General features: G+C 48.8%; 369 protein-coding genes, 5 riboswitches and 2 other annotated features (2 of these 376 only partly in view). Of the genes, 103 read left to right on the top strand and 266 right to left on the bottom strand.

The annotated features are described in order from the left end of the window. The 3 genes from ACKTT9_RS34305 to ACKTT9_RS34315 all read right to left on the bottom strand — a co-directional run. Window positions 1-2,937: the 5' portion of a DEAD/DEAH box helicase gene (locus ACKTT9_RS34305; protein ID WP_407869520.1), read on the bottom strand. The gene continues 18 nt to the left of window position 1, outside the view; only the first 2,937 of its 2,955 coding nucleotides appear in the window; the start codon lies at window positions 2,935-2,937; its stop codon lies beyond the left edge, outside the window. Further along, window positions 2,934-4,196, bottom strand: a complete 1,263-nt coding sequence (locus tag ACKTT9_RS34310; protein WP_407869521.1) for a hypothetical protein — start codon at window positions 4,194-4,196, stop codon at window positions 2,934-2,936. Before ACKTT9_RS34310 ends, ACKTT9_RS34305 begins: the two co-directional genes overlap by 4 nt. A 111-nt stretch (window positions 4,197-4,307) precedes the next feature. Further along, on the bottom strand, window positions 4,308-4,562 hold the full coding sequence (locus ACKTT9_RS34315) for a hypothetical protein (RefSeq protein WP_127457279.1): 255 nt from the start codon (window positions 4,560-4,562) through the stop codon (window positions 4,308-4,310). Between the two features lie 283 nt (window positions 4,563-4,845). Between ACKTT9_RS34315 and ACKTT9_RS34320 the strand changes: the two genes are divergently transcribed. Then, the gene (locus ACKTT9_RS34320; RefSeq protein WP_407869522.1) at window positions 4,846-9,084 is read left to right on the top strand and encodes a GGDEF domain-containing protein; all 4,239 of its coding nucleotides are present in this window, start codon (window positions 4,846-4,848) and stop codon (window positions 9,082-9,084) included. Between the two features lie 704 nt (window positions 9,085-9,788). Here the strand turns inward: ACKTT9_RS34320 and ltrA are convergent. The 11 genes from ltrA to ACKTT9_RS34375 all read right to left on the bottom strand — a co-directional run bounded on the left by ltrA (window position 9,789) and on the right by ACKTT9_RS34375 (window position 21,338). Continuing rightward, the gene (gene ltrA, locus ACKTT9_RS34325) at window positions 9,789-10,910 is read right to left on the bottom strand and encodes a group II intron reverse transcriptase/maturase (protein ID WP_407869523.1); all 1,122 of its coding nucleotides are present in this window, start codon (window positions 10,908-10,910) and stop codon (window positions 9,789-9,791) included. Between the two features lie 1,041 nt (window positions 10,911-11,951). Then, window positions 11,952-12,929, bottom strand: coding sequence for a glycerophosphodiester phosphodiesterase family protein (locus ACKTT9_RS34330; protein WP_407869524.1), 978 nt, complete (start codon window positions 12,927-12,929; stop codon window positions 11,952-11,954). A gap of 1,068 nt (window positions 12,930-13,997) precedes the next feature. Next, window positions 13,998-15,626 carry a chaperonin GroEL gene (gene groL / locus ACKTT9_RS34335; protein WP_127457281.1) on the bottom strand — a complete coding sequence of 543 codons (1,629 nt, stop codon included), beginning with the start codon at window positions 15,624-15,626 and terminating at the stop codon, window positions 13,998-14,000. Window positions 15,627-15,719: 93 nt separating this feature from the next. Continuing rightward, a complete protein-coding gene (gene groES, locus ACKTT9_RS34340) occupies window positions 15,720-16,001 on the bottom strand; it encodes a co-chaperone GroES (RefSeq protein ID WP_028553854.1) in 282 nt (93 codons plus the stop codon). Between the two features lie 231 nt (window positions 16,002-16,232). Further along, the gene (gene tatC, locus ACKTT9_RS34345; RefSeq protein ID WP_157317797.1) at window positions 16,233-16,991 is read right to left on the bottom strand and encodes a twin-arginine translocase subunit TatC; all 759 of its coding nucleotides are present in this window, start codon (window positions 16,989-16,991) and stop codon (window positions 16,233-16,235) included. Between the two features lie 72 nt (window positions 16,992-17,063). Next, complete coding sequence (locus tag ACKTT9_RS34350) at window positions 17,064-17,615, bottom strand: twin-arginine translocase TatA/TatE family subunit (protein WP_407869525.1); 552 nt, start codon at window positions 17,613-17,615, stop codon at window positions 17,064-17,066. Between the two features lie 94 nt (window positions 17,616-17,709). Next, window positions 17,710-18,723, bottom strand: coding sequence for a molybdopterin-binding protein (locus ACKTT9_RS34355; protein WP_407869526.1), 1,014 nt, complete (start codon window positions 18,721-18,723; stop codon window positions 17,710-17,712). Then, a complete protein-coding gene (locus ACKTT9_RS34360) occupies window positions 18,720-19,211 on the bottom strand; it encodes a molybdenum cofactor biosynthesis protein B (protein WP_029197035.1) in 492 nt (163 codons plus the stop codon). The genes ACKTT9_RS34355 and ACKTT9_RS34360 overlap by 4 nt, the downstream gene beginning before the upstream one ends. Window positions 19,212-19,315: 104 nt before the next feature. Next, window positions 19,316-19,804 carry a cyclic pyranopterin monophosphate synthase MoaC gene (gene moaC, locus ACKTT9_RS34365; RefSeq protein WP_407869527.1) on the bottom strand — a complete coding sequence of 163 codons (489 nt, stop codon included), beginning with the start codon at window positions 19,802-19,804 and terminating at the stop codon, window positions 19,316-19,318. A 16-nt stretch (window positions 19,805-19,820) separates the two neighbouring features. After that, the gene (locus ACKTT9_RS34370) at window positions 19,821-20,450 is read right to left on the bottom strand and encodes a 5-formyltetrahydrofolate cyclo-ligase (protein WP_407869528.1); all 630 of its coding nucleotides are present in this window, start codon (window positions 20,448-20,450) and stop codon (window positions 19,821-19,823) included. Window positions 20,451-20,513: 63 nt separating this feature from the next. Further along, the gene (locus ACKTT9_RS34375; RefSeq protein WP_407869529.1) at window positions 20,514-21,338 is read right to left on the bottom strand and encodes an endonuclease/exonuclease/phosphatase family protein; all 825 of its coding nucleotides are present in this window, start codon (window positions 21,336-21,338) and stop codon (window positions 20,514-20,516) included. A 150-nt stretch (window positions 21,339-21,488) separates the two neighbouring features. Between ACKTT9_RS34375 and ACKTT9_RS34380 the strand changes: the two genes are divergently transcribed. After that, entirely contained in the window at window positions 21,489-23,432 is a 1,944-nt protein-coding gene (locus ACKTT9_RS34380; RefSeq protein WP_407869530.1) for an ABC-F family ATP-binding cassette domain-containing protein, read from the top strand. Between the two features lie 28 nt (window positions 23,433-23,460). Here ACKTT9_RS34380 and ACKTT9_RS34385 read toward each other — a convergent pair whose 3' ends face one another. The 8 genes from ACKTT9_RS34385 to ACKTT9_RS34420 all read right to left on the bottom strand — a co-directional run bounded on the left by ACKTT9_RS34385 (window position 23,461) and on the right by ACKTT9_RS34420 (window position 32,343). Then, window positions 23,461-25,824: a hypothetical protein gene (locus tag ACKTT9_RS34385; RefSeq protein WP_407869531.1), complete on the bottom strand. Its 2,364-nt coding sequence runs from the start codon at window positions 25,822-25,824 to the stop codon at window positions 23,461-23,463. Window positions 25,825-26,189: 365 nt separating this feature from the next. After that, window positions 26,190-27,758, bottom strand: coding sequence for a 2-isopropylmalate synthase (locus tag ACKTT9_RS34390; RefSeq protein WP_407869532.1), 1,569 nt, complete (start codon window positions 27,756-27,758; stop codon window positions 26,190-26,192). Between the two features lie 576 nt (window positions 27,759-28,334). After that, window positions 28,335-28,589: a binding site (T-box leader), on the bottom strand. A 38-nt stretch (window positions 28,590-28,627) separates the two neighbouring features. After that, window positions 28,628-28,878, bottom strand: a binding site (T-box leader). 74 nt (window positions 28,879-28,952) lie between these two features. After that, a complete protein-coding gene (gene tsaD / locus ACKTT9_RS34395; RefSeq protein ID WP_407873174.1) occupies window positions 28,953-30,014 on the bottom strand; it encodes a tRNA (adenosine(37)-N6)-threonylcarbamoyltransferase complex transferase subunit TsaD in 1,062 nt (353 codons plus the stop codon). Window positions 30,015-30,044: 30 nt separating this feature from the next. After that, window positions 30,045-30,551, bottom strand: coding sequence for a ribosomal protein S18-alanine N-acetyltransferase (gene rimI / locus ACKTT9_RS34400; protein ID WP_407869533.1), 507 nt, complete (start codon window positions 30,549-30,551; stop codon window positions 30,045-30,047). Then, window positions 30,551-31,375, bottom strand: a complete 825-nt coding sequence (tsaB, locus tag ACKTT9_RS34405) for a tRNA (adenosine(37)-N6)-threonylcarbamoyltransferase complex dimerization subunit type 1 TsaB (protein ID WP_407869534.1) — start codon at window positions 31,373-31,375, stop codon at window positions 30,551-30,553. The genes rimI and tsaB overlap by 1 nt, the downstream gene beginning before the upstream one ends. Continuing rightward, window positions 31,372-31,863, bottom strand: a complete 492-nt coding sequence (gene tsaE / locus ACKTT9_RS34410) for a tRNA (adenosine(37)-N6)-threonylcarbamoyltransferase complex ATPase subunit type 1 TsaE (protein WP_407869535.1) — start codon at window positions 31,861-31,863, stop codon at window positions 31,372-31,374. The genes tsaB and tsaE overlap by 4 nt, the downstream gene beginning before the upstream one ends. A 115-nt stretch (window positions 31,864-31,978) precedes the next feature. Then, window positions 31,979-32,161 (bottom strand): H-type small acid-soluble spore protein, encoded by a 183-nt coding sequence (locus tag ACKTT9_RS34415; protein ID WP_315953766.1) that lies wholly within the window; start codon window positions 32,159-32,161, stop codon window positions 31,979-31,981. Then, complete coding sequence (locus ACKTT9_RS34420; RefSeq protein WP_127453534.1) at window positions 32,158-32,343, bottom strand: hypothetical protein; 186 nt, start codon at window positions 32,341-32,343, stop codon at window positions 32,158-32,160. The genes ACKTT9_RS34415 and ACKTT9_RS34420 overlap by 4 nt, the downstream gene beginning before the upstream one ends. Window positions 32,344-32,517: 174 nt before the next feature. Between ACKTT9_RS34420 and ACKTT9_RS34425 the strand changes: the two genes are divergently transcribed. Further along, complete coding sequence (locus ACKTT9_RS34425) at window positions 32,518-33,390, top strand: Ku protein (RefSeq protein ID WP_407869536.1); 873 nt, start codon at window positions 32,518-32,520, stop codon at window positions 33,388-33,390. A gap of 61 nt (window positions 33,391-33,451) precedes the next feature. Here the strand turns inward: ACKTT9_RS34425 and ACKTT9_RS34430 are convergent, their stop codons facing one another. After that, a complete protein-coding gene (locus ACKTT9_RS34430; RefSeq protein ID WP_407869537.1) occupies window positions 33,452-34,396 on the bottom strand; it encodes an RNA ligase family protein in 945 nt (314 codons plus the stop codon). Window positions 34,397-34,497: 101 nt separating this feature from the next. Further along, window positions 34,498-35,667, bottom strand: a complete 1,170-nt coding sequence (locus ACKTT9_RS34435; protein WP_407869538.1) for an ABC transporter permease — start codon at window positions 35,665-35,667, stop codon at window positions 34,498-34,500. A 177-nt stretch (window positions 35,668-35,844) separates the two neighbouring features. Between ACKTT9_RS34435 and ACKTT9_RS34440 the strand changes: the two genes are divergently transcribed. Continuing rightward, window positions 35,845-36,459: a TetR/AcrR family transcriptional regulator gene (locus tag ACKTT9_RS34440; RefSeq protein WP_407869539.1), complete on the top strand. Its 615-nt coding sequence runs from the start codon at window positions 35,845-35,847 to the stop codon at window positions 36,457-36,459. 64 nt (window positions 36,460-36,523) lie between these two features. Here ACKTT9_RS34440 and modB read toward each other — a convergent pair whose 3' ends face one another. Together modB and modA are read right to left on the bottom strand one after the other, a co-directional pair. Continuing rightward, the gene (modB, locus tag ACKTT9_RS34445; RefSeq protein WP_157318050.1) at window positions 36,524-37,195 is read right to left on the bottom strand and encodes a molybdate ABC transporter permease subunit; all 672 of its coding nucleotides are present in this window, start codon (window positions 37,193-37,195) and stop codon (window positions 36,524-36,526) included. Further along, complete coding sequence (gene modA / locus ACKTT9_RS34450) at window positions 37,195-38,067, bottom strand: molybdate ABC transporter substrate-binding protein (protein WP_407869540.1); 873 nt, start codon at window positions 38,065-38,067, stop codon at window positions 37,195-37,197. The genes modB and modA overlap by 1 nt, the downstream gene beginning before the upstream one ends. Window positions 38,068-38,236: 169 nt before the next feature. Between modA and ACKTT9_RS34455 the strand changes: the two genes are divergently transcribed. Continuing rightward, the gene (locus ACKTT9_RS34455) at window positions 38,237-39,205 is read left to right on the top strand and encodes a substrate-binding domain-containing protein (RefSeq protein WP_407869541.1); all 969 of its coding nucleotides are present in this window, start codon (window positions 38,237-38,239) and stop codon (window positions 39,203-39,205) included. Here ACKTT9_RS34455 and ACKTT9_RS34460 read toward each other — a convergent pair. Together ACKTT9_RS34460 and ACKTT9_RS34465 are read right to left on the bottom strand one after the other, a co-directional pair. Next, window positions 39,202-43,278, bottom strand: coding sequence for a sulfite reductase subunit alpha (locus ACKTT9_RS34460; protein ID WP_407869542.1), 4,077 nt, complete (start codon window positions 43,276-43,278; stop codon window positions 39,202-39,204). The genes ACKTT9_RS34455 and ACKTT9_RS34460 overlap by 4 nt on opposite strands. Window positions 43,279-43,496: 218 nt before the next feature. Continuing rightward, a complete protein-coding gene (locus ACKTT9_RS34465) occupies window positions 43,497-43,898 on the bottom strand; it encodes a MarR family winged helix-turn-helix transcriptional regulator (RefSeq protein ID WP_407869543.1) in 402 nt (133 codons plus the stop codon). 152 nt (window positions 43,899-44,050) lie between these two features. Here ACKTT9_RS34465 and ACKTT9_RS34470 point away from each other — a divergent pair, with 152 nt between their 5' ends. Together ACKTT9_RS34470 and ACKTT9_RS34475 are read left to right on the top strand one after the other, a co-directional pair. Next, window positions 44,051-45,343 carry an arsenic transporter gene (locus tag ACKTT9_RS34470; RefSeq protein WP_407869544.1) on the top strand — a complete coding sequence of 431 codons (1,293 nt, stop codon included), beginning with the start codon at window positions 44,051-44,053 and terminating at the stop codon, window positions 45,341-45,343. Window positions 45,344-45,437: 94 nt separating this feature from the next. Beyond that, window positions 45,438-46,049 (top strand): DUF2238 domain-containing protein, encoded by a 612-nt coding sequence (locus ACKTT9_RS34475; RefSeq protein WP_407869545.1) that lies wholly within the window; start codon window positions 45,438-45,440, stop codon window positions 46,047-46,049. 8 nt (window positions 46,050-46,057) lie between these two features. On the opposite strand, the gene ACKTT9_RS34480 is transcribed toward ACKTT9_RS34475, so the two are convergent. The 5 genes from ACKTT9_RS34480 to ACKTT9_RS34500 all read right to left on the bottom strand — a co-directional run bounded on the left by ACKTT9_RS34480 (window position 46,058) and on the right by ACKTT9_RS34500 (window position 50,773). Continuing rightward, the gene (locus ACKTT9_RS34480) at window positions 46,058-46,384 is read right to left on the bottom strand and encodes a YnfA family protein (RefSeq protein WP_407869546.1); all 327 of its coding nucleotides are present in this window, start codon (window positions 46,382-46,384) and stop codon (window positions 46,058-46,060) included. 505 nt (window positions 46,385-46,889) lie between these two features. Beyond that, on the bottom strand, window positions 46,890-47,618 hold the full coding sequence (locus ACKTT9_RS34485) for an anti-sigma factor domain-containing protein (protein WP_407869547.1): 729 nt from the start codon (window positions 47,616-47,618) through the stop codon (window positions 46,890-46,892). Between the two features lie 4 nt (window positions 47,619-47,622). Continuing rightward, window positions 47,623-48,189 (bottom strand): sigma-70 family RNA polymerase sigma factor, encoded by a 567-nt coding sequence (locus ACKTT9_RS34490; RefSeq protein WP_127453570.1) that lies wholly within the window; start codon window positions 48,187-48,189, stop codon window positions 47,623-47,625. 143 nt (window positions 48,190-48,332) lie between these two features. After that, window positions 48,333-50,015 (bottom strand): hypothetical protein, encoded by a 1,683-nt coding sequence (locus ACKTT9_RS34495; RefSeq protein ID WP_407869548.1) that lies wholly within the window; start codon window positions 50,013-50,015, stop codon window positions 48,333-48,335. A gap of 140 nt (window positions 50,016-50,155) precedes the next feature. After that, window positions 50,156-50,773 (bottom strand): nitroreductase family protein, encoded by a 618-nt coding sequence (locus tag ACKTT9_RS34500; RefSeq protein WP_407869549.1) that lies wholly within the window; start codon window positions 50,771-50,773, stop codon window positions 50,156-50,158. A 234-nt stretch (window positions 50,774-51,007) separates the two neighbouring features. Between ACKTT9_RS34500 and ligD the strand changes: the two genes are divergently transcribed. After that, window positions 51,008-51,892, top strand: coding sequence for a non-homologous end-joining DNA ligase (gene ligD, locus ACKTT9_RS34505; RefSeq protein ID WP_407869550.1), 885 nt, complete (start codon window positions 51,008-51,010; stop codon window positions 51,890-51,892). 23 nt (window positions 51,893-51,915) lie between these two features. On the opposite strand, the gene cls is transcribed toward ligD, so the two are convergent. Continuing rightward, window positions 51,916-53,346 (bottom strand): cardiolipin synthase, encoded by a 1,431-nt coding sequence (gene cls, locus ACKTT9_RS34510; RefSeq protein ID WP_407869551.1) that lies wholly within the window; start codon window positions 53,344-53,346, stop codon window positions 51,916-51,918. A gap of 204 nt (window positions 53,347-53,550) precedes the next feature. On the opposite strand from cls, the gene ACKTT9_RS34515 reads away from it, so the two are divergent. The 4 genes from ACKTT9_RS34515 to ACKTT9_RS34530 are packed head-to-tail and all read left to right on the top strand — an operon-like array spanning window position 53,551 to window position 58,042. Continuing rightward, on the top strand, window positions 53,551-55,230 hold the full coding sequence (locus tag ACKTT9_RS34515; protein WP_407869552.1) for a spore germination protein: 1,680 nt from the start codon (window positions 53,551-53,553) through the stop codon (window positions 55,228-55,230). After that, window positions 55,217-56,392 carry a Ger(x)C family spore germination protein gene (locus ACKTT9_RS34520; RefSeq protein WP_407869553.1) on the top strand — a complete coding sequence of 392 codons (1,176 nt, stop codon included), beginning with the start codon at window positions 55,217-55,219 and terminating at the stop codon, window positions 56,390-56,392. The genes ACKTT9_RS34515 and ACKTT9_RS34520 overlap by 14 nt, the downstream gene beginning before the upstream one ends. A gap of 4 nt (window positions 56,393-56,396) precedes the next feature. Continuing rightward, a complete protein-coding gene (locus ACKTT9_RS34525; protein WP_407869554.1) occupies window positions 56,397-56,627 on the top strand; it encodes a hypothetical protein in 231 nt (76 codons plus the stop codon). Between the two features lie 35 nt (window positions 56,628-56,662). Beyond that, window positions 56,663-58,042 carry an endospore germination permease gene (locus ACKTT9_RS34530; protein ID WP_407869555.1) on the top strand — a complete coding sequence of 460 codons (1,380 nt, stop codon included), beginning with the start codon at window positions 56,663-56,665 and terminating at the stop codon, window positions 58,040-58,042. A gap of 46 nt (window positions 58,043-58,088) precedes the next feature. On the opposite strand, the gene ACKTT9_RS34535 is transcribed toward ACKTT9_RS34530, so the two are convergent. Next, window positions 58,089-59,180, bottom strand: a complete 1,092-nt coding sequence (locus tag ACKTT9_RS34535; protein ID WP_407869556.1) for a hypothetical protein — start codon at window positions 59,178-59,180, stop codon at window positions 58,089-58,091. Between the two features lie 201 nt (window positions 59,181-59,381). On the opposite strand from ACKTT9_RS34535, the gene ACKTT9_RS34540 reads away from it, so the two are divergent. The 3 genes from ACKTT9_RS34540 to ACKTT9_RS34550 all read left to right on the top strand — a co-directional run bounded on the left by ACKTT9_RS34540 (window position 59,382) and on the right by ACKTT9_RS34550 (window position 61,704). Continuing rightward, window positions 59,382-60,410: a peptidoglycan DD-metalloendopeptidase family protein gene (locus tag ACKTT9_RS34540; protein ID WP_407869557.1), complete on the top strand. Its 1,029-nt coding sequence runs from the start codon at window positions 59,382-59,384 to the stop codon at window positions 60,408-60,410. Window positions 60,411-60,415: 5 nt separating this feature from the next. After that, complete coding sequence (locus tag ACKTT9_RS34545) at window positions 60,416-60,877, top strand: polymer-forming cytoskeletal protein (protein ID WP_407869558.1); 462 nt, start codon at window positions 60,416-60,418, stop codon at window positions 60,875-60,877. A gap of 92 nt (window positions 60,878-60,969) precedes the next feature. After that, entirely contained in the window at window positions 60,970-61,704 is a 735-nt protein-coding gene (locus ACKTT9_RS34550) for an HAD family hydrolase (protein ID WP_407869559.1), read from the top strand. Between the two features lie 81 nt (window positions 61,705-61,785). Here ACKTT9_RS34550 and ACKTT9_RS34555 read toward each other — a convergent pair whose 3' ends face one another. Together ACKTT9_RS34555 and ACKTT9_RS34560 are read right to left on the bottom strand one after the other, a co-directional pair. Next, window positions 61,786-62,721, bottom strand: a complete 936-nt coding sequence (locus ACKTT9_RS34555; protein WP_407869560.1) for an ABC transporter permease — start codon at window positions 62,719-62,721, stop codon at window positions 61,786-61,788. After that, window positions 62,714-63,649 carry an ABC transporter ATP-binding protein gene (locus tag ACKTT9_RS34560; RefSeq protein WP_407869561.1) on the bottom strand — a complete coding sequence of 312 codons (936 nt, stop codon included), beginning with the start codon at window positions 63,647-63,649 and terminating at the stop codon, window positions 62,714-62,716. Before ACKTT9_RS34560 ends, ACKTT9_RS34555 begins: the two co-directional genes overlap by 8 nt. A 137-nt stretch (window positions 63,650-63,786) precedes the next feature. Here ACKTT9_RS34560 and ACKTT9_RS34565 point away from each other — a divergent pair, with 137 nt between their 5' ends. Both ACKTT9_RS34565 and ACKTT9_RS34570 read left to right on the top strand, forming a co-directional pair. Beyond that, window positions 63,787-64,995 carry a sensor histidine kinase gene (locus ACKTT9_RS34565; protein WP_407869562.1) on the top strand — a complete coding sequence of 403 codons (1,209 nt, stop codon included), beginning with the start codon at window positions 63,787-63,789 and terminating at the stop codon, window positions 64,993-64,995. Window positions 64,996-65,088: 93 nt separating this feature from the next. Beyond that, on the top strand, window positions 65,089-65,781 hold the full coding sequence (locus ACKTT9_RS34570) for a response regulator (protein WP_407869563.1): 693 nt from the start codon (window positions 65,089-65,091) through the stop codon (window positions 65,779-65,781). Window positions 65,782-65,935: 154 nt separating this feature from the next. Here the strand turns inward: ACKTT9_RS34570 and ACKTT9_RS34575 are convergent, their stop codons facing one another. Further along, entirely contained in the window at window positions 65,936-66,406 is a 471-nt protein-coding gene (locus tag ACKTT9_RS34575) for a hypothetical protein (RefSeq protein ID WP_407869564.1), read from the bottom strand. Window positions 66,407-66,559: 153 nt separating this feature from the next. Here ACKTT9_RS34575 and ACKTT9_RS34580 point away from each other — a divergent pair, with 153 nt between their 5' ends. After that, complete coding sequence (locus ACKTT9_RS34580) at window positions 66,560-67,837, top strand: MFS transporter (RefSeq protein WP_407869565.1); 1,278 nt, start codon at window positions 66,560-66,562, stop codon at window positions 67,835-67,837. A 748-nt stretch (window positions 67,838-68,585) separates the two neighbouring features. On the opposite strand, the gene ACKTT9_RS34585 is transcribed toward ACKTT9_RS34580, so the two are convergent. Continuing rightward, window positions 68,586-70,070: a glutamate synthase subunit beta gene (locus tag ACKTT9_RS34585; RefSeq protein ID WP_407869566.1), complete on the bottom strand. Its 1,485-nt coding sequence runs from the start codon at window positions 70,068-70,070 to the stop codon at window positions 68,586-68,588. Window positions 70,071-70,138: 68 nt separating this feature from the next. After that, on the bottom strand, window positions 70,139-74,731 hold the full coding sequence (gene gltB / locus ACKTT9_RS34590; protein ID WP_407869567.1) for a glutamate synthase large subunit: 4,593 nt from the start codon (window positions 74,729-74,731) through the stop codon (window positions 70,139-70,141). A 492-nt stretch (window positions 74,732-75,223) separates the two neighbouring features. Here gltB and ACKTT9_RS34595 point away from each other — a divergent pair, with 492 nt between their 5' ends. The 5 genes from ACKTT9_RS34595 (at window position 75,224) to ACKTT9_RS34615 (ending at window position 79,400) form a co-directional block, all read left to right on the top strand. Further along, window positions 75,224-76,201, top strand: a complete 978-nt coding sequence (locus ACKTT9_RS34595; protein WP_407869568.1) for an HD domain-containing protein — start codon at window positions 75,224-75,226, stop codon at window positions 76,199-76,201. Between the two features lie 46 nt (window positions 76,202-76,247). Continuing rightward, on the top strand, window positions 76,248-76,826 hold the full coding sequence (locus tag ACKTT9_RS34600; protein WP_127453607.1) for a thymidine kinase: 579 nt from the start codon (window positions 76,248-76,250) through the stop codon (window positions 76,824-76,826). Between the two features lie 76 nt (window positions 76,827-76,902). Next, window positions 76,903-78,084, top strand: a complete 1,182-nt coding sequence (locus tag ACKTT9_RS34605) for an MGDG synthase family glycosyltransferase (RefSeq protein WP_127453609.1) — start codon at window positions 76,903-76,905, stop codon at window positions 78,082-78,084. Between the two features lie 24 nt (window positions 78,085-78,108). Next, a complete protein-coding gene (locus tag ACKTT9_RS34610; protein WP_407869569.1) occupies window positions 78,109-78,615 on the top strand; it encodes a hypothetical protein in 507 nt (168 codons plus the stop codon). Between the two features lie 56 nt (window positions 78,616-78,671). Beyond that, entirely contained in the window at window positions 78,672-79,400 is a 729-nt protein-coding gene (locus tag ACKTT9_RS34615) for a polysaccharide deacetylase family protein (protein WP_407869570.1), read from the top strand. Here ACKTT9_RS34615 and ACKTT9_RS34620 read toward each other — a convergent pair. Together ACKTT9_RS34620 and ACKTT9_RS34625 are read right to left on the bottom strand one after the other, a co-directional pair. Next, window positions 79,397-80,404 carry an NlpC/P60 family protein gene (locus ACKTT9_RS34620; protein ID WP_407869571.1) on the bottom strand — a complete coding sequence of 336 codons (1,008 nt, stop codon included), beginning with the start codon at window positions 80,402-80,404 and terminating at the stop codon, window positions 79,397-79,399. The two genes, ACKTT9_RS34615 and ACKTT9_RS34620, sit on opposite strands and share 4 nt — an antisense overlap. 147 nt (window positions 80,405-80,551) lie before the next feature. Then, window positions 80,552-81,763, bottom strand: a complete 1,212-nt coding sequence (locus ACKTT9_RS34625; protein WP_407869572.1) for a YCF48-related protein — start codon at window positions 81,761-81,763, stop codon at window positions 80,552-80,554. Window positions 81,764-82,007: 244 nt separating this feature from the next. On the opposite strand from ACKTT9_RS34625, the gene ACKTT9_RS34630 reads away from it, so the two are divergent. Then, window positions 82,008-83,009 carry a M23 family metallopeptidase gene (locus tag ACKTT9_RS34630; protein WP_315953102.1) on the top strand — a complete coding sequence of 334 codons (1,002 nt, stop codon included), beginning with the start codon at window positions 82,008-82,010 and terminating at the stop codon, window positions 83,007-83,009. After that, complete coding sequence (locus tag ACKTT9_RS34635) at window positions 83,009-83,458, top strand: polymer-forming cytoskeletal protein (RefSeq protein ID WP_157317757.1); 450 nt, start codon at window positions 83,009-83,011, stop codon at window positions 83,456-83,458. The genes ACKTT9_RS34630 and ACKTT9_RS34635 overlap by 1 nt, the downstream gene beginning before the upstream one ends. 78 nt (window positions 83,459-83,536) lie before the next feature. Here the strand turns inward: ACKTT9_RS34635 and ACKTT9_RS34640 are convergent, their stop codons facing one another. The 12 genes from ACKTT9_RS34640 to ACKTT9_RS34695 all read right to left on the bottom strand — a co-directional run bounded on the left by ACKTT9_RS34640 (window position 83,537) and on the right by ACKTT9_RS34695 (window position 95,769). Further along, the gene (locus tag ACKTT9_RS34640) at window positions 83,537-84,292 is read right to left on the bottom strand and encodes a sugar phosphate isomerase/epimerase family protein (RefSeq protein ID WP_407869573.1); all 756 of its coding nucleotides are present in this window, start codon (window positions 84,290-84,292) and stop codon (window positions 83,537-83,539) included. After that, window positions 84,289-85,230 carry an aldo/keto reductase gene (locus ACKTT9_RS34645; RefSeq protein ID WP_407869574.1) on the bottom strand — a complete coding sequence of 314 codons (942 nt, stop codon included), beginning with the start codon at window positions 85,228-85,230 and terminating at the stop codon, window positions 84,289-84,291. The genes ACKTT9_RS34640 and ACKTT9_RS34645 overlap by 4 nt, the downstream gene beginning before the upstream one ends. A 12-nt stretch (window positions 85,231-85,242) precedes the next feature. Continuing rightward, window positions 85,243-86,175, bottom strand: coding sequence for a carbohydrate kinase family protein (locus ACKTT9_RS34650; RefSeq protein ID WP_407869575.1), 933 nt, complete (start codon window positions 86,173-86,175; stop codon window positions 85,243-85,245). 31 nt (window positions 86,176-86,206) lie between these two features. Continuing rightward, the gene (locus ACKTT9_RS34655; protein ID WP_407869576.1) at window positions 86,207-87,226 is read right to left on the bottom strand and encodes a LacI family DNA-binding transcriptional regulator; all 1,020 of its coding nucleotides are present in this window, start codon (window positions 87,224-87,226) and stop codon (window positions 86,207-86,209) included. A 122-nt stretch (window positions 87,227-87,348) separates the two neighbouring features. Then, on the bottom strand, window positions 87,349-88,260 hold the full coding sequence (locus ACKTT9_RS34660) for a carbohydrate ABC transporter permease (protein ID WP_127453624.1): 912 nt from the start codon (window positions 88,258-88,260) through the stop codon (window positions 87,349-87,351). Between the two features lie 75 nt (window positions 88,261-88,335). Next, a complete protein-coding gene (locus ACKTT9_RS34665) occupies window positions 88,336-90,066 on the bottom strand; it encodes an extracellular solute-binding protein (RefSeq protein WP_407869577.1) in 1,731 nt (576 codons plus the stop codon). A 93-nt stretch (window positions 90,067-90,159) separates the two neighbouring features. After that, complete coding sequence (locus ACKTT9_RS34670) at window positions 90,160-91,119, bottom strand: ABC transporter permease (RefSeq protein WP_407869578.1); 960 nt, start codon at window positions 91,117-91,119, stop codon at window positions 90,160-90,162. 375 nt (window positions 91,120-91,494) lie between these two features. Beyond that, entirely contained in the window at window positions 91,495-91,914 is a 420-nt protein-coding gene (locus ACKTT9_RS34675; RefSeq protein WP_407869579.1) for a UPF0158 family protein, read from the bottom strand. Further along, window positions 91,904-92,929 carry an ABC transporter substrate-binding protein gene (locus tag ACKTT9_RS34680; RefSeq protein WP_407869580.1) on the bottom strand — a complete coding sequence of 342 codons (1,026 nt, stop codon included), beginning with the start codon at window positions 92,927-92,929 and terminating at the stop codon, window positions 91,904-91,906. Before ACKTT9_RS34680 ends, ACKTT9_RS34675 begins: the two co-directional genes overlap by 11 nt. A 15-nt stretch (window positions 92,930-92,944) precedes the next feature. Next, window positions 92,945-93,709 (bottom strand): ABC transporter permease, encoded by a 765-nt coding sequence (locus tag ACKTT9_RS34685; RefSeq protein ID WP_407869581.1) that lies wholly within the window; start codon window positions 93,707-93,709, stop codon window positions 92,945-92,947. Beyond that, window positions 93,642-94,481 (bottom strand): ABC transporter ATP-binding protein, encoded by an 840-nt coding sequence (locus ACKTT9_RS34690; RefSeq protein WP_157317748.1) that lies wholly within the window; start codon window positions 94,479-94,481, stop codon window positions 93,642-93,644. Before ACKTT9_RS34690 ends, ACKTT9_RS34685 begins: the two co-directional genes overlap by 68 nt. A gap of 40 nt (window positions 94,482-94,521) precedes the next feature. Then, window positions 94,522-95,769, bottom strand: a complete 1,248-nt coding sequence (locus tag ACKTT9_RS34695) for a DUF445 domain-containing protein (protein WP_407869582.1) — start codon at window positions 95,767-95,769, stop codon at window positions 94,522-94,524. Between the two features lie 166 nt (window positions 95,770-95,935). Here ACKTT9_RS34695 and ACKTT9_RS34700 point away from each other — a divergent pair, with 166 nt between their 5' ends. After that, the gene (locus ACKTT9_RS34700; RefSeq protein ID WP_157317746.1) at window positions 95,936-96,763 is read left to right on the top strand and encodes a DUF2935 domain-containing protein; all 828 of its coding nucleotides are present in this window, start codon (window positions 95,936-95,938) and stop codon (window positions 96,761-96,763) included. A gap of 281 nt (window positions 96,764-97,044) precedes the next feature. On the opposite strand, the gene ACKTT9_RS34705 is transcribed toward ACKTT9_RS34700, so the two are convergent. Together ACKTT9_RS34705 and ACKTT9_RS34710 are read right to left on the bottom strand one after the other, a co-directional pair. Then, the gene (locus ACKTT9_RS34705; RefSeq protein WP_407873175.1) at window positions 97,045-97,722 is read right to left on the bottom strand and encodes an HD domain-containing protein; all 678 of its coding nucleotides are present in this window, start codon (window positions 97,720-97,722) and stop codon (window positions 97,045-97,047) included. Beyond that, complete coding sequence (locus tag ACKTT9_RS34710) at window positions 97,722-98,606, bottom strand: TrmB family transcriptional regulator (protein ID WP_407869583.1); 885 nt, start codon at window positions 98,604-98,606, stop codon at window positions 97,722-97,724. Before ACKTT9_RS34710 ends, ACKTT9_RS34705 begins: the two co-directional genes overlap by 1 nt. Before the next feature lie 244 nt (window positions 98,607-98,850). Here ACKTT9_RS34710 and ACKTT9_RS34715 point away from each other — a divergent pair, with 244 nt between their 5' ends. Beyond that, window positions 98,851-99,303 carry a flavodoxin gene (locus tag ACKTT9_RS34715; protein WP_127453647.1) on the top strand — a complete coding sequence of 151 codons (453 nt, stop codon included), beginning with the start codon at window positions 98,851-98,853 and terminating at the stop codon, window positions 99,301-99,303. Between the two features lie 322 nt (window positions 99,304-99,625). Here the strand turns inward: ACKTT9_RS34715 and ACKTT9_RS34720 are convergent, their stop codons facing one another. The 8 genes from ACKTT9_RS34720 to ACKTT9_RS34755 all read right to left on the bottom strand — a co-directional run bounded on the left by ACKTT9_RS34720 (window position 99,626) and on the right by ACKTT9_RS34755 (window position 107,249). Continuing rightward, window positions 99,626-100,312: an MgtC/SapB family protein gene (locus tag ACKTT9_RS34720; protein ID WP_407869584.1), complete on the bottom strand. Its 687-nt coding sequence runs from the start codon at window positions 100,310-100,312 to the stop codon at window positions 99,626-99,628. A gap of 173 nt (window positions 100,313-100,485) precedes the next feature. Beyond that, the gene (locus ACKTT9_RS34725; protein ID WP_407869585.1) at window positions 100,486-100,845 is read right to left on the bottom strand and encodes a hypothetical protein; all 360 of its coding nucleotides are present in this window, start codon (window positions 100,843-100,845) and stop codon (window positions 100,486-100,488) included. An 814-nt stretch (window positions 100,846-101,659) separates the two neighbouring features. Next, window positions 101,660-102,478, bottom strand: a complete 819-nt coding sequence (locus ACKTT9_RS34730) for a helix-turn-helix transcriptional regulator (protein WP_407869586.1) — start codon at window positions 102,476-102,478, stop codon at window positions 101,660-101,662. 234 nt (window positions 102,479-102,712) lie between these two features. Further along, the gene (locus tag ACKTT9_RS34735; protein ID WP_407869587.1) at window positions 102,713-103,627 is read right to left on the bottom strand and encodes a M23 family metallopeptidase; all 915 of its coding nucleotides are present in this window, start codon (window positions 103,625-103,627) and stop codon (window positions 102,713-102,715) included. After that, window positions 103,621-104,739 (bottom strand): serine hydrolase, encoded by a 1,119-nt coding sequence (locus ACKTT9_RS34740; protein WP_407869588.1) that lies wholly within the window; start codon window positions 104,737-104,739, stop codon window positions 103,621-103,623. Before ACKTT9_RS34740 ends, ACKTT9_RS34735 begins: the two co-directional genes overlap by 7 nt. Next, entirely contained in the window at window positions 104,736-106,136 is a 1,401-nt protein-coding gene (locus ACKTT9_RS34745; protein WP_407869589.1) for a DCC1-like thiol-disulfide oxidoreductase family protein, read from the bottom strand. The genes ACKTT9_RS34740 and ACKTT9_RS34745 overlap by 4 nt, the downstream gene beginning before the upstream one ends. Before the next feature lie 13 nt (window positions 106,137-106,149). Then, window positions 106,150-106,836, bottom strand: a complete 687-nt coding sequence (locus ACKTT9_RS34750) for a DUF5819 family protein (protein WP_407869590.1) — start codon at window positions 106,834-106,836, stop codon at window positions 106,150-106,152. 68 nt (window positions 106,837-106,904) lie between these two features. Beyond that, window positions 106,905-107,249, bottom strand: coding sequence for a hypothetical protein (locus ACKTT9_RS34755; RefSeq protein ID WP_407869591.1), 345 nt, complete (start codon window positions 107,247-107,249; stop codon window positions 106,905-106,907). A 565-nt stretch (window positions 107,250-107,814) separates the two neighbouring features. On the opposite strand from ACKTT9_RS34755, the gene ACKTT9_RS34760 reads away from it, so the two are divergent. Together ACKTT9_RS34760 and ACKTT9_RS34765 are read left to right on the top strand one after the other, a co-directional pair. Further along, window positions 107,815-109,101, top strand: a complete 1,287-nt coding sequence (locus ACKTT9_RS34760; RefSeq protein ID WP_407869592.1) for an efflux RND transporter periplasmic adaptor subunit — start codon at window positions 107,815-107,817, stop codon at window positions 109,099-109,101. Between the two features lie 47 nt (window positions 109,102-109,148). Then, complete coding sequence (locus ACKTT9_RS34765; RefSeq protein WP_407869593.1) at window positions 109,149-112,265, top strand: efflux RND transporter permease subunit; 3,117 nt, start codon at window positions 109,149-109,151, stop codon at window positions 112,263-112,265. Between the two features lie 70 nt (window positions 112,266-112,335). On the opposite strand, the gene ACKTT9_RS34770 is transcribed toward ACKTT9_RS34765, so the two are convergent. The 15 genes from ACKTT9_RS34770 to ACKTT9_RS34840 all read right to left on the bottom strand — a co-directional run bounded on the left by ACKTT9_RS34770 (window position 112,336) and on the right by ACKTT9_RS34840 (window position 130,520). After that, a complete protein-coding gene (locus ACKTT9_RS34770) occupies window positions 112,336-113,025 on the bottom strand; it encodes a response regulator transcription factor (protein WP_326060775.1) in 690 nt (229 codons plus the stop codon). Beyond that, entirely contained in the window at window positions 113,022-114,497 is a 1,476-nt protein-coding gene (locus tag ACKTT9_RS34775; protein ID WP_407869594.1) for an ATP-binding protein, read from the bottom strand. The genes ACKTT9_RS34770 and ACKTT9_RS34775 overlap by 4 nt, the downstream gene beginning before the upstream one ends. A 5-nt stretch (window positions 114,498-114,502) precedes the next feature. Next, window positions 114,503-115,252, bottom strand: a complete 750-nt coding sequence (locus ACKTT9_RS34780; protein WP_407869595.1) for an ABC transporter permease subunit — start codon at window positions 115,250-115,252, stop codon at window positions 114,503-114,505. Beyond that, a complete protein-coding gene (locus tag ACKTT9_RS34785; RefSeq protein ID WP_407869596.1) occupies window positions 115,245-115,982 on the bottom strand; it encodes an ABC transporter ATP-binding protein in 738 nt (245 codons plus the stop codon). The genes ACKTT9_RS34780 and ACKTT9_RS34785 overlap by 8 nt, the downstream gene beginning before the upstream one ends. A 65-nt stretch (window positions 115,983-116,047) precedes the next feature. Continuing rightward, window positions 116,048-116,971, bottom strand: coding sequence for a hypothetical protein (locus tag ACKTT9_RS34790; protein ID WP_157317736.1), 924 nt, complete (start codon window positions 116,969-116,971; stop codon window positions 116,048-116,050). Between the two features lie 411 nt (window positions 116,972-117,382). Next, the gene (locus ACKTT9_RS34795) at window positions 117,383-118,540 is read right to left on the bottom strand and encodes a Ger(x)C family spore germination protein (protein WP_407869597.1); all 1,158 of its coding nucleotides are present in this window, start codon (window positions 118,538-118,540) and stop codon (window positions 117,383-117,385) included. Between the two features lie 2 nt (window positions 118,541-118,542). After that, complete coding sequence (locus ACKTT9_RS34800) at window positions 118,543-119,994, bottom strand: spore germination protein (protein WP_407869598.1); 1,452 nt, start codon at window positions 119,992-119,994, stop codon at window positions 118,543-118,545. Continuing rightward, on the bottom strand, window positions 119,991-121,088 hold the full coding sequence (locus tag ACKTT9_RS34805; protein WP_407869599.1) for an endospore germination permease: 1,098 nt from the start codon (window positions 121,086-121,088) through the stop codon (window positions 119,991-119,993). The genes ACKTT9_RS34800 and ACKTT9_RS34805 overlap by 4 nt, the downstream gene beginning before the upstream one ends. Window positions 121,089-121,217: 129 nt before the next feature. Further along, window positions 121,218-123,512: an RNA polymerase recycling motor HelD gene (gene helD, locus ACKTT9_RS34810; RefSeq protein ID WP_407869600.1), complete on the bottom strand. Its 2,295-nt coding sequence runs from the start codon at window positions 123,510-123,512 to the stop codon at window positions 121,218-121,220. Window positions 123,513-123,528: 16 nt separating this feature from the next. Next, a complete protein-coding gene (locus ACKTT9_RS34815) occupies window positions 123,529-124,500 on the bottom strand; it encodes an ATP-binding cassette domain-containing protein (RefSeq protein WP_407869601.1) in 972 nt (323 codons plus the stop codon). A gap of 32 nt (window positions 124,501-124,532) precedes the next feature. Then, window positions 124,533-125,324, bottom strand: a complete 792-nt coding sequence (locus tag ACKTT9_RS34820; RefSeq protein WP_407869602.1) for an ABC transporter permease — start codon at window positions 125,322-125,324, stop codon at window positions 124,533-124,535. Further along, complete coding sequence (locus ACKTT9_RS34825; RefSeq protein ID WP_407869603.1) at window positions 125,321-126,097, bottom strand: ABC transporter permease; 777 nt, start codon at window positions 126,095-126,097, stop codon at window positions 125,321-125,323. Before ACKTT9_RS34825 ends, ACKTT9_RS34820 begins: the two co-directional genes overlap by 4 nt. Before the next feature lie 173 nt (window positions 126,098-126,270). Further along, window positions 126,271-128,295 carry an LTA synthase family protein gene (locus tag ACKTT9_RS34830; RefSeq protein WP_407869604.1) on the bottom strand — a complete coding sequence of 675 codons (2,025 nt, stop codon included), beginning with the start codon at window positions 128,293-128,295 and terminating at the stop codon, window positions 126,271-126,273. Between the two features lie 97 nt (window positions 128,296-128,392). After that, entirely contained in the window at window positions 128,393-128,722 is a 330-nt protein-coding gene (locus ACKTT9_RS34835) for a cytochrome c (RefSeq protein WP_315953070.1), read from the bottom strand. A 286-nt stretch (window positions 128,723-129,008) separates the two neighbouring features. Continuing rightward, a complete protein-coding gene (locus ACKTT9_RS34840) occupies window positions 129,009-130,520 on the bottom strand; it encodes an alpha-N-arabinofuranosidase (protein ID WP_407869605.1) in 1,512 nt (503 codons plus the stop codon). A gap of 182 nt (window positions 130,521-130,702) precedes the next feature. Here ACKTT9_RS34840 and ACKTT9_RS34845 point away from each other — a divergent pair, with 182 nt between their 5' ends. The 7 genes from ACKTT9_RS34845 to ACKTT9_RS34875 all read left to right on the top strand — a co-directional run bounded on the left by ACKTT9_RS34845 (window position 130,703) and on the right by ACKTT9_RS34875 (window position 136,679). Further along, entirely contained in the window at window positions 130,703-131,608 is a 906-nt protein-coding gene (locus tag ACKTT9_RS34845; protein WP_407869606.1) for an ArsR/SmtB family transcription factor, read from the top strand. Window positions 131,609-131,719: 111 nt separating this feature from the next. Next, complete coding sequence (locus ACKTT9_RS34850; RefSeq protein WP_407869607.1) at window positions 131,720-131,962, top strand: hypothetical protein; 243 nt, start codon at window positions 131,720-131,722, stop codon at window positions 131,960-131,962. A 136-nt stretch (window positions 131,963-132,098) separates the two neighbouring features. Beyond that, the gene (locus ACKTT9_RS34855; RefSeq protein WP_157317725.1) at window positions 132,099-133,298 is read left to right on the top strand and encodes an MFS transporter; all 1,200 of its coding nucleotides are present in this window, start codon (window positions 132,099-132,101) and stop codon (window positions 133,296-133,298) included. Window positions 133,299-133,334: 36 nt separating this feature from the next. Next, entirely contained in the window at window positions 133,335-134,015 is a 681-nt protein-coding gene (locus tag ACKTT9_RS34860) for a TIGR00266 family protein (protein WP_127453701.1), read from the top strand. Window positions 134,016-134,182: 167 nt separating this feature from the next. Further along, a complete protein-coding gene (locus ACKTT9_RS34865) occupies window positions 134,183-134,932 on the top strand; it encodes an IclR family transcriptional regulator (protein WP_407869608.1) in 750 nt (249 codons plus the stop codon). Window positions 134,933-134,948: 16 nt separating this feature from the next. Then, window positions 134,949-135,722 (top strand): SDR family NAD(P)-dependent oxidoreductase, encoded by a 774-nt coding sequence (locus tag ACKTT9_RS34870; protein WP_407869609.1) that lies wholly within the window; start codon window positions 134,949-134,951, stop codon window positions 135,720-135,722. A 57-nt stretch (window positions 135,723-135,779) separates the two neighbouring features. Continuing rightward, window positions 135,780-136,679: a fumarylacetoacetate hydrolase family protein gene (locus ACKTT9_RS34875; RefSeq protein WP_407869610.1), complete on the top strand. Its 900-nt coding sequence runs from the start codon at window positions 135,780-135,782 to the stop codon at window positions 136,677-136,679. Between the two features lie 362 nt (window positions 136,680-137,041). Here ACKTT9_RS34875 and ACKTT9_RS34880 read toward each other — a convergent pair whose 3' ends face one another. From ACKTT9_RS34880 to coxB, 19 genes are all read right to left on the bottom strand, one after another. Next, a complete protein-coding gene (locus ACKTT9_RS34880) occupies window positions 137,042-142,087 on the bottom strand; it encodes a discoidin domain-containing protein (protein ID WP_407869611.1) in 5,046 nt (1,681 codons plus the stop codon). 297 nt (window positions 142,088-142,384) lie between these two features. Beyond that, complete coding sequence (locus ACKTT9_RS34885; protein WP_407869612.1) at window positions 142,385-146,860, bottom strand: NPCBM/NEW2 domain-containing protein; 4,476 nt, start codon at window positions 146,858-146,860, stop codon at window positions 142,385-142,387. A 73-nt stretch (window positions 146,861-146,933) separates the two neighbouring features. Further along, window positions 146,934-148,730: an S-layer homology domain-containing protein gene (locus ACKTT9_RS34890; RefSeq protein WP_407869613.1), complete on the bottom strand. Its 1,797-nt coding sequence runs from the start codon at window positions 148,728-148,730 to the stop codon at window positions 146,934-146,936. A gap of 78 nt (window positions 148,731-148,808) precedes the next feature. Further along, window positions 148,809-155,120 (bottom strand): discoidin domain-containing protein, encoded by a 6,312-nt coding sequence (locus ACKTT9_RS34895; RefSeq protein ID WP_407869614.1) that lies wholly within the window; start codon window positions 155,118-155,120, stop codon window positions 148,809-148,811. A 156-nt stretch (window positions 155,121-155,276) separates the two neighbouring features. Further along, a complete protein-coding gene (locus ACKTT9_RS34900; RefSeq protein ID WP_157317714.1) occupies window positions 155,277-156,584 on the bottom strand; it encodes an ABC transporter substrate-binding protein in 1,308 nt (435 codons plus the stop codon). Window positions 156,585-156,696: 112 nt separating this feature from the next. Further along, window positions 156,697-158,337 carry a helix-turn-helix domain-containing protein gene (locus ACKTT9_RS34905; protein ID WP_407869615.1) on the bottom strand — a complete coding sequence of 547 codons (1,641 nt, stop codon included), beginning with the start codon at window positions 158,335-158,337 and terminating at the stop codon, window positions 156,697-156,699. Between the two features lie 38 nt (window positions 158,338-158,375). Continuing rightward, window positions 158,376-158,627, bottom strand: a complete 252-nt coding sequence (locus tag ACKTT9_RS34910) for a hypothetical protein (protein WP_127453721.1) — start codon at window positions 158,625-158,627, stop codon at window positions 158,376-158,378. Window positions 158,628-158,707: 80 nt separating this feature from the next. After that, on the bottom strand, window positions 158,708-160,507 hold the full coding sequence (locus ACKTT9_RS34915) for a sensor histidine kinase (protein ID WP_407869616.1): 1,800 nt from the start codon (window positions 160,505-160,507) through the stop codon (window positions 158,708-158,710). Window positions 160,508-160,759: 252 nt separating this feature from the next. Further along, window positions 160,760-162,778, bottom strand: a complete 2,019-nt coding sequence (locus tag ACKTT9_RS34920) for a beta-galactosidase (RefSeq protein ID WP_407869617.1) — start codon at window positions 162,776-162,778, stop codon at window positions 160,760-160,762. A 35-nt stretch (window positions 162,779-162,813) separates the two neighbouring features. Continuing rightward, window positions 162,814-163,695, bottom strand: coding sequence for a carbohydrate ABC transporter permease (locus tag ACKTT9_RS34925; protein WP_407869618.1), 882 nt, complete (start codon window positions 163,693-163,695; stop codon window positions 162,814-162,816). Further along, the gene (locus tag ACKTT9_RS34930) at window positions 163,692-164,576 is read right to left on the bottom strand and encodes a carbohydrate ABC transporter permease (protein ID WP_407869619.1); all 885 of its coding nucleotides are present in this window, start codon (window positions 164,574-164,576) and stop codon (window positions 163,692-163,694) included. The genes ACKTT9_RS34925 and ACKTT9_RS34930 overlap by 4 nt, the downstream gene beginning before the upstream one ends. 611 nt (window positions 164,577-165,187) lie before the next feature. Next, window positions 165,188-166,474 (bottom strand): ABC transporter permease, encoded by a 1,287-nt coding sequence (locus tag ACKTT9_RS34935; RefSeq protein ID WP_407869620.1) that lies wholly within the window; start codon window positions 166,472-166,474, stop codon window positions 165,188-165,190. Beyond that, window positions 166,467-167,372: an ABC transporter ATP-binding protein gene (locus ACKTT9_RS34940; RefSeq protein WP_407869621.1), complete on the bottom strand. Its 906-nt coding sequence runs from the start codon at window positions 167,370-167,372 to the stop codon at window positions 166,467-166,469. Before ACKTT9_RS34940 ends, ACKTT9_RS34935 begins: the two co-directional genes overlap by 8 nt. Window positions 167,373-167,524: 152 nt before the next feature. Then, entirely contained in the window at window positions 167,525-167,980 is a 456-nt protein-coding gene (locus tag ACKTT9_RS34945) for a DUF420 domain-containing protein (protein ID WP_127453741.1), read from the bottom strand. An 18-nt stretch (window positions 167,981-167,998) separates the two neighbouring features. Further along, window positions 167,999-168,856, bottom strand: a complete 858-nt coding sequence (locus ACKTT9_RS34950; RefSeq protein WP_407869622.1) for a cytochrome c oxidase assembly protein — start codon at window positions 168,854-168,856, stop codon at window positions 167,999-168,001. Window positions 168,857-168,950: 94 nt separating this feature from the next. Further along, window positions 168,951-169,268 carry a cytochrome C oxidase subunit IV family protein gene (locus tag ACKTT9_RS34955; RefSeq protein WP_127453745.1) on the bottom strand — a complete coding sequence of 106 codons (318 nt, stop codon included), beginning with the start codon at window positions 169,266-169,268 and terminating at the stop codon, window positions 168,951-168,953. 1 nt (window position 169,269) lies between these two features. After that, window positions 169,270-169,884: a cytochrome (ubi)quinol oxidase subunit III gene (locus ACKTT9_RS34960; protein ID WP_127453747.1), complete on the bottom strand. Its 615-nt coding sequence runs from the start codon at window positions 169,882-169,884 to the stop codon at window positions 169,270-169,272. Further along, window positions 169,881-171,713 (bottom strand): cytochrome c oxidase subunit I, encoded by a 1,833-nt coding sequence (gene ctaD / locus ACKTT9_RS34965; RefSeq protein ID WP_181646644.1) that lies wholly within the window; start codon window positions 171,711-171,713, stop codon window positions 169,881-169,883. The genes ACKTT9_RS34960 and ctaD overlap by 4 nt, the downstream gene beginning before the upstream one ends. A 66-nt stretch (window positions 171,714-171,779) precedes the next feature. Further along, on the bottom strand, window positions 171,780-172,796 hold the full coding sequence (gene coxB, locus ACKTT9_RS34970) for a cytochrome c oxidase subunit II (protein ID WP_127453751.1): 1,017 nt from the start codon (window positions 172,794-172,796) through the stop codon (window positions 171,780-171,782). Window positions 172,797-173,075: 279 nt separating this feature from the next. Here coxB and ACKTT9_RS34975 point away from each other — a divergent pair, with 279 nt between their 5' ends. The 4 genes from ACKTT9_RS34975 to ACKTT9_RS34990 all read left to right on the top strand — a co-directional run bounded on the left by ACKTT9_RS34975 (window position 173,076) and on the right by ACKTT9_RS34990 (window position 177,807). Beyond that, the gene (locus ACKTT9_RS34975) at window positions 173,076-173,762 is read left to right on the top strand and encodes a hypothetical protein (RefSeq protein ID WP_127453752.1); all 687 of its coding nucleotides are present in this window, start codon (window positions 173,076-173,078) and stop codon (window positions 173,760-173,762) included. A 168-nt stretch (window positions 173,763-173,930) separates the two neighbouring features. Next, window positions 173,931-175,829, top strand: coding sequence for a DEAD/DEAH box helicase (locus ACKTT9_RS34980; RefSeq protein ID WP_407869623.1), 1,899 nt, complete (start codon window positions 173,931-173,933; stop codon window positions 175,827-175,829). Window positions 175,830-175,989: 160 nt separating this feature from the next. Next, complete coding sequence (locus ACKTT9_RS34985; protein ID WP_407869624.1) at window positions 175,990-176,577, top strand: guanylate kinase; 588 nt, start codon at window positions 175,990-175,992, stop codon at window positions 176,575-176,577. Between the two features lie 81 nt (window positions 176,578-176,658). Further along, entirely contained in the window at window positions 176,659-177,807 is a 1,149-nt protein-coding gene (locus ACKTT9_RS34990) for a virulence factor (protein ID WP_407869625.1), read from the top strand. Between the two features lie 47 nt (window positions 177,808-177,854). On the opposite strand, the gene ACKTT9_RS34995 is transcribed toward ACKTT9_RS34990, so the two are convergent. Both ACKTT9_RS34995 and ACKTT9_RS35000 read right to left on the bottom strand, forming a co-directional pair. Beyond that, window positions 177,855-179,102, bottom strand: coding sequence for a M48 family metallopeptidase (locus ACKTT9_RS34995; protein WP_407869626.1), 1,248 nt, complete (start codon window positions 179,100-179,102; stop codon window positions 177,855-177,857). Continuing rightward, the gene (locus ACKTT9_RS35000) at window positions 179,099-179,605 is read right to left on the bottom strand and encodes a hypothetical protein (protein WP_407869627.1); all 507 of its coding nucleotides are present in this window, start codon (window positions 179,603-179,605) and stop codon (window positions 179,099-179,101) included. The genes ACKTT9_RS34995 and ACKTT9_RS35000 overlap by 4 nt, the downstream gene beginning before the upstream one ends. A 293-nt stretch (window positions 179,606-179,898) precedes the next feature. On the opposite strand from ACKTT9_RS35000, the gene ACKTT9_RS35005 reads away from it, so the two are divergent. After that, window positions 179,899-180,672, top strand: a complete 774-nt coding sequence (locus ACKTT9_RS35005; protein WP_407869628.1) for a C39 family peptidase — start codon at window positions 179,899-179,901, stop codon at window positions 180,670-180,672. Window positions 180,673-180,745: 73 nt separating this feature from the next. Here the strand turns inward: ACKTT9_RS35005 and infC are convergent, their stop codons facing one another. The 4 genes from infC to ACKTT9_RS35025 form a co-directional block, all read right to left on the bottom strand. Further along, window positions 180,746-181,231, bottom strand: a complete 486-nt coding sequence (gene infC / locus ACKTT9_RS35010) for a translation initiation factor IF-3 (protein WP_407869629.1) — start codon at window positions 181,229-181,231, stop codon at window positions 180,746-180,748. Between the two features lie 141 nt (window positions 181,232-181,372). Then, the gene (locus ACKTT9_RS35015; protein WP_407869630.1) at window positions 181,373-187,474 is read right to left on the bottom strand and encodes an S-layer homology domain-containing protein; all 6,102 of its coding nucleotides are present in this window, start codon (window positions 187,472-187,474) and stop codon (window positions 181,373-181,375) included. Window positions 187,475-187,738: 264 nt separating this feature from the next. Continuing rightward, window positions 187,739-188,890: a HupE/UreJ family protein gene (locus ACKTT9_RS35020; RefSeq protein WP_407869631.1), complete on the bottom strand. Its 1,152-nt coding sequence runs from the start codon at window positions 188,888-188,890 to the stop codon at window positions 187,739-187,741. Between the two features lie 153 nt (window positions 188,891-189,043). Beyond that, the gene (locus ACKTT9_RS35025) at window positions 189,044-190,228 is read right to left on the bottom strand and encodes a WG repeat-containing protein (protein WP_407869632.1); all 1,185 of its coding nucleotides are present in this window, start codon (window positions 190,226-190,228) and stop codon (window positions 189,044-189,046) included. A 346-nt stretch (window positions 190,229-190,574) separates the two neighbouring features. Between ACKTT9_RS35025 and ACKTT9_RS35030 the strand changes: the two genes are divergently transcribed. Further along, window positions 190,575-190,883, top strand: a complete 309-nt coding sequence (locus tag ACKTT9_RS35030; protein ID WP_157317694.1) for a hypothetical protein — start codon at window positions 190,575-190,577, stop codon at window positions 190,881-190,883. A gap of 29 nt (window positions 190,884-190,912) precedes the next feature. Here ACKTT9_RS35030 and ACKTT9_RS35035 read toward each other — a convergent pair whose 3' ends face one another. The 9 genes from ACKTT9_RS35035 to ACKTT9_RS35075 all read right to left on the bottom strand — a co-directional run bounded on the left by ACKTT9_RS35035 (window position 190,913) and on the right by ACKTT9_RS35075 (window position 202,054). Continuing rightward, on the bottom strand, window positions 190,913-191,935 hold the full coding sequence (locus ACKTT9_RS35035) for an LLM class flavin-dependent oxidoreductase (RefSeq protein WP_127453773.1): 1,023 nt from the start codon (window positions 191,933-191,935) through the stop codon (window positions 190,913-190,915). 196 nt (window positions 191,936-192,131) lie between these two features. After that, window positions 192,132-192,836 (bottom strand): phosphatase PAP2 family protein, encoded by a 705-nt coding sequence (locus ACKTT9_RS35040; RefSeq protein ID WP_407869633.1) that lies wholly within the window; start codon window positions 192,834-192,836, stop codon window positions 192,132-192,134. 44 nt (window positions 192,837-192,880) lie between these two features. Further along, window positions 192,881-193,546 (bottom strand): TVP38/TMEM64 family protein, encoded by a 666-nt coding sequence (locus tag ACKTT9_RS35045; RefSeq protein ID WP_407869634.1) that lies wholly within the window; start codon window positions 193,544-193,546, stop codon window positions 192,881-192,883. Window positions 193,547-194,007: 461 nt separating this feature from the next. Further along, window positions 194,008-195,171, bottom strand: coding sequence for an SEC-C metal-binding domain-containing protein (locus ACKTT9_RS35050; protein WP_407869635.1), 1,164 nt, complete (start codon window positions 195,169-195,171; stop codon window positions 194,008-194,010). A gap of 183 nt (window positions 195,172-195,354) precedes the next feature. Then, the gene (gene hutG / locus ACKTT9_RS35055; protein WP_407869636.1) at window positions 195,355-196,323 is read right to left on the bottom strand and encodes a formimidoylglutamase; all 969 of its coding nucleotides are present in this window, start codon (window positions 196,321-196,323) and stop codon (window positions 195,355-195,357) included. Continuing rightward, window positions 196,320-197,621 (bottom strand): imidazolonepropionase, encoded by a 1,302-nt coding sequence (gene hutI / locus ACKTT9_RS35060; RefSeq protein WP_407869637.1) that lies wholly within the window; start codon window positions 197,619-197,621, stop codon window positions 196,320-196,322. Before hutI ends, hutG begins: the two co-directional genes overlap by 4 nt. Before the next feature lie 11 nt (window positions 197,622-197,632). After that, the gene (gene hutU, locus ACKTT9_RS35065) at window positions 197,633-199,306 is read right to left on the bottom strand and encodes a urocanate hydratase (protein ID WP_407869638.1); all 1,674 of its coding nucleotides are present in this window, start codon (window positions 199,304-199,306) and stop codon (window positions 197,633-197,635) included. 19 nt (window positions 199,307-199,325) lie between these two features. Then, a complete protein-coding gene (gene hutH, locus ACKTT9_RS35070; RefSeq protein WP_407869639.1) occupies window positions 199,326-200,903 on the bottom strand; it encodes a histidine ammonia-lyase in 1,578 nt (525 codons plus the stop codon). A gap of 299 nt (window positions 200,904-201,202) precedes the next feature. After that, window positions 201,203-202,054, bottom strand: a complete 852-nt coding sequence (locus ACKTT9_RS35075) for a sugar phosphate isomerase/epimerase family protein (RefSeq protein ID WP_407869640.1) — start codon at window positions 202,052-202,054, stop codon at window positions 201,203-201,205. 156 nt (window positions 202,055-202,210) lie between these two features. Here ACKTT9_RS35075 and ACKTT9_RS35080 point away from each other — a divergent pair, with 156 nt between their 5' ends. Beyond that, window positions 202,211-203,062: an AraC family transcriptional regulator gene (locus ACKTT9_RS35080; RefSeq protein ID WP_127453789.1), complete on the top strand. Its 852-nt coding sequence runs from the start codon at window positions 202,211-202,213 to the stop codon at window positions 203,060-203,062. A 156-nt stretch (window positions 203,063-203,218) separates the two neighbouring features. Here ACKTT9_RS35080 and ACKTT9_RS35085 read toward each other — a convergent pair whose 3' ends face one another. The 9 genes from ACKTT9_RS35085 to ACKTT9_RS35125 all read right to left on the bottom strand — a co-directional run bounded on the left by ACKTT9_RS35085 (window position 203,219) and on the right by ACKTT9_RS35125 (window position 211,406). Then, complete coding sequence (locus ACKTT9_RS35085) at window positions 203,219-204,334, bottom strand: aminopeptidase (protein ID WP_407869641.1); 1,116 nt, start codon at window positions 204,332-204,334, stop codon at window positions 203,219-203,221. Between the two features lie 13 nt (window positions 204,335-204,347). Then, complete coding sequence (locus ACKTT9_RS35090; protein ID WP_127453793.1) at window positions 204,348-204,953, bottom strand: helix-turn-helix domain-containing protein; 606 nt, start codon at window positions 204,951-204,953, stop codon at window positions 204,348-204,350. 288 nt (window positions 204,954-205,241) lie between these two features. After that, window positions 205,242-207,029, bottom strand: a complete 1,788-nt coding sequence (gene thiC / locus ACKTT9_RS35095) for a phosphomethylpyrimidine synthase ThiC (RefSeq protein WP_407869642.1) — start codon at window positions 207,027-207,029, stop codon at window positions 205,242-205,244. A 37-nt stretch (window positions 207,030-207,066) separates the two neighbouring features. Further along, window positions 207,067-207,717: a thiamine phosphate synthase gene (gene thiE / locus ACKTT9_RS35100; protein ID WP_407869643.1), complete on the bottom strand. Its 651-nt coding sequence runs from the start codon at window positions 207,715-207,717 to the stop codon at window positions 207,067-207,069. Continuing rightward, on the bottom strand, window positions 207,714-208,586 hold the full coding sequence (thiD, locus tag ACKTT9_RS35105; RefSeq protein WP_407869644.1) for a bifunctional hydroxymethylpyrimidine kinase/phosphomethylpyrimidine kinase: 873 nt from the start codon (window positions 208,584-208,586) through the stop codon (window positions 207,714-207,716). The genes thiE and thiD overlap by 4 nt, the downstream gene beginning before the upstream one ends. Before the next feature lie 40 nt (window positions 208,587-208,626). Beyond that, window positions 208,627-209,394 carry a thiazole synthase gene (locus tag ACKTT9_RS35110; RefSeq protein ID WP_315953022.1) on the bottom strand — a complete coding sequence of 256 codons (768 nt, stop codon included), beginning with the start codon at window positions 209,392-209,394 and terminating at the stop codon, window positions 208,627-208,629. A 6-nt stretch (window positions 209,395-209,400) separates the two neighbouring features. Next, entirely contained in the window at window positions 209,401-209,604 is a 204-nt protein-coding gene (thiS, locus tag ACKTT9_RS35115; RefSeq protein WP_127458742.1) for a sulfur carrier protein ThiS, read from the bottom strand. After that, on the bottom strand, window positions 209,588-210,775 hold the full coding sequence (gene thiO / locus ACKTT9_RS35120) for a glycine oxidase ThiO (protein WP_407869645.1): 1,188 nt from the start codon (window positions 210,773-210,775) through the stop codon (window positions 209,588-209,590). The genes thiS and thiO overlap by 17 nt, the downstream gene beginning before the upstream one ends. Next, a complete protein-coding gene (locus ACKTT9_RS35125; RefSeq protein WP_407869646.1) occupies window positions 210,759-211,406 on the bottom strand; it encodes a DUF561 domain-containing protein in 648 nt (215 codons plus the stop codon). The genes thiO and ACKTT9_RS35125 overlap by 17 nt, the downstream gene beginning before the upstream one ends. Window positions 211,407-211,549: 143 nt before the next feature. Further along, a riboswitch (TPP riboswitch) is annotated at window positions 211,550-211,648 on the bottom strand. A 159-nt stretch (window positions 211,649-211,807) separates the two neighbouring features. On the opposite strand from ACKTT9_RS35125, the gene ACKTT9_RS35130 reads away from it, so the two are divergent. From ACKTT9_RS35130 to ACKTT9_RS35140, 3 genes are all read left to right on the top strand, one after another. Continuing rightward, entirely contained in the window at window positions 211,808-212,791 is a 984-nt protein-coding gene (locus ACKTT9_RS35130; protein ID WP_407869647.1) for a bile acid:sodium symporter family protein, read from the top strand. Between the two features lie 166 nt (window positions 212,792-212,957). After that, window positions 212,958-213,644 carry a hypothetical protein gene (locus ACKTT9_RS35135; RefSeq protein ID WP_407869648.1) on the top strand — a complete coding sequence of 229 codons (687 nt, stop codon included), beginning with the start codon at window positions 212,958-212,960 and terminating at the stop codon, window positions 213,642-213,644. A 61-nt stretch (window positions 213,645-213,705) separates the two neighbouring features. After that, window positions 213,706-213,846, top strand: a complete 141-nt coding sequence (locus ACKTT9_RS35140; protein ID WP_407869649.1) for a hypothetical protein — start codon at window positions 213,706-213,708, stop codon at window positions 213,844-213,846. A 304-nt stretch (window positions 213,847-214,150) separates the two neighbouring features. Here the strand turns inward: ACKTT9_RS35140 and ACKTT9_RS35145 are convergent, their stop codons facing one another. The 9 genes from ACKTT9_RS35145 to ACKTT9_RS35185 all read right to left on the bottom strand — a co-directional run bounded on the left by ACKTT9_RS35145 (window position 214,151) and on the right by ACKTT9_RS35185 (window position 227,899). Next, on the bottom strand, window positions 214,151-214,672 hold the full coding sequence (locus tag ACKTT9_RS35145) for a YbjN domain-containing protein (protein ID WP_407869650.1): 522 nt from the start codon (window positions 214,670-214,672) through the stop codon (window positions 214,151-214,153). Window positions 214,673-214,921: 249 nt separating this feature from the next. After that, a complete protein-coding gene (locus ACKTT9_RS35150) occupies window positions 214,922-215,893 on the bottom strand; it encodes a DUF4157 domain-containing protein (RefSeq protein WP_407869651.1) in 972 nt (323 codons plus the stop codon). A 128-nt stretch (window positions 215,894-216,021) separates the two neighbouring features. Further along, the gene (locus ACKTT9_RS35155; RefSeq protein ID WP_407869652.1) at window positions 216,022-217,398 is read right to left on the bottom strand and encodes a PP2C family protein-serine/threonine phosphatase; all 1,377 of its coding nucleotides are present in this window, start codon (window positions 217,396-217,398) and stop codon (window positions 216,022-216,024) included. 51 nt (window positions 217,399-217,449) lie between these two features. After that, window positions 217,450-217,785, bottom strand: a complete 336-nt coding sequence (locus tag ACKTT9_RS35160; protein ID WP_407869653.1) for an STAS domain-containing protein — start codon at window positions 217,783-217,785, stop codon at window positions 217,450-217,452. Beyond that, window positions 217,782-218,219 carry an ATP-binding protein gene (locus ACKTT9_RS35165; RefSeq protein WP_407869654.1) on the bottom strand — a complete coding sequence of 146 codons (438 nt, stop codon included), beginning with the start codon at window positions 218,217-218,219 and terminating at the stop codon, window positions 217,782-217,784. The genes ACKTT9_RS35160 and ACKTT9_RS35165 overlap by 4 nt, the downstream gene beginning before the upstream one ends. A 36-nt stretch (window positions 218,220-218,255) precedes the next feature. After that, window positions 218,256-221,318 (bottom strand): cyclic nucleotide-binding domain-containing protein, encoded by a 3,063-nt coding sequence (locus ACKTT9_RS35170; protein WP_407869655.1) that lies wholly within the window; start codon window positions 221,316-221,318, stop codon window positions 218,256-218,258. An 18-nt stretch (window positions 221,319-221,336) separates the two neighbouring features. After that, window positions 221,337-221,831, bottom strand: a complete 495-nt coding sequence (locus ACKTT9_RS35175) for a GNAT family N-acetyltransferase (RefSeq protein WP_181646617.1) — start codon at window positions 221,829-221,831, stop codon at window positions 221,337-221,339. A gap of 19 nt (window positions 221,832-221,850) precedes the next feature. After that, the gene (locus tag ACKTT9_RS35180) at window positions 221,851-224,619 is read right to left on the bottom strand and encodes an adenylate/guanylate cyclase domain-containing protein (protein WP_407869656.1); all 2,769 of its coding nucleotides are present in this window, start codon (window positions 224,617-224,619) and stop codon (window positions 221,851-221,853) included. A 16-nt stretch (window positions 224,620-224,635) separates the two neighbouring features. Further along, window positions 224,636-227,899, bottom strand: a complete 3,264-nt coding sequence (locus ACKTT9_RS35185) for a stalk domain-containing protein (RefSeq protein WP_407869657.1) — start codon at window positions 227,897-227,899, stop codon at window positions 224,636-224,638. 213 nt (window positions 227,900-228,112) lie between these two features. On the opposite strand from ACKTT9_RS35185, the gene ACKTT9_RS35190 reads away from it, so the two are divergent. Further along, on the top strand, window positions 228,113-228,499 hold the full coding sequence (locus ACKTT9_RS35190) for a DUF4280 domain-containing protein (protein ID WP_407869658.1): 387 nt from the start codon (window positions 228,113-228,115) through the stop codon (window positions 228,497-228,499). A 44-nt stretch (window positions 228,500-228,543) separates the two neighbouring features. Beyond that, a complete protein-coding gene (locus ACKTT9_RS35195; protein WP_407869659.1) occupies window positions 228,544-230,244 on the top strand; it encodes a hypothetical protein in 1,701 nt (566 codons plus the stop codon). 1,031 nt (window positions 230,245-231,275) lie between these two features. Here ACKTT9_RS35195 and ACKTT9_RS35200 read toward each other — a convergent pair. The 17 genes from ACKTT9_RS35200 to ACKTT9_RS35280 all read right to left on the bottom strand — a co-directional run bounded on the left by ACKTT9_RS35200 (window position 231,276) and on the right by ACKTT9_RS35280 (window position 251,174). Further along, on the bottom strand, window positions 231,276-232,481 hold the full coding sequence (locus ACKTT9_RS35200; protein ID WP_407873176.1) for an anhydro-N-acetylmuramic acid kinase: 1,206 nt from the start codon (window positions 232,479-232,481) through the stop codon (window positions 231,276-231,278). Then, the gene (gene nagZ / locus ACKTT9_RS35205) at window positions 232,481-234,133 is read right to left on the bottom strand and encodes a beta-N-acetylhexosaminidase (protein ID WP_407869660.1); all 1,653 of its coding nucleotides are present in this window, start codon (window positions 234,131-234,133) and stop codon (window positions 232,481-232,483) included. Before nagZ ends, ACKTT9_RS35200 begins: the two co-directional genes overlap by 1 nt. 162 nt (window positions 234,134-234,295) lie before the next feature. Beyond that, a complete protein-coding gene (locus ACKTT9_RS35210) occupies window positions 234,296-235,213 on the bottom strand; it encodes an N-acetylglucosamine kinase (RefSeq protein ID WP_407869661.1) in 918 nt (305 codons plus the stop codon). Between the two features lie 29 nt (window positions 235,214-235,242). Further along, window positions 235,243-236,385, bottom strand: a complete 1,143-nt coding sequence (locus ACKTT9_RS35215; protein ID WP_407869662.1) for an exo-beta-N-acetylmuramidase NamZ domain-containing protein — start codon at window positions 236,383-236,385, stop codon at window positions 235,243-235,245. A gap of 93 nt (window positions 236,386-236,478) precedes the next feature. Then, the gene (locus ACKTT9_RS35220; RefSeq protein WP_407869663.1) at window positions 236,479-237,186 is read right to left on the bottom strand and encodes a PIG-L deacetylase family protein; all 708 of its coding nucleotides are present in this window, start codon (window positions 237,184-237,186) and stop codon (window positions 236,479-236,481) included. Continuing rightward, window positions 237,187-238,155: a GNAT family N-acetyltransferase gene (locus ACKTT9_RS35225; RefSeq protein ID WP_407869664.1), complete on the bottom strand. Its 969-nt coding sequence runs from the start codon at window positions 238,153-238,155 to the stop codon at window positions 237,187-237,189. It abuts the gene before it with no gap. A 34-nt stretch (window positions 238,156-238,189) separates the two neighbouring features. Beyond that, window positions 238,190-239,050, bottom strand: a complete 861-nt coding sequence (locus ACKTT9_RS35230) for a carbohydrate ABC transporter permease (RefSeq protein ID WP_157317660.1) — start codon at window positions 239,048-239,050, stop codon at window positions 238,190-238,192. 19 nt (window positions 239,051-239,069) lie between these two features. Further along, a complete protein-coding gene (locus ACKTT9_RS35235; protein ID WP_157317659.1) occupies window positions 239,070-239,975 on the bottom strand; it encodes a carbohydrate ABC transporter permease in 906 nt (301 codons plus the stop codon). A gap of 101 nt (window positions 239,976-240,076) precedes the next feature. After that, window positions 240,077-241,516 carry an ABC transporter substrate-binding protein gene (locus ACKTT9_RS35240; protein WP_157317658.1) on the bottom strand — a complete coding sequence of 480 codons (1,440 nt, stop codon included), beginning with the start codon at window positions 241,514-241,516 and terminating at the stop codon, window positions 240,077-240,079. Window positions 241,517-241,547: 31 nt separating this feature from the next. Beyond that, window positions 241,548-242,462, bottom strand: a complete 915-nt coding sequence (murQ, locus tag ACKTT9_RS35245; RefSeq protein WP_127457870.1) for an N-acetylmuramic acid 6-phosphate etherase — start codon at window positions 242,460-242,462, stop codon at window positions 241,548-241,550. Window positions 242,463-242,641: 179 nt separating this feature from the next. Further along, on the bottom strand, window positions 242,642-243,508 hold the full coding sequence (locus tag ACKTT9_RS35250) for a MurR/RpiR family transcriptional regulator (RefSeq protein WP_407869665.1): 867 nt from the start codon (window positions 243,506-243,508) through the stop codon (window positions 242,642-242,644). Window positions 243,509-244,167: 659 nt separating this feature from the next. Beyond that, window positions 244,168-245,082, bottom strand: a complete 915-nt coding sequence (gene rarD / locus ACKTT9_RS35255) for an EamA family transporter RarD (protein ID WP_407869666.1) — start codon at window positions 245,080-245,082, stop codon at window positions 244,168-244,170. Window positions 245,083-245,273: 191 nt separating this feature from the next. Continuing rightward, complete coding sequence (locus tag ACKTT9_RS35260) at window positions 245,274-246,143, bottom strand: carbohydrate ABC transporter permease (RefSeq protein WP_246069314.1); 870 nt, start codon at window positions 246,141-246,143, stop codon at window positions 245,274-245,276. Between the two features lie 31 nt (window positions 246,144-246,174). Beyond that, on the bottom strand, window positions 246,175-247,056 hold the full coding sequence (locus ACKTT9_RS35265) for a carbohydrate ABC transporter permease (RefSeq protein WP_127457874.1): 882 nt from the start codon (window positions 247,054-247,056) through the stop codon (window positions 246,175-246,177). A gap of 82 nt (window positions 247,057-247,138) precedes the next feature. Then, window positions 247,139-248,497, bottom strand: a complete 1,359-nt coding sequence (locus ACKTT9_RS35270; protein ID WP_407869667.1) for an extracellular solute-binding protein — start codon at window positions 248,495-248,497, stop codon at window positions 247,139-247,141. Between the two features lie 108 nt (window positions 248,498-248,605). Beyond that, window positions 248,606-249,415, bottom strand: a complete 810-nt coding sequence (locus tag ACKTT9_RS35275) for a response regulator (RefSeq protein WP_407869668.1) — start codon at window positions 249,413-249,415, stop codon at window positions 248,606-248,608. Further along, window positions 249,381-251,174 (bottom strand): sensor histidine kinase, encoded by a 1,794-nt coding sequence (locus tag ACKTT9_RS35280; RefSeq protein WP_407869669.1) that lies wholly within the window; start codon window positions 251,172-251,174, stop codon window positions 249,381-249,383. The genes ACKTT9_RS35275 and ACKTT9_RS35280 overlap by 35 nt, the downstream gene beginning before the upstream one ends. A gap of 516 nt (window positions 251,175-251,690) precedes the next feature. Between ACKTT9_RS35280 and ACKTT9_RS35285 the strand changes: the two genes are divergently transcribed. After that, the gene (locus ACKTT9_RS35285; RefSeq protein ID WP_407869670.1) at window positions 251,691-252,317 is read left to right on the top strand and encodes a hypothetical protein; all 627 of its coding nucleotides are present in this window, start codon (window positions 251,691-251,693) and stop codon (window positions 252,315-252,317) included. Here the strand turns inward: ACKTT9_RS35285 and ACKTT9_RS35290 are convergent. The 12 genes from ACKTT9_RS35290 to ACKTT9_RS35345 form a co-directional block, all read right to left on the bottom strand. Next, window positions 252,199-253,308 (bottom strand): nitric oxide synthase oxygenase, encoded by a 1,110-nt coding sequence (locus ACKTT9_RS35290; protein ID WP_407869671.1) that lies wholly within the window; start codon window positions 253,306-253,308, stop codon window positions 252,199-252,201. The genes ACKTT9_RS35285 and ACKTT9_RS35290 overlap by 119 nt on opposite strands. A gap of 66 nt (window positions 253,309-253,374) precedes the next feature. Beyond that, window positions 253,375-253,704: a hypothetical protein gene (locus ACKTT9_RS35295; protein ID WP_407869672.1), complete on the bottom strand. Its 330-nt coding sequence runs from the start codon at window positions 253,702-253,704 to the stop codon at window positions 253,375-253,377. 16 nt (window positions 253,705-253,720) lie between these two features. After that, window positions 253,721-254,419 (bottom strand): pirin family protein, encoded by a 699-nt coding sequence (locus ACKTT9_RS35300; protein WP_407869673.1) that lies wholly within the window; start codon window positions 254,417-254,419, stop codon window positions 253,721-253,723. 353 nt (window positions 254,420-254,772) lie between these two features. Further along, window positions 254,773-256,695, bottom strand: a complete 1,923-nt coding sequence (gene abc-f, locus ACKTT9_RS35305) for a ribosomal protection-like ABC-F family protein (protein ID WP_407869674.1) — start codon at window positions 256,693-256,695, stop codon at window positions 254,773-254,775. 118 nt (window positions 256,696-256,813) lie between these two features. Beyond that, the gene (locus ACKTT9_RS35310) at window positions 256,814-256,957 is read right to left on the bottom strand and encodes a hypothetical protein (RefSeq protein WP_407869675.1); all 144 of its coding nucleotides are present in this window, start codon (window positions 256,955-256,957) and stop codon (window positions 256,814-256,816) included. 89 nt (window positions 256,958-257,046) lie between these two features. After that, complete coding sequence (locus ACKTT9_RS35315; protein ID WP_407869676.1) at window positions 257,047-257,949, bottom strand: response regulator; 903 nt, start codon at window positions 257,947-257,949, stop codon at window positions 257,047-257,049. A gap of 5 nt (window positions 257,950-257,954) precedes the next feature. Then, the gene (locus ACKTT9_RS35320) at window positions 257,955-259,208 is read right to left on the bottom strand and encodes a sensor histidine kinase (RefSeq protein ID WP_407869677.1); all 1,254 of its coding nucleotides are present in this window, start codon (window positions 259,206-259,208) and stop codon (window positions 257,955-257,957) included. A 41-nt stretch (window positions 259,209-259,249) separates the two neighbouring features. Continuing rightward, window positions 259,250-260,011, bottom strand: coding sequence for a TSUP family transporter (locus ACKTT9_RS35325; protein WP_407869678.1), 762 nt, complete (start codon window positions 260,009-260,011; stop codon window positions 259,250-259,252). Between the two features lie 33 nt (window positions 260,012-260,044). Then, complete coding sequence (locus ACKTT9_RS35330) at window positions 260,045-260,695, bottom strand: amino acid ABC transporter permease (protein ID WP_407869679.1); 651 nt, start codon at window positions 260,693-260,695, stop codon at window positions 260,045-260,047. A gap of 4 nt (window positions 260,696-260,699) precedes the next feature. Further along, window positions 260,700-261,350, bottom strand: a complete 651-nt coding sequence (locus ACKTT9_RS35335) for an amino acid ABC transporter permease (protein ID WP_315952979.1) — start codon at window positions 261,348-261,350, stop codon at window positions 260,700-260,702. A gap of 61 nt (window positions 261,351-261,411) precedes the next feature. Beyond that, window positions 261,412-262,287, bottom strand: a complete 876-nt coding sequence (locus ACKTT9_RS35340; RefSeq protein ID WP_407869680.1) for a glutamate ABC transporter substrate-binding protein — start codon at window positions 262,285-262,287, stop codon at window positions 261,412-261,414. 102 nt (window positions 262,288-262,389) lie between these two features. Continuing rightward, a complete protein-coding gene (locus ACKTT9_RS35345; RefSeq protein WP_407869681.1) occupies window positions 262,390-263,118 on the bottom strand; it encodes an amino acid ABC transporter ATP-binding protein in 729 nt (242 codons plus the stop codon). Between the two features lie 686 nt (window positions 263,119-263,804). Between ACKTT9_RS35345 and ACKTT9_RS35350 the strand changes: the two genes are divergently transcribed. Both ACKTT9_RS35350 and ACKTT9_RS35355 read left to right on the top strand, forming a co-directional pair. Further along, window positions 263,805-264,164: a transposase gene (locus tag ACKTT9_RS35350; RefSeq protein WP_127458802.1), complete on the top strand. Its 360-nt coding sequence runs from the start codon at window positions 263,805-263,807 to the stop codon at window positions 264,162-264,164. Between the two features lie 5 nt (window positions 264,165-264,169). Then, window positions 264,170-265,066 carry an IS3 family transposase gene (locus tag ACKTT9_RS35355; protein ID WP_407873177.1) on the top strand — a complete coding sequence of 299 codons (897 nt, stop codon included), beginning with the start codon at window positions 264,170-264,172 and terminating at the stop codon, window positions 265,064-265,066. Between the two features lie 923 nt (window positions 265,067-265,989). On the opposite strand, the gene ACKTT9_RS35360 is transcribed toward ACKTT9_RS35355, so the two are convergent. From ACKTT9_RS35360 to ACKTT9_RS35370, 3 genes are all read right to left on the bottom strand, one after another. Continuing rightward, window positions 265,990-266,961, bottom strand: a complete 972-nt coding sequence (locus ACKTT9_RS35360) for a CapA family protein (protein WP_407869682.1) — start codon at window positions 266,959-266,961, stop codon at window positions 265,990-265,992. A gap of 128 nt (window positions 266,962-267,089) precedes the next feature. Further along, a complete protein-coding gene (locus tag ACKTT9_RS35365) occupies window positions 267,090-267,917 on the bottom strand; it encodes an alkaline phosphatase family protein (RefSeq protein WP_407869683.1) in 828 nt (275 codons plus the stop codon). Between the two features lie 19 nt (window positions 267,918-267,936). Then, the gene (locus ACKTT9_RS35370; RefSeq protein WP_407869684.1) at window positions 267,937-269,712 is read right to left on the bottom strand and encodes a beta-galactosidase; all 1,776 of its coding nucleotides are present in this window, start codon (window positions 269,710-269,712) and stop codon (window positions 267,937-267,939) included. Between the two features lie 75 nt (window positions 269,713-269,787). Here ACKTT9_RS35370 and ACKTT9_RS35375 point away from each other — a divergent pair, with 75 nt between their 5' ends. Then, complete coding sequence (locus ACKTT9_RS35375; RefSeq protein WP_407869685.1) at window positions 269,788-270,783, top strand: helix-turn-helix domain-containing protein; 996 nt, start codon at window positions 269,788-269,790, stop codon at window positions 270,781-270,783. On the opposite strand, the gene ACKTT9_RS35380 is transcribed toward ACKTT9_RS35375, so the two are convergent. From ACKTT9_RS35380 to ACKTT9_RS35415, 8 genes are all read right to left on the bottom strand, one after another. Then, complete coding sequence (locus tag ACKTT9_RS35380) at window positions 270,780-271,922, bottom strand: Ger(x)C family spore germination protein (protein ID WP_407869686.1); 1,143 nt, start codon at window positions 271,920-271,922, stop codon at window positions 270,780-270,782. The genes ACKTT9_RS35375 and ACKTT9_RS35380 overlap by 4 nt on opposite strands. Further along, the gene (locus ACKTT9_RS35385) at window positions 271,919-272,989 is read right to left on the bottom strand and encodes an endospore germination permease (RefSeq protein WP_407869687.1); all 1,071 of its coding nucleotides are present in this window, start codon (window positions 272,987-272,989) and stop codon (window positions 271,919-271,921) included. The genes ACKTT9_RS35380 and ACKTT9_RS35385 overlap by 4 nt, the downstream gene beginning before the upstream one ends. Continuing rightward, window positions 272,986-274,413 (bottom strand): spore germination protein, encoded by a 1,428-nt coding sequence (locus ACKTT9_RS35390; RefSeq protein ID WP_407869688.1) that lies wholly within the window; start codon window positions 274,411-274,413, stop codon window positions 272,986-272,988. The genes ACKTT9_RS35385 and ACKTT9_RS35390 overlap by 4 nt, the downstream gene beginning before the upstream one ends. A 76-nt stretch (window positions 274,414-274,489) precedes the next feature. Further along, window positions 274,490-276,778 carry a helix-turn-helix domain-containing protein gene (locus ACKTT9_RS35395; protein ID WP_407869689.1) on the bottom strand — a complete coding sequence of 763 codons (2,289 nt, stop codon included), beginning with the start codon at window positions 276,776-276,778 and terminating at the stop codon, window positions 274,490-274,492. A gap of 178 nt (window positions 276,779-276,956) precedes the next feature. Then, complete coding sequence (locus ACKTT9_RS35400) at window positions 276,957-277,835, bottom strand: carbohydrate ABC transporter permease (protein ID WP_407869690.1); 879 nt, start codon at window positions 277,833-277,835, stop codon at window positions 276,957-276,959. A gap of 55 nt (window positions 277,836-277,890) precedes the next feature. Then, entirely contained in the window at window positions 277,891-278,808 is a 918-nt protein-coding gene (locus ACKTT9_RS35405; RefSeq protein WP_127458127.1) for a sugar ABC transporter permease, read from the bottom strand. Window positions 278,809-278,872: 64 nt separating this feature from the next. Beyond that, window positions 278,873-280,519 carry an ABC transporter substrate-binding protein gene (locus ACKTT9_RS35410; RefSeq protein ID WP_407869691.1) on the bottom strand — a complete coding sequence of 549 codons (1,647 nt, stop codon included), beginning with the start codon at window positions 280,517-280,519 and terminating at the stop codon, window positions 278,873-278,875. A 254-nt stretch (window positions 280,520-280,773) separates the two neighbouring features. After that, window positions 280,774-281,544 (bottom strand): DeoR/GlpR family DNA-binding transcription regulator, encoded by a 771-nt coding sequence (locus ACKTT9_RS35415; RefSeq protein ID WP_407869692.1) that lies wholly within the window; start codon window positions 281,542-281,544, stop codon window positions 280,774-280,776. A 306-nt stretch (window positions 281,545-281,850) separates the two neighbouring features. Between ACKTT9_RS35415 and ACKTT9_RS35420 the strand changes: the two genes are divergently transcribed. From ACKTT9_RS35420 to ACKTT9_RS35435, 4 genes are all read left to right on the top strand, one after another. Then, complete coding sequence (locus ACKTT9_RS35420) at window positions 281,851-282,801, top strand: metallophosphoesterase family protein (RefSeq protein WP_407869693.1); 951 nt, start codon at window positions 281,851-281,853, stop codon at window positions 282,799-282,801. Window positions 282,802-282,830: 29 nt separating this feature from the next. Continuing rightward, complete coding sequence (locus ACKTT9_RS35425; RefSeq protein ID WP_407869694.1) at window positions 282,831-283,691, top strand: EamA family transporter; 861 nt, start codon at window positions 282,831-282,833, stop codon at window positions 283,689-283,691. 68 nt (window positions 283,692-283,759) lie between these two features. After that, window positions 283,760-284,353: a TetR/AcrR family transcriptional regulator gene (locus ACKTT9_RS35430; RefSeq protein WP_407869695.1), complete on the top strand. Its 594-nt coding sequence runs from the start codon at window positions 283,760-283,762 to the stop codon at window positions 284,351-284,353. Between the two features lie 69 nt (window positions 284,354-284,422). Beyond that, window positions 284,423-285,877: an MFS transporter gene (locus tag ACKTT9_RS35435; RefSeq protein ID WP_407869696.1), complete on the top strand. Its 1,455-nt coding sequence runs from the start codon at window positions 284,423-284,425 to the stop codon at window positions 285,875-285,877. A gap of 358 nt (window positions 285,878-286,235) precedes the next feature. On the opposite strand, the gene ACKTT9_RS35440 is transcribed toward ACKTT9_RS35435, so the two are convergent. The 17 genes from ACKTT9_RS35440 to ACKTT9_RS35520 all read right to left on the bottom strand — a co-directional run bounded on the left by ACKTT9_RS35440 (window position 286,236) and on the right by ACKTT9_RS35520 (window position 310,900). Further along, on the bottom strand, window positions 286,236-287,921 hold the full coding sequence (locus ACKTT9_RS35440; RefSeq protein ID WP_407869697.1) for a hypothetical protein: 1,686 nt from the start codon (window positions 287,919-287,921) through the stop codon (window positions 286,236-286,238). Window positions 287,922-287,954: 33 nt separating this feature from the next. Continuing rightward, the gene (locus ACKTT9_RS35445; RefSeq protein ID WP_407869698.1) at window positions 287,955-290,069 is read right to left on the bottom strand and encodes a phage tail protein; all 2,115 of its coding nucleotides are present in this window, start codon (window positions 290,067-290,069) and stop codon (window positions 287,955-287,957) included. 180 nt (window positions 290,070-290,249) lie between these two features. Next, window positions 290,250-292,505 carry a putative baseplate assembly protein gene (locus ACKTT9_RS35450; protein ID WP_407869699.1) on the bottom strand — a complete coding sequence of 752 codons (2,256 nt, stop codon included), beginning with the start codon at window positions 292,503-292,505 and terminating at the stop codon, window positions 290,250-290,252. A gap of 27 nt (window positions 292,506-292,532) precedes the next feature. Beyond that, entirely contained in the window at window positions 292,533-295,604 is a 3,072-nt protein-coding gene (locus ACKTT9_RS35455; protein ID WP_407869700.1) for a baseplate J/gp47 family protein, read from the bottom strand. 55 nt (window positions 295,605-295,659) lie between these two features. Further along, window positions 295,660-296,061 (bottom strand): GPW/gp25 family protein, encoded by a 402-nt coding sequence (locus tag ACKTT9_RS35460; protein WP_079410475.1) that lies wholly within the window; start codon window positions 296,059-296,061, stop codon window positions 295,660-295,662. A 17-nt stretch (window positions 296,062-296,078) separates the two neighbouring features. Next, complete coding sequence (locus ACKTT9_RS35465) at window positions 296,079-296,804, bottom strand: phage baseplate assembly protein V (RefSeq protein ID WP_127458140.1); 726 nt, start codon at window positions 296,802-296,804, stop codon at window positions 296,079-296,081. Then, window positions 296,804-297,922, bottom strand: coding sequence for a phage late control D family protein (locus tag ACKTT9_RS35470; RefSeq protein ID WP_407869701.1), 1,119 nt, complete (start codon window positions 297,920-297,922; stop codon window positions 296,804-296,806). Before ACKTT9_RS35470 ends, ACKTT9_RS35465 begins: the two co-directional genes overlap by 1 nt. Continuing rightward, window positions 297,900-298,526: a peptidoglycan-binding protein gene (locus ACKTT9_RS35475; protein WP_174806852.1), complete on the bottom strand. Its 627-nt coding sequence runs from the start codon at window positions 298,524-298,526 to the stop codon at window positions 297,900-297,902. Before ACKTT9_RS35475 ends, ACKTT9_RS35470 begins: the two co-directional genes overlap by 23 nt. 58 nt (window positions 298,527-298,584) lie before the next feature. Beyond that, entirely contained in the window at window positions 298,585-303,612 is a 5,028-nt protein-coding gene (locus ACKTT9_RS35480) for a hypothetical protein (protein ID WP_407869702.1), read from the bottom strand. A gap of 42 nt (window positions 303,613-303,654) precedes the next feature. Continuing rightward, on the bottom strand, window positions 303,655-304,098 hold the full coding sequence (locus tag ACKTT9_RS35485) for a phage tail protein (protein WP_127458505.1): 444 nt from the start codon (window positions 304,096-304,098) through the stop codon (window positions 303,655-303,657). Window positions 304,099-304,105: 7 nt separating this feature from the next. After that, window positions 304,106-304,309 (bottom strand): DUF6760 family protein, encoded by a 204-nt coding sequence (locus tag ACKTT9_RS35490; RefSeq protein ID WP_326061659.1) that lies wholly within the window; start codon window positions 304,307-304,309, stop codon window positions 304,106-304,108. Further along, complete coding sequence (locus ACKTT9_RS35495; RefSeq protein ID WP_127458507.1) at window positions 304,306-304,683, bottom strand: phage tail assembly protein; 378 nt, start codon at window positions 304,681-304,683, stop codon at window positions 304,306-304,308. Before ACKTT9_RS35495 ends, ACKTT9_RS35490 begins: the two co-directional genes overlap by 4 nt. A gap of 85 nt (window positions 304,684-304,768) precedes the next feature. Continuing rightward, the gene (locus tag ACKTT9_RS35500) at window positions 304,769-305,203 is read right to left on the bottom strand and encodes a phage tail protein (protein WP_127458508.1); all 435 of its coding nucleotides are present in this window, start codon (window positions 305,201-305,203) and stop codon (window positions 304,769-304,771) included. A gap of 42 nt (window positions 305,204-305,245) precedes the next feature. Beyond that, on the bottom strand, window positions 305,246-306,979 hold the full coding sequence (locus ACKTT9_RS35505; RefSeq protein ID WP_315952955.1) for a phage tail sheath subtilisin-like domain-containing protein: 1,734 nt from the start codon (window positions 306,977-306,979) through the stop codon (window positions 305,246-305,248). A 125-nt stretch (window positions 306,980-307,104) separates the two neighbouring features. After that, a complete protein-coding gene (locus ACKTT9_RS35510; RefSeq protein ID WP_407869703.1) occupies window positions 307,105-307,908 on the bottom strand; it encodes a hypothetical protein in 804 nt (267 codons plus the stop codon). Between the two features lie 12 nt (window positions 307,909-307,920). Then, window positions 307,921-308,499 (bottom strand): DUF4255 domain-containing protein, encoded by a 579-nt coding sequence (locus ACKTT9_RS35515; RefSeq protein ID WP_246069387.1) that lies wholly within the window; start codon window positions 308,497-308,499, stop codon window positions 307,921-307,923. A gap of 118 nt (window positions 308,500-308,617) precedes the next feature. Then, the gene (locus ACKTT9_RS35520; RefSeq protein ID WP_407869704.1) at window positions 308,618-310,900 is read right to left on the bottom strand and encodes an ATP-binding protein; all 2,283 of its coding nucleotides are present in this window, start codon (window positions 310,898-310,900) and stop codon (window positions 308,618-308,620) included. 51 nt (window positions 310,901-310,951) lie between these two features. Between ACKTT9_RS35520 and ACKTT9_RS35525 the strand changes: the two genes are divergently transcribed. After that, window positions 310,952-312,055 carry a GGDEF domain-containing protein gene (locus ACKTT9_RS35525; protein ID WP_407869705.1) on the top strand — a complete coding sequence of 368 codons (1,104 nt, stop codon included), beginning with the start codon at window positions 310,952-310,954 and terminating at the stop codon, window positions 312,053-312,055. A 91-nt stretch (window positions 312,056-312,146) separates the two neighbouring features. Continuing rightward, window positions 312,147-312,797: an SOS response-associated peptidase gene (locus ACKTT9_RS35530; RefSeq protein ID WP_407869706.1), complete on the top strand. Its 651-nt coding sequence runs from the start codon at window positions 312,147-312,149 to the stop codon at window positions 312,795-312,797. A gap of 334 nt (window positions 312,798-313,131) precedes the next feature. On the opposite strand, the gene ACKTT9_RS35535 is transcribed toward ACKTT9_RS35530, so the two are convergent. From ACKTT9_RS35535 to ACKTT9_RS35545, 3 genes are all read right to left on the bottom strand, one after another. Further along, complete coding sequence (locus ACKTT9_RS35535; protein ID WP_407869707.1) at window positions 313,132-313,563, bottom strand: DUF1284 domain-containing protein; 432 nt, start codon at window positions 313,561-313,563, stop codon at window positions 313,132-313,134. Next, window positions 313,560-314,132, bottom strand: coding sequence for an NUDIX hydrolase (locus ACKTT9_RS35540; protein WP_315952949.1), 573 nt, complete (start codon window positions 314,130-314,132; stop codon window positions 313,560-313,562). Before ACKTT9_RS35540 ends, ACKTT9_RS35535 begins: the two co-directional genes overlap by 4 nt. Before the next feature lie 254 nt (window positions 314,133-314,386). Then, on the bottom strand, window positions 314,387-315,799 hold the full coding sequence (locus ACKTT9_RS35545; RefSeq protein ID WP_407869708.1) for a hypothetical protein: 1,413 nt from the start codon (window positions 315,797-315,799) through the stop codon (window positions 314,387-314,389). 186 nt (window positions 315,800-315,985) lie between these two features. Here ACKTT9_RS35545 and ACKTT9_RS35550 point away from each other — a divergent pair, with 186 nt between their 5' ends. Continuing rightward, on the top strand, window positions 315,986-316,201 hold the full coding sequence (locus ACKTT9_RS35550) for a hypothetical protein (protein WP_407869709.1): 216 nt from the start codon (window positions 315,986-315,988) through the stop codon (window positions 316,199-316,201). A gap of 8 nt (window positions 316,202-316,209) precedes the next feature. Here the strand turns inward: ACKTT9_RS35550 and ACKTT9_RS35555 are convergent, their stop codons facing one another. The 7 genes from ACKTT9_RS35555 to ACKTT9_RS35585 form a co-directional block, all read right to left on the bottom strand. Further along, the gene (locus ACKTT9_RS35555) at window positions 316,210-317,160 is read right to left on the bottom strand and encodes a polysaccharide deacetylase family protein (RefSeq protein WP_407869710.1); all 951 of its coding nucleotides are present in this window, start codon (window positions 317,158-317,160) and stop codon (window positions 316,210-316,212) included. Continuing rightward, window positions 317,157-317,417: a YqkE family protein gene (locus tag ACKTT9_RS35560; RefSeq protein ID WP_407869711.1), complete on the bottom strand. Its 261-nt coding sequence runs from the start codon at window positions 317,415-317,417 to the stop codon at window positions 317,157-317,159. Before ACKTT9_RS35560 ends, ACKTT9_RS35555 begins: the two co-directional genes overlap by 4 nt. A 56-nt stretch (window positions 317,418-317,473) precedes the next feature. Continuing rightward, window positions 317,474-319,309 carry an APC family permease gene (locus ACKTT9_RS35565; protein ID WP_407869712.1) on the bottom strand — a complete coding sequence of 612 codons (1,836 nt, stop codon included), beginning with the start codon at window positions 319,307-319,309 and terminating at the stop codon, window positions 317,474-317,476. Window positions 319,310-319,406: 97 nt separating this feature from the next. Further along, window positions 319,407-319,567: riboswitch (cyclic di-AMP (ydaO/yuaA leader) on the bottom strand. A gap of 185 nt (window positions 319,568-319,752) precedes the next feature. Continuing rightward, the gene (locus ACKTT9_RS35570) at window positions 319,753-320,982 is read right to left on the bottom strand and encodes an NAD(P)/FAD-dependent oxidoreductase (protein WP_407869713.1); all 1,230 of its coding nucleotides are present in this window, start codon (window positions 320,980-320,982) and stop codon (window positions 319,753-319,755) included. 830 nt (window positions 320,983-321,812) lie between these two features. Continuing rightward, window positions 321,813-322,595 (bottom strand): EcsC family protein, encoded by a 783-nt coding sequence (locus ACKTT9_RS35575; protein ID WP_407869714.1) that lies wholly within the window; start codon window positions 322,593-322,595, stop codon window positions 321,813-321,815. 138 nt (window positions 322,596-322,733) lie between these two features. Continuing rightward, complete coding sequence (locus tag ACKTT9_RS35580; protein ID WP_407869715.1) at window positions 322,734-324,395, bottom strand: ATP-binding cassette domain-containing protein; 1,662 nt, start codon at window positions 324,393-324,395, stop codon at window positions 322,734-322,736. Next, window positions 324,386-325,222 carry an ATP-binding cassette domain-containing protein gene (locus ACKTT9_RS35585; RefSeq protein WP_407869716.1) on the bottom strand — a complete coding sequence of 279 codons (837 nt, stop codon included), beginning with the start codon at window positions 325,220-325,222 and terminating at the stop codon, window positions 324,386-324,388. Before ACKTT9_RS35585 ends, ACKTT9_RS35580 begins: the two co-directional genes overlap by 10 nt. Before the next feature lie 124 nt (window positions 325,223-325,346). On the opposite strand from ACKTT9_RS35585, the gene ACKTT9_RS35590 reads away from it, so the two are divergent. The 4 genes from ACKTT9_RS35590 to ACKTT9_RS35605 all read left to right on the top strand — a co-directional run bounded on the left by ACKTT9_RS35590 (window position 325,347) and on the right by ACKTT9_RS35605 (window position 329,552). Further along, window positions 325,347-325,949, top strand: a complete 603-nt coding sequence (locus tag ACKTT9_RS35590; RefSeq protein WP_157324047.1) for a biotin transporter BioY — start codon at window positions 325,347-325,349, stop codon at window positions 325,947-325,949. A gap of 255 nt (window positions 325,950-326,204) precedes the next feature. After that, on the top strand, window positions 326,205-327,680 hold the full coding sequence (locus ACKTT9_RS35595; protein WP_407869717.1) for an S-layer homology domain-containing protein: 1,476 nt from the start codon (window positions 326,205-326,207) through the stop codon (window positions 327,678-327,680). 89 nt (window positions 327,681-327,769) lie between these two features. Further along, window positions 327,770-328,939, top strand: coding sequence for a YncE family protein (locus ACKTT9_RS35600; RefSeq protein ID WP_407869718.1), 1,170 nt, complete (start codon window positions 327,770-327,772; stop codon window positions 328,937-328,939). A gap of 139 nt (window positions 328,940-329,078) precedes the next feature. After that, on the top strand, window positions 329,079-329,552 hold the full coding sequence (locus ACKTT9_RS35605; RefSeq protein WP_407869719.1) for a hypothetical protein: 474 nt from the start codon (window positions 329,079-329,081) through the stop codon (window positions 329,550-329,552). Window positions 329,553-329,853: 301 nt separating this feature from the next. Here the strand turns inward: ACKTT9_RS35605 and ACKTT9_RS35610 are convergent, their stop codons facing one another. Next, window positions 329,854-330,555 (bottom strand): response regulator transcription factor, encoded by a 702-nt coding sequence (locus tag ACKTT9_RS35610; protein WP_407869720.1) that lies wholly within the window; start codon window positions 330,553-330,555, stop codon window positions 329,854-329,856. Continuing rightward, the gene (locus ACKTT9_RS35615) at window positions 330,524-332,773 is read right to left on the bottom strand and encodes an ATP-binding protein (protein ID WP_407869721.1); all 2,250 of its coding nucleotides are present in this window, start codon (window positions 332,771-332,773) and stop codon (window positions 330,524-330,526) included. The genes ACKTT9_RS35610 and ACKTT9_RS35615 overlap by 32 nt, the downstream gene beginning before the upstream one ends. A gap of 249 nt (window positions 332,774-333,022) precedes the next feature. Between ACKTT9_RS35615 and ACKTT9_RS35620 the strand changes: the two genes are divergently transcribed. Further along, entirely contained in the window at window positions 333,023-333,433 is a 411-nt protein-coding gene (locus ACKTT9_RS35620; protein WP_407869722.1) for a MarR family winged helix-turn-helix transcriptional regulator, read from the top strand. Between the two features lie 116 nt (window positions 333,434-333,549). Beyond that, complete coding sequence (locus tag ACKTT9_RS35625; protein WP_407869723.1) at window positions 333,550-334,398, top strand: SDR family oxidoreductase; 849 nt, start codon at window positions 333,550-333,552, stop codon at window positions 334,396-334,398. A gap of 53 nt (window positions 334,399-334,451) precedes the next feature. On the opposite strand, the gene ACKTT9_RS35630 is transcribed toward ACKTT9_RS35625, so the two are convergent. After that, complete coding sequence (locus ACKTT9_RS35630) at window positions 334,452-334,748, bottom strand: Rieske (2Fe-2S) protein (RefSeq protein WP_127456847.1); 297 nt, start codon at window positions 334,746-334,748, stop codon at window positions 334,452-334,454. Between the two features lie 185 nt (window positions 334,749-334,933). On the opposite strand from ACKTT9_RS35630, the gene ACKTT9_RS35635 reads away from it, so the two are divergent. The 3 genes from ACKTT9_RS35635 to ACKTT9_RS35645 all read left to right on the top strand — a co-directional run bounded on the left by ACKTT9_RS35635 (window position 334,934) and on the right by ACKTT9_RS35645 (window position 338,141). Next, window positions 334,934-335,722, top strand: a complete 789-nt coding sequence (locus ACKTT9_RS35635) for a hypothetical protein (protein WP_407869724.1) — start codon at window positions 334,934-334,936, stop codon at window positions 335,720-335,722. 110 nt (window positions 335,723-335,832) lie between these two features. Continuing rightward, entirely contained in the window at window positions 335,833-336,528 is a 696-nt protein-coding gene (locus tag ACKTT9_RS35640; protein WP_127456849.1) for a response regulator transcription factor, read from the top strand. Beyond that, window positions 336,525-338,141 (top strand): histidine kinase dimerization/phospho-acceptor domain-containing protein, encoded by a 1,617-nt coding sequence (locus tag ACKTT9_RS35645; protein ID WP_407869725.1) that lies wholly within the window; start codon window positions 336,525-336,527, stop codon window positions 338,139-338,141. Before ACKTT9_RS35640 ends, ACKTT9_RS35645 begins: the two co-directional genes overlap by 4 nt. Window positions 338,142-338,229: 88 nt before the next feature. On the opposite strand, the gene ACKTT9_RS35650 is transcribed toward ACKTT9_RS35645, so the two are convergent. After that, window positions 338,230-339,159: a DMT family transporter gene (locus tag ACKTT9_RS35650; protein ID WP_407873178.1), complete on the bottom strand. Its 930-nt coding sequence runs from the start codon at window positions 339,157-339,159 to the stop codon at window positions 338,230-338,232. A gap of 163 nt (window positions 339,160-339,322) precedes the next feature. After that, window positions 339,323-339,472: riboswitch (FMN riboswitch) on the bottom strand. A gap of 168 nt (window positions 339,473-339,640) precedes the next feature. On the opposite strand from ACKTT9_RS35650, the gene ACKTT9_RS35655 reads away from it, so the two are divergent. Beyond that, window positions 339,641-339,817, top strand: coding sequence for a YjfB family protein (locus ACKTT9_RS35655; RefSeq protein ID WP_157324065.1), 177 nt, complete (start codon window positions 339,641-339,643; stop codon window positions 339,815-339,817). An 86-nt stretch (window positions 339,818-339,903) separates the two neighbouring features. Here the strand turns inward: ACKTT9_RS35655 and ACKTT9_RS35660 are convergent, their stop codons facing one another. Together ACKTT9_RS35660 and ACKTT9_RS35665 are read right to left on the bottom strand one after the other, a co-directional pair. Beyond that, window positions 339,904-340,452, bottom strand: a complete 549-nt coding sequence (locus ACKTT9_RS35660) for a CBO0543 family protein (RefSeq protein WP_407869726.1) — start codon at window positions 340,450-340,452, stop codon at window positions 339,904-339,906. Window positions 340,453-340,574: 122 nt separating this feature from the next. After that, window positions 340,575-341,480 carry a DMT family transporter gene (locus ACKTT9_RS35665; RefSeq protein ID WP_407869727.1) on the bottom strand — a complete coding sequence of 302 codons (906 nt, stop codon included), beginning with the start codon at window positions 341,478-341,480 and terminating at the stop codon, window positions 340,575-340,577. Between the two features lie 119 nt (window positions 341,481-341,599). On the opposite strand from ACKTT9_RS35665, the gene ACKTT9_RS35670 reads away from it, so the two are divergent. Further along, entirely contained in the window at window positions 341,600-343,048 is a 1,449-nt protein-coding gene (locus ACKTT9_RS35670) for a PLP-dependent aminotransferase family protein (protein WP_407869728.1), read from the top strand. Window positions 343,049-343,619: 571 nt separating this feature from the next. Next, window positions 343,620-344,120 (top strand): CBO0543 family protein, encoded by a 501-nt coding sequence (locus ACKTT9_RS35675; RefSeq protein WP_407869729.1) that lies wholly within the window; start codon window positions 343,620-343,622, stop codon window positions 344,118-344,120. Between the two features lie 53 nt (window positions 344,121-344,173). Here the strand turns inward: ACKTT9_RS35675 and ACKTT9_RS35680 are convergent, their stop codons facing one another. Beyond that, window positions 344,174-344,911, bottom strand: a complete 738-nt coding sequence (locus ACKTT9_RS35680) for a ThuA domain-containing protein (protein WP_315952925.1) — start codon at window positions 344,909-344,911, stop codon at window positions 344,174-344,176. Between the two features lie 208 nt (window positions 344,912-345,119). Between ACKTT9_RS35680 and ACKTT9_RS35685 the strand changes: the two genes are divergently transcribed. Then, window positions 345,120-346,055, top strand: a complete 936-nt coding sequence (locus ACKTT9_RS35685) for a helix-turn-helix domain-containing protein (protein ID WP_407869730.1) — start codon at window positions 345,120-345,122, stop codon at window positions 346,053-346,055. A gap of 2 nt (window positions 346,056-346,057) precedes the next feature. On the opposite strand, the gene ACKTT9_RS35690 is transcribed toward ACKTT9_RS35685, so the two are convergent. Genes ACKTT9_RS35690 through ACKTT9_RS35700 form a run of 3 tightly spaced genes read right to left on the bottom strand, consistent with a single transcriptional unit; the run spans window position 346,058 to window position 348,038 of the window. Beyond that, window positions 346,058-346,879, bottom strand: a complete 822-nt coding sequence (locus tag ACKTT9_RS35690; RefSeq protein WP_407869731.1) for a radical SAM protein — start codon at window positions 346,877-346,879, stop codon at window positions 346,058-346,060. Between the two features lie 26 nt (window positions 346,880-346,905). Further along, on the bottom strand, window positions 346,906-347,469 hold the full coding sequence (locus ACKTT9_RS35695; protein WP_407869732.1) for a methylated-DNA--[protein]-cysteine S-methyltransferase: 564 nt from the start codon (window positions 347,467-347,469) through the stop codon (window positions 346,906-346,908). A 23-nt stretch (window positions 347,470-347,492) separates the two neighbouring features. Further along, entirely contained in the window at window positions 347,493-348,038 is a 546-nt protein-coding gene (locus ACKTT9_RS35700; protein ID WP_407869733.1) for a bifunctional transcriptional activator/DNA repair enzyme AdaA, read from the bottom strand. Window positions 348,039-348,193: 155 nt separating this feature from the next. Here ACKTT9_RS35700 and ACKTT9_RS35705 point away from each other — a divergent pair, with 155 nt between their 5' ends. Continuing rightward, on the top strand, window positions 348,194-349,135 hold the full coding sequence (locus ACKTT9_RS35705; protein ID WP_407869734.1) for a DNA-3-methyladenine glycosylase family protein: 942 nt from the start codon (window positions 348,194-348,196) through the stop codon (window positions 349,133-349,135). A 28-nt stretch (window positions 349,136-349,163) separates the two neighbouring features. Then, window positions 349,164-349,775: a DedA family protein gene (locus tag ACKTT9_RS35710; protein ID WP_407869735.1), complete on the top strand. Its 612-nt coding sequence runs from the start codon at window positions 349,164-349,166 to the stop codon at window positions 349,773-349,775. Between the two features lie 59 nt (window positions 349,776-349,834). Here the strand turns inward: ACKTT9_RS35710 and ACKTT9_RS35715 are convergent, their stop codons facing one another. Next, window positions 349,835-350,683, bottom strand: coding sequence for a hypothetical protein (locus ACKTT9_RS35715; protein ID WP_407869736.1), 849 nt, complete (start codon window positions 350,681-350,683; stop codon window positions 349,835-349,837). Between the two features lie 99 nt (window positions 350,684-350,782). After that, window positions 350,783-352,006 carry a multidrug effflux MFS transporter gene (locus ACKTT9_RS35720; RefSeq protein WP_407869737.1) on the bottom strand — a complete coding sequence of 408 codons (1,224 nt, stop codon included), beginning with the start codon at window positions 352,004-352,006 and terminating at the stop codon, window positions 350,783-350,785. 477 nt (window positions 352,007-352,483) lie between these two features. On the opposite strand from ACKTT9_RS35720, the gene ACKTT9_RS35725 reads away from it, so the two are divergent. Beyond that, the gene (locus ACKTT9_RS35725) at window positions 352,484-352,612 is read left to right on the top strand and encodes a hypothetical protein (protein WP_407869738.1); all 129 of its coding nucleotides are present in this window, start codon (window positions 352,484-352,486) and stop codon (window positions 352,610-352,612) included. A 187-nt stretch (window positions 352,613-352,799) separates the two neighbouring features. Here the strand turns inward: ACKTT9_RS35725 and ACKTT9_RS35730 are convergent, their stop codons facing one another. Next, the gene (locus ACKTT9_RS35730) at window positions 352,800-356,372 is read right to left on the bottom strand and encodes an OmpL47-type beta-barrel domain-containing protein (protein ID WP_407869739.1); all 3,573 of its coding nucleotides are present in this window, start codon (window positions 356,370-356,372) and stop codon (window positions 352,800-352,802) included. A 433-nt stretch (window positions 356,373-356,805) separates the two neighbouring features. Here ACKTT9_RS35730 and ACKTT9_RS35735 point away from each other — a divergent pair, with 433 nt between their 5' ends. After that, on the top strand, window positions 356,806-357,921 hold the full coding sequence (locus ACKTT9_RS35735; RefSeq protein WP_407869224.1) for an IS110 family transposase: 1,116 nt from the start codon (window positions 356,806-356,808) through the stop codon (window positions 357,919-357,921). A 612-nt stretch (window positions 357,922-358,533) separates the two neighbouring features. On the opposite strand, the gene ACKTT9_RS35740 is transcribed toward ACKTT9_RS35735, so the two are convergent. The 7 genes from ACKTT9_RS35740 to ACKTT9_RS35770 all read right to left on the bottom strand — a co-directional run bounded on the left by ACKTT9_RS35740 (window position 358,534) and on the right by ACKTT9_RS35770 (window position 368,256). After that, the gene (locus ACKTT9_RS35740) at window positions 358,534-360,162 is read right to left on the bottom strand and encodes a helix-turn-helix domain-containing protein (protein ID WP_407869740.1); all 1,629 of its coding nucleotides are present in this window, start codon (window positions 360,160-360,162) and stop codon (window positions 358,534-358,536) included. 1 nt (window position 360,163) lies between these two features. Further along, entirely contained in the window at window positions 360,164-361,951 is a 1,788-nt protein-coding gene (locus ACKTT9_RS35745; protein ID WP_407869741.1) for a sensor histidine kinase, read from the bottom strand. Window positions 361,952-362,054: 103 nt separating this feature from the next. After that, a complete protein-coding gene (locus ACKTT9_RS35750; RefSeq protein ID WP_407869742.1) occupies window positions 362,055-363,395 on the bottom strand; it encodes an ABC transporter substrate-binding protein in 1,341 nt (446 codons plus the stop codon). Window positions 363,396-363,518: 123 nt separating this feature from the next. Next, entirely contained in the window at window positions 363,519-364,346 is an 828-nt protein-coding gene (locus tag ACKTT9_RS35755; protein WP_157324094.1) for a carbohydrate ABC transporter permease, read from the bottom strand. A 19-nt stretch (window positions 364,347-364,365) separates the two neighbouring features. Further along, window positions 364,366-365,244: a carbohydrate ABC transporter permease gene (locus tag ACKTT9_RS35760; protein ID WP_407869743.1), complete on the bottom strand. Its 879-nt coding sequence runs from the start codon at window positions 365,242-365,244 to the stop codon at window positions 364,366-364,368. A gap of 245 nt (window positions 365,245-365,489) precedes the next feature. Beyond that, window positions 365,490-366,935 carry a DEAD/DEAH box helicase gene (locus ACKTT9_RS35765; protein ID WP_407869744.1) on the bottom strand — a complete coding sequence of 482 codons (1,446 nt, stop codon included), beginning with the start codon at window positions 366,933-366,935 and terminating at the stop codon, window positions 365,490-365,492. A gap of 169 nt (window positions 366,936-367,104) precedes the next feature. Beyond that, window positions 367,105-368,256 carry a serine hydrolase domain-containing protein gene (locus ACKTT9_RS35770; RefSeq protein ID WP_407869745.1) on the bottom strand — a complete coding sequence of 384 codons (1,152 nt, stop codon included), beginning with the start codon at window positions 368,254-368,256 and terminating at the stop codon, window positions 367,105-367,107. Window positions 368,257-368,456: 200 nt separating this feature from the next. Between ACKTT9_RS35770 and ACKTT9_RS35775 the strand changes: the two genes are divergently transcribed. From ACKTT9_RS35775 to ACKTT9_RS35790, 4 genes are all read left to right on the top strand, one after another. Beyond that, window positions 368,457-369,047 (top strand): AAA family ATPase, encoded by a 591-nt coding sequence (locus ACKTT9_RS35775; protein ID WP_407869746.1) that lies wholly within the window; start codon window positions 368,457-368,459, stop codon window positions 369,045-369,047. A gap of 112 nt (window positions 369,048-369,159) precedes the next feature. Continuing rightward, entirely contained in the window at window positions 369,160-370,182 is a 1,023-nt protein-coding gene (locus ACKTT9_RS35780; RefSeq protein ID WP_407869747.1) for a LacI family DNA-binding transcriptional regulator, read from the top strand. Between the two features lie 137 nt (window positions 370,183-370,319). Then, entirely contained in the window at window positions 370,320-370,985 is a 666-nt protein-coding gene (locus ACKTT9_RS35785) for a hypothetical protein (protein ID WP_407873179.1), read from the top strand. 1,048 nt (window positions 370,986-372,033) lie between these two features. Continuing rightward, a complete protein-coding gene (locus ACKTT9_RS35790; protein ID WP_407869748.1) occupies window positions 372,034-372,942 on the top strand; it encodes an ArsR/SmtB family transcription factor in 909 nt (302 codons plus the stop codon). A 189-nt stretch (window positions 372,943-373,131) separates the two neighbouring features. On the opposite strand, the gene ACKTT9_RS35795 is transcribed toward ACKTT9_RS35790, so the two are convergent. Both ACKTT9_RS35795 and ACKTT9_RS35800 read right to left on the bottom strand, forming a co-directional pair. Then, entirely contained in the window at window positions 373,132-374,313 is a 1,182-nt protein-coding gene (locus tag ACKTT9_RS35795) for an MGDG synthase family glycosyltransferase (protein ID WP_407869749.1), read from the bottom strand. Next, window positions 374,310-374,993 (bottom strand): phosphatase PAP2 family protein, encoded by a 684-nt coding sequence (locus ACKTT9_RS35800; protein ID WP_407869750.1) that lies wholly within the window; start codon window positions 374,991-374,993, stop codon window positions 374,310-374,312. Before ACKTT9_RS35800 ends, ACKTT9_RS35795 begins: the two co-directional genes overlap by 4 nt. Window positions 374,994-375,211: 218 nt before the next feature. Between ACKTT9_RS35800 and ACKTT9_RS35805 the strand changes: the two genes are divergently transcribed. Further along, window positions 375,212-375,514 (top strand): AbrB/MazE/SpoVT family DNA-binding domain-containing protein, encoded by a 303-nt coding sequence (locus ACKTT9_RS35805; protein ID WP_407869751.1) that lies wholly within the window; start codon window positions 375,212-375,214, stop codon window positions 375,512-375,514. Continuing rightward, complete coding sequence (locus ACKTT9_RS35810; protein ID WP_407869752.1) at window positions 375,511-375,846, top strand: type II toxin-antitoxin system PemK/MazF family toxin; 336 nt, start codon at window positions 375,511-375,513, stop codon at window positions 375,844-375,846. The genes ACKTT9_RS35805 and ACKTT9_RS35810 overlap by 4 nt, the downstream gene beginning before the upstream one ends. A gap of 40 nt (window positions 375,847-375,886) precedes the next feature. Here the strand turns inward: ACKTT9_RS35810 and ACKTT9_RS35815 are convergent, their stop codons facing one another. The 8 genes from ACKTT9_RS35815 to ACKTT9_RS35850 form a co-directional block, all read right to left on the bottom strand. After that, entirely contained in the window at window positions 375,887-376,408 is a 522-nt protein-coding gene (locus ACKTT9_RS35815) for a hypothetical protein (protein WP_407869753.1), read from the bottom strand. 69 nt (window positions 376,409-376,477) lie between these two features. Then, entirely contained in the window at window positions 376,478-379,153 is a 2,676-nt protein-coding gene (locus ACKTT9_RS35820; protein WP_407869754.1) for a YhgE/Pip family protein, read from the bottom strand. Window positions 379,154-379,878: 725 nt separating this feature from the next. Beyond that, entirely contained in the window at window positions 379,879-380,331 is a 453-nt protein-coding gene (locus ACKTT9_RS35825; protein WP_407869755.1) for an SRPBCC domain-containing protein, read from the bottom strand. Beyond that, entirely contained in the window at window positions 380,312-380,638 is a 327-nt protein-coding gene (locus ACKTT9_RS35830) for an ArsR/SmtB family transcription factor (protein WP_407869756.1), read from the bottom strand. The genes ACKTT9_RS35825 and ACKTT9_RS35830 overlap by 20 nt, the downstream gene beginning before the upstream one ends. 728 nt (window positions 380,639-381,366) lie before the next feature. Continuing rightward, on the bottom strand, window positions 381,367-383,205 hold the full coding sequence (atzF, locus tag ACKTT9_RS35835) for an allophanate hydrolase (protein ID WP_407869757.1): 1,839 nt from the start codon (window positions 383,203-383,205) through the stop codon (window positions 381,367-381,369). Window positions 383,206-383,221: 16 nt separating this feature from the next. After that, window positions 383,222-386,842 carry an urea carboxylase gene (uca, locus tag ACKTT9_RS35840; protein WP_407869758.1) on the bottom strand — a complete coding sequence of 1,207 codons (3,621 nt, stop codon included), beginning with the start codon at window positions 386,840-386,842 and terminating at the stop codon, window positions 383,222-383,224. A gap of 23 nt (window positions 386,843-386,865) precedes the next feature. Then, on the bottom strand, window positions 386,866-387,516 hold the full coding sequence (locus ACKTT9_RS35845) for an urea amidolyase associated protein UAAP2 (RefSeq protein ID WP_127456886.1): 651 nt from the start codon (window positions 387,514-387,516) through the stop codon (window positions 386,866-386,868). 20 nt (window positions 387,517-387,536) lie between these two features. Continuing rightward, window positions 387,537-388,253 carry an urea amidolyase associated protein UAAP1 gene (locus ACKTT9_RS35850; RefSeq protein WP_407869759.1) on the bottom strand — a complete coding sequence of 239 codons (717 nt, stop codon included), beginning with the start codon at window positions 388,251-388,253 and terminating at the stop codon, window positions 387,537-387,539. Between the two features lie 71 nt (window positions 388,254-388,324). Continuing rightward, window positions 388,325-388,426: riboswitch (guanidine-I (ykkC/yxkD leader) on the bottom strand. Window positions 388,427-388,617: 191 nt separating this feature from the next. Then, a riboswitch (guanidine-I (ykkC/yxkD leader) is annotated at window positions 388,618-388,720 on the top strand. 86 nt (window positions 388,721-388,806) lie between these two features. On the opposite strand from ACKTT9_RS35850, the gene ACKTT9_RS35855 reads away from it, so the two are divergent. Beyond that, window positions 388,807-390,165, top strand: a complete 1,359-nt coding sequence (locus tag ACKTT9_RS35855; protein ID WP_407869760.1) for an APC family permease — start codon at window positions 388,807-388,809, stop codon at window positions 390,163-390,165. A gap of 57 nt (window positions 390,166-390,222) precedes the next feature. Here ACKTT9_RS35855 and ACKTT9_RS35860 read toward each other — a convergent pair whose 3' ends face one another. The 3 genes from ACKTT9_RS35860 to nadX form a co-directional block, all read right to left on the bottom strand. Next, window positions 390,223-391,209 (bottom strand): Gfo/Idh/MocA family protein, encoded by a 987-nt coding sequence (locus ACKTT9_RS35860; protein WP_407869761.1) that lies wholly within the window; start codon window positions 391,207-391,209, stop codon window positions 390,223-390,225. Window positions 391,210-391,415: 206 nt separating this feature from the next. Next, on the bottom strand, window positions 391,416-392,822 hold the full coding sequence (locus ACKTT9_RS35865; RefSeq protein WP_407869762.1) for an NAD-dependent malic enzyme: 1,407 nt from the start codon (window positions 392,820-392,822) through the stop codon (window positions 391,416-391,418). 25 nt (window positions 392,823-392,847) lie between these two features. After that, window positions 392,848-393,654: an aspartate dehydrogenase gene (gene nadX, locus ACKTT9_RS35870; RefSeq protein WP_407869763.1), complete on the bottom strand. Its 807-nt coding sequence runs from the start codon at window positions 393,652-393,654 to the stop codon at window positions 392,848-392,850. Between the two features lie 136 nt (window positions 393,655-393,790). On the opposite strand from nadX, the gene ACKTT9_RS35875 reads away from it, so the two are divergent. Next, window positions 393,791-394,126 (top strand): 2Fe-2S iron-sulfur cluster-binding protein, encoded by a 336-nt coding sequence (locus ACKTT9_RS35875; protein WP_127456892.1) that lies wholly within the window; start codon window positions 393,791-393,793, stop codon window positions 394,124-394,126. Between the two features lie 1,299 nt (window positions 394,127-395,425). Here the strand turns inward: ACKTT9_RS35875 and ACKTT9_RS35880 are convergent. From ACKTT9_RS35880 to ACKTT9_RS35930, 11 genes are all read right to left on the bottom strand, one after another. Then, window positions 395,426-395,725: a hypothetical protein gene (locus ACKTT9_RS35880; protein ID WP_407869764.1), complete on the bottom strand. Its 300-nt coding sequence runs from the start codon at window positions 395,723-395,725 to the stop codon at window positions 395,426-395,428. A gap of 22 nt (window positions 395,726-395,747) precedes the next feature. Then, window positions 395,748-396,215 carry a RidA family protein gene (locus tag ACKTT9_RS35885; RefSeq protein ID WP_407869765.1) on the bottom strand — a complete coding sequence of 156 codons (468 nt, stop codon included), beginning with the start codon at window positions 396,213-396,215 and terminating at the stop codon, window positions 395,748-395,750. A gap of 43 nt (window positions 396,216-396,258) precedes the next feature. Then, a complete protein-coding gene (locus tag ACKTT9_RS35890; RefSeq protein WP_127456895.1) occupies window positions 396,259-396,543 on the bottom strand; it encodes a 2Fe-2S iron-sulfur cluster-binding protein in 285 nt (94 codons plus the stop codon). Window positions 396,544-396,588: 45 nt separating this feature from the next. Next, window positions 396,589-397,266, bottom strand: a complete 678-nt coding sequence (locus ACKTT9_RS35895; protein ID WP_407869766.1) for a GntR family transcriptional regulator — start codon at window positions 397,264-397,266, stop codon at window positions 396,589-396,591. Between the two features lie 90 nt (window positions 397,267-397,356). Further along, window positions 397,357-397,887 (bottom strand): chromate transporter, encoded by a 531-nt coding sequence (locus ACKTT9_RS35900; RefSeq protein ID WP_315952889.1) that lies wholly within the window; start codon window positions 397,885-397,887, stop codon window positions 397,357-397,359. Beyond that, window positions 397,884-398,477 (bottom strand): chromate transporter, encoded by a 594-nt coding sequence (locus tag ACKTT9_RS35905; RefSeq protein ID WP_127456898.1) that lies wholly within the window; start codon window positions 398,475-398,477, stop codon window positions 397,884-397,886. Before ACKTT9_RS35905 ends, ACKTT9_RS35900 begins: the two co-directional genes overlap by 4 nt. Window positions 398,478-398,529: 52 nt before the next feature. Continuing rightward, entirely contained in the window at window positions 398,530-399,003 is a 474-nt protein-coding gene (locus tag ACKTT9_RS35910; protein ID WP_407869767.1) for a GlcG/HbpS family heme-binding protein, read from the bottom strand. Between the two features lie 28 nt (window positions 399,004-399,031). Then, on the bottom strand, window positions 399,032-400,501 hold the full coding sequence (locus tag ACKTT9_RS35915) for an aldehyde dehydrogenase family protein (protein WP_407869768.1): 1,470 nt from the start codon (window positions 400,499-400,501) through the stop codon (window positions 399,032-399,034). 138 nt (window positions 400,502-400,639) lie between these two features. Then, a complete protein-coding gene (locus ACKTT9_RS35920) occupies window positions 400,640-401,350 on the bottom strand; it encodes a TenA family transcriptional regulator (RefSeq protein WP_127456901.1) in 711 nt (236 codons plus the stop codon). A 125-nt stretch (window positions 401,351-401,475) separates the two neighbouring features. Next, window positions 401,476-402,879, bottom strand: a complete 1,404-nt coding sequence (locus ACKTT9_RS35925; protein WP_407869769.1) for a hypothetical protein — start codon at window positions 402,877-402,879, stop codon at window positions 401,476-401,478. 4 nt (window positions 402,880-402,883) lie between these two features. Further along, window positions 402,884-403,630, bottom strand: coding sequence for a creatininase family protein (locus tag ACKTT9_RS35930; RefSeq protein ID WP_407869770.1), 747 nt, complete (start codon window positions 403,628-403,630; stop codon window positions 402,884-402,886). 155 nt (window positions 403,631-403,785) lie between these two features. Between ACKTT9_RS35930 and yyaC the strand changes: the two genes are divergently transcribed. Continuing rightward, entirely contained in the window at window positions 403,786-404,391 is a 606-nt protein-coding gene (gene yyaC, locus ACKTT9_RS35935; protein ID WP_407869771.1) for a spore protease YyaC, read from the top strand. Between the two features lie 24 nt (window positions 404,392-404,415). Here the strand turns inward: yyaC and ACKTT9_RS35940 are convergent, their stop codons facing one another. Continuing rightward, window positions 404,416-405,879, bottom strand: a complete 1,464-nt coding sequence (locus ACKTT9_RS35940; protein WP_157324164.1) for a hypothetical protein — start codon at window positions 405,877-405,879, stop codon at window positions 404,416-404,418. 547 nt (window positions 405,880-406,426) lie between these two features. Between ACKTT9_RS35940 and ACKTT9_RS35945 the strand changes: the two genes are divergently transcribed. From ACKTT9_RS35945 to ACKTT9_RS35965, 5 genes are all read left to right on the top strand, one after another. Further along, window positions 406,427-407,404 (top strand): aldo/keto reductase, encoded by a 978-nt coding sequence (locus tag ACKTT9_RS35945; RefSeq protein ID WP_407869772.1) that lies wholly within the window; start codon window positions 406,427-406,429, stop codon window positions 407,402-407,404. A gap of 172 nt (window positions 407,405-407,576) precedes the next feature. Then, window positions 407,577-407,957: a hypothetical protein gene (locus ACKTT9_RS35950; protein ID WP_407869773.1), complete on the top strand. Its 381-nt coding sequence runs from the start codon at window positions 407,577-407,579 to the stop codon at window positions 407,955-407,957. 69 nt (window positions 407,958-408,026) lie between these two features. Next, the gene (locus ACKTT9_RS35955; RefSeq protein WP_127456908.1) at window positions 408,027-408,449 is read left to right on the top strand and encodes an SRPBCC domain-containing protein; all 423 of its coding nucleotides are present in this window, start codon (window positions 408,027-408,029) and stop codon (window positions 408,447-408,449) included. Window position 408,450: 1 nt separating this feature from the next. Then, window positions 408,451-408,831 (top strand): ArsR/SmtB family transcription factor, encoded by a 381-nt coding sequence (locus tag ACKTT9_RS35960; protein WP_407869774.1) that lies wholly within the window; start codon window positions 408,451-408,453, stop codon window positions 408,829-408,831. Window positions 408,832-410,327: 1,496 nt separating this feature from the next. Then, window positions 410,328-411,095 carry a DODA-type extradiol aromatic ring-opening family dioxygenase gene (locus ACKTT9_RS35965; RefSeq protein ID WP_407869775.1) on the top strand — a complete coding sequence of 256 codons (768 nt, stop codon included), beginning with the start codon at window positions 410,328-410,330 and terminating at the stop codon, window positions 411,093-411,095. A 160-nt stretch (window positions 411,096-411,255) separates the two neighbouring features. Here ACKTT9_RS35965 and ACKTT9_RS35970 read toward each other — a convergent pair whose 3' ends face one another. From ACKTT9_RS35970 to ACKTT9_RS36010, 9 genes are all read right to left on the bottom strand, one after another. After that, window positions 411,256-412,167: an effector binding domain-containing protein gene (locus ACKTT9_RS35970; protein ID WP_407869776.1), complete on the bottom strand. Its 912-nt coding sequence runs from the start codon at window positions 412,165-412,167 to the stop codon at window positions 411,256-411,258. Between the two features lie 140 nt (window positions 412,168-412,307). Further along, complete coding sequence (locus ACKTT9_RS35975) at window positions 412,308-413,018, bottom strand: metallophosphoesterase family protein (RefSeq protein ID WP_407869777.1); 711 nt, start codon at window positions 413,016-413,018, stop codon at window positions 412,308-412,310. A 394-nt stretch (window positions 413,019-413,412) separates the two neighbouring features. Next, window positions 413,413-418,572 carry a bacterial Ig-like domain-containing protein gene (locus ACKTT9_RS35980; protein WP_407869778.1) on the bottom strand — a complete coding sequence of 1,720 codons (5,160 nt, stop codon included), beginning with the start codon at window positions 418,570-418,572 and terminating at the stop codon, window positions 413,413-413,415. A gap of 115 nt (window positions 418,573-418,687) precedes the next feature. Further along, window positions 418,688-419,791: a glycoside hydrolase family 105 protein gene (locus ACKTT9_RS35985; RefSeq protein ID WP_407869779.1), complete on the bottom strand. Its 1,104-nt coding sequence runs from the start codon at window positions 419,789-419,791 to the stop codon at window positions 418,688-418,690. Window positions 419,792-419,822: 31 nt separating this feature from the next. Continuing rightward, on the bottom strand, window positions 419,823-420,899 hold the full coding sequence (locus ACKTT9_RS35990; protein WP_407869780.1) for a hypothetical protein: 1,077 nt from the start codon (window positions 420,897-420,899) through the stop codon (window positions 419,823-419,825). Window positions 420,900-420,921: 22 nt separating this feature from the next. Beyond that, on the bottom strand, window positions 420,922-421,797 hold the full coding sequence (locus ACKTT9_RS35995) for a carbohydrate ABC transporter permease (RefSeq protein WP_127458688.1): 876 nt from the start codon (window positions 421,795-421,797) through the stop codon (window positions 420,922-420,924). A 31-nt stretch (window positions 421,798-421,828) separates the two neighbouring features. Beyond that, a complete protein-coding gene (locus ACKTT9_RS36000) occupies window positions 421,829-422,761 on the bottom strand; it encodes an ABC transporter permease (RefSeq protein ID WP_407873180.1) in 933 nt (310 codons plus the stop codon). A gap of 126 nt (window positions 422,762-422,887) precedes the next feature. Beyond that, the gene (locus ACKTT9_RS36005; protein ID WP_407869781.1) at window positions 422,888-424,426 is read right to left on the bottom strand and encodes an extracellular solute-binding protein; all 1,539 of its coding nucleotides are present in this window, start codon (window positions 424,424-424,426) and stop codon (window positions 422,888-422,890) included. A 643-nt stretch (window positions 424,427-425,069) separates the two neighbouring features. Beyond that, complete coding sequence (locus tag ACKTT9_RS36010; protein ID WP_407869782.1) at window positions 425,070-426,587, bottom strand: extracellular solute-binding protein; 1,518 nt, start codon at window positions 426,585-426,587, stop codon at window positions 425,070-425,072. A gap of 162 nt (window positions 426,588-426,749) precedes the next feature. Here ACKTT9_RS36010 and ACKTT9_RS36015 point away from each other — a divergent pair, with 162 nt between their 5' ends. Continuing rightward, window positions 426,750-429,065 carry an AraC family transcriptional regulator gene (locus ACKTT9_RS36015; protein ID WP_407869783.1) on the top strand — a complete coding sequence of 772 codons (2,316 nt, stop codon included), beginning with the start codon at window positions 426,750-426,752 and terminating at the stop codon, window positions 429,063-429,065. A 112-nt stretch (window positions 429,066-429,177) separates the two neighbouring features. Here ACKTT9_RS36015 and ACKTT9_RS36020 read toward each other — a convergent pair whose 3' ends face one another. From ACKTT9_RS36020 to ACKTT9_RS36030, 3 genes are all read right to left on the bottom strand, one after another. Beyond that, complete coding sequence (locus ACKTT9_RS36020; protein ID WP_127456634.1) at window positions 429,178-429,462, bottom strand: hypothetical protein; 285 nt, start codon at window positions 429,460-429,462, stop codon at window positions 429,178-429,180. 245 nt (window positions 429,463-429,707) lie between these two features. Then, on the bottom strand, window positions 429,708-430,544 hold the full coding sequence (locus ACKTT9_RS36025; protein WP_157324190.1) for a sugar phosphate isomerase/epimerase: 837 nt from the start codon (window positions 430,542-430,544) through the stop codon (window positions 429,708-429,710). 17 nt (window positions 430,545-430,561) lie between these two features. Continuing rightward, entirely contained in the window at window positions 430,562-431,635 is a 1,074-nt protein-coding gene (locus tag ACKTT9_RS36030; RefSeq protein WP_407869784.1) for a Gfo/Idh/MocA family protein, read from the bottom strand. A 121-nt stretch (window positions 431,636-431,756) separates the two neighbouring features. On the opposite strand from ACKTT9_RS36030, the gene ACKTT9_RS36035 reads away from it, so the two are divergent. The 6 genes from ACKTT9_RS36035 to ACKTT9_RS36060 all read left to right on the top strand — a co-directional run bounded on the left by ACKTT9_RS36035 (window position 431,757) and on the right by ACKTT9_RS36060 (window position 437,796). Beyond that, complete coding sequence (locus tag ACKTT9_RS36035) at window positions 431,757-432,644, top strand: AraC family transcriptional regulator (RefSeq protein WP_157324192.1); 888 nt, start codon at window positions 431,757-431,759, stop codon at window positions 432,642-432,644. A 107-nt stretch (window positions 432,645-432,751) separates the two neighbouring features. Then, window positions 432,752-433,555 (top strand): DUF2935 domain-containing protein, encoded by an 804-nt coding sequence (locus ACKTT9_RS36040; RefSeq protein WP_181646377.1) that lies wholly within the window; start codon window positions 432,752-432,754, stop codon window positions 433,553-433,555. Between the two features lie 402 nt (window positions 433,556-433,957). Next, window positions 433,958-434,293 carry a helix-turn-helix transcriptional regulator gene (locus ACKTT9_RS36045; protein ID WP_127456638.1) on the top strand — a complete coding sequence of 112 codons (336 nt, stop codon included), beginning with the start codon at window positions 433,958-433,960 and terminating at the stop codon, window positions 434,291-434,293. 87 nt (window positions 434,294-434,380) lie between these two features. Beyond that, complete coding sequence (locus tag ACKTT9_RS36050) at window positions 434,381-434,887, top strand: SRPBCC family protein (RefSeq protein ID WP_407869785.1); 507 nt, start codon at window positions 434,381-434,383, stop codon at window positions 434,885-434,887. Between the two features lie 212 nt (window positions 434,888-435,099). After that, window positions 435,100-436,554, top strand: coding sequence for a stalk domain-containing protein (locus ACKTT9_RS36055; protein WP_407869786.1), 1,455 nt, complete (start codon window positions 435,100-435,102; stop codon window positions 436,552-436,554). Window positions 436,555-436,683: 129 nt separating this feature from the next. After that, on the top strand, window positions 436,684-437,796 hold the full coding sequence (locus tag ACKTT9_RS36060) for an endospore germination permease (protein ID WP_407869787.1): 1,113 nt from the start codon (window positions 436,684-436,686) through the stop codon (window positions 437,794-437,796). 20 nt (window positions 437,797-437,816) lie between these two features. On the opposite strand, the gene ACKTT9_RS36065 is transcribed toward ACKTT9_RS36060, so the two are convergent. The 3 genes from ACKTT9_RS36065 to ACKTT9_RS36075 are packed head-to-tail and all read right to left on the bottom strand — an operon-like array spanning window position 437,817 to window position 440,818. Next, entirely contained in the window at window positions 437,817-438,050 is a 234-nt protein-coding gene (locus ACKTT9_RS36065; RefSeq protein WP_407869788.1) for a hypothetical protein, read from the bottom strand. A 7-nt stretch (window positions 438,051-438,057) separates the two neighbouring features. Beyond that, window positions 438,058-439,266: a Ger(x)C family spore germination protein gene (locus tag ACKTT9_RS36070; RefSeq protein WP_407869789.1), complete on the bottom strand. Its 1,209-nt coding sequence runs from the start codon at window positions 439,264-439,266 to the stop codon at window positions 438,058-438,060. 31 nt (window positions 439,267-439,297) lie between these two features. Further along, window positions 439,298-440,818: a spore germination protein gene (locus tag ACKTT9_RS36075; protein WP_407869790.1), complete on the bottom strand. Its 1,521-nt coding sequence runs from the start codon at window positions 440,816-440,818 to the stop codon at window positions 439,298-439,300. 162 nt (window positions 440,819-440,980) lie between these two features. On the opposite strand from ACKTT9_RS36075, the gene ACKTT9_RS36080 reads away from it, so the two are divergent. After that, entirely contained in the window at window positions 440,981-442,537 is a 1,557-nt protein-coding gene (locus tag ACKTT9_RS36080; protein WP_315952842.1) for an ABC-F family ATP-binding cassette domain-containing protein, read from the top strand. Window positions 442,538-443,007: 470 nt separating this feature from the next. After that, the gene (locus ACKTT9_RS36085) at window positions 443,008-443,340 is read left to right on the top strand and encodes a DUF5658 family protein (RefSeq protein WP_407873181.1); all 333 of its coding nucleotides are present in this window, start codon (window positions 443,008-443,010) and stop codon (window positions 443,338-443,340) included. A 60-nt stretch (window positions 443,341-443,400) separates the two neighbouring features. Here the strand turns inward: ACKTT9_RS36085 and ACKTT9_RS36090 are convergent, their stop codons facing one another. Both ACKTT9_RS36090 and ACKTT9_RS36095 read right to left on the bottom strand, forming a co-directional pair. Then, window positions 443,401-446,640 carry a response regulator gene (locus tag ACKTT9_RS36090; RefSeq protein ID WP_407869791.1) on the bottom strand — a complete coding sequence of 1,080 codons (3,240 nt, stop codon included), beginning with the start codon at window positions 446,638-446,640 and terminating at the stop codon, window positions 443,401-443,403. 10 nt (window positions 446,641-446,650) lie between these two features. Continuing rightward, window positions 446,651-447,949 (bottom strand): EAL domain-containing protein, encoded by a 1,299-nt coding sequence (locus ACKTT9_RS36095; protein WP_407869792.1) that lies wholly within the window; start codon window positions 447,947-447,949, stop codon window positions 446,651-446,653. 286 nt (window positions 447,950-448,235) lie between these two features. On the opposite strand from ACKTT9_RS36095, the gene ACKTT9_RS36100 reads away from it, so the two are divergent. The 4 genes from ACKTT9_RS36100 to ACKTT9_RS36115 all read left to right on the top strand — a co-directional run bounded on the left by ACKTT9_RS36100 (window position 448,236) and on the right by ACKTT9_RS36115 (window position 452,742). Further along, window positions 448,236-448,925: a response regulator transcription factor gene (locus ACKTT9_RS36100; RefSeq protein ID WP_307719948.1), complete on the top strand. Its 690-nt coding sequence runs from the start codon at window positions 448,236-448,238 to the stop codon at window positions 448,923-448,925. Window positions 448,926-449,226: 301 nt separating this feature from the next. Then, complete coding sequence (locus ACKTT9_RS36105) at window positions 449,227-450,057, top strand: hypothetical protein (RefSeq protein WP_407869793.1); 831 nt, start codon at window positions 449,227-449,229, stop codon at window positions 450,055-450,057. A 139-nt stretch (window positions 450,058-450,196) separates the two neighbouring features. Further along, window positions 450,197-451,189, top strand: coding sequence for a zinc-binding dehydrogenase (locus ACKTT9_RS36110; RefSeq protein ID WP_157324215.1), 993 nt, complete (start codon window positions 450,197-450,199; stop codon window positions 451,187-451,189). 410 nt (window positions 451,190-451,599) lie between these two features. Continuing rightward, on the top strand, window positions 451,600-452,742 hold the full coding sequence (locus ACKTT9_RS36115; protein WP_407869794.1) for an IS110 family transposase: 1,143 nt from the start codon (window positions 451,600-451,602) through the stop codon (window positions 452,740-452,742). A gap of 566 nt (window positions 452,743-453,308) precedes the next feature. On the opposite strand, the gene ACKTT9_RS36120 is transcribed toward ACKTT9_RS36115, so the two are convergent. The 6 genes from ACKTT9_RS36120 to kdpB form a co-directional block, all read right to left on the bottom strand. Further along, a complete protein-coding gene (locus ACKTT9_RS36120; protein WP_407869795.1) occupies window positions 453,309-454,982 on the bottom strand; it encodes a ribonuclease J in 1,674 nt (557 codons plus the stop codon). A 72-nt stretch (window positions 454,983-455,054) separates the two neighbouring features. Next, complete coding sequence (locus ACKTT9_RS36125) at window positions 455,055-455,750, bottom strand: response regulator (RefSeq protein WP_157324221.1); 696 nt, start codon at window positions 455,748-455,750, stop codon at window positions 455,055-455,057. Further along, the gene (locus tag ACKTT9_RS36130) at window positions 455,747-457,279 is read right to left on the bottom strand and encodes an ATP-binding protein (RefSeq protein ID WP_407869796.1); all 1,533 of its coding nucleotides are present in this window, start codon (window positions 457,277-457,279) and stop codon (window positions 455,747-455,749) included. Before ACKTT9_RS36130 ends, ACKTT9_RS36125 begins: the two co-directional genes overlap by 4 nt. Before the next feature lie 4 nt (window positions 457,280-457,283). Further along, window positions 457,284-459,584, bottom strand: a complete 2,301-nt coding sequence (locus tag ACKTT9_RS36135; protein WP_407869797.1) for a histidine kinase — start codon at window positions 459,582-459,584, stop codon at window positions 457,284-457,286. 74 nt (window positions 459,585-459,658) lie between these two features. After that, window positions 459,659-460,222, bottom strand: coding sequence for a potassium-transporting ATPase subunit KdpC (gene kdpC, locus ACKTT9_RS36140; RefSeq protein WP_407869798.1), 564 nt, complete (start codon window positions 460,220-460,222; stop codon window positions 459,659-459,661). A gap of 28 nt (window positions 460,223-460,250) precedes the next feature. Beyond that, window positions 460,251-461,373: the 3' portion of a potassium-transporting ATPase subunit KdpB gene (kdpB, locus tag ACKTT9_RS36145; protein WP_407869799.1), read on the bottom strand. 920 nt of this gene lie beyond the right edge of the window; 1,123 of the gene's 2,043 nt are visible here — the last part of the coding sequence; its start codon lies beyond the right edge, outside the window — the gene reads right to left on this strand; its stop codon occupies window positions 460,251-460,253.

The raw sequence follows: 461,373 nt of genomic DNA on the forward strand, positions 1-461,373 counted from the left end.
CCGGCGAAGCGCAAACAGCTCCCGCAGCTCACTCGTCGACATCTCGGTGACCCAGCTCTCGCCGGTGCCGACGATTTGATCGCTGAGGCCTTTTTTGCGTTCGATCATCTCATCGATACGCTCTTCGAGCGTGCCTAGCGTGATGAACTTATGCACCTGCACATCGCGGCTCTGGCCGATGCGAAAGGCGCGGTCCGTGGCCTGGTTTTCCACGGCGGGATTCCACCAGCGGTCGTAGTGGAAAACATGGTTCGCCGCGGTGAGGTTTAAACCGGTTCCTCCTGCTTTCAGCGAGAGGATGAAGATCCTGCAGCGCTCCGCCTCCGGGAGCGCGTCGTCCTGGAAGCGCGCGATCATCTCATCGCGCTTCGCCTTCGCCACGGCCCCGTGCAAAAACTGCACGGGTTCCCCCCGCTCCTGCGCGATCACGCGCTGCAGGAGGTGGCCCATCTCGACGAACTGGGTGAAGATGAGGCAGCCGCCTCCTTCGCTTCTTAGTTCGTCGATCATTTCAAGCAGGCGCTCCAGCTTCGCTGAGCGCACACCTCTCCCGGGGGCTACTCCGGCCCCCGAACGATCTCCTTCCTTCAAAAACAAGGAAGGATGATCGCAAATCTGCTTCAGCTTCGTCAATGAAGCCAGAATAAGCCCTTTCTTTTCCATCACAGAGAGACTATCGATTCTCTCCATCAAGGTTTGCACGACGTTCTCGTAAAGTGCACCCTGCTCGGGAGTCAAAGCCACATAAGCTTTGGACTCCACTTTCTCGGGCAAGCTTAACTGAATGGCCGGATCCTTTTTGACTCGCCTTAACAAGAACGGGCGGATCAAGCGCTGAACGCGCGAAGTCAGTCCCGGCGCGCCGTCGGTGCTTTTTTCAATAGGTCCCACGTAATGATGGTTGAAATGGCGCAATGTACCGAGATACCCTGGATTAATAAAATCAAAAATCGACCAAAGCTCGGTCAACCGATTCTCAAGCGGCGTACCTGTCAATGCGATTCGGTGGCGGGCATCCAGACCGCGAATAGCTTGAGATTGCTTGGTATAAGCGTTTTTGATATTTTGTGCTTCGTCCAAACATAGCGTATTCCAAGTCATGCTCGCTAATTCTTCTTCATCCATCAGAGCGATATTGTAAGAGGTTATGACAAGGTCCGCCCCTGCTATAGAAGCTTCGAATGCCTCACCCTTTGCGCGCTGCGTACCGTAATGGAGATGAATATTGAGAGACGGCCCGAATCGCTCAAGCTCCTTTTGCCAATTGCCAAGTACGGAGGTTGGACAAATGAGCAAGGACGGAGCCGTATTCGAAATAGGTTGTAACTCACCCTTCACAGCCAACAAATAAGCAATAAACTGCACCGTTTTCCCAAGCCCCATATCATCCGCCAAGCACCCGCCCAGTCCAATTCCTCGCAGAAATAGGAGCCACGACACCCCTTCCTCCTGATAAGGCCGAAGATCGGCCTCCAAGCCTTCAATCTGAACAAAAGGCAGCGATACACGCTGATTAAGCTTCCTTAGCAAGGTTTTTAAAGACCCGTTTAGTTCAAGATTAATCTTGAACTCTTCCTTCTGCTCAATGGTGGGTGGGGCAGGCTGCGCAGACTCGTCCGTAAGCTGCATCTCCAGAACGTCTCGAAAGGAGAACCCCTTTCGCTTCTCTCTCTGCCGCATCGCCGCTTTCATCTGCTCTAAGTCGGCAGGATTCAGCTGCACCCATCTTCCGCGAATGTAGATCAGTCTTTTTTTCTGCTCAGCAATCTGGTGGAATTCTTCCTCAGATAGATCGATACCGCCCAAAGCCACTCGCCAGTCGAACTGGATAATGTGGTCCATGCCAAACATCGGCCTGCGCGAAGTGCCTACAGAGCTGCGCACTTTCGCTCGCAGCTGAGGCCGCGTACGGCTGAGTTCTCCCCACCACGAAGGCAGGAAAACCGAGATGCCGGCAGCAGCGAGCAACAAGCTTGATTCCGTAAGAAACTCCCAGGCCTGATCGTCTGATAACTGCTCTACGATTTTCCCCTTCTGAAACTCACTTTCAAGCTGTGGCAAAATACGCAGCACCCGATTCGTTTGATCCTGGATGCTGGCATCCATGCCATCCTGCCATGCCGCAGGAACTCTCCCCACCAAAATAGTCCCCGCCGTGCTGAATTCCACGAAATGATTAGCATCCTGACGATCCTGCGCGATGAATCTTAGCCGCCAGTCCGCTCCGTTATCTTTGGCAGTCGTTGTGCCATCTACATACGTTTCCGCATAAGGTTCTACGAGCTGTACACAGATTCGGTAAGGTTTACCGTCTTGTTTCCAACCTATGGCCAGCAGCCAATCATCCTCTTGCATCCAGCCTACTTCGGAGGATGGCCCCTCTCTCAAAAGCACATTCCCCTCTGATAACCGCCTCCATGCCATGCCGATCTCCGAATCAGGCGATTCTTTCATCATTTCCAAGGATGTCGCATGGAACCAGTCAATCCAGAAGTCCTCATCCTGCGCCCCCTTATATAGCTGCTCAAGTTCTCCCAGCTTCGCACCTGGCAGCTGCGGCTTCCACCCCATACCGCCTTGAAGCCAATGCCGGAAAGACGGCATGTACCACCCGGCAGCTAGCACCTCACTAAATAGGGCAGCCCCTTTTTTCATCAAAAGCACATCTGCATCCCAGGATAATTTCCCATGCAATAATGTACCCGGATTAGCCAAATAGTCCAAGGCCATATAAGGTGACAAGACCAAGGCCTCACCGTACCCCGTTCGAATACTTTCAAGCTGCGTGCCGTAAAAAGACCCTTCATGCCAAGCAAATAGCAGCTTGCGCAGCGCGTAGCCGGGAACCTCGTTGGCCTGTTCTGTCTCTCCATAGAAGGCAAAACTCCCTGTAGGGAGCTTTTGCACGCGAATATGTACCTGTGACAAGCTGATCATAGCAGTAGCTTCCCTTTCCGTAACTCCTCTTGAAATGCGCGGTATCGCGAATACTGTTTAATAAGCTGCACCAAATACGCTTCAAATCTAGGCGTTTGTTTCAGCTTTTTGTAGGCAGCAGCCAGTTTTTTGAGGAGCTTGACGCCTTGTTTATATGATTCACGATTTTTAACTTGGAGAATTTCGTCTATGGCATAATGATACAGCGGCAGCAGCGCGTGAACATCGGCTTTCTCAACCATTTTCAACTGATTAGAGTCAATATCGAGGGGAGATATGCTTAAGCAAAGCATCAAATCTGCCCATGCCCGGTACTCCTCTTTCCCCAGCAAGAAGCGAGCGTAATGCCGATAACTGCCAGGAAGCTGCTCCACCATGGCTCTCCTGTACTCTTCATCTATGCCAATGCCCGCTGCCGCTTCCTCCCACAAATCAAAATACTCAGCAGCCTCATACGTCACTTCCTTGCGAATTGCAGGACCTAACCATCTGAGCCACTTCAGTAATCGATCCCACTTCTCCTCTTGCACAAAATCTCTTAGATAACCGAACCAATCTCTCGGCTCAATCACATCAGTCTCCGTCAGGACGCGATCCCATGCATTTTCGTCCTCACCGGACAACATATCGAAATTCGCTAACGCCAAAACCGCGACTTCACGCTCATTTTTACTTCTACTTCCATCTCCTGCAATCTTCCGCAATCTTACAAGCTCGTCCGCTATTAGCTCCTTTTCATACAACAATCCAGACCACAGCAGTTTACTGATCTCAAACCATTTGCCTCTGGCTTCCCTCGATTCCTTAGAAACCTGTACAGCCACATAGTCCGCAAGCTCTTTCAAATGCTCTGGATACCTTTCCTTGGCATGCTCCATATCGATACTACGCAAAACAGTGGTCAGTTGTCCCTGACTGTGCTTCGTAATTTTAGAAAAAAAGTAACCTGCATTATAAAAAAAGTCATACATGCCTGACTTCGCATCCGCCAAAGCATCGCATAGCTGGGTTAGATACAGAACAACTTGAATATCATAGATACCCCTGATTGTTAACTCCCAGTCGTCCGCAAACTGATTGAGCTGCCCCCACGCCCGCATATATAATTCCTCGACGCTAAAAGCGTTATATACTTTGGCATTCGCATATTGCTTATCGAAGTAAAGGATCCATTCCGCGCACGTTCCTGTCTCCTTCGGAGTGCTTACCGGACCCCGGGCCGTTAAATCAATTTGTGGTTTAGCATCTAGTTCGCGCATGCCCGACCTCCCTCGCTCAAAAAAGCTATCTATTCATTATACAGGAAAAGGCGGCCATCGATAAAAAAACCCTAGCTGGAATCTTCGCAGATTCAGACTAGGGTGTCACGATTATTTGTCGCGCAGCATGCCTTGGTGCGGATGAGGGTGAGTACCGCAATACTCATCTGTCTCTTCATACGTACACACATGTTCATAAACCGGTACACAATGATGTCTATTTACGATTTGAATCGGGTGAATAACTTGAACCTTTTGCGGGTGATAGAAATCTCTAACAATTCTTTCTGGACTTGTCATTATAGGGTCAGCTGGGGGACACTGAAATTGTTTTCCTTGGCTAGTTTGGTTCGGTTGATAAGCCATTGATTAAGTCAACTCCTCTTTAGGTTTGAGATAGTATACGTCTATGCCTAGTCCAAAGAATGTACCAATGCCTAGTTTTTCAATAATTAGGCTCATTTTTTGCAGGCCAAGCAGGTAGATGTCCAATCAGAACAAAAAATGACAGGCTCTCTGGCGTTTTCACCATTTCTATCTCCCATTTGGCGCTTATTTTTGTTACAATTGAGAAATCAGACCTATTCGATGGAAACATCCCCATCCCCTACATACACAAACCCTATACTTTAGAAGGAGAGGGAGTAAGATGAATACTACAACTTATAGAAATTTCTCGGAAACTCGACATCTAACTTACTCTCACACCTTTGACTATGCAGAAATGCATTTTAATCATAAGCTATGGTCTTACTTCCCTTATAAACAAATTGAGAGCCGCCTACTCTCCTGGGCGGATGCAGCTCAAGGAGACTTATTCCGTCAACCGACAAGTTGGAAGCTCACGGACGGAGATCTGATTGTGCAGCTGCCCTCTTTACCGGATGGCTTTGTGCCTTTTTCGCAATTGCACCATGAGCAGTTAAGCGATGAAACCAAAGCGAAGCTTCTTATCCCCCTTTGTAAAGCGCTTTCAATTTTGCATGATAAACAATTTTATATGGGCTTTCTTTCGCCGGACATGCTATTTTTCCATCCAAAAACACTAGCCATTCTAGTTGATGTTCAACCATTTCCCTCCGCCATTGAGTTCATCAATCACTTGCTGACGGACTATCCATACAGCTTATTTCCACGCTATGCGCGAAGGTTTCTTTTATCACGCGTTGCTGATTTTGAATCTATCCATTTGCTGCTGGAGTCAATGTACAACGGCCTTGTACCTGCGGCTTTGCAGCCTCTTTCCGAACGGCTTCATACGAAGCCTGAATCCTTTTTATTCGTTGACGAGATAGCTGCATCGCTGCTTGATTATTTGCATCTTCCAGCGGAGCCGCAACCTGCTACAGATATCCAAAACAGCTCAAAATTGCTCCACCCAGCCGCTTCTCCCATTACTCATGACCAGCAGGAGCGTTTTCGTGATTTTTTAAAATCCAATGAAGATCGACTGCTAGGTCTCATCTGCGAAGATGAGGCTATTCGTTTCGATTTGTACGCGCAGCACATTAATGAAGTCATTGAAAAGGGATATTATTTCAAAATTGTCTCGCAAGAACTGCCCTATTCCACCTTGCGTGAAGTGGTCTCCAGAACGCTGCACAGAGCTTACGATATTCTGCCGGAGTCCATTACGATGCTGCGGAACTTGGCGCGGAAATTTGACCAACTGCTCAAAAAGCACTATGAAGGCGACGACATCCTTTATCTGCTGACAGAGTGGCTGCATCAGTTTTTTATGTCGGTTATTCCACTTTTTCCCATTCAAAACTTTGTGTTCACCTTTGAGAACTGCGAGCACTTTGATGAAGATTCCCAGTTAATTCTTCTGAACTTCTGGAGAGAGCATGGCCATGAGATGAATTGCCTGAACTTCATTTTCAGCGGAAGCCGTATTCCTGCCCAGTTTGCAGAAGTGCCTTTCCAAATCCTTAACATGCATCATGCGAACCCTGCCATCTATGAGCAGTTGCTTGCTTCACAGTTTGGACGAGCAGACGTAGCTTTAATCGACCAGCTAAAAAACTGGCTATACGAAAATAGAATTAACGCAAGCCACTGCCGCATGATTTTGGAGGAGCTCGCCCAGTCTCATAGCATTCAGATGACCCGAAACGGTTGGATACCAACGACCCGATTTCATCTGGATTATGAGCAATTGAATCCTCTTCGCCTGATTGCGAAGCGTATTGCTGTTCTGGATGTAAAAGACTTAGAGCTTATGAGGCTGCTATGCTGCCTGCCTATGCCGGTCCATGCTGCCTCCCTCTTTACCGCAAATCGACTGGATGCAGGCAATATTCTGCTTTCGGTGACCAGGCTTGCAGAGCTCGGCCTTATGCATGTTAGCCGCAATGACAGTCTTTTTATTTCGAGTGAAATTATTGGACTGGTCCTGCAACAGCTGCCTGAGGACAAACTTGCGTCCTATTACCAAACAGCACTGAAATATCTATACAAGTATCGTCCATTCGCATTGCCTCAGTTGATCACGCTGTCATGCCAAGCAGGAGAATACAAGGTCGAATACTATTTGCTTATCAAATATTACAGACAAATTCGCACCCTGCTCTCTTACAGCCAAAAGGCCGAAATCTTGGAGCGCATCAAATATTTATATGAAAAGCTGGAAAGGCCTTACCTTGTTTTCCTGGATCGACTGCTTAGCCGCATGTACCATCTGCTCAACCAGTTCGCACTATCCGAACAATTGGCTTTAACCGTCTATGAACGAACGGGAACCATTTCAGACCGTTTTAGTTGGTTGTCTATTCGCATCATTCAAAATAATATAGATGTTTATCAACTGCGCGAGGAGCTTTTCCCTTTCATTTTTGATGAGAAGCAGCTGCTTACGGATCGAGTACGGGCCGCATTTTTGCTCAATACGAGTAATCTTTGCTTTCCGCTGCAGGATGAAGAAATGCATACCTTGCATAAGTTCTATACCGAAGTTGCTTATCCCAAACGTCATTTGCTTGCCCTGCGGCATTTTGCGGAAATTACGAATTACTATACGATCAATATGTTGATCCATTTTCCTGAAATGGAAGAATGGGCCTTATCGATTGCTGCAAAACTTGAACCGTTACTGGACTCCTCACCGCATACGGATTTGATGCTGCGTCTTTATGACGTTTATTCGTATCAAAGCAACAATAAAATCATCAATACGTATGTCTATCGCGGAATTGAAGGAGCCAAGCGCTCAGGATATACGATTAAGGAGCAAGTTGGCCATCTGAATGCGATGGAACTCTCCTTAAACCAAGGCGATATCGCCAGTTATTTGTATCATAAAGAACGCGTTCTACAGGTCGACAAGCTGCGTCGCAAGGATTTGGCCGAAAATTATTTGACCAATCAACTCTTATTCGCTCTGGAATGGGAGGAATGGGCGTTATTCCACCAGTTGGAGACAAGCCTCATTGAGCAGCAAATTACCGATTGGGGCCAGTCCTTGCTGGCCGTTTATCAGGGCTATGCCGCCTTTCGTCAGCAGCTACCGGTTCACGTTCCCGACTTTCTTGAGAATGAAAATCATTCTGTTTTACTTGAGGCGCTGCATCAAACAGGATTAGGTAACACCTTGTGTGCTTGCCAACTTTTTGAGCAGTTTATTGCTAAAAATAACGCTGGCCTTTACGCCGGCTGGGCTTATCGGGAAATGATTACTCTTCTGCTCAAACTGCATTCGGAAAGAGAACGAGTAGACCACTGGTTTGACCAATTTGAAACCTACTTGAAACAATACGCTTATGATGTCTTTTGGCCTGATTATTACAGGCTTTCAGCGGAGAGGTCGATGGCCGAGGGCGACATTCAGCCTGCCATGCTGTATTTGCGGCGCGCATTAAACGGCTATCAGATGATTCAGAAGGAAACGTGGCGCCCGTATCTGACAGCCTGCATGGAACAAGCGATTGCCCCTTCGTATGCGCCGGCGTCTCCGTCTATTTTGCAGGATGATTATGTGCAGAAAATGATGGCCGACCGCGAACAATGGCTGCTTCTTTCATTGGATTTGCAAATTATCATTGAACTAAGCGAGCAAATAACGGAAACGCTGGATCTGTCCACAACCATGCAAAGACTGACCAAGGCTTTATTCGACTATTTCCCGGTCATTCAACTTTCAATTACGTACAAGCTGCTGCATTATAAGCAAAAGGTTTTCGTCACCGCCTCGGGATTGCGTGATCATGACGAATTAATTGCCTACCAAACGCGAAGCGAAGATCACTGCGTGCTCGTCTTTACCCTGTTTCAGCGTGGCGATCAGGCGATCACCTTGCAAGTTCATGTCGATGGCATGACCAAAACCAAGCAGCAGCATATGGAGCACTTCCTGTCCTTCATCAAACCGCATATCATCAACGTACTTCTGCATCGCGAAATGGTCATTGATAACTTGACTGGCTTCTACCTGCGAGGTTATTTCATGGAGAAGCTGCGAGAAGAGTTTGAGCTTGCCAGCCGTTATCAGCTGGATCTCTCCGTCATCATGATCGATGTCGATAATTTCCGGAGAGTCAACGAATTCGGTCATCCGGAAGGCGACCGGGTGCTGCGGGAGATCGCCGATATTTTCCGGTTCAATTTAAGGAAAAGCGACATTGCCGGCCGATATGGCGGCGAGGAGCTTATTCTGATTTTACCGAAAACGGACGGCAAAGAAGCCCTCAAGATTGCCCATCAACTGCGTGGCGAAATTGAAAAAGAGTTCGCCTACGGGCGTCCATACACGATCACCGTTAGTGTCGGTGTTTCTTCTTTGGAACTGTGCCAACCTAGCTCTATTGAGCAGCTTATTGAGCAAGCGGATACCGCTGAAATTACGGCGAAGCGCACCGGGAAGAACAAGGTGATTGCGGCTTGGGAGTTGTGAGCGGGTGGTGAGCGGGGATGCGGGGATTGCTGTGCAGTCCCTACAATGTGGGAATGTAGTGCCGGAATTGCGGTACTGGGCATTATGGCGGTGCAACGCGTTACAATACAGAGCGGTATGGCACGGTGCGGTGCAACTCGTTGCAGTACAGAGCGATATGGCACAGTGCGGTGCAACTCGTTACAGTACAGAGCGGTACGATAACAGTGCGGTATGACGCGATGCAGTCGGAGCGGTACGGTACGACGAGCCTAACGGACTGAGATGCCGCTATTCGCCACTTTTGGGCTCAATTTAACATTTAACGGACTGAGGCGCCGCTATTGGACTTGAAACACCCATTTCCGCTCCATTTATTAGCGAATAACGTCTCTCCCGTCCGTTAGCTCCCGAAAAACAGCCGGAATACCAAAATAGCGGCCACTGTGTCCGTTAAAAAATGATCGACACTGTGATCATAAATCGAGTAGGCCCATGCGCATTTGCATGGGCCTCTCACAGATCCGGACATGCGGGTCATCGCATCCGGCTCCTCCAGATTATCCCCTTTGGGGATGAAGTTCTTTGTAAATCTCAAGTAGACTACTTAGACCCATTTCTTTAAACCATGCATTCGGCATCGCATTTTGGGCGTAGGTTGAATGGGAACTTCTCCATGCTGCCATACGAAGACCAGGTAGTTCTTTGTTATCCCAACCTCGTCTTCACATTTCACGGTGGAGTTTCTTCACTTTCCTCCAACTGCGTAGTTGTACAGAGCGCAAACGTCTTCTTATCCAGGAATCTAAGTCTCGAAATCGATTCCTTACATCTCCTGTTCCGAAATATCTGCCCCAACCCCTCAAGTATGGGTTTAGCTTCTCCTTCACCAACATCTCTACGCTCACGGTTTGGTTCCTTCTTGTAATCTCTTTTACCCGGTCTTTGAACTTCGTCATCGCTTTGCCCGAGGGCATCATCCTCTTTCCCGGCTTAAACTCATGCCCGAGAAAGATAAATGATTCTCTCTTGCTGTTTACAATTTTCGTTTTCTCCGGATGAACTTTAAGTCCCATTTCTTTCTCCAGTAAACCGATGACGGATTTCATCACGCGCTCCGCACCCTTGAGTGTCTTACAGCAGATCACAAAGTCGTCTGCGAACCTCGTTAGACGGTATCCTCGTTTTGCCATCGCTTGGTCTAACGGATGAAGGTAGATGTTGGCTAGTAATGGACTTATGACTCCTCCCTGTGGCGTTCCTTGCTCGTTCAAGCGGAAACTACCACTTTCTAGGACACCAGCCTTCAGAAACTTTTCCAGTAGCCCTAATACACTCCCATCGACAACTGTTTCCTTCACCATATCCATCAACCTGCCGTGCGGGATCGTGTCAAAATAAGATTTAAGATCCGCATCGATGACATAACGGTAACCGTCCTCCAGATCTTGCCGGATTTTCTCAAGCGCCATGTGCGCACTTCGTCCCGGTCCAAATCCATAACTGCAGTCCATAAACTTTGCTTCAAAGATAGGTTCCATTATGCGTTTTACCGCCGCGTGCACGACTCGGTCTCCCACGGTAGGTATGCCTAGAGGTCTTTGCGTCCCATCTGCTTTCGGGATATATACGCGCTTTACCGGCTTTGACTGGTACATCTTGCTTTTCAGCGTTTGCTGAAGCACTTCTAGATGGTGCTCCAACTTCGATTCAAATGCTTTCACAGTCATCTGATCGATCCCTGCTGCTCCACGGTTTCGCTTCACCTCTTTGAAAGCTTCCTCCAGGTTTGATTTTGCCCATATCTTGTCGATTAAGCTGTACCATTTTCGTCCTTCTTGCTTCATTACTCCTTCACGCAAGTCATTGTCCTGCCTTTGCTCTTCCTTGCTCGTTCTCCTTCCCTGCCAGTTACACGGTTTGTAGCCTTATGGCAATCTCCGTTTCACTGACGGTACTCGCCCCAGACGGCTTCTCCTTATGTTCATTCCCCGGATCTTCGCACTTCATGGCTCCCCGGCTTCTGTCCGGCACATGGCTTCACTCAATAACTTTTCTTCTCTGGTTTCGGGCTTTGCACAAGTCTTCGCCTTTTGAGTCGAAGCTTGCATCAACGATTAAAAAAAATTTTTTTCACGCCGACTCACTTGCCTTTGCGGCCTTTCTGGCAAGCTTTTTCGCTACTATCCCTACGTCTGACTTCTCACCATTCATAGCTTCTCCTTAACCATCGCGGTCTTGAAAAAAAAAAGTTACCTCCTTACGAGGAAACGATGAGATCTCCTTGGGTCACGTCAACCGACTTTCCCCAGAATCCAGTCCTCCTAACTTACAAGGCCAACGGTGGTATTGGACATTCCTTTTTTTGCAGGGTCATCCGGCCTTGCCAGCCAACATGGTTATGCCGCCTGTTCCGGGTTTTGCCTTCGCATCCTCCGCACCTATCCTCACGGACTAAGCACTATGCGTTAGCTATGTACTTCCGCCACCTCACGGTGTACTAGAGACTTTCACTCATTAGTCCACTGCGCTGCCAAGCGCTCAAAAAGAGGCTCCTCAGATTCATCTGAGGAGCCTCTTCAAGCTAGCAATGATGCAGAAGGGCGAAGCCCTTCTTACATCATGCCACCCAAATTGTATGTTGATAAAATATCCATAAATAGCCTATATTTATATAATTAGCAATTTTGAGGATAAGAGACATGCAGCCCTCCTTAAAAAGTACATACGTATACGCAATTGATGTGGAGTGCTTTATTGACTTCTTTGAGGATGGTGTGGTGGTCGTGGTACAAAGGATCTTTGGCTTTTCATCCTCACATCAATGTGGAAAACCCTCTCATTTTTTACTGAGAACTCTTTCATTCTCACTTCTATAGTTTCAATTATTACGGTACTAAATAGTCAGTGATAAAACCGTAAGCACCTTTTCCTGTCAACTTAATTACTTCTTCAGGATCATTTATAGTATATACATAAGTAGGTACACCAATAGCCTTCAAGCGGTTTGGCAATCCTGCTTCAGTTCTTTCAGGGCCCATATATACACCCTTGAAATTATACTTTTGCACGTTTTCAACAACCTGGTCGTCAGTCAGTTTATATGCACCTAGATTAAAGAACATATTTACGTACCCTAGCTGGCTTAAATAACCAAACTCTTCAAATCGATAAACCTGAACGATGATTTGATTTTTAATCTCAGGGTACTTTTCCTCAATTAAATTAAAGAAATCAAATACAATTTCTTTCATAACTTCAACGTCTGGTGTGTTCCTTTTAACGTCAATATTAATATGAATATCTGGGTGTTTTAGCAACCATGAATACAACATATCTAAATCCATTTGTTGATATCCGTTCACAAATTTGAGATTCATAAATTCAGCGTGACTCATTGAAGTTCCATCAGTTCCAGCCAATTTTATGAGGTTGTCCCATTCATGCAAAAGAATGTACTTGCCATCTGTAGTTTTTTGTATATCACAATCTAGTATTTTGAAGCCCTTCTTCAAACTTGCCTCAAAAGCATCCTGAGTTTCCGTATAATCGTAACCGCCAATCCCACCCCCAGCGTGAGGGATAAGATTATACAATGGCGAAGGGTCTTGTTTAAATACATTTACTGTATTAGTACTGGAATTCCATTTTATTTGTGCTCCGAGAGATTCTGATAGTCCTCTAATTGGTATCATTGTTTTATCATCAAGAATAATGGGCGGAACTTCGCTTACGACAGATTTTCCATTGACAAACAATTTAACTATCGGATTACCTTTATAATCCCCATTTATACTCATAGCACTTACTGATTCGCAAATAAGTAAACAAAAACCGACTACTATAAAAAAATATTTCCTTTTCACCTTTATTTCCTCCCAATATAAATTGATACGCTCGATTATACTATTATAACTTAAATAACTTAAATAACTTAAATGTTTATTACCATTTACTATATGATTCTTCATTACGCTATATGGTTTTAATAGTATTTTGGAGAAATGTAGAAGTGTGTAACAAAATTTTATGACGTATAGATTTCTATAAACCATTTATTAAAGATCGGAGTGTATTATTATTTAACTGGCACCAAGTTCAGGAACTATGAACTATGTTCTACTCCTTGTAAGTTACATCTTTTATGCTTGGGGTGCTTATGAGTTTTTATTAATCTTAATTATTTCTACATTAATTGATTATTTTATTGGATTGTTTATTTATAAAACTGAAAGAAAGAAAATTGGAGCTACAATCTCTCTATTATCATTAATTTGGGAATATTAATTTGCTTTAAATACTCAAAATTCTTCATAGAACAGTGCGATTATGCATTAAATACTTTAGGTATGAATGAGGTTCAATGGATTCAAATTGCATTACCGGTTGGGATTTCTTTTTTACTTTTCATAAAATATCCTATGTTATTGATATATATCGTAACAAAGCAAAACCTCTAGAGAATTTTGCAGACTTTGCATTATACATAACATTATTTCCCTAATTAATAGCTGGGCCAATAATAAGATTTGACATCCAATGGGGTACCACGCCAACATTGAATTAATATCTATTGTTCTAATATGAGATGAAGAAGCATAAGGCCTATCAAAATGAAATTAAGGATGGCATACCTCGAATTATGCCACGACTGCTGGAGTCTTAAAGATACGTTAACGTCCCACGCATTTCGTTATACACATACCTCTTTATTTGTTTATAAGACCGCTTTAAGGTTAGCAAAAAATTATAAAAATATGGCGATACATCCAAAACAGTTATAGCACATTACAAAAACAAAGAAAAAAGAGGCCTTTCAAAAGTTCGGTGAACTCATGAAAAACCTCTAATTTCGAATGGATGAGGTCAAAATGAGGTCAATTGACCTCACCTAACTATCAAAACCCATATATATCAAGGGATTTGGGCGATGATTACATCATGCCGCCCATTCCACCCATGCCGCCCATATCAGGCATGCCTGGTTTGTCTTTTTCTGGTTTGTCAGCGATAACCGCTTCAGTAGTCAAGAACATAGCTGCTACGGAAGCAGCGTTTTGAAGTGCGGAACGCGTTACTTTCGCAGGGTCAACGATACCAGCTTCGAACATGTTTACCCATTGTCCGGATGCTGCGTTGTAGCCGATGCCTACTTTTTCGTTTTTCAAGCGCTCAACGATAACGGAGCCTTCTTGACCAGCGTTAGCTGCGATTGTGCGAACTGGCTCTTCCAGGGAGCGCAGGATGATGTTAACACCTGTTTGCTCGTCACCGGAAGCTACTACTTTCGCTACTGCGTTGTATACGTTCACGAGAGCTGTACCACCACCGGAAACGATACCTTCTTCAACAGCTGCGCGAGTCGCGTTCAAAGCATCTTCGATGCGAAGTTTGCGCTCTTTCAGTTCTGTTTCAGTCGCTGCGCCAACTTTGATTACCGCTACACCGCCGGAAAGCTTAGCCAAACGCTCTTGCAGTTTTTCTTTATCGAAATCGGAAGTTGTTTCTTCCAGTTGGGAACGAATTTGCGTTACGCGTGCTGCGATGTCTTTTGCGTCGCCAGCACCGTCAACGATGATTGTGTTTTCTTTAGTTACGCGGATTTGACGCGCGCTACCTAATTGCTCAGGACGCGTGGATTTCAGATCCAAACCAAGCTCTTCAGTGATCACTTGTCCACCAGTCAAAGCAGCGATATCGCCAAGCATAGCTTTACGACGGTCACCGAAACCAGGAGCTTTAACAGCTACGCAAGTGAATGTTCCACGAAGTCTGTTCACAACAAGCGTTGCTTGTGCTTCACCTTCAACATCTTCAGCGATGATCAAAAGTTGTTTACCGGATTGAACCACTTTTTCAAGAACAGGCAAGATTTCTTGAATGTTGGATATTTTTTTGTCAGTGATCAGGATGTATGGGTTGTCAAGGACAGCTTCCATTTTATCCGTGTCAGTGATCATGTAAGGGGAAGTGTAGCCACGGTCGAATTGCATACCTTCTACAACTTCAAGCTCAGTCAAGAAACCTTTGGATTCTTCAACGGTGATAACGCCGTCTTTACCTACTTTTTCCATAGCTTCAGCGATAAGTTCGCCTACTTCTTCGTCAGCAGCAGAGATTGCCGCAACTTGTGCGATGGATTGTTTGCCTTCGATAGGCTTAGCGATGGATTGAAGCTCTTCCACAGCCGCTTTAACAGCTTTCTCGATACCTTTGCGGATAACCATTGGGTTAGCGCCTGCAGTAACGTTTTTCAGACCTTCACGGATCATAGCTTGAGCAAGAACCGTTGCTGTTGTTGTACCGTCACCGGCAACATCGTTTGTTTTGGTAGCAACTTCTTTAACAAGTTGAGCTCCCATGTTTTCGAAAGCATCTTCAAGCTCGATTTCTTTCGCGATCGTTACACCGTCATTCGTGATCAACGGGCTACCGAATTTTTTCTCAAGTACAACGTTACGGCCTTTAGGACCTAGGGTTACTTTTACAGCGTTAGCCAAAGCATCTACCCCGCGAAGCATCGCGCGGCGTGCATCTTCACTGAACTTAATATCTTTTGCCATGAATAGGAAACCTCCTCTTATTTAAACGATACATAGTAAGTAATAAAACGGAAAACCTAAGTAAAACGTAATGCCGATCTATATCCTGCTAAATTAGGCTAATACAGCGAGAATGTCGCTTTCGCGCAAGATCAACAGTTCGCGGCCTTCGTATTTCACTTCAGTTCCTGCGTATTTGGAGAAAATGATACGGTCGCCTTCGCTTACTTCAAGCGGAACACGAACGCCATCTTTCAACGCGCCTGCGCCTACGGCTACAACTTTACCTTCTTGTGGTTTTTCTTTCGCTGTATCTGGCAGCACGATACCACTTGCTGTAGTCTCCTCTTTCGCAACGGCTTCAATGATAACTCGATCACCTAACGGTCTGATCATGGAAAAATAGCCTCCTTTAGAAAATTGGTAATGGTGTGTTTCAAGGTTATTAGCACTCGAATGTGTTTAGTGCTAACAACAACTCTTATGATACTCATTCTGGGAGTAATTTGCAAGTCCTTTTACACATTTTTCGTACTTTCGAACACCCCCCTCATTCTACCCAAATGAAAAACAAATATTCCCTGTCGCAAAGAAAAACAGCCTGCACAAAAGTGACAGACTGTTTTCTTATTTGGGACCGAATTCCCGTTCCCATTCTGCATCCTGCAGCAGTTGTTTACGGTAAATAAAACGCGACATAAATACGCTAAACTCATACAAAACGATAAGCGGCAGAGCTACGAGGATAGCCGAAATGGCATCCGGCGGCGTAATGACTGTAGCTAAAATAACGAGCAGCATGTAGGCATACCGTCTGAATTTATGTAACCGTTTCGGGTTAAGAAGCCTGATTTTCGTCAAAAACATAACGACAATCGGCATCTCAAACACAAGTGCCAATGGCAAAATAATATTGAACATAAATGCAAAATATTCAGCCGCACCATACATCTCGGTGATATCGAGACTTTTGCTAATGGAAGAAGTAAAATAAAAAGCCATTGGAAAAACAACCCAATAACCGAACGAAAGACCTGCTAGAAAAAGCACAAATGCATAAGGAATATAAATGATCGAAGCTTTCTGCTCCGTCTCGCGCAGCCCCGGTTTAACAAAGGCCCATATATGATAAAGCGTAACCGGCAAGGTAATAAGGATCCCTACGGCTAAGCCAAAATTCATATATAATCGCAAAGCATCCCATGGAGAAAAAACATTCCAGCTAATCGTATCGGCCGGTGGAATATTTTTGAGGTATCGAATAACGGGTTTGGCGGAAATTAAACCGGCCACCATCCCGATGACCAACACAACCAATATCCACATGATCCGTTTACGCAGCTCACCAAGGTGCTCCACGAGTGACATTTCTTCGTTCGTTGACATATTTCACCAACCTGATCTAGTGAATCAAGCCTGAAAGACTGAACCACTTGTTATGCTAAAAAGAAAAATGAACTAGTCCGGTAAGCGGCGCGAATGACTTGGTTGAGCAGCCGCTGCCGGCGTTGCAGGTGTAGATGTCGCACGCTGTGCGGAGGAATCCTCCGCCAAGTCAGCCAACTCAGGCCCGGGCGCGCTCGACATGAACGCCACAGCTGCTTTCTCGGCAGTCTGTGCGGCTGCAGGCGCCGCTGACGATGCGTCAGCCTTATCCAAGGCTGGAGCGCTCGTCGCGAAAGCGACAACAGCTGGTGCTGGAGACGCAGGCGATGCATCAGCCTCGCCCAAGGCCGAGCCACTCGCGAAAGCAACAACAGCAGCCGGCGCTTGCTCCTCGGCTACTTGGCCCTCGGCAGCAGCGCTAGCCTGCGGAGCTTGCTGAACCGCCGCAGGTGCAGGTGATGCCGCTTTCGGCTCATCATTCATGAGCTCATACGCACCTTTCTTGAAATCCCTGAGCGTACGTCCCAGCACACGGCCAATCTCAGGCAGCTTGTTAGGTCCGAACAACACTAACGCAACGACCGCAATCAATAATAACTCGGTAAAACCGATATTTTGAAACATGTCTTTCATCTCCATCATGTATTGCTTTACGAACAAAAGTGCTCAGCTGAAAACGACACGACATTTAAACGGAAAATATCCCGTTAATTAACCACTAACACTGATAAAACCCGCCATACCCCATCTCCGTAATGTCGCTGCGCACAATCGTCTCGCCTGCGCAAATACGCGGCAGCAGCACATCAAAGGACGTATACGGGTCATGCATCACGCAACCCGGCAAGCCCATGATCGGCACATCGCCCAGATAGGCGATCATCAGCATCGAGCCCGGCAGCATCGGCGTGCCGTAGCTGACCACGCGGGCGCCGGCTTGCTTGATCGCGCCGGGCGTGCGGTCATCCGGGTCCACGGACATGCCGCCCGTGACCAAAACCAGATCCACGTTCTGCGCAAGCAGCGCGTGGATCTCACCAACAATCGCTTCGCTATCGTCGAGCGCGAAGCGTTGATCTACCACCTCGGAGCCAAGCTGCGCGACTTTCTCCTTCACCACCGGGCCGAATTTATCCTGGATTCGGCCCTTGAACACCTCGCTGCCCGTCGTCACGACGCCAACGCGCAGCTTACGAAACGGCTTCACCTCAAGCAAGGTGAAGCCCTCCGCACGGCGAGCGGCGGCAATCCGCTCGACCTCCACGACCTTCGCTTCGTCCACAATCAGCGGGATCACCCGCGTGCCGACCAGCGAAGCGCCTGCCTCCACGACCACGCCGCTGCGGATGGTCGACATCACCACCTCGTCGATTGCGTTCACGCTGTCGACGAAAGCTTTATCGATTCGGACTAAGCCCCGAATCGGCGATTTCACGTTCACTTTGCCTTCATGCGGCTCCGTAAGAATGAGCTCGTCGCCCGCTATCGCTCTCGCCATCCGCTGCGCGGCTTCATCCTCATGCAGGTAGCCCGGCTGCAGCTCCATCGCGTAAATATGCTCTTTGCCAATGCTGAGAAGTGCAGGAATATCCGCCTCAGTCACCTGGTGGCCTTTGCGGAACAGCCGGCCTTTGAACTCGCCCGGCAAAATCTGCGTCAGATCATGCGGCAGGATCATCCCAACGGCATCCTCCACCTTCACTTCGCGCAGCATGGACTCCTGCTTGCTCATCCGTGGTCACCTTCTTTGCCTGTCAGAATCCCCAGCGCATGCGGCAGCTGATCGATGATCGCCATGAGATTCTCCTGCACACCTTTGGGACTGCCTGGCAAATTAATAATCAACGTGCGGCCGCGAATACCCGATACCGCTCTGGACAGCATCGCTTTCCTCGTCTTCTGCATGGAAATCATCCGCATCGCTTCGGCAAAACCCGGAGCAACCCGGTCAATGACATTCAGCGTTGCTTCCGGCGTCACATCGCGAGGCGCCAGCCCCGTCCCGCCTGTTGTTAAAATCAGATCAGCCTGATAATAGTCCGTCATTTCTATTAATGAAGCCATAATTTCATCCATCTCGTCCGGTACAACACGGTACTCGATGATCTCGCCTTGAATCTCTTCTTCAATGAGCTCGCGGATTACCTGAGCGCTGGTGTCTTCTCGTTCTCCTCGGTAACCGCGGTCACTGGCTGTCAAAATCGCAACTTTCCAGTGCATCCTTCGTCACCTCTCCCTTGTTAACTGAATGAGATAACCCCTACTACGGAATGATCGTCGACTTCATCTATGCGCCAACCCCAGTGGTCTAAGTCGCGTCTCAATCAACTATCTTGTCTGTGAAAATCCCCATTTTTACCGCCCGTTTTCGTGACCAGCATCGTGGAGCTAATGATCATGTCTTTCTCTGCGGCTTTGCACATGTCATAGACGGTTAACGCTGCGGCGGATACGGCTGTTAAAGCCTCCATCTCCACGCCTGTCGGTCCCGTCGTCCGGACAGTTGCTTCTATGTAGAGTTCGTTGTTGCCATTATCGGCAAATTGAATATCTATGCCCGATAAAGCGATCGGGTGGCACATAGGAATCCAATCTGACGTTTTTTTCGCGGCCATGATGCCAGCCACCTGTGCGACAGCGAGCACGTCGCCTTTTTTCATTTTACCCTGCTTAATTAGGGAGAGTGTCTCGCTTTTCATAAGCAAAGTCGAACGGGCTGTCGCTGTTCGCTTCGTCTCCGGTTTGTCCGAAATGTCAACCATGCGAGCTCGTCCCTGTTCGTTAAAATGGGTTAATGGAGAGGAATCGGGCAAATCACTTACCTCCCTTTTATGCTTCTGTTTTAAAAACCATTTTGCTTTCGGTAACAATGCCATCCACCCGGAAATCGTGCCAGGAGGAGGGAACTGCAGGAATCAACTGCTTATCAAAAGCAGCAGCAACCGCAAAAGGTCTCTTCAGACCCCGCGCAGCAAATAGCTGCATGAATCTGTCATAAAAACCGCCGCCATACCCCAGCCTTCCGAAATCCATGTCAAAGGCAAGCCCTGGCACCAGAATCATCGAAATGGTGGATAAATCCGGCTCGATCGGCACGTTGCTATGAGGCTCTCGAATGCCCCAGGCACCGCTTTCCAGATCGTCGTAGGCGTGTATGATATGCAAATTCATTGTTTTCGTATCTGCTACAACCTTCGGCACGAGCACACGAATTCCCTGCTGCCAACACCATTCCATTAGTGGAGCAACATCCAGCTCCGACCGGAATGGCATATAAGTCATTATCGTAGGGGGACCGGACGCCTCCTGCTGCTGAGCACCAAGAAGTCTATCTGAACAAAGCTTCGTCATTCGCTCATGAATGCGCTGCTGCTTCTCTTCCCGTTCTTCCGCTGTAATGGATGAGCGTACTTCTTCCATATCCTTACGTAGTTCAATTTTCCGTTCACGAATGTTCATACTGGCTCAGCCCTTCCTAACAAGGAGTGGTTTCCCCCATTTTAACATAAACAAAGAAAAAAACTATACTCGTGCTGTAGTCCCCATTATAAACCGCGCTATAACAGGAAAATGGTCCGATAATATCGTCGGAACCGTCCATGCAGAACCGCTATTTTTCACATTCGCAAAAACATAATCGATCCTTTGACCGCCTGAAAAAGTGCCCTGTGTGACTTTGCTTAATGGGACGTCTATGAGCGACAACCTGTTCATTTTGACTGGAAAGGCTTCCTCTTCCATATTAAAATCACCGGCAACGACAAGCGGGCCTTGTTTATCTGCCAAAAGCTCCGATATACGTGTAAGCTGAAGCCGCCGATCCTCCTCGGAAAGTCCCAAATGGGTCGTTGCAACATGGACGGGCTCGGAGCCAATCTGTATCGTCGTCATTAGCAGGCTCCTCGTTTCCAGATTTCCGGGAAGAAGCGCCCAACTGCTGTCGATAATCGGATAGCGACTCAAGAGAGCCATGCCATATTGACCTACCTTATAGGTTAGACTAGGACTATAAACCATATGCATGCCGAGCATTTCGGAAAGCTCTCGGGCCTGGTCCACGAATCCGCTGCGCAAGCGATAACGGTCTACTTCTTGAAGAGCGATAATATCGGCATTTCCATGCCTTAGAAGATCGGCAATCCGAATGATATCAACTTTACCATCCATGCCTTCTCCGTGGTGCATATTAAAAGACATAACAGTGAAGGAAGCAGGCGCTTCGATATTAGCGGCAGGCATAACGGGAATATTGGATAATAAACCTTTATCCCAGCCCTGGACAGGCGACCCAAGCACAACAACTAGCAGCGCAAACAAAACTATACATCTGGCAAGCCGCAAAGACACGTACCCATCCCCTATCCCCTTCTACTCTATGCAAAATTAAGCATACGACGTACTCACGCATGGTGTATACTAGTGAATTGATGGGATTATAGGCAGTTTGGTTCACGACTTGCACAGGTTCTTTCATTAATAAGCAGGAGGCAGCAGAAGATGTTATTACAGGTTTCTAACATTTCCAAAAGCTACGGGGTACGTTCTGTACTCTCCAATATAACGCTTCAAATCGAGGACAAGGAACGTATTGGACTTGTCGGCGTCAATGGTGCCGGGAAGTCAACCTTGCTCCAGATTATTGCCGGCGAAATGTCCTATGACAGCGGCGATCTTTTCAAAGCGAAAGAAACGAAAATCGGTTATTTAAAACAAAACAGCGGTCTGCAAACGGACAAGTCCATTTGGAATGAGTTGCTCAGCGTTTTCAGCTCCTTGCTGGAAACAGAGAGAGAGCTGCGCGAGCTGGAAGCCCAGATGGCTGACCCCTCCCTCATTGAGGATGAGAAAAAGTACGAAACGACGATGAATCGGTACGCAGGGCGCTCCGAATATTTCCGTGAACAAGGCGGGTATGAGATCGAAGCCAAAATTCGCGGGATTCTTCACGGGATGGGCTTTGGCCAGTTTTCTCCCGACACCCTTGTTCAAACGCTAAGCGGCGGCCAGAAAACAAGATTGGCATTGGCGAAAATGCTGCTCGAAGAACCCGATCTGCTCATGCTCGATGAGCCTACGAACCATTTGGACATCCAGACGCTGACTTGGTTGGAAGGCTACCTGCGGGGTTATCCGGGTGCGATTCTGGTCGTATCCCATGACCGCTTTTTCCTGGATGCTTTAGCCACGTCCATTTATGAAATTGAACGCCATGCTTCCAAGCGGTACACGGGCAACTATTCCCGTTTTATCGAGATCAAAGAAGCCAACTACGAAATTGAAATGAAGCAATTCGAAAAGCAACAGGAAGAGATTGCGAAGCTGGAGGACTTTGTACAGCGCAACATCGTACGTGCTTCTACGACCAAAAGAGCGCAAAGCCGCCGCAAGCAGCTCGAGAAAATGGATCGTCTGGATAAGCCTTTGGGCGATTTGAAGCGTGCTTCGTTTTCTTTTGAAATCGAGCAGACATCCGGTAAAGAAGTCCTTCAGGTTGATCGTTTGGCACTTTCCTATGACGGGAAAAATCGTCTGCTCGACGGTGTCTCCTTCCAGCTGCGCCGCTCGGAAACGGCTGCTCTCATCGGCCCCAACGGGGTCGGCAAATCGACGCTGCTCAAGACATTAATCGGTCAGCACAAACAAGATGCCGGCACCTTCAAATGGGGAACGGGCGTCACTATTGGCTATTACGATCAAGAGCAGACGGGCCTAACTCCCTCCAACAGCGTGCTCGAGGAAGTGTGGAACACCTATCCGCATCTAGAGGAAGCCCGGATTCGCACCGTGCTCGGAAACTTTTTGTTCAGCGGAGAAGAAGTCTTCAAGAAAGTCTCTGCCTTAAGCGGCGGCGAAAAAGCCCGTGTAGCTTTGGCAAAGCTCATGCTGCAAAAAGCGAATGTGCTCATCCTCGATGAGCCTACCAACCATTTGGATCTATATAGTAAAGAAGTGCTGGAATCTGCGTTGATGGATTATGAGGGCACCCTCCTATTCATCTCCCATGACCGCTACTTCCTGAATAAAATGGCCGAAAGCATGCTCGATCTGCAAAAGGACGGGCTCACCGCTTATCTTGGCAACTACGACGATTATTTGGAGAAAAAAGCGGAGCTCGCCGAAATGGAAGCAAAGCGACTAGCCAAAGAAGCGGAGAAAAAATCCGCTAGCAGCGTAGGTAAAAATGAACCCGCCGTCAGCGGCGGCGGGTATGAAGCGGACAAGGTGGCTAAGCGCGAGGAACGCAGCCGCCAGCGTAAGCTGGAACAGCTTGAGCTCGACATCGCGCGCTTGGAGGACGAAGTCTCCGCCTTGGAGGCGGAGCTCGCCGATCCAGACGTGTACAACAACTACGTCCTCGTTCAGGAGAAAACGGCCGAGGTCGACAAGCGGAAGAGCGCACTTGCGGCTTGTTATGAAGAGTGGGAGACTTTGCTCGCTTAATTGGTTGCGGGATGACATCCGCTGCACGTTAAGCGTCCGGCTGGGCCGCCAGTTCCCGCAGGCGCAGCAGCAGCAAAGGAACGGCGACGAAAACAATCATCGTCGCCGCAGCAACAATGCCGGAGTCATTCAGCAGCAGAGCTGCGATGGCTCCGATCATATTCGCAGAGAACCCGTACATCCAGTACGGGTTTTTGTGCTGCCATACGCGCAGGCGGCCGCGAGGGCGAAGCACTAACACAGCCATCACGAAGAGGCTCGTGATGAGCACTTTGCTCCAAACGGATGCGCGAAGCAGGTGCACGTTCATCCGCAGCTTCCGCACGATCAGATGCCCGATCTGATCGAACTGCCCGGCGCGCAGCGCGTGGAACGCGCGCCCGACATGGCTCTCCCGCGCGAACGCCGCGGGAGAATCGGCGCTGTTGAGCAGCCACAGCGCCCCAATCCCGAGCGCGAGCAGCGCCGCCAGCAGGGCCGAAGCCCTGCCTAGGCGCAGCTCGCGCCAGCGTTCGCCGGCGAAGCACTGCGCGCCGGCTACGCCGAAGGCGACCGCGGCGCTCAGGGCGCCGCCCGCGTTCGCGCCAAGTGACGGTGCCGTCAGGCACACCGTCACGAGCAAGAACGCCGCGCAGGCGGCGAGCGCCGCCGCGCGCGAAGCCCGCGTGCCGCGAGCGGCATAACGGCGCTGCAAAGCCGCCGTTATGCCGAGAACGAGGGCGCCGATCAGGACGCCCATGTACTCGTTGCCGATGCCGTAGTAGCGTGCGCCGATCATCGGATCATAGCCGAGCACGGAATATTTCATCGCGTGCGCCCCTGTACAGGCGTCCAGTACGATGAGTGCCGCGTTTCCTACTCCTAGCCAAATCATCGTTGTTATTTCGCTGTATGCTGACAGAATCATGGCCAGTAGCAAACTCCCCACGATAAAGCTGCAAACGAGAACGATGATGGCTCCATCGATTCCAAATTGCGTTACTGCCGGTTCAGCGACCCATCCCAGTAACAACATTACGGCAGGTGCAGTCAATAGTGACAGCAATACGATCCGCAGAACGTCATGAGCAAGAACTGCCTCTTTTTTTCCCGTCCTTTTTATCCACACAATATAAATCAATGCAAGCAGGAGGACAATCATCTCAAAAGTGGCAAAGGGGTACAGCAGCGAGGGTCTGCTGCGATAAATCATCTGCATATTGCTTTGATCTTTCACAAGCTGATCCAGTGCATGGCTCATCCCAGTGGAAGCTATAGGGATCCCTATCAACCCGATAGGAATCGGGATTTTGAACTCGCTCAGCAGCGTACTTGTAAAATCTTGTGAAGTCACAACCCCCTGTCTGCGGGTAGATTCCGATACAAGCATCCCTGCTCCACCGTCTTTTGAGTAATGAAGAATTGGGGATAAGTACAATTTGCTTTTGGCTGCTTCCGCATTAACCTCTGGCGAGAAAAACCATAGGCTGTCTTTGCCAGGCTGCATCGCTTCCATTAATTGCCCCAACCATTGATCCATGTCACGAAGCACCCATTTTTTGAGCTCATTAAACCGATCCTGATCATAATGCGTTTTCTCATTATACAATCTGTACAAATCACCTAATTCAATTAGCGTTATGCTTGGCTGCTGCCTATTTTTCCACAATGAAATCAGATGTGCATAATCGGTGCTTACACCGCTTGCTCTATCCACAGAAGCTATCGCCGCATCCTCACCAAGTGTCCCCTTATCCACAATTCCATTAGAATCCATAAGCATTAGCGGAGCAAAACGACGTAATTGCTTTTGTTCCAGGTGCAACCCTCTTCCCAAATCACTGCTTCCTAGTATAGAACGATGAACACCATATGTTTTCAGTAGATCTCCCAATGCGCCTACGCCATAGGCTTGCTCCTTGTTAAGCCGCTTGAGCGTGGCTAGTTCAGGAACGATTAGGGAGTCTTCCTTTAGAAGACTGGCTTGATTACCTTCCAATAGACCTGTATACCGGTTCATAAGGTCTGATACGCGAACACCATGTCTGGACTCTTTCGCTTCAAAAGCGAGCGCCTCCACATGGCTTACAGCAGGTTCGCCCGCTCCCAAAGAGGCATACACATCCCGTATTGAGCGATTTGCCGTGCGAATATTCATAGCGCCAACTGCGCCTAACTCTGTCATTTGCTTAAAATGGGGCAGTTCCGAAAGCAGGTCGGGCCGAAGCTCCTGAAAAGAAAGGCCCGGTATCGAAACCACAGTCACTTGTTTAGCACTTTCGGCTCTACTATTTCGATCAGCACTATTGTGGATGGTTGTATCCTCATGAGCCGCCGCAGGCCCCCAAATTGTGGACAACTGCAAAACAAAACCTAAGATACCCACAATTCGGACTATTTTTCTAAATTTCATGGACATTCTCCTGCTGTTTTAGCATTTAGCATTTTCATCCATAGGTGAAAGTATCCACTGCTTGATTGTTCCGAAAATTTAAAATGAGGCTCAAAACGTCTATTTTCTGCATACACAGCGTTATCCACAAAAAAAAGAAGGGCGAAATCCGCCCCTCCTAAAGGTTTTCTACTGTTTTCCACAATCTTATCCACATTATCCACAAAAACTTGTGAAAAAGTTATTCGACAAATTCCGCCTTTATAACCATTGATCTATGGGGGAATTTTGATGTTATACACATTATCCACAAGCCATGTGCATAACTTTGTTCACAAGTCGTGTATATAACTAAGTTTTCTCACAATTCAGGTGCGCGGAACCCATTAAGACGCTGTCGTCACTTCCGTAGAATCTGCTGCAGGATGACCTTGCATGCGAATCGCTTGGTTACACGCGGAGATAAATGCTTTTGCCACAGCTACCAGCACATCTTGGTCGATACCTGTATTCTTATAGGTTTGACCTTCTACCGTGATCGTGACCTCCGCTTCTCCGGTTGCTTTTTCACCTGTGGACAAGGAATGCAGCTCCAGATCTGAGAAGTCCACATCCATCGGAATCGCTTGACGCAGGCTTTGCACGATTGCTTCGATTGGACCTTCGCCAGTGCCTGAGTAGACACTTTCAACACCTGTCTGATTGTTTCGAACCGAGACGGAAGCCACACGATTGCGATCACTGCTGGAAACGACCTGCATGTGCGTCAGTGTAAATGGCTCCATTTGCCCATCCACAGTTGAACCAACAAGCTCCAGAAGCTGATCGTCGGTTACCATTTTCTGTTCATCGGCTTTCTCTTTGAACTTGGTGTACAGTGTATCCAGTTCTTCCCCTGAAAGCTCAATGCCAAATTGGCCTATGCGATGTTTCAGCGCATGTCTTCCGGAATGCTTGCCAAGAATGATCATGGAGCGTGGAATACCCAGCTTTTCCGGGTCCATAATTTCGTAAGTATTGCGGTTTTTCAGCAAACCGTCTTGATGAATGCCCGCTTCGTGCTGGAAGGCATTTCTTCCAACAATCGGCTTGTTGTAAGCAATTGGGAAGCCCATGATGCGGCTGACCATTTTGGATGTGTTGAAAATCTCGCTGGACACAATCCCTGTTTCCACGCCCATCGTTTGCTTGCGCGTCTCTATCGCCATCACGAGTTCTTCGAGGGAACAGTTACCTGCGCGCTCTCCGACCCCGTTCACCGTTACCTCAACATGCGTAACCCCAGCTGCAATAGCCGCAAGGCTATTCGCTACAGCAAGCCCCAGATCGTTGTGGCAATGCGCGCTGTACTCGACCGTATCGCCGCCTCTTACACTTTGGCGCACTCTGCGGAACATTGCCCCGTATTCTTCCGGCAGCGCATAGCCGACTGTGTCCGGAATGTTCAGAATCGTAGCACCCTCTGCAATGACTGCCTCTAGCACTTCAAACAGGAATTCATCCCCGGTCCGTGTAGCATCCATCGGTGAGAATTCAATATTGTTCACGAACTGCTTCGCGTACGCAACCATGGATCGAGCCATCTCGACGACCTGCTGACGGGATTTGCGAAGCTGGAAATCCAGGTGGATGTCCGAGGAGGACAAGAACATGTGAATACGGCGCGACGCTGCGTCTTGTGTAGCTTTGATCGCTGAATCAATATCGGCCTTCATCGCGCGAGCAAATCCGCAAATTTCTACGTTTTGCAGTTCGCGCGAAATTTGCTGTACCGCATGAAAGTCGCCAGGGCTCGATATAGGGAAGCCGGGCTCGATTGTATCTACACCCATTTTGGCAAGCTGTCTAGCGATGCGAATTTTTTCTTCAGGATACAGTGAAGCGCCTGGCGCTTGCTCTCCGTCTCTAAGTGTCGTATCAAAAATGCGAATGCGGCGGTTTGTGTTATTTTCCATGGTTCAATTCCTCCTTGAATTGGAGCCAATCTTTGTTGGCTGTGGTTTGTTGGTGGTGATGCTGGTGGTGCTGTTATGCTGCTGCTGATGCTGTTCATACTGTCGCAGTTGCTATAGCTCATGATGTCGCTGTTCATACTGTCGCTGTTGTAGATGCTATTGATACTGCTACTGTCGCCAGTAACTATTGCTGCTAGTGGTACTACTGTTGTTGATGATGCTTGCTGTTGCTACTGTTGAAGTTACTGCCGCCGCACATGCTCTTAATCTTGCTGTCGATGCAGCTAATGCTGCTATTCCCCGATAATCCCAACTCACTTGTTCTTAAAGGAACCTCATCCCTCATTCATCCAGAATGCTAAGGTTCCACTCACAAAGCGGAACTACAGGGTGTTATTCTCTCTCCGCGGGCCATATTTTCACGAAAAACGCTGAAATAGCGGACCACAGTTCCCACTCCAAGCTTTTGAGGCTATTTTCGACGAAATAGCGCCCCGGGGTTCCCTTTCCGCCGCCAATCGAGGCAGAACTCCCCGTCCCGGAGACGGAGACGACAAAAAGACCCGTCATCTCCACATAAGAGACGACGGGTCTTCACCCAGCGCGGTACCACTCTTGTTGGCTCCGCATCACGAAGCCCACCTCAGACATAGCGGCTGCTATGTCACCTGATCACGGAGGTCATCCGTTCATCCCTAACAGCAGGTGATACTGCCGATCAGGATGACCGCTTCCAAGCGAGTTCGGGGCATTCACGGTCTGCGTCGCATCAACCCGCAGCTTTCTGTACCGTAGAAGTGAGCCCTTACTACTCTTGTTCATTGCGTTTATTCTATATTTGAAAACCAAAAAGACCTGCCATCTCTATAATAAGAGACGACAGGTCTGAACCTTCCGCGGTACCACTCTAATTGATCCGAGCTGTTACACTCGAAACCACTCATGTACCCGATCACGGGGGTCAACCGTCAAGACCTACTTGGGTGCTGGATCCTTGGCATCCATATCAGCCTTACCGCTCCCGGGCGAGTTCTGGTCACGTTTCGTCTGTGCTTTCACCAAGCGCACAGCTCTCTGAGCGAAACTGAGGTTCCGTACTAATCCCGTTCGATGCGTTTTAAAGTATTGATTGTGATTATAATATGCACATTTGGCAAAGTCAATACCGTTATCTGAACATTTATTTTTTTCAGACTACCATTCTTCAAGCTTAAGCTGTGGCTCCGCTTTGAGCTCCATGGAGTCGAACTCCTGCTTGTCCCACTTCAGGAAAGCGGCTGCGCCTATCATCGCAGCGTTGTCCGTACATAGGGCGTGCGGTGGCACCAGCAGCGGCACGTCCAACTGGCCGCAGCGCTCAGCCAGCGCGCTGCGCAGCCCTTTGTTCGCGGCGACTCCGCCCGCGAGCAGGAGCTGTTTGGCGCCGTATTCGCGGACGGCGCGCGCCGCTTTTTCGACAAGCACGTCGATGACGGAGGCTTGGAAGCCTTTGGCGATTTGCGCGGTTTGGACGGCTTCGCCGCGCATTTTGCTTTGGTTGACGACGTTCAGCACAGCGGATTTCAACCCGCTGAAGCTGAAGTCGTAAGAATCTGCCTCGAGCCACGAGCGCGGCAGCTTGATCTCGGATTCGGCTTCCTGAGCAAGCCGATCCACGTGGGGGCCGCCAGGGTAGGGCAGCCCCATGGCTCTGGCGATTTTGTCGTAGGCTTCGCCAGCCGCATCATCGCGCGTTCGCCCGATGATGCGGAATTTGCCCGGTGCCTCAAGCAGCACGAGCTCGGTATGCCCGCCGGACACGACGAGGGAAATCAGTGGATATTCCAGCTCATGCACGAGCTGATTCGCATAAATATGTCCCGCAATATGGTGGACACCGATGAGCGGCAGATCCAATGCGCAGGCCAGCGCTTTGCCTGCAACGACGCCAACCAGCAAGGCCCCGATCAGACCGGGGCCCTCTGTGACGGCAATCGCTGATAGCTCCTGAAGCGATACCCCGGCTTTTTCAACGGCTTCCTCCAGCATCCACGTGATCGACTCCACGTGCTTCCGGGAAGCCACTTCAGGCACGACGCCGCCAAAACGCTGATGCGTCTCAATCTGGCTCGAAATCACATTCGAGCGTATGATTTTACCATTTTCGACAATCGCCACAGAGGTTTCATCACAGCTTGTTTCGATAGCCAAAATATAGACGGGTTTACTAGATTTATCTGTACTTGCTTCCGTAACTTCTCGTTGTTGTTGATCCAATTTACTCACATTCTTCACCTGCCGAAAGCCTCAATCCCCGAGACTATCCTTTCTTCTCTTAGGCAAATCCGCCCACATAATGACCGCATCTTCACGATTATCGGTATAGTAACCTCTGCGTACACCAACGGAGCGGAAGCCGACTTTTTCATACAAATTTTGCGCCACGTAGTTCGATGCCCGCACTTCAAGCGTCATGCGAATCGCCCCGAGAAAAGCGGCTGTTTTCATCAACTCACGCATAAGACGCTCACCGAGCTTACGGCCTCTGTAAGAGTCTCGGACAGCAATATTCGTTACATGCGCCTCTTCCATAATGAGCCACATGCCGCCGTATCCAGCGACCTCGCCGCCGATATCCATGATCATATAATGAGCGAACTGATTGTTCGTTAATTCATTTTCAAAAGCGCCTTTTGTCCATGGTGTCGTAAAGGCCTCCTGCTCAATTTCACAAATAAAGGGAATATCATCCATCTGCATGGAGCGAAAAACCAACGTTTCTTCCGTTGTCTGCGGTTGATGTTGTTCCACCATCAATTCCCTCCCTTCTTCACCTGGATGCCGGCCAATAAATTAGCTTCTGCTTCCGGCAATCTTGTGTAATTTGGCACAAACGTGTGCACATCCGCCTTCTCACCCTTCGCTAATCGAGGGTAAGCCAGAGCTCCAATATACTGGGCTTCGATCCCGTAGGAAAGCTGCTCGAAGCTCCCTTTCCAATCTTGCGCAAATTGCGCAAGTTCTTCGCTGAAGCCCTCCGTCTCGCCTACAAAAAGGATCTTATGCGGCGCTTGTTCAGGCTCTGCACTTGCCGCCTGCTCGAGCAGCTGTGCCAGCCAAGGTCCAATGACTCGAATGCCATCCGGCAGCACTTCATGCCAATCTGCAGTTAGAGCCACTTGATCCGACATCGGCGAAACACCCGAATAGGCGTAAACGGCAGTGAACGCCTGCTTGCGCCTTCCATCCAATAACGGCACGACCCACGTAAGCTCCTTATTGCTCTTGTCTTCCTGCTTCATCGCTCCGCCAAGCGCCATCGCTTCCAAGCTTGATACGCCGATAAGGTCAAGTCCCAGCGACCAGGCAAATGTCTTGCCAACGGAAACAGCAATACGCACCCCTGTGTACGAACCGGGGCCTTGTCCAACTGCAACAGATTGCAGATCTTTCGGTTTCAGCTGCAGTGAAGCCAGCAAATCTTGGATGTGGGGAAGCAATCCGATAGAGTGATTCCGTTCAGCATGTGAACTTACCTCGCCCAGCATCTTTCCGTTCTCTAGAATCGCAACGGTCATCGCTGAAGATGAGGTATCGATGGCTAAGCATCGTCCTGAATAATTGGTCCGGTCTGTCATTGTAAATGTCCGTTCTCCTTCATCTGCACACACCAACTCACATACGGATCTCCGTGCGGAGTCAGGTGAAACACTCTGGTTTGATCCCCCTGAAGGGATATCGTAATGGCAAGTCGCTCCTGCGGCAGAAGATCTTCAATCAGGCTTGACCATTCAATCAAGGTCACGCCGGTTCCATAGAAGTAATCCTCCAGCCCCAGCTCGTCCGCCTCCTCTTGGGAAATGCGGTACATATCCATATGGTAGAAAGGAAGCTTAGCTCCCTCATATTCTTTTATAATTGTAAATGTGGGGGAATTGACGTGTTCTTGAATGCCTATCGCCCTTGCAAAACCTTGCGAAAATCTCGTCTTGCCTGCTCCCAAATCACCGTCTAACGTCAGGACGGAGCCGGGGGTTAAACAGGCTGCCAGCAATTTCCCAAGTAGATCCGTATCATCCTCATGTTGGGAGTAGTACGTAAATGTGGATTGAGCCAGTGATCTCATCCCTTTCTTCCGATTGCGCTTGCTGCTCCTATTATAGACTTCGCCAGTAGGCGACAGCAACCTGAAATGAAAAAAAGCCGACCCCGAATCGCATCGGGGCCGGCTTGCCATTTCCTCAGTGAACCTCTTCAAGTTCTTGAACAGTCACTAATCGGGAATCGGCCGGGTTTTCCTCGGCGTGAACCTTAGCAAGCGCTTTGTTGGAGTCGACACTGTCGATCCAGACGGGAACGCCGTTAAGTTCAACCGTAATCTTTTCATCAGCGGCTAAAATTTCCTGTGCGCGATGAAGGTTCATGGCTCATCCAATACGGATTCTGGATGATCCATCGTATCCGTTGACGTGGACTCGATTAATCCGTTATGCATGGTGACGTTGCCGCCTCCCAAGCCCTCGTTAATCATACGGTCAATATCCATAAAATGATCTTCTTGACCCTGATTACTTGTATCTTGGGTTGCATTTGAATCTTGTGCCATCCGTGAATCCCTCCTTAGCATTAGCTTTGCCTATGACAAGCTAGTTAGCATTAAACTTGCATCATTAACGTACCCACTCCGGAAGCAAACCATTCTCTCAAATCGCATCCGTATAAAGGAAAGAAATCAAGAGAATACTAGTACAATGAAGCTCATTTGGGGAGGAATCAAGCGATGCATACGGTTTGGAAAGGCGCTATCTCTTTCGGACTTGTACATGTGCCTGTGAAAATGTTTTCGGCTACGGAAGATAAGGACATCTCCATGCGATATATACATAAAACCTGCATAACCCCACTTGCTTATGTACGTAAATGCCAGACTTGCGACAAAGAAGTAGAGTGGGATGAAATTACGAAAGGTTATGAATATGAACCAGGGCGATTCGTCCTTTTTGAAAAGGAAGAGTTGGAAACGATCTCAGGAGAAGCGAATAAAGAGATCAAAATTTTGGACTTCGTCAACTTGACGGATATCGACCCTGTTTATTTTCAAAAAACATACTATTTAGGGCCTGGGGATACGGGTGCGGGAGCTTATAATTTGCTGCTTGATTCGATGCGCCAAACCGGCAAAATCGGCATCGCCAAAGTTTCGATCCGCTCCAAGAGCTCCCTAGCCGCGATTCGTGTCATTGAGAACTGCTTGGCGCTTGAAACCATTTTCTACCCCGACGAAATTCGTCCCATCTCGCAAGTTCCCAACTTGCCGGAAAAGGTAACTGTGAACGAGCGGGAGTTAGACATGGCCAAAATGCTGATCAGCCAGTTATCTTCTCCTTTTGAACCGGAAAAATATAAAGATGAATATCGGGGACGATTGCTCGAAGCGATCGAGCACAAAATTGCGGGAGAAGAAGTGCAAGCCGCGCCTGCCCTGCAAAAAACGAGCGTTATCGACCTTATGGCCGCTCTGCAAGCGAGCCTTGATGCCACCAAATCCGCTGATGACGGCAAAGTGACGTTGGAGTCTGATGCGACCGTTACGGAGGAAAAGAAACCAAAAGCTAAGCCTCGAGCGAAAAAAGCGAAGGAATCTGTTACGTAAAATAAATAAGCGCTGATCCTTGGATTTCAAGGATGAGCGCTTTTCTTTGTTGAGCTAGTTGCTAGAGTTGGCTGAAATTGCACTCCTCAGGCGATACGGAAACAATAGCTTGAATGCTTGGCTGGCGTAAATTTCTTTCTCGCGTCCAGGCCATATAATTGATTTTAACTGTAATGAGAGGTTGAATCCAGATGGCTTCTTTGGACCTTTCGGGCGTGTTGATAAACGGCCTTTTCTCCAAAACCATTTTATCCGTGACTTCGGTTAACGATCTCCAATCACTTTGCGTCAGCCTTCCGGTTCCTGCATGGCCTATGTACCACAGCTCCCCGGCATCGTCATAAAGCCCCAGCATAACAGCATTTACTAAGTTCCCTCTCTTCGTTACCCCGCCTACGACAGCGACAAGATCATGAATAATTTTCTTTTTCATCCATCGCTTATCTTTGCCGTTAAGTTGGTATTTGCTGTTTAAATCTTTCAGCACAATCCCTTCCATGTCATGCTGCTCCATCACGGCATATAACGAGGCAGGATCGGAATGGTTAGGAACAAGCTGGATCATTTCACCCGTCGAGACGACTTTTGATAAAAGCTGCTGCCGTTGTTGCAGTGGTTGATCAACCACCCATTGTCCATCATGAAACAGGATGTCAAAAATCATATAAACGACGGGGACGGTTTTTAGGAGCTGTGGAATGTTCTTCGAGTTTCTTACCCCATCTCTTCGCATGATTTCATGAAAGGATGGCTTCCCGTCTTTGAGCGCAATAATTTCCCCGTCTAAAATAACGGACTTGGCTTTGCAGTAGGTTGAAATATTAGCTATCTCCGGGTATTGCATCGTTCGATCGTTTAATCTCCGGTTGATGAGACGGACTTCGTTGCCATCGAAATACGTAAGCATTCGGACGCCATCCCACTTGATTTGCGCCACCCAATCGCCAGACTCGGGCAATGCCTCTGTGCTAATCGGCTCGAAAGGAATTACAGGCGTTAGTTCCATACATTCCTCCACTTGTTTCATCGGTATTCCTTATTATCGCCATTCCTGAAAAAGAAAAACCCATCAGCCTGAGGCCGGTGGGTGGAATTGTCATAGATTGCTTACGCTGCAACCGAAGGACGCGCCGCCTTGCGAGGCTTAAACACGGCTAGAGCGGCCAAAATCAAGCCAGCAGCAGCCATGCCGGCAAGCACATACAGGCTTTGGCTCAGCGTCCCTTTGCCAGCGAAATACATGATGCTGCGAAGGCCCGCAGCCGCATAGCGTAAAGGCGTCCATGAGTACAGCCAATCGACCGTCACTTGCGGCAGCAATTCCTGCGGCATGCCGATAACCGGTATCGAGAAGAAGAAGATGAGCACGAGCAGCAGCATCGACGGCAGTCCAATCCAGTTGAGCAGCGCCGTCTGCACGAGGAAGAATGCCACTGCCATGAGCCAGAGGTACAGCCAGGTTGCCCCCAGCTGTGCAATCGCCATGCCATACCAGGCATGCGCCATCCACAGCAAGAACGCCGAGGCGGCTGTCACGAGCAGCACGCCAACTGTGAGCTGAGAGGCAACTGTACTAGCTAGGCTGCGTCTATTTTGGCCGTGCTGCCGAGCGGTAACGAACAGGAAGGCGGATGCCACCATGCAGGCCAACCACATGATTTGCACAAGCAGGTTCGGCGCGCTGCCATTTGCATTATTCGAGCCTGCGGGATGTACGACTTGCTCCGTCAATTGGAACGGATGCAAAAGCGCGTTTGCAGCAGATACCGGCATTTGCTGTGTATGCTGTCCAATTTGGCCAAGCAATTGCCCAGACAACTGCGAGCTTATCGTGTTCGTTACCTGCTGCAGAATCATTCGGACAGCCGAGACGGCCTGCGCGTTAGTCCCTTCGTTCAGCACGATACGGACAGTCGCTGGCTTCGGAGAAGGTGACTGCAGCGAAGCGACACCCGAGCTTAAGTCTGCGGGGAGCACCAATGCGCCGTACACCTTCTGCTCATCAAGCTGGGTCTCAAGGTCCGCTTCCGAGCTGACCTCCACCCATTTAACTGGAAGTTCTGCGATGCCCTTCAGCTTCTCTTTCACCATCTCTCCAACTGCTAACGCGCTGCCATCAGGCAGTGTAGCAGGTTGATCGAGGACGACGAGCGCTACAGGCAAATTTTGTGGTTTTGCACTCAGCACAGAACCCATTAAAGCTAGCCCGAAAACGAGAATGACGACGAAAACCACAACGAAACCTATACGGGCAGTCTTCATTTTGAAAAAAGACATGGGAATAACCTCCTAATTAATAATCAACAAGTTGTTGAATAATGACCACATTGTTGATTATAATCAGGTTTATTAAACGATCAATGCGCAATGTTTCAAGGAACTGTCGCGTAATGAACACCATCGGAAATCACTGTTGATTATCGCTATAAAATCATTTTTCGGGGGCATTCGGACATGTTGGAGAAGTTAGACAGAAGGAAAGCGAAGACGAAACAAGCGCTTCGCGACGCCTTGGTGGCGCTTATTAAAGAAAAAGGACTCGAGACCATCACCGTCAGCGATCTGACACGCAAAGCAAATATAAACCGCGGTACGTTTTATTTGCACTACAAAGACGTACTGGATTTGCGTGAACACATCAAAGCTGAATTCCATGAAGGGCTGCTGCACATCGTCGCACAGTTGGAGCCAAGAGATATGTTTAACCAAGCTTTAGAGGGTAAAGTGTACGACGGTCTTATTCGTCTCTATGCGTATTTCGACTCGCAGGCGGATTTCTTCGAGGTCATGCTCGGTCCCAATGGGGATTTGTCCTTCTCCATTTTGATGAAGGAAACCATTCACTCCCATATGTACCGCAAGCTGATTGAATCTCAGCCCCACAACATTCTGCTTGTGCCGGCCGACATCCTGATCGGCTACGTGTCTTCCGCCCACTTCGGCTTCATCCTGGAATGGATCCGAAACGGACGGCAACAAACCCCGGCTGAGCTAGCCAAATATATGTGTAATATCATGTACCATGGCCCGCTGCGAGCACTAGGTTTCCTGCCACCTACAACGAAATAACCGCAAATAAAAAACTAAAGCGTATTACTTCGGCAAAATTGACGAAATAACACGCTTTAGTTTCTTAATTAACACTTTTGCGATTAACGAACAAAACCAACCCAAAGGAGATCACAATAATCGCCCCTGCCCAGCACCACGCGAGGGTCTGGTTCCCCGACTCCACTGCGATATAAATCGCTGTCGGCAGCGTCTGCGTCTTGTGCGGGATGTTGCCCGCAATCATGAGCGTTGCACCGAACTCCCCCAACCCCCGTGCAAAACCAAGGATGTATGCGGCCGTTATCGAGCGCCACGCAAGTGGCAGCGTGATATAACGCAGCACCTGCCACTCCTTGGCTCCCGATGATCTTCCTGCATCCTCCACGTCTCTGCTAACGGAGGCAAAGCCTGTTTTCATCGTTTGATACACAAGGGGAAAAGCGACCACAATCGAAGCGATGACGGCAGCACCCCATGTAAAAATAATCGACTGATTAAATAACATCTCCATCCCTGCACCGATCCAGCTCTTTTTGCCGAGAACCACCAGCAAGATGAAGCCAACAACGGTCGGCGGCAGCACCAGAGGCAGCAGAATCGCCGTTTCGACGAAGGACTTCCCGCGGAAGCTTCGCCGCGACATTCCCCAGGCCGCCAAGCCGCCAAGGATAAGAACGAATACACTGGATACCGCCGCTACTTTCAGTGAAAGCAGGATGGGATCAAAGAAGTCACGCCAAGCGATTTGTTCCATCATTTTGGAATCGTGAAACCGTATTTCACAAAGACATCCTGTGCTTCTTTCGTTTGAAGATACGCATAGAAATCCGCAGCTTCTTTGCTATGTTTTGTTGCTTTAACAATACCAGCCGGGTATTCGATCGGCGTGTAAGTTTTGGAGTCTACGCTTAGAGCAACTTTCACTTTTTGCGAAGTCAGCGCATCGGTTTTGTAGACGAAACCAGCTTCAGCATTTCCTGATTCTACATAAGTCAGTACCTGGCGAACGTCTTTCCCCTGTACGATTTTGGCTTGCAGCCCATCCCAAAGCTTTGTTTGTGTCAGTGCTTCTTTGGCATAACTTCCTGCAGGAACGGTTTGCGGCTCGCCAATCGCAACGTGTTTAACACCATCAGATGTTAGATCTTCCACTTTCTGAACCGCTACTTTGCCATCTGCCGGCACAACAAGCACCAATTCGTTGATCAGCAGGTTCTTTTGCTGTGCGGCGTCAATCAACTGTTTGTCAACGAGTGCTTTCATATTTTTGGTCGCTGCCGATAAAAATACGTCGGCTGGAGCTCCCTGCTCAATTTGCTGTTGAAGCGCTCCAGAAGCGCCAAAGTTATAGTTCAGCTTAATTTGTTTATTTTTAGCTTCATAGCTGGTTTGAATTTCTTTCAAAGCATCCGTTAAGCTGGCAGCAGCAGAAATGGTCAATTCCACTTTCTCCGCCGGCGTTGAAGCTGTTGCGGCCGGTGCTGGCGATGGTGTAGCTTGCGTCGTTTGAGCAGTCGCTGCTGGAGCAGTCGCCGCTGGCTCTTTCGTACTAGCGCACCCTGTAAATACCATTGAAGTAATAACTAAAAGCAATAAAACATAACCAAATAGTCCTTTTTTAAACAAAATAACCCCTCCATCATCATTATTGTATCTATTTAAATATAAATAGCATGGTTTAGTTTCATTCTATTATATAATCATTCTTTTTTCTAGAAGGGATTAAGATTGTCTTACACCATAGATCCGCTTATGATAGAGGATAACGAATAACGAGAGCGCACGGAGGGTGACCATGACAGCCGATATATCCTATACCACGGAAGAGATCGCGAAGCTTTTAAAAATCTCCAAACTAACGGTCTATGATCTTATTAAAAAAGGGGATTTACCCGCCTATCGGGTAGGTAAGCAAATGCGTGTAGACGCCTCGGACTTGGAGGCTTATAAAACGCGCGCCAAAGGTGATATGCTAGCTTCACCCAAAGCTGACACTCCGGAACCAGCGCCATCAACTACATCGTCAGGCACTTCATCAGGCTTGTCATCCGTCCCCAAAAACACGCTTGTCATCACCGGTCAGGATATCAGCTTGGACATTTTGGCCAAACATATCGAGAAAAAGATCCCTAACAGATGGCCTCTACGATCTTATGTCGGAAGCTTGGACAGCTTAATCGCTATGTACAGAGGGGAAACCGACATCGTCAGCACACACCTCTTGGATGGTGACACAGGCGAGTACAACATTCCTTATGTTCGCAAAATACTGATCGGCTCCTCTTACGTTGTCATCAATCTTGTCTCAAGATCGGCAGGTCTCTATGTCCAGCAAGGAAACCCCAAGAAGATTCAGGGCTGGGCGGATCTCAAGCAGAAAGGCCTTCGGCTGATTAATCGCGAAAAGGGCTCCGGCGCCCGCGTTTTGCTCGATGAGCAGCTCCGTCTGCATGGCATTTCCTATCGGGACATTATCGGCTATGAACGTGAGGAATCGAATCATATGGGCGTCGCAGGCAAAGTAGCTCTAGGGGAAGGAGATTTCGGCGTAGGGATCGAAAAAGCGGCTTCTATGGTCGGTGGCGTCGATTTCATTCCGCTCATTCAAGAGCGCGTTGATCTTGTTATGCTGAAGAAACCAGAGAACCTGGCCTGGATCGAACGGGTAAAAGAAGTGCTGCAATCCGAGGTTTTCCATAACGAACTACGCCCTATCCAAGGATATAATCTCTCCCAGACAGGGCGCGTTCTCTTTGAAACTTAATAGACATCTTTCGCATATCGTTTGGTACGCGACATTTCTTTCACATAACTCTCCGTTTCACTTGCACTCATGCCGCTATGCTGCTGAATGATTTGTTTCAGCGTGGCATCCACCTCTTTGGCCATTGAACTGGCGTCTCCGCAAATATAGAAGTGAGCGCCAGCCTTCAGCCATGCCCACAGCTCTGCCCCATGCTCCAGCATGCGGTGCTGAACGTAGATTTTCTCCTCTTGGTCACGAGAAAAAGCGGTGTCCAGACGGTGCAGCGTTCCCTCTTGCCGCATGGTCTCCAGCTCCTCTTGGAAGTAGAAATCACACGCTGCGCGCTGTTCCCCGAAAATGAGCCAGTTCTTTCCTTTGGCCCCGGTCGCCTTACGCTCTTGAAGAAAGCCCCGGAAAGGCCCAATTCCAGTCCCCGGTCCGATCATGATCATGCCAGCGTCCGGATTGGCCGGCGGTCTGAAGTGAGCGGTCTTTTGGATAAAGAGTCCCACCTCGCCCTCGCCTTGGACGCGATCCGCCAGGAATCCGGAACAAACACCGGTCCGCGGTTTGCCCTCGATTTCATAACGAACGGTTGATACAGTAATGTGGACTTCATCAGCTTTCGCTTTGGGACTGGAGGAAATGGAATACAAGCGAGGCTGCAGCGGTTTTAACACTTGTAGAAGTTCCTCTGCGGAGACAGCTTTACTCATTGGGTATGCTTGCAGCACATCAACCAATTGGCGGCCCCAAAGCCACTTTTTCAGCTCCGCTTTATTGTTTAATAAATGACCCAGCATTTCACTATGGGCACGTTCCTGGATGAACTCCATAATCGCCGGAGTGACCCTGGCAAGTTCGAAGTGACGGCGAAGCGCCTCGGTGACGGTCATTTGCCCTTTGTCTTTTACCGTCACCTGTGTCGATGGATCCACCTTAACGGCTTCCAATATGTCAGAGACCATCTGCGGATCATTGGTTGGCCATACGCCAAGTGCATCCCCGGCCTCGTAAGACATCCCACTGCCCGCTAGATCGAAAACATAGTGACGGGTTTCTTTTTCGGAACCTTCCCCGTTCAAAAGCCTGCTCTTTACCACTCGTGTAGTTAATGGATGATTGCGGTCATAGGTCACTTGGGTTTCGGTTGTAACCGTAGCAGCCGGTTCACTTAGTTTCGTCACAACGGCTTTCATCCACGCTGCGGCTTGTTCCTCGTAATCCGTATCACAGTCGACCCGCCCGTTAAGGCGTTTAGCCCCCAACTGCTCCAAACGCGCATCCAAATTGCGCCCAAAGCCGCAAAACAGATCATAGTTGGAATCCCCGAAGGCCAGGACGGAGTAATTCAGCTCAGGCAACCGCGTCATTGTTTCTCCTTTTAGCGCGTTCCAGAAGCTCTCACCGTTATCCGGCGGATCTCCGGCACCGAACGTGCTAACCAAAAAGAAAACGTAACGTTCCGCGATTAAATCAGCCATTGCATAGGCGTTCATATTCATGAGACGCACGTTGTAGCCGGCTTCTTGCATTTTCTGCGCGCATTGGATAGCTGCCCCTTCTGCGTTCCCTGTTTGGGAGGCCCACAGTATCGTCACCGATTCTTTATCAGACTGCGTTGTTTCTGCTGCTTTCACTTCTGGCGGGGTCTCGGGCGTTATCACAGGCAGCGCTATGGTTTCTGGAAGGTAAGTGCGAGAGAACATACCAGCCAGCATACCGTCCAGCCAATACCGTTTGGATGCCTCCAAAGGCGCTGTAGGAGGCAGAACAGGAATACCTGGCACCTGACGTGAATCTTCCGCTCGAAGACTTGTCAAAAATCCGGAAAGATACATCTTCTCATGATTATCCAGCGCCATCGGCGGTGAGGATTGAATGCCGAGCATCGTTGCAAGTGTATCGATAGGTGCCATCGTAGCCATCTTCACTTCCTCCTTCTGTTTAGCTAGTGAAACCGCACAATACTTGAGTTCCGGTTGAAAAGAGATGCCGTCAACCGCATCACTTGTCACCTCGTTAATGGCCAGCTTCTCTCCGAACACATCATTCCAATGAAAAGGAGCGAAGCAGTTCCCCGGCCTCACGCGATCGGTAATGACCGCAGGTAAAATTGCAAGTCCGCGACGCGAACGAATTTCTATTTTGTCCTGCTCCTTGACGCCAAGCGACTCGGCATCCTCCGGGTGAATTTCGAGAAAGGGACCGGGGTTCAGCTTATTCAGCGTCGGTATTTTGCCCGTCTTCGTCATGGTATGCCATTGATGCTGCAACCGGCCCGTATTCAACACGAAGCTGTAATCGGAGTCCGGCATCTCCGCCGGCGGCAAATAGGGCCGGGCCAAAAATATCCCTTTCCCACTTTCCGTTGCAAAAACAATGCGCGGACGTGTTCCATCCGCAAGTTCCTTCAAATGCTGGCTGACTCCGTCATTCAAATAACGAATCGGATTGCGATCATTCCGGCTTTCCGGCGCAATCGGCCACTGCATCGGTGTTTCGCGCAGCCGTTCATAAGAGGCTCCCCGGATATCGTAGCCGGTCTTAGGATTCCACGCCCGCTGAATCTCCTGATACACTTCCGCCGAGGACGTGTAAGTGAACGCAGCGGAATACCCCATCTCGCAAGCAACCTTGGCGATGATTTGCCAATCCGGCATCGCTTCGCCGGGAGGCTCGACCGCTTTCTCCATCAGCGTCAAATTCCGCTCGGAGTTGATCATGACGCCTTCGGCCTCCGCCCATAAGGCGCCGGGAAGCAGGATGTCCGCATACGCATTCGTCTCTGTCTCATAGAAGGCATCCTGCGCGATAACGAGCTCTGCGGCCTCAAGACCTGCAATCACGTTCCTGCGGTTAGGCACCGTTGCGACCGGATTCGTACAAATAATCCAGCAGGCTTTGATATCTCCGGCCTGCATGCTTTCGAACATCGACACCGTGCCTGTTCCTACTTCGGTTTTCAACGTTCCCCGCGGTACATCCCACATGTCTTCCATAAAATCCCTGTCAGCCGGTGCCAGTACGGATCGCTGTCCTGGCAAGCCAGGGCCCATGTACCCCATCTCCCGGCCCCCCATGGCATTGGGTTGGCCCGTAAGGGAGAAGGGCCCGCTTCCCGGTCGGCAGATGGCGCCTGTTGCCAGATGCAGGTTGCAGATGGCATTGGTATGCCAAGTTCCGTGAGTGCTCTGGTTCAGCCCCATCGTCCAGCACGTCATCCATTCCGGCGACTCGCCAATCCATAATGCCGCTTGACGGATGTCGGCTTCGGGGATGCCGGTTAGTTCAGAAACTTTATCCGGCGTGTAGTCTTCCAGGAATGCCGGCATACTTTCCCATCCGGACGTGAACTCCGCTATAAAAGCCGGGTCCGTATGGCCATTTTTCACAAGCAAGTGCAGCAGGCCATTCAGAAGTGCAAGATCAGTCCCAGGCTTAATTTGCATATAGAGTCCTGCTTTGTCTGCTGTCGCGTTACGGCGGGGGTCTACCACAATCAGCTTGGCTCCCGCTTTCACCCGATCCATCATTCGCAGGAAGAGAATGGGATGGCAATCCGCCATATTGGCGCCAATGACGAAAAACAAATCCGTGCGGTCCATGTCCTGATACGATCCCGGCGGACCATCCGCCCCAAGCGACAGCTTGTAGCCACTGCCTGCACTAGCCATACATAAGCGGGAATTGGATTCAATGTTATTGGTTCGGATGAAGCCTTTCGCCAGCTTATTAACCAGATATTGCGCCTCCAGCGACATTTGGCCCGACACATAAAAAGACATGGCATTCGGACCGTACTTGTCAACGATAGAACGCAACCGCTTCGCCGTCTCCTTGATGGCATCGGCCATCCCGGTTTTGACAGGTTCTTTCTTACGCGCTAAACGTTTATATGCGTATTCCATCCGCCCAGACTCTGCGATAGCTTGCGCACAGGTATTACCCTTGGTGCACAGTCGGCCAAAATTAGTCGGATGCTCTTTATCACCCGTCACTTTGAGCACGCGGTTTCCGGATACTTCAAGCACAATTCCGCAGCCAACACCGCAGTAGGGACAGACGCTTTTCACTTTGTTTGTTGTCATGTTGGTTCACCAGCGCTAACGTGCAGGATGCACGTAATTAATTTTTTTATAAATGTAAGAAAAGTGACATCACCGCAAACCAATTATACTTACTTATTACAAAATATATATCGTGTTGCGATAAAAATCAAGTGGTTATGTTAATTTACATAACATTTAAACACCTGATTTTCAGACAACGAATTAATATATTTAATTCAATGTTAATTTATATGACATTATCCCTCTTCAGGGAATTCCAAAAGCCCGATATTCTTCAATTCATTCATATGAATCTCCGAAAGGTCCTCCAACAGGCGCATGCCGGACTCCGACAAACGGATAAATATGCTCCGCCCGTCATCCGGATTAGGCACACGATACACCAATTGAAGCTGTTCACAGCGGTTAATCAATTCCACACAGGCGTGCGGAGTAACTTGCAAGCGCTCGGCAAGCTCCTTTGGCGTTGCATAATCCCGCCCCGGAAACCCCATTATCGCCAGCATCAGCTGATGATTCTGCGGAGTGAGCCCATGCGCTCTCGCCGCTGACTCACTGAAATGAATAAACTTTCGGATCTGATATCGAAATAAAGCTAGCTGCTCGTAGACCGCTTTGGGTAATCGTTCTTTGGACATATCTGCACCTCGAAAATAAGATACATCATTTTAACACACTACTTCGATTTAAAGGTATGGTTTGGCCCCCTTTATCAAATCTTTGATTTAAGCATTGACAAATGATAGAGGAACTATGAAAATGTTGAAGAAATCCGAGTCGGGAGGAACACATGATTTATTTGGCGGTCTTTATTTTCTTACTTACCATTACATTCGTCATCTGGCAGCCACGGGGACTTAATATCGGCTACTCCGCTTCGGCAGGCGCCTTATTGGCACTGATTTTTCAAGTTGTTTCTCTGCAGGACGTTGCCACCGTAACAGGGATCGTTTGGAATGCTACCTTGGCATTTGTTGGTATTATTCTGATCTCCCTCATCCTCGATAACATCGGTTTCTTCGAGTGGGCAGCCCTGCATATGGCGCGTATGGCCAAGGGCAATGGCAAACGCATGTTCATCTACGTCATCCTGCTGGGAGCCGCAGTTTCGGCCTTCTTCGCCAATGACGGTGCTGCGCTCATCTTGACGCCTATTGTGCTCGCCATGGTCCGGGCTTTAAAATTTCCGGATAAAATGATTCTCCCCTTCATCATGGCCAGCGGGTTTATCGCGGATACAACTTCCATCCCGTTTGTTGTCAGCAATTTGGTGAATATTGTGTCGGCCGATTTTTTCAATATTGATTTTACGACTTATGCCAGCCGGATGTTCGTCACCAGCCTTTTTTCATTAGGAGCAAGCCTGCTGGTGCTGTATCTATACTTCAGAAAAGATATTCCTGCGGATTATGACGGGACTCATCTCAAAGATCCATCTGCCGCCATTCGAGATCCTCGGCTTTTCCGACTGTCCTGGGTCATTCTGGGTGTCTTGTTAGCGGCATATTTGGCCAGCGGATTCGTTAAAATCCCAGTCTCCTTCATCGTAGGAATCGCTGCGCTCGTCTTTCTTCTGCTTGCCCGCAGCAGCAAGGCCATCCAAACGAAGCAGATCGTCAAAGACGCTCCATGGGCTATCGTTATTTTTTCAATTGGCATGTATGTCGTCGTATACGGCTTAAAAAATGCCGGTTTAACCGATGCTTTAGGAGAATTAATTGAAGTTATTTCGGGGTATGGTTTGTTGGCCGCCTCTGTAGGCATGGGGTTCCTGTCCGCTATTCTCTCTTCGATTATGAACAATTTGCCGACCGTATTGATTGGCGCATTAGCGGTAAATGGCACAGGGACTGACGGCGTGATTCGAGAAGCTCTCATTTATGCCAATGTGATCGGTTCGGATTTGGGGCCTAAAATGACACCGATCGGGTCGCTGGCGACACTGCTCTGGCTCCACGTTCTTTCGAAAAAAGGGGTAACGATCACATGGGGGACTTATTTTAGAATCGGTATCGTGCTTACGATCCCTACGCTGCTCATCACTTTACTTGGTCTATATCTGTGGTTGAAGGTTATTACCTAAGGGCCCGCATGACGTTTGTATTTCTGTCCACACTATAAGAATAAGTAGATTTGTTATTCAAAATAGTCATCTAGAGAAGGTGGACTTGATGGGGATGGGTAAAAAGCAATGGCCTTTGTACGTGATGATCACTGTTTTTGTGGTGTACTGGGTGTTTATGGCGATCACACCAACGGATCGCATGCAGTGGCTGATGGAAAACATACTGCTTGTCTCTGTCATTCTTGTCCTTCTTTTCACCTATAAAAAATTTCCTCTCTCTCAGTTGTCCTATTTGTTCATCTTTATCTTCTTGTGCTTTCATACCTATGGGGCGCATTATACCTATCAAGGCACTCCTTTCGACGTTTGGCTGAAAGGAGCCTTCCATACCCATCGCAGCTACTATGATCGGGTTGTGCATCTCCTGTTCGGGCTGCTTTGGGCATATCCGGTCCGCGAATGGCTGACCCGCGCCGGCGGAATGCGAGGTTTCTGGTCATATGCGATGCCCGTAGCGGTCGTTTTCGGTATCAGTGCCTTCTTCGAAATCATAGAAATGGGGGCTGCATATGTAGCAGGTCAAGTTGGCCAGGAGTACGTCGGTATGCAAGGGGATGTCTTTGACTCAGAAAAAGATATGGGACTCGGTTTAATCGGAGCGCTTATTTCGATGATACTGTTAGGTTGGAATCGCAAGCACGGAGAAACAAAGCTCGCTCGTTGAAGCAGCCCCTAACCCCGGGGCGCCCATAACATGATGGAAACACCGATGACACAGACAACCGCTCCGGTCCAGTCGTAAAGGTCCGGTGTTTTTTTGTCGATGACCCATCCCCATAACACGGCTAGTATGATGAACACTCCACCATAAGCAGCGTACACTCGACCAAACGAAGGGAAGCTCTGCAAGGTTGGAATAATCCCATATACGATGAGGATGATACTTCCCACGATACCGTACCACAAGGGCTTGGACTCCCTCAGCCATAGCCAAACCAGATAACCCCCGCCAATTTCCGCTAACCCTGCAACAACAAAAATCAATATGGATAACAACACAATCTCATTCTCCTCATGGATAAAGATTCGCCAAGTCACACCTTGGCATTTGAAGCCATCATCTGAAATTTGCCTTGTCTTGTCAAGGAATTCCCCGATTTTCTACTCATTCCCGATATCGCCGGGGAAAGACTGGTAACTAGGGCACCGGGCACTGGATAGAGAAGGCCCTAATGTCGGGAACTACAGGGCGCTATTTTAGTAAAAAGCGCGGATTCCACATATGAAGGGAACTGGTGGCTCTTATTTCAGCGAAATGAGCCCCCAATCGCGCCTAAGTTACGAAATAAGAGACCACAGTTCCCCTTGTAGGCTCAAACGGTTATTTCCCGTGAAATAACGCCCCGTGGTTCCCTTGACCTCAGCCCATGGCACGCATTCACAAAGATAACCGACTTCGTCGTCCTTCTAGGCCGCGCGTTTGCCAAGATAGAGCAAAGCAAACAAGCCGCACCATGAACCCGTTCGTTCATAAAGCGACTTATTCGTTTTCATAGGCAGCGTTCTAGGAGGTGCCCAATATCTTCTTCCCGCGTGGCTGCAGCCCATTAGGATCGGGCTCAAGCGTAACGCCGAAGGAATCGATCTGAAAGTCCTTGCCTTTCACCGGAATGCTGTAAGTCAGCACCCCTGTGCCTTTCTCATCAACGCGGAGCGTTCCACAGTTATACCGTTTTCCGTTCCGATTGAACCAAACTTGGTACGCCGTATCTCCCTTTGTTTCCTGGAGGCCTTGCAAATTAATAACCACGTTGTGAACATCGCCGTTCTGAAGCACCCACGCCGTTCCTGAAGCCGTTGGCATTGTGCTCTCAACGGACTTTAATTGGAACGTATGCATGATTTCTGCCGGCTCACTTAAGCCCGGATTCGCGGATAGGGCTGAATTATTCGGTTGGCTGCTCCACCAAATCCCTACGGCCAATCCTAAGATAATCGCAGCGGACAACCCGTATATCCATTTGTATGACCGTTTTTTCTTATTTGTTATCGTCTTAAGCTTAGCTGGTGGCAGGATGGACTGCATGACCTCCTGCTTTAGGTCCGGCGGCAGCTCCACTTCTTCCATTTCAAAAGGCAAAGCCTGCCAAACATCTTGCAGGTCTCTTAATTCTTCGCGGCAGCTGGCACAAGTTCGCAGATGCCGCTCGAAAGCCGCGCGTTCTAGCTCTGTGCAATCGCCGGTCAAATAATTGACCAAATCATTGCAATCCACAGTTTCATGTTCTTTCATGACGTCATCCCTCCCTCAGTGATGTCAGATGCTTACGAAGTATTTTTAAACATTGATGCAGGCGGCTTTTGATCGTACCCACCGGTTCGTTGGTTTGAGAGGCTATCTCGCTTAACGAATAACCTTGCCAATACATCATATCGATCAATTGAATCTGGCTCTCGGACAAATGCACGTAGGCCTCGTGAATTTGTTCCCCGATCCATTTGCGTGAGATCACGGACTCCGGATCCGGAGCGTCAGAAACAAGGGAATGTTCCCATTCTCTGGGTTCGAAACGGACCACTTGCTCAAGTCTTCGTTTCTTCCTTAAATAATCAATCGTTATATTCCTCGTAACGGTAATAATCCAATTTACAAAGCCGCCTTTGCTTGCGTCATACCCCTTCTCCGTCGTCCAGAGCCGCGTAAAAACAAGCTGAACAATTTCTCTAGCCGCCTGTTCCTCTTTCAAGGACTTCAGCGCAAAGGAGTACACAAGCTTTGCATAACGATCGTAAAGCTCTTCCAATGCAGGATGGTGCTTACCCAAGACCAACTTCATGAGTTCGGCATCCGTTCGATTTCGCATATTCGGCACACTCCGAGTGGAAATAAAGTTAATACTACTACCTTATCTCCCCGCATGTTGTCTTGGCAATAGATTTATAGAAAAAGAAAACCCCGGCATCGCTGAGCTTGCCAGCATGCCGGAGCGTTTGAAAGCTGTCTTATTTATCTTGCTTCTGTTTTCGCCGGATCGAGAACGAACCAGACTTTGCCTACATTTTGTCCTGTCGTTTCACCAGGAAGATGATCTTTTACCCAGTAGTAAAGCGGCCAGCCTTTGTAAGTGCTTTGCTTTTTACCGTCAGCTCGCGTCAGAACACCGAAATCACTTGCCGTAAGATCCGCGGAAACCGTCAGGTTCTCGTCGTAGAAGATCGGCCAATTTACCAAACAAGGACCTACGCAGGAGTTAGGATCAGCTTTATCTTTGGTAAACAAGTACAGAGCCATGCCGTTTTGATCGACTAAGTAAGTACCTAACGCATCGGATTTACTTGTTTTTACAGAGGAATTCACAGCTTTTGTGCCACTAAATTTTGCAGGATCAATCACGTACCAAACATGGCCAACGTCCTGTCCCGTTGTGTCTCCCATTTTCTTGTCATCCACCCAGTAATACAGCGGGAATCCTTGATACGTCGTTTGCAGGCTGCCATCAGCGCGGACCAAGGTGCCGAAATCGGCTGAATTCACTCCGGTAGGGGCAGATATTGCACTTGAGTAGAAGACCGGCCATTTCTCCAAGCATTTGCCTGAGCAATTGCTAACGCCCTTCGTATCTTTATCATAGTAATACAGCGCCATGCCGCTAGCATCTGTCAAATAATTACCAAGATCGGGCTTCGTGCCAATCGCGATTCCGCCATTGGAAGGCTTAATCACGAACCAAACCTTGCCCACATTATCGCCAACCGTGTCTCCCGGTTTCTGATCCTTCGCGAAGTAATACAGCGGCCACCCTTTGTAAGTGAGTTGATCCTTGCCGTCAGCACGCGTGAAAACTCCGAAGTCGGCCGCGCTGAATTCAGCGGGAACTGTAAAATTATTGGCATTGAAAATCGGCCAGTTCGCCAAACAAGCGTCTACGCAAGAATTAACATCCGCTACATCTTTAGTAAAATAGTATAAAGTCATCCCTTTGGCATCTGTTAAATAACTTCCTAAAGCATCGCTCATCTTCAAGCTAAGCGCCGGAGTTTCGAGACTACTTAGTTTACTCGCATTAATTTTGCCCTTGTCGCTTAGGTCTACCGCCAGTGTTTTGGATGACCCTTTGATTGGCGCTTTTAATGCCTCGAGTGTAGCGGTCGCGATATGTAGGTTCTTGAATGATTGCACACCAGCAATCTTGGACAAACCATTTTTGGCTGCAAACGTAATGACATCATCGTACTGAAAATCAGTGCCTTGCCCGTAGCCAAGGGATTCCAGCAAAACTTTGTAATACTGCTGCGCTGTAATACCGGCCATAGGTTCGAAAGTATCGGAACCGGTTCCTTGCCAGCCCAGAGCGGGATTCGCTTTCAAATAACCAAGAATCGCTTGATTCTCCTTGGAAACGCCGCTTGCATCCTTAAAATTCTCAGTCCCCTTATAAGCCAGCGCCTCGGATTCCAAGCCTTTCAACCTCAGAGACATAACCGCCGCTTGCAGTCTTGTCGTCGATTTGTTCAAATATTCCGCGGTCAAACCGCTGCCATCTCCTTGCAGAATACCCAAGTCTCCCGCAATATCCGTTTCGGATTTCACGTTCAGCGGTTCCGCCGCCGCGGCTGATAAAGCCGTAGCGCCTGCTGCTAGACCTAATAATACAAGGGAAGATAGGATTACTTTTTTCACATTAACCATGCGCGATGACTCCTCCTTATTTTTGCTACTTAAGGTAACGAAGCTCAGGCATAGGCGGTTTGCTTATTTTAAAAATAAATTAAAAAACCCCCTTCACTGTCGTTCGACAATGAAAGGGGCATTCTAGCCATGATTAGCGATTAGATAAATCTTACACGATCTTCAAGCGGTTGAAACTCTTTGTCGCCAGGAACAAAAGTTGGTTTACCAAAAGGCATTTGGGCAATCAGCTTCCACTCGCTTGGAATATTCCATGTTTGAGCAACTTCATCATTAATCAGCGGATTGTAGTGCTGCAAGGAGGCACCAAGACCTTCTTGCTCAAGCGCCGTCCAAACAACGAGCTGCAGCATGCCGGAAGATTGGTTCGACCAAATCGGGAAGTTATCGGCATAAGAGGCGAACTGAGCTTGAAGTCCTTCCACAACGGTTTGATCTTCGAAGAAAAGAACCGTACCGGAACCGTTGCTGAAGCCGTTAATTCTTTCTTCTGTTGGCGCAAAGCTGCCTGCAGGTACGATTTTTCTCAACGTTTCTTTGGTGATGCTCCATAATTTATCGGATTGATCGCCGAATAAGACAACAACTCTGGCACTTTGTGAGTTAAAAGCCGATGGTGTATATTTCACAGCCTCGTTCACAATCTCTTGAATGCGTTCGTTAGAAATAACAGTTCCTTTACTTAGTCCATAATACGTACGTCTTTCTTTAACAGCTTTCAGGAAAGCATTGCTTTTCTCTACCGCATTGTTACTCATATAAAATCTCCTCCATCACATGTGATTTAGTATAATATATAAAATAAATTTAATAACAAAACAGCATCTTCTTCCACTTCATATGTTACTTACTATTTGTTATTTACTTTTATTATTATGATTTATTCTTCGAGTTTTGTCAACCACTTCGAGCATGGAAATCGCATCGAAAGTTTGAGAACTCGTCCTAGAGGGAATAATCAGAACTAAACAAAGTGCAGGAGGGATATTCCCATGGCGGTCACAACCAAAGGAACACTGCTCGTGGAAGGTCATGAGCTGACCATCACCAACCCCAATAAGCTTCTATGGCCTGAAGCAGGCATAACGAAAGGAGATTATCTCTCCAAATTATCCGAGCTGTCCCCCTACCTGCTGCGTTACTGCCGCAACCGACACTTAACGACCATCCGCTTCCCCAACGGGTATGATCAGAAGTCCTTTTACCAAAAAAACGCCCCCGATCCGGTACCTAGCTTCGTGAAGCTGGCTCCGCTCGATGGCATTCAGTACGTTAACTTGGACTCCTTATCTACGCTTCTTTGGCTGGGGAATCTGGCTTGTTTGGAGTTCCACCCCTCTTTTCACCATATTGGCAGTACGCTGCCGGCAGAGTGGCTGATTGATATCGACCCGACTTTGGAGGAAGAGCCGCGCATTATGGAAGCCGCGCATATCATCGGCGAGGTGCTGGACTCGCTGCATATTCAGTCCATTGCCAAAACTTCCGGCGCCACAGGCGTCCAAATTTATATTCCAATTCAGCCTGGCTACACGTTCGAGCAGCTGCGGAAAATCGGCTATTTTATCGCCTCGTATGTCGTCAAAATTTACCCGAATCTGTTTACGATCGAACGGTTTAAGAAGAACCGCGGGGATAAAATCTATATCGACTACCTGCAGCATTGGTACGGGAAAACACTCTCCGCTCCCTATACGCCGCGCGCCAAAAAAGACGCATCCGTCTCCACTCCCCTGTTATGGAAAGAGGTTGAACTGCGTCCTAGCCCTCGTGAATTCAATTTGCATACGGTCCTCGACCGGTTAAAGAAGTACGGCGACTTGATTGAAGGGGTCCCTCTCCAAAATCTGGACGCGATTTTAGCCCGACTCGGCTAGATAGTAGTTCTGTATAGAACTCCTCAGAATAATGGCGATAACAGTCGGGCAATCACTTCTTTCCCCTTCTCCAATCGCGATCTTTGCTCAAATTCGGCCAATTTCAATTCATCGCTATCTTTTAAATCCATCCAAAAGTCCGCTTCCAGACGATCAATCACGTCCTGATTAAACATAACCGCATTCAATTCAAAATTGCTAAAAAAGCTGCGCATATCCACATTGGCGGTTCCTACGGTTGCCATCATATGATCGATGATCATGACCTTGGCATGCATGAATCCTTTCCGATAGAGATAGAACTGAACCCCGGCCTGCATGAGCTCTAATAAATAGGAGCGGGAGGCATATTGAACAATACGGGAATCTGCTTTGTAAGGAAGGATGATGCGGACATCCACACCGCTGAGAACGGCCGTTTTGAGCGCCATCGTTATGCTTGCATCCGGAATAAAGTAGGGTGTCGTCATATACACCCGCTTCTTGGCCGCGACAATTCCCGCAAAAAACATCTCCTGTATCGCATCCCAGTAAGCGTCCGGGCCGCTTGAAATCACTTGAACCAAGGATGTCTCCGATTCGTGATGCTCCGGATACATGGATTCATCAGCCAAACGTTCCCCGCTTACGAACAGCCAATCCGTCATAAAAGTCGTCTGCAAATAATACACCGAGTCCCCATGCAGCATAAGATGCGTATCACGCCAGAAGCCAAGTTTGGGATCCCCTCCCAGATACTCGTCTCCGATGTTAATACCCCCGACAAAACCAACCAATCCATCAATAACAATGATTTTGCGATGATTACGGTAATTCATTCGTTTATCGAAAAACGCAATAAGTGGTCTCAAAAAGGGATAAACCTCAATCCCCGCCTGTTTAAATCTATTTATATAGGCTGACGAAAGCGAGTAAGAGCCGATTCCGTCATAAATGACGCGGACCTTCACCCCCTGCAGCGCTTTGCGAATGAGCGCTTCTTGAAATCTGTTACCTATGGCATCATGCCGAATTGTATAAAATTCAAAATGAATATGCTTCTCGGCCTTCTCGATAGCTTCGAGCATCGCCTCATACGTGATATCCGCATTGGTCAGCACTTTCACACGGTTATTCGGCGAAATGGCCGAGCCCGGAATGTTGTGAAGCAACCCGCATAGCCGTGAGTCCTCTAAGAGCTGATAGTGCTGCTCCTCGATTCTCTCCTGGTTATGGCTTCCCATGCCCAGCCATTGGTACCTGGTTTCAGAACTTCTACGGCGCCCTTTGCGTCGAACCGTTTTGCGCTGGGTGTATTCCTTCGCCAAGAAATAGTACATGAGGAAACCGATGATCGGGAGAATAAATAATACGAACAGCCAAGCCACCGTCTTGGCGGGTCTTTTGTACTCACCAATCAATATCGTAGCTGTCTGAAAAATGAAAAGAAGCAGTATACCAACCACCCAAATCACGAGCTCCACCCCCTCTTCCTGGCGCGAAAAACTTCCTTCTAATTCCTTGTCACGTTAGCTTTTGCCAAGGGCTTTCCCTCTATACTGATCTGCCTTCAAGTCAGGGACACAATAAAATTTTCCAACTTTCGTAATAAAATCCTTCATTTCGCAGAGAATAATAAACGCATTCCTATGATCATTCTGGCGGGAGGTGCCATTCGCATGGTCAAAACATCCAATCCATTGATGAAAAGCATCCTGCGCAAGCGCACATCAAACAAGCAGGAGGATTCCAGTGGCGAGCAAAAAGGTCTACATGATTCGCTGGACTATCAATTCATTGAAGAGTTGAAGAAAACACCGCTCTCTTTGCTATTGGATGATAATCACGCCTTCATTAAAGCCATTTTCCAGGACTGCTCCGATGTCGTCGTTCGCCAATTTGACATTGAGCCGAACATTCCCGCACTGCTGTTATTCGTAGACGGACTCACGAACACCCAACTGCTGAATGATACGATGAAGTCGCTCATGCTGATTGGCGGCGGCGAGACGTCCGTCCAGCGCATCGCAGACGCCATTCTCCCCGTCTCCCAAACACAGATCTCCGATAATTACGGAGACCTGCTCGTTTCCGTGCTGGGCGGGGACGCCGCCCTGCTCGTTGAAGGAAACGCGAAGGCCATCCTGCTCGGCATCCGCGGAACAGAAAAGCGCTCCGTTGCAGAGCCGGAGACTGAGACCGTCGTGCGCGGACCAAAGGAGGGGTTCGTGGAAAGCATTCGCACGAACACCTCGATGATCCGCCGCAAGCTGAAGACGCCCAGGCTGAAAATGAAATCCATGTGCGTCGGCAAAGAGAGCAACACCAATCTCGTCATCTGTTACATGGATGACTTGGCGATGCCCTCCCTTGTCGAGGAGGTGGTCAAACGGCTGGAGCTCATCAAGATCGATGCGATTCTGGAGTCCGGCATGATTGAAGAGCTGATTCAAGACAATGCATACTCCCCCTTTCCGCAGATGCAGTATACGGAGCGGCCTGATGTTGTGGCCGGGGCCTTGATGCAGGGACGAGTGGCCATTCTCACGGACGGCACGCCGTTTGCGCTCATCGTGCCTTTTGTTTTCATTCAAACGATGCAGACGTCCGAGGATTACTATGAGCGGTTCCAAATCGGCTCTCTCCTAAGGATGCTTCGTTATGTCTTCGTTTTTTTATCGCTGACGACGCCCGCTTTGTATGTCGCGATAACGACGTTCCATCAAGAACTACTACCAACGACCTTAATGCTAAGCGTTGCGGCATCCAGAGAAGCCATACCGTTTCCCGCGGCCGTAGAGGCCTTCATCATGGAGATAACGTTCGAGGCGCTGCGCGAAGCCGGCATCCGACTTCCCAAAGCGGTTGGCTCTGCGGTGTCCATCTTAGGAGCGCTGGTCGTCGGACAGGCAGCCGTGCAAGCCGGGATTGTCTCTGCACCAATGGTTATCGTTGTTTCCATTACCGGGATTGCCTCTTTCACAATCCCGCGCTTTAACGGCGCCATCGCCATTCGTATGCTGCGTTTCCCCATCCTTTTGGCGGGAGCGGTCTTCGGCTTCTATGGCATCTTCTTCTCGTTGATGATTTTAATCGGACATATGGCGAACCTCCGCTCTTTTGGCGTGCCTTACTTGTCACCTATCGGACCTCTATCCTCGGGCGATATCAAGGATGTATTCGTTCGTGCCCCTTGGTGGGATCTTACCAAACGTCCGGAATTCTTGCCCGTTCAAGATGCTCACCGAATGGATGACAAACTCAGTCAACAAATCATGCAGGACGGAGGCCTAGACGGAAGCTCGATCCAGCATAAGCATCACTCCAGTGAGGAGGGCAATCAGAATGGTTCATCCTAGACGGCTATGCCAGCTCTTACCGCTCCCCCTCCTAATTGTCTGCCTGACAGGCTGCTGGGATCGTACGGAAACCAACGACATCGCGTTTGTTCTCACGTCTGCCGTCGACTTGGAGGATGACGGTAAATTACGTGTATCCTACATGCTGCCTCTCCCCGGTTCCATGGGAGGTGCAAGCGGCGGAGGCGGAGGCACCGCTGGCGGCAAGAGCTACTACATCGATTCCGATGTAGGCGCTACGTTTCACGAAGCCAACACAAGGCTCCAGATGCGCATGTCGCGTCGTTTGTTTCTCTCCCATCGGAGGACGATCGTAATTGGAGAGAAGTTGGCCAAAAAAGGCATTGGTGCGATCTTCGACACCGTTCCACGCTCACCAGAAAGCCGGATGACATCCTTCCTGGTCATAACCAAAGGAAAGGGCTATGACCTGCTGAACACCGAGCCGAAATTCGAACGGTTTCCGGCTGAAGTCATTAGGGAGCTGACGAAATCCAGGCAGTCCTTGGGTACTTCCACCAAGGACATTGGCATTACGTTGAGCTTCAACAGCGATCCAATCCTGACTTATTTGGAACCAAAGCAATCGCAAGCCTCCAAGGAACCTTCCCATGAAATTCAAATGATTGGGTATGGACAATTTAAAGGCGACCGCTTGGTTGGCATTTACAAGGACCACGAGGCAGAAGGGCTCATGTGGCTGAGGAATCATGTGAAGGAATATCTCGTCTCCTTCCCGCCAGAAGAGGGAAACGCCAACAAGATTTCCATTACAGTGACGAAAGGACAAACGCAGATCAAACCTAAACTTCAACAAGACAAGGTCATCTTTGATATCCTCATCGACGCGAGCGGCTCCGTGCAAGAAGATCTATCGAATCTGGATCTGAACAAGGCCAAGGTGATGCGGAAAGTTGAGAAGCAACTTGCGGAACAAATCATCAGGTCCATTCAGGCGGCGGTTAAGCAAATGCAAAAAGAAGGAACGGACTCTGCTCATCTTGGTTTGACTGTTTGGCGAAGCCACCCGTATGAGTGGAACAATGGTATAGAAGCGAAATGGGAAGCTTATTTCAAGGATGCGGAGTTCCGCATTCACGTCAGTGCTACCATTGAAGAAACCGGCCTGATCAACAAAAATGTTATCAAAGAGGGGATGTAACCTATTGGATCGCATATTCATGATATGTTTTCTGATTACGATGGCAGGTTCGCTTCTCATCGATCGCAGGATGCTAAGGCAAGAGAAGGGCTCGATCAAGATGACCTATGGTTTTTTTACTTTTCTCACCCTAGGCCTCTTCTTCAGCAAGTACTTGCATTGGAAAGTCCCTATGCCTTCGCGTTTCTTTATTCATACCGTTTCTCCTTGGTTTGCAAGATTACTGGGCATCTAAGGGATAAGCATTAAGGGAAAAGGGTGGGATTCACCATGGATCGAAAACAAGTGATCAATCAGCGGCAACTCTCCTGGTTAGCGTCTTCTGTCATCACAAGCGGAGGGATTCTCACCTTGCAAAATGTGCTGATCCGTATCTCACAGATGGATGCTTGGTACAGTTATTTGCCTTCTGTGTTCTATGTTTTTGGGGTGGCCAGCTTCTTTGGCTACATCACGAAACATTATCCGCAAAAACATATCTTTGAAATTACACAAGAATTGCTGGGCCGTGTTGGCGGTACCATCGTGAATCTAATTATGATATTTCATTTCTGGCAAATTGTGATGCGCGACATCTCTTCCGTATCCAGGTTTAGTACAACGCTGCTGCTTCACAATACACCTCTTGAGATACTAACGCTGTTGCCTTGCCTGCTGCTGATTTATTTCGGCAAAAGCAGCGTGGAAGTGATCGCCCGGGTGAATGATTTATTCTACCCTCTCTTTGTTGTAACAGTGCTGAGTATGCCGCTCTTGTTGTCGAACGAGTTATATCTTCAGCTTATTACTCCTGCCATGACTATGCCGATTCAGCATGTTGCCGCAAGCTCTGTACTCACGATCGGCAGTGCAGGAGATATCTTCATTCTCGGGGCTTTTCTTCATATGATGAGCAATTCCAACCAAGTCAGGTCTTCCATCCGACATGGCTCCCTGCTTGGCATTTTCCTGCTCACCATGGCGGTTTTCCTGATCTTGGTTGTTCTTGGACCCAAGATGCCCGGGAATTTCTTGTATCCCATATACAATTTGGTTCAAACGATTCATGTCACGGACTTTCTCGATCGTGTTGATCTCATCATCTTGATGATCTGGTATCCAACGGTGGCTTGTAAAATGATTACGATCTATATGGCGCTTCTGCTAGGTATCTCTGCCATCCTGGATAAACGCAACTACCCGACGATTAACAAACCTGTTGCACTGTGCATTGTGATGACCACGCTATTGTCCTTCAGAAACACAACAGATCTATTAGCGTTCTCTAACTACAGCGCTCCAGTTTTCGCGCTAGCCTATCAGCCCTTGGTGATCGTCATTATGGTTATCGCCATCGCCCGAAAAAAACGCAAGCTGGGCAATCCAGCTGATACGAAAGACAGCTCGCCAAGCAGTCAGAATTCCGGCGTGCAAGCGTCTCAGAAAATTGGAAAACTTAGTCAACGTGTATCCTACAAGCATTGGCTTTGGGGAGGTAATGCCTTGATGATCCTTGCGGCTCTATGCTTGATGGTAGGACTTATGTTCAGCAAATACCATTCGGCCATCGGGAGCGTCTGCGCCATCATTTTCGCCATCTGCATGCTGCTGGCCTCGTTGACGACTTATATGGAGGTGAGCCAACTGAAACAAGTGGAAGCCGGCAAATGAAAGCGGGTATAAAAAAAAGCACCCGATTCACAGGTGCTTGCTCGGTTTAGACAGGAGCTGCCTGGTTTAACCGACTTTTGGCCACCTTCAGGTAGCCATGCATATTGAGGAATTCGCTATCGTTCGCGAAACGTAATTTAAGTGAACCTGCCGCCTCTTGGATGTAAGGTCTCAAGGCTGAAGCGCCGCCGCCAATGACATAGAAGCATTGAATGTCAGGATATTTGCGCCAGCGTTTCTTGATCATCTCGATCATGCGCAAAGCTGCGCGCCGGAAGTGCTGATCCACGATCGGGCGGATGTCAACTTGACCTTCGCCAAGCAATTGAATCGTGAAATCGCGCTGCTTAATACGCTGCACGAGCTTAGCTCGGCTTGGAAACACGTAGCTGTAAGCATCTTCCACATCGCGAATGATCGCATCCAGATAGGTAGCGATGCCAATTTGCTCGCCATGGCTGAAATGATTATCAATCGCCATCCGTTTAATAACAGGGAAATCCGTCGTTAATGCGCCAATTTCACAAACGCCGATACAACCGTTGTAAATTTCTTCGTCCTTCACCATTAAACTGTCGTGGGTGGCCAGATGGAAAATAGCTGCGGCTCCTTCTATTGAAACAGCCACTTTGCGAATGGATACTTTAATTTTACGGTTATGGAATTGCGGCGTGGATAGGAACGTGACTTCATGCTCGCCAAGTAATCTCTGTTCGAATTGTTGACTGTACTTCGCAAATGCACGAACGGGCAACCCCGTTCCCAGCGTGTACTCCACTTCATCCACGGCGCCGTAACCGCTGTTGAAGGCTTGCGTGGCGAGACCTTGGTAGGCCAGCGCAGTAAGCGCGACAATAAGGGATTGATCCGAAACCGCTTTATTATCGGTGTCTTCCAGCTCCAGGTTGTCTTCGTGTTCCAGCGCAAGCTGACCGACGAAATAACGCTGATTTCTTTGAGAAAGAGAGGGACTGTAAATCATGACGTCGAGCGCTTTCCAAGGGGAATCCTCTTCCTGTAAAATGTGCCTTTCGTAACCCGGCGCAATAATGTTCGGGATGACTAATGGTTCCCTGGATCCATCGAGCACCAGCTTAATGCTGTCGTTACCAATATCAATACCTGCAAGCTTAATCATGCGTGCCTCCACTCCAAATCTGCTGTCTTTCCTGTAATTGTTAAGAACATTCGATTATATCCGACACTATTCCTTCCTACTTTCGACTCATTTTGACTAGGACCAGTAGGTATAAGGAAGGTTTTTATCGGATCATGACGAATGATGTTGTTAGATATACTTTACCAAATTCAACCACGACAAGGAGACAAATTAGCCTTTATGAAGCTCAAATGGAAGCCCAAAAAACTGACGCTGGTGATCATACCGGATGCCAATCAATCGGTCGTCAGGTTTCGAGTACCCCATTTATTCGCTTATATCGCAGCGGCCTGCTTTTCACTGCTGCTCCTTATAACCCTCATTACGTATGCTCTGCACGCGCAAACCACGAAAAAAGCCAATGCGCTGCAGGCTAAACTTAGCGGAGCGAGCCAGCAATGGAACGCGACCTTAACCTCGAAAGACAAAGCAATTGAACAGCTGCAAAACGAAGTCATTCAACTGTCTCAGCAAGCGGAGCAGATGAAATCGCAAGTCGAAGAAATGAAAAAATTCGAGAATGATCTCAAATCCATCTCGGGTCTCGATGCCAACGAAACCGGCAAAGCGGTCGCCAGCGCGACAGCAGCTGACGAAAACAAATCTACGAAGGAACAGACTCCCGCTGCTGCCACGAGCGGAATAGGCGGAAGTCCTAATCCAGCTTCTCAGGAAGCTATTATGCAGCTGGGCGAGCAGACATCCGCTTCTTTTACAGCGCTAAATAGCGAAGTGAAAGAACTGCAAACCAGTTTAACCGAAACGAAACAAAAGGTTGCCGACAAACAACACCAGCTCGCTATAACGCCCACGCTGTATCCGACGAATGTAAAGATCGTCACATCGACGTTTGGCTATAGAACCGACCCCTTCACACATAGCCCGAGCTTCCACTCCGGCATTGACTTCGGGGCCAGGGAGAATGATGCCGTCTACGCCACCGCTGATGGAAAAGTCGTCAGCACCGGAAAGGATATTTACCACGGCAATAACATCGTCATCGAGCATTCCAAGGGCCTACGCACTTGGTATATGCATTTAAATAAAATTCTTGTCAACAATGGAGACAACGTCACCAAAGGTAGTACCATAGGCCTAGTTGGTTCCACAGGACGCAGCACTGGCCCGCACCTTCATTATGAAGTGCTCAAAAATGGAGAAAGCATTGATCCTAAACCATATCTCAAAGCGAATCGAAAGGATGACTAGACACCATGTTTAAATCCAAGAAAAACCTTATGAATCCAAATACGACAGATACGTTGATTGGAGAAGGAACCACCTTTGAAGGACGAATTAAATCCGAAGCCAGCATTCGTATTGAAGGCGGGATTACAGGGGATATCGAATGTGCCGGGGATGTCATCATCGGGGAACGCGGCGTCGTGAAATCCAACGTTTCAGCCAGAGATGTGATTCTTGCAGGGAATGTCCATGGCAACATTACCACCAAAGGCAAACTGACCATAACGTCAACGGGCTCACTGCATGGCAATATTAGCGCTGCGTCCTTTATTATTGAAGAAGGCGGGCAATTCCAAGGAAACAGCAAAATGGAAACAACATCCGCTGCTCCAGCATCTCAACCTCAGCCAAAAAACGAGCCGGATAGCCATATGAATCCTCCTGCTTCCACTACAAATGGCTCTTACAAAGGAAATACCATTGCGATGTAAGCAAATGGATCATCAACGCTGCCCCTAGGAGATGCGATAAGAGCATGGTATAATGGTTGGAAATTCATTTCTAACTGCAGGAGACAGCGCCTATGAAAGAACAAACGATACTTTTTGATCTTGATGATACATTAGTCCATTGCAATAAATATTTTGACGTCGTCATTGACCAGTTCGTTGATCTCATGCTGACCTGGTTTTCCGGACATGGGCTTAACGCGCAAGACATTAAACAGAAACAGCTACAAATTGATCTCGCCGGCATTCATATCCATGGCTTCATGCCAGATCGTTTTCCCAAGTCATTTGTTGAAACGTATCAATGGTTTAGCAGGCACTTCAACCGGAAAATGAGCGCCAAAGAAGAATCATGGCTGATGCAATTAGGTCATACCGTGTATGAATACACGGTCGAACCTTATCCGCTCATGAACGAAACGCTCGATCAGCTGCAGCATGATGGCCATCGGCTCTTCCTGTACACAGGCGGCGATGCATCAATTCAAATGAAAAAGGTCAAGGACCTAAGTCTGGACACCTATTTTCATGATCGAATCTTCGTAACGGTCCATAAGACCAAAGAATTCATGGAAACGATTATGCATGAGCAAGGCTTTGATCGCAAGCATACGTGGATGATTGGCAACTCCGTCAAAACGGACGTGCTCCCTGCCCTCCATGCGGGGATTCACTCCATCCACATTCCTGTCGAACAGGACTGGGCTTACAACACAGGAACGATCGATATCAAGCCTCAAGGAGCTTTCTACCAGCTCGGTTCCTTGCAGGAAGTTCCAACCACTATTCAATCGTATATCAAGAAATAAATAAGACGCTAACTCAAAAAGGCTGTCCCTAAGTCATTAATTGACCAAGGGGCAGCCTTTTTTTAGGGTAGCCTTAATTGCTTATGCCGCCACATCGCGTCTGCGGAATATTTCCCAGGAAAGCAGAATGAACAGTAAATAGTAGACAACCAGAACGACAATGGAAAACCCAAGTGTCATGTCTTCCGCAAGCGGCTGCCCCTTTAAGTAGGGCGTAAGATCCGTATTGGCAAAAAGGAAGTATTTGCCCCAGCTGTATCTTAAGAGAAGCATGGTAATGATCTGCCCGGCGAACATGATGAAGATACTGATACCGATGGCCAAAGAAGCACTTCGGAATACGGTCGAGATCATAAACGCCAGTGTCACAATCATCACGAGCTCAATCAGCTTCAGCCCATAAGTAGCTAGCGTGAACACCAGCATGCTACCTTCATGCACTTGCCCCCCTGCATCCACTTTCAGGTGAGGAATTCCAAGGTTCTGAAAGCCGTACAGGAACCCATTCACAATGAGAGCCGTGATAAACAAGACAATTAACAGGGTCACAGCAAACAGGAGCGTTGTTATATATTTGGAGAGAAGAATTTTGGCCCGGCTCGCCGGACGAATAAGCAGCAGCTTGATCGTTCCCCAAGTGAATTCACCGGCCACCATATCCCCGGCAATAATGACGGTAAACAGTGTCACTACGAGGATTATGCCAGAGGCCCTACTGACTCCGCCCCAGAGCGTGTTCTCCGTTGGCGGGAAATTATGGTCCAGCATGTATTGTTGAAGCGCGATTTCTTCCTTCATCTCTTGTTTGAATTTGTCCGGAAGATCGTTGTTTTCCAGCTCTTTCTTATTATGCTCAATCGTATCTGCAGCACTAACCTTCCATTGATCGCCTGCGTCAGTACCCGGATGATAAACGAGTCCAGCCAAGACAACAATAACGATCAGCAGCAGACCTAATATCCAAGTACGCAGCCTGCGATAAATTTTCATCTGTTCATTCTGGATTAAATTAAGCAATCGGATCACTCCCCGTCATCTCTAAGAATTGATCCTCCAGCGACTTCGTTGCCGTACGGATTCCGTAAACCGCAATGCCTGCCTCTACAAATCGTTTGTTCCATAGGGCGGTTTCTTCTTTATCCAGCATCAGGATCAGTTCATCGCCATCCGCCTCAGCCTTCACAGAATGTGCAGCTGCCAAAGCCAAAGCCTTATCCGGCGACGACACTTCAAAAGCCACATGGAGTTTGCTGTCCGTCCGGGCGTACTCTTTGATCAATCTAACATCAACTAACTTCCCGTTCTGTATAATGGCAACCCGGTCGCACATGAGCTCCATCTCAGCCAGCAGGTGACTGGATACAATAACCGAGATGCCGTCCTCGCGCGTCAACTTGCGCAAATGATCGCGCAGCTCGCGAATGCCGGCTGGATCCAGGCCGTTCGTAGGCTCGTCCAGGATCAGCACATCCGGCTTATGAAGCAACGCCTGCGCAATACCGAGCCTTTGGCGCATGCCCAAAGAGTAGGTTTTCACCTTATCATGAATCCGGTTTTCCATGCCTACAAGCTCAATGACCTCTTCAATGCGGTCCTCTCCTATTCCCGGAAACATTCTGGCGTAATGAACCAAATTGTGGTAGCCGCTCAGAAACTTATACATTTCCGGATTTTCTACAATCGCGCCGACATGACGAATCGCTTGCTCAAAATGGGTCCGAATCGAATAACCGCCAATCCGAATATCTCCTTCCGTGATCGACATGAGTCCAACCATCATTCGGATCGTGGTTGTTTTACCGGCCCCATTCGGGCCTAGAAATCCAAAAACTTCCCCTCGTGGGACGTCGAACGTTAATTGATCAATAATCGTCTTCGAACCGATTCGTTTGGTTATCCGTTCAATTTGTACAATCGGTGATTGATCTTGCGCTGCTGCCGCCATCTTTCATCGCTCCTTACCGCTATAAGTCATAAGAGTCATACCTGATTGCTGCTGACAATATGACTGCGCTCACTATGGATTTTTCCAACAATTATGTACAATGATTTTATACGATTTTACCTAGAAGGAGTTCCTCTATGATTCAAAGAAGACCGTGGCATGGCGTGGAGTGGTCCTTATTTATCGTTTTGACCGGCTCTGTATTGCTAGGCCTGCTTTACGCGCTGCTCCATATGAACGAAAACGAGCACGGTAATATCTTTTTAACCATATTAGCCCTGCTTGTATCGTATGGTATTCCTTTTTTATTTTGGAGACCTACTTACATTAACACAACTATGTACCCGATTTCCGTATTGCTCACAGGTATTCCTCTACAAATCTATCTATCTTGGATGCAAGAAGATGCCTACCTTACTATTAATTGCCCATTAATGGTCATTGGATTCCTTACGGATCGAAAAAATGCTTGGTGGGCCGCCCCAATCTCGCTTGTCGCAATGCCTGTTGCCTATTTCCTGGTCCTTCATCGGGATATGGATATGGGTGTTAGCGAGCTGTTCAGCATCATCCTGAATGCGGTGTTGTTTTTCGCGATCGGCCTTAGCTTGCAGAGAGTTGTCACCTCTAATGAGAAGACGGAAAAGCTTTTAGCGGAAAATCAACGACAATACTATCTTATTCATGAGCAAAATAATGCCTTAGAGCAGTACGCCAACCAAATCGAGCAGTTGACTCTGCTGGAGGAACGCAATCGGATGGCTCGCGAGCTGCATGATACCGTCGGGCACACCTTTACTTCCGTTATCATGGGCATGGACGCTGTCTCCTATTTAATAGAGGCTGCGCCTGACAAAGCCAAAGAAAAGCTGGATGTCCTGCGGGGTGTAACCCGCAACGGGTTGGAAGAAGTACGGCGCAGCATTCATCAAATGGTGCCTAAAGAAGGCGATATGCTGCTCTCGCAGCAATTAACAAGGCTGGCTAACGAGTTCGCCCTCCATACCGGCACCCAGATCCGGTTCACGACGGTCGGGGAGGAATTTGAGATTCCGAAACAAACCAAGCTCTCGCTCATTCGCTGTCTCCAGGAGTCCTTAACAAATGCCAAACGGCATGGCCGCGCCACCACCGTCGAAATCAAGCTCAACTATGTGGATGATGGGGTCGGTATCCGCATCGAAGATGATGGCGTCGGCACCGAGCAGCTCAAAGTCGGCTTCGGGATTAATGCCATGCAGGAGCGGATCTTTGCGCTGCAAGGAACGTTACAGGTAAGTTCAACCGTCGGTCAGGGAACCGTTGTCGAATGTTTCATTCCCGCTAAGCGTTTGCCTTCTTTTTAAAAGCTTTCTTCCAAGCTGCTAGCCGTGGATGATACAATATGCCTAACAACACACAAGCAAGATACGCTCAAGTTACGCTAGGAGGAGTCCCGTATGAACAACGCCCCGCTGAAACTGCTCCTGGTCGACGACCAGGATTTAATACGAGAAAGCCTCCACATTGTGCTGGGCATGGACCCGGACATTGAAGTCGTAGGCTTGGCCGAGAACGGCCATATCGCCATCCAGCAGTGCGAAGAGCATCACCCTGATGTCGTCCTGATGGACATTCATATGCCCGTTATGGACGGGGTCGAAGCAACGCGAAAAATTAAGGAGAAATGGCCGCAAATCCGCGTCATTATCCTGACTACCTTCCAGGAGATCACCTACGTCGTCGACGCCTTGGGAGCGGGCGCGGAAGGTTATCTGCTCAAGGCCATTCATCCGAAGGATCTGGCCGCCGGCCTCAAATGGGTGCATCAAGGCGGCACCCTCATCCCGCAGGATATCGCGAGAATGCTCGTCCAGCAAGCCAAAGGCGCCGCTGAACCAACCGTTCGCGATACGGAGGTTTCAAGACCGGCCAGCGAGGAGCCGGCTCGCACTGACGCTTACGGACTGAGCGAGCGCGAAGTGCAGGTGCTGCACTGCATCGCTGACGGGCTGAACAACCGGGAGATTGCCGAGAAGCTTTTCCTGTCCGAAGGTACAGTGAAAAATTACATTTCGAGCATCTACTCCAAAATGGACGTGCGCGACCGCGTGCAGGCTTCCAAGAAGGCGCATGAGGAAGGTATGATTTAGACCGCTTAAAAGCGAACAACAGCGATACAAGAGTACATCTTGTATCGCTGTTGTGTTTGCTTGGGAGTGGGACCCGTTGCTGAGATTCGTCGCTCGAGCTAACCGCGAGCACCGCAACCGACTGATCCATAAGCGATCCACAAACCGCTTATCACTATTCAAAAAGCCTCTCCAGAAATCCCTTTTTTCTCTTGCGGATCTTCCGGTAACTTTTCACACGGGAATAAGTAGGCTGCTGCTCCACCGGCGGCTGCTCTTCCGAAAATAGAGCTAATGCCGTTGACGGCGTTGCTTTAATGTTCTGCAGCTCTGTCCGTTCCTCATCCACCGTGACTTCCTGTCTTCCGGCAACCCGGTGAATGATCTGTTCATAGAGCTTGTGCTCCATCTGGTGATTCATTTGCCGAAGCAGCTGTTCCTGCTGCTTGTTATGGAGCTCAAGGTGCTCATGAAGCTGAGATTGAAGGTCAGCGACCTGCCGGGAGAGCAGCAAGACTGCTTTTTGAAGAGCAATCACATGCTGCGTTCCTATAGGTTCATCCGCATCAAAATCGAGAGTGCCCTCGCCATTCTCGGCCAGAAGCGCATAAAGTTCTGCCGCCTTTATGAGATCCTCTTTCTTCATGTGCTTCCTCCAATTCCGGTTCGATTCTAGGCGTCCGTGCTCGTCCAACGTTAACCTGTTCCCTCTATTGTACATGATGCTCACGAATTGTTCACCTTTTTGATTGTCTGCAATCTACTCAACCTAAGAAATTAACAGAAGGGGCATGTTCCTATGCACATTGATGCACCACTCAAAAAGAAACCACGCGTTCTGGACTCCTTCCTGCTTCCTTTTATCCAATCGCGTTCCTTCCCTTATTTATGGCTAAGTCAACTCATTTCTATGCTTGGTGGTTCCGTTACAACCGTTATTTTACCGATGGTCGTTTATTCGCTCACGGGATCAACGACGATGATGGGTCTGGTCATGACCGCCTACATGCTGCCTTACGTCCTCATGCTCCCCCTTTCGGGATGGATTGTCGACCGTTATGATCGCGTGAGAATTATGATGCTATCCGATATCGTCCGCTTCATCGTCATGTTGGCTATCGCCGTGCTTATTTTCTCAGACAGCTTGTCCGTTCCCATGCTTTTTGGATTAGTAAGCCTTTATGGCCTGATGGAAGGGCTTTTTCACCCTGCCTATTCTGCCGTACGCGCGACCGTCTTCACGCCAGACATCCGCAATGCCGCCAATGCGTTAACACAAGTGAGCAATCAAGGGGTCAAAATCATCGGACCTGTCCTAGGCGGCCTTATCGTTTCGTCTATGTCTGCCAGTTACGGGTTCGGCTTGGACGCGCTAACCTACCTAATTTCCTATCTGTGTCTGTTGGTGTTAGTAAAAAAATCGCTAGTTTCACATCAAAATAAACCGAAATCTTCAACAAGCCATCTTAGCTTTACTTGGAAGCGTGAATTCCTTGAAGGCATCACCATCCTCAAAGGCCATCCCTGGCTTTGGATCACGATCCTCGCCTTTTGTTTCATTAATATTTGCTATACGGGCATTATTGTCATTCTTATTCCTTGGCTGTTCAAGGTTCATCTTGGGCTCGATCCACTCGCGTATGGGATAGGCATCACATGCTCCGGTGTTGGAGCTATTGCAGCAGCACTTCTTTTTGGGTCTAAAAGGCAGTGGCACCACCGGGGCATCATCGCCTATGGCGCAGTGATCCTGAGTGGCGCTGCATTGCTGACGATGACTTTCACAACGTCACCTATTACGCTCTCGCTGCTCATGGCCGTCGAAGGCTTCGGGCTGATGATCTTCGGTCTCATCTGGGAGACGAGCCTTCAGGAGCTTGTGCCCCCCGAAGCTTTCGGGCGGGTGGTCAGTTTGGATTTGTTAGGCTCTTTTGCTTTATTGCCGCTGAGCTATTTCCTTGTCGGCTGGATTGCCGATCAAATCGGGGGCGTGATCACCATCACGATATTCGCTTCAATCGGCCTGGCCATTGTCGCCAGTGTGCTTTGTGTGCCGGCAATTCGGCGGTTTCAGTAGGCGGTTCGGACTCAGAAGCCGTTATTTTGCCCATTTCAGCGATAATTGAGGTGCTAACGGACTGAGCGGGCGTTAACTGTGAATTTTAGAGCTGGATTAAGCTATTTCAAAGCTGTTAGCGTCTCCTGAGTCCGTTAGAACTTGTATCCGGCCGAAATACGGCAAATAAGGTCGGCTCAGTCCGTTAGACATAGGGGCACAGGAAAAATGTGGATGGATAAGAAAATCCGGTTGATCTGGCAGGGTTTGGCGGCCTTCGTCGCTAAAATTTCAGCGTTACTGAGACACTTGGCGGAGTTACGCCCCCTCCGTTGTTTAGCATGTTAAGAGCCCGATACGAGCGAATTTTATGGGTGAAGAACACCTAGCGTTACTGAGACACTTGGCGGATGGGTAACCCCAAACCGATACGCGTGTTAAGTTGGCCAACGAGACAACCTCGAGGAACTACAGGCCACTATTCTAGCCCATTCAGCCCGTTTCCGCGTTCAAGCGGAACTACAGGGCTTTATTTGATTGCCTCATCCCGTTTTCTTTAAGAAAACGGACAAATAGCAGCCCACAGTTCCCCTCCGCGCGAAAAGGAGCCTATTTCGATGAAATAGTGCCCTGTCGTTCCGTTCCCCTACCTGGGAGGAACCGCCAAGGGATAGCCGCACACCCTTCATGGGGTGGAGTGCTCAGCTCAACATACAAAAAGGAAGGCCCTCAGCCAAAACCAAGGGGCCTTCCTTTTCTATTTTCCAACCTATGGCAAATTTGATGATCCCATCAAATAACGGTCAACCTCGCGAGCCACCGCGCGCCCCTCATTGATCGCCCAGACGACAAGACTTTGCCCGCGACGCATGTCACCAGCGGCAAAAACGCCTTCCACGCTCGTCGCAAACTTGCCGTACTCCGCTTTCGCGTTGGAGCGCTCGTCTTTGGCGACGCCAAGCTGATCCAGTACCGTGTTCTCCGGTCCTGTGAAACCCATCGCGATCAGGACCAGCTGCGCTGGATACACCTTCTCGCTGCCGGGCACTTCCACAGGGACGAACGCGCCCTTCTCGTTCTTTTGCCACTCGATCAGCACCGTGTGCAGCTCTTTCAAGTTGCCGTGCTCATCCCCCACGAATTTCTTCGTGTTGATTAAGTACTGGCGCGGGTCCTCGCCTTGAACCGCAGCTGCTTCTTGCTGACCGTAGTCCACCTTGAGAACCTTCGGCCACTCCGGCCAAGGATTGTTCGCCGGACGCGTCTCCGGGGACTTCGGCATGATCTCGAACTGTGTCACGCTTTTGCACTTGTGGCGCAAAGAAGTGCCCACACAGTCCGTCCCCGTATCACCGCCACCGATGACGATAACGTCTTTACCTTCCGCGGAAATAAATTCACCGTCGGCATGTTCGGAATCCAGCAAGCTTTTCGTATTCTTGCTGAGGAATTCCATCGCCAGGTGGATGCCGCCAAGCTCGCGGCCTTCAATCGGAAGGTCGCGGCCTTTGGTGGCTCCGCCGCACAGCACGATGGCATCGAATTCCTCTTGAAGCTTCTCGATCGGATAGTTCACCCCGACGTGCGCGGAGGTAATGAACGTAACCCCCTCTGCTTCAAGCAGATCTACACGGCGCTGGACGTACTTTTTGTCCAGCTTCATGTTCGGGATGCCGTACATCAGCAGTCCACCCACGCGGTCCGCGCGCTCGAACACCGTCACCCAGTGTCCGGCTTTATTCAGCTGCGCTGCGGCAGCGAGCCCGGATGGACCCGAGCCTACGACGGCAACCTTTTTGCCTGTACGCACTTCAGGCGGCTCCGGCCTGATCCAGCCTTCTGTGAAGCCTTTGTCAATAATGGCTTTCTCAATGCTTTTGATCGTAACCGGCGTGTCCTTGAGCCCCACTGTACAGGAACCCTCACATGGAGCCGGGCATACACGTCCCGTGAATTCCGGGAAGTTGTTCGTTTTGTGCAGACGATCAAGCGCTTCCCGCCATTGTCCACGATACACGAGATCATTCCACTCCGGAATGAGATTATTAACCGGGCAGCCGGCAGCCATACCGCTGATCAAAGCTCCCGTGTGGCAAAACGGAATGCCGCAATCCATACATCTTGAACCTTGCGTCTGCAATTTATCATCCGTCAGCGGTGTCGCGAACTCTTTCCAATGGCCGATACGGACCAGCGGAGCAGCTTCGGTTGCCACTTCACGGCGATGTTCTATAAAACCGGTTGGTTTACCCATGAACGTTTAGTCCCTCCCAAGAGTTTTGCTTCAGCAAAACTTACGTCGTACGCTTCTGCTCAGATTCGTTAGTTTCCACCGACACGGGAAACATCCCGCATATTTGCCTCAAAAGCAACCATGATGGCCTCTTGCTGGCCAAGCCCGGATCGTTTCACCTTCTCGATGGCATCAAACATCCGCTTGTAGTCCTTCGGTATCACCTTCACGAACTTCCAAACGTATTCATCCCAGTGCTGTATGACGCGGTGGGCAACGCTGCTATCCGTAAATGTCGCATGATGCTGAATCATCGTTCTCAGTTCATTCATTTCAAAAGCTTCTTCAACCTGCTCAAGATGGATCATCTCTTTGTTAACCTTGTCGGCAAAATCGCCTTTCTCATCCAGCACGTAGGCAATTCCGCCTGACATCCCTGCCGCAAAGTTACGGCCGGTCGATCCTAACACAACAACACGCCCGCCTGTCATATATTCACAGCCATGATCCCCTACGCCTTCGACAACTGCCCGCACACCGCTGTTTCTTACACAAAAGCGCTCGCCGGCAATCCCTCGAATGTACGCATCACCATCGGTAGCTCCATAGAAAGCGGTGTTTCCAATGATTACATTCTCTTCTGGGACAAAAGCAGACTGGGAAGGCGGGAAAATGACCAGCTTACCACCGGATAACCCTTTCCCCACATAATCGTTGGCATCGCCTTCCAACGAGAGCGTAACCCCCTTCGGCACGAAAGCACCGAAGCTCTGGCCCGCCGAGCCGTTAAAGTGAAGGCGAATCGTGTCGTGAGGCAAGCCCTCTACGCCATGCCGGCGAGTGACTTCACTGCCGACAATCGTGCCGACAACGCGATTCGTATTGGCGATGTCCATGCTCGCATGAACATGTTCCTTGCGCTCAATCGCAGGTTCGCAAATTTCAAGCAGCTTCGTAACATCCAAAGAGCGATCCAAGCCGTGGTCCTGCGGCATTTGGCAGAATCGGCCCACATTTTCGCCGACATTCGGCTGATGCAGAAGCGGCGATAAATCAACGCCTTTGGCTTTCCAGTGCGCCACAGCTTGTTTGGACTCAAGCACATCAGTACGGCCAACCATTTCCTCAATGGTTCGGAAGCCAAGCTCGGCCATCAGCTCACGTACATCCTGCGCGATGAAGGTCATGAAATTCACCACATGCTGCGGATCGCCGGCAAATTTCTTGCGCAGCTCCGGATTTTGCGTAGCCACTCCAACCGGACAAGTATCCAGATGGCACACGCGCATCATCACGCAGCCAATCGTAATCAGCGGAGTCGTCGCGAAACCAAACTCCTCGGCACCGAGCAGCGCAGCGACGACCACGTCGCGCCCTGTCATCAGCTTGCCGTCCGTCTCGACGGTGATACGGCTGCGCAGGTCATTGAGCACGAGCGTCTGATGCGTTTCCGCAAGACCGAGCTCCCAAGGCAGTCCCGCGTGACGAATACTCGTCTGTGGTGACGCGCCCGTTCCTCCGTCGTAGCCGGAGATAAGGACGACGTCCGCTTTCCCTTTGGCTACGCCGGCGGCGATGGTGCCAACCCCAACCTCGGATACCAGCTTAACGCTGATGCGTGCACGCGGGTTGGCATTCTTGAGATCGTGAATCAGCTCTGCGAGATCCTCGATCGAATAAATATCGTGATGCGGCGGCGGCGAAATCAAACCGACGCCTGGCGTAACCCCGCGAACCTCGGCCACCCAAGGGTACACCTTGGTGCCCGGGAGCTGCCCGCCCTCGCCGGGCTTCGCGCCCTGCGCCATCTTGATCTGAATCTCGTCGGCATTGACGAGATAATGGCTTGTGACGCCGAAGCGGCCGGACGCCACCTGCTTGATCGCACTGCGGCGCAGGTCGCCGTTCGCATCCGGCGTGAAGCGCTCCGGATGCTCGCCGCCCTCGCCGGTGTTGCTCTTGCCGCCGATGCGGTTCATCGCGATCGCGATCGTCTCATGCGCTTCTTTGGAGATGGAGCCGTAGGACATGGCTCCCGTCTTGAAGCGCTTGAAAATCGACTCGATCGGCTCCACCTCTTCGATCGGGATCGGCCCGCGGCCTGCCTTGAAAGTCAGCAGCCCGCGCAAAGCCATATATTTCTCATCTTCGCGTTTGATGAGCTTCGCAAAGTTCTTATACTGGGCGTAATTGTTCGTACGAACCGCCGATTGAAGAGCATGCACGGTTTCCGGTGTGTACAGGTGGTCTTCCCCGTCCCGGCGCCACTGCAAATCACCGCCGGTATCGAGCACCTTATCGCGCCCCTCCTGCTCAGAGAAAGCACGCTGGTGGCGGAGCACCGCTTCCTTAGCCACAACATCGATACCTACACCGCCAACCGGCGTATAGGTCCAAGTGAAATACGCATCAACCAGCTCTTGGCTGAGGCCGATCGCTTCGAAAATTTGCGCCCCACGATAACTTTGAATCGTGGAGATGCCCATTTTCGCCAAAACCTTCACGACGCCTTTGGTCACTGCCTTGATGTAGTTATAAGTTGCTTTATCATGATCAATGCCGACAAGCTGATTGCGTCTGATCATGTCATCCAACGTTTCCAAAGCCAAATACGGATTGATCGCGCCTGCCCCATAACCAAGCAGCAAAGCAAAATGATGCACTTCGCGCGGTTCGCCCGATTCGACAAGCAAGCTGACTTTGGTTCGTGTCCCTTGGCGAATCAGATGGTGATGCAATCCTGACGTTGCCAGCAGCGCCGGAATCGGTGCCTTTTGCCCGTCCACGCCGCGATCCGAAAGAATTAACAAGGAAGCGCCATCTTGGATTGCTCCGTCTGCAGCAGCATAAAGAGCTTGCATCGCGCTTTCCAAGCCTGCGGTACCTTGAGCAGCCTCGAACAAGGTAGGCAGTGTTACCGTCTTAAAGCCGTCACGCTGAATATGACGCAGCTTCGCCAATTCTTCATTGGAGAGGAACGGCGTTTTCAACCGAATTTGACGGCAGCTCGCCGGCTCAGGACTTATGAGATTGCGCTCTGGCCCGATCGTTGTTCCCTGGGCTGTGATGATCTCTTCGAAGTTCGCATCGATCGGTGGATTCGTGACCTGTGCGAACAATTGTTTAAAGTAGTTGTACAGCAGTTGCGGCCGGTCGGACAACACGGCAAGCGGAGCATCCGTACCCATAGATCCGATAGGGTCTACGCCTGTTTTGGCCATAGGCTCAAGGATTTTACGCAGCTGCTCAAATGTGTATCCAAAAGCTTGCTGACGCTGCAAGACCGTATCATGATCGGAACCAAGCACGATAGGCGCATCGTCCAAATCCTCGAGTGACACAAGATGCTCGTTCAACCAATCGCGATAAGGCTGCTCGCTAGCAATGCCGCTTTTAATCTCTTCGTCGGCTACAATGCGGCCTGCTACGGTATCAACAAGCAGCATGCGACCCGGTCTAAGGCGATCTTTGTACAAAATCCGCTCAGGCTCAATGTCCAAGACGCCAACTTCTGAGGCCAAAACGATGAAATCATCCGTAGTGACATAGTAACGCGATGGACGCAGTCCGTTACGGTCAAGGATAGCGCCAATTTGACTGCCATCCGTGAAGGCAATGGCTGCCGGTCCGTCCCACGGTTCCATGAGTGTGCTGTGGTATTCGTAAAACGCCTTTTTGGCATCATCCATCGACTCATGTTTGGACCACGGCTCAGGCACCATCATCATCGCCGCATGCGGCAGCGAACGTCCTGAAAGCATGAGGAACTCAAGCGTATTATCGAACATTTGCGAATCCGATCCGTCGGTATCAATAATAGGAAGAATGCGTTTAAAGTCTTCGCCAAACAGTTCCGAATCGCACATCGCCTGACGTGCATACATCCAGTTCACATTTCCACGCAGCGTGTTGATCTCACCGTTATGAATCAGATAGCGGTAGGGATGCGCACGCTCCCAGCTTGGGAATGTGTTCGTACTGAACCGGGAGTGAACGAGCGCAAGCGCGGTCTCCACCTTCTCGTCCTGCAGCTCCATGTAGTAAGCGTCGACTTGCTTAGGCGTCAACATCCCTTTATAAACGATTGTTCGGCTAGACAAGCTAGAATAGTAAAATTGCGCATCCTGAAGCGATGACTTGATAGCGTTTTCAGAAAGTTTACGTATGACATACAGCTTCCGTTCAAAATCGAGATTGCTCGCCACATCCGCACTTTCTCCAATAAATACCTGGCGTACGAAAGGTTCTGCCGACTGCGCGGATTCTCCAAGTGAGCTGTTATCCGTAGGAACAGTTCGCCAACCTAAGAATTGCTGACCTTCCTCGCTAACAATGCGCTCAATGATTTTCTCGCATGCTTGGCGCGCCTCCAGATCTTGAGGCAAATAGACCATACCTACACCATAGTGACCTGCTGCAGGAAGCTTGATGTTCTCCTCCGCACAAGCAATTTGGAGATACGCGTCCGGAATTTGCATCAAAATTCCCGCTCCGTCGCCTGTGTTCTGCTCACTGCCTTGACCACCGCGATGATCTAAATTGCAAAGTACACGAAGCGCTTGCTTGACGATTTCATGCGATTTGACACCCTTAATATTCGCTACAAAGCCAATACCGCAGGCATCACGCTCGAACTGAGGATCGTACAATCCTTGCTTGGGAGGTAACCCGTTTTTGGTCATGTTGTGCAACCTTTCTTTTCTGGTTTTTGGACACACTTTGTCCAATGTACGCTTTAAAGTATTAAATTGTCGAAACATGATGACGCCTATTTCACTCAAATATATTGAATAGTACAAATTGGTGAAATAGTCTCAATATTTTTTATATTATATTAACACCAGAAATAGTATAGTTCAATCTAAATGTAAAGGTTTTCATTTTAATATTTTTATAAGATAGTCCTAAAAAAAGGAAGTGACGGCTGAGTATCATTGTCCGCTTCATTTTTCAATGGAGGAACGCCAACTTAAACCATGATTCCGCCCATAATTAACAAGCTCAGCTGCCCCGCCCAGCCCCGCAAGAACGAAGCATCCACAGCTTGTCGTGCATGTTTTACGCTGCCTTTTCATACGCTCATGATAGCGAACTTTCTATGTTTCATGCTATGATAGCTAATGCGCTGAAATGAAATATACATCCAGATTCCACAGCCTAGGAGGAACGCTGCTTTGAGTCTACAGCATACTTTTTCGACTGGGATGATTTGGGAGCCCCTTTATAAGTGGCATATACCAGCCCATCCGGTTGAAGTCCAGCTTTTCCGATCGCAGCCGGTACGCCGTTTGAAGTTTTTGCATCACTTCGGAGCTTCCGCGCTTTTTTCGCCAATGACCCATTCACGGTTCGAGCACACCGTTGGTGTGTGGTCCTTGATGGCCCATTTTTGCCCGGACGAGCCCTTGCTTCGCATAGCTGCACTTTTGCATGACATCGGCCATTTGCCCTTTTCGCATGCGGTGGAACGAACACTCGGTTATGACCACCATCAACATACAGAGCGACTGATCCTGAACGGGCCCGTTGCCGACATCCTGACTGAGCATGGCATCTCTCCAGCTGCGATTGTATCCATTTTGAATCAGGACAGCCCTTTAACGAACAAAACTTCCTTGATGGGCCTTGATCATCTGGACAGCTTTTTGCGGGATACGCATTATGCCGGGCAGCAGCTCATGCCGCCTTCCGAACTCGTCCGTAAGCTGCGCCTTCGCGGCAATTATATAGAAACAGATGAAGAAACGGCGGCTGCACTTATTCATGCGGTCGTGGAGGACCACCGTATTTTCCTTAGCCCTCCCTTCCTTGCCATGGATGCGCTGCTCGCCAAAGCGGTGGCTCATCACTGCGAAACGAACCCGGGTATGAAAGAAAAACTTCCATCCCTTTTGGATCATGAGCTCATTCAGGAGCTGTTGCAAAGTGCAAACCCGGTGGCTAAGGACACGATGCATGTTTTAATGTACGAACCCCATCGCATTCAAATTACGGAAGTGCCTGTGAAAGGCAGTATTGAAGTCAATATTCGTAAAATATACAAGAAACAGCCGCTGATCGGCGACAAACCGGCTTCGGAAACAAGTTTCCAGGCCGCCGTGAAATTAGAAGAGCTTCAATCTCTTTCAGCTACTTATTTTTTTAACATATAGTCATACATCCATTCGATCCTAGATCTTCAGAGGGGACTGGCCCAGCTTGGCAAAATTATATTTCCGTTATGGTACGATGAACAGCGGCAAATCCATTGAAGTACTGCGCGTTGCGCATAATTATGAAGAACAAGGTAAAAAAGCGCTCCTCCTGACATCCGTCGTTGATGACCGTTTTGGTGTTGGCAAGGTCGTATCTCGAATCGGCATGCAAAAAAATGCCATTGTGGTAGACGATACTCTGGACATGGTTGAACTGGCGCAAGTAGAGTCTCCGAACTGTATTCTTGTGGACGAGGCGCAATTTTTAACCAAAGGGCAGGTCGCGCAATTGATCACGATTGTTGATGACTTGAACATCCCTGTTATCGCCTATGGCTTGCGGGCGGACTTCATGGGGCAACTCTTTGAAGGAAGCATGGCACTGATTGCGGCGGCGGATACGATTGAGGAAATTAAAACGGTCTGCTGGTACTGCGACAAGAAAGCGATCATGAACATGCGCTGCAAGGACGGAGAGCCTATCTTCCACGGTGAGCAGATTCAAATCGGCGGCAATGAAAGTTATGTCCCTGTCTGCCGCAAATGCTACGCATCGAAGCTGAAAGCAACGCTTAACGGTTAACTTGCAGGGATTTCCCCGCAAATTACGTCTAATCTATGAATAAGATTGATATGGTTGTCAAAGAAAGGTGAGTTCCTTGCGAAAAAAACGGATTTTGCTCTTATCTGAGGGCTTCGGGAAAGGTCATACACAAGCTGCACACGCACTTTCCGTTGAGCTGAGACAAAACTCATCGGAAATTATTACACGCGTTCTTGAGCTCGGCGCATTTTTGCACCCTACCCTTGCACCTTGGATCTTCTCGGCATACCGCCGCACGGTTACTTCACAACCCAAACTCTATGGTATGCTTTACCGCAATCAATATGAAAAGTCGCTGGGCCGCTTTGCAGGACTCTTCCTGCACCGGATGTTTTATTCCCAAACCAAAGCGATTATCAAACAGCTCAAGCCGGATATTATCGTGTGTACGCACCCTTTTCCAAGCGCGATCGTTTCACGTTTGAAACGTGCCGGGCTTACGGTGCCTCTATTCACCGTGATCACCGATTACGATGTGCACGGCGCTTGGATTGATTCTGCTGTAGACAAGTACCTGGTATCGACGCCGAAGGTGCAAGAGCGTCTCATCGCCCGCGGCGTACCGGAGACGAACATCGAAGTTACAGGCATCCCCGTCCACCCTGACTTCCATCTCGAGCATAGCAAAGTACAGACCCGCAAGCAGTTCGGGCTTAACGCCATGCCTACGGTGATGGTGATGGGCGGCGGTTGGGGTGTTTTTAAGAAGGAAGAAAAAGAAGAGTTGTTAACGTATTTAGCCAGTTGGAGCAAGGAGATACAGCTTCTCATCTGTCTCGGGACGAACGAGAAAGCGCGTCAGCAGCTGTTAGAGGAAGAGATTTTCCGGCAGCCCAATATCCATCTGATCGGGTACACCAATGAAATTAATAAACTAATGGACATTTCGGATCTATTGATCACCAAACCTGGTGGGATGACCTGTACCGAAGCTATGGCCAAAGGCATTCCGATGCTGTTCTACAGCCCTATTCCAGGACAGGAAGAAATGAATTGCCAATATTTCCAAGATCAAGGTTACGGTCAAATGATTACATCGCTCGAAATGGTCGATCACTGGTTCAAGCTGTTGCTGGAGCAGTATCCCGAGCTTTCGAAACGCCGCATCACGATCCGCAAGCATCAGAAATTCGGCGCCCAAGATTGCTCCAGAGCGATCATTCAGTATTTAAAGTTATCCGATCAACGCCCCTATCGGCAGGCATCAACAACAACACCGCTCATACAATGGTATTAACCATGTATAGGGCGGTGATTTTTTTTGGACCCCTTGAAACGATTCGGCAAGCAGACAATCTTTGTTTATTTGCTCGCATGGTTTATCGGCAGTCTCTGGATGATGGCCGTACTCGGCAGCGGGTCCGTTCAGGGGAAGCTGTTAGGCATTGACGTAAGCCTATATCATGAATATGCCTGTTTTGGCTTTGCCGGCGCCTTGGGCGGAGCCTTATACGGCCTTAGGATGTTCCATGAACATTATCACGACCTGACTTCACAGTGGATGTACTGGTACTTCATGCGGCCTATCCTTTGTTTCGGTTGTGCGATCATCACCATCGTCCTGTTCGAGAGCGGCATCATGCTGCTGCAGGTCGACGATTCCATGTCAGCACGCATTTCTATCGCTTTTTTGACCGGTTATGGGTATGGTAAATTTATGGAAAAAATCAAGGCGCTTACGACGACCTTTTTCAATGGGAATGGAACTACAAACGGGAACGGAAATGGGAATGGCAATGGCAACGGAAGCGAACCGCCCAAATCTTGAATTCCTTTCAGGAGAATTGGAAACGCTACTTGTACCAAATCAACGAAGGAGACATCATGAGAATCATTGCAGCTTTGTGTATTTGCTTGTTTTTGATGCAGCCAGTAGCAGCCAGCGCCGCCCCTAAGAAAGACCGCAGCTACTATGAAAACCGTGGAGAAATTGTCTGGGAAGTGAATACGGATGAGAAGGTAATTGCCCTTACTTTCGATGACGGTCCGCATCCCAAGTATACGGCGCAAGTTCTGGAACTGCTTAAGCAGTATGACGCGAAGGCAACCTTTTTCGTCGTCGGCAACAAAATTCAGCTCTATCCCGATGTGCTGGAACAAACAGCTCGAGAAGGTCATGAGATTGCTAATCATACATATAGCCATGCCTACATCGGGCGGAACGCCAATATCAAGAAAGAGCTGAATACGACGGAGGATTTGATTGTTGGAAAAACAGGACAGCGGTCACAATTGTTCCGTCCACCTGGGGGCTTCTACAACGAACGACTTGTGTCCGTTGTCAAAGATGAGGGCTACAAAATGATCATGTGGAGCTGGCAATTGGATACGAAGGATTGGGATACACCGGGGGTCAATCGCATTGTGAACACGGTGCTGAAAAATGCGAAAAATGGGAACATCGTTCTTTTTCATGACTATATTGAAGGCCCGACGCAAACCATCGCCGCCTTGAAGATTATTTTGCCTGAATTAAAAAACAAGGGATACAAGTTAATCACCGTATCGGAGCTTCTGGGCTATAACAAGGCCATCCCCGCGAAAATTCATTAAGACAGCACACGCTTGGCCTTAACAAAGCGATCTTTCCAAACGGCATCCAGCTCCGAGATCGTTACGCCGATGCCTGTACGGAAGGTATGCAGGATAAGTCCGTTACCCATATAGACCGCCACATGGCCGATCTGTTCGGTACCTTCTTTGTTTTTGCGCTTGGGCGTCGTGAAAAACACGAGATCGCCCTCGCGCAATTCGTTCATGGACACCTCGGTCCCTCGTTCACTTTGCTGACCTGTATCGCGAGGCAAGTTTACCTCTTGGGTCGCAAACAGGTATTGGAGAAAGGAAGAACAGTCGAACGCATCGGTTTGACCTCCCTTCGCTCCGAGTACATAAGGGGTACCAAGGAAGCTCATTCCTTTGATAATGAGAGGGTCGGCTTTACGTTTCCATGTTTCATCCTTGCTATCGGAAGCCGCCTTTTGTTCGTATTGTTCTTTGATTTTCACAATTTCGGCGGAGGCGAGATTCACCTTCTTCACACCTGGAACGGGGTCATCTCCCTCTCGAAATTGTTCGATGGCAGGCTTTGTAGAAGGCGTCGCAGCAATGACCACTGTCGGTGTCGGGCTTGCCTGCGGTGCCAAATTTTCTTGTGCTTCTATCGTTGCCATTGGAGTTGCAACTGGAGTCGCTGTCGTTGGAGTCTCTGCTTCACCAGGCAGGGTCACAGATGGCGATAAGCTTGGGGTTGCTGCTTTTGGCGTCGCTGAAGGTTTCGTTATTGGCTTCGCTGTCCGAGCCGGGGATGACGTGGAAGGTGCTGCCTCTATCACACTTTTTATTATAGGCGTTGCTGAGGGGGTTGGTCCCAGCGTCGCCGATTCGGCTGGTTGTGTCGGTTCTGCCGGTTCCGTTGGTAGGGTTTGATTTTGAAGATCGTTCGTATTCGTCAAAGCCGTATTCAGCGCCATGTTTTCCGGATTTTTCACCGTAAAACCAATAAGTACAGCAAGTGCAATAACCAGCGTAGAAATCGTATATTTAGGGGCTAGCATGTGTGACCTCCTGTGTATGTGCAGATATAGCAAGTCTCTACATACCATTCTAACACCATCTCCGTGGTTAGGGGGTCGTATCGATTGGAATTTCATGGATGAGAAAAAGCCTTACCGTTAGCCATCAGCTTCCGGTAAGGCTTTTTGTTATTTCGGCGCATCGAAGGTATGCGCCTTCGTCCAGTTCACACCACCTGTGCCGGTGGTGTACATTACGCTTGGCTGCTCATGGTCATTCGTGATCAGCCAACCTTGATTCGCATCTGCCATGCCCAGCAGAAGCTCGCCATAGCCGGTGAACGTCTCTTTGCCGTTCACCCAGGTTTTGCCGCCGTCCTTCGTCCATCCGACGGAGTTCGGCTTGTCGCAGCTCGGGCATTGGCCGCCCATGAAGGCTACGTCGGGACTTACGACGTAGAGCGGCCCGGGCTTCGAGCCCGTGTTCTTCGGCCCTGCGGTATCCCCTGCAGGGATGCCGGGGGCCGGACCGCCTCCAGCGGTGCTGTTCGCGAGCACTGTCTGCCAGGTCTTCCCGCCGTCCGTCGTGTGGAACAAGGAATACGAGGTTTGGGTCATCCCTGACTCGCCGATCAGCTCAATCCAAGCGTCGTTTGCTCCGGCGGAACGAATGACAGTGCCAGTGAGGCCCGTGGCACTTTTGCGGGACATCACGTTGTTCCAAGTTTTTCCTCCATCTTGGGTTCTCATCACTTCCACTGTGTCTTTTCCTTGCTTGACGGCCCAACCATTACTGGCATCATGGAAATAAGCATCTCCTGTAATACCTTCAGGTACAGGCATATTCGTCCACTTTACGCCGCCATCCACGGTGTGTGCATTCCCGCTGAACGCTTCCCCCTTCGATATAAAATGAAAGAATGCGGCGTTCGGCATTTGACCGACAGATGCCCAATGTTGGCCTCCGTCCTGGGTGCTCAGCAAGCTGCCTTCCGTCCCGACACTTGCCCAGGCTTCTTTCCCATTCAGAGCAAACAATTGTTTGACATCGCCTTTGCCTTCATATTGAACCTGCCACTTTGCACCGCTGTCATCCGTATGTGCAATCCACCCATTACCGCCAATCCAGCCGGATTTGGCATCCGCCAAGCGAACAGCCGTCACCCCCGTCATCGCAACTTTTGATGGTTTATCACTGGTTCCGGAGACGGGTGTGCCAGAGGGAGTTGTCGTTTGATCCGTCGGTTGTACGGTTGGTTCAACCGTTGGTTGTGAACTTGCAGTCGCTGTCGACTGAGGTGAATCGGACACGCTCACAGCCCCGTTCATCGTTCCGGACGACTCGCATCCGGCAAGCGTCATAGCAGCTAACGCCAATACAGGTATATATTTTTTCAGCATCCTAATCACTCCTTTCACTTCTTGTACTGCGCTACTCTTCCCTATAGACGTAATTTTCCCTAAAAAAGTTGAGACGGGGACATCCTGCCTACACCCAAATGTATACCCAAATTTAGTATGTCCTGCATCAAGTAATTCATTGGCTGATTCTTGCAATTTAATAAATTAGGCATGACTCTTCTACTTTTCGAATACAATCCAATCAAGGAGGGGGGACATTTATTACGGAAAGGAAGAGGATCGGTTGAGATTCATATGGGGTAAAAAAGAATTAACCTTCATGATCATTCCGGGCGCCAACCGCCGTACCGTAAGATTTAAGCTGCCGCACAGTAGCCTGTATATTGTGCCTAGCGTGATCCTGCTCGTGCTGATTGGTTTTTTTGTCACGATTTACTTTATGAATACCTACTCCCATCAAACGAAAGAAAACTTGCAGCGAACGTTCGATGGACAAGAACGCCAACTAGTTAATCAAATTACACTTAAAGATAATGAACTTGAGCAGCTTCAAGCAAATTTGATTGACTTATCCCAGCAAGCAGATGAGTTTAAGAGCAAGCTCGAAGAAATTAAGAAACTGGATCATGTCATACAGTTAATGAGCGAGTCAGAAGAACCAAACAGGACAAGCAAAAAGTTGTCCGCATTAAGTGACTCTACGGCCAACTCGGATGTTGGCGGCAACGAGGTCCCGGTCACTTCACAGGAAGTGACTCAGCTTGTGAGCAACACCAAACAAGGGCTTTCTACCTTGGTCGGGGATATCAACGCACTGCTTGTGAATCTCAGCGAGTCGGAAGCGCGATTGAAGGAAGCCGACTATTTACGCAGCATCACGCCAACCCTCTGGCCCATCACCACGCATAGTCTTACTTCCGGTTTCGGCATTCGCAAAGACCCCTTCACAGGCAAGCCATCCATGCATACAGGCCTTGACCTCGACGGTGAGTTAGGCGATCCCGTATATGCAACGGCTTCAGGCAAAGTGATCGAAGCCAGCTTCGACAATGAGTACGGCAACCGTATTATTGTCGATCATTCGCGTGGCATTCAAACCGGTTACATGCATCTGAATAAAATGCTCGTGAAACGCGGAGAATCAGTAACAAAAGGTCAACTGATCGGCCTGCTTGGTTCCACAGGACGAAGCACGGGTTCTCATCTGCATTACGAGGTACAGAAAAACCGTGTCCCCATTGACCCCACCCCTTATTTAATAAGCAATAGAAAGGATGAACGCTAATGCTTGGAAGCTCAAAATCGAAGCGCATAGATACGAAAACAACGGACACGTTAATCGGGGCAAGTACGATCTGCGAAGGAAAAATCATGTCCGAAGCCAGCCTTCGTATTGAAGGCCAGCTGCATGGCGACATTGAATGCGCAGGCGATATCACCATTGGCGAAAATGCTGTCGTCCAATCCAACATCCAAGCGCGCGACGTCATCATTGCCGGCAAAGTGAAAGGCAACATCCACACCAAAGGCAAGCTGCTCGTCACCAGCTCCGGCGTGTTGGTGGGCAACATCGATGTCCGCTCCTTCATTGTTCAGGAGGGCGGGATTTTCCAAGGCAGCAGCGCGATGCAGATCGCTGCCGTGAGCGACAAAAGCGGCGGCGGCAAGGTCATCGACGCGCAGGCGCATAAGCAGCAGAAAAACGAGCAGCAAGCTGCTTCCGGCGGAAATTAATAAGGACTGTCCTCCAAAGAAGTAAAGTTTCTTTGGGGGACAGTCCTTATTTGTTTGTATCCAAGGGAACTACAGGGCCTAAACTAATTTCTTCTCCAGCTCCAACAAGTTGGCTAAGCTGATAGCCAGACTATCCATTGGATTACCTGGGCAATAATCCTGCTCAACGGCGAACCATTCAACGCCATTTTGCAATCCCCATGTCAGAATAGGCGCAAAATCGATGAGTCCTGTGCCGATCTCGGCAAAATATTGCTTTCCGTCAGAGGTCATATCCTTCAAATGAAGAATCGGCATACGAAACGCGTAGTTGCTGATGAAAGACAACGGGTCCTGACCTGCTTTTTGGACCCAATACGTATCGATTTCCGGATAAACAGCCGGGTCTTCCAGCAGATATTCTAGCGCAAACTTTCCATCCATCGTCGTATGAAATTCAAAATCGTGATTGTGGTAACCGACCCGATAGCCTGAGCCGCTTACCTGTGAGGCAACTTGATGCAAATCGTTGCGCACGCTGAGGTAGCCTTCCGGATTTTGCAGGCCATTCGGCAAGGAATGGCAAATGAAATCCCGCGTATCGAATAACTTGGCTTCCTCCAATACAGCCTCAAGATCGTGTTTCATCCGCTCTAAGCCTACATGCATGCCTGCCGTACGCAAGCCGGTTTCCTTCATCACAGCCGCAATGTCCGCGGCAGGATACCCGTGCAATCCGTCGATTTGGACGGCTGCCCACCCCATCTTTTTCAACTGTCTTAACACACCCGGAAAATCTTGCTTAAGTTCGTTTCTTAACGTATACAACTGGGCTGCCAGCTTCTGTCTAATCATTTCGCAGCTTCCTCCCGTTCTAGATTTAACCACGCAAGCTCCTCCGGTGTAAACGGAATATGCATAGCTTCTATTGAAGTTTGCAGTTCTTCAGGATTTTTCGGACCGATGATGGCACAAGTCGGAAAAGGCTGATTCAGCACATAAGCTAATGCAATTTGAATGGGGCTGACGTTCTTATCCGCGGCAAGCTTGGCCGCACGACGGTATCGCTCCCAATTGTTATCGCTATAGTAAACCCTAACCATTTCAGGATTTTCGTGATTGTCCGGCGTAAAATGCCCGGAGAAAAAGCCTCCTGCCTGCGAAGACCACGCAAGGAGCGGCAGTTGATTGCCCCCATGCCAAGCGCAGGTGTCTGCATCGGCCGATACACAACCCTCCCATCTGGGCTCGTTCGGCTTAGCAAGGCTTAAATTCGGGCTGCTGAATGTAAATCCGATCAATCCATGGGAAGCAGCATATTCATTCGCTTGCTGAATACGCCCAAAGGACCAGTTCGAAGCTCCGATAGCCCGGATGCGTGATGCTTGAATGTGCTCATTCAATTCTTCCATGATCGGACCTACCGCTACATCAGGATCATCGCGATGGAGGGCATACAAGTCGACATAATCGGTCCCTAATCTGTCCAGACTCTCCAGCAGATCCTTGCGGATGGCCTGCGGGTTCACCCGCGGACCGGGGCTGCCATCGTCATGATGAGCACCCTTCGTGAGAATGACAACCTTCTCCCGCAGCTGCTTTTCCTCCAGCCACTGGCCGAGAATAACCTCTTTATTCCGATATTGATGTGCCGTATCGAAGGTATTGCCGCCTGCGCGGATATAAGCATCCAGCATCATCCGCTGCGGTTCCTCCAGCTTCCTCAAATCCCCAGTCCCCATGATCAATCGGGAAATGGCTTTATCTACACCTTGTATGTGCATAGTCTGCATGCAGAATCCTCCTCACCTGTTTTGCCTTAGCCTGATAAAAGCTTCCAGCCCTTCACGGTCTGGCGTTCCTGTGCTGCCACCGTAAGCTCCAACTGACAAAGCTCCGCATACATTGCCGTACAGCAGGCATGTCTCCACATCCAGCCCCGTCAAAAAACCATAGATATAGCCGGCGTTAAACGAATCCCCTGCTCCTGTCGTATCAACAGCTTCAACCGGGAATCCTGGGCTCATCGTTTGCAAGCCGTCTTTCATCGCTGCCGCTCCTTGCGGTCCAAGCTTGATGACGACATGAGGACTGAAGCCCGACATGTAGCTTAAGCTATCCTCGATGCGCTCAAATCCGGTATAATGAAGGGCCTCCGTTTCGTTCATCAAGAAAACATCCACATGCTGCATCAACTCAAAAACACCCGAATACCATTCTCCGGTATCATCCCAACCTACATCGCAGGAAATCGTAGCCCCCGCTTCCTTTAATCGCTTAGCCATGGCCACGAATTCCGTGTGGTTGCGCCGCCCTCTGTAGCCGGTAACATGCACATGTCTGCCTAACGCGATTTGCCCTAAATCCAGTTCCTCTACATCCAGTTCAGCATTGGATCCCACATAGGTAATAAATGAACGATCCAGCTCGGGATTAATCGCTATCGTGATCCCTGTCCGACTTGTTCCGCTTGTTCGGACCATACTGGTATCGATACCATATCCAGCAAAACGTTCCCGGATATAATGACCGTAGCCATCATTTCCAAGAACACCGTCAAATGCGACATGCAGCCCCAGCTTGGCTAATGCAATCGTAAATAAAGCTGCGCCTCCGCCTACATGCATCATCATGTTATCTACGAAAATTTCTTGTCCAGGTTGAGGGATTTGATTACAGCCCACTACCACGAGATCAATATTGACATCGCCGATGACTACCGCATCAAACTTCTTCACGCCGCTCTCCCTCTTCCGCTCTGTTCTCTGCCTATCTCTCTTTTGGATATACCTTACAGCTATCGCGAACGACGAGCTTGTGCTTCAGTATCAAATCTTCCCGCGGACTGGAGGCGGGATTCGAGATGATGTCAATCATCGTATTTACCGTAATTTTCCCCATCTCCTGAATGGGCTGCTCCATCGAGGACAACCGCGGTCGTACAAGTTCAGTCAGTTGGCTTCCATCAAATCCGATAATCGATATATCGTCAGGGACTTTAAGCTGATGGTCATGTATACAGTTCATAGCGCCTACTGCCATATCATCACTCACGGCAAATAAAGCAGTAGGACGAGGTTCACAGGCCAGCAGCTCCGTCATCATGTCATATCCGCTTTGCGTCTTATAGTCGCCAAATCGGATATAATCGTTGATGATTCTCACCCGTTGATCCTTCAAGGCATTCCGATAACCTACGTAACGATTCTGACCTGAGGTAACGTCTCGCATATCCCCGCCTATAAAAGCGATCCGCTCGTGGCCGAGCTCGGTTAAATACTTGGTCGCATCATAAGCCGCCTCGTAATCATCGATAATGACAGAAATAAACTTATGATCGACAGGTCTTACACTTGAAAAAATGATGGGAATATCCAATTTATGAATGAAATTGCGAATTTCTTCACTTAACTTTTCATGCATAATAATGATGCCGTCTACACGCATCTCATGAAAGACATTCAAATATTTCAGTTCTTTATCCGTATCCTCGATAATGTTGCAGACCAGCAGGTTGTAATCATTCAAACTCGCCGTTTCCTCGATACTGCTCAAGATCGTCGAATAGAAGCTTGAGGTTAGATCGGGAACAATCACGCCAATCAGGTTCGTTTTCTTCCGTACCAAGCTTCTCGCGATATGGCTGGGCGCATAACCAAGCTCGTCAATCGCTCGTTTCACTTTGGCCTTCAGATCGTCCTTCACGTACTTCTCTCCGTTTAATACTCTGGAGACCGTGGTGACGGATACTCCCGCTTTTTGGGCTACATCTTTGATTTTGGGCGCCATGATTATCATCCTTCCTTACTCGCAACATGAACAGTTTTCTCTGTAGTCGACAGAACCATATTTATACATTTTATCACACATTGGGCATGGCGAAGGTCATCAATTATTCGGCTGCAAGCCGTTTATTCTTTGACCGATCCGATCATGGCTCCCTTTGCAAAATATTTTTGTATAAATGGATATGCCGCAATAATGGGCGCCACAACGACAATAATCGTCGCCATTTTCAGAGAATCACCAGTTAGCTGTATCCTTTCGAGCATTTGAAACTGGGACGAGCCTGCCGCCTGCATCAGAGACTCCCGAATGGCATCCTGTTTGGTTAGCATCTCCTGCAGCAAGGTGGATAACGGCCTCAGTGATGCGGTTCTGACATAAAAAGCCCCTGTGAACCAGTCATTCCAATGACTCACAGCCGTAAACAAGGAGATTGTGGCCAGCACAGGCTTACTTAACGGCATGATGATTCGCATGAAAATGCCGAAATCGCTGCAGCCATCCAGTTTCGCCGACTCTTCCAGACTGATGCTGATCTGCTGGAAAAACGTCCGCATGATGATCAAATTCCACGCGCTATACAGGCCCGGAAGAACATAAACCCAGATGGTGTTCGTCAAATGCAAGCTTTTGAGCAGCATGTAATAAGGAATAATACCGCCGGAGAACAGCATGGTAAAGAAAACCATCAGCGTAAAAAATCGGACGCCCGGCATCGTCTTGCTTTTTAGCGTATACGCAGCCATCGCGGATAGAAATACGCCGGCAATCGTACCCAAAGCCGTTCGAAATATAGAAATGGCAAAGGCTCTGCCGATATTAGCCGATGTAAACACTTCACGGTAATTTTCCAGCGTCCATACGCGGGGCCAGAAATAGATGCCCCCTCTTTCGGCATCCTTACCAGCGTTAAAGGAGAGCGCCAATATATTCAGAAAAGGAAGCACGATGGATAAGCACAGGAGAATAATCAGGGCATAATTAACGAACTTAAATATTTTCTCGCCTGCTGAGAGCTTATAGAATTCATTTCCCACGTTAATCTCTCCCCATACTAGAAGTGCGCTCCCGCTATTCCTGCAGGAGCGCCAGCCTCCCAACTCAGCTTTGGACTATTTGAGAATAACTTTCGTTTTAGGATCGCTGTCTTTTTTCTGAAGCAGCGCTTCGAATTGATCCAAGCCCGCTGCCTGCAGCTGCTTTTTCGAAGCATCTAGAATTTTCTGCGCTTCATCCATGCTTTTGGCGTAAAATGCACGAATGATGCTTTCATTATAGTTGGTTAAAGCCGTCTTCAACTCATTGCCCGTTGGAAGCTCGTTAATGAAGGAGAGCGGGCGATAACCATCGTTAATATTGGCGTTTTTCTTTTTCTCATCGTAGCCCCAGTAGTCGGCAATTTTCAGCGGTGTCTCATTAGCTTCCGGAGAGACGCTATCTGCATACTGCATTTCGCCGAAATCACCCAGCCTGTTGATATCCGTACTGCCGAGATAACCTCCCCAGCCATTGCCTACGCCGTCAAAGCCCAATTCTTTGGCCGCCTTCGGATCTTTGTTGCGAAGCTCCAGCACTTCTTTTTTGACTAAAGGATTGCCTTTGGCATCCAGCGTATAGTCCCGCCCTTCCAGACCGTACTGCCAGATCAGCTTCCCTTCGCGACTAGCCAGGAAATCTGCAAATTTGACGACGTCTTGCGGATTTTTCGTTGTTTTTGGAATCGACCAGGCCATATACCCGCTCTTATAATCAACGTTCATCCGGTAAGTTCCATCCACAGAATTAATAGGCCCTAACGGGATGTAGCTCATATCTTTATTAAACTCCAGATAGTTATGCATATCGCCGATAATACCAAATGACCCGTTAATGGCTCCTTCCGTTGCTTTGTTTTCCTGCATGGCGTAGTAATCCGGCACCATCAATTTTTCCTTCAAAAGCTTCTGAACAAACTCAATGCGCTTTAGCGGATATTCCGTTTTGCTTTCATGAACAATTTTGCCGTCCTTATCCTTGTCGAAGCCTTGATCAATGGCCCCCCAGGTTAAACTGCTGAATAGCGTGCCGTTCTCATGGTTGCTGTTCCCCCAGTAGCGAGGACCAATCGGCGTGATATCTTTACCGTTTTTATCCTTGAAGTTGCCTTCTTTGATCTTCTGAGCGAGCTCATACACTTGATCGGTTGTGTTAATCTTCCGTGGATCAACGTTCAGCTTCTCGGCAATGTCTTTACGGATATAAGGGCCGGAAACATACTTGCGCTCTTCGTAGCCGCCTTCTCTTGGGACGTTCATATGGATAAAATAGCTGGAGCCGTTAAATTCCGGCCGGAACATTACACCGTTTTTCGTATCCAGCGGTAAATACTTATCATCCAGGTACTTGCTGAACACCTTTGTTCCTTTGATAAGAGGAGTTAGATCGGTTAACATGTCTTCTTTGGCGGCTTTCAAAATGACGGGCATTTCCGGGCGGCCGCTGTTGTTCAGATAATAGACGATGAAGTCCGGCAAATCATTGGAAGCCAACCCTGCAATGAGTCCATCAATCGCATGCTGTGAATTTACACCCTCCATTTGCAGCGTAATCCCTGTCATTTCCTTCACTTTTTTAGCAATCTCCGGGTTGATATCTTTCGTTATGTCATCGCTGTCAATAAACAGTAGTCCTTTAATGGTTCGGTCTGCAATCCAAGTTGCGGGCTTACCGCTGCTGACTGTAGATGGAGATGTCGTAGAAGCCGTGTCCTCTCCTGCCGCAGGCTGAGTGGAGCTTTCACATCCTGCTAGCAGCAAGCTTGCTGCCAAGGGCATGGTCACCCATTTAACCCATCTTTTGCTCATCCAATACTCCCCTTTTCCATTAAATATTATGAAAACACCTGGCGGTGATCTTCAACACATCAACTGTCGAAAAGTGAAAGATTTCTGGTATCGCTACCATATTGACTCGTCAAAGAACTTTTTTGAAGCTCGATTCGCAGCCACAACAAGGATTAAGCCGATTATGCCTTGCATTAAACCAACAGCTGTCGCATAGCCGTATTGTCCATTTTGAAGTCCTACCCGAATGATGTAGGTATCTAAAATATCTGCCAGTTCCATGTTGCCGGGAGTTCGCATGAGATAGATTTGATCAAACCCTGCCTGCAAAATGTTGCCTAGCGATAAAATAAACAGAATGGAAATCGTTAATCGAATACCTGGCAAAGTAACGTGCCAGATTTCATGCCACTTATTAGCGCCATCTATTTTGGCGGCCTCGTGCAGTTCAGGATTAATGCCTGCTATAGCGGCCAAATAAATGATAGAATCCCAGCCAATACTTTGCCAAATATGGCTGCCGAACATGAGAGAATAAAAGTACTTGCTTTCCATCATGAAAAACGTACTTCCGTCTCCGCCAAAAAATCGGATCACCTCGTTGAGCAGTCCAGTATCCGGAGCAAGAATCCGCTGCATGAGGCCGATCACGATAACCCATGAAAGAAAATGCGGCAGATACGAAATGCTTTGGGCGATTCCTCGGAATCTCCGATGTCTGATTTCATTAAACATTAGGGCAAGCAGAATCGGAAAAGGTAATCCTATGAAAACTTTAATGCTGCTAATAATCAATGTGTTTTTAATAAGTTTCCCGCTTTGATAGTCGTTAAAAAATGCCTTGAAATACGTGAGTCCCACCCATGGACTGCCCAGTATCCCCTTGTTAAACTGATAATTCTTAAAAGCCAGCATCAATCCGCCCATGGGGATATACGAGAAAATAACGAAAAATACAAGACAGGGAAGGAGCATGAGGTACATAATCTTGTGCTGTCGTATTCGTTTTCCCAGATCAGCATTTCTCTTCTTCACCGCAGCGCTGGCACCAGCTTGCGGCAGATTCGTTTCCATGTCATGACCACCTTCCTAAGACATTCTCATTTTTCTGGTATCGATTCCAGATTGCTGTCAAATAGAATCCTCTCGACGAGGATTAGGTGTAGGAAAGCGGTTTCTGGAATCGCTTCCATATGGAATTAATCTCAGTATAGATGAGTTGGTTATATTTGGCAATGACTTTTTTTTGAGGAGCGGCAAACCGAAACTCACGTTAAGATTCATCTAGGACCCCGCAATCCAACATACCGTTCGCGGGCCACTAAAGCACGACGGGATGTATGGAAAAAGCAGTATTCACGATGAGGGTCCTGTTTATGCAACTCGTTGTAGCGTCTCATTGCTAACGTTGAATCATCAAATCTATCAACGACAACCACTTCCGCAATATTATATAGCGTCTTCCGCATAAAAAGATTGACTAGCTTTGTACTTTTCGTCCAATTCATTGAAATTTAGTTCAGATTCCTCCATCCACGATTGGATTTCTTTTTCTGCATACTGGTTTTGATATTTGTTCCACTCGTCCCACATATTCAGTTCGTAGAGCATATCCTTAAATCTACGAAATGGTTTATTACCACTAAGGGCATCAAATAACCTACCATTAGGATCAGATTGCGTACTATGAGAAAAGTTTGCCATTACACGAAATGCTTCGTTTGAATCGATCTTGGGAATGAGGATATTTCTATCAACCTCCTCTTTTATTATCAAGTATTGGAGAGGTTCTTTTATACATTGCGCGTTAAAAAAAGCCCGTATCCATCCAACGTTCGGATCGACACAGGCTTCTCGCTTACTTCCCACTCTTCACTTCTTCGAGCATGGATAAATCAACAAACTTGCTGAGATCCAGCTCATTTTCCTTAATGCCCTTAATATATCGGGCAGCAATCGAGACCCTCGCCATCTCTTCCATCACTTTGACATCAACATCAGTCGTGAGCTTCAGTCGGCTAAGCGAGGATTGGATCAAGCCTTTGTCCATCCCTTTACCGCTATACTGCTTCAGCTGGTTGTTGATGAGCTCGTAGGCTTGCTCCGGGCTGTTCTGAATGAACGCGATGCCGTCCATATTGGCTTTGATCGCGCCCTTAACAATATCCCGGTGGCGCTGGATCATCGGATCGCTCGCCACCATAATGACCGTCGGGTAATCGCCGTTATTCGGCGGGATTGCCTGCCAATCGACGACGACCTTGCCGAGCCCGGCCTTCTCGATCTGCGTCCCCCATGGCTCGGGAACGAGCGTCGCGTCAATTTCCTTCTGCCGGAAGGAAATCAGCGCATCCGACGGGGAGCGCACGATGAGATGTGCGCTTCCCGTGTCGCGACCTAAGGAGATGCCTTCTTGCTGCAGCAGCATCCGCAGTGAAATCTCATTCGTATTCCCTTTGGACGGGATTGCAATCGTTTTATCCACCAAATCTTTAACGCCATTAATTCCTGCGCCATTGCGGGCAACAAGCACCGCGCCGCCATTATTGGAGCCGGACACGACTCGATAGTTCCCGCTTTTCAGAAAAAAGGTTGTCGCAGGTCCCGGACCTACAAAACCTATATCAATATCACCTGTCGCCATCGCAATGGATAAGTCAGATCCGTTATCGAAGGCCGTAACCTCGATCTTCACGTCATCGCCCCACTCGCGGGCGAAATAGCCTTTTTCGAGTGCAATATAGGCAGCGGCATGCGTGACATTTTTAAAAACACCAACCCTGACCACCTGCGGCTTGCCGGAAGCTGTAAGCTTCTCTTCGCAGGCGCTCAGCATCGTAATGACGAGCAAAAGCAGCAGCAGCATCCATGCTTTTTTTCTCATGAGATCCGCTCCCTGCTAAGACTTCGAGCCGGCGAGGCCGTAGCGCTCCAGCACTTTATCTTCCAGTTTCTTGAAGCAGAAATGGTCAGAGACCGTCCCCAATACAGCGATAATGATGACGATACACAGCATCAGCGAAGTGTCGCCCAAATTACGCCCGTCCTGAAGAAGCTGGCCGAGCCCCGCCCCTTTGGCGATAAGTTCCCCGGCAACAAGGGCGCGCCAAGCAAAAGCCCAAGCCGTACGCACCCCGTTGATCAAATGCGGGAAAGCCGCCGGAATCATGATCTGCACGAACATTTTATACCCGTTGCCTGTTCCCATCGTCTGTGCAGCACGCAGATAAATCGGCGGAATGTTCTTGATCCCTGTGCGGCTTGCCAGCGCCATCGTCCAGGTTGCGCCAAGCGTCGTAATGAAAATAACCGAGGATTCGTTAAGACCGAACCATATAATAGCAAAAGGCAGCCAAGCAATACTAGGAATCGTTTGCAGCGAAACGACCAGGAAACCCAGCGTATCATCCAGTAGACGGTACCGCGCGAATAAGAAACCTAAAGTCGTCCCAATCGCAAGCGATAGGGCGAAGGAAACCAACAGCCGGATCATACTGGCTAGAGTCGCTGCAAGCAGCTCGCCATGCACCAATCCGTCATAAAAAGCCTGCAGTGTCTGGGTCGGCGAAGGAAATTTCCAGCCCCAATTAAACAGCCTAAATCCCGCCTCCCAAGCTATCAGAAGCAGTACCAGAAAAATCGTTCTTCTTAATGCGGTACTCATCGCCCGTCTCCTCCCTTACCACCTTCTCAAGCTCATCCGCCAGCGCGTCCATGGCTGCATTCTCTACATGGTGCAGCAGCGGATCTGCGGCATCCCGGGGTCTTGCCGCCTGTACGGTGAACTCCTTCTTAATCGTGCCAGGGCGTGTAGACATGACCACAACGCGATCTGAGAGGATAACCGCTTCCCGAATGTTATGGGTGATGAAGAGAATCGTTTTACGCGTCCGCATCCAAATTTCTTCCAATTCCTTATGCAAAATAAGGCGAGTCTGTTCATCTAAAGCCGCAAACGGCTCATCCATCAGCAAAATCTCGGGATCCATCGCCAGCGCTCTCGCAATCGCTGCCCGCTGCTTCATCCCACCCGATAGCTCATGCGGGTAACGATCGGCGAAGCGGCTGAGATGCACCGCTTTGATCTGCTCCATGGCGAGCTCGTGGCGCTCTTTTTTGGGAATGCCCTTCTGTTTGAGGCCAAAAGCCACATTGTCCAGAACCGTAAGCCACGGAAACAGACCGTGCTCTTGGAACACGACCACGCGGTCGGCCCCAGCGCCGGTAACCTTTTTACCATTTACTTCAATCGTGCCTTCACTTTGCGTATCGAAGCCTGCAACAAGGTTCAGCACCGTCGATTTCCCGCAGCCGGATGGCCCCAGAATGGAGACGAATTCTCCCTTTTTTATCGTTAAAGTGATATTGTCCAGCGCCTTATAATTGCCGCCGATTCGCTGTACGAACGTCTTGCTGACACCTTTAATCTCGATCAAATGCTTCCCCCCACCCGGGTATATCCCGTAGTCGTTTCCCTTAAAACAGCATCTTTAATCCTGCCAGGCCTAGCCCGATAATAAATCCGCAGATCGCACCGTTGACACGAATCCACTGCAAGTCTTTGCCAATTTTATCTTCCATCAGCTGAGTCAGCTTCTCGTTATCGAATTTATCCAGGTTTTCTTTGACAAGTTGACCGATTTTGCTATGATTTTTCTCCAAATAAGAAGCAATCTGCTCCTGCACCCAAATCTCGCCGCGCTGCAGCAAAGCTTCGTTCTCCTTCACGGATGCAAGCACATTCCGAAGGATCGGAACGACATGGACAGGGACAAAATCAGGCTGGTCCACAAACTCTTCAGCTCTAGCTTTCAGACGTACAAGAAGTGCAGACAGCTTCGCATCCATTTCGAACATATCCGGCAGCTTCGTTTTGAGTGATTCCAGCTCGGCCAAAAGCTTCGGATTTCTCTCCAGCTTATTCAGTTCATTGCGGATAAAGGAAAGCACTGCCTCTCTACGCGGGTGCTGTTTCATGCGCATTTGCTCAATGTAGGAAAGCAAGAAATTCTGGATAATGCCCCCAATTTTCTCCTCATTGACCATCCCGATGAACGCATTCACGGCAAACGCCATGAAGCCATTGGATTGCAAACCCTCGAACGCCTTGATCGCCATGGCTCCAAGCTGATCACGTGTCTCCGTTTTGAACGCCCAGGCTTCTACTTTATCGAGGACAAAATCAAACGTCTTGCCGTCATAACCGCCATCCTTGACCGTATCAACAAGCGCGCGAACCAAGCGGCTCGTATCCACGTCCTGCAGTGCTTTGCTAATCTCATCCGCCAGCAGCGGTGTTAATTTTTCAAGATCAATAGCGGATAACGCTTGTTTGGCAAGCGTACTTAGGCCTTTATGAAGCGCCTCGCTATCCAGATGGCTTTCCGCCAGCTCAAGCCCTCTTTCCAGAAAACGAATTTGCTGCAAACGGGCGCGGATGGTTTCTTTGGAAAGCAGCTCATTTTGAACCGTGGAGACAAGGGCGTTCGTAATTTTCTCGCGATTCTTCGGCAGCAGCGCCGTATGCGGAATCGGAATGCCCATCGGGTGACGGAACAAGGCGCTAACCGCGAACCAGTCTGCCAAACCGCCCACAACCCCGGCTTCGAACCCGCCTTGCAGGAAACCTCCCCACACCGTGGAAGCTACAGGAAGTGTAGCCAAAAAACCTGCTCCCATCACACCTAAGGAGACCGTTGCTATATACTTTGCTTCTTTTTTCATCGTCATAACATCTCTTTCTTTCTCGATTTTCAATCGCTATTCGTTCTATTTTACCACAAATTCCGACGAAAGCTGTTCTCGAACCTGAATCTGTTGAATACACTTCGGTATGTGAAATATCGGCAAGGCTTGGCCCGAAGTTAAGAGACCTAGGAGGAACCTTTCCATGAGCCTGAATGAAACCATTACGCCTTGGCAGGAACATTTGTTTTGGGTTGAAATCCTGCAGGATCATGCCATTTTTGTGGACGAGGCGCTTGCCAATGAAGAGGTACAATGGATCAGCATTGCCAAACGGTACATAGCGGCATTCACCGAACTGCGCAACCGTATTTTGAAAACAGATCCTTCCCTCCCGGTCTCCTCGGAAACCATGATTCAGCTCTCTAAAGACATATACCCCGTTGCCCATGGGTACTACCAGTTTGAGGGCTTTATGCAGCATTTACGCATAGAAAATAAGGTCGTCATCTCGCTGACGCCTGTGTATTTCAACGGAACTTTATTGGAAAACGGCGAGTATCTGCGGATTTTACACGCTTGGATGAACGGTGTGCCTTACGAGCCCCTGCCGCTTGTTGCGCTGATGGAGATGTGGCTGGAGGATCAACTTGGACATACCGTGCTGCTGAGCAATCATTTGGATCCAACGGAAATGGAACTGCTAAAAAGCACCCAGCAATACGCGCAGCAATTCAGCGCCCATATCGTCAAAAACACCGCCATCCGCGGTTTCCTCCGCTTCACAGCACCGGGTTTCCCGGTTCAGCAGAAGTTCGCCAGACAAGTTGCAGAAACAGTGATCGGCTTCTATCGACTCGTCGAAGAGGTCATCCGCGAATATCAGCATACGGAGTTGCTTAGCCGCCTGACCTTGCGTTTCCTTGAGCACCACCTGCCGGAAACTTGCTATTTCTTGCATAAGCTGGCTGCTTACAACGTGGAGATTCTTAGTTTGCCGAATTGTCCGCTGACGAAGCCGTCATTTGAGTAAAAAAATAAACCGTCAGGCTTATTGCCTGGACGGTTTTTTATATTAGCAGGAAAATATGGAGGCAAATTTCATTATGCGTCGATCAGTCGATCGATTGAACTTGAAAAATACCGTTCATTCAACCACATTGACCTATTTTTGAGGTTTCCATTGCAATTTAGCTGGAGCAAATCCAGTTAAACCTCTCAGTTGGCCTCATCCGGATAAATTAACGGGAGCATATCCCTCTAATAGCCCCGCACTAAAGTCGGCAACGCACACAGCTTCTTACCGCAAAGCAATTACCGCTCGCCTTCCCACTCGGCATAAAACTGCTCGAGGTACTGCCCCATGAAGCGGTGCCGCTCCTCCGCAAGCTTGCGCGCGTAGGCGGTATTCATCAGCTCCTTCAGCTTAAGGAGCTTCTCGTAAAAGTGATTGATCGCGGTGTCATTTCCCGCGCGATATTCCGCTTCCGTCATGTGCTCACGCGCCGTGACGGAGGGATCATGAATCGGGCGGCCCTTCCAGCCCGAATAAGCAAATACGCGCGAGATGCCTACCGCGCCTATGGCATCCAACCGGTCGGCATCCTGCACGACCTGGCCCTCAAGCGTGCGCATCGGAGGCCGCGCGCCGCCCTTGAACGACATCGTGCTGATGATCTCCAGCACGTGATTCACGGCGGCCGCCGGCGTACCGCTGGCGGCCAGCCATGCTTCCAGCTCGCGCTGCGCAGCGGCTGGATCGGCGTTCAGCTTCTCGTCGACGACGTCGTGAAGCAGCGCCGCAAGCACGCAGACGAAAGCGTCGGCGCCCTCTTGGGCGGCGATGCGCTTCGTCGTCTGCACGACGCGATAGATGTGCCACCAGTCGTGGCCGCTGCTATCGCGCTCCAGCTTTTCCTTCACGAGCGCCTCCGCCGCGAGTAAAATGCTCTCTTGTTGTTCTCTCGTCAAGTGTTCTCCATCATGCTGCATCATTTCTTCTTTTTCCTCTTTCCTTCACCAGCTTTACTTTCATCCGTTGTGGATGCCGGTTCTCCCTCAACGGATGGCGTATCCTTCTCTCTGCCTTCGGGAACCGTGTATTTCTGGATAATTTTCTTAAAATTTTTCCCATATTTATCTTCAAGCTTCGCGCCCATATCCTGCTGCAGCTCGTGAATCACCACATCACGCCAAAAACTATTGAGCAGCAGCTCAACCATCGCTGGATGCTCGGTCAACATCGCAAGCGTCGGCTCATCGCCGCCTCTTGTGCCGACAATGGCCAGCTTGCGGTCGATCAGCAGCGTAAATTTCCTCCCGTTGCGTTCGTTCCACGTAGCATCACGTTTATGCGAGAATTGCTGTACGCTGCTTGGCAGAGCCGCATCTCCAATCGCCGAAACAAGCAGGCGCACACCTTGTGCGGGTACTTTCCGCAGCTCTTCCTTCAGCAGCTGCGCCTCCTGCGCCCAAAGGTCGCAAAGGACTTCCTCCTTCGCTTTCCTCAGCTCTGTTCGGATACGATCCAGCACCTTCGTGTCGCCTTCCAAGCTGAAATACTCCGACCGGTGCGCACCCTGCTTCGGCATGTGCTCTTTCACGTAGCGGATTGACGCTTGCAGCTCCGCCTCAACACGCTCGCCGATCTCCTCGATCGGCACGCTTTGGTAGTGCGTCGGCTCACCGTGACTGGTGAGCACCGCACCTTTCTCCGCAAGCTTCTGGAGCGCGGAGTACACATTCGAACGCGATACGCCAAGCTGCTTGGCGATTTCATAACCCGTCTGTGTGCCGCTTTCGGCAAGCACATGCAGGCACTTGGCTTCCAAGTCGGTGAAGCCGAGATTTTTCAAATGCAGGTGGATATCCTCCATGCCAGTTCCCCTTTTCATAAGCTGCGATAAGTTCATGTTTTCGATATTGTAACATGATTTCTTCCTCGAAGTCGTATAGTCCTTCCTTGCCGACCATCTCAGCCAAAAATGTTCATTCTCAATATATTCTCAATTATATGTTGACAATGATAATCATTATCAAATAATATGAAGATGGTTGGTAACAGCAGGACATTTACAAGATGACTACATACCTATAAAAACATTTCGTGGAGGGATTCCCATGCCAAAAATCATTATCGTTTACGCCAGCATGTCAGGAAATACGGAGGAAATCGCTGAAGAAATTGCAGCAGGCATACGTGAGGCAGGCATTGAGCCAGTTGTAAAATCCGTTATGGATGTGAGCGGTGTAGATCTCGTGAACTACGATGGTATTCTACTTGGAGCTTATACATGGGGCGATGGCGATTTACCAGACGAATTCGAAGACTTCTACGATGAATTAGAAGATCTGGATCTAAGTGGGCGCAAATCCGGCGCATTCGGCTCTGCTGACTCTTCCTACACACACTTTGGTGCAGCTGTAGACACAATCGAAGAGAGACTTGCCGAGATCGGAACGGAGAAAGTGTTTGACGGTTTGAAAATCGAATTTAATCCGACTAGCGAGCAAAAGAAATTATGTCGTGAACTTGGCGCGAAATTCGCTGCTGCTGTCGCTGTTTCGGCCTAATACATGTTGGCGGGCTTTGGCACTTCGCTGGGCTCGCTTCTTATTGAAGCCGACCTATGTTGCACTTCTTACAATCAAATTGATCGAATTAAGCACCTCTTCAGCTTTTCGTTGTACAATGTGCAATTAATTTTGCTGAAATCACCCCATTCACTGCCATTTGGCTAATAATGTTGTACTTCGTACAACGAGCAGCCCTTCAGGCTGCAAAAAGCACCACTTTCGCTGCAAAAAATGCAATGAAGCTCCACAACAGCTCAACTGTGCTCCAAACAAAAAGGATCGGAACACAGCTGCTTCGCTGCTGCTCCAATCCCTATTTTTACAAAGTCTCTACTTCGGCCATTTCAATATACGGCATACTCTTTAACTCTTCATATACTTCTGATGCATACTTACGGTCAATGAAAACAATGAAATTGAGTTCCTGCAGCTCATGACTCAACTCTTTGATGTGTACACTTTTCATTCTATATCCTCTAGCAATAATGTCCTTGATGATATTCGTTAAACTACCCTCATGGGAAACGATGAGTTTGACCCGCAAATCCTTCATCAGCAGCGGTCTTGGCCCCATTTTTTTAATATAATACGGCAATACCACGACACTCACCATAATTAGCAGCAGTCCCACAAACGCTTCAACAAAAAAACCTGCACCAATGGCAATTCCTAGTCCAGCCGCTCCCCAAATCATTGCCGCCGTCGTTAGTCCAATAATGACATCATTATGCTTCCGAAGTATGACGCCTGCGCCAAGAAATCCGATTCCGCTAACCACCTGCGCCGCAAGCCGCATAGGATCCATGACATGTAGCCCGGGAACCGCATATTTATTCGCAGATTCAATAGATACTATTGTTAGCAAGCAACTGCTTAAACAAATGACCAGAGAGGTTTTGAGTCCAAGAGGTTTATTTCTGATTTCTCGTTCTAGACCAATAATTAAACCGAAGATAGCTGCAATTCCTAATTTTATTAAATCATGTATGTCTACTGTTACTAGCATCGTTGTTGTCTCCCCTATTTTTGAAGTCATTTACAATATATTAACATTAACGAGGTATATATAAATAGGGATGAATGAATTGCTTTTTTAGTCAAAAAATACAAAAAAACCTTCTAGAGTTGTTCACTCTGGCAGGCTTCTTTTATATGCTTATTTTCACGTATTTCAGAGATTCATTTAGAACCTTTCTTCATTGAAACGGATACAAACATACTTACTACGAACGCTGGAACAAAAATGACAGACATCGTGAACCAGCTCCAGTCAAACACACCCCGTATAAGCATGGTTATAACCCCAACTATTGTAAAAAATATCATTAGTATCAAGAAATATATTCCTGTTTTCTTATCCAAACCCAATCTTCGATTTTTCTTGATGAGAAATATGATGGAAATAGTAGTAGAAATAATAATTGCACCTATCCATCCAATCGTTGGGGCGTACTCAACATAGTTTTTACCGTACAGAGCAAACAGCATAAAGACTATGTTACATGCCATAGCAAAAATTACTAATCGGTTATTTTTCATCTAATTCTCCTATGCGGTATGAAGCTTTATTCATATCGTAGCGATTCATTAGGATCACATTTGGCGGCCTATACTGCCCCTAGTGTTGTTAATGTCATAGATTCAATTAAAAACTGCATCAATATGCTTCCCCGCGTGGCGCCTAATGCTAACCCAATACCGACTACAACCAGCGAAATTCCCTCAATGCCACTTATTATAGCTGTCATGGTCTTCAGAATGCCTAGCTGGAAAATTTCTTTTCTTTTAAAGTCACTTTCTACTTAAATTCTTTACTACTAACATACTATTGTTTATTTCACTTATAGTAATACTTAATAGAACTATTCCTACAAGTAGTATAATAAGCTCCGTGTACAAAAAATCTTTCGTAATTAAGAGGTACACACCATTGAAAGTAATTACTATGGGGGAAATCAATAACACAAAGTGTCTCCACATAAAAAATAATCCTCCAGTAAATATAGGTAGTGAACTTTATCCTCTCGAAATATAATTTTCCGCAACAGCAACAGTCGATACTAGGCAATGATTTGTCTGTGGATGGATTGCTTTTAAATTAACTGTAGCAGGAGATAAAATAGTAGACCGAAACACCATTTTTTTTATAATAGCCATATAGATTTTAAGTAGTGACCTTTAGGTAATTACTCAAAGCTAATGAGAATTTGTCCATCTCCGAATCACATTTTCTTGCGACTTTAATAATTTTCTTTCCTACGAAATTAATCACACCATCGATTGTCCCCTAAAGTTTCACTTATCTAAAATATCACTCTTTTCAACATGGAATTAAATACCACAAACAAGGTATTCATACCATAAACTTCTTAATAAATCCCCCCCTATCATGGCACTTCGTTTTACTATAAACCTTCTTAAGTGTATGCCTCACCGTAGCCTCTGAAATGCCTAGTGCAAGTGAAATCTGCAAAGCACTCTGATTTTGCAACCAGCCAAAGCCAATTTCCTTTTCACGATTTGTTAGAGAAAAGAGATCAAAATGCTCATAAATCAATGCCTGTTTACTTATTGGATCAGCTAACATCATTCGAGATTCTATGTCGCTTATCAACCGTTTTAATAATGAGGCAACCAAACATAAATTCTCTGTCAGAGAAACGGAAAGATTCAAGTAACCTCGTATTTGATTTCCAAGCTTAACCGGAGAACACATACCACTCCATTTCGAAAAAAATGTCAAGCTGTGCTCCAAACCTTGCACGGCTACCAACGCATCCAATTGCATTGAAAGGGAAATTGCGTTAATGCCGGCATGTTCTAAAGCAAACGATGTCCCCTTACCAACATTCACAGCCTCCAATTTATTTACTATATTTGTTGGTCCAATAAATTCTAGTGCTACTCCGTTCCGATTTGTGAATATGATTAAGTGCGGATTCATTATCGCTTGAGAGAGAGCATTTATCTCTTCTTTTGAAACTACCATAAGTGTTACATCCATATGTTCTTGTCTCTCTGTCTCTGCTACTCGAAACGGTAACGTTGCAGTATCTCGGTCTATTCCAGTTTTCATAAATGTTGCATTCCATAATTCAATTTTCTCAGTTTCTATTGTCGATAAACGAATCCACGAATACTCCGAACTTGCTCCCTCCCTAAAAATATTCATTTTGATCCCCCTCTCACAGTGGAGAATAATATTCCTTATTTTCATAAAATTTACTTTAAATAGATTTTACAGTAAGTACATTGAAATTAGCAAGCATTTACATTTAAGGTGATTTTCATCTTAAAAACAAAAAGCCCGGACAGAGTCGTGCACTCTTTCCAGGCTTCAATTTAATAGAAAAACCGCCAATATCGGCCTATATAATTTTTAACTTAGTCGTGTTATTAGTTTAAATTAATTTTTTACAATACTATTTTTGATTAATATTCTTTCATCAAACATTATAGAAACTGGAACCCCATTAAATAAGTTATTAGATTTTTCAGTCGCATGTATGTGTAAATGGGGTTCAAATGACTTTCCCGAGTTTCCTACCTTACCTAATAATTGCCCGACTTTTACTTCTTGATTTTCCTTGATAAGGATACTATTTTTCATCAAGTGAAGAATAAATACAAACTTTCCTTGTGATTCTATAACTACCACATTCCCTAAAGAATTACTATTATAGTACCCCGGAAAATTATCTTGAGCTCTGTCAATCACTTTGACAACTTTACCTTGAACTGGGCTGTACACATTTTCAGCATATATTTCAAAGTCTTCTAATGCAAACCTCATTTTAAAACTACCACGTAACCCAAATTTATTCATTTTCACTATATCAATTCCGAATTTTTGCGAAGGATGTTTATAATGATGATTCAAAATTTCGTGAGAACCTCCACTAGCAACAAAATAAACACCATTATTTAATGGGAACTCTAGACGTAAGACATCACCTTCTACTTTTTTTGAATCTATCATAATTGAAATAGCATACATGCCAACAATTAATTGAAGTAGTGAGACACTATATAAGATGATTCTTAGTCCTCCCCTTACTACTCCTTTTACTCTGAACCAAGGTTTCCCAAGGTTTCTTTTAATAGAAATAAAGCTAACTACAACATACAGAATAATAGTAATAATTCGGGAGTAATAACTAATAAATATCCAATCTCCCGAAATTACAAACCAACTTAAATATCCAAATAAAAATAACATTAAGAATACTATATCTATCTTGCATTTAAATTTGTACTTAACAAGTATTAATAGAAGTATATTAGGAAAAAGCATCAATAAAAAAAGTACAAATACTAACATTTTAGAAAACTCAATCGACTTATCACATCTTCTCTAAAATAAACATCTTTTAAAATTCTTGATATAAATTTTTCAATCTTTTTGTTTAACCACAAAATATCAACCATTTCTTCATCGTGAATAAAAATAGCTAGTGCAAACCTATTCCCCTGAGTATCAGTCACATACAAAGCATTAGTATTAATGAACAGTGTTGAACCGCCTTTATATCCAACCCGATAAAATTGAGAATTAGCCTTTGATGGTATGTCTAATACATCTAACAAGATTCGTTCAATTTCTGGAGGAAAATAGTTTTTAGAGTTAATTTTATTCATTACATTAGCATAGTCGTATGTCGAAGCTCTTGTCATTTTATTTGAAATCACACGCTGTATGCCATTATTTGAAGATATATTCTTATATCTTCTACTACTAATATAATTGTCGTTTTCATGACATAGATTATGGATTTTTTTTGAGATTTCAATAAACTCTTCATTTGCCATCATTTTCAATCTTAATAGTATTTCCTTCCCATTAAGCTTTTCATTTTCTTTTAAATATGCCGCGACCATAAAGGAAGAGCTGATAGGAAATATCTCTTCATGAGACTCAAGAGATAACTCTTTCAATAAATCATTTATGAATTTCAGCCCTATAATAGATATAAGATATTCAGTATTTGCATTTGAACTGAATCTAATCATTCCTTTCACAATTTGATTCAATTCGACAGAGTTATTATAAATTAATGAATTCTCATCTAGATAGCTCAACCATTCCTCGTGAGCATTACCATCTGTTTTTGAAATGTAATATTTGTTTAACTCTGACAGAGGAACCAAAGAATCATGAGCCAATTTTTTTTCATTAACTTTATTTGCGTATGCTATTGCAATTATTACCTTGACTGTACTCGCTAAGGGCATTGGATTATTGCTACTGTAATCAAGTATGATTACATCATTTTGAATGAAACATATAGAAGATTTGTTAGGATTTTTCTCAAAAAAATTTAAAACATCCTGTTCATTCTTTTTTTCGTCATGCTTCTTCAGAAACATAACTAGTATAACGATCAAACAGATAATTAGAACAATGCTTGAGGATACCCCTAAAAACAAGTTCATTTTTTCATCTCTCCAATTGAATTAGCCTTATGTATAACTTCCAATTGACAATCTTCATTGCAGGTATTGATAGGAATAATCATTCTTCTCCTTGCAATCCAATCATATATGCGATTGCCTAACCCAATATGTTTTACTAGAAACAACAGAGGTAAAATTATATACAGTATTGGTAATCTCTTTGTGATTTGAATAAATGAATCCATTCCATTTACCATACGTTTTTCTTCCACGTAGTAACTATGCATTCTTTTTTCTAGTTCTGTTTCCTGAGTACCAAAAAAATGATCAGAAACACCTCTAAAAGAAATAAATTCAATTAAGTCAAATACGTCAATTTTCTTTATTCTTTTGATAATATTTGAACAACTAGAACACCAACCATCATAAAGTACAATAATTCTAAATTTACGAAAATACTTTGTACTAAGTTGCTTATTAATTTTACGTGAAAATTCCCAAATATCTTTATAAAATAACATGTAGTGTTGCATCATTTTTTTATACTCTCCATCGCTAAATAACAGTAACTCCATAAAAATCATAGCAAGTGAGAATGAAATTAATCCCATTGTAGCTGCAATGCCTAAATGAAACATCACCATACAGAATACAGCTAATAGTTTAATTCTTCTGAGAAGTATAAAAAATGGGAAAAATAATTTTATTAGTATTCCGAAATATGCAAGTACTACACTTAAATATATATTATCAAAGACAAAATCTTTAAATCCAGGCACTGAGAATGCTTCTACTTGTGATATGTAATATATAGCTGTTCCATTATTCCAGCTTTCACCCATAATTTGAAATATTGCAGAAATAAAATAAACAATACATAACTGAATAATACATATATATACAAAAAAATTATGAAATATTTTCCCTACAACAGTGACTAAATTCTCCTTACCCTTTTCAATCTCTGACTCTCTTTTAAATATAGAGTCTATCGAAAAATATTCTGTCGTTTTCATAAACATCATGTAGAAAAAAACAAGATATAATAGATTGTCTCCACCGTCACCTATATGAACCATTCTATTATATAAAGAACTATAGAACACATAATTGAGTACTGTGAAAATTCTTCCTTTATAGCCTAGAGTAAATACTACTGCAACTATTATGCCAAAATTATAAATTAAATCAAAAAAAAGAAAATCATCAGATAAATTATATAAAGATAAAACACTTGACTTGTACTTTTTTGTATATATGTTTACCCCATACTCACTAAACAAATAATACCGATGCGAGTAATGTAACATGTAGAAATAAATTATCGATAAACCGAAGCAAACTCTTAACAAACTCGTCCCAACTAAATACTTATCCTTAGAAAAAAAATTAATTATTTCTTCTGTTTTATTATAAGCAAATTTATTAAACTCCATTTTTTCTCCTTCACTAAGGTAAGGCTATAACATCTTCTAGATTATCTCTCCAATCCAAGATTATTCTATTTTCATCTTTTTGAAAATTTGTATCATTCCTCTTGGAAAAAGGGATGGTTTCTTTAATGCAAACAAGCAATTTAATTGCTTCAATTTTTTGGTTCGGGAAGAGCGTTTTAGCATACGAATACGCATATCTATAAAGACCATCTTTAGCATTTTCGTGTGATTCCATAAGTGATTGGTTAACCTTCTCTTCGGTATTCTCAGCTAAATTTTTTTTTACTACTTTCATTGTTAAATCACTCACTAGATTCAACTGTAATTGTGAAACTAAACCGTTATTTATTCTTAATAGCCTATTATACGGTGTAAAGAAACTCTTATTATTGACATCTATCATTGGAGTAGTAATATCAATCCAGTTAATCTCTTTTTCATCTTTTTTCAGTGATTCCCCATAATATCTTACATCCATGTATACATAATAATTAGTACTAATAGGATCAGGTGCAAATAGATGCCAGTTTTGAGCAAAAAATAATTGAGTGTACGAATCCGTAACAATCTTATACCTTGTTGAAATGGGATTAACTGGACATACATGAAGTAAGATCATTGAAAAATGAAAAAAAAAGAATATTCCTAAAGAAATTAAAATTACAAGTAAAACTATTGATCTATACAAACCGTATCTCATAAATGTCTCCTAAATATTTGAAATAAAGCCCCCCCTAAAAATAAGAGGGGCATCTAATTCATTTATCTTTATTTATCAAAGATCACATCAATATCTTTAATGCCAAACTCAGGATCAGATGCACCTTCTGGAAGACCAAAAATTCTAGTTGCACCTTTTACAGCAGCAGTTACTACTTGTTTACCATAGTAGGTTACTGCTGCTGTTCCATAAACGTAAGCTTTCTGAGCAACCTTCGCTGCAGCAACCAAACTCGCTTGAGGTTCATTACTTGAGGATCCTGTGAACGAAGTATTATCAATTGCAACAATCTTTGTTTCTAACATGTTACTAGAGCTCTGTGACGCACTAACACTAATACTAGCCGTGAATAATATCACTATTGATACAAATACAACAAATAATTTTTTCATAATTTCACCTCCTCTCAAATTACAGCTATACACTTAAACAATAGCCCAAATATAAAATTAGAAAAATACCCCAAATTGGGTATAATAAATACAATTTTCTTAATACCCCCTCCTCTATAATGACAATTTATTTTTCTATAATCCTTTTTAAGTCTATACTCAAAGTGGACTTTAAACTGCCAACGACTAGTGAAATCTACAGTTGTTTTGATTTTGCAACCAAGTTAGCCCTATTACTTTATCTCAATTTGTAAGAGAATAAAGATTAAATACTCATAAATGAACATCTTCATAATGCAGCGATTGACATCGTATCAAATTATTGATTTACTTCCTCTTTTACATAAGATGCTCTCCTAACCCCAAAAATAATATTGACCACAAGTCACTTTATTGTTATAAATGAACTTATATAATGTTAATCATTAGGTTTTTATTGTCCTTCCATGGATCGCGAATCAAATATTCTTACTCATTTGAACCAATTAAACCAAAAAGTTGACCAAAAGTCATACTTAAAGCAATGTCTGATCTTATACACCATTAATAATTAGGGGGCTCAATCATGGCTGCTCGTTCAAAACAACCGAAAGACGATATCGTAAGAACAACCGGAAAATTCCTACATAAAACAGGTTTTGTAGTCATCCTGGCCGCCGTTGCGCTCACAGGCTGCTCCAGCAAAGCCCCATTATCTTCCGCAACAACAGCTGAGCATGCGGCAGAGGCAGCGATTAAGCCTGTAAAAACAGCTAAGGTTGCCACACAGGCATGGGCAGGTGCTAAGACACTCACAGCCGATGTGGTTCCTTCATTAGAGTTGAATGTCGTGCTCAAGGTGGATGGCGACGTGAAGTCCGTCCTGAAGAAACGCGGGGAACAAGTCCAAAAAGACGATGTGATCATCGAGCTGGATAATAAAGATTTGCTTCGCCAAAAACAAAAACTGCTTTATGCCAGAGCCAGTCTCGAAGAACAATTGTCCAAGGCCAAAAAGGATTGGGATGACGGCATTCTGGAGTTAACCAACAATATTGCCATAACTCAGCAGTCCTTGGACGATGCAAACAAGCAATATAACCGGATTTTGAATGACTATGACACCGGGCAGGCAACGAAAGACCAGAAAGAGCAAATGGAATCTCAAGTCAAACCGTTGAAACTCAATCTTCAAACTTTGCAGCAGAAGCTTCAAACGCTCCAAAATACCCAACCGCTAGCCGCCATCCAATACCAATTGCAGGCTAACGATATTGATTTGCAGGATGCTGATGTCAACCTCGCTTATTTTGAAGTCAAGGCGCCTGCGTCTGGACTTTTGACCGAAATGCCCATTGAGGAAGGAATGACGCTGGCCAGAGGACAAAAAATCGGCGTCGTGCAGCGGCAATCACCGATCAAAATCCGCGCTGAAGTAACGGAAGCGGACTTATCGCTCGTGCAGGGCAAAACGAGCCTGATCTTTCAAACGTCGGACTCACCAGATACATATGAAGGTAAAGTGACTTATTTGGCGAACACGGCCAATACCCAGACGAAAACCTATTCACTGGAACTTGAAGCCGCAAACGAAAACGGCCGCCTCAAACCTGGAATGCGCGTGCAGCTTCTACTGGCTGGTGGCGGCGAACAGCAGGTCATCGTTGTGCCGACGAGCAGCATTTTGCGCGAGGATGGCGAGCCCTATGTATTCATTTTGATAGGAGACCATGTTGAAAAAAGGACCGTCAAGCTCGGCCGAAGCAAGGATGACATGACGGAAATTACACAAGGACTGAAGGCAGGCGAGGTATTCATCGTCTCCGGTCAGTACCAACTTAAACATATGGAGAAAGTAGCGCCCGGCCAGTAGTTTTCAATTTTCTAACTGGAACAGCTGGACAGAAGGAGTGAATCCGCTTGATTGCCAAACTGATCAAATATCAAAAGATTACCCTGCTATTCTTTGTCGTGCTCGTGCTGCTGGGCGCCTTCAGCTTTTTATCGTTAAGCCAGCGTGAGAATCCCGAAATCACCGTATCCATGGCTACGGTAAAGACCATCTATCCCGGCGCATCGCCCGAAAAGGTCGAGCAGCTCGTTACCAAGCCGTTGGAAGAGGAAATTAGAAAGATGGAGTCCATCAAGTCGATCGATTCGACTTCTTCTACCAACGTGTCCTTCATTACTGTAGAGATGCAGCCCGGAGTCGATAACAGCCGTGCATGGGATACGCTCAGACAAAAGGTACAGACCGCGCAAGGCAAGCTGCCCGCAGAGGCGGAACAGCCAGAGATCGATGATGATCTAGCCAAGACTTCTGCGCAAATCATTCACTTAATTGTGGAAAACCCCTCTGAGTTGGAGTCCTTACGGTCCATTTCTACAACATGGAAGGACCAGTTGCGCACGGTTTCCGGTGTCAGTGACGTTGAAATTGTTGGGCTTCCCGATCAGGAAGTGAAGGTGATTCTGGACAAGGAGAAGCTCGAAAGCCTGCAGCTTCCTTGGACCCTGGTTATGCAGGCGCTCACCACCGCTCACGACCGCACACCAATTGGGAATGTGGTTGCCAATAATAACAACACTTATGTTCAATTAACCGGCGAATGGAAGTCCGCCAACGATATTGCCGATACGGTTGTTTACCGGCCTGCAGGGCAAGGCAATTCGCTGAGCATTAAAGATGTCGCTGAAGTTAAAATAGGCCCTAAGAAAACGGAAGAGGAGGTCTTCTATCAAGGCAAACCCGCCGTCGATGTCGTCATTTATCCGGCTAAAGGACAAAATATTCCTACTTTGCAAGATGGGATCGACGCAAGGGTTTCCGAATTGCAGGCTCAGCTCCCTCCGCATGTGACGATGGTATCGTTATTTACGCAAAAGGAGAACGTCGATCATCTGTTTGCCGATTTGTCACGGGAGATGTTGATCGGGATGGCTGCGGTACTTGTTGTCTGTATCTTGGGGCTCGCTTTCGGAACGTCCATTATTGTCGCACTCGCGATTCCCGTTTCCATCGCGCTCGGCTTCCTCCCGATCAGCATGACATCCATCGATCTTAATCAGATATCCATTGTCGCGCTGGTCATTGTACTTGGTATTCTTGTCGATGATGCCATTGTCGTTAACGATAATATCGAACGCAGATTGTCTCTGGGCGATTCTCCCCTGGACGCCTCACTGAAAGGCAGCCAGGAAGTTGCGATTTCGATTCTTACGGCAACGATTGCTACAGCAGCCGCTTTTTTCCCGCTGTTTTTCTTAAAAGGCAACATCGGGGATTTTATCAAGCCGATTCCCGTCGTCGTTAGCTTAACTTTAGCCGCGTCGATGGCTATGTCGTTAACCATCATTCCGATTTTCCGCAAATGGAGCAGCGAACGCAGTCTCCGCAAAGGAACCTCCTCTCAGAATAAGCTGCCTGGACTTTTGGGTAAACCTATATGGCTCCTAAGCGAGTTCTATGAAAAGCTCATTCGCCGGCTGCTGCGAAAACCGCTTTTAACTGGAATGATAGGCCTTGTCATTGGTACGGCCAGCTATGGGCTTTTACCCTTTCTAGGCGTTCAGTACTTTCCGAGCGCGGAACGAAGCGAATTTTTGCTTGATGTGAAAATGCCCGTGAACGCCGACTATAAGCAAACCGCCGATATGATGACAAGTTTATCGGTTTGGGCGGCTAAGCAGGACGGGGTTCAGTCTGTTTCTACCTATGCCGGTAGGACAACACCTAAGTTTTACTATGCGGAAACCGCTAATGTCGGAACAAGAATAGGCCAGCTATATGTCAAGGTCGACGAGTCCCGAACCCAAACTGGCAAGCTTGTTTCCGAGTGGCGAGATCAACTCAAGCGTATATATCCGGACATCGAGTTGCTGCCCAGAGAACTGGAACAAGGCCCTCCTGTCGGAGCGCCGATTGCCGTTCGAATCAGTGGCCCGGATTTGAGCGAACTAACATCGCTTTCCAAACAGCTGCAAACGATACTGAAAAACATCCCGGGCACGACTAACGTCTCCGATAGCGTCGGTGATGAAACCTATACCGTAGATCTGCAGCTCGATCAGGAGAAAGCACGTTATTACGGCGTCACGGAGAAGGATTTGTCGGGAACCGCCCGACTCGCAACCGACGGAATTGAGGTTTCCAAATTGCAACTAGGCAACGAGGATATTCCCGTTACCTTATTCAGCAAGGCCAACCAGATGACGTCCGACGAAACGATTGGCGAACTGCTCGTTCCTTCGCAATCCGGGGAACTGTATCCAATCAAGCAGTTCATCAATGTGCAAAACGACCGCATGATCACCTCCGTGCAGCATCGCAATCTGGTACGAACAATTACGGTAAGAGCTTATACGGATGGAAGGTTGCCAGCAGATATTGTCACCGAGCTGCAGCAACAAGTAAACAAACTGGAAAAACCTAACGCCTACACGATTGAATTTGCAGGCGAGAACGCTGATCGGAACGACGCCTTCTCCTCCATCGGCAAGCTTTCAATTGTTGTTGTATGCCTCATTTTCATCATTATTGCAATTCAATTCTATTCATTGTCCATACCGTTCCTGGTCATGATGACTGTTTATTTGGCTATGGGGGGAGCTTTAATCGGTTTATTCATAACCGGTGCGCCAATCGGATTCATGGCGCTCATGGGCTTTGTCAGTCTGGCCGGGATTGTCGTGCGCAACGGCATCGTGCTGGTTGAGTTTATCGAAGATGCCAGACATCACGGTATGGCCTTGCACGATGCCATTGCCGAATCCGGCCGTGCGCGGCTTCGCCCCATCCTGATGACGTCCGCTACCGCAATCAGCGGTCTCCTGCCCATGGCAATTATGGGCGGCAGCCTATGGCGACCGATGGCCGTCGTCATTATCTCAGGGCTTATTGTCTCGACGATCCTTACGCTCATTATCGTCCCTTCCTTCTATTTGCGGTTAGCTCTGTGGAGAGATAAACGCAAGCTGAAGCGGAAGGCGGCAACAGTGCCAAACCCTCCGTCCCATGGCGGAACAACTTCTCTGTAAATTCCAAATAAAAAGACTGCACATGCCCCACATTCCGGGAGCAATGGCAGTCTTTTTCTTCTATATGAAGTTAAATCCGGAACCGGTACCCCGCACCCCAGATCGTCTCAATATACTGCGGATTCGAAGGATCCTGCTCAATCTTCTCGCGCAGCTTGCGGATATGCACTGTAACGGTCGCGATTTCGCCCATGGCATCCATCCCCCAGAGGAGATCGAACAGCTGCTCTTTGCTGTATACCCGATTGGGATTCATCGCCAAATGCGTCAAAAGGTCGAATTCTTTGGTCGTAAACACGACCTCTCGCTCATTCACAAATACGCGGCGCGCCGTTTTATCAATCATTAAACCGCGAATGCGGACCTCATCGTTTTTCGCCTCACGCCGCCCCATCAACCTTTCGTACCGGGCCAGATGCGCTTTGACTCTTGCCACCAATTCGCTGGGGCTAAACGGTTTGATCATGTAATCATCCGCGCCGAGGCCCAAACCGCGGATTTTATCGATGTCTTCCTTTTTCGCGGAAACCATCAATATCGGAATGTCCTTTTCGCTGCGAATGCGCCGGCATATTTCGAAACCGTCGATTTTCGGCAGCATCAAATCAAGAATAATGAGGTCATACTCCGTCGAGAGCGCAACCTGCAGCCCTTTGTCCCCACTGTTCTCGATGTCGACCTCGTAGCCGCTAATTTCCAGGTAATCCCGCTCCAGCTCGGCGATGCTTTGTTCATCCTCTATGATTAAAATCCGGCTCATTCCTGACTCTCCTCCTGCTTGTTAAGCGGTAATGCCATATAAACGGTCGTCCCCTGTCCGATCATGCTGGTTGCGCCAATACGTCCGCCGTGCTCTTCCATGATTTGTTTGGCAATCGCCAGACCCAGCCCGCTTCCCCCGGTCGCGGTGTTACGCGATGGATCCGCCCGATAAAACCGGTCAAAGATATGAGGCAGCGCCTCTTCGGATATGCCTTGACCGGCATCTTTTATTTGAATGACGGCGTTGCCGTCGATTTCTCGGAGTGTTAAGGTGATGCGGCAATTGCCTTCATCACTGTATTTGATTGCATTTTCGATGATGTTGAGCAGCACACGCCGCAGCTTATCACGGTCTGCCGTTACGAGCAAAGGCTCATCTGGCAATTCCGTCAGCTTGAACTGTACGCCTTTTTTCTCCATATCGAATTGTAATTCTTGCGCGCAATCCTGCACATACTGGCCTAGATCCACAGTTTCGAACTGAAACGGGACTTTCCCCAAATCCAGCTTGGAAAATAAAAAGAGCTCGTCAATCAGTCGATCCATATCGGCCGCTTTCGTGTAAATCGTTCGAATATACTTCTCCAGCTTATCCGGAGAGTTCGTGACGCCATCCATAATACCGTGGGCATATCCTTTAATGGCGGTAACCGGCGTCTTCAAATCATGCGAAATGTTAGAAATCAGCTCTTTGCGATTTTCTTCATATTGCAGCTGAAGGTCAACGGATTTCTTGAGCTTGCGCCTCATTTCTTCAAAAGCTCTGCTGAGCTCCCCGATTTCATCATCGGACTGCTGCACCACTTCAAAATCCAGATTGCCTTCCTTGATCTCCTCCGCCGCTCGTTTGAGCGCCTTCAGAGGTTTAATGATGCTGCGAGAAACGAAATAGGTCAGCACACCGTTCGTACCCACAAGGATGAGGATGAATGTCAAAACAACCGATTTGGAAAACTGGTGCAAATATTTCTGAAAGGGGCCTCCATCCAAGAATACAAAAACGGATCCTTTACTTTGATCGGAAAACAGAAAATCCTGCTGCCGAGTTATCCACAGGGAACCCTGATTGCGCTGGAATTGGCCTGATGAGGTACCATAAGCGGGAAGTTTGGAGCTGTTCTGCGCTTCGCCCTCTTTCAAATAGGGAGAGCTATACGTGATTTCTTTATCCTTGCGGATGATAATGCCCATATTGATTTTATGAAAACGGTCCTCCAAATCCTGAATAAACACGGGATCTAGGAACGCGTCGGGTTCGGTTTCCGTTTTTGCTTTCATGTAAGCGACGTTCTCGAGTTCTTGTTCAACGACGCGTTTGATCGGGTTGCCTTGGGAGAAATCGACCTGAAAGCCGGACTTCAATGTGCCGAACGTTGCGATGGAGATTAGAATCACGGCTAGCCCCGATAGGACGAGAGGTACAAGCAGCATGGCAATGTATGAGAGTACCAGCCGTAAGCGAATCGACATCGTGGTCAGATCTCCTTTTTATCGAACAAATAAAAACCTGCTGTAAAAAACAATATACTACACGCTATCAAAAACATAAAGATGCTGCTCACCTTGTCAAGCGCCATGCCGCTTCCAATCATAAGCATATGCCAGTCTGTGTACGCCGTAGGCGAATACGTGGCGATTTGCGGGATGAAAAAGGCGGCCACTTTAAACGCCAAATAAAGAAGTATGCTCACCGTCAATGCGGAGGAGGAGCTGGAGAAGAACTGTGCCAGAAACACAGCGGCGATGCTGAGCACAAGCAGTGGCAGAAAGGCCGCACCATACGCGAGGAACCAATTCATCACTGCGCCAAAGCCGCCAAAGTGCTGGAAAAATAGCGCTGAGATAACGGATGCCAGCAATCCGGCAATTAAGTACAGCGCAATAAAAACACCAAGCGCAATCTGCTTGGAAGCGAACACTTTGAATCGTGAAATGGGCCGCGTCAGTGTGATCTTCATCGTGCGGTCGCCCATCTCACCCGAGAATACATCGGCAGCTCCCATGAAAACGAATAACGGCAGAAAAATACTCGTTAGCAGCCCCAGCATGATGATCGGAAAATCCTGCGAGGCAATCGCTCCGATTCCGATACCGCTTTGAAACTGCGATAACAGCAGCCCTGCCAGGAGCGGAAGCAGCAGCGTAACCGCAAGGAAAAAGATCGTTTTTTTCTTGGACGTTATTTTGACCGTTTCGTTCCAAACGTTGGCGGTTAGGCTATGCATGCGCAGCGAGCCTCCTTACTTCTTTAATTTCGCGCAGATACGCTTCTTCCAGCGTCGCGCTTCCTTGCGCGATCTCCGACACGAGACCCTCACGGACAAGCCGTCCTTGGTGAATGATGCCCATGCGATTGCACATCAGCTCCATTTCATGAATCAAATGGCTGGAGATTAGGAAGGTGATGCGCTCTTCTCGCGCCAGGTGCATAATGATTTCACGGATATGAACCATCCCCTCGATATCCAGACCGTTCGTCGGCTCATCGAGTATGAGCAGTTCCGGCTTCGACAGCATCGCTGCCGCGAGCCCTAGCCGCTGCTTCATGCCTAGCGAGTAACCCGCTACCTTTTCCTTCTGAAAAAGGGTAAGTCCGACGATCTCCAAGACTTCGTCTATGCGCTGCTTACTGATGCCCGGGTAAAATCTCGCGGCCAGCTCCAAATTCCGTCTGCCGCTCATATAGGAATACGCTTCGGCGGTTTCGATCAGGACGCCTACCTTGGCCATCGCCTGCTCATAGTGCGTTGACACAGGATGGCCAAAGAGCTTCACTTCTCCTTGCTGCGCTCTGGCAAGGCCGGTCATGATCTTCATAACGGTCGTCTTCCCGGCGCCGTTGGGTCCGAAAAACCCATAAATGTCGCCTTGCTGCACGGTCATATTCACCTCGTGGATACCACGCAGGTTATTGTAAATTTTCGTGAGACGATTGATTTCTACAACAGGCTTCATGCATTAGCCGCCTTTCAAGATAATAAGGAGGTGGGGGGTTGCCCCTGCCTCCTTCCTTTTTCCCCTTAGTTTCTGTGGTGGGACTTCTCAGGGTCGATCTTGACGGTTTCCAACTGCTTCCCTGTCAAATCTACCGTATCCGGCGTTGTCGAGTTCAGGCTGGACAGTGTCATATCCACACTCAATACGACGTTGTGTGCTGCACCTTGTGCATCTTTACCGGAAATATGAATTTGTGCGGTTTGATTGGTTATATGATTATCGCTGTCCACGCTGGCGTTCACTTCAACTTCATCCATTTTGATGTCGGAAGTTAATTGCGGTAGGCTGTTTTTGAGTGTCGTCACATCAACACCAAGCGTATCTGCCTTGGATGGCATTGGCCGTTGACTGTTTTCCATCGTAGCATGCTTGATAGCCAGGGAACCGATCGTGTTGACAACCGGAGAAATTTGGCTGCCTGACAATTTGAAATGAATCTCCTTCACGTTGCCTGCCGCTTCATCCATGGTGACATAGTTTTTGAGATTGCCGACAAGGGCGTCAACCACATTTTCCACTTCGCTAACAACTTGAGGGTCCGGTGTATGCTCTGCGCCTTCATGATCTTTGAATTTGCCGCCCATGCCCTCTCCTTCCAGTACTTTGTACACATCGGAATCATTTGTTTTTATAATTTGTTTGCCGTCTTGGTTGTAGAAATGAATGGTTTGTTCGTTCGTGCCGTTATTCACGGTCACTTCTGCGCTTCCTGCGTGATTCGCACCGCTGCTTTTAATCGTGGATTTTACGTTAAGCAATGGAGCTCCGTTATCCTGCAGCGTCACGTTCACTTGGCGTGTTACATTGTGCACGGTTGCCGTCTGTTTCACGGCTGATTTAAACGTCTCATACCCGGGCGCATCGCCCACACCGGCGTAAACCGACGTCACCAGCATCATGCTGCCTACCGCCACGCCTAATCCCATCATTGCTAATTTCTTATTCATACCTGCCTGCCTCCGCGTCTTCTAACGCTTTATCTAATTTGGATGCGTTCCTCGCTTCCATGTATTCATCTTATCCCCCCGATCTTAATTGCCTCTAAAACACCTATTAACCTCGCCTAAAACAATTCTTAAATATTTCTAAACTGATGGTGTGACTGTGGGCGGACGATGGCGGAGTCAACTATTTTCATCAGCTAAGCGGAACTACAGGTCCTTATTTGCCCAGCAGATTGAGTTTTTGAGCCAAAAACAAAAAAATAGAGGAACAGAGTTCCCCTACCTTCACCAAATGGTGCAATCCTGGTCAAATAGAGGCTCATAGTTCCCCATCAACCGGCCCCTGGCAGCAGCCATAGCAAAAAGAGGCAAGCTTTCGCTCACCTCTTACAATTACCACGTGCAAAGTACTATTCAGTACTGCTTATCTTCCACCTTCTCTCTCAACATCCCGGTATGCGTGAGTTGAACGTCCACTCGAACGTCCCCTAACTGGTACCCTTCAAGCGGCTGCTCGCCGTTGGAGGTCAGCTTGGCCCATAACCGAAAATTCTGCTTATACAAGACATGCTCCAGCTGATAGATATCGACGCCACGATCTTTTCCCTGTTTGAACGTTTCCTCAATTTCCTCTGCGATCTGCTTTTCAATTTGTTTGCGTACGGACTCCTCATCTACGGTCTCCTGAGATTCAATGGTGAGCGATTTGCATCTCATATGAACATCAAATATCAGATTATCTCCCTTGCGCAGTGTGATTCGCGGTTTCGGCCTATTAATCGAAACGGTTTGAGCAGGCTTCCCGTTGATATAGACGACTAATGGCGAACGGGCGGTGCTTTTCTCCATCCAGCGGTCTCCCTTAAACTGGTTATCTGAAAACCATTCGACCATACTGTTTTTTCCTAGTGCATATACGCCGCTAACTTCCAGCTTGGGATCAGGCTTCTGATTTCTCTTCCAAACATCGTCCCGGATACTCAAAGTCGGTATCATCAACGTATAGCCAGGTTCACGAAGCAAAGCGGCAGCCCTGTACAATCGAAATGGACGTATAAAGGAAAGTTGGCGATAATTTTCAATAGGATGCATCAAAATGGAGGCCATCGGAGAGACATTGAAAAAAGGAACAACGGAGAATATAGCTTCAATTGATTCATCCGTGCTATAGATCCATTGGGTAAATCTTGTTTCACTGTATCGGACAGACCCATCCATAAATTTACTTATCCCCTGCTTCAGAGCAGCGCTGGAGAACAGATAAGCGCTGACATGTCCCCAAAGAACACGCTGTTGCGTCGTTTTGTACAATCGATTGAAGGCTTCATTCACCGTAGCTCCTTCTTCGCGGCCTACCCAAATCTGAGGCTTCTGCCCGGCTTTGCCCCCCTCCTGTTTCGCGACAGAGCCGAAATCCAACATCTGCGCATAGACGATGTAACGCCCTTTTTGGAAGTCGAAGCCTATCGCTGTAAAGTAGTTCGTGTCTTGGATTGTTTTGATATCCCAACAGCCTGTTTGGCTGACGAGAATCAGCAAGCCAATCATCATCCGTCCTATTCGTTTCATCATGATCATTGAGGATCCTCACTCTGACGTGTATCATCCTTTGGGCTTAGCATCTTTGGCCTGCTCTTCATACTGCTGAAAGGCTTAGCGAAAATCGCCGTAATCATTTCCCTGAAGCGAGGTGGCGACAAAGGTGAGAAGTACGGAACACCGAATGACTCTAAGGTCGACATGTATAAAACAAGCCCGATCAGCGACACCATGAACCCATAGATGCCAAAAACCGTCGATTCCAATAAGATAATTACCCGCAAAATCGTCACGATCCCGGCAAGTGTCTGGTTCACGAGGGTATACATAGCTATCGTCGATATCGAAGTTATAACGAGGGTCGTCGGGCTGGTAATTCCAGAACGAATCGCCGCGTCGCCAACAATCAGCCCCCCAACAACAGTAACGGTTTGTCCGACAACTTTTGGCAGCCTCGCACCGGCTTCTCGAAACAATTCAAACAGCAGCAGCATAATGATAAAATCCATAGGACCCGATAACGGTAATCCCAGTCTGGAAGAGGAAATGGTAGCGACTAAAGAAAAAGGGATTTGATCGATATTAAAGGCGGACAACGAAATCCAGAAACCTGGAAGAAGCGTTGCAACGATCAGTCCTCCTAAACGAAGCACACGTTCAAACGCTACATAATAAAAGGGAGTGTGCACATCTTCCGGTGATTTTAAAATATACATGAGATTCGCCGGAGCAATGAGGGCCATTGGTGAGCCGTCACAGAGGATAACGAATCGTCCACGGAGCAAGCTATCGGCTACATAATCAGGTCTTCCCGCATAATCCAGCAAGGGAAAGAAATTGTATTTTTGCCCCGATAGCAGCTCTTCCAATTGCGCACTGGAAATTACAGCATCAATATCAATTTCTTGCAATCGGCGCCTGGCATCCTGAAGCACATCCGAATCGATAACATCATCGATATACATAAGTGCTACGGTAGTGTGGCTGCGCTTGCCAATTTCCATTTTCTCGCAGCAAAGACTGCGGGTTAACAGCCTTTTGCGAATCAGAGCGATGTTGGTAATGATGCTCTCCGTGAACCCATCCCTGGGTCCTTTAATGGAAGTCTCCGTATTGGATTCTTCCGGCGACCGGTTAGGCGGATTGGACAAATCAAGCCCAAAAAGGCGCTGCTGCTCTTCAAAATACATAATCAAAAACCCTGAATATAGATTGACTGTCATCGTTTCCATCACATCAGGTCCAGTCATCTCCAGCATTTGAAGCAGTGTAGGGAGCGCGAAATTGGACATGCCCCCTTCCCGGTGATGTGAGATGACATATTGAAGGTTAGGAAGTACACGCTGCTCAATATGATCCTTATTAATCATACCGTCGCAATACATGAGCAGGATCTTTGTACTGGCATCCCCTTCTGAGAACAGGTACTCTTTAATGATGACATCAGCCGACGAGGCAAACCAATCTCGCAATTCTCGCTCGTTCACTTCATCACGTTCTCCTTTCGCCTCATCGGCAGGAAGATCAGCACAAGCAGCACCAGGATTAATCCTGCACCAGTAACAAACATCATCGGGTAATACCAGTCCTGAATAAAATTCACCATTTGATTGTCCGTGACCGGCACAAGACACATCGTAACGAAAAACAAGCTTATCCCTATCAGCAGCCATGTGCGGGTACGTTTCTTTTGGATCATCAACACGTCAATGGTGAGAAACATCAGCATGGACATACGGATACATGCGCCCGATATCCACTGAAAAATCGATAAAAAATCCAAATGGGAAATATATTTCCCAAGCGTCACCATACGCCATTGTTCAAAAGCCGGATACCTGAGTTGATCTGCTTCAAACGGTCCAAAAATCGCAATGGCCCCCATTAAGGGTCCTACGGTTAGACCGACTAAACAAATTGCAACGATGACCAAGGCACGCAGCCGGATACGGGTATCAGCATGATGCTGGAGAAAAACAATACTTAACAGCTCAAACGAAGAACCGCTGGTTAAATACATCGATTTCAGCGCAGGTCCGTAGCCGTGGGTAAATAAAGGCGTCAGTAAGCTGTAGTCTTTGTATTGAAAATTGGCGCCCATTACAAAATACCCCAGCAAGACAACAACGGGGAGTAGAATGCCCGAAGTTATCGCGATGGCGCGCATGCCTTCACGGGCAGCAAAAAAGCAAAAAATCATAAACGCTAGCGAAATCATGATCGGTGGGGTCCTGGGCAAATAGGAGATGTGCGTCCAAGTTACCATATCCTCCATGGTAATGGTGGCATGCGTCATGGCGATGCCAATGACGATCACTTTTAGAAAGAATACAACGAACTTTCCATATCTCTGTTCGACCCAGAGCAGTAAATTTTGCTGCTTGGAGCGTTTGATGATGACATACACGAGACATACCCACAGTAATGTAGGCAAAATCGATAAGCCCGCCCCCACCCAGGAATCACGTTTGCCGTAATGCAGCAGGACAGGGATTAAGAGCACATGATTCGTTATGGCAATTGATATAATAATGACGTAATACAACTGAAGTGCAGTAACCTTGCGATAACGTGCAGCCATGAAGTAATCTCCCACTTTGGTATGAGGTGGAAACTTTTTATTTGTTAAGTTTTCCAATCCATGTGGAATTATGCAAATAAAAAACCGCCCCTCGATTTCTCGAAGAGCGGTATCTTGACTTTAAACTTTCTAATTTTGCGGGAGAAAGGGTGTCAGTTCACCTAGATAGATCACATCCAGGTGATGCAGCGCACGGGTGCAAGCCGTGTAAAACAGCTTGCGCTCCTTCGCCTCCGCGTAGACAGCCGCACCGGCATCGTAGAGAATCACGGCGTCGAACTCTAGCCCTTTGGCGAGGTACGCCGGCATGATCATGACGCCTGCCTCATAGTGCAGCGTCTCCTTCGTGATCCGCGCGAGGCCTGGCAGCAGCGGCTTAAGAGCTGCGTGCGCGGCTTCCGTCTCGCGCTCGGTTTTGCACAAGATCGCGACGGAGCTCGCACCGCCGTGCTGACGGGTCAGCGCCGTATCCGCGACCAAGCGGCTGAGCTCGGCCGCGTTCGCCGCGCGCAGCAGACGCGGCTCCTCGCCGCTGCGGCTGAACGGCTCGATCGGCTCGCCGAACGGGAGCACGCGGCTGGCGAATTCGACGATTTCGCGCGTCGAGCGGTAGCTTTTGACGAGACGGATCGTCTCCGTCTCCTCCTCTTTCATCAGCTCGCTGATCGAGCTGTACTCATTCTTAGGGCCGCCTGCGTCATTAGCGGCGTTCGCATGCGTGAAGATCCCTTGGTTCCAGTCGCCAAGCAAGGTAAATCGGGCGCGCGGGAACAGCTTCTTGAGATACGCGTAGTGGAATGGCGAGTAGTCCTGCGCCTCATCCACCAAGCAGTAGCGGATCGTTCCAACGCGCAGCTGCCCTTCAACAAGCCCCTTCAGATACACAAGCGGTGTCGCATCTTCGTAATGCAAAATCCCTTGTTCCAAGGCAGCCGAGGTAAAAGAGCTAATGCTCGCCCAAGCCTCGGGAAGCTGCTGGCCGGCCTGCGCCATCAGTTCCTGATGCAGTTCTGTACTCGTATACAGATCCCGATACATGCCGAGCACGTCGACATAAGCAAGGTTGCGTGCCTTCTCCTTCAGGGGAGCGATCGCTTTATGCGCCTTCATTTTGCTCATCTTCTTCATCTCGGGCTCTGTACCTACATATTTGGGCTCGCGCACCATTTTGCGATAGAAACGTTTCTGCGCATCCGCTTGGATCTCATCCAGCTTCTCCAGCAACCACTCGGACAATTGCTCCATCCGTTCTCCGAGCGCAAGAATCGAGGTTTTGCTGTAGAACCGTTCGCTTAACTCTTCTGCGGTAATCAGTACCTTCTTGCCGACCGACAGATCGAGGAAGCGTATTCCGCCATGCTTCAGTTTCTCGCCATAAGCTTCAATGACGCTGAGGAAGGCTGCCGATGTTTTGTACATGATGCTTTGCTGCCTTGCTTTATAGGCTGGATCTTGCTCTGTCCCGGTCAGAATGAATTCCAGCTGATCGTAGGGATCTTCCAGCTTCAAGCCCGTATCGCTTAATTTATGGGTTAAATAATCTTGAAAGGTCGTCTGCTGCATGGTCGCTTCGCCCAGCTCCGGAAGAACGTGCGAAACGTAATCGCTGAACAGGGAGTTCGGCGAGAACAAAATCATATTATCGGCGCTGAGCGTCGTCCGGTATTTATAGAGCAAATACGCGATGCGCTGCAGCGCGACCGAGGTTTTGCCGCTGCCGGCCGCGCCCTGCACGACAAGCACCTTGTGCCGGTCATCGCGGATGATCTGATTCTGCTCGCGCTGAATCGTCGTCACGATGCTATGCATTTTCTCGTCGGCGCTGCGGCTAAGCATCTTCTGCAACATCTCGTCGCCGATCGAGATCCCGGTGTCGAACACATCCTGCAGCTCACCGGCTTTGATGATGTACTGGCGTTTGAGCAACAGCTCCCCGCTGACATCCATCTCCGGCGTGTGGTACGTGGCCGGCCCCGGCGGGTAGTCATAGAATAAGCTGGCTATCGGTGCGCGCCAGTCATAGATAAGTATCTCATCCGTTTTCGGATCAATGAAGGAGGTGAGACCAATGTAGATTTTCTCGCGTTCCTGTTCACCGCGTTCCTGAAAATCGATACGCGCAAAATACGGCGCATCAACGACACGCTGCAGTTTGTACAACGCATCCTGCGCCACCTGAAAGCTGCGCTTCTGACCCATCAGCACATGCTCCTGCTGGGCCATACTCGCGGCTGTCTCGATTACGTCGTCGGCATTGTCCGCATTAACGGATATATCGTCCCAGAAGCTGCGTCCAATCTCCGTTACTTCCGAGCGGCGTTGATCCACCGTCTCCCCCAAGTCAATAATTCGCTCTTTAATTTGGGAGCGTACCGAGGCCACCCGCTGATCTTCCCGCTCCCGCTCTTCTTTATCAATTGGCATTTATTCTCCCTCCTGCCTATTTGTATACCCCATGGATGACTTCTTCAAACTCAGGCTCTTCCATATGTACATCGTCCATATCGCCCCATAGACTGACCAATCGCAGGACATCCATCGCTTTCAGTTCCTGGCGATTACAGGCGATCGTCAGCACGTTCGCCTCCTGTTCCACTACGCGGAACGGCAGCTCCCAGCTCTCCGGCACTTGGACATCCCCTCGATACGTGATCTTCATCATCGTCGGCAAACCGATTCTGTCTCTTAGTGTATCCAGCGAGCCGTCATATCCGATCTGGCCGTGATTAATCACGATCACCCTTTTACATAACTGCTCGATATCATCCATGTCGTGCGTCGTCAGCAAAATCGTTTTCCCAAACTCCTGGTTTAACGTCTGCAGGAAGCTGCGTATATTCTTTTTGGCTACAACATCCAGCCCAATGGTAGGCTCATCAAGGAACAAAATATCCGGGTCATGCAGCATGGATGCCGCCAAATCAGCACGCATCCGCTGACCGAGCGAAAGCTTGCGAACCGGCATATCCATCAGTTCTTTAAGCTCCAGGAGTTCATTCAACTCGTCTAGCCTGCGGCGTGAGGTGCTCTCTTCCACGCGATACATCGCTGTTAGAATTTCATACGAATCCTTAACCGGCAAATCCCACCATAGCTGGCTTCGCTGCCCGAACACGACGCCAAGCTTGCCTACGACGCGCCTTCGGTGTTTTTGCGGACTTAAGCCATGGATCAACACTTCACCCGATGTGGGATGGAGGATGCCGGTCAGCATTTTGATGGTCGTTGATTTTCCTGCACCATTAGGTCCAATATACCCGACGAACTCGCCGGATTCAATCTCAAAGCTGAGATCTCGCACCGCTTCCTTTTCTTTATAAGCCCGCGAGAACAAGGTGCGGATACCTGAGAATCTGCCTTCTTGGATAACCGGGGTTTGAAACGTTTTGCGCAAATTCGTGACCGTGATCATGTTGATGCCTTCCCTCCTTGTTATTAACGATATTAACTACCTGTACTCTGATAGCGGGATAAGCCCAGCTTCCAAAATCGCATAGCCAGCCAGAGCGCAACCCAAGCGACGCCCACGGTTCCCAGCAGCATGACGATACCGCCTTCATGTCGCAACAAATATAAGGCGGGTATGTAGTTCACGAAGCCAACCGGCACAAGCACCAGAAGAGCGCCTTGCAGCCATTTCGGATATAACGTAAGCGGATAGCGAGCCGCCGTATGTGAGGCGTCTTCCGTCATATTTTGTAAGGACTCAATGCGGGTCAGCCAAAAGCCCGCAGCCGCCGTAGCCAGCCCGATTGCGAATAAAATAACCGCTCCCGTACAAATCATTAATGCCGTTAACGGTATGGCCGACCACTCGATTTGCCCTTTGGCCATCAGCACTCGCATGGAAATGACTAGAAGGACGATGCCCTGCCCGATTTCAGCGAAGAGCACCCGGGAGTTTTGCGTCATCAGCGCCAGCAGCACCGGGACAGGGCGAATCAATAACGCGTCCAGATCGCCGGATACGAGATACTTTTCCAGGTGATGCACATCCGAAGCCAGCGTACGGTAAATCGCTTTGGAGATCATCATGACACCATAGAGATAACAGACTTCATACAGCGTCCAACCTTTGATATCGCCGAACCGCATCATAACCAGCGCCACCATCAGAAATTCTGAAACTTGTATGCATGACGCCATGGCCACCGAGAAAAGAAAGTTAAACTTATACTGCATCCGGCTGCGCAAACTCGCCTTGATCAACAGGAGATAGAGCTTAACTGACATCATCCTCCTTGCACCTCCAGCTTTCTTCGCACCGCATGCGTAACGGCCAGACAGACACAAGTAAACCCGATGCCCCATAGAAGAGCTCCGAGCACAATCGTGCCTTGTTCAAATTGCATATAAATTCGAGTTGGATAATAGAGAAGGTACGGATAAGGTGTAAAACCGCTTATGGTGCGAAGCCAACCCGGCAGCCATTCGAGCGGTATGAAAAATCCGGAGAGCAGCATGCTGAAAGAGTAGTTCAACCAGTACAACCAACGGGATTCCGTAGTCCATAAAGCGGCGATGCCAATCAAATAGTTCATGCAAATGGAGATATAAGCAGCTGCAACCAGCGCAATCGCCGTCCAGCCGTAAACGGAAGCCTTCTGTGGAAGCTGTAAGGAGAAAATAAACATATAGAGGACGTAAATCGGGATAAATTTATACAGAAACTGATACCATACTTGGCCCCACTCCCTGCTCATAGCCTGATAGAACAAGTGAACCGGTCTCATGAGATCAACCGCAATCTGGCCTGTGCGCACCGACTGTTCGAGTCCCAGTCCGTTCGTTGTAAACTGCGTAATCCACAGGACCGCCTGGTTAAAAGCAATGTAGCTGACCATCCCTTTGGCTCCGTAGTCGCCGAGCGAGGAGTCGCTCCCGAGTCCGGACCAGATACTTGCATAAATGAAGCCAAACACTGCACTGACGGCATTGTGGAGCAAATGCGAACCGCGATATTGCAAATTCCTTGCGTATGCCTTACGGGCTAAAACCGCGAAAAGCATCGTACACCTCCTATGTTTTTTCGTGCAAAAAAAACGATTTTCCACTGCAGCCGCAGCGTAGAGACGGAGTTCCATATTACCAAAATTCCCCACGGTATGGCAATCTTTTTTTTTCATACAAAAAGAAGCAACCCCAGAGTCATCACCTGACTGCGGGATTGCTTCTATATCTTTTACTGCGCGCTCACAGGCTTAGCTTCCGGAGGACTGCCGCTATCCCCTTCAGCCCGAAGTTTCGTATCAGGGTTATCAAACTCGGCATTGTAACTAGGCTGCGAGGCCTTCGTTAAATAATCATGATCAAGGTATCCGGCCAAATACTGCTTACCGAAAAGGAGATCGTATTGGACGTTCCTGTAATCGTCAATAAGTGCTTTAGCAGAATCAGGCGCCTGCGCATGAAGCGTTTGGTCTGGTTCCACAACCAGATTACTTAACAATCCAGGTACTTGGGCGGCTATTTCCGCGTTCAATGCGAAGTTAGCCGGTTTCTCCATGTGCAGCATATCGAGCACGTGAGAACCTAAGAAGGAATCGCTAAGCAATGGGATATCTTGTTTGGGCATATCGAAATTCGACCAAGTCACCAGTGGAATGCTGTGCATTTTCTTGATTTCATCCAGTGACCAATCATTGGCATTGCTTGTTGAGATGAACCCGGCTTCTTTGTACACTTGGTAGTCGAGGCCAAGCATCGGCAGATGGTCCCCATAGAAGACGATCATCGTTGGTTCATCCGAATTTTGATAATGATCGATCAGCATTTTCAGACTTTGATCCGCATCATGCGCACCCTGCGTGTAAGTTTCCAAAATCGTTTTGGCTTGCGGCGTTAAATTGCCTTCCGCCTTGAATTGATTCTCACCGTACCGCGGATCATCGTAGGGTCCGTGGTTTTGCATCGTAACCGTGTAGATAAACATCGGATCTTCCGTTTTATCCACTTCATCGATAATGTTTCGAGACACCTCGGCATCCGAGATGAAGTAACCCTTCGTCTCCGGATTCACGAAATGCTCGCTGCTTTTGAAAGATTCAAAGCCAAGCTGTTTATAAACGGAGTTACGATCCCAGAACCAGCCTTCGTAGGAGTGAATCCCCATGCTTTTATAACCCTGACCGGCAAAATAACTTGCTAAACTTGGCACAGGTTTACTTACATATTGCTGATATGGGATAGATCCCCCCGGCAAGAAGCTCATAGAATTACCAGTAAGTACTTCGAACTCTACGTTGCTTGTTCCCCCACCGAATTGAGGAGACAACAAGTAACCGGAAGTCGACTCTTTCTGCAAACGATGGATCGTAGGCAGCGGGTCTTCACTAAATTTGACATTCGTCAGCAACGTCGGGTCCCAGAATGCCTCGCTCATAATGAAGATAACGTTCGGCTTCTTCCCTTGCAGATCAACGGACGCCTTTTTCATAGTTGGCTGTGTTTGCGAGACTTGCTCAATATTCGCCGCTACAGCTCCAATAGCTTCATTGCTGTAGGTTTCCGGCTTTTGAACGATGGAGTTTTTGACATTGAGTGTAAAAGCGAGTGCCGTACCATTATTCGCGTAATTTTCTTGCTGGTTCCATACAATTTCATTCACACCGATATGGTCCAGGATTTTGCCTGCTAATGGTGTTTTGATCCCAAAAGCATATAAGGCATAGAGCGAAAACAACCCTAAACCAATTCTTGAGATAATAGAAATCGTGGCACGCGGAATAATCCATCTTAATGAAAGTACTACAATAATTGAAGCAGCGATGGCTCCGATTCTGATCAGAGCGGCTTTACCCGTCACGAGCGAAGCGATATCCATGCTTTCTTTGTTAAGCAAAATATCCCACGGGAAGAACGGCTCCCCGATCATAGTCACCTTCATGTAAGAAATTAATGCCATTAGGCCGAGAAGTAAGGTCGAGATGGCTCCTGAGATCGCCAAAGATCCAACCAAAGCATAGATAAAAATGAGCAAACAAAAGGTGATTCCTGCGTTTAATAAAAAAAGTGATTGATTGTTGGTTATCCAATCCATCGTATTATGCAGCGAGCCGCGCTCGAGCAGCTCCATGCCGGCTACTGATAATACAGGTAATAAAATTAAAAAAAGTACTAACGAAATCGTCGCACCCAGTCGTTGTGGTCTCATCTTCTTATTCGGCTTCTTGCGAAGACGGCTCCGGGGCTTCAAATTCAAGTGCATCTTGCATCACTCTCCTCTTGCCCCTATTGTAAACCCCAATTGTGAAGAAAATATGTAGATAACCTTAAAGGAACCTTAGGATACCCATTTATTCCCTTTACTTGAGACCTGCCAACCATGCAGCCAACACCTTCAATTCCTCTTCTTTGAGCGCGACTTGGAACGGCGGCATCCCGCCACCACCCTTTTGGATGCGCTTTATGATCTCATCTTCTGTTAAGCGTTCTCCGACTTTTTGAATGTTGGGGCCTTCTCCGCCCTGTAATTGATTACCATGACAAGAGATACAAAAGTTCTGATAAACCTTATGCGGATCGGCTTGTGCAGGCGTTGTCTGCGCATTATTTGGTTGTTTATTTCCATTTCCGCAGGCCGTCAGTCCCATAGATAAAATGATCGTACTCATCAGCAGCAGCTTTATTTTCATACAGAAACTCCTTAAGGGAAGATTTCCCTCCATCATACCAGAGCATGGCCTGCAAAATAAAGAATTCACCAGTCTGAACGACTGAAAGGCTTCCCACGGGGCTGATTGGTCATAGTATGTGATGCCCGAGGGCGATTTATTTTGTTAAGATGATGCAAAGAACTTTCTTATCTACTAAAAAAAGCTGAAATAGAACAACATAAAGACATGGCAGAAGCACTTACTCCTTCTTACCATGTCTAATTTTTGCAAAGCTATTTGACCGGACTATAGGCCGAGCTCGAGCTTATGCCAACTTCAAACGGATCACGTTCCATGACGCTTTCCCAAGCGTAGCGTGAATTTGGCCGTTTGAGTCCACCGCTGCATTGCCGCCGTTATGCGGTTTCACGCGATCCTGGGCAGTTATCGTATTCGCGGCTTTCAAATCGTCGCTCTCCAGCACGATATGCTGAGTAACTTGGCAAGCGCCGAAGCTGCGAAGATCCAACTCCAACGGCAGCGCCTCAGCCAAATGACGGTTAACCGCGAAGATCGTTACTTCCGACTTCTCTTCATTATGAACAGCAACGGCCTCCAAATAAGGCACATCGGTATAATCCTTGGCATCATATTTAGGCGATTTAATGAGAGGCACGAGAACTGTTCCACGCCCGAATAAGCTTGCATGCATATAAGGATAATAAATCGTTTGCTTCCATGCGGCTCCGCCGTTCGCCGTCATAATTGGCGCAATAACGTTGACGAGTTGGGCTAAACAAGCCATTTTCACACGATCCGCACGCTTCAGCATGGAAATCAGCATACAACCCACGAGGAGCGCATCCTCATGATTATAAATGTCCTCGAGCTGCGGCGGTGCAATGGACCATGGTTCGATTTTGCGGTCTGCTTCATTAGAATGGTACCAGACATTCCACTCGTCAAAGGAAAGATTGATTTTCTTTTTGCCGCGTTTTTTGGCCTGAACATAGTCAGCTGTTGAAATAACCGTATTAATGAAACGATCCATGCCCATGGATTGCGCCAGGAAATTCGCTGAATCTTTATCGCGATTCCCGTAATATTGATGCAGCGAAATATAATCAACATGATTATAAGTATGCTCAAGCACAGTCGCTTCCCATTCCGGGAACGTCGCCATGGTTAGACTCGAACTGCCGCAAGCGACCAGCTCAATCGAAGGATCCACCCACTTCATGACTTTCGCTGTTTCGCAGGCTGTACGGCCGTACTCTGCAGCTGTTTTGGCTCCAGTTTGCCAAGGACCGTCCATTTCATTGCCCAAGCACCAGGTTTTGATGTTATGAGGCGCCTGATAGCCATGAGAAATCCGCAAATCGCTCCAGTATGTACCGCCTTGGATATTGGAATATTCAATAATATCTCTAGCCTCATCCGGTCCGCGAGTTCCCAGGTTCACCGCCATCATGGCTTCGGTGTTCGCTTTGCGGCACCAATCCATAAATTCGTTAAGTCCTACCAAGTTGGGTTCAATTGTGCGCCAAGCAAGATCTAATCTTCTCTTACGCTGCTCAATCGGCCCAATACCGTCCTCCCAATTGTAACCGGATACAAAGTTACCGCCCGGGTAACGAACGATAGGTACATCCAGTCCTTTGACCAATTCCAAAACGTCGGCACGAAACCCTTGCTCGTCAGCCTGCGGATGTCCCGGTTCATAAATGCCCCCATAGACAGCGCGTCCCAAATGCTCAATAAACGAGCCGTAAATACGGGAATCCACTTCTCCGATTTTAAAATCTTTGTCAACAATCATGCTTGCTTTCATAGACATTTCCGTCACCTCATCGTATAATTAATAAAAATATAAATCAGTTAATACAATCATTATGTCATTGACTCTATTAAACAATAATCAGTGCTTGATTTCAAGACTTTCTTTGCGAATGTTTTGGATTTATATTTATATGAATCAGACAAAATTATGAATCGATAGGAATAGAGGAGATTTGTATCATGATACATGCATCAACAGACCGCAAATGGCTGCCGCTCTATGAAGCTTTGGCCAGCGATGTGCGGCTTCAGATATTGGACTTGCTGGCTGAACAAGAGATGAACGTGAAGGAGTTAGCTCAGACGCTCGGCTTAAGCAGCGCCATCGTGACCATGCACGTGAAGAAGCTGGAGGCCGGCGGCCTGATTCACACGGCGTTAGTACGCAAACAAGGCGGCACGCACAAAATGTGCACGCTTGCGGTTTCGCGTGTCGAGATCCAGCTGCCGCAGCAGGACGAGCCGAAGCGCGTGTTCGATGAGGTGTCCATTCCCATCGGACATTACACGCGCTTTGAAGTGCAGCCTACGTGCGGTCTCGCTACGGCCGATCATACGATCGGGCAGTACGACGATCCGCGCTATTTTCTTGAACCTGAGCGCATGCATGCGAAGATTCTCTGGTTCGGGAGCGGCTTCGTCGAGTACCGCATTCCGAATTATTTGCTCCCCAGTCAGACGCTGGAGGAGATTGAGATTTCGCTGGAGCTTGGCTCGGAAGCGCCAGGCATTGCCGAGAATTGGCCGTCGGACATTCATTTCTATGTCAACGACACGCTGCTCGGCTATTGGACGAGCCCCGGCGATTCGGGGCAAGGCCGCGGGCATTACACCCCTAGTTGGTGGCCGGACTCTATCAACCAATACGGTTGGTTGAAGGTGATTCGGATCACCGAACAGGGCACCTTCCTTGACGGGCAGCGGCTTTCCGACGTCACGATCAAGGACATCCGCATGTCGCGCAACGAGTGGACATTGCGAATTGAAGTGCCGGAGCATGCGGTGCATGTCGGCGGGCTTACGCTTTACGGTGAAGGCTTCGGGAACTACAACCGGGATATTATTTTCCGCACCTACCGGCGGTAGGGCAGGTGTGCGCGAAAAGCCGCGGGCAGCTAATTCTGTCAGCCTCAAGGCATATATGGGGCTCTCTGGCAATACAGTAAGGTAAATCACTGCGAGGGAGTTGATCTTTCGATGCCAGAGCAAGAAAATGCGCCCGTACTAAGCGTCAAGGATTGGATGATTACCATTCTGCTGATGGCCATACCGATTGTGAATATCGTCTTGTTATTCGTGTGGGCTTTCAGCAAAAATGAAAACCCGTCGAAATCGAATTATGCCAAAGCCAGCCTAATTTGGGCGGCTATCGGTCTCGTGCTCTATCTCATTTTCGTAGTCATCCTATTCGGAACCGTGATGTCCAGTTTAAATACATAGAATACCTATCTTGCAGCTATCCCTCATCAGGCGTTCCCATCCGCTTAGGGATAGCCTTTTTTATTTTGAACCGAGCAATAAATGGCATCGAAGTGAAGTATGCTATACTGGAAAAAAAAGAAAAGGAGCCTCTCTGATGCCTGCACCCTTACATTGGAAAAAGTCACTATGGATATTATGGGGGGCTAACTTTTCCATCATGTGCGGAATGAACCTTATTCTTCCGTTTCTGCCCTTATACGTTGGACAACTTGGGGTTCACGAGGTTAGCGATGTCGTGCGCTGGACAGGCTGGATTGTTGCCGCTCAATTCATCACCTCATTTCTAACGCAGCCTCTCTGGGGAGCCATCGCAGATCGCCGCGGCCGCAAAATCATGCTGCTTCGGGCCGGGTTCGGCATGGCTGTTGTGACAGCCTTGATGGGAATCGTCACAGAGCCCTGGCAGCTGCTTGCGCTTCGGCTGCTGAACGGCTTCTTCTCCGGTTTCATCTCCATGGCGGTCTCCCTGCAAGCATCGGTGACACCCCCGGAGCATTCCGGGAAATCACTCGGCACGTTGCAAACTGGCTCAATCGCCGGATCACTTGTCGGCCCTTTGATCGGCGGGTTGCTTGCTGGTATGATCGGTTATAGCCACATCTTTTTTGTTACCGGCGGTCTCATGCTCTGCGCCAGCCTCATTGTGATGATTTTCGTTCATGAGGAGCGCAAAGCCCCCGCTCAGAAAAAAGTGCGCCAGCGTACAGAATGGCGCCTGTTTCGACCGCTGCTGCCGGTCTTTGCCGCTTCGCTGATTACGCAAATCGGGATGATGAGCATCGAGCCGATCGTGACGGTCTATGCCAAGACGATTTACTTCGGCAATCATTTGGAGCTGTTCGCAGGTTTAATCGTGGCGATTACGGGTATCGCCAACTTGTTTGGCGCGCCATCCTTAGGGAGGCTTGGCGACCGTATCGGCCAACGCAAGCTACTCGTCATCGCCTTGTCGATGGCGGCACTCGCCTTTATTCCGCAGGCTTTCGCCACCAGCATGACAATGCTGCTAATTGGCAGGTTCCTGCTGGGGCTGTTCATCGGAGGCATGATTCCTTCCCTGAACGTACTGGTTTTGAAGCTCGCCCCCACTCAAATTCAGGGAACGGCCTACGGCTTTAACACATCTTCGCTGTTTCTCGGCAATCTGATCGGCCCCTTGCTTGGCAGTCATTTTGCAGCAGCGTATGGGTTTAAGTCGGTGTTCTATATCACCATGGGTATCCTGCTGCTCTGTGCGATGTTCGTGTACTTGAACCGCAGCCTGGAGACCTTGCGCCAGACGAATTCGGCGTAGCTTTTCCAAATTTTACTTATTGATGGAGGATGATTTATGAAACACGAGATTTTATATAAGGGCGCATTTCCAATGCTGCGCGTGGAGCTTGAAGCTGGAGAAAACATTAAGGCTGAATCAGGAGCAATGGTTTCGATGTCGCCAAACATTGAGCTTAAAGGAACAGTAGATGGCGGTATTATGAAAGGTCTTGGCCGTATGCTGAGTGGCGAGAAATTCTTCTTCCAGGAGTTAACCCCCACTCGCGGTGGCGGCGAAGTGTTATTGGCGCCTTCCGTAATTGGCGACATTGAAGCTGTCGAGCTTGACGGATCGTACAAGCTGTACGTGCAAAAGGACGGCTTTCTTGCCGGAACATCCGGGATTCAAGTGAATACGAAAATGCAAAATCTGATGAGCGGCTTCATGTCCGGCGAAGGATTCTTCATCGTTGAAATTAGCGGTAGAGGCACGGTTTTCCTCTCCTCCTACGGAGCTATTCATGCCATTAATCTTGCTCCCGGGCAAGAGGTTGTCATTGATAACGGGCATCTGGTCGCATGGCCGGATTATACGCAGTATACAATTGAGAAAGCTGCCAAAGGCTGGCTCTCCAGCATCACAAGCGGTGAAGGCGTCGTATGCCGGTTCCGCGGCGAAGGCGTTGTACTTATTCAAACACGGAATCCGCAGAGCTTCGGCGGATGGCTGAAGCAATTCATACCGGGCGCCAGATAGCGTAGCGTTAAACCTCACAAGAGACTATCCCTCCGTCATTTTTATGACTTATAGGACGGTCTCTTTTCTTTTTACCCACTACTTTTTTGCACAAGCCTATGCTATGATAGTTTTAATTAGTAAACTTAGTTTTGTATAATAAACCAAATGAGCTGGGAGGCCTACCATTGGACGATAAATACCGCGTTCCAGCCATTGAACGTGCTCACCTCATTCTCAAGGAAATCTCGCTGCAGCCCAGTCAACTGAAACTCATCGATCTATCACGTTCGCTTGGCATCAACAAAAGCTCGATGTACTCGCTGCTATTAACGTTGGAGAACTTGGGCTGGGTTGAGAAGGATACCGGCGAAACATACCGCCTTGGACGCGAGCTCTCTCGCCTGGGCCATGCGGCTGTCCAGCACCGAGACTTGAACGAGTCCTTCCATAAGGAAGCTTCACTAATCAAGCTGAAACTGGGTGAATCGCTGCAATTAGCCCGACTAGATGGCAATGAAGTTCTGTATCTTGCGAAAGAGGAAGCGCTTACGCCAGTTCGGCTCGCCTCTGGACCAGGCATGCGCCTTCCAGCGCACGCCACTGCACTCGGCAAGGTTATGCTGGCGGATCTTGGCGACGAAGAACTTGATAGCTTCTATCGCGTAGATCAAGAACCATTTTCACAGTTAACACCACATTCCATCGTCTCTTTGAAAGAATTGAAACAAGACTTGGAGCACATCCGCCAACAAGGTTTCGCCCTCGATATGGAGGAAGCTGTTATCGGATTCAACTGTGCTGCTGCTCCAATCCGCAACTCGCATGGGAAGGTCATCGCCGCTGTCAGCTGCTCGATGATGTTGCCTCAGTGGCAGCAGAAGAAGCAGATCTGTATAGAAGAAGTTTGTAAGCTTGCTCATCAACTATCCGAATAGCAAAGGAGAATTGAACATGCGGTTACATAACAAAGTCATTCTCATCACCGGCGCAGCTTCAGGTATTGGCAAAAGCACTGCGCTCTTATTTGGGCGGGAAGGCGCCCAGGTCATCGTCAATGATCTCGATGAGGCCAAAGGAATCGAGACGGTGAATGAAATTGTCGAGGCTGGCGGGGCAGCCCGCTTCATTCAGGCAGACGTTACGCATTCCGATTCCGTCAAGGCGATGGTTGACCAAATCATTCAGGCTTACGGCCGAATTGATGTGCTTTTCAACAACGCAGGCATTAGCGGCGTCGGCGCGCTTCATGAGCTGGAACCCGAAGCTTGGGACCGTATCATGAGCATTAATGTGAAGGGCGTTTTCCTCCCTTCGAAGCATGTACTCCCTTATATGATGGAACGCAAATCGGGCTCAATCATTAACATGTCTTCTTGCATTGCCGAAATCGGGCTGGCTCGCCGTGCCTCCTATGCCGCAACGAAAGGCGCTGTCCTAGCGCTGACCAAATCCATGCAAGTGGATTATGCTTCATACGGCATTCGCGTGAATGCTTTGCTGCCGGGAACGATTATGACTCCTTTTGTCGAAAATTACATTCACACTTCTTATGATGATCCAGAAGCGGCTATCGCCTCTCTGAAAACCAGACAGCTCAGCAATGAATTGGGCCGTCCCGAAGATGTAGCGTCAGCTGCCTTGTTCCTTGCTTCTGACGATTCCAAGTTCATGATGGGCTCACCGTTATACATTGACGGCGGGGCGACTTTTGGCAAGAATGCTTAGCCTTTTCTTCTGTTTTTATAAACTCTTCATATAAATCATGACTTAGGAGGTTTTCACATGAAACTACTTACATTTAACCAAAACAATGCTTCCCGTCTAGGTATTCAAACCGATTCCGGTGTACTTGATGTCGTTCAAGCTGTCCAGCAGCTTTCACCGGCATTCGCAGTTCCAACCACAGTTACGGAAGCTATTCAAGGCGGGGCAGCTGCTACCGAAGCGCTCCACCAGCTCGTCCACCTCGCTCTTGAGAGCAGTGAGCGCCATACGCTGCTGCTTAATGAAGAGACTTTGAACTACGGTCCTTGCGTCACAGAACCCGGCAAAATTATTTGCGTCGGACTTAATTACCGTAAGCACGCAGAAGAAACGAATGCTCCTATTCCTCAGTATCCGATTCTTTTTAACAAATTTAATAATACGCTGACAGGACATGGCCATGAGATCGCCCTCCCTCGTGTCACCAAAGAAGTCGATTATGAGGCGGAGCTCGTTATCGTAATTGGCAAGCAAGCTAAATATATCTCCAAAGAAGAAGCATTGGAGCATGTATATGGATACTGCTGCGTCAATGATCTCTCTGCTCGTGACCTGCAAATGCGTACTGCGCAATGGCTGCTCGGGAAATCGTGTGACGATTTCAGCCCGCTTGGCCCGTATCTGGTCACGGCAGACGAAGTCGGCAATCCGAATGACCTGAAGATCAGCACCACGGTCAATGGCAAGGTGCGCCAAAACTCGAATACGGCGGATATGATTTTCCACTGCGACGAGATCGTCAGCTATATTTCTCAGCATATGACCCTGTACCCGGGAGACATCATTCTCACAGGAACACCTGAGGGTGTAGTGCTTGGCGATCCGGTTGATCAGCGCGTTTATTTAAAAGACGGCGACGTTGTTACTATTTCCATCGAGAATCTGGGAAGTTTGACAAATCGCATGGTTAGCGAGTAGCCTGTTACCGGGATTCTCGTTCTCTAGGCGCGGTTGCTGAGAGGGTTTTCCTCAGCCTAGCTTAGGGGAACTGTAGGCCTCTATTTTGTGAAAAATAAGCTATTTTCTCTCTGAGCGGAACTATGGGTTCTTATTCATCCTCTGCGGCGACTTTTTCAGGGGAAATTGGCAAAATAGCGGAACGCAGTTCCCCTTGCCTATGGAAACTTCGATTTTTCAAGGAAATAGAGGCTTGTCGTTCCTTTAAATAAGCAAAAAAGGTAGAGGATATATAATCCCCTACCTTTTTGTCATCTGATGCAAGCCAGGAACGACACAGTGCCCGGCCCGGGCCAACTTAACTTTGAACCGGGCACTGCTAACTATTGCAGGATCAATTTAGCAATCGCTACGATATCCACAATGTTAATCTTATCGTCATGATTAATATCGGCGCTTTTCGCCTCATTCCAGTCGCTGCTAGCCGAAGTCTTCCCGTAATGCACAGCTGCTCTGCCTAAGTCGCCAATATCAATGGCGTTATCTCCATTAACATCTCCCCGCGCATAAACCGTAATCATCTTCCCGTTAAAAGCTTGTAACGCTTGGTTTAACGTAATCGCTGCTTGATCCAACTGCTGCTGCGTAGCCGCAGGATCCGACTGGATGGCAACCGCAGATTGAATCGCAGATAGCAGCACCGCTTTGGAACCAGCCGCATATTGTCCGGTTTGCTTTCCTTCCACTGCATGATCATGGGAGGACTGCGCCAAGTCGATGATCGTCTGCAGCGTTGTCTTGTCTGTCGCCGCCGTAACTGAAACCGTTAAATTAGCTGGAACGGCATCTACTCTCTGCCCCAGCCCGTTAGAAACAGTTACTTTGGTCAGTACCAAATTCGTTGTCGTGGAAGTGTGATTTGGCTTCACAATCCAATTGAATTTGAATAAATCTCCGTTTGTCGTTACGACTCCCGTATTCCCTAGGCTCACGGCGAGAATCCGAACTTGGCCAGGTACATCGGTTTTGGTTTCAACGTTAGTAAATCCAGAAATTAATGGATCTACAGACACAAAGTCGATGGCGTCGGCGTCAAACGCTACCGTAATATCCGCCGCATAAACCGCGGAATATACGCTAGCTGTTACATTGTTTAAGCCGAACTGCGTCGAGAACGCAGCGCCTGCTTGAACAACTGCCGGACCCGTGAGCGTAGCTTGCGGCACGTCGGTCGGCACCGATGTCTGGCCGCTGATCACGACATAACTGGAGCCTTGAACGCCGCTGCCGTCTGTGGCGGTTGCCACCACCTTCACAATGCCATCTTTGGCAGCCGTCAATACGCCATTTACATCAATGATGGCCTTGTCCGTTGCCGTTGCGCCATCTTCTTCGCATACAGCCCATGTTACCGACTTATTCGTGGCATTGGCAGGAAGAACCATAGCACTTAACTGAAGTGAGCCTCCCTTGTCACTGATACTAGCCGACGCACTTGAAACTGAGATTGACTGCACCTTAAGCGGAATATCATCCACAATTGGGCTAGCAAATACATGGATCTCCGCAGCCGACGCCCATCCGCCGACGCCTGTTGTCACTTCGACCTTGATATACGTTGCATTAGTTGGAGTAAAGGTTACACTTTTCTCCGTAGCGTCGTTTGCCCAGTTTCCAGTCGCAACCTTGGTAAAGGTCGTGCCATCCGTACTTGTATAAATATTGTAGCCCGTAATATTTCCGTTACCGCCATCAGGCCTTGGCAATACCGTAACTTTATTAATATTGTTGTAGGTTTCTCCAAGGTTTAAGGTAATTGATTGCGGCAGCACGTCGGATTGATTCCATTTCGTATGCCAGATCGTCTGCGGGTCACCGTCAATCGCATTAGAAGCGATTTCTTTCCCTAGCTCCTCGCTTGTCGCTGTTGCTGTCATTTGCGACTGAGGAACTTGATTGACGGTAACTTGAATGCTAGTCAACAAGGATACATCATCAGGATTCTGAATACTCTCGGGTAAAGTCACATGACCACTGACTGTAAAGGTCTGGCCTTTTTTAAGTGTTGGATCGTAGCTTGCATTCGTTAGATCCCATACGACAGCTGCTTGCGCTTTGTTCTGGTTCGTCACGATTTCCACCGTGGAAGGCAATCCTAACGCTGCTGCCGTCTTTGCCGTGCCCATCTGTATGTCAGTGACAGCTGTAGATGGTGTAATACTCACAAGCGTCACTTGGCGCACTCCACCTGCCGGCTTCCATACATAAGTGGAATTTGCTTTGGTAGGCACCGTGTAGATCTCACCTGATTGAATCGTCCTCTTTGTTGCCCCAATCCTTACCCCATCTTCATAGACCTCTACCTCTTGTCCCGGCCATGGGTTCATAAGGGAGAGATCTTTTCCTTTTTCACTCGTGACATCAACATATTGAACCTCTTGCGTTGCTCCTTTATATGCCGATGAAACAAGAAATGCGCCTTTCTCCCTAAGCCTTACAAATTTAGCATCCTTGTTTTGCACCCAGTCAGGAAATACTTTGATTACATAGTTATCACTTTGCAACAGCAGGTTATTAAAGGCTTCCGTCGCCCCGCCTTTCTCGATGCCGTGATTATCATCAGGTATTCTGAAATTCTGAGCTATGGCCGGATAGGTTTGCTGCAAAAAGTAATCGATAATACTTTGCGCAGGATATCCTACTCTCGCAGCCTGAGTATACGCTTTGGGCGTATTGTTGATTTGGCCAAATGTATGTGCTTTCTGTGTTAACGTATTCCTTGCAATTTGCAGCTTCTGAGGATCAGAATTAAATCCAAGTCTTTCCCCAGGATGAATAAATTCAAGTTCAACATTACCGCTATTCGGCCAGAAATCTCCGTTATCCGCCAAGGCATATACGGTCTGTCCATTCCTTTGCATGGTTGGTGTGTCGGCCATATGATCGCGAATATCTTTCCATAGATCGGCTCTTTGCTGTGATACCCCCAATTGATTCTCGCCCAGAACAGCAACCGCTTCTGTAAGCATATTAAATACATTCCAAGCAAGACCTGATGTTACACCTGAATTTTTAGCAAACGTATACTCATGATAGCCATCGTATGCGATGTAGCGGTATCCGCCTTGCCCATCGTCTTCTTTTTCTAACCACGATTCGTAAAATTTAGCTACTTTTTCAAGGTACGGAACAAGCTTATCTTTCAGAAATTGCTCATCCTGCGTGTATCTGTAGTAAGAAATGAACTGTGTAGCGCCATACGCGGCATCAATGGTTTGACCGATATAGCTTGGGCCTTCAGGAGCGCTTCCCCAAGGTCCGATGCTTACCGGATACAACAGGGCTCCGTCTATCCCGGAGGCTAACCCCCTGTTCTGGATATACTGCCAAGCTTCTGGTGGAGCATGGTTCGCAATTAATGTCATGTCTTCCCGCGCTCTTCTTTCGCCTTCAGGCATAAAATCCCAAAGAGCATCCACAATCGGCAGACCTTGATCTGGCCTGTTACTCGAATAGGAACCGTAAACAGGTCCGAAGAAATTATAATTCAAATGGTAGTCACCTGACCAAAGCGGATCGTCTGTCGTTCTCCAAATCCCGTACAAGCCGGGAGCTAACTTCCCTTCCCGCACAGTTGATCCTAAAATGTACTGGGATCCATAATAGTATCTCTCGATCTTGGATAAGTCCGCATCGTTAGAATCAAGGTTGATGTACGATTTTAACCAGTAGTTTTTCCACCAATCTAAGTGTCGCTCATGCAATCCAGCAATATCTCCTGCACTGTTGTATGCACCGAGCAGATCCTTCGCCTGAATGAGCGGAGACTTGGCTTGCTTCAACACGTCCATATTGTCATAGGTTTGGCCCCCTCCTCCAACGGACGTAACGATTTGAATCGGTTGATTCGGTTGCAAGGTAAACTTCAATACGCCTTCGGCTTGCTGTTGATTAGATGAAGATACGTAGCTGCCTGCTCCTATGAGCTTGGTCATGAGCACAGCTTCAGATGTCCATGATTTAGGGTTGCTCTTCGCTTGATTATCGGTTTTCCGTGACGCCCATACGCTTCCGGCATCATTCCCAGCATTAGCTGGATATAACGCGTTATCATTTTTGGCCCACGTTGCTACCTCCAGGTCGACCGCTGTATTGCCCGTTGAAACAATTTCAGTGATGAACGTGTTTTCCGTTGCAGATACCCATGTTTGCATCTTCATGGATTGCCCTGCAAATGGCATTTGCGTTCTAATTTCAGCATGTTGAATATCTTGAATTTCATTGAAAGAAACCGGCGAATGGATACTGCTAAAATTGCTATTGTGATAGAGCTCAAACTGTGCGATACGCGCCCTGGGATTATTGACTGAATCCGCTGTCGTTGCCTGTGTTGCTTTTGTAATCAGGAGACGAACATAACGAGTGGAAACTGGATTGACCAGGATTCTATCCGTAATGGATGCTGTATTGCCCTCGATAGATTCAACATCGGTCCATGTCACACCGTCAGAGCTACTCTGAAGTTTAAAATCTTTTGTATTCCATTCAGGCTTATCCATACGGGCAAATCCCCCATGCCGCACAACCCATCGATCGAATGTTTTCACGCTGCCTAAATCATAGGAAATCCATTGGCTGTTACCGACAGCGGATGTCCACATATTTTCACTGCCGGCTTCTTGATTCGTCTGAGAAGCCCCATTTACAGAAAGGTTCGGGGAAAAAGAATCATGTGTCGAACTAGCAGTTGCCGCAGCATTTAAAGCCAATGAGCTCTTCTGGGGATCATTCGAAACACTGCCCACAGATTGGTTGTATACCTCGACTTCAGCTAATCGGCTCCTTCCATCACCGCCGGTTTGAGTCCCCTCTGTGATATAAACCCGCATCTGACGGGCTTGTACAGGTGCTGCCAATAATTTATCTGTGATTGACGCTGTATTGTTGGAGATGGCATCGATATCCGTCCAGACCGTTGCCCCTGTAATCACAGCATCACTGGTTACTTGAACCTTGAAGCTTTTCGTATTCCAATCTTGTCTGTCTGCCCTTGCGGCTCCACCGTGTTTAATCACATATCTCGAAAATGAGATGTCCTGGCCAAAGTCGACACTAATCCATTGTGGACTCGCAGGAGACGATACCCATGAATTAGCGTCACTTGTCCCGACAATGCCATCCGTAACTCGACTAGAAACGAAATCATCGTGATGACTGCTTTCTGATACAGTCTTGCCTAGTGCTAAATTCACAGGTGTTTTTTCTCTGATTTTGATACCGCCCAGTGCAATAATTTTCGTGCTGTTATCATTATTCATCGTTCCAGCACTCCAGAAGTCGCCCTTGGATACTAAAAACTCTTTCGTCTTGCTGTCTCCATAGGAAGTAACCCCCACATCTCCGTTGCCTAGAATAGCTGTATTGGGCATCTGTGTGGATTTGGCTCCCGCGTATGACGGCGTGTTCCACTCGCCATATATGTTGGAAAGAATTCCGGAAAGCTCATTCCATTCTTGCTCCGTATGATTCGTTAGAGGAGCGGATGCGGATGTATAAACAAGCTAGAGATGGAAGAAGCACCAAGTACGCTTAATGAAAGTGAGAATAACATTGTATTTCTTATGATTTTTTTAAATTTTGATTTCATATTATTCCCCCTTACTGCATCACCATTTGAATATGGAGGAGAAAGGGTTCACCTTTCTCCCCCATATTCCAGTTAATCATTATTGCAAAATCAATTTTGCAATCCCTACGATATCCACAATGTTAATCATGCCGTCCTGATTGATATCCGCGCTTTTCGCAACATTCCAGTCACTGCTAGCCGTAGTCTTCCCGTAATGCACAGCTGCTTTGCCCAGGTCGCCAATATCGATGACGTTATCTCCATTGACATCTCCACGTTCATAATCCGTAACGATCTTCCCGTAAAAAGCTTGCAACGCTTGGTTTAACGTAATAGCTGCTTGTTCCAATTGCTGCTGTGTAGCCGTAGCATCCGATTGAATGGCAGTGGCAGTCTGGATAGCTGTTAACAGCACCGCTTTGGAACCGGCGGCATACTGTCCGACTTGGGTTCCTTCTACTGCGCGATCATAAATGGACTGCGCCAAGCTGATCACCGTCTGCAGCGTTGTCTTGTCTGTCGCCGCCGTAATTGAAACCGTTAGATTTGCCAGAGCAGCATCCACTTTTTGACTAAGCCCATTGGAAACAGCTACTTTGGTCAGTACCAAATTCGTTGTCGTAGACGGGTGATTCGGCTTCGCGATCCAATTAAATTTGAATAAATCGCCGTTTGTCGTTACGACTCCCGTATTCCCTTCGCTCACAGCGAGAATCCGAATTTGGCCAGGTACGTCAGTTTTGGTTTCAACGTTAGTAAATCCAGAAATTAATGGATCTACAGATACAAAATCAATGGTATTAGCGTCAAACGATACGGTAATATCCGCTGCATACACCGCCGAATATACGCTGGCAGTTACATTGTTTAAACCAAACTGTGTGGAGAACGCAGCGCCTGCTTGAACGACTCCCGGACCCGTGAGCGTAGCTTGCGGTACGTCGGTCGGCACAGGTAGTTGACCGCTGATCACGACATAGCTGGTGCCTCGAATGCCGCTGCCGTCCGTCGCTGTCGCAATGACTTTCACGACACCATCTTTTTGCGCAGTTAACAAGCCGCTGGACGTAATCACTGCCTTATCTGTTACAGTTACCCCATCTGATTCAAAGACTGCCCATGTTAACAACTTGTTCGTCGCATTGGCTGGGAGCACCGAAGCTTGGAATTGTAGACTTCCTTCCTTCTCGGTAATCGTCGTCGCCGAACTTGTGATAGCAATTGATTGAACGTTCACCTGCTGCGCTTCCGTAACTGTTACGTTCGCTACAGCCGGTAGGACGGTGCCATCTACAACACCATTTACAATAAAACTGCCAGCTATTGCATACTTGGACGAATCTACCTGATCCCACTGAACCGACTTCTCGGCCGTTGTCCCATTGTCATACACAACGGTGACACTCGCAGGCAGAACCGGCGGAACATGCGCAGCCGTAACCACGTTGACTGGCGTAACTCCAGTAATCACCGGTGTCGCTTCAACAGCAGCCTTAGTCAGCTTCGCATCCGCCCAATCACCGTGATCCTCGCTGTTGCCATTGCCGGAATCCGTAACTTCCAAGATTAGCTGTTTATAACCTTTCACATTTACCTTCACAAATTGGGCGTTATCCGACTCTCTCAACACACTTCCGGAGTAAAGCGATTCGATCGTGTCATCATTCTTTACGCCTGACACTTTAAATTGCACCGAGCCGTTATAACTTCCGCCGTTCACTTCCTTATCTACACCGATAAAGGAGGAAAACGTTTCATAATCTGCTCCAGTAAGATCATACTTGATCGATGAATTGGCGTGAGTCCCAAGGCCTTTGGCAAAGGAGAAATCCTCGGCTCCATTCATCAATACGATCGCATTGCCGCCAATACTCTTGTCTTTCTGAACCGTTAACCAGCCAGAATTCGCGCTTGCCCAGTTCAAATCGCTCAAGTAGTCAACTTCAGGCAATTGTTCCTTCTGTTCGGATTTGCCTGCCGCAACTCTAAACGACGCATTGGCCCAACTGGCATGATCCTCACTATTATCGTTATCACTTTTTGTAACAACAAGTTCCACGATGTTTGCTCCAGTTACATTGACATCGACCGGTTTAGCCACGTCGGTAACCTTCATGACACCACTCGCGAATTTCTCTACACCGTCTACGAGCACCTTAAATTCCACATCGGCGTAAGACGGCGATTTGGCTATTTCTTGGTCGACACCCACAAGAGCAGTGAAGGACTCATAATTTTTACCCGATATGTCAAACATAATTCTTGAATCCGCATGTACGCCAAAGCCCTTCTCGTATGTGACAGCGCCGTTACTGCCCATTAAACGAATCGCATTGCCGTCCAGGCTCTTGTCCTTCTTAACGGTTAACCAGCCTGAGGATGCACTTAACCAGTTCAGATCGCTCGCATAACGGTCCACCAGCTCAAAATTCAGCGTGTAGACTTCCTTCTTCGCTCCGCCGTCAGCCGTAGCTGTGATGGTCGTTGCGCCTGGCAAGCTATCAGCTGGGTTGATCACCACCTGCACGTCTTCAGAAGCTTTGTCCACTGTAACGGCTGGGACCGCCAGATTTTTTTCTCTCAAAATCTTCAGCGTCGCCGTCCGATTCTCAGCATTAAGTCCTTTGACAGGCACTCCGTTCACTTTCACATTTTTGATCAAAGAAGGCATGCTTTCCACTTTCCATAGTTGGCTATCACTTCCAGTAAAGGTACCCTGAACAACCGGATTCCCGTCAGCTGTAGAGCCGTTGCTATTTTCCAATGCTAACTGGCTGTTTACGTTGGTAATTTTGAAATAGCCGTTGCCAGCATTGGTGATGGCCCATTGTTGGTTGATGGCAGAAGGATCCGCAGCCGTTTCCGAATCTGTCCATTGAATGACTGACTTTCCAGGCGATTTACTAGCCCCTGGAACATCCATAACTTGTCCACTTAATTGATTGGCGATTTTATATTTACCCAGACCTAAATCGTCGATAACCCATTGCTGATCTAGCGCATCTGATTGCGTTCGCTCGGCAACAGCTGCTCCATCCGCCGTAGAATTCCCAACGCCCAGCGCTTTGCCGGTCGCTTTATTCACGATGCGATGCAACGTGTTGACATCAAAGGAGTCGATCCCCGTTCGAGTTGGAATGTCATTCGTATAGGAGCCTACTTCCAGCTCACCGGCAGCAGCAAAGCCTCCTACAGCTCCACTCACTTCCATTTTGAAATAGCGTGCTGTTTGCGATGGGAACGTCACACGTTTCATGGTCTTGTCCCCATCCCATGTACCGTTTATAACCGGAGTGAAGTTCGTTCCGTCCTCGCTCGCGTATAACTGATAGGATGTGATCATCCCTTGTGATAAATTTTGCGAAGGCAAGTAATTCAACATATTAATGTTGTTGTACGTATAGCCCAAATCCAGAGATATGGACTGAGGCAGCGATGTGTTCGTTTGCCAAATCGTCTCCGAGTAAGTGCCTACATAATCCATAAAACCATCAATCGCATTGCTTGCAGTCCCACTAGTAGACGTCGCCGAATTTGCTGTAATTGGATGCTCCATCACAATTGGCTGCTCAGGCAGTGGAGGACGAGATGCATTCGGCGACCATGCTTGTCCAATCTCCCCCAACCGATTAACTACGTTATGATCCAGTTCCCCATCCGGGTTCGGCGAAACGTTGAGCAAAAAGTTTGTATAACGAGGTTCTAAATAACCAAGATGATCCTGCACAATATTCTGCACGCTTGCTGGCTCTGTATTCGTCATCCAATCGTGCCAGAACCATTGACTGGACACGAGAGGCATGCCCTGGTTAGCCGCATACGAATTGTTGGCAGGTGCCCAAACGCCTTTAGGTTCTTCGAAATAAATGATGTCCTCATCCCATGGCTGCGTTTGTCCATTATGATCCACAATAAGAATATTGGGTTGTAAACGCTTTATTAATTCGCGAATTTCTTGGTAGGGAACTTCATTATGCCCCATTTCCCAGGCCCAACCGTCGATAATCAGAACCGGAATTTCTCCGTAATTCGTTAGCAACTCGGTAAGCTGCCCTTTAATAAAGTCGATATCCGCTCTGCTGACGGAACCTTTCTGAATGCCTTGCTGACGATCCCAGATGGAGAAGTATAACCCCGGCAAAATGCCTTGGGTGCGCATGGAATCGACATATTGCCTTACGATATCTTTCTTGTAGGAGCTGTTCATCACGTTATAATTACCATATTTGGTTGGCCACAGGGCAAATCCGTCATGGTGCTTGGTGGTTAGAACGGTATATTTGATGCCTGCGGATTTGGCGGCTGCTGCCCATTGATCTGTATTCACTTGCTTAGGATTAAAAGAAAGCGGATCTTGTCCTGGCGTCACCCATTCCTGATCATGATAGGTTCCCATGTTGTAGTGGATAAACATGCCAAACCTGAGATCCACATAGTTTTTCTGATTTGTGTAGCTATCATTCACAACGGGGGTTGCTGTGTTTTGATTATTGGTAGCAGCAAAAATGGGAGTAATCGAGGCAAAAAGTAGCATAAATATGAGTCCTAGACATGTTGAAATCTTCCTGTACAACTAAATCCCCTCCTTTTGAAAAGTAAGCCTGCTGAAAGCAGGCTTACCGTACATGTTGCAATAAACTTTCTTCTTAATTGATCAAATTTGCATATTGCAGCACTCGTTTGATGATGACAGCCGCTTCAGCGCGAGTAGCCACATCTTGTGGTGCAAACGTTGTTTCTGTTTTGCCGTGAATCAACCCTTTGCTGGCGGCGTCTGCCACCGCGCTGCGGGCATAATCCGACAACAGGTCTTGATCGGCGAACGAAACATTCGTCGCACTTGCGCTAGATGCTGGTGTTCCTTTCACAAGCCCAATCGCTTTCATCATCATCACGACCATTTGCTCTCTTGTAATCTGCGCATCCGGGCTGAATTGCCCCTCCGCGACGCCTTGAACCAAGCCGTACTTCGCCGCTGTATTTACTTCTGGGGCGTACCACTGCGCAGCTGCGATATCTGTGAAGACATTCAGCCCAGCCTCTGCAGGCAGTCCCAGTCCTCGTACGAGCAAGGCGGCAAACTCAGCGCGGGTGACTTGCATCTCAGGCGTATACGTACGGTCCGAAGTCCCGTTAATAATCATTTTCGAAGCCAACTGTTCCACATCTTGCTGAGCCCAGTGACCGATCATGTCGTCAAATGTTTTCTTGTTTTGAACGATTGCATACAAACTGTTTGTGTTTCGAATCACCTTCACTTCGGTTTTACCGTCTTTCGCAGTAAACACGGAAGGCACGAATTTCATTTCTCCTGTAGCTGGATCATAAACGACCGCCGTCGCTGCAGAAGAGTCTTGAATCAATTCATCTACATGAATAACACGAGTCACAAAGCTATTACCGAAGCTATGAATTTCCTCTTCTTTGTCCTTGGTTTTCAGAATGACTTTATAATCGATCATATCGCTCACACGCACCATACCCTTATCGGAAATGGATTGGTCAAATTTCGTTTCATGCAGCGATTTAGCCTTATCGATACGAATGATCAGCGTCGCTCCCTCTACATCAGCCCCCGCAAAATCCGACTGGTTCAGTACGGACATCGGAAGATCGTAAGTCCCCAAATGGCTGCGCACGCTTAAAATGGTATCTTTATGATTCTTCAAGCTGTCGAGCAATGTCGGCAACGGTAATTGCACGGCATTCAACTCACGCTCACCAGGAATCTCAAAGTTCAAAACGGTACCGCTGCCCGCTGCTTGCAGATCAGCTAATTTCTGTGCAAGACGTTTGCTGTCTATCACTGCTGTTACAGAGGTTTGGCCGTCTTGTGTCGTTTCAATTCGAAGCTCCGATTCTTTTGGTTCATAGAGGCCCGGATCTTCTTTCGTTGGTGTAGTCGTTGTGCCTCCTCCACCTCCTCCGCCGCCGCCGCTAGGACCAGGAGTCGTCCCGTTAATTTTCACAGTAGCTTGTGCGTTAACATTCCAAATAGACGGTAACTCTTGCGATGTCACGGTTGTCATCTTTGTCAAAGTTACGTTAGCTTGTCCGCTCTGCTTCGCCTTGAAAACCAGTGTGCAAATAACTAGATTTCCATTTTCGCCCGGTATATTTTTAATTTTCGTATTAGCAAATATGACTTGATTACCTGAAGCTTGCGCGATCTTGTACGCATTGATTAAGCCATTCGATTGCGATTGAACTGAATTGAATTCCAGACGATCTGCATCATAATTTAAAATAGCTTCATATCCATATAAATCTGTTACATTAGTACCTTGAATCGTAACGACCACATTGTCACCGACGGTTACTTGAGAAGCATTTAGATTCACATTAAATGTAGGGATTCCAGCAGCACTTACCGTCATGCCGAATGGGATAATCGTAAATAAGAGCATCATAGTTGTTAAAAATAACCCTGTTTTACGTAACATGGGGTTCACTCCTTCTGAATATCATCCGAATATGGAAAGAGAAAGGGCTGGCCTTTCTCTTCCATTTCAGATTAATTGTTATTGCAGGATCCTTTTAGCGACTCCTACTACGTCGAGAATGTTAATCTTGCCGTCATGATTGAAGTCGGCAGCTTTGATTTTGTCCCAATCGCTTGCTGCGGAAGTCTTGCCATAATTCGCCGCTACTTTACCCAAGTCTCCGATATCAATGAGAGTATCTTCATTGACATCTCCTGAAGCGTAGCTCGTGATGAACTGCTCGTTAAACGTTTGGATCGCTTGGTTTAACACGATGGCTGCGTCATCCAACTGCTGCTGGCTAACCGCTGGAGTCGTATTGACGGCAGCGGCTGCTTGAATCGCAGCTAGCAGTACTGCTTTGGAACCAACTGCATGCTGTCCGACTTGCGTTCCTTCTACCGCACGATCATAAATGGATTGTGCCAAATTGAGTACCGTTTGCAGCGTTGTCTTATCAACAGCTTCAGCCGCTGTAACAGAAATCGTTAGATTTGCCAAGGAGGCATCCATCTTTTGACTAAGTGCATTAGAAAGGGCTACCTTGGTCAGAGTCAGATTGGTTGTCGGAGATGATTGTTGGGACTTTGCCTTCCAATTAAAGCTGAATACATCTCCGCTTGCGGTAATAGCTCCCGCTTCTCCTTCGCTAATCGCGATAATCCGAACTTGACCCGGTACATCCGTTTTCGTATCTACCACTTTAAAGCCGGATTTCAATGAATCCACCGATACGAATTCAATCGCATTTGCATCGAAACTTACTACGATGTCTGCTGCATATACGCTGGAAGATGGGCTATTCGTGACGTTCGTTAAACCGAAGTTGGTCGAGAATGCAGCTCCTGCTTGAACGGCTGCCGCCCCTGTTAACGTAGCATGAGGCACATCGGTCGGCGTCGCTGTCTGACCGCTGATCCTGACATAATTGAAACCTTGAACACCACTGCCATCAGCAGCTATCGCCACCACTTTCACAATCCCATCCGTATGTGCCGAAAGCAGTCCGCTCGCGTTAATCGTAGCTTTATTGGTCATCGTGAGACCATCGTTTTCCCAGACACTCCATGTGACTTGACCATTGGCATTCGAAGGCAGTACTACGGCTTGCATTTGCAACGTGCCGTTTTGAACCACAATCTCATTCATGCCGCCGACGCCGCTCACGGAAATCGATTGAACAGGGTACACATTATCGGTTACGGTCACGTTCGCAACGGCCGGTATCGCGGTACCGTCTACAACGCCATTCACGTTAAAGCTGCCAGCTACTCCATACTTAGACGGAGCCACTGAATCCCATTGAACCGATTTTGTCCCCGTTGTAGCATTGTTATAAACGACAGTGACATTGGCAGGCAAAATTGGTGCCACATAGGTAGCTGTAGCTACAGTCACTGGCTGAACGCCTGTAATGACTGGTGCACCAACTTGCTCCCACTTCGCATAGAGCGTGATATCCGTTGCCGGAATCGTGTTCACGCCGAAATCCCAGCCGACTGTCAAGGCTTCATCTTGATACCAGCCTGCAAAAGTAAACCCGTTTTTCGCCGGCGCTTCAGGTGCTGCAATCTTCGAACCTTGTACAGCTCCGTACACAGGACGAACCTCACTGCCACCGTTGCTGTTAAAGCTCACGGTCGTGCCTGTTTTAAAGACGGAGAGTTTCCACTCGTAGGACCAGCTTGCGCCAATCGTTCGGTTCTGGGTATTTATCTCGAATGGAAGCCATACATATCTGGAATCCTTCAGATCATTAGGGTACCAACGATCGGCCATAAAAATGAATTTATTCGGTACGATATCGCCATTGCCATCCCGGTAAGGCAGAACATACGTGCTTTGGCTATCATGTGTCGTGTGTTTCCAGTCGTCCACAAACGGATCACCTTTATGTTCCCATGGGCCGAATATGCCATTTGTCGATACATGATATTCCGCTTGGTTCGGGTTCCAACCCGACTGTCCGGATGTAATCATGTAATAGACACCATCCTGTTTGAACATCGTCGGCGCTTCTCTGTACCACGGGAAGGCTCTCACATAATGAGTACCTTCCACAGACTGGCCGTTCGCATTCGTAGCCGGACCCGTGTAGTCATCATTCAGCATCGTGATGACAGTCCTCTCGTTCCCTTCGGATGCATAAATCAAATAAGCTTTGTCATCCGTCGCATCATTGCCGTCATCGTCTACATACAGCGTCATGTCGCGCAGCATGCCTTCGCCTTCGCCGCCACCCCATCCATTGTTCGGCAATCGGGATATGCCGAGAAACTTGAATGGACCCGCTGGCGAATCGCTGATCGCAACGCCGCCTGCCGCCGTCCAATACTTACCGGCGATCGGCCCGTCTTGATGCCACCACATCACATATTTATCCGTTTTCTTGTTGTAGACAACCTTCGGACGTTCAACAACTTTATCCCAGTTGAAAGCTTTATACATCGCTTGCTTCTCTGCATTCGTTTTATCTACGTACAATGCATTAAGCTCAGCTATGCGTTCAGGTGAATTATGTTTGCTTAATGAATTAACCGGCGATTTCATCGAACCTGTATAGTCCCCATAACGATCCGTGATATTGACAACTCGATTCGGATCGAATGGTACTCCGCTGTTCTTATACGTATCGCTATTCTCGTCCAAATATAAAGGCAAATTCCCACTAGGCAATACCGATTCGCCCAATTGCGGGTTGTTGAATACCGGCAATACAACCCCTTCATTTTTCCAATTATACAAATCTTTAGAAGAGTACGCGTGAACGCCTGTTACCGGTACATAACCTGAGCCAACATTATTCTCCGTTTTGTCTTCGCCATACCAGTAGTACGTTTTGTTTTTATCGTTATACAGAATGCCGCCGCCATGAGCCTGAATTGGAACGCCATCTCCATCCAGCCACACTTCACCATTTTTAATGGAATTCGTTTTACCTACGGTCTGATATAAATTGTATAAGTCCTGCAGAGTGTTAGTGTAGTAAGGAATGCTTTCCTCAGTTAAATCGCTAAGCGTTCCGATCGATGAAACTTTACTTTCAATCGTCTCCGCTACTTTCGGGCTAATGCTGGACGCCGTGCGCAATTGCGTAATGGCATTCTCCAAGCTTGACGTATCGAAACCAGTGGATTTCTTCTGGCTGACAGCAATCTCTGCGGCAGTTAAAGTATCACCGTCCCCGCCTGTAGAAAGAGCCTGAATCGCTACATATCTGGCTTTATGCGATTTGAATGTTGCCGATTGTGCGCTGGAGCTGGATGTGTCCCAAACGCCATTCGCGGCAAAAGTGAAATTCTGGTCCAAATAAGCTTGCGTACCGTCTACCGGTTTATTGGTTAAATCCGTATCGCTATAGTAAATCTTAAATTGCCCAATTCTTCCGTTTGCCTTATCCTGCCTTGGCGTAACCATGACTTTTCCAATGTCCGGCCTGTTCTGACCCAGATCTACAATGATGTAATCGCCAGCTCTGTATTTTCTTCCGTTTGATGCCCAGTTGGATTCATAGAACGTTGAGTTGTTGTTATCGAGCATGAGACTGGAAGGATTAGAGGCATAAGCTTCCGGAGCGTAGAAGAGACTGATTCCGTTAGCCTGCTGTTCATTTCTTTGTATTTTTGCGATCTCGGCCGTGATTTTGTTTGCCAAAGTCGCCATCTCTTCCTGGGTCGTCGTGCTGCTGTCCAAAAGCGCCGTACCTTGCATGCGCAATGTTTCCAGGTCAGCCAAATAGGCAGGATCACCCGAAAAATTGGTAATGAACGTAGTCGCAGCAGTCATCGCATTGTCGAGTTTGGACGTATCCAGGGTAAATCCAGCTTTGTTGAAAATATTGATTTCAGCAGCCGATGCATATTGCTTGCCTGCATCACTTTTCGAAGCAAGTGCAGTAAACTTCACATAGGAAGCTCCATGTGCGTTAAAGGTTGCCGACTTCTCCAGTCTGTCTGCATCCCAGTTTCCTTCAGCAACTTTAGTGAAAGCGTTGCCATCAGGGCTCACGGATATTTCAAACTTCGTTACAACGCCGTTCCAATCTACATCCTGCCTCGGCAAATAGCTCAGCTTATACACACCATCATACGCCTTGCCAAGGTTGTAAGTGACGGAACGCGGAAGCGGTGTATACGAGCCATCCCAGGCTGTATGCCATTTCGTGCCGATGTCGCCGTCCAACGTTTTCGCTGGTCCTTCACCGGATGCGGAACTGTCTGCCGTTGCCGTCATTTGGTTTTGCGGGATCATTCCGAATGAATTAGCTTGCTGATTATATTCAGCGGTAATTTTACCTGCGATGGTTGTAATAGCTTCTTGTGTCACGTAGGCGGTATCCCGAACTGTCTTGCCCTCGTTGACTAACGTTTGCAATGTCGTCAAGCTGGCATCAGTAGCTATCAATGCCTCTGCACTGGCAATTGTCTGATTCAGCGTATCCTTATCTACGGTAAAGCTTGGTTTTCTTAAAATGTTGATCTCGGCAGCCGACGCATACTGTGCTCCCGAACCATTCGTTTCGTCCACTTTCAGCCTTACATACTGAGCAGTGGTCGACGAGAATGTTGCCGTTTTCTCGGTTTTATCGTTATTCCATGTACCTTGCGCAACAGGATTAAAAACGGTGCCGTCCGTGCTCGTTTCAACGGTATACTTGGTAATAACGCCATTCCAGTCAGCATCTTGCCTTGGCAAATAGCTCAGCTTATAGACATCGTTATAAGTCTGCCCAAGGTTATAAGTGAGGGTATGCGGACCTCCGTCGTAAGGATCCCAAGATGAATGCCATTTGCTTGAAGCATTCCCATCCAGTGTTTTCTCAGGTCCTTCCCCGGATTGAGCGCTGCTCGCCGTTACACTCATCTGATTTTGTGGAATTACCGTATTACCCGTATAGGATGCTCCGTCAATCACAAACGTTGTAATTGATTTCGGGCTAACTGTCGTAGTTAATGTTTTATTCACGATCGGAACATTGGCATGCTGCTCTACATTTTCAGCAGCAGATGAAACATATGGTGTTGCAATCCCTGTGACAGCATCAAACTGTGACATGTCTAAAGAAATATTTTGGCTAGTCGTATTTGCATTTCTGTACACAACATAGATTTTATTCTTGGAAGGATCATACGCCGCTAACGTGTTATCATTGTTATCTGCAATGAATCTGGATCCCTGCGGGATAAATTTGCTGAATTGCGCCATTGCGTAATACTTTTTACCGTACCACCAGTCTTGTGTATCAAAATCCGCGTGAAGGAGACCCCAGTTCATGTTTTCCCTCTGCATGTTTTTCTCGCTCTCAATGGCTTGCCACAGTACCCAAGCCTTAGGTTCAAGCCAAGTAATATCCGTCATGATTCGTTCTGCCAACGCCAATGCCGGTTCAAAATCATCGTGGTTGTGAGCAACGCCCGATGGGCCAAGATCCACTTCAGACATCCATAGCGGTTTGCCGGCATTTTTAGCTGCATCTCTGACCGCAGTTCGGTTTGACCCGCTGTACGTGTGGGTATTCATATGTCCTATGTTCGCTTTGGTTGTTGAATCATAAGAGTTCCAATCGGTCATGAACGTGTCCACACTAGTCTCATCCATCGCCGAGATTGCGACAGATTGAAGTCCTTTGGAATCGAGTTTTGCACGAGCCGCATTAATCATTTTCGCTTGCGAGCCTGTATCCCAATGAGAACCTTCTTGCCCTCCGCCAAATCCCCAATAATTCGTATTCGGTTCATTGATCGGCGACAGTGTGTTGAACTTAATTCCTTCAGCGTCGAAATGTTGGACAACCGTCGCCAAGTAGTCTGCGAAATTGTCATACTCCGTCGATTTCAAGTTATCTTTCCAAGCATCCGAATTCCCCGTTGTACTTCCACTTACCGTCATATAGTACGGAGCGGAATTGGAGAATGCCTCCAATTTATTAGCCCCTCTTGCTATGGCAGCTCCCAGCCACCAACGTTGATTCGCATCCTGTGTCCAATCGTACACACCAGGAGAAGGTGAGAATCCAGGTACTTCACCGCCTTGGCGCATCGTATCGTACGCAGGATTTTCACCACCGCCTATGTTGTATCTGGCAATATTGAAATTCAAGCCTTGTGGTGAATATAGCGCATCGGCCAAAGCGTTTTTAGTCGCTTCATTCCAACCGCCTGTAACATTTCCGAACCAAGCTAGCGCCGTTCCCCAACCGTCCCATGATTGCTGCATATTACTCGGATTTAAATTGATTGATGTTGTTGTAGCGGCACTTGCCTGCTGAGCTGTTAGACCATAAAACGCAGGTGTAACTAATGAAGCAGCAAGGCAGGAAGCAAATATTTTTCGTCCAACATTCGTAGTCATCAAGACAACCTCCTTCTAAGATGGTATAACCACCAAAACCATAATTTGGAAACGCTTACCATAATAGCTTGAAAAAATGGAAACCGATTTGCATCAATTTCCCATAAAGGAGGAGAAAGATGACAAGCCATCTCTCTCCTACTTGCATGCTAAACCTTACTTGCTTGCTCTTGCTTTCGTCCATTTGTCATTCAGATCGTTAGCAATCTTATCAAGTGACGTTCCGCCCATCATCTCTTGGCCTAGCTTTTTCCAATCCAATTGGATGGAGTTTACATATTTATTGAAGTTTTCGCCGCCTGGACGATAGTTGAACTCTTCCACTTTGTTGGCTTTGTAGAAGTCATTCAAGAACGGAACATCTGCCTTGACACCCTCCATGACGGAGTTGGCTTGCTTCTTGTTCACATAGAAGGAATATGCATCCGAGCCAAACATCCACTCTTGGAATTTCTTCGCTGCTTCTACGTTTTTGGATTTGTTGTTAATCCCGAAGAAGTTATCCGTGAACGTCATTACTTTCAGCGGTTCGCTTTCGGAATGACGAGTAGGAAGTGGGAATGCTGCAAGATCATCGATATTTCCTACTTTCGATTTGTATTGCGGCAAGTACCATAGTCCTGCGGCAATGACAGCTGCTTTCTTCGCTTCAAACAATCCTGTTGCTTGGTCATTGCTTAATCCCAGCGGATCTGCCCCCATCACTTTGGCATCGTACAAAGCCTGGATATCGCTGTAAGATTTGTAGAATGCCGTACCCTTTTCAAAAGGCTTATCCATGCCGGCGATTTTGTCGTAATAATTTTCGTCACCGGATGCTAGCAGCGGCATAAATTCATTGAACGGATAGTTCGGCCAGGAGTCCTTACCGCCCATCGCATAAGGCTGATATTTGCCGCTCTTCTTAATGTCCGTTAATACGCTTACAAACTGATCCCACGTTGTCGGAACACTTAAGCCTAACTCTTTAAAGACACTTGGATGATAGTAAACAAGTTCTGGGAAAGATATAACCGGTAGTGCCAGCACTTTACCATCAACAGCAAATTGTTTCGCTTTTGTATTTTTAGCCGTAACGCTCAAACCATCAAGCGGCAGAAGCTCTGCTTTGAAATCGTTGATAAAGTTAGGCTTCAACTCGATAATATCCGGCAATTCGTTAGCGGCTAATCTAACTTTCATCGCTTGCAGGTAGTCGCCGTCACTTTTGAAAGTTTCAACTTCCATCTTCACGTTCGGCATAACGGTTGAGAACTCTTTTACCTTTTTGGTCCAGCTATCCAGGAACTCGCTATCGCTATCCCACATGGCAAGTTTCAATGTAACCGCATTCTCTTTGGTGCTGTCTGCTGCTGTAGGAGCAGCTGAAGAACTGTTGTCCGTAGTCGCCGTATTGGCGCCGCAACCTGCTAATCCAAACGTCAAGGCAATTGAAAGTACAGATGTTACTAATCTTTTTTTCATAGTCTTTCTTGACCCCCTTAAGATAACGTGACCTATTTACATCTATATATTACAAAAATACAGAATACGCTTTCATTGATATATTTGGTGATTAGCTTGATATATTTTGTGCTCATTCTTTTTTCCTTGAATAATTGTCCCGATACTTTTGAGGGCTCATTCCCCGATATTTCTTAAACACACGGCTGAAATGTTCAGGGTTCTCATATCCCACCTTAACGGCAATTTCATACATTTTCATTTCCGTTTCTATGAGCCTGGTCGCCTCATTAATCCGTAGTTTTGTCACATATTCAATAAAATGCTCGCCTGTTTCTTTCACAAATTGTTTGCTCAAATGACTTTCGGTCACCTGCGCCCATTCACTGACTTGCCCCAGCGTAATTGCCGTACAGTAGTGTTTCTCTACATAACGCTTGACCCTCTCCACCAACCGCTGTGGATTCTCTTCACGAATTTTATCAGGATGCAGTAAATCCGCCAGGCGAAACACCAACTTCTCAATCCACTCGTGTAAATCATCACGGAACGTGAATTGCTCAACAATCTCATACGGCCTTCGTCGCGTTTCAATGACATGCGTCCAGTTCATCCCTTTGGCATGCAGGAGTGCCCCTATATTCCAAATCAATTCTTCATAGATCGGGAGAGAACTTTCCAATGTTACATTGGGCATCTCGCTCAATTGACTTAACCCCGTGTACAATTGCTGCTGCCACTTGCTATCTCCCTTCTCCATAAGGTACATCATCACCGTGTAATCATAGGGCGTAGGCAGCACTTTCTCGTTCACGCTCACCGTTTCGGGATAGTACACACGCCCAGGACCTTCTGAAAATCGCAGGCTGGCCAATCCCTTCGCCTGACTGTATCGGAGATGCCAGTTTTTCCAATCTGTGCATGATTCTGCTACTCCCACGGATAACGAGACATTTAAAAAGTTTTTGACCGTATTGCGCAAAGAATCCAGGAGTTCCATTACGTGTCCACGCAAATTTAAAAAACTCGTCGATGACTCAAAACATAATAGAAGCGCATATTCATCCTCTTGAACCTGAAATAATTCATAAGGGTGTTTAACGATTTCCATCCCTTGTTTAATGATCTTAACTAAATGATCCTGATGATCTATACCTGCGTGCCCCGGCAAATTCGCAGCGGGCGATGGTATATCCGGCAAAACAGATACGATAACATGCTGAAAATTTACAAATTGCGTCATCCACTTTTGAAAGGATTCGTCCTGCGTTAAGTTATGGCTGTACATATAATCTTTATCGCATAACAGGCCTCGCAGCCAGGTTTCTCGCTGCTTCAAGTCGGATTCACTGTTGCTTTTTATCAAATTCGCCGTAGTGATCGACTTCTCTTCGATCTGGCTAATCGCCTTTTTGATCACAGGAATGATATGTTCGGGATCGAGATCCGCCTTCATAATGTAATCGACTGCTCCAAGCAGGAATGCTTTCCGCACAAAATCAAAATCTGAATACGCACTAAGCACAATACTAAGCGGTGGATTCGTCAAATTGGCTTCCTGCAATTTAGATAGTAAAGTAAGGGCATCCATAACTGGCATACTCATATCGACAATCATCAAATCAACGTCCTGATGTACCGATATGCGCTGCCATGCTTCATACCCATCCGCAGCCTCTGCCACTACCTCACAGTCCAAATCGCCCCACGGAATAATCGCCCCCATGGCTAGTCTTACTAGCGGCTCGTCATCGACGATCATGACTCTAAACATTCTTTTCCCCCATTCTAAATAAAGCCGATATTGCTGCCTTAATCCTGAACAATGACTTGATCGTACTTTTGCTCTATGATTCCTGGAACTTCGTATAATAAATAAGATCGACCGCCCACTTCTCCGCGAAACGAGCTGGGAAAGGACATGTACTCTTGCTTGGATAGAATAGGCAGAACAGCAATATCAACGGATAGACCGAATTTCTCCTTCAACAACAAGGCTGAAAGAAAGCTTTTTTCAATGAGGATGACTCGATCATATTTGGTATCATATAAGCAAAATTTCATAGGAAAGACACGCCCCCCTTTATCCGTTTTCTCTATGCATCACGGACAGCAGCAGTTACTTACAGTGTATAAACATCGGTCTATGAGGCCTGCGAATGATCCGGATCACTCAATAAGAGCGGCAGTATGACAATGACTTCTGTTCCAACTCCTAACTCACTGTTAATTTTCAAACCGTATGGCTCGCCGTAATTTAATCGAATCCGATCATTAACATTGGCAATACCTATCCCGCATAAGGACTCTACCTTCTTCTCATGCAGCAAAGCTTCCATTGTCCGTTGTTCCATCCCTTTTCCGTTATCCGTGATGGTGATGATGAGTTGATCATTCTTTTTTCTGCTTGTTATTTTGACGATTCCCATGGCTTCTTTGCCGTAAAATCCATGAATAATGGCATTTTCCAAAATAGGCTGCAGCAGCAGCTTCAGGACATAGGTGTTTGTTACACCATCATCGATGTCGTATTCGACCTTAAACCGGTCACCATAACGCACCTTCATAATATGGATATACTTCTCCAAACTTTGCATTTCATCAAAAACTTGGATGTAGGAGCCGCCGCGATGAAAGGTCGCAGATAGCAGTTTAATAAGAGAATCCGTCATTTCCACCAGATTGGTAGCCTTGGACAACATCGCCATAATTTTAATGGCATTAAGTGTATTTACCAGAAAATGAGGATTAATTTGAGATTGCAGCGCATCGATTTCCGCCCGTGTTTTCAGCTTTTCTTGTTCTTGCCTTTCAATGATAAGCTCCTGTATACGGACGGTCATATTCTGAAATGTTTTACCCAATGAATAAATTTCCAATGGACCCGCAAGCTCCAAATCCACATGAAAGGAACCGCTTTTCATTTTATTCATTTGGAAAATGAGCGATTTGATTGGGCCGACGATACTACGGACAAGGAAAAACGAAACGATCAAAAATATGATAAGTCCCGCCGCGGAAACATTCATCACTAGTTTATAGATCTCTCTGACTTGGGCCGTCATCTGCTCATATGGCGTAATGTAGATGATTTTCCATTCCGTCCGCTCCATGGTTAGAAAGGTGACAAACATCTTTTCATCGTAAACCATCGTTTCAAAATTGCCGCTTTTCTTGTTCCGTGCTTGTTCAATGGTCTGTTTTTCAATGTTTTTACTTTTATCTTTACTTGTATCCAGCATGATATTCCCACTACCGTCGAGGATAATAAAACTACCATCCTGGTTAGACGTAGATTCTGCCAGATTCTCAAATGTTTTGGCTTGTATCACAAAATAGATCATTTCTACATCACTAAATGATCTTTCGTACTGGGGAGCTATTGCTGCGGATAAAATGTATTTGTCATTCGATTCAATCAATACATTCTCTTCAGTTCCGAATAACAAAACTCGCCCTTGGTTCTGAAGCGTTTTCTGATAAAGATCCGTACTCTTTAAGAGATTTTCGTTAATCCGCGTATTAATATTGTGAAAATGGGTGCCTTCAAAGTAATAGGCGCCTCCGTCGCGATAAACGAACATCGCGGAAACAACATCGGGCATATCATGCAAATAATTTTTTAATTGATTTTCTAATTGGATGGAAGAGTTGAATAGGTCTTTGGATTGTGTGCTGCGATGGTAAGAAGTAGCAAGTGAAATTAGATTATTATCCGAGGCAATTGCGGCAACCGTCCTGATATATCTACTTTTCTCCTGATCGATGGAGTAAGAGACTTGTTCCAATGTTTGCATAGTGCGTGAAGTGATGTTAGACAACAGAATATCTGTGTAAGCTCTTAATGACAGAAACGCAACTAAAACAATAGGCATAACGATCACAAAAAAGAACATCACGTACAGAATCGATGTGATTGGCCATCTCTTTTTCAAAATACGCACTGGCAGTCCCCCCGTTTTCTCAAGTTACAACTATGCTGTGAGATTACACATTCCGGCATGACGGGAAACTGGGCACCAGGTAATTTGTGTAAAAGTTGTTACGCTTTCATTTATGAATTGATCGCGTATTCACCATGATTCGACATCTACCGTCATCATAAAATTTATTACGAAATACGTCAACCCCCTATTAAATCCAATTAATTACAACCAAAGATAGAGAAGACATGACTGTCTTCCCTATGCAAGTTCTTAGGAACAAACTTCTAAAATAGCTACTCCATGCGGCTCAAGTACCAGCGTCCGTTCATAGATTCGGTGTGATAGTAAATCCTTATAGGATCCAAAATTTAATAGAATTGCTGTTTCATAAGCGTTATGATTCAAAACAAAGGTATACGTTTTATCATCTTTTTGTCTGCTTCTGATCTCGACACCTTCTGGAGCTTGATGAGCCGTCGTCAAATTCAATCGTTCACAAATCGTTTTGCTGAGCTGTTCCAAGAATCTCTGTTCAGGGTCAGTTGCTACATAATAAGCTTCCCCTTGCCCGAATGTATTTCGGGTGATTGCCGGCATGCCTGCGTAAAAATCACGTCCATAAACGCCAAGCGCCTCCGCTCCCTCAAGATGCAGTAAATCGCACAAGAGTCCACATTCATATTCGCCATGAAGTTCCCCAAACGTCGAATTCATCATAATTCTATTCGTCATTTCCGGTTGGAGCGCATCGATTTCCTCTACCCATATGCCGAGCAAGTCACGTAATTCGCCTGGGTAACCACCTAAGGTTACAAGATCATTTTCATTCACAATCCCACTGAAAAAGGAGGTAATAAACGTTCCGCCCTGCTTCACAAACGACTTCAGCCGGTCGCTCACGCCAGGTTTCAACATGTACATCACTGGTGCGATAATTAATTCATATTTGGAGAAGTCACTAAGCGGGCTAATGACATCCATACTAACATTTAAATCATAAAAGGCTCTGTAGTACTTCTGAGCCTGCTTAAGATAATCCAGATCCACGCTCGGTCCGCTGGTCATTTCCACGGCATTCCAAGTATCAATATCAAACAACAGCGCTACTTTGGATTCCGTTACGGAATCTAGAAGCGTATCCCCCAACATCTGCAGCTCCTTTCCTAATTGTGTGCACTCTTGAAATACTCTTGTATGCTCATGGCCTGCGTGAGCAATCAAAGCACCATGATACTTCTCGCACGCACCAACGGAACGGCGTAATTGGAAGAACATAACCGTATCTGCCCCGTGCGCTATCGCTTGATAGCTCCAAAGCCGCATAACACCGGGCCGTTTGAGACTGTTGTAAGGCTGCCAGTTTTGCTGGCTTGGCGTCTGCTCCATCAACATGAAAGGTTGTCCGTCCTTCAGCCCTCTCATGTAATCATGCCTCATCGCCACGTTGCTCATGGGCTCATTCATTTGCGGATAGCTGTCCCATGAAACAACATCCATATGGTCGGCCCACTTCTTTAAATCCAGCCCGTTAAATAGTCCCCATATATTCGACGTGATTTTAATGTCCGGAGTAATCCGTTTAATGATGTCGTACTCGCCTTGATAACACTCTAGAATCGCATCCGACATAAATCTTTTATAATCCAACGCGATTCCTTGGAAGCATCTGTTATTTCCATTCAAATTCGTAGGTGGTACAATATCTTCCCACTCATATACCGTGTGAGACCAGAAACTCATATTCCATACGCGATTTACAACCTCTAGCGTACCGTATTTCTTCTGCAGCCAAGCACGGAAAGAAGACGCACACGTATCGCAGTAGCAATGCGGCGCATACTCATTCCCAATGTGCCAAACTAGCAAGGATGGATGCTGTCCATAACGCTCTGCCATCTTGGTTGCTAGACGCTGCGAGAACATTCGGTACACTGGGCTGTTAGGGCAGAAATTAACGCGGGAGCCGTGCGTGCGCTTCCTGCCGTCAATATCGACGGGAAGCACTTCAGGATACAAGCGAGACATCCAGGCAGGCTGCGCTGCTGTTGAAGTAGCCAAACAAAGAAAGATGCCTTCCTTTGCGACTGTAGCAATAATTTTATCCAGCCATTCAAAATCGTATGTATCCTCTGATGGCTGCAGCTTCGCCCAGCTAAACACAGGCAGTGTAACGATATTGATGCCCGCCAATTTAAACAGTCGCATATCTTCTTGCCAAACTTCCTCTGGCCATTGGTCCGGATTGTAATCACCGCCGTAATAGATGGATGGCAGTTTGTCATTAATCATTGGTTGTCCCCCCAAACTTCAATCGTCTATAAGCCCTACTCCTTAATTGCTCCGTCCATTAATCCGGCAAAAATAAATTTACGCAGTACCAAATAAATCAAAATGGTTGGTAACATCACCAAAATAATCGCGGCTGACAACTCATTCCAATAGGTTGCGCGCTCGCCTACAAACGTCATCAACGCGGTGGATAGCGTACTTAGTTTCTTCGAAGGCATATACAAATAAGGAATGTACATATCGTTCATAATATCAACGGCCTTGATGATTGCCAGTGTAGCCGTTGCGGGCAGCAAGAGCGGGAATAGGATCGAGCGGAAAATCCGGAAATACGATGCTCCATCCAAAAGCGCGCTTTCGTCCAGCTGCTTCGATATTTTCTCAATGAATTGCAAATAAATGAAAATTTGCATTAAATCCGTGCCGGCATAAATGATTAACGGTGCAAAAATCGTATTATAGAGACCTAACGACTTAATCGTTTGAAAACGTGCTACTTCAGTCGTGTAGGCCGGTACGACGGACGCGATGATAAATAACAGAAAAATCGTTTTTTTGAAGCGGAAATTAAACCGATTAAGTACAAAGGCTGTCATAGCTCCGAGAATAGCATTAATGACAACGCTAGTAACCGTAACACTTAGTGAGTTAATTAACCCTACTAACATATTCGCTTTCTCGAAGGCGACGGCAAAGTTATGGAACGACCAGCTCTTAGGCAGCGCAAACGGTGATGTAGTCGCGAGCTCCGGGGATGTCTTGAATGCGGCAAAAACAACCACAAGCAGCGGAACAAAGATAATGATCGTGATGATCGATAAAATGACGTAATAGAGTGACTTGCCAAGAAAGGAAAACAAATTTGCCTTTTCCACTCTGCGAGGTTTGGCTGCAAGCTCGGCTTGAGGCATGCTCATGATGATTTTTCCCCTTTCTCACGAATCAGTAGGTTCTGAATGAAACTGAATGCAATGATCATAACCATTAAAATAATGGCCAAGGCCGAAGCTAAGCCATAGCTATTGAATTTAAAGGCCGTATTGATCGTGAAAATCGTAAACGTACTACTTGAAGTACCTGGACCACCTTGTGTGACAAGAAAAGGAATATCGAAGACTTGAAGTGCTCCCCGAATATTTAAGAACAAAATAATTTCAATGACGCGGCGAATGCCTGGTAAAACGATATAGCGGATCTGCTGCATTTTGTTAGCGCCGTCAATCGTTGCAGCTTCATACAGATCGTTGGGTATGGATTGCACGCCTGCTAGAAATAAAATGATATGAAAACCTGCAAATCGCCATAGGGAGATCGCGACAAGAGAATAGTTAACGATTTTCACGTCACTGAGCCAGTTATGAATCCAACTCTCCAGACCGATGGCCATCAACACCTCGTTGATTGGACCGTTCACTGGGTTGTACAAATATCCGAAAATATAAGCGACTGCTACACCATTAATGATGTAAGGAAGTAAAACGATAGAACGGAAGAACTCGCTAGCTCGCATTTTGGCATTTAGCATAACCGCCAATAAAATCTCAATGGGAATCAACAGCGCATGGATAATAAAATAAAGCCAGTTATTCGAAAGCGATTGCCATACTTGCGACATTTTGAGCGCTTTCAAATAATTGTCAAACCCTACAAAGTGCAAATCTCTGCTAATCCCATTCCAGTCAGTCAAACTGTATTGAAACAGCTTCACCGTAGGGTAGATGAGAAATAACAGCATTAATCCAATCGGCAACGCAAGAAAAGAAAAAATAAGCACTCTTTTTTGCATTATGTTGTTCATGTACTTCCCTCATTCCTTCATCAATGATGTTTGTAATGACAGCGGTGCAGGTGCATACCCCTTAGATCATCTTTTTGTAAGCCTAATTTTAGAGAGAATGGACGCGCTTTCACATGATAATTTTTGTGCTTTCAATTGATAAATTTTGTTGGCTGACAGAAATAAAGCCGGAAAAACCGGCACGTTCATGCCCAAGGTGGTTCACCTTGGAACTGGGTGGGACAGCCGGTTGACCGGCAAGCATGTACCCGGTTGGCAGGAGCGCCAGCGCCCCCATGGACTGTCGGCAGGTGTGCCAGCATACCCATGGACTGTCGGCAGGTGTTAGCCAGCATCCCCCCGACTGTCTAACGGACACAGCGGCTCTTATTCGGCGAATTATTGCCGATTTGAAAATCTAACGGACACCAGCGCAGCTATTTGCGTGTTTCGACCCTGATTTCGCCTCGAAATCGGCAAATAAGGGCTCACGTGTCCGTTAGATATGAAACGGGACGATTTTCACGATCTTAACGGCCGTGGTGTCCGTTAGAGTTAGCCGGCAAGCATCGCTTCTCGCGACCCCCAAAACAAAAAAAAACGCAGGCAATAAATGCCTACGTTTTCACATATTAAACCTTATAAGCCCGCATCGCTTTGCGCAGCTCTCGCCATGTAGGCCTTTTGCCGTACATGAGCACGCCCGTGCGGTAGATTTTAGCTGCCACCCAAGCCATTGCTCCGATCGAGACCAATTGGATGACAATCGACAGCCCTATCTCCCACAAAGCCGGTGAGCTCATCCCTATTCGCAGGAACATAATCAATGGTGAGAAAAACGGCACGAATGACATCGTGACAACGAATCCGGTATTCGGATTATTTAATCCGAATATCGCGATCATGAACGCCGCTACGACCAACATCGTCACCGGCATAATCGCCTGCCCCACATCTTCCGTGCGGCTTACCAGTGAGCCAACCGCCGCGAAGACAGTTGCGTAAATAAAGAAGCCTAAGAGATAGAAGATCAAGAAATAGACAATAAGTGAAGCCGGCAGGTTTTCCCACTTCAGATTAAACTGTGAGACGAGCTGGCTGCTGCTGGATAAGCTTAAATTTGCAACGCCTACAGCAATGGAGAGGGCTATCTGGGTTAATGCTAGCAAGCAAATACCAACGATTTTCCCGAACATCTGCTTAAGCGGTGAAACACTCGTAATGAGCAGTTCCATCACCCGCGAGCTCTTCTCGGCGGTTATTTCCATCGCTACCATGTTGCCGAAGCCAATGACGCCCATGTACAGCATGAAGAGCATAACGTATACAAGCGCATAGGACATAACCATTTGTGACTCCGTTTTGCCCGCAGCCCCTTCATTGTTCATAAGAAGCTGCACAGTCTCCAAAGAGACAGGGGCTTGCATGTTGGCTTTTTGCTCGGGGGCAATCCCTGCTCCCTGCAGGACCACATCCGTTTTCACCAGCTGTAGGGCGGTCTGAAGCTTATTTTTGAGCGAAAACTCCATCGTTCCTTCGGACTTATAAACCGCTTTGGGGAATCCGGCTACGGTTGTATCTGTGAATTCGAGATAACCTTTTATCGATTTATCCGCAATTTGCTTCTTAGCGAGCGCCTCGTTCGCTGCAGCACTTCCTGCATCTTGTAGAGGTACGATTACGATATCCGGTTTCTGCTGCGTATTGTAAAAAGCGGCCAGTTTCCCTGCAACCTGCTCTTGTTTCCCCGGGAACACGCCGATTTTCGTCGCTTCATGCGAAGATAGCTTTTCCATGATGGTTGGTAGATGTATGAGAACGGATAAGAGTACAACTAGAATTAAACTCATCACTCGAAAGGATTTGGAGCGGAAACGAGTTAAGTAGGTAAATTTTATAACGGTCCAGGTCCTATTCATGTGCATTCCCCACCTTTTGAATAAAGATTTCATTCAGTGTTGGCTCCATGATTTGAAACCGATGTATAGTAGACTGCTCTATCGCATGCTGTAAAATCCGCTGGGGATCTGCCGTGGCATCTATCCGAATTTGATAGCCGTTCAGCTGCTTTTCCACTGCCGTAACGCCTTGGAGCTGTTCCAAGCCCTCAACCGGTCGCTCGGTTTGCAAAATGATTTTCTCCTTTGGAAATGCTGACTTAATCTCCTTCAAGCTCCCCTGCAGTATCGTATTCGAACGATGCAATATGCAAATATGTTCACAGAGCTCCTCCACATGTTCCATGCGATGGCTCGAGAATAGGATCGTTTTTCCCTCGTCGCGCAAGCTTTTCACTGTCTTTTTCAACAACTCCACATTCACGGGATCCAGTCCGCTAAAAGCCTCATCCAGGATCAAAATATCCGGATTATGTATGACGGCAGCAATAAATTGGATCTTCTGCTGATTCCCCTTGGACAGCTCCTCAACCCTCTTATTGTAGTACTCCGGGACGTCGAACCGGTCAAGCCAAGCTTTCAGCTCTGCCTCGGCTTGTTTACGGGACAGGCCGCGCAGCTCCGCTAAATATAGGATTTGTTCGCTTACTTTAATTTTTGGGTATAAGCCTCGCTCTTCCGGCAAGTAGCCCATAAGCCTTTTCAACTCTTCACGATAGCCCTTCCCTTTCCACAAAATATGTCCCTGATCGGGATAGATAAGGCCGAGGACCATTCGCATCGTTGTCGTTTTCCCTGCACCATTAGCGCCTAGCAGTCCATAAATCTCTCCCTCCTGCACACGAAGATGGATAGCGTTCACAGCGGTTTTCTCACCGTACTGCTTCGAAACGTTTTCTACCGTCAGCGGGTATGTCATGGATTGAACCTGCCTTTCTAATTGGTATAAAACATGTTCAATGTTCTTTCTACTAGTTTACATGAGATTGGAAGATAAAAGAAATTTAGCAAACACTCCCAAAATAAAAAAAAGCTGAACACCGTGAAAGATTCACAGGTTCAACTTTTTATTTATAGTCCAAAAATCGCATCAATAACCGGTTTCGTTGTTCCACCGGGATACATCAAGTACAGTAAAACATAAACCAATACACCCGTTGGTGCAGTCAAAAGCCATACAATTGCCGCAACGCGGCCAATTTTCTTATGCTTGAGAAATTTGTTTTTGTAGGCAAACCACAGAGTTATTAACCCAAGAACACCGCCTACCGTAGCCAAGGCAATATGGAAAAACAAAAATAAGTGATACGGCAGCTTCAAGCTCTCAGGTCCACCGAATGATGTGTTCCCCTCAAACAATGTGCGCGACATATATATAATAAAGAACGCTAGTGCGAAAATGGCTCCCAGAACCATCAGTTTTTGATGGGTTTCCCGATTCCCTTTCACAATATGATACCAGCCGAAACCGACAAAAATGGCACTGATTACGATAAACATCGTAGAAATCGTTGGTAAAATGTGCATCTCCCTAAATCCTTTCCCCTAAGCGCGATTCCAATTACCGCCCTGATTATTCAGACCCTCTTGAGTCTCTATAAGATCCATATCGTCCTCTTCCTTCCGCTCTCTGCGGTACCACCGGAAGAAAATATAGGCAAGTGTTGCTCCATAGACAACTTCCTGAACAATCTTCATTAGAACGCCACCCAATTGCTGATCATCCAGAGGCGATAAATGGGCGAAGGGTACGGTTACATTCGCGTACATGTCATAAATGATCGTATCCGCGAAAATAATGAGCGCACAGGCTGGTGTCAGCAGAATACCATTACCAAAGATGTAAGCCATCTTCTTCAAATCATTTAAGCGATTCATCTCAGGCAGTGGACAAAAAACAGGGAACCACATCATGAAAGCAGTGAATAACAGCACCGTGTGGTAACCGAAAAGCGATAGATCATTAATCATTAAGTAATCCATAACCAAAGGCATATGGTATATGGAGAAGAGCATGTTAAATAGGAATAGTGCAATTAACGGACGTGTGAAAAACGAAAAAATGCCACGAATAATCGTTATTTTCATCAGCGAACGCATCATCCACGCTGGTGTGCCCAGCCATATGCAGATCGGAACAATTAAGTACAAAATAGTTTGCTGCAACATATGCATACTGAACAAGAAGTGATGCCCAATATAATTAATCGGACTTCCTTGGCCAATATAGAAAAGTGCCAATCCAATATAAAAAGAAATCTGCTGCGAAACCGAAACTGTTTCATTCTCTGCGGAATTCCCTTTCCCCTTAGCGACAAAGCGACGATACATGTATCCGACAACGACGATCACCAACAGTAATACCGGATTCCACAACTCGAAAAATCCACCAATTTGGCTCATAGCTGATCTCTTTCTCCTTTCAACTTCATGCTACACCTTCATTCTAAAAAAAGAGGAGGCACTTTGCCTAGACAAAGTTGCCTCTTCCAGTGGTTTACCACCACATCCAATATACGGCTGTAATAACACCTGTAAGAGCTACGAATGCTCCACCCGCAAGAAAAATTAACGGGAATAAGTGTCCTCTTTCTTTGGCGTGCATCCAGAAGAATAACTGGATAATCGCTTGCACAAGCGCCAAAGTGACGATAAAGATCAGAATAAACGAACGATCCAGGTCTCCGTAGAGTACGACTGCAAATGCAAGCATTGTCAGCAAGATCGAAATAATGTAAGACAAGTAGTGGTTCAAAGGAGATTCATGTTTTACTCGTTTGCTAGGTGCGTGTGTATCATGAGAATTGCTGCTCATCTTAGTGACCCACCTTCCCCATCAGATAAACGACTGTGAAGATAAATACCCAGACCAAGTCAATAAAGTGCCAGTACAACGCTGCTACGTAGAACTTAGGAGCTGTAACAACAGTAAGACCTTTCTTAAGTCCTTGTAAAATCAACAGTGTAATCCAGCAAATACCGAATGCAACGTGCGCTCCGTGGAAACCAACCAGCGTATAGAACGAAGTTGAGAAGGCACTTGTTGTAAATTTATGACCTTCGTGAACATATTCAACGAACTCATAAATCTCAAGACCCAAGAACGAAAGACCAAACAATACCGTAATCAGAAGCCAGAATAACAATTGGCCTAACTTCTGTTTGTGCATCGCGATAATCGCGAACACGCTTGTTAAACTACTTGTCAAGAGAATGAACGTGGACCAGCCCACTGTTTTGAGCTTGAAAATCTCATCGGCAGTTGGACCGTCTGGAACAGAGTTCCGAAGTGCAATGTAAGTTGCGAATAAACAACCAAACAATACGACCTCGGCACCAAGGAATAACCAGAATCCAAGAACCTTATTTTTCCCTTCGAGGGTAGCCGTTTCCGGATTAGCAGGCAGTGCGCCCGTGTGATGAGTACTCATGCCTTTACCCCCTTGTCATCTTCAAGTTCTTCCGGTTCAATATGCCAACCATGATCGTCGTATACGGAGCGGCAGAACATTGCAATTAGTGTAACAACCATACCCGCGCCTGCTACATAGTAGTTTCTGTACATAAAACCGAAACCAGCAATGAACAAACCAACGGACATAACTAGCGGCAATATGGATGCTGACGGCATGTGGATCGAACCAACCGGTTCAGCCGGAGTCATTTGTTTATTACCTGCCATTTTTTCTTTCCAAAGTGCATCATAGCCGCGAACAAGCGGAGTTTGTTTAAAGTTATACTCAGGTGCTGGTGAAGGAATCGACCATTCCAATGTACGACCATCCCATGGATCAGATAGAGCCGTAACTGGTTTTCTGGATGTTGCAATGATGTTGATAATGAACACGATTGTACCGATACCCATGAAGAAGGCACCAATTGTTGAAACCAAGTTACCTACTTCAAGATCATACCCTGGTTGGTACGTAAATACACGACGCGGCATCCCCATCAGACCCAAGAAATGCTGCGGGAAGAATGTTAAATGGAAACCGATGAAGAACAACCAGAAATGTAATTTACCCAGTCCTTCGTTCAACATACGGCCAAACATTTTCGGCCACCAGTAGTACAGACCCGCGAACAAGCCAAGGATTAGACCACCAACGATAACATAGTGAAAGTGAGCTACTACGAAATACGTATCGTGGTATTGGAAGTCTGCTGCAGGAATCGCAAGCATAACCCCTGTTGTTCCACCCATAACGAACGTCGGGATGAAAGCTGTTGCAAAAATATTAGCTGTCGTGAAGCGAATTTGCCCGCCCCAAAGGGTGAACAACCAGTTAAAGATTTTAACACCTGTAGGAACTGCAATGGCCATTGTTGCGATCGAGAAGATCGAGTTAGCAACTGGACCCAAACCTGATGTAAACATATGGTGGACCCAAACCATGAAGCCCAAGAAACCGATTAATACAGTTGCGAAGACCATGGAGCTGTATCCGAAAAGACGTTTTTTGGAGAACGTCGATACGATCTCAGAAATAATACCAAACGCAGGAAGAATCAAAATGTAAACTTCGGGGTGCCCGAAAATCCAGAACAGATGCTCCCACAATACGTTGTTACCGCCTCTGGCAGCATCGAAGAATGCTCCGCCAAAGACACGGTCAAACATTAGTTCAACTAGCGCTACCGTAATGGCTGGGAACGCAAGAACGATCAAACCTGAAGTGATGAAAGCTGCCCATGTAAACATTGGCATACGCATATACGTAAGACCAGGTGCACGCATGTTGATAATGGTAACGAGGAAGTTAATCCCCCCGATAAGTGTACCAATACCGGCAATTTGCAAACCTAGAACATAGAAATCTGTACCTTGAATGTTACCCTCGAGCGTCTGCCCCCAACTGTTGTCGGTAATCGAGGACAATGGAGCATACCCCGTCCAACCGGCATCCGGTGCGCCACCCAAGAACCAACTCGTGTTCATCAATACGCCGCCGGCGAAGAACAGCCAGAAACCAAGTGAGTTCACGAATGGGAACGCAACGTCCCTTGCACCAATTTGAAGAGGAACGATGGCATTCATGAATGCGAAGATGATCGGCATCGCCGCAAAGAAAATCATCGTTGTTCCGTGCATCGTTGTTAATTGGTTAAATGAATCACCGATGAAAATATGTTGATCGGGATAAGCGAGCTGAATCCGAATCAGAATGGCTTCAAGTCCTCCTACGAGGAAGAAAAGCCCGCCCGCAAGTAAGTACAGGATACCGATTTTCTTATGATCGACTGTTGTAAGCCAATCCATTAGACCGGTATGTTTTTTTACTGGATGAGAGTGAGCCAACGTATTAACCTCCTTTACCTGAGAAGTTTATTTCAAAGTCTGTAAGTACTGAACGATATCGTTAATTTGCGCGTCATCAAGCTTGCCGCCTGCTTCTTTACCGAACGCCGGCATTTTGTTGCCTGGTTTCTGATCTTGCGGATTATGTATCCACAGCGCCATTTTCTCAGGAGTATGTTCCAGAATACCAGCAAGTGTATCGCGATCAGCGAAACCTTTGAGGTTCGGAGCAACACCAGGACCATTGGCTGTAACTGCGTGACAAGACATGCAATTTTCTTTGAAAAGCTCTTCACCCTTCTGCGCTGTTGCCGGCACAGTGACAGGCGCTTTCATTTTCGCTACCCATGCATCGAAATCCGATTGGCTTTTCGACTCAACGGTGAAGTTCATCAAGGCGTGAGAGGCTCCGCAAAGCTCTGTACATCTACCTTGGAATGTAGCGATTTCATCCGCTTGAAGGTAAAGCGTATTTGTGATGCCAGGGTTCGTATCTACTTTACCGCCTAGGGATGGTACCCAGAATGCGTGAGAAACGTCCGCGGAAACAAGTTCAAAAGCAATAATTTTATCCTTAGGCACAACTAGCTGTTGAGCAGTCGCGATGCCTAGATCTGGATATTCAAACTGCCACCAGAACTGATGCGCAGTGACTTTGACGTGAACGGCGGCTTTGTCCTTATTGTAGTTCGTTGAATGCTTGAAAGTGTAAGATACTGTTGGCACCGCAAGTACTAACAGTAGGAGAATCGGAACAACGGTCCAGATAATCTCAAGCACGTGGCTTCCTTCCACTTGTTTCGGAATGCTGTTGTCGCCTTTGCGCTTTCTAAAGCGAATTAAAACGTACACATAAATCGCAAATACGACAATTACGACAAAAACCATGATAAAGAGACTTAATTTCATCAAAAACAATTGCTCTGATGCAACAGGACCTTTTGGCTGTAAAGCAGACAGAGTTGGGTCTCCACACCCGGTTAGCAAGAACGTCATTACCGCTAAAAGGGGTAGCAGACGCCATAACTTTTTCAATCGACTCATTGTATCAACCCCACTTTTAAAACATTATTTTTACCACGATGGCCATGCCCATGTCAATTCACTTTATTAACTATAAATTCGTGAAAAGTTTTTGTCAATCGCTGGAGGAGAGTTCACAAATTGTTCTTAAACCGCTCTGTAGCGATATATTTTCCCTTCATGGTTATTTCCATACACCCACCTCTTTATGCACAAAAGCGTATATTTGTGAACACGAATAAAAGGAGAGAAACATCCCATCCTATAGACATTACACTCTAGATTGGGAGGTCTTTATTGATGCTCAGTAAGTTAGGTTTTCCGATTTCTGGATTGCTATTCCTCATGCTGACTTTATCAGGCTGCGGGGAGGGTGGACGGGAATATGGCAAGAGTCCCGATCATACCAACTTCGGTGCTCCCGTCGATAAATCGACAGAATCCGAGAGAGCCTACCAAACTCAACAGCTCTCTGGTCCAGTTTCGCACAATAATACTAGTCTGGCCTACAATCAGTTTCTATCAAATCAACTCAACGCTATGAATGGTGTTAATACGGCCATTGTTATGACAACGGACAAAAATGCCTATGTCGCCCTTATGATTGACAGCAGCGCTACAGGCACCAAAGGAACAACGAAGGAGACAAACAATCAAGGAACGAGCAAAGGCTTTTACAATGATAATGCTCCTCACGATGATTATTTGCCTTCCAATGATCTGAACAACGGGTATAACAGTTATGAAACAGCCGTTCATCATGACCTGTTATCTCATCGTTTTAAACAAGCTATGGCAGAGAAAATCCGTTTGCTCCAACCAAATGTGATGGATGTCTATATTTCAGCAAATCGGGATTTCCTCAACAAAATGAACAGCTATGCTCAGGAAAGTTGGAAAGGGAATTCGCTTATGCCGCTTTTGACCGACTTCAACAAGACGGTGGAGCGCGTTTTTGGAACTGCACAAGTATTGCCCAGTAAATAAAAACATTTTCTACTATATATAGTAGATATTTAATGCTTGTAGGCCGGCCCCTGTTTCCATTTGTCTGGCATTCCTGTACAATGGGGGAATCGTCTTAACAAGGAGAGACTTTGGACTACCACCAAAGATCCCAATCAATAGTAGGAAAAAGGGAGCTGGCCAATTACCATGTCAAGTGGATTTGCCTCATTAGGAATAAGAGAAAAACTCGTTGGAGTTTTACAAGCATCAGGCGTTATCGAACCGACCCCCATTCAAAGGGAAGCTATACCTGTTTTATTAAAAGGTACGGATGTTATCGCACAAGCGCAAACAGGTACAGGTAAAACCCTTGCCTTTGTTCTTCCAATATTAGAAACAATCGACGTGGAGAGTGCAGATGTTCAAGCATTGATTCTGACGCCTACACGCGAATTGGCGATTCAAATTACAAATGAGCTGAAAGACCTTGTCCCTGTGACTGGAGCAAAGGTACTTGCAGCCTACGGCGGGCAAGATGTAGAAAAGCAGCTTAGAAAGCTTCAAGGGAACATACATATAGTAGTAGGAACACCGGGAAGACTGCTTGATCACCTTCGCCGCGGTTCTATCAATTTCTATAAATTGAAAATACTCGTATTGGATGAGGCCGATCAAATGCTGCATATGGGTTTCCTTCATGAAGTGAAGGACATCATTGCACAAACGTCTCCTTATCGCCAGACCCTTCTCTTCTCAGCAACCATGCCTGAACAAGTGATGAACCTGTCCAAAGCTTATATGAAGGACGCCAAAGAAATTAAAATTCAAAGCAAACAAGTTACGTTGACCGAAATTGAGCAGGTTCTCGTTCCGACGACTGACCGTCAGAAGCAGGATGCTTTGATTGCCGCTATTAAACAATATAGACCTTACCTCGCGATGATTTTCTGCCGGACCAAGGCAAGAGCCATTGCATTAAATGAAGCTTTACAGGAACTTGGACTTATGTCCGACGAACTACACGGAGATCTGTCACAAGCCAAACGTGAGCAAGTTATGAAACGATTCCGGGATGGTCGTATCGAGTTATTGGTCGCTACGGATATTGCTGCGCGCGGGTTAGATGTCGAAGGTGTCACTCATGTCTTCAATTATGACGTGCCGCAAGACGCCGAAAGCTACATCCACCGCATCGGCCGTACGGGTCGTGCCGGAGATACGGGTGTTGCCGTGACCTTCGCTACCCAACGGGATATGCCGACAATCGAATTGATCGAAAAAGGCATCAAAATGTCCTTAAGGGGGGCGTCCGAGCCTCAAGTGCGCCGCGTTCGTTCCAGCTCCGAAGATTCCTTCGAGCAAGAAGGCCGCGGATCAGGCCGTCGTGGCGGCGGAGCTTCTCGCAGCGGACGCAGCGGACGGACATCCGAGCCGCGCGCTCAGATTAGTCGCGGAAGATCCGGCGCTCGTGAAGAGAGAGCCGGCATGCAATACGGCACGGGACGTTCCGCATCCAGAGGCGGCGATAAATTTGGTGCGCGCAGCGATGCGCCAAGAGGACAACGCCCTGCGAAGGTCAATTCGGAGCGCAACCCGAACACTTGGGGTCGCGCAGAGAGAAAAGAGCCCGTAGACGCAGGACCGGGACGCGGAGACAACATGAGCGCTGCCAAAGCGCGAGTCACCCGTTCTTGGGGACGCGGCGAATCCGACGACCGCGCTCCACGCCCTGCAGGCCGCGGTGATGGGACAGACCGCAAACGCTCTGCTCCGCACGGCGATAAATCCTACTCGCCATACAACAAGTACGCCGGCACAGGCCGCGACGACGCAGCAAGTGCATCACGCGCGATTCGCAGCGGCGGCAAAGGCCGTGGCGACAGCGCCGAGCGCGGTGCCGGACACGGTGACAGCTTCGGAGCACGCGGCGGCGCAGCTCCACGCAATGATCGTCCTGGCGCAACACGCGGCTACCAGGGTGGCGGCGAATCGCGCGGACGCAGTGACGGCGCTGGCTCTCGCACTGGAGCGCCTCGCGGCGGCGACAGAAGCGGTTCACCACGCGGCAGTGCACCACGTGGTGGCGGACGCGGCGGGAAACGCTAGTCAGAAAAGCGTTTCCATAGCTAGACCTTTACCGAATAACCCGAACCATGTAAAATATAAGTACGGCTGAAAATGATCCTACTTAGACAAAAATCGTTTCATACCGTTGCACGCACGTAGGATTTACCCCCCACTTTTCACAAATAAGGAGGTATGTTCCATGTACGCATTAAAGGACAAGGAAATGATTTTTGTATTCACCGGTCCACACGGAGCCGGTCGTAAGACGGTTGCTGAAATGTCAGGTTCTACACTGGGCATGAAGCAGGTTATTTCTTACACCACCAGACCTCCGAGGGCAACCGAGGAAGATGGTCAAGACTATCACTTTATCTCCCCTGCTCAATTCGTACAGGCGCAGGCAAACGGTGAATTCATTGAGGTTAGTACCGTCAATGATCATTTATATGGGATTAAAAGTGCCGATATTGAGCAGATGTTCGAACACAGCGGAAGCATCTATTTAATCTTGAACCGCTTCGGCGCGGAAACGCTCAAAAAGCATTACGGTGACCACGTTGTTCTGGTTTTCATCTACGCGCAGCGCGATATTCTCGAAGAGCGGATGAGAGAAAGCGGGGATTCCGAAGAGATCATTCAGAAGTATCTCTCTTATTACGAAGATGAGTTGGCTTTCCGCGATCAATGCGATCACGTTTTCGAGAACGTGGATTTGGCTCATACGGTGTTTGATCTGACCAAAACGCTCGATAAATACCTAAACCGTAACCTCGTTGATTTGGATTAATATGAAATGCCTATAAACAGGCCTGGACGTACCTACGTCCGGGTCTTTTCATGTAACATGCGACTGGAAGGAGTGTCATTAATGAAAATTATATCCATAGAACCTACACCAAGCCCAAATTCCATGAAACTTAACATGGACGAATCGTTGCCGGCTGGTGTGCGCAAAACGTACACAAAGAAAAACAGCACGGAAGCACCGGACAACGTTCAGCAATTGCTCGCTGTTCAAGGTGTGATCAGCTTATTCCATGCAGCGGATTTCATAGCGTTGGACCGTACCTCCAAGGGGGACTGGCAGTTCATTTTAGCCAAAGCCCGCGAGATTTTGGGTGTTGCCGAAGGCTCTACCAGCAGTAATGACTTGCCGCTGGAACAAACGCAAGCTGAAGCCGCCTTCGGAGAGGCACAAGTCCTCGTGCAGATGTTTCGCGGCATCCCGCTCCAGGTGCGGGTGCGCGCCGGCAATGAAGAAGCGCGCGTGGCAATGCCCGAGCGCTTCACGCAGGCTGCGGTCCGCGCAGGTACGGCATCGCCGAACCTGATCAAGGAGCGCAAGCTGGAAGAACTCGGCGTGCGCTACGGCGAGCTGAAGGACATCGCGGGCGAAGTCGTCCAGGAGCTGGACGCTTCTTACGACGACGCCCGCGTCGAAGCTTTGGTCTCCAGCGCGATGCTGGAGACCGACGTCCCTCCTTCTTCGGAAGCCTCCGAAGAAGATCAGACCGGCGCAACGCTGGAACAGCTGCGCCACAGTGACTGGAAGCTGCGGTACGCCGCGCTTCAAAAGATCCAGCCGTCGCTGGAGACGCTGCCGCTTCTCGTCCATGCCCTGCAGGACGAGAACACGTCGATTCGGCGACTGGCAACGGTTTACCTCGGGGATATCAAGGAACCCGAGGTACTGCCTTTCCTGTATCGTGCCCTTGAGGACGATACCCCATCTGTTCGTCGGACGGCTGGCGATACGCTGTCCGACCTCGGCGACCCCGCCGCCATGCCGGCTATGGCGAAGGCGCTCAAGGACCGCAATAAGCTGGTCCGTTGGCGCGCGGCGCGCTTTTTGTACGAGGTAGGCGACAACTCCGTGCTGAAGGATTTGCAGGAAGCGGCGGACGACCCCGAGTTCGAAGTGCGCATGCAGGTGAAAATCGCGCTGGAGCGGATCGAGGGCGGGCATGCAGCCGAAGGTTCCGTTTGGCAGCAAATGACGCGCAGGAACGAACAGTAACATAAAAGGCTAGTGAAGAAGCGGTTACCCGCTCCTCACTAGCCTTTTTATTTTTCAAACTGCTTAAAATATATAATCCGATCCATAATCTCCGGATGCGAGCCACGAAACCAATGAACCAGCCTCGGCTGTGTGACAGGGCTCAAGTTCTCTTTAGCAATTTGCTGAAAAGCGCGAATGGCGGCGCTGCCGTCTCCTGTCAGTTGCATCTCATACACATCTGCTCGATGCTCAATCACTCGGGAGAAGGCGTTTTGAGCCGGCGCGGAGACAAAGCTCATGAACGTAACAAGCAGCAGCAGAATGGGCAGCGCCGCTAAGTCATTTTCTCCCCGAATGCCCCATCTGGCGCCCCATCGTTTAAGGAAGAAACGATAAGCGTGAAAAGCGAGCCATAAGCCCACCAAGCTAAGCGCAATGCCATAAGCAAGGCCGATATAAATATGCTTTTCTACATAGTGTCCCATTTCATGTGCCATCACGGTTAAAATTTCATCGGGCAGCAGTTTTTTCAGCGTCGTATCCCACAGTACAATTCTGGCGTTGCCGCCTATTCCATTGACATAAGCGTTAATCGCATTAGTCCTCTCGGACATATTGACCTCGTAGACCTGCTTAGCCGGAATGTGCGATTCCGCTGCCAATTGAAGAATTTGCGCCTTAAGCTCTTGATCCTGAAGCGGCTTGAAGTCATTGTACAGGGGATCAAGCACAACGGGTTGAATAAACGTGACGAACACAATCAATGGAACAGACACAAGCCAGAACCAGAACCACCATCGGTTGGGACTCCATTTTAGCACCAGCCTGAATATCCACACCATCACAATGGTTCCCACGGCATTTAACAGAAAATCCTTCGCATGGTCCCCTAGGAAGATCGCGAGCGTCTCCGTCGATATCCCGTAGGCTAGATCGATTTTGAACAAGAAATAGTCCACCGGCAAGAACAGCACGTCCATCAACAGAGTAAATAGAAGCACAAAAACGACCATTTGCAGGAATGAAGCCTTGAACAGCTTTTCAGATAAGCTTCGAATACGGACAGCCACACCTAAGAGCAGCAGGATCAATCCGATTTGCAGCGGAGAACTGAGAAAATAAGCTAATGACCGTATGCGTGACAAGGATTCAGCTTTGTCTATTTCCTGTGCCGTCATGAACGTGTGCGGGTCCGCGCTAGTGCCAACCAGATCTCGAGGTATGCCAAATAAATCTCCTTTTAATAAATACACAATCATGATGATTGCATACACGCCAAAAGCTGCGCCAAGTCCTATGTACAGACGCTTCATTTCATCCCTCCACCGCCAACGTCATATAAGTTAATTAACAGCCAATCCGGTGTAAAATCTCTCGACAGCAGCCAGACTTGCGTAAACCTTCCGCTTGGCGGGACAAGCTTATGCTTGAAACTGAGCACATCGGACATCCCGAACAGCAGAGATACGTTGCGTATGAGCAGCATACAAGGATAGTCATGGGAATAATCCTGCAACTTCTGTTCCTTACTCACAATCCGATCATTAATGACCTTAATAAAATTATCCAGCACTTCCGCCCCAGGCTTCGTTAGCTCGGATCGTGACATCATACGTCTGGCTTCCTCCAGATCATAGAACAAATGAGTCACTTCGAGTCCTATTTGCTCGTTATTGGCATCCTCCAACAGCGCATCCGGCTTCTCCTGCTGGCGAACCATTCGCAGCGCTATCGGGTTATTTATATTAAATAGTTCAAGAAAAATATCGATAGCAGCTTGCTCTAGCGCCTTTTTCTCCTCTTCATGCTTATTCATATACTTCCCTCTTATCTATGGAACGGGTATTTTTAATCATTTTACCCTATTGTATGAGCTATTGCCTCATATGGTCATCCCTAGTCCTTCTTTCATGCCATAAAATATGCTCAAGATGCCGTCCGCTTTCCTAGACTATGCCGCTTGACCATCCTTATATGTCTTACTGACTTCATCTTGCATTTCCAGATTCTTCATGATGTAATGAAAAGATCGTACTAGAACGGAAGTGATTTCACATCAAAAAGTTGACTTGCTGTCTTATTGTTGTATGGTCAGTAATGTGCTTGGCGTTGCCCAAGCCTACTGTGCCTGCATTTGTACAAGCTCTCCAACCCGTCGTGCCAAGTCCGCCTGCTAGTGAGATTAGTAAGCCGCTTCTAGCTGCATCTGCGCTTGAATCTGCGCCAACATCTGCATCTGCACCTGTGCCTGTATCTGTACCGCTGCCATCTGCTGATGCCACTCCGCCTGTGGAGCATCATTATCAGGTGCTTAATGCCCCTGCTTTATCACAGCTGCCGGAGCTCCCCAATGGGTGCGAAGCCGTAGCGGCCACCATGCTGCTGAATTGGGCAGGGCTCCCTGTCACCAAGGAGGAAGTGGCTGACGCGCTCCCTAGAGGCGAAATGCCTGCTGAGAACGTCGATGGAGCTTTTGTGGGCGGCAATCCAGAAGACGTATTTGTCGGTAACCCCTATAAGGCGGGATATGGCATTTACCATAAACCGATGTATATCACTATGAACCGGTTATTGCCTGGTCGTTTCAAAGATATCACAGGCGATTCTTTTGATGCGTTGCTGAGCGTCATAGAAGCAGGCAAGCCCGCCATGATATGGGCTACCGAACATATGGATACCCCTTATCTGGATCTGGAATGGCAAGATGACGAGGATCGGCTCGTTGAATGGTATCAACCTGAACATGCCTTGCTGCTAACCGGCTGGGACGATGATTACGCCTATATGAACGACCCAATGACCGGCCAGCAGGAAGCCTATGCATTAAGCGACTTCAAGCAAGTGTGGGAGCTTATGGGCTCGCAGGCCATTACCTTGAACTAAGCGGCTTTTCCTATAACGAAAAAAAGCATGAACGTCTCTTTCCTTCCGGAACGAAGGAGCGTTCATGCTTTTCTTATAAAGGATCCAACTGTACGGAAGCTTGCTTTCCGCTGAGCTGGATGCCTGTTTGCTTGCGTCCATAAGCGCTTAGATCCTTCACCAGATCTTCAAGCAAAGCTTTGGCCTGAGCGCCTTCTTTGCCCGAAATCTTCACGACCAGCTGCACGGCATCTCCGCCTTGCAGGATTCGTACCGCTTGCTGGCGCTTCGTTTCCAAATCGTGATCCTCGATGTGCGGCGTTAAGCGCAGTTCTTTCGTCTTTGGCGCTTGCTCCCGCTTACGGGCTTGCTGTTTCTCCTGCATCGCTTCCTGCTTGGCCTGGCCCGCTCCAACTAATTTGCAAGGCGGCGGGCTGCTCATGAGCGAAGTACACACCAAGTCGACTTTCAACTGTTTCGCCAGAAGCAGCGCTTCCTTCGTGGACATCACACCCAGATCTTCACCCTGAATACCCGTGACGTGAACCTCGGAGGCTTTGATTTTTTCATTCATAATCATCACCCGTATTACCTCCTATACGTACAACCCTTTTCTCATAAACTATACCATAATGAGTAACGAAAAAAAGTCCCGAACCGCGTCCTGTCGCTCCATAAAGGAACTTCAGGCTCGCGATCCGAGACTTTATTCACCTTGCTATTACTTTTTGAGGGCTTTCAAGATAACAGTAACGGCCTCAGCACGCGTAGCGTTCGCTTGCGCCTTGAAGGAACCGTCGCTATAGCCGTCGATCACATGGCTAGCCGATGCAGAAGCAACGGCGCTTTGCGCCCATTCCGAGATCGCTGTGCGATCCGTGAATGAATTGCCTGCCGCTGCTGCAGGAAGCTTGGCTGCACGTACGATCATCACCGCCATTTGTTCGCGGGTAATTTGGTCATCCGGTCCAAAGGAGCTGTCGCTGTAACCGGAGATAATGTCATAGGCTGCCGCTGTTTCAATTGCTTTGCGCGCCCAGTGATTATTCGTGTCGGCAAAACCTTTGCCGCTCTTCTCCTGAAGCTTGAATGCTTTGACAAGGATCGATGCAAATTCCGCACGCGTAATCGTACGATCCGGTCCGAAGGTGCCGTTAGGATAGCCTTCGATCGCTCCAGCTTGAATGAGCTCGCGAATATTCGCTTCCGCCCAGTGTCCGGCGATATCGGACAGGGTGCCTTTACCTGTAGAACCGGTATTCGTAGGATCTGTCGGCTTCTTATCTGTTGCAATTACGGCGAATTTCGTGAAGTGGTTGACTATGCCGCTAACCGTCGACTTGTCTTTATCGACGCTTGGGTTGCTGAGTGCAATCCACTTCTTCGCTGTCTCATCGTACCAGTAGACTGCCACGTCAGACTTGGTCAGATCTACCTTAGTCAGGTCAAATGGTAGGCTAATCGTTAGATTAGCAGTGAAATTGCCTGTCAAATCTTTCTTGATCTCAAACACATCGCTGATTAGCTTACCTGAAGTGCCTTTCAGCATTTCATCGGTATTCGCTACTTTCTCAACCGTTACCCGGAAATCCGTGTTTGCCGCTCCAGCTGGAATGACGATCGTCACACCGTTATCCTTCACCGTTCCTCCGTTAGAAGAGGAGATCAGAGTGCCGCTAGGAGCGGAACCGCCGCCTGATGAAGAGGATGGATTAGATGGATTAGTTAATGTAACCTTCAAGATCTCGGAACGGTCTCTGACTCTGATTCTCGGGTGCATATCCGAATCGCTGGAAACCTCGCCGATAGAAGCCAAACCGACTACGGAAACATTTGCTCCGTCTGTAACGAACGGAAGCGCCGTTCCCTTTGTAATGTATCCGTTAATGAAGACAATTGCCGGGCCGGACCCATCATTAATCGTAAATTGGTTAATGGTTCCGTCTGTGTCTTTGTAAATATTTGACACGACGCCTTGTGTTTTCACCAAGTTTCCGGTATTAGCGGATGACATGGAACCAGCTGTCGTAAGCGTAGTAGGCGCCAGTTTTTGGATACTTGGATCCAAAACAGTCATTTTGCTAACCGTCAACTCTACCTCACCTTGATAATGCGTGATCGTACCTTCAAACCTTGCCTTCTGTCCTTCTTGGATGCCTGAGGCAACCGGGAATAGGTTGATACCGCCCGTTGCGTCCTGCGCATAAATAGAGTCGAAGAAGCCTTTGTTTGTATCAGGATCTGTGCTTTGAGTATTTACCTCACTCGTCGCTGTTGCTTCAATGATGACTTCTGTCCCATCCGGCAGATTCTTGGCGTTGGCTACGCTTGTAATCGTCTTCGGATTAACAATTTTATAAAGATTATCCATTAAATTATAGTTGGCATAAGGCAATGTCCCTGCATTGTCCAAAGTTACTTGGATTTCAAAGTTACTCATGAATGATCCGCCGGCAACGACGACAAGCGAAGTTTTACCGTTCGGATGCGTGACAGTTTCAGATGCCGCCAGCATTTTTTCTTCCGGGCTTGTTGCAATCTTGCTGTTTGGATTTGCATATTTCGGTATATAAAGCCCTTGAGAATTACTCATTCCCTTATCGGTTTTGTTCGTTCCGACTGTAATGTAAGGAAAAGTAGCTTTAGTTGTCCCGTATCCAAAGTTATCATTATCAGTTTCAGCCGAATACGTGGTTGGGAAGCCAAAAACAAGCGGGCTGACCGTTGTCGGCAGCGTTGAGGTTCTCTCTCCTGTCGCCGGGTCTACAGCGTAAATGGTTGAGCCTGAGTATTGGCTGTAGGTCTGTCCGTCGACGACGCCTTGCAGCAACGGATTAGCCATATTGAACTCTGTCGGATACAGTCTGTATGGTTGTCCTCCGTTTTTATCATCGTCCATTACCTCATCGTCGCTTTCGCGCAGTGTGGAGCCAATAGCTGTCAGGACATCGTTCTGTAGCTCGGACATATGTTTCTTCGGCGAAGACGGATCCGTGTTTGTGGATTCACCAAAGTCCGCGATATTTCCGAAGACAAGCGTGTTTCCGTTTTCCGAGAATGCTTTCAACGCCTCAATTTCTGCCGGTGTGTAATTTGCCGGAGTCGGCCATGCAGTAACGCTTTTTCTAGACGGAGCATTTAAAATGATCATTTTGTATTTAGGATTGCTAGTTGCGGCAATGAATTCCGCCGACGTTTTCAATTGTACAACTCTCACACTATTTGCACCTGCGAGAGTCATCATATTGGCCATTGTATCCGGATAGCTGCCTCCGCTGACGTACTCATTGCCGTGTGAGGCGTCAAGCCCGACATACGACACGGAGTTGATATCTACGACCTTCATCGTTTTGGTCCCTGTATAAGTCTTATCAACGCCTCCCACCGTAAGCACAGCGCTAATCGTGACTGTTTTGGTTCCAGGAGTCGTCGGTGTATAACTAAATTCATGCTTTGCGACACCGGAAGGCGCAATACTTGTGCCGGGCGTATACGATTTGTTGGCTGCGGAATCACCGTCTACGGTATAAGAGATAGACTTAAGTGTGACGGGTGTGCTTTCATTATTGAAGAAATTTGTTGTTACATTTAAAGCCTCTGTTGTAACAGGCATGACGGAACTGTTAGTTACCGAAGTGATTCCAACTTTCGGCGCTGAACCAAGCCATATCGGCGCTGTGACAGCTACAAAACCTTGGTTATCCGTGATAATCGCGAAGTAATAACCAGCAGCAGGCGCCGTCATCGAATAGGTGTAATTAACGTTACTGCTTCCACCAGAGTAGGTCTGCTGATCTACAATTTTTCCTCCGTAGCTTATCAGCTTGACAGATGCGATATTACTAGTCGCTACACCTGGGTTTTTATTGGCTGCTGTTACCGTAATGTTAGCAGTCGCAGGGGGAGCATTCAAAATAGCACCCATGCTGTAGGTGTTCGTCCCGTCGGACAGATGATAGGTGACATCCAAATCCCTGTTTTCTGTCGACCATACCGAACGGTCGTGCAATGCCGTATAAATTCCGCTCAATGTAAAATCGTTTGTGTAAACGACTGTCCCAGCGGTATTCGATGTTCCCCAACCTTTTTTATGATTATCGCCGTTATTTGTCGGGGCTACGTGCCATCCTTTATCCAATGCCAAAATAAACTGGTCGACAGATCGGAAGTATCCGCCTGAGCCGATAGCGCCTTCGCCGTTTCCTGCTTCAACGAGAGTGACTTTATCGTCAATCGCATTGTTGTGATAACCAAAATCGGCAAAGTTACCGAATGTAGCTCCAGGATGATTCAACTGTGAAATGGAGCCCGGCGTACTCTGAAGCATTTGATAATAGGTTTGCAGACCACCATCATTTGTTTTGTTATTCAAAGTCGCGTTGTTCCGGCTGACAAAACCTGTTGTGTTAAACGTATTCATGTGTCCTGGACCGCCGGACCATGTCATCTCATAACCGTAGTCGGTTATGTAAGTAGGAGTGGCTGCATCTATCGCTGCCTTTTTACCGGCAAGCCAAGGAGCGTTGGTTGTGTTGTAATTATTAATATTTTGATCCTTGGTGACGTCATAAGTTGCTGAATCGTAAGAGTTTGAGTGGTCTGTTACGATAAAGAAATCAAATTTACCCTGGTCTCTTGCATAAGCGTACGCCTCTGGCAAGGTTCCTTGACCGTCTGAGTTCATCGTATGTGCGTGAAGTGAGCCGTAATAGTTCTTCTCGCCACCGGTTGCTTTCTTAGCCGTATAGGAGAAACTTTCAGAAGCACTGTCCACATAGTTTTGAAGTGTCGCTTTTGCAGCTATTCTTACCGGGAAGTACGAAGCATCCAATGTAATAGGAGCTGTGTAGGTTTGATTGGCTGTACCCACCAGAGTACCGTCTGTGGAAGTAAAGGAATTTCTGTATACAGAATAAGTGATCGTTGAACCCGCCGTATCTGATGATAATGTGATGGGTGTTGCGGGATCAATTGCAGAACTGCCTGGGCTTGCTAATACTTTTGCGACCTGGCTTTGTGTATAGGTAAAAGTTTGAGTCGACGTTGTATAGGAGCCGTCTGACGCTGATGCTGTAATCGTTGCTGTTCCGTTTTGGAATGCATCAACTGTAATATAAACGGAATTTGTCACACTAGTTACAGGAGCGCCTCCGTTTAAGCTATAAGTGATTTGCGCGACTGTTGTTGGTGTGGTAAGCGTCACTCTGGAATTAAGAGGGATTGTCGTTCCGGTAGGCACGCTAGATGTCATAAATTCAACGGTCGGCGCTGGAACCGCGACGAGATCGGCAACATTGGTAGAAAGCAGCTGTACGCCGTTGTTATATTTCGCGACGGCCTTTGTGATGTTCACGTAACTTCCGGCTGCTAGAGTGATAGCTTTAGCACGCAATTTAGCCGTTATACCTGCCTGGCTTACTGTGTGATCATAATAGCTCGTCCCAGTTCCTGTAACACTGTCAAGTTTCACTGTATCAACGGAAACTAGCATGCCCTCATATGTTCTGTCTGCAAGCTGACTGAACATAATTTTGGTCGGGGTCGGAAGGGTCGTTGGGTTACTGTTACGTACAACGATATTTGAGGCGTTCACAGCATCTGGAACAATCTCCATCAAGCCATTATACGGTGACGCTTTCCCGTAGACATAGATTTCTTTGCCCACATAGGAGGAAAAGTCTGCACCGGATTTATAAATAACGAGACCACTGCCAGCATTCATACCATCCTGAATATATAAGGTCGTATTTCCGTCTAAGTACATACCGATCCCTTTTACCCAGACGTATTTCCCAGCATCAAGCTTTTTCGCATCGGCATTTAATGTGATGGTTTGCTGATTAAAGGATAATGTAGCGACATCGGACGGCATAAGGGTCGGCGACTTCGCTACAGCTTTCACGACAAACGGGTCTGTTCCTGTAAAACCGCCTTCGGAAAGAGCTGTGATAGGCGTGTTGTATAATTTTGTAGAACCGCCAACTGTTGTTGCCGGAGTTGTACCGTCTGTAGTGTAAAAAATTTGTGCGTTAGTATCTGTATTAGCTAAAGTTATAGGCGTAACATCTAGTATCGCACCGGTTGCATCTGGCGACGCTGTTACGGCAGGTGTCGTATACGCTGGATCCTTGGCTCCGTAGAGTTGAAGGCCGTTAACAGTGTAAGTACCACCTGTACCGATTGTACCATTTCCTTCAGAAGCATCAGATTTCTGAATAATTCTGATATATAACGTATTTTGATTCGCTGCCTCTGCCGGCAAAGTCATACCAAATTGCTCGAGGGGCGACGTACTCTCGATTTTCACCGTGTAGCCTGTATCAGCAACTTTATTTCCAAATACAGTCCAGCTTGTTCCATCAGTACTCCACTCTGTATTAAGATCACGAGGACCAGTTCCTGAAGAGCGAGTGCCATAATTAAAAATCAGATCCTTAAATCCAACAGTGGAAGTCTTAATGATCCAATATCCTTTATCCATCTGTCCACTGAAATTAGTGTTTGAGATCCCTCCAGAAGCATAGCTTAATCCTGAAGTTACTTGGGCATTACTTTTAAATAATTGCAAAGTTGAACTTGGATTGGAATAATAACCGCTTGTTGCTGCAAAGCTTGGGGCCGCAGCAGTAACTTGCGCAGCACTGGTATAGTTCCAGGTTGCAATATCCGTTTTTTCCACAATACTTTGCGGTGGATTTTCAACCGAATTGCTGCCGCTAATTGCGGCGAATGCCGTTGTAGCTGGTAAAGCAGGCGATATCAAGTTTACTAACAGTAAACTTGACATGCCTATACGCCACAGCGCTTTTTTTAATGCTTTCATGTCCTCGCTCCTTGTTTCATTTTATTTATTGTAAAATCTTCGCTTAAATGAAAGGATCTGAAGAGTCAGCAGGATGGCGAAATGACCCCCGCTTGTCTCACTGCCTCCCGATTGTTTCATTCGGGCAAATATTTTCACAAACATTGTTAATGTTTCACCAATACCTAATGGGGACATTATGAAATGTCCCTATTAGATCAACTTGTCATCTCGTTTCCATGAAATTCTAATTAAACAGAGGTTAATAAATAATCCAAATAATGGTTAAACATTAGAAATTACCCGTTCGACAAGCCACAGTCCGCCTAGCACCAGGGCTAGAGCAGAGCAGGCAACAGCCACGTGTCTCGAGTGCTTCCAGCGATAAAGAAGAGCTAACGCGGGCAGTAGCACAGCAACAATGATTACCTGAACAGTTTCAATACCGACATTAAAACTAATCAGATCAACCGCCAATTCGCTCTTCGGAATGTTCATTTCTGTCAAAATGTCCGCAAAACCCATCCCGTGGATCATCCCGAAAAAGAAGGTCAATACCCATCGGTAGCTGATTTTCTTACGAATCAAGTTGTCTAAGGCGACATAACAAATGCTCAGCGCAATGGCTGGTTCCACAATACGTGAGGAGATATGGATCACACCCGTGACCGTCAAGGCCAAGGTAATACTATGCGCGATCGTGAACGCTGTGATCGTCCCCGCATACTGCTTGAACGTTTGCCTTGCGATGAGCAAGGAGAATAAGAACAAAAGGTGATCGTATCCCGATAAAATATGATTCATACCCAGCACGAAAAAAGAAAACCAACCGTCCATCTTGCTTGACGAAGCTTCCTCCTCAGGCTGTTGCTGCTGAGGCGATGTATCGCCCGACTGCAATCCGGCGAAATCATTTTCCGTCATTTGCATCGTCCAGGTCCGGTTGTTACCAGCGATTGCCGCTGTACTTTTCTGAGCTCCGTAATAAATCGTCATCAGATTTACGTAATTACTCGCTGTGTCATTTAAGTACAACTGATCGGTCAGCTGGATCGACTGAGATGCCGCTACCGCCGGGAAGGAGATCTTCATAATTGCCCTTTTGCGGTACATACCGAAACTCTCAAGTTGGGGCCACGCTGCGGCTTCTCCGTTAATTTTCACAACGAGATTGTTTTGTAGAACTGTCAGCAGCTTCTGATCCACTGCAGCGAATTCCTCTGAATCGAGTGTTCCGTCATGATTGGTATCGCCACCTACAAGCTCTATAACCGATAAGTCATCGAGTGCATAAGTAAGCTCCGTCTTGGATTTATAAAATTCCAATGTCGAATAAGTCGCGCTGTAGGCATGAGCATCCGCTCGATGATCAATGGACAGAAGCACAATTAGCGCCATGAAAATTGAGAGAAAGAAACGCCATCGACAAACCGCCATATATGCCCTCCTTTTCTGTTCCTGCTTCTAGTTCTGCAGAAATCGGTAGTAATATTCGATGCTTACCAAATCTATCATTCAATTGTTATATCCAAGTCAAATACTTGTAATTAAATTATTAAGTTCAATAGATGAAAACTTTCCAATATCCAGTTATTTACGAGGGTTCCAGATATATTTTCCGATTCTATCAATATATCCAATCCTTCCATCGGACAAGCTTACCTTGGCAATTCCACTTCTAAATGCTCCGGCCATATTGCGTTTCAAATAATTGCTCTCATCTTTCGTAATAACCGGAGCAATGCTAACTTTCCCTTCCTTATTCATATACCCGCCAGCCCCATCAGCAATGGGAGCTAAGCCCTCTGTTATCAGCGTTTCATCATAGCTATCATTTAAAGTTGGGCCAATTTTGTAGGCTCCTGTTTCATCTATATATCCTATTGAATATTGGTTGATACTTTCGCCAACGCATACCTTTGCAAGCCCTTCTGAAAAATCATATGCCCTTGCATATTTAGGCTCTATTTTCATGTTGCCCTTTGTATCAATATATCCGTACTCAACAGTGGACCGATCCTTATTCTGCACGGCTACGGCTGCTAATCCACCCGAGAAGCTTTTGCCGGAGACATATTTACTAGCGTCAATCATCACTTTTCCTGTCTTGTCGATATACTGGTAGTGCTTATCATCCTTTACTATAGCTAAGCCATCTGAAAAGCTGCTAGCTTCATGATATTGAACTGGAATAATCAATTTCCCATAGCGATCAATGTACCCGTACATTTCGGTTTTATCGTCTTGCACTAATATCAGACCTTCACTTTGCGTCTGCAAACCCGTTCCATTGAACAGCATGGAAACGATCTGCATTTCAGGAGGTAACGTGTATAAAACCTTACCCTTACTATCCAAGATGAAATAGGTAAGATCATACGTCATCGCATCTACTTGAATCGCTCCGGCTACACCTTCGTTATACTTGGTTATATAGGAATAATCCGGTTTTACTACCATTTTTCCTGTAGTATCAATGGCGCCATATTTTACACTATCTTGTTCCATCGTCTGTTTGCTGCCATCTGAATTATTATTTAATAGAACAACGGCGACACCATCATGAAAATCATCGGCCCATGCGTAAGTTGGTTCTACAACAATCTTCCCACTTTTATTTATATAGCCCCATTTTCCATCAACTTGTATTGGATATAATAATGTCTTTTCATTGTTCTTCTTGTTTACAGCTAAAACACCTATGATTATCGCTACCATAATTAAAATGATAATTGGCACCCATATGTTACTTTTCTTCATTAGTCTATTTTTCAATTTTAATTATCCTTTCTGAATGTAACGAGCAAAATCTATTACTACTTCATTCTATTAATTTTTGTTTTGGCTGCATAAGCGGCATGATAAGCTTTGGTAAAGGATTCGACATAATCTGACAAAAACTGGAATGACTCAACCGGCCCCTTATACCGAATCTGAAATAAATGCAAAAAGAGCGCACTCGAAGGGACGAATGCGCTCGTGGTACCACTATAAATGCCATACAATGCTAACGTGCTGCGAAGTCTTTCTTAATCATTGTGATTGCACCTGATCTTTCGCTATAATGAACCCATCCGTTCCATTAAGTCGAAGAGTAATTGAAGGAGATGTTTACCCTAGCATGAATAAAAAACAATTAGAAGAACAGATGATCGAAAACTATAAACGCGAGGAGCATATGATGATTCTCGTTTTTGCCCAGTGGTGTATCAATCATGATTTGGACCCTGCCGCACTTTATCGTGCTGCTTATCCGGATCAAGAGGACAATGCCTCACTTCAGCAGGCTCTCGATCTAACGGTTCCCAAAGAGGAAGCCGGCGAGGTGGCGGATCACACCGTATTAGGCGTGCTGTCTCTCTTCGGCAACGAGGAACTTGCGTTCATCGTGACACAGGAGATCGATAAAAGGAACAAACGAAGTCGTTAACCCCCTAAACCGTTAACACCCTAAAGGAATCAGACCTTAATTGCTGCGAGGTCAAACGCTTCGGCCAGCAGCTCAATCGTCCGCTGCCTCGTCTCAGGCAGGTAACCGCCGGCAACGACCATGACTTCATCCACCTGGTAGCTGTCGGCCAAGTTCAGCATTTGTTCCCGAACTTGCCCTGGATCCCCGATAATCATCCGGGACCGATTATCCCTTACTCGCGTTTGATCCCAATCCGAGTAAACATAGTTAGCCGCTTCTTCAGGCGATTTCACTCCGGTGAACTCGCCTTTTTCCATTTGCAGAATGCGCAAATCGATGGAACCGGCGAGTTCCTCCGCCTCTGCCTGCGTTTCGGCGCAGAGCACATAAATGCATACCGTCGCCTGCGGCACGACATTAAGCGCGGACGGTTTGAACGAGCTGCGGTAGCTGCGCACCGCATGCTGTCCGCCCGCGCCGTTAATGAAGTGCGCGAAGCAGAACGCTGCGCCTGCCTGCGAGGCGTACACCCCGCTCTGCCCGGTGGAGCCGAGCAGCCACACCTGGGGCACTCCAGCCACCATCGGGGTGGCGCGGATGCCCTCGAACACGTGCCCGGGTTCCACCGAATCGGTGAGGAACCCGAGCAGATCCGTGACTTGAGCCGGGAACCGCTCAAGTCCTTCGAACAGGTCAGCGCTGACCCCTCTCAGCGCTTTGGCCGTGTGCGGCGTGCCGCCCGGTGCACGCCCGATGCCAAGGTCGATACGCCCCGGATACAGCGCTTCGAGCATCCGGAAGTTCTCGGCGACCTTGTAAGAGCTATAATGCGGCAGCAGCACGCCGCCAGAGCCTAACCTGATGCGGCTTGTGCGCGCCGCTAAAGTCGATAGCAGCACCTCCGGAGAAGAGCCGGCGAGCCCTTGCGAGTTATGATGCTCCGACACCCAGAATCTTGTGTAACCTAGGCGGTCAGCCAACTGCGCCAGCTGAATCGTCTGCTGCAGCGCATCGCTATGCGTAAAACCGGAAGAAACCGGTGATTGATCAAGAATACTTAGCTTCAGCATAGTCATCCCTTCTTTCTGAGTCATCTGCCGATGGATTAATTATACAACGTCCTGGAAGCAAAAGAAAAAGGACGAACCCCTGGAAGGCGTTGTCCCCGATGTGAACTATGTCTTTAGTGATCCTCTTACTTACTAAAAGTGTATGGCTTTGGCATCATTTTATGCCTTACTTTTTTGTAAAAATACCTCATCTCGTCTATGCAGGATGGTTGTAGCCAGGCCGATTTGACCGGTTCATTCCTTGCTGCACGCGAGCTTTACGATCTGTGATGCGATGAATGGCCATGATGCATCCACTCAACGCGGCGCCGCCCGCTGTGAATCCAGCCAGCACATCGCTGGGGTAATGAACGCCCAAATAAATCCGGCTTGCTCCAATACACAGAACAAATACAACGGTCACAACCGGTACCAGCCATGCTGCCTTCCAACCGCTGCGTACATTGATCCATATCAAGTAGCCTATCAATCCGTAAAATAAAATAGACACCATCGCATGGCCGCTGGGAAAACTGAAACCTGTTTCCTCAATGAGCCACGGTCCCGCAGGTCGTTCGCGTTCAATTAATCCTTTAATCAGAATGTTAAGCCCCCAGGTAGCCAGAACGCCAATGAACAGCACAAGTGTCTCCCATCTCCGTTTCCATTTAAACAATAAGATTGCAGCAACTACAACGAAGACGATGCTTTCTGCTTTTGCTTTTCCTAGCGTAGTAATAAAGATAACGACCGGCGTTAGCCCTTCACTTCGAAGTGACTGAATAGCGCTGCTAAATCCTGCATCAAATGTTTGTAACCAGCTGGAAGATAAGCTCTGCCATAAGATAACAAAGCCAATTAGCAGCACGCATGCCGCCCCTAACCCCCAGACTAGATCTTTGTATAATGGTTTCCCCTGCATACTGATTTCTTCCCCTCTGATGATCCGCTAAATTTCCTTATTCGTCAGGCCCGTTTGCGAGCCCGTATCGACTGTCTTTTTTTGAGCAGCAGCGGAATTAATGCAAATACGATGTACATCCCGACAGCTGCATAAAATTTGCCAGATCCAATGTCTTGCAGTGATGCGCCAAACACGTTATAGACCACTGCTCCTGGAATTATACCAATGAGCGTCCCCCATGTGTAGTCCCAAAAACGAATTTTGGAAAGCCCGGCACCGTAGCTGACACCATCAAACGGAAAAAAGGGCATCAAGCGCATGTACAGCACGACCATGAACCCTTTCTCTTCGGCTTTCTGATCAAAAGATTGCAGTTTCTTATTGCGTAAAATCCGTTGAAAGCCATTTCTGCCCCATTTTCGCGTTATATAAAAAGAAAGCATCGCACCGGCACCTGCTCCAATGATATCGTAGATCGTCCCCCAAAAAGCGCCAAACACATAGCCCCCATACAGTGTCAACGGCGTTGCTGGAAACAGCACCAAAGGACGCAGCGTGTAGACAATAATGTACAAAAGTCCGCCTAGCGGACCTGAATGCCGCAGCCATTCCGTCACTCGACTTAAATCCAAGCGAGCCCAAACTCCGGTCCATTGCAGAACGAGCAAGCCCGCTCCAGCTGCCAGAAACCATCCCACTAATAACCAAAGCGACTTAGAACACGCCATGGGCTGCCTCCTTTCGGGCACAGTCTTATTTGATTTCCATCTTACAAAACCGAAGGGGCAATATCAACAATTTGGCGCTTTTGCTTATTGGCGGCTGCAAGGCTTCGCAATGTGTGGCTAAAAAGTTCGTTGGAATGATTGTGCGAGGATAACGGAACTAGAGGCCCCTATTCTATCAAATTCAGCCCGTTTCCACGTTCAAACGGAACTACGGGACCTTATTTGATCATAATCCCGTTTTCTAAACAGGGAAACGGACAAATAGCGCCCCACAGTTCCCCTCCACGCGAAATAGAGCCTATTCCGATGAAATAGCGCCCTGGAGTTCCCGTCGCTGGCCAGTGAGGAACCGCTCAAGCGATCGCGACAATTTTCTTGAGTGGCCCAATGCCAAAAAAACCGCCAAGACACATGGTCTCGACAGTTTCTCGATTTTTGAACCAGCTTACTGACCCAAACGATTAACCCGCACAGCACTTCTTAAACTTCTTACCGCTACCGCACGGGCAAGGATCGTTCCTGCCTACTTTCGTACGTGTTTTCATGTCAATGACATCTGCCACAGCAGGAGGTTGCTGGAGTACAGCAAGCGGTTTGGCAGGAGATAACTCATTCGGCGAATAACCCTTGAGAATCCATTGCCTTGTCGTATTATTCAGAGCTGCAATGTGATTCATAAAGCTTCTTGTCAGCTCTAAGTCATTGATTTCAAGATCTTGTTGGATCGATTGAAGCAGAAAACCCGGCGTTGCTCCGTTGCGAATATGATCCACACAATCCTCTACGATAAAGTCTGCCTCTTCAAACGAAATCGTATAGTTTTTGCGAATGAAGTCCACGAAAGCTTTGTGCGCTGGAGTCCGATCCACAAAATCTTTCTCCCCAGCAACCAGAAGCTGCTCTTTGGTGAAAGGATACAGGGAGACACTCAATCGGGACTCCTGCTCCTGCTGCACTTGTTTCGGGTTGTTCAATAAAATATTATGATAACCCCTGGAGTCTGGGCTAATTTGCATATAAAACACAAGCGAATCCTCTATAACAGCTGAGTACTCTTGCCAGTACACTTCCGTCCCCATATAGCTCTCAACGAGGTTATGCAGCTCTTCGATACTGAGATGACCATAATAATACAAAAGGCCGTTCGTGAGCTTAATCCATTCCTCATTTCTTTGGAACTTCTCGCGGAAGTATTTGTAGTCCAGCTTTTGAAAGCTTTCACGCACTTCCTTCGGCATGGCTATGACAGGTTTCCCATTGTGCATGCCAGTGAAAAGCAGCCCTCGCTCCACATAATAAGAAATCTGCTCTACATCAATCAGCGTACTAGGGGCAACGCCACCGCGCCCAGCAATTTGTTTCATAATTTGATAACGTTTATCATCGAATTTAAAAAATAAACTTGGCAGTGCGTTTGGAATATGCTCTACCAATGCCATAGCTAGATCCTGTTTCTTTAAAGTGCTTACCCCTTTAATCTCCAAATTAGTCCGAATTTCCGTAAGATCGCCTTTCGTTAATCGAACAAGACAGTCAGCGAGTGAAAGCGGAATTGTAAGCTCGGGTCCAAACTCCTCCCCTACATAAGCCTCATTCTGTTTTTTGGCGCTCTTGCGCTTGTCCATTTTCTTCATCCTTTCCGAAAAGAAAAACAACTTCAACTTTTAATGACATCCTACCATTGTACAATTTATCAGCCGTTTGCGATAGAGTTTCCCACTAGTTTCCATAAAAGTTAACGAATTAGCCATAAAAAAAAGCACTCACCAACTTATCGGCAAGTGCCTTGCAAAACATTACTACCCCAGTTAAACCGGACGTGCAGCCACTCCCGCCAGGAAGCTGAGCATGAACTGAACCGCCAAACGCGATGTTACATTGCGGAGGTCCACAGTCGGATCAATGCAGACAAAATCCAGCCCCTGCACCTTCGGAAGCGCCCCTAAGCGATGAAGGGCATCCATAGCATCCCATGGGTTCATCCCGCCGGTGCCGATGGCCGGGCAGCCCGGTGCATAGGCTTGGTCGATCACGTCAACATCAAAACTCACATACAGCACATCCGTATTTTTCCCGGCAAGTTCAATCGCTTCATCCAGCACGGCATCAATCCCCATACGTCTTACATCTCTTGAGGTATACACGTGTACGCCTTTGTTCTTCACATAGTCATGATAGGGCTTAGCGTTCATGAACCCGCGGATTCCGATTTGCACGATGTCAGGTCCGTGAACCACACCGGACTCCAGGATGCCGCGAAACGGCGTTCCGTTCGTCACCCCGCCATCCTCGAAGTTGCGAACATCATGATGCGCGTCAAAATGAATGATGCCCACCTTCTGGCCCGGATGACGGTCAGCAAAAGCTTTGAGCGACGGACAGCTCGTCGAATGATCGCCGCCAACAATAATCGGGATCAAGTTAGGCTGCTCCTTGTACAGCGCCCGGAGACTCTCCTCGATACGTCGATGACATTCCGCGATGTCGGTCACATGCATCTGGATATCTCCGAGGTCACGGACGGCCAAATCCTGCAAATCGACGCCATATTCCATCGAATAGGTCGTAAAAGACTTGAACGCAGCACGAACTGCGGCAGGGGTCGTTGAAGCGCCCGAATGCGAAATCGACGACTTAGATAAAGGTACGCCGACAATCCCTGCAAGCAGTTCTTCATGGCCGTCCCAAGGGCGGATCCACTGGGCGACTTTGGTTTCCATATGATCACGAAACGCAGCTTGATCAGGCGATTTCAAATAAGGAATCTCACCACTCATAACGCTTCCTCCTCCTCTGGCGTCGCCACAATCTGGCGGTTCCAAACGGCGGGTTTCCCGTTTTTTATCACACCATATGTGTGATTGATCCCAAAATGATACGGGAGATAGGCAATGTTAGGCGCATCAAAAATCGCTAGATCCGCACGTTTGCCCACCTCGATCGATCCGATATCGTCCCCGCGCCCCAACGCATTCGCCGCGTTGATCGTGCAGGCGGTCAGAATTTCCTCCGGCGTCATTTTTAAATGAAGCGACGCCAGCATCATGATAAGCTGGATCGACTCTGTCGGACAGGAGCCGGGGTTATAGTCCGTGGACAGGGCTACCGGCAGGCCGTACCTGTCGATCATGTCACGGGCACGCGCATGCTTGGCTAGACCGAGATTGAACGATGTGCCCGGCAGCAGCACCGGGATAACGCCGCTCTCGGCAAGAGCCGCGAGTCCCTTATCCGTTGCCGCCAGCAAATGCTCGGCGGATATCGCGCCTACCTCTCCCGCCAACTCGGCACCGCCAAGCGGAACGATTTCGTCCGCGTGAATCTTCGCACGCAGCCCCAGACGCTGCGCTGCCGTTAAAATGCGACGCGACTCCTCGACAGAGAAAACGCCATCTTCGCAAAACACGTCGCAAAACTCCGCAAGGCCCTCTTCCGCCACTTTAGGCAGCATGTCGCCCACAATAGCATCGACGAACGCCTCGCGTCGCCCCTTATACTCCTCAGGCACGGCATGCGCCCCCATAAAGGTTGATACCACATCAACAGCGTGTGACGCGTCCAAACGTTTGGCAACGCGCAGCTGCTTTAATTCCGCTTCTAAGGATAAACCGTAGCCGCTCTTCGCTTCAACGGTTGTAACGCCATTCAGCAGCATTTCGTTGAGACTGCGGCGTGCCTTCTCATACAACTCCTGCTCGCTTGCCGCGCGCGTAGATCTGACGGTATGAAGAATGCCCCCTCCCTGCGCCAAAATGTCCAAATATGGAACACCCGACCGCTTTAACGCCAGCTCATGCTCACGAGAACCCCCATGCACGAGATGGGTATGCGGATCAACGAGACCGGGCGTGACTAACCGTCCGCCGATGTCCAGCGTCACCGCTACTTCGCTCCCTGCAAGCTGATCTTGAAACACGTTCGCCGGTCCGAACCAAGCAATTTTTCCCTGATTAATGGCGATTACCGCATCCTTGATCTCACAGACCTCTTTCATGGACTCCCCGCAGCGCGGTTTATTTCCCTGCGGGGTCACCAAACGGCCTATACCGGTGAGGAGCAAATCCATTCGTTCCATCTTCGCTCCTCCTATTCCTGCTCGCGCATCGGGATGCGGATGCCGTGTTTCTCCGCCGTTTCGACCGCTTCGTCATACCCGGCATCCACATGGCGGATAACGCCCATGCCAGGGTCTGAGGTCAGCACACAACGCAGCCTTTCCGCCGCTGCATCCGTTCCATCTGCCACCACGACCATGCCTGCGTGAAGCGAATAACCCATACCAACTCCGCCGCCATGGTGAATAGAAACCCAAGAGGCGCCTGCCGACGTATTGATTAAAGCATTCAATATCGCCCAGTCGCCAACGGCATCAGAGCCGTCCTTCATCGCTTCCGTTTCCCGATTCGGCGAAGCGACGGAGCCGCAATCCAGATGATCGCGACCAATAACAATCGGCGCCTTCAGTTCTCCGCTACGGACCATCTCGTTAAGCGCGAGCCCGAATTTCTCGCGCTCGCCATAGCCCAGCCAGCAGATCCGCGCCGGCAGCCCTTGGAAGGCGACGCGTTCGCCCGCCATTTTAATCCAACGATGCAAATGGGCGTTGTCCGGGAAGAGGCGCAGCACGAGCTCATCGGTTTTGCGAATGTCCTCCGGATCGCCGGAAAGCGCGGCCCAACGAAAAGGCCCCTTGCCCTCACAGAACAGCGGTCGGATATACGCAGGAACAAAGCCTGGGAAATCAAAAGCATTCGCAACGCCTTGGTCGAACGCAACCTGACGAATGTTGTTGCCATAGTCGAATACAATGGCTCCCATCTTTTGCAGATCAAGCATCGCTTGCACATGCACGGCCATACTGTTTTTGGAAAGCTGCACATACGTTTCCGGGTCGCTCTGCCGGAGTTCCGCTGCTTCCTCCAGCGTCATCCCGGCCGGGATATATCCGATAAGCGGGTCATGCGCCGAAGTCTGATCCGTTACAAAATCCGGCTTAATCCCGCGCCGCACAAATTCCGGATACACTTCTGACGCATTGCCCAGAAGTCCTATGGCGAGCGGCTTCCCGGCTGCCGTCGCTTTCTCGGCGAGGAGAAGCGCTTCATCCAATGTTTCCGCGAGCACATCGCAATAGCGGGTTTGAATACGGCGCTCGATCCGGGTGCGATCGACTTCCACGGCGATGACGACGCCTTCATTCATCGTAACCGCCAGAGGCTGCGCGCCGCCCATGCCGCCAAGACCGGCAGTCAGGGTCAGCGTACCTTGCAGCGTACCTCCTGCATGCTGTCTTGCCGCTTCAGCGAACGTTTCGTAGGTGCCTTGCAGAATGCCCTGCGTACCGATGTAAATCCAGCTGCCCGCTGTCATTTGGCCGTACATCATCAGCCCCTTCGCTTCCAGCTCGCGGAAATGCTCCCAATTGGCCCATTTGGGCACAAGCACCGAATTGGACAGCAGGACACGGGGAGCCCGTTCATGCGTTTTGAAAACACCTACCGGCTTACCCGACTGAATGAGCAAAGTTTCATCGTTGTCCAAACGCTGGAGCTCACGAACAATGGCGTCAAACGCCGGCCAATTTCGCGCTGCTTTGCCGATACCGCCATAAACCACAAGATCCTCCGGGCGCTCTGCGACCTCAGGGTCCAGATTGTTCATCAGCATACGCATTGCCGCTTCCTGCACCCAGCCTTTGCAGGATAAGTCTGTGCCTCGAGGGGCGCGGATGACTCTTTTTCCGTGGTTAGCATTCGTCATATCAGCATCTCCTTTGATTTTAAAATAACGAACCTGTAACTGCCTCAACGGCTCGCAGCCATTCGCCTTCCAGCAGCGCAGCAGCTACTTCCTCAATCTCACGAGAGGTGGAGCGATCCTCAATCACGGGCGGGACGAGTTCTCGCAGTTTGTCGTACAGCACGCGAGTGGCTGGGGCAAGACCTTCCGCCCCGATGAACTCAGCGGCTTCAGCTGCACAAATCAGTTCGATCGCCAGCACCTTCGACACATTGTCGATCACTTGGGCCGCATGGCGCGCTGCCGTTGTTCCCATCGACACATGGTCCTCCTGGTTTGCCGAAGACGGGATGGAATCTACGCTGGAAGGGTGAGCCAGCACTTTATTCTCCGACACAAGCGATGCGCTGACATACTGGGTAATCATCATGCCGGAGCCGACACCAGGGTTATGGCTGAGAAAAGCAGGCAGTCCGCCGGATAACGCCGGATTCACCAGCCGCTCCGTGCGGCGTTCGGAAATGTTCGCAAGCTCGCTCATGCCGATTTTCAGAAAATCCATCGCAAAAGCAATCGGCTGCCCGTGGAAATTGCCTCCGGAGATGACAAGTCCTTTATCCACGAATAATAAAGGATTATCTGTCGCTGAATTAATCTCTATGGCGATCTTGTCTCCCGCATAACCAAGAACTTGGCGCGTCGCACCATGAACCTGCGGCAAGCAGCGCAAGGAATAGGCGTCCTGCACGCGAATTTCGCCCTGGCGCGTCGTCAGCTTGCTGCCTTGCAGCAATGTGCGCAGGTTGCCCGCTACCCCGATCTGCTCCGGATAAGGACGAACGCGCTGCACTTCATCGGCATAAGCGTCCGGGATGCCGCGCAAGCACTCCACTGTCATCGCCGCGATGACATCCGCGATCCGTGCGAGGCGCTCTGCTTTGACGAACGCTAACGTGCCGATCGAGGCCATAATCTGCGTGCCGTTGATCAAGGCAAGCCCTTCTTTCGCCTGAAGCGTAATCGGCTTCAGCCCTGCTTTGGCAAGCGCCAGAGCGCCCGGCAGGCGCTGCCCTTGGTAGATGGCCTCGCCTTCGCCCATCAGCACGAGCGCCAGATGAGACAGTGGCGCCAAGTCCCCGCTTGCGCCAAGCGAGCCCTGCTCCGGCACAATGGGATGCACGCCGCCATTGATGCAATCGACCAGCAGCTGCAGCGTTTCCGGCCGGATGCCGGAGTGCCCTTTGGCCAGGGCGTTTGCGCGCAGCAGCATCAACGCCCGCACGGTCGGTTCCGGCAGCGGCCTGCCCACCGCGCAAGCATGGCTGCGGATCAGATTGAGCTGCAGCTGCACAGCGTCCTGCGGGGAAATGCGTACATCGCTGAATTTCCCGAAGCCCGTCGTGACGCCATACACCACTTGACCTGTCGCGACAAGCTCCTCCACCATAGCGCGGCACTTCACCACGCATTTCATCGCTTCTTCCTCCAGTGCCACAGGCACTCCTTCGTAAGCAACCGCTACCACCAATGCCGGCGTCAACTGCTCACCATCTAATTTCACCGGAGGTTTACCTCCTCCGTCATCTTGTTGCAGCTTCTCTTCATATATCATCGCCATGTCTATTCAGACCCCTTTCTCGCTTTAATAAAAGAAAGGGACCGTACGGAAGATGTTCTCTTCCATACGGTCCCTTTTTTAAAAAAGAGGCGTTTATGCGATTGTCCGGTATCCTGCTCCAGCCGATCCCTCATCGCGCTCACTCACTTTTTGAATTGTTTTGTTATACCTTTTGTTATACCTTCCTTTATTGTCACACGGGGGTTCGCAGACTGTCAATATGGCTTATTGCCCAAATGCTGGCATCCACGCAAAAAAAGCCTCACCCGCCTTAGCGAATGAGACTTTGATCTAACAATTTAAGCTAACCATTCTTTCACTTTGGAAGAGAAATTGTTTAGCATTTCTTGCGAGCCGTATTGACCGCTGAAATCTTCGATGCCAAGGTAGCCGTCGTATCCAACTGCTTTCAAATCAACCAGCAGCTGTTTCCAGTTCACGATACCCGCGTCAATCGGTGCCCACTCGCTTTTCCAAAGCTTAATGCCGTCTTGCGTTTCACCTGTCGGTACCCATTGCGCATTTTTCACATGCACATGTGCCAGGTATGGCCCTAGCAGCTCAAGACCCATGCGGTAGTTCTCGAAACCTTCGTGGACCATGTTGCCTGCATCATGCAGCACGCCGATGTGGTCTGGATTGAACTGCGAAACCAGGCGGTGAGACAGCCCTGCGCTTGGAGTAATTGTGTTATGGTGGATTTCAGCCAACGCCTTGATGCCATATTGCTGCGAAAACTCTTGCACGTGGTGCAAATAGTCCGTAGCTTTTGCAAACAAATCGTTATAGTTTACGCTTTTATCATAATTAGGAACTCCGCAACGGATGAAAGAAGCTCCTACTTTTTTCGCCGCTTTAAATACACGCTCAGTTTCATCCACATTGCAGTCATTCAAGTAAGGAGTAACGCTTAAATTCACCAGGTTATTGTTAACAGCAATGAGTCTGAAACGCTCCAATTCTTCATCGGAAGCACTTGGATCAATGGAACAAAGATTGTTACGCCAGAAAGACGGCTTCTCGTTAGCCACTTCCGCCGGAGTATCTTTAAAACGCCATTCAATCCCTTCAATACCTGCTGTTGTTGCTGCCTTGGCCAGTTCCTCAGGTGTTAAGTCAGGTGTTGCTACTGTAAAAATAGACAATTTCATATTGAATCCTCCTTAGAGTATCGATCATCGTTGTAAGTAGAATAGCTTGTTTGTTTAACTCTTCTTTATTTTGCAGTATAATAAAAACGTATTCATTGCATTAATTGGGCAAAAGTTTGCTAATATTGACTCCAGTTTAATAGAGGAGAACCTCTCATGCAGGATCTATACCAAAATCTTCATCAGTTGATCAATTTCCGCCATACCTTGACGAATGAGCCGCGGCCGATGGATTTCCATCAGCATCAGGATCAATATGAAATCTATTTTTTCCTAACCGGGGATGTTCACTATTTTATCGAAAAACAAGTCTATCATTTGCAGTATGGCGATCTGTTAATCATGCACAGCAACGAGCTTCACAGGCCTAATTTCCAATCCAAAAAACAGCGTTATGAGAACTGCGTCATCCACTTTAATCCTGCGCTGCTCGCAAACCTGAATTCTTCTCAGTTTGATTTGCTGCACTGTTTCAATAACCGCAAGTTCGGCGAACAAAACCGGATGCGTCTGAATCCCCAGCAAATTGATGACTTCCTGAAAATATTCGAGCGCATGGAGCTGTACACGCGCCCTCAAGCGTTGCCTGGATCGGACATTTTATTTGTGGCCGCTTTTACCGAGCTGCTCGTGTTTATTAACCGGATTTTCCTCAATCAAGGCAAACAAGAGGATCAGGTCATGATCCCTGATAAGCTGTCCTCCCTTTTTACGTATATTGACGAAAATCTGGACCAGGATCTGTCGCTCGAAGTGCTGGAGCATGTGGTGTTTATGAATCGCTCCTATCTTTGCCGATTATTCAAAAAACATACAGGCAGCACCATTCACGAGCACATTCTGTTTAAGCGCATTAACAAAGCGAAGCAGCTGCTCCGCGAAGGCTCTACGGTCACGGATACATGCCAGTTGGCCGGCTTCAACGACTACTCCAACTTCATCCGCACCTTCAAAAAAGCGGTCGGCCTTCCCCCGCGCCAGTACCAGGCGCAGCAGCGGCGGGGCTGATTGCGCACATAGCCCCCGTCATAGACGGGGGCTGCTTTTATGCACGCGTATCTGCGGCTTTAATGCTGAAAAACACTCTTACAGTAGCTAAACCAAAAACAAAAAGCCCCCCATCCCCGCACACCGTGCAGGATCTAGAGGACCTCATCACTCAACTTATTTCAAATTTTCCGGGTTCAACTGCAATAGCTCAGGCAGAACGAAAATACCGTCCTTGCGAATCAGCACATCATCGAACCAAATTTCGCCGCCGCCGTACTCCGGACGTTGGATGTTCACGATATCCCAGTGCAGCGAGGACTTATTGCCGTTGTAAGCATCGTCGTAGCAGTTGCCTGGTGTGAAGTGGAAGCTGCCGTCGATTTTCTCATCGAACAACGTATCTTTCATTGGATGTTGGATGAACGGGTTCACGCCGATCGCAAATTCCCCAACATAACGGGCGCCTTCATCCATATCGAAAATTTCATTAATGCGATCCGTATCGTTCGCCGTCGCTTTAATGATTTTACCCTTTTCAAATTCAAGCACAATGTTTTCGAAAATAAAGCCGTCATGCGGTGTAGGTGTATTAAAGGAAATAACGCCGTTAACGGAATCACGAACCGGTGCGGAGTAAACTTCGCCATCCGGAATGTTCAATTCGCCGTCGCATTTCACGCCGCCGATTCCTTTGATCGAGAACGTCAGATCCGTTCCAGGACCGACCAGACGCACTTTATCCGTGCGATCCATCAATTCTTTCAGCGCGTCCATCGCTTTGGACATTTTGCCGTAATCCATCGTACATACGTTGAAATAGAACTCTTCGAATGCATCTGTGCTCATGCTAGCCAGCTGCGCCATGGAAGATGTCGGGTAACGAAGAACGACCCATCTTGTATCCTTTATACGAACATCAAAGTGAACTTGTTGATAGTAAATGGAATTGTAAAGCTTCATCCGGTCCGCCGGGATATCCGATAGCTCGTAAATGTTAGCTCCGCCGCGCACGCCTATGTAGCCTTGCATTTTCTTCATTTGGAAAGCGTCCACATCCGCCCAAGTTTGCATTTGAGCTTCTGTTCCTTCCATAACAAGCTGGCGAATGATCGCATGGTCCCGCACGTTAACATAAGGATGAGCGCCGGCTGCGTGAATTTTTTTCACGAGTTCTTTGACAAGCGCGTTATCGATGCCGTAAGCTTCGATCAAAATATTTTCGCCAGGCTGCGCTTTAACCGAATAATTCACAAGCACATCAGCCAGTTTCGTTAATCTTGGATCTAACATATCTATCTCTCCTCTATTTCTTCTCTACTTCATCCACTGGGTCAAAAGACGGCTCATTCGTCTGGAAGCCGACTGTCGTCAAGTAAAACCATTCCCCGTTCTCTTCCTGCTGAGAATCGAGTTCAAAAATAAGCGCACGAAACTTTCTAAGCCATTCCGCATATTTTTCTTTGCTCATTTTGACTTCGACCTGCGTCATAATGATTGGCCAATGCGCACGGTCAGCAGATGGAATTTGGAACGCCTCTTCCGGGGCATTAATCGCTCTGCGTCTGGCACGCGCAAGCACGCTCAAAGTTCTCTCACGGTAGTAGTTCTCTACCTCGGAAACATAGGGGAGCAGCGCTTCGCTAGGCACGAAGCCACGCGCGACGGCACGGTAAAACTTTTGAACGATACCATTCTTGAGTTCCGTACGTATCACTGAAATCAATCCATGCTTTTCCAGCTCATTCAAATGATAATGTACTTTGGCACGCGCCATTCCTAATAGTTTAGCCAATTGTTGGCCGGTATACGCTTTCTCGATGAGATAAAGCAGCACCTTGGCGCGCAGTGGATCACTTATCGTTTTTAATTGTTCTAACTCTTCAATAATATAGACCGGTTGCAGCTTCATCCTGGATTCGACCTCCCTCTCATGTACCAATTTTGCCGTGTAAACAAGCGTCTGTTGGTCAACTTTTAATCTCTTACGAGATTAATTAAACGACGGTCAAATCTTTTTAACCGTATCATAATGCGAAAAGGAAATCATGTCAATTGCCGTTTCTGCAATGCTCATCGACATCCCCCTCACTTAAATGTTTCAACGCGTTAACGAATTAACGAAGTTAAGCTTTATTCTCTATGGTAGCAAAAAGGGACGTTTCTGTCACCAAGAAAGGCGCAAAACGTCCCATAATTTTTAACTATAAATTTGGTTTCCCGCTTTACGGAACTCATTCGACTTTTCCTGCATCCCGCTGCTCACCGCCGATGCTTCATCCAGCCCCCGTGCATGCGCGTACTGCCTGATATCCTGCGTGATTCTCATGGAGCAAAACTTCGGTCCACACATGGAGCAAAAGTGTGCTGTTTTGGCGCCCTCGGCCGGCAGCGTCTCATCGTGGTACTCGACCGCTCGCTCCGGATCGAGCGAGAGATTGAACTGGTCGCGCCAGCGGAACTCAAAGCGCGCCTTCGACAGCGCGTTGTCGCGAATTTGCGCGCCCGGGTGCCCTTTGGCAAGATCGGCGGCATGCGCAGCGATCTTGTAGGTGACGACCCCAACGCGGACGTCCTCTTTGTTCGGGAGGCCGAGATGCTCCTTCGGCGTCACATAACACAGCATCGCCGTGCCGAACCAACCAATCATCGCCGCACCAATCGCGGAGGTGATGTGGTCGTAACCCGGCGCAATGTCCGTCGTCAGCGGTCCTAGCGTGTAGAATGGCGCTTCATCGCAGACTTCCAGCTGACGGTCCATGTTTTCCTTGATCATGTGCATCGGCACATGACCCGGCCCTTCAATCATCACTTGGACGTCGTGGCGCCAAGCGATTTTGGTCAGTTCGCCAAGCGTATCCAACTCAGCGAATTGCGCTTCGTCGTTCGCATCCGCGATCGAACCGGGACGCAGCCCGTCGCCGAGCGAGAAGGCGACGTCGTAGGCTTTCATAATTTCGCATATCTCTTCAAAATGCGTATACAGAAAGTTCTCTTGGTGATGCGCCAAACACCAGGCGGCCATAATGGATCCCCCGCGAGACACGATCCCCGTTACACGCTGAGCGGTCATAGGAATGTAACGGAGCAGCACGCCCGCATGAATCGTGAAATAACTGACCCCTTGCTCCGCCTGCTCAATCAGTGTATCCCGATACACTTCCCATGAGAGGTCCTCGGCCTTGCCGTTTACTTTCTCAAGCGCTTGGTACAAAGGCACCGTACCTACTGGAACCGGTGAATTGCGGATGATCCACTCGCGTGTTGTATGTATGTTTTTGCCTGTCGACAAATCCATTATCGTATCTGCGCCCCAACGGGTGGCCCACGTCATTTTCTCCACCTCTTCCTCAATGGAAGAAGCGACCGCGGAATTTCCGATGTTCGCATTGATTTTCACCAGAAAGTTGCGTCCGATGATCATTGGCTCGCTTTCCGGGTGATTAATATTAGAAGGAATAATGGCCCGGCCCAGCGCGACTTCTTTCCGCACAAACTCACTATCCAGATTCTCGCGAATCGCAATGTACTCCATTTCGGGCGTTATGATACCTTTGCGGGCATAATGCATCTGGGTTACGTTGCAGCCCGGCTTAGCTCGAAGCGGCTTTCGATTTAATCCCGGGAATACTTCCGCAGCTCCTCTTGCATCCGGCGAGGAAAGCCCGTTATCTTCCGGCTTTACCTCACGTCCCTCATAGGCTTCTACGTCCCCGCGTTCTTCAATCCATGGCAAGCGATTAGCCGGCAGCCCTTGGCGAATATTGGTATTTTGTTCCGTATCCGTATAAATACCGCTTGTATCATACACATGTACAGGCTCATTCGCTACTTCGTCGCCGTGAATATTCGTGGATGTCCCGAGCGAAATTTCCCTCACAGGTACTTGGATATCCGGTCTCGACCCTTGTAGATACACCTTTTTACTGCCAGGAAATGTAGAAACTTGAACGTCTTTCACGGGGCTGCTGTTATTGCTTGTTGTCACATCATGACCTCCTTTTAATGGGTAATTGTATAAACGACTACGGCATCTTTAAAATGCGATCCAGCTCCGACGCAGCGTCCTGCGGGGAGCGCGCGCCAGCGATCGCGCTCACAACCGCCACGCCATCCGCCCCTGCGCGGATGACGGGCAAAGCATTCGTGGCATCGATGCCCCCGATGCCAACCAAGGGTAGCCGGATGCCGCCTTCGCGCATCCGGGCAATCATGGCAGGCCCCTGGACCTCACGCGCATCGAGCTTCGTGCGCGTGGCGTATTGGGGGCCTACGCCCAGGTAGTCGGCGCCTTCGGCCAGCGCCGACTGCGCCTCCCCCAGATCGTGGGCTGACACGCCCACGATCATATGCTTCAGCCGCTGCCGCACGGCGGCGGCTGGGGCGTCCTCTTGGCCGATGTGAAGCCCATCGGCCTCCAGCTCTAGAGCAAGCCTTTCATCGTCGTTGACGATGAAAGGGATCCGGTGCTGCGCGCATAAGCGGCGCAGCCGGGCGCCCAGCTCGAGCAGCGCCGGCCCCTGCAGGGCCCCGGCGCCTTTCTCGCGGAGCTGAAACATCGTGATGCCGCCGGCAATCGCCGCCTCCAGCACCCCATAAGGGTCAGCCCCTCCGCAGTTCGGGCTGCCCATCACCAAATACAACCGCAGCGCTTTGCGCAGTTCTTCACTCGTCATCGCGTACCTCCAGCATAAACATCGTGACTCACTATAATCGTGTTGGAGGATACAGCAGCGCCCTCCTGCCTTTGCCCCCGCCCGTACGCCCAATGGTTCGTTGGCCCATGGCCGCTTCCGATATACAGCGGCTCGGCAATAGCGGCTTGGATGAAATTTTTGGCCAAATGCAAAGATTCAGAAGCTGGCAGACCCTGCGCAAGTCCAGAAGTAATAGCCGCAGCAAATGTGCAGCCTGTACCGTGTGTATGCGGTGTATGTAATCGTCGGGAAGAGTACTCTGTGAACGACTTCCCGTCATAGAGCAGATCCGTAGCATAAACCGAATCCGCTTCATGTCCGCCTTTGATCATCACATGCTGACAGCCGTATGCATGGATTTTTCTTGCTGCTTGCTGACGCGACTCGCTATCCGTGATCGATATCCCGCTAAGCGCCTCCGCTTCCGGAATGTTTGGCGTGACCACGTCAGCCAGCGGCAGCAGGTATTCAATCATGGCGTCTATCGCCTCTTGTTGAAGCAAAGAGGCGCCGCCTTTGGCGATCATGACGGGATCGACGACAACCCGCTCCCATTTGTAGCTTTTTATCGCTGCAGCAACGATTTGGATGATTTCAGACGAGAATAACATCCCGGTTTTGAGCGCATCCGGCCGCAAATCGGCTCCGATGGACGCTAGCTGCTGTTCCACTGCCTGAGCGCTCATCGGGAACACGCCTTGAACGCCTAACGTGTTCTGCGCTGTCACGGCCGTAATCACCGACATACCGTAGACGCCAAGCTCCTGGAACGTCTTTAAATCGGCTTGGATTCCTGCTCCCCCTCCGCTATCGGAACCGGCGATGGTCAGAGCTTTATATATGGACATCTGAGCTCCCCCTATCAGAATTAGTTACATTCAGCCCATCCTAAACCCGGCTAAAACCATCCATCGGACTGCTCGCAGAAGCATAACGTTTCTTCGGAATTCGACCTGCCTCGAAGCCGGCGCGTCCCGCTTCAATAGCGAGCTTCATGGCATACGCCATTTTGACCGGATCCTTGGCACCTGAAACCGCTGTGTTCAGCAGCACGCCATCTGCGCCCATCTCCATCGCCAGCGCTGCGTCCGAAGGAGCGCCTATACCGGCATCGACGATGACCGGCACCGTTGCTTGCTCAATAATGAAGCTCAGGTTGAGGGGATTGATAATGCCCTGTCCTGTGCCAATCGGTGATGCCCCCGGCATGATGGCATGTACTCCGAGCGCTTGCAGGCGCTTAGCCAATAACACGTCATCCGACGTATACGGCAGTACGATGAAGCCCTCTTCAAGCAGCATCTCCGACGCTTTTAATGTTTCAACAGGGTCAGGCAGCAGCGTCATTTCATCGCCAATCACTTCTACCTTAATCATGTCGCAAAGCCCGGATGCCTTCGCCAATTTGGCGATGCGCACCGCTTCTTCCGCTGTTTTCGCCCCGGCCGTGTTCGGCAGCAGCGTGAAGTTCGACACATCCAGCATGGATAAGAAATTCGGTTGGCTCGCCTCAAAAATGTTCATCCTCCGTACCGCAAACGTCAAAATCTGCGATTCGCTCACATCCACAGCCTGCTTCTGAATATCAAAATTCGGGAATTTGCCTGTACCTAACAGCAATCTTGAACGAAATTCATATGGACCGATTTTTAACATGGTTAATTATCCCCCTCCAACAAAATGAACGATTTCGATTTTATGTCCTTCCGATAACTCCGTTTTCACATGATCTTCTTTTTGTAAAATGTTCTGATTATGCTCGACAACGAGCATTTTCTCCTGCAGCTCAAAATGGGCTAGCAGCTCTTCAATCGTACGAATCGCATCCGGAACCTCTACGCTTTGGCCGTTAATGTGCAGCTTCAATGCTTTGCAGCTCCTCTCCTTGTAGTCGCCCACTTTCCAAGCGCTTGGACGTTCGCGACTGATCGGGGCAAAATGCTTCCAAATTGGGCTGTAAACTGCCCACGTCCTCGCCTAATACGAGCTGAGCGATAATCTTCCCTGTGATCGGGCTGAGCAAAATCCCGTTGCGGTAATGCCCGCAGGCCGCAAACAAGCCCTCATACATCGGGACTTTGCCGATGTACGGCATGCCGTCTGGCGTCTGCGGACGCAGGCCTGACCAAGCCTTCTCCCACTCGGCATCGCCGATTGCGGGCATTAATTGCTTCGCTCGCTCCATCAGCTCCGCGAGCCCTGCCAGCGACACCTTGCGGTCGTAGCTGTTCGGCACAACCGTGGCGCCTACGAGCAGCCGGCCTCCCGCTTTGGGGACAATATAGCACCCTGGCGTGAACAGGGTCTTCTGCAGCTCGCGCTTCTCCGTGAGTACCGAGAAGCACTCCCCCTTCACGGGATACACCGGCAGGTCGATCCCGCTGCTGGCAAGGAACTGGCCGCTCCACGTGCCGGCCGCCACAACAACGTGCTCGCTATACAGCGGCCCCTCGCTCGTCATTACGCCGATGACGCGATCGCGCTCCGTCAGCAGCCCTTGCACGTGGGCGAATTCCTGCAGCTTCGCCCCGAGCACCCGCGCCGCCTGCGCGAATGCCGCCGCCAGCTGCGGCGCCTCGACCTGCCCATCCTCGGGCAGGTACAATGCTCCGCGCGTCACTCGGCTCAGCGCGGGTTCGAGCGCTGAGGCTGCGGCTGCGCTCAGCCACTCCGCTTTTTCACCCGCTGCGCGCTGGAGCTTCTCCCTCGCGCGCAGCTCTTGCTCCTGATCGTCGCTGAGCGCGACGTTCAAAAGCCCTTCACGGACGAGACCGATGTCGATGCCCGTGAGGCTCCTCAGTTCCCCGCTCAGTTCGGGGAACATCGCTCTGCTTTGCCTGGCCCACTGGAACAGGGGCCCGGTGTCCGCCATCTCGGACTGCGCTCCGAGCATGCCGGCTGCGGCAGCCGAGGCCTCCGTCCCCAGCCTGCTGCGCTCCAGCAGCGTGACGGACTGGCCTCGCTTCGCCAAGTGATAGGCGATCGATGCGCCTATCACGCCTCCGCCAACGATGATAACGTCACTCGTATGCTTCAAGTCTCTCACCTCTAGTTTCTTCTTGCTGCTGCAACTCTTGGATGTAAGCTTTTACGGTTTCCATGGGGTCATCCGCCTCCCAAATGCCGCTCATCACCGCGATGCCGGAAGCTCCCGCAGCTAGAACAGGCCTTACTCTTGCAGGTGTTATGCCACCGATAGCGATGACCGGAATCGTTACCTGCCGGACAACATTCCCCAGTTGTTCAAGCCCTCTTGGTTCAACCCCCAGCTTTGAACCTGTTGCAAAAATATGCCCATACAAGACATAATCCGCCCCTTCGCGCTCGCGTTTGACAGCTTCCTCTGTGCTATGTACAGAGACTCCTGTGCGATGCGCGCTTGGATAGCTATCTCTTATCTTCAACAGCTGTGGAGAGCTTTCGGGAAGGTGCAAACCGCCAAGCCCTGCAGCAGTTGCCATCCAGGGGTAGCCGTTGATACAAAGTGTTTTCGCGGGTATACCTTGTTCCAACAAATACTGTACGCCCATAAAAACTTCATCCATCGGCTTATTTTTCTCTCGTATATGTATGGCCGTGACATAAGGATGGATCTGGGTTGCAATGGCAGCCATCTCCTTCCATGCCAACTTGCCATTCGATATCACATGCAGCTCGCGCTCGGACATGGAAGTCCGCCTCCTCACTTTTTGAACCGATGTATCGATAGGCAATTTAGCCTGGTGCGGCAATCAAGACGCAAAAAAACCACTTTTCCCAAGAAAAGTGGTTGTAGGTTGCCCGCATAATAAACATGCAAAAATGAGGCGCCAAAGTCCGGTTTCCACTTTCCTCCGCTGGTATGACCCAGTTCAGGTTCAAAGGGTTCAGATTGCTCTGTCTCAGCCTTGCGGCGCCCCTAGGGATACATTCGTATTCATTTGTTCATTATCATAACACGGTATCCAGTCGATGGAAATAAAAATTTCCAACCCATCTTATCCTAGTCACCCGAAGCTAATGCTCTTATAATAGGGAGAACGCAACCCTCGGCCTTTATTATCCATTGTCAGGAAGGATGAACACCCAGATGCTAGCTCAATTGAATCGCCAGCTGGAAAAAATTTTGCCACTCATCACGCCTGTCAGCGTACTTATCGGCGTTCTGCTCGGCAGTCATTTATCCGGCTTTACCTTCTTATCGCCTTGGCTGTTTGCCTTTATGACATTCTCGGGCAGCATCAGCTCCAGCTTCAAGGAATTTGTTAAAGTGATCGTCCAGCCCTTCCCACTTATCGCTACGCTGCTGATTCTACATGTTGGTATGCCGCTGCTTGCGCTTGGGCTCGGTCACGCCGTTTACAGCTCGGAACCATTAACCATCACAGGGCTCATTCTGGCCGCAGCCATTCCAACAGGGATTACAAGCTTCGTGTGGGTCGCCATTTATCGTGGAAACATCGTGCTGACTCTATCCATTATTCTCATGGATACCGTTCTTTCACCGTTTGTTGTTCCTTATACACTCTCTGCACTGGTCGGCACGAAAGTCCAGATGGACACTTTTGCCATGATGCAAGGTCTATTCTTCATGATCGTCGTCCCGTCCTTGCTGGGCATGCTCCTTAATCAATGGACGAAGGGCAAAATTAAAGAGCAGTGGAGCGGCCGTCTAGGTCCTTTTTCGAAAATATGCATGGGCATCGTTGTTGCGATTAACAGCTCCGTTATCGCGCCATACTTGCGTGATTTTAATGCCAAACTGCTTGGTTTGGCCGGTTTTGTACTAGCCCTCGCTTCCCTCGGCTACATCCTGGGATGGATCGTCGCCAAGCTGATGAAGTGGGAGCAGGACGTCGTTGTGGCGCTTACGTTTAACAGCGGGATGCGGAATATTAGCGCCGGCGCCGTGCTTGCTGTAGCGTACTTTCCGCCTCCGGTGGCGATTCCCGTTGTGCTAGGGATGCTGTTCCAGCAGTCGCTGGCGTCGTTATTCGGATTTCTTTTGAACAGAAAATACGCTTTGAAAACCGATAGACCTAATCTAACTGTGAATCGAGCTAAACAAGTTTAATGAGGAGCTGCCTGTGCAGCTTCTTTTTTGCATGCTCTTTTACACACTCAGCCATTTTTAAGCTAACATTTATCTCCTATTCAGCTTCCCTTCTCTTTTTTTTCATAATTACGCCGTACAATGAGAATGAAATGGAAGATTATCGATAGGAGTGGTACATAGACATATGAAAATTAAAATGAAACAAATAGCCGGCTTATGCATCCTTCTCCCCGCTTTGCTCAGCGGTTGCGGCAACCAAGCTTCCCCTCAGCAAGCAGCGGCAAGTACAGCACAACCTCAAGCGAGCGCACAAGCTTCACCGGATGCGAAGCAACAGGGGCAAAATCGTCCCGCTATGAGCCAGGCGCAGAGACAGTTGTTCAGCACCTTCCAAACGCTTCTTATGATGGACAAAGCTGAAGGACTTGCGATCACTAAGGACCAGGCCCAAGTCATGCTGCCCGTTGCGCAGGACATCGAAACCAAAGCTGAGCTCAGCGACGAGAACAAAACGAAGCTGCTCGAGAAGCTGACGGATGCGCAGAAGAAGTTCATCGACGACGCTGCGAGCAAGATGGCGAATATGGGCAATGGCGGTGGAAGAGGCCAGGGAGGTAACGGCGGCAATCCAGGCGATGGCACACGTGGCAACTTCAATGGGCAAAAAGGCGCGAAACCGGACGCCTCAGGTGCACCTTCCCCTTCGGCTTCACCGAATGCAGCGGCCGGTTCGGACGGCGCAAACGCTGGGAAACAGCCTCGCGCGAACGGTGGCAACGGCGGCAATCGTCCTGCCGGTGGCAATGGCGGGCAAATGATGAAAGATCCGGGCAAACAGCTTGTGGAGCTTTTGCAGGAGAGAGTGAAGTAAAACAGAGGCATCATCTTTAGAGGAACTTCAGGCCGTCCTTCATCCGTATGGTGAAACATCGGTGAAACCGGGCGCAGGCCCGCGGAATTTGGTGTATAGCGCTGACAGCGTTTCCGCGCTGCAAAGCATTTTGACGTTGCCGGAAGGCTTCAGCGGTGAAACGCGACTCGGTTTGCCTAGTGCTGCCAACAGCCAATTGTAACGGACCCCACAGGCGCTATTTCCAATAAAATAGCCTGATTTTTGAGCTAACGGACTCCAGAAGCGTTATTGCACCTCAAAGCAGTGAAAAACGCTGCCACAGAGGTAAATAGCGGCTACTGTGTCCGTTAGATTTTGAAAAGGGCTCTATTTCATCGAATAGCGGCACCTGAGTCCGTTAGCGCATAAGCAGGCTGCATGCTGAGCAAGGCCATGGCCATCGTGGTGGCAGCAACATAACGAAAAAAGGGCTTCCCGTCGGTAGATTTCTCTACATCCGGGACAGCCCTTTTCGGCGTTGATGGTTAACCTCTGAGTGCCTGAACAACCTGCTCGGCATCCGCCTCACCGCTAGCCACCAGCTCAACGTGATCGGCAAACATATCACACATATAAACGAACAAGCTTAAAATCTCCAGCACTTCCTCACTGTCAAAAGAACGCGCAGCCGAGATGCTGTACACATAGCGGTAATGCAGCTCATTATGCTCATTAATGCCAAAATGGCCAATCGGCAACCGCGTGTTGATCTCAAGCAGCACGGCGGCAACCTCATCGCGCTTACCTTCTTCGAGATGAAAAGGAAGCGTGCTGTATATTTGCAGCAGCTGAATCGCTGCAATCTCTTCATCGTTCAAAGGTAAAAAGCTAAAGTGCAGGAACCGTTCCCGCTCCTTTTTATCCTCTTGAAAACCGGCCATCAGCACGTGAAGCGGAATCGCGTCTGATTTCTCCAACAAATTGGTGGCAAGGCCTGTCTCATCCAAAATCTCTTTCAAAAGTCCTAATTGCGCGAAATGACGCTCGTGTACATGATCTGGCAGCATATCCGTCCGCCCTCCTACTTTCTTATGCCCAATGCTTTAACTAGGCTGCTTAATCCATTCAAATGCACTTCAAATTCATTCATCTGCTTACCCTATAATCTGCTCATTCTTAACTTTCTCAAGTGCAAATATACTTCTTCCCAAAGCTTCTATGCAAATGTGAACGGGATACAGGGATACACTTACCCACTCCCCACACGCGAAAAAGCAACAGGCGACATCATTATCCCTGTTGCTTATAGATTCACTTTATTTGCCGCCACGCTGTTGGATGACATGCGTTAACTCATGTCCAAGCAGCTCCTGACCTTCGCGCGAATCCGGGTTATAGCGTCCTTCACGGAAAAAGATATCATTCCCTGTCGCAAAAGCTTCCGCCCCTAACGAAGCATTCATCTTCGATGACTGTGGATTATTATGGATGTTAACATTGCTGAAATCCGCATTAAAGGCCGATTCCATCTTAGCCTGAATTTGCGCGTCCATTTTACTACCGCTGCCTTGCATGGATTTAATCTCGGATTCAATGGAAGCATCCGCCTCAAACGCTTCGCCGTCAGACGACTTCATCTGCAGCTCTTCCTCTTCCATCTCTCCGCCTTCGCTCCGCTGGATCGTCTCCGAAGACGGCTTCATCTGCAGCTCTTCCTCTTCCATCTCTCCGCCTTCGCTCCGCTGGATCGTCTCCGAGGATGGCTTCATCTGCAGCTCTTCCTCTTCCATCTCTCCGCCTTCGCTCCGCTGGATCGTCTCCGAGGACGGCTTCATCTGCAGCTCTTCCTCTTCCATCTCCCCGCCTTCGCTCCGCTGGATCGTCTCCGAGGATGGCTTCATCTGCAGCTCTTCCTCTTCCATCTCCCCGCCTTCACTCCGCTGGATCGTCTCCGAGGACGGCTTCATCTGCAGCTCTTCCTCTTCCGACTCTCCACTTTCGCTCCGCTGCACATCAGCGGACGCTCCGCTATTTTCCGAGGCTGCGATTTTGTCCGCCACTTCTTTGCCAACTTGATCCGCCTCTTGTTCATAAGCGTCTCCTGCCGGCCCAACCGTCAGTTTCGTCTGTATGGACAGCATGCTGCCTACCGCTTTATTCCCAATAGCCCGTTGTATATTCATGAGATCTGCTACTGCAGACTGCCCTTGTGAATGACTCTTATTACGATGTTGATTGTGCAGGGAAGTATCTGGCTGCCTGTTGATACGCGATAGATGCATTGGCATATGAACCCTCCTAGAATGGTCGTACTGAGTAAAATGCCATCAATTGACGGCTTGCGCCCCATCATTATCCGTATCTGAGCGCATGATGTCATCTAGTTTCACTATATCATACCTGCTGATTTTTGAGGTTACATTTTGTTTGGTTTTCGATCTATGATGAGCACGGCAATATCATCCGATTGGATGGCGCCATTTGCGAAATGGTCAACATCCTGGGTCATCTGTTCCAGAAGATGTGCCGGCTGGCTCGACAACTCCTTTTGTAAAAGCTCATGAAGTCGCGAGAAGCCATATTGCTCTTGCTGCCGGTTTTCTGCTTCCGTAATGCCATCCGTATACATGATCAGGCGGTCACCCTGATCAAGCGTCACTTCGTTATCCGCATAAAGCATGTCATCCATGACGCCAAGCGGAAGTCCCTTTTTCCCCTTCAGCTGTTCCACATCGCCGTTACCACGGACAATGTATGGCGGACAATGACCGCCGTCACTGTACTGCAAACGCCCCGTGTCTATATGAAGCACACCGCAGAAAATCGTCGCAAACATCGTCGAATCGTCCTTATACAACTCTTGATTCACGGCTGTAAGCAGCTCTCCAGGCGACATATCCGGGCTCATTTTCCCCTTGAGCAAGGTCATCGTAACCGCCATGAACAACGCCGCAGGAATCCCTTTATCCGATACATCCCCCAAAACGAAAAACAGCTTATCGTCGCCAAGTCGAAAATAATCGTAAAAGTCGCCGCCGACCTCACGTGCCGGACGAATAAATGCCCTTGCTTCCGCCGTAGTTTCAGTGGCATCCGCCGTCAAGTACAAGCCTTGACGTGGCAAGAAACCCATTTGAATGTTGGTTGCGATGCGCAGTTCGCTTTCCATTCGTTCTTTGGCAGCCGTCGTTTTCTCCAAAACGTCGTAGAGCATGGCATTTTCCAAAGATGCCGCGATCGGAGAAGCAATGGACTCTAGTAGCTGCAAATCACGGTCGGTAAAATGCACATCCTCGCGCTTGTTCAGCACCTGCAGCACGCCGATAATTTTACCTTTGCTCACCAGCGGCACGCAAAGCATGTTACGCGTCGGATAATCGACGCGTTTGGCGACCTTCGAGGACCAGCGTTCGTCCTGCGCTGCATCGTCGATTTTGACCGATTGGCCGGTCTGAGCCACCCAGCCGGCGATGCCTTCGCCGATTTTGAGGCGAATTTCGCGGACTTCATCGCCTTTTTCACCAAGCGCAAGGTCGAAAAACAGCTCATCTTTTTCCTCATCGACCAAGATGACGGAAGAAGCTTCTGCATTCATGATGCGGGAGGAGGTCTCCATGATTTTGATCAGCAAATCCTGTTTGTGAATCGTTGAGTTCACTTCCAAGCTGACATCGAACAGCTGCATCGTCCGCTGAAGCTCCAGATCAGCCGTCTTGCGCCTTCGTTCGCTAAGCTGCCATACGATGCCAATCACCAAGCAAACAAGAAGAAGAGCACCTACGACGATATTCATTTCGTACGCCTCCCCAGTTCTTGGGCTCGGCCTTCACACTTACTCGTTCGGCTAGGAAATGGCATGGATCGCATCATCTTCCTTGTCATAAATCGAAAAAATGGAACTAAACCCTGACATATCGAAAACCTCTTTGACATTCTCATTCATGCGCACAAGTGCCAACTTGCCTTGGATGACCTTGATCATTTTCGCTGCGGACAATAAGCTTCTAAGTCCTGCGGAGCTTACATAGTCAAGTCCTTGCAGATCAAAAACAAACTTGCCCTTCCCTTGTTCGACCAACTTCGAGAAAACGGCTTCCAAGCTCGCGGACGTATTAGCATCCAGTCTGCCATTTAAGCTCAGCAGGACGATGTCCCCCTGCATGCTCTCCGTTACATTCATGATATTCCCTCCTTCTGAATTCGGCGTTTTGTCATCATCACTATATTCTCTTCGTTCAGACGCTCATAGCGGATATCATCCATCACTTGTTTCACAAAGTGAATACCCAGACCGCCGATCCCACGCTCGTCCATACTAAGGTCAACCCGGGGGCTTGCCTTGAGCAGCGGATTAAAAGGCACTCCGCGATCCGTCAGGCAAAGCTCCCAGCTATCCGCAGCAGCCCCAATGTCGAGACGGATCGTGTGCATACCGCGCTCCTCCGGGGGGTGCCCATAGAGAATGACATTGGTTACCAGCTCGTCGCAGACCAAATTCAATTGGAATAACGTCTGATCATCCATGCCCATCGCTGGTGACAGCCCTTTTAAGAATGCGCCTAACCGCTCGAGCTCCTTCAGATCATTGCTTAACACGATGGTCTCTACTGACACGTTCGTCCCGCCCTCTCTGCTTATCCACCTAGCCCTTTAAGCCATTTTCAAAAGCATATTTTCCAGCAAACGAACGCGGGCACTTGAGGCATGCAGCAGGCCGATGCCGATCTCCGGATACAATCTCACCAGTCGGGAAAGACTTTCACCTTGCAGTGCAAGCACTCGCACTTCATCGAAAATAGCCTGAGCTGTAACGGCAGAAGGTGATCCGTCCAGAGCCGTTGTTTCCCCAAATGGTTGTTTGGGTCCCAGAACACCAATTGTTACTGTCTCGCCTACACCAGTCTCATTGCTCAGCTCAACGTTGCCCTCAATGATTAAATACATCGCTGAATTGCTTTGCCCCCGGCGCAGTAAATAGGTGAGGTCTTCGTGGACTTCTTCCGTCGCAATACCAGCAATTAACCCCAGTTCATCCACAGACAAATCGGCGAATAAGGATACCTGCTTCAGGAAAATAACTTTATCCAGCATGGTCAAAAACTTGCGCTCTTCTCTCATCCCATCACGCTCCAGTGAACTTAATGCGTAAACCGCAATATCCTTCAGCCAATCGTCCGACCATCTCGCAGCTTCTTGCAGCAACTTGAGCGGCTCGGTCATCGCTGTATCGCTGCTGGCCGTTCCTTGCTTCAATAATTCCAGCAGGGCCAAAGCCAATTTACGGTCCCCCAGCCCTTCGGCCAGCACCTCAAGCGCATTCTCCCGGACCTCTTCGTTCTCGTCCTTGGTTGCTTCGCGCAGCGTCGCCACAACACGTTCGTCAACGAACTTGGCCATAACGGCCCAAGCCCCGCCGACAAGCGCATTGTGCAGCTCAACGCACCGTTGATTGGCAAGCTCCGCTAATCCCTTCATGCCTAGTTGGAGCAGGGCTTCCGACAAGGCTCGTTCCTGCGTCGAAGCTAGCATGCGATTTACGCAAGGGTCAACGAGCTGCGTTCTCAGTTTATTTTCATCGAGCAGCTCTGCCAGAGCTGTAACGGCTGCGTTCCAGATGAAAGGATTCGCATGGTTCAGGCTGCCCGACAGGGTCGGCAATGCTTTATCGCCCATATCGACCAAGGCTTGAAGAATCGCTTTGCGCAGCTCCTGATCCGCCAAAGGCACCATGTTCAGAAGAATCGGAATCGCCTCGACGTGGCTAAGCTTGCCGAGACAGGCCGCAGCGGCAACTTTAACCGCGGGCCGATGATCATCGAGCAGCGACAACACCCAAGCGGAATAGCTATCCAGCTTCAGATCCGCTACGGTATGGCAGCCATAGACAGCCCATTCGCCGCCGTTATCGAGCATTTTGATAATCGCCTCGTCGCAGGCTTGATAGCTTTCTTCGCTTTCGAGCGAGTAAAGCGCCTTAACCCCTTCATGTACAACCCTCGGATGGTTATCCAACAGCTTGACGCGAATGAAAAAGTGCGACTGGCTTTTCAGATGCGTTGCTTTCGAAATCAGTTTCACGCTTTCCGCGCGCACCTCCGGGTCTTCGTCCTCAAGGAATGACGCAACCTGTACGAGATCTTGAATCGTAGCGCCTTGGAGATTCATCGCGCGTAGCACAGCTATGCGGATGCGTGAGCTTTCTTCCCCAATCATCCCAATCAAATGGGGCAGGAACGCAGAATCCTTCGCCTTGCCGATGACTTCAAGCGCCAGCTCCCGCACATAATCGTTCGGATGCTTCAAGTAGCCCAGCATGGCGGAAAGCGCCTTGGAACTGCGGATTCCCCCGATAAAGGATTCCGCAATATCAGACAAATCAGCGTGCAGCGATTGCACACTTTTAACCAACTCGCGGATGTATAAGTGCCTGCCGTACCAAGCGACAATGACGAGAACGACCGCCAAACCTACGCCTAGCCAAGCTAACAGCGACAGTTGGATCAAGCCGAAGGAATGCAGCAGCGACAGCAAGGAGCCAATCAATATCCCGCCTGAGGCAGCGACACCTTGAGCAAAATAACGGTAGCCGTCCCTTTTGGAGATGGGCATCATTTTGAAAAAAAGTTGATAACAAGGTTCCGCAATGTAATACAGCAAAATATAGAAGACGGCATAGGAACCCGAAACCAGCGCCAATCCAAGGGACTGATTCATAAATAAGGCCGTAAGTCCGAATCCGCCGAAGAATACCACGGTGATGGCGAGCAGCATATTGCTTGCGCCCAACCAGTTCATTAAGCGTGTAGACACCGTCTGCAGCAAAAGACAGAACGTGAATTGAATGGCCGTAATCAAGCCGTAGAAAGAGGTTAAATCGCCTTCTAATGGAAACTTGGCTTCCGCCGCGGTAAAGTACTGATACTCGATCATGAAATACACGGCCGGCATCAGCGTCATTAGCGCAACTGCGCACAATAGGAACGGGCTGCGCAACATCTGCTTGGCATAATAGCCGGCAGGTAGCTGCTTTTCTTCTTCCTCTGCCTGAACCGTCCCGCTCTGGCTTTTTAGCCGCAGATCTTCTTTTAACGTTAAAGGCACCAAGTAGCGCGCGAGCGCCTTCCGAAAAAAGATGAAGCCGAACACCATCAACACCGGAGCGAGCGCATAGACGGCTTCCGTCCCGAGCAGTTTGCCGATTTGATGAGCGAGCAAGCCGGCGGTAATTCCACCTGTCGTCGTGGACGCGATGAACACCGGCATCAATCTTTTGGCCTGCTGCGTAGGGCATAAGTCAAAAGCTGTGCTCCACAAGAGCAGCGTCAGCTGCCTGACAACAAAGTTGGAGGAGATGAACATAATGGGATAATAATAGCGGAAGTCAATGCCGCCCAGCTTGAAGCCCAGCAGCACCGCACCGTTCAACACCAGTAAACCGATCATCAACAGATAGAGCGTCGTCATCAATTTGGCCTTCGGCAACCGATTGGCCAGCTTTGCCAGCAACCAACCCTCCAGAGGCATGATGGCCGCTTCGGCAATATAGATGTAGGGCAAATACTGCACGCCGAATCTTTGGTTAAAAAGGGCCATGAATGCCGTATAGTTCAATGATTCCGCAATCCCGCTAAAATAAAAGATCGGCAGCATCATCCACAGCTTTCGGATATCTTCCGTCCGCAGTCCCATCCATCTGGTTAAGCTTCCTTGCATATCATCAGGTCCAATCTATCATTTGTCTTCAATAAGCGGTTTATAGAAAGCTAATCGCGCTTCGCCTTCGTAATAGTAATTCGGATAAGTGCCGATGAGTTCAAAGCCGTTCGCCCGGAACATTTTTTGAATAGGCTGATATTCGGGTAAATCGCATGTATACGTAAGAATGTAGCGCCCTCCCGCTTCTCTCGAGAATGTTTCTAGCGCTTGAAACAAAACTTTCGCAAAGCCATGCCGGCGATAATCGCGATGTACGGCTAAGTAATCCCATAAATAACCACCGGATTGATGCTCATTTTCCTTGCAGCTGGTCACCGCAATGATCTCTCCGGCTTCATTCTCAATGAACCAATGCCAGTGATTGCGCTGAGTCAAGCTAAGCAGGGGAGCATTGCGAAAATGCTCTAGCTCCCCCGGCGTATGCCTTTGATCATCAAATGAGGAGGAAGATAAATAAAATTCCGTAATCCGTTGTGCGTCTCTCTCTGTAGTCAACTCGTGCACTTGCATGTCAAGTTCGCCTCTTTCATCAGGAAACAGATAATGTGCCATTCCACTCTGCTGTCGTACCGTGTTGGAAATATTCATCACAAATATAGAAGTATAGCTGTGCCGCCTTATCCTGACGATTCTGTTTAATGACCATCAAGAAAGCTTCTCTTGCATCATAGAAACGTCCTACCTGGTAATACGTGACCGCCTGCTCGAATAACGTCTTGGTCTTCTCCTTCAGTACCCGAATCGTATCCGGATCGCCCTGATAAACGTCAAACAATCGAAGCGGCTCCTTCACTCCTTCTACCTGAATCAATCCCAGGTTCCGGTATTGAAAGGCTGCCGGTTGTTGCAGCGACTGCACCACATGATCGGTAATGAGAATGGATGCGCCGAGCGGTTCCGTCATTTTCTCCAGCATACTTGCCACATTCACACCGTCAGAGATCACATTGCCCTCCAGGCGCTGCTGCTCGCCGATAATCCCGAGACGGAGCGGTCCTTTATGCAGGCCGATACCGAAATCCAGCGGCGAATAGCCGACTTTTGCCCGATGCGAATTGTAAAGATCCAACTCCTTGCGCATCTCAACGCACGCCTGCAGCGCTTCATCCGCTTGATTCGGGAAAAGTGCCATGAAGCCTGCACCCAGATACTTGTTCATAAGACCTTGATGCTTGCGGACATAAGGCCCGAACCTGCTAAGGAACGAATTGACGAAGTTGAAGTTCTCTTCCGGCGTGAGCTTCTTGGAAAGCAAATAGAAGCTTCGGATGTTAAAAATCAAAATCGACATGTTTTTCTCTACTTGATCGCCAAGTTCAACCTCCAGAATGCTTTCCTTGTTCAGGAATCGCAAAAACTGCTGCGGAACGAAGCGGTAGTAAGATTGGCTAAAGTTCTCTACCTTGGTAATATAGTCCCGAATGCGGGCTGCCATCGTATTGACGCTGTCGCCCAGATCTGACACCTCGTCGCGTGTGTTGATCGTAACGACCGTGTCCCAATTGCCTTTGGCAATCTCGCCGACGCTATTGCGCAGCTTCCGGATCGAAGACAGTAATACATAGGTCATGACAACGAGTACAAGCAGCAAACCAACGGAAATGAGCGCAATATTGCGGATAATCGATTGAAGTACCGCTTGGCGATGCTTCAGGATGCCATCCAGGTTTTTACTCGTTTCGAAAACACCGACAATTTTACCCGCTGAGTTAAAAATAGGAGCAATCGCATAACGCCACTCGCCGGAGAAATCCTGCCATTGTCCCGTAGCTGGCTTACCTTCAAGCACAACCTGCTGATTCTCAGGCGTCTGTTGGAAAGGATTGAACATGTGCATGCCATCATCGTCTTCTAGAATCCGATAAATGACCCCATTTTCATATTTATACACTGCTTTATAAAAGCCTTGATTATCATCGCTGGCGTTATTTTCAAAAACCGATTGAATCTTTCGGCGGAAAGATTGATAGGTTGCACCATTGTAATCAAGCGGTGACGTCATACTTTCCAGCTTATCGCCATCGACGAGATTTTGACCGTTTTTAGCCAGTAAAATAAGCTCGCTAAACGTTTCCTCTTCCATTTTCTTCGAGAAACTCTCATAAATGACGGTCGACAGCAGAATCATCGAAGCCGCAATGACCGGCACCAGAATGAGGATCTGTTTCATCATTAAAGGAAGACGGCGCTGCAGCAAATTGAAGAAGACAAGCTTGATCGCATACAGCACAAGGATTAGAGCCACTACGGCAACCGACCAATGTACAAACAATTGGGTTCTTACCGGCTTGCTGTATAGAGCTTCTACCATGGACGGCGTAATGGTCCCATCCGGCAGGCGGCGATTAATTTGCGTCGATTCTACGATAATGAGGCTGCCATCCTGGGCGATGGAACTCGAAGTGGCATCAAAAGCAAGGTCTATGCCGTTTGCTTTCGCCTTCTCTTCGGTTACAAGTCCTTCAATCGTGTAAGGTTGTGCAGGATCAAGCCGGGAAATCATTTTATTGTTAAAATCGATGAAGATCAGGCGGCCCTGATTATCGAGATGCAGGCTTTCAGGGAAATTGCGTCTTGTGCGATCAAGCCCGGGAAGCGGATAAACAAGCTCGGAATGCCCGTCGCCAAAAGCGCGATAGATCTCTCCGCTGCGCGTTGAATAGTAGATCTCGCCAGGCTTAAAGCCGTCTGCCTCAGCGACAAATTTATTTTGCGGGAGCTTTATCGTGTAGACCAACTTGGGCTCAGATGTCTCCTCTTTGCCAACCGAAGCTTGATAGAGGGTTAACTGCTGTACTTCGTCATTGAAAAAATAGACCATCCCATCGTGAACCTGAACATTTCGCAAAGACCCCAATCTATACCGCTGGGTTTGCGCATCATTGTATTCCTGCGAGAACAAGCTGCGGTCGAACTGCCCATCCGGCGTATAGCGAACAATCTGCTCGGACTTCACTGCAATCCCGTAAGGATCAAGCAAGGTGCGAATCGTGTAGAGATACCCCAAATCATCGACAGCCATATCGTTAAAACGGTAAACTTCCCCGTTTTTCCCGGTCTCGCTCGTAATGGAGTACTGAAGTACACCATCCCCGTTCAGCTTGTGAATCGTCTTCTTCGCGTTATCGATAACAAACAAATTGTTATGCCCATCCGAGATCGCCTTCGATAAACCGTCGAAAGGCATGCTCTTGTGAAAAGGCCATAGTGTGAAGCTTTCCCTGTTTAATCCAAGGTAGGTTCCAGCAGCACCCAGAAGCAGCAGTACGAGCAGCAATGCCGCAATCGATTTCTTCATCGCTCTTTAATCTCCTCTAATATGAAATCTGAATGATTTGCGTCGGTGCGTTCCAATCCACCTGCAGTCCCAAGGATTCTGCTATGAATCTTAATGGGACATAAGTCCTTCCTTCAAGCAGAAGGGCCGGGCCGTCGATTTGCACAGGATCGCCATCAACATAAGCTTTGTCTTCACTGATACGGCTCGTGATCGTCCTATATTCCGTGCTAATCGTAACCGTGAGAGTATCTTGGTCCCAATCTACGGCGGCACCGAACGACTCCGATACGGATCTTATAGGTAAATATGCCTGCCCGTTTATTATAACAGGCGGAGCATCAAATTTGATGAAAATATTGGGAGAAAGCACGTTTTCTGCCGGAATCGGTTGAATGGATGCACTAGCTGAGCTGGCCGCCAATGAAGCTGAAACATCGGCCAAGGCCGCCTGCTCCTCAGGCGTATACTTGGCCTTTTCTTGCTGCTGCAGCTCCTCCAGCAGCTTCGTGACCTGCTGTTCAAGCTGCGTCTGTACGCCTGCCTCTTGCGGCAGCGCTGCCGCAAGCACCTGCACGGCGTCCAGCTGCGCGAACAGCGCGTCCTTCTTCGCCGTCGCCACCGCCTCGGCGACGGCTTCGAGCGAGCGGGTCAGCGTCGCGACCCGCTCCGTGTCCCCCTGCGCCTGCGCCAGCTTCAGCGCAGCCTCCAGCTTCAGCTTCGCCTCTGCGAGCGAAGCCTGCCCTTCGGATGCGCCCGTTTGCGCATCCGCGAACTGCGCCTGCGTCGCTAGGAGCTGCTGCAGATTGGCTGCAGCAGCGTCCGGCTCGCCGGCGGCAAGGGCTTGCTCCAGCTTCGTCTGCTGGAGCTCAGCCTGCTCAGCCAGCGCATCCTCGCTGGCCACGTCCTTCCCGGGCGCTGTGCCGCCTGGGGGTTTCTCACCGCCGGGTTCGCCTGGCGGTGTCTCGGTCTCCTCGGACAGCGCTGCGATCAGCGCGTCCGGGTTATTCACCAGCTCCATCTGCTGAAGAGCTGCCTGGCTGTCGCCTTTCTGCAGCGCCTCCAGCATCCCGAGCTGGGCCTGCGCATCCTTGATCTCGACCGCCAAATCGGCGATCTCGCTCAGCTTCATATCCGTAACGGCCGCTTCCTTGGCCGCCTCCAGCTTCACAATATCTTTCTTCAGCGTGTCAATCTGCTGCTGCAGCTGTTCGGGCGTTTGCAAAGAAGCAATGGCACCAGGCTTTGCAATCTCCACGGTGACTTTCAAAGCCTCCGCATCCTTCTGCGAAAGCGCTGCGGAACTCGTCGGATCGGCGATCGCGCTCGGGTCTACGGCATTATCCATGCCGAACCAGACCGCTCCAGGCTCATCCGCCTTATAAAAGATCCCCTGTCCCGATGAAGACATCGTTGCCGAAGCCGCATTATAGGCTTCAGGAGTCAACGCATCCAGCTGCACTTTGTAGGAACCGATGATAACGGTACCTGGCCCTTTTTCCTCATCAGCACCAGAACCACTCTCGCCGTTTGCCGTTCCTTCGCCTCCTGTTGAGCTTCCCTCATTTGCTGCTCCATCTGTTGCACCACTTGCTTCACCATCCGTGGCTTCAGCTTCTGCCGTCGCCAACTGTCCGGCATTTCCTTTGCCCTCCAGCAGCAGCTCCTCAATCGGTTCCCCCTTCGCGTAGAGCACAACCTTCAAGTTCTCAAGCTGACTAAGTTTAAGCGTTAATTGCCGCACAGCCTTATTCAACTTAGTGCGTTTACCGATCGCTTTACCATCTTTGGTAAACAACGCATAGTCCGTGGCGCCGAGCTTTTTATTGACCGTCACGCTAAAATCACTAAGCAGCGGACCGACGGCCGCCTTCAATTTCCAAGAGCCCGCAGGCGCCTTAGGATTTTGCGGCTTGACGGCAGCGAGCCCGTCATCCAGGTTTTGATAAGGCAGGATGCCCTTTTTCAACGTTTTTGCAACAGCCCCGCCCGTGTCGATGTCCAGCTTGCCAAGCGCAGTTTCGTAACCCATTTGCGCCATTAAAATCTGCTCGTCCGCTTTGCTCACCGCTTCTTTATATGCCGCAAGCTCATCGGTTTTCATCAAGCTGAGTTTCACCTTCTGTGCGGCTTTATCCAGCGCGCTTACAGCACTATCCTTATCGCGTAAAGCTTGCGCGTAACCTTCCTCCGCACCCTTTGCTTCCATATAGGAGGCTCTCACTGCTGCTATAACCGTTGATCGGCTTTCCTTCTCCTGCAAAACCGCCTTATTTTGTTCCATGGTGGCAATAGGTAATGCATCCCGCAGGTCGTCAAGGTAACGCAGTCCGTCAAACTCTCCCTGGAGCAAAGATTTGGGAATCGGAATGAATCCAAGCAAAAGGAAAAACCCTTCCCAATCTTTCTTCACCTGTGACAACGTCGTTTCATAACTGGCCAGAAACATGTCCATGTCGATATCCTTAGCCTTGTACAGACCATCCATAACCTTCATGCGGCTGCTGCCAAATTTGGAACTGTACAGATCACGTGTCGTGCTTAGCTTATGATCGGCCAAACGCCGATCCTCCGTATCTTTCAGCAGACTTACCGTCGATTTGAGCCCGCTGGTTATGTAGGCCGGCAGCTGCTTCTGATCCAGATTCGCGTAATCCGGTTCAAAAGAAAGCTGGACTTTATTTTCCATATCCAGTTGAAGCAGCTTGCCCAGTGCCAAACGGCTTGATTTGGCCGTCAATTGCGTTTGTTTATAAACGGATGCGGCTTTCTCCAGCGTCTTCTCCGCCTCTTCCTGCTCGGCACTGTCAGCAAGCCCGAATTTCCGCTTCTTTTTAACCGTATCCAGCGCCGTTTTGGCATCCTCCCATTTCTTGCGTGCGTTCTCTTCCGCTGCTTCATCCTGATAAGCCGTTAAATACGCTTTTTGCACATCAAACCGAACCGTATTCATCGATTGTCGAAGTGTTTCCTGTGCGATATACAGCTGCTTGCTGGCCTCAGGCACCTTCAAACGTGTCGTTAAGTCCTGACTTAAATTCCGGGGCTTGGCAAACAGGCCGGAAGCCTTCGCCTCCTCACTTTTCACAGCATGCTGCGCTTGCTCCAGCTCCAGCTTTTTCTTTGAAATATCCGTTTTGGCGTCCCGCAGGACAGAACTTATTTTCAACCCTTGATCCATCGCTTCTTTCATGGTTAAAGCCTTTACCGACGCTGCTTCCACGCTTGGCCCTGCCGCCAGAACCGGCGCTGTCGACAGTAGCACTACGAGTCCCAGCTTTACTGCTTTTAACCCTGCCACTCTGAATCCCTCCGCTCGCTTGCAACTCTTCCTTTATAGTACAATATCTCTTACACTCTCGCACCCATCTTTTGGAGAAACTTAGCGAAAAGAATCGAATATAGTAATAGATTGATGGTTATCTGCTTTTCTAGTAGTATAAAAGTAACAGAAACTACAACTGCATCGGATCCTGCTACATAAATAACTTGTTACATTAAAGGAGGTATATCCATGGGAAACCTTGTTTGCGGCGGTGCTATGCTGCAATGTTCTTTCGGCGCGGCGCCCAGTTCGTTAATGGTGCTGCCAGCGAATATGGTCATGACCGCGATGCCCATCGCAAACATTATGGATAATAAACCGATGGTGAACATTTTGCCGTTCGGCATGTGTAATTCCATGGCCAATCCCATGGTTGCCGCAGCAACGGCGGCGGCATTCGGCGTGCTCACGCCCATGCCCTGCATACCGGTAACGGCAGCCCCTTGGGTTCCTGGATCGCCAACAGTGCTCGTCGCTAACATGCCGGCTCTGAACAACTCCTCCAAATGCATGTGCAATTGGGGCGGCGTCATCCAAGTTCAGCAGCCAGGACAAATGACCATTCAGGTGCCTTAACGCATTTTATAAAAAAATCGAGCGTCCTTTTAGGAGTGAAATCATTGGAGATTCAGCCGGTCAAAACCATTGAAAAAGTGCTAAGACCCGTCGTAGCACCTTTTATCGGACATGTTATGAAAGCCTTTCAAACGATTGGAAGGCTGCCCAAACTAGCGATCATTAAGTTTCAACAGATTCTTAGAGTCATGCTGCAAACGCGTGAGACCTCGTTAAAAAACTATATTTTGATCGGCTCTTACTACATCTCCAAAAGGCTGCTGCTTTTCATCACCTTGTTGATTCTCGTCCTGATCTTTTTTATCTTCATACGCCCGCCAGCGATCGTGAATAAATGGTTGAACCGGGTTCCTGTTCTGCAGGAGAACACCACGAAGCTGACCAGCTTCTCGGGGAATGGCAAAGTAGTTGGCGCCGAGAAAGCGGCGCGCTATGAGGGCGGCCTAGTTGACGGGCTGTACGCGGGGAAGGGCAAGCTTTATCACAAGAACGGCATTCTCGCTTACGAGGGAGATTTTGAAAAGGGACAGAAATCAGGCGCCGGTTCACTCTATGATGAGCAAGGCACATTGCTGTATAAAGGAGCTTTTGCAGGGGATGCCTACAACGGGGCCGGTACCTTATATACTCCCAACCAGAAAGTGCTGTATATCGGCGAATTTCAAAATGGCAAGTACGGCGGGGCCGGAAAATTGTTTGCCCCAAGCGGCGATCTGCTTTACGAAGGCGCGTTTAACGGCGGCCTTTACAATGGGGCGGGCAAGCTGTTCTCTTCGGGCGGCATCGCCCAGTATGAAGGGGAATTTGCAGCGGGCCAGTATAGCGGAGCTGGCAAGCTGTTCGATACCAAAGGCCTTCTCGTTTATGAAGGCGGTTTTAAGAACGGCAGTTACTCCGGTGACGGAACCGAGTACTACCCTAGCGGCCTGATGAAGTTTAAAGGCCAGTTCCTGGCGGGCACGTACGGCGGCGAGGGCACCGCCTTCGATGAGAAAGGCGTGCCCCGTTTCAAGGGCACGTATGTGAACGGCGCCCTGAACGGCGCCGGAGAAGCGTATGACGAGTTGGGCAAACTCGTCTACAAGGGCGATTTCAAGGTCGGCGTCTATGACGGCCTTGGCACGGTATTTGACGCAGACGGCGCGCCGCTGCTGCGGAGCTTTTTTGCAGGCGGCCAAGCCAGCCTGCAGGGCTTCCTCGGTTTGTCCAGCAAGAAAGTCGAAGACTTGCTGGGCAAACCGGCGGAAGTGACGCTGCAGGATGCCAGCGTCATGCTTGCGGGCCAGGAGGCGGCGGTTGACGCCTCCACGGGGACTGAGGCAGCCGCCGCTGACACTGGCGCTAGCGCTGGTGAGGCTGCCGTTGGGGCTTCCCCGCCAGCTGCCGCAGGCGCTGGTGCGGGCGATGCAGCAGCAGCAACGGCAGGTGTGAAGCTGCTGCTGAGCTATCCGGCCTACCAGCTATCGTTGCTGGTAGAGCCGGCAAAGGGCAACCCGAAGGAGGCGGTTGTTACTTCGCTTAGCATTTGGGGCTCGAAGCCTTTGGCGCTGCTGCAGCCAGCCATCGAGACCGTCAAAAAGCGCGGCGAGCCTAACGAAGCCGGCTACGTCGTAATGGAAACCGAAGTAGGTACCGGGAATGGCACCTACACGAACAGCTATTACAAGGGTGATTATCTCTTCACCTTGACGCATTTTGATAAAACCAAAGAAGCCCACCTGCTGCAGGTGAGCTCAACAAAATAAAAACAGCCGGGATGCCCTCTTGTGGGCTCTCCTGGCTGTTTTTTTGTGGATTCCATTGTGACTGATATCCCTGAGTAACGAAAATTCTGAGCTATCTACAATAAAGTAATCTAAACCTCACTACCCTAGTCTTTCCGTTTAGATTCGCTACTCTCTGCCACTCGTCACTCTTATGTACAAACATCCGTCCGCGTCAGCATCATACGGACTCCATATGGCACGCAGCCTCTGCCCTCGTCCTCTTCGACCAATATCCCAGAGTAACACAAAATCTGAACTATCTACAATAAACTAATCAAAACCTCTACCCTAGCTACTCCAACCAATTCCCTCTTCTCCATCACACATCACTCTTACGCACAATCCTCTGCCCGGATCAGCATCATACGGACTCCATACCGTACACAGCCCTCGTCCACTTCCGACCAATATCCCCGAGTAACGCAAAATCTGAGCTATCTACAAAAAATTAATCAAAACCTCTACCCTAGCTACTCCAACCAATTCCCTCTTCTCCATCACACATCACTCTTACGTACAATCCTCTGTCCGCATCAGCATCATACTGACTCCATACCGCACACAGCCCTCGTCCACTCCGACCAATATCCCCGAGTAACGCAAAATCTGAGCTATCTACAAAAAAGTAACTTAAGCCTTACTTTAGTAACGGACACCACAGCCCTTATATTGGCTATTTCGCCCAATATCAAGAGGCTATCGGACCTGAGAGCCTTTATTCGCTTGATTATTGGCCGATTTAGGCCATCTCAGGCTACTTAACGTCTCTCATGTCCGTTAAATTTTATATTGAGCTTAAATCGCTCAAATAGAAGCATCTCAGTCCGTTAGACTCAGACTTATCCCTCGGACGAGTCCCGTTCTCGCTACTTTGGATACAAACTGCATAAATTCCGCAAAGAAATAGCCATAAACATAAAAAAACCTGCATTTCATACATCAAATATGCACCTCACAGCCCAAAATGGCGTGGAATCGCGATATTTGATGTATGTTTTGCAGGTTATTATTTAAGGCAAAGCCAACTTACCCATCACAGTCAGGCGCTCCGCGCCTGTCGCTGACGGCAAATTGTTCGGCACGCCGTGGATGCAATCGTTGCCTAGCAGGGCGAACAGGATGGCTTCCTTGGCGTCGCCGGAGATGCCGAGCTCGTCGGAGGTGAGGATCGCTTGCTCTGGGAGCAGCTCCTGCATCATGTTAAGCAGCGTAAGATTGCGTGCTCCGCCGCCGCTTACGATGACTTCCGCTATGGCGCAGTGCGGCAGAACAAAATCTTTATAAGCGCGAGCTATGGAGTGCGCGGTGAACGCCGTCGCTGTAGCGACGATATCTTCGTGAGCGAGTCCGCGAGCCAATGCGCTTTTGAGCCATGCCGCCGTGTAGGCTTTGCCGAACAGCTCACGCCCCGTGGTTTTCGGAGGAAGCTGAGCAAAGTAAGGATGCGCCAGCATCTCCTCCAGCAGCTCAGGGTGCACTTGACCGCGAGCCGCCCATGCGCCATCCGCGTCATAGGTTAGCCGGCCTTCGGACAACTCGTAGACGACTTGATCCATAATCATGTTACCCGGACCTGTATCAAAAGCAATGAGCTGGCTGGCATCGGACATGGTTGCAGCCGTTCCCTGAGCCGGGATTGCGGTGCAGTTGCCGATGCCGCCGATATTTTGCAGGATGCGCCCTTTGGCCGCATCTCGGAACATAATGAAATCTCCGTATGGCGCAAGGGGAGCACCTTGTCCCCCTACCGCCATATCGGCGGTGCGGAAGTCGCCGACAACTACACGGCCGGTCCGCTTGGCGATGACGGATAAATCACCGATTTGCAGCGTTGATTTCGGCAAATAAGAATCGGTTTCATCCGCCACCGGAATGTGCCAGACGGTTTGTCCATGGGTGGAGATAAGATCGATCTCATCCATGTTCATTCCCGCAGCCTTAGCCGTCTGCACCACCGCGTCAGCAAACCGCTCGGCAATGGCAAAGTTCATGCCGCACAATAGAGCAACATTCGAGTGATCAATGGAGCAGAGCTGCTTCAGCTTTTCGCGTACTTCCTCTTCATAGGAGAAGCTTTCGAAGTGAAGCAGTTTGACTTTGGCATCAATCCCGCTGCCATCGATTCGGACGATCGCCACATCGATGCCGTCCAGGGAGGTGCCAGACATGATGCCCGCTACGGTCAGCGAGGTTTGGTTGAGAAGGGTACGGAGCATCACAGTCCGCCCTCCCATTTCCAACCCGCGGGATATCCGGAGCCCAGCGTGACGGGCAGATGGCCTTTCATCTCCAGCTCACCCAGTAGAGCTTTGGCTGTGCTTTGCAGCGCTAGCGGACGGCTTTCGTAAGCCGCGATGAAGGTCGAAACCTCCGGCAACTCAAGCAAATCGTACGGCACGCGCAGCGCGACGACGATTACTGGCTTGCCGAGTGCTTGCAGGGCGCGCACCAGCTCGACCTGCGCCGGATGGAATCGGGCGTTGTACGTCCCGATGACGATCTGCTCCGCTTCTTCCGCTGCGGCCAGCACCGAGCCCGTCAACCCGCCGACCTCAGCCAACGGCAGCACGCGGTCGAGCACGTCAAGGCCGCGCTCAGCAAGCGCTGCGCCCAGACTTGCCGGTCCGGCGTACGCTTCGTCGACGCCGGATGAAACCGCTGCGGCCACGGTGACCGCTAGCGTTCTTACACGCTTCAGCGGCAGCAGCCCCTGCTCGTCTTTGACGAGCGTGATGCTGGCTTCGCTGAGACGTTGGGCGACCGCGCAATGCTCCGCGGTCCCTACTTCAGCCGCCGAGCCCGTCTGCGGCGCAAACAACCCGCGGCGCTCCTTGAGCGCGAGCAGCCTTTGCACGGATGCGTCGATGCGCGCTTCGCTCAGACGCCCCTCTTTAACAGCCTGCTCGATCGCGTCGATAGCGCCGATCTGGCGGTCAAGCCTATGGCTGATGAGCACAAGATCAGCCCCGGCTTCAATTGCCATAACACTTGCGGCAACTGTGCCATAATGTTCTGCAATGGCATTCATCTCCATGCAGTCTGTCATCACGACGCCCTCGTAGCCCAGCTCCTCTCGCAGCAGTCCGGTTAACACGGACTTGGAAAGCGTCGCAGGCAGCTTCTCGGACTCAAAAGCCGGGAAATAAATATGCGATGACATAATCGCATCGACGCCGCCCTTGATCGCTTGGATGAATGGCACAAGCTCCAAGGAACGAATCCGTTCTTGCTCATGCTTGATCGTAGGCAAATCCAAATGGGAGTCAACGCTCGTATCGCCATGTCCCGGGAAATGTTTGGCTGTCGCAACAACGTTAGCATCCTGGAAGCCTTGCACCGAACGCTGTCCGAATTCAGCGACAAGCTCGGCAGACTCGCCGAATGACCGTACGCCAATAACCGGGTTATCCGGATTATTATTCACATCGAGCACAGGAGCAAAGTTCAAGTTAATTCCAAGCGCTCTGAGCTCTTTCCCCGAAATGAACGCAGCTTCGTATGCGGCGTCGCCTGCATCTTTTATTCCAACTTTTGTTCCCTCTTTCAGCCCAATCGATCCCGCCGCAAGCGCCATCTGCCCTGGCATCAAAGCAACGCCTTCCGTAATACGGGCAACCATCCCGCCCTCTTGGTCGATCGAAACCCAAAGCGGTAACGTGTCCGACTGCTCGGCGATTTGCTGCAACTGCTCGGATAGATCTGCTACCTGTCCAGTTTGCTCTACGTTACGCGCAAAATAAATAACACCGCCAATATGGTGTTCAGCAATCAGCGCTTTGAGCTGCTCTGTCGCTTCCGTGCCTTCAAATCCACAAAGAAGCATCTGCCCGATTTTCTCTCTTAGCGTCATGTCCTGAATCTTTTTCATTCTCTATCCCTCTCCCTCGCTGAAAAAACTTCTATCCGCAAATTAACTCTTTATGTCTTCCTCTATCTTGCTCTTTCTAGCCATATCTCGCTTTATCTCACTCTATCTATATCCATCTCACTCTATCTCGGTCTATCTCAATCCGTCTCACTCAATCGCAGCCTATTTCTTCAAACGGTTCAACGCCATCAAAACAGCACCACTCGCCGCATCCTTTTTAGCCGTAATACAAGCCAAATCCGGATATTTCTCACTCAGTTTTTGAACAAACGCGTTCCGCACATGGTTATTGTTCAGCAATACACTTCCAGCCATCGCAAGGCTTCCGTGCTGCATGGACAGCTTTTCCACGACAGGGACGACCGTCTCGAAGAGCGATGCAGCGTTTTTAGCCGCAATAGCTAGCGCTGTTTCGTCCCCTTGTTCGCAAGCCTTAGACAGGATAGGCGCCAAGGCTGCGATGTCCTTCTTGTTCGTCTCTTTGTTATAAACAAATCCAACGATCTGCTGAACATTCGTCAGTTGAAGCTGTTCATAGACCATACCGGTAATGACAGTCTCCCCGATTCTTCCATCATTAGCCCGTACGAGCGCAGACAACAGGTCGCGGCCGATGCTGTAACCGCTGCCCTCATCATCGATGAGGTGTCCCAGACCGCCGGCACGGTGAATCGTTCCGTCCTCTTTTTTGCCATAACAAATAGACCCTGTTCCCGCAATTAAAATGATGCCGTATTCACGATCATGCGCGCCGCAAAGCGCCGTTTCCTGATCACCTGTAATGTATACGTTCCCTTGATAGCCGCATTCTCTAACATTCGCCTCCAAGCGGGATGTAACCGTAGGATTGCTAACCCCTGCTGCGCCAATCACGATTTGCTCACAGTGCTCCAGTCCCCCGCAGGCATCGCTAATACCTTGAAAAATATCCTGAAAACTCCGCTTGATGCTCTCCGCATCTTGCCCATTATAGTTAATCGCTCCAGATGCAAAGCTATGCACCACTTGACCGCTCTCGTCAGCTATTTTTACCGCTGTTTTGGTACCTCCGCCATCTAGCCCCGCTACGTATCTTGTCATTGGGTTACTTATCACTTCTTCCGTTTATTCTATTTGTACAAATGATACTGCTGTTTCATCTGTGCAAAGGTCTGGCTCTCTTCACGAAATTGCTGAAGCAGATCCGGAACGTTCACATGCTCTTGCCGATACACATTGTCTCCGCACAACAAATCCATGAAAGGTCTGGAGCCTTCTCGGAAAGGAGGCAGGAAAGCAAACTCTTCATAATTGTTTTTGATCGTGTAGAGCAGGGTGATCCCCGTTTCAAGAGGCTGAATAGCGCGAGTATCCAACACATGAATTTGAACGCCGCTGCAGGACTCTCCCTGATGCTTCGAGAAACTCGGTTTAAAATAGACCGGCCGGAAAACAACGCCTGGCAGCTTCTTGGCATTCATTTCATCCGCCAGCTTCTGCCCATCGATGAACGGAGCCCCTATGGCTTCAAAAGGAACGGTTGTCCCACGTCCTTCCGACAAGTTCGTGCCTTCAAAGATGCAAGTTCCGGGATACAGCAAAGCTGATCTAAATCGCGGAAGTCCCAGGGAAGGCATGATCCACTCTTGGCCCGTCTCCGGGAAAAGCATGTTTCGCTCCCAACCTTCACAGCGGACCACATGCAGCTCACACTGCCAGTTCATCTGATCATTTGCCATCAAAGCGAGTTCTCCGACGGTCATCCCGTAACGGACTGCAAGCGGATAATTGCCTACAAAAGATTGATATTCCGGTTTTAGAATATTGCCTTCCACCGTCACCCCGTCTAAAGGATTAATCCGGTCGAGAATGACAAAAGGCTTCCCTGCTTTCGCACAATCTTCCAAAGCATATAACATCGTATAAATAAACGTATAATAGCGGGTTCCTACATCCTGAATATCATAGACGACCATATCGACTTCATCCAGCATCTCTTGGCTCAAACGTTTGGAATCTTTGCGATACAAGCTGTGTACCGGCACCTGTGTAATCGGGTCCAAGTACGTTTCCACCAGCGCGCCAGCGGCTTGATCTCCCCGCACCCCATGCTCCGGAGAGAATAAGGCCGCTAGGTTGAAATTTTCATGCAAAATTTGAATCGTAGAAACAAAATCCTTGTTCAATCCCGTTGGCGCCGTAATCAACCCCAGCCGTTTCCCTTTGAATAGATGAGCATACTGCCCGATACAATCAATCCCATTAAGAATCATAGCTTTCCCCTCGCTCGCTTCTTTTTATTGAACAAAACCTCTACCCAAGCCATATTCGTGATAAGCGGCTGCGTGTAGAGGTCGGATGATTTTCTATAATTCAGTTTTGAGCACACGCATATTTTCTTCTGGAATCATGAACGTTTGTGCATATTCTTTTCTGGCCTCAAGCCCGCGGACTCTCATCAAATGCTTGTAGTATTCCAAGTACTTGAACGACTTGCTGCCGGTTACGAACCAATGTGTGGAAACGGCTTTGACCCATAGATCGAAGGCATCCTGATCGTAATCAACATAGACGTACGGACGGTAGTCGACCGCGTCTTCCCAGTTCTCGGCATAATACAATCTCTGTGCAAAATGGGCTGGAAGCTCCCGTTCAAATGTCGGCAAGGCAGCAAAAAAACGGGCATCGTTCACAATGCGGTGCGTGGTCATGTGATCCTTGTGCATGCTGTTTTTCCAATGCGTAATGATCACGTTAGGTCGAACTTGACGAATGACATCGCATACACGGAAGCGCATCTCCTGGTTATCCTGCAGCTCGCCGTCAGGAATGTCGTCGAAGACGAAAGCTTCCCCGCCCAGCATTTCGGCAAATGTTTTCGCCTCTTTCACTTTCTGCACGCGATATTCCGCCATATCTTGTCCTGCCGGGACACCTCGTTCACCTGCTGTTAATGCCAACGTGGCAATACGGTCACCTTTCAAGAAGTGGCTTGCCAATACGCCTCCAGCCGTTAATTCAGCATCCCCAACATGGCCGCCGATCGCTAATATCGTTAACTTTTGCTCGCTCATTTACACAAACTCCCTTCTCATCACAGAAAATTGTTTGACGGTTGTAAAACCTGCCTTCTCGTAAATGCGAATGGCCGGATTCGTACTGCCTGTATAGAGCGACATGTAATCCGTCCCTATTGAACGGAATGCTTCGCACAGCTTAAAGAAAAGCAGGCTGCCCAGCCCATGGCCCTCATGCTCAGGAAGCACGCCGATGCCCGCAAAGTAGCCGCGTCCGTTGTCTTGACGAATGACCGGGCCTGCAAATCCGATGACTTTGCCTTTATATGCAGCAATGACCACTGGCACACCTTCTGCCGTGCATTGCCCGATTTCCCTTTGCCACAAAAGATTGTTAAAGCCATTAAGCATTTCCTTAACGCCGTTATGCTTTTCCGTATCGAACAATTCCACCGTGTATCCTTCAGCTGACGCCTTAAGCTCCTTGGCTCTTACATCCTCCGGTATGGTGAAACCGTCCAGCTTCAAATACATCGCGCATTCTTTCGCACGTTCCACATACCCTGCTTCCAGCAAAAACGCATACAATTTACTTTCGATCGGCACGCCGGGCGCATTGTTATGCTCATGCTTCGGAGTCCCAGGTATATACCATGGCAGTAACATTGGATTAAAAAATAAGACCTCGCCTTGCTTTTTCCCCAATTGCTGAAAACGATGCTCTAATACGTCTAACATGCCTTGATAGTTCTGATCTGTTTGGAACCTCTCGGCCAAAACGATGCAGGTGATGTATCCAGCCACTTCCCCAAGCGGCAGATCATCCCCTGTGCAGCCACAGGCAAAGCCTTTGACCTCATTTTGATCCAGTAACACAAAGGTGTTTTCACGATCAAAATAAGGATTGGCCGTGAAAATACGCTCAAAGGTTTCTTCCGTCAGTTCCTTATAGCCATCCTTCACGGCTTCTTCATTCCACAAATCAATAACGGCTTGACGATATTGTTGATTCCAAGTCACAATCATGCTGAAGTGAACCCTCCCCCACGCTCGGCTTGTATTAGCCTTTTACCGCTCCAACCGTTACACCTTCTAAGAAGTACTTTTGCAAGCTGAAGAAAAGAATAAACATCGGTAGTGCTGAGATCGTAGCCCCTGCCATCATCGGCGCGATAAACGTCGTATTGGCGAAGCGGAAGTTTTTGAGTCCCAATTGAATCGTCTGCATATCCATCGTATTGGTGACCAGAAGCGGCCAGAAGAACGTATTCCAGCTATCCATAAACGTTAGAATCGCCATAACGGCAAGGACGGTTTTGGACAAAGGCAGAATGATTCTCCAATAGATGGTGAACTGGCTGCACCCTTCGATTTTGGCACTTTCCATAATCTCGTTCGGGATGCTGCTCATAAACTGTTTAGCAAGAAAAATATTATAGACCGTAACGATACCCGGCATAATTAATGCGCTGTACGTGTTTTGCAAATTGAACACATTCACAACAAGAATATACAAAGGAACTTGTGTAACTTGGTAAGGAATCATCATGGAGACGAGCAATACCGCAAACAGCACGCCTCTCCCTTTAAAACGAAGTTTGGAAAATGCATACCCAGCCATACTGGCGAAAATCACATTGGATACCATGACAGTAGTAGCTACGATCAGGGAGTTCAGAATCCACCGATACGAATACTCGCTATAATCAAAGAAATATTTGAAGGAAGCGAATGTGAACTTGCTTGGTAAAATGGAGTAGTTCACCGCTCCTGCCTCAACCGGATCTGCAAAGGATGAAATGACCATGAAATAGATTGGAAATATCGTCGCCAAAGCAAAAAGGAGAAGGGCGATAAAAATGATTGAATTGCGAATGGTTTTTACTCTAGGTTTGCCTGCATGACTGCTGTATAAAGCCATTATTTATCCATCCCCTCTCTTAATAGTCGACATCTTTTCCTGCGAATTTGAACTGAATAACGGAAATCCCTGCGATAATAACAGCTAGAATCAGCGATTGTGCCGCGGCTTTACCGAATTCAAAATAAGTAAAGGCATTGTTGAAAATCAGTAGGCCAACCATCGTCGTCGCATTGTTCGGGCCACCGCCGGTCATCAGGTAAGCGTTCTGGAACACTTGGAAAGAACCGATAACACCCGTTACCAAAAGGAATAATGTAGCTGGTTTCAATGCAGGAACAACAATGTACCACAGCTTCTGGAAGAAGTTCGCGCCATCCATTTCCGCTGCTTCATAGAACGTATCATCAATACCAAGAAGTCCAGCCAGGTAGATGATAATGCTTGTGCCGTGACTGGATAGCCAAGACATCAGAACCAAAGAAAACATGGCTGTTTTACTTGACCCCAACCAGTTCTGATTGCTGAATCCGAAGAAATGAATCAGTTGATTGAGAATCCCGCCCTCAAGCGGATCGAAGATCCAAAGCCATACGACTGATAAAGCAACACCGGATGCTACGACTGGCAAATAATAAATACCTTTGAAGAATCCTTGCGTTTTCTTCCTCAGCGGAAGAATCAAGATCGCGATCACCATGGATAAGATCAAGTTAACTGGCACGGTCAGTATCGTATAGACGACCGTATTGCGCATGGCTTGCCAGAATAAAGGATCTTTTAATGAAGAAGCGTAATTGGCGAATCCAACATAAGTGGAACCAAGAGGTTTGTATTCCTGGAGACTGATGATAAATGCACTTACAACCGGATATGCGGTGAACATCGCAAAAACAACCAAAGCGACGGCAATAAATGCATATCCCCAGACACCTTCTCCTTTGATTCCTCTTCTTTTTATCGGTTTAGCGATATTCGTTGCCATTTCCTCTAACCCCCAAACCCCGTTTCAGAAAACCCGGATTAAAATAGTTCGGATAGTCGTGTGAGTTGCTTTCACGACTATCCGAAATGTACGGTTTTTAATTAGTCTTTTACAACGCCGTCTGCGCCAAATGCAGCAATTGCAGCAGTTTTCACAGCTTCGTACATCGCTTCAGGTGTAACTTCGCCTGCGATTAGACCTTGGAACTTAGGAACGATAACTTCCGTTTCCAATTTGATCGCTTTAGCGCCTAGTTCACTTGGGATATCGGAACGAGCTGGCGTTGCATTTTTAAGCATATATTCAACAGCAGCCACGTTCTCTGGGCTTCTCTCAATTTTCATGCTTTCAGCCGCTTTTTTAGCGCTTTGCGTGATGTGTGCAGAGAACAAATCATTATTTGTTGTCGCCGCATTTTTACCGCTAGCTAGGAAGTAAGCCGCTTTTACAACGTTTGCTTTGTGCTCGGCAGTCGGTTCCTTTTTACCGCGGAACGTCATGTAACCGTCAACGACAGCAGCAGCGGATTGTTTAGCACCTTGGAAAGTCGGAGCCGGCAATACAACATAATCAACAGGGATGGAATCTTTTACTGCACTTGCATCATTTGCTTTCAGTTTTGCGTTGTTTGCTTTTGCAGAGTTCTCAAACACGGCAAGACCTTTACCTGTGATCATCGTTTGACCTGTCAAGAACATGTTCCAACGTTTACCAGCGTCTACGGAGCTAAGCTCTTTCGGCATGGATCCGTCATCAATCAGCTGACGAAGGTCTTTCAGTAGACCCAAGTAATTTTTGCTAGTGTATGCATATTTCAAATCTTTATCAAATGCGTTCGGCATACCGGCATTTTTCGCCATAATACCCAAGTAGTCAACTGCAGCAACGCCTTTCACCGCAAACACAAAACCGTAACGCGTTTTGCCGTTTTCAGTAACTACGCCTTTTTTGATCGCTTGACGGAATTCGTCATACGTCCAGCCGTTTGTCTGTACTTTTTTCCAATCGATTCCTGCTTTTTCTAGGAACTCTTTATTTCCGCCCAATGCGTGTACTTCCATGTACGCCGGGAAGCCGTAAAGACCTTTGCCATTTTTCATGTAATCAAGTGGAGCTTTGTCATAATCATTAATCATTTCAGGAGTTGCTGTATCCGTGATGTCCATGAGCAAACCTTGCTGCACGTATTTCGGGATACCGTCAGAGCCTCCGAATGCAATATCCGGCGGGCTGCCCGCATTCACTTGTGTATCCAATTTCTGCTTCATATCTTCCCAGCTAGCCGGTTCGATTTTCAACGTCAGATTAGGATATAACGCATTAAAATCTTTGGACATTTGTTCGAAAGTTTTTTGGTAGTTCGGTGAAACCGGCGGCAAAAGTGCCGTAATGGTATCTTTCGCTGTTGAAGCACCAGCACTTGCAGCTGGAGCTGATGCAGCCGGTGAACTTGATTCTTTCGTGCCTGAAGCGCCACCACAAGCGGTTAAAGCCATTGTTAAAGCTACAACGGATGCTAATACGGGCATTTTTCTTTTCATGAAAAACAGACCTCCTAATAATTTCAGTTATTTACACAACTTGAACAAAGGTACGTATGGCTCTTTTCAAACTTCCTTCACTTTGCTGCAGGGCTTGTTCAGCGTCCGCGGCATTCATGCCTGTTTTGATCATCATGATGGCTAGCTTACAATTCATGGAAGCAGCTTCCAAATGGGCGATCGCAGTCGCATCGTCAACGCCTGATGCCGCCCGAATAATCCGTACGGAACGATCACGCAATTTGATATTACTTGCTTTCATGTCAACCATTAGGTTGTTATAAGTCTTCCCTAATTTGACCATCGTACAAGTCGTAAGCATATTTAGAACCAGCTTCTGTGCTGTCCCCGCTTTCAAACGGGTGGATCCCATAATGACTTCCGGCCCAACGACAGGCGCGATGCATACGTCACAGACAGGCGCTAATTTCGAGTTTTTGTTATTTACAACGCCGATTGTCGCAGCCCCAATTTCCTTCGCTTTTCTCAAAGCAGCAATGACGAATTGTGCGCTTCCACTAGCTGTAATCCCAATAACCACATCTTTGTCAGTCACTCCGCAACGCTCAATAAGTGCGACCCCTTCTTCTGCGTTATCCTCAAATCCTTCAACCGCAAATCTTAGGGCCACGTCGCCTCCAGCAATATGACCTTGCACCAGCATGGCATCTACACCAAAAGTAGGAGGACATTCAGAAGCGTCGAGCACACCGAGTCTGCCAGAAGATCCGGCCCCTACGTAGAACATTCTGCCACCATTTTTCAGTGCATGATGCAAAATGTCAACCGCTTTCATAATCTGCGGAATCTCCGCTCCTACGGCTGCGGGAACTGTCGCATCCTGCTCATTCATCAAATGCAGCATTTGTTCTGTTGTACATTCGTCGATCATCAGTGTTTTCTCATTAATCTCTTCCGTAGTCAACCCCGACAGATACTCATCCATTGTCTCATCCTCCTATCCTGTTTCTTTAAGTTTCTAAATTCATACTAGCGAAAAATTTCACCATGGTCAATACTTTTTGAAATTTTATTTTATTTTACAAAAAAAATTTGAATTTTTATTTTGGAATACGACAAAAAAAAGACAACGACTTTATGATGCTTAGCCGTTGTCTTTCTTATTCATTTGCGGTGCTTGATGCTAGCGATGATATCATGTGTTTTGGACAAATATTTCTTCACTTTTTTGTACTCAGCGCTGGCGACTCCAGCAAAAAGAATATCAATGACCGTTAGCATAGCAATCCGCGAACCCATTGCCCCACTGCGGATTGTAACCTCAGGTGTCGAAATACTGAGCACGATGTCCGCCTTTTCCGCTAACTCGCTTTTGTTATATTTCGTAATCGCGATGACCGTAGCGCCATTCTTTTTGACAATGTCCAGCGACTCTAAAATTTCAATGGTGCTGCCGGAATTAGAAATAAAAATGGCTACATCTGATTTATCAAGAAGTGTGGCATTGGTGAGTTGGCTGTGTCCGTCTGTGTAGCTATGGCACATCTTGTTAATCCGCGAAAACTTCTGCTCCGCGTCAATGCACACCAATCCGGATGCACCAATCCCAAAGAAAACAATGCGGCTGCTCTCGCGCAGCACCTTCACCGCGCGGGCGATTTCATTTTTATCAATCACACTTAATGTATCTTCAATTGATTTGCTATTGTTACGGGAAATATTAGAGATAATAATCGAAAGATCGTCCCCAGGCTGAATATCGGTATACTGATCCTTCTGCTCGTCATCCATAGAGCCAATTGAAGCAGAGATGCTGACGATAAAATTACGGTAACCTTTGTAACCCATCGTTTTGCAGAACCGCAGCACCGATGCGTCGCTCGTTTTCGTCAACTGTGCGAGACTCTTAATCGATAAGTGGGGAATCTCTTCCAAGTTCTCTAAGACATACTCGGCTACCAGTTTCTCTACAGGCGTAAGACTTTCTTTCATATCCCGAATTTTGATCAAAATGTTATCGTTAATTGCCATCGCTTTTCCCTACTCGCCATATATTCTCTGAGCTAAAATCACTAATATCATACGAATATTTTTTTGAAAATACAAGATGATCTTCTCCTATCCTAACGGATTCCCAGTCGCCAATCAAGAAATTTTATTTCATCGAATATTTACCATTGTAAAATTAAATTCCAGAGCAAATAATTGCTCCAAAGAAAAAAATAAAGGGCTATCCGTACAAGTCTAGTTAGACTTGCGGGATAGCCCTTTCTATGGGAGAGGGAACTGTGGTCCGCTATTTTGCTGAAAACGGGCATTTGGCTAGTCGGAGGGAACTACGTTCCTCTATTTACCCGATTTTGGCGGAAATGTGCAGATTCGGGGGTGAATAGCGCCCTGTAGTTCCGTTTAGGACGGAGCCAGTGCTGATTAACCTCAAATAGCGCCCCGTAGTTCCTCTATCCGCGGTTTGGGTTAGCTAACTCGCTGCTGGTGAGGGGGCTCTAATAAATTAGCTGGAATAACCACCGCTAATTTATTTAAATCTTCGTTTTCCAGGTGAATAACTGGACAATTTCCATCTTTTTTAGCTACTCCCAGTAACACTACACGTCTACCGCCATTTCACGCTCTGACTAAACTAGCTACTCCAAGTAATCAGATCTTCCCTGCCACATATGCGCCCAAACTTACCCCGCCTCCACAGCCGAAGCAGCAGCATTAGCAGTAGCGGCGTTCGTCCTAGCCACCCGCATCGACGCCAACGCGTAGACGATAAGCGCAGCCCAGATCAGGGAGAAGCTGATAAACAGCACCGGCGAAAACTTCTCCTTAAATACGAAAATGCTGAGCAGCAGCGTAATCGAAGGTCCGATGTATTGGATGAAGCCCAGCATCGATAACGGAAGCCGCGCGGCTGCTTTGGCAAACCACAGCAAAGGCAAAGCCGTTACCGCGCCTGACAATAGAAGCAGCACAAACGAAACAGTAGGAAGCGACCAAGCCGCTTCATGATGAGTGAAATGCAAGTAAACGATATATGCGACAGCGATAGGAAAAACAAACGCGGTTTCCCCAGCCAGTCCAATCGATGCTTCGTAGGACACCTTCTTTTTCACCAGGCTGTAAACGCCAAATGAAGCCGCCAGCGACAAAGATACCCACGGGAATCTGCCGTAGTCGATCGTAGCTACCAAAACGCCGGCTCCCGCCAAAGCGACAGCAATCCACTGGCTAAAGTTCGGCTTTTCCCGCAGAAACAGGACGGCGAGCATGACATTAAACAATGGGGTAATGTAATATCCGATACTCGTCTCAATAACATGGCCATTGTTAACAGCCCAGATAAAGATCAGCCAGTTGGACGAAATCAGAATTGAGCTTGCCGCGACCACGAGCAAAGTCTTGCGGTTGGTAAACATGTTTCGCAGCTGCGTCATCTTGCCTCGGCCTACGAATAGAAGCAGACCCATAAAAACAAATGACCAGATAACACGGTGTGCCAAGATTTCCCCAGCCAGCAGCGTCTCAAACGATCTCCAATAAACAGGCAGCAAGCCCCATGCGATATAAGCTATAATGGCGTACCAGAGCCCTTTTTTCATAGTCAAACCTTCTTTCAATGTCTAGTTACAGAACCCTGTGAATCTAGTTATTTCATCCGCAGGTCAATTTGCATTGTCCTATTGTAACATAGAGTGTCACATCTGTCCGTACCTAGTTAAGTCCACTTTTTCACAAAAAAAATAAACCCCCGATAGACGAGAGTTTCAAAAGTGGACACCCTATAATTTTATTACCCTTTAACAGAGCCCGCTGCAATACCTTCCACGATGCGATTGCTGAGCAGCAGGAAAGCCAGCAGAATCGGCAAAATACTGATCATCAACGTAGCGCCGATAGCTCCCCAGTCTGTCGTATATTGACCGATGAAATTTTGCACCCCGACGGTTAGCGTTTTATATTTCTCGGAACTAATGAAGGTATTGACGAAAATAAACTCGTTCCAATTGTAGATCATATTGATAATAACAGCCGTGGAAAGCACCGATACGGTCATCGGCAGCGTGATGCTGAAGAACATACGATTCACCGAGCAGCCATCCATGACAGCCGCTTCTTCCACCTCACGAGGCAGTGTGTAGTAAAATCCGAGCATGATCATAATCGTAATCGGTAGATTGAACGAGATGTACGACAGGATGATGGATAATGGGTGGTTGGTCAGATGTGTTTTAGTGAAAAAACTGAACAGCGGGATCAGCGTCGAGTGCACCGGGATCATTAATCCGACCATGAACAGGCCAAGCACGAACGATTGCAGCTTCCACTTCATCCGCGTTAATGCGAAGGTGACCAGGCTGGCCAACAACACCGTAACTGCTACAGAAACCACTGTCATCCAGACACTGTTGAAAAAGTAATTATTGATATGTCCTTGCGTCCACACCTTCTCATAATTTTCCCAGCGCAGCCGTTCCGGAAAGGCCATTGGCGCCAGATTAAAGATTTCTTCGTTATTTTTTAAAGAAAACAGCATAAGCCACAACAAAGGAACGACCTGAATCACAGCAACGATGGTCAAAATAGCATACAGCACGCCATATCCAATCCGTCCCGGCAGCTTGCTCCGCATGATTTGAGGCTGCGCTTGACGCTCAATCATTTCGATATTCATCTTAATCAAGCTCCTTTCGTTACGAATACTGGATGTTATCCTTGGATGCCGTTGCTTTGCGAATCAGCCATGTCACAACGAGACAGATGATCAACAGGAAAAAGCCAATCGCGCTGGCGTAGCCGAAATCGTAGCCTTTGAACGCCTTGCGGTACATGTAGGAAGCCATAACTTCACTGGCACCATTCGGCCCCCCGCCTGTCATCACATAGATCAGGTCAAAATATTTCAGCGACCCTACAACTGCAAGGACTACAGTCACTTTCATGACTTCGGCGATCAGAGGAATACGAATGGACAAGGCAATTCGCCATGGGCTAGCGCCGTCGATACGCGCGGATTCAATCAGCGAACTGGGCACATTTTTCAAAGCGGCATAATAAATCAGAATGTAGAATCCCGCGTACTGCCACAGGATCGGAATAAAAATCGCATAAAGAACAATCGATGGATTCGAGAGCCATTCAGGTGTATGCTGGACCCCCAGCGACGTCAGGATATGATTAAGCATTCCGTTCGTCGGGTGGAAAATTTTCAGCCATAGTTGGGCAATTGCTACTGAGGACAGCAGCATCGGAATTAAGTATACTTTGCGAAACAGATTGGCTCCACGAAGATTGGCTGATAGCACCAACGCTACCAACAAGTAGACGAGCAAGCTCAACGCTGAAAAAATAGCAAGCAGAAAAGAATGCTTCGCACTGCTCCAGAACAGCTCATCTCGAAGCAGCTCCATGTAATTTTGCAAGCCGATAAAGCTCATTTTACCGACGCCGTCCCACTTCATTAATCCGTAATAGCCCGTCATGACGATCGGCATGTAGATCAGGGCCACAACCAGAAGTAACGAGGGAATGACGTACAAAGCGATCATGGATTTATTGGACATGACTTTATCCATAACGGACACTTCCCTTCCTTACCGATAAAGGAAAAGGACATACCGCGCGTCGGGGTATGCCCTTCCCACTCGATTCATGTGGTTACTTACCTTCTTTGGCCAAGGCTTCTTCATGCTTTTTCGCAAACTCTTCCGGTGTGACTGCTTTGCCGAACAACGCTTGAATCATGTTCAGGTGAACTTCTGCGGAAGCCGGTTTCATCTGTACGTCAGCGAACAACGTGATGTTGCTTGCTTTATTAAGTTCATTTAACAAGTCAATGTACATTTGCGGTAATTTCACCTTGGAAGTATCTACTTTCGTCGCCGGGATCACACCCGCTTCGGAAATCGCGTGCTCGCCCCACTTCTGAACGAAGAAGGAAACGAATTTCTTGGACTCCTCTTTGACCTTCGAGTTATTGGCAACGAACAAGCCTACGCCCGGTCCGCCAACCCAGCTGTCCAGGTTTCCTTTGCCGCCATCGACGGTCGGGAATTTAAAGAAGCCGATTTGATCCTTGAACGCTTGTGGAACATCTTTATTCGTTGTGTAATTCGGCAGTTCCCATGTTCCCATCATGTACATCGCCGCTTTGCTGTTCATGAATTCAGCTTTGCCCTCATCATTGGAAAGTCCATTGAAGCCTTTGTTGAACCCGTTCATATCAACCAATTGGGTAATTTCGGAAGCTGCGCGAACCAGGCCAGGATCATTGAATGAACCGGTGCGGTCAATGGCTTTCTTCAATGTTTCCGGTCCGCCGATGCGGTCCGCCAGGTACATGTACCATAGGGAGCCGGTCCAGCGGTCCTTGTTCCCTAGCGCGATTGGGGCAACACCGTTGGAGCTGAGCGTTTTAACCACATTTTTAAATTCATCATAGGTTTTCGGCACTTGCAGGTTGTATTTCGCGAAAATCGCTTTATTGTAGTACACCGGCACGATGTTCAGTTCCACGGGAAGCCCGTAGGTTTTGCCGCCAAAAGCATAGGCGTTCGTCGTTCCGTTAACGAATTTATCCTTCAAATCACCTTGCAGCAGGTCGTCTAGCGGAGCGAACATGTCGCCTTTTACATAAGGATCCATGTAGCCTGCAGCCCAAGTGAAGCCTACATCCGGTAATGCGTTGGAAGTGGACAGGACCTTCATTTTATTTTTATATTGCTCATTCTCAAGCACTTCTTGTTCAATCGTCACATTCGGATTTGCTGTTTGATACTCTTTAATGATATCGTTTACAATTTTGTTTTGCGTTGCGGAGTTACCGGTCGGCCAGAGGTGCATCATTTTGATCGTTACTTTCTTAGCTGGTTGCGCGCTTTCTGCGGCTGCCTTGGCTGTTTCTTTGGCAGGCTGCGGTGAGCTGGCGCTCTCTGTCGTAGAACTGGAGCACCCGGATAGAACCAAACCGAGACTAAGCATCGTCGTCATCGTCCATGTAAGCGTTTTTCTTGCCATGCGTTGTTTCCCCCTTAAACTATGTTTGCTACGAGTATTATTGTAGCGCTTTCATTACGACGGCAGGGAGTAACGGCTATCGGGAAATATACCACTATTTTTGGGTTTCTAATTTTGGGTTTCCATGTTCTCTTCGTTCTCATTCGCCTGCTTGCGGTATTGATTCGGGCTGATACCTTCATAATCTTTGAACAGTTTAATAAAATACTTCGATGTCTGGTACCCGACCTGTTCGGAAATGTCCGCAATCGTCAGTCTGGTTTGCAAAAGCAGTTCCTTCGCTTTCTGAATCCGGCTCCTCGTAACATATTCACTGAAAGTGAAACCTGTCTGCTCCTTAAAAAGAGCGCTAAAATAGCTCGGATTCAAATGGATGTGCCCTGCCACCTCGCTCATACCGAGAGGTTCCTGGAGATGCTCCTCTACGTAGAGCACGGCTTGCCTGACTGGAGGACTATAGTTCATGGAGACGGTTTTCGCCTGCATGAGCCGGGAATCGACCATTTTCTCCATCGTTTCCACGCGCCCGCGTTCTTCTTCAATCTGCAGCGCCTGCTCGACAGCTTCGAGGAGCTTGCTCTTTTTGATCGGCTTTAGCAAATAGTTTACAACCCCTAGCTGAATGGCTGTTTGAGCATATTGGAAATCGGGATGCCCCGAGATGACGATAACGACAGGCTTATGCCCTGTATTGCGCGAGTCCTCTACAACTTGCAATCCACTGATCTCCGGCATGCGAATATCGGTGATAAGCAGATGTACCGGGCGGGTATTCAGCACTTCCAGCGCTTCAGTTCCGTTGCTGCTGCTTAAGATATGATAGCGGCCGATCGACCAGGCTTCGAGCGTTTTGCGGATGCCTTCTCTCGTTAGCGGCTCATCATCAACGATCAGTATGGTTTTGCTTGGTGGAATCATCGTTATCCTCCTTATGAATCGGAATGTCGAAGCTGACGCTTGTCCCTTCTCGCGGAATACTATGGATGGACAAACCTCTACTGCCCTCTGCCAGTGCCGGATAATATAATTGAATGCGGCGCTGGACATTGGAAATCGCCATGCCCTTTCCTTTGCCCGACGGTGCACCGCCGCGTTCCATCGCATCCTTGACGGCTTGGAGCTTCTGCTCGCTCATGCCCGGTCCGTCATCGCTGACCGTGATTCGCAGCTCCGCAGCTTCCAAAGGTGAAGGCTCTACGCGGATCGTGATGAGACCAGGATCCGTTTTTCCTTCTAAACCGTGTAAGATCGCATTTTCCACGAGAGGCTGAATCAATAGTTTGGGGATGAGAACATGATTGTACGCATCGTCAATGTTGATTTCCCAGACCAGGCGAGAGCCGAACCTCACACCCATAATGCTCAAATACCGCTTAATGTGCTCCAATTCCTCTCCCATCGACACCCATTCATCCTTATTGGGGCTGCCGATGACATAGCGGAACAAATCCGACATCGCAACAACAAGATCAGCGAGTTCCTCCTCATCTTTATCCTGCAAAGACCAGTACAAAGCTTCCAGTGTATTGTATAAAAAATGCGGATCAATCTGCGCTTGAAGCGCTTGCAGTTCTGTGCGGCTTTGGATGACCTCTTTTTCATACACCAGTTTAATGAGTCCGTTGATATTGTCTACCATTTGGTTATAGGTCATATTCAAATCGTTCAGCTCTGTTGTATACGTTTTCGTAAGATTCGGCGTCAGCACGCCTTGCCGTGTATTTCTCATAGCTCTCATAAGCCTTAGAATGGGCCGAGTAATCATCATCGAGAGCAAAAATGAAAGAATAATGAACAACACCGACCCAATCGCCCCGGATACGATAATGGCCCAGCGCAGAACGGAAATCCCATCGGTAATATCGCTGACCGGATACAAAATCATAAGCGTCCAACCGGTTTGTTCCGATGGCTGCTTCACCAAAATGTAGCGTTTCTGTTTGATCGTTACCGTCTGAGAGGAGGTCTGCATTAACTCGCCCACACCGTCCGTAACTTCACCATCTGGTATGATTGGTGTTCCTGAGCTGTCTGCAAGCACCAACAATTCCTGGTGGCTGCCTGTATCCGTTAACTGTTTCTGAAAATCAAAATAACTGCTGTTAATTCGGACAAGCAAATAACCGCCATTCGAAAACCAACGGTCAATTAAATTGACCCTTCGAATCGCCAGAACCGTGCCGGGTTCCTTTGGATCGTTCCCAATCCAGACCAGCTTCCCTTTCTCCTTGTCCGCCTGCTCGATCCAATGGTTGTCCACCCGATCGGACATTTTTTGATCATCCAGTGGGAACAACCGTACAAAACCCGTGGTGTACAGCTCCACATTGCTTACACCGCTATAAGCTTGTATATGATTGGCAATTTTCGATAACGCCTGCCGCTCGCTAAAGGTCACCTCTTTACCTTGTACATTAGAAAGAAACAGCTGCTGTAGATAGGCGTCATTGACGGCCTGCAGCGTTAGCGTGTCAATTTGCGTGAGGATCGCTTCGAGTCTGCCGTTCGCTTGCGAGGCGATTTGCTTCATTTGTGTTTCCGCTTTCGTGTTCAGGAGGGTCGACACCGAATTGAACGTAATGGCTCCAGCGCAAATTAGCACGATGATCATAACGAATACGAAGCCGGCCAGCATTTGATTGCGCAGTGTATTCCAATTAGCCACCTTCTGCCACATGTGGGGTTCCCCTTTTCCGTCTGAATTCGTGCACATGTTTCTCGCCAAATCATACTACAGACGTGTGAAATTGCCTACCAGCTTTCTTAGATTAAAATTGGCGACCTGGACTGAGTGCCAGTTCAATTGTGGTAGTTCAGTTGCCATAACTGCTTGCGTCGCAGCAGATGGGCTGCGGATGTGCGTGCTACATTGGATGAAATCCACTGAAGAGGCTTCATGAGAAGCCAAATGTGTGATTTCATTGGAGAAAACCCACTCACTTCTGGTCAAATCTGCGTATTTGAGGCGGATTTTGCTACTTCGTTGGAATTACTCCAAATTGCACTTTGTGCAGCATTTTGGCCTCAGTTCGGCCGTTGTCGCCTTCTACGTTGTATTTTGTACAACGTTTTGGGTGGAATAGCGCGGTTTTTGCGCTATTTGGGTTGAATTCATTGTACTTTGTGCAATGAAGAGTGGTGGGGTGGGGGTTAATGCTGTTCTATGTTGTAGAAAGTACAACAGAGACATGGGGTGAGGGGTATTGCGCGGGTCGGGCAGGCTGAGCTGACGGGTTACCTGGTGCGAGGCGGGCAGGCTGAGCTCATGGGTTACTTGGTGCGAGGCGGGCAGGCTGAGCTCATGGGTTACTTGGCGCGAGGCGGGCAGGCTGAGCGGTTGGGTTACTTGGTGCGAGGCGGGCAGACTGAGCGGTTGGGTTACTTAGCGCGAGGCAGGCAGGCTGAGCGGTTGGGTTACTTAGTGCGAGGCGGGCAGGCTGCGCAGAGTGGTTACCTGGAGCGAGGCGGGCAGGCTGCGCAAATGGGTTACTTGGTGCGAGGCGATCATGCTGAGCAGATGGGTTACTTGGTGCGAGGCTGGCAGGCTGCGCAGAGGGGTTACCTGGAGTGCGGCGGGCAGGCTGAGCGGATGGGTTACTTGGTGCGAGGCGGGAATGCCGAGCAATGTTCGCTTAACGCAACACGCTCATACAGCGCAGCCAACAAAAAAGCAGGCCGCCAAAGGCGCCTGCTCCGCTTATCTACTTTTCATCCCGATAAAAAAAGTTGGGAAGCTTCACTTCATTGCTATAATGCTGGTGAAAAATATGCGTCGTCGCCGGGGAAAGCGGCGGGATCAGCCACGTCCAGTCGCCCGTGACCTCTCGGCTCGCCTTTTCCTCTTTCTCCTCGAACCGTTTGAACTGCCGCGCTGCGGTATGATGATCCACAATGGCTACGCCCTGCTGCTGGAAAGAATGCAGCACAGCCACATTCAACTCCACAAGCGCACGATCCTTCCAGAGGGAAGCGTCGCGCCGAGTATCTAACCCCATCACTTCCGCTACACGCGGCAGCATGTTATATCGCGCTTCGTCAGCGAAGTTACGAGCCCCGATTTCTGTACCCATGTACCAACCGTTGAAAGGAGCCGCCGAGTAGTGGATGCCTCCGATCTCCAAGTACATGTTAGAAACAATCGGCACCGCGTACCATTGGAGACGCAAATCCGCCATTGCCGCGATATCCGGATGCGTGATAGCGACTTCCTTGACAAGTCCGCTCGGAATTTCATAGAATTTCGGCGTGTTATTCCCCATCTGAAGGACTAGGGGCAGGACATCGAAAGGCGTCCCCGCTCCCTGCCACCCGAGAGATTGGCACATGGCCGTGATCTCCAAAGAAGCCGGATCGCCCACAATGCCATCTTCCGTCTCATAACCTGCATATCGAATTAGCTGTGCATTATGAATAAAGGCCCCCGGACCTGCCGTTGCCCCTGCCCCCTGCACAGGTGAAAATACCGTAATCATCGGGCGAATTTTCCCATCATTCGTCGCCGTCTCAATATGCCGGAAGAGAGCTTCCGCCATCTCATCTTCCGTTGCCGCATGACGGGCATCCTGCACGGTCAGCGTCTCCCAGAACAATCGCCCGATGCAGCGATTACTGTTGCGCCAAGCCATTTTGGCCCCGTGCTCCAGTTCTTGCAGCGTGTGCTCATAGAAACCCTTATACCCGATGGAACGGGTAATTTCGGCTATGCGAGCTTCCATCTCGCTTTCGCTTTTGCCTAGTTCAGCGTAACATTCTCTAATAAAAGGAACCGCCTTTTCTAACAGTTTATCCTGTACATCCTGCACTTCATTCATAGGTGTAACTCCATTCCGATTCATAGCAACTCCCTTGGCCTTTCAAGCCTCAGGGCTCCTTATCTCTTACAATTGTGCGCTAAAATGCTCCGGTACATAAGCTATTTGAGAGCCGGCAATAATCGTCAACTCGCCCTGCTCCTCTGAATAATGAACGGCGTCATCGCCAACATAGAACCATACTTTCCGTGTCGGTTGATTCTCAAACTCTTGAAAAACAAAAACATTAAGTTCATCTTTCCATTTTAAAAGCTCAGCAATACGCTCCTTATCAATCTTCACGGTAAAAACCCATTGTTCTTCTACTTGCTTACACGTATACTCAACCGGCTGCTTACCTGTATCAATAAATGCCCGGCCGCCTACCGCATGCTTCACCAAAAATTGTTCCTTCATCTCCGCAGCCTCCTTGTTATGGCAGATCAATTAACATGAAATGCGCATCTTCCACAGCACGGAGCACAAGTGTCGACTCCGCCTCCATCCGCGCACTGTCCATAGTTTCCAGCTGAGCCTGATTGGCCTCTAATTTCCCGCTAATGACCATAAGGAAAATACGTCGATTCTCACCCTGATTGAAGACCAGCTCTTTACCAGCTTCCAGCTTGCTGAGATAGATGCTCATATCTTGGTAGATTTTCGCTTGGTGTTCGCCGCCTTCAGGTGTAACGACCGGCAGCAAGGCATTCGTCATGGCCTCCGGTACATACGTCACATTCTCGAAGGACGGCTCCGTACCCCGCTTCGCCGGCATAAACCAAAGCTGGAACAAGCTGAGCGGCTCCGAATCCGAAGCATTATATTCGGCATGAATCACGCCGCTGCCCGCTGACATACGCTGAACGCCGCCAACTGCCGTAATCGCCACATTTCCTAAACTATCCTCGTGCTTAATAGCTCCGCTGAGAACGACGCTGACAATTTCCATATCGCTGTGCGGATGAGGACCAAAACCGCGACCCGCGGCAATTTCATCATAATTGCAAACACGCATGACCCCGAAACTTGTATTATTTTCATCAAAATAATCACCAAACGAAAAGCTCTTATACCCCTTGAGCCATCCCAAATCCGAACTGTTGCGCGTATGTGCAGGAAAGACTTGAATCACAGCTATCGCCTCCTTTATGTAGTACTCTAAGCTTATCATATTGTAATAATGGACTTCCATGTCAGAACAGTGGCGGAACGGTTGCAAAATAGAGGCGCCATGGTGAACAAGTGGGCTAGCTCAGGGGAACTGTGGTCCCCTATTTCGGCTAAATCAGCCGATATCGCTGACCTAGCGGAACTACAGGGCCCTATCCGCGAGCAGCCACCTGCTAATTGGCCCAAACAAGCGAAATAGCGCCCCCTGGTTCCCTTTAACAGGGCAAGGGGGCGCCTTGCCTCAAAATAGCGGCTCATAGTTCCACCTCTCTCCCGCCGCCACAAAAAAAGAGGAGCCCGCAGGCTCCCCTCCTCTTATTCTTCAAGCTGTATCCACTCCGCATACAGCCGATCCAGATCCCCCTGAGCCGCTTCGCGCTCGGCCCAGAGTCGGCTCAGCTCCTCAGGCGCCGGATTCTCCAGCGCCTGGTCGAGCCCGCCGAGCCGCGCCTCCGCTTCCGCGATGTCCCGCTCCAGCCGCTCGCGCGCGAACGCAGCCGTGCTGCGTGACTTCCCGCGCGGAACAGACTCCGCCTTGGCCGCCGCTGCCTGTACCCCTGCTCCGGCGGACTTCGTCACCGAAGCGGCATCCGCCTTGCGCGCCTGCGCCGCGCGCAGCTGCGCGCTTTTCGCTTTGTAGTCATCAAAGCTGCCCAAATAAACGGTGAGGCGCCCTTGATCCAGCTCCCAGATTTTCTGGGACAGCCGGTTGATGAAGTAACGGTCGTGCGTCACTGCAAGCACCGTGCCTGGAAACTCCTCCAGCGCTTCCTCCAGCGCCTCCCTTGAGGTTATGTCCATATGATTCGTCGGCTCATCCAAAATGAGCAGATTCGGCTTGCGCAGCACGAGCAGTGCCAACCGCAGCCGCGTCCATTCTCCGCCTGAGAGGGAGCTAACCGGCTTGAAAACATCCGCGCCATAGAACAGATAAGCGGCGAGCCGGCTTCTAGCTTCCCCTTCTTCCAACTTCGCTTCCTCGCAAAAGTAAGCCAGCACCGTCTTCTTCTGGTCCTCGGGGTACTCCTGCTGCGCCAAGTAACCGATGTCCACTCGCGCGCCGATTTGCAGGTCGCCGCCATCCGGCTGCACCTCGCCCAAAAGCATTTTCAGCAGCGTCGTTTTCCCTGAACCGTTATGCCCCAGAAGCATCACTTTCTCGCCATACTCGAGCAAGCCGCTTGCTTGCCGCAGCAGCACTTTGTCCCCGTACCGTTTGCTTACGTCATCAAACACAATGACCCGCTTGCCGGAGCGATCATCCAACTTCAGCCCGAATTCGGCTGACTTCGGATCAAGAACAGGGCGCTTCAGCTTCTCCATGCGATCCAACGCTTTCTGCATCGATGCCGCTCTGCGGAAAAACTTATCATTCCCTCCGATACGCCCCCACTCCATGAGCTGTTTGATCGTCTCTTTCATTTTCTTGATGACCTTCTGCTGTTCCTGATAATCCGCAAATTGCTGCAGCAGTCGGGCTTCTTTCTCCTTCATGTAGCCCGTATAGGATGTCAGATATGTCGAAGACTCTCCGTCCTCCAACTCGACAATTTTGTTGACGACTCGATCCAAAAAGTAGCGATCATGAGACACAATGAAGCACGCGCCTTCATAATGGGTCAAGTACTCTTCCAGCCATTCAACGCCAAATAAATCAAGATGATTCGTCGGCTCATCGAGCAGCAGCACATCCGGTTTGCCGATCAATTGGGAAGCGAGCGCAATCTTCGTCTTCTCCCCACCGGACAGCGAGGCGAAGCTTCGCTCGTATACCTCGCGGGCAATGCGTAGTCCTGTTGCCACCTGGTCGATTCTGGCGTCCAGCTCGTATCCGCCTTCCCGCTCAAAACGCTCCTGCAGCTGCGCATACCTCCCCAGCAACTGATCGAGCTGACCGTCCGCAGCAGGCTCTGACATGCGCTGTTCCAGCTCCGTCATCGCGGCGCGGCACTCCAGCAGCTCCGCAAAACTGGCCGCGAGTACATCGTACACGGTGCTGCTCTCCCATTCTGTCGGAATCTGGGCCAAGTAACCGATTCGTGTATCTTTGCGCACCGTTAGCAGCCCTTCGTCCGGCTTTTCCATTTTGGAAATGAGACGCAGCAACGTCGATTTGCCGCTCCCATTTCGTCCGACCAATCCGATTCGTTCACCTTCGTGAATCTCAAACGTAACGTCCGCCAGCACCAACTGGGCGCCGTGGTATTTCTTTATATTTTGACCATTTATCATTAACATCGTGAAGGATCCTCCTTGGTTATGAAAGACCCCATCCCGAACATCTCGAACATTCTGAACGCAGCAAAAAAGGCCGCAGGAAAATTCCTACGACCTTCAGCGGATCATCCGATTGAGGTTAAGGTAGGTGTCTTTTCGTGAGTTGTGATGCCGTATGAGCAAATTTGGACAGACTTCTCCCGTTGTATGCAGATGCATGAACGATGCCAGCCATCGCGATAGGTAACTGGCTCACACGGTTGTTCACAAACTCTCGATTCATCCTACCTTCACCTCCTCTTCTTCACTATGTACAAAATCATATCATAACCGTCGGTCAATTCGCAACCGCATAACGCCCATCTTCCGGGCCTAATGCTCGCTTCGCATCTTGTCCGTGACTTCCAAATAAAGGACCTGGAGAAATTTTTTGATGTTAATTTTACTTTTCTCCGACTTCAAATTCTCATCGATTTCTTTCATCTTCAAACGGACATCCTGAAACTCAAAATAAAGCGGCGCATAATGCTCGAATTTCGGATTGCTGTAATCCGTCAAACCTATGCTAGCTATATGGGTTAAAGCAGCCATAACGGCACGGCGAATACGCTGCTCGACGGCTTTCCCTTCCTTCTCCACATCGGACTCCTGCAGTTTGTGGCTCCGAGCCGCCGTCTCATACAGCTCCTTCAGTGGCGGTATTCCGTCACCTCGATGATGCTTCGTCAGATGCTCGATAATGTCCGTCACATCCCGGCTTCCGCTCTCCCCGACAATCCCCATGTCCATAAGAATAGGCTGGACGACTTCGCGTACACTGCGCTTTTTACGAGGGCTCTCCGGACTGAGGTTCAAAAGGCTCAGCTTCGTCAAAGAATCCTGAATTTCCTTCAGGGAACGGCTGATCTTCCATTGTTCGTTAACCTTGGAAAGCACTGCTTCCACTTCGATTTTGTTAATCGGCTTTTGAATATAGTATTCGACGCCGGCCTGGTAAGCTTTGCCGATCATCTCTTTATTTTCTATCTGCGAAATCATGACGTATTTGCCTTGAAAACCTTGCTCCTTGAGCCGAATAATGGTCTCAATGCCATCCTGATCCGGCATCAGCAGATCAATGACAACGACATCCGGGGACGTTTCGAGCAGCACTTTTTCCCCTTCGCTCCCGCTGCCTGCCGTTCCTACGACTTCACCTAATCCACCTTTTTCAATAATTTTGTGCAGCATCAGCCTGCTTACCGCATCATCGTCCACAATTCCGAAAGACAGCATGATCTCTACGCTCCTTTTTTCAACGTATCGGTCAATAAGGTGATCACAAAAGTTGTCTGAGAGCCAGGCTCATCACAACGCAAATGAATATCCCCGCCTAAGGAATGAACAATATCCCGTACGTGAGAAAGCCCGATGCCGGTTGCAGCAAAACCTTCCTGATTGAATTTCGTCGTGAAACCAGGCTCGAAAATCATATCTTTCTCCAGATCAGCAATCCCCGTTCCCGTATCCGAGACCGTCAGAATCGTTTCAGCGCCGCGTCCGTATGCACTTACGTGAATCGTCCCCTGATCTTCGATCGCCTCTACACTGTTGGACAACAGATTATTCATAACCGTCAGCAGAGGAAGATAGTGATCCGAATCGTAATTGATGCGCAAATCAGTGGTGAATTGAATCCGTTTGCCGATCATCCCGCTGTAGCCAAGATTGGATTTTATCGCGAACTCGATAATTTCCGCCAGCCTCATATTCGAGGCGAATTCCCGGTCAAACAGCTTTAATAAGCCGGCAAGGATGCGCTGTGAGTCTTTTTTCACCTCATGGATCTGTTGCGTGATTTCCAAAATCGTGCGGGCATAACTCTTCAGTCCCGAGCCATTCACTCTTTCGTATAAATTGTGGCTTTTGGCTGTCAGCTGCTCAATCGTTTCCATGGACTTACGCAGGTAGAACACCTCGCCATATAGTCCGCTGTTCGTATTCAACATCTGCTCCATCCGCTTCTGCTGCTCACTGTGGAGGACTCTCATCTGATGAATGGTTACGCTGCTGTAGATGCCTACTACAAAGTAGCTTCTTACAAGGGCAGTTACCGAAATATACACTAACTGCTGTGAAAACTTGTAGGGTGTATCGAAAATGACGCTGCGCGCCAGCAGCTCAATCTCATTGGACATGAGATCAATAAGCGATAAGAATACGCCAAGCACGAGGGGATGGAATTTCCCCACTTTCTGCTTTATCGAGCTCATGCCCACGGCAAAAGTTATATAGTATAGCATCGCAGGCAAATGGGTCTGCATGCTCCAGCCAAGCGATACAGCTCCGTGCGTCATGATCCCCGCCTCTATGGAGCGAAACAGTAAAACGGTAATGCCGGTAATAAGGCCTGTATAGATATAAGGCAGATGTTTGAGCAAAAGCAGGCACAGAAGAAAGGTGCTGCTCCCAAGACCGATCCGAAACACTTCGCCGCTGAAGGGCGTTATTTTGAACTCGCCAGCAATTGCTGTCACAATGGCGATGAGAATCATTTGTAGCCCTTCATTTTTCAAGCGTCCCAGCCGATCACCTCCTAGATTAAATCCCATATCTGCTTGCTAATTAGAAGTATACATACGGTAAGAAATAAAGGGCGCACATACGCTGAACCTTTGCGAATTGCCATACGGGAGCCTAACAAAGAGCCGCAAATCATCGCGATCCCCATCGGAATCCCGATTCCGTAGTTGATGGAACCCAACACCATGAACGTAGCCAAGCTTGCTATATTACTTCCAAAATTCAGCATTTTGGCGTTTCCAGCTGCTTTCACAAAGTCAAAACCTAACATAAGAAAAACGAATATAAGAAAGGAACCCGTACCCGGTCCAAAAAAGCCGTCATAAAAGCCTAAGCCGAAAGCGGCACCTCCCATGAGAAGGGCTGTCTTGGTCGAATACTGGCGGAACGTCGAGCTGCTCCCCCAATTTTTCCGAAAAAGCGTGTAAATGGTGATCAGGATCAGCATGACGACGACCAACGGCTTAAGAAAATCCGAAGGAATTTGCCTAAGTACCATCGTTCCGCAAACGGCTCCTGTTAAAGATAAAAAGAATAAGCCTTTTACTGCTTTGAAATCGATATTGCCTGAACGCATAAAGGAAACGGTGCTCGTCAGCGACGACATTGTGCCAGCCAGTTTATTCGTTCCCAGCGCAATAGCCGGTGGCAATCCCGTTGCCAGAAGAACAGGCAAAGCGATCAATCCCCCGCCTCCCACGACCGAATCGACATAGGCAGCCACAAACCCTCCAATGATGACGAACAATAACATTTCCCAACTCAAGTGTAACATGATGTCAATAACTCCTCTTTCCGCTCAAATTCTCTACACCATTCTCGCTTCAAATCTTCGCGCCGCTAACGATAATGCATAATTGACTGCAAAATAAAGCACAGCCACGACAAACAGAATTGGTAAGGTATAGCTATAACTTTGTCCAATTACTATTTTCGCATGATGCATCAGTTCAGGCAAGGAAATAACAATGGCAAGAGATGTATCTTTGAGCAAGGAGATAAACTGGCTGACCAGCGGAGGAACCATACGGCGAAGCCCTTGTGGAATCACGATATGCCAAAGGGTTTGGACATAGCTTAACCCGGAAGAACGGGCGGCTTCGATCTGCCCTTTGTCGATGGAAGTGAGCCCGCTTCGCACAATTTCTGCAATCATCGCCCCTTCAAAAAGCGTTAGCGCCACAATCGTCGCATTCATCGGGCCAAGCTTAATGCCGACATCCGGCAGGGCAAATCGGGCGAAAAAAATGATTAGCAGCAGCGGCAAGTTGCGAAGCAGCTCTACGGCTATGCCTAAAATAGGTGAAACGATGGGCAGCTTCGTATAACGAATCGTTCCCACGATGCAGCCTACAAGAAAGCTAAGAATGATGGAAATCAAGGCAACTTTTAGCGTCATGTAAAATCCTTCGAGAATAAATCTCATATTATCCACTGAGAAAGCATGCAAAATATCCATTCATTCACCCCCTCGCCAGCTTACGTTCCAGATACAAGGCGCCGTAGCTTAACGGCAGCGTTAAGAGCAAGTAAAGAACAGCGACGAAAATATACGTATCAAATGTGGCGTACGTCTCGCTGGCTATCATATCCCCGAAATACATAAGATCAAGGCCCGCAAACACCCCTAGCACCGACGAATTCTTAACCAGGTTAATAAACTGGTTGCTCAGTGGCGGTATGACGATTTTGATCGCTTGCGGAAGGACGACATGCCACATCGCTTGTCCGTAGGTCAGCCCGGAGGACCTTGCAGCTTCCGATTGACCGAGCGGCACTGACATAATGCCGGCGCGGATCGCCTCGGCGATGAAAGCTGCCGTGTACACCGTCAGCCCCAAGGTTCCGCATACGAAGCCGCTCAAGGTAACGCCAAGGGAAGGCAAACCATAAAAAAAGACAAAAACGACGAGCAATAGCGGAATGTTTCGAATGAACTCCACGTAAGCCGTACCTACCCACTGCAGGGGTTTTACCGAAGAGATCCGGCATATGGCGATTAGCGTCCCCAGAATAAAACTGCCGATTAAAGCAATGAGACTAGCCCAGATGGTGTTAACAAAGCCCTTCATAAAGATATCAATATGGTCGGTGAAAATTGAGAAATCCGGCATCGGCTTGTGCCCCCCTCATAGACAGAAAATGGGCAGCTTGCGGCCACCCATCTGATCTTGGTTATTTGGATGGCGCCTCGCCGATCCACTTCTTATAAAGCTTGTCGTATTCGCCGTTTGATTGCAGCTTCTTCAGGCTGTCGTTGACCACGGTTTGAAGCGCTGTTTCGCCTTTTTTCATCGCGATGCCGTAAGGCTCATCCGTGAACGGCTCACCGACGACGGCAAAGTTCGGATCCTGCGCCACCATGCCGTAGAGGATCGCATTATCTGTGGTCAGCGTGTCCCCTTGCCCCGCTTTGAGGGCGCTGAAGGCATCTTGGTAATTATCGAACTCCAGTACCGTTGCCTCCGGTGCTTTGGCTTTAATGTTTCCAACGGATGTAGCGCCTTTTACCGCCAGTACTTTGGTGCCTTTTTTAATATCGGCAACCGATTTGATCGGGCTGCCTTTCTTCACAAGCAGGGACTGTCCCGCTTTAAAATAAACATCGGAGAATTCAACCTGCTTCTTGCGCTCGTCCGTGATCGTCATCGTGGCGACAATCATGTCAATCTCCTTGTTGTCGAGCATCGGGATACGCGTCTTGGATGTTACTTCCTTCAGCTCGATTTTCTTCTCATCGCCGAGAATTTCCTTCGCCAGCGCTTTGGCGATGTCCACGTCGAAGCCTTCGACTTCGCCGCCTGTCGGATTTTTCAAGCCGAACAGCTTCGTATCGTATTTGACGCCAACGACCAGCTTGCCTCTGCTCTTGATCTCATCGAGAACCGATGCCCCTCCTGCCGGCTTGGCCGTGCTTGGCGCGCTCGCACTTGCTGCTGGCGAACCTGCTGGCGTACTGGATGCGCCTCCCGTTGTGGATGTTGAAGCACACCCTGCCAATGCGAATACGGCTGTTAACATCACGATAAAATTCCACTTTTTAGCTATCATATAAGTTCATCTCCTCATTATTAGTGGTTTAGAACGCGGGATTAGTGATTCAGAACAAATATTAGTGATTCAAAACGCGAGGTTAGTGACGCAGAACGATTATTAGTGATTGAGAACGCGGTTGAGAAATAGTCGTGCCCGCTCTTCTTTCGGATTGACGAAAAACTCCTCTGGAGGCGATTCTTCGACGATTTGCCCTTTATCCATAAAAACAACGCGATCCGCCACTTCCCGGGCAAAGCCCATCTCGTGCGTGACCACAACCATCGTCATTCCATCATGCGCCAGCGCCTTCATGACGTCCAGCACCTCGCCCACCATCTCTGGATCCAGCGCCGATGTCGGTTCGTCGAAGAGCATAATTTTCGGCTTCATCGCCAGCCCTCTGGCTATCGCTACCCGTTGCTGCTGACCGCCCGAAAGTTGCGAGGGATAACTCCCGGCTTTGTCCTGAATGCCTACCTTCTCAAGGTAGTACATCGCCGTTTCTTCCGCTTCCTTCTTCGGTAGGCCGAGCACCTTCATGGGCGCAAGCGTGATGTTATCGATGACTTTTTTATGCGGATACAGATTAAAATGCTGGAAGACCATCCCAATGTCACGGCGCAGCTTATTGATATCCGTCTTTCTGTCGCTGACTTTACGCTCGTTCACGGTCAGTTCGCCGCTGGTGATCGTTTCCAGTCGATTGATGCATCTGAGCAGCGTACTTTTGCCTGAACCTGACGGACCGACGACGACGACAACTTCCCCCTGCTGGACCTGAAGATCAATTCCCTTGAGCACATGAAAATCGCCGTAATGCTTCTCTACTTGCTGGAATGAGATCAATGGAACCCCCCCTTCACTTAAAAGCTTAACCATGTAAACTATTTGTCATGTTAACTTACACTTGATGTCTTTAAATCTTAATGTCAAACTATGGAATCTTATACAATCCGACATGGGACAGAAAAAAGATTTGAAATTTTTGTTAAGGCGGGGTGCCGGCCTATAGTATGCTTAACCGTCTCATCGGTGGGTGAAACAGTGGGGGTTGTGGTGGGGACGGCGAAGACGCGATGGCGGTGGAGCGCGGGGCGGGACAGCGGAGACGCGGTGGTGGTGGAGCGCGGGGCGGGACGGTGGAGACGCGGTGGTGGTGGAGCGCGGGGCGGGACGGTGGAGACGCGGTGGCGGTGGAGCGCGGGGCGGGACGGCGGAGACGCGGTGGTGGTGGAGCGCGGGGCGGGACGGTGGAGACGCGGTGGCGGTGGAGCGCGGGGCGGGACGGCGGAGACGCGGCGGCCGCGAACGAGACTACGGCCGGTGGGGGCTTCGCCTAGGCGGGCGGCTGTGATTATAGTGCGGAGGCTGAATGATGGGAACTACGATCCTCTATTTGTCTGGAAAATTGCGATGTGGCAGCCTGGAGGGAACTATGGTCCTCTATTTCGCCGATTTCTGTTTAGACCCCTAATTGAATTGGAGAGTACCTAGGGAAATGAGGTACTATTAAATAAAGGGGGCTGAACGGAATGAGACAACGAAACAACGCATTCAAAGATGTTCGTAACAAAGTGGCGCAAGAAGCTTTAGCCGGAATTAAAGTTGGAGTTCTTGCAAGGAAGTATGACGTCTCACCAAAGACCATTCGAAACTGGGTAAAAGAGTTTCAAGATGAATTTGGAGCAGACGCCCTACCTACGATCGACGAACGCATTAACGACTCCAAACGATTGGCTGAGCTTGAAGAAAAATACAATCGAGCTTTAAAAGCATTGGGGGAAAAGGAACTTGAGAATGAAGTTCTGCGTGAGCTCGTAAAAAAGACGAGCCCTGCCTCAGTGATCGACTCCACGTTGCACAAACGTTTATTGGGCAGGGAAACGCGGTAGTTACAATACTAGAACTTACTGGAGTCGCTTCTTCGACGTACTACGACAGGAGAAAGTCCGAGCAACGAACCACGACGAAGAAAACAATCGCAGTACTTCCTGGTAGACCCGTGACAAATTACTCTTTTACGCACTCAGGTGAAGCCGTCAGTGATGAGCAGATCGAAGAATGGCTGATGGAACTCGTTTCCGGTGAAGAGCATAGCTATGGCTACTTGATGCTGAATGAATGCTTGCGTATCCAACACAATCTGGTCATCAACAAGAAGAAAACGTACCGCCTATGCAAGAAGCTTGGCATCCTTCATCCGCAGCGGCGAAAGAAGATTCATTATCCACGGAAACTGGCTCGTAACCACACGATCAAACGTTCAAACCAACTCTGGCAGCTCGACATTAAGTACGGCTATGTGGCAGGTTATGACCAGTTCTTTTACATGGCGGGCATCATTGATGTGTTTGACCGCAGTATCGTAGGATACCATCTGGGCTCTAGCTGCGACGCAAAGCAGGTCTGTCAAGCAGTAAGAACTGCCCTACGTTTACGTTTAACAGATGTTGAGGAAATGCCCATCATACGCACGGACAACGGTCCGCAATTCGTTAGCAAAGCATTCGGCGAGCTCTGTGAAGACGAGAAGATTACGCATGAGCGAATACCGCCAAAGACGCCAAATATGAATGCCTACATTGAATCTTTTCACGCAACACTGGAGCGAGATTTACTCACGAAAGAGGTTTTTGGTACATTCCAGGAAGCATACGACGCCGTTGAAACGTACGTTAATTTCTATAACAATAGACGCATGCACCAAAACCTTGGTAAACGATCCCCAGCTGCATTCATGCAGTGGGCAAGTGCCCACCCGGATCAGTTAGCCGACTACATTCGAGCCGTCTAAAAGAAGAAAACGAACGGAAAGAAGAAAGAAACAAAGGATTTCTAAGAGCAACGTTACTTTCGCTAACAACTCTCCGGAATTAGGGGGTCTGACCGATTTAAGCGGAATGGCAACAACGAGGAAGCGGATAAGACCCTGTAGTTCCGCTCAACTGCAGAAAACAGCCGATTTGGAACAAATAGCGGCTTGTAGTTCCCTTTGCAGGGGGTAGCTATAGCAAAAGGAAAAAAGACCGTTAGGCATTCAGCCTGACGGTCTATCTACGTTGTACAAAGTGCAACAATAAAGGCGGAATTTGACTCCGGCGCCTCTCTATATTGTACAAAGTACAATGTTTTGGGCTGAAATGTCGTTTATTTCAGCCATTTCGGGCAAGTTCGTTGTACTTAGTACAATGAACTGCGAGTTTTAAGGCGCGGAGCACCTCTTATGATGCATAAAGTGCAATGTAAGAGGGGTGCAGCGGCGCATTCGGCAAACGTTAGCGATGAAAAGCAACGTTACTGAACAAGCGCGGGGGCATTTTACCCACCCCCACAGCGTTAAGCTAGTTTTACGACGTTAGCGCAGACACGTGACGCATTCGGCAAACGTTAGCGATGAAAAGCAACGGTAAGACCAAGCGCGGGGACACTTTACCCATCCCCGCTGCGTTAAGCTTGTTTTACGACGTTAGCGCAGACACGTGACGCATTCGGCATACGTTAGCAATGAAAAGCAACGTTAAAGACCAAGTGTGTGGCTTTTTGCCCCATTCCCGCAGCGTTTAGCTTGTTTTACGACGTTAGCGCAGACACGTGACGCATTCGGCAAACGTTAGCGATGAAAAGCAACGGTAAGACCAAGCGCGGAGACACTTTACCCATCCCCGCTACGTTTAGCTTGTTTTACGACATTTGCGCAGACACGTGACGCACCCAGCGTCACCTCTCCGGAACGACGGTGTACGCCGTCGTCCCCCCCTTTCTCCGCTCCACAAGGGTAGGGATTTGCTCAACGCCGCTGATGTCCGTTCGACCATTGTCATGCTTCGTCAGGGTGAGCGACAGAATCATGCCCCGAACCGTGTTCGTCCCCTTCGTCAATTTCGAAGATACAAAATTCCCTAAAGAAGAAGCAGCGACGCGCGTTTGTTCTACGCCGTATTTATCTTTCATCACGGCCTGAGTGACCGGATGAAGCACATGCGGATGCGCCCCTAAGACGACGTTCACACCTTGCCTGAACAGGAATTCCATCCATTTTTTCTGGCTGCTATCCGGGTAATTTCTATACTCTTTACCGAAATGAAGACAAGCTATGATAAAGTCTGCCTTCTCCTTCATCCCCCGAATATCCGCCTTCATCTGATTCGCATTGAACCGATTAACTAGCCACCTCTGCGGTACCGGTATGGCATTGGTTTTCTCGGTATAGGCTACTATGCCGATACGCACGCCTTTCACATCCACGATCAGCGGCCCTTGCGCTTCTTTCGCAGAACGTGCCGTTCCCGTGTGCTGAAGCTTGTGCGCATCCAGAACCTGCAACGTTCGTTTCACCCCGCTGCGCCCGCCGTCCATACAATGGTTGTTGGCTGTCGTCAGGACATGGAACCCCGCCTTTTTCAGCGAACCTGCCAGCTCATCCGGACAATTAAAAACAGGAAGGCCTGTTTTTGGATTTCTCCGTTCTCTAGGGCAGTTGCATTTGGGGCGGACGCCGGGAGAGCCCAACAGTCTTTTGCCGGAGAAGGTCGTCTCCAAATTGCCTAATGCCAAATCATGCGCTTTCAAAATGGGAGCAACCTCTTCGAAAATAGGGTCAAACGCATGCCCTTCCGGCCTTCTGGCTGCAGCAATAATTTCACTTTTCATCAATAAATCTCCGACAGCGGCAATCGTAACTTGGATCAACGCCCTCACTCCTCTCTTGAGCACAATATTCAAGAAAAGGAGATGACGCTTGTAAAATGGGCGGCACAGCAAAGCACAAAAAGACAGTCCGATGCTCCCCATCGAACTGTCCCAATCCAACCCCAACCCTAATCCAGCAATCCCGCCGGCAGCCTGGCATCCCAATCTCTCGGAATCGGCAGGCCAAGCACATGAAGCGCGACCGCCGCCGTGTCCATAATCGACAGACTGGACAAGTTGGCCTCCGGATTGATGCCAGGACCTCGGCAACCCCAGAAAATGGTCATATCCCGCGGCGCGTCACTCCCATGATTGAAGGCATCCAAACCACCGCCGCCGTGGTCGGTGGTGATGATCAACAGGCTGTCTTCCAGCATCCCCGCCTCCAGCAGCGCTTTGCTGATCTCGCCGATCTGCTTGTCAGCACGCGTAATCGCCTTCAGGTATTCCGTGGAATCCTCACCATACCCATGGCGATGGCCGGCAGCATCCACATCATCCAGCTGAACGAACAGGAGCTCCACTCCCGGATTTGAACGAAGGTACGCCCCGATAGTAGGAACCAGTTCTTCATCCGGAGCGGCGTATTTATTCATGCCTTCAATGTCTTCAATTACGCCGGTAATAATGGGTTTCCATGAAACGAATGCAGCCATTGTACTATCAGGTTTTGCTTCTCGCAATATCCGGAAAATAGAGGGCGCCATGGAATCCACCGGATAGCTTCGATTCTTTTGAATATGTACATGAGACTCATGCCGATTCGGCACGACACCATGCAAAAGCGATCCCCAGCATTCCCCGCTGTTGGAAGGATAGACGGTGCGAGCCAGGTGTGTTTGCACGCCTCCCGCAAGCAGAATATCCAAATAAGGGGTCTGCGCCTCACGGATGAATGTTCCCGCACCATCAATACCTAGAATAATGACACGTTTGATATCCTTTTTTGATACCATCGTTCTCACGCTCCCCGCTTTACCCTAAATCAGGTGAATCCGTCAGTACAACTACCGGTCCTTGTGTACGATGCAGTTCGAAGACGATGATTTCATTGCTGCCCTTCCGCAGTAACGGCGCCGGTACATATAACGTCCGCTGCGGGCCTTTTTCCCAGTAACGGCCAAGATTAAAACCGTTGATCCATACAACGCCTTTGGACCATCCGTCCAAACGGATGAAGGTGTCTCCGGCCTCTTCAACGTGAAACTCCCCGCGATAAAAAGTCGGGCGCTCCTGATTCTGCGTTTCATCCTGCTCTACATTTTTCACTGTACGCACGAACGGAATGGCATCTACTTTGTCCAGTGGCAGTGGATATATCGTCCAATCGAACAAGAATTGATTGTTGAAGCGAACGCCTTCTGTAATCCCTTTGTAGTCCTTCAATTTCGGTCCGTAGTTAACGCGGCCCATGTTCTCAACCACGATGTCCAGCCTCGCGCCTTCGGCAGGAATGTCCAGCGGGAGAGGACGCGGGTCCCAACGCTCAATTGTACCTTGGTAGACACCGTCCAAGAAAATTTGCGCGCGATCGTGCACCTCTTGCAGGTGCAGCTTTTCCCCGGTCCGCGGACCGGATACCTGTGTTGAATAAACGATGAAGCCATAGCTTTGGCCCAACATCTCCATCGGCTCCGGGCACGTACGTCTAACAGGTGTGGAAAGCTGGGCTAGCTGCCCCAACAGATCTGCTTTCTCTGTTAAGGCTACGCGGCCGTAGCTTTTCTTCGGAATAGGCGCCGGGAATGGAGGGAACTCTTTCTCGTCCTTCTCGAGATAGCGAGCAATGACGCTGCGGACGGCACGAAATTTCTCCGTTTCATCTCCGCACTCTGAAAGAGGTGAATCGTAGTCATAGCTCGTAATCGTCGCTTCGTATTTCTCCCCAAAGTTCGCACCGTTGTAGAAACCAAAGTTCGTTCCGCCATGGAACATGTAGAAATTCACAGAGGCCCCTGCGCGCAGCATGCGATCAAAGACATCCGCGACCTCACCCGCATCTCGCGTGTGGTGCGGCTTCAGCCAGTGATCGAACCAACCGTTCCAATACTCCATGCACATGAGCGGCTCATCCGCACGGTATTCACGGAATTTCTCGAACGCTTCCTCCGGTCTGGAGCCGAAGTTAACGGTCGCAAGCGTGCCGGGAACCGTTCCTCCTTGAAGCATACCGTCTTCCGGACCATCCGATGTAAACAACAAAACATCAACGCCGCGCTTCGTCAGACCCTCCCGTAAATACGCAAGGTATGCCGTGTCGTTGCCGTAGCTGCCATACTCATTTTCGATTTGCATCGCAATGATCGGTCCGCCATTGGTGCTTTGTAACCGGGTTAACCTAGGAATTAATTCATCATAATAGCGATCTACTTTCATCAAATATGTAGCATCCATGCAGCGAAGCTTCATATACGTGTATTGCAGCAGCCACGCCGGCAACCCGCCGAATTCCCACTCCGCACATATGTATGGACTTGGCCGAACGATCACGTGAAGTCCGAGCTCGCCTGCAAGTGTGATGAACCGCTCAAGGTCCGCAATGCCATCAAAGTTATAGACATTTTCCTGCGGCTCATGCAAATTCCAGGGTACATAAGTCTCTACAGTATTAAAGCCGCACGCTTTAAGCTTTAGAAGCCGATCTTCCCAATACTCAGGGACTACACGGAAATAATGGATGGCTCCGGACAAAATTTGAAAGGGTTCCCCATCTAAAAAAAATTGTTTATCTCTGGCTTGTAAAATGGCCACAATGATCCCTCCGGATGATGAGTACTGTCGGATAATTTTATAAATTTACCTACTCTCATCTTCGCTGAAAGGATCGTGAATCTCCATCGCCAAATGGATCATTTTCTATACCAAATGTGCCAAATGCCATGGTATGATGGAACAAACAATGAGGACAAACGGGAGGAACGGCGGATGGAACAACAGTTGGAGGATTTGTATCGATTCCCTAATATTATCAATACGCTTCAGGTGACCGGCTGCCATTTTGGCTTGAAGCCTCCAGGGTGGCACTACACCAGACATCATCACCATTTGTTCGAGCTGCTGTACTGCGTGGAGGGTGAAGTCGCTCATGAAATTAACCGGGATAGGGTGACGATGCAAGCGGGAGACTGGCTGCTGATCAAGTCCGGCGTCAGGCATCAATCCTCCAACACCACCCAGGCGGATTACGGTTTCTTTAATGTACATTTCGATCTCGATGACCCCGAGATTCGCAGCCTGCTCTCCCAGGCACCCTATCGGCTCATCCGGCACAAAGAAGCGGAACGAAGCAAGCTCCGCTTCTACGTTGGCGAACTTGAAGGTGTGATGCAGCGCAACCACACGGCTGCCGAACCCTTATCTTTGCGTTTCGAGGATAAGCTGCTCCTGCAGTCGTATACGCTGCTCATCATACACGACGTGCTCCTGCTATTTCGTGAACACGGCTCCTCTCGCGGGCAAGGAACCGCTGCCGAGAAAGATCCTTCGCTTTTCACCACCGATATCGCACACATGATTGAAGAGAAGCTCGCGCTCGGTTTATGCGAAGAAGCAACAGTAGCCGGGGTCGCCAAGGAGATGAACCTAAGCCGCAGCCAATGCAGCAAGCTGTTCTCTAAGGTATACGGCCTTTCCCCCCGCCAGTATGTCAGTCAGCAGAAGCTGAAGCTGGCCAAAGAACTGCTCGTCACGACCCATCTGCCGATGACGGACATCGCGGAGAAGCTGGGTTTCCACTCGGCCAGCCACTTCTCCCGCCAATTCCGGCGCTGGACCGGCCAGTCGCCGAGTGAATTCAAGCCGAGACATCATTCGACGAACTAGTTAATAATGCCATGAGAAACAATATCCATACTGACCGAAACCTTGAAATCCACTTCGGGGTATGTTTGATCCCAATCGAGCTCTTTCCACTCCTTCGGATGGAAAGCGATCATATCCCTTCCGATGCCCAGTGCATCGGAATGCGCCTTCTGGAGCTGCTTGCAGATCCCTTGCGCCTCTTGCGTGAGCAGCTCAGAAAATCGTTTGTTTAGCTGCTCAATAAGCTGCTTGTCAATGCGATTGTTTTTGGCATGTTCGGTGATGATCGCTTTCAACTTCAGATGCAATTGAACCTGAACTTGTCCAGATGAACTAACCGCAACCTTTTTGCTGCGGCTCGACTGGATGATGTTCAGCGATACGTGCTGCGACACGTCGCTTTTGCCCTTTGTTTCTTCCACCTTTCTCGTGACGATACAGACTTCTGCTTTCTTGCCATTCATTAAAAGGAATAGGGAAGATTGTTCAGGTGTGAGAGAGTAGCCCGTATACTTTCTCTTACTAAGAAGCCCTACCCCTTCGATGACAGCTTTATCTTTGTCCGTCTCGCCATCTCTGGCATTTTCTCTCCTTAGAATCGGAATGACGCCATCTTTCCCTCGATCATGAAGAAGAGGGTAAATGGAATGCACGGTTACGAATGGAATGACCGTTTCGTACTGGGCGCTTTTAATGATTTTGCGCAAGTACTCCCCGGATGTCGCGGACCCGATGCGGTCCAGTCGAATCAAATCCGCAGCTTCGCCATGGACGATTGCCACTTTGGCCAGCATAGGATCGTTTGAGTTGCGAAATGTGGCGTCCAGGAGGTTCAGAATATCCGATTTCGCCAGCTTATCGCAGATGAGCATAACTTGATTTTTGGAAGTACCGATGGGCCCTGCGATTTGCAGGCCGATTTTTTTATACAAGGACTCCTGCAGCGTCGGTCCAGTTGCGGTCAACACCTCATGAATGGGAACGGTTCTTTCCTTGCCTCCGGGAGATTGAATGGTGACGGTGGTCACGATTTCATTTTTCTCGTTCGTATCCAGAGAGGTTGCATAAATAAGCTGCAAATTTTTTAAATCGGAATGATAGCTGCACCCGGAAACCAACAACAAAACAACGATCAGCCAAAATAGCGCCAAGCGATTCACAGCTGCTGTCCCCCTTTTTTGCCTTTTAACCAAACAATCAAGAAAAGCAGAACGGGAAGTCCGATCGCGATGAAGCTCTCGAATTCCGTGACCTTCTGTAAGAGGGCAAGCCTTTTTTCCGAACGCCACGCAAAACCGACCAAACAGACTAAGGGAACTAAATAATACATGGCTTTTCTGTGTTCATTGTTATGAAACCAATATCCGAACCCTTTGCCTGCGGCATACATGTAGCTAATGAGTGAAGCTGTCACTTTGACCAACCAGACGGAAAGGAAAATCAAATCCATCCGTTCCAGAAAAGGTAGAGAAATCCCGTTCAAAAAGTATGGAACAGGCTGCGGGATGAAAGGAATCGACTCGGGACTGAAATTCAGGAAGCACAGCAGAACGACAACCAAAAAGAACAAGGTCGCCATCGTGTTGGCCCACAATACAGGTGTCAGTATGCTCTTGTCTTTGGATTGCACGTCGGAGGAGACGATCAGGAACAGCTCGAAACCGAGGAAAGTGATCACGGAACTTTTCACTCCCGCTATAATGGCTGTCCAGCCCTTCTGTCCGATAGGCAGCAGATAGCGATAATCCATTGTGTAAAAGCTGGTCAGCATCATCGCTACCATTAAGATGAGCAGAAAGGTAACCATTGTGTGATAACGCGCAATGATGGCCAATCGTTCTTTAGCAAAATAGAGCAATATGATAAAGTTGGCTGCAATGACGAGCCATGGATTGGTAAACGGCAATATCCAGAGCTCGACAAACATCATTTCCATCAGCAAAACCAAACAGGAAAGAAACAGAAAATGGAAGGTGTAAAAAGCATTGACCACATTCCCCATCCATTTGCCTAGAATAAGCGGCATAAACTCATAGAAGTTTTTCTTTGGAAATCGTTGGCACAGAGCGGCATAAGTAATTAGAAGCACATTGACGCATACCCCTGCCAGTATGACGGAAATCCAGCCGTCTTCACCGGCAGCTTGATGCAAGACATAGGGGAAAGACAACACGCCGATGCCTACCTGAGTTTGCAGGATGAAAGCAAATAATTGCATTCTGCTCATGACACCCTCCTATCCGAGGCTTTCCTGCGAAAGATTCGCTTGGGGAGCTGAACGAGCGTAGTCAAGATTCTACGCGGTTGGAATGGCGTAAATGGGTAAAAGTAAGGGACGCCATACGTTTCAAGCTTGCTTAAATGCATGAACAACAGTGAAAAGCTGAAGGCAATCCCGGCAAAGCCAAGCAGCAAAGAAGCGATCATGATCGGGAAGCTGACCAACCGAACCGCGAGGCGCATTTCATGAGATGGCAGACTGAAAGAAGCAACGGCGGTCAATGAAATAACGACGATCATCGTCGTGGATACTAATCCGGCGTTGACCACTTCACTACCGATAACCAGACCTCCAACAATGGACAAGGTCGACGCAATAGACTTCGGAAGCCGGATAGCCGCTTCTCGCAGCAGTTCGAGCACGGTAATCATAAACAGTGCTTCAATGAGGGGATTGAAAGGAATATTTTCTAAAGAAGCCTTCAAGGAAAAAAGCAAATCAATCGGCAGCACTTCGAAATGATTCGAGACGATGGCAATATAAACCGAAGGAAGGGCCAAACCGATCATTACGCTAATAAACCGGAGAAAGCGAAAAAAAGTCCCGTTCCACCACCGGACATTGAAATCGTCTGCAATTTGAAAAAACATAAAAAACGTGACCGGAAGAACGACCGCAAACGAACTGCCATCGACCAGCAGGATGACTCTGCCTTCCATCAGATGGGATACGGTGGTGTCGGGTCTTTCGGTATACAGCATCTGCGGAAATGGCGACCACCAACTGCTCTCCAAACGATTCAAAATTTGTCCGGGTGATTTAATAAATACATCCTCATTCGTCAAAAGTCTGGCAATCACTTCGTTAACCACATGGAGATCCGCAAGCTCGCTCATGTATAACAGCTTGACACCTGTCGGGCTTTGCGCGCCTAAGGTGAAGTCTCGTTCAACCAGATTGGGATTCTTGAGCCGTTTGTGAATCATCTGCATGTTAACGTCTGCGTCATCAATAAAACCATCATGAGAACCGCGAATGACTTGCTCATTCTGGGATTCCGTGATGCTGCGCTCCATGTTGGCGGCAACATCGGCAAGAATAATGTCCGCGCGTTGATTGAGCAGAATCGCACATTTCCCCTGCAGCATCCCCGCAGCCGCCATCTCCAAATCGGTGGCGATTTCGATATCAAGGATGGGAAGAATATCCTCCAAAAGCCCCTCTTTGGATTCGAGCAAAGGCCTCAAAACATCCGACTGCAGCTTGTCCCGATTGGTAGCCGCGTTAAGATAAAGAATCGCACCTTGAACGCCCTGCAGGCGAAATTCCCTGGTGCGAATGTCGTCGGAGGAGTGAAAGCATTCGAAAAGCTTACGCATATTCGTCTTAATCTCTGTAGAGATTTGGAATGAATTTTGTGGCAATTCCATGCTTCTCCCTCCCGCCTGTTCACCATGCGGTTAGTATTTGCCAATTTCTTCATCTTATCCAATAGAAACAAGACGATCATAGCTGATCGCCTTTTCTGAACTGCCCTGGTGTGATCCCCTCGTAACGTTTAAACACACGAATAAAGGTATTGCTGTTCGAGAACCCGGCTTTTTGCGTAATATCCGTAATCGTGTCATCGGTGTCCATCATTAATTTCTTCGCTAATTGGACGCGCTGCTTGTTGACGTAATCAATAAAGGTTTCACCCGACTGCTCTTTGATGAAGCGTGACAAATAGGGAGCATTCACTTCGAATTTCAACGACAGCGAGGTTAGACTGAGATCCATATCCGCCAAATGCTCGTCGATATAGCTGAGCACATGATCCTTCAGATTCGTATTATGGCTTTTCTTTTTGGAGTCCACGTAATCGCAGACCGTTTTCAAAAATTTATAAATTTCATCTTCAATTTCCGCAAACGATTCACACTGGGTCAATTGTTTAATTAACGCATGCTTCTCCACGGCCAGTTCATTCGGCCCCTGATCCAGATGCTCTATCGCTTTCAGAATCGTACCGATCAACTCAAACATAAGAAGCTTGCCCAACTGCAGCGACAGCGTACCGTCGGACACATTCGTGACAATCAGCTCGCTGACCGCCTCCATAGCCTCCTCGTACTGCCCCGTACGGATATGATTGATGAGCTGACGCTCCATATCGAGCGGATAATACAGCTCATTCTTCGGTCGTTTAATCCGGTCAAACGGAATGATTTGGCTCGGGCCAATAACGAATTTGTACTCCAGCGCCTCCAACGCCTCATCGAACCCGTGCGGAATTCCGGTCAGCGTCGGATGAATGTCACTGATGCCAATCGTCAGCTGAATATAAAATTTCCCCTGAATCACTTCCTGCGCCACTTGTGCAGCATCGATTAAATCATGCTTCGCCTGCGCCTCATCCTCATGTTGGATATTAACGAGGAAGGCGATCATGCCGTCCACTTCGGTCGTAAACACCGTATGCTTGCGGCCAAGCAGTTCCTCCGTGATGTTCGTCACAATGTAGTACACATACTGCAGCTTGGATTCGCTATCCCGCGAGCCGTTGTCATTGAACAAAGCGGAGTAATCGCCGATATGAAAAAGCAAAACCGCAAAGCGGTTCGTCTCAAACCGCAGGTCAAACGATGCCATCGATTGCGCGAGGGCTGAGCCGCTCTCGACTCGGCCTTTGAGGAGCCGCGCCAGAAAGTGGCTGCGCAGCACGTCTTGCTGCTTCCGAATGGTCGTATTCGCCGTATCTTGGAAGGCCGCATTTTCCGACATGAAAGATTGCAGCAGCAAGAACTCGTCCTTGCTGTCCTGCATGTTCGATTTAACCTTGGGAGACACCAAATCCACCATGCGGCGAATCGGCATATAGTGCCTGCGCGTCAACCAAATGGACATCGGGCCGCCGACGAAAATACACAGGAATAAGCCTGCATATATCCAGCTGCGCAATTGGCTGACTTTCGCCGCATATATTTTCGTAGGCACAATCGAGACATATTTCCACTCATTTTCAACGGAGGAAACGTAGGAAACCGTCACCTCTTCCTTGTCCCATTTCTGGCTAAACGAACCTTCTGCTGAGGACGAAATCTGCGCCAAATCAAGATCGGAAACATGCCCCGGCTCGCCTGCGATCATCATCGGCTTGTTGCTTGAGTCCAGAATCAGCACAATACCGGCCTGGGCCAGCTGAATGTTGGAGATGGCTGCTTTCAGACGCTCCGCATTGAGCATAACCACTAGCGTCGCCGGCGCTTCATCGGCATTCTGAATAGGCAGAGACTGCATATACACCATGTCATCTTCGGCTAATTGCAGAAAATTACCGAAGTAGATCTTCTCCATGCTGTCGCTCCACTTTTTGAAGGTTATTCCTTTATTAGGCTCGTGAAGCAATTGGAACAGCAGATCGTCCTGATTCATCGTCGAGGTGGTCACACCGAAATGCTGCTTTTTCATATACACATACAAATCGTTGATATCCCCGTTGGATGCTGCATAGGAACGAAGAGATGTGATGAGGTCGAGCGTGTCGATTTTCACTTGCGAGCTGTTGAATTCCGTTTGATTCACATATTTAATCACTTTCGGGTCCAGAGAAAGCTGCAGACCCATCCGTTTAATATCCTTAAATTGATTATCCAGAGATTGCTTCACCTGATTGAGCAGCGCTTTATTGGAGCGGATGACCTCTGAGTGGAGCAAATGCTGCGATTGAAAAAGTACCAACATCGTGATGACAATGGGGATACAAAGTATGGTTAAGTTTGAATAAAGCCAAAAAAGAAATACGCTCCGCTTCATGAAAGAAGCCCCTCCCCTACTCATGCTGTATGCGCATTATCCCATCTTCTTCCCCCAATGTACATCTACGATTCTTGCAGCATCATCATTTTTTATTGTTTTCCTGCCCATTTAGCCGAAAACCCAAATAACCCGCCCTCTTTTCGAACATCCAAAAAGAGAACAGGTTCTGGTTGTATTATTCTTTAATCGCTCCGACCATAACACCTTTTACGAAATATTTCTGTAAGAATGGATAAGCAATGAGGATCGGTAACGTCGCAACCATGATCGTTGCGTATTTAATGCTTTCTCCAATCGCTTGCGTATCGTTCGCGTTCCCCGTTCCTGTGGTCATCGAATCCGTGCTGTTCTGGACGAGAATCTCACGAAGAATCAACTGCAGCGGGAATTTCTCCCGATCATGAAGGAATAGCATCGCATTGAACCAGGAATTCCAGTGTGCTACACCGTAGTAGAGCACCATGACGGCAATAACCGGCATCGACAAAGGAACCACGATCTGGAACAAAATGCGCCACTCGCCTGCACCGTCAATCTTGGCCGATTCCATCAACCCTTCCGGAATGGCTTCGAACGACGTCCGCATAATAATTAAGTTCCACGTGGATATGGCTACCGGCACGATCAGCGCCAGATAGCTGTTGCCCATGTGCAAGTAATTGTTGATTAGCAGGTAAGTTGGGATCAACCCCCCGCTGAAATACATCGTGAACACAATGCTGATCATGAGGAATTTACGCAAAGCAAACTTTCTGGACAGTGCATAAGCGCCTAGTGTTGTAAAAAACAGATTAACCGCCGTACCTAGAATCAAAATTAAAAGTGTATTTCCATACCCGGTCAAAATGTTCGGATTCGCAATCACCTTTTCGAAGGCGCTTAAGTTAAAACCTAACGGCTTAAGAAGCAGCCCCGTATGCTGAATTAGCAGGTTTGAGTCGCTGATAGAGGCCATGAACACATAGTAGAACGGGTACACGGTGCAAATAATTAACAAGATCATAAGAATCGCATTACCGATATCGAATAGACGCTCAGTTGCGCTTAATTTCATCGTTCGTTTCCTCCTGAGAGCTTTTCGTAAGAAAAGCCGGCGTCATAAGATTAGGCTACCACAACCGGCTGCCCGAGAATCGGCGGGATATGCTGTTAGCGCTAATAAGCAAGGCAAAGTTAATCATCGATTGGAACAGCCCTACAGCCGTCGTATAGCTGTAATCATTCCCTTGGGCAAGCCCTTCCCTGTAAACAAAAGATGAGATCACATCCGCCGTTTCATACGTATTCGGATTATAAAGCAGGACAATCTTCTCGAAGCCGACTTCCATCAAGCCGCCGATCCGTAGAATGAGCAGAATCATGATCGTCGGGATGAGCCCTGGCAGCGTTACGCTCCAGATTTGGCGGAATCTTCCCGCCCCGTCAACACGAACAGCTTCGTACAGCTCGGGGTTAATCCCGCTAAGCGCAGCCAAATAAATAATGGATGACCAGCCCAGCTCTTGCCAAATCGATGTGGAAACGAAGATGGTACGGAAGTTCTCCGCATTATTCATGAGCGCTGAATCCTGACCGCCAAAAAACATAATGATCGAATTCACAATGCCGCCGCGGTTTGTAAAATCTATAATCAATCCAGAGATAACGACAATGGAGATAAAATGCGGCAAATAGGAAATCGTCTGCACGATGGACTTGAACATCTTCTGGCGAATTTCATTGAGCAAAATCGCGAGAATAATCGGTGCCGGGAAGCCAAAAATCAGATTATAAAAGCTGATTAAGAACGTATTGCGCAGCACGCGTACAAAATAATAGCTTTGAAAGAAATCTTTGAAATGTGCAAAGCCGACCCAATCACTGCCCCAGATCCCTTTGGCCGGGCTAAAATCCTTAAAAGCGATCACCGCTCCGTACATCGGGAAATATTTAAAAATGAAGAAGTACAGTGCAACCGGCAATACCATCAGGTAGATTGCGCGATTTTTTCTAATGTCGTCGAGTAGACCCCGAATGGAATTCGCCATGTTCTCACTTCCTTACGGATGTATTAAAAAGGGGAGGCTGAGCTCCCCGTACTCCAGCCTTCTATTAACGTTTGTTGTAACGATCCGTCGCCGCTTGGTAAATCTCAACCGCACGGTCAATGTTCATCTTTTTCACTTGCTCCATCGTTTTATCGTAGTCTTCTACTTTCACAGTGCCCATTACGACTTTCGTGATTTGTTCCGTCAGCAATGTGCTGACATCATTCAGAATCTTCGCAGACTCTTTGGCTTCATCGGTCGAGAGAACAACTGGCGGAAGCATAACTTTATACGCGTTGTTCGCATATTTGGCATACAGCTTCACGGCATCTTTTTGTGCTTGCAACTGGTAGTACTGATCGTTGTAACGGTCATCATCCAAACCGGAGAAACCGTAGTTTGCGATAAAATATTTGGCCATTGCTTGGGAAATCGGCAGGTTGTCCGGGTTTTTCAGGATCAAATCCGTGTACTTCGGCTGACCGTCGGCTTTGGTATACGTTTGGCCTTCTACGCCGAAGTTTTTGAGCATTGCTCCTTCGTCACTGTACAGATAGTCGATGGCTTTGACCGTTTCTGCCGCATGTTTATTGGAACTTGTAATAACCGTTCCGATATTGTCATATTCCCATGACGCTTGCACGAACTTCGGCTCGTCGCCTTTTTTCAGAACCGGATACTGCACAGCCGCCAGCTTCGCTTTCGGATCTGTTTTCTGAAGCGCCGGTGTGTACGTCCCGATACTGCCGCCGATGAAGCCATAGAATGCGCCTGCCTTACCGGAGGTAATTTTGGCATCCATCGTTTTCGTATCATTCGAAGCGAAGTCCGGATCGATCAGACCTTCTTTGTACCATTTTTGCATCGTCGTCAAATATTGCTTAAACTCCGGCTGGGTAGGGCCGAATTTCACTTTGCCGCCATCGATATAGAAAGAACTTGCATTGGCAATCGTCGACATGCCCGCAACCCCATAGGCGCCTGCGAAGTCAGCGAAGGACAGCGGATAGCTTTTGTTCAGCGTGAAAGGAATTACGCCTTTCTTCTCTTTGAAAGCCCTCAGTACCGTTTCCCACTCATCAACCGTTTCCGGCGCTTGCAAACCAAGCTCTTCGAGCCAATCTTGACGAATGACCATACCGCTAAACGTTTTGTATTGGCCGTATTCGCCGACCTTCAAGTGGGGCAGCGCGTAAATATCGCCGTTGTCCGCTTTAATTTGCTTGGCAATCTGCGGATTGGCATCCAGAATTTTTTTCAAATTCGGGGCATTTTTCTCAATTAAATCGTTGAGTTTAATGATCGTGCCGTCTTTGAACATTTTGGCGGTTCCACCCTGCACGCTATTCCAGTTCCAAAGCATCGAATCCGGCAAGTTATTAGAAGCAACCATCACGCCGTACTGTTGAACATCATCCTGCGGCGTGTTTCCGGAGGAATGCTGGAAGTCAAATAACACATTCGTCTTCTTTGCCCATTCCTGAACCATAGGAAGCTCGTTCAAGCTTTTGACAACCGCTTTCGCGTTGGGATTCATCGGTGTCCATAAGGTCACTTTCACAGGATCTTTGGAAACGGATGCCGTTGTAGCCGGCGATGCGCTTCCGTTTGCTTCTTTGGTTGTCCCTGAATTGCCGCAAGCTGCTACTAAGGATAGTACGAGCGCGGAGGCAAGTACAGGAAGTACTTTGAATGCTTTATTTCTTTTCATAGAAACACTCCCCTGGTGATTATTGATGATTTGGCGCTAATGCCATATGCGGATTAGCCTGTGAATGAAGCATACATGGTGAAGGTAGAAGCCGTATATCGCTTATTTTTCAGTCATATTGTTTTCTTAAGAAAGGTTATCGCCTCTTTTTGTAGCATCTTCATTTTATGAGAATTCCCTGAAGAACAAAGGAAAAATCGCCACCTCCCCGCTATATGCAAGCGGTTCAGTAGCGATTATGAGATGACTCGGGGTTATTCGCCGATCAACACTTCAATGCCCAGCGCTTCGATGGTGTCGATCCATTCTTTCGGACAGCCGGAGTCCGTGATCAGCATCGAGATTTCATCCAGCTTGGCCACTCGGGCGAATGTCGACATGCCGAATTTGGAATGGTCCGCAACCAGAATCGCCTCTTCCGCCCGCTGCATCATTTTTCGGGAAATGACCGCTTCGGCCAAATGAAAGTCGGTAATCCCATCGGCAAGTGAAATACCGCCAACCGAGATGAACGCCTTGTTCACCTTAAATTGATCCAGCATCTGATCCGTCAGGGAGCCCGTGGCTGCTTTGAGTTCCAGACTGACTTCTCCGCCCAAGAAAATAATTCGGCCGCCAAAAGTCTCCATCGCCAAATTAAGAACAGGGACAGAGTGCGTGATCAAGGTAACATTCGTATGATCCTTCAAGTAAGGCAATATCTCGAGCGTTGTCGTACTGTTATCGAGCATGATCGTTTCCCCGTCCTGCACGATGGAAGCAGCCGCCTTGCCAATCGCCGCTTTCTCTTTCTTCATCATTTGCGTCCGTCTCAGAAAAGGCGGCTCGACAAGCTCCATGCGCATTTTGACTGCGCCGCCGTACACTTTGCGAAGTTTGCCTTCCTTCTCCAAGCGATCCAAGTCCCTCCGGACTGTTTCGGTCGAAACGTTGAGGAGCTCAGACAAATGAAGAACCTGTACTTTTCCTTCCAACTCCAAATGATTCAGGATCTTCATCCTGCGATCCTCGAATGTTAATGACATAAATAACCTCCTGCCTATGACCGATGATTGCAACATCGTGATGTTTCATGTTGTTTTCATCTAGTGTATAAGTCGGAGGTTAGCCTGTCAACGCGATGCTAGAAGGCGGTGATTAATCTTCTCTGGCTTATTGATGATCCAGCTCAGAACCACTATTTATAAGATGAAATGAAAAGTAAATGATTTGTAAATTTCTCATTGACAGTTTCAGAGCATCGGATATACAATTGTCAACAAACAACAACATTTTAATATAAAACCACACAAAAACAACACTCTCACAAAAAAACATGGAGGGCTACACTTATGCAGCATCAACTTTTCTTTCGTGAAGACCAAACCTTTACGATTACCCAATTTACAGATTTACATTGGATTGACGGCGGTACCCTCGATCAGAAGACGCGAAGGCTGATGGAAGATGTGCTGGATGCAGAGAAGCCTGATCTGGTTGTATTTACAGGCGACGTTATCTACACCGGATACGTGACTCCCGGCGAACCAGGGTGCGAACAGCCGCTGGAAGCGTTGCGGGAAGCCGTCCACGCCGCTGAAACGCGCGGCATCCCCTGGGCGGTTGTATTCGGCAACCACGATACGGAAACGATGATTACGCGTGAAGACCTCATGCAAGCCGTGTTGGAACACCCACATACCGTGGCACAGCGTGGCCCGAGTGATATTCACGGCACAGGCAACTACGCGTTATCCATTCAAGGCGCTGACGGAGAAGCCGCTGCTGCCCTGTATTTTTTTGACTCGGGCAACCAATCCCCCGTACCGGACATCCAAGGATACGATTGGATTCGCAGCAGCCAAATCGGTTGGTATGTTGAAGCTTCGAGAAATCTGCAAGCAGAAAATGCTGAACAAACCTTACCAGCACTGGCTTTCTTCCATATCCCGCTCCCGGAATATAAACAAGTCTGGGACACAGAGATTTGTTATGGCAGCAAGCATGAACCTGTGTGCTGCGCACCGGTTAACTCCGGCCTCTTTGCAGCCATGGTGGAAAGAGGCGATGTCATCGGCACCTTCTGCGGCCACGACCATGTCAACGACTATCGGGGCAAGCTGCATGGCATTGAGCTTTGCTATGGCCGTGCTACCGGGTATAACACGTACGGCAAAGAGGGCTTTCCCCGCGGCGCACGGATGATCCGGCTCCGCGAAGGGGAGCGTAATTTCGAAACCTGGCTGCGTTTAGCCGATGGCACAGTTGTGAGCGAGCAGGCTGAGCATGCGCCAGGCGAATAATTTTACCGATTTTGTTTGGAGATGATGGCTTGGTTATCGTATCAATCTTACTTGTCATAGCTTCCGGCTTAACCCATGCCATTTGGAGCTTATTCACCAAAAGCAGCAATAATAAAAGTGTCTTCCTCTGGTCGATCATTATGGTGACCACCGTGGTTTTGCTTCCTTTTTTGATTAGAGAATTATGGCTTCATCCTTTATCCTTATCTTCTTACGGGCTTCTGCTCTTGTCAGCGGCTTTTCAGAGCGTCTATGCGCTGCTCTTGGCACGCACCTACAATATGGGCGATTTGTCTCAAGTATATCCGATTATGCGAGGCACCAGCACCTTATTCATTCCTATTGTCGGCGTTTTGTTCCTTAGAGAATCCTTATCCATCTACGGCTGGCTTGGGCTGCTCTTAATGCTCACTGGCTTCCTTGCACTCAGCGGCATCTTCACAGGCAGACGAAAGAGCATCGCCTCAGCCGGGTGCATCAAACCATTTCTGATGGCCCTCTGCGTAGGCTTATGCACGACCTGCTACGTCTTCGTTGATAAATTGAATTTGCAGCATATTTCGGCCATTTCCTTGCTCGAGGTGACGAATATTGGGTTCGTTGCTGCGCTGACACCGATCGTCATCGCTTCCAAGCAGCTGCGGCTTGAATGGAAGCTCAACACCCGCATTATTTTGCTCGGAGCCATCTTGAATCCGGGGTCTTATTTGTTGTTTTTATTCGCCATGAAATATGCGCCTGTCGCCCATATCTCACCGATTCGGGAGATCGGCACTGTTTTTGCCACCATCTTAGGCATTGTCGTCCTCAAAGAAAAGCAAGGCAAGAAGCGGATCGCCTGCTCCATTCTCATCACGCTCGGTATTCTGCTCATTGGATTCTTTGGTTGACTTTCTCATCAACGTCCCTTAAGATAAATGTCAGTGAGTACTGACATTGTTTCGGAAGAGGGATGTCCATGAACAGCACCAGCAGCAAGATTGGCAGCAGCGATCGACTGCTTTTATCCGCACTCAATTTGATTGCCGAAAAGGGCTACAACGGGGTAACCACACTAGAGATTGCCACCGCGGCAGGCCTCAGCGAGAAGACGTTATTCCGTCATTTCGGCAGTAAGCAGAAGCTGCTTGAAGCGGCTTATGACCGCTATCATTATGCGGAGGAAATGAAGAAGCTGTTCGCCGAAAAGCTGATATGGGAGCTCGAAACCGACTTGCTGCTCATAACAAAAACCTATCACGAGATCATGAACCGCAATCGGAAAATGATTCAGATCTCGCTCAAAGAAGACGGACAGCTGCCGGGATTCCGCGAGCGTACCCAGAAGCATCCACAGCAATTACTGGAATTTCTAACCGAATATTTCACCACCATGGCAGATCAAGGAAAAATCATCCCCGATAACCCGGAGCTTCATGCCTTCTCCTTCATGATGATGCAATTCGGAGCGTTCATGAATGATCTTGACAGCCGCACGAATTACTCCAGCATCAAGTTAGAACCATTCGTACTTGAGAGTGTAAAAGTGTTTACTAGGGCATTACAGCCCTAGTTTTTTTACCCTCTATATGTCAGTCAGTACTGACAGTCATTCTAAACAGAAAAGGACGTGATCTTCCTGATGATTAGCTCAACCCCAACAAAAGCAACAACAAAAATAACTGTTCCTGCAGCCGGCACGCAGCCAAACAGCAACAAATTAATGCGTGTCCTCATGTTCACTTTAACGATTTCCATGATGACCGGCATCATGTTCAATATTGCCCTGCCGAAAATCAGCGAGCAATTCTCGCTCAGCCTCTCCCAAGTAAGCTGGCTGTCCTCCGCTTATATTCTCATTTACGCGATCGGCGCAGTCACTTACGGCAAGCTGGCTGACCGCTACACGCTGAAAAGCATCGTCACCTTCGGGCTTCTGCTGTTTGCGGCCGGCTCACTGATCGGGCTCGCCTCTCAAACCTTCGCGATGGCGCTCATCGGCCGATGCTTACAGGCCGCAGGAGCGGCCGTCATTCCCGCTATTGCGATGATCATCCCGCTGCGGTATTTCGCTCCTGAGCGCCGGGGCGCTGCGCTCGGCATGACAGCCGTTGGGCTCGCCTTCGGCAACGCGCTGGGCCCTGTCGTAGCGGCTTTGATCATCAGCACCGTCCATTGGCGGTGGCTGTTCGCGGTGCCGCTGCTGGTTCTGGCGGTACTCCCTTTGTACCGCCGGTATTTGCGCGAGGAGCAGCCTGCGAGCGGCGGCTCTTTTGATTGGCTTGGCGGGATCCTGCTCGCCGCGGCCATTGCTTTGCTTTTGATGAGCGTGTCCAAAGGATTATGGCTTGTTCTTGGCGCGTTGCTCGCTTTGGCCTTCTTCCTTGTTCGTATCAACAAGGCGGCTGAACCCTTTATTGCTCCGAAGCTATTCAGGAATGCCAAGTACACACTCGGGCTTACGATTTCCTTCCTTGTGAACGGCACCTGCTGCTCCCTATACGTGCTTAGCCCACTGCTGTTCGCCAACGTTCACAAGCTGCCTTCCATTTGGATCGGCTTCATGATGATCCCGGCCGCCGCTGCAGCGGCTATATTCGGGCGCAAAGGCGGGAAGCTTGCGGATGCCAAAGGCAATTCCTTCGTCGCTTATCTGGCCGCGGGCTTATTGGTGAGCTGCTTCCTGCTGCTCTCCACTTTCATCGGCAGCTCTCCGCTGCTCATTGCCGGTTTCCTGATTCTCGGCAACGTGGGGCAGTCCTTCCTGGTCATCGCCGTTTCCAACTCCGTGTCCAGAACGTTGCAGGCAGAGCAGGTTGGCGTCGGCATGGGCATGCTCGCCATGATCAACTTCATTGCGCAAGGCATCGCAATTAGCGTCTACAGCAAAGCCGTTGATCTGGGCAGTTTTGCGAGCTGGAATCCACTGTACCGTTATTCCTCCGGCTTTGTTTTTAGCAATATTAGTCTCGTGCTTGCCGGGTTATCGATTGTGATTTGGGCAGTGTTTTTCTTTGTGTTTGGTAGGGTGCGTGAGGGGGATAAAGCCAATTATGCGGCTGGTGCTCAGGGTACTGCGAGGTCTGTTTCTGCTTAGATCGATCAAGGTTATCAATTTCAGCTAAGGTGCCGTAGAGGAGTGCTGCTCGGGCATAAGAGTATATGGATTACTTGCGCTTAACGCCGATTACTCCTGCTAATTTCTATAAATCATCCACTTTTGCCCAATTAACTGGAATTTCTACCGCTGATATCGACAAATCTAGCAGGTTTCACGTCCTCCCGAAGTTCTGCACTTTCCCGTTCTATTTCTTTGAGTTCTTGCTCCAGTTGACGGACCATATCCGGGTTTGCCAAGATCTCTTTGTCAAACAACGTCGTGTCCAATTTTAATCTAGTTGCAACTGCTCCTAAAAAAACAAGGACCTCCCATAAGAGGTCCCTGTCTTATCTCATTACTCCGTGCCGCTCCCAGCCGAAGCCGCTTCCCGCATCGCGGACAGTGCCTGGTCCAACGAGTCACTCCCCGCCGAAGCGGAAACCGCGGTCGCCATCTCAGCGCTGTACGCCCACCAGCGCACGCGCACATTCGACGGCTCGGATGTTTGCTGCACCTTCACACCGATCCGGAAGGTGCCCTTCTGCGGATAGGCGATCGTGCCGATCTTCACTTCCGGCGCGTCCGGCTCAAACTCCGTGCCTTTGAACACATCGGATGCTCCGCCATACACGCGCTCCCCGCTGGACAGGATGTCGGAGAAGGCATCTTCACTGCTCTCTTCCAAGCTCGTGATGATCAGAACGTTGCCCTCACCAAGTCCGTGCGCAATCTCGCCGGAGAAAAAGCTTTTCGTCGCTTTCCCGAACGGCGACACCGCAATCTTCGTGAACGGCTCCACCGGAATGTCCACGACACCGCTCACGATGCCGGCAATGCCGCTTCCGCCACCAGCCGGAATCCCCAAATCAAACGAAAGCTCGCTAATCGCTTTATTGAAATTGACTTTAAACTCCGGCGGCTGCCCCGGCGCCAATGTTTTCACTTTGGACTTGGTCACAAACTGGCCGGATGCTTCATCGCGGTATTCGCTCGTTCTGGCAAGTCGGTACATCACCGATGAATTGTACACATACTCGCCAAACGGCACTTGCTCCACACTCTCAATGACATAAGTTGGCCCCACTTGAATGAGGCAGATTTTGGCCAAATAAATGCAAGGCTCCGACGGTGCTTCCAAAGAGGCTTCCAACGATTGTTTCACAAAATCCGTCATCAAGCGTTCACGAACGGCATCGCCGATAATTTGAATTTCACCGACGGATTGCGCCTGCAGCTCAAGCTGCTTATCGTCCAGCTTCAATGCAGCCGTGCTCGTCTGCACACCGACCGTCGCCTTCACGCCTACCGTGCTGTCCGCCCGCAGAAGCACGCTCATTTCGTACTCGCTCTCTTGCACATCCTGCGGCTCTTCGAACAAAATCGAATTGCCGTCAATCGCTTCAACACGATCAGCTGCCAGCTCATATTGGAAAGAAATCCGCCCAACGCGCAGCGTCTTCTCAAAACGCAGCTTCATCTCAAACAACTGACCCGGATTCACATAGCGAGGTGTCGTTTGAAGCACACGCACATGAGCATCCTGGTAGAGCACAATCGTTTGGTCCGTCAAATTCGCCAAAGGCAGCTTCGAAGGCTCCGGCGCATCCTCACGAATAAATAGCCGGTAGCTCTCCAGCACGCGGTTATAATCATTAATTTCATCCGAACGAACGGAGGAATTGGCTACAGCGTGAACGGGCTCTTTTTCCTTTTCATCATAAGCAATGCAGAGGTATACGTTCTTCGCGTATTCGTTGTTGCTGAACCCATCCATCATCGAAAGCTTCAATGTCATGGGGGAAGGGACGACAATTTCCCGGCCAAGCGCATCAATCGCGGCTCCCATTTCAACCGAAACCGACTTCTCATCTACAGCGACGACTTGCAGGCCCGTTAGCACACCAGACCCATGCAGGAGACGATTCATCATTCTGCGCTTGTCATTGAAATACTTTTGCTCGGATTCAAAATCCCTGACCGTCAGCAGCTTTCCATAGAAATACCGATTGCGCTCAAACGGGTAATAGCGTGTTTTTTTCATAAGTATCCCCTCACCTTCCAAGGCTCATTTCGTTTATTCGATTTCGGAATCCAGTTCCAACCTGGTATGTATATCCATGCGTTTATCGCGATCCACATCGATCAGCACCGTGTTGTAAGGCATCGAGGAACGCTGGTCGAGCGTTAATAACGTAGGCTCAGATAAGTAAGTGTTAATTCCCAGATACGTATGCATATCCGCGTACATCCACGGTTGCAGCACGATCAGTTTGCCTTCGGTATAGGCAGGCTTTTGATCTTCGATGATCTGCTCGATCGTGAGCCGCTGCGCGTCGGTGCGCACCACTTCGGGCTTCAGCATAATGCAGAAGCAGTAAGGATTATCCCCGTATAATTGGGCAAAAAGCTGCCGCAACTCCGACGTCTCCTGCATCTGCTTGAATTGAAAATATTCCAGCAAAAAGGGTTCCGTGCCCGTATAAATCTTCAGCATGTTAATTAAACCCTCGCGAGTGCCGCGTAATTTATACAATTCAGGCGCCTGCTTCATCAATTCCCTCAGCTTCTTCTCGCCCCATGCTTCATGATCGGTGATTGCCAACCATCGGCCCAGCCATTCGAGATAAGTGCCCGTTACCGCATCCGGATCAAAATGAGCGGAAATATGGTCGATTTTATCCTCCATATCATCAAAAAACGTGCTGAACATCGCTAGAAAACGTTCCAGAAAAGGGCTGTGCTCCTCATCCTGCTGATAAATCGGCGGCAGATAGTCAATCAACGACGTTCTTGGGTAGTAAACGCGCAGCTTACGAATGTACGGCGACTTTTGCTCGCTGCCGATCAATTCCATTTTGAACCAGAGATAACGGCCTCTCGCATTCAGCAGCGCATCTTTCGGATTGAGAATCGGCTCTGACCATAAATCTCGGGTAGCTGCGAGCTTTTCGCGCACCCCAATATCCGGATCCGTCAGGTAGCTTGTATAATTTACGTAGTCGCCATCTACCAGCCCTTCACTTTCATCTGAGGCAAAATAGGAAAAGCGAACCTGCGTCTCCTCCGGAATGTCGGCTTCCAATCGTATTTTGTGCCACTGCGTTTCGGTTTCCGTAGTATCCAGATCTCCCGAGAAATAAACCGCCTCCGGCAGTTGAGTCCCCTCAAGCAGCATCGTCCGGGCCCGAAGATCAAGCAAGCTAATCTGACCGCTGATCCGGTCAAACACATACAGCCGATTGCGGCTGTCATGCATCAACGTATCAACTCGGCCACGGAAGTTCGTAACTTTATCGAAAAACTCGCCGTTTCCGCGATATTTGAGAATAAACCGCTCGGTAACTCCCTCTAGTTGTGCGTATCCGCTGTCCCCTATATAGAGATTATGATTCGTATCAATGGAAATGCCAGCAAAGCGCCCTTCCTGCTCCAGTTTAAAATGCAGCGGCTCCCGGCCATCCTCATGGAATACCGTAACGGTTCTGAGGTGCGCATCCAATAAAGCCAAAGTGCCGTCTGCCGCAGCAGTGAAATACCGTCCCTTCAAGGCAGTAAGTTCAACCGCCTCTTCCATTCGGTGCATGTCATGCTCATATACGCGCACAACCTCGCCGGCCGAGCTCCACTGAAGGATGCCAATCCTGCCGCCTTTAGGAACTTCCGGACTTCCATTCATACCAACCGCAATATCCAATGGAACTGTCGTATAAAACGTATGTTTCGTCGCTAATTTGGAATTGACTGAGAGTGGAAACAGCTCCAGCCCCTGCCACGCATCCACCGCCCACATGGTCTGACCATTGGAGAGGGAATATACAGCAATCCTTCTCTCCGTTGCTTGCTCACTGTCTGCAATGACCAGAAGATCCGCCATGGAAGCCAGCTTCGCCTGATGGCTGAACAGCCCATGCCCGTGCCGGAATAATGACTCAAGATGGCGGCTTTGATCATCGTAGATCCACACATTCGCGGCCTCATCCAGCAGAATCAGCTTCCTTCCAGCGCCAACCGTCATTTCATGAATCGGGTGTATGCCTTCCAACTCGTCTGTGCGAACGATGCGATGAATGCTGTACTTCTCTGTTTGCCGTATCGAAAAGCCCTTCTCCTGCATGTCGATGTTGGCTTCATAGCCCTGCTCCCAATCGAGCGGTTTGTTTAATGAAAAAAACGTTTGACCATCCTGCATCGTCCGTCACCTCTTTTCTGTCGTATCCCTTTTCCACTAACCGGTCCATTTCGCAGTAAATCGCATAAATAAGGGATCCTAGTTCCCACTCAGCGCCTCGTACCTCTCATACACATGGCACAGACGCTTGCTAATGTAACTTAAGCGACCTGCTCCTGCACCCATCAAGCACACTCGCAGCTATAAATCCGTCTGGCTAATCGTCTCCACCTCGTGATTACCGGAGTAGACCAACGCATAAGGAGGAATGTGAATATCGCCGGCGCCATCCTTTTGAAAACCAGTGCCTTCCGCATCCAGCCAAAGATCCTGTACATACACGACACCTTTGATCCGGGAAATAACGCCGTATATATCGCCTTTGTACACCGTTCGGCCGAAACGCCAGCCCTCCGAGCCCTGACCGTGATCCATCGGCTGGAGCAGCTGTCTCAACTCTTGGGTAATGCGCCGCTGCTCGTTTTTGTACTTCGGCTCCATCACAACTACAGCGTGAACGGTGATTTTGATATACTCCGCCGGAATCACGTGAAGCTCCGTCGTCAGAAGCCGATGCCGATCCAGATGCCCCTTGATCGTTTGCAAAAAGCCCTTGCCCGCCTTCGGCTTATCGCTTTCGCTATAAGGCACGACCGCGACGGTCATCTGCGCCGGCGCTTTGACCTTGGGATAATCCCGCATGCCCGGCTTGTACAGCGGGATCGCCTTCACCCGCGCGACGCGCAGACCCGGCGTCGCTTTGGCGATGCGCTCGTAGTCCTCGCCGGTCACCGCTCTTGTCGGCGTGTCCAGCTCGCGCCGGACGCGCAGCTTGGCCTGCGTGAGCGTCTCCGCTTCCAGGCCGCCCCGCGCCGGGAACGGATTCGTCACGCTCACGCCGTGCACTTCCGTGAAGCCGGTCACGAGACCGTCCTTCACGTTGCCCCGCTCGCCCCCGCCCGCTTGCAGCGCCAGGAACCGAATATTCGGTTCCGCCGACTTGGGCGGGACAAGCCCCGCTTCGTTATTGCCGAAGCGGATCGTTCCGGCTTCAGCGTCGTAGACGTAATGGCGGTCCGTGGACTTCGAATTATCGAAGTCATCCACGGACTGCCAGTCGTCCCACACGACGCTGCCGCCCCCACGCGGCCAATAGCCTACCTGCAGCAGCATGCTGCTGGGCTTGAACGTGCGGCCGCGAGCGACCTCAAAGGTCTGCCCTGGCAGACCTTTGCTACCTCCAATATAACGGCCGTAGTCGAACTCGGCCGTGTAGGCAATAAGCCGCACCCGCTGCGCGCCTTGCGGCGGGATGCTGCCGTTCACCCCGTCGCCGAAGCGAAGACGGGTTGTACGGCCAGCCGAATCCTGCAGCAGCTGGCAGACGAGATCATCCGGTCCATAGTCCGCAAGCTCAACGACGATATGCCAGTCGCGCCAGCGGCCCTGTTCATTCTGTACTTGCACCGTGTGCAGCCCGCCAAAGGCGAGATAAGAGCTGACCTCAAACTGCTGAGCAGGTTCTCCCGTACTGCTAAATGCCGTCACTTCACTGAAAGTTTCCTGCTCCGCCGCCTGCACGCTGTTCAGGCTTACCTTCTCAATTTTGGGAGGGAGCTCGTAACCGTCCTCCTCCAGTGTACAGCAAATCCAGTAGCGGCTGCGGTCGTCGGCTGGATACAGCGCCATGGGCGTCATTTCGGAAGTGATGCGGAAACGCACTTCACCGCTCTGTGACAAGTGAACCGTCGTGTCGCTTACCGCTTCCACCGGCAGCCAGCTTTCGCTTTGCCCACGCTGCCCCTGTCCCGCATTTTGTCCTGCTCCAGCGAACGTCCATCCCACCTTTGCGGATGAAATGATAGGTGCTGCCGCCTCATCTTCCCGATGACTCACCCTGACCGGGTATCGGTCGTACAGCTGAAAAGCCAAGGAAACCTCGGTTTCTACCGGTAGCGCCCGATCGAACCCAAGATACAGATGTGCTCCTTTGATCGCATCTGACCCAAAAGCATAATAAGCAATCTTCGCCTGATTATTGGATGTAAAATCGCCAGCCGCCGTCTCTGTGCGCACCAGCACCTTCTCCAGCGTCGAAGGCACAAGCTGCAGCGTGCGAGTCGTCTCGAATCGCTGATCCATCGCTTTCAGCGGCGTTCCCTTCGGAAGCACAAGCGGCTGATCCACGTTTGAAAATGCCACATGACAAACAGCCGACACCGCTTCACGCGGACGAATGCCGAGCAGCTTCAGGAACTTCCGCTCATTTTTCTCCGTCACACGGTTTAAGTAATACTGCTGCATCTCGGTCATCCATGACATCAACTCCAGCAGCGTAATCCCGGGGTCATGTTCATTCTCATCCGTCCACTCGGGAAACAGCTTGGGAATCGACTTCCGCGCCTCCATCACCATCTGTTCAAACATTCGGTCATCCAAATTAGGGATTGGCAGCACTTGTGCTCACCTCCTTCAGTAATCTTATTACAAAGCGTTCACGACCACCTTATGCTTGCCGCTCACTATAATGCCGTGCGGGAGCGCCGGCAGGCGGTTCACATCCAGCTCGACGCGCTCGCCGTCCTCCAGCTTATAAACCGTCATGTAGAGCTTCTCTACATGGCTGATCGTTCGAATCGTCTTCAGCAGCGCATAAAAAACAGATGGGTGAATTTGCTGGCCGATCGCCCAACCTTTGCCGTCGAAGTTCCCCGTCAACGGGTCCAGGAAGCGGTTCAGCTTGTCCATTGCCTGTATTTCCGTCGTAACGACGGCATCCATGCCTTCAACAGCCACGATGGCCGAAACGGAAATTTCCATATACACCGGCTCAATCACTTGGAGTCGCTCCGGGAAAGCAACGAGACTCGATGCGCGCTCGATAATGTAACGCTCGACTTGCTTCTTAAGCACAGGAAACGCAAGGCTTCCCTGCTGGCCTTCTTTTGGCAAAATGACAAGTGTCATCGCGCCTATTTCTTTTTGCATATAGGCATTTCGATTGGCGATGCAGCTCACTTTGGCAATGTTCGGGTACGCTTCGCGCGCGAGCCATTCGTAATCTTTGGCCGAAACCGCACGGTTTCTGTGCTTCAGCATCTCAGGACCGCGCTGCAGGGCTGATTCCAGCTTCTCCGCTTGGCAGCCGCCAGAGGCTGGCTCCGGATTGTACACCTCGCCGACAAATGCGATAGAATCCTGCATCTGATTAATTTCACGTGCACCTACGTTGCCGATTTGCCCCGAAGTCACTTGATACGTCACTTTGATCTGCGCCAATCCGCCTTTAGGCGGGTGCATGCCATGAACGCCATCGCCGACACGAATGCGGCCAAAGGTACGATCGATCATGTAATGGCGATCCTTATTTCCTGAATCGGCCATTTGACTTACAACCATCCAGCGAACCCACAGCTGCAGCAAATTACCTTCTGAATCTCGGCTAATTTCCATCTGCGGCAGGCCGGCTCTTTCGTATTCAGCAATTTCTTCTTCCGTTACAAATTCCGTCTCATCGACCCAAACTTCTTCCGAAACGATGCCAGTACGGCTCAGCTGATATTCAAGTTCTTCCAACCCTTTGGCTTCAGGAACCTCTCCGATAATCGTCTCCTGCTGGATCACTTGAACGGTGTTCATGTAGAGTCCATGTAACGTCGGAATCTGGATCCGTCCTGTCGTATCATCGTATTTATCGTCTCGATTCACGGCACGAATCCAGAATCCCTCTCGGCCAAACAAAGATTCACCTGCAAAATCAGATGGGCCTACAAACTGCACGATCCCGCTCTGCGTCAAACCGTTCGTATCGTCGATCACCTTTAGCGGGACCCATTCGGAAGGATGTCCGGGCATTAAGCCGGCACGCAAATATTCCCACTCCAGCATTGGCAAATCCTGTTCGGCAAACCGCTGCTGTTTCACCGAAACATAAAGCGAAATTGGCCCTTTGACAGGCGGCGAATCGAAACATAGATGCAGAGCCGGATGGCTGCCCTCTAGCGGCTGAAACGGCTCAAAGCCCCCTTCGAGCTGCTTGCTGTGCCGCGTTCGATCTTCAAAAACCGTATTATTCAGCGCCAAACAACGCTCAGCAGGATAAAGACGATCTTCGTATTCATAGGTCATAGAGACCTCATCGATCCAAGGGGATAAATAGAGTGCCTGCGCCACGTACGCATTTTCGATATGTAAAATTCTTGCTCTAATCCAATGGTTTTCGTTGCCGTTCACATAAGTAGCTTCAAGGTCAAGCGGGCAGCGGAAGCGAATGTCTTTACGAACTTTCTGCTCCTTCGGGTAATAAAACAGCTTCTCCGCTTCTTTTCCAACCTCAAGACGCACCCAAGTGGTGCCATTCCAATACTCCCAAGCGACCTGCAGCACCGTAATATGGACGACAGGAGGCTTATCGAATTTGGACTTTTTCATTACCAATTTCCAATCGATATTTTCCGTCGGCTCCGCTCCAAATCGGTTCTCGATGGCTTGCAGTCCAAAGCTCAGCTTGATATCGCCGTCTTTTTTCGTGAACACTTCCTGGCTCCCGATATAAAAACTGCCATACAGCGCAAACTGGTCGCCAAATGGATAGAACCCGCTCGGATCTGCAGCTACATCATTGTAAAACATGAGATCCGGCTGAATGCCGCCTAGTTCAAGCGAATCCACATAATCGGTTTTGAACGAAATATGGTCCATGGACAGTTGGCTGTCCGCCAATGTTTTCCCACCAGGCAGCAGAGGCTTCAAACGGCATTGAATCCATCGGCCTTCTCTTCCGTTTACTTCCTTGTCGGCAAGTTCTCCCTCGTGCGCTTTCGAAAGGATGACCCGATTACCTTTGGCCGTTACTTGGTCAAAAGGCATCCATCCGTCCGCTGTCGCATACAGCCACTCGGTGAATTGCGGGTCAGCCAGTTGGCTGGAAAGCGCAAGCTCCTCAAATCGCCGTTTGGAGTTACGGAATTCAATTTCAATCCGCGCCGTGCTGGACAAGGTGAAGAGAGCGCTATGCTCCAAAAAGATGGCATGCTCCTGCAAGTTGTCGCCCTGCAGCCGGAAAAGCTTGCTCGGGGCTGCCAAACCTTGCCGGGAAGCGGTCAAAAACTCCTCCGCTATGCGAATAATTTTATCCTGTTTACGGCTTGTCACGTAAGCATCCGTCAGCAGGGCAGGCGTCAACAGTGTGCTGCGGGCGGTCTCATACAAAATGTTACTGCCTTCTACTGCAGCAGCAACCTGCGTTCCGGCCGATATAAACACAGACTCCTTCGTCCCCTCGTTGAGCGCGAAGGTCAGATAACTGCTGGCTGGTCTTGCCGGAAGCAGCGTGACATCGAACATGTTGAGGAACGCAATGAGGTTTTTCGTAGGCACCCGGTTCAAACGTTTGATATTGTCATGAAACATGTCTGCGAACATGAGGAATAACGCTGAACCCGGGTCCGGGTTCTCAGGCGTAAAGCGCCATTCCGGCGTATAATAAGGCGCCATTTCCTTCATCTGCGCTATGAGATCCGGTATATCTCTAGGGTCAATTTTGGGAGGTTGCATCGCTCAGCTCCACCTCCTCTCTTGCACGTATGATCATCGTTTCCGCTGCCTCTTTCTATTTTGAACCTTCATATAAGTAAAAAGGATACACTTGGTTAAACAAGTTATTCGTCGTACGTACCAGATACGAGATGCGAATCATGACTTTACCCGGATCATCCGCTTCCGGCACTGCCTTCACGTCCACCTCATGGACCCTCGGCTCCCAATTGCGAATCGCTTCCTGGATATTGCTTTCCAGCAGATGGAGGGATGTATCGTCCGTTAAGCCAAAAATAAACTCCTGGACGCCGCAGCCAAAGCTCGGACGCATCACGCGTTCTCCCTGGGTGGTGCCCAAAATAACGCGGATCGCTTCAGCGATGTCTTCCTCATATTCGGACATCCGAATTCGCCCTGTCGCAGGGTCGACCTGAATCGGGAATTTCCAGCCTCGTCCCAAAAATGCTTCCGACATCCGTCCACGCTCCTTCGTTAGTTGATTTTGACCATACTGCCTTTGATATTAATAATGCCGTCTGACTTCAAATCCAGTGTGGCCCCTGCTTTAAGCGCCATCGTTGCGGAGGCTTCTATGTTAATTTGCGTTGATTTAATTTTGATTTCTTTCGAGCTTTCAATGGCTACATCGCCTTTGGCATTAAGGGTGATTTTGGACGTTTGGCTGACAACTGAAATCTCATTCGCCGATCCGCCTTTAATCAAAATCTTATTATTCCCGCTCTGATCAGCGATTGAAATGCTATCGTCCTTATCCTTCAACTCAATAATTTGACCTTTTTTAGTCTTGATCGTGATGCTTTCGTCACCGCTTTTATCATTGAAAGATAGTTCATGACCTGAACGCGACTTGATCATCCGCAGATCGTTTTTCTCGGCCGGCGCCGGCGGTTTGTTCTTCGGATTCCACAGCATGCCGATCACGAAAGGCTGACGCAGCTCCCCGAGATGGAAAGCGACTAACACCTCGTCATTCACTTCCGGGATAAAAAGACTGCCCATCTCCTTGCCACCCATCATTGTGGCAATGCGAACCCAATCCGTTTCGGTTTCCGTTTCTTGCAGGGGCAGCTTCAGCTTCACTCGCCCGAGCTTATCGGGATCGTTATTGTTGGTCACAACCGCTACCATCACACCGCCGATTTTCTGGGATGCGAAGTTGGCAACACCGCCTAGAGTGATATCGGGAAGTTTGAACATTAGACCGCATTCCCTCCTAACTGAAAGCGCGTCGTATAACCGGAATCATTAATCAGGTGCGTAGCGCCGGTCACATAATAGGGCTGGTCAAACTTTTTGCCTACACCATCAAGCTTAATGTAGCGTCCTGCCCTAATTTCCGGAATACCGATACATTCTCCTGAACCGCTGATCAGCTTCATTGCCCGTCTGTTCAACAAGGCGCTGGCATACGTTTTGGCCTCCTCCACGGAGGTAACATTCGTATAAACATGCTCCACGAAATCCCCTTTAGCTGCGAGGATATCTTTGCCGGTCTTGGAATTACTGCCAAGCTTCGCAATGGTGGCTGATTCTCCTTCGATCACTTTCAATTCTTTGTTATCCCATGCCCGTACCTTTACGCTAGTAATCTGCTCGGCAAGATTCATGTCGATGGTTAAATTGTTCAGCGTTTTGCCCATTTCCAGCGTCATTACAGGCGACATCTCGGTTAACGGCTTGCGGAAATACAAGTTCTTGCCTACAACAAAGAAATCATAGTTAACCAAATTAGCTAAGTTTTGAATAAAATGAAAGTCATTGATCTGGCTTTGCGCAATCACGGGATATTCCGTCGTTGTCGCATCAACATGAACTTTGGCTCCATATGTTTTGGCGATTTCCTCAACGATATCGCTATATTTCTTTTTGTTCCACGAGCGGGACTTCGTCCCCTTCATCATCAAATACGAGAAATCCATCCCTCGTACAATGAGACCGGGCGAGCCGTCCTCGGGGAAATCGACGACAACGGATGTGATAAATCCAGTAAAAACCGGCGTGAATTTGTCCACATAACCAAGACTGATATCGATGGCTTTCCCTAATGTAAAATCCGTTATCCACTGAAAATCATTGTTGGTCACATCATAAGCGTTCGTAATTCGGAATGAAAAAGAATCCGCCGTTCCATCAATCGAAGTTTCCACACGTATCGTGGATATGGCTACATTATCAGAAAGTTTCGTCCCATCAACTGTAATTAAATAAGCTGGCGCGAAAAACTCTTTGTACTTCTTAGCTAAGTCATCATAGGTGAATGTACTGGATTCCAAGCTTAGTGTCGCCATCGGATCAGTCCAATCTTGGGACTGCAATGCGTCGTCCCGTTACAACTTTTAGTGGATTATCAATCTGATTGGCTTTGGCAATTTCCCGCCATAAGCTCGGATCTTCATATTCGTGGGCGGCAATCATCCATAGCTGCTCCCCTTGCTTCAACATCTTCTGCTTCGTTCGGTCCGCCGAGTGGCGGGGAATGGTCTGCAGCTGCTCTTTCTTCGTGTGCCAAGAGCGAAAGGTAACTTTCAGCTTGGCACGAACCGGCACTCCCGTATCGAGGAACATGGTGAACTGTTGATTCACCTTTTCGACAACGCCTTTGAAGTCCAGAGATCCCCAGACAAACCGGCAAATCGGAGGCGCATGCAATTCCTTCTCTACATCCAGCAACCCGGATATTTTCTTCGTATATTCACGGACATCGGTCCCTTTTTCGTAGGTGTCAAAATAAAAATCCATGGAGAGCGTGGTCGTCCCACCACTTACGAATTGGCCAATAGGCATGGACAGACCTGGCACCGTATTCCAAGAATAGCTGTTGCTCGTATCAAGGGTATACTCACCCGGATTAAACAAAACTTGCACATTCTCTTTGCTGTTTCCCTTGTCTACGATAATCATGGCTTTCTTGAGTGCCACAGGTGTCAGTCCTTTCCTCTTCTTCTATATAAACCGTTATGTTAAAAAGTTAAAGTAGTTAAAGTCCACGCCGCTGCTGCTCGAACCTCATTCTTTTCTCGATTTCGCGGAAAACCTTATCCGCAATCTTCGTGACATCCAGCTGCGGGATCTGCTTCACCAGCTCCTGCAGCTGCTCGCTAGTCAGCTCCGGCGGCGCTTGTGGAACCGGCGCCGCCGGGGTTTGGGCCTCGTCTGCGCTCGCTTTGGTGCGCAGCCAGTCCATCTCCAGCGGGGCATCCGCCAAGGCGCTGTTCGGTACAGGAGCCGCTGGAGCCTGTTTGTGCTCCAGCGTTGGTTGCTGCGAGGCCAGGTGCTCCTGCCTCGCGGATGCGATGCTGCTGCCTATGTTAGGCAGCAGGGTGCTTGGCGCGCCCGCTTGCGGGGCGCCGGTGCTTGCGGCGGCTCTGCCTAGGGCAGCCGCCTGTGTAAAGCTGCCCGTCCCGTGGGCGGGCAGCAGGTGTAGCGCTGCGGCAGGCGAAGCCGCAGCGATTCCCGCAGGAGCAGCGAAGCGCGCTCCTGCGCTGCTCGCCAGCAGCGGCATGACACGCGGTGTCATGCTGGCGGGCTGGCGAGCCATTGACGCGCGGGTCATGCGCGCGTCGGCTCTTGCCGCTGCCCGCGAAGCGGCAGCGGGCTGCTCTGCCTGAGCGCGCGCTTCTTCCAGCGCGCTCATGGCCCTGATGGTTCGCTCTGCGGAATCAGACAGGAAGCTGCCGGCTTCCGACTGATTGAGCGAACCAGATCTCGCGCGCAGCGCGCGGTCGTTTTCAGCGGCAAAGGTTTGCCGCTGAATATGCTCCACTTGCGCACCGCGCCTTACCCCCATGGCAGGCTGCTTCCGCGATTGCATTGCGCTCCCTGCCTGCAGTTGAAGCTTCGCGTGTGCCTCAGCTTCCATTAACCGATGCACTTCAGTTAATCTACCTGCATCCACCAAATTTGAGCCTAGTGTCCCTATTCGGCCTAGGCTAGTTGAAGCTCGCTCAACCGGTGAACCCTTGGTCGCTCTACCTACCATTGAAACTGAAGTTTCCATTCCTCCAGCGGCACTGGAGGGTCTTCTCCGAACGACTCCAGGAGATGAGTCACTTGCTGCTGTGGCTGCTGTTTCTATGAATTCTCTAACGTAAACTGTATGATTACTGCTTCCCGGTTCCATTTTTCTATCCGGAGAAGTCTGCACCTCTCTTTGTCTCCAAATGGCTTGGACAGCCGATTCTGGTGACTGCTGTCGTAATTCTGCATCTGCTTGCCTGTTCCGCACCATCCCTATTGCCGCTGCTGCCGGTACAAGGCTTGGCCCCATGCTTTTCAAGCTGTTTTCCGTTATTTTGGAAGCAATCTCAGCTGCAAAATCACCCGAAGACCGGCCGTTTTGAATCCAATCATTCGATCCTTTTTCACTGGGGTCCACTATGGACTGGCTGCGTCCGGTTTGTTCAAGGGATACTGATGAATCGGTTAGCTGCTCAGCCGGTTTACGGAAAATCCTTTCAACAATCCTGCCGAAAGTGTTTGATCCTCTTGCCAGATTTACTCTAGCACCTTCAGCGGATTGTCCCAGATTTTCAACAACTGTACGCCCATGCAGCCCATTTCCATCATTCATGGCCGACATCTCGGTAAACATGGAACCTATTTTTGCGATACTGGATTCTGCGATTTTTGCAGATATCTCAGAAGCTAAGTTGGCAGGTGATAAGGTACTTTGCATGACATCAGCATCGTGCTCAGCCACTTGATTTTCGACATGCTGTTCGTGATGGGCGCTGCCTCGTTCATTACTTGCTGGAGAGCGGAAAATGCGCTCTGCCTCCTGAAGTCGCGTACTTGCTTGCAGACTAGCACTGTAACCTTCAAGCGGACTTGATGAAACCAATTTCGCTACGCTGTTTTCAGCCTTTTTAGCTATATTTGCAGATATCTCAGAAGTTATGTTTGAAGGTTGGTATAGTCCCTGTCCTGGGGACATAATATTCCCCGCTTCAGGTCGACTTCCTCCGACTTTGTTCACCACTTGGTTCACCGATTCCATTGGCCTACCCATTTGGCTTGGTTGACTGATCGGCTGTCTGTGCTCAACATGAGTCATCTCATGCTTCCGCTCAATGCTCTCCCCCCGCAACATTCGCGGTTTGTGAGTCGTCATGGCGATAAAATTGTTTCTATCAGATCTATCTCTAATCAAAAGATTAGGGTTTGTATGTATACTTCCAACAATTGAATCATTAGAAGATTGCTGACTTTGTTTTTGAAGAAGCTGCTGCAGCATTTTATCATTGCTTTGAATTTTCACAGCTGCTTCTGCACCATTTTCCATGGCGCTGGGCTTTCTATGAATTAGCTTGTGTCCGCTCAATTGATTAGCGACATGTTGTTCGGGGAGCCCCATTACGGAACTCTGTCCCATCCTGCCGGCTGTGCGTATAATTCGGTGAATTGCGCTTACATTGTTAGTGAGCTTCCCACTACTAGAAATTGCCCCTACATGCCCTGACTCGCCGTTCCTCCGCTTGACCGCCAGATCATCATCTACGTGATCCACTACTTGTTTGGACCGCTGCCTGCTTCCTTGCTGAGGAACTTCCGTCTGCGCATCCATCTGTACTAGATTTTGAGCTTTCTCTTGCCCCTGCGAGCTGTGTTGCTCTTGTGCTCTATCTTGCTCTTGCGTTCTCTGCTGCTCTTGCTCTCTATCCTGCACTTGCACTCTCCGCTGCTCTAGCGTTCTTTCTTGCTCTTGCACTCTCTGTTGTTCTTGCGTTCTTTCTTGCTCTTGCACTCTCTGTTGCTCTTGCGTTCTTTCTTGCTCCTGCACTCTCTGCTGCTCTTGCGTTCTCTCTTGCTCTTGCACTCTCTGTTGTTCTTGCGCTCTTCCTTGCTCTTGCACTCTCTGCTTCTCTTGCGCTCTTTCTTGCTCTTGCACTCTCTGCTGCTCTTGCGTTCTTTCTTGCTCTTGCACTCTCTGTTGTTCTTGCGCTCTTTCTTGCTCTTGAACTCTCTGCTGCTCTAGCGTTCTCTCTTGCTCCTGCGCTCTCTGTTGCTCTTGCGCTCTTTCTTGCTCTAGAACTCTCTGCTGCTCTAGCGTTCTCTCTTGCTCCAGCAACCTCTGTTGCTCTTGCGCTAGTCGCTGATCCCGAACAACACCCTGCTCTTGATCACTTACGCTAACTTGCCAATTGGTTTCAGCCTGACTCTGCTGCTTCTGAGCTTCATCCCCGTGACTCATTTGCTCTTGCAAAATTTGCAATTGCTCCTGAAGCTCAGCGGTATGCTGATTGATTACACTCTGCTGGGTAAGCAGTATCTCTTGTTCTTTAGCTCGATCTTGCTCTTGTTGTTGCAGCTGTTGTTGTTTTTCCTGTTCCTGCCGCTCTTGCTCCTGTACCCGGACTCTCTCTCTCTCACGTTCAAGCACCTGCATATCCAATTGTTCCTGCAAACGTGTTTGCTCTTGCGCTTGAACTTGTGCATCCAAACGTGCTTGCTCTTGTCCTTGTGGCTTTCGCCACACACGTGGTGAACTCGGCGCGCTTCCCCAAACTTCAGCGCTTGCATTCAAATTTGCTGTTGCGTGCATAGCAAAGGGAACGGTTGATGTTAAGCGAGACGCATTGATGGCAACCGGAACCTTACTCGCTGCCAGAAAACCCTTGGATGTTGATGCCTCAGGTTTACGCTCCACTCTCGCATCGCTTTCATGAGATGTAGGCATTGAATCTATTGCAGCCGACGACTCCTGAGTAGCGTTTCTTACTAGCAAACTATTGATAAATTGTACCGCAGCCGGTGCTGTCCCAGTCGAAAAGGGGCCTACCCCAAGCTTTGGCAGTGATTTGGAAAACGACCCCGACAAGCTTGTACTTGCCCTGTCTTCCACAAATACCTGTTGATGCTGCACCTTACTGACCAACCGAGGCTGAACAACGCCATTTAAAGATTGTTTGGCTACCTCCAAAACAGAAGGCCGACTTGAACTGGTACTTGCATTTGCATTTGCATTTGCATTTGCATTTGCATTTGCACTTGTACTTGCATTTACACTTCCATTTGCACTCGAACTTCCCCTCGCACCCAGCACAGTAGAAGAAGCACCTTGTTTTTCCAATACTCTCACAGACGACTTGCCCTCTTGAAACTGTTCGAGTAAACGCGAGGTTTGTTGAATAGCCTCTACATGATTAGCCACGTTAATATGACTAGTCTTTGCTGCATGATTTAAGCCAGTGCGAGTTGCAGACTGATTCCCTTTTTCATGGAAGACATTTCGATGAGAAAGGTGGATGTTTTTAAGCTGTATGTTGATATTTTGAGTTGTATGTTGATGTCTGCTCACCGCTTGCGACTGCTGTTCCGGCATCGGACGCCGGTTGCTGCCAACCATCCCGATCGAGGCAGCAATCTGCCCAATTGAGCGGTTGATTAACGGTAAGCTTCCTTTATTAACGTGATTAACTAAATCAGGTTTGCCCCTTTTCTCATGAGAGGATTCAGGGATCATTTGCGGTTCATTTATATGGTTAACGGATGACTTCGTTTCGAGCTGCTTCTTGCTTTTGCGCCCTTTTTTCTTAACCGGCTTCTCAGCTGGCTGCTCATTTTGCAAATGAGCCGAAGTTGCATCCAATGGACTTGAAGATCTGTGCGTTAATGCTTGAGCTGTCGGAACCTTATATCCGGCATTCTTCATTAGATGCTCAATCTGACGAATGGTTTGTTGCTTCGTGATGAGGGGGGCCGATTCTGGATGCTGCAAACTTTGCAAAAGCATTTCCAACTGAATAACCCATGCTCGATCACTCGAATCTGTTAATGCCGCTAATTGTTTGCGGGTGTGTTTCCCATTTTGTTTAAAAATAAGGGCTAGCAATCCTAAATAGTTGTTTCGCCAAAAACCATATTTGCCCACAATTCCTGTCGCAAATTGATTGGATTCCCTTGCTGTACGACCTGCGGAGCTGCTGTTCGCCGCCGAAGTCCGCCAAACAGCTTTCTTGGACTTTTTCCTCTTCACCTGGGGCTTATTTGATTGTCGAGATTTCATAAACAATCCCCCTAAGCGTTGTGTCGATAACTTGCGTCTTCTTTACTTTTTAAAAATCGTCTTCAAACCTTCATGTACCAGCTCGATAGACTCAATGGCCACACTTCCGCTGGTAGCGTTCAAATCCGGCCCGTTCCATTTCACGGGAAATGCTCCAAAGAAATTCCAACGGCACATCTCCGTTCCCGCTTGATTATGCAGAATAATGGAGCCGTTTTTTCGTTTGATTTTGCCTTGAGTAACGCTATCGTACCAATCCCACAGTTCACTGGAATTGGTGATGCCTCTTTTGAGCACAATGTTCGGATACTTCGTATGTTCGATCATGTAGTGGGGGTGCGAATTGACGCCGCCTTCCCATAAGGGCTTTACCTCCGTCTCCGACTTCATGCCGGTTACTTCAGAGAAACCTCCGACGATCAGCCCGTCAAGCTCTACCACGAATCGAAATGCGCTGCCAACATTATGCGGTTTGGATATTTTCACTTGTTACTCACCTCTTACCGAACACATCAAACGGATTGTCAGGCTGCTTTTTACCCTCGTCATTCAAATTGCGGTTGATGCGGGAAATTTCCTCGCACCACGTTCGGCGCTCCTTGTGTTCCATTGACATGATTTCATCATGCGTCCAATGAAAATAGTAAGCAATAAAGCCCGCTTCCTCATAGATCTTGTCAATGGGATATCCGGTTATGCCCCCGCCATCTCGTCCAAAAAAGACACGTCCACATCGAACTCATGCTCACATTTCGGACAGCTTGTGTGCACTCTCGGCACTTCCATTTCATTAATTTGACGATAAAAGTTTTGCAGGAAGGCGAGATCCGCCGTAAAAAATTTCTCAACAACTCTTGTATCGATAGCACGAAGATCGCCAAGGTTCGTAATGACACGCGTTAACAAGATAATGGTCAGATAACCAGGGTTTTGCTGAACGCGTTGATCACGCATAGGCAAAATTTCGTCTGCAGCTGTCGCTAACCGCATAACGCCTCTTTTGTGCAGGTTACCATTCTCATCGACATATCCTCTAGGCAGTTCGAATTCGTATTCTGTTTTGAAAGCCATGATGGTTTCCTCCTTATGCTTTAAGCTGAAAAAAAGAAGAGATAGGAACCGGAAACTGCTGCTCCGGCGCCTACTCTAACAAGCATTACTTCGTACGTGTCATACCTTCATGAGCAAGCTCTAAGCTCTCAATGGCAACTTCATTGCCTGTACCTTTGAAGCTTGGTGCTGAGTACTTAGACGGCCATGCTTCAATAACCTGCCAAGTTGCTACGTCGCCGCCTTCTTCGTTGATCGCGATGATCGTAACCGTTTTGCGGGACACTTTCCCTTGAATGGACTCGGACATCCAGTTGTACATATCCATGGAATCTGTAACGCCCCACTTCAGTGAGATGTTACCGTATTTCGCAAGCCCCGGAAGCTTCCGAGGTGTAATCGTTTCATTGCCTTCACGGTATTCAATTACCGAAAGGGAAGCGTCAAATCCGGAGATTTCACTGAATCCAGCTTGCTGAATTCCTTCTACTTCAATTCTAAATCTAAAATTGCGGTATGGATCCCTACGTTCGCCAGCCATGTTATACCCCTTTCCTAATGTAAGAAATATCTAACGTTTCAACTATTCTTCTCTTGTTTTCTGAGTAATGCGGAAGATCACGAACTCGGCAGGTTTCACCGGCGCTACCCCGATCACACAAATGAGTCGGCCATTGTCAATGTCATCCTGTGTCATTGTGCTGCGACCAATGTTAATGTAGAACGCTTCAGACGGACTTCCGCCCATTAAAGCGCCATCTCTCCAAACACGCGTTAAGAACGCATCAATGGTACGTTGTACACGAGCCCAAAGCTGTTCATCATTCGGTTCGAAAACGACCCAGTTCGTGCCATTCTTGATGGACTCTTCAATAAAGATGAACAAACGTCTAACGTTAACATATTTCCACAATCCGTTAGAGGACGTTGTACGAGCACCCCATACGCGAATTCCTTGTCCGGCAAAAGCACGAATCAAGTTAACGCCTTGCGGGTTCAAAATATCTTGCTCGCCTTTGTTATATTGGCAGTCCAGACCAACGGCACCGCGAACGACTTCGTTAGCAGGCGCTTTTTGCACGCCACGCGTTTGGTCGGAACGGGAGTAGATACCGATAACAGACCCTGAAGGCGGGATGGAAATATTTCTTTTATCTAATGGATCGAACACTTGAAGCCAAGGATTGTACATCGCTGCGTAAGAACTGTCAAAAATGTTGCGGTGCGTCATAACGTCAGCAACTTTAGTTTTCTCGCGCGGAATGTCAAGAACAGCGAAACGGCTGCCTAGGTTTTCACAGTGAGCAACCAGAGAAAGCTGAACGGTAGGTTCTGTTACACCAGGAATAGCCATGATGCTGACAACATCGTTGTCGATGAAAGACTGAATCCCTGTACGTTTGCCAGGTCCACGGTCAACACCCATGAAGATATCAGGCGTTACTTGTGCGATGGAACCGTTGCTTCCGCCTGACAGGGCGATTTGGAATTTCCCAACGGATTCATCTTCGCCGGAAAGCACCTCGAAAGGAGCGACAGCGCCAAGATCTTTACCTTCTGTCAAATCCTTCACCGTAATGATGTTGGAACGGGAAACGATTTTCTCGATATGGTTAGCTGCTGAGATGTTCAAGGATACTTTCTCGTAAGTCTCAGCTTCGTCGCCGTAAAATACATGCAAAGTGAATTCGCAAGTTGTCAAAACTTTGGCAGGAAGCAGACCAGCGTCTACAACATCGCCTTCCAGCTCTACAGCAAGCTCAATGATGTTATCTTGGGATGCGATAACTTTACTGTATTGCTTTTTGCCAGCTGCTTCGAAAGCAACAACGTCGCCTACGTTAAAGCCAGCGTTATTTTTCACACGGTATTGCGTTTCGCTAAGCACTTCGTAGATTTGTGTTTTGGCTTTGCTGGATGGCACAACGACGATACGAACTTGGTTGCCCCATGTTCCAGGGTTTTTGGAAGCAATTTGGAGAACGGCGGATTCTTTGTTGCTTTCCGCTTTGTTCGTTGCTACTTTTGCATCGGTTGGCGCTACACGCATAACGTAACAGCGGGAACCTCCGTTTAAGTAGAAATGCTCAACAGCGTAAGAAAGGAAGCGATACTCGCCGAATTCGTTCTCGGACAAGTAGCTGCCGAATAAACGATGAAAATCAGCTACGCTCGTTACCAATTGAGGGACACCTTCAATTTCCCCTCTTTGCGCAAGCCCTATAAACCCGGCCGTACTTGTGCTTGCACCTTCAAGCGGTTGTGCACCACTGTCAAACTCTTCCACATAGACTCCAGGTGATAAATAGTCAGCCATTGTTCCCCAGTTCCGTCAATATGGCATTCATATCAATTGCGCAGCCATAGACGTGAAACCAGTTCTCTCCTTTCTGCTTGTCATTTTTGTATAGAAGATGGACGTGTCCATTCTACTAATTAGGGTTAGGTCAGACGAATAACGCCAAGATTGGCGGTCGTTCCTTCCGTTACAAGAACTTCCTTCGTCAAATGCTTGTTAGAACCATATGTAATAACCAATGTTGTCTGAAAAGCCGAAATCCGATTGCCACGAAAAGCAATCACAGCCTCTCCGCGCTCTGTAACTCGTGTTTCTTGGACAGGCAGCAAAAGGGAGCCTCTAGCAAACGCTTTAGTCAGCTTTTTCTTCAACCGAAAGCGTTTCTGATGCTCGACAACTTCCGCAATCTGGATGATCTCCTCTGCGGCTTTAGCACCTCGTCCTCGAAGTATGTATGTATCACCTGCAGAAATAACACCTGTAAACGCCCCTAGTGTTATCTCTTCCGCGCCCCTATCCAGTTGTTCTGCCATAACGCGAGCCCTGGCGCACTCTTCAGTCAGAACCGTGGCCTGCAAACTGGCATTACGCACTGGAGCTCCAGCCGCATCCTGAAGCATGGCACGGATAAGCCCAGCCCCTTGGGAAAACGGATAGGAAGGCAGCGGTTTTAACTGAACAACCTCTATTATATTGTCGGTTCCTATAGTGATTAGAGTTTGTTCTTGAAAATAGTGCTCGCTGCTTACCACTAGGTGGTATTCACCGGGCGGTAAATCATTAAATATATAGGAACCATTCGATTTACTAATTGCTTTCGAACGGGTGCCTTCAAGAAATACGGTGGTCGTGTTGTTGCCAAGAGGAGTTTGTGAGGTCATGGCATCGATTACGCAAACAACTAAGGATACACGGGTTTTCAATCGTGATACGCGAATATGTTCCACAACCATTGCCCCCTAGCCTTGAATGCGAAAATCGGTTTCCGAAACTCTTTTGGTGGTCTTGATGCGGGTTGAATCAATATTGACTGGCCCCACAGTATAACTGACAGAAAGTCTGTACGGGGTGTCTGCGAAGTTCCACATATTCAGGATGCTTTCGCCTTTGTGGGGCTCCATCACGATGCGAACTTCTTCATCTTTCTCAGCAAGCGTTCCTACGGTCATTGAACCTCTAAGAATTGAATGATCATAGAGCACTTGCATGGCCCGTCCCAAAATCCGATGCTCATCGAGCGCTCTGGATTGAAGTTCGGCTGGTGAATGTACGGTCAGCAAGTAGCTGAGATCCACCACCATAGGAGGGTACTGAATCTGTGTCGTCCCTCGGGCAATCATGTGGGTCTGCCGGTTATCCCCGCTCTCGCGAACGTTGTACAAATAAAGAGATAAGTAGAAATCCCCTTTATCGACAGGCGAAGCAAGCCCGATCATCTCCGGTTGCGGAATGGGATCCGGTGTCATGTTTTCTCTAAGCAGCTTCACTAAAGATGCGCTTACATCGGCAATGACTGAATAATCGCCAATAGGAATCACTTCCTGCCTCAAAATACCTATGTTTTGTGTAGAAATGGTAGGGAATATGTCACATTGTGTACCTTTTTCTATTATAATTGCAAATCGCTAGACTGACTATAGAAAGTTATATTAATTTCTAATAATCTTCCCATTCCTGTTTGGCCAAGATTTTACCCGACTTCTGAAGCTCATGGCGAATGGATTTAATAATATGCTGCATCCGGATCGGTTCGCCCGCTTCTGCGGCAAGAAAGGCGGAGGAGAGGACGACATTCTTAATGTTTCCTCCGGCAATTTCGTACCGCTGCGCCAAATATCGGAAATCGACATCATCGCTGAGAGGCGCCGCTGGAGGGAACATGGATTGCCAGATTTTCTCGCGATACTCGCTATCAGGAAATGGAAATTTGATCACGTAGTTGATCCGGCGCAGGAACGCTTCATCAATATTATTTAATAGATTCGTAGCGAGCACCGTGATACCTTGATATTCTTCCATCTTCTGCAAAAGATAGGCCGTTTCAATGTTGGCATACTTATCATGGGAATCTTTCACTTCCGACCGTTTGCCGAAGAGGGCATCGGTTTCATCGAAGAACAGCACGGCATTACTAAGCTGCGCTTCTTCAAAAATCTCGTGCAAATTTTTCTCCGTCTCGCCGATATATTTACTAATTACTTGCGACAGATCGACTTTGTAAAGCTCAAGCTGCAAGTCGCCGGCCACCACCTGCGCTGACATTGTTTTCCCCGTGCCCGGCGGGCCGGCGAACAGCATGCTGAGCCCCTTTCCGTAGGCCAGCTTCTTCTCAAACCCCCAGTCGTTGTACACGACGCCACGGTATTTGACTTGATTGCACGCATTGCGGAGCTGATCCTTCTGCTCAGGGGCGAGAATGATATCCGCCCACTGATAGCGAGGCTCAATGCGCGTCGCTTTGCGCTCCAGCTTGTGCTGCACCTGCTGGTAGCACGCCTTATAGAGCGCGTCGGTGCGCAGCGCCGCCGGGTTGGCTTCCGCCTGGGGCTTACGCTGCCAGGCGGAGTACCCGCGCGCAAGCGTCAGCGCGCGGTAGATTTGCCCCGGGGTGAAGCGGAATTTCCCGCTCATCACCCGGGCATCCAGGCCTGCGCTCACGCCGAGCTCGCGCGCGAATGCCGTCCAAAGGCGCTCACGCCCGCCTTCGTCCGGCACTTGCAGTTCATGCTCAAGGAGCAGCCGCTCCTTGGGCTTCCAGTTCAGCCGGCTGTATTTGCCGGCTAACAAAAAGATCATGCCGCCGTAGCCGTCGAGCAGCTCGTGAAACCGCCCGAGCCGCTGCTGCGCCGCAAGATCCGGCTCTTCGGGGTAAAGCTCTTCCAGCCGTGTGAAGCACAGCACGGCTTGATGCAAAATCGCCTCGCGCACGATGGCGCTCACCTGGTCCTCGAAGCTTGCGGCGTGCAGCAGCACATCTGCAAGATTAGCGATCAGCAGCGGCTTGTTGAAATGGCTGCTGAAGTGCTTGACCTGCAGCTTCTTGCCTGCGCCCGCATTCCCCCAGAGGTGGAATGCGAGCCTTTTGCGCTCAGCTGCCGGCAGTTGCTGCTCCTCGTGAATGAAGCCCCGCAGTCGCTGCTGAAAATCCTCTTGAACGAGCAAGGGGGCGAGCTCGTCGTCCGGATACACCATCTCGACCGCCGGCTTCAGCTTCGGGTCGACTTCCCCGGAATCTAGCAGAAACGCTATGATTCGCTTGTCCAGCAGCAGCGGCTTGGAGAGCAGCGATTGGCCTTTGAACTCGTGTTCTTCACGCTGCAGCATGTATCGCGCCAATCGGCCCTCGGGAGCCATGAAGGTTGTGCGCGCAGCACGCATGTCCTCCGGACTGCTGCACGCAACTTGCAGCGCCAAAGAAATATTAGGCGTCTTGCTGGTTAGATCGTCTTGCAAGAAGCCGAAGATGCGTTCATATTTGCGGTCTAATTCCACCGCAAGCCCTAACATGACGAAGCGCTCCTCCATTGGGGAAAGCCCAAATACGGAGGCTGCATACGACAATGGCAGAAATACGCCTGTATTACGGCTTTCTTCGAGCCTTCCGGCTATATAGGCTTCCATCTCTTGAATGTCCTCCAAGAGAAACTGCTCCTCCTCCTGAAGGTCTTCGTCTGTCTCCTGTTCGCCAATCAGACGAATGAATTCATCTTCGGACACAAACATCCCGCGAAACGAATCCGTCTGCGGATCGGAGGTAAGCTTTTGCCGGCGCTTATAGAGAAGCTCCAGCTTTTTATCCAGCAAAACGAGCTCGTCTTTATAATGTTCCCATGCGTGTATATAACCTTGAGCTGCCATAGCCCTCCTGGTGTTTCTATTAATAATTTTCATCGCTTGCCTAATCGGGTGGTTATTCTTTACAATGGTCTCACAAGGCACAAAAAATATTTCCACTATTTGCTAGCATGAAAGGAAAGTGGCCTTTTTCTGATGGAACAACTTCCGGAAAACGATCATATTTGGAACCGAAAACTCATCCATCTTCTATGGTGGATCTTGCTTACCTATGAAGTAGCAGCTATGATCGGTTTTCTCTTTGATATCTATGGACAGCCAACCCAGTGGCTTCATAGCTTCCTGCAATTCCAAGTCATTCCGACTAGCTTGCAGCTTGCCCTCATGGGCGCCGGTTATCTGGCCATTCATTTCCTCAAAAGATACAGTGATTTTATCATGATTATATGGACCATGACCATGGTTTGTATCTATATTATGTGTATCCCTGAGCTGATGAGCTCTTACGAATTAGTTAGCATTCCGATTATTTTATCCTCGGTTTATTTTCAAAAGAAATATATTATTTTCGCTTATAGTTTAGGTCTTGCAAGTTTAACCGCCTTAGTGCTTAGCCAGGTGTACAAAGGTTATCTCATTACGCCTTCTGAAATTATCGTTTCGCTCACGGTGCTATCCGCTACAGCCCTTGTCTGCTTCGCCATTATGAGGAAAGGCCGCATGATGCATGCTCAGCTTGGAGCCTCCACCCTGCGCGAGCAGGATCTGCTCATTCGCAACGTCATGATTGACCGGCTTTCCAAGGTAGATGCGCTAACAGAGTTGTTTAACCACCGCTCCTTTCAAGAGCATACGGATCATCTCATTTCGCATATGCCCTATGATACGCCGTTGGAGCTTGCCTTGATGGATATCGATAATTTCAAAAAAATCAATGACACATACGGACACTGGGTCGGGGACGTTGTACTCAAAACGATTGGCGGACTGCTCAAGGATATGCTGGGACCAGACGATATGTCGTTCCGGTATGGCGGCGAGGAATTTGCGGTGCTGTTTGTTGGCAAGACCCACGAGGAAGTGCTGGCGGTATGCGAATCCTTCATGCAGATTATCCGTGAAACCGAAATTCCGGAGATGCCAGGGCGGCCGTTGACGATGAGCATGGGACTCGCGCCTTATAACCGCAACACAATGAAGAAAGCCTGGTTTCAGCAGGTCGACGAGTGTTTATACATTGCCAAGAGAAATGGGAAAAATTGCATTCATACCTATTTATCCGATCCATACACAGGGTAGCTGAGGGCGTAAAGCTCTCAGTTTTTTTATATTCGCATACATGATTTTGGTGAAATAGGAAAATAATAACCAAAATCAAATGAGGTGAATAATGATGTGTCATTCCGTATCCATTCTTGCTGACGTCAATGACGTCATGAAACAATTCCGTATCGACCGCCTGCTGTCCTATACCGCTAATCGTTATGAGGTCACGCCTACGGAGTCGGTATCTGCTGTTATGATCAATCGCAAGGGAGAGCGTCTTCTGGATGAATTCCGTTGGGGGCTCATGCCATTTTGGGCCAAAGATGCTGTTTGCGGGGAGCGCGATTCGATCTTTACGAACACAGCCTTCGAGCGCATCATCAAAAAACAGCGTTGCATCCTTCCCTGCAGCGGGTTCTATATCCGTGTAACGGAGGGCAAAGAGACCCAGTGGGTGAAATTCAAAATGCGCAGCGGCACTTTCGGCATTGCCGGCTTATACGATGTATGGCGAGCGCCAAGCGGTGAGGAGGAGCTTCGCACCTGCATGATGCTGATGACAGAAGCGAACCCGCTGGTCTCCCCTTACCATGGCAGCATGCCTGCCATTCTTGATCAAGAGCAGGCCGATAAATGGTTGGATCCCGACATGAAGGACAGCCGCTTGCTCCGCTCTTTCCTTCGCCCCGTTGACGATTTGCTTATGGTGGCGAATGTGTTGTCTTCTCCGGCAGAGAAGCTGGAGACGGGATCGGACATCAGCGTATTGGCCTAAAAGAAAAAGCGATACAAGATTCATTCTTGTATCGCTTTTTTGTGTGTTGTGGCAGCTGGAGCTGTGTTGCTTGCTTCGTAGGGGAACTACGGGCCGCTATTTCAGCGAAACTTGCTGTTTTTAGAGGCGGAGTGGAACTACAGGGCTCTATTTGCCCGCAGAAGCTTACATTTGGGCTAAAATCGGCAAAATAACGGACCGTAGTTCCCATTGGGATGCCAAATGAACGCTTTTGGGAAAATAGAGGACTGTAGTTCCTCTAACTCTGGGTGTCGGTGCTGGTGCTGGTGTCGGTGGCGGTGTTGGTGTCTGAACCCGAGCCGAGAAATCCCAGCTATTTCTTAGCGACAGGCGGCAGCTCGCCGCCCTCCCCAATCAAGCGCACGCCTTCGGCACATACGCCATAAGGCTCCCAGCGGCATGTGGCGCACAGGTGGCCAATGTCCTCCGGCTTCACATAACCAGCTACTTTGGAGCAAATCTCGGACCAACTTAGCTCCATCCCCACTTGTAAGCCAAGTTTGGCTACGATTTCTGCATCGCGATCATAGACCGTTCTATTCTCGCAATGCGGCACCTCATCCGTCGGATAGGCTGCGCATAGATCATCGGGTCCAAGGACGACACGAATGGTCGTCTCCGGCTGCTCCCGCAGTGTCTCGTATACTTGCGTCATATTTTCACAGAATTCCTTGGAATATCCCATTCCCCGGTACCCTAACAAACAAAGCAGGTGATGCCCCCGGAGACCGATCGGCTTCGTCATACTTGGACCTTGGGGATGCGGTACAATCCGTACCCGTCCATTTTTACAATAGGCTCTTTATCTTCAACAAGACCAACGGTCGTAGAATGCAGCGCAACATCGATCAACCAACGCGTGAAATCCGCTACCGGCATCGATTCCATCTCCTGAAGGCTGTAAAAGCCTGCCGCATCCACCTCTACCCCATCAGGCACAGGCTCTCCGCTGACATAATCCAATTCAAAAGCTATGTACACATTATGAATGTTTCTAGGCAAATCTCGCACAGCGACCAGACGAGTGACCTTGGCTGTAATGCCGCACTCCTCCATCACTTCCCGCTCAATGGTATCTTGGATCAGCTCATGCTGCTCAATATAGCCGCCGGGATTCGTCCATCTCCCCTTGCCGGGCTCTTGCGCTCTGCGTACAAGCAATATCTTCTCATCCTTGGTAACGAGTGCACCTACACCAATACTGTAGTTGCCCCAGTGTACAAAGCTGCACGCCGTGCAAGCTCTTCTAATCGTACCATCCACATCGCGCGTCTCCATCGGAGCTCCACATGTCATACAAAACTTTGCTTCCATTCGTCTCATCTCCAAATTCATGTAGTCATCTGTATGTAAGCTTACTGCTTCCGATGAGGGATAGGCAAATCCGATCCCGTTCGTTCTGCGTTCATTGTAACCGCTTTAGGAGATACTATCTGCGCTAGTCTTGTGATATCTCCCAATTGGGCTAATTCAGCCGTGTCAAAAGGCAGAAAAAGAGCCTCCAACTGGACAATGTCATTTAAGCTAAGCTTAAAGACATTTCCCAAATCGGAGGCTCTTGCTGCAATCTACACCAAAAACATAGCAACAACTGTCGTTACGGCAAGGCCGATCAGCACAGGCAGCAGGTTCCGTCGCGCCAGCTCAAACGGACTAACTCCACAGATGGCCGCTGCCGGAATAAGCGCCCACGGAATCAACGTACCGCCGCCGACCCAGATGGCGGCTACTTGCCCGAGCGCGGTCAGCACCGCTGCACCGGAGCCGATGGCGGTTGCGAAGAGCTGCGCAATCGAGCCCGCGAGGGAGATGCCGGAGAAGCCGGAGCCGTCGAGGCCGGTAATCGCGCCCACGACAGTGAGCGTCACGGCGCCGACCGCGCCGTTCAACGGAACGACGCCTGCGAGCGCGACGCCGAGGTCGTTCACAATGCCGTGCGAGCCTGCCGGCAATATTTTACCGAACAGCTCCGTGAAAGCAGCATCGCCGAGATAAAAGAACGCGGCGATTGGAATCACGGGACCGAAGACTTTGAACCCGAAGACGAAACCTTCGATGAGGTAGGAAGTCGTTTGCTCCAGCCCTTTGCTGCGATGAGCCAGCAGCGTAACGCCGATGAGAATGAACACGGCGGTACCACCGACAAGCGCGGTGGCATCCCCACCTTGTAGATTAAGGACGAACATCGCAACTACATCTAATGCGAACAGGATCGGAATGATCACCGCGAGTGTTTTTCTCATTTTTGAAGACATACTGGACTTGGCATCTTGCTCGGAGGAGAGCAACGAATCCTTGTCCCCGTTACCGCTCGTCACAAGACCGTCGCGCCATGTCCCGTTTTTGATATCCCGCCGCATCATCCAAAAAGCAGTTACCGTTGTCACAAGCCCCATGACAATAACAAGCGGCACGCTGGCCTCCATCACCGCGGTTACCGGCAATCCGGCGGCATCGGCAGTTAATTTAGGCGCCCCTTGAATAATGTAATCCCCTGATAACGCAATCCCGTGTCCGAACAAGTTCATCGCCATGGCTGCGCCTAATGCTGGTAAACCCACACGTACCGCCACAGGCAGCAGTACCGCTCCTATGAGCGCAACACCGGGAGACGGCCAGAAGAACCAGGAAGTTACCATCATGATAATCCCGATACCCCAGAAAGCAAGCGCCGGCGTCCTTAGAAAATGAGTCAATGGAGCAACCATCGTTTCATTGATGCCCGTGCGAATAAGCACACGGCTCATCGCTACGATGATCGAAATAATCATAATCGTTCCCATCAACTCTTTGGTTGCATAAATAAAGCTGTTGAACACCCCGGATACGGAACCGCTTAAGGTTTCCGTTGCTAGTAAACCCAACGCAAAAATCCCAACCACACAAATCATCGTGGTGTCTCTGCGTTTAATTAAAAAGGTAAGAATAAAACCAATAAATACTAGATATACCCAATGAATCGGCAGTAATTGAATGTCCATCGGGATCACGCATCCTCTCTGCCTATGCAGCATTTGGGAGTCCATTTCGTCAATTGCAAGAAATAGACTCTTTGGTGCTACATTCTATGCTGGGCGAAGAGTAGGCGTTCGTGGAGAACGGGAGTTTGTTGGCTCGTTGTGGTACAATTGAAGAACTATTTTACACATGCAAGGAGAATGCTGAGTATGGCCGGTAACCAACGATTAGTGACGGATTCCGATTTTCAGGAGGCTGTGGAAAAAGGTGTTTTTGTCCGAGTTTTCAAAGACGATCATATTGTCGACTCGAATGCGATCGTCCTTCGTTTCAGCGAAACGACCGTGGTTTTGCAATCTCGTGTTGCTGATTTAGCTTACTATGATCGGGATGAGTGCGAGTTTTTTGAGATGAAAAAAAGGTAACGTTTATTTCACTCTACGGGATAAGCTGAAAGTAAAACAAATCGAAAGCCCGCCTTCTGCATAACAGGTATGGCCTTCATGACGCCTTCAGCCGTGTCTTTCTCAGGGTGGTTCATATGCGCCAAAACGATGGAGCCACTTCGAGCCTTAATAAGCGCATGGTAGACCTGCTCCGTGTTAAATGTAGCTCCAGCGTCGCCAAGTACGTTATAGCCCGCCAACTGGAAGCCCAGGTCGTGGGCAATGTCGACGGCGATATCGTCGTAGAAGGCCGTGCCTGAGCGGAAAAATAGCGGCCGCCTCCCCGTCCGTTTCTCGATCTCATCGGCGTTCTCCGTTACTTCCCGAATCACATTGCTCACATCTTTGGTTCCTGCGATGCCATATGCGGCTCGGCCATTCACAGAGAGCGGCCGATGCTCGGTCCCGTGGTTTTCGATTTCAAACAGCGGATTCGCCGCCAGCTTGGCAAAAATGTCCGGATTGGCAGCAAGCCATCTCGCATTAACAAACAAGGTCGCCGGAATTTGCTCCTTGATTAAATAATCGACCAACTTCTCATCGTAACCGCTGCCTTCTTTGCCGCCGCAAGCATCAAAGGTTAGGGCAATCACCTTATCCTGCGTCACAAGATGTGTCCGTACACCGGGGATGTTCTCGCCCCATTTGGTCGGAACTGCCTTTTGGTACCGTTCCACTAAGGTCTGGGCAAGCGAAGGCGACTTGGCAGGTAAGCGTGGTGCGTCTGTTGGTGCTGATATGTCTGTCGACATCACTTTCGAAGAGGGAACTGGAGTGACGGTGCTTTGCACAACCGGCGTTGCAGATACAACAGAATCCGGCTTTTCCGACACTGCCGCTTCGTCCGCAAGCTTCATCGGCCCTCTTTCCACTCCACAACCTGTAAGCGCTATCAACGCACTCGAAAGAAAAAGGAAGCACACCATGCGCTTCCTCATTTGTGTTTTCTCCAATCCAGCTTGCTCTTCTCGAGCAGGTGGCCGAAATCATTCTCCAGCCGCTTCTCTTCCGCCTTGCGCGCAGCCTCTGCTTCTGCTCTGGCAGCCTCTTTGCGAGCCTGCTCCTCAGCTTTCATCGCATCAGCCTGAGCCTTCAGCCCCGCTAAGATATCAGGGCGCAGCAAATCTTTGAGTGTCGCAGGTTTATCTTGCGCGCTAGGTTCAGCGGTTGTGTTAGACCATTTCTTTTTTGCCATAAAGGGTTCACCTCTGTTCCATTTCTACATCCGTTATACCCCTTTATTGTACACTTCTACTCATGCAAATGATAGGGCACCGTCGCAACGACGATATCTTTATCGGCTTGCAGCTTCGAGCGAATACGTGCGGCAGACTGATTGTGGAGCAAGCGGTGCCACCATTTTTTCGGCATGAACTGGGGCAGGATCACCATGATCGATTGCTTTTCCGAAACATGGGTATCGACTCTTTCAATAAACTCAGCCAGCGGCTTCAAAATGGTCCGATAACGGGATTTGAACACGACAAGCCGAACACCCGGATCCCACTTATCCCATTTCTCCTGCATCGCTTCTTCATCCTCATCCGAAAACGAGACGTAGAAGGCAATGACATTGGGAGATAAAGATTTGGCATAGTTCAAAGATTGCGCCACTACGCGGTGAATACCCGCAACAGGTACAATGATCACAGGTTCCTTCACGCATACCCGTTCTTGTGTGATATCAATACGAAGCTGTTTGGCTACATCATCATAGTGATTGCTAATTTTGGTTATTCCCCAAAGCAATAGCGGCGTCACAATAATAACAATCCAAGCGCCTTCACTAAATTTGGTGATACAGAAAATAATAAGAACGGCAAGGGAAACAATTCCCCCTAACCCATTAATAACGAACTTGCCGATCCAGCCGGCCGGACGTTCTCTGAACCATTTGCGGACCAAACCGCTTTGGGCCAGGGTAAAAGATAAAAAGACGCCAATCGCATAAAGTGGAATAAGTGCATCGGTTTTTCCTTTGAAAATGACGAGCAAAATACTTGCCAAAACACCTAACGTTACGATCCCGTAGTGAAACGACAACCGATCTCCCCGGTACGAGAACATGCGCGGAAAGTTTTTATCCTGAGCCATAATGGACGCCAAGATCGGAAATCCGTTGAAGCTAGTATTCGCAGCCAATACCAGAATCAGCATGGTGCCAATCTGTGTGGCATAATACATGACGCCACGGCCAAACGCTTGCTCCGTAACCATCGACAAGACCGAAGTATGTCCATGCGGGTCAGGTGCAATTCCATAACCCAAGCTCAGCAAGGTGACGCCCCCGAAGACAATCGCCAACAGTGTACCAAGCGAAGCCAAGGTTTTCTTGGCATTCTTGACAGAGGGCGTACGGAAATGCGGCACCGCATCAGAAATCGCCTCGATCCCTGTCACGGCCGAGCAGCCTGATGAAAAAGCTTTTAGAATTACAAACAAAGTCAATGAGCTCGTCATCGAGCTGGGAACAACTTGGAATTCATGCATATTCATGGATCCTGTCAGCATATCGAAGATCCCTTTGCCGATCAGCAGTAAGATACACAGGATAAAAAAGTACGTTGGAATCGCGAACACCGTTCCGGATTCAGAAGTGCCCCGCAAATTCAGCCAAACCATCACCCAGACCAGCACTAAGGCTATGGGGACAATGTAAGGCACCGTAACTGGGAAAGCCGACGTTATCGCCTGCACACCTGCTGAAATCGAAACCGCAACGGTTAACGTGTAATCAATCAACAGTGAAACCCCAGTGAGCCTTCCCGACATCATGCCCAAATTTTCCTTGGCCACCATGTAAGCTCCGCCGCCCATCGGATAGGCCTCAATCACTTGGCGATAACTTAATACAAGAAGCATGATTAAAGCAATAATCGAGATTGCAATCGGCAATGAGAACGCAAAAGCAGCAACCCCAACAGTTGCAAGCTCTAGCAAAATTTGCTCCGTGCCATAGGCTACCGAAGACAGGGCATCTGATGACAGGATGGGCAGAGCCTTCCATACCTGCATTTTCTCAGATTCCAGCTCCGCTGATTTCAGCGGTTTGCCGAATACAATCTTTTTCAATGAGTCACTTGTCATGCTGTGAAATTCCTCCAAATAACCTAGTTTTCAGCTTGATTTCCCTTTTTTGGGCGCAAAAAAACACAAGGATAGACCTTGTGCTTAGCCACATGTTCTCCTTTCTCACGACCGCTTACGAGGTTAGCTGACGGGTTCGGGCTGCGAGAAATCTGCCCTAAAGGTAGCTGCCGCATGCGACAAAACACACCTTACTCACCCCGTTGAAACCTATGGTTCCCCCGCTTTTCTGATAAGAAAATTAAGCGAAATATTCAACTGTTAACGTACGAGTTGATACTACTCTCTTATTGGCTCATAGTAAAGGAGAGAATAATCTTAAAAAAGATTATTCCCTCCCCACATTCATTTGATAATCCGCTTACAATGGTATAATCCTTTCAGTATCTCTGTTTTACTAGCTTATTGTCTGATTCATTGGATTTTAGGGTGTTTTAGCAAAATTAATTTCTCACATGGCGCTTTCTAGTGGCTTGTTTTTGCTTGAAAATCATCTTTTTGAAGATGAGTGGGATACCGCCAATGAGAAATAAATAGCGGGCATCGATTATTTTTTTGAGGAATGCGGCCAGCCTGCCTTTCACTTTTTTGACTTTCAGGATGCCAATCGCTTCTCCGCGACCCAGCGAGGCGACCGTGCCTTTGTAATCGTAGGCGAAAGGTCGTAATGGTTTTCCACTCAGTGAATAGAGCAAATTTTTTGCTGTATTATAACCTTGTTGGACTGCGATTTGGGCATTGGCGGGGTATGGCGTGCCTTCCGGGCTCATGACAATCGAACAATCTCCCGTAATAAAAACATCGGGAAACTGCAACGAACGCAAGTAGTCATCCACTTTGACTCTGCCGCGTTGGACGTGGAAGCCCGCATCTTGCAGCAAGGAATTCCGACGGACACCTCCCGACCAAATAACCGTGCCCGCAGGAATGAATTGACCGTCTCCCAGCAGCACGCCGCCGGGCTCGCATGCCTTGATGGCGGTAGATAGTTTATATTGAACCCCTTTGCGGCGCATCACGTCCATGCCGTATTCCACGAGATCATTCGGCAGTCCGGGCGGCAAAGCAGTAGGCGATGCTTCGATATTGATGATCTGAACCAGGGAAGGATCGACGTCAAACATTTGGCAAAGATCAGGAATCCGGTCGGCCAACTCTCCAACAAACTCCGTGCCTGTGAAACCGGCGCCGCCAACGACGATCGTCAAATATTCCTTATGCTTGGAATCCAATTTATATTTTGCGAACATATACTGCGTATGCTGACGAATGAAGCGAACACTATTAATGCTGTTAATTGTCATCGCATACTCGCGCAATCCCGGAATACCAAAGGTTTCCGTCTCACTCCCAAGCCCCACGACCAAATAGTCGTAGGTGAGGACTTCGTCCACCAGGACCACCTTTTTTTCCTCAGGTACAATCTGTTGAACCGTCGCTTTGATGAAATGAATTTTCCGCTCATCGATCAGATCCTTAATGTCTACACGCGCATTCTCATGATGATCCGTGCCGGCTGCCGGCATATGCAGATGTGTCGTCATATAGTGATAGTCGTGTTTGTTCACCAGCGTGACCGCCACTTCATCTGCTTTGATCAGCTTCTGCAGCCTTATTGCCGTTACAAGCCCACCGTACCCCGCTCCCAGAATAACCACCTTCGGTTTACTCATCCGAATCCTCTCCTCCGATTACATCAGCTTTTTTCTCTACCATCATTGGTGAAAAAGATCAACCAAACCATTCATAGGTTGTCATGTGAAAAAAATCACATAGTTATTCAGGACGTACACATGGTTTGGCTCATCATTAGTATATGTGCCTCTTTCTTAAAAATCACTGGAACATTGCCCAGCTTGGTCAAAAAGGGCTGCGTGACGCGGGGTGGCGGGCGCGTGGGGGCATACATGTGCGGGGGAGATGTGGGACCGGGGCGTGGGGCCGCGGGCGTGGGGGCGAGATGCGGGATTAAGGGAGCTGGATCACGCGGCGGGTGCACGCTATGCGGAACCAGAGCGTTGGATCGCGGGCGTGGGAGCGAGATACGGGATTAAGGAGGGAGCTGGATCGCGCGGCGGGTAGGCGCTATGCGGAACCAGAGCGTTGGATCGCGGGCGCGGGGGCGAGATGCGGGACTAAGGGAGCTCGATCACGCGGCGGGTGCACGCTATGCGGAACCAGAGCGTTGGATCGCGGGCGTGGGAGCGAGATGCGGGATTAAGGAGGGAGCTGGATCGCGCGGCGGGTAGGCGCTATGCGGAACCAGAGCGTTGGATCGCGGGCGCGCGAAGCCTTGCCCCTTCTCATTGGATGAATTCCAATGGGAACGCCTTTATGAGGCCGGATTTCCGCGTTCCGTTGGACGAAATCCAACGAGGCAAGCCAAAATCAGCCCACAAGAAGCCAATTTCCCCCTATGCATTGGATTTCGCCCAACCAAATCAGCATTTTAACGTGGAAATTGGCACTTTCATTGGATTTTCTCCAACGGGAATCCACCCGTTCACTGCTCGCCCTTCCCCTCAGCCTCCAACCTGGCTTTATCCTCTAAACGACGCAAGCGAAAGCTGTTCATGCCCGCCACGCCCAACTCCTCCAGCAGGCCAAAATTCGCCCATGCACCTACGACAGCTCCAATGCCGGGGACAAGCTGAAGCATTTTACGGAAATCAATGGTGTCCCGATATTCCTGCTGCAGCTGCTGCCAATCCACTTGATTCATATAGGCATCAGAGGGCGGAAAACCGCTTGCGATCTCATGCCAATTCTTGATCGTGTCTAGTAGAGCAGGCTTTTTCGCTGGGCTGGAGAACGCAATTTGAAACACATACAAGATAAACAAGCGCTCTCTATAGTCCTTAGTAGAGTAGCCATAGGCGTGCGCAAGCTCGAACAGAAATTTCAGCTTGATCCCGATGAGAATCGGGAAGTCCGCCAAGCCGAGCAGAATCCCGCCCGCTCCCGTACCTGCTCCCTCGGCAGCGGCAATCTTTTTATAAAGTGACAGCAATTCCTCAGCTTTAGCATCACTTTCAGCCAGAGAAGCGCCTACAAGCGGGTCATTCTGAGGGATATAATTCATCCCGAACAATGTCGTCTGAAACATCCCCTTGACAGTGGCCGTGATCGTTTTGTGCACCTTTTCCGGGATGAACTTATTGATGTTTGTGGAGACGGTTTTCGAGGTTCTTTCGAGCAAATTCGGGGTCTTCTGTTGGCGTATTTCCCATAGCTTCACTTTACGCAGCATTTGCTGCTCATAGATGGTGTAATCAGAAAATTTCATGCTTGTCACCGCCGTCCGAGTTTCTTAGTCAAAGTATAGTATACGGGGCCTGCGTCCTCAAGATTCACCCTCCACCTCCACCTACAACTACCGAGCACAAAAAGAGCAGCTCCTCCAAAATGAGCTGCCCTCCTCCTATTAGTCACGCATAACGATCAGCACGCCAAAAACAACTACACTCCAAATGACGATCAGCGTATCCTTTGGCTGCCAGCTCAATGTGCTTTTTTTCAGCAGCTGCTGCTTGCCGTCGATTTTTTTCATCTCCATCGCTACGGTCATTTGCTCAGCTTTGTGAAACATGGCGAGGAGGAGCGGTACAACCAGCGCCGGAATATCTCGCATGCGTACCATGCCAGGCCTGATCGCTGCTTTGCCTCTAGCCCTCACAATCGCCGAAAACCGCTGCCACTCCCGCAAAATAAGCGGGATGAACCGAAACAAAAGCGAGACCGCCAAAGCAAATGACTCCACGGGCAGCTTCATTTTGCGAAAAAAAGACAGCGCCCAGTTCAGTCCCTGCACAAGCTGGCCATACGGCGTAGACACGACCAACCAATAGCCGACCATCAGGATCAGGAACAGGCGCGTGAGTACGAAGCCCGCACTCCACGAGCGCTCGGTCGCGAAGCCAAGCGGGAACTGCCCGTCAGCAGGCCTCCACTCCACGCCGCCCAGCAAGATGGAGAGGAACATGAAGATCAGGAACGGCACGGCGATCTTCCAACTGCCGCGAATCGCGGCACGCGGAAGGCCGAGGCACGAAAGGCCCAAGAGCAGCGCAGAAGCCGCGAGGCCGCTCCACACCTGCAGCTGCATCGTTCCGATGACCAGCAGCAGGTAGAGCAGCCACTTCGCGCGCGGATCCCGCGCTAGCCACGCGGCCTGCGGCGGCGCGGCTGGCGCAACGCGCTCGGGCTTCGGCGCTGCCGCTTGCTGCGCCGGCCCCGGGCTTGCGCTGCTGCGCTCGCGCAGAGCTTGCAAGATCGCCGGCGCAGCCAGCTCCGGCGCAAGCAAATCCGGCGCGATGGCGATGCCGCGGCGCGCAAGGGCTTGAGCGGCCTCCACGCAGCTCGGGAGGCCGACCCCCGCGCGCGTGAGCAGCTCCGGCGCGCGGCACAGCGCCTCCGGCGACCCGTCGAAGACGAGCTCGCCGCGGTCTAACACAAGGACACGGTCTGCCAGCGGCAGGAACGTGTCCAGGTCGTGCGTGGCGATGACGTAGCCGCCACGCTTCCTTACGCGAATGATGCGCAGCAATTCGCGGACGGCCGCCGCCTCGAGGCCGGCGGTTGGCTCATCCATGAGGAGCCAATCCGGCGCCGTGGCGAAGGTTGTCGCCAGCGCGAGCCGGCGCTGCTCGCCGCCGCTTAAGCCAAACGGCGAGCGCTCCAGGGCGAAGACGCCGCGCGGATCGAGGTCAGCACAAGCAGCGCGGATGCGGTTCTCGCGCTCGTCCGCTGCGAGCCGATAAGGGCGCAGCGAGTAGGCGAATTCCCCGCGGATGCTGCTGGCGAACAGCTGCTGCTCGGGGAATTGAAAAATCAAACCCAGCCGCAAAAGATGCGCTTGGTCTACCTTTCTTTTATGCCACAAAGGCTGGTTATCAAGTGTGATAACTCCTGCGGACGGCTCCAAAATACCTGCCATCACCTGAAGGAGCGTCGACTTTCCCGAACCAGAATGTCCGATTAATACCATAACGGAATCGTCCGAAAGCTCGAAACCGATATCTTTCAACAGCTGCTGACCGGAATTGTCCGGCGCGTTGATTTGAATATTTTGCAGGACTATTGACATGAATTTGCCACCGCCTCGGCCAGCTCATCCATATCCAAGGGAAGCAGGCGAAGCTCGCAGCCGTACTTCAGCAGGCCGAAAGCTGTCTTCACCACATAGGGCGAGTCGAGCCCTAACTCGGTACAAGGCGACGTCTCCAGCGACTTATCTTCACTTTCTCCATAAAAGAAAGCCCGAGGTCCCCCATCAAACGTGATCCGTCCGTCACCAAACCCGATGACGCGCGTCGCATCCGCCACTTCTTCCAGCCGATGCGTAATCCATACAATGGTCGTGCCTCGCTGATGAGCTTCGCGCACAGCCTGTCGCACTCCCTGTCTTGCCGCGGGATCCAGCATCGCCGTCGGTTCGTCCAGCACCAGGATTTCAGGCTGAAGCGCAAGGGCAGCCGCCAAATTAACCAACTGCTTTTGCCCCCCGGATAAGGTGGAAAGCGTTCGTTCGAGCGGGAGCGACAAGCCCACAGCTGACAAGCTTTGGAGATACCAGGCTTTGCGTCCTTCTTGTGTTAAATCCTGTTTACCCGGTAGATAATCGAATTCTTCTTGAATCGTTTCTCCTATAAACTGAGCATCCGGCAATTGAAGCACGCCTCTAATTTGCCCAGATTCATTGCGGATCAGTTCACCGCTTGAGAGGGGGCTCAAGCCCAATAAACTGCTGGCTAAGGTGCTTTTGCCGCTGCCATTTGGCCCGATGACAACCATCCATTCGCCTTTATAAATATCTAATGTGACGTCCGACCATACCCGCCTTCCTTCTTCCGATTGTGTTCGATAGACGACGGAGGCATTCCGCAAAGAAGCCACAATTTCTCGATTTGCCATATATAAAATGTCCTTCCACTTTCATAAAAGATATGCTATGATCTGAATGATTTATTGTTAACCATTGATATAAATTGAAGTTGACAATACATAAACAATAACAGAAACAGGAGCGATGGACAATATGAAACTCACTTTGCGCGGCGTTGTTTTCAGTGCACTTTTTGCAGCAATTCTTGTCTTATTCAGCTTTGCAAGCATTTCACTCCCTTTTACACCTGTCCCTATTACTCTGCAAACGCTAGCGGTTATGCTTGCCGGCGGCTTGCTCGGAGCACGTTACGGCTTCTTCAGTATGGCTCTCGTTGTGATTCTGACGGCTATCGGGTTTCCTCTGCTTCACGGAAATGGCGGTTTAGGCATCGTGCTAGGACCTACGGGTGGTTTTATTATGATCTATCCGTTCTCCGCTATGCTGGTTGGTATGATCCTGCCGCGTGTTCGTGTGAGAGGCTTTATGGGCTACCTGGCTGCCTTCCTCGTGCTTGAGATTTTCGGATCTTTGCTTCTCTATCTTGCCGGAGTACCATGGTTGATGTACAGGGTACCTTCTTATACGTTTGCAAAAGCGATGATTGCCGCTTGTTACCCCTTCCTCTTAGGGGACGCGATCAAAGCTGCGGTTGCGGTGCTCATCATCGTGCCGGTTCGACAAGTGTTTTCCCCAGAGCGGCTTACTGGTTCCTCTTCGCACAGCGTTGTGCAGCGTACGGATGTCAGAATGTAATTTTATTTTCAGCCTTACTGCTCATTCCTTGAGTAGTAGGGCTTTTTTTGTGCTTGCTTGAGAGGTTGCAAGGTGATTTTTACGTTTTTGTAATGTGCAGGTCTGATTTTTTATTCGATTGTAATGCTCTGACGTGTAAGCTTGATCTTGTAAGCAGGCACGACGCAAGAAGCACCATGCAGACGCATGAGACATGAAGCACTAAGCAACTATGTAAACCTAGCAACGCCATTATATTGAATAGGAGTGTTATAGATGAAAAACAACAAAAAAGTAATCGCCGCTTTAACCATTACAGCAACTGTAGGCTTGTCCGCAATTTTACCTTTCAATGCTTTGGCTGCGAACCCTTTCGCTGATGCTGCAAATTCCTCCAAAGTACAAGCAGCTATTGAACAACTGGCTCAACAACAAGTGCTTTCCGGATATGAGGATCACAGCTTTCTTCCTGATCAGGCGGTAACTCGCGCTGAAATCGCCAAAATGGCCGCACTCGCTCTACACGTCAACGTGGACACAGCGGCAACAACTACATTTAGCGATGTAGCAAAAGGAGATTGGTTCTACGCTTACGCTGCTGCCCTTGAATCTGTAGGAGCTATCTCTGCCACTAACGGTCAGTTCCAAGGCAGCTCAACAATCTCTTCCGAGCAGTTGGCAGACGTTATTGCGAAGGTGTTAAAAGTTGATGCAGCCGCAGTACAGCAACTACCGAGTTATGCGTCATTGACAGGTAACTCCGTGACACGTGGTCAGGCCGCTCTACTCATTTTCGAAGCGCAGCAATTAGCTCCTATTCATGTGACCAAGCTGGAGGTTTTAAACGCAATAACCTTGCAAGTTACCTTCTCGGCACCGATTCCTACGGCTGAATTAGAACTTGAACCTGCTTCCAAAAACTTTGTTTTTGACAATGGTTTGGCTATTAACAATGTTCCACGTTTAAAAACAGGTTCCACTTCGACGTACATCGTTCCTGTTCCAACACAAAAAGCCGGCACGACATACACGCTAACTTATAAAGGCGAGCTTGCCGGAACTTTTACCGCGAGCACAGAGAAAATTGCTTTGGCTTCGACGCAGCAAGTAGCTAATGACGTTTTTGAGGTTGAGTCTCATTTGACGGATGGCGTGGCGGACTACGGTTACGTTATTGCAGCCTATGCCAAAGGACGTCCAGGCTCCTTTATCGTGAATGACAAGAACGAATACAATGGCATGACGTATCAAATTCTTTCTTCGATGCGGAACCGTGTGGTACAAATTACGCCTGAGGGCGGCGCACCGATGACAGCCACATATTTACCTTTCACACAGGCAACCGATGGTCGTCAAGCTCCTAAATTCCTACTCCCTAACGGCGAAACGTTGAAGCCAGGTGTGACTTACGCGGTATCTGCGGACTGGGCTACTTTGAAAAATGCTACATTTACTGCGAAAGACATCGCGCCGCTGACGATTCAATCCGCTTCCGCGGTTGATGCGAAAACGATTAATGTGACCCTTTCCCAGGATCCAAAGGATGAAATCTTCGTTTCACGCCGTGTTACTTTGACAGCAACAGACGGTACTGTTCTGACAGCAGAATACACAATTACCACGCGTAAAGGTGCTGTAGGTACTTTTGCTCTGCTAAATAACGGCCAGCTTGTACCGGGTATGACTTATACTGTCGCTCCAGAAGGCAAGTGGGCTACGGCTGCGGGAGTAAGTTTGACTGTAGCGAAATAAATTTTTATGAAGTAAAAACTTTGGGAAGGAGTACCTTGAATGAGGTGCTCCTTTTGTTCTACCATTCATTCCAATGAGGTGATTGATATATGCTTTTCAAAAATCGAGCGTTATTCGCCATGCTGACGTTAGTTCTTTTCATGGTTGGCTGCAGTTCGCGTCCTGCGCCTGTTGCGATGCCAACGGCAACATCAACTCCTACACAAACGCAAGAACCAGCACCAACAACAACACCCACAACAGCGCCTTCTCCTGAATCGCCTCTGTCAAAAGCAAAATCAACCCTACTCGTAACTCACTCCAAAAGTGATTATATGTCTTTCCTTGATCCAGCTTCCGGTCAATTCGAAAAACTGACTGTTGGCAAGGCGCCTTTTGCCATTGCTGAAGGTCCTAATCATCGCGCTTATATCTCTACCGCAGAAGGTGTTGCTGTCGTAGATACGCAGCAGCGCAAACGTATTGCGTTAGTGCCTTACATGGCTGCTGACGCTATCGGCAAGCCTCAATTTGGTGAGTACCGTCCCGGCGGGATGGGCATTGCCGTATCTCCTGACGGCAAATTCGTCTATGTCGGTGTGTACTTAACTGGTGGGGGCAGAGGTATGAAAAGCCAACTGGAAATCATGGATGCAGAGAAACTCGCCATGACAGGCAGTGTCGCAGTTGGCGTACGACCATTCGATGTGGTGACCAGCCTTGACGGCAAGGAGGTCTACAGCATCGATCACGATTCCTACTCCGTGACTGCTGTCGATCCTTTGCAGCTCAAGGCTCGCACGCTGGAAGCAGCTCCCTTCGGCAAAGGCGGCTTCGAGAAGCCGCACTACGCGGCGGTTCGTGCCGATGGCCACCTGCTCCTGCCGTATCAGGGGCGAGGCCTGGTCGTGCTTGACCCAACTAGCGGCAAGTACGAGACGAAGCCGTTGACAGGCAACACGCACCAAGAGGGCGTGGCCCTGACAGCGGATGGCAAGCAGCTACTCATCGTCGGCATTGGTGCTGCGGGAAGCGCAACCGGCAAGCCTAACTTGACGGTGCTCGACGTCGAAACGTACGCCGAGAAAATAATCTCGCTGGAGCGGATGCATCAGATGGTCGCCGCGAGCGAGGATGGGCGTTACGCCTACCTTACCGGCGGCGTCACTTATGCAGATACTGGCTGGAACGGGATAACTGTGGTGGACCTCGTCTCTGGCGCTGTTCGCGATTTCGAGGTACCGGATTATCCGCTTGATGTGCAGTTGCTTTCGGAGTGAACTGGCTATATAGGAGGCGTTGCATGTATTGTGCAACGCCTTTTCATTGTGTTTAGAAACAAATCCCATATTAATGCAACATTTCCAAATTGAAAGACGTCATTACAATGTGCCAGTAACCATCAGGGAGGTGAGGTTTTTGAAGCATTTCGTTTTATTTTTCACCATATTCACTTTATTTAGCATCTTAGGCTGCACATCTCAAACCGTCAATATCAAAGAAACTAGTTCAAAAAACGCTGAACCTACAAATACGGAATATGCGGTTGGACTCACAAGTCCTGGTAACGTAAATAAAAATACGGATTTCAAACTAGAAGCAAAATTTACAAACAATAAAGATAGTGAAATACGCATTACGCATGGCGAACAACTATTTACATTTTATATTGCAGATAAAAAGGGAAACACAATAAATCACTATCCAATCAAAAGCCTTGGCGTGGTACGGGGTATTCCTTCAAAAGGAACCGTTGTTGAACCATACACCTTCAACATAGATGTCGCTGGAGAGTATGAAGTATGGGCTGTCGCTAATTTTGAGATTTCAGAGAACAATGCTAATAAAAAGCATCAATTACCAACCCTGAAGCAAGCTTTAGTTGTTAGGTGATGCCAGAGCATGCATGAACTCTGGAGCTCTCGGTGCTAACTAGCTACACTCGAGAGGAACTACAGGGCGCTATTTCTTCGAAAAGCACCCTTTTTCGAGGGAAAGGGAACTACAGTCCGCTATTTGCACACTTTCGAAGGGAAACCCAGAAATTCCGTACAAATAAGACCCTGTAGTTCCTCTCCCGGCTCCAAACCCTCCATAATCGCCGAAATAGAGGATCGTAGTTCCCTAACTCCTCACAAACCCCAAACAAAAAGCCCCCTCATCTGATAATAATCAGATGAAGGGGCCTCCGCGTTCACTCCTGCTTCGCCATGTAACCTACCCCCGGGTAGGTCACAATCAGCTCGGCAGCAGCGCCTTCCGCTGCGCTTTTGATCTTCTGCCGGATGCGGGCGATGGTGACCCGCAGGTACTCGACCTCGTCGCGGTACTCGCTTCCCCAAACCTCGCTGAGCAGCTGCTCATGGGTCATGACTTTCCCCGCATGCTGCAAAAGCAGCGCAAACAGGTTGTACTCGGTCTCCGTGAACTTCACCTCGGTGTCGCCCAGCCAAATACGGCGCTGGGCGAGGTTCGCGGTCACTGCGCCGAGCGTGATCTCGCTCGTGGTGACCGGCGGCGCCATGCGGCCATCCATGCGCCGCAGCACGGCATTTACTCGCGCGAAAAGCTCGTCTAAGGAAAATGGCTTGGTCAAATAGTCATCCGCCCCGAGGTTAAGCCCCTGCACTTTGTCCGCTCCATTGCTGCGCGCGGTCAGCATGATGACCGGAACGTTGGAGTAGGAGCGCAGCCTTTTTAGCACATCGAATCCGTCCATGCCCGGCATCATCAAATCGAGCAAAATTAAATCCGGATCGAACTCCTCAGCTTTCTCCAACGCTTCTGCCCCGCTTTGGCAGGTTAAAGTTTCAAAGTCCAACGATTTGAGATTCGCCGCAATAAAACGCACAATTTTCGGTTCATCATCGACGATCATGATTTTCTTCTTGTTCATGTCCGTTCTCCTCCCCTAGAAACCTCGGTATGGAGAGAGTAAATGTGCTTCCCTCACCAAGCTTGCTTGCCACATGAACTTCTCCGCCGTGCGCATCCATAATGCCTTTGCAGATCGCCAGCCCCAGCCCTGTCCCTCCGGATTGGCTCCTCGAAGAAACATCCACCCGGTAAAACCGGTCAAATAGCTTGTCCACGTGCTCCTCAGCGATGCCAATGCCATTGTCCTGCACGTCTAAATAGACAAAATGTTCATCGGCATGAGCCGAAATTCGGATAACCGGATGCTGCGTATTATACCGAACGGCATTGGTGAACAAGTTCACGAGCACCTGCTCCATTCGCAGTTTATCCGCATAGATTAGCGGGGTATCCTCCGCCACATTCACTTCAAATTGCGTATGCATGTCGTTCGCCTGCTGTGGAAGCCTTCGCATCGCGCTTTCGACAACGGCCTCCACACGAAGCGGCAGCGGGTTGATTCGCATGGCGCCGGAATCGATTTTGGAAATATCCAGCCAGTCGTCAATCAGGTCCTGAATACGCCCAATATCCTCGTGAATGCCTTCTAGCAGCTCTTGCTTAAAGCTTTCTTCCCACTTCGCGTCGACTCGAAGCAGCGTTTCTACACTGCCGCGTATGCTTGTGATGGGCGTTTTGAACTCATGGGAGGCGAGTGAGATCAGATCATTTTTCAAAGCATCGATTTCATGCTCCTTCGTCATATCACGCCACACATACCCTCGGCCAAAAACCCGCCCTTCTCTAGCCACCTGAAAAGCCGATACCATCATAAACCGCTCTTTGCCTTGTGCGCTTTTTACGGTAAAAGTCCCCTGTACCCTCGGTCCCGCCGTCAACTTTTCCAGTTCATCCTGACGTTCAGGCAGCAGCAGCGCAATACGATCGAACAAAGCCGACTCCTGCATTATCGCCAGCTCAGGCATTGGAATAGCGAAAATTTCGGCCATCCGATGATTGGCGTACACCACTTGATGCGCCATATCGATCAATACGACGGCATCGGACATGCTCTCCAGCACCGCATTCAAAGTCGCATGCTCATCCTGCAGCCGCTGGGTCCTTTCCTCGACGCGGTCTTCCAGCTCACTGTTGAGCTGCAGCAGCGCCCCTTGATTCTCTTTGATCTGCTCCGCCATCTTGAAGAAATCGTCCGCCAGCAATTGCAGCTCCAGAGGCGCCCCTTGTGGAACGACCTTGCTGTCCGGCTCTACGAACGTTCCTCCTGCCAGGCGCTGGGTGTATCCAACCAAAGCATGGATGGTGCCATTCAACCTTTTCGCCAAAAAACTGCCCAGAAGCACTGTCAAAATAAGCGTAACCACCAACAGGAATATCGTAATGCTTAGCGACTCTGTAAAAGCGGCATTAACCGCTGCTTTGGATTTGCTCACCCAAACGATCCAGTCGATGTCGGGGATGGCTTTGTAAGTAATCAGTTCTTTTTGCTTGGAATTGCTTAGCGCATAGGTTCCTTCGCCTTGCTTCTGACTCCGTGCGTCTGCAACGACAGGCTCTTGCGATAAATCCGCCAACGTTGCGGTCAATGTCTCATTCGGATGATAGATCGGCTTGCCTGCATGGTCCAGTACAACCGGATACGCTTCTTTGCCGTAATCGTATTTCGTCACAAGCTCCTTGATCGGCGTAAGCTCCAGCACAGCAAGCACAAAGCCATCAGGCTGTTTATTTCCTTTATAAATGGGCACTGCAATGGCGACAGCCGGCTGATTCAACCCCTCCGGTCCGAGGAAAAGCGACGAGATGATGGTGTTTTGGGCGGTCTGCACCCGTTTGGTGTAGTCCCGGTCTTTCACATCTGTGCCGATCAGCGAGTCATTGGCTGTGGTATGCGTAGCCTTGATAAAGCCATTTTGATCAACCACATATATGCCTGAGAAGCCCGCCAAATTCTGCTTCAGCGATTGCAGCTTCAACGTTAAGCTCTCGCGCGTCCGAAAGGCCGCATCCGAAGCTGAAATCGTGGCCGCCAGCGTTTCAACCGCATTGCAGTGATAGTACATATAGTCCTGCACAGCGTCCCCGAGACGGTAGGTCGTCAGCTGCTGGTTCCGATTGGACTCCTGCGTAATATGGGTAATTTGATAAACCTGAAAGGTGCCAAGAATCAGAACCGGAATCATTGCCATGATAGCAAACGTTACCGTCAAATGTGATCGCATGGAATAATGCTTCAAAAGCGTTCCCCCGCCCTTCCTTGATCTCTCTATTTTATCATTAGAAAAAATGTAATGAAAATGAAATGTGTTTTTCATCTGCTTTTAATGAACTGGGCCTATAATAAGTCTCAACCCCCCTTTAAAATATATATACTTAAGACCTGCAGCCCGTTGCTGTGGGTCTCTTTTTTTTCCTTCCGGCAGCTTGGATCCCCTGTATGACCTTGCTATAATGTATAGATACTAAACAAAAAGGGCGGCTAAACCATGGACCAAGATCTCCTCATCACGTACAAATTTCGCGAAATTAAAAATGCCCTCTCCTCTTATTTGACGCAGGTGCTTCCCCATTTTCATATTTCACCGATCATGATGTATGCCTTAGAGTTTCTTCGCAAGCATCCGGACTGCATCGCTGTTGATATGGCGAATGAATTTGGCCTGACTCGGGGAGCCATTACCCAACTTCTGGATAAATTAGAGGAGCAGGAGCTAGTGATTCGCAAGCCTCATCCTACTAGCCGCAGAAGCCTGTTGCTGCAAGTAACGGACAAAGGAAATAAGCTGATAAACGATATCTTGGAAGCGTATAATAACAAAATTGAACAGCTCTTCACGCCATATACCGAAGATGAGCTCGCACAGCTCAAAAAGCTATTGGAGAAGCTGCCGCTATAGCACGAAGATCCCGACCTTACTCATGTTGGGATTTTTTAAATGACTTGACTATTCTGTTGAATTAACATACTGTATAGTTATTAAACAGTTTATTACATTAACATTTGGAGTGGTGAATGATGAGCAAAAGCAAAGTTATCGCGATTACCGGCGCCTCCTCTGGCATTGGGTTAGCGACCGCCCTGAAATTTGCAGAATTAGGCTGGACGGTTTATGCCGGAACACGCCATGTGGAGCGTGATCAAGAGCAGCATGGGCACCGTGCGAATCTTCATTTTATAGAGATGGAAGTAACAAGCCCTGAGTCGCTGGAGAAAGCTTTTGCTGTGATCGACCGGAATCACGGTTACATGGACGTCCTGTTCTGCAACGCTGGTTTTGGTTTTTTAAGGGCATTAGGACAAGCTACGATGGAAGATATTCATCGGGTTTATGATACGAATGTATACGGGGTTATGCATACGATCCGCGCAGGACTACCGCTTTTGCGTAAATCAGACGCCGGACATTTGGTAGCCACAACAAGCGTTGGCGGTCTAGTGGGACAACCTTTCAATGAAATCTACTGCTCGGCAAAATTTGCCGTTGAAGGCTTGTTAGAAAGTTTAGCTACGTACTACAAGCCAACCTTCAACATTGATGTTACGCTACTTGAGCCCGGCGCGATTGCAACTAATTTTAACCAGACGGTCCTTGGGCATGTCCAACAAACCGGCGGCATTCTGGAAGATGAATATAAGCCGATCATCACGCAATATTTGGACGCCTTCTCCAAACGGAACTCGGTGCCCCAAACGTCGGAATCGGTCGCCGAAGTCATGGTGAAGCTGATGGAAATGGATCCGAAACCACTGCGCATTCGCACTTCAGAGGCGGCGGAAGCTTTTGTACAATATAAAGTCAGCCAAGACCCTACCGGTTTGGACGGTATGCTGAACACACGTAAACTGCATTTGAATTTATAAAAAAAATCAGGACCCGCCTAACCGTTCGACGGATAAGGCAGGTCCTTTTGTTTTTACACATGCGCAATAAGCTGGCCTTCTTTGACGGTAACGTCATAGGCTGTAAGGCTTTTGGTCGGCACATTCAGGCATGCGCCTGAGTGAAGATCGAATGTCCAGCCATGCATCGAACACACGAACTCCCCCTTTTCAGCCTCCACAATAGCGCCGGCATGCGGGCATCGGCTGGAGACGAGCCGGTACGTTGCTTGATCCTCAGCTTGAATTAACCAATACAAGTTCTTATCGAACACAACTTCTGCGGGCAGCTTGGTGAAACTTTCGACAGGCCCTAACAGCACTTCTTTCATGTAGACACTCCCCTGTTTATTCTGTTTCAGCATACAGTTTACTATTTTTTTTAGTTCAGGTGATCCAAGCCAGCACATAATTTCCCACAATGTTACGATAGGATGTCCATAATCTTACGGTACATTTAGGTTGTAAGGGAGAGGCACTCACCTACATACCCCAAAATTGAGAGGAGTTTTCTACAATGAAAACACAATGGAAACGTCGCGCAAGTCAAGCTAGTCTGCTAGCTTTTATGGTAACAATGGCTTTCGGAGCAGTAGGCAGCGCATCAGCGGCTGACACGACTACAACAGATACGAAAGCAAGCACTGCAATCACATCAGCAACACCGGTAATGGCAACCAGTGCGGTTCAGCTGCACTCGGTCTCAGGCAGCCTGTTGCTGCAACCAGCTCATGAGCGTAACTATTTGAAGCTGTTGGTCAGCAACTATGCTCCGGAGAGCTTGACTGCATGGAAACAAGCGTTAGAGGATCGGAAACAAGCGGAAAGCGAAATGCCGAAACCTGCTTTTGCCAAAACTATGGTAATCAAAAGCGCCGCTACAATTCAGCCAGCTACGCCAGGTACGTTGGAAACTAAAATGTTCAAACTCGATCCTGCTCAACCGGCTCCAACTTTACCTGACGGCGAAGCAGCTCAATTGCTCCCAAGTAAAGAAGCAATGAAGTTCACCGTTATCAAAGACGGCGCGGACGCTACCGCGACCATCCAAGCACTTCCACTTGAGGGAACAGCTATCTCTGGTGATATAATTAAAGCAGAACCATCCGAAGCGTTCAAGCGCCAACAAAAGCTAGCGGAAGCTGTCGAAGCTGACGATGCAGCTACGATCCAAAGTCTGTTGCCTGAGCTGCTCACGGATTACAAAAAAGAAACGGAATCGCTGCGCAGCCTTGCAAAAACATTGAAAGAACAAGCTGCAAAGGCTGATGAGAAGTCAACAGAGAAAACGGAAGAATCGAACTAACTTTCCATATAGATAAAAAACCAAGTTGACCTTTCCGGTGGACCGAACGCAAAATGGTGCGAACGGCTCCACCTTTTCCCCATCGCTGATTAGAAAGAAGGAGAAACTGCATGTATCGCATTCATTTAGTAGAAGACGAAGAGCATCTCAGGGGCGTTCTGGCCGCCTATTTAGAGAAAGAGGGGTGGCAAGTGCGTTCGTTCGCTGACGGGACCTCGGCAAGATCCGCCATATCCGAGCGGCCGGACTTGTGGGTCCTCGATATCATGCTTCCTGGCGTAGACGGCTATCAGCTCATGCGCGAGATTAAGGCGGATCAGCCGGCACAGCCCGTAATTTTCATATCGGCGCGAGACGCGGATATCGATCGGATCGTTGGCCTGGAGATGGGTAGCGATGACTACTTGGCCAAGCCATTTTTACCTCGCGAGCTTGTCATTCGCACTCGTAAGCTGCTGGAGCGCGTGTACGGCGGACACCCTGCCGGCCTGATGCCTGCGCAGCTGGAACGCCGCTCGAAGCTGAATGTGGCTCCTTATCTGATCGATGAGCAAGCGCGCACCGTAACTGCGGAGGATGGCAGCAAGCTGGAGCTGACCTCCAAGGAATTTGAGCTGCTGCTCTATTTGGTAAGCCATCATGGACAAGTGCTGGAGCGTGAACAAGTGCTCCAAGCTGTTTGGGGAATCGACTACTTCGGAACAGACCGGGTCGTGGATGATTTGGTACGAAGGCTTCGCCGCAAGCTGCCGGAGCTGCGTTTAGAAACCGTATACGGATACGGGTACAGGATGGTGAAAGCATGACGTTCCGAATAGGACAATGGCCGCTGGCCATGAAGCTTTGGGGAGCATTCGCGGCTTTAACGCTGCTCATTTTTACGCTGTTGGCTGTTCTCCTGCCTTGGACGTTGAAGGGATTTTTTACAGAGCAGCTGTATGATATTTTACTAGATACACAAAGTGGGCTTCGCATGGAAGCAACGTCATTGACGGCACCGACCCTAACCCTGGCTACAAAGGGTACAACCGCGCAAATGACGGATATCATTACGAACGTAAAAACGTTGACACCTATCAATCAGGCTGTCCCTGATGCTGATGCCTCAGAAACGGAAACAATGCCGGAAGCGACTAGCATACAAATGGGCAGCGCTATATCTGCTACCCCATTGGAAGCCTCTATTGCAACGAAGGTGATGTCTCCTTTTACAGCAACTTTAAGCGCCCCGGCGATCCGGCATTTTACGATTAGCGGAACCCAAGAGTCACTGGCCCTTAACAAGGCGTTCACGAGCGGTGAGCCGTTCATGCAAGCCATGGAACAGGATGCTTTTGCCCAAAAACAGCCCGTCGCCAAATATACGACCATTATTGATAAGAAAAGTATCTTTTACGTGATTCGCAAAGAACTAGTTCAAGGCCAACCCAGCTTTATCGTTTCTTATGCCTGGGGCAATTATCGTAACGACCTGGTCATGACCATGTTTGGCAGACTTATGCTGATGATGGTTGGTCTCATCGTGATTTCATGGCTGCCTTGTCTGATCATCGCCCGCTACTTCACTCGTCCGCTCGTCCAGATGGAAAAACACGTTGGACGTATGGCTGAACGAGATTGGCACGACCCGATCGAAACTGGGCGTAAAGATGAAGTGGGACGACTGGCCAAAGCGATTGAAGCGATGCGGCAACGTCTCGTGCGCCAGGACAAGGCGCAGCAGTTCTTCCTCCAGCACACTTCTCACGAGCTGAAAACCCCGGTCATGGTGATCCGCAGCTATGCCCAGTCCATTCTCGACGGCGTTTTCCCGAAAGGGACCTTAGGCGAAAGCTTGGGCGTCATTCTGAAGGAGGGCGAGCGCCTCGAGAAGCGAATTCGCGACCTGCTGCTGCTCAACAAACTGAACTATGTCACCGCTCGCGAGAAGCCGTTCCGCCCTTTCGAGCTGCACGAGGTCATCGAAGATGTGGTTGAACGGCTGCGCTATCGCCGTCCTGAAATCGAGTGGGAGATGGAGCTCCCTCCCGCTACTCTGAATGGCGATCCCGATCAATGGAAAATCGCCTTGGAGAACATGCTCGACAATCAACTCCGCTATGCCAAAAGCGGCATCCGGATTCTCCTCACGCCGTCATCTAGTGGCGATGGTAAGGAAGCTGCAGCCGGATTCTCGCGGCTGCAGATCAGCAACGATGGTCCGCCGCTCGATCAGGCGATCGCGGACAGCCTCTTTGAGCCCTTCCGCTCTGGCGGGGACGGCCAGTTCGGGCTTGGTCTTGCCATCGTGAAGCAGATCATGGACCATCACGGTATGACGGTGCGCGCTGCGAACGAGCGAGGCGGGGTTGCCTTTTACCTTGAGCCTGGGGAAACAGCGCAAATAGATCGCAAACTCAAGGTCCCGAAGGTTTCGTGAGGATGCTTGGGTTTGAGAAGTGGGCAAACAAAAGAGGCTTCCCAAGGTCAAGATCTTCACGTGACCGAGGGACAGCCTCTTTCTTTTTTTATACCGCAGCTTTGCTCTGATTGCGGCTCATGACCCACAAGGTGAGCCAAATCACGATGAAGCCGGCCAGCTGTCCTACGGTCAGCTTTTGCCCGAAAACAAGCCAGTTCACGCAGACGCCAACCGCCGGGAACGCAAGCTCCGCCAACGTTGCGAAAAACGCCTTGGTTGAGGTCAGCCCTTTATAATAGAGGAGCATGGAAAGCAAGCCCGGGAAAAACGCCTGAAACAAAAGGTTAACGGCAATAAGTATTAAGCCGCCGCTAGTTCCAGTTAAGTGCCAGGCGTCGCCGCTAGCCACAAGTACGACCGTCAGCAACGGGATGGCGAGCAGGAAGCGCAGCGAAGTAACAATTGGGAAATCGAGCTTTTTCTGCAGCAAGTACTTGCCCATGACCGTCGAGCCGCCCCATAAGCCAGCTGCAAGAATAGAGAATAAGCAGCTTATCGTTCCTAGATCTTGGAGGCCCATCTCCGGCGACGAAAAGCCGAATGTCAGCAAATACGTGCCTAGCAGCGCCACTGCAATATAAGCAAAAAATTTAGAAGGCAACGTCTCTTTGAGCATTACGCGAGCTAAAATAATAGCGAATAAGGGCTGTAATTTCTGTAAAAGCAATATCGCGTTCGCATTACCATGCGAGAATGCCGCTGTAAACAAAATCGTTGCTATCGCCGAGCCGCCCCAGGAGATGAACAGCAACGCACCGATGACGCCCAGCGAGAGCTTACCGATCAAGGTTTTCCGATACTTCACGAGTATTGGCACCGCATAGCAGGCAAGGAGCAGGTGCTCAATAAATACGATTTGCGCTGAAGAAAAGCTTTTTAACAGCAAGATCCGAAAGAGCGGGTCGAGCCCCCAAAGCGTAGCCCCTAACGCCACATACCAAACTCCGCTGATGCCTCCAGAGCGCGCTGAAACCACATGCGCCTGCTTTGTTCCTAACTTAAATACATTTTCCAATTCAAAAACCTCCTAAAGAATTTTTGAATTGAACCCTCTGAAAAGAGACAATGCCCCCGCTTCATGATCAGCGGGGGCATTGACAAACAGACCTGTCAATCACCTAAGTTTTTGACAAGCTGTTTTTCACCTTCTCCCATCCGGACTATAACCGTCGGCCCTGGAATCTCACCAAGTCAGTCCCAGCCTAACAGGCCGGGAGTCGCGGGCTTGAGATACATTTGCACGTATCCTCACCGCCGGTAGGGAATTGCACCCTGCCCCGAAGGTTCAATTATTCAATTTGTGGTCACTTACAAAACATAAGTGATATTTATTCCTGAATATTAGCACCATAAAATAAAAAAAGCAAGGATTTTTCATCCTTGCTATAAGCTAAGAATTTTCCACTCATTTTCCGATATATAACGTGTTAGCCCATTAATCATAAAGGAGGAAACTCATGGACGTTCCTGCGCTTTCCATGTCCGTAGCCCAGGGCAGCTTAGCTCAAGCAGTACAAATACGGGTTCTTAGCATGGCTAAAGATCAATCCACACAACAAGCTCAGCAAATGGTACAAATGATGCAACAAAGTGTTCAACCAAACTTGGGTGGGAATCTGGATATTCGTGTCTAGTTTTACCCTTTGGAGAAGGAGAATGAAGAATTCTCCTTCTTTTTTACTATTGATGTTGTATAATCGTGACATATGCCACGCTGCCATTATTTCATTTTAGCAATCGGAATATGGAAATATAGAATCAAGAAAACCACACCTACCAAACACAGCAACCACGCCCATAAAGGCCTCGTAAAATGCAACCGCAGCCCAATGAACATGAAAACCCAAACCGCAATTGACCACCAGAAATTCCAGTTGTTATGATATGTAAGCATTTTTATTAGCAGAAATAGTCCTTCAATGCAGGTAAATACAGCCGACCAAATGGCCATATAGACCACTTGTCTCAGCGGACGCGACTTAAGAGGATATTTGTGCAAATACACCATCACAATGCATGGAAGATTAGTAAAAGCAATCATAAAATCTGCGATGGTATGGTTAGGCGTTACTGCGGATTTATGAAATTCCCATAGCGAGAAATTATAGCTTAGAAGGCTAATGAGAAAATCTACGCAGATAGCAAAAAGAATAGTTGGATAATAGGTCTTCCAGTTGCTCCAATCCCCAAAAAACCAAGCTGCAATCAAGCATAACAAGGCAATGATTACAGGCAAATATGAACTAATCAACACTGTTATGTGACCCATCACTTAGCTCCATTCCATCAAACTTGTGCTGCTTCCGTTCAACCCTGATCTCCTGTGGTTATTATTTCTATAAATGTTGTTTCATATGAAAGAGAACGCAATTAACTTACCCTTTTTCGTAATCACGCCGTTTTTCGCCGTTGCAGCAATGGTTTCAAGCTATCCAGATTCGCACAAATCGTCCCGGCAATGACGGTTACCACGCCTACAGCTGTGACCCAAGTGATGCTCTCCCCATAAAACACGACCCCCACCGCCAGGGCAATCAATGGAGAAATGTACAGCCATGTCGCTGGAAAAACCGGATTCGTTTTGGCCACTAACCAATAGAACAGACTATGTCCCACCATGGAGCCAATCACGATTAAATACAGTAGAGAGCCGGCTGCTTTTGGAGAAAATAAGCTTTGAACGTTCACAGGTTCTGTAAAAAATGAAAGAATCAGCAGCAGCAATCCTCCGCATATCATCTGCGCCGCGTTCAGCGCAATCGGCGATGCCTCAGGAAATTGCTGAATGACCTTTTTCGAATATAGAGCTCCCATACAATAGAACAGTTCTCCAACCAGAATCGCCACGCTCCCGATCACCCAAATGATGTTGGCGGATACCGCAAGTTGTGGCAGCAAAAGGATAATAATACCTGCAAAGCCGAGTATGCAGCCAAATACAGAGAGCCTTGTCGTCTTCAGACGCAATACGAAGGTTTGGAGCACGAGAATCATAATCGGTCCAGTAGCCGATAGGACGGCCGCAATCCCGGAAGACACATATTGCTCCGCCCAGTACAAGGTTGCGAATGTGCCGAATGTGAGACCGATGCCCGTAAGCAGCATCTCTTTGCGAAACAACAGAGCTAGCGTAGTTTTTTTCCGCCACAATAACCAACAGAACAATAACATCCCTGCAATAAAAAACCTCAAGCCTGCTGAAAAAAATGGCGGCGCTGACGCATCCACCCCCACCTTAATCGCCAGAAATGTTGTGCCAAAAATTAGACAGATAAGCAAATAATTAAAAATAATCATGACTGTTTTCCCCCTCTTGGTATGTATCATACTAGGTAAGCAACAGAACAGATGCATGACACTAGAACAGTTTTTCCAATGATTGTTGTATCATAGAGGAAACAAAGGGGGAAAATCGGATGAAGACGCCAGGAACATCTGGAAAAGAAGCTAATCTGCTTTTCAGGCAAACTTATGAGTATATGGTTACCCGCATGGATCGCGGCGAGTGGCAAGCCCATGACAAGCTCCCCTCCATCCGGCGTCTTGCCGAAGAGCTGCAGGTGCACAGGCTGACCGTTTTTCGTGCTTATCAGTTGCTGAAGCAGCATCAGAAAGTTTACGTCAAAGAGAAATCCGGTTATTACGTAAGTCCCTGCAAGACAGAGGAGCAACCCCATACAGAGCATACGGAAAAAGGTCGTTCGTTCACCACGTCCAACGCTCTAAAAAACTCCTTGTCCGAAATTCAGCAAATCCCTGTCACGTACCAATTCTCACAGGCTTTAATCGATCCTAACTTGCTGCCGAATCTTTTTTTGTCCGAACATGTGAAAAAAGTTTTCGACATTTATCCAAAGCTCATGGGCACCTACTCCAACGCACAAGGGGATGAGGAGCTTCGCGAGTATCTCTGCCGTTACATGGTTCGGCATCATAACCTCCAGCTCGCTGCAAACGATCTTTTGATTACTACAGGCGGTCAGCAAGCCATCGACCTCATCTCGCGGATCTATATCCGCCCCATGGATCCGATCTTGGTTGAGCGGCCGACGTATAGTGCTGCACTTGATATTTTCCGCCAGCAGGGAGCGCGGTTTATTCCTGTCGAGATCAGCCCGGACGGCTATGATCTGGCGAAACTCGAGAAGCTTATGGAGAAGCATAAACCACAATTGTTTTATATGAATCCTACCTTTCATAATCCTACCGGGTACACGGTTCCGGCCGCACAGCGCAAGCAGCTCGTTGATCTGGCTGAACGCTATCGCTGTCTGCTGATCGAAGATGACGCCATTCACGAGATGTACTTGGACCAACCTCCTCCTTCGCCTATGCTGACTTATGACACGGAAGGCTGGGTCGTGTATCTCCGCAGTTTTAGCAAATATATCGCGCCTGGGCTGCGAATTTGTGCTGTCATGGGAGGCACGCATGTCATCCAATCACTCATTACGGCCAAATCATTAGCTGACAACGGCACACCCCTCGTCAATCAGAAAATGTTCCTGCATTATTTCGAATCTCCTAGAATGCAGCAGCATTTGGAGAAACTGCGTATTGCCCTGCAGATCCGAAAAGAAATTGTTGAGCAGGAGCTAGCCTCCACCGGATGGCGCTGGGTCAGCCCTCAAGGCGGCTTCAACCTGTGGCTCCAGCTCCCGGACCATATCCCGGCCCAGCAGCTGCTGGAGGAGTGCCTCCGGCAATCGGTCTCCTTCGTTCCTGGCGTGATCTGCGATCCGCTCAGAGAGATGAACTCCTGGATCCGTTTAAGCTATTCCTTCGTGAATGAGGAGCATTTACGGGATGGCGTTAGACGGCTTATCGCTATTGCGGGGCGTTATGCGAGTGATGGCGAATGTTAGTGTGAGTGCTAGCACGAAAATTTAGAACGCAGAGGAACTACGGGCCGCTATTTGTTCCAGAGACCGCTATTTGGCATATCTAAAGGAACTACGATCCTCTATTTTGCTAATAATGGCACTAATTCAGCTTGGTGATGAGAAATAAGACCCTGCAGTTCCCTCAAAACAGGAAAAAGGATGGCTATAGCCAAAATAGCGCCCCATAGTTCCCCTTCCCCCTAACCAATGAATGTGTGGCAGGACAAAGGTTGGATAGAACCAGAATGGAGATTAGAGATGGGATGCTGAGTGGATGATGATGGTGATGGAGTAGCAATGGGGTACTGAGTGAATGTGTTGGATATGGAGTAGCAATGGGGTACTGAGTGAATGTGTTGGATATGGAGTAGCAATGGGGCGCTGAGTGAATGGTGTTGAAGATGGGATAGTAGTGGGATGCTGAGTGGATTGCGGTGGAGACCTGACCGAGTCTGGATGAAAGCAACGGAAAAAGCGCAGAAGCAAGTGTAAAATTTTACACTTTTGCAGAAACTAACCCTACATTTACGACTCATGTCTAGGGGCCTTTTACGTGATTTTAATTACGAATCTACTTTTCGTTATAGCTGCAATTGTCTCACGAACCTATAAGCAGTGGAATAAATACTACGACGTCATGCTTTTTGTCTCTTTTTGCAATTTGCTTTACAATTTCCTGTGTCATGATCACATGATCTGGTCGTTTCACCCTGATTTGTTGCTAAACCACAAAACGGCCGACCTTGTTAACACTTTCCTGCTGCTCCCAAGTACAACGCTGCTGTATCTAACTTTCTTTCCTGCCGCCAAACGCACCCAGGTGATTTACTATTTCCTGTGGGTAATCGGTTTTTCGGCGCTTGAATATCTGTGGTATGCTTACGGTCGGATCACTTATCATCATGGGTGGCACTTTATATGGTCGATTGCTTTTTACTTCTTCATGTTCTTGGCCATCAGACTGCTCCATAGCCATCGAGCTGCCGGGCTGCTTCTTTCTGTTGTGGCCGTCGCATTTTTGATTCTTTATTTTCATATCCCACTCTGGAAATAAAAAAGGGGTGCCCCGCAAGTCTGCAAAAGACCGCCTGGGTACCCCTATTCGTATCAAGCTTTAACTTTCGCTTTAATTTCTTCAAGCGGCTTATGATTGCCGTATTTCGGATACTCACGTGTGGACGGAGCAGCCCACTGAACCGCATTGGAGATTACGCGGCGAATTTGCTCATTGTAGTAAGTACGGTAAGTCTCATGACCTGGGCGGAAGTAGAAAATTTTCCCGTTTCCACGGTTAAACGTGCAACCACTGCGGAATACTTCTCCACCTTCGAACCAGGAAACCATGATTAACTCATCCGGTTGCGGAATATCGAAGTGTTCTCCGTACATTTCCTCAGCTTCAAGATCGATGTACTCCCCAATGCCTTCCACGATTGGATGACCTGGCGCAACAACCCAAATGCGCTCTTTTTCGTCCGCTTCACGCCATTTGAGGTCACAGGATGTGCCCATCAGCTTCTTAAACACTTTGGAGAAGTGTCCGGAGTGCAGCACGATTAGCCCCATGCCTTGCCATACGCGCTTTTGAACGCGCTCTACGATTTCGTCTTGCACTTGGTCGTGCGCTTTATGTCCCCACCAGATAAGAACATCGGTGTTGTTCAAAACCTCTTCGGTCAAACCGTGCTCAGCATCGTCTAGAGTCGCATAAGTGACATCTACATTCCCGCTGATGCCTTCGCCAATTGCTGTATGAATGCCGTCCGGATAGGCGGCGCGTACAATTTCACTTTCTTTTTCATGACGGTACTCGTTCCAAACCGTTACTTTCAGCTTTTGACTCATCTTCTTATTCCCTCCAAGATAGCGTATTCATTCATAATGTGAGTATAGTCCGTCCCTTCCCGGAATGAAAGGCAAGATTGTGCCTATTTATTATTCAATAGTGTCCTCGGCAAGTAAACAATGTTATACTTTCTCTTGATAAACCTTACCTGTAACGTCGTTTTACATATTCAAAAATGTCCTACCCTATAGCGAGGTATACGAAACCATGGAATCCGCACATAGTGCTTTCTCCGAAATTGTCAATGAAGAAGTCATTTATCAGAACCCGCTGCTTTTCCTAAAAATATGGGAGCTTGGCTCCGACTCCGTTCACTTCGGCGTCCCAACGCCTTGGCTTTGGCATTCACATAAGCAGGTTGAGTTCCTGGTCGTCATGGAAGGCCTCCTGGCTATTCAAACCAAACATGAACTTGCCGTCTTATCCGCAGGAGATGTGATCGTGTTGGGTTCCTCCCAACCCCATCGGACGTACAAATACTCCGCCGGCCCCTTGCGGCAGATCGTTTTCCAAATTGATCTCAAGCAGCATTTTGACCTGAGTACGATGCCTTACCTGCATTGTTTCTCGGAGCTCACGCATCCGCTTGAGCAGTTCAACGAGCTTTTCCGGAGCAATCCGGCCGTGAAGCAAGCCGCTTACGAGCTTATTCTGCAGATTTTCGAAGAGTCGCAATCCCGCAAAATTGGTTACGAGCTTGCCATCAGCGCGGCAATCAAGAACCTGCTGCTGCTTATGTTACGCAATGACAATCGTGATCTTTCCGCACTTGCGGAGGATTCAGGCATCGCTCGCTTGCGCCCGGCGCTCGATTATATCGACAATCATCTTGGCGAGCGAATTACGGTTGAAGACGTCTGCTCCTTGCTCAATTTAAGCTATCATTACTTTATTAAGTATTTCAAAAAAGTGATGGGGATATCCTTCGTGGATTACGTGAATTACAAGCGCATCAAAAAAGCCGAGCGCCTCCTGCTAACAGGAGACCTCAGCATGATGGAAGTCAGTTTTGAGGTTGGCATCCTCAATATGGCGCAGTTCTACAAGCTGTTCAAGCGGCATAATCAATGCTCGCCCAAAGAATTCAAACAACGCATGCGCAGTCAAACGGGGGTCGCCCCCCTGCTGGCGCAAGCAGATTAACATCAGCCAGGCAGGAAACCCTGCTGGCTGACCAACACACGCTCCTGCGGAAAATGCCGCAGGAGCTGTTCGTGCACGCGCTTGTACGCATCCGGACTGTACCAGTCCGAAAGCTCCAGCGCGTCATAGATCGCGCGCACGCCGATGCGTGCCGTGCGCCGGCCCCCACTGCCATCGCCCATGAAGTAATCGTCGATGCACACCCGCTCCACGATGCCCGCCAGCCGCTCGGCGAACTGCTCCGAGCTCGGCAGCGCCGGCGCTATCGTGGCCTGCACGGGAATGCCGCGAGCCGCGAGCTCGCGAAGAGCCCCCAGCCGCGCCGGTATCGGCGGCGCGGACGGGGTGAACGCTCGGCGGACCTCCTCGCGGTCCGTCTCAACCGTCATGCTGACTCGGACCCGGTCCCCGAGCAGCGCTAACAAATCCGCGTCCCGCTTCACCAGCGGGCTGCGGGTCTGAACGAACAAGAAGTCCGGCGGCTGCACGGACATCACCTCCAGGAGCGAGCGGGTGATCCGCTCCTTATACTCGCTCGGCTGATACGGGTCCGTCGCCGAGGACATGAAGATCGTGACCGGGCCTTTGCGCTTCGCTTTGGCCAGCTCGTTCTCCAGAAGAGCCGCGGCATTGGCCTTCACATCGACCCAGGTGCCCCAGGACTCCGTGCGGAACAGAGCCACCGGCATCTGTCTCACGTAGCAGTAGGAGCACGCAAAAGCACAGCCCGTATACGGGTTCAACGTATGCGTATATCCCTCGAGAAAGCCGCTGGCTTTCGTCAGCAGCGTTTTCGCTGATTTATGGTTCACCTCAGTCTGCATACGTACTCCTCCTCCTTTTCTGCTGCTTACAAACCGACCTTTTCCAAACCCAATAGTTTCTCTTTGTTCACCAATCCGCCGCGATAGCCAGTTAACGCACCGTCTTTCCCGACCACGCGATGGCACGGAACTACAATAAGAACCGGGTTGGCGCCAATAGCGGTACCGACAGCCCTTACTGCGCTAGCTTTATCCAGCTTCTGAGCCATCTGTGTATAACTGACCGTTTCACCATGCGGTATTTCTTTTAAAACGCGCCACACGGATTGTTGAAATTCCGTCCCGCGCAGATCCAGTGGCAGCGTGAACGTTTTGCGCGAGCCTCGCAGATACTCCTCCAACTGCTGCACATAAGGCTCTAATGCCGCCTTATTCTCCATCCAGCTATAAGCTGGGAAACGATGCTTAGCCCATTTGGTTAATTCGGACCACGCTTCTGCATCAACGCCTCCCCGCTCAGTATCTTCCGCTTGATACTGCAAATAGATCAACCCATCGTCTGTTGCCGCGATCAAAAAGTGATTATCCAATAAACGAACTACACTCCAATATATGGATTTAGCCACTGTCCTCGCTTCATTTGTTTGCATCCAAGAACCCTCCTCGGTTATGGTTAGATGGTGGTACAAGATTGACGAAATTCCGATGGCGTGACACCCGTTTTTTTCTGAAATACAGTGGCAAAATGAGCGGCATTCGCAATACCTACCAGCGCACCGATGACATTCACAGGCTTATTTGTTTCTATTAAAAGCTGCTTAGCTGCTTCAATTCGTTGATGTTGAAGATAAGTGAGAGGCGTAACGCCCTTCAAGCGTTTGAATGTCCTTTGCAAATGATAGACGCTGGCATAAAATTGCTCGGCTAATACCGAAAGCGTAATCGGCTCGGCGTAACTTTCCTTGATATAGTCGGCTATCAGCTCGGTCCACTCTTCATCCGGCAGCCGTAAGCCATCAGGCCGGCATCTTTTACAAGGGCGAAAGTGTTCCGCAACCGCTGTTTGGCGATCAGGAAATACCCGGACATTTTCCCGCTTCGGCACCCTCGATTTGCAGGATGGCCTGCAGAAGATCCCTGTTGTCGTGACCGCATAATAAAATGTGCCATCGTAACTCGAATCATTTCCAATAATAGCTTGCCAGTACTTTTCTTGCATGGCTTCGCTCCTCTCCGCGCCTTCCCTCTACTAGCTCAGTATACCCAAACGGGTCCTCTCTTGTAAGGGATGCGAGATGAGAAAGCAAGATTACGAAAGCCGCCTTCAGCGATAATAAAGGAAGCCCAACTAACCGATTATAGGAGAAATGACTTATGCCGTCTTTTGACCCTTCACTTCTTACCTGGAGCAAGCAGACAAGCTCTTTCACCCTGCCATTGCCTGAACCTTTTCGATATGAGCAAAATCTTGGCTACTTAACCCGCTCCACGAATGAATGTCTATTCCATGTGGATAACTCAGATATTTATAAGCTGCTTCTCGTTGGGGATAACCGCGTGCTGATCGCTGTCAACAGTGAGGATAACTTGCAGCTTCGCATAAGTGTGCTATCCAGCACCGATACCCCTGTAACTCCAGCTCTTCTTGAACATGTCGCACGTTATGTGTGGGAATGGTTTGATCTCAGCACAGACCTTGCTCCGTTCTATGCGCTGGCTGAACACGACCCTCTGCTCGATCAAGTCACTCAGGATTTTTACGGGCTTCGCCTGCTGGGGATTCCGGATCTGTTCGAAGCGATGAGCTGGGGGATTATGGGACAGCAAATCAACCTCGCTTTTGCCTATACGCTCAAAAGACGTCTCGTGGAAACCTTCGGTACCCGGCTGGATTGGCAAGGTCGAACGTATTGGGCGTTCCCTGCCCCTGAGCGGATTGCCGGGCTTGCACCGGAAGCTTTGACCGCTCTGCAATTCACGGGAAAAAAGGCCGAGTACTTAATCGGCGTTGCCCAGATGATGGCGGAGGGCCGGCTGGCCAAGGAACAGCTGCTGAAGATGAACGATTTTGCGGCTATGGAGAAAGAATTGCTGAGCATTCGGGGCATCGGCCCCTGGACGGCCAATTATGTCCTCATGCGCTGTTTGCGCAACGCCGCCGCTTTCCCGATTGCGGATGTCGGTTTGCATAACGCGCTGAAGCATGTGCTTGGCTTGGACGAGAAGCCGACACTCCCCCATATTCGCCAGCTCGCTGAAAACTGGAAAGGCTGGGAGGCTTATGCTACCTTTTATCTATGGCGTGTCCTCTACTAGAGCATGAGAATGAAGGAGCGAACTCACAGTGAAATTTCTAGGATTAGTCGAACAACTATTTGCCCAATACGGTTACTTGGTCCTGCTGCTCGGACTGCCGCTTGACGTCATCGCGCTTCCGATCCCTCCTGGCAATACAACCATGACCTATACAGGGTATTTATCTTATAAAGGGGTGCTAAGATGGGCGCCGGCAATGCTATCCGCCTGGGTCGGTTCGACCATCGGTATGACGATCACCTATTGGATTGGGTATAAGCTGGGGATGCCGATTATCGAGCGTTTTGGCAAACTGCTGTTCCTGAAGCCCAGCCATTTGGACAAGACACGGAGCTATTACGAAAAGTTTGGCAATAAAGTGCTTCTTTTCAGCTTCTTTATACCTGGGATCAGGCAGTTTATTTTCTACTTTGTAGGCATCATTCGCATTCCATTCCGGGTTTTTGCGATGTATGCTTTCACAGGTTCTGCCTTATGGGTCGTCGCTTTTTTCGGCATTGGCTACCTGTTCGGCGAACAGTGGCAGGCGATTTTCATGTGGGTGGAGAAATTTTTGATCTATGCGATGATTGGCGCGTGCGCTGTGCTGGCGGGGATTCTGTTAGTTAAATGGCGTAACCGTTTAAAGACGGGGATTTGAACATATAAAAAGGTTGCCCCATCGGTCACAGAGATCGATAGAGGCAACCTTTCTTTGATTTATTGTGGTGTTGCTGATGGTTCTGGTGTTGTTGTTTGCTCTGGAGCTGCCGGATGACCTGGTTTTCCTTTGAATTTAAAGCCTTCATGACCCGAACCCGGTTTCATCGGGGGCACTCCGCCTTTGCGTTCAACAAAGCTTTTCAACTCATCCGTTAAATTATCTTTCAACTTTGAGATCAGTTGATCCTCAGTAATACCTTTATCTTGGGCGATTTCAGCCAGAGACTTCCCTGCTTTGCGCTGCGCAGCAAGCTCATCTTCCGTGATCCCCAGAATCGTTGCGATTTCAGCGGAATTGCCGAACATGCCGCCCGGCATCATGCCTCCATGCGGTTGTACGCCTTTGAAATTCATGGCGTGCGGTTTGGACTCGACCATTTTTTTCAAGCGATCCGCCAGGCCCGATTTCATTTTGTCGGCCTGCTCCTGCTTCAATTTTCCGGCTGTAACTGCATCATCAATCTTCTTAGTCTCAGCTTCCGTCAATTTGGCCAGAAGTGCATCTTCCGTCAGATTCGCTTTCTCTTGAGCGATTTGTACCAGTGTTTTACCTTGTTTGATCTCATCTTTCAACACGGCCTGATCAATCCCAAGAACGGCAGCGAAATCGATGGCGCCCCCTTTGCCGAATTCAAAACCGCCTTTGGCCGGCCCGTGACCTTGGTTATTGGAACCTCCGCGAAAATCTTTATGATGGTTATCCTTGAATTTGTCCTTCTGAGGTGCAGGCGTTACCGTACTCGTCTCATCTGCGAATACCTGGTTATGCTGAAGCGCGAGGCCACCGCCAATGAGTAGTCCTGCTGCGAGCGTACTGACCAGCACTTTCTTATGAATAAGCTTCATCCTGTAACTCCACCTTTTTCATGAATTGGTCTAATTTTCTTCAGTATATAGGACAATTGTGAAAAAAATTTGAAGTCACAGAACATTCCGTCAAAAAGTTTACGCTGTCTTTCTGCCCTTTGTCATGCCTATGAAACAGAGAATTGCCCCTATCTCCATACAAGCAATGATGATGCCAAGCGGTACTGCAGTCTGGCTGCCGCCAAGACCAACAAGCGGAGCAATCAGGCCACCGATGATAAAAGAAAGCAGTCCCAGCAACGCCGCTGCACTCCCCGCCGTTTTCCCTTGACTCTGCAGAGCAAGTGAGGAAGTGGCCACGGAGACAGGGCCTACGCTGGAAACGATGAAGAAAAAGGCAACAAGGATGGCCGGAAGCCCTGCCCCGATCAGAACGGCGACGAGAAGCAGCAGGCCGCCAAAAGCGGCCATGGCCAGCCCGCCTGCCAGCAAGCGGTGGTCGCTTACTTTGCCAGCGAGCTTGCCCGTCACTTGACCGGCGAGGATGACGCCAAGCCCGTTCACGGCGAAGCAAACGCTGAATATTTGCGGAGATACACCGTAAATCTCCTGCAGCACGAACGGCGATCCGGAAATATAGGCGAACATGCCGGCAAAAACGAGCCCTTGTGTCAGCGCGTAGCCCATGAACATGCGGTTTGTGAGGAGCCCGCGGAATGTTCGCAGCGTGTTGGCGAGGCCGCCTTTGGAACGGCGATCCGGCGGATGCGTTTCCTTCAAGCCCCACGTTGCAGCTAGCAGCATCAGCACGCCAATCGCACCTAGAACGAGGAACACGCCGCGCCATGATGTGAACTGCAGAATCTGCCCGCCTACAATCGGCGCAAGGATGGGCGCAGCGCCGTTCACCAGCATCAGCAGCGCGATAAACTTCGTTAGCTCCACGCCATCGTACATGTCGCGCACGATCGCGCGGGAAATGACGATCCCGGCCGCGCCCGCCAAGCCTTGCACAAATCGCAAGCCCAGGAAAACACCGATGGACGGCGCAAACATGCACAGAATCGAAGAGATCGCGTAGAGGATCAATCCGATCAGCAGCGGCGCGCGTCTACCGCGCACATCGCTGACAGATCCTGCGATGAGCTGGCCGATGGACAGCCCCAGCATACAGGCGGTGAGGCTCATTTGGGCGAGTGAGGTGCTGGTATGGAGATCGCCCGCCAGATTCGGCAGTGCCGGCAGGTACATATCCAGCGAAAGCGGCCCGAAGGACGCTAGGGATCCGAGCACGAGCACGATCCATAATCGGCTGTAGCGGCCAGTGGACATGCCGGCTTGGGAAGCCAGTTGGTTGGACATTTTGATCACAACTTTCATTAAGTAGTTCAATTAAGCTAACATTGTGCTTAAATTTTGTCTAGAGTGAAGAGCAATAACCAGAGCACTTCCCACCCGCTATAATAAGAGCTAATGCGGCGAAGAACTTCCCTATTCATCTTTAAGATGAATCAGGGGCGTTTTTTTTATGATAAACGACTAGCCGTCCCTTCAGGGCGAACGCGTTTGCCAGATAGGACGTAACAATGCCAATGCCTTCTCTATAATGCACTTAATGCAATAGAGAGGACTCAATTCGACCACTGCTGCCTTCTACGTTGTGCAAAGTACAACGTAGAAGGCAAAGTATCGTGGTTTTCACGCTATTTTGATTGAATTCATTGTAATTTGTGCAATGAAGAGCGGATTGGTGAGGCTTGAAGCTGTTCTATACTGTACAAAGTGCAACATAGACATGGGGGCCAGCGGCCATGACGGGATGAGCTGATACGGCGCGATATGGCTACATTGCGCAAGGTGGTCATGCTGAGCAAATTGGATTACTTGGCGGCAAGGAGGGCATGCTGTGCAATTGGATTACTTGGCGGCAAGGAGGGCATGCTGAGCAATTGGATTACTTGGCGGTAAGGTGATCATGCAGAGCAAATTGGATTACTTGGCGGTAAGGCGGTCAAACGCCGAACCATTATTTCTTAGCGTGACACGCACATTCGGCGCGTAACAATAATTAAGGGGGAACCCCCCCTTATTCTTATGTGTGAACGCAAAGAGCCCCCAACACTCGGGGTGTTAGGGGCTCTATCATGCTGACTCCTTACTTCGTCACGTTCACAATCAGCTTATCACTGGAAGTAACGCCACCCGCGTTAACCAACTCGCAGCGGTATTCGTACACGCCGACAGCGCGACCCGCGATCGTGCTCACCGCGCTTTGAGCGCTAGGCGAAGCTGTGTTTAATGCCTTCGTTTCGATCAAAACACCATTTTCATACAAACGGTACTCCGTGGCGTTCGTCCCCCACCACATGTTCATCGATACCTTGTAGTTGCCGTCTCCATCCCAATTGTCTTGAGAAAGGACCGGCTTGCCAGGTGCTGCATCCGTAATTTTCACAACCAACGGAGCGCTTGTTGTTGTTCCAAAAGAATTAATAAGCTCACTTGTATACGTATAAGTGCCATTTGCTTTGCCTTTTACTTCGACTTTGGCCGTTTGGGCGGTCGGAGATGCATCCGTCAGCGATTGCGTCTGAATGAGCACCCCATTTTCGTACAATTTGAACACAGATCCGTTATTGCCCCACCACATGTTCATGGTCACCGTGTAGTTCCCGTCTTTCAACCCGGTTGCTTGGCCGCTATTGTCCGACAACACAGGCACTCCTGGCGCCCCTAAGGACAATGGCTTCACAACCGTGATAGTTACAGCGCCTGTATGCACCGTTGTTCCATTTAAAGTAACTGCTGCTGTTAACTGTGTAGTACCTTCAGCCACCGCGCTCACTTTACCTTGTGCATCGATGGTCGCTACGGCTCCATTACTTGTACTATATACAATCGCAGCACCGCTAAGATCAGCCGCTGCTCCGTTGCTTAACACACCCGCTACTTGCGTAGCTGTTGTTTCGCCCGGTTTGAGCGAAGTCGTATTCGCCGAAAGACTCGCTTGGCTAAGCGTTACTTTCGCGCTCACATTAAACGGTACAGTCGCTTGCGTAACATTACCCGCTGCATCGACAACGCGGTAGGCCACTGTGTGCGCACCTTGCGTTAAACTGCCTGCTGCAATGGATTGACCGCTGCTGATGGCAGCTCCATCCAATGTCAACGTCTGCTCGGCTACACCTGAAAGTGTATCTGCACCAGCTAACACAAATGTTAATGTTTCAGCATCCGTAACGTTTCCAACTGCATGCCCCGACTGCGTTAACACGGCCGTTGGAGCCGTTTTATCCAGCTTCACTTGCAAGGATTTGACAGCTTCCTCATTCCCTGCCGCATCTGTCGAGGAGTAAGCAATTGTATTCGTACCTTCCGTTTGAATCACGACTGGCGCCTCATAAGGAACCGCAGCACCGCCGTTCAAGCTGATCTTCGTTGTTAAAGCACCTGCCGTATCATCTACCGCCGACAACGTTACGGTCACATCTTCTTTATACCAGCCTTCGCTGTTTGCTGATCCGGATAAGCTCGCAGTCGTAACAGGCGCTGCTGTATCGGCTGCAACCGTAAAGTCGCTTAAGCCTCTTGGTTTTAATTGGAATACACCTTTAAAAATAGCAGCAACACCTTTGATGTTTACCGTTTGTCCCGCTTGGTAAGGGAACGAGCTCAGGGTTAAACCAGTTCTTACATCTACACGGATGTGATTGCTCACGGAACCTTTTACAGCATCAAATTCAAAAGAACCTGCCGGCGTAGCGCTGATGATATTGCTCACGGTAACATCACTAAGCTCGAGCAATTGCCCTTGATTGTCATTAGTTACTGCTGCTGCAGCTATTGGCGTTGGTAATGCCGCTGCGCCTGTTTTTTCGATAGCAACTGGATCCGCTAACTCCAGCTCCGTATTGAATACAGCCGTAGATGCTGTAACCTTCACTTTATCTCCCTGATGAAAACCACTCAGACTCTGGAACACGTAAATTCCGCCTGTTTCATCCTGCAGGTAGAATGCCTGACCGCCAAAAGCGCCCGGCTCCGTCGTTACAACACCCTCCACCGTTACCAAGGTGCCGGCTGCTTTGCTCCGAGCATCGGAGATATTGATCTTCGCCGGGATCGGGTTTTCCTCTTCGGGCAAAGACTCCGCAGGTACGTTGCCAAGCGTAACGCCTTCGGTTTTCAGGTTCGTAGAAGCTTGACGCAGGCGTAAATTCGCCGCAGCCGTCGTTCCCGGCTTAATGCGAACCATCAAGTCCTTCGTTGCATGACCGTTGATATCCGAGGTCACGCTGAACTGTGTACTATATCCGTATGCGCTAGGCCATGTGCCGTCGGCATTTTGAACCATCGCAATTTGCGTGCCGCCGGTAACCAAATAAATACCAACGTTGAACCCGGTAACCGTTGTAGATGGAGGCAGGTTGTCTACGACAACTCGCAGAGGGAAGTCCACGGCATTCGGCAGCGTTGCTTGATGCACGAAGCTGTAAGCTGCACTAGCCGTCGCAGCAGGACCGCCATAGGAGCCCGCTTTGAACGTGCTGCGGTCATACCATTTGTAGCCGGCGTTAGGCGCCGCCCACGGCTCCGGCTGCGGCTCTGTAGAATTAGCCGGCGTCTCAAAAGGCAGCAGCGCCGTCGGCTGATCCAACTGCAGGCCGCTTACTTCCGACAAGCTTGTGTAGCTTTCTTTTTTCGCCAGCCAATTCACCATATTCACAAGCAGGACGCCGTCGTCCACTTCTTTGAAACCGTCATACGTCGTCTTCTTCGCGCCTGTATCCTCACGCAAATACTTCGGCGTCGCATCCTCCACCGGGGAGGAATCGCCGATGAATCCGGCTTTGCCTGCACCTGACTTGGCTACGGCGACAAAAGGGCCTTCCGCCACACCGCCACCGTTATAGACACCTTGATCGACTGCGCTTGCCCAAGCCTCATTCGTTTGCGGCAAGTACACGATTCCTTTGGCCCTTGTCGGATCGATGATCGCCAGCGTTGAACCCGCATGCATCGCTACGCTGGATACACCTGTGGTGATACCGAACGACTGCTGCGGCGACACGATTTGGTTCGCATTAATATCGCCTAAAGCGTTGTAGCGGAAACGCAAACCGAATTGCGTTGCTAACCAGTCTGAGCTAGCTACATCCTGCATCGCTGATGAGGCGCTTTCTTCAGCGCTCATGCCGCTGGCTGGGTTCGTCCACGCGCCACGACGGTAGCCGTTGAATACTTCCGAACCGTCCCAACGGTTCTTGTTGCGATCCGCATTGTAGTGATCGCCGATGAAGAAGATACTTCCGCCGCCTTGTACGTACTGTGCCAAAGCTGCTTGTTCGCTCGTCTTATAAGGAACATTAGACTCAGCTACGACAAAAACGTCATAACCGCTCAAATCGCTAAGTGTGATAGGTGTTGTTTTACGCAGTTCTTTGACGTAGTAGCCGTTATTTGCTAACGCGTTTCCAAAATCTGAAAAAGCACCGTCGATGACCCAGTCCGCCGCACCAGCGGTTTGTTCGTGCGTGTTGTCGAACAGGACTTTCTTCCCTGCATTTTCGTTGACTACTTTCGCTTCAATGAATGGAGCCGGATCACTTGGCCCTTCCGCCATAACTGCCTGCCAGCTGCTTGTAGCCAGCACTTGTAGAGGTAGCGCTACTGTTAAAGCCAACGCCGCTTTTATCGCTTTTGCTTTCCATCCCGCTCTCTTACCCATTACAAATTCCTCCCTTATCATCAATGTGACAAGCCTTGTACCGTCCCTAATTTTACCATGGTTCAAAAAGGGATAGTGCATTTTTTTTGTAAAGTTAAGGAAATTTGTGTAAGCTGACAATAACTTTGGCGATCTCCTGTGTTCGGTGTTGTTTCTGCCAAATGGTCGTCTTGCACCCTACTTGATCGTTCTTCCGATTTGCTAAATTGGGTACTACAGGTCGCTATTCCTTTGAAAAGGCATATTTTTCGTCTGTATGGGGAACTATGGTCCGCTATTTCACCGATTTCAACTGAAAACTGAGCCATAGTGCCGAAATAGTTATGATGAACGCACAACAGCCCCTAATATTTGCTGAATCGTAGGCTAAACTGGTAATGAACAATCAATCCATACCAATCCAGAGCTAATAAGCAAAATAGGAGCTGTTAATATGAAGCATACCACAAAATTCATAGGTTTAGACGTATCTAAAGACAAGATTTCTGTTGCTGTTGCAGACGCTGGACGCGACGAACCTCGCTTCGTTGGGCACTTCCCTCATAAACTGGAGTTCGTAAAGAAAATAATGAGACAACTCGGCAATGCTGAAAACTTAGAAGTTTGTTACGAAGCTGGCCCAACGGGTTATGTACTCTTTCACTGGCTAACTGCGCTCGGTATTACTTGTAAAGTTATCGCCCCTTCCCTCATTCCAGTCCGGACAGGCGATCAAATTAAGACAGATAAACGAGATGCCCTTCGTCTTGCTACACTGTTTCGCGCGGGAGAACTAACAGCTGTGCACGTACCAACTCCTGAACAAGAAGCTCTTCGCGATCTTGTTCGCTCAAGAGAGGATGCGAAAGAGGATCTCCATCGAGATCGCCAGCGGGTATTAAAGTTACTTCTGCGGCGTCAAATTTCTCATCCACCTGCCATCAAAAATCGTTGGACACGAAATTACAGAGAGTGGTTGACCAGCTTGAAATGGGAAAGAGAATCTGATCAGCTCATGTTTCAAGAATATTTGCAGGCGATTCATGAATCCGAAAGTCGCCTTCAACGTCTGGAAGCGAGCATTATTCAATATGCTCAAAAAGGGGCTTTGGGTCCAGTCGTTAAAGCACTTCAGGTATTAAAAGGGGTAGCCATCATCTCGGCGCTTACGCTTGTTGCTGAAATAGGTTGTTTTACACGTTTCCGAAATCCTGCCATGCTCATGGCTTACCTTGGCTTGGTCCCACGAGAGCATTCTACAGGACTTAGTACGCGAAGAGGAAGTATTACCAAGGCGGGTAATCGTGGAGTTCGTCGCACTTTGGTTGAATCAAGTTGGAGTTATCGTCATAAGCCATCGATAGGCAGGGAACTTAGAAAACGAATGGAAGGTCAGGAAGGCGAACTTCTGGCTGTCTCATGGAGAGCGCAAATACGGCTGAACAGCAAATACTGTAAACTTGTGTACCGTGGAAAAGAATCTAATGTAGCTGTAACAGCAGTTGCGCGAGAACTAGTCGGATTCATCTGGGAAATCGCGTGTAAAGTCGAACGATCTGTAACGGCCTAAAACCGACAACAGGGTTTAGAGTGCCCAGCCGACAGGCTGGGACAAGACATAGTCTTCAAATCATCCGAGCTGTCAAGGCTAAACGTTGCGCTTCGCGGCCTTGACAGTCGATACTTTAGCAGGAATAAGATACCTAAGTATGGTGAAACAAAAGCAATAATTGGGCCCAGGAGCAAAGTAGGGGTTGAAGAGAGTCCGTGTGAGGCCTTATGCACAACTATAGGTTTGCTAATAGCTGCGTGCGACAATAGTTTACAGGAAGCTCTTCTTAACGAAAGTCATTAACTGCGGTAACCAGCCCGCGAATATCAGGATGCTAGCCGTTGCTTGCATTTTGCTCCTGTGCCGAGTTATTTGCTTACAAAAAACACTCAATTACTCTCGTACTAAATTGGGGGCTTGACAGAGTGCGTTCATATCAGGGCCCTGTAGTTCCCCTCAGAAAGAAAACAGCTCGTTTTCCACCAAATAGCGGACTCCAGTTCCCTCAGTGAAGGCTTAGCGATATTCTCGCTAGTTTTTTAAATTTGTTTTTGGCCGGAGAGGTGGTGATTGGCTATATAAAAAAAAACCTAACGGCGTCTAATCCGTCAGGTTTTGTATGTTAGCTGGTTAAGGTTGAGCTCCCTTGGTCTGCCCACGAAACGCATTCGGTACAGTCCCCGTGTGCGCTTTGAACAGCTTTCCGAAGTAATTTTTATTCTCATAGCCGAGCATGTCGGCGATTTGTTCCACCGTTTTATCCGTGATTTCCAAAAGCTCCTTCGCTTTCTCCATCTTCATCCGCGTCACATACTCCACGAAATTCTCACCGGTTTCCTTCTTGAAAAGCCGGCTCAAATAACTCGGATGAAGGTGCAGATGCGCCGCCGCGTCTTCGAGCGAAATTTTCATATGCAAATGATTATAAACGAATCGCTGACACTCAATAATCTCGCGGTTGTGCGACTCACGGTACACTTGCCCTGCCCACTGAATGGCCTGCTGCAGATAATCCTTCAGCCACAATTCCAGCTCTCGCACCGACGACAGTTCGTGCACATCATGATGCAAGAGTTCCGATGAAAACGTCGACTGGTAATGCTGCAGCGATTTGAGCCGCATGCGCACATCAAGAATCATCTTCAGCAGCCATTCTTTCACTTCCATGGGCCGAAACCGATGGTACTGGATGAAATCGATCCACTTCGAGACATACATATCGATCAAATCAGATCGCTCATCGAACACTACGCTTCGAAACTCATCCAGCGTCTGAGCATACTCGGCCAGCAGCAATCCCCCGTCTCCGAAGCCTTCCCGTATATGCTCCAACTTCATGACGGAGCTTTCCGGCAAGTAGAACCGCGAGCTTCGCCCTTCTATCATTCGCTTCAGCTGCTCCTTTAACGAGCGCACATCCTTGGCCGGACTCCCCGTAATGAAAGAGAACGCTACTTTCGCATATTGTTGCAAACAGCTTTGCAGATGTCTCAGCGTCTGCTCGACCTTCTGGCTGTTGTTGACATGCATGCTGCCATATTGCGGGAACAGCAGAACAATTTCGCCCGTATCATACGTGAACAACGTGATTTCCTTCTGATCGACAAGCAGCTCTTCTATGATATTTTGGATGGTGTAATCGAATAAATCCCTGGATTGGAAACGCTGATTCGCCTCCTTCGCCCGGTTGGCGTACCCGAAAACCGGCAGTACCCCGTGCTGCCCTAGACGCAGACCGAACCCTTCCGCTTGCTGGCTCCATTCCTCCGAATCAAACAACGGCTCATTGACCGTACTGCGGATAAAATGGCGCTTGGACGAGCTGCGGTGCAGCGCGGCCTCCTTCTCAAGCTTGCGGCTTTTGGAGAGTACGTGATCCTCCGCATCCAGCTGCTCCTTCAGTCTGCCGAGCACCTCCGAAATGTTGCTGATATTCATCGTTTCTTTCAGGATATATTCACTCACCGAAAGCTTCATCGCTTTTTGCGCATAGTGAAAATCATCATGGCAGGAGAGAATGACCGCCTTCACATGAGGATCTCCCTCACGGAGAGAGCGGATTAAATCCAGCCCATTCATTTCCGGCATGCCGATATCGCTGATCAGTACATCGGTTTTGGCCCGCCGTCCGGCTTCCAGGGCGTCCAGAGGATTTTCAAAGGCCCCTGTCAATCGAAAACCCAGTTCCTCCCATTTGATCGCTGAACTCAAAAATTCAAGCACAGGTAAATCATCATCGACAATCATGACTGTATACATGCTAACCCTCCTTTCCTGTCTGCTGCGGAAAGCGCAGAACAATCTGCGTTCCCTGATCTGGCCCGCTCGCGATTTCATAATCGAAACGATGGCCGTAGATGATGCGAAGGCGCTCTAGTACATTTTGTAAACCAATACCCGATAAGGACGGGCTTCGCGAAGCATGGTGATGCTTCGTCGGCCGTGTCACAAGATGTGTGCGAAGCTCTTCCAAACGTTCCGTTGTCATGCCTACGCCCGAGTCTCTGACTTCAAGCTGAAGCCGTCCATCCTCACAGATTCTGGAAGCGATCGTGATTTCTCCAGGTTTGCTTTTTAGCCCGTGAAGATAGGCATTCTCGATGAGCGGCTGCAGCAGAAACCGAGGGATCTCAATGAGCAGCGTATCGGAAGCCGCCGAAATGCGTAGGTTCACTCGATCTCCATGCCTGGAATTCAGCAGTCGAACGTAATGTTCAATGATCTCAATTTCCTCATGCAGCGGAATATATTCGTTATTTCGATTAATGGTCATCCGCAGGAGCGACGATAGGGAAGAAATCAATTCCGCGTTCTCGGAATCCCCTTTCATCATGATTTTCAAACGGATGGAATTCAGCACATTAAATAGAAAATGCGGATTAATCTGCGCCTGCAGCATCGCCAGCTCGGCCATGCGCTTGAGTTCCTGCTCGCGGCGGTTTTCCTCGAGCATCAGCTCAATACGATCAATCATCCGGTCGAAAACGTACCCCAGCCGGCCCACTTCATCCACGCCGGTAATGTTGGAGCGTTCGCCGAGTTGACCGGATTCAATCCGGACAACCGTTTGGACAAGCCGCGCAATCGGTTTTGTGAGCGTGCGCACCATATATAGTAAAGTAACGGCAAATAAGACCAGAAAAAATAGTTGAATGAGAAAATCTGTTTTTCGAAATGACTCAATCTTCTGTGCCGCTGTTTTATAGGGACTCATATTCACAAGCTGCCACTCCGGCGTTACATGACTGCTGAGCAGGATATAATCTTCTCCCGCCACCTTCACAAAAGAAGAGCCATCCTCCTTGGGCAGCTGATCATAATAAGGGAATTTCGTACCGATCGTCGTGGAATCTTTATCGACCAGAATGCGTCCCTCTTCATCAATGATCACCATAGACTCATTATTTTGATATTGGTTGAAAAGGTCTTGCAGCAAGCGAAGCTCCAGACCAACAATCACATACCCATAAGTGATATCGTTCTTGCGAAGCGGTTTGGCTGCCGACAGCAAATACGGCTGATTCGTGGATTCACTGTAATTGGGCTCAGCCCCGATCCACAATACATTGTAGCCGGAAACTTGTTCAACGGCGCTAAACCAGCTTTTTCTCATAAAATCCGTCGGATTAAAAGCAAAAGTGGTATAGGAAGCGACGTACTCCTTATTGGGCAGCAAAACCGTCACGCTCAGATTCCCGAAGGAGTCGATCACCGTTGACATTCTTTTCGCTATCGTCTGCTTGTATTGCAGGACATCTCCTTTATCCGTTGTCTCATTCGCTCTGCCTAATTCCCGGATAGACGGCTGCAATTCCTCATCAAATTGAATGAAGTTCATCACATAAATCATATTTTTGATCTGGCCATTCACAATTTGACTCACGATCCGCATCGATTCGCGCGAAGAGTCTGTCACCTGCGTTCTTACCGCATCTCTTGTAAACAGGGAGGAGACATTCATGGAAACAACCGATGGCAGAACGAGACAAACCAGAATCGTCAGCACCAATTTATTGCGTAAAGATAACCTGCGAAGCCAACCTGGCACAACGTTCTCCTGCCTTTCGAATGCACCTTTGGAAATGGGAAAAAGAGGAGCCTAGGGCCTCCTCTTTTCATTATAGCAATAATCTTGCGCGATTCGTTACTTCTTACTTCGCGTTGCTCTTACGGATATCTTCAATTTTCGTTTTCGCTGTTTGAATCGTTTTCTCCAAATCTTGTTTGCCTGTCAAGAACAACTCAACTTGCGTTAGGTATTCTTTTTCTTGTTGCAGCGCGTAAGTTGGAGGAACAACCAGTTTGGTAGCTTTGTTCACTTTCAAAGTAGCAAGCAAAGATTCTTTATCGATCATAGCAACTTGTTCTGGTTTACCGCTTTTCAAAATCGCATCAACGTTTTTCTCAACATCGGCTTTTTTCCATGCGGAGAAGAATAGACCTTGTGTTTGGATACCTTCTGTTGTGTACCATTTCACGAAGTCATAAGCTGCTTGTTTGTTTTTGGAGTTCGCAGCTACACCCATGAAGTCAGCGCCTACTTCTGTCAGACCGTTTGGATCTTTAGCGTCAAACTTCGGATATGGAGCAAACACCGTCTTGAATTTCGCGTTCAGGGAAAGCTCGCCAACCATCCAGTTACCTGTTGCTAGCATAGCTGTTTTACCGCCGTAGAATACATCACGGTAAGCCATTTTTTGCGATACAACTTCGAAGTAAGGTACGGATGTTTTATCTACGTTCTCCATTTTGTTTCTAAGGTCAAGGGAGTAACGAACTTTCGGATTGTCGATATTTTGCGTACCATCAGATTTCACCAAGTACGGGTTCTCCATGTCATTGTTCAGACCAAGCAACGCGTAGTCTTTCCAGTTATGGAAGTAGGAACCGTAAGCTTTCGAAGCACCTTCACCTTTGGTCAACTTCTTAGCGTATTCTGCATATTGATCCCAAGTCCATTCTGTTGGAACAGGAAGTTTAGCTTCATCGAGCTTGTCCTTGTTCAAGAGGACGAACCATTCAATCATTTTACCTGGCAACGCATAATATTTCCCATTAACAATTGGATCAAGCTTGTACTCGTCTTTGACAACAATGTTATCTTTTTTCAGGTAATCATCAAGCGGCTCCAAGATGCCTGCGCCTACACGTTGAGCGAAATCGGATGCGCTGGAATACATCACAACGTCCATTTGCTCGCCGGAAGCAGCCAGAAGGTCAAGTTTTTTCATGCCTTCTTGGGAATCGCCTTTCTCGGACATGCTTTCATAAACGACTTTTACGTTCGGGTGTGTCTTATTGTAAGCCTCAACCGTTGCATTCCAGTTCCCTTGCGCTTCTGTGTACCAACCTTGCACTTTAATTGTAACAGGAGCTTTCGATCCGCCCGCAGCACCGCTATCTGCAGCAGGTGTTTCCGCTTTATTACCGCAGCCTGCAAGTGCAGCACTGATAGCAAGTACACCGCTTAATACTAGTAAACTCTTTTTCATAGGAACCCCTCCAAGTGAGCTTTGATTTGTGTGAAAACCTTTACATGACCGATCGTAACAAACTTCCATGGAGCGCACGAGGCACTATTTTAACCTCATGCACTCTTATTTTGACTTTTTGGATTAACCCTTCACGCCGCCCATCGAAATTCCTTCGATAACCTGCTTTTGTCCAATGATGAAGATGATCAGTAATGGAACGATGGCCGATACCGATGCAGCCATGATTAGCGAGTAGAACTCACCGTTCAAATCAGCGAAAGACCGGATACCTAGAGGAAGTGTGAACAAGTCTTTTGTTCTTAGGAAAATCAACGGGTTCTGGTAATCGTTCCATGTCCAGATGAAACGCAGGATCGCATACGTAGCAATCGCCGGGCGCACAAGCGGTGTACAAATCGACCAGAAAATTCTTAGATGTCCCGCACCGTCCATCCGGGCTGACTCCATATACTCATCGTGAATACCGAGATAGAACTGACGAAGCATAAATGTTCCGAGAACAGAGAATGAACCTAACAGAATCAAACCAAAGTGACTGTCGAACAACCCGATCCAACGGAAAAGCAAGAACTGCGGAACGAGAATGGCTTGGCTCGGGATCATATAGATCGCCAGGATAAGCACGAAGAGCGCATTACGACCGCGGAATTTGATTTTTGAGAAGGCGTAAGCAGCCATAGAAGAAAGTAAGACGGATAGTGCCGTAGTTAATACCGAAACCTTAATGGAATTCCAATAGTATAATGAAAACTTAGTTTCCCATACTGTTTTATAATTTTCAATGACATTCCAATGTTTAGGGATCCACTGAATCGGATAAGCGAACACGTCGGCTTCCGGCTTCATGGAAGCGGAGATCATCCAGAGGAACGGCGACATGAATAGTATGCCAATGACAAGCATGAGTAATGTAAGAACTATTTTTTTAAACTTTTGATTCTTGTCCATCGTGGTATTCCTCCTTCTCTTAGTAGTTCACCCATCTACGTTGTCCGAGCCATTGTACAAGTGTAATCAGAAGCACAAGGAGCAGAAGTACAATTGCCATTGCGGAGGCGTAACCGGATTGCAGGTTAACAAAGGCTGTTTCGTATAGACGATAAACGACTACAGTCGTGGAGTTCGCAGGCCCGCCGCCTGTAAGGACGGAAATAACATCAAACGCTTTAAAGGTACCGATAATCCCCGTTACTAGCAGGAAGAAAGTTGTTGGCGATAAAAGAGGCACCGTGATGCTCATAAGCTGTCTGAACTTGGAAGCACCATCGATATCCGCTGCCTCATACAGATCTTTGGGAATGGACTGCAAGCCAGCCATGAAAATAATCATGTTATATCCGATAGAGATCCAAATCATAAGACCCATTACACAATACAAAGCGACATCCGGGTCAGCCAACCATTTTGGCGGATTCGCAACGCCCAGATCCATCAAAATTTGGTTAAGTGGACCATACGTCGGGTGAAATAACACCTGAAACACGATCGCTACCGCAACTACGCTAGAAATATAAGGGATAAAATAAATAACCTTGAAGAAATCTTTTAAATAGATTTTTTTATCGATGACGACTGCTAGAAGCAGCGAGATGATGAGCGTTAAAGGAACGACAATCATTAATATCATGTTGTTCTTCAGGGATAACAAGAAGACGGAATCGTGCACAAGCTTGATAAAGTTATCTAAGCCGAGAAATTTCACTTTGGAAAAACCGGCAACAAAGTTCCAATCCGTGAAGCTGAGGAAGAAGGACGCAATAATTGGAAATAAAGTAAAAACAAATAGTCCGAGTACCATCGGTGCAACGAAGGCATATCCGATCAGGTCCTCACGTATTTGTGCCATCGAACTTCTCCGTTTCACTTTCGCATTGGAAAGGGTGCTCGAATGTGTATGTGTATTGTTGGCCATATGATTATTCACCCCATGTGTTGTGTTTCCTATAGTCTACCCTGCGGAGGACAGGTCGGGTAAGTCAAATAATTTACTCGTTTGAGTAAAATTTTAACCTTCAATGAACACTGGAGCCCCCTCTGATGGACGAAAAAAATCCGCTAAGCCGTGATGATGGCCTACCGGATATTCTCCCCTTACTTATTTGCTTCATGCACTTTCAGGAGTTTCCCCTTGATCGTTGTGTTCTTCATGACTTTGAGCACCATCGGTCCTTTGCCGTTCAGTATATCCACATACGAAACGTTGTCTTGAATCGTAATGATGCCGATATCTTCTGCGCTCACGCCCTCAATTTTGGCTAACGTTCCCACGAAGTCCACCGCTCTGATCTTTTTCTTTTTCCCGCCGTTAAAATAGAGCTTCATGATCCCTTTGTTCAATTGGTCGCTTCTATCTCTCTTGATAACCGGCGTCGCTTGCATTTTCCGCTCAAAAGCCGGCATACCCTGGGCAACTTCCTCTTCCGTAGGAGCTTCTCTGCGCGGGATCTCGAATCCAAGATATTCTTCGATCTCAGGGATAAATTTCATTTCATTCGGAGTAACGAAGGTGATGGCTTTGCCTGTTTTGCCTGCTCGTCCGGTTCTTCCGATCCGATGCACATAACTTTCCTTCTCCATCGGCAGGTCATAGTTAATGACGTGAGTAATATCCTCCACATCAATCCCCCGCGCCGCAACATCCGTTGCCACCAGGAAACGGAACTCGCCTCTTTTGAATGCGTTCATAACCAGGAAGCGATCATCCTGCACCATGCCTCCATGAATTTTGTCGCACGGATAGTCAAGAAGATCCAACTCCCGGAAGACATCATCCACATGTTCTTGCGTCCTGCAGAAAATAATGCAATTCTCCGGATTCTCCGTCACGAAGACATCCTTAAGCACATTAAATTTCTCTGTTTCTTTCACGGTAATTAGCGCATGTTCAATCTGAACCTTGGCCGCCTCCGGTGTTTGAATTTCAATATCTATCGGTTCCTTCATATATTGATGGCATAACTGTTCCACGTCCTGCGGGAGTGTCGCTGAGAACAGCATCGTCATGCGGGCCGTCGGAACCTCATCAATGATCGCTCCCACCTGCTCTATGAAGCCCATCCGCAGCATCTCATCCGCTTCATCGATGACGAGCATCTTGACCTTCTCCAAATCCAATGTGCCCTTCTGAATATGATCCAGCACACGTCCCGGTGTGCCTACCACGACATGGCACTTCTGGTGAAGCTCCAGCTTCTGTTTGGCAAAGGGCTGTTTGCCATATAGCGCTACCGCTTTAATCCGTTTGAACCGCCCAATGTTCGTGATATCCTGCTTCACCTGGTCCGCCAGTTCTCGCGTCGGTGTCAGAATGAGTGCCTGCGGCCGGTTCTCTTCCCATTCTACGAGCTCACAAATCGGGATCCCGAAAGCCGCCGTCTTCCCGCTTCCCGTACGCGACTTCACTGTGAGATCCTTCTCCTGAAGCGCGATGGGAATCACTTCGTGCTGCACGTCCGTCGGCTGCTCATACCCCAAGCTCTGCAATGCCCGGACGATATCCTCACTCAATTGATAATCTGTAAAACTTCTTAATGCCACTAAATAACTCCCCTTTAGTTCACTTTCCTCCAACTATCTCATAAACGTACCAAAAAAACCATCGGGGGCGGCAATCCGCGCCAAAACGGATGGTTTTTTAACCAAACCAACGTCAACTCCGGATAAAGAAAAAGAAGCCACCGCGGCAGCTTCTTCCTTGTTCCATCTTTTATTCGGTTACTTCTTTAAAAGCTCGCACAGCTTGCTCCAGCTTGGCAAAATTCTCCTGATTATCCGGAAGAGCTTTATCGGAACGAATGGCTTGCAGCACATGAAGCAGCAGATATTCGGGCATATTCGGATCAGGGGAGTTAGCGGTTAATGCCACGATCAGCTGCAGCTCAGGGACAACAAAAATACGTCTTCCGCTCGAACCAGACGCGTAGAACATGTCGTATTGCTTTTTACTTCCTTTGACGATTCCTTTGGGCAGCGTCTTGGACCACCATAGCAGTCCGTAGCCTCCCTGCGTTCCATTGCTGTAATTCAGAGTTACTCGCTTTTGCAGGGAATCGCGAATCCAGTTTGGTGGAATAATCGTTTGATCTTCCCATTGGCCTTGTTTCAAATATAAGTAACCAAACTTAGCCATATCTCTCAGCGTTAAAGCCATTGCCCATGCGCCAATGGAGCGATCTTTTCCATCCGAATTCCAGCTCACGTTTGTAATGCCAAGAGGATCGAATAAACGTGACTGGGCATAATCGAACAACGATTGCCCCGTTGCTTTGTGCATTATAGCCGACAACAAATGCGCGTCACCATTGCTATAATTAAACAGGGTACCTGGCTCTGCATATCCAGGGCGATCCAGAATGTACTGCACCCAATCCGCTGAATACATCATCTCGGTTGAGGAGATTTCATTCGTATTATCCCAATTCAGGCCGGACGTCATGCTCAGCAAATGTCTGATTGTCATTTTGGATTTCAAAGGATCATTGGCAAGTTCAGGGAAAAAATCGCGAACCTTTTGATCCAAACTGATCAGCTTCCGTTCAGCTAAAGCAATACCAACCAGTGCTGATGTTACACTTTTGGTGACCGACTTCACATCTTGAGGTATATCCTCTTGTGTACAACTATTATAAGCTTCTGCAACTAAATGGCCGTTTCGAACGACTGCGATGCTGCATACCTGTTGACTGCTGAACATTTCAACTGTCTTAGCTAGCGTACCCGAGAACATCCCTTGCGCTTCCGGCGTGCTCGTTCTCCAGCCTGTAGTTGGCCAATACGCGGTAGATTCTTTGTCATTCGTTTGGAATGGCGATATGGTATTGTTACCCGAATGTAACGTTTTTTCTTGGGTTCCGGACATCTCTATCTATCCTTCCAGTATGGTATTAACCCTCTCTCTTTCTATATAGAGTACTACTCAATTATGAAGCAAATATGACGTAAACCTTAATAAAACATTAATAAAAGCTGAAGATTGGATGAAAAAGTAAAGGAATATCCCTCTTATGTTACAATATTCGTAACTATTTCCCTGTCACAGGTTTCATATTGGAGGTTAACATGCTTAAACTCATTTTTTTCATAGGTCCTGCCGGAGCTGGCAAAACAACGCTAGCCAAAGCATATGCCAGTAAACGCGGAGGCGCCTTTCTAGACATGGACACTTTGCTTCGGCCCGCTGCCGTAGCGCTGATGTCACTAGCAGGGAAAGATCCCGAGGATCGGGATTCCCCTTTTTATAAAGAGCATTGCCGAGATCTCGGATACCGCATCACCATGAACGCCGCGCTGGAGAATTTGGCTTTAGGCTTGGACGCCATCGTCATCGGGCCTTTTACCCGCGAAATTAACGATCCGTTGTGGCTGAACCAAGAACTATCTACTATCAACGCAAGTACGGATGATGTCATGGTTAAGGCCGTGTATGTCTACCTTCCATCTGAGGAAGCCTATCACTCGCGCATTAGCGGCAGAGGTTCGGCATTAGACGTTTGGAAATTGGATAACTGGGAACAATTCAGCCCTTCCCTAACTCGTAGTGAAATTCGATGGCCGGTTGGTCCAGCCTCCATTCTCTATCTCGACAATTCTGGACCGTTTACTTCTGAAAAGTTGGAAATGCTCGAAAATTTCATTGACAGAGTGAATTGACACGGTATTTTTGTAAAGTTACATAAATTACTTAATACAACTTTACAAGTGTGCTGATAAAGCTTTACAATTTATACATCATTCACTTTTGCTTAAAGGAGTATTGAGCTAAATGAACGCCAAAACCTCCATGCAAGACATTGCCAATCTGCTCGGCATTTCCAAAAATGCTGTTTCCTTAGCCCTTAATCACAAACCCGGCGTCAGCGAAGAGCTGCGTTCCCGTGTGTTTGAAGCTGCTCAGCAGCTTAAGTACCGGACGGAATCCAAAACGAGGAAAAAGCAGAATCACCTGCTCGTCTTATTTCCTGAATCTGTCCAGAACGATAAAAATTTCTACTACGAAGTATTCTGGTCCATTGAAAAAAGAGCCAAAGAAAACGGCTATACCGCTATCATTAGCGGGGTAACGAAAGATATGGAGCGTCTGTTGATTCTGCCCGATCTGTATCATGAGATTGCGTTTTCTGGCATCCTGATCATTGGCGTCTTTACCCCTACATATGTCGCTAAGCTCAAGGAATTGGAGACTCCGCTTGTCACCGTGGACCATTGCTACGACGGACTACAGCTGGATTCCGTTGTGACAGCGAATGCGGAGGGCGCCTGCAGCATCGTCAGCCACCTGATTCGTAAAGGACACCGGCAAATCGGTTTCATTGGGGCGGGAAGTATGTCCAAAAGCTTCCGTGAGCGCTGGTTCGGATTCACCAATGCTATGTCCGATGCAGGATTAGCAATCGATAGGAGCTTCTGTCTCATCGGACCTCATGAAGCCACAGCTCCGGATGATGAATTAGCTTCGTTCCTGGAAGTTATAAGTGGCCAATCGTCTTGGCCAACCGCTTGGTTTTGCGCCAACGACCGGCTCGCCATTTCGCTGATTCAGCATTTGACCGCCAAAGGCTTTCATGTGCCGGACGCGATGTCCGTCGTCGGCTTTGGCGATATTGAAGCCGCGCAGATGGTCCGGCCCCGTCTCACAACCATTCATGTGCAGCGGGAACAGCTTGCCTTTGAGGCTGTTGATTTGCTGCTGCGCAGGATCGAAAAAGGCGGCGTCCCGTCTAAAATTTCGATATACGGCGAGTTGATTGAGCGGGACTCTTGTGTCAGAGTGAGAGTAGGAGTTTAGGAATTTGCTGGCCTGAGTTGGAGTACCGCATATTCACTGAAGATGCTATAGTATGTATGACGAAGAACGTCCTTGAGCCGCCTGGCTCCGGGGCGTTTTTTTTATTTTATAAGAGGTTGGAGGAGACTATTATTTTGTTGGAATTTGAACAAGCGCATCAGAAATTCTTGGATGATCATCTCACACATCGGTTCGGCGAGCGAAAAGGACGTCTGCTCAGAGGACACAAATACGCGGAGAAGCTGCTGCTCCAAAACGTATGGTGGCCCTTATTCGGCAACTTCGACGACCTGCATCCGGAATACGAAATTTACGATTGGAATCGTAAGTCACAGTTCCTCGACTTTGCTTTTCTCCCGCCGCACGGCCGCTTTGGGATTGAGTGCGACGGTTTTCAAACTCACATTAAAGAAAAGGACCGTGAGGGATTCAGCTATTCGCTTAATCGGGATACTTTCTTGACCGGGATGGGGTGGAAAATGATCCATTTTTCATTCGATGATGTCAAGGATCGCCCGGAAGTTTGTCGAATGCTGCTCCAGTTGGTGGTGGGTCCTCATCTGCTTCGTAGTGCCCCGCCCCCTTCTCTTTCTCCGGATGAAAAAGAGGTGATTCTGCTCGCTATTCGACTAGGCAGACCTATCCGACCTAAGGATCTCATCACGCAGTGCGGGCTCAACTTCCGCACTGCGCGCAAGCGGCTCCAGAACCTGGCTGCCAAGGACATACTCCGCCCAATCGGGCGCGTAACTGTCGTTCGGCAGTACGAGCTGCAGCCGGATGCTTGGCGTCATTTGCTTTAGGGGACTTCGCCTAAAAGACTCCACGCAACCATTCCGGCCTGCTTTCGCTGCCGCAGTTGCCTACGTTGCACTTAGTGCAACGATTTTGGGCAGTTTCCGCTTCCGCGGCTAGCTACGTTGTACTTAGTGCAACGATTTTGGGCAGTTTCCGCTGCCACGGCTAGCTACGTTGCACTTAGTGCAACCATTTTGGGCAGTTTCCGCTTCCGCGGCTAGCTATGTTGCACTTTGTGCAACCATTTCGGGCAGTTTCCGCTGTCACGGCTAGCTACGTTGCACTTTGTGCAACCATTTTGGGCAGTTTCCGCTGCCACGGCTAGCTACGTTGCACTTTGTGCAACCATTTTGGGCAGTTTCCGCTGTCACGGCTAGCTACGTTGCACTTAGTACAACCATTTTCGCCAAAATGCTGCTTTTCAGCGCATTTCCAGCTTCTTCATTGCACTTAGTACAATGAAGGTCAGCTCTTTCCGCAAATGCCCGCTCTATACTGCACATTGTGCAATATAGAGCTGCATTACGTAGCTCGACAGTTGAGGAGAAGCTTCATCTTGCACCTACTGCTGCTCGCTTCTCCCAACGTCAGCTGCTTCGAGTAATACAGCCTACGTTGATGCTGCTGCATCCACTGCCGTGTCTAGCTACGCTGCACTTAGTGCAATCATTTCACGCTACATCCGCTGCCACGACTAGCTACGTTGCACTTTGTGCATTCATTTCACGCTACATTCGCTGCCACGGCTAGCTACGTTGCAGTTTGTGCAACCATTTAACCCAAAAATGCCACTTTTCAGCGCATTTCCAGCTTCTTCATTGCACTTTGTACAATGAAAGTCAGCTCTTTCCGCAAAATGCCCGCTCTATACTGCACATCGTGCAATACAAAGCTGCATTTGCGCAGCTCAGCAACCTGCACTTCACTTCGTGCGTCCCGCTCCCCTCGCCACGCCGTTCATAACGAACAACCCGAAATAATCCCATGTCATATTGTTAAATTAACCTACAAGTTATACAATAAACAAAAACATTAAAGATTGAGGTTCCTTTTATGCAAATTGAAGTTTCCACCAAAAATATGGCTTTTCTCGAATGTTTCTCCTCCGAAACGCGCGTGAAAATGATCGAGCTGCTCGGGCAGGAGCCACTCAACATCAAACAACTCTCTCAGAAACTTGATATTTCTTCCGCGATTGTAACCAAACATATTCAGAAGCTTGAGCTAGCCGGCATCATCACCTCCGAGAACACAACCGGTGTCCGCGGCACACAGAAAATATGCCACTTGAAGATCGATCAGGCCGTCCTGCAGTTCAAACCGAAGAAGCCGGTCGACCTTCCGACGAATACACTTGCCATCCCAATCGGCCAATACACCTCTTTCGAGGTGAAGCCAACCTGCGGGCTTGCGTCTCCGACCCAGCTGATCGGCGTGTTGGATGATCCGCGTTATTTTGCCGATCCAGGTCATGTCCATGCGGGGATTCTATGGTTTGCCAGCGGCTATGTGGAGTACCGCATTCCCAACTTCCTTCACAGCAATCAGAAGCTGCGCACATTGGAAATTTCCTTTGAAATTTGCTCCGAAGCTCCGGGATTCAACGAGAACTGGCCTTCCGATATCTCGTTTTACATCAACGACGTCCCCCTCGGCATCTGGACGAGCCCCGGTGATTTCGGCTCCCAACGCGGCGTCTTGACACCGGATTGGTGGAGCAGCAGCAATACGCAGCACGGCCTGCTCAAAGTCATTACGGTCAGCCCCACCGGCTCCTACCTGGACGGCACCAAAATATCCGATACCGCGATACAAGATCTATCCGTCGCCTTCGGCAAGGATATTCAGTTCCGCATCGCATCCTTAGAGAGCTCAGTCAACTGCGGAGGCATCACCTTATTCGGCAAAAACTTCGGCAACTACGCACAGGACATCATCGTCACCATGCATGAGGATAAATAGAAGCTGCAGGCCAAACACCTTTACAAAAGATATATTGTCAAGCGAGGCATCTAAACAAATCACCAAACAGCTGATTTAAAAACACAATAAGTACTTATTGACACCAAACTTGACAAGTTATGAAATCGTGCATTTTTTAGCGAAAAACAGACGTTTTTGAAGGGTAAAAAGAGGGAGAAACCCGCCATTTTAGCCGTTGGCATAAGCCAAACGCATGTCGTCAGCCATCGGGACAAAATGATGGCGGGTCTCAAAAATAGCGCGAAGCATATGCTGAGCATCCTGATGCTGTTGGCTCATCTTCACGTTCTCTTTCAGCTTCGATAAGAGCGATTGATTCGCGATCACTTCCAGCAGCTGGTTTTTCAGCTCTAGTGCATTTTTCACTTCGATCGCGGCCCCTAAGCTGACCAAGTACGCAGCGTTTTCCTGCTCTTGGCCAGGAATCGGCTTATATAACATCATGGGAAGCTCCAACGCCATCGCTTCCGAGATGGTAAGACCGCCCGGCTTCGTGATGATCAGGTCCGATAAAGCCATCAACTCATGGACATGGTCCACGAACCCTGTCACCTTCACGCGATGACGCGTTTTCTCGCCTCCCAGCTCCTCTTCGAGGAGCTGTTTGAGCTTTTCATTGCGCCCGCAGACAAAAACGAACTGCACCGGCTCCGCCAGCTCATCCGACTGCAGCACGGACTTGAACTGCTTGCCGATCAAGCCATGCCCGCCGCCCATGACCAGCACGGTCGGCATCTCGCGATCCAACCCATGCTGATCTCGCAGCTCCGCCCGATCATATGCCTGTGTAAATGGCTTCCGAATCGGAATCCCCGTAACCACAACATGCTCTTCTGGAACACCGTATCGAAGCAGCGCTTGCTTCACATGGTCAGCGCCGACCAGGTAACGATCCGTTCCCGGATGAATCCAATAGCTATGATCCGTATAATCAGTCATGACCGTAACGGTTGGCACCGTCGTGAATCCGTTGCATTTTAAGTAGGACATCGCCGCCGCGGCCCCAGGGAACGTGCACACGACCTCTGTCGGCCCCTCCTCATCCAGCAGCGCCAGCATCCGATCCGTGCTGAATGATTTCATCTTTTTAAACATATGGGAAAAAGTATTATCATCACGCGTCTTGCGGTACAGATAGCCATAGACGGACGGCAGGCTTTTCACCCACTGCATATAGCAGTATTTGCCCACCCCATGCAAGTAAGGATGCGTCCACTCCAAAAAGTCGACCACCTTCACATCTATATCAGGCCTATGCAATCTCGTAGCCTCAAGGATCGCCTGAGCCGCTTTATTATGTCCATCCCCTAAACTGCCTGTCAAAATCAATAATTTCTCTCTGCGTTTCATTGCCTTAATCCTCCTTCGAGATTGCTTTGCTGTGTCCGTACTTTGACTTTGATGCGCGACTCCGTCATCCAGCCTTTTCGCACACGATCCATGGCATAAACAACACCCTCCGCCACGAGGACAGCTCCTACAATATCGAGCAGGACATGCTGTTTCACGAACTGTGTGGAGACGATGATGAGCAGCGATATAGCGGTTACGATAATTTTGTAGCGCGTCGCGACTCGAGTCGTACGCAGGTAGGCTCTCATCATGAGATAAGAGGTCAGTACATGAGTGCTTGGAAAGCAGTTAAAAGGTTGATCCGATCGGTACACCCACGCCACAAGCTGCAGCAAAGGGTCCGTGCCGGTTAGCTCCGGCCGAGGTACAGTCGTTTGATAAATGGCATATATGCCATAACAAATCAGCAATCCAATCACAAATTCAATTAGCGTTCTATAATAATTACGACGATCTTTGTAAGCCAAGTACAGAAACCCGACAAGCAGAAATCCATACCACGATAGATAAGGTACGACAAAACCTTTCACGAAGGGGATTTGCCGATCCAAATCGGTCACCAGGTTGTAAGCCATTCCACCAGCTTGATTCAGCTGAACATAGATCAGACCCACCAACGGGATCAGCAACAATGCGCTGCAGGCCAAACAATAGGACCACCACGATGTTAATCTCACTCCAATTCCTCGCTCTCCTTAACGTTACATCAATGATAAAGGAGAAGCTTTTTTATCTAAACGCTCTAAGGTACTGTCTTTCTTTAGCCAAAAGTCTTGATAAAACCTAGACTAAAGGCTAAGTTCTACGTGACCGTGATCCTCTTGCCCATCTAAGTATCACACACTCATAAAATGTATATCATATGTATATACATGGTAATGGAGGTGAGCTATAATTGACTCATAAAAAAGGAGAGGAGCAGTTCCTAATGACGACAGTCACCGTCAGCAAGTGGGGCAACAGCAGCGCGATCCGAATTCCGAACCAGTTCTTAAAGCAGCTCAACTTGAAAGATGGCGCAGAACTTCAGATCCTTCTGACATCAGATAATGAAATTCTCCTTCGCCCTTCCGTAGATCCTGATGAATCAAACGCAGAATTAAAGTCTCACATGAAAATGCTGCTTTCAAAAATAAAACCCGAATCACCGCGGCACGAAGAAGTGGATCTTGGGATTGAAGGAGACGAATTAATTTGACCACGCCATCACGCGGCGATCTGGTTTGGCTGGATTTCGACCCGCAAGCAGGGCGAGAGCAAGCTGGACGCCGGCCCGCTATCGTACTTTCCGAATTAGAATTCAATGCACTTACTGGTTTTGCACTTGTATGTCCTATTACCAGCCAGTCAAAAGACTACTCTTTTGAGGTAACCCTGCCAGACAACCTCCCCTTCTCCGGCGTCGTTCTCACTGATCAAATGAAAAGTTTAGATGTAAAAAAGCGAAAAATTAACATTGTCGGCAGCCTCCCTGTCGATTCCGTTCCTATGAGAGAGATTCTTCGCAATACTCGTTCCATTTTGGCATAACAAAAACCCAAGGCATCGCCTCAGGTTCTCGTGTCTCTTGCTATCCATTCTTTCCGTTTCTCCACTTCGTAAACCGTACTCCAGCATATATCACAGCACTCAACACGCACATTAAAGTTATAGGGAGCACCCAATGCGTCGGTACAGTCTCCTTTACCACAGCGGCTTTGAGGGGAATCTCTTTCGATTGGAGAAAACTAAGCTCTTGCACAGCATTTTCTACCGGCTTCGTTGGCGAGCACAGCGGATTCTCCCAATCCCCTTCTTTCTTTTTTAAAAAGAACAAATACGATTTCCCGCGCTCACTCGTCCCCCAGGTGAAATCCTCCGCCACCGAAATGTTTCGATCCTCCATCCCCTTGAAGCTCGTCAATACCGTTAACTTCAGTTCTTTGCTGTTCCTTTTAGTGATGACCTGGTCCACGTTCGCTACAATAACTGCATCGTAAAGTTCATAACTCTTTTCAATGGAAGGCGGCATCGCGCAAGATAGCGCAAAAGCATGGGCAGGCACGAAAGCGGTCCAAACAACCAAGATGATGATCAGCATTCTTATTCTCATATCAGCACCGTCCTCTATCATCAAAGACGGATCAAAACGTTCATTGTTTCACAGAATGAGGAAATATTTTCAAGAAATTAACTTCGTCATCTTCGCCTTTTCAGCTACGCGCTTCGTATAGCCGCTCAGCGGTTTTTTCAGCGCTAATGCCACTACATAGCAAACCAAGATAAACACACACAGACAGAGGACGTCTTTCAGCACCACCCAAAACAGCATCCCCCCGACGGCCTCGCGCATCACCCCAACCGCATAAGTAAACGGTACAAACGGATTCAGCTTTTGAAAAAAAGGCGAAGCCGTGCTCACCGGGAACGTCCCTCCCGAGCTCGAAAATTGCAGCACGAGAAAAATAATGGCGATACCTTTGCCGATGTTGCCAAAAACAGAGACCAAAGTGTACGTGATGGTAATAAACACAACGCTTATTAACAACGCAAAAATAACAAACCAAATCTTATCCACAACATATGTACCCAATATAAAAATATCCCCAAGGGTGACAATTAACGCTTGAAACAATCCAACGGTCAAGAAGATCATCATCCGTCCAAAATAAATATGATGCGTCTTGTACACACCGTCCAAGTTATCCACATCTACTCTCATCAAAGACACAAGCAGCATAGCGCCCACCCACAACGAAAGCGTTGTGTAAAAAGGCGACATCGCCGATCCATAGTTCGGAATGGGAAATCTTTTGTCCTCTTTGATCAGCACCGGATTAGAGAGAAAATCGCTTTGCTTCTGAATGTCATTCTGAAGTAAACGAAGAACCTCGTCGACGCTGCCGCTTCCTTGCACTTTACGGATCTGGTCCGCTGCCTTGTGGACAGCCTCTTCGAAGGCCGGCAGATCGCTGCGCACAAGATTAGCCGCCAGATGAACGGCATCCTCCACTTCGGGCAGCTTCGTCTGGTATAGATCCGCCACTTTGCGGATTTCTTCCTCCGCCGCAGGCAAGTCGTTGCGTATAAAATCCGCTGCCGTATGCAACTTCTGCTCAACTCGCGGCAGGTCGTTGCGGATGAACGGAGCCGCCTCATTGATGCCGGTGGTGAACGCATCCAGCTTGCTTTGAAGCGTCGATGACGCTTCGTGCACCTTCGCCCGGATGTCCGGAAGCTCCTTCTGCAGGGTATCGAGCTGTGTCTGGGCGAAATGGATGCCGTTTTGAGCATCCGTCAAAATCCCTTTGATATTGGGCAGCTGCGTCTTCAATGTTTGAAGTGCGCTTCCTGCATTTTGGGCGACGCTCAGTATTTGCCCAAAGGCTTTCGTCATATTCGGCACGATCTCCGAATCATATCTGGCCAGAATGCTGCCCAGCGAGCTGCTTGCCTCTTTGGACAACTTGTTCAAGTTATCCACGATGTCTTTTGCCGGCTTTTCACCGCGTCCGATGGCCGTTTGCAGTTTATTCAGGGCTTGAATTTGATTAGCCATATTCGTTCGAAGAGCCGTTAACCGTGAGATGGTATCCGCAAACGGGTTATTCGGCAAACTCGCGTTCAAACGCGTGAACACATCTATCGTGTTATCCAGCACAGCCGCGCCAGACGTGAGCCGTTCGGACAAAAAGCCTATAGCCGCCAGCGATTTTTGCGGGTCGATATTGACATCCTGCAGCACTCCCGTAAGCTGCGTGACAGCGTCCGCCGTCTGTTGCAGCAGGGTCAGGTTCTGCTTCACCACCGGGATTAAAGTCTGGAATGCTGTCTCATTTTTTTGCAAAAAATTCGTGAGCGCATCAGCGAAAGCCGCTCCCTGCGTCGCAATCGAGTCAATTTTCGGCAGCGTATCCAGCGCAGCGCTAACGATCTCATCAGCTTTGCGGGATTTATCAATGGCGGTATTCAGCACCTCTTCCACTTTGCCGAAATTCTGATCCAGCTCCGCCACCCGACTGGCAGCTTTCTGAATCTCGGGCAGCTTCTGCTGAATAAGCAGCACTTCCTGCGCAACCGCCTGAATCTTCGGCCAGCGTTCTTCAATCTTCAACACGGTATCCGCCGCGCGGTTAATGTCCGGAATTTTCTCTTCGAGTTGGACGATCTTCTGCCCTTTCTCTTTCAGTTCGGGCAGTTTCTGTTCTAACTCCAGCGCCTTTCCACCCATCGTCTCGATTTCAGGCAATCGATTTTCCAACTCCAAAATCTTCGCTTCCATATTGCGAATCGTCGGCAGCTCCTTCTCAAAATCGATGCCGATCTCCTTCATCCGGGTCAGAATCGAGTTGCTCACCGTTTTGATAAAATTCTCACTGATCTGCTGAGAGACACTGGACGCGCCTTTGCTTGTAATTTTGGGCGCAACCGCATTGATTTTCTCATTCACGGTATAGACGATTTCAGGCTTCTGCATCTCGCCATCCACAATACTCGTAATTTTCCGCGAGAAGTCCTCGGGAATAATTAAGCTCGCGTAGTAATCCCCGCGTTCTACCCCGTTCAGCGCCGTTGCTTCATCCACAAAAGTCCAGCCCAGCGTATGATTTTCTTTCAGATTATCCACAACCTCGTTTCCGATGTTAATGGTTTTATCCTCAATTTTCGCCCCTTGATCGTTGCTAGTCACTGCGATTTTGATCCCCGATGTATTGGAATAAGGGTCCCACATCGCCTCTAGGTTAATCCAGGCATACACAGACGGCAATATGGCAAGCGCCACCATGAGGAGCAGGCCTGTAGGCACCCTCCATAAGTTGATTAGATCCGTCCGATAGATGCTGAAAATCTTCTTCATTGACGCCCCACCTATCCCTTCACATTTGGTTATTAATGTAACCTGACAGCCCCTTACGCATACCAAATAGTATCATATATATACGATCTGAGTACATACTCCCATGTGGATAACTTAACCTGTGGATATGTGCACAGAATGCACAAAGCCTTATGCACAGTATGATTTGTGGACATGTTGATACTGTGGGTAATTTTGTGGATAAGTGGGTATAAGGTGTGAATAGCGCGCGAAAAAGAGGGAGGACAGGCGCTGATTGGCGATGAGCACGGAGGAAAAAGCGGATGGGCGCGGCACGTGGTAGAAGGCGAAATGCGTAGGGACGCTGGAGGGATAGGATGAGTGACCAAAGGCGGGCTAAATGAGGGAGGAAGCGTGAGAGGAATGATGGACGGAGCGTGGGAGGAACGACGGAAGAAATGATGGACGAAGCGAGGGAGGAACGACGGAAGGATTGCTGGACGAAGTGCGGGAGGAACGATGGAAGGATTGTTGAACGAAGTGCGGGAGGAACGGTACGAGGGAAACTACGTGGAAATGTCGTGTGAATAGCAGAGCGAAAACTGGGCGAAGCATGGGATAAGCACGGACGATGTGCAGAAATAACTACTAGAATAATGAGTCATTTGAGATTGAAAAAGAGGGAGGGTCCCCCGAGCTAGGCTATCCCCCTCATTTAATATGAAAAGCGCGCATAGTTATGCGCGCTGCTAATACACCAATCATTAAGCTTGTTCAGATGACGGAGCTCCCCCAGCTTCATCGGCCTCGGCCACCATCTGAATACGTGGCAGAAAATGCGACCAGCCTTTCACATGATCCGCAATTTCCGTTGCAGGCAGATCATAGTGCGTGAACTCTAAAAGAGTGCCATTATCTTTAGGTGTTAACTTAAATTCGACAGTGCTTGAGCCTGGAGGGACCACCTTGGAGCGCTCCCACCCCCATGTCATGACGACTTTTTCGTTGGGGGTAATCTCTTTGTACTCACCCAATGCAATGTCACTACCGTTCAAATCGATGCGAAATTTGCCTCCAATGCTCGGATCAAGCAAAACGTTGCGTCCCATCCAACGAACTAATTTATCCGGATCTGTAAAAAACGAGAACAAAGTCTCCGGACGGCATGCGATAAAAATTTCCTTCTTAATGATCTCCCTACTGCTCGTTGTTTCCATGTTTTTTTCTTTCCTCCTCTTCGGCAGCTTCTTTCAGGCGCAATAAGCTATCATCCCAGAAGCTCTCAATGTATTGCATCAACTCGGCGAATCCTTCCCTCCTAATGCCATAGAATCGTTTGGTGCCTGCCCGTCGAACAACGACGAGTCCAGCCTCTTCAAGAACCTTGAGATGCTGTGAAATTGCCGGTGCTGAAATGTCAAAATGCGAAGCAATGGCGCTGGAGGTCAGCTCCTCATCACGGACGAGATGTAAAATATCTCGGCGCCTTGGTTCCGTTATCGCTTGAATGGCTTTATCTATCATATCAATAATTTAGCATACACTTAATTAAGTGTCAACTTAAATAAGTGTGTGCTAAATGAATAAACAGACTCTCTAAGCTCTAAAAAAAGCTATCATGATTAATGTAGACAGGACCTGTCGCTACGACAAAAACCCCTTCGTATGAAGGGGCTTTTAGCCGCTGTAACGTTGTTTTTCATCGCAAGATTAACCAACCATCGCAGTAACACGGACGGACTCCACCTATAGTGACTAACTAGTTAAAGGGCCATAAACCCCACCAATAGTCGCTCAACCACCAACATTTCAAGTAGCTACCATACTGTAACGGACCCAACAGCCGTTATTCTACTCATTTCAGCGAAAATCGAAGTGCTATCGGACTGAGATGACGTTATTCGTTCATTTTATCGATGTTTTAGGCAACTCCACAGCCAATAACGTCACCTGAGTCCGTTAGATTCCCAACCATACACAAAAGGAGCAAATAAGGTCCACTCAGTCCGTTAGCCGACAACCACTGATCACAGAAGATAAACCAACCGTCGCAGTAACACGGACGTGCTCCGCCTATAGTAGCTAACTAGTTAAAGGTCCATAAACCCCACCAATAGTCACTCAACCATCAACATTCCAAGTAGCCACCGTTCTGTAACGGACCCAACAGCCGTTATTCTGCTCATTTCAGCGAAAATCGAAGTGCTATCGGACTAAGATGACGTGTTGCTCAACGATGTAAAACATCGTTATCAGCCTTGCAGCGGCACCACTTGGCGCCACCCGCCAAGCGCTGTCACATCTTCCGCGCCCGCGGCCGCGTAAGCCTCACATACAAAGCCCGGGACCTCCGTGCCGTCCCGGAGCTCAACCTTACCGATCCCCAGCGGTGCTGGGATCGCCGCCACAAAGCCGCCGAATGCCTCCAGCGGCATTTCCCAAACCTCCAGGGCGATCGCTGCGCCGCCCTGCTCCCGCTTCACGAGCCCCGGCTTCGCCGGCGTGGTCGGCAGCTTCACGAGGCTGTACTTCGCCGCGGTTTCATCCTCACGGATGAACCGCGCTCCACAGCCTCGCATCTGCTTCTCCAGCGGGTAGCCGCGCATGTGTAAGCCGCAGACCGCGACGAGCGTCGTCGCCTGCGCTGCCGCTGCACTCACTCCCGCATCAGCGAACACCGATGCGCCTTCGCTCGCGCTAGCAGCCTCGCTTGCCGCGCTCGCCCCAGCCAAGATCAGCTCGGCTGCGCCGCAGATCAAGTTCTCCTCTTCGGCAATCCCGAAGAGGGTAATGCCAAAAGGCGTCAGCGGAGCCGCATCGCCCGCCGGCACGGCAACCGCACACCAATCCAGCAAATTGCAATGATTGGTGTAGCGGCCCATCTCCCGATTCGTCTGAATCGGGTCAGCGAGCACCTGCTCGCGGGTCCATGTGCCCCCGCAGGTAGGCATAACAAGCACCGCACCCTGCAGCAGCTTGCGGGCCTCCAGCTTGAAGCGCTGCAGCTTATGCATCGCTTGAAACACCGACGCTGCGTCATACTCCGCTGCCGAGCCGGAGCGAAGGATCTTCTCCGTAACGGGGTAAGCTACCCCCGGATTCGCTTCAATAAAGCTGCCTAGAGCTGCCCAGCGCTCAGCCACCCACGGCCCTTCATATAAAATCGCCGCCGCTTGGGCAAACATTGTAACATCTACATAGGCGATAGGGAGATTCAACTCTTGCAACTGTTCCACAGCTCTCCCCCATGCCGCTTCATATTCTGCAGCATAAGGCCCGTAGAACCCAAGCGGACCATCCGGAAGCAACAGCGTCTGCGGAAGTTGAGACGCACCTCGACTCACGCTGCGCGACCACGGGTCTTCCGCGTGAAGACCACGCACTACGCTATCTACGGCTAGTGCGTCATCCAAGCTGTGCGCAAAGACGCTTACACAGTCTAAACTCGCACAGGCAGGCACAACCCCTTTGGTTGGCCAAGCGCCGAGACTCGGCTTATAGCCAACCAGCCTGTTCAGCGCTGCCGGCACGCGGCCTGAGCCTGCCGTGTCCGTGCCAAGCGAAAAAGCCGCTTGGCCACGAGCAACGGCGACGGCGGAGCCTGAGCTCGAGCCGCCGCTGATCAATTCGGGACGCAGCGCATTGTGCGCGTCGCCGTAAGGGCTTCGCGCGCCTACGAGCCCAGTCGCGAACTGATCCAAGTTCGTTTTGCCGACCGGGATTGCTCCTGCGGCAATCAATCTTTCCACAACGCCCGCGTGCTCTGATGGCGTATAAGCATACTCCTCGCAGCCTGCCGTCGTCGGCACCCCCGCTAGATCAATGTTATCCTTGATCGCAAAAGGAATCCCCCACAGCGGAGCATCCGCCGGATTCCGCTCAGCCAGCGCATCCAAATAGGGTTGAATGAGCGCCATAGAAGGCGGCGTAATCCAAAGATTCATGCCCGCGTCGTCCGCTGCGCGCTGTACAATAGCCGCCATGACCTCATGCGGAGTCAATTCTTCTTTACTATATTTATCCTGAAGCCAAGAAATCGCAAGTTCTAGAGGAAGCTCCTTATCAACGCCATTCTCCCTAATCTTTGTCATCTACAAACACCTCTCCTTAAGCAGATTGGGCAATTCCAAGAATAAGCTGACCAGCATGAACTTGATCGCCTGGCTTCACTTGAATCATCGAGACATAACCGTCGCAAGGAGCGTGCTGCGGGAATTCCATTTTCATACTCTCGAGAATGGCTAATTGATCCCCCTTCTTCACTTGCTCACCTGGTGAAACAAGCACTTTCCACACGGATCCAGGCATAATTCCACGAACAGCGACTGTACCTGCCGGCAGTTCATCCTCGGGTTGTTCACTTGCCGTTTCCTGCTCAGATACGTACTCCGCCAAGCCTTTCGCCTTCCAGCTCTCCCGCTCTTCGTTGAACGCGATCTGTTGCTGCTCCCGGAACGTTGCTGCACTTTCTTCAATAGAGCTCAGGAATTGCAAATATTCACCTAAATCAAAAGTCGTCTCCTGAATGTCCGCTTCATAACGGCCACGCGGGAAATCTTCACGAAGCTGAAGCAGCTCCTCGGCACTCACTTCATAAAACTGAATTTGATCAAAAAATCTCAGCAACCACGGCTTACCAGCCTTAAAACTCTCCGTCGAACGCAGCCGATTCCACATCTGAATCGTACGACCGACGAATTGATAGCCGCCAGGGCCTTCCATTCCATACACACACATGTAGGCTCCGCCAATGCCTACTGCATTTTCAGGCGTCCACGTGCGTGCTGGATTATATTTCGTCGTTACTAGGCGGTGACGCGGGTCAACTGGTGTGGCTACAGGAGCACCCAAGTAGACATCCCCTAAACCAAGTACCAAGTAATTGGCATCAAAAACAATCTTTTTCACTTCTTCAATCGAATCTAATCCATTAATGCGTTGGATAAATTCCAGGTTGCTAGGACACCATGGAGCATCAGGCCGAACTCCTTGTTGGTAACGTTGAATGGCCAGCTGAGTCGCAGGGTCGTCCCACGAAAGCGGCAATCGCACAATACGTGATGGCACGCGGAATTCTTCAAGCGGTGGCAGGGCAGCGTCGATTTCTACAACTTTTGCACATGCCTCACTCACGGTGATTCGGGTCGGGTCAATATGAATTTGCAAGGAGCGAATACCCGGCGTCAGATCCAGCACCGGTATCGAGCCGCTATCCACGATCGCTTGCATCAGAGCCTGCACTTGGAAGCGCAGCAGCAAATCCAGCTCGAGCTCGCCGTATTCCACGAGCAAATTTTGATCGCCACAGCAGCGGATCGTAATTGGGAATCTGCGATTCGCTGTTTCATGGAAAAGCCGCGGATACTCTGGCGTAATCTCCTTATTCACAGCAGGCAATGCCGCACGGGTAAGCCGCTCAAAATCCCCCTCGCCAATAGCTCGCAAATTCCCCTCCTGCCCCTCACGCAAAACCTCCGCTTCTTGAAGCGTCAGCAGGTGGAACCGGATCGAATCACCTGGGTGCAATTGCCCAAGCTTCCAAAACTCCGCCGAAGCCGTCGTTACCGGACAAACGAAACCACCGAGACTCGGCCCATCCGGCCCCAGCAAGATCGGCATATCCCCCGTCAAATCCAACGTGCCGATTGCATAGGCATTATCGTGAATGTTGGATGGATGAAGCCCCGCTTCACCCCCATCTTCCCGCGTCCAAAGCGGAGCCGGCCCCTTCAAACGAACGCCTGTTCTTGAAGAGTTAAAATGCACTTCCCAGCTTGTTTCCGTCAACTGCTCCAAGTACTCCGCCCGCAGGAACTCTCCTGTACAATGTGGTCCAGGAATGACGCCAATCGTCCATTCCCGTGTCATTTGCGGACGGTGCTGCACAGCAAGCTCAGCCGTTTCTTGGACAGGGCTTCCGCCTGCGTTCACACCAAGCACATCGCCTGTGCGCAGCGCGCGACCACCATGACCGCCGAAGCCGCCCAGCGTAAAGGTCGAAGAGCTGCCGAGAATTTTCGGCATATCGAAGCCCCCGCTGACCAATAGATAAGCCCGCATCCCTTCTTTGGCCTCGCCGAAGCTCAGCACTTGCCCCCGAGCTGCGAATACCGGCTTATAGAGCGTGACAGCTTCCCCATCCAACTCCGCCTGCATATCCGCGCCGGTGACGCAGAACCACAAATCGCTGCGGAACTTGTATGAACCTCCGCGCAGCGTCATTTCAAGCCCGGGGGCGTCGTCCGCATTGCCGAGCAGCTTGTTGCCGATCCGGAACGAGAACGGGTCCATCGGCCCGCACGGCGGCACGCCCACATCCCAATGGCTGATGCGCCCAGGGAAGTCCTGCACGGTAGTTTGGATGCCGCCATCTACGACTTCCAACGCCTTTTCAACAGGCTCGAATCTATTTAACAGCTGCGTGAAGACGTTGCCGTCTACGCAATCTTGTTCTTGCAGAAGCGCCTGCAAATATTGCAGGTTCGTAGTAATGCCATACATGCGCGTCTCGGACAATGCCTCGATCAGCTTCCGAATCGCGTCCATACGATCTGTACCGTGGACAATGATTTTAGCCAGCATCGGATCATATAAGGTGGTGACCGTTAAGCCGTCCCTCACCCATGTCTCATTCCGCGCCCCAGCCGAAAATACCGCCTGATCCAACTGCCCCGCGCTCGGCCGGAACTGCTGCAAGCAATCCTCCGCGTAAATCCGCGCTTGCATGCTGTGACCGATCGGCTTACGAATGAGCGACTGAATATCAGTCAGCTCATTTGCCGCTTCACGCACCATCCATTCAACAAGGTCAACTCCTAGCACTTCTTCCGTCACACCGTGCTCGACCTGAAGTCGCGTGTTCACTTCCAAGAAGTAAAACTCGCACGTTTCCGGGTCATACAAGTATTCCACCGTGCCTGCGCTGCGGTAGCCAACTTCAGCCGCCAGACGCTTAGCCGAAGCAAACATCGCTTCACGCACATCGTCCGATAAATTCGGAGCCGGGCTCTCCTCAATAACCTTCTGGTTGCGGCGTTGGATGGAACAATCGCGCTCGCCAAGCGTAACGACTTCTCCGAAGTTATTGCCGAAAATTTGCACCTCGACATGGCGCGCTCTGGCGATATATTTCTCAAGGAACATGCCGCCGTTTTTAAAATTCGTCTCAGCCAAATGGCGCACGCCATCGTAAGCGGCCCTCAATGCCGCCTCATCCGCACAGACGCGCATGCCAATGCCGCCGCCTCCCGCTGTGCTTTTGAGAATCACCGGATAACCAATCCGCGCAGCTTCCGCAAGCGCAGTTTCAAGCTCCGTGATTAGCGGCGTTCCCGGCAGCATCGGGACACCGGCTTTTTCCGCGATTTCGCGCGCCGAGTGCTTAAGCCCGAACATCTCCATTTGTTCCGGTGTAGGTCCGATGAACACAATCCCCTGATCGCGACATGCACGGGCAAAATCCGCATTTTCACTCAGAAAACCATAGCCGGGATGGATCGCTTCGGCACCGGTTTCCAGCGCTGTTTTCAGAATCAACTCTGTATTCAAATAGCTTTCCTTCGCCGGCCCTTCGCCGATCAGAACAGCTTCATCCGCCCCATCCACATGCAGGCTATCCTGGTCTGCTCCTGTATAAACAGCAACCGATGCCACTCCAAGCTTGCGCAGTGTGCGCTCAATGCGTACAGCGATGGCCCCACGATTAGCAATAAGTACTTTTGTAAACATCGTATCCACACCCCTCTAAATTTCTATTTATCCCAAATTAGCACCTGAATCGGCGTTGGATTGTAGGCATTGCAAGGATTGTTAAGCTGCGGACAGTTACTGATTAGCACCATGGAGCTTCCCAGCGACTGAACTTCCACGTAGCAGCCCGGTCCAGAGACGCCATCATCGAACTTCAATCCCCCTTCAGCTGTAACCGGCACATTCATGAAAAAGTTAATATTCGGCGCCAAATCCCGCTTCGTATAAGCCCCATCGTGCTGCGCAAGCTGCAGCATAAAGGTATCCCGACAATTGTGCATCGACAACTTGTCGTGCGAGTAACGCACCGTGTTGCTTTGAGCAGAGCAGGAGCCACCTACGGTGTCATGCCGTCCGCACGTATCCGCTACGATTCGGAGCAACTCTTTGCCGGATTCGGCACGCAGCACCGAACCTGTGCTTAAATAAATGTTGCCTTGGCCTGCAATTGTCGCCACAGCGCTGTAGTGATCCTCTGGATTTTCAGCATCGTAAAACAACGTATCCGCCGCCTGGTTCCCTTCCAGATCAACAATGCGCAGCACTTGACCCGGCTTCAGCACATGCATCCAGCCGTCCCCCGCTTGAATGATTTCACTATATATCGCCTCCTCGGCTTTGCGAGGGCTTTCCACACGATTAAATACCGCCATATCCGTTCCTCCTCCGATTTTTAAGTAAGCAATGCGTGATATTCCCATGTATTTTCAAAAGCTCGGCGATTCTCCGAACGATAATTGACACAAAAGTCGTCCATACCTACAGGATCAGCCTGCAGCACCTCGATGTGAACAGGCACCGATGGATAAGTGGTTCTTGGATCAAGTGGGTTAGGTGTGTTGGAAAGAATGAGCAGTGTATCTAGCTCTGTCCGCAGCGTGACTGTAGCACCCGCCGGGCAATGTGTCAGACTGAAATGCATATCGCCCTGTTCATCGCAGAACACTTTCGAGAATAAGTTGAGGACTGGCATCATATCCCTCATGCTTAACCCGTTGCGAACAAGTTCCACAGCAAAGTTCTCCTGCCCGCTCCGCAGCCACTCATTTCTCAGCTCTTGATAGTTAGTGGCACCATATTTGGCGTCCGTCGCTGCTCGGCCCGTGTATCCGCTTAGCGGATCATGCCAACCTATGCTGTCTTCCACAATGCTTGCGAGTACTCTCCCATTGTCACTCATCAGCACATGTCCTCGCGTCAGGTGGGCGGTGTACTGCGCTTTAAGCGTATCCGGCATATTGTAGCGCTCCGTCAAATCCCGTGCATGGAACAATTGGATGGACACATTCGCTCCCGCCTCCAGAGCCGTAAACCGGATCAATTTCCCTTTACCAATCACGCCTGACCACTTGCCTCCCGGGCTTATTGTCTTGTTCCACACGTTTGCCATCGTATCCATCTCCTCCTGAGTTTGCTTAAACAAAAAGGGAGACATCACAAGACGTAAATCGTCTTGGTGATATCTCCCAGGTTTTTATCCTTCCGTGTCGCTCCTTGCGTTAGGAACGGTTTACTCTCGGACCAGCCCGGCGGTGTGCCGGCGGAACCCTAGTAAACAATCGTATTCGTTTGTGTTATTAAACATAACATCGACCAGTGAATGTGTCAATAACTTCTATGCATTTTACCTTTTTCATGCAAAATACTTCTCATACGCTTAACAATGTGTTATATTAACTTACACAAAAGACATATAGTTAACATTAAAGAAGCACCACGGTTACTTTTCAATTTATAAGTAATGATTTATGACATACAAAGTTTTCTAGGGTTCCGCGATAGCTTAAGCTTCGGTCTGGTCCAAGAGAAAACGCACAGCTCACCCTGTGTTCACGGAGGGACAAAAGCCCGGGAGATATCTGTTTATTAGATATCTCCTTGGCTTTTTTGCATACCAGCCCCTGACAGCGACCACAGCACCAACGATAAGGGAGTGTTCCATCATGGCCAACGAAGTCAAACTACGGAAATCCTTAAGCTTGTATCAAGTCGTCTACATGGGGCTTGCCTGGATGACGCCTATGATTTATTTCTCCATTTATGGGATAGCTTACGAGAATGCACATGGCATGCTGACACAGGCGTATCTGCTTGCTTTTATCGCGATTTTCTTCACAGCTTACAGCTATGGCGTCATGTCCAAGTCGTTCCCCACCTCAGGCTCCGCCTACACGTATACGAAAAAAAGCATCCATCCCTACCTGGGCTTCCTCGTGGGTTGGGCCTTGCTGCTGGACTATTTCTTCTCTCCTATCATCGCTTGTCTCACCTTCGGCATTTATCTGCATGCACAGTTTCCGTCCATCCCGGCTTATGTCTGGATCATCGGGCTGAATATCGTTCTTGGTATCGTGAATGTTATCGGCATTAAATTCTCAGCAAATATAAGCAAATTGTTTGTTTGGATTCAGATTTTGTTTATTGGCGTGTTCTGTTTCTTCCTTATCCGTAATTTAACGGGTGATGTTCATCCGATGGGATTATTTCTTCAAACGGACGTGCCGTTCTCTACAATCCTGGCGGGCGCCTCCATTATTTGCTTCTCCTTTCTAGGCTTTGACACCGTCACAACCATGTCCGAAGAAACGGTGAATGCCCAGAAAACGATCCCTCGGGCCATCATGATCATTATCCTTACAGCGAGCGTTCTTTACTTAGTGCCGTCCGTTTTGACTCAGTTGATTTATCCACACCTAACCTTCGTAAATGTAGATTCAGCAGGCTTCGAGATCGTTAAGCTTGTTGGCGGAGCCGCACTCAGCTCTGTATTCATCACTGTGCTCATACTCGCTATTTTTACACAAGGCTTATCGTCCGTAACAAGCGTTTCCCGCCTGCTCTATGTCATGGGGCGCGATTCCATCCTGCCTAAACGAGTGTTTGCCTTCCTTCATCCGAAATTCAATACACCGGTCATCAACATCGTGATCGTGAGCTGCGTCTCTCTGCTAGCCCTCGTGATCTCCCTGGACAACGCCGTCAAATTCGTGAATTTCGGGGCATTAACGGCCTTCTTCTTCGTGAACATCTCTGTTATCTCGCAAAAATACATCAAAGAAAACCAACGCTCCATGAAGCAAACCATCTTGTATCTGGTGCTTCCCTTAGTCGGATCCGGCTTCATTGGTTATTTGCTATCGCTTCTAGATCGGGACGCCTTATGGATGGGTGGTGTCTGGCTCATCATCGGGATTGTGTATCATCTGATCCGGAAAAAGGTTAGCTCCGAGGCGGCTGGAACCGTCCTTGCTCCTATGGCTATATCAAGCAAACCCATGCGTTCCACCGGTTCTATCAAATAAAAAACCGAGCGAATTCAGGACCTTTTCCTGATCATCGCTCGGTTTTTTATTTGCCGTTTATTTGCGGTCTGCCGGGAATACAAGTCCCATTTGTTTTCTAGCTTCGTCCATAATGGCCATCGCGATGCTGGAATTGGCATGGGAGTTCGTCTCGGACTCCGACGCTCCGCTTTGGGTGAGGCGGATGAATTCTTCTGCCTCGTATCGCATTGTTCTAGCGCTTTGCTCGCGCGTAAGATTCTCTACAGAACCGTCACGGTAACGGATTTCAACTTTCTCTGGCTGGTTGATTTTATCAATCACCATCGTTGCGTGCTCGCCTTGGATTTCTGCCGGCAAGTAGGAGCTTGCGATTTTGGAATGCATAATTACCGCATCCATGTCTTTGTAACTCAGTAGAAGGCTGCCTTCCCCATCGACACCGGATTCCAGCAGCATACCGCTTGCCTGCACGCGATCGGGGGTTCCGAACAGCACAGCCAGCGGATAAATGCAGTACACACCAAGGTCCATCAAGGAGCCATTGGAGAAAATGGGATTGAACGCATTCAGCACCGTGCCCTGCTTGTAGGCATCATACCGCGAGGAATATTGGCAGTAGCCTGCGAAATAACGGCGGATAGGTCCAAGCTTGTGCATATTCTCTTGAATGGCTTTGAAATTCGGCATCAACGTAGACTTGAGCGCCTCCATGAACACAACCTTGTTGCTGCGCGCTGCCTCAATCATGGCGGACAACTCCGCCGAATTGGATGCTGCCGGCTTCTCGCAAAGGACATGCTTCCCGTGATTCATGCAGTGCACGGCGTACTCAGCGTGAAGCGAGTTCGGGCTAGCGATATAAACAGCGTCGAATGTATCGCTTTGAGCAAAAGCATTCAAGTCCGTAAAGCGGTTAGCAACCTCGAATTTATTGGCGAATTCCGCCGCCTTTTCCTCCGTACGGGAGTACACGGCTGTTAACGCAAATTCTCCCGTCTCGCGGGCTGCGTGAATGAACTCTTCTGTGATCCAATTTGTTCCTATTACTGCAAAACGTATCATAGTGGCTCCTTTGTTAGTAGGTTGGTGATGTGGCAGGTTCCATCCATTTATTCTTTTTACTATACCTGATTTGGGATGGTTGATAAAGGTACGCGCAAAGTGAATGCAAAAAAAGCACCCTTTGTTGGGTACTTTTTGCTTGAGGTGCTTGGGGTGCCTCGGATATCTAAGCCCCCAAGCCTCTTTGTCCTATTTCATGGTACCACTTATCTGAAATCAGGCGGAATACGGCGTGAAACACCGGTCAAAATAGCTGCTTCAACTACCGCATTCCTCACTTTGGTAACAACTTGCTCATTAAAAATACTCGGAATGATGTATTGGTCATTCAACTCATTTTCGGAAACAACAGAAGCAATAGCACGTGCCGCCGCAAGTTTCATCGGTTCGTTGATCTCGCGTGCACGGCAGTCCAGCGCCCCTCGGAAAATCCCTGGAAACACAAGCACATTATTGATCTGGTTCGGATAATCGCTGCGACCCGTAGCAAATACGCGCACATGAGGAAGCGCTTCTTTCGGATCAATCTCCGGCACCGGATTGGCCATGGCGAAGACGATGCTGTTTGGAGCCATCTTTTGCACATCGCTTCCGTTCAGCAATCCGCCTCTCGACACGCCGATGAATACGTCAGCGCCGCTAATGACATCGCGCAAACCGCCAGGATTAGCTTCAACTTGCGGCTGCTCGGCAAGCCATGCCCACATCGGGTGGTGCGCATATTCGCCTCCGCGAATGATCGCCCCTTCCCGATCAACGGGAACGAGCCGCTTCACTCCGGCGGCAAGCAGCATTTTACAGATAGAGACGCCTGCTGCACCAATGCCATTAACGACAACACGAACCTTGTCCATTCGTTTGCCAACAACTTTGAGCGCATTCAGAAGTCCCGCAATGACAACAATAGCCGTTCCATGCTGGTCGTCGTGGAAGATAGGAATATCCAACTCTTCATTGAGCCTTGTCTCAATCTCGAAACAACGTGGGGAGCTAATATCCTCCAAATTAATACCGCCAAAAATAGGACTAATCGCTTTAATCGTGCGAATGATCTCTTCCGTATCCTGCGTGTCCAAGCAGATCGGGAAAGCGTCAACCCCTGCTAATTGTTTAAAAAGCATCGCTTTACCTTCCATTACAGGTGCAGCTGCATGAGGGCCAATGTCCCCTAAGCCTAGTACAGCGGTACCATCCGTTACGACAGCTACGGTATTTCTTTTGATCGTTAGAGAGTACGCTTTCTGAGGATCTTCATGAATGGCTGTGCACACACGGGCCACTCCCGGTGTATACACGATGGACAAATCATCCCGGTTTTTGATCGGAAGTGTTGGCTGTACAGAAATTTTGCCCCCAAGATGCGCAAGGAACGTGCGGTCCGATACATTGACCAGACGGATGCCTTCGAGCGACTTAATCGCTTCTACAACGGCGGTCTCAGCCGTATCAGCTACTTGAACCGTGACATCGCGAACCGTTACTTCTTGCCCTGGGCGAATAATATCAATGGATGTGATATCTCCCCCTGCTTTACTAATGGCTGAAGCAACATCGCCAAAACTCACTTGGTTGAGAGTTAATTCCAGACGTAGAATGATACTGTTATAGGCCATATTCAGATCCCCGTTTCTACATTTTTTATATGCCGATGACAAAAGGTGATGTTAAATCTCGCAGCGTTTTGATAACACTCATCGCTACAATATATCCGGTTTTGGGATTGCCGGCGGAAGGGGTATTTCTGATTTGCAAATGGATTTGACCGAATTTTCCTTTCGCTTCAATTTCATGCGTATTGTGGCTGATGTGAGGATCTACGTACACTTTTACCTTAGTCCGGTCAAATCCTACGCCGGCTAAGCTTAATGCAGCCGAAACATTCACACTCTCCGGAAACAACCGGGCGGAATCACGAGCCACCCCGTCGAATGCGCAAAATGGCTCCGTTAATTCAGCCAAATTCACCTGCTGTTCGATTACTGTGCCAATCCAAGCCTTAGGAGGTTTTCTTGTCACTAATGTAACTTCGTCAATTTGGCCTACACTTCCTGCTGCGATCCGATCTAAACCTCCGATTGCAGCTGAAGGAACCATCACTTTTCTGCCCGTTTGCCGTGCTTTCTCCAGAATTTTAAGGTGCAGCGGCTCGTCCGCTAACGCACCAACGCTGACCAAGATGAGGTCCGCTCTATTGTCTAACGCTTTTTCACCATAATGCTTTACCGCCTCGTGCCCAGCGCTCTCCACCACAACGTCCAGTCCCTGACGGAAAAATACTTCCTCATCGGCTGTTATGATGTAACCATGAGAACTCGTATCTGGATACTTCGTTTCGTCACGAACGAGTATCGCTTTTAGTTGAACCTGCCCGGCGTTTCCCTGTAAAATAGCTTGGGCTACATCCTGGCCTATGGTTCCATATCCGATAATGCCAACGTTTAACATATGGTAGGGATCCTCCTATTGTGGTTTCAAATGATCTCGCCTTGTCCCTCTATCATATCAAAAATATTGTATTTGGTATACCATAAACCAATTAAATGTGATATACTAACTCTACTAAGACATGGAGGGATGCCAAGTGCCATCAGTGACTTATCAAACATCTGGAAAAACGATAGAAGTCGAACAAGACGCCAATCTATTAAGAACATCGATCCGTTATGAAGGGTCTGTACCTTACAAATGCGGCGGTGGCCTTTGCGGAACTTGCCGTGTACAAATCGTGGACGGACATGAACACCTCAGCAAGATTATGAAAAAAGAAGTCGACCGACTCGGCCAGGAAAAGCTCGATCAAGGCTTCCGTCTTGCCTGCCAAACCTTCGTCACCGGTGATGTAACCATCTCTTGGGGCGAAGAGGATCTCAACCGGCTCGGCAAAATCGCTCAGCGAAGAATTAACGCAGCTCAATAGAAGGAATGATGGCAGCAGTCCCTTGGGGGGCTGCTTTTTTTGTGTGTTTGTTAGGTTGGCTTGGCTGGTGGGTGGGTGGGTGGGCTAACGGACTGAGATGACCTTATTCGCTGCTTTTTGGGCAGAATTTGCAGCTAACGGACTCCAGAGCCGTTATTGACCAAGAAACTACCTCGAATAGCAGCAAATTCAATAAATAACGGCTCTCCAGTCCGTTAGCTTCTCAAATTCAGCCAAATAGGCAGAATAACGACTTGTGGGTCCGTTACAAATAGTTGCTACTGAGTGGCGGGCGGTTGAGCTTCTGTTGGTGGGTTTGATGGTACTTCTAGTTAGATTCTGTTGGTGGGATCCATGTTACTTTAACTAGCTAGCTACTTTTGGTGGGCGGGGTCACACGGCTAACGGACTGAGATGACCTTATTCTCCATTTTCCGACCAAAAAAAAATATCTAACGGACTCCAGAGCCGCTATTGACCAAGAAACTGCCTCAAATAGCATCAAATTCAATAGATAACGGCACTCCAGTCCGTTAGTTCCTCAAATTCAGCTAAATAGGCTTAATAACGGCTTGTAGGTCCGTTACAAATATTTGCTACTGGATGGCGGGCGGTTGAGCTTCTGTTGGTGGGGTTGATGGCGCTTTAACTAGTTAGATTCTATTGGCGGGATCCATGTTACTTTAACTAGCTAGCTACTTTTGGTGGGCGGGGTCACACGGCTAACGGACTGAGATGACCTTATTCTCCATTTTCCGACCATAAAAAATATCTAACGGACTCCAGAGCCGCTATTGACCAAGAAACTGCCTCAAATAGCATCAAATTCAATAGATAACGGCACTCCAGTCCGTTAGTTCCTCAAATTCAGCTAAATAGGCTTAATAACGGCTTGTGGGTCCGTTACATATAGTTGCTACTGAGTGGCGGGCGGTTGAGCTGCTGTTGGTGGGGTTGATGGTACTTTAACTAGTTAGATTCTATTGGTGGGATCCATGTTACTTTAACTAGCTAGCTACTTTTGGTGGGCGGGGTCACACGGCTAACGGACTGAGATGACCTTATTCTCCATTTTCCGACCATAAAAAATATCTAACGGACTCCAGAGCCGCTATTGACCAAGAAACTGCCTCAAATAGCAGCAAATTCAATAGATAACGGCACTCCAGTCCGTTAGTTCCTCAAATTCAGCTAAATAGGCAGAATAACGTCATCTGAGTCCGTTACAGCTCGTATCGCATATCCACCCCTCGCTGTCCATAAAAAAAAGCGCAAGCTCCAAGAGCCTGCGCCTTTACCCTACGCCGTTTTAATAATCTTACTGTCCTTGTCGATGTCCAATTCATAGATCTCTTTCTCGATTTGAGCGGTGGAATCGAACTTGGGAAATACTTTGAGCGGAATGCTGTTATCTGCGAATTTCTCGGAAACCCCTTGAATGATGATTCTCGCATCGTCACCAACGATTTTGCATACTTCAAAAAGTGTTTTTTTCTTGCCGAAGAAGTAATACTCATATGCGGCCACTAACTCTAAATTCGGGTTATTTGTTACGGTACGGTAACGATCCGTTGTGGATACTAGAATATATTCGCTCATATGAAGCCCTCCGCTCAATTTTTTATTTATAAGCCACAATTAGTTCTACCTCTACTGCCGCCCCTCCGGGCAATGCAGCAACGCCTATAGCGGAACGGGCATGTAAGCCCTTATCCCCAAATGCCTCAACTAGCAAGTCAGAAGCGCCATTCAATACAAAAGGCAGATCCTGAAACCCAGCTTCCGCATTGATGAAGCCTTCCATTTTGATAATACTGGTCACCCGATTCAGGTCTCCCAATATAGCCTTTAATGTGCTTAATTGATTAATCACACATTGCCTGGCTGCCTGATATCCTTCTTCTTTCGAAAGCTCTTGTCCTACTTTGCCTTTATATTGAAGCACTCCACCCACCTTCGGAGTTACACCACTCAAATAAATCAAAGGCGGCACCATGGTGTAGGGCAGATAATTGCCACTTGGTTTAGGCGGAGAGTCCAGCAGAATGTTCAGTTCTTCGAGTTTGGCTTCAACTTGTCCAATTTGCACAATAAGTCATCCCCCACCCCATATTTACTGCTGTCTCGCCGATCTATTCCTGACAAAGCTCAATATCTTCCGAAATATATAACTGGCATGCTAAGCGGAAGCCTTCGTTAATTTTATCGCCCAGCATCTTATTTTCTTTCCAATTGGGTTCTTGAAGCTTATCGCCACCGGTAACCACTTTCACCATACATTTCGTGCATTTCCCCATACCACAGCCATACTTCAGATGAGGGAATTTCTTAACCCCCGCTAAAACCACCAAGTTACTATTCTCAGTAACCTCTTGCTGATAAACTTGGCCATTTTGGTGCAATGTCACATTCGGCATTTCACAACCTCCATACAGCAGCATGAGCGTAGGTAAATACGGCAATTATTCTCTTTCCAAAGCTTCCATATAAGCTTTCTTCGAGTTTTCAACGTGAATTTTCGTTAAATTTTCTGCAAACTCCGCTTCACCGTTCAGCACAGCTTTGACAATATCCCTATGCTCCTCCATCGCTTTGCGCTGGCGTCCAGGGAGCTCATAGCCTACATGAACGAAGGCGCGAATATAGTCGGATAAACCATCCAACATTTGCGTTAATCTCGGACTCTTGGCAGCCCGGAATATAATTTCATTCGCTTCAAAATGATATTTCCAATCCGACTGCTCAAACGTTGGTTTCGCTAATGCGTTGTCAATCTCGATAACGATTTGGTTCAATTCGTCCCGTTGCTGCTGTTCCAGCTTCTTCACAGCGAGCTTAACCGCTAAACTCTCCAACGAAGAGAGAATCGTGAAGATTTCAATGATTTCTTCCGGTGAAAGTCTGGAGACCACCACGCCCTTACGGGGAAGCGTCTTGACGAAACCTTGTGATTCAAGCCGGAATAAGGCTTCCCGGATGGGCGTGCGGCTAACATTTAATTGATCGGCAAGCTCTCTCTCGATGATCCGGTCACCGGATTTATATACACCTTGAACAATAGCTTGTTTAATATATTGAAACACTTTATCCCGAATCGGGCTTAATTCCTCATCTTTCCAAACAACTGGATTGTCCGGCATATGGTATACCTCCGCGAATGCGTTTTCTTACAGTGTAATCGATACACCATAACCAATCAACTTTTTAAAATACGGAGGTCTACCGCCGAATCAGCCCAGCACAAAAGCCCCATACACTAAACCCAATCCTACGACAGCTGCTGGATGTACTTTCCATTTTTCCAAAGCAATAAAACTTGCCGCTGCCAGAAAAGCCGTCTGCCAAATCCCCGCCGATTGATATGCACTGTTGAAAAACTGCAAAGCCAACGTACCGAGAAGAACAGCGACGATCGGGCGCACAATCAGCGTCATCGCCATAACTTGCGGGGCTCCTTTGAAGAAGTTGATAAACTTGAACAACAGGACCATCGCAAGCGCCGTGGGAAGAATGGTAGCGATTAACGCAACAATCGCGCCAAGGATACCGCCAACCTGATACCCGATATATCCGGCAAGCTTGGTGGCGATCGGACTGGGGAGTGCATTGCCGAGCGCGAGCACGTTACCGAACTCTTCCACGTTCATCCATCCGTAGTGGTCAACTACCTCAGCCTGCAGCAGCGGGATAATCGGCGGCCCACCGCCGTAGCCTAATATGTTTGGAACAAAAAAGGCCCAAAATATTTCTAAAAGCTTCATGCTGAAAAACCCCTGTCTGCATCGCGTTGCTGCTGGTTGCGTTTCTTTTTGTTAGCCAAGTACGTAGACTCCGTGAACGCGTAAGCAAGCGCGATGCCAATCAGTAAGCCAGGATTCAAGTTAAGCAGAACCAGCGCAATAATGGAGATTAATGTCCACGCCAGCGTTTTGCTCTTCACCCAACTTTGCCAAGCTTTTTTGAAAAAGTCATAAGCCATAACCGCCATCATCACACCGATCACGGGCTGAATGCCGTGCGTCATGCCGCCTACAATGCCGGAATCTTTTAACTTATAGATGAGACCAAGAAGTAAAATCATACCTACAAGCACGGGAATGACCATAGCGGCTATAGCAATAAATGCGCCTAAGTAGCCTTTCACCTTGTAACCGATATATCCCGCCATTTTCGTAGCGATTGGACCGGGCAATGCATTTCCCATCGCAAGTACATCTGTAAATTCATCGTCCGTCATCCACTGGTACTTCTGAACAGCTTCCGCATGAACCAAAGGAATCATGGTTGGCCCTCCGCCGTACCCCAAGAGACCAATTCGAAAAAAACCGAGGAACAGATTCCAATACACCATCTTCCCTCTTCCCTCTCCATGTGCAGCTAGTTTCACAAGGAACGAACCGCGTTTATTTTTTAATATCCGCTTGGGTCATTACTTCATATTCGCTGCCCAAATGCTGCTGCAAAGCCTTTAACGCCGCGGTGCCGACCGCTGTATCCTGCTCCCCGTTCCCTCCGCTGATGCCGACGCCACCAATGACTTCGCCATTCACAACAATCGGAAATCCACCAACGAATATCGCAAACTTACCTGGCATCATCACATGAATGCCGAACGCTTCTCCGGTTGTTGTCGCAGGGCCTCCCGGTTGGTTGAACAGATGCGTGGAACGCTTGTGACCGCTCGCTGTAAAGGCTTTGGACGTTGCGATCTCGGGCCCGGTAATTCGCCCGCCGTTCATGCGCTCCAGTGCAATGATATACCCGCCGTCATCCACGATACAGATGGATTCCAAAGCTTTAACTTCTTCCGCCGCTATTTTAGCTGCCTCTATCATCACTTTTGCTTCTTCGAGCTCCAGCTTTAAGACCGATTTCATGTCAGATCCTCCGTTATGAATCTAGCGTTTAGATGCCGTGGTAGACTGTTTTGATTTGCGTGTAAAAATCAAGTGCCGCACGACCGGACTCGCGGTACGTTGCTGTACTGGACATCTTCACGCCGCCAAATGGCGCGTTGTAGGCATTTCCCGTCGTGGGGCGGTTAATTTTCACCATGCCGGTCTCGATGTTCTGGATAAAATGTTGAATCCGGCCGGACTCGGACGTGCAAATCGCTGCGGATAGTCCGAACTCCACATCATTGGCGATGTCCATCGCTTCTTGGAAGCTGCTCACACGGATCACCGAGATGACCGGTCCAAAAATCTCTTCCTGCGCGATGCGCATATCAGGTGCAACGCCGACGAATACGGCTGGCGTTACGTAGTAGCCATTGGCGTAATCGCCGTCGGTTAGCTGCTCACCGCCTACGACCAGCTCAGCGCCTTCCGCTTTTCCGATGGCGACGTAATCGAGCACATTGCGAAGTTGGCTTTCATTCGCGAGCGGACCGACTTCAACGCCTTTGCTTAACCCGTTGCCGACTTTGAGCTGCTTGGTTTTCTCTACAAGCTTCTCAACAAACTCATCATGCACCGCATCCATGATGATGACCCGGCTCGTGCCCGTGCAAGCTTGGCCCGTTAATTCGAAGCCGCCTTTCACGGCGAGCTCGACCGCGTGATCAATATTGGCGTCATCCATCACGATCAGCGGATTCTTACCGCCTAGCTCCAGCTGCACGCGAGTGGATAATCGTACCTTACGATTAATCTTCTCTCCTGCTCCCGTGGAACCCGTGAAAGTAACCGCTTTGACGGCGGAATGTGTGACTAGCGGCACGCCTGTTTTGGAAGCGGAGCCTGTCACGAAGTTGATCACGCCCGCTGGGAGATCAGCCTGATGAAGCGCCTCCACCAACCGATAAGCAATCAACGGCGTGTTCGATGCCGGTTTAAAGACCACTGTGTTGCCCGTAACTAATGCCGGAGCGATCTTGCGTACTGGAATGGAAATCGGGAAATTCCAAGGTGTAATGACGGAAATAACACCTAAAGGTTCTTTCCGTGTATATACAAAGGTCGTTGCATCATCCGAGGGTAGCGTTTCGCCAGAAACGTTTAATCCTTCAGAAGCGTAGTACCTGAGCGTTTGGGCGGAACGTTTCACTTCCATCCGGGAGCTCGCCATTGTTTTTCCTTCCTCGCGAGTCAGTTCTTCCGCATATTGCTCCAAACCTGCTTCCAGCAAGTCCGCTGCTTTGTACAAGATTTCCGCTCGCTTGGTAGGGGGAACGTGACGCCAAGTTTTGAAAGCTTGCTCAGCAGCCTCCATAGCCTGGATGACATCCTCTTCTGTCGAAGCTTGAAATCTTCCTACGCTGTCTTTTACATTAGCCGGGTTAATAGTCGTGAAGGTTTCACCGCTTGCGGACTCTACCCATTCCCCGTTAATCAGGTTTTTGAAAGTCTGTACGGCTGTTTCAGTTGCTGCCATGTCAATCCCCTTTCTCTTTAACGACCAATTTCGGCTCAAAAGCAGGGTCTGTATGCCAGTTAGACCAATTCCCGAGAATTCAACTTCCCGGGAACGGTTTAACCTCTATTTTCTATGAACATTTATAAAAGATAAGGACTATTCCAAGCAAAATTCGCGAGAGATTGCTGCGATGTACATTCTGCGCATTTTCGTAGCTTCTTCTACAATTTTAATACAACGTTGTTGATCTTCAGGTGTTCTAGCGTATTCAAGTACGATTTGGTAGCCACGCTCGCCGTGGATCTCATCGGATACGATATGTAAATCGAAGAATTCCACTTCTTCATCTGTAAAACCGTAGTGATTGCGAAGCGTTGGCGTTTGTCTGCGGTAGATGGCAGGCACTTGAGATTCAAGTCCAACAACTAGCGCTGCTGTTGCGAATAAGAAATTTTCTTTGAAAGCCATCCGGTAACACCAGGATTGCAATCCGATAGTTTCAGGGAGCAGGTGCTGCATGGATTCCACGCGTTCGCGGGTCGTTCCGCAAGCTTCACCAAAACGAATTAACAAATCGGTGTGACGGTCGCCGCCGAGTTCCTCTTCCCACATGTTTTGTAGGATGAAGTCTCTTGCATCCTCATGCGGACAGTTGGCATAGATGTAAGCCAAATACTCTGCGAATGGACCTACATACGCGTAATGCTGTTCTACCCATCTGGCAAAATGCTCTTTCTTCAATTCACCATTTGCCCACATTGTTGTAAAAGGAGCTTTTGAAACGGCATTGCCTTCAATGGCTTGCTCAAGTGCATAGCGGAATTCCTCTTTGTTCATCAAACGGGATTCAGTTGCTGCTGTTGTCATATAAAACTCTCCTCTCAAAATGTAAAGTGTCGTAGTAGATCAACTCGTCGATTGTTCTGGTATTTGGTATATGGTATACCAAAATGATTTCATGGACTTATTATTGCTTAGATTGGGCTCCCCTGTCAACCCACTTTTTTTAAGATTAACAGCAAGATCATCGACATGATTAAATACGCAATGGTAAACGGCGCATTCCAGTTTGAAACCTTATACGAGCTCTTCCCTATCAAGTTGGACATCATCCCGGCGGTAGCGTTGTAAGGCCCCATTAAGAACGCCGTGGCCGCCCCCGTAAGCATAGCGATCGCCATCAGCTGCACGGAAATACCTAGCGCCTGCGGATTCAATGACTCCGCTGCCAGAGCCAATCCAACTGCAGGGTGCAGCCCGATAAATGCAAGCGCTAACGGAATTAGCGGAATCATGAGCAAAAAGAGATCCGACCCGATGGCATGCTGAATAGCCATAATTCCTTCGTTGATCGCATGATTGCTGCCTGTAGACTTAATAGCTGAAATCATAAAACCGGCGCTTAAGAAAACGAAGAATTGATCCTTCATTTTCAGCACATGAGACGATAGCAAGGTTTGGCTGCTTGTAATAAACGCCATGCCCTTCCCTATCATCAAAGACCATACGTATGCAAAAGGAATAACGATAATCGAGACCAACAGCAGAAATCCCATATGCGTAAAACGCTCTAATACAAAAACCAGCACATTAAGTACAACGATCGCGATAAGGATTTGCCACGGATGGCTCCCTTTGACCTCGTTAGACGCATTCGGCTGCTGAACGACTACACTTTCTCTGGCAGCGGAAATTTCCTCAAGTGTAGTCAGACTGATCTTTTTCAGCCGGCGATTAGCGACCCACGTCCCCATCAGCCAATCCAAAGCCAGACCTAATAAGCTGAACGGGATGACGATGGGTAAAATCGCACTCCAGCTTACACCTGTCATTTCTACAATAATCCCGACAATCGGAGCTACCGGTGTCCACAGAATTGGCATGCTGTAGCCATGTGTAATCGCCCGGCTAATAAATCTGTCTTTTTGCTGAATCGGATAATATTGCAGGGAAGGCTGAATGCTGTGGTACATCATCGGCAGGGTGGCCAGGTTCATAAACGAACTCAATATATAGGATAATAATGAAGTAATACAATACAGCATACCGGAGTGCTGCACCTTGCTGTAGAGAATCGCTTGTACTCTCACCGCGTAGTGTCCGAGCTCGATGGGCAGGGCAATCATCGGAATCAGCACAAATAAGCTTAATACGTTCAGCATACTGCCGAAGCTAAGGAAGTAATCCGTCCATGAGGCTCCGTTCACCGCTAGAAGAATGGCGCCCGTACTTAGAAAAATTGTGCCTAATAGCTGCACGAATGGCTTGATCGAGCGGAATGCGACGACAATAATGACAAGACTAAGCCCGGACTGGAGCCAAGTCAGCCACTCGCTGGGATAGATTTCTGAGACAAGATAGGCGGCGATCGCTGCAATAAACAGTGCTTGCTTCATAAGTTTATATCATGTCTCTAACGGCTTGAGTCAACCGCTCAAGGGCCGTCTCAACAATCTCCTCTCCGATGTCCCGGCTGGCTTTCGTCGCATCGCCGATGCAGCCGTTGCGCGTCATTTCTTCATAGTAATAGAAGCCTTGAAGGGGACTGCCCGGGCGGAGCTTTTTCCACCTTCCCTCTTGAATGTCGCCTTTCTCCAATTTGTCCTCACGAACCAGATGAGGCGCCAAATACATCGCTTCGGATACCTCGCGATCACAGCTGTGACCGTACAGCTTGGATACGATGCGCCTGTCCATCACATCTTTCGCTGAAGCTGTCGTTTTGGCATAAAAGAGGGATACTCCCAGTTCTGCTGTCAGTGTATCTGCTGCCACGCCGAGGGTCGCTTGGTTGCCGCCATGCGAATTGATGACCAGGAATTTCTCAATCCCTTGGCTTTTTAAAGATTTGATCATATCGCGCAAAATGGCAATAACGGTTGTCGGTTCCAAGGAAATTGTGCCTGGAAAATGAAGATGATGCGGCGAGACGCCCATATTAATGGTAGGCGTTAAAAGAGCCTCCGGGTATAACCTTGCCGTTAACCTTTTTCCCATTTCTTCAGCAAGAACAGCATCGCAGCTTTCAACCATATGGGGGCCGTGCTGTTCATGTGCGCCTAGTGGAATAATGGCAATTTTGACCGTTTTGAGCGCTGCTTCTACCTCTGGCCATGTCATTTGTGTTAAAATATAAGCATTCGACATCACATTCACTCTCCTTTTTCTACTTGTGTATATTGTATACCAAGATTATATTAGGATATGGTATCCTTTATGATTTTCTTTCCTATTAGGATGTCTACTCATACTGTACAGCTGCTCGGCGTATATTACTTACGGAAGAGAGGTGATTTTACCCCATGATGCGCCATATTCATTACCTTGATAAGAAATCTGTTGCCTATTTGTCTGAAGCTTTAACCAATCACTATTTATCCAAACCGGCCTATACGGAAATTGTCATTATATGCGTCGGCACCAACCGTTACACGTGGGATTCGCTAGGCCCGATGGTCGGGAGTCGGTTATCCGAGCGGTTCGAAGGCCACCGTCATGTTCATCTTTATGGAACGCTGGAGAAACCCGTGCATGCACTCAATTTACAGAAGACCATCGCTCACATTGCCAAAACACATAATCAAGCTTACACGATTGCTGTTGATGCCGCTCTTGGCCAGTTCTACAAAATCGGAACGCTCCAACTAGTGGAAGAACCGCTTCAGCCCGGCGTCAGCTTAAATAAAGAGCTTCCCCCTATCGGACATATTCATCTGAAAGGGATTATTAACAACCACAGCTTGCTCAACCATAAAGTCATGGAGCACACAAGTCTTACGTTTATTGATGAAATGTCAGCGGTGATCTCACGTCTTTTGGTGAAATCATGTCAAGACATCATCCCACAGCTAATACCTGCTCCTCAATTAGGGAATGAAGCGCCTAACCATCTATCGTCTGCGACGTAAATGGCTTGGCGCTTTTTTTTTAACCTACCATATTAAAACAGCTAAAATCGTAGAAACACTTAAGCCGATTATAACCGGCAAGAAGTTCTTCCGTGCCAAATCAATCGCCGAGACACCGGCGAATCCGGCAACTGCTACGAGAGATGACCACGCAATAAGCGTCCCTCCGCCCGACCATACCGACCCCATTTGGCCGATAGCCGCCAACGTGGAAGGATCCATGCCTACTGCCGGCGCCAGAGCACCGGACAACGAGCCTGTGAGAGGAAGACCGGAGAAACCCGAGCCTTCTAATCCCGCGATAATCCCCATGACCAACAATCCAAACGAAGTCAGGATGCCGCTCGACGGGATCAAATGTTGAACAGACATCACCAAATCGTAGAGAATCGCCGGCGCTTTATCGCCTTCGCCTAAGGAGAGAATGCTTTTGGAGAAATCTGCATTCCCCAGGAAAAAGAATCCTGCAATCGGAATGACCGGCCCCATGGCTTTGAATGCAAAAACGAAGCCTTCTGTCAGATGGTCGCTGATCTTATCCAAGGCTTGAACTTTGGAGAATAATGTACAAGATAAAATGAGCAGGATAACCGCCACACCACCGATAAACGCGGCGCCGTCTCCTCCTTCAAATCCGCTCATGCCTTTGTGTCCCAGCTTGCTTAGAATCATAACCACCATTACGGCAAGCATGGAAAGTGGAACAAGCACGGCGAACACTTTGGACCATCGAATGACGGCCGGACTAAGCGTTTCTACGGTTGCAGCCGCTTCAGGAAACTCGGAAGCTGTCTGTACAACACGGATAGCTTGCACCTGATTTGAAGTTTCAGCAGATGTGCTTTCCGGCTTACGGATCGCTTTTCTGTTCATGAGATAAGCTCCGGTTAACGCTACGCCCCCCGTGATGAGAGACAAGATCATCGCTTTGTCCGCTACGGAAGCCGTATCAATGCCTGCACCCTTTGCGCTAAGCATCGGCGCTACTTGCATGACATAGTCAGAGGATAATGCCATGCCTTGTCCGGCAATCGCAATCGCCATACCGGCTCCCATTGCTGGTAAACCTGCGCGAATGGCTGCTGGAATCAGCAGCGCTCCGATCAACGGAACGGCCGGCGTCGGCCAGAAAAAAAGTGAAATAACATATGTAACAACAGCTAGAACAATGTAGGCAATGTGACCATTGACCATTAGCTTCTGAATAGGCGTGATCATGCGCTTGTCAGCGCCGATATCCCTCAAGGAAGCCAGCAAAGCGACCATAAACGTAATAATCAAGAAAATCGTAAATAATTCTTTGGCTGCAGTCAGATTAGCGTTGTAGACTGCTTTGAACCCGCTGATCACATCCCCCTTATAAATCCATCCGATTAAGAAGGTACCAATTAAGGTGGGAATGACGACTCCTCGTTTTAACAACATGACGACGATAACGCTTAATGTCACTAAAGCATACACAACATGTGATGAAGTAATCATCCGCATCCCCCGTATTCATCATTTTTTGACCTTCGAAGAAAATTATACCGCATTTTCTTCTGTGTGAATAGATATTTGGTGCATTGTATACAAAAAAATACTAAAAACAGGTCTAAAAATAATGAATTTCGCGGATATAGTGTTATAAAACATGACGCATGTTGTTTCCGGTGCTGCAGCGCAACCTAAGAATGGTAATTTTCAGCCTAAAACATTTCATTAATTACGTGAAGGATCTCTTCTTATGTGGTTATCACCTCAATTTTTTAAGTTTCACCTTCATTCTCGAAAAAAGTGTAAGCGATTTCAATGTCATTTTAACAGATTTTCAAAGAGAGGGAAAGGATAAAAATGTATTTGGTATACAATTCCAATTCATCAGGTTAGTTAGTAACTTCTTCTATAGAAGGTTACTTTCCACGCACCAACTGTAAACATTTTCACTACTTTCACTGATGTAGAAACTTCTATAAAATAGAAACTATCATCACGACGTACAAGTCTTCAACAATTAGTGCTTACTAATATCAAGAGGAATGTGGGAGGATGAATCATGAAGTATTCGTATTTAGGGAAATCCGGCTTAAAGGTCAGTCAATTATGTCTAGGAACCATGAACTTTGGACCGGAAACTGAGGAAAAAGAAGCTTTTAAAATTATGGATGCCGCATTGGATGCGGGAATTAATTTTTTCGATACAGCTAATGTGTACGGTGGCGTTGAAAGAAGGGGCTGGACGGAAGAAATTATCGGCCGTTGGTTCAAGCAAGGCGGTGGGCGCAGAGAGAAGGTTATTCTTGCGACTAAAGCCTATGGCGATATGAATGATCCGCACGACGGACCAAACTCGGAGCGTGGATTGTCTACTTACAAAATCAGACGTCATTTGGAGGCTTCCCTCAAAAGACTTCAAACCGACCACATTGAGCTTTACCAAATGCATCATATTGACCGAAACGTGAGTTGGGATGAGCTGTGGGGTGTGTTCGAATCCGCGGTTAACCAAGGCACTGTTGACTATATTGGCTCCAGCAACTTTGCAGGCTGGCACATTGCCTGTGCCCAAGCCGAAGCGAAAGCCCGCCATTTCCTGGGCTTAGTCTCGGAGCAGCATCTGTACAATCTGCTTGCCAGATTGCCAGAGTTGGAAGTGCTTCCTGCTGCTGAGAAGCTGGGTCTTGGCGTCATTCCGTGGAGCCCACTTGCTGGAGGTTTGCTCGGCCGTAACGCCTTGGCAGGCACTGGTGCCCGCAGCACACGTTCTGCCGAACGGGTTGAGAAGCATCGCAGCCATTTGGAGCAATTCTCCGCACTCTGCAAAGAAATCGGCGAAAAAGAAGATGTTGTGGCTTTGGCTTGGGTTCTATCGCATTCAGCTGTTACTTCACCGATTATCGGACCTAGAACCATCGAGCAGCTTCAGGACTCCTTACGCGTACCTGAAGTTTCACTAAGTGAAGAGACTTTGAAAAAGTTGGATGAAATTTTCCCTGGTCCCGGTAAAGCGGCTCCGGAAGCTTACGCTTGGTAAATAACAGCGGCTGCTCTCTTAGAGAGTGGCTGCTTTTTTTCCTCTTGACGTGAAACCAAAAGGTTTCGTATAATCCAACATGTAACCATTTGGTTTCGTATTTCATGAGCGAATGTATTTTAGGACAACCTACAAGTAAGCTAGGCATGGAATGGAAAGGCAGGCGCAAGCGATGCAAGAAGCATTACTTAAAAAGCTTCACTATAAGCAAGGACGAGCTCTCGTACTCCATGCGCCGGAAGGCTACGCGCTCGGTATTGAAGAGCCTGGGGAGCCGAATGGGACTTACGATTTCGTCCAGCTTTTTGTTAAGGACGCTGCTCAAGTTGAAGAATGGGCGCCTAAGGCGATCCAGTATCTGAAAGGCGACGCTTTGTTCTGGATCACCTATCCGAAGCAAAGCTCGAAGATCAAGACGAACATTAACCGTGATAGCTTGTTTGCCTTGGTTTCAAGCATCTCAGAGTATCGCGCGGTTAGCAATGTGGCTGTGGACGAGACATGGTCCGCGCTCCGTTTCCGTCATTTGGATAAGGTGAAGAGCAAGAGTTAACAGTGAAGTGCAAAAAATCAGCAACAGATTCAAAATAACAACACATCATTTCATTGGAGGAATTTTAAAATGAGCAATCAAACAAACACACTACCGGACATTGTACAAACTGTCGTTTTCAACGCACCGATTCAAAAAGTATGGGATGCCGTTGCAACTTCCGAGGGCATCGCGGCTTGGTTCATGCCGAACAATTTCAAACCGGAAGCCGGTTATGAATTCCACTTGGAGGCCGGACCTTTCGGCAACTCCCCTTGCAAAGTGACGGACGTTACACCGCCTAACCGCCTTTCTTTCGCATGGGGGAAAGACTGGTCGCTTACATTTGAATTGAAAGATGTAGATGGCAAAACGGAATTCACTCTCATCCACTCTGGTTGGGATGCGGACAAAGTTACGGAATTCAACCAACCTCATTCCGTTGTACGCGAGATGATGGCGAACGGCTGGGCCGGTATCGCGAAGAAACTTACGGCTTACATCGAGGCTTAAGATGTCAGCCCCCTCCCCCTCGCAGAAACATGATGTGTTTCAAGCGATAGCCGATCCGACGCGCCGGCAGGTGCTGCAGCTGCTTCGCGAGCAGGAGCTCCCTGTGACCGTGATCTCCGGTCATTTTCCGATCAGCCGCACGGCGGTGTCCAAGCATTTGCGCATCCTGGCCGATGCGGGGCTGGTGAAAGAGCGGAAAGTCGGCCGCGAAACCCGCTACAGGCTGGAAGCGGAACCGCTGATGGAGCTCAAGCGCTGGCTTTCCTATTATGAGCGTTATTGGGAAAACAAATTAAACGCACTTAAACGATTCGTCGAGTCCGACGACGAGGATGGCGGCAACTCCTTTGCCGCGTTGGAATTGGTGGATCCGACCGAATAGAGGAAAACCTGGCCTGCTGTGGCCAGGTTTTTTTTGCGTTTAGGCGGCGAGTTGCGCAAAGGATTCGCGCACGGCGAGTTGTGCTTGGTCTCTACGCTGCAGTTTGTGCAATGAAGAGGATGGAATTTGACCCGATCACTCCTCTACAATGCACTTTGTGCATTGTAGAAGGCGAAAATCCCCCATTTCAGCCTGTTTAGGATGAAATGATTGCACTTCGTGCAACATAGATGGCCTAACTTGCCCAGATCACCTCTCTACATTGCATTTCGTGCAATGAAGAAGGCGGAATTTGACCCGATCACTCCTCTACAATGCACTTTGTGCATTGTAGAAGGCGAAAATCCCCCATTTCAGCTTGTTTAGGATGAAATGATTGCACTTTGTGCAACGTAGAGGCCCTAACTTGCCCAGATTACCTCCCTACATTGCAGTTTGTGCAATGAAGAAGCTGGAATTTGACCCGCTCACTCCTCTACAATGCACTTTGTGCATTGTAGAAGGCGAAAATCCCCCATTTCAGCCTGTTTAGGATGAAATGATTGCACTTTGTGCAACATAGATGGCCTAACTTGCCCAGATTACCTCCCTACATTGCAGTTTGTGCAATGAAGGCAAACGTGGATCTATTGCAGAAAGTAGCAGGAGGAATCGATGCTAACTCCAAGTAATAATCTATCTACTCCTGTGCCCAGTTCCAGCTTGACGCCCCATGTAGAAGGTTCAGCTAAGGTAGATGAAAAAGCTACCGTTAATCCACTCTGTTTGGTGGCAGGGAACGGAGTAACAGTAGAGGCTACAGCTAAATTACTAAAAATGGACGAAAACTGCTACAAATGCTGATATTAGTGGTAGAAACCGGAGTTAATCGAGCAAAAGTGGATCTATTGCAGAAAGTATCAGGAGGAATCGAAGCTAACTCCAAGTCATCTATCTACTCCTGTGCCCAGTTCCAGCTTGACGCCCCATGTAGAAGGTTCAGCTGAGGTAGATGGAAAAGCTACCGTTAATCCGCTCTGTTTGGTGGCAGAGAACGGAGTAACGGTAGAGGCTACAGCTAAATTGCTGGAAATGAACGAAAACTGCTACAAATGCTGATATTAGTGGTAGAAACCGGAGTTAATCGAGCAAAAGTGGATCTATTGCAGAAAGTAGCAGGAGGAATCGAAGCTAACTCCAAGTCATCTATCTACTCCTGTGCCCAGTTCCAGCCTGACGCCCCATGTAGAAGGTTCAGCTGAGGTAGATGGAAAAGCTACCGTTACTCTGCGCTGTTTGGTGGCAGGGAACGGAATAAAGGTAAAGTAAGCACAACTTAGACGAACGCTGAAAGGTTCTCAGCTAAGAAGGCCATACTATACCTGAGATTAGCCCCCCCCTCTCTCCACTTAACTTACAAAAAGTAAATAACTTACTTGACCAGATAGCTACTAACGCGTAATATAAGTTACATAAAGTAACTAGGTTATTAAATGTAACTATAAGGAGCGATGACGATGATTTCACCTATATTTGTTGGGCATGGGTCCCCCATGATGGCTATTCAAGATTCGGCGTGCACCGAATTCCTTTTGGACTATGGCAAAAAGGTTTCACCCAAAGCCATCGTGATTTTTACGGCTCACTGGGAAACAGAAGTCCTTACCATCTCCTCCACCGATGATGTCTATGATACCATCTATGATTTCGGCGGCTTTCCGAAGGAGCTGTTCCAAATCAAGTACCCGGCAAAAGGCAGCAAAGCGCTCGCCGCTCAGCTTGCCGAGCGTTTCCAAGCCAAAGGCATCCAAGTGAACTTGGACGCCCAACGCGGACTAGATCACGGCTCTTGGGTGCCTCTGCTGCGCATGTTCCCTACACCTGTCTGCCCCGTAATCCAGGTGTCCGTGAACCCCTACCTGCCGCCTGCTGAGCAGTATCGCATAGGGGAAGCGCTGCGCGGCCTCGATCAGGAAGATATCCTGATTATCGGAAGCGGCGCCACCGTGCACAATCTGCGCGCGCTCAACTGGGAAGCCACGGAGCCGGATGCATGGGCTGTCGCTTTTGACGATTGGCTCGTGCAGAACATGAGCGCTCAGAACCTGACCGCGCTGTTCAACTACGCAGCCGAAGCCCCTCATGCGCGCATGGCTGTGCCTCGGCCAGAGCACTTCATCCCGCTCTATATCGCAATGGGCTGCGGTGACCCGGCTCGCACGCCACAAGTCATTCACCGCAGCTATGAAGTCGGCTCGCTGAGCTATCTGTCCGTATCCTTTTAACCGGAGTAGACAAAAAGAGACCCACAGCAACGGGCTGCGGGTCTTAAGTATATATATATTAAAAGGGGGTCGAATTTCATTATAGGTCCCGAACCTTAATCCTAGATGAAAACAAGATTGCATTTCGATTACAAATGATGGTTATTTTGTTTACAAGCTGTTATTTATCTTTTACCGGAATGTAGATGTCAATCTGAAACTGATCATGCTTGTCGGCATGGCAGCGCTCATCATACCACTCAAACTCCACGCCGCCTGCGTGCTCCAAGCCCGAATGAGGGAACCATTCCTCGAAGATAGACTTCCACGTGCTCTGAATCGAGGCGACGAATTGATCTGGGGTCACTTTGGGTGTCGTAAAAACAGCATATCTAGCCTCAGGGAACTCACGGCATACCAAGTCAGCAGGCACACCTTCGAAGCTTGTAGCTTCCATCCCGATCAGATACGTTAATTCCCCAGTCTCCATATTAAAATCCGTACACAGGCCAAGCTCAACCGGTGAATCCGTGTGAACGCGATTGCCTATACGGCTTCCCTTATTCTCTTGCAGATACGTGTTCCAAAAAGCAGGAATGTCCCGGTGATTTTGCCCATCTTTGCAAGTCGTCCTCAGTTCGTATCCAATTAGCTTAAAAGCCGGTTTTGTTCTCAATTGATATTCCATGCGTATGCCTCCTAAATAGGGATTGGGATTTAATTTCCTTTGCAGCACATTCGCTTTGGCATATAACGGTGTCACAATACCTTGCTTCCGATAGGCGAGCGGTGTTCGCTCAAACACCTTTTTAAATGCTCGAGTGAAGTTTTCATGGGATTGAAACCCATGGTCGAGGGCAATATCGATCAGCCTTTGATCCGTATGCGCGATTCGGTAGGCGGCTCTCGCCAATCTTCTTTTCCGAACATACTCCATCACCGCTTCTCCAACCATGCTCTGAAAAACCCTATGAAAATGGAATTCAGAGAAACAGGCTACACGAGCAAGCCCCTCCACGGATAAAGGCTCCGCAAGATGGTCTTCAATATAATCCAATGTCGCCTGGATTTGTGTATCATACTCGGTGCCCATCGTCTATTGCCCCCTCCTGCTGCTATCCACAGTGTACGTGATTGAACGTCTTGCTTCTTGATTTTTCTTGCTAAAAGGGAATCCAGAGACGACTCCGATCATTCCCTGCAGCGATCTTGAATAGAGATGCTGAGCAGTGACTATTTCCAACTGCCTCTTGAGGCTACGGAATACGTCGTGTACTCGTTTTTCCCCCTGATTTCCAAACAATTGAGTTGAAAGCCGTACGGGCAGGCGCCGTCAATGCCGATTTTATCGCGGTCAAACCACACATCCGCTTTGCCATGAATATCTTTGGCTGGGGTGTGGCCGAAAATAACCGTCTTTTTCACAACGGTCGGCTGCTGAACAAAAGGCGCACGAATCCACAAAAAGTCCCGTTCCGGCTGCGTTTTCCAATCAACGAATGCGGGATTCAGCCCGGCGTGCACATAAATATGATCCTCATCCTCGTAATAAAGCGGAAGATTGTTTAGAAAGGTGATGTGATCCAAGCACTTGCCCAAAATCCGCTCTTTGGATTGCTTAATATCCAGATTGTCCTGACCGCAGAAGCTTCTGAACGTTTGGATACCGCCATGTTCGAAAAACTTCATCTCCGTCAATGGATCTACTTCGCTCAACACTTCTACGAACCGCTGATCATGATTGCCTTTGAGCGCAATGGCACCCTCTTCACGCACTAAGCGCATGACGTATTCTACCGTTCCCCGACTGTCAGGACCGCGATCCACATAGTCTCCCAGCAGGACAAGTTGGTCTTCCTCAGCATTGAAATTGACTTTAACTAGTAATTGCTTGAATTCCTCCAAACAACCATGGATATCACTTACGACTAATGTTCTTTTCATCTACTGTACCCCCTGATGTCAGGCTTCATTCCCCTACGAGTCTCTCTAGTATTCTATTTTATCATAGAGATTACCTGTTTAAGGCGGTGAAGATGTGAAAAAGAGGTTATGGCTCAACAACCGGGCCGTATGCCCCATTGGACGAATTCCACTGAAACAACCCTTTTAAGGCGTATTTCCCACTCTTCCTTGGATGAAATCCAATAGCACCCAGTGAAACCGGGTTATTTGGCACCGATTTCACCCCTCCCATTGGAATTCATCCAATGGATTGGACAATTCCGCCCTCCAAATAGTCTTTCTATTGGATTTCATCCAATGAGAGAGGCAGCTGGTTCAAATTGCTAGCTTGAAGGAGCTTTTTAATGAAAAAGACGCCCTCGCGGGCGCCTTTTCAATTCATAAATTGCAGCTTCTGCAGCAATCTTTTCAGCATAACCGCGGCTTCCCCGCGGGTCGCAGACGCGCCAGGCGCAAACGTCGTATCCGTTACGCCGTTCACAATACCTACGCGAACCGCTTCGGCGACAGCTGCTCTAGCCCATTCATGAATGGCGGAACTGTCGCCAAACTTATCCAGCTGAGCTAAGTCCATCACCGCAGGCTGCTGCCCGGCAAATTTCATGGCACGTGTAATCATGACGGCCATCTGCTCCCTCGTGATTTGCTCACCAGGCCCGAACGAGCCATCCTCAAAGCCCTCAATCAGCCCGGCCTTTGCTGAAGCGCCCACCGCCCCAGCGAACCAACTGTTCGCAGGTACGTCCGAGAAAGCGCTGGCGCCCGCTTCATTTAATCCCAAAGCGCGAACGAGCAACGCCGCAAATTCAGCGCGCGTAATGGACGCGTTTGGCGCAAAAGTGCCAGCTGCAACGCCCTTGACGACAAGTTTGGAAGCCAGCAGCTCCACATCCGCTTTGGCCCAATGACCCGTCAGATCCCCAAAGGTCTGATCTGAAGAGACGACTGCGTACACACTGTTCCCCGTACGTTTCATCGTAACTTCGGTTTGACCGTTAACGACGTTAAACATCGCCGGAACAAAGGTCAGCTCCCCTGTCGCCGGATTCAGCCATACGGCTGATACCCCGTCAGCGTCAACCGCTGAGGACAAGATCAGCACTCGGGTGACATAGGTACTCCCGAAATCCGTGACAGCCACCTTCTTGCCATTGCCCTCAGCAACGATGCTGAACTCTACCGGTGCTGCTAACGGCGTAACGCCTGCTTCTTTCATTTTTGCTGTAATTGAATCAGCAGCAGCACCAGTTACCTGCTCAAGCGAAATGCTAATTTTCACATTTGCCGCATCTGTCCCTAAACTCGCAGCTAAAGCCTGTATATCCAGCGCTTTGAGAGGCAGGTTGTAAGTCATGCCGCCTGCTCTCATCGAGAGTTCCAAATTTGGCATGGCTGCCGCCCCTGCGCTTATCGAGCTTGCAGGCACTTCCACAGCAGCTACAGTTCCATCGCCTTTTACTTCAGCAATAATCGTATTCCCGTTTGCTTTCTTCAGAAGGTCGATCGCTTTATTTAATTGATCAGCTACGATTGAGAATGTTGATACTTTTTTCCCGTCTATCGTAGATACAGTAGGTACTCCTAGTAGTTCAACACCACCCGTTACCTCTTTCACCGTGATGCTAGGAGATGCGCTGCCAGGAAATGAACCGCCCCCTGAATCCGACCGGGATGGAGTGCTCGGACTTACCAGCTTCAGGAAGCTGCCCCTGATGATATTGCCCACCGCATCTCTTTGATACGGAAGTGCAGGAACCAGACTCGCGAAATTCGCATCCGTCAGCTGTGTGCCGGATTTGTTCACACTTTTGGAGCCATCAAATAGATAGTTGGTGTCAGAATTCAAGGCTGCCGGATAATTATCTTTGGCTGAGTAATCCTTTTGATAGGAAGTAAAACCATCGATCCGAAAATCGGTTTGAATGCCCGTGTACGTCGTAAAGTTCAAATTGCCTTTGGTATTGTTAAAAGCGATATTCCCGCTTTCCGCGCGCACTCCCGGATTACTGTTGCTCGCAAAGCCATAAGCACCATTGCCAAAAGCAATGCTGTTTCGGATCACATGCGGCACATGGATGCCTTCGCCACCGAGTTTGAAGCCGTTTTTATCCCCTGCACCTACCGTGCCGTTCGTTAATGTTCCATTGTGATAGGCAATGCTATCCTCGATGACAACAGGACCAATTGCTCCCGTCCCGGATTTCGTGTATAAATCCCATCCATCATCGATATTGTTATGGGAAATATCTCCCCGGAAAACGTTGCCCACACCCGAAGTCAACTTTGCAGCAAAACCGTCGGCATTGTTATTCGAAGGGTCCACATTATCAAAAGATTCACAATTCAGAATGAGATTGTAGGACGGCCATAGCGTTTTATCCGAATCAGACTCATCGGTACGGCTAATTTGCAAACCTGTATCGCCATTATCGTAAAACCGGCTAAGCTCCACGATGATATGATTTCCGCCTACCGTAAAGCCTTTGGTATTGCCCGCAGACCTCGTGAAATCAATGCCTTTCACATGCCAGTAATTGCCGCTAAGCACGACACCTTCCGTCTTTTTGTCAAAATCGATCACCGGCTTCGCACCCGGTGCCGCGATCAAGTACTTCATGCCATTAACAGTACCATCATTGCCTTTTTTGATCTCCAGCTTGGCGCTGCGTACATATCTGCCGTCCAGCAGGATGATGGTCTGGCCTGCTTTCACGTAATCAATGGCCGTATCCAGATCGAGAGGGTTGTTGATTGTACCGTCCCCATCCGCAGTTCCCGCCGGCGATACGTAGATGTCACCGTTATCCGCATAGGTTTTCATATCGACGGTGAAGTTTTTGACGATTTTGCCATAGTTCGTCAAATACTGTGTATCGTCGGGCACGAAAGCCGCGCTAAAGTTGGTATACGTGTTAGCCGTAACCGTTGTATTAAGCACTAGCGGCTGCCCCGCTTGAATTTGGGCATTTTGCGCAAGGAGGCTCGATCCTTGCTTGATTGTCACCACACCGCTGACATTGGATTTCAGCCCAAACGAATACGCGGTCGTTGAAGTTCTCGTCAGCCCGGTCAGGCTCATATCCGGATCGATGGCTTCCGGGGCAGGCTCCTTCTTGGGCGCATCTGTTTGCGCAGCGGTCACCTTCAGGTCTATGCCGCTCACTTCAATCGTCGCCAGACGAGCGGTGAAGAAGCCGACATACATCTTGTCGCCATCCTGCACCGTCATAATATCCGGCGCAAAAATCTCTTCGGCCTTATCGGAGTTTAATCGACCCGTGAAGCCGCTGTTCGTTTTCGTCAGCGTCAGCTTATAATTGGCCGCTGGATAGGTATTTGCTAGAGCTGGTTTTACAGCACTCAACATCTTGCTTTGGACACCTTGGCTGCCTGTGCCATTCGGTGCCGTAACGCCGGTTCTGACGAACAACTGCGTACCGTTCTGCTTCGTTGTGCCGCCGCTGTATCCGCCAACGGCAGCTATGTTGGAAGCAAAAACGGCGGAGTCTCCAGCCGTTCCGATCGCGTCTCGGGCCATGATGCCGAACGATTCTTGACCGTCATGCGGATCTTTCGCATAAGCAACAACTTTGATATCCGCGGATAATTCAAAGTTGTCTTTGACCGCATCCAGCTCCGTATAGTAAAAGCTAATCCCATCGTGGTCGCCCGTCACTTTACCGCCGCCTTCTAAGGCGACAAGTGTGGCTGATTTACCTGGCTCAACAACCGTAACCGTATTGTTCGTGTTTGAGGTGGATTGTCCGAAGCGGATGACTTTCCACTCGTGCTCTATAGGTTCAACGACGGATACTTGCAACACAGTGGGTGGAATGGCTGCATTTACAGGCGTAATCGTAATGGGATAAACACCTGCTTTTGTACTGTCAAAAGCTGAAGTATCTAATGTAAGCTGGGCATCCGCCAACGGCTCCTGATCCCCGCTGTCATAAACCGCCTTCACTTCTAAACCTGCCGGATCAAAAGACTCACCAATCGCATAGGTTGTTTGCGGATATCCGGTAACTTGGCTTCCTATAATCGTTTGTTGTTTTACTAGGATAGGAAACTTAACTGTCTTATTGGGATCGGGAACATTTTTATAAGTAACTGTGATGTCCTTCGTACCTGCCGTCGACATATCCGGTGCTGAAAGCGTGTAGTCGCTTCGCAATAATCTAACAGTTGAAGCATCGCTGTACTTCGCCTCTACAACCAAGCCGGCCGGATCGAAATTTTTGCCAACGAAAAATTGAGTTTTCTGCGGCAGTTGCTTGATGTCCAGGCCCGTTAGCTGGGCGTTTTTCACTGTGACATCGAATGTCGCATAGGTGGTTGATGTTACTGTGGACCTAACCGTAACGGTATGGATCCCCGGTGTTTTGAGTGTATAGGTTGCATTCGATACGGTTGCAGCTGCTGGCGGAAGGGAAATTGCATATTGCGAATCGGCCATTTCGGACCAAACGTTGCCTCCGTTGAATTGCCCCAGCACTATCAGGCCTTGCGGATCGAAGAATTCCTCCGGATAGTAGTCGGTTTTGGCCGGCTTGTACCGGATATCCATGGCCGTCACAACCAAGTCCTTCATGTTTAAAGGAATGGTGGCCGTTTGACCGTTGAAATGGATCGTAATGAGATTCGTTCCCACCACACTGTTATCAAACCCCGTCACAAGATAATCTCCTACCGAAAGCTCCTCTTCGTGATGATCCGCATACACGGCTGTTACTTTTAAGCCAGCAAGGTCGAGGTTATCTTTGATAAAGTAGTCCTTTTTCATAGAAGTTGTATTCAATTTCAGCTGATTTGGGACTCTCTCATCCACTTTAACGTCAAAATTGCTGAACGTGATCTCTGCATCTCTGGCAACATATAACCCGGCGTATAGCTGATCATTGCCATCAAATAGGTTATTTACTGTTAAGATTTGTGTGGCTCCATTGACAGTTAATTCGAAAGCGTCACCGGATTTTTTGATTTTAAAGTTATATACCTCTTTAGGTGCAGGAGCCCTCACTCCGCTAAATAGTAATTTCTTGTTCGTATTTGCAGCATCAGAAGTAGTCCCGTTAACGCCTTGTTTATAAATAGCTTGCACTACATTCGGGGTATTGTCTTTATCCCCCATGCCTCCAACGGCTATATAGTTTGATGATTGTTTGGCATTACCTTGCGCAAAACTTCCACGCAGCATCAGCCCGAACGATTTCTGATTGGGTGTGGATGGTGGATTTTTACTATTAAAATTAACGACAGTTGCTGTTGCACGAATCTCAAGGTTGGCATCTTTCTCTAATTTTTTAAAATAATAAGATATCCCTTCTTCTGCGCTAGCCAGTTTGCCGTCTTTGGCTAACAGGGTGACGGAACCGTCTGCATTCATGGTTGGCACTGGTGTATTTATAGGACTAGTCCCTGCGCCGAAGGCACTAAATTCCCATGGAATTGCATCCGCAGCTAACGCCACCGGAAGCATCGAAAACATCAAAATCACAGACATGAAGATCGAAATCATACGCCGTTTATTCAAAGCTATATCTCTCCTTTTAACTAACAATTGGAATGTATGCGTTTTCATAATCATGAGAAAGAAACAGACGAATAACAGGTGATGCTCTGCTCTTACGTCTGTTTCTCTTAGATGCTTATACCGTCTGCTTAACGAGAGACTCGACTTCCACACAAGCCATAACAAAAGCCCCTACGCCATGCAGGTCATTTTCGCTAGTTGGGCGTGTTACGTAGTTTTCGTAATCGCCGGCTGACGTACCGATGCAGATCAAAGGCAGGATGACCCGCTCCTGCTCATCGAATTTCAGTGTACGAATCAAGCCCTCACAGCCTTTCACTGCTGCAGCCGCACACTCCCCACCGACAACCCCGTGCTTAACCGCCTTGGCAATCGTGTAGACGAACAGACTTGTACAAGAGGATTCCAACCAATTGTCCGGTTGATCGCCTTTGTCTACGACTTGATACCATAGTCCGCTCTCCGTATCCTGGTAACGAATCAAGGCATGAACGAATTCCCGCAGGGAGTCCACCAGCACCTCGCGCCCTGGCTCATCCGCAGGCAACTCATCCAGGAACTGCGCGAGGGCAAGACCGTACCAGCCCAGCGAACGGCCCCAGAACTCGGGTGAACAGCCGGTTTCGGCGTTGGCCCAAGGCATTTTACGGCTCTCGTCCCAAGCATGGTAGAGCAGCCCTGTTGCGTCGTCTTTCATGTATTTGCGCATCAGTCCTTCTTGATGCAGCACGGTATCGCGCAGCGCGAGATCACCGTAAGCATTCGCGTATTTCAGCGAGAAGACACCCGCCATATACAAACCGTCGAGCCACATGTTGTAGGCATATTTGTCTTTATGCCAATACCCGCCTTCGGACGTCAGGTTGATCGTGTTAAGCAGACTTCTCAGCTTATCGGCAGCGATCCGGTATTTCGTGCGTCCCGTCTTCTCCTCCAAACGGAATAACAAAAGCCCGGCCTGTACGGCATCAAGCTCATCGCGAGCAAAGTAGAGATTGCCATTATCGTCAATCAGGCCATCTACATAAGCCTGAATGTAGGCGTCGTAGCGATCGTCCTTTTCAGCGGCCCAAAGCATTTCCATCCCGCATAAAAATACACCTTGATGATAATGCCAACGCCCAGCGGGCGGCAGCTCCATCGGTGTATACTGGCTCATAATGGAATCACAGGCAGCTCGCGCCCATTCCATCGGTGATTTTGCATAAATATCCGTCATAGTAAGTTTCCCTCTCTATTCCTATATAGATTTATGGATTTCCAGCCAACTGGTGGCAAATAGAGCGAATTAGCAGCGCTTGCGTCCCAGCGTTCATATCGCCTTCGACCTTGCCGCCGCCAATGTGGACGGCCTTCGGCATGTCGGGATAGTACTCGCCTGGCTTGACCTGAGCGACGTTAGGCGCTGTCGGAGAATGAGCAAGCTCACGGGAAAAGCCACCGTCAGCGCGCAGCAGTCTCCGCATATTCGTGCGTGTAATCTGGATGATTTCGCGCAGCTCTTCCTCTGGAATCGACAGCTTCATATACGAAAGCAAGTGAATCGGATTGCGGATATAACACATATCCGCTGCTTCCTCCTGCCTTAGCGCGGTGAGGATGCTTTGGTAAATCAGATCTTCACGCGGCAGTGGAACCCCGAAGTGATCATAAAAAATGTGCAGCTTGAACGTCCCCGATATCCGCACATAATAGGAACCTTCACCCCATAGTCCAGTATGTGGGTCCTGCTTTCCCGCAAAGAAGTCAAACGCCGTCTTCGCGTAAGCCGCCCTGCGCTCCTCCGGCTCTACTTGCCGCACGTACACGCTGGAGGTAGAAAGCCGGTCGCAGCCACGCCAGCTGTTCACGAGCGGCACCGACCGCAGCCACGCCAGATAGCTTTGCGGCGAGTCCATATAAGCCGGAGCTTGCTTCGCCTCATAGGGCAGCGGATACAACGGCTGCCCGCCGAGTTTCCTTAGCGCGTTACGGCTGTAGGAGATGGCTCGCGCCACCATCACTTCATCTTCGCGCATCAGCGGGTTCGCATCATAGAAATACCCGGATACAGGGTCCTGCCTTTTCTGGAAAAAGCGTATAAGTCCTCGCTTCATCTCTTCCGGCAGGCTGCTTAGTAAGCCGAAGCGCTCCATAATATTGAGCGCTTGCGCCGTTGATTCAATGTCTGGAACGCCGCCACTACCGGGCAGCTGTTTTGAACTTTTTGCGTAATAGAAACCGCCGCTTTCCGCGTCGTGCTGTCCCCACAGCCAGTCGTGGAATCCGGCAAACAAACCGTCCATGTCCGCAAGCAGCTCGCGGATCTCTTCGATATGCTTAGACATCTGCATGATGAAATCCTTTCTTTTACCCTTTGATGGAACCGATCATCGCGCCTTTCGCAAAATGCTTCTGCAAGAACGGATAAACAACAAGGATAGGTAATGTTGCTACAACGATAACCGCCATCTTGATTGACTGAGCCGGCGGCGGCGTCACGCTGTCGAGATCCACACTGTGATCCATTCCGCTTGCGAGGACGACAATTTGTCTCAAAAGAACTTGAATCGGCCACATAGCGCTCTCATTCAAATAGAGAATTGCACTCAGGTAGGTATTCCAGTATGTCACGGCATAAAAGAGGGAAATCGTAGCAATCGCCGGCATCGATAAAGGCAGAACAATGCGGAACAAAATGCCGAAGTCGCTGCATCCATCGATTTTCGCCGACTCTTCCAGACCTTCAGGGATGTTTTGGAAAAAGTTTTTCAAAATAATCAAGTTAAACGCTGAAACAGCTGACGGTAAAATTAAAGCCATATAAGAGTCGATCATCCCTAATTCTTTTACAACCAGGAACGTTGGCACTAAACCGCCGTGGAACAACATTGTGAAAACAACCATGAACATGATCACTTTGCGGCCATCCACATCTCTGCGGGACAAGCCGTACGCCATGAGGGCTGTGATGAACATCGAAATGATCGTTCCGAGCAGCGTCGTCCAGATGGAAACACCCATCGCTTTAAAAATCGTATTCGTCGAAAAAATAAACCGGTACGCCTCAATACTCCATTCCGTCGGAATAATAACGAACTTCTTCGCCGCCATCTCCGCGCTGGTCGTAAAGGAACCCGCCACGACGTGCACAAAAGGAATCACGGTAATCAAACCAATAATCGTTAAGAGCAAATAGTTAATGATGCTAAACATTCGCCCGGCTAATGTTCTATCCTCTACCATGGTGCAGCCCTCCTGCCTTTCTATGCCTTGTTTAGTACACGCCTTCTTCGCCCATTTTCTTCGCAATGCGGTTGACAATCATCACCAGAACAAGTCCGATAAACGATTTGAACAATCCGATCGCTGCGCTGTAGCTGAATTGGCCTTGTTTTAAACCCGCTGTATATACATAAGTATCAATGATCTCCGCAACATTTCGGTTCATAGAGTTAAGCAGCAAGTACACATGTTCAAAACCGAGTTCGAGAACCGCACCAATTTTCAAAATTAACAAAACAATAATGACACTGCGCAAAGCCGGAAGCGTAATGTGCCACATTTGGCGCAAACGTCCTGCACCGTCCATGCGTGCCGCCTCATACAAGCCTGGATCAATAGAGGCAATCGCCGCCAGATAAATGATCGTCCCCCAGCCCGCTTCCCGCCAGATGACTTGAAGAATGTACATCGGTCTAAACCATTCCGGAGCCAACAGGAAATTGATTTTCTCAAAACCGAAATATTCAATAATGTCGTTAATAATCCCGCCGTCCATCGTCAACATAACGAAAGAGATCGAAACGATGATGACCCAAGACATAAAGTGCGGCAAATAGACGATCGTTTGAAACGTTTTCTTAAAAAATTCCCCTCTCACCTCATTGAGCATCAAGGCCATGATAATCGGGATCGGGAAGTAAAACAGGATGTTCATCACAAATAAAATTAACGTATTGCTCAAAATATTTAAGAAATCCGGTTCTGTAAACAACCGCTGAAAATGCTCAAAACCTACCCATTCGCTCCCGCTAACGCCTTTGAACGGCTTATAGTTCTGGAACGAGATGATCAATCCGTACATTGGAACATATTTGAACACGATAAAATATAAAATCCCCGGCAGCAGCATGACATAAATCCATTTGTTCCTCCATAGCCGCCTGCCTAACTCACTGCTCTGTTTCCTTTCCACCACACTTTGCATCGCATGTACGTCCTGCATAATTCTCTTCCTTTCCCGATGTTTCCTAAAAACGAGAAGGCTGCCCCTGATGATCAGCAGCCTCCCCGATAAGAAACCAGTATGATTTCCTTGATTCCTGTCCACGGCTTATTTTTTGTATAGGGCGTTGTACTCTTCGATGATTTTGTTGCCTCCGCGGTTTTTCCAATCCTCGATGGCTTTATCGAATCCAGCCTTATCAATGCTGCCGTAGATGTATTTGTTCGTTGCATCTTTGATAACGTCTTGGAGTTGAACGCCTTTTTCCAAGTTTGTTTTGGAGTCAAGCGCTGCCACAGGGTCTTGTACAGCGAATTTCAGATTCGCAATTTTCAGCTCATCCGCTTTGCCTTGAGCTGGGATCGTTGGAATGCCAAGCAGTCTTCCTGATGTATCTTCATCGCCGATGGCTGCATCAGTGAACGGCTTCACTTCACGTGTCCATTTCTCTTCATCCAGCTTTTTCGCTTTGCCGTCGACTACACTGTAGTTGACATCTTTGATGCCCCAGTTTGCCAGGTTCGCCACTTCAGGCGTCATCATTTTGTCGAAGAAGGCGAGAACTTTTCTCAGCTCAGCTTCGTTTTTGATCGCAGATTTCGGGAATAGCACAACGTTCGCATAACCTGGTAGCGCCCATGCAGCGAATTTGCCGTCAGGTCCTGCTACCATGCTGTGTACGTCTACTACGGCTGTCGGCACGTTTTTGACCAGATCCTTGTTCAAGGAAGAAACGTCTGTCATAGCGCCGATATACATCCCTGCCGTACCGTTCGTGAACAGCTTTTGTTGATCAGTTTTACTTGTTGCTGCGAAGTCTTTATTCATCAGGCCTTCGTCGCGCAGCTTTTTGAAGTAATCCATCGACTTCACGTATTCAGGGAACATGAACTCCGGCTGCAGCTTGCCGTCTTTCACGCCCCAGTTGTTCGGAACGCCTAGCCAAGTTGCTGCTGTTTTGAAAGCTCCGTAAATGAGATCGTTACGGTCTGTTAGACCGATAGTATCCTTTTTGCCATTGCCATCAGGATCGTTCTCTGTAAATGCCTTCGCCATCGCGTATAGCTCATCCATGTTAGACGGTGGCTTCAAGCCCAGCTTATCGGCCCAGTCTTTACGATAGATAAGACCTTGGCGGGCGATATCTACGCCACGGTATAGCGTGTACAACTTGCCGTCTACTTTTGTATTGTCATTCGTTGTGGACTTCAGCTTGCTCAGGTTCGGGAAGTCTTTGAGCAGCGGTCCGATTTCCCAGAATTGGCCGTCGCGGATGGCAGATTTCATTTGAATGAAAGTCGCTTGGTTTTTCAAGTACGTCACTTGCGGCAATGCACCGGTTGCGAACGTTGTGTTTAGCTTCTCCTCGTACGTATCCGCTGGGAAGAATTGATAGGTCAGCTTCGTGTTCGTTAATTTTTCCAGTTCTTTGATGATTGTATCTGGTGGCGTTTGCGCTGTGTTCAGTGGCGCCATAATGGTGATCGAGGCTGGCGTTGTATCAGCCGTTGCTTTTGGTGCTGCTGTTGTCCCGGCTGCTGCCGTCGTAGCTGCAGGAGTGGCCTTGCCTCCGTCTGAGCAAGCTGCAAGCGCAAAGCTGGATACGAGCAGAATGCCGAGCGGTATCGAGACGAAATTTCTCTTCATATTTGTTAGACCTCCGTGAATTGTTTGTTTGCTACAACTTCCACGTTACAAGGTCTTAGGTAGGTACCGAAATAATCATTTACTCATTTCGGCCTGGTTCTTCTAGGATGTGAGATGATGATTATTGGGGAGGGAGATGATTATCCAACTGCCCCTGACTCTCCATGCTCTTTCTCCACCTTCCCACCTTTTGGGGCAGATGGATGTAGGTGCGGGACGGAGTGAGGATGGAGAGAGTTCGGTGAGGCTGGTAGCAGTAGATTAAGGGGAATGTGGATGCGGGTGGGATGTGAGAGTAGCTAGATGGGAGAGAATCTTATGGGGATGGATACTTTAAATCAAGGGGAATGTGGGTGCGGGGACAAATGGGGGATGCGGTTGCATAACAAAATCTGCAAGGGGGTTCGGCGCGCTTTCGCCGAATTTCCGGCACGAGGCAGCCTTTTCGGCTCGCTCAGCCGGGTTCGGCGGGTTTCCCCGCCGTGAGACGGCCTTGAACGCTCGCTTGCGAGAGGCTCGGCGCGCTTTCGCCGACTTTCCGGCACGAGGCAGCCTTTTCGGATCGCTCAGCCGGGTTCGGCGGGTTTCCCCGCCGTGAGACGGCCTTCAAGGCTCGCTCGCGGGAGGCTCGGGGGGATATTTATCACTTTTTCGCATATGCCTCATTATATTCGCCAATGATCTGGTCGCCGCCGCTACGCTTCCAGCGCTCAATCTCCTGCGCAAAGGCTGCTTTATCAAGTTTCCCCAGCATATAATTGTACGTCGCGTCGGAGATGACTTTGTACAGCTCGACGCCACGCTCGTCGTAGGTTTTCGACTCTAACCCCAGTGTCGGGTCCTTAATGATATATTTCTCGTTATCCAAGCTGAGCTTATCCGCCAGCTGTGACAGGGACTCGCTCTCCGCGACCTGCTTCACCTGCGGGTTGTTCAAGTCCGCGATCATGAGCGCATACAGCGCATTCACTTCGTTCACGCGAATCTTGGATGTCTCCTCCAGCAGCTGGACTTTGTCCCCAATGGTGGTGTAATGACGTCCCTCCAAGCCATACTTCATCAGGTTGGCGACATCTTTATCCATCGACCGGTCAAAAAATTGCAGCACCTGCTTCAATTCCGCCTCCGTGCGAATCGCTTTTTTGGAGAACAGGTACAGCGCGCTGTAGTTCGGAATCGACCAGATCTTGAATCCCGTAGGTCCTTCGATATGATTCACGAGGGTGAATTTGGCCGAAGGATTCACAAGCTGCACCTCGTCCGAAAGGCGCTGCACATCCTGCATGCTGCCAATATAGACGCCCGCGATGCCGCGAATCAGCTTATCACGCTGAACTTCTTTACTGGTGACGGCAAAATCCGAGTTAATGAGCTTTTCATCGTACAGCTTTTTCATGAAATTCATCGTATCCACATAAGCCTGCGTTTCGAACTCCGGCACCAGCTTCCCATTCGCAACGCCCCAGTTATTCGGAGTGCCGAAGTAGGAGCTAAGCGTTTTGAAGGCGCCGAAAACCAAGTCATTTCGGTCCGTCAGCCCGATGGTATCATCCTTGCCGTTGCGATCGGGATCGCCATACGTGAAAGCTTTTAACACTTGATACAGCTCATCAACCGTCGTCGGCTTGGCCAGCTTCACATTGTTCAGCCAGTCCTCGCGAATAATAATCCCTTGCCGGGAAGACGGCCGCTCGGTATACAAGCCATAGATTTTGCCATCGACAGCCGCCTGTCCCAAAATCTCCTTATTGAGCTGCTTCAAATTCGGATAAGCCGACAAATACGGTCCGATATCCCAAAAGGCGCCGGAGCGAATCGAATTTTTCATCAACATGTAATCCGTATATTTCACGTAGGTTGCTTTTTTCAGCGAGTTCGTGGTGAGGGCTGTGTTCATTTTATCGGTGTATATGCCATCCGGAACCCAATTCAATTCCAGCTTCGTATTCGTAAGCTTTTCGATCTCCTGAACGAGCTCAGGGATAGGCGGATGCGGAAAATGAAGCGGTGCCATAATCGAAATAACAGGACGATCACTGCTCGTCTCATTGGCTCCCGTAGTGCTTCCTTTCGTGCAACCACTGATCAAAACAACCATCAGCAGACCATAGATAAAGAGACGACCGCGCTTAAAAACTTTCCTGTTTACCTGTGTGTTCATGACCCTTCCCCCTTGATGCAGCAGCGTTTTGCGGTCATAATCAGAGAAAATGATTATCCGCCAGACAGATGATTATTGCTCTTAAGGACAGACTTGACTACAATACATAGATACAGAACTTAGATACAGAATTGATTATCCTAAGATAAGGTGTTGGCTGCGATGCCCAATTTAAGTTTTCTCAGCAAAATGACCATGTTCGGGTTCTTGCTTAGCACGCTCCCTGTTATTTTTATCGGCGCTTTTGCCTTCATGACCTCGTCGAATGAGATCCAAAAAAATGTCAACGAAGGAAAAATGCAGTTAATCACCCAAATCAACTCCAATGTAGAGCAGAAATTAACGACTGTCAACCATACACTTAATCAGGTCATCAACTCCACCGTGCTCAAAAAGGCGATGGATATGCCGCTAACTGTAAACGATTTCATGATGTATGACGATCTGCGCAGCGAAATCCGGTATATGCAATCTTTTGACACGAAGCTGGAAGATGTCATCTTGATCAATGCCCGCGAGAACTGGATGATTAAGAACTCGGGGTTGTACCGTTTTGACGGCTACCCCTTTTACGATAAATTGCTGAACCTGATGAACACACAGGAGAACAGCACCTGGATTTTGAACCCGTCGAAGTGGTTTTTTACGGAGGAGAATGCTCGGAGCGTTACCTGCGATTACAGTATTTCTCTGGTCAAAAAGCTGCCAACTACCGGACTGGAGAAATACGGCTTCGCTATGGCCAACATTCCAGCCTGTTCCCTGCAGGATTTGATTCAAAGCGATACCAAACATCTGGAAGATATTCTGATTATGGACGAGCATAACCAGATTCTCATGCATCCGGACGCCAGTCTGATTGGCAAACCTATTGCGGAGGCCGGCCTGAAGGACCTAAGCCATATAACGGCGCCTACAGGTCAATTCACAGCGGATATCAACGACAAGCGCTATTCGGTCAGCTATCTGCACTCGAACCTGAATAATTGGACTTATTTGTCCTTAACCTCCATCGACAGCTTGACCACAGAATCGCGTAAAATTGGAGTCTACACGATCTATATCTGCATTCTGATGCTGCTTTTGTCCATGCTGCTCGCTTGGCTCGGTTCACGCAAAATGTACTCGCCCATCCAGCTCCTGCTCAATCAAATCGGGGGCCTCGTTACCGTGAACCAGAAGCGGAAAGCCAATGAGTTCCAGATGATCAGCGAGCACGTCCATACGTTGTTCCAATCCAAGTCCCAGCTGGAACGAGAGGTCCATCAGCATATCGGCCAGGTGCGGACCTTCTTCTTGATCAAAGCTTTCCAGGGCCATATTAAAACGAGCGAGCTGCCCGATAAATTAGCCCAATTCGGCTATACGAAACATATGGACGAATGGAAAACGATGTCCGTTATTACCCTGCAGATCGACTCCATCGACAATACCCGTTATGAAAAAAGGGACATGGAGCTGCTGCTTTTCGCCGCGCACAATATGATTGAGGAGCTTATTCCTTCCGACCAGCGTCTAGCTCCCGTCATTATCGATCAGACGGTTGTGACCTTGATTGGAAGTCCAGACAGCGAAGCTGCCGCTTTCCGCAATAAGGTCTACGCCCTGACGGAGCAGATGCAGCAGCACATCTTCAGCTATCTGAATCTGCATGTCAGCATTGGGATGAGCCTTCCCATCCATGCTTTTTCGCAAATGTCGATCGCTTATAAAGAAGGCCTCGAAGCTCTGAAGCATCGAATCAAGCTCGGCGAAGGGATCATCATTCAGTACGAGAATATTAACTCAGGCAAACATTTCTTAAATTTGAACTATCCGAAGCCGCTCGAAAACGAATTGATGGACGCCATCAAGGTGGCCGAAAAGGATAAGTCCAAAGAGCTGCTGCGACAGCTCCTGCAAGCCGTATTCGCTGCTCCGCTTTCGCCGCAGGAATATCAGATTCCGCTGGCTCGGCTGCTTAACAACCTGCTGATGGTGATGCAGGAATCCGGCATTTCCTTGAATCAGATTCATCCGAACAAGGGCTCGCTTTTCGAGGAATTGTTGAATTTGCATATGACGGCGGAAATCGAAGACTGGTTCTGGACAGAGGTCATCCACCCGCTGATCCGCATCTACCGCGACCGGCAGGATGCGCAGTATCACAATATTTCAGAGAAAATTATCGATCTTGTGCAAAAGTATTACGATACCGACCTCACGCTGGAGGACTGCGCATCCAGACTGCATTACAATGCGAATTATCTAAGCAGCATTTTCCGCAAAGAAACGAATTGCTCCTTCAGCGACTATTTGTCCGCCTACCGGTTCAACATGGCGAAGAAATGGCTGTCGGAGACGGATATGCCCATCAAGGATATTTCGTCCAAGCTGCGTTATAACAACTCGCAAAACTTCATTCGGTCCTTCCGCAAGCAAGAGGGGATTACCCCGGGCCAATACCGCGATAAACAAAAAGAAGGTGCTGCTCTATAACCCCGAGCAGCACCCAACGCCAAAAGCCTCCGGAGCCACCAAACATTGTTGGTGGTTTCGGAGGCTTTTGCCTCTTCGTTAAACTAGGTGAGCTAGCTGGCTGTCCAGCTTTCTACTCGCTTGGATCTACAGCTGCCTTAAGCGCGGCACGGTTGTTCCATAAGAACGACACGACGCTGTTGCGTTCCTCAAAGAACGCTTCTTTTTCATCCAAGTAGTCTTTACCGCGACCATGTACGCTGAAACGATCATCGTTGTAGTTCATCAGCGTCCACTGCCCCCCACGCTTGTTATCAGCGAACACAAGGTATAGTTTCTGGCCCGAAGGATCCCACTTCGCATACGACGAAAAGTTGTCCAAAATCAAGCCAATGTCATCCTTCTTTTTAATTTGCATGATCTTATCTCCTTTTCATTTTGATTTAGGCATATTTAGTAGAACAGGAACATAGTAAACGAGAATGCCTGAAAATGTTGTCGGACTGTGTGGATGGTTCATGGGAACCTTTGTCGAATGGCAATCTTTCTGGCATTTCGTGAGACTGCCCGGCCTGTAAAAGCGAAAAAAGCCGAGGACATGACGTCCTCTGGCTCATCATTCTTGTATTGCACAGCTCCGTTTGGGGCTAACCACGCAATTACCTACAGCCCCGCCGCCGCATAAACTTTATCAAAGCCCGCTTTGGAACGCTGTACCAAACTCTCCGGGGAATCCGTCGGAGGCGTAGCCATCAAAATCTCCTGCGAAACAGCGCCTTTATAGCCGATTTTCGCCAAACCTTGCAAGAAGCCTGCCAAGTCGATCACACCTTCGCCTGGGTACACACGTCCGTTATCCAGCACTTCCTCTACCGGAACGTCCGGCGCGTCGTTGATGTGGACGTGGACGATCTGCTCAGGACGCAGCTTCTCGATGTCAGCTACTGTTAACCCGTTCGTGTACCAGTGGTACGCATCGAACAGCAAACCGACGTTGCTCTCGCCGATCGCATCAATCCAATCCAGCGTCTCTTCGAGCGTCCAGATGAACGGATGTTTCCAGCGTGTGCGCAGGTGGTGCGGCCCCACGAACTCTAGGCCAAGACGGATGCCATAGGCGCCTAGGATTTGCGCGCAAGTGCGCAATCTGCGGGTAGCCAGCGCCATGAAATGCGCAGCATTCAGATCCGTCGATGGCAGAACGTACGTGCAGCAGCTCGTACAGCCAAGCGCTGCAGCCGCAGCGGCTGCTTGAGTCAGCTTCGGCAGGTCGGCGCGGAAACGCTCCTCAGACCCGCGCCATTCCACCGGTAGACCGATGGAGCCAATAACAAGGCCATGCTTGTTCAGCAGCTCGCGCGCACCGTCTACGCTGTGGCTCTCCACTAGGGCAAGCGCGTCGATATCGACGGCCGCAAAGCCGTATTTTGCCGCTAGCTCGATGAACTGCTCATTGCTCTCCAGCTTGCCAAGTCCTGCTCCCGTTAACCCTCTAAGCATCGTGTTTCCCTCCCGAATTAGATGTCCCAGTTTAGTTTCACTTCATTCCCTGTGCGGGAAGATTCATAGATGGCATCAAGAATTAAATTGTTCGTGTAGCCGGATAAAGCGGATGTAATCGGTTGTTTGCCTTCCCGAATGCACGTTAGGAAATGTCTGCTCAGACGCAGGCGCTCTCCTTCGTCATTCTCAGGCTTTTTCAAATCGGTCTCGATAGCCCGATTGAACTTCTCAGTCAGCAGTTTCCCGGATGCTCCTTTATAGCTCGCGCCGCCGTCAGAGCCCATCAGATGAATGAACGGCGTGTTATCCGTATCCATATGAACCGCCCAGCTCACTTCCAACGTCAATGTGCTGCCGTCTTCCATACGGATGAGGGCCGTAGCCAAATCTTCCACATCATACGTGCCGTTCCAGTTTGGCGTCCCCCATGTACCAATCCCCTTCTTGCGAGGGCCGAATTCGGCATAAGTTGCACCAAAGACGGAGACAGGCTTCGGATTGCCCATCAAGTAGAGCGCAAGATCCAACATGTGAACCCCAATATCAATCAACGGGCCGCCGCCCGATTCGTTCATTTTCGTAAACCATGTGCCCCAGCCCGGAATCCCTTTGCGGCGGAACCAGCCTGTTTTGGCTGTGTAAATTTTACCGAGCTCACCTGCTTCAACCTGCTCTTTGATCAGCTGCGGGACAGCCTCCCAACGCATTTGGTGGCCGATCATGACCACTTTATCCGAAGCTTCGCTGGCTTTCAGGATCTGTTTAGCTGCTGCAGCATTAATGCCCATCGGTTTTTCAATCAACACGTGCTTGCCGGCTTCAATAGCTTGTACAGCAAGGGAAGCATGATGTTGGTTAGGCACTCCAATAATGACAGCGTCTACATTACTGCTTTGAATAAGCTCTTCAGGGCTAGCTGCTACGTGAGCAATGCCGTATTCTTGAGCTTTTGCTTGTGCTAAAGGCAAATAGGCATCCGTAATCTCTGTAATTTCACAGGAATCCGCCAATTTCGAAAACTCGCGTATATGCACGCCGCCGATGTTACCGGCACCAATAATACCAATTCTAATTTTATTGCTTTCCACGTTCTGTTCCTCCTCATAAGTACATCCTGTACGACCTGCTTTTATGATAAAATAAAGGCAGTAGAAAAACGCACCTATATTTCGGAAAACGTCCCATTTCTTCGAAGGAGATTAGCTGAGTATGACGTATTTTCCCGACTATTTGAAAACGTACCCAAACATGCACTCATCCTTCCCTTTTCATATCAGCAAAAATACGCTGGGGCACGGCTTTCGCGCACACCGCCACGATTTCCTCGAGTTCTCCTATGTCATCGAAGGCACCGGGTCGGAAAGCATTAATGATGTCAACCATGAGATGAGGGCGGGCACTTTCACGTTCGTGCTGCCTTATCAGGTGCATGAAATTTTTACGGATCCCGGACAAAATCTGGTCCTGTATAACTGCATGTTCAGCATGGATTTATTGATGGAATCAGGGAGCGATCCCGGTCTGTCGGGGCTTTTGGGTGAGATGACGGCCTTGCCCGCCTATGTCCAGCTGCATGGACAAGATCAGCAACAGATGCTCGCTCTCCTTGAGGAGATGTATCAGGAATATAACGGCACGGAACGATATAGGCAGACGCTTTTAAAAGGCAAGCTGAAAGAAATTCTCATCCGCTTCGACCGCCATCGTTGGAAGCAAGCCCCCCTTGCGGAGGCAGCAGCAATCCCGCTTCACGGTGCGAAGACGCATCACTCTGTTTGGCCTATCATTCATTATATCCACCGCAACTATCAGGAGGAGCTGGCCTTATCGGACCTCGCGGCGAAGTTCGCGATGAGCGCCTCGCGGATCTCTGAAGTGATTAAGCAAACGACTGGCCAAACGTTCGTCCACTTCCTGCACGACCTGCGCTTGCGTCATGCTTGCAGCCTGCTCGTGTCCACGGAGATGAGCGTAACGGAAATTGCGCTTGAGGTTGGATACGGCTCGTACAAGACGTTCTCCCGCATTTTCCGGGAAAGCAAAGGCATCGTGCCCAAAGATTATCGCAAGGCGGAGCATCATCGCCGGGTAACGTGAGCTAACGCGAGCAGGGAGTCGTCCCAGTTAGAGCGGAACTGGTCTATCTTCTCCTCCGAGCGATTATACTTAACATAGTATATTTGAGTGCGAGGAGAGTGCTGATCTTGTCCAATGCGTTTGTAGCACGTTCTTTGGAAGAAGTGCGATTCTGGTCCCGAATTATGAAGGAACATTCCCTTTTTCTGAAGCTGGGTTTCCGCTGCGAAGATACGCAGCTTATTCAGGAAGCGAATCAATTTTACAGTATTTTTGAGCAAATTGAAGCTAGAGCCCATTCGTATACCGAAGCGACGGATCCCTCGCAAATCCAGCGTTTTAACCTGGAAGCACACTCAGCCGCAACGCACATTTGGGCTTTTAAAAGAAAAGTTCTTGGACTGATCATTCAATGCAAGCTGCCAGGGGGCAATAATTTCCCCTTACTCGTTGATCATACGAGCCGAGAAGCCAACTATTTCAGGAATCGGCTGGAGGAATTAAACACGGGAAGACTGGATCCGTTACCTGACGCGATTATTCATGAAAATGTTTTCTTCCTGCGCATTATGGCGGATCATGCCAAGTTCATCGGACATCTCCTTGACCCGTCAGAGCGTCAGTTAGTCGAGCAAGCCCGCAATTTCAGCCACGATTTTGATCAGCTGCTGTTTCAAGCTATCGACCTGAGCGGCATGAAGCCGCAATCGCAGACAGAGCCGCTTCTGGACCAATTCCTGGATCAGAACCGCGTTTCCGTCGTCTCGCTCCGCGACTTCAAGAAGACGGCCAGAGATTTAATCGAGGCCTGCAAAATCAAAAGTATCATTCACCCGCTGCTTGCTGATCACGTGTTTCGGGAGGCCGAGAGGTTTTTGTTTATCATTGATGCTTTTGAAGTGGCGCTCACGGGGAAACAACCAGGTGCCTAAAATAATACGGCCGCCATGGAAGGTAGATATACCTTACCTTGGCGGCCTTTTGAATTTGGCGCGAGAGGGGCGGCGAAGGGGAACTGTGGGCCTCTATTTCTGCCAAATTAGCTATTTTTCAATCAAAGGGAACTATGAGCCTTTATTTCTCCATAATCAGGCCATTTGGTTGTTTATCAGCTGAAATAAGATCCTCCAGTTCCCCCAGACTGCCAAACCCGGCTCAACCTGCTGAAATAACACCCTGCAGTTCCCTCCCTCACACACGTTCGAACGTTACTCATCCGCCACACACGGGCCTTGCCGAAATAAACCGCCATGCATCAGGCCATACTACTCCAGTCTCCTACGCTTTTTATATATTCCTTGACAGGAATATTCCAAACCAAGTATATTTAATGTATGAATTCGACTATGAGTGCTCTCGCCGAGCCCAACCGTTTACACATGGTCGAACTCTTGCGTGACGGTCCCCTCACCGTAGGGGAAATCGCCGATCGACTTGGGCTTAACCAACCCCAGGTTTCCAAACATCTCCGCGTCCTCAGCGAGGCCGGAATCGTGGAGGTTCAACCGATCGCCAATCGGCGGATCTACAAGCTGCGGCCCCAGCCGCTCCAAGAGCTAGATGCCTGGGTGAAGTCTTTCCGCAGGATTTGGGATGAGAGTTTCGACCGCTTGGACGCCTATTTGCAAGAACTGCAAAGCCAAGAAAGCAATTCGAAGGACAAGCCTTAGGCTGTCGCCGCAAGACTGCCGCGGGTCCCGCTTTTCTGCCACTCTTACAAATCAATACTATTTTAAAATTTATGGAGGTACTCACCCATGTCCGAAACTACAAACTCCCGCTCGCTAGTTATTACACGCACGTTCAACGCTCCTCGCGAGCTCGTCTTCCAATGTTGGACGAAGCCCGAACATCTCAGTCACTGGTGGGGACCGACAGGGATGCAACTGGATGTATCCACGTGTGATGTTCGCCCCGGCGGCATGTTCCATTTCAGTATGAAATCCCCTGACGGCTTTCAAATGTGGGGTAAATTTGTATATAGCGAAGTTTCCCCTTCGGATAAACTTGTCTACACGAACTCGTTCTCCGATGCGGACGCGAACACGATCCGTGCTCCGTTCAGCCCGGTTTTCCCGCTTGAAATTTTGAATATCGTAAACTTCGAAGAGCAAGATGGTAAAACGGTTGTCACCATTAGCGGCGGCCCTGTTAACCCAACCGAAGAAGAAGCTGCTTTCTACACGTCTATGATTGAGAACATGGAACAAGGCTTTGGCGGTACGTTCAATCAACTCGACGAGTACTTGGCGAAACTTGCATAATCCCGTATGCACCGGCTCACCTGAGCCGGTGTTTTCTTTTACCTGCACCTTTGGTTGGCGCCTTTGCCCATACCGCCGCCTGCCCCTTTACCAACCATCCCCTCCTCCTGGAATGTCCGCCAGACGTCACAAAAAAGCCCATCTCAACCGAATAATATAGTAAGCCGGATATTTTTCGGCAGCATTCGACTGAACCCAAAGGAGACTACCTCATGTTTCGCCATAAAATCATGAAACCCAGTGCGGCGCTTCTGCTGACAGCTGCACTTTTTGCCGGCGCAACACCGGCGTCCGCGCTATATTCCCCTTCGGTGAACGCCGTGACCAAGCAAGTAACCGCTCAAGGCAAAACCTATAACGTAAGTGTCGTTACGGTCGATTTGACCGACCCGACCCTGGAGCTCGCTCCCGCCTTGGCTGACGGAGGAATTGGCCATGACGCTCCATTACAAGCAATCGCCGAGCGAGAAGGGGCCGTTGCCGCGATTAACGGGACATTTTTCAATGCCTACGAGTCTAACCCTTATATCCGCTACCCGAACGGGACGATGGTAGAAGCCGGTGAAGCTCTTCACTCCGGAGAAAATCAGACCTTTATTCTGAATCGGGATAAAGTGCCGGATATTCAGTTCGTGGACCTCGACATCGCCGTGCGGGTCAGTGAAGGGAACGGGACTTACCCCATTACCCCTTGGGGGGTTAACAAGTATTACGGCGAAGGCAGCACCGACCAAGTGATCTGGTATACTCCGGACTTTGGCAGCTGGATCAACTTCCCGAACGGGACCAAGGTCGTCATCGAGGATGGGCTCATCACTCGCATCACGAACGATTCCGTGCAGGTTCCTGCCGGCGGTTACGTGCTGTTTGTCGGCAACAGCGCCAACAACCGGCAGCATATCCTGCCGAATCTAGACGTCGGCGATCGCGTCACGAAAGAGCTGCTGGCCAAAGGCGAAGGCGGCAGCTCTCTGAACGCCAAGTCGTGGCTCGCGGCGATCGGGGTCGGGCCGAAGCTGGTCACCGGCGGCGCTGTCGATCTCGACGTCACACGGGACGGCTTCTCCGACCCGAAGGTGACGCAATCTGCCGCAGCGCGCAGCTTCATCGGCATCGACGGGTCTGATCGTCTCGTGATGGGCACCGTGCCGAGCGCAACGCTTTCCCAGCTCGCCGCCATCACCCTTCAGCTTGGGCTGAAGGAAGCCATGAATATGGACGGCGGGTCCAGCTCCGGTCTGTACGCCAACGGCACCATGCTGACCTATCCCGGCCGCGAGTTGAGCAATGCGCTCGTCGTGCGTAAGCTCGACAAACCGAAGGTGCAAATCGATATCAACGGGCAGCCTGAGTATGACTATAGCGGCTTCATCGTCAATGAGACGACCGTTGTTCCAATCCGTCCCTTCATCACCGCGATGAATGCCGGTTTTCAGTGGGACGCCGCAACCCGGACGGCGACCATTACGAGCGGAGGCGTGACGATGAAGCTGAAGGACGGGAGCTCCACAGCGACGGTGAATGGCAAGTCGGTCTCCGTGCCGGTCCCGCTCCAGATTATGGGGGACAGCCGCATGTACGTCCCACTCCGCCTCGTCGCGGAGTCGCTGAATAGCAAAGTGGACTGGAACAGCAGCTTGTACAGGGCATCCGTGCGCCTGCCATAATGAAGACATCATAAGACCTGAGGGCAAACAACCCTCAGGTCTTTTCCATCCCCACCACGTTTAACCCTCCCCAATCAGGCAAAAATAGGTAAGATCACTGAGATGCTACAAAATCGGGGGAACTTTCGGATGTTGGAAAAAGGCCAAATATCAAGCAGACAATTCGGGGTACTTTTATGCCTTTATACAATTGGAAACGCGATTATTTACTCGCCACCCCAACTTATTTTTTTGGCCAAACAGGATGCCTGGCTATCCATTATCGTTGGCTTACTCGCTGGCATGCTCCTCATTGTTCTCTACAGCAAGCTCGGCGGAAAATTTCCTAACCTGAATTTTGCTCAGTACAGCGAGCAGATTTTAGGCCGTTTCTTCGGAAAGTTGGCGGCCTTGGCTGCATTATCTTTTGTCTATATCAGCACCCTGTACCCATTGTGGGGGATCAGCGATTTTCTTGCGACCAGAATGCTGTCCAAAACGCCAATTGAAGTCATCATCTCCATTACGGTCATTATGGTAGCCTTCAGTGTCATTCTGGGGCTCGAAACCATTAGCCGTGTTAGTGAAATTCTGTTTCCTTGGACCTTGTTGTTTTTATTTCTAGTCATTTTGATGTTAATTCCACAGATGAAGCCCACCAACTTTCTTCCGATTCTGGAAGAGGGAATGAAGCCGACCATTCGAGGCAGCGTCCAATTTCTCAGTTTTCCACTCACAGCTGTTTTCAACTTTCTCATGCTGCTGCCTTATGCCAATAATGTCAGCAAAGCGAAGAAAGCTTATTATCTAGGAACCGCTATCGGCGGGGCTGTGATATGGATGGTTACGATAACGAATATTGCCGTTTTAGGTGTTTCTTTAGCTTTGGGAAGCATCTATCCAACTTATGATATGGCGCAAAAAATCAATATTGGCGATTTTCTACAGCGCGCCGAGGCCATTATTGCGATCATCTGGTTTGTCACGCAATATTTTTATACGGTCATCAACTTTTATATTACGACTCTCATTCTAGCTCAGCTACTAGGTTTAAAAGAAACCCGCCCGCTTGTGCTCCCGATTGGCGTTATTTCAGTCCCTTTAGCTAATGTGTTAATTCCCAATATCCCTTACTCCTTTACTTTCACGAACAAAGTTTGGCCTGCTTACGCGTTCACCGTCACCCTGCTGCTTCCGCTGCTTATGCTGCTGATTGCCAAGCTGCGCCACCTGCCGAAACAAACGAAAAAGCCGGAGACATAATCCCGTCTCCAGCTCTTTCATCAACTCATCATTTTCTGCAGAAGTTCACCCATAGGCTTAAACACATACGATATGTACACTAACGGGCTTCGCAGATGCGCACCCAAAGCTTTCGCTACGCAAAGCGCCGTGCCAAGCACAAGCAGCACAGAAAACGACCACAGCTCCTTCTTCAGACGCTTTCGCCTCATTCTGGGGACTTCAATGAGCACGATGGCAGCAACCGCCAGCAGGATAAAAGGGAGAAGTGCCATGGGTCAACTACTCCTTTGTCTTTTTCTTTAATTCTTCAATGAAAGAGCTGCTCACTTTCCCTGTGCGACGTAGTTTGGCATCCACTTGTACAATCACCTCTGATTTTACAAAATAACTCGGCCAGTCCGACTTCATCTGCTTCCAAGAACCAGGGTCTGATCTGTGCAAAATTTCACCGAAGCCGAAAATGTCCGCTTCCAACTTTTGCGCTTTGGAAACCGCGACCTGCAAGCCTTCCTTCAGTTTTTTCTCCATGACCTGTTCCAACAGATAAATCGATTCTGATTTTGTTAAATCAATGCTTCCCTCGACCTCACCAATATCCCCTTCCACTTGCAATTTGACGGTGAATACGGGTTTTCCCTCTTTCATAGCTGCCGTAACTTTGGATTTTGTTCTTAAAATATGGATGGAAGCTTCTCCGCCATCAGGCAGCAGCACATCTCCAACGGTGCTTTTCACATTTCCGCTTATGTAATTGTAGCCTTTGCTTTCTTGCTCATTCAGCCAGCCTACTAACCGATCCCCACGAAAAACACCTAACTGGGTAAAGACCAGGCCGACAGGAGCGTCCGACATCTTCAGTTTATTATCTTTGCGGAGGACGGCTAATTCCCCATTGGATTTAAGCCCTGTCAAGACTGGCTCTTTGCCGAGAGCAACCAGATTGGCCACAAATTCATCTACATGCACGGCAATCGTAGGCGCCCAAAGGTTTTGGGAGGTTTTTAAGGAGGAATACAGCTTATTCGCCGGGATTTTCTCCGTTGGAGTCAATGTGCTTAATATCTCTTTAGCCTGTACGTCTTTGGCAATCGCAACGAAATAATCAGGACGCATTTGCTCATTACGCATAAAGAAATCTAACACGTCCCTTACCCCTTCCCTTGCCAGCTCCTCACTAATCACTAACATTCGCAAATGAGAAAGGTATAGTTCCCTTGGGGCATGGCTCGTCATCTTGCGAAGAGCTTCGTATAACGTGGGCGACACGACATGGAAGTTCGTAACGGACGTCCCCCGTTCTGATGATGAGCCCATCCCGATTTCGCCGACATTCGCCACTTGGGCGCTTAATTCAATTTGGTTATCATGTTTATCTATGCCAAGCGCCATCACAAAGGAGAGCTGATTTAACTCCTGTCGGTTCCAACACCCCGTCGTTATGCTTATTAGAAGGATGAGCAGGAGAGTAACCCGTATCATCTTGCGCATCAGGAAAACACTCCCCTTCTTCTTATTCGAGCTAATCGATTGGCTTCCTAGGCTTGCTATCTTTAATGCGAGTTTGATTAGTTCCTTTACCGATTAACGATGGCCGGCGCTGCATAGCCCAGAGCGGCAAGCGAAAGATCGCATCCTTCTGGTCTGTCGCATGAAAGGGGCCAAAGGGGGACATGTAAGGAACTCCGAATGAGCGAAGGCTGCACAAATGAAACAAGATGCACATACATCCCAGAAAGATGCCGTAGATGCCAAAGGAAGCCGCAATAAACATCAACAGGTACCGCAGCAGGCGAAGCGGAATGCTGATGGAGTAGGCGGGCATGACGAAGCTTGCGATGGCTGTGATCGAAACAACGATGACCATCGCCGCAGATACCAGGCCCGCTTGAACAGCGGCTTCTCCAAGCACCAAGGCTCCGACAATGGAAATGGCGGAACCGACCATTCTTGGCATTCGAATACCGGCCTCACGCAAAATCTCAAACGCTGTTTCCATCAACAGCGCTTCAATAAACGCTGGGAACGGGACCCCTTCCCGCTGCGTTGCCAGACTGAGCAGCAGCGTAGTTGGCAGCATCTCTTGATGGTAGGTGGTCACGGCAATATACACGGATGGTGTCAAAAGTGAGATCAGCATCGCCACATAACGCAGCATTCGAATGACGCCAAAGTCAGACCGTTGGTAGTAATCTTCTGCGGACTGCAGAAATTGAGTGAAGATAACGGGGACTAGCAGAACAAACGGTGAGCCGTCCACCAGAATAGCAACACGGCCCTCTAACATGCCTGCAGCAATCGTGTCCGGCCGTTCAGAGTTATAGATCGTTGGAAAAGGACTGAACGTGTCGTCCTGTATCAGTTCTTCAATTTGACCTGTATCCATAATGGCATCTATATCAATCCGCTGAATGCGGTTCCTGACTTCGTCCACGACTTTGTCATCCGCAATCCCTTTGATATACATGAAAGCAACATCTGTTTTGGATATCCGACCAACGCGGAGGTTTTCCATCCGAAGTGAGGGATGCTTGATTCTTCGCCGGATGAGTGACGTATTGGTACGCATCGTTTCTGTGAAGCTTTCGCGAGGCCCCCGGACGACAGCTTCCACATTGGATTCTGTAATTCCGCGTGACTCCCATCCTCTTGTGCTGACGATGAGCCCTAGGCGGCAGTTATCCAGCATGATAGCGGTATCCCCGGATAGGATTGCATCGTACAGATCCTCCATCAGCTCGGTTTTTCTCACGCCGCCTAACGAAATAATATACCGTTCCAGAGCGCCCGGGATATCTGCTATCAGGCTTCCATCCGCGTTCCGAAAGTCCCCCGTGAATAGCATAAGAGATTCTAATAATTCATGAATCGAAATATGGTCGGCCAATCCATCCGTGAAAACAATGGCAATCGGCAGCTCGCCTGATCGTCCGATGCCGAGCTCTCTAATGATAATGTCGCTGCTTTCCCCCAGAGTCTCGACAAGCTGCACTATATTTTCAGGCAGATGAGGGGTTAGCGTTGGAGCGGCAGTCGTAGACATAGGATCACCCTGTTTGTGGTTTAGCTATTTGTACCCTTCCCTTATTTTGGATGCATTATGTATCCCATCAAGTCACATTTTTGCTCGCTGATTCATTGAGTTTTCCATCCCATAACGCTTATAATAAAACGAGAAAAAGTTTAAAAGAAAAGGTGTCATTTCATGAGCATATTAAATGTAGAAAGATTAAGTCACGGCTTTGGAGACCGCGCCATCTTCAACGACGTCTCGTTCCGCCTGCTCAAAGGGGAGCACATCGGACTCATCGGTGCTAACGGGGAAGGTAAATCTACTTTCATGAACATCATTACAGGCAAGCTTCAGCCGGATGATGGCAAGGTTGAATGGTCCAAGCGCATGCGCGTTGGCTACCTGGATCAACATGCTGTTCTTAGCAAAGGCATGAGCATCCGCGATGTCCTGAAGGGAGCCTTCCAATATCTGTTCGACATGGAACAAGAAATGAATGACATGTACGGCCGGATGGGCGATGTGACGCCGGAAGAGCTTGAACAGATGCTCGAGGATGTCGGTACGATTCAGGATACATTGACGAATCAAGACTTTTACATGATCGATGCCAAAATCGAAGAAACCGCTCGCGGGCTGGGCCTCACCGATATTGGTTTGGACAAAGATGTGAACGATTTGAGCGGTGGTCAACGGACGAAGGTGCTTCTGGCGAAGCTTTTGCTGGAGAAACCGGACATTCTGCTCCTCGATGAGCCTACCAACTATTTGGATGAGCAGCACATTGAATGGTTGAAACGTTATTTGCAAGAATATGAGAATGCCTTCATTCTTATCTCTCACGATATTCCGTTCCTGAACAGCGTAATCAACTTGATCTACCATATGGAAAATCAAGCTTTAAACCGCTATGTGGGAGATTACAATCACTTCCAACAAGTACACGAAATGAAGAAACAGCAGCTTGAGTCAGCTTACAAACGCCAACAACAAGAAATTTCCGAGTTGAAGGATTTCGTTGCCCGTAACAAAGCGAGCGTCGCGACGCGGAATATGGCGATGTCCAGACAAAAGAAACTCGACAAGATGGAAGTTATTGAAATTGCGAAGGAGAAACCGAAGCCGCAGTTTAATTTCAAAGAGGGCCGTACGTCAGGCAAGCTCATTTTTGAAACGACGGATCTCGTGATCGGCTACGATCAACCGCTATCCAGACCGCTTAACTTGCGCATGGAACGTGGTCAAAAGATCGCCTTGGTCGGTGCCAACGGGATCGGGAAAACGACGTTGCTGCGGAGTATTTTGGGCGAAATCCAGCCGGTATCCGGCTCCGTCCAAAAAGGCGATAACCAGCAAATCGGTTACTTCCAACAGGAAATCAAAGACTCCAACAACAACACTTGTATCGAGGAAGTATGGAACGAGTTCCCTTCTTTCACACAATTTGAAGTGCGTGCTGCGCTAGCGAAATGCGGTCTCACCACGAAGCATATTGAGAGTAAAGTTGTCGTCCTGAGCGGCGGCGAGAAGGCGAAAGTCCGTCTCTGCAAGCTGATCAACCGTGAAACGAACTTACTGGTGCTCGATGAGCCGACCAACCATTTGGACGTAGATGCCAAGGATGAGCTCAAACGTGCGCTGCAAGCCTACAAGGGCAGCATTCTTCTGATTTCCCACGAACCGGAATTTTACCGTGATGTTGTGACGGAAACTTGGAATTGCGAGTCTTGGACAACGAAAGTGTTCTAATCGAGCAAGAGGCCGTCTTCGAGTAGATTTTTCTACTTGAGGATGGCCTCTTTTGTATTATTTTGCTTCCGAATCTGCCACCGCTGCTTCCGAACCCGCCAAGCCCCGCTTAGCATCCGCGTTTGCATATAACTCAGGTGAATAAGGATGCAGCGAAGGAAACGGCTCGCTCCAAGGATCAGCGTACGATGTATCGAATACGTCCAACGCAAGAAGAGCGAGTGCACCCGCCTGTTCAACCCATTTCGCAGCTTCCTCACCCTCTCTCCGTCACCGTTCACTATCTCGCATTCATTGTAAAAGAGATCCGTCGCTGGATAATCAGTCCACAGGCGGAATTCCGTCTCCGCTTTCAGCTTGATTTTGCGCTAACGTCCCGGTCAAGTCGTAGGTTGCTTTCATATGATACAAAGCGTATCATTAAGTATAAACTTACACATTCATGCGACGAAAGCGAGGACATCCAGCCTATGCCTGTCATCCGCCATTTCTTCCAGAGCAAACTACTCCTTTGGCTGCTATTTTTATGCTTAAGTGATGCTGTATTCACGGACATCGGCTTGCATCTGTCCTTTATTGAAGAACTGAACCCTCTAATACGAAGTGTATATGAATGGCATGTCGCCGGGTATTACTTCCTTAAACTCATACTTCCCTTGATTCTCATGGCCTTTTACCCTTATATCCGGAAACGCGCCTGGGTCAAGCCCTGCCTATCCCTCACGGTGATCATCTACGGAGCCGTCAATGTATATCACTTCGTCTGGTTATCCTACGGACTCACATACCTTGCTACCAACTAGCAGCAGCGAAAAGAACCCGGCAGTAAAACTTTCTGCGGGTTCTTTTTTTTGTTTTTCGCCTTATATCGTTGCTACAATTCGATCGATCTCCAGCTGCACGCGCACAATCCCTTCTTTACATGTCTCCAAGTTGATTTCTTGCTCCATCTCTTTCTCGAGCACCAAGACAGCCGCCAACAAGGATTCGGCATAGAAATTCGCAGCCACTCCTTTCAGCGTATGCACCATGCGGCGAGCAACAGCATCTTCTTGGTGAATGATAGGCGGCAGCAAATTCTCCGTGAAACAAGCATAATCTTGTTTAAACTTCTCAATCATGTATTGAAAAATATGGACCTTCTGATCGATATTCCGCAGCACATGCTCCGCATCAATCCCCTTAACACGCAATAACCACTGCAAATCCTGCCACTTATCGAGCATATCGGCCAGCTGCTTCTCATTGACGGGTTTCACTAAAATGCCATTGAGTCCAAGCTTCAGCATTTGCATCGTGTCTTTCACGAATCCGTTTGCAGTAAGCGCAATGATCGGAATCCGCTGCATCGGCTTAAGTTGTCTCAGCTTTTGCGTTGCCTCATAGCCATCCATCTCCGGCATATGAATATCCATAAGGATAAGCTTCCAGGCTTGCTCACCCACCCGTTCCAGAACCTCATAGCCATTTTGTGCAATTACCACCTCATAGCCCAATTGCTGCAGAAGCTGCGTAATGACCAGTTGATTGATTTCATTGTCCTCCGCCACCAAAATGTGCCCCTTGGACTGGAAAAGCGCCCCTTCCGCCATAGCCTGCTCCTTATCGCGATCACACCTCTTAGGGGATGGCTTCTGCCCGCTAAGAACCTGCAAAACCTTGCGCAGTGACAACCTGCTTACCGGTTTCACCAGAACTGCATCCGCCTTCAACGCCTCAGGCAGCTCGCACATTTCTTCTCTGCCTTCCAGTGTCGTGAGCGCAATCACATGAGTTCGGGAGCGGTCTACCGCATTCAGCACTCGCTGCCAGATCGCCTGATGCTGCATGGGGTCCATTTGCATATCCAGGAAAATATAGCGGAACGCAGCTTGGCCAGCTCCTCCCTCTCCTTGTTCCAACGCCTCTAATAAGTCGGATACGGACAGGACCGTCTTCGCCTCCAGCTGGAAGGAGCCCAGCAAATCGGATACATGCCGAGCAGCAATGGGATGATCCTCAGCAACGAGCACATGCTTGTTTTCTTGAGGCAGAAGGTGCTGCCTGTAATCAAGATACATGTCATCCTCCGTCTGCTGATTTCGTCCGAACAACAGACTGAAGTAGAAGCGGCTGCCTGTCCCTAACGTCGTCTCAACCCTCAGCACGCCTCCCATGGACTGCACCAAATGCTGGCAGATCACAAGCCCAAGCCCTGTGCCTCCGTACCTCCGGCTAGTCGATGTATCCGCTTGCGAGAAAGGCAAGAATAACTGTGACAGCTGCTCCTTCGAAATCCCAATCCCCGTGTCCTCCACGGCAAAAGAGATAATGATGCCTTCCTCCGCATATTCCTCAAGCTGCACTTGAAGCCGAATGTGACCTTGCTCCGTAAATTTAATGGCATTATTTGATAAATTGATAAGGACTTGCTCCAATCGAAAAGAGTCCCCGCTGACGATATCCGGCAAATCCTCGGAAGTATCCAGCAAGATCTCGATTCGCTTGTTGCCGAGGGAGACGCTCGCCAGGTCGGCGACCTTTTGGAGTGACTCTTCCAAGGAGAAGTCGACTTTCTCCAAAATTAATTTCCCCGCTTCAATTTTCGAAAAATCCAGAATATCGTTAATCGTCGCCAGCAGAACACTCGAAGAGGCGTCCATTTTACTCAAATAATCTTTCTGTAGAGGTGTTAACTCCGTTCGCTGCAGCAGAAGAGACAGCCCCAGAATACCGTTAAGCGGCGTACGAATTTCGTGACTCATCCTCGCCAGGAACTGGCTTTTGGCCCGATTGGATTCATCCGCCTCTTCGCGCTTCTTGAGATCCGTAATATCGTGAACGGTCCCGGTGACCGCAATAATTTCCGTCCTTGTTTCATTGAACAGGGGGGATAACGTAACATTATAGGTATGCTCAGCACCGTCCGGCAGCAGAAAATTAATGGCGAATTGCTGCGTCTTGCCGTTGACGATCGATTGGGTGAAAGAGCGCTCCCATTTCGAAGGATTGTCCATGTGAATGACTTCCGTTAATTGTTTTCCTTTTACCTGTTCAGACGTAAGTTGGTAAGTTTGATACATTTTAGAATTAGCAGAGGCAACGCTTCCATCCAGTCGAAATCGGAGAATAAAGTCCTCTGAATTTTCCACCAAAGTCCGGAATTGCTCGTCTCTAACCCTAACTTTCATCTGGGCTGCACGATGCTCCGACACATCCACCGCTGATCCGATGACCTCACTAACCGCGCCAAACTTAAAGATAGGCTGCAAAGTAACGAGAATCGTAAAGCCTTGACAATCATATTCATAGATGACTCTTTCGCCCTCCCAAGCCTGCTCATAATAGGGCTGCAGAAAGTCCAGAAACTTAGTCCCTAATATGCTGATTTCATGAGCCTTTTTCCCAATAAATTGACTCGGTCGCAAACCCAGCTGATAAAGTAATTGACCCTCAATCAATATATAGACAAAATGGCCCCGGTGCTTATGAAATTTAAATGTAAAGCCCGGCTGTAAGCGCAGCATATCAATGAGTTCCTGCTCCACCTGCCGGATCTGCAGCTTGTACTCCCGGGCACGAATCAGATAGCCAAGAAAACATGCCACAACCACCACACACACCATTTGGTAGGTGAGGTATGTCCCTATGACTTGAAGCGATGACCGGTACACAGTCCAGACCATTCCATAGTAGAACACATAAAAGAACGTTCCTCCTAATAACCATTTGAACCAGTAAGAGCGTACTTTCGCGAAAACAAAACCGGTTCCCATAATCGCAGAAAGTCCAATTACCAGCAGCGGAATCTGGATAGAACCGTCCATTATGAAGCGCCATATCCATGAGACAGCGAAGGTAATGAGGATAGAGGGATATCCTCCCAAATAGGCGGCAAGCAGGAAGCCTACGCCACGAAAATTAAGACTTATTTGAGCATCATATGTAATGCCAAAACTAACCAGAATCACAACAAGGATGCCATGGGTGAGACCCACATAAACTTTGTAGTACCACGTCGGCTTCTGATCCAATTTCGTAATAATGAAAAACTGTTCGACGAATAAGACAAACACGGTAATAATCGCAAAATTGGTAATCAAATCGCGCAGCAGAACAATCACCAGCCTATATTTAAATAACGATCTTGTTTGGTTTGTTTCGCGTATTTGAGTTCAGCATGTGCCCAATGCTTTCCGCTAGCACCGGCTTGCTGAAATAGTAGCCTTGCACGAAACGGCAGCCGCAGTCCCTTAGCACTTGAAGCTCCTCTTCGGTCTCCAGCCCCTCGGCCACTACGAGCAGATTTAAGTTTTTGGCCATTGTAATGACGGTGTTCACGATAGCCGCATTCACTTCCCGATGTTTCAATCCCTTAATAAACGACTGATCTATCTTCAACTTATCGATCGGAAAATCCTTTAAATAACCAAGCGAACTATATCCGGTTCCAAAATCATCCATCGCGACGCGCACACCCAGCCTTTTCAGCTGACCCAGCGCATCTGCCGCCAAATTAACATCCATGCTCATACTCTCCGTGATCTCGAGTTCCAGGTACTTCGGTTGTAAGCCTGTCTCCTCTAAAATCTTCTGAATCATCGCGCTGAGCCCGCTATCATTGAACTGTCGTCTGGATAGGTTGACGGCCATGAACAAACGGGGAAGGCCCTCTTGCTGCCATTTCACGCTCTGTGTGCAAGCCTCTCTCAGCACCCATTCTCCGATCTCATGAATCAGGCCGCTTTCCTCCGCTACTGGGATAAAATCGCAAGGCGGCACTTGCCCCAAAGACGCACTGTGCCAGCGAATTAAGCTCTCTAAACCAACGATCCGGTTCGTATATACATCAACAACGGGTTGATATACGAGATGAAATTCCTCGTTCGTGATCGCCTTACGCAAATGAAATTCAATATCCATTCGTCTTTGAAACTGGTCGTGCTTCGCCTGCAGCGAGCCAGAGAGCGCAGTTTCTACGATTCCTAAGGATTTGACTGGAGACTCATACACGCTCTGAATGCCGTTTCGTATGGCCATTTTACAGCGTTCCAGGAAATAGATGATCATCGTTTCATGGGACATTGGCCCAGTAAGCATTTCTATATGAAAATAATCCGCAGCGCCTATCCTCATAGCCTGAATGGTCTGCATGGCACCTTCGGATGTATGTGTACTAAGCACTACAATAGGAATTGGACGATGATTCATAATGAGTTGAAGCGCATGAATCCCTGCCATGTCTGCCATTGCTAAATCGATGACCACCAAATCCGGCCTTCCAGCAAGCATACAATCCAATGCGGCATTCCCGTGTTTCGCCGTACCTGTCATGATGAACTGTTCATCTTTCTGAAAGATGGGCAGCAACCTCTCGCTCAACTCATTAGAATCACTTACAATCAGGACTCCATACCTATTTAAAAGACCCACTTCATTTACACCTCCTACAAGCAATTTCCACAATAAACCGTATTATCTCCTATTGTACTTTCCACTTATTAGGTAACTTACCTAAATGGTACGTTTTCTCATCCCTATTCGCTAACAATTTGCTAACAAATTCCCGATAAAAAGTGTATAAGAGCGATTTACACTTAATTTTCGACACCTTATAATAGGTTGAGCAAGTAAATTGTTAGGACTTTTGATCCCTCTGTTCATTCAGGAAAGAAATTAGAAAATAAACTTAGTTTGGGGGAGTTTATACTTGGACAGAGTGCTTTTAATCGAGGACGATGATATTATAGGTGAAATGGTCTGTATGTATCTGACAGAAGAGAACTTCTTAGTGCTTAGAGCCCATAATGGCCAGGAAGGCCTTGCCGCCCTTCGCGAATTCGAGCCGGATCTTATTCTATTGGACCTCATGCTTCCTGACTTTGAAGGCACGGACTTATGCAACTCCTTGCGAAGCTTAACGCCAGTTCCCATCATCATCATCTCTTCCAATTCCAAAGTCAGCGAGAAAGTTGAAGCGTTTACAGTAGGAGCTGATGATTACTTATGCAAGCCCTTCAGCATGCATGAGATGAAGGCCCGCATACAAGCCCTTCTGCGTCGATTCAAACAAGCTCATCCACCCGAAGAGCAGCTTGTCCAGCAAGTTGTTCCCGTACCGTCTGTTGATATGAACATTAATTTGGAAAAAAGAACGCTTTATGTGCGAGGCGAACCCATCGACATGACATTCTCCGAATTCGAGCTTATTCGGCTGCTGTACGAGCACCCTGAACGCGTGTACCGCCGGGAGGATTTGATTAACGCTTTGCGTGGCTTCGACTCCTATGTCAACGATCGTGCTATCGATGTACATATTACAAATTTACGCAGGAAAATTGAAGTCAACCCCAAAGAACCCAAATACATAAAAACAGTCTGGGGGGTAGGCTACAAATTTGTTTTATAAGCAAGAGGCTGTCTCCAAGGTCCGAAATGACCCGGAGATAGCCTCTTATTTGATTTCCTTCAAATTTCCGGAGAGCCCAATTTGTCGGATAACCATGCAATCTGTTGAAATATGAATGCCATGAAACTTTTTCCATATTTTTAACATAAATTGGTTGACATAGAAATCATTAATCATTTATTATTGGATTTCTGAGACCTTTATTTGCTAGGAATAGTCAGATATACATCAGATGGCAACTAACTAAACAGGGATTCACAGTGCGATAACCATTACTAAAGGGAGTAACAGGTGAACTCTTATGAATAGTGATAAATTAATTTTGGATTTGGGCAGTCATAGCGCCAAAGTATTCAAGAAATCAGAGATTGGTATCGAACAAGTGGATGTCCTCACATGGGAGCTTTTGGAGAGCGAAGTCTGCCTTCCATCCATTGAAGATAAACTTAAGTCCTTATTGTCCACACAAGGCTCCTTCTTGGAAGGCTCCCCCCTCGGAAACATTGAGGCCTTCGGGACGGAAGCGATGCGAAGGTCGCCGCACCTCTCTGAACATATGGAGGAGATTTGCAGAAATCTGCGAATTGCCTATCGGACGATCAGTCAGAAAGAAGAAGCGGAGCTGCTGCGCAAAGCGATAAGCGAATCGGATATCCCCAGCCACCTTGACGTCATCAATGTCGGAGGCGGCAGCATCCAGATTATTACCAAGGAGTGCGAAGCGCCTTATCTCATTCCTTTCGGCATTTCGGATCTTAATCAAGAATTCCAGTTACTTGGAGCGCCGCATCAAAGGCAAATTACGACCTGTATCAAATGGCTCTCCTCCCGCTTACCCGCATCACTGGGGCCGTTCGCTTACACCGGCGGCGAGAAAACGTATCTGCGCCATTTCGAGATCGAGCTTGAACAGGACCTCTACTGCTCAAGGAGCGACTTTACTCAACTTACCAGACAACTGGCTCTTCTCGAGCTTTCAGCTTTAGAAAACAATTCCCCTTTCGATCCGAAATGGATGCGCGGCGCCATCGCCTCGAATTGTGTCGTCCTTGCCGGGCTAATTAAATCTGGCGCCAGCAAATTCATGCCCTCCGACCTGAATATCGCCCACGGTTTCATGAATCAATTATAATCGCGCTGCACGGTCCCTTTTTGACCAAATCTTTGTGTAAATTTGATGTTATCAAAACCTACCCGTTCACTGCGTATTATATAATACAGTGTACATTAACTAGTTATAATTACATCTACTGATAGGTGGGTACTTCCATATGGCACAAACGATGAAAGCAGCGCTGATTAAGACATACAGCGGGGTTTCAGGCATTGAATTCGGCGAAACGTTAATTCCCCAAATAGACAGTAACGAAGTACTCATCAAGGTGCATGCGGCCTCTATTAATCCCGCTGACTTATTATTTCTTTCCGGCAATTATGGCATTAAACGCGCATTGCCATCGGTTGGCGGAATGGAAGGGTGCGGAACGGTCATTGCAACGGGCAATAGCCTCGTAGCCCGCATGCTGAAAGGAAAACGCGTAGCCTTCGTATCCGAAGTCTACGGCTCCTGGTCGGAGTATACGAAAGCAAGCGCCATGACCTGCATGGTTCTGCCCGACCATGTATCGGACGAGCAGGGCGCTGTCTTCTTCGTTAATCCAGCAAGCGCCATGGCTATGGTGAAGATTGCCAAGCAGCATAAGTCCAAGGCCATCGTACAAACGGCAGGAGCCAGCGCACTCGGCAGAATCCTGGTGAAGCTCGGCAGAGAGAACGGTCTGGCCGTCATCAGTGTGGTCCGCAAAGATGAGCATGCGCAGCTCCTTAGAGAGATAGGCGGACAGCATATCGTGAACAGCAGCTCCCCCGCCTTCGAAGACGAACTCAGACGGAAGTCTCATGACCTTGGAGCTACCGTATGCTTCGATGCCATAGGCGGAGACCTGACAGGCACCGTGCTCTCGGCGCTGCCGGACGGCTCCACGTTGTTTCAATACGGTCTCCTGGGAGGAAGCACAACAACGATCAACGCAGATGATCTGGTTTTCCGCCGCAAACGGATCACAGGCTTCTGGGCGTCCGACTGGGTGAAGACCCAATCCATCTTTGAGCTGCTCTCGCTGCAGGGCTCTATGAAGAAGTCGGTCGGATCGCAGATCCAGACCGAGATTAGCCAAACATTCTCACTCTGTCAGACGGTAGATGCCATCCAACAGTATGCGGCTAACATGACCTCAGGCAAAGTGCTGCTGCGGCCTGTATAGAATTGAAAAGACTGTCCATTGAGTAGAGTGATCTACTTGATGGACAGTCTTTTTCGTTGAGTGAGGTGCCGCGTGCCTATTCGCGTAGCCTAGGAACTACAGAGGCTGCTGCTGAGCCAACTTAGAGGAACTACGATCCGCTATTTCTGCGAATAGCGGGAGTTCGTGGCCGGTTGGGGAACTACAGGGCGTTATTTCTTTACATTGGGCTGGGATTCAGCCAAATGTTGAGAAATAACGGCCCCTAGTTCCCACTCCGCGACCAAAAGGGCGTATTTTGTAGAAATAGTTAAAATGAACGAAACCGACTGCCACTTTGCGTATACGTAGGTTAATTTTGAGAACACTGGTTGGTGTTAAAACATTCCAGCCTCAAAATCAGAGCTAAACACAAAAGGAGTCGGTTTATTATGAGTATTACCACAAAATATGTTGGTTTAGACGTATCTAAAGATAAAATTGTAATTGCCATTGCAAATGAAGGTCGAGATGAACTACCCAGATACTGGGGAAGTATTGACCATACAAAAGAAGCCGTTCGTAAACTTATCGGGCAATTAACCAAAGAAGACAACGTCAAGTTAGATGTTTGTTATGAAGCTGGCCCGACAGGTTTCGTTCTTCAACGCTGGTTTCTAGAATTTTTTGTTGAATGTAGTGTTGTTGCACCAATCTCCTTAACTACGAATACACGGATAAAAACAGATAAGAGAGATGCCCTTCGTCTTGCACAATTGTGGCGCGCTAGGGAGTTAACCCCAATTTACGTCCCCTCTGTAGAAGATGAGGCACTACGCGACCTCGTCCGAGCGCGCGAGGATGCCGTCGAAGATCAGAATCGAAGTAGACAAAGGTTAATGAAATTTCTACTGAGGCATCAATTGCTGCTTCCTAAAGGGAAGACGAAATGGAGTCGTGCTCATGAAGAATGGCTAGATACGCTGCGCTTCGACCAAGATTGTGAAGATATCGTCTTTCAGGAATATCGTAATTGTATCCGGGAAGCTGGACAACGAATTGCGAGATACGAGAAAGAAATGGAAAAACAAGTTGCTTCCAGTTCCCTGGCTCCCCTTATTCAAGCCCTGCAAGCACTTCGAGGAGTTGCACTAATCACAGCAACTACATTAGCAGCGGAACTGGGAAATATTACAGGGCGTTTCGCTCATCCTGGGCAATTAATGTCCTACGCGGGATTAGTTCCGAGTGAAAAATCGAGTGGAGGCAGCAGGTGGCAAGGCGGGATAACAAAGGCCGGAAACGCACACATTCGTCGCGTAGTCATTGAGGCAGCATGGAACTATCGTCACTCGCCTGCCATCCGAAGAGCCCTTCGAGAGCGGCTAGATGGCTTAAGCTCTGCCGTACAGGAAGTGGCATGGAACGCACAAAAGCGACTTCATCAAAAATATAAACGTTTGTCCGCAAAAGGCAAACAGCGAGGTAAAGTTGTAACAGCAGTTGCCAGGGAGTTACTAGGCTTTATATGGGCGATAGCAAGAGAAATAGAAAAAGACAAAAACGACCTCGTGCAAATAGGCCGTTCTTGTTGAACTAAGGGTTGGTCCGTTCAGTTCACATTTCTAAACAAATCAATAAAAGGACGATGATGCAAGAAGCTTGATCGTCACAAATGAATTACATTCTTTGGCTCGAAGGCAAAGTACTAAGCAAGGCAGAGAGAAAACCCGCGAAGGGCGCTTGTGCAAAGCCGAAATAATGGGCTTTATGCACGTCAATAGTCTAAGCAGGATTCACTCTCTGGTCGTATTCATAACTTGTGAAAATCCACGTATATCAGCGTGCCAGCCGGCGCCAATTCATTTTGCCTTCGTGCCAAGGAATGTAGACGTTGTGAGTCACCTTCAACCAATAAGAACGCAGGGAGCACGCCCCCTGCACCCCATTACTCGCCGTAAGGCAGGATCGGCATGATCAGCCGATCCGAGAATCTAGTATGGAAAAACAGACCGCCTGTAAAGAAGAGCACTTGACAGGCTAACTTTCGTGATGCCTAAAAAAGGAACTCCGTGCTAGGAGTTGCAGGTTTCGTTCATATCAGCGCCCTGTAGTTCCCATTCAGGGGGTTAGTGGCCGCGACCAGCTACGCCCCCTCCCTCTAGAACTCCGTAATAATCGTGAGAATCACAGGTCTGCGGCCGGTTTTCTCATAAAAGAAGCGCCCGAGCACTTCTTTCACATTAATTTTCAGCACATTCCATTGGTTCAACGGCTCCTGCCCTGTCTGCAGTCTGTTCACCGTATCCGCGGCCAAAATGCTCGCTCGATCTATGAGATCCTCAGACTCACGCACATAGACGAACCCGCGCGAAATAATATCGGGTCCGGATAAAATTTTGCCATCCGTTTTGCTGAGAAGAAGGACCACGATAAGGATCCCATCCTCCGAAAGCTGCTTCCGGTCACGTAAAACAATATTCCCCACATCACCCAATCCATCGACCAGGGTGTTGCCCGCCGTGACCTTGCGGCTTTGCGTCGCCGCTTCATCCTTGATATCTACAACATCCCCATTGTTCAGGATGAAAATGTTAGCAGGCTCGACGCCAACTGACTCCGCCAAAATGCGGTGCTGATGAAGCATTCGATATTCGCCGTGAATCGGAATAAAATACTTTGGTTTCATGAGCGTCAGCATTAACTTAAGCTCTTCCTGGCTGCCATGGCCGGAAACATGCATGCCGGTCACTGAGCTTGAGCCGTAGATGACCTCCGCGCCAAGGCTAAACAAATTGTCTACCGTCTTAGAGACATTGCGCTCATTCCCAGGAATCGGCGATGAGGAGAGGATGACCGTGTCTCCCCGATGGATTTCTACATTCCTGTAATTATTGCGAGATAGCCGGGATAACGCGGCCATCGGCTCTCCCTGGCTGCCCGTGCAGAGAATGGCAATCCGCTCGGAAGCCAAGCTGCCGATCTCTCCCGCCTCCACCAGCATGCCGTCAGGAACCGTCAAATAGCCCAGCTCGGAAGCTATTTTCACGACGTTGACCATACTGCGGCCCAGCAAGGCTAATTGACGATTCGTCGCTTGCGCGGCATCGATCACCTGCTGAAGCCGGTGGACATTGGAAGCGAAGGTGGCGATGAACACTTTTTGCTTCGCTTTATGGAAAGCCTCCTCGAGATGCTTTCCGACATGGCTTTCCGAAGGCGTATAACCCGGACGCTCGGCATTCGTACTCTCGGATAAAAGCAGCATGACCCCCTTCGAGCCAATGTCCGCCATTTTATGAATATCCGGATATTGATTATTGACCGGCGTAAGGTCAAATTTGAAATCTCCCGTATGGACAACCGCTCCCTCGGGCGTATGAAAAACAACCCCAAGACAATCGGGGATGCTGTGATTAGTTTTAAAGAAAGTAGACGTGATGCTGCCAAGGTCAACCGTGGAATCGGAGGTGATCTCGATCAGTTTGGTACCTGCTAGCAAACCGGCCTCTCTCAGCTTCACTTCAATGAGCCCTATCGTTAAGCGTGTTGCATAGATGGGTACATTGATTTGTTTGCGGATGTAGGGAATGCCTCCGATGTGATCCTCATGCCCATGCGTAATAACCAGTGCGCGGACTTTATCGCTATTTTCGATCAAATAAGTAATATCAGGAACAATGAGATCAACGCCCAGCAAAGTTTCGTCCGGGAATTTAGAGCCGCAGTCGATCACGACAATGTCATTGGCATATTGGACGACGTACATATTTTTACCGATTTCATTAATACCGCCTAAGGAGAAGACCGATAATTGCTGATCCAGCTTGGTCACCTTACTTACCCCCTGTGTCGCTTTCATTTGCGTTAATTTCCCACAAGTGATGTAAGGCTATACAAGAAGGGGCTATTCTTGCCAAGCAAAACGGTAACCAATTCCCGGCTCCGTCAGAATATATCGGGGTCTTGTCGAATCTTCTTCGATTTTCTTCCTCAAATGGCCGACATATACCCGAAGATATTGGCTGTCGGATTCATACTGGGAACCGCCCCATACTTGCTTGAGCAATTGGCGGTGCGTCATTACGCGACCGTTGTTGAGGGCTAACACTTTTAGCAAATCGTACTCCGTAGGCGTCAATTTGAGCTTCTCTCCATGAAGTTCCACAACCCGTTGGGATAAATCAATCACCAGATCCCCTAATTTCAACACAGGTTCATCTTGCGTCTTCGCGATATGGCGTAACGCCACCCGCATGCGTGCCATAAATTCTCCCATGCCAAAGGGCTTTGTTACATAATCATCGGCCCCTCGGTCCAAGGCAGCCACTTTATCCTGCTCCTGGTCTTGGGCGGTAAGAATAATGATCGGGACCTGCGACCATTCACGAATATGCTGCAGCACATCCATCCCTGTCATATCCGGTAATCCGAGGTCTAACACGATGAGATCCGGCCGAACCATCGTGGCCTGCAATAAACCCTCTTGGCCCGTTGCAGCTTCCGTCACATCGAAGCCATGCGCATTCAACGTTACTCGCAACAGCTTGCGAATTTGCGCCTCATCATCAATGATTAAAATTTTCGCACCAGTTGCTGTCATGCTCCATCCCCCTGTTTCTCAGCGAATTGTAACGGCAAACTGATATGAATAGCCGTTCCTTTGGGCTCATTTCTTTGGGCTACGATTTGCCCGCCATGGGCTTCCACGATGCTTTTACAGATCGCAAGCCCCAGTCCTGTACCGGGGATATGTTTGGTTAATTGTCCCCGATAAAACTTTTCAAAAATCCGATCCAAGTCCTCTGCCGCAATTCCCGCTCCCTCATCCCTGATGGTCAATTCAAGCGTTTCCCGGCGCTGCGCCGCTTCGATCACAATTTCGCTGCCCTCCGGCGAATACTTGATGGCATTGCTGATCACATTAATCAGCACCTGTTCGATCAGCACATCATCCAGCGGGACGGAAGGTAGCTCCGGAGCAAGCCGAATGCTTACCTTCCTATGCTGCAAAGCATCCTTCAGCTGGGCAAGGGCAACACCGACAATATCCTCAATCCCGCACCATTGCTTATTTAACCGCAGCATGCCGCTTTCAATCCGGACCATACCAAGCAAATTCCCTACTAGCCTATTCATCCTTGTTGACCCTTCACGAATCGTTAGCAGCAGCTCACGTCGATCTTCAGGACTAAATACAGCTTCGCTTTCTAACAGCCCCGTCACAGAGCCTATGATGGTAGCTAGCGGTGTTCGCAGCTCATGAGAGAGCGAGTCCAGCAGCGCCGTTCGCAGCTTCTCAGACTCGGCTGTCAGCTGCGCCACCTTCGCTTCATTAGCCAGCTTGACGCGAGAAATCGCAACAGCCACCAGATCCGAGAGTGCTTCAATAAAGCGAATCAGCTCCGGCATCTCCGTTAACGGCCGTTCACCGACATACACAGCTAATACGCCGTGAACTTGATGATCTGTCTCAAGCGGGACATAGAGTGTTGAGGACTCCCTCAACGAGTGTGTGCCACGCCCCGCGCTCGCATGATGATTGTAAACCCACGCCGCGATAGACAAGTGGGATTCATCTGTCACCCATTCCATCCCATCCTTGGAATAGGCTCCTACTTGCTGTTCACCCAATGGATTGGGTAATAGAATAGCAGCTTTTGCGCTTAATGCTTCGGAAACATGCTGTACAATCTGATTAAGAAGTCCTTCTAAATCGGAAATGGCCGTAATTTTACGGCTTAACGCATACAGGGCAGCCGTACTGGCTTCACTCTGCTGTGCTTGATGAATCTGATTGCGAAGCTTCGAAGCCAAGCTCGCCGTGAGAGCGGCAACCGATATAAAGACAATAAATGAGATCAAATAACGCAAATCCGCAACTGTAAGGCTAAATACAGGAGGGACAAATAAGAAATCTAAAGATAATACGCCGATTGCCGCTGCAAAAAAGGAAGGCCCCCTTCCCCAACGCACAGCACTAAAAAGAACTGGAAGCAGATAGAAAAGAGAGACATTCACCAAGCCTAAAAAGTCGCTAAAAGCTTTTAAAAATAAAGTGACCGCAGCAATAAAAAGAGCTGTCATCACGTAGGATTTCCATCTCATCCAACTATTTGTTTTATTCATCATGCTCTCATTTTACCTTATTTTCTGCGGATTGCCATAGTTCGTAATCGGCGACAATGAGCACATCCATTTGGGAAGCAAGCGGCAGCAGTTTCTTAACTGTAGCGTCTTTCCATACGATCATTTGCGTGGCCCCTGCCACACTTGCTTGAGAGGCAAACACAGCCGGGACGGCTTTACGGCTCATCACTTCTTGATACACAAACTCGCCACCGAGCCTAACCGTCAGCTTTTCCAGCTTTTCCAGCTTAGGCTTCAATTGCTCGCCACTCCCCACTGCGATAAAACTTACGTACCAAGCTGCTTTCAGCCGGTGTGCGATTCGAAATCCCCGGCGAATGAGGCGGTCCGCTTGTGATATCTCCGTGATGGAGACGTAAATAACCTCTTTTCTCCGCCATGGGCCTCGAAGGGAGCTCTTGCGCTCCATAGATTCCAGACGTTCATCTACATCATCAGCAATTTCACGTAAAGCCAGTTCCCGAAGAGCGATCAGATTCCCGGTTTTAAAAAAGTTATTCAACGCTTGATCCACTTTGATCATCGCATAAATCTTGCCTTCCCTCATGCGAAGCTGCAAAGCTTCAGGTGCCACGTCAATTAATTGCACTTCATCGGCCGCCCGAAGAATGCTGTCAGGAACCGTTTCACGAACCCGAATTCCGGTAATTTGCTCAACGGCATCGTTTAAGCTTTCCAAGTGCTGAACGTTGACCGTTGCAATGACGGATATGCCTGCTTCCAGGATGTCCAGCACATCTTCATACCTCTTTTTATATTTACTGCCGGGTACATTCGAATGGGCTAATTCATCAACTAAAATGACTTCAGGCCGCGCCTTAATAATGGCTTCCGTATCCATCTCCTCAAGCCTTACGCCTTGATAGGCAATTTCTGCCCGAGGCATAATGGTTAGCTCGCCAATTTGTTCGATGGTTCCCTTTCTCCCATGCGTTTCGAGCAGCCCGATCTTCACATCGATGCCTTTCTTAAGCAAATCATTGCCTTCCCGCAGCATGGTATATGTTTTTCCTACCCCTGGGGCGGCGCCAATATACACTTTGAACCTGCCGCGTTTGATTTTCTCGATCTTTGCTTGAACCTCTTGCCTGCTCAGACGCTTATATTTGTACGGCTCCTTCGATACCTGCATGTGGGCAGGAAGAATGCGCTCCCCATCCCGTGCGGCACGATCAGCAACCAGGAACACATCGACATTCTTGACTCTTTTTAAAATGCCATTGATCACAGATCCTTGCCAAAAGGTTTGCCACTTGGTTTGTTTGGAATGCCCCAAGACAATACGGGTTACTTTATGATGAATGGCATAATCAACCAAGGCTTTAGGAATACAACGGCGAAATCGTAGCGGAAGCTCCTCGAACTTACCGCCGACTTTCTCGACAAGCTTCATAATCGATCTGCGAAAAGCGGAGGCTTCCTTCGATAGCGGTTTATTGAACTTACGCAGCGTCACAACATGAAGATCACCGTTCAACCGCTTCGCGATCTGTTGGCCTCGCCGCACATAAATGGAACCGTTCCAATGATATTGGGCGGTTACCAGGATGCGCTCTGTGGCGCCTGAAGGCCCCAGAATCCCCATCTGCTCACGATGCGCTTCCAGCGAATCGTTAACGTCCTCTGCAACGAGACGCAAGGCTAATTCTCTTAATACGCCTAAGTTGCCTCTTTTGAATAAAGCGGTGTCTTTATTTCCCTTGAGATGCCCTTCTTCCAGTCGATTCAGAATCATTTCTGGCGTTGCATCAATTAAGCGAACCTCATCGGCCAGCTCCAGCGTATCTGCGGGCACACAATGCCCCACTTCAATCCCCGTCAACTTATGTGCGACTTCCATCGCGGCTGCCAGCTCATACACATTCACAGTGGTTATCACACTAATATTGTTAGCTAGCAGATACTTGATATCATCCAGGCGCGTAGGAAAACGGGCATCCGGTCGATTCAGATGGGCCAGCCCGTCTACAAGCACAACCTCCGGATTTCTCTCCATTAAAGCGTCCAGATTTAAATCCTTTTGCTCGGTGCCGTCCTTCATCCAATGAATGCTCGGTACTCTTTCCAAATCTCCTAATTGTTCCACGGTTTCCGGCCTTTGGAGCGTAGATACCGCGCAGATGACCACATCAATCCCCTGCTGCCTGAGATTATGCCCTTCCCGCAGCATATGGTACGTCTTTCCTGAGCCGCTGACTGCGCCGATATAGATTTTCAGACTCCCGCGATGCAATTTGGAGATGGATAATAGAATTTCTTCCGGCGTTTTCCTTTTGAAACCATCCAATCCAGCATCCTCTCCTTTCTCCTCAAAATGACGCAGAAACCACTCTCGACCTATCGAGAGTGGTTGTCAGCTGCTTACAACTTCACTTGTTTCAGCAGCTCTATATTTAGTTCTGTTACATTCACCCTCGGCTCACCAAGAAAACCGAGCTGTCTGGTTTTTGTAAACTGATCAACGAGACCGTTAAGCACGTTCTCCGCGATTCCTGTTTCTTTACTGATCCTAGGCACTTGGGCTTTGGCCCCTTCCGGTGACAAATCCGGATCAAAGCCGGAGCCGGACAATGTGACTAAATCAGCTGGGATATCGGTTAGGGCTGGATTTTCCTTCTTCAAAGCATCAATCTTTTCTGCCAATGCAGCTGCATAATCGCTTGAAGCTACCGCCATATTGGAGCCGGAAGAAGCTTTGGGATCATACTTCGCCGTAGATTCCCTTGGGTGAAACAGCTTAGGGGACTCGAAGCCCTGAGCCAGCAATTCCGAGCCGATTACCTTTCCGCCGGATTCAATCAGACTTCCATCCGCTTGCTTGGGGAATAAGACTTGAGCCACGCCCGTCGTAACCAGCGGATAAATGAGCCCGCAAACGATCATGAACAATATAGATACACGAATTGCTATAAAAACCGATTTCATGACGCTATCTCCTCGTTTCTCTTTCTCTTTAAACGATATTTAATCCGTGAAGTATCATATCGATAATTTTAATCCCGATGAATGGTACGATGACCCCGCCAATCCCATATAGCAGAACATTACGGGACAACAATCGATCCGCTGACATTGCGCGATACTTAACGCCCTTCATCGCAATTGGAATCAGCAGCGGAATGATGATGGCATTGAAAATTAAAGCGGATAGAATAGCCGATTCCGGCGAGGCCAGATTCATAATATTCAAGGCCTGCAACTGCGGCATCGCCAGGATAAACATCGCAGGAATGATCGCGAAATACTTGGCGATATCATTCGCGATAGAGAAGGTCGTTAGAGCTCCGCGTGTGATCAGCAGCTGTTTCCCAATGGAAATAACGGAAAGCAGTTTGGTTGGATCCGAGTCCAGATCGATCATGTTAGCGGCTTCCTTCGCCGCCATGGTGCCTGAATTCATCGCCAAACCTACGTCCGCTTGCGCCAGAGCAGGAGCATCATTCGTTCCGTCGCCTGTCATCGCTACAAGCTTGCCTTCTTGCTGTTCCTTTTTAATCGCAGCGATTTTATCTTCCGGTTTCGCCTCTGCAATAAACTCATCAACACCGGCTTCAAGAGCAATTGTTGCAGCTGTCAGCGGGTTATCCCCTGTACACATGACCGTTTTGATCCCCATCGAACGCAGCTCGGCAAAACGCTCCTTCAAGCCCGGTTTTACAGTATCTTTGAGGTAAATAACACCGTAGATTCGATCATTTATTGCTACAGCAAGCGGAGTGCCTCCGGCCTTAGCGATTCGGTTCGTAATCGTCTCCAGATCATTAGGAATTTTACCGCCTAAAGCTGTTACATATTTTTTGATCGCGTCAACAGCGCCCTTACGTACCTTGGAGCCTCCTACAAGGTTAAGCCCGGACATACGCGTTTCAGCCGTGAACTCGACAACTTCCGCACCTTCGTAAGCATTTGTTTGCCAGGATTCGCCAAGTTTATTGGCAAGCTCAACAATGGAGCGCCCTTCCGGTGTTTCATCTTTGACCGAAGCTTGAAGAGAAGCAAACGTGATATCTTTGGCTGTCACGCCACTTACAGGAACGAATTCGGACGCCATGCGGTTCCCAAAGGTGATGGTTCCT

Origin of the sequence: Paenibacillus sp. P36 (genome assembly GCF_045866505.1) — a bacterium.
Lineage (GTDB): Bacteria > Bacillota > Bacilli > Paenibacillales > NBRC-103111 > Paenibacillus_E > Paenibacillus_E chondroitinus.

What these genes read in the sequence shown, in the direction of transcription:
- ACKTT9_RS34545 (WP_407869558.1), top strand. Translation starts at nt 60,416, where the DNA reads ATGTTTAAATCCAAGAAAAACCTTATGAATCCAAATACGACAGATACG.
- ACKTT9_RS35110 (WP_315953022.1), bottom strand. Translation starts at nt 209,394, where the DNA reads ATGTTAAAAATCGGTCCATATGAATTTCGTTCAAGATTGCTGTTAGGT.
- ACKTT9_RS35930 (WP_407869770.1), bottom strand. Translation starts at nt 403,630, where the DNA reads ATGTCGAATGCTTATATTTTAACACAAATGACATGGCCAGAGGTAGAA.
- ACKTT9_RS34645 (WP_407869574.1), bottom strand. Translation starts at nt 85,230, where the DNA reads ATGCAGACTATGCACATACAAGGTGTAGATAAAGCCATTTCCCGATTG.
- ACKTT9_RS36015 (WP_407869783.1), top strand. Translation starts at nt 426,750, where the DNA reads ATGCCCAATTTAAGTTTTCTCAGCAAAATGACCATGTTCGGGTTCTTG.
- ACKTT9_RS34980 (WP_407869623.1), top strand. Translation starts at nt 173,931, where the DNA reads ATGTCAAGTGGATTTGCCTCATTAGGAATAAGAGAAAAACTCGTTGGA.
- ACKTT9_RS34880 (WP_407869611.1), bottom strand. Translation starts at nt 142,087, where the DNA reads ATGCCCAATACAGCTATTCTAGGCAACGGAGATGTGGGGGTTACTTCC.
- ACKTT9_RS34515 (WP_407869552.1), top strand. Translation starts at nt 53,551, where the DNA reads ATGGTCAAAACATCCAATCCATTGATGAAAAGCATCCTGCGCAAGCGC.
- ACKTT9_RS35250 (WP_407869665.1), bottom strand. Translation starts at nt 243,508, where the DNA reads ATGGCAATTAACGATAACATTTTGATCAAAATTCGGGATATGAAAGAA.
- gltB (WP_407869567.1), bottom strand. Translation starts at nt 74,731, where the DNA reads ATGACCAAAAACGGGTTACCTCCCAAGCAAGGATTGTACGATCCTCAG.
- ACKTT9_RS34835 (WP_315953070.1), bottom strand. Translation starts at nt 128,722, where the DNA reads ATGAAAATAAAGCTGCTGCTGATGAGTACGATCATTTTATCTATGGGA.
- ACKTT9_RS35850 (WP_407869759.1), bottom strand. Translation starts at nt 388,253, where the DNA reads ATGGCAAACGTGTGGAACAAGACAATAAGCCCGGGAGGCAAGTGGTCA.
- ACKTT9_RS34960 (WP_127453747.1), bottom strand. Translation starts at nt 169,884, where the DNA reads ATGAGTACTCATCACACGGGCGCACTGCCTGCTAATCCGGAAACGGCT.
- ACKTT9_RS35685 (WP_407869730.1), top strand. Translation starts at nt 345,120, where the DNA reads ATGGAATCCGCACATAGTGCTTTCTCCGAAATTGTCAATGAAGAAGTC.
- ACKTT9_RS34735 (WP_407869587.1), bottom strand. Translation starts at nt 103,627, where the DNA reads ATGTTAGTATTTGTACTTTTTTTATTGATGCTTTTTCCTAATATACTT.
- ACKTT9_RS35640 (WP_127456849.1), top strand. Translation starts at nt 335,833, where the DNA reads ATGTATCGCATTCATTTAGTAGAAGACGAAGAGCATCTCAGGGGCGTT.
- ACKTT9_RS34320 (WP_407869522.1), top strand. Translation starts at nt 4,846, where the DNA reads ATGAATACTACAACTTATAGAAATTTCTCGGAAACTCGACATCTAACT.
- ACKTT9_RS34815 (WP_407869601.1), bottom strand. Translation starts at nt 124,500, where the DNA reads ATGATCACGGTCACGAATTTGCGCAAAACGTTTCAAACCCCGGTTATC.
- modB (WP_157318050.1), bottom strand. Translation starts at nt 37,195, where the DNA reads ATGGAACAAATCGCTTGGCGTGACTTCTTTGATCCCATCCTGCTTTCA.
- abc-f (WP_407869674.1), bottom strand. Translation starts at nt 256,695, where the DNA reads ATGTTAATGATAAATGGTCAAAATATAAAGAAATACCACGGCGCCCAG.
- ACKTT9_RS34620 (WP_407869571.1), bottom strand. Translation starts at nt 80,404, where the DNA reads ATGCTAGCCCCTAAATATACGATTTCTACGCTGGTTATTGCACTTGCT.
- ACKTT9_RS35410 (WP_407869691.1), bottom strand. Translation starts at nt 280,519, where the DNA reads ATGAAAAGAAATAAAGCATTCAAAGTACTTCCTGTACTTGCCTCCGCG.
- ACKTT9_RS34360 (WP_029197035.1), bottom strand. Translation starts at nt 19,211, where the DNA reads ATGCACTGGAAAGTTGCGATTTTGACAGCCAGTGACCGCGGTTACCGA.
- ACKTT9_RS35590 (WP_157324047.1), top strand. Translation starts at nt 325,347, where the DNA reads ATGAAACTCACTTTGCGCGGCGTTGTTTTCAGTGCACTTTTTGCAGCA.
- ACKTT9_RS35545 (WP_407869708.1), bottom strand. Translation starts at nt 315,799, where the DNA reads ATGGACATTCAATTACTGCCGATTCATTGGGTATATCTAGTATTTATT.
- hutG (WP_407869636.1), bottom strand. Translation starts at nt 196,323, where the DNA reads ATGAGTGGTGAGATTCCTTATTTGAAATCGCCTGATCAAGCTGCGTTT.
- ACKTT9_RS34955 (WP_127453745.1), bottom strand. Translation starts at nt 169,268, where the DNA reads ATGAGCAGCAATTCTCATGATACACACGCACCTAGCAAACGAGTAAAA.
- coxB (WP_127453751.1), bottom strand. Translation starts at nt 172,796, where the DNA reads ATGAGTCGATTGAAAAAGTTATGGCGTCTGCTACCCCTTTTAGCGGTA.
- ACKTT9_RS36005 (WP_407869781.1), bottom strand. Translation starts at nt 424,426, where the DNA reads ATGAAGAGAAATTTCGTCTCGATACCGCTCGGCATTCTGCTCGTATCC.
- ACKTT9_RS35950 (WP_407869773.1), top strand. Translation starts at nt 407,577, where the DNA reads ATGCAAGAAGCATTACTTAAAAAGCTTCACTATAAGCAAGGACGAGCT.
- ACKTT9_RS34350 (WP_407869525.1), bottom strand. Translation starts at nt 17,615, where the DNA reads ATGTTTCAAAATATCGGTTTTACCGAGTTATTATTGATTGCGGTCGTT.
- hutI (WP_407869637.1), bottom strand. Translation starts at nt 197,621, where the DNA reads ATGGAACGAATGGATTTGCTCCTCACCGGTATAGGCCGTTTGGTGACC.
- ACKTT9_RS36065 (WP_407869788.1), bottom strand. Translation starts at nt 438,050, where the DNA reads ATGGCACTTCTCCCTTTTATCCTGCTGGCGGTTGCTGCCATCGTGCTC.
- ACKTT9_RS36115 (WP_407869794.1), top strand. Translation starts at nt 451,600, where the DNA reads ATGAGTATTACCACAAAATATGTTGGTTTAGACGTATCTAAAGATAAA.
- helD (WP_407869600.1), bottom strand. Translation starts at nt 123,512, where the DNA reads ATGCCAATTGATAAAGAAGAGCGGGAGCGGGAAGATCAGCGGGTGGCC.
- ACKTT9_RS35335 (WP_315952979.1), bottom strand. Translation starts at nt 261,350, where the DNA reads ATGCCGGATTTCTCAATTTTCACCGACCATATTGATATCTTTATGAAG.
- ACKTT9_RS35525 (WP_407869705.1), top strand. Translation starts at nt 310,952, where the DNA reads ATGGAACAACTTCCGGAAAACGATCATATTTGGAACCGAAAACTCATC.
- ACKTT9_RS34985 (WP_407869624.1), top strand. Translation starts at nt 175,990, where the DNA reads ATGTACGCATTAAAGGACAAGGAAATGATTTTTGTATTCACCGGTCCA.
- ACKTT9_RS35855 (WP_407869760.1), top strand. Translation starts at nt 388,807, where the DNA reads ATGGCCAACGAAGTCAAACTACGGAAATCCTTAAGCTTGTATCAAGTC.
- ACKTT9_RS35215 (WP_407869662.1), bottom strand. Translation starts at nt 236,385, where the DNA reads ATGATTCTTAATGGGATTGATTGTATCGGGCAGTATGCTCATCTATTC.
- ACKTT9_RS35445 (WP_407869698.1), bottom strand. Translation starts at nt 290,069, where the DNA reads ATGCAGGATGGTCAAACGTTTTTTTCATTAAACAAACCGCTCGATTGG.
- ACKTT9_RS34950 (WP_407869622.1), bottom strand. Translation starts at nt 168,856, where the DNA reads ATGAGCCAAATTGGTGGATTTTTCGAGTTGTGGAATCCGGTATTACTG.
- ACKTT9_RS36045 (WP_127456638.1), top strand. Translation starts at nt 433,958, where the DNA reads ATGAATTCGACTATGAGTGCTCTCGCCGAGCCCAACCGTTTACACATG.
- ACKTT9_RS35720 (WP_407869737.1), bottom strand. Translation starts at nt 352,006, where the DNA reads ATGTCCAACCAACTGGCTTCCCAAGCCGGCATGTCCACTGGCCGCTAC.
- ACKTT9_RS35220 (WP_407869663.1), bottom strand. Translation starts at nt 237,186, where the DNA reads ATGAGCGAGCAAAAGTTAACGATATTAGCGATCGGCGGCCATGTTGGG.
- tsaB (WP_407869534.1), bottom strand. Translation starts at nt 31,375, where the DNA reads ATGACAGACCGGACCAATTATTCAGGACGATGCTTAGCCATCGATACC.
- ACKTT9_RS35530 (WP_407869706.1), top strand. Translation starts at nt 312,147, where the DNA reads ATGATGTGTCATTCCGTATCCATTCTTGCTGACGTCAATGACGTCATG.
- ACKTT9_RS35540 (WP_315952949.1), bottom strand. Translation starts at nt 314,132, where the DNA reads ATGGAAGCAAAGTTTTGTATGACATGTGGAGCTCCGATGGAGACGCGC.
- ACKTT9_RS35230 (WP_157317660.1), bottom strand. Translation starts at nt 239,050, where the DNA reads ATGGCTTTATACAGCAGTCATGCAGGCAAACCTAGAGTAAAAACCATT.
- ACKTT9_RS35990 (WP_407869780.1), bottom strand. Translation starts at nt 420,899, where the DNA reads ATGTCTAAGCATATCGAAGAGATCCGCGAGCTGCTTGCGGACATGGAC.
- ACKTT9_RS35125 (WP_407869646.1), bottom strand. Translation starts at nt 211,406, where the DNA reads ATGTCCGAGCGCGAGCTGCATGTGATATCGAATGGCAAGTTGGCATGG.
- ACKTT9_RS34625 (WP_407869572.1), bottom strand. Translation starts at nt 81,763, where the DNA reads ATGCTGAAAAAATATATACCTGTATTGGCGTTAGCTGCTATGACGCTT.
- ACKTT9_RS35390 (WP_407869688.1), bottom strand. Translation starts at nt 274,413, where the DNA reads ATGGAATTGCCACAAAATTCATTCCAAATCTCTACAGAGATTAAGACG.
- ACKTT9_RS35145 (WP_407869650.1), bottom strand. Translation starts at nt 214,672, where the DNA reads ATGCTGCCAGATCATGTACACGAGCGTCATTTCGCGCAATTAGGACTT.
- ACKTT9_RS34470 (WP_407869544.1), top strand. Translation starts at nt 44,051, where the DNA reads ATGATTTATTTGGCGGTCTTTATTTTCTTACTTACCATTACATTCGTC.
- ACKTT9_RS35585 (WP_407869716.1), bottom strand. Translation starts at nt 325,222, where the DNA reads ATGGCAAATCGAGAAATTGTGGCTTCTTTGCGGAATGCCTCCGTCGTC.
- ACKTT9_RS35570 (WP_407869713.1), bottom strand. Translation starts at nt 320,982, where the DNA reads ATGAGTAAACCGAAGGTGGTTATTCTGGGAGCGGGGTACGGTGGGCTT.
- ACKTT9_RS35795 (WP_407869749.1), bottom strand. Translation starts at nt 374,313, where the DNA reads ATGAAACGCAGAGAGAAATTATTGATTTTGACAGGCAGTTTAGGGGAT.
- ACKTT9_RS35910 (WP_407869767.1), bottom strand. Translation starts at nt 399,003, where the DNA reads ATGAAATCGGTCTTAAAGCTGGAGCTCGAAGAAGCAAAAGTGATGATA.
- ACKTT9_RS35280 (WP_407869669.1), bottom strand. Translation starts at nt 251,174, where the DNA reads ATGTGGCAGAAGGTGGCTAATTGGAATACACTGCGCAATCAAATGCTG.
- ACKTT9_RS35260 (WP_246069314.1), bottom strand. Translation starts at nt 246,143, where the DNA reads ATGATTGAGCGTCAAGCGCAGCCTCAAATCATGCGGAGCAAGCTGCCG.
- ACKTT9_RS35560 (WP_407869711.1), bottom strand. Translation starts at nt 317,417, where the DNA reads ATGGCAAAAAAGAAATGGTCTAACACAACCGCTGAACCTAGCGCGCAA.
- ACKTT9_RS35420 (WP_407869693.1), top strand. Translation starts at nt 281,851, where the DNA reads ATGCAGCATCAACTTTTCTTTCGTGAAGACCAAACCTTTACGATTACC.
- ACKTT9_RS34680 (WP_407869580.1), bottom strand. Translation starts at nt 92,929, where the DNA reads ATGAGAAAAAAAGCATGGATGCTGCTGCTGCTTTTGCTCGTCATTACG.
- ligD (WP_407869550.1), top strand. Translation starts at nt 51,008, where the DNA reads ATGGCGGTCACAACCAAAGGAACACTGCTCGTGGAAGGTCATGAGCTG.
- ACKTT9_RS34655 (WP_407869576.1), bottom strand. Translation starts at nt 87,226, where the DNA reads ATGGCGCCCAAAATCAAAGATGTAGCCCAAAAAGCGGGAGTATCCGTC.
- ACKTT9_RS35845 (WP_127456886.1), bottom strand. Translation starts at nt 387,516, where the DNA reads ATGGCGGTATTTAATCGTGTGGAAAGCCCTCGCAAAGCCGAGGAGGCG.
- ACKTT9_RS35150 (WP_407869651.1), bottom strand. Translation starts at nt 215,893, where the DNA reads ATGCCAATGCATCTATCGCGTATCAACAGGCAGCCAGATACTTCCCTG.
- ACKTT9_RS34540 (WP_407869557.1), top strand. Translation starts at nt 59,382, where the DNA reads ATGAAGCTCAAATGGAAGCCCAAAAAACTGACGCTGGTGATCATACCG.
- ACKTT9_RS34795 (WP_407869597.1), bottom strand. Translation starts at nt 118,540, where the DNA reads ATGATGAAACGAATAGGACGGATGATGATTGGCTTGCTGATTCTCGTC.
- ACKTT9_RS36000 (WP_407873180.1), bottom strand. Translation starts at nt 422,761, where the DNA reads ATGCAAAGTGTGGTGGAAAGGAAACAGAGCAGTGAGTTAGGCAGGCGG.
- ACKTT9_RS36110 (WP_157324215.1), top strand. Translation starts at nt 450,197, where the DNA reads ATGGCACAAACGATGAAAGCAGCGCTGATTAAGACATACAGCGGGGTT.
- tsaE (WP_407869535.1), bottom strand. Translation starts at nt 31,863, where the DNA reads ATGAGATCACTGGCTCAATCCACATTTACGTACTACTCCCAACATGAG.
- ctaD (WP_181646644.1), bottom strand. Translation starts at nt 171,713, where the DNA reads ATGGATTGGCTTACAACAGTCGATCATAAGAAAATCGGTATCCTGTAC.
- ACKTT9_RS34635 (WP_157317757.1), top strand. Translation starts at nt 83,009, where the DNA reads ATGCTTGGAAGCTCAAAATCGAAGCGCATAGATACGAAAACAACGGAC.
- tatC (WP_157317797.1), bottom strand. Translation starts at nt 16,991, where the DNA reads ATGTCAACGAACGAAGAAATGTCACTCGTGGAGCACCTTGGTGAGCTG.
- ACKTT9_RS35500 (WP_127458508.1), bottom strand. Translation starts at nt 305,203, where the DNA reads ATGGCTGGCGAACGTAGGGATCCATACCGCAATTTTAGATTTAGAATT.
- ACKTT9_RS34380 (WP_407869530.1), top strand. Translation starts at nt 21,489, where the DNA reads ATGTTATTACAGGTTTCTAACATTTCCAAAAGCTACGGGGTACGTTCT.
- ACKTT9_RS35155 (WP_407869652.1), bottom strand. Translation starts at nt 217,398, where the DNA reads ATGAATATCGTCGTAGGTGCTCTTCTTCTTGTTTGCTTGGTGATTGGC.
- ACKTT9_RS35350 (WP_127458802.1), top strand. Translation starts at nt 263,805, where the DNA reads ATGAGACAACGAAACAACGCATTCAAAGATGTTCGTAACAAAGTGGCG.
- thiD (WP_407869644.1), bottom strand. Translation starts at nt 208,586, where the DNA reads ATGTCCATATATAAAGCTCTGACCATCGCCGGTTCCGATAGCGGAGGG.
- ACKTT9_RS34935 (WP_407869620.1), bottom strand. Translation starts at nt 166,474, where the DNA reads ATGAATAGGACCTGGACCGTTATAAAATTTACCTACTTAACTCGTTTC.
- ACKTT9_RS35275 (WP_407869668.1), bottom strand. Translation starts at nt 249,415, where the DNA reads ATGATTCCACCAAGCAAAACCATACTGATCGTTGATGATGAGCCGCTA.
- ACKTT9_RS36050 (WP_407869785.1), top strand. Translation starts at nt 434,381, where the DNA reads ATGTCCGAAACTACAAACTCCCGCTCGCTAGTTATTACACGCACGTTC.
- ACKTT9_RS34500 (WP_407869549.1), bottom strand. Translation starts at nt 50,773, where the DNA reads ATGAGTAACAATGCGGTAGAGAAAAGCAATGCTTTCCTGAAAGCTGTT.
- ACKTT9_RS35330 (WP_407869679.1), bottom strand. Translation starts at nt 260,695, where the DNA reads ATGGATATTTTGCATGCTTTCTCAGTGGATAATATGAGATTTATTCTC.
- ACKTT9_RS34385 (WP_407869531.1), bottom strand. Translation starts at nt 25,824, where the DNA reads ATGAAATTTAGAAAAATAGTCCGAATTGTGGGTATCTTAGGTTTTGTT.
- ACKTT9_RS35955 (WP_127456908.1), top strand. Translation starts at nt 408,027, where the DNA reads ATGAGCAATCAAACAAACACACTACCGGACATTGTACAAACTGTCGTT.
- ACKTT9_RS35190 (WP_407869658.1), top strand. Translation starts at nt 228,113, where the DNA reads ATGGGAAACCTTGTTTGCGGCGGTGCTATGCTGCAATGTTCTTTCGGC.
- ACKTT9_RS35170 (WP_407869655.1), bottom strand. Translation starts at nt 221,318, where the DNA reads ATGCAAGGAAGCTTAACCAGATGGATGGGACTGCGGACGGAAGATATC.
- ACKTT9_RS34805 (WP_407869599.1), bottom strand. Translation starts at nt 121,088, where the DNA reads ATGGCTGCACGTTATCGCAAGGTTACTGCACTTCAGTTGTATTACGTC.
- nadX (WP_407869763.1), bottom strand. Translation starts at nt 393,654, where the DNA reads ATGTTAAACGTTGGCATTATCGGATATGGAACCATAGGCCAGGATGTA.
- ACKTT9_RS35830 (WP_407869756.1), bottom strand. Translation starts at nt 380,638, where the DNA reads ATGATAGATAAAGCCATTCAAGCGATAACGGAACCAAGGCGCCGAGAT.
- ACKTT9_RS35780 (WP_407869747.1), top strand. Translation starts at nt 369,160, where the DNA reads ATGAACGCCAAAACCTCCATGCAAGACATTGCCAATCTGCTCGGCATT.
- ACKTT9_RS34785 (WP_407869596.1), bottom strand. Translation starts at nt 115,982, where the DNA reads ATGAAGCCTGTTGTAGAAATCAATCGTCTCACGAAAATTTACAATAAC.
- ACKTT9_RS35000 (WP_407869627.1), bottom strand. Translation starts at nt 179,605, where the DNA reads ATGAATAAGCATGAAGAGGAGAAAAAGGCGCTAGAGCAAGCTGCTATC.
- ACKTT9_RS35600 (WP_407869718.1), top strand. Translation starts at nt 327,770, where the DNA reads ATGCTTTTCAAAAATCGAGCGTTATTCGCCATGCTGACGTTAGTTCTT.
- ACKTT9_RS34355 (WP_407869526.1), bottom strand. Translation starts at nt 18,723, where the DNA reads ATGAGCAAGCAGGAGTCCATGCTGCGCGAAGTGAAGGTGGAGGATGCC.
- ACKTT9_RS34925 (WP_407869618.1), bottom strand. Translation starts at nt 163,695, where the DNA reads ATGAGCATGCCTCAAGCCGAGCTTGCAGCCAAACCTCGCAGAGTGGAA.
- ACKTT9_RS35080 (WP_127453789.1), top strand. Translation starts at nt 202,211, where the DNA reads ATGCAGGATCTATACCAAAATCTTCATCAGTTGATCAATTTCCGCCAT.
- ACKTT9_RS35645 (WP_407869725.1), top strand. Translation starts at nt 336,525, where the DNA reads ATGACGTTCCGAATAGGACAATGGCCGCTGGCCATGAAGCTTTGGGGA.
- ACKTT9_RS35535 (WP_407869707.1), bottom strand. Translation starts at nt 313,563, where the DNA reads ATGACGAAGCCGATCGGTCTCCGGGGGCATCACCTGCTTTGTTTGTTA.
- ACKTT9_RS35045 (WP_407869634.1), bottom strand. Translation starts at nt 193,546, where the DNA reads ATGGCGTGTTCTAAGTCGCTTTGGTTATTAGTGGGATGGTTTCTGGCA.
- ACKTT9_RS35225 (WP_407869664.1), bottom strand. Translation starts at nt 238,155, where the DNA reads ATGATTGTGACTTGGAATCAACAATATCGTCAAGCCGTTATTGATTTG.
- ACKTT9_RS35915 (WP_407869768.1), bottom strand. Translation starts at nt 400,501, where the DNA reads ATGGCAGCAACTGAAACAGCCGTACAGACTTTCAAAAACCTGATTAAC.
- ACKTT9_RS35505 (WP_315952955.1), bottom strand. Translation starts at nt 306,979, where the DNA reads ATGGCTGACTATTTATCACCTGGAGTCTATGTGGAAGAGTTTGACAGT.
- ACKTT9_RS35665 (WP_407869727.1), bottom strand. Translation starts at nt 341,480, where the DNA reads ATGATTATTTTTAATTATTTGCTTATCTGTCTAATTTTTGGCACAACA.
- ACKTT9_RS36010 (WP_407869782.1), bottom strand. Translation starts at nt 426,587, where the DNA reads ATGAACACACAGGTAAACAGGAAAGTTTTTAAGCGCGGTCGTCTCTTT.
- ACKTT9_RS35085 (WP_407869641.1), bottom strand. Translation starts at nt 204,334, where the DNA reads ATGTTAGATCCAAGATTAACGAAACTGGCTGATGTGCTTGTGAATTAT.
- ACKTT9_RS35630 (WP_127456847.1), bottom strand. Translation starts at nt 334,748, where the DNA reads ATGAAAGAAGTGCTGTTAGGGCCTGTCGAAAGTTTCACCAAGCTGCCC.
- ACKTT9_RS34870 (WP_407869609.1), top strand. Translation starts at nt 134,949, where the DNA reads ATGCGGTTACATAACAAAGTCATTCTCATCACCGGCGCAGCTTCAGGT.
- ACKTT9_RS35655 (WP_157324065.1), top strand. Translation starts at nt 339,641, where the DNA reads ATGGACGTTCCTGCGCTTTCCATGTCCGTAGCCCAGGGCAGCTTAGCT.
- ACKTT9_RS35695 (WP_407869732.1), bottom strand. Translation starts at nt 347,469, where the DNA reads ATGCAAACAAATGAAGCGAGGACAGTGGCTAAATCCATATATTGGAGT.
- ACKTT9_RS34770 (WP_326060775.1), bottom strand. Translation starts at nt 113,025, where the DNA reads ATGAGCCGGATTTTAATCATAGAGGATGAACAAAGCATCGCCGAGCTG.
- ACKTT9_RS35860 (WP_407869761.1), bottom strand. Translation starts at nt 391,209, where the DNA reads ATGATACGTTTTGCAGTAATAGGAACAAATTGGATCACAGAAGAGTTC.
- ACKTT9_RS35945 (WP_407869772.1), top strand. Translation starts at nt 406,427, where the DNA reads ATGAAGTATTCGTATTTAGGGAAATCCGGCTTAAAGGTCAGTCAATTA.
- ACKTT9_RS34585 (WP_407869566.1), bottom strand. Translation starts at nt 70,070, where the DNA reads ATGGGTAAACCAACCGGTTTTATAGAACATCGCCGTGAAGTGGCAACC.
- ACKTT9_RS34535 (WP_407869556.1), bottom strand. Translation starts at nt 59,180, where the DNA reads ATGATTAAGCTTGCAGGTATTGATATTGGTAACGACAGCATTAAGCTG.
- ACKTT9_RS35890 (WP_127456895.1), bottom strand. Translation starts at nt 396,543, where the DNA reads ATGCCGAATGTGACATTGCACCAAAATGGCCAAGTTTATCAGCAAGAG.
- ACKTT9_RS35090 (WP_127453793.1), bottom strand. Translation starts at nt 204,953, where the DNA reads ATGAAGCTGCAACCGGTCTATATTATTGAAGAGTTAGAACAATTAAAA.
- ACKTT9_RS35455 (WP_407869700.1), bottom strand. Translation starts at nt 295,604, where the DNA reads ATGCAACCTCCCAAAATTGACCCTAGAGATATACCGGATCTCATAGCG.
- ACKTT9_RS36085 (WP_407873181.1), top strand. Translation starts at nt 443,008, where the DNA reads ATGCCTGTCATCCGCCATTTCTTCCAGAGCAAACTACTCCTTTGGCTG.
- ACKTT9_RS35815 (WP_407869753.1), bottom strand. Translation starts at nt 376,408, where the DNA reads ATGAGAATAAGAATGCTGATCATCATCTTGGTTGTTTGGACCGCTTTC.
- ACKTT9_RS34310 (WP_407869521.1), bottom strand. Translation starts at nt 4,196, where the DNA reads ATGCGCGAACTAGATGCTAAACCACAAATTGATTTAACGGCCCGGGGT.
- ACKTT9_RS35460 (WP_079410475.1), bottom strand. Translation starts at nt 296,061, where the DNA reads ATGTCGGAAGCATTTTTGGGACGAGGCTGGAAATTCCCGATTCAGGTC.
- ACKTT9_RS34945 (WP_127453741.1), bottom strand. Translation starts at nt 167,980, where the DNA reads ATGCACATTTTACCAACGATTTCTACGATGTTTATCGTAATCAGTGCC.
- ACKTT9_RS36055 (WP_407869786.1), top strand. Translation starts at nt 435,100, where the DNA reads ATGTTTCGCCATAAAATCATGAAACCCAGTGCGGCGCTTCTGCTGACA.
- ACKTT9_RS34520 (WP_407869553.1), top strand. Translation starts at nt 55,217, where the DNA reads ATGGTTCATCCTAGACGGCTATGCCAGCTCTTACCGCTCCCCCTCCTA.
- groL (WP_127457281.1), bottom strand. Translation starts at nt 15,626, where the DNA reads ATGGCAAAAGATATTAAGTTCAGTGAAGATGCACGCCGCGCGATGCTT.
- ACKTT9_RS34440 (WP_407869539.1), top strand. Translation starts at nt 35,845, where the DNA reads ATGTTGGAGAAGTTAGACAGAAGGAAAGCGAAGACGAAACAAGCGCTT.
- ACKTT9_RS34390 (WP_407869532.1), bottom strand. Translation starts at nt 27,758, where the DNA reads ATGGAAAATAACACAAACCGCCGCATTCGCATTTTTGATACGACACTT.
- ACKTT9_RS35900 (WP_315952889.1), bottom strand. Translation starts at nt 397,887, where the DNA reads ATGAAGCTTTTAGAAATATTTTGGGCCTTTTTTGTTCCAAACATATTA.
- ACKTT9_RS35435 (WP_407869696.1), top strand. Translation starts at nt 284,423, where the DNA reads ATGATTAGCTCAACCCCAACAAAAGCAACAACAAAAATAACTGTTCCT.
- ACKTT9_RS36025 (WP_157324190.1), bottom strand. Translation starts at nt 430,544, where the DNA reads ATGCTTAGAGGGTTAACGGGAGCAGGACTTGGCAAGCTGGAGAGCAAT.
- ACKTT9_RS34435 (WP_407869538.1), bottom strand. Translation starts at nt 35,667, where the DNA reads ATGTCTTTTTTCAAAATGAAGACTGCCCGTATAGGTTTCGTTGTGGTT.
- ACKTT9_RS34825 (WP_407869603.1), bottom strand. Translation starts at nt 126,097, where the DNA reads ATGCTTTTCGCGGTTTTAGCCCGTAAGGCATACGCAAGGAATTTGCAA.
- ACKTT9_RS34415 (WP_315953766.1), bottom strand. Translation starts at nt 32,161, where the DNA reads ATGAACCTTCATCGCGCACAGGAAATTTTAGCCGCTGATGAAAAGATT.
- ACKTT9_RS35160 (WP_407869653.1), bottom strand. Translation starts at nt 217,785, where the DNA reads ATGAATGTAACGGAGAGCATGCAGGGGGACATCGTCCTGCTGAGCTTA.
- ACKTT9_RS35705 (WP_407869734.1), top strand. Translation starts at nt 348,194, where the DNA reads ATGCCGTCTTTTGACCCTTCACTTCTTACCTGGAGCAAGCAGACAAGC.
- ACKTT9_RS34975 (WP_127453752.1), top strand. Translation starts at nt 173,076, where the DNA reads ATGCTCAGTAAGTTAGGTTTTCCGATTTCTGGATTGCTATTCCTCATG.
- rarD (WP_407869666.1), bottom strand. Translation starts at nt 245,082, where the DNA reads ATGAAAAAAGGGCTCTGGTACGCCATTATAGCTTATATCGCATGGGGC.
- ACKTT9_RS34495 (WP_407869548.1), bottom strand. Translation starts at nt 50,015, where the DNA reads ATGGTTAATGTGAAAAAAGTAATCCTATCTTCCCTTGTATTATTAGGT.
- ACKTT9_RS36035 (WP_157324192.1), top strand. Translation starts at nt 431,757, where the DNA reads ATGACGTATTTTCCCGACTATTTGAAAACGTACCCAAACATGCACTCA.
- ACKTT9_RS34830 (WP_407869604.1), bottom strand. Translation starts at nt 128,295, where the DNA reads ATGCACTTGAATTTGAAGCCCCGGAGCCGTCTTCGCAAGAAGCCGAAT.
- ACKTT9_RS35385 (WP_407869687.1), bottom strand. Translation starts at nt 272,989, where the DNA reads ATGAGCAGAATGCAATTATTTGCTTTCATCCTGCAAACTCAGGTAGGC.
- yyaC (WP_407869771.1), top strand. Translation starts at nt 403,786, where the DNA reads ATGATGCGCCATATTCATTACCTTGATAAGAAATCTGTTGCCTATTTG.
- ACKTT9_RS35430 (WP_407869695.1), top strand. Translation starts at nt 283,760, where the DNA reads ATGAACAGCACCAGCAGCAAGATTGGCAGCAGCGATCGACTGCTTTTA.
- ACKTT9_RS34860 (WP_127453701.1), top strand. Translation starts at nt 133,335, where the DNA reads ATGAAACACGAGATTTTATATAAGGGCGCATTTCCAATGCTGCGCGTG.
- ACKTT9_RS35240 (WP_157317658.1), bottom strand. Translation starts at nt 241,516, where the DNA reads ATGAAAAGAAAAATGCCCGTATTAGCATCCGTTGTAGCTTTAACAATG.
- ACKTT9_RS35715 (WP_407869736.1), bottom strand. Translation starts at nt 350,683, where the DNA reads ATGAAGCTTATTCATAAGAAAGTGCTGGTCAGTACGCTCGCAGCAGGA.
- ACKTT9_RS34575 (WP_407869564.1), bottom strand. Translation starts at nt 66,406, where the DNA reads ATGAAGAAAGAGGATCTCATAAAGGCGGCAGAACTTTATGCGCTTCTG.
- ACKTT9_RS34705 (WP_407873175.1), bottom strand. Translation starts at nt 97,722, where the DNA reads ATGCAGCATGATGGAGAACACTTGACGAGAGAACAACAAGAGAGCATT.
- ACKTT9_RS34370 (WP_407869528.1), bottom strand. Translation starts at nt 20,450, where the DNA reads ATGAACATTCGTGAACGGAAAATTGAACTACGTAAGGATATGGAAGAA.
- ACKTT9_RS34670 (WP_407869578.1), bottom strand. Translation starts at nt 91,119, where the DNA reads ATGGAAACGAATCTGCCGCAAGCTGGTGCCAGCGCTGCGGTGAAGAAG.
- ACKTT9_RS35395 (WP_407869689.1), bottom strand. Translation starts at nt 276,778, where the DNA reads ATGAAGCGGAGCGTATTTCTTTTTTGGCTTTATTCAAACTTAACCATA.
- ACKTT9_RS34455 (WP_407869541.1), top strand. Translation starts at nt 38,237, where the DNA reads ATGACAGCCGATATATCCTATACCACGGAAGAGATCGCGAAGCTTTTA.
- ACKTT9_RS34755 (WP_407869591.1), bottom strand. Translation starts at nt 107,249, where the DNA reads ATGAAAAAATTATTTGTTGTATTTGTATCAATAGTGATATTATTCACG.
- ACKTT9_RS34940 (WP_407869621.1), bottom strand. Translation starts at nt 167,372, where the DNA reads ATGACATACCCGCTGACGGTAGAAAACGTTTCGAAGCAGTACGGTGAG.
- ACKTT9_RS35775 (WP_407869746.1), top strand. Translation starts at nt 368,457, where the DNA reads ATGCTTAAACTCATTTTTTTCATAGGTCCTGCCGGAGCTGGCAAAACA.
- ACKTT9_RS35180 (WP_407869656.1), bottom strand. Translation starts at nt 224,619, where the DNA reads ATGAAGAAATCGATTGCGGCATTGCTGCTCGTACTGCTGCTTCTGGGT.
- ACKTT9_RS35340 (WP_407869680.1), bottom strand. Translation starts at nt 262,287, where the DNA reads ATGATAGCTAAAAAGTGGAATTTTATCGTGATGTTAACAGCCGTATTC.
- ACKTT9_RS35480 (WP_407869702.1), bottom strand. Translation starts at nt 303,612, where the DNA reads ATGAAATCTCGACAATCAAATAAGCCCCAGGTGAAGAGGAAAAAGTCC.
- ACKTT9_RS35310 (WP_407869675.1), bottom strand. Translation starts at nt 256,957, where the DNA reads ATGAATCGAGAGTTTGTGAACAACCGTGTGAGCCAGTTACCTATCGCG.
- ACKTT9_RS34900 (WP_157317714.1), bottom strand. Translation starts at nt 156,584, where the DNA reads ATGAAAAAAAGATTAGTAACATCTGTACTTTCAATTGCCTTGACGTTT.
- ACKTT9_RS35865 (WP_407869762.1), bottom strand. Translation starts at nt 392,822, where the DNA reads ATGGCCTATAACAGTATCATTCTACGTCTGGAATTAACTCTCAACCAA.
- hutH (WP_407869639.1), bottom strand. Translation starts at nt 200,903, where the DNA reads ATGGCGATGATATATGAAGAGAAGCTGCAACAAGATGACGGAGGAGGT.
- ACKTT9_RS34475 (WP_407869545.1), top strand. Translation starts at nt 45,438, where the DNA reads ATGGGTAAAAAGCAATGGCCTTTGTACGTGATGATCACTGTTTTTGTG.
- ACKTT9_RS35755 (WP_157324094.1), bottom strand. Translation starts at nt 364,346, where the DNA reads ATGGACAAGAATCAAAAGTTTAAAAAAATAGTTCTTACATTACTCATG.
- ACKTT9_RS35555 (WP_407869710.1), bottom strand. Translation starts at nt 317,160, where the DNA reads ATGAGGAAGCGCATGGTGTGCTTCCTTTTTCTTTCGAGTGCGTTGATA.
- ACKTT9_RS34895 (WP_407869614.1), bottom strand. Translation starts at nt 155,120, where the DNA reads ATGACTACGAATGTTGGACGAAAAATATTTGCTTCCTGCCTTGCTGCT.
- ACKTT9_RS34730 (WP_407869586.1), bottom strand. Translation starts at nt 102,478, where the DNA reads ATGAATATTTTTAGGGAGGGAGCAAGTTCGGAGTATTCGTGGATTCGT.
- thiE (WP_407869643.1), bottom strand. Translation starts at nt 207,717, where the DNA reads ATGACGAGTGAAGAACTGCGCAAAGCGCTGCGGTTGTATTTGGTGATG.
- ACKTT9_RS35175 (WP_181646617.1), bottom strand. Translation starts at nt 221,831, where the DNA reads ATGCAAGTGCACGAGTTGACTACAGAGAGAGACGCACAACGGATTACG.
- ACKTT9_RS36075 (WP_407869790.1), bottom strand. Translation starts at nt 440,818, where the DNA reads ATGTCTACGACTGCCGCTCCAACGCTAACCCCTCATCTGCCTGAAAAT.
- ACKTT9_RS34315 (WP_127457279.1), bottom strand. Translation starts at nt 4,562, where the DNA reads ATGGCTTATCAACCGAACCAAACTAGCCAAGGAAAACAATTTCAGTGT.
- ACKTT9_RS35735 (WP_407869224.1), top strand. Translation starts at nt 356,806, where the DNA reads ATGAAGCATACCACAAAATTCATAGGTTTAGACGTATCTAAAGACAAG.
- ACKTT9_RS35725 (WP_407869738.1), top strand. Translation starts at nt 352,484, where the DNA reads ATGGCTACATTGCGCAAGGTGGTCATGCTGAGCAAATTGGATTACTTG.
- ACKTT9_RS35040 (WP_407869633.1), bottom strand. Translation starts at nt 192,836, where the DNA reads ATGCAGGGGAAACCATTATACAAAGATCTAGTCTGGGGGTTAGGGGCG.
- ACKTT9_RS34485 (WP_407869547.1), bottom strand. Translation starts at nt 47,618, where the DNA reads ATGAAAGAACATGAAACTGTGGATTGCAATGATTTGGTCAATTATTTG.
- ACKTT9_RS34905 (WP_407869615.1), bottom strand. Translation starts at nt 158,337, where the DNA reads ATGTTTAGAGTCATGATCGTCGATGACGAGCCGCTAGTAAGACTAGCC.
- ACKTT9_RS34995 (WP_407869626.1), bottom strand. Translation starts at nt 179,102, where the DNA reads ATGAAGCGTCTGTACATAGGACTTGGCGCAGCTTTTGGCGTGTATGCA.
- ACKTT9_RS35465 (WP_127458140.1), bottom strand. Translation starts at nt 296,804, where the DNA reads ATGTTCAAACTTCCCGATATCACTCTAGGCGGTGTTGCCAACTTCGCA.
- ACKTT9_RS35680 (WP_315952925.1), bottom strand. Translation starts at nt 344,911, where the DNA reads ATGAGTCAAAAGCTGAAAGTAACGGTTTGGAACGAGTACCGTCATGAA.
- ACKTT9_RS36070 (WP_407869789.1), bottom strand. Translation starts at nt 439,266, where the DNA reads ATGCGCAAGATGATACGGGTTACTCTCCTGCTCATCCTTCTAATAAGC.
- ACKTT9_RS34855 (WP_157317725.1), top strand. Translation starts at nt 132,099, where the DNA reads ATGCCTGCACCCTTACATTGGAAAAAGTCACTATGGATATTATGGGGG.
- ACKTT9_RS35320 (WP_407869677.1), bottom strand. Translation starts at nt 259,208, where the DNA reads ATGATTCTCATCGCCATTGTGACAGCAATTGCTGGCGAGTTCAAAATA.
- ACKTT9_RS35575 (WP_407869714.1), bottom strand. Translation starts at nt 322,595, where the DNA reads ATGAAATTTTCTGATTACACCATCTATGAGCAGCAAATGCTGCGTAAA.
- ACKTT9_RS35880 (WP_407869764.1), bottom strand. Translation starts at nt 395,725, where the DNA reads ATGAGCGAATATATTCTAGTATCCACAACGGATCGTTACCGTACCGTA.
- ACKTT9_RS34720 (WP_407869584.1), bottom strand. Translation starts at nt 100,312, where the DNA reads ATGCTAGTAACAGTAGACATACATGATTTAATAAAATTAGGAATTGCA.
- ACKTT9_RS35130 (WP_407869647.1), top strand. Translation starts at nt 211,808, where the DNA reads ATGCTAGCTCAATTGAATCGCCAGCTGGAAAAAATTTTGCCACTCATC.
- ACKTT9_RS35975 (WP_407869777.1), bottom strand. Translation starts at nt 413,018, where the DNA reads ATGAAAAGAACATTAGTCGTAAGTGATATCCATGGTTGTTTGGAGGAA.
- ACKTT9_RS34710 (WP_407869583.1), bottom strand. Translation starts at nt 98,606, where the DNA reads ATGGAGGATATCCACCTGCATTTGAAAAATCTCGGCTTCACCGACTTG.
- ACKTT9_RS35740 (WP_407869740.1), bottom strand. Translation starts at nt 360,162, where the DNA reads ATGTATACAGTCATGATTGTCGATGATGATTTACCTGTGCTTGAATTT.
- ACKTT9_RS35405 (WP_127458127.1), bottom strand. Translation starts at nt 278,808, where the DNA reads ATGGCGAATTCCATTCGGGGTCTACTCGACGACATTAGAAAAAATCGC.
- ACKTT9_RS35690 (WP_407869731.1), bottom strand. Translation starts at nt 346,879, where the DNA reads ATGCAGACTGAGGTGAACCATAAATCAGCGAAAACGCTGCTGACGAAA.
- ACKTT9_RS35760 (WP_407869743.1), bottom strand. Translation starts at nt 365,244, where the DNA reads ATGGCACAAATACGTGAGGACCTGATCGGATATGCCTTCGTTGCACCG.
- ACKTT9_RS34565 (WP_407869562.1), top strand. Translation starts at nt 63,787, where the DNA reads ATGATTCAAAGAAGACCGTGGCATGGCGTGGAGTGGTCCTTATTTATC.
- ACKTT9_RS36020 (WP_127456634.1), bottom strand. Translation starts at nt 429,462, where the DNA reads ATGCAAATTAAAAAGAAGGATGACATTGGCTTGATTTTGGACAACTTT.
- ACKTT9_RS34700 (WP_157317746.1), top strand. Translation starts at nt 95,936, where the DNA reads ATGAGCCTGAATGAAACCATTACGCCTTGGCAGGAACATTTGTTTTGG.
- ACKTT9_RS35770 (WP_407869745.1), bottom strand. Translation starts at nt 368,256, where the DNA reads ATGTCCGGAACCCAAGAAAAAACGTTACATTCGGGTAACAATACCATA.
- ACKTT9_RS34910 (WP_127453721.1), bottom strand. Translation starts at nt 158,627, where the DNA reads ATGAAATTTTGCTTATATGATACCAAATATGATCGAGTCATCCTCATT.
- ACKTT9_RS34820 (WP_407869602.1), bottom strand. Translation starts at nt 125,324, where the DNA reads ATGATGTCAGTTAAGCTCTATCTCCTGTTGATCAAGGCGAGTTTGCGC.
- ACKTT9_RS34695 (WP_407869582.1), bottom strand. Translation starts at nt 95,769, where the DNA reads ATGAAAAAAGAAGCAAAGTATATAGCAACGGTCTCCTTAGGTGTGATG.
- ACKTT9_RS35905 (WP_127456898.1), bottom strand. Translation starts at nt 398,477, where the DNA reads ATGGTGTATTGGAATCTGTTCCTCGGTTTTTTTCGAATTGGTCTCTTG.
- ACKTT9_RS34530 (WP_407869555.1), top strand. Translation starts at nt 56,663, where the DNA reads ATGGATCGAAAACAAGTGATCAATCAGCGGCAACTCTCCTGGTTAGCG.
- ACKTT9_RS34875 (WP_407869610.1), top strand. Translation starts at nt 135,780, where the DNA reads ATGAAACTACTTACATTTAACCAAAACAATGCTTCCCGTCTAGGTATT.
- ACKTT9_RS34840 (WP_407869605.1), bottom strand. Translation starts at nt 130,520, where the DNA reads ATGTCTATGAAAGCAAGCATGATTGTTGACAAAGATTTTAAAATCGGA.
- ACKTT9_RS34890 (WP_407869613.1), bottom strand. Translation starts at nt 148,730, where the DNA reads ATGTTACGTAAAACAGGGTTATTTTTAACAACTATGATGCTCTTATTT.
- ACKTT9_RS34715 (WP_127453647.1), top strand. Translation starts at nt 98,851, where the DNA reads ATGCCAAAAATCATTATCGTTTACGCCAGCATGTCAGGAAATACGGAG.
- ACKTT9_RS34465 (WP_407869543.1), bottom strand. Translation starts at nt 43,898, where the DNA reads ATGTCCAAAGAACGATTACCCAAAGCGGTCTACGAGCAGCTAGCTTTA.
- ACKTT9_RS35895 (WP_407869766.1), bottom strand. Translation starts at nt 397,266, where the DNA reads ATGCCGGACAATCCAGTTGTTTGGAAAGATGAGGAATTAAGCCCGATT.
- ACKTT9_RS35075 (WP_407869640.1), bottom strand. Translation starts at nt 202,054, where the DNA reads ATGAAATTGTCTATTTTTACAGTAGCAACACCTGACTTAACACCTGAG.
- ACKTT9_RS34580 (WP_407869565.1), top strand. Translation starts at nt 66,560, where the DNA reads ATGCACATTGATGCACCACTCAAAAAGAAACCACGCGTTCTGGACTCC.
- ACKTT9_RS35625 (WP_407869723.1), top strand. Translation starts at nt 333,550, where the DNA reads ATGATGAGCAAAAGCAAAGTTATCGCGATTACCGGCGCCTCCTCTGGC.
- ACKTT9_RS34640 (WP_407869573.1), bottom strand. Translation starts at nt 84,292, where the DNA reads ATGATTAGACAGAAGCTGGCAGCCCAGTTGTATACGTTAAGAAACGAA.
- ACKTT9_RS34685 (WP_407869581.1), bottom strand. Translation starts at nt 93,709, where the DNA reads ATGAGTACCGCATTAAGAAGAACGATTTTTCTGGTACTGCTTCTGATA.
- ACKTT9_RS34780 (WP_407869595.1), bottom strand. Translation starts at nt 115,252, where the DNA reads ATGCATAGCCTAACCGCCAACGTTTGGAACGAAACGGTCAAAATAACG.
- ACKTT9_RS35595 (WP_407869717.1), top strand. Translation starts at nt 326,205, where the DNA reads ATGAAAAACAACAAAAAAGTAATCGCCGCTTTAACCATTACAGCAACT.
- uca (WP_407869758.1), bottom strand. Translation starts at nt 386,842, where the DNA reads ATGTTTACAAAAGTACTTATTGCTAATCGTGGGGCCATCGCTGTACGC.
- ACKTT9_RS35995 (WP_127458688.1), bottom strand. Translation starts at nt 421,797, where the DNA reads ATGGTAGAGGATAGAACATTAGCCGGGCGAATGTTTAGCATCATTAAC.
- ACKTT9_RS35660 (WP_407869726.1), bottom strand. Translation starts at nt 340,452, where the DNA reads ATGGGTCACATAACAGTGTTGATTAGTTCATATTTGCCTGTAATCATT.
- ACKTT9_RS35700 (WP_407869733.1), bottom strand. Translation starts at nt 348,038, where the DNA reads ATGCAAGAAAAGTACTGGCAAGCTATTATTGGAAATGATTCGAGTTAC.
- ACKTT9_RS34775 (WP_407869594.1), bottom strand. Translation starts at nt 114,497, where the DNA reads ATGTCGATTCGCTTACGGCTGGTACTCTCATACATTGCCATGCTGCTT.
- ACKTT9_RS35210 (WP_407869661.1), bottom strand. Translation starts at nt 235,213, where the DNA reads ATGACAAGATACGTAGCGGGGCTAGATGGCGGAGGTACCAAAACAGCG.
- ACKTT9_RS35440 (WP_407869697.1), bottom strand. Translation starts at nt 287,921, where the DNA reads ATGAAAAAAACACGCTATTACCCGTTTGAGCGCAATCGGTATTTCTAT.
- ACKTT9_RS35580 (WP_407869715.1), bottom strand. Translation starts at nt 324,395, where the DNA reads ATGTCAATAGTCCTGCAAAATATTCAAATCAACGCGCCGGACAATTCC.
- ACKTT9_RS35985 (WP_407869779.1), bottom strand. Translation starts at nt 419,791, where the DNA reads ATGACGGATATTTATGCAAAATCACCGATGGAATGGGCGCGAGCTGCC.
- ACKTT9_RS35290 (WP_407869671.1), bottom strand. Translation starts at nt 253,308, where the DNA reads ATGAATGAAGTGCAGGATGTACAGGATAAACTGTTAGAAAAGGCGGTT.
- ACKTT9_RS35925 (WP_407869769.1), bottom strand. Translation starts at nt 402,879, where the DNA reads ATGAAGCAAGCACTGTTTATTGCAGCGATCGCCGCCTATCTTGTCTCA.
- infC (WP_407869629.1), bottom strand. Translation starts at nt 181,231, where the DNA reads ATGATTATGAATGAAAAAATCAAAGCCTCCGAGGTTCACGTCACGGGT.
- ACKTT9_RS35565 (WP_407869712.1), bottom strand. Translation starts at nt 319,309, where the DNA reads ATGACAAGTGACTCATTGAAAAAGATTGTATTCGGCAAACCGCTGAAA.
- kdpC (WP_407869798.1), bottom strand. Translation starts at nt 460,222, where the DNA reads ATGAAATCGGTTTTTATAGCAATTCGTGTATCTATATTGTTCATGATC.
- ACKTT9_RS35135 (WP_407869648.1), top strand. Translation starts at nt 212,958, where the DNA reads ATGAAAATTAAAATGAAACAAATAGCCGGCTTATGCATCCTTCTCCCC.
- ACKTT9_RS34990 (WP_407869625.1), top strand. Translation starts at nt 176,659, where the DNA reads ATGAAAATTATATCCATAGAACCTACACCAAGCCCAAATTCCATGAAA.
- ACKTT9_RS34460 (WP_407869542.1), bottom strand. Translation starts at nt 43,278, where the DNA reads ATGACAACAAACAAAGTGAAAAGCGTCTGTCCCTACTGCGGTGTTGGC.
- ACKTT9_RS34570 (WP_407869563.1), top strand. Translation starts at nt 65,089, where the DNA reads ATGAACAACGCCCCGCTGAAACTGCTCCTGGTCGACGACCAGGATTTA.
- ACKTT9_RS35400 (WP_407869690.1), bottom strand. Translation starts at nt 277,835, where the DNA reads ATGAAATTAAGCGCAACTGAGCGTCTATTCGATATCGGTAATGCGATT.
- ACKTT9_RS35940 (WP_157324164.1), bottom strand. Translation starts at nt 405,879, where the DNA reads ATGCGGATGATTACTTCATCACATGTTGTGTATGCTTTAGTGACATTA.
- ACKTT9_RS35920 (WP_127456901.1), bottom strand. Translation starts at nt 401,350, where the DNA reads ATGACAACAGCAGCAACTGAATCCCGTTTGATGAACAAAGAGGAATTC.
- ACKTT9_RS34750 (WP_407869590.1), bottom strand. Translation starts at nt 106,836, where the DNA reads ATGAGATACGGTTTGTATAGATCAATAGTTTTACTTGTAATTTTAATT.
- ACKTT9_RS34760 (WP_407869592.1), top strand. Translation starts at nt 107,815, where the DNA reads ATGGCTGCTCGTTCAAAACAACCGAAAGACGATATCGTAAGAACAACC.
- ACKTT9_RS35365 (WP_407869683.1), bottom strand. Translation starts at nt 267,917, where the DNA reads ATGGTATCAAAAAAGGATATCAAACGTGTCATTATTCTAGGTATTGAT.
- ltrA (WP_407869523.1), bottom strand. Translation starts at nt 10,910, where the DNA reads ATGAAGCAAGAAGGACGAAAATGGTACAGCTTAATCGACAAGATATGG.
- ACKTT9_RS35550 (WP_407869709.1), top strand. Translation starts at nt 315,986, where the DNA reads ATGGCCGGTAACCAACGATTAGTGACGGATTCCGATTTTCAGGAGGCT.
- ACKTT9_RS35200 (WP_407873176.1), bottom strand. Translation starts at nt 232,481, where the DNA reads ATGCTCCGTACCCTTCTCAACCAAACCTCGCTGACCGTAGCGGGCATC.
- groES (WP_028553854.1), bottom strand. Translation starts at nt 16,001, where the DNA reads ATGATCAGACCGTTAGGTGATCGAGTTATCATTGAAGCCGTTGCGAAA.
- ACKTT9_RS34725 (WP_407869585.1), bottom strand. Translation starts at nt 100,845, where the DNA reads ATGAAAAATAACCGATTAGTAATTTTTGCTATGGCATGTAACATAGTC.
- nagZ (WP_407869660.1), bottom strand. Translation starts at nt 234,133, where the DNA reads ATGAAAAAGATTCAGGACATGACGCTAAGAGAGAAAATCGGGCAGATG.
- ACKTT9_RS35035 (WP_127453773.1), bottom strand. Translation starts at nt 191,935, where the DNA reads ATGCTGAAGCTAAGTATTCTTGATCAATCACCGGTTTCTTCCGGTTTT.
- ACKTT9_RS34930 (WP_407869619.1), bottom strand. Translation starts at nt 164,576, where the DNA reads ATGAACAACATAATGCAAAAAAGAGTGCTTATTTTTTCTTTTCTTGCG.
- ACKTT9_RS35970 (WP_407869776.1), bottom strand. Translation starts at nt 412,167, where the DNA reads ATGGGCACCGAGTATGATACACAAATCCAGGCGACATTGGATTATATT.
- ACKTT9_RS34740 (WP_407869588.1), bottom strand. Translation starts at nt 104,739, where the DNA reads ATGAACTTGTTTTTAGGGGTATCCTCAAGCATTGTTCTAATTATCTGT.
- ACKTT9_RS35265 (WP_127457874.1), bottom strand. Translation starts at nt 247,056, where the DNA reads ATGGATAAAGTCATGTCCAATAAATCCATGATCGCTTTGTACGTCATT.
- ACKTT9_RS35820 (WP_407869754.1), bottom strand. Translation starts at nt 379,153, where the DNA reads ATGAAGAAGATTTTCAGCATCTATCGGACGGATCTAATCAACTTATGG.
- ACKTT9_RS36125 (WP_157324221.1), bottom strand. Translation starts at nt 455,750, where the DNA reads ATGACAGCAACTGGTGCGAAAATTTTAATCATTGATGATGAGGCGCAA.
- ACKTT9_RS35030 (WP_157317694.1), top strand. Translation starts at nt 190,575, where the DNA reads ATGAATAAAAAACAATTAGAAGAACAGATGATCGAAAACTATAAACGC.
- murQ (WP_127457870.1), bottom strand. Translation starts at nt 242,462, where the DNA reads ATGGATGAGTATCTGTCGGGGTTGACTACGGAAGAGATTAATGAGAAA.
- hutU (WP_407869638.1), bottom strand. Translation starts at nt 199,306, where the DNA reads ATGACGAATGCTAACCACGGAAAAAGAGTCATCCGCGCCCCTCGAGGC.
- ACKTT9_RS35620 (WP_407869722.1), top strand. Translation starts at nt 333,023, where the DNA reads ATGGACCAAGATCTCCTCATCACGTACAAATTTCGCGAAATTAAAAAT.
- ACKTT9_RS35610 (WP_407869720.1), bottom strand. Translation starts at nt 330,555, where the DNA reads ATGAACAAGAAGAAAATCATGATCGTCGATGATGAACCGAAAATTGTG.
- ACKTT9_RS35415 (WP_407869692.1), bottom strand. Translation starts at nt 281,544, where the DNA reads ATGTCATTAACATTCGAGGATCGCAGGATGAAGATCCTGAATCATTTG.
- ACKTT9_RS35825 (WP_407869755.1), bottom strand. Translation starts at nt 380,331, where the DNA reads ATGGAAACAACGAGCAGTAGGGAGATCATTAAGAAGGAAATTTTTATC.
- rimI (WP_407869533.1), bottom strand. Translation starts at nt 30,551, where the DNA reads ATGGTGGAACAACATCAACCGCAGACAACGGAAGAAACGTTGGTTTTT.
- ACKTT9_RS35050 (WP_407869635.1), bottom strand. Translation starts at nt 195,171, where the DNA reads ATGGACAAGCGCAAGAGCGCCAAAAAACAGAATGAGGCTTATGTAGGG.
- ACKTT9_RS35235 (WP_157317659.1), bottom strand. Translation starts at nt 239,975, where the DNA reads ATGGCAACGAATATCGCTAAACCGATAAAAAGAAGAGGAATCAAAGGA.
- ACKTT9_RS35315 (WP_407869676.1), bottom strand. Translation starts at nt 257,949, where the DNA reads ATGCTGTCTTTCGGAATTGTGGACGATGATGCGGTAAGCAGGCTGATG.
- ACKTT9_RS35750 (WP_407869742.1), bottom strand. Translation starts at nt 363,395, where the DNA reads ATGAAAAAGAGTTTACTAGTATTAAGCGGTGTACTTGCTATCAGTGCT.
- ACKTT9_RS34420 (WP_127453534.1), bottom strand. Translation starts at nt 32,343, where the DNA reads ATGGCACAAGATTCAAATGCAACCCAAGATACAAGTAATCAGGGTCAA.
- atzF (WP_407869757.1), bottom strand. Translation starts at nt 383,205, where the DNA reads ATGACAAAGATTAGGGAGAATGGCGTTGATAAGGAGCTTCCTCTAGAA.
- ACKTT9_RS34550 (WP_407869559.1), top strand. Translation starts at nt 60,970, where the DNA reads ATGAAAGAACAAACGATACTTTTTGATCTTGATGATACATTAGTCCAT.
- ACKTT9_RS34425 (WP_407869536.1), top strand. Translation starts at nt 32,518, where the DNA reads ATGCATACGGTTTGGAAAGGCGCTATCTCTTTCGGACTTGTACATGTG.
- ACKTT9_RS35790 (WP_407869748.1), top strand. Translation starts at nt 372,034, where the DNA reads ATGCAAATTGAAGTTTCCACCAAAAATATGGCTTTTCTCGAATGTTTC.
- ACKTT9_RS36080 (WP_315952842.1), top strand. Translation starts at nt 440,981, where the DNA reads ATGAGCATATTAAATGTAGAAAGATTAAGTCACGGCTTTGGAGACCGC.
- ACKTT9_RS36105 (WP_407869793.1), top strand. Translation starts at nt 449,227, where the DNA reads ATGAATAGTGATAAATTAATTTTGGATTTGGGCAGTCATAGCGCCAAA.
- ACKTT9_RS35965 (WP_407869775.1), top strand. Translation starts at nt 410,328, where the DNA reads ATGATTTCACCTATATTTGTTGGGCATGGGTCCCCCATGATGGCTATT.
- ACKTT9_RS35270 (WP_407869667.1), bottom strand. Translation starts at nt 248,497, where the DNA reads ATGGCAAGAAAAACGCTTACATGGACGATGACGACGATGCTTAGTCTC.
- ACKTT9_RS35020 (WP_407869631.1), bottom strand. Translation starts at nt 188,890, where the DNA reads ATGGCGGTTTGTCGATGGCGTTTCTTTCTCTCAATTTTCATGGCGCTA.
- ACKTT9_RS35670 (WP_407869728.1), top strand. Translation starts at nt 341,600, where the DNA reads ATGAAGACGCCAGGAACATCTGGAAAAGAAGCTAATCTGCTTTTCAGG.
- ACKTT9_RS34490 (WP_127453570.1), bottom strand. Translation starts at nt 48,189, where the DNA reads ATGCGAAATCGAACGGATGCCGAACTCATGAAGTTGGTCTTGGGTAAG.
- ACKTT9_RS35635 (WP_407869724.1), top strand. Translation starts at nt 334,934, where the DNA reads ATGAAAACACAATGGAAACGTCGCGCAAGTCAAGCTAGTCTGCTAGCT.
- ACKTT9_RS34560 (WP_407869561.1), bottom strand. Translation starts at nt 63,649, where the DNA reads ATGGCGGCAGCAGCGCAAGATCAATCACCGATTGTACAAATTGAACGG.
- ACKTT9_RS34790 (WP_157317736.1), bottom strand. Translation starts at nt 116,971, where the DNA reads ATGAATAAGAAATTAGCAATGATGGGATTAGGCGTGGCGGTAGGCAGC.
- ACKTT9_RS34615 (WP_407869570.1), top strand. Translation starts at nt 78,672, where the DNA reads ATGAGAATCATTGCAGCTTTGTGTATTTGCTTGTTTTTGATGCAGCCA.
- ACKTT9_RS35325 (WP_407869678.1), bottom strand. Translation starts at nt 260,011, where the DNA reads ATGTTACACTTGAGTTGGGAAATGTTATTGTTCGTCATCATTGGAGGG.
- ACKTT9_RS34430 (WP_407869537.1), bottom strand. Translation starts at nt 34,396, where the DNA reads ATGGAACTAACGCCTGTAATTCCTTTCGAGCCGATTAGCACAGAGGCA.
- ACKTT9_RS35960 (WP_407869774.1), top strand. Translation starts at nt 408,451, where the DNA reads ATGTCAGCCCCCTCCCCCTCGCAGAAACATGATGTGTTTCAAGCGATA.
- ACKTT9_RS34845 (WP_407869606.1), top strand. Translation starts at nt 130,703, where the DNA reads ATGATACATGCATCAACAGACCGCAAATGGCTGCCGCTCTATGAAGCT.
- ACKTT9_RS35730 (WP_407869739.1), bottom strand. Translation starts at nt 356,372, where the DNA reads ATGGGTAAGAGAGCGGGATGGAAAGCAAAAGCGATAAAAGCGGCGTTG.
- ACKTT9_RS34665 (WP_407869577.1), bottom strand. Translation starts at nt 90,066, where the DNA reads ATGAGCAAAAGATGGGTTAAATGGGTGACCATGCCCTTGGCAGCAAGC.
- ACKTT9_RS35015 (WP_407869630.1), bottom strand. Translation starts at nt 187,474, where the DNA reads ATGAAAGCATTAAAAAAAGCGCTGTGGCGTATAGGCATGTCAAGTTTA.
- ACKTT9_RS34850 (WP_407869607.1), top strand. Translation starts at nt 131,720, where the DNA reads ATGCCAGAGCAAGAAAATGCGCCCGTACTAAGCGTCAAGGATTGGATG.
- ACKTT9_RS34745 (WP_407869589.1), bottom strand. Translation starts at nt 106,136, where the DNA reads ATGGAGTTTAATAAATTTGCTTATAATAAAACAGAAGAAATAATTAAT.
- ACKTT9_RS36060 (WP_407869787.1), top strand. Translation starts at nt 436,684, where the DNA reads ATGTTGGAAAAAGGCCAAATATCAAGCAGACAATTCGGGGTACTTTTA.
- ACKTT9_RS35495 (WP_127458507.1), bottom strand. Translation starts at nt 304,683, where the DNA reads ATGGCTTTCAAAACAGAATACGAATTCGAACTGCCTAGAGGATATGTC.
- ACKTT9_RS36130 (WP_407869796.1), bottom strand. Translation starts at nt 457,279, where the DNA reads ATGATGAATAAAACAAATAGTTGGATGAGATGGAAATCCTACGTGATG.
- ACKTT9_RS34920 (WP_407869617.1), bottom strand. Translation starts at nt 162,778, where the DNA reads ATGATTAATGACAAACTGCCATCCATCTATTACGGCGGTGATTACAAT.
- ACKTT9_RS35295 (WP_407869672.1), bottom strand. Translation starts at nt 253,704, where the DNA reads ATGAAGGAACAATTTTTGGTGAAGCATGCGGTAGGCGGCCGGGCATTT.